The sequence below is a fragment of the Corynebacterium aurimucosum genome (genome assembly GCF_046895345.1).
GTDB classification, from domain to species: Bacteria; Actinomycetota; Actinomycetes; order Mycobacteriales; family Mycobacteriaceae; genus Corynebacterium; species Corynebacterium aurimucosum_G.
This window is the reverse complement of sequence record NZ_CP160096.1, coordinates 1,767,710-2,224,788: the sequence shown is the minus strand read 5'-3', so window position 1 is coordinate 2,224,788 and position 457,079 is coordinate 1,767,710. Positions and strand designations below refer to the sequence as shown.

The window sequence follows — 457,079 nt, the reverse complement described above, 5'->3', positions numbered from 1 at the left end:
TATCAGCGTGGTCGGCCGAGCGGTCCCGATGGCCGTCGCAGGCGACGGAGCCTCGAGATCCCTAGCCTCGGCGCGCAGATTCAACGAGAGATTGGCAAGCGCGGCTGGGAACACGAATTGGCCCATGGCTGGGTCATGGGCAATTGGGAAAACCTCGTCGGCGAGCGCATCGCCGCGCACACGCAACCGTTCAACATCAAGGAGCAGGTTGTCTACGTGGCGTGTGATTCCTCCAGCTGGGCTACCGAGTTGCGCTACCTGCAGCGCCCCATCTTGCAAAAGATTGCTGATCGCCTCGGCCCAGACGTGGTGGTTAAGCTGCACATTCAGGGCCCTAAGCAGCACCGCAACTATGAGGGCCGCCAATGGGTCAAGCCGCAAGGTTCGCAAGACACATACGGCTGATTTCCGGCGACCGCGAAATTCACGCAAATTTGGGGCTCTCACGGGCGTGCAGTGCCCTTGCGTGGGGGGACACAGTGTAGAATGGCTAGAGTCTTAGATTTAGCTCTAGCCAAAAGGAGAACACGAATCCGTGGCTGAACAACACGCATATGATGCGGGGTCAATCACAATTCTGGAGGGCCTCGAGGCCGTCCGTAAGCGCCCCGGTATGTACATCGGCTCCACCGGTGCCCGTGGCCTGCACCACCTGATCTGGGAGATCGTTGACAACTCCGTCGATGAGGCGATGGCAGGTTACGCCGACAAGGTCATCGTCACCCTCCGTGAGGATGGCGGCGTCGAGGTCATCGATAACGGCCGTGGTATCCCGGTGGAGATGCACGCCTCTGGCGTTCCCACCGTCCAGGTGGTTATGACCCAGCTGCACGCTGGCGGTAAGTTCGACTCTGAATCTTATGCCGTGTCCGGTGGTCTGCACGGCGTGGGTATCTCCGTGGTCAACGCTTTGTCCACCCGCGTGGAGGCGGACATCAAGCGCGATGGTAAGCACTGGTACCAGAACTTCAACAATGCCATCCCCGATGAGCTTGTCGAAGGCGATAATGCTCGCGGTACCGGCACCACCGTCCGCTTTTGGCCGGACCCGGAAATCTTCGAGACTGTCGAGTTCAACTACGACACGATTGCTCGCCGCCTGCAGGAGATGGCCTTCCTGAACAAGGGCCTGACCATTGTGCTGCGTGATGAGCGCACCATCTCTAAGGAGCAGGCTGAACTGGAGGAGATCGCCGAGGCTGGCGATGCCCCAGTGAGCCTGAGCAGCCTCGATGAGAAGGGGGAGTCCACTGAGGCTGCCGACGGTGACGAAGACCAGGCGTCCAAGAAAAAGAAGAAGGAAGTCACCTACCACTACCCAAACGGTCTGCAGGACTATGTTGAGCACCTCAACAAGAACAAGACCGCCATCCACCCCACCATCGTTGCCTTCGACGTTAAGGGTGAGGACCATGAGGTGGAAATCGCGCTGCAGTGGAACCAGGGCTACAAGCAGTCCGTTCACACCTTCGCCAACACCATCAACACTCACGAAGGCGGCACGCACGAGGAAGGCTTCCGCGCGGCGCTGACCTCCCTGATGAACCGCTACGCCAAGGAGCACAAGCTCCTCAAGGAAAAGGATGGCAACCTTTCCGGCGAAGACTGCCGCGAGGGCCTTGCCGCCGTCATTTCCGTCAAGGTAGCGGACCCACAGTTTGAGGGTCAGACCAAGACGAAGCTGGGTAACTCGGAGATTCGAGGATTTGTCCAGCGCTCCGTTAACGAGCACCTCAACGATTGGTTCGATGCCAACCCGGCTGAGGCAAAGGTCATCATTAATAAGGCCGTGTCCTCCGCGCACGCCCGTGTGGCCGCACGCAAGGCTCGTGAGCTCGTGCGCCGGAAGTCTGCCGGTGACCTCGGCGGTTTGCCGGGCAAGCTAGCGGATTGCCGCTCCAAGGACTCGAAGCGCACCGAGCTTTATATCGTGGAGGGTGACTCCGCAGGCGGTTCCGCCAAGGGTGGCCGCGATTCCATGTTCCAGGCCATTCTGCCGCTGCGCGGTAAGATCCTCAACGTGGAAAAGGCCCGCATGGACAAGGTTTTAAAGAACGCTGAGGTCCAGGCCATCATTACCGCCCTGGGCACCGGTATCCACGAAGAGTTCGATATTTCCAAGCTGCGCTACGACAAGATCGTGCTCATGGCCGACGCCGACGTGGATGGTCAGCACATCGCCACGCTTCTGTTGACCCTGCTCTTCCGTTTCATGCCGCAGCTGGTGGAGGATGGCCACGTCTTCCTGGCTAATCCGCCGCTGTACAAGTTGAAGTGGGCGAAGGGCCAGCCGGGCTACGCCTTCTCCGACGCCGAGCGTGACGAGCAGCTCGCCGAGGGCCTGGAAGAGGGCCGCAAGATCAACAAGGATGACGGTATCCAGCGCTACAAGGGTCTGGGTGAGATGAACGCCGCCGAGCTGTGGGAGACCACCCTGGATCCGACCACCCGCGTGCTCCGTCGCGTGGATCTGGAGGATGCGCAGCGCGCCGACGAGCTCTTCTCCATCCTGATGGGTGATGACGTTTCGGCTCGCCGCTCCTTCATTACCCGCCGCGCGAAGGATGTGCGTTTCCTCGACGTCTAAGCGTTAGATAAAACCCGCAAAAGACCAGCGCCTTAGTAGAGGTGCTGGTCTTTTTTCGTCGTCAAGCGCGCGCTCTTAGACAGTGCTCATATGGCGCTGCAGAACACGGCCGATGATCGCCACGTTGGGCTCCAAGATAGAGGAGGCCTTGCCGCGCAGGGACTTGTAGGTGCGGGCGATGCCAGGCGCTTTAACGTCTTCAGCGGCTTTGTCCGCGGACGCCATAATGGCGTCCGTAATTTTAGCGCTGCGCCCGTCCAGGTAGGTGCCGAAGTCAGACTGCTCAGAGCCTTCGAATTCCTTCCAGTAGGAATCCAGGCTGTTGAGCAGCTCCGGGAGCATCTGATTGATTCCCTTGGATAGGACCTTAGAATCTGCCTTCTTGGCGGCGGCTAGGGCGCCTTTGAAAGCCATTCCGGAGATGCCGGAGAGTGAGGAGACGGTGTCATCTGCTGCCGTGGCCAGGTCTGCCACTACGGCGTTTCGTGTAGGGGATTGGAGAAGCTGGGTGAGGTTTGTCATACAGGCGAGCTTACTGTGCTGGTGCGCTGGAGCCTGCCTTGAGCGCGGCGAGCTGGTCAGCAATCTCCGGGAAACCATTGGTGCGGGCCAAGCGCTCGAGGTCAAAGTCGAGGCCACCTTCGTAAAGGCGGTTGTTCTCAGAAGAACCGGAGGAGCCTGCCATTCCGATCTGGGCGGCGAACTCGTCCACCTGGGCGCGCAGTGCCGGGACATTATCCACTACCAACTTGAGTAGTGCTGCTGCGGCGGCGATACTGCCGCCGATGATGAGCGTCATGTCGATCGGCGTGGAACCGGTGAGGGAGGAGCCGGCTTCGCCCTGCTGGAAGTTGGGGTTCTTGTTGTTCTGCCAGTCATTGTCGGCAGTCTTAGCGCTCGCAGCTGGCGTTGCGGCAGTAGCGAGGGTGGTGGCCACAACACCAGCGGCGAGGAGCTTCTTCAACGACTTCGAGGGCATAGGGGGATTCCTTTCTACAAGGGAATAGAGACTTCTTTATCATGTTTAACTTACATAACTTCTGCAACAGAAAGATAGACCTTCGCGCACAATCGCGCGAATTCTTCATTCTTTCCGCTCAGTGCGGGCACAGCGCGCAAGACCGTTTCCAGTGATTCAGCCGCCGCAACACGGCTGCCATGGACGGAGATTCCCTCAATGGTGGCCGTGCTGGCGGCGGCCGCGGCGGTCAGGGCGGCGAAGTCACTAATCCGTACCCGATAGGTCTGCGAGAACTCACGCGCGACAAGGAGCAGCTGTTCGACACTCACTGACGTGTGCCTCGGGCTTGGCGGATTTCCGCTTCTAATTCCGCCCGACCAGGCAGTAGCCGGCGCGCGGTGTCCTGCACGGCAGCATCAGTGAGGGTTCGTGCGGCCGCCGTAACGACGGCGCGCACCACCGCCTCATGTTTGGAAGTGCCTTGCGCGGAAGCCAACAAAGTCAGCGCGTGGTCTTGTTCCGGGGTCAGGCGCAGTGTCATAGCCATAGCGCGAATGGTATCACTGCGATACCACCGCTGTGCCACAAACGGCTTTATATGGCCTTAAACGGTAGGATAGGGCGTTATGAGTGATAACAACGGTGATCTTTTCGATCGCATTCAACCAATTGACATCAATGAGGAGATGGAGTCGAGTTATATCGACTACGCCATGTCCGTCATTGTCGGTCGTGCCCTTCCGGAGGTTCGTGACGGTCTCAAGCCGGTTCACCGCCGCATTCTCTATGCCATGTATGACTCCGGCTACCGCCCGGATCGCGGCTATGTAAAGTCTGCCCGCCCGGTCTCGGACACGATGGGTCAGTTCCACCCGCACGGTGACTCCGCTATTTATGACACCCTCGTGCGCTTGGCCCAGCCGTGGAACATGCGTTATCCGCTGGTCGACGGCCAAGGTAACTTCGGCTCCCGCGGTAATGACGGCCCGGCAGCTATGCGTTATACCGAGTGCCGTATGACGCCCCTGGCCATGGAGATGGTGCGCGATATCCGCGAAAACACCGTCGACTTCGCACCGAACTATGACGGCAAGACGCAGGAACCGACTATCCTGCCCTCCCGCGTTCCGAACCTGCTGATGAACGGCTCCGGCGGTATCGCCGTCGGTATGGCCACCAATATCCCGCCGCACAACCTCAACGAGTTGGCGGAAGCCATTTACTGGTTGCTCGATAACCCGAATGCTTCTGAGGAAGAAGCCTTGGCCGCCTGCATGGAACGCGTCAAGGGCCCAGATTTCCCGACTGCGGGCCTCATTGTCGGTGATCAGGGCATCAAGGATGCCTATACCACCGGCCGTGGATCCATCCGCATGCGCGGCGTGACCTCCATTGAGGAGGTGGGCAACCGCCAGACCATCGTTATCACTGAGCTGCCATACCAGGTCAACCCGGACAACATGATCTCCAATATCGCGGAGTCTGTGGTTAACGGCAAGATCGCCGGAATCGCCAAGATTGAGGATGAATCCTCTGACCGTGTGGGCATGCGCATCGTGGTCACCCTGAAGCGTGACGCCGTAGCCCGCGTTGTTCTCAACAACCTGTACAAGCACTCCCAGCTGCAGACCTCCTTCGGCGCCAACATGCTCTCCATCGTCGATGGCGTGCCGCGCACCCTGCGCCTGGATCAGATGCTGAGCTACTACGTCGCTCACCAGATCGAGGTCATCGTCCGCCGTACCCAGTTCCGCCTGGATGAGGCGGAGAAGCGTGCTCACATTTTGCGCGGTCTGGTTAAGGCACTCGACATGCTCGATGAGGTCATCGCGCTTATTCGCCGTTCCCCGACGGTGGAGGAAGCACGCGAGGGCCTGATGCAGCTTCTCGGCGTCGACGAGATCCAGGCCGATGCCATCCTGGCCATGCGTCTGCGCCGCCTGGCTGCCTTGGAGCGTCAGAAGATTGTTGATGAGTTGGCGGAGATCGAGGAGATCATCGCGGACCTCAAGGACATCCTGGCTCGCGAGGAACGCCAGCGTCAGATCGTCCACGATGAGCTGGAAGAGATCGTCGAAAAGTACGGCGATGAGCGCCGCACCCAAATTGTTGCCGCATCCGGCGACGTCAGCGACGAGGACCTCATCGCCCGCGAGAACGTCGTTGTCACCATCACCGCTACCGGTTACGCCAAGCGCACCAAGGTGGATGCCTACAAGGCACAGAAGCGCGGTGGCAAGGGCGTGCGCGGTGCGGAGCTCAAGCAGGACGATATTGTCAAGAACTTCTTCGTCTGCTCCACGCATGACTGGATCCTGTTCTTCACCAACTTCGGGCGTGTCTACCGCCTCAAGGCTTACGAGCTCCCAGAGGCAGGCCGTACCGCCCGCGGCCAGCACGTGGCCAACCTGCTGGAGTTCCAGCCGGAGGAGAAGATCGCCCAGGTCATCCAGATCCAGTCTTACGAGGACGCTCCTTACCTCGTCCTTGCTACCCAGCAGGGCCGCGTGAAGAAGTCCCGCCTCACCGACTACGAGTCCGCGCGTTCCGCTGGGCTCATCGCCATCAACCTCAACGAGGGCGATGCGTTGATCGGCGCCCAGCTGGTTAATGAAGGCGATGACATCCTGCTCACCTCTGAGCAGGGTCAGGCCATCCGCTTTACTGCCGACGACGACCAGCTCCGCCCGATGGGCCGCGCTACCGCCGGCGTGAAGGGCATGCGCTTCCGCGGCGATGACCAGCTGCTGTCCATGTCTGTTGTCAACGACGGCCAGTTCCTCCTGGTTGCCACCTCCGGCGGCTACGGCAAGCGAACGGCCATCGAGGAGTACACCCCGCAGGGCCGCGGTGGCCTCGGCGTGATGACCTTCAAGTACACCCCGAAGCGTGGCAAGCTCATTGCGGCAATCTCTGTTGACGAAGACGACGAGATCTTCGCCATTACCTCTGCCGGTGGCGTTGTCCGCACCGAGGTCAACCAGATTCGCCCGAGCTCCCGTGCCACCATGGGCGTTCGCCTGGTTAACCTGGCTGATGACGTTGAGCTGCTGGCCATCGACCGCAACGTTGAGGACGATGGTGAGGAAGACGCCCAGGCAGTAGCCAAGGGTGAGAAGTCCGTGGAGGACGTCAAGCCTGAGCACCTCAAGTCTGGCGAAGACTCCCAGCAGGACGAAGCTGAAAGCAAGGATGCCGATAAGGACGAGGAGTAACCCATGATTGGACGAGAGCTTCACCTAGCCCGGATTTCGCCCATGTCGGCGTTCCGCGTTGGCTTGGCCATGTCCCTCGTCGGCCTCGTGGCCTGGCTCATCGCCGTGTGCTTGTTGTACGTTGGCCTTGACCAGGCAGGCATCTGGGATTCTTTCAATAGCCTCGTCGGCGGTGTCGGCGGTGGCTTTGAGGTCTCCTTCGGGTTGGTCGTCTCTGCGGCCGCACTGTTTGGTGCCATTATTGCTGTGCTGATGACCATCTTGGCGCCCATTATGGCGGTGATCTACAACGCCATCGTGGATGTCTTCGGCGGATTCAAGATTCGGTTGCAAGACGAACCGATTAACTAGCGAACATCACCGCGAAAACTACATATGACCAGGCGATTTGTAATAGATCGCCGGTCCTATGTAGAGTAACTATTCGTTCCGGTCAAGGGCCTATAGCTCAGTCGGTTAGAGCGCATCGCTGATAACGATGAGGTCGCTGGTTCGATTCCAGCTAGGCCCACCACGGAACAATGGGGCATTAGCTCAATTGGTAGAGCATCTGCTTTGCAAGCAGAAGGTCAGGAGTTCGATTCTCCTATGCTCCACAGCATAAGTGGAAGGCGCCCGGCGGAAACGCGGGGTGCCTTTCGCGTTTGTCCCTTAACCCTAAAGGCACCATATGCAGATTCTCGTATCCAATCACCTGGGGTTTTCAGGTCGGAGGTCTCCAAATGGTGCCTTTAGTCTGGTTCCAGAACCGGCCGCTGTGCACTAGCGAGTGAGGTACTGCCTTCCCGCCTGGGGATTGGGGATGAGGCGGTCGAGGCTGACTGGCTCGAGGCCCTTTGCGCGCAGCCCGTCGATGACGCAGTCTGCGGCGCCTATGGTTGTGGCGTGGATATCGTGCATGAGGACGATGGAGCCGGGCTGCGCCCCGTTGACTGCGGCCTCGCAGACGTGCTCAGAATTGCGGTCCTTCCAATCCACGGTGTCAACGGACCACAGGGCTTGTGCTTGGCCGTTAGCTTTCGCAGCGGCCTCTACAGTGCCGTTGGTGGCGCCGTACGGGGGACGCATCCAGCGAGGGTTCTCACCCGTTGCTGCCTTGATGGCGGCAGCCCCAGCCTTGATTTCGCCGTCCACGTCGCTGGGGGAGAGCTTGTTGAGCTCACGGTGGGTTGCGGTGTGGTTTCCCACGGTGTGGCCCTCAGCCTTCATGCGGCGCAGCAGCTCCGGGTGCGTGGAGGCGCTGGGGGCTAAAACCATGAAGCTGGCGTGGGCGTCCTTGGCCTTCAGGGTATCGAGGAGCTGAGCAGTCAATTCACCAGGCCCATCGTCATAGGTGATGGCCACGCAGTTGGAACAGGTGGAATCAGCAACCGACTGCGACTGCTGTTTGCCGGTCGGCGCGGGCTTCCCAGCCGGCCGCGAGGAGCCTGCAAAGACTGGGCTGCTCTGAAGCTCCTTGGGAAGAGCATCGTAGGCGTCCTGTTCTAGTCGTTGAATGTCCTTCTGGACGTCGGGGTGCTGGGGGAGTGCGGGAAGCTCTGCAGCGGCAGCCGTGCTGGGCAGGGCCGTGGCTGCTGCAAGGGCGATGAGGGAGCGGACAAGAACATTTTTTCGGCGCATGACAACCTTCCACAGACTTTTTCAGACCCCTTATTGTCTGCCCGGTGAAGGTGGATTATCCCTAGTGACACGCAACTAGAGTGAAAGAAGTTAACTCCTGAGGTTTTGCTAGACCCGTCCAGGGGGTGATTTCGCTGCTTCTACTGGGAGGAGTACGCTCTACAGGTATTGGGGCATTAGCTCAGTTGGTAGAGCGTTGCGTTCGCAATGCAAAGGTCAGGGGTTCGATTCCCCTATGCTCCACAGGGCGCTCACACAGTGAGCGCCCTTTAGCTTTGCCGGTTGACTTAGTTGGCAGCTTTGAAGCGCTTGACCAGAACGATGTGCCCGTCTCTCTCGCTCACCGGCTCGAAGCCAAGGTGCAGGTAAAGGCGGTGGGCGCGGTCATTATCTTTAGCCACCGACAGTGAGATACCTGGGGCGCCCATCTCGCGGGCGAGTTCGGTGGCGGCGTCGATAAGCAGCGTGCCCACTCCCTGGCTGCGGAAGCGAGGTTCCACGGCTAGGGCGAGCTCCGGGATGCCTTCAATAACGTGGCCAAAACCATGGCGTTGTGCCGTTCCCCAGTTCAGCCACACGCCACCGGCAGGGACGTGGCCCTCCCAGGCGATGAAACCTCCACGGGAAGGCTCCCAACTGCCGAGGTAGTAGTCAAAGCCTTCCTCGAAGCCCGCAGGAAGCTCCTTGTGCTCATCGCCAAAGGTATCGGCGAGGAAATTGATACGGGCCAGGTAGGTACGGTCAGCTTCAGTGAGGGAAAGAAGATGCATAGTTTCCATGGTAGGACGCGGCGCCGAACTACCTACTTCCCATGCTCCCACTGGGAATAGGCCGAGGCATAGCGCCCTCCCAGGTCCATCAGCTCGGTGTGGGTGCCATCCTCGACGATCTGACCCTGTTCCATCACGATGATGCGGTCGGCCTCCCGGGCTTGGTCCAGGCGGTGGGCAACGACGAGCGCGGTGCGGCCCTTGGTCACTGCTTTGGCTGCGCTTTCGAGCACTTCTGCGTGCTCGGAACCGGCCTCAGAGGTGGCCTCATCCATGATGAGCACCGGCGGCTGGCGCAGAATCATGCGGGCCAGGGAAAGCTGCTGCTCGGCCTCCGCGCCGATCTCCTCGTTGCCGGCGCCGATCTTCGTATCCAGGCCCTGAGGCAGCCACCGCGATTGCTCATCCAAGCCCACCGTGTTGAGCGCATGCCACAGCTCCTCATCGCTGGCGTCAGGTTTGGCCAGGAGCAGGTCCTCGCGCAAGGTGCCGGAGAAGAGATGGACCTCTTGGGTAATGAGCGCGACGTGCTCGGTAATCCACGTGTTCGGCACGGTGGCGGTATCAATGCCATCGAGGCTGATGCTCCCCGCCGAAGGGTACTGCAGGCCCGCCACGAGGGCGGCGAGGGTGGACTTACCCGCGCCGGACGTACCTACTAGGGCGGTGGTGGTGCCGGCGGTGAGGGTGAGGGAGACGTCGTCAAGCACGGGCGCCCCGCCGGGATAGGAATAGGAAAGGTGATCAATGGTGATGGCCGGCGCGGAGGTTAGCCGGGGCGTGTCCTTGGGCTCCTTCGTACCAGCGTTGTTCTCCAGGGTCGCCAGCGCCACTGCGCGGCCGAGAGACGTCACGGAATGCTGGATTTCGCCGGCGAAGAAGAGGATGTTGAAGACGTGGATCTCCAGTCGCATGACCAGCAGCACGGCGGCGGTGGCCTCACCGGGGGTCAACAATTCCCACATCACCATGGGCACGGACATGAGGACGGAGCCCAGCAGCAACACCGCAAAGGCCAGGGCGCCTTGGCCCAGGATGCGGTTGATCAGCGGAACCTTGTCACCCCAGGCCTGCACCGTGTCCCAGGAATAGCGCTCCATGCGTGCATGCGCCCAGTCCTTCAGGGAGAACTGGCGGAGGGTCTCCAAAGCGCGGATGGTGTCCAGCAGGACGTTGTTGCGGTAGGCCTCTACCGAGGACACCTCGTTGGCCACGGCGGGGATATCCCGCATGGTGCTGCGGATGAAGGGATAGAGCAGGCAGCCGACGCCAATAAAAAGCAGCGCATAGGCGGGGTGGATGAAGACCATCATGACCGCGGTCAGCGGCAGCATGAAGAGCGTGAGCACGAGGCGGTCACCCATCATGGAGATGGTCATGACCACGGTGTCGATGTCCTTGGACAGGCGCGTAATGATGTTGCCGGTACCCAAATCCATGACGGCCGGCACGGGAGCACCGAGGGTGGAATCCAGCGCTGAGGTCCGCAGATCCACCGAGAGCCGGCGGGTAGTGGAGGTAACCAGATAGCGGCCCACGGTGCGGCCGGTGACCTCCACGAGGTAGCCCACGGCGATAACAACCAACGCGCCCAGCATGGCGCTGCGGCCCGTACCAAGGACGGGGATCTCCACGCCCTGGATGATATCGACGACGCGGCCAAGCACCTGGGAGACCAGGTTCATCATGATGACTGTGATGCTAAAAAGCACAAAGAAGAGGGCGATGCGCAGCCTGCTCGGGGAACTGGGCAGGGTTTTCAGAAAGCGCAGGCACTCCCGCGGGGAGGCAGGTGCTAGGGCATCCGCGCGATCCTGCTGACTCATAGTTCCACCACCTCATCGGCGTTGGCGGCCCACGTGGGGGCGGATGTAATGATCACGGTGGTCTTGTCGGCGCGCAGTTCACGCACGCGCTTGGCGACGTCCGCCAGGGTCAACGAATCCAGTCCCGTCGTGGGGTTGTCCAGCACGAGGACATCGGGGTCGAGGGCGAGCGCGCGGGCAAGCGCGACGCGCTGGCGCTGGCCGCCGGAAAGGTTGAGTCCGGCCTCGCCGATGGGCGCGGTGGGCAATTCGCCGCTCGGACCTAGACCACCCAGGCGGATAACAATATCCTCGCAGGCGGAGGCATGGAGGGCGTCGTGAAGCTGCGCCGTGCTAGCTCTGCGCAGCGGATCGACATTGTCCTGCAGGGTGCCCTCCAACACGGAGATGCGGTGCGGTGGGCACAAGGCACCCTGCTCATGGAGAAAGCGCACCCAGGAGTCCACGGTGCTGCGCCCCTCAGTGGTGGTGGGCATCCACACGTGCATGCCGGGGGAGAGGTCGATGGGCGTGCCGACGGCCTCGGTGGTGTTGGCAGAAAGCTGGCCGAGCAGTTCGCCAACGCGCTCCACGGAGGCCCGAGCCCGAGCCCAGTTCTCCGTGAGCAGGCCCAGAGAGACACCTAATGCTGTGAGCGCGGGCGGGACGAGCATGGTAATCGACATCATCCCGCCGGGGGCGATGCGACCTTCGAAGGTTTCCCAGGAGGTCCAGGCAAGGATGCCCACGGCAAAGGACGCGGGAACCATCTGGCGCAGCCAGGCCATGAGGGAGGACAGCTTGGCCTCGCGGAGCATGGCACCCAAGGAGTCCTGGGCGGCGTCGGAAAAGCGTTGGCGGGCAATCTCCTTGGCACCCAGGCCCTTGATTACGCGGGAGCCCTGCGCAAAGTCGGTGGCGAGTGAGAGCGCGGTGTTCTCCAGCTGGCGGCGGCGCGCGGCAATCTTAGTCAGCGGTTTCGTGGTGGCCCAGGAAGCGAGCGCGGTGGCGAATGCGCCAACCAGCAGTACAGCTGAGACCTGCCAGGAAATTGGGGCGAGGCTGACCACCGCGCCTAAGAGGTAGCCCACCATGACCAGTGGGAAGTTGAGGATCTGCTTGAGCTGGCCAATGTAGTGCGAATCCTCATCCATCGTGTTGAGTAGCCGGCCGGGGCTTATGCCTGCGGTGGAGGCACCCAGCAGCTTATCCAGCAGGTTCAGCCGCAGCGTATGCGTGGTGCGGGCCTGACTCAGATCAGTAAATGCATCTGCCGTGGCCTCGCAGATATAGGCGATGAAGAGGAGGATCGCCGTGGCCGCAAGCGGCAGGGCTACGGTGCGCCACGAGGGATCGGAAAAGGCATACTGCGTGGTCTGGCCGATGATGACGGAGACCAACGCCCCCAGCGGAGCGTTGATGAGGGTGGCAACGAAGATGCCGATAACGCCGGTGCGTTGGGCACCAAGCAGCCGCCACGTGGCGGTGCCGGGCCGGGAGAAGCCGGTGGTCTCAGTGAGGGAGACCTCCCCGGAAGGGGGCTCATCGGGGAGGTACCACGACCACGTCCGCATGCGGGGGTAGTGAGTCATAAGAACTCATCCTATAGCGCACAACGCATAAGGGAGTGATTCAGATTACGATCAATGACTCACTGTGGGAATTTAAGCTAGGTGGTAGTTCTCCACGTCATAGCCGTTGAATTCGCGGTCGACTCCATAATCATCGACGGAGCTAAACTGTGTGCCGTTTTCGATGGCAAAGCGTAGGTTATCCACGCGGGTGGACGGATCGCCGCTCACGGCACCTGCGGGAAAATAAAAGGTCTCCCCGCTCTTGAGCTTGACTACGAGCGACTCAAAGCTCATGCCTGATCTCCTTGGCTGCTGTTGATAGGGCTTCTCGCGCAAAACAGCGCGCGGGCACCGATCTATAAGGATCGATGCCGATTAGCCTTCAATTCAAGCAGGTCGGGCGCGCGGGGGCAAAGAAGTGAGATCAAGGCAACGAAATGCGCACCCCAAGGATGGGGGTTTAGTTCTCGTCCTCGGTCTGGAGGCGGTGTTTGCCCTCGGACTCGTGATCATCGGTGATGCGGGAGGTGTCGGCATCCTTCTTGTCGGCGTTGCTGACCTCAATTTCGGTCTCTACGGCGTCCTGGATAGAGGTTTCCTCTTCGCGGTGCTTAGCCAGCTGCTCATCCAGCGAGCCCAGCAGCTCTTCGTCGCGCTCGACCACACCTTCCTCAGCCAAGTCGGAGCCACGCTTGGCATCGTCCTCGGTGGTGGAGGTGTAGACCAAGGTGGAGCCCTGCGGCGCGGACGGGGAGGAGAAGTCCTCAACGCGCGGCGGAACGGCGGATTCCTTCTCCTTCTTCTGGGTGAAGAAGTAGTAGATACCACCGCCGATGGCAGCAATGGCGGCAACGAGCGCGGAGATCAGCCAGATCTTCGAGCCCTTCTTCTTGTCCTTGCCACCGAGGCGGCGGGCCTTCTTCTGCAACTGGGCGCTTTGCTTCTGCGCCTTCTTTTCAGCCTTGGAGGCCTTCTTCTTGGCCTGCTTGCGGGCCTTCTTCCACTGCTTGGAGGCCTTATCCTGGGCCTCTGATGCAGCCTCAGAGAGCTTCTCGGTGGTTTCCTCGCTGCGCTCTTTGAGCTGTTCGAGGGTGCGCTCGAGGCGGGCATGCGCGGCCTTGGTTACGGCGCCCGCTTCGCGGCGGGCCTCCGGGAACCACTCGCCATCGCGCTCTTCCATGCGGGCGGCGGCGGTCTCTAGGACGGAATAGGCCTCGCGGGCCTTCTCGTCGCGGCGTTCCTTGAGGCGCTCCACTAGGGCAGAGGTGGCGCTGATGGCGGTGGACAGGGCGGCGGGGTTCATGGGTTTAGGTGCTCCTTTACGTCAATACTGAAGTGACTTTTCGGCGGGGCACTGTATATGCGCGCCCGCGTTAGCGCTGGGTACTCCCTTTCAGCGTAGTGGTGGCGCGCAGGTCCCGCCACCAGATGCTCCAGGTCGCGAGCTGTCCAAAGAAAATAGACAGCTTTGTACGGATGGACCGGGTTTTTATTCACTAGCGCTATGGGCTAACAGTGCAGCTGACTGGGTTCTAAAGGTATTACCAATATTAAAAGCCTTTCGTGTGAAATGGACAGCTTGGTACATTTTGGGGCATCAACACCGATGACCGACCACGCTAACCTGCAGAGGAGGTGAGCATGTCCCCGCGACTTTCCGCATCCGCACCACTAGACCAAATCAGCGAAGATACGCCTAAACGTCGAGAGCGCACCGCTCTCTCCTTCGAGGTGATCCCGCCGCGCCACGATGCGGACGCTGCCAAGATTGACCGCTTGCTGGCCACGCTCGCCACGTATAACCCCGACTACATCGCAGTCACCAGCTCCCAACGCTCTGGGTGGCTGGAGGGAACCGCAGCCTTCATTGAGAAGATCTCGCGCGATACAGCGATGCGCCCGCTGGCCCACCTGGCCTGCACCGCCGGCACAGAGGAAGAGCTCGTTGGCTGGATCGACACGCTGGTCGACGCCGGCGTCCGCGGCCTCCTTGCCCTCCGCGGCGACCTTCCGGAGGGCGGCATGCCCGAAGGGCACCTGCCGCACGCCGATTCCCTGGTCCGGCTCATCCGCCGCTGGGAATCCGACCGCGTGGCGCGCTTGGCAGCCGGCCGCTTGGCGGTGGGCGTGGCTTGCTACCCCAACGGCCACGCCGAGTCCGCCACGCCGGACGAGGACATCGACGTTCTTTTGGCCAAGCAGCGTCTCGGCGCAGACTTCGCCATCACCCAGCTTTTCTTCGACGCGGAGGATTACGTCCGCTTTGCCCAGCGCGCTCGGCTGGCGGGTGTGCGCATTCCGCTCATCCCCGGGATCATGCCGATGACGAGCCGTGCTCGGGTGGAGCGAATGTGCCAGCTGTCCGGGTTGGACGGGCCGACCAAGGTCCTTGACCAACTCGCGGCAGCGACCTCCCCCGAGGAAGAGAAAGAAATCGGCATGCAGATTACAGCCAAACTGGCTAAGTCGGTGATGAACGCCGGCGCCGACGGGCTGCACATCTACACGCACAACAATCCAGACATTACGACTGACCTGCTCAACCGAATTGGAGTCACCCCATGACCGCATCCTTCCCTAAGGCCACGATTGAGGGCTACCCGCGCGTCGGCGCTCACCGCGAGCTCAAGCGTGCGTTGGAGTCCTACTGGTCCGGCAAGATTGACGCCGAGACCTTCGAATCCGCCGCGCACTCCCTGCGCCTTGACACCTATGCCCGCCTCAAGGAGCTGGGCCTCACTGAGGATTACGCCATTCCGGCTGACGTCGCCTACTACGACCATGTCCTCGAGACCGCACTGACCGTGGGCGCCGCCGAGGGCGAGAGCCTCGATGATGAGTTCACCCTGGCCCGCGGTAACAAGGACACAGCGCCGCTGGAGATGACCAAGTGGTTCGACACTAACTACCACTACATCGTTCCCGAGATCACCGATGACCAGACCTTTAGCGCGCGCCCGCAACGCGTGCTGAAGATTGTGGAGGAGGCTCGTGCCGCCGGTCATACCGTCCGCCCAGTCCTCGTCGGCCCGGTGACCCTGCTGGCCCTGTCTAAGCAGGCTGAGGGCGCCACCAAGCAGCCCCTGGACCACCTCGATCAGGCAGTCGAGTCCTACCTCACCGTTTTGGCTGAGCTTCACGACGCCGGCGTCGAGTGGATCCAGCTCGCCGAGCCGGCCCTGGTCGCCGACCTCGCCGCCGCTGACGACGCCACTTTGGCTGCCGCACTCAAGACCGCCTACGGCCGCATCTTGGGCGCGGAGAAGCGCCCGCAGGTTTACCTGACCACGCCCTATGGTTCCCTCAACGCTGGCCTCGACGCCATCGTTGAGCTTAAGCCGGAAGCGGTCCAGGTCGATCTTTCCGTGGGCACCCTGGCCCTAGACAACTCCTACCTCGAGCGCGTGGCCAAGCTCGCCGAGGCCACCCACCTCGCCGCCGGCCTGGTCGACGGCCGCAATGTCTGGGCCGCGAACCTCCGCGACTTGCGCGAGAAGCTGGAGACCCTGGGCGAAGGCGTTTCCGTGACCACCTCCGTGTCCCTGCAGCACGTGCCGCACACCGTGGAGGCGGAGACTTCCCTGCCGGTGGACGTCGCCACCTGGTTCGCTTTTGCTGATGAGAAGATCCGCGAGGTTGTAGCACTCGCCGCCGGCCCGCTCGATGCCCCAGAGGCTTATGCGCAGGCCGACCGCGCCGTGCGCACCCGCGCCGAGTCCTCCCGTACCCATGACCAGGCAGTACAGGATCGCACTGCGCAGTTGCCGGAGGGCCAGGTTCAGCGCCAGCCGGAGTTCGCCGAGCGCAACAAGGCCCAGGAAGCCCTCGGCCTGCCACAGCTGCCAACCACCACCATCGGTTCCTTCCCGCAGACTGCTGAGATTCGCGCCGCCCGCGCCGCACACCGCAAGGGCGAGCTCTCCGACGCCGACTACACCGAGGCACTGCGCAACGAGGTGAAGTCCGTCATCGAGCTGCAGGAGCGCTTGGGCCTGGACGTCCTGGTCCACGGCGAGCCGGAGCGCAACGATATGGTGCAGTACTTCGCTGAGCTTCTCGACGGCTTCGTCGTCACCGAGAACGGCTGGGTCCAGTCTTATGGCTCCCGGTGCACCCGTCCGCCAATCGTCGTCGGTGACATCTCCCGCCCGAAGGCCATGACCACCGAGTGGGCGAAGTTCGCGCAGTCCCTGTCCGAAAAGCACGTCAAGGGCATGCTCACCGGCCCGGTGACCATCCTGGCCTGGTCCTTCGTGCGCGATGACGTTCACCAGTCCGTCTCCGCCGACCAGCTCGGCGTGGCGCTGGCCGACGAAGTCCGCGACCTCGAGGAGGCCGGCATCGACATCATCCAGATCGACGAGCCCGCCCTGCGCGAGCTGCTGCCGCTGCGCGAGCAGGACCGCAAGGCCTACCTCGACTGGGCGGTGCGTTCCTTCCGCCTCGTAGCACTCGAGGCCAAGCCGACCACCCAGATCCACACGCACCTGTGTTACTCGGAGTTTGGCCAGATCATCGACGCCGTCGCCGGCTTGGACGCCGACGTCACCTCCATCGAGGCGGCCCGCTCCCGCATGGAGCTGCTCGAGGACATCGATGAGAAGTTCCACTCCGAGATCGGCCCGGGCATTTACGATATCCATTCCCCGCGCATCCCGTCCGTGGCGGAAATGGCCGAGCTCATCCGCGCAGCGCTGAAGAACGTGCCGGTCGAGCGCCTCTGGGTCAACCCGGACTGCGGCCTCAAGACCCGCGGCTATGAGGAAACCGAGGCCTCTCTGCGCAACATGGTCCTTGCCCGCGACGAGGTTCGCGCCAGCCTCTAGGGGTTTAAATCTTTGGATTTAAACCTTTTAAAAGTAGTTCATCGCCGTCAGCTCACTGAGCGCGGCGATGTCTCCGTTTCCGGACCTGTCGAAGTGCAGTGCCTTGAGCCCCGCGGCCCGGGCGCCTTCGACATCATTGGCCACCGAATCACCGATCATCAGAGTGGAGCCAGGCTCCACTTCAAGTCGCCGACAAGCCTCAAGGTAGGCCTCTCGGTGCGGCTTCGGATGACCCATCTCCACGGTGGGAAAGAGCTCCACTTCTGGCAGGTCGAGCCCGCCCGCCTTTAGCTTTCCCTCCTGCATCTCACGAGCCCCGTTCGTCAAAACGCCCACTTTGAGGCCTCGGGACAGGACATGCCGGAGGGTGGGGAGGGCGTCGTCAAGCGCCCGCCAGTGCTTCTCGTACGCGGCCAGGTACTTGGCGTATTCCGCCAGCGCCTCCTGCTCCGTCATCTCGGGACGGCCCAGGAACTCGCGGCAGCGCTCGACTCGTTGTCCTTGGTGGGTGACCTCGCCGCGTTCGTAGGCGGCGAACCATTTCCTTTCAATCTCCGCGAAGCGCTCATGGTGCCCTCCCGGTAGCCACTCCTCAACGGCCGCATGCATCGCGGCGGTGTGGTCCATGAGGGTGTCATCGAGATCGAAGAGAATGGCGCGGATCATGCTTGTAACCCTACGCAGATCGCTCACAGCGTCGTGCCGGAACGGCGCGGTGGGCGAATTTTCCATACAATGGCTGGCATGACTCAGAAGACCGCAACTGCAACGATGCACACCAACTACGGTGACATTGTTATCGACCTGTTCGGTAACCACGCACCGGTAACCGTTGAGAACTTCATCGGCCTGGCCAAGGGCGAGAAGGACTACACCACCCAGAACGCCAAGGGCGAGCAGTCCGGCCCGTTCTACGATGGCGCTATTTTCCACCGCGTCATCGACCAGTTCATGATCCAGGGCGGTGACCCGACCGGCACCGGCCGTGGCGGCCCCGGCTACCAGTTCCAGGATGAGTTCCACCCGGAGCTGCAGTTTGACCGCCCGTTCCTGCTGGCCATGGCGAATGCCGGCCCGGGCACCAACGGCTCCCAGTTCTTCATCACCGTGGCGCCGACCCCGCACCTGAACAACCACCACACCATCTTCGGTGAGGTCACCGATGCGGCTTCCCAGGAAGTCGTGTCCAAGATTGCTAAGGTCTCCACCGACCGCATGGACCGTCCGGCTGAGGACGTTGTCATCGAGTCCATTGAGATCGCCTAAGCGTTCTTAGCTTTTCATCCGAGCCCGCTGCCACGTGATGTGGTGGCGGGCTCGTTGTTTTAGGAGTCTGCGTGAAGAATTATCTCCGTTCGGCACCGGCCACCCTGGTGCTCATGGTGCTGTGCATCGGTGCTTGGTGTGCCACGGCCATCCAAGGCTCGTCCCTCTTCGCGCCCTACTATCGCAGCATGCTGGCTCAAGACTGGACGCTGTGGGGCCCTGACGTGTCCGCGCACCCCACAACTGTCATTACCGCGGGCTTTATGCATCTCGACGCCGGGCACCTCTTGGTCAACATGGTGATGCTGTTCTTTGTGGGCAGGGAAGTAGAACGCGCCCTGGGCAGCGCGCTGTATGTGGCGGCCTATCTCATCTCCATCGTGGGCTCTTCTGCCGCAGTGCTGTGGATGGATTACGGCACACCTACGGTGGGCGCCTCCGGTGCCCTCTTTGCGCTCATGGGTCTACTCATTGGTGTGTACCGCAGTCGCGGTCTTGACCTGCGCGCGCCCATCGTCCTCGTGGTGGCCAACGTTGTCTACAGCTTCGTGGCGGAGAATGTCTCCGTGTGGGGGCACTTGGGTGGCTTGCTCACAGGACTGCTGTTGGCACCATTCCTCTTTCGCCAACGTGCGTGGCTGCGGTGGCTGGGGATATGGCTTATTGCTGTCGGGGTAGCCGTGTTAGCGGCGCTGCGAGCTGGGCTTTGGGGATAACTCGGGCGTGTTATCCACCAAAACCTTTGTGCGAAAGAATTCCACATAAGTTATCCACATTGTGGATAACTACATTTTTGTAATTTACCGAACGTGTGCGCCAAGATAACCGCAGATCAGCAGCTTAATCGGTTGTGTTCGAAGTTTTTGTGCGGGCTGTGGGAAGCGTGAAAACACTTATCCACAGGGTGTGGAGAAAAGCTGTGGAATTCGTTTTCCACAGAGTTATCCCCACCCTGTGGATAACTTTGTACCCAAGGTGTTAACAGCGCTCCGGTTGCGGGGTGTTTGGCATGTCTTAGGCCGATTTGGTGCGGGAAACCCGACCCCACCGCCGAAAACCACCAGGTAGCAGCGCTAAGAGTAGCGTTGCTCATCTACCCACGGCCTAAGTCGGGTCACAACTCATGGCCTGAGAGCATTGCACGTCTCTTCGCGAAACGGATTACCTTCTTCGTTCCCCTCGCAACATGCAACGTCTGTGTATCTCCATCAACATGCTGGAGGAGTTTGGCAAAAGGCATCTGACAAAAGGCATCAGTCATAAGGCGTCTTCACGGCTGAAAACGCCATTTACTCATTGCAGATGGCGTTTTTAGACCCAAAGATGTCTTTTGCCAGATGCCTTCTGTAGGACGCCTTCCTGGCTTAGATTGATTTAGTGCGGAACACCCCCACTCCGCCTCCGAGAGTCGCCAGGTAGCAGCGTCAAGAGTGGCGTTGCTCACCCACCCGTGGCCTTGGTCGGGTCCCTACCTAACCAAGGTGTTAACCGTGCTCCGGCTGCGGGGTGGGAGGTGACCAAAAATCAGGCAGTTTGTAGTAGAGCCTGACTTTGAGCGCTAGTCGAGCAGAGCGCGGTACTGCTTGTGGGCCTTCATGGAATGAATGATGGCCTCGGTCCCATCGAAACCGAGACGAAGTTTCGCTATTCTAGGTGGCTTTTCTTAGTGCTTCACGGATTGCCTGTGACCTAGACCATCCATGGGTTGCGGCATACTTATCCAGGTCCGCAATTTCATTGGGTGAAAGGCGAATCGAGACAATTTTCGCGGCTTTATTGTCGCGGGGTTTCCGCCCCCGAGTACGAAGAGTCTCCACGTCGTAACCCTTTTCGGCTTCCGTTACCCATTTATCAATTTGCTCTTCGCTGATCGGTTGTCCATTGATAGTTTTCATAACCTTAATCGTATTACGAAAAAGGGGTTCTGTCGCTAGAGTGAAGTTCAGACTAGGAGCCAGCGCCACCCAGAATCTTTGTCACTAGGTTCAGGCGTGTGCTGGCGCCGAAGATGGTGATGAGGCGTGAGACGTGCTTTTTCACGGCGGACTCGGAATAGTGGGTGGCGGCGGCGATCTCTGAATTGGAGTTGCCGGCGAGGAGGAGCTTGAGGACGGCTATTTCGGCGTCGTGAAGCTCGTGGCTCTCAATGGCGGCGGCGACGGGATCGCGTGGGGTGGCGGGTGCCCCAATGTAGTCGACCAAACGGTGCATGGCGGCGGGTGCCACGACGGTGCCGCCCTCTACGGCGGCGCGAACCGCTTCGATGATTGAGCGCGGGCGCTGGTTCTTCAAGATATAGCCTGCGCCGCCCGCCCGCAGGATCTTCAGCATCGTGTCATCCGAGTCGAAGGCGGTCACCGCCAAAAACGTCGGGGGATTCGGCGCGGAGTTTAGGTGCCTGAGCAGCGTGATGCCGTCCATGTGCGGCATGTGAATATCGGCGAGGACGAGGTCCGGCTTGGCTTCTTCAAGCTGGGCCAAGCAATCCGCGCCATTGGTTGCCTCACCGACCACCGTGATGTCTTCGGTGGTCTGGAAATAGACGCGGAGCGTCGAGCGAACGAGCTCATCATCGTCAACGAGGAAAACCCGAATGCTCATGGGCGAAACAGTTTAGCCGCACCACCAGCGCTGGGGGCTGGTGGAGCACCGGAAGTGGTCGGTGAATTCGCCCGCGAAAGACTTGTAGAAGGTGAATCCGGTGGACTCAGTGTTCTCAGTAGCGGTGTCAACGGTGGTTTCAGCAGGAGCCTCAGCAGCGCTGGCGATTGGCGTGGAAAACAGTACGAGAGCTGCGGCGGCAACGGCGAGGGAAGTACGCATGTCAAACCTTTTGGAATTTAAGAAACGGCGGACTACCGCGAAAGCTTACTATATTTTTCTGAGGCTGGCGGTGGGAAGAGAAAGGCGTGTGACCCAGTGCTCGCCTTCTTTGCCGCTGCCGAAGCTGCCGTGCATCCGGCGAACGCGGCGGGCGATTTCGCCCAAGCCCAGATTCGTCGTCATGTATTGGCGTGATTGCTGAGCCGCAATCACGGACGTGATCATCACGTCGATGGTCTTGGAGGTGCTCGTTGCCTCGATGCTTACACGGGATTCAGGGCAGGCGTACTTGAGTATGTTCACGGCGAGTTCGGAGAACACGAGGGATAGCTTTTCCGGCAGCGCAAGCTGGCCATTCTTGCCCACTGTTATCTGCGGCTCGCACCGAAAACCATGACTGCTCAGGAAGCTGACCATAGTGTCGAGGTCTTCCTCCAGCGACTTGACCCCCTTGGTCACGCTTTCGTTCTTCATCACGCGCAATAGATCACGCACCTCACCCATGGCGCGGCGGGCGTCGTCAGCAATTGCCTCCGCGGAGTCGGCCGCTGAGGGATCCGTTTGGGTTAGTGCCAAGGTTTCGGAGCGCATGACCACGGAGGTTAAGGTCGCGGCGACCGAATCATGGAGGGCTGTCATAAGCGCCTCGCGCTCTTCTGCGGCGCGTTGCTCAGCGGCAAGACGCTGGTCCCGGGTTTTGCGTAGCGCAGCCCCAATGACGATGGCCACCGCATACAAGACGAGCGGCGTCGACAGGTTTAACGGGTCGAAGTCAGGCAGAAAATTAATCGAAGGATCCGTAGTGACGAGGTATGTGTACGCCACCGCTGGGGGAACGGCCCACAGCCAGCGTGTACGAAACGCCACGATGCCCACGATGACGGGGCTCCACGCGAAGAGCAGGAATGACCGCCAATCGGAAAACCACATCGCCAGCGCAAAAAGCGCACCGTACCCGCAGGCCGCCGCAAGTGGGCGGCGGATGGCCAGCGGCGTCAGGGAAACGCCGAGGCCCGCAAGTACAAGTGCGCCGGGGGTGAGAAAGCTTTTGTCTACCGTGACGGTGAGCATCACCAAAATGATGCAGCCAACGCCGGCGATGCTATAGAACTTCGAGGAGTTCATCGGCGACGCTGAAAGTTAACGCCAGCCCATCGTCATCAACAGACCGATGATGGCCAGGCCGAAGCCGATGCCGTAATTCCACGGTCCCAGCTCCTGCATGAACGGAATGGACTCGCCTGCTAGGTAGTTGACCACCAGCCAGAGCAGGCCGAGGAGCATGAGGCCCAGCATGATGGCGATGTACCACTTCGGGGTGCCCTCAGAGTTGATCTTGACCGGCGTGCGGTTAGTAGCAGAACTGGAGGACTGCGGGAGTGCGGAGCCCTCCGTCGTGATCTTGGACTTTGGCATTGTTACACCTTCACGAAGAATAGGGGTGGTTAATCTGTGAGATACCTTAGCAGCTGCGGCATTGAGAGCTACTGCGGCAGCAGTGCTGCCGGGTCAAACTCCCAGAAGCGGACGTGGATGGTTTCATCCTTGCGGATAACATCGCCGCGGTTTGCCGACGCCCACCCAATCTTGTCACTGTCGATCGGGTTAGACGTTGGGATGCGCTCGCCCACGTCGAGGGAGCCGGACCAGCCCTTGGCGCGCAGCGCGGATTCGGCCTCCTGCTGCGTGGAATGCGTAATATCCGGTGCCTGGATGAGCATCGCGTTGGAAACCTCCAGGGTGACCTGGCTGCCCTTGGGTAACTTCTGGCCCTCCTCGACGACCCGGAGCACCTGGTTCTCCGGCAACTCAGAATCCACCGAATTCACGGTGACGTCAAAGTCCATGGAGGACAGCATGTCTACTGCGCGATCACGGTCCATGCCGCTGACGTCCGGAACGCTGACTTCCTTCTGACCCTTGGACACCGTGATGCGTACCTTCGAACCCTTGGATAGCTGCGCGCCGCCCGCTGGGTTCTGGGAAATGATCTCGCCCGCGGGTGCCTCATCATTTACCTGCTCCACGTCGGTATTCAGCTCCAAGCCGGCTTCCTCCAGCGCAGTGGTAGCTTCATCCAGCTTCATGCCGGTGAGATCAGGGACCTCAGTGACCTCCTTGCCGGAGGAGACCGTCAGCGTGACCGAGGAGTTTTTCTGCAGCTCCGAGCCCTCCGCCGGGTTGATGCGGATGACCTTGCCTCGCGCTACGTCGGGGCTGGGCTCCTCGTTGATGCTCACCAGAAGGCCGAGCTTTTCCAGCTCTTCCACCACTTCATTGCGCGGGCGGTTGGCCACCTTCGGGATAGTCACCATGTTCGCGCGCTGGGCTGCTTCATGCTGTTCTTGCTCGCGCTCGCGGGCCTCCTGGCGGGAGCTATCCCAGAAATCCCAGGCAAAATAGCCAATGATGGCTACGAGGGCGGCGGCGAGCAACGCCGCCAGCCACTTGAGACCGGAGCCGGATTCCTCATCGTCGGAGGGGCGGGTGGAGGCCACCGGCGCGCGGTGTTGCGCGGCCACGGGTGCCACCATCGTGGTGGGGTGATCTTCGTCGTTGACGTGGGAGCGCGCCGCTTCCGGCAGCTGGCCTTGCGCCAAACGATCAAGATCATCGCCCATCTCCCAGGCGGATTGGTAGCGGTCCGCAGGGTGCTTGGCCATTGCCGTGAGCACGACGGCGTCGACGCCAAGGCGCTCTCTCTCCGTGAGCTCTTCGTCGATGAGCTCCGAGGGGGGCGTTGGATCCTCCTGCACGTGCTGGTAGGCCACAGCGAAGGGCGTTTCACCTTCAAACGGGGTGCGCCCAGTGACCGTTTCATACATGACGCAGCCCAGAGCGTAGACGTCGGAGCGGGCGTCGGCAGGCTTGCCACGGGCCTGTTCCGGGGAAAGATACTGCGCGGTACCGATGACAGCAGAGGTTTGCGTCATCGCCGACGTGGAATCATCCAGCGCGCGGGCGATGCCGAAGTCCATGACCTTCACCTGGCCGGTGTTGGTCAGCATGATGTTGGCCGGCTTGATATCGCGGTGAATGATCCCGGCCTCGTGGGAGGACTGGAGGGCCTCCGCCACCGGCTTGAGCACGTGCGCGGCCTCCGCCACCGACATGGGGCCATCTTCTCGGACAATGTCGCGCAAGGTGCGGCCCTGTACGTATTCCATGACGATATACGGCACTATCAGGCCGTCGACGTCCTTTTCGCCCGTATCGAAGACGGCGACGATGTTCGGGTGGTTGAGCTTGCCGGAGTTCTGGGCCTCGCGGCGGAATCGCTCACGGAAGTTAGCGTCCCGCGCCATGTCAGGGCGCAGCATCTTGATGGCAACAGTGCGCCCCAAGACAGAGTCTTCGGCCTCGTAGACCTCGGACATGCCGCCGGAGCCGATGGACTGGCGGAGGTGGTACCGATCACTGACCATGGCGGGTTACTGGCCTCCCTGTAGTGCGGATTCTTCGGTGGGGTTGTTCTGTGAGTCTAGTTCGGGTTCGGGCAGTGGGCTGCCATCGACCTGCGGTTGCGTCTCCTCGGTAGGGAGCGCGGGTGGCTCCTGTTGCGTTGTGCGATGCGCAGTTGTGGGTGGGGAGGGGATGACCGAGTGCGTCGTGGTGACGGTGACTTGAGTAGGTTCCTCCTCCACGGTGGTGATCTCAACGGTCTCAGGGGCTTCTGTTTCCTCTTCTTCCGTTGTTTCCGGCTCCACCGTTTCGGTCACAATGACCTCCGTTGGTGTGGGCTGTGGGGTCGGTGTCGTGTTCCCCCACAGCCTATAAGCCATGAACCCGATCGCCACGAGGGCCGCGATAGCCACCGCGATGAGCAAACCTGTGCCGAAACCTCCCTGCTTGGCGGGGCGCTCCTCCGTCTGGGGTGCAGAAACGGCCGGACGCACCGTGGTGGGGTGAGCCATGCTGGCCAGCATTTCCGTGGACGCGGAGGGCGAAGGTTCGGCAGCGACGGGCGCGAGCGCCGCGGATTTCGGCTGCGGTGGACGCTGGCCTTGGCGCACGGCGGAGATCGCGTTGGTGAATTCGTTGCCATCGGCGAAACGGGTGTTCGGGTCCTTGCGCAGGGCCATGCCGATCAGTTCACGGGTGGGCGCGCTAATCGACGTCGACAAGGGCTCCGGCGCTTGACTAATGTGCGCCAGCGCCACCGATACGGAAGAGTCGCCGCTGAAGGGGCGCTTGCCGGCCAACATTTCATAGCCCACGACACCGAGCGAATAGACGTCGGAGGACGGGCCAACCTCATAGCCTTGGGCCTGCTCGGGAGAGACGTATTGGGCGGTGCCGACGACCATGCCGGTGCGGGTAAGAGGCACCGCGGCGGCGGCTTTGGCGATGCCAAAGTCGGTGATCTTGACCTGCCCATTCTGGGTGATCATGAGGTTGCCGGGTTTGATGTCGCGGTGCACAAGCCCCATGTGGTGGATCACGGAGAGGCCGTGGGAGGCCTGCTCCATGACGTCGAGCGCCAAAGTCTCCGGGAGTGCGCCCTCGCGTGCCAGCAAGTCCGCCAGGGATTCGCCGCGAATGTACTCCAGGGCCATGTAGCAGAAGGTGCGGCCGTTGTCCTCGAGCTCGCGATAGTCGTAGGTAGCCACAACGTTGTCGGAATTAATAGATTCCGCAGCTTTGGCCTCGTTGCGGAAGCGCGAGAGGAACTCATTGTTATCGGAGAACTCAGGGCGCAGGACTTTGAGGGCTACCTCGCGGTCATTGCGAACGTCATCCGCTAACCACACCGTGGACATGCCGCCGTGGCCGACTATCCACTGCAGCTGATAGTCCTCACCAATCAGCGCTTGGAGGTGTTCCTTATTATCTGCACTACTCACTACTGCTCACCTCCGTATGCGCGCAAGATGGCGCGGCCGATGGGGGCGGAAACTTGGCCGCCGGTAGCGCCTTCACCAAGATGCCCGCCGTCCTTGACTACGACGCCGACAGCGATGTCCTTGTCTGGATCGAAAGCCACGTACCACGCGTGCGGGGCGAGGCCGTCGCCGTGCTCGGCTGTACCGGTCTTGGACGCAAAACCGTTGCCGTCAAATCCAAAGGTATTTCGCTCGGAGGCAAACATGAGGTCCTTGATGGTATTGGCGGTGTCCTCGCTGACTGCCTCCGCGGCCTGACGTGGTTTGGTAGCGCGTAGTTCCTTCATTTGGGCATCGGTGATGCGGTTGATGAGGTAAGGCTCCATGCGCTTTCCCTTGTTGGCGATGGTGCCGGCCATGATTGCTGCCTGGAGCGCTGACATCGTCACGTCGCGTTGGCCGATGGCGGATTGGGCGACTTGGGCGCCGTCGCTCAGCTCGCCGAGCGCGCCGGCGGACGTGCCTACGCCGAGGGAGTACTTCTCACCTATGCCGAAGCCTTCGGCGTACTTGCGGAGCTCATCGGCGCCGATGCTCTCTGACATCTGCACAAAGGCCGTGTTGCAGGACAACGCGAAGGCCGTTTGCAGCGTCACGCTTTCCGCGCCGGCACAGGACTGGTTGCCGTAGTTGGTCAGTTCCGTGACGGTATCGGGCAGCGTGATGGACGCCGCGCCGGTCAGCGTAGAGTTCGGGTCGAAACCGTTGTTGAGGCCGGCGGCGGTGGTGATGATCTTAAAAATTGAGCCCGGGGGCAGGGTGTCCTGCGCGGCGTGGTTAACCAGCGGCGTGCCCTCCTGGTTCTGTAGCTGTTCCCACCTCTCGTTGGCGTTATCGCCGAGGAGGTCGGACACGTTGAAGCTCGGGGTGGAGGCCATGGCCAGGATCTTGCCCGTCGAGGGCTGGATGGCGACGGCCGCGCCGTTATAGCCCGGTCCAGCGAGCTGATCGTAGGCGGCCCGCTGCAGGGCGGGGTCGATGGTGACCTCGACGTTCGCGCCCATCTGGGGCTTGCCGGAGAGCACATCGAGCCAGTTGCGCGCCAGCAGCGAATCATCCTTGCCATTGAGGATGTCATTCTGGGAGGCCTCCAGCTGTGAGGCTCCGAAGCGTTCCGAGAGGTAGCCCGTGATGTTGGCGAAGGCCGGGGAGTCAGCAGGGTAGGAGCGGGAGTAGTTGCCCTCGGCGTCGGCCGTGGACTGCGCCAGGACCGTGTTGCCGGCGAAGATCTGGCCGCGCGGAGTCGTGCGCATTTCCAAGAAGCCGCGGACGTTCTTGGGGTTGTGGGCGTATTTATCGGTGGAAAATGCCTGCACCACCGTGAGGTTCACGAGGAGTATGGCGGTGAGCAGCAGAGCGAAGAGGGAGACGAGGCGGATCGATCGGTTCATCGGCTTGCCTCCTGGACGGCAGGAAACATGGACGTGTCAGTGGGTGCGTTTGAGCTCAGCTCACGCGCCGGGCGGCGGGCCGCGTTCGAGATACGCAGCAGGATAGCCAGCAGCATGTAGTTAGCCATGAGAGAGGAACCACCCGCAGACATGAACGGCGTGGTCAAGCCCGTCATGGGCAGCAGCGCGGAGATACCGCCGGTGACGACGAAAACCTGCACAGCCAAGGTGAGCGAGAGGCCCGAGGAAACCAGCTTGCCATAGGTATCACGGCAGGTCAGCGCGGTGCGGAAGCCGCGGGAGACGAGCATGGCAAACAGCACCAGTACCGCGGTAAGGCCAATGAGGCCGAATTCCTCGCCAATGCCAGCCAGGATGAAGTCCGAGTGCGCTACCGGAACCATGTCTGGGTGGCCCTGGCCTAAGCCGGTGCCGGTGATGCCGCCGGAGGACATGCCGAAGAGCGCTTGGGAGAGCTGGTAGCCGGTGGAATCATAATTAGCCAGCGGATCCAGGAAGTTGGAGAAGCGCTGTTGGATCTTCTCCGATACCTGGTAGATGCCGAAGCCACCGACGCCCACGAGGATGATGCCAATGAGCAGCCAGCTCACGCGGTTGGTGGCCATGAAGAGCATGCCGAGCACGGTGCTAAACAGCAGCAAGGCCGGGCCGAAGTCATTCGAAATGCCCATGATGACAATGGCAATACCCCAGATCACCAGGATGGGAGCGAGATCCCGCAGGCGCGGCAACGAAATGCCAAGGAACTTGTAGCCAGCCACCGTAAACAGCGAACGCTTCTGGGTCAGCAGCATGGCGAAGAACAAGATCAACAAGATCTTGGAAAACTCACCTGGCTGGATAGAAAATGGCCCGAGCCATAGCCAAATGCGGGCTTCCACGCCTGGCGGTTGCGGCCATACTAACGGCAGTGCAAGGAGGATCAGGCCGAGCGCGCCCAAGATATAGGAATACCGCGTCAGTGACCGGTGATCACGCAGGAGAACGAGAACCAGCGCGAAGAGAATGAGGCCCACGATGGTCCACATCACCTGCCGCACCGCCAACCCACCGCCATTCGCCAGGTCGAGGCGCTGCAATAAGATGAGCCCGGTGCCGTTGAGCACCGCGACGATAGGCAGCATGAGCTGATCTGCGTAGGGCGCTAGGAAGCATAGCACCAAGTGGGCGACGGCAAAGACGCCGATGAAGCCGCCGATCAGGTAGAGCACATCGAGGGTCAGCACGTTGCCCTGGGAGAGCTCAACGCTGACCAAGGTGATGGCGAAAACCACGGTAGCCAGCACGAGCAGGCCGAATTCGGTGCCACGGGAGAAGAATTTACTCATCTACTTCACCTCCCGGCAGTTTCCTTTAGACGCGTCTTTATCTTTTCCGTCTTTCGAAGCCTTCGGGCAGGGCTTGAGCGCCTTGTCCGAGAGCTGCGAAAGCTGCGTCTGCACCTCGTCATAAGAACCGGAGGGCAAGTTGCCCACGGCGGCACGTTCCGATTCGGGCAAATCACTCAGCGTGAAGGGCGCGAAATCGCCGTCGCAGGCGCCGTGCCCCAACTTGAGCGAGTTGTCTTTGCTCAAGCAGGCATTTTGGTACGTGTGGTGCAAAGGTCGGCCAAAGATCTCGTAGTCTGCGCCTTCCTGGATGGTGAGGACGCCGTTAGCATCCGCGGTGACGTAGTAGTTATTGCTCAGGTAATTCTTCATCCAGAGCCCGCCGCAGATGACCAGCACGATGATGATGGCCAGGCAAGCAATGACCTTCCACCCAATCCGGCTTCGCTGTGGCCGCCGCTGTGGTTCCTCCTGGGGTTTCTCCTCAGCGGCCTGTGCTTTTGGGGGCGATATCAGCTTCGCTGCACGGCTTGCGGAGGAATCCGGGTGCGTCGGCTCTGGGACGACGCCCTGGATCGCGCCCACGGTCATGGGGGCGTTCTCATCACCCTCTCCCTCCACGACCTCAGCCAACACGATGGTGACGTTGTCCGGGCCGCCGGAGCGCAGCGCCAGATCCCGCAGGGTTGTGGCGGCCTCTTCGACCGTTCCCTGCTTTAGCGCTTGCTCGATGGTAGAGGCCGTCACCGGATCCGAAAGGCCATCGGAGCATAAGAGGAGGCGGTCGCCCGGGGCCGCGTCAAGCATAAAGAGCGTCGGCTCCACCGGGCGGCCCGTGTAGGCCTTGAGGATCAACGACTTCTGCGGGTGGGAGGACACATCCTCCGGATCGAGCTTGCCCTCGTCCACCAGGGACTGCACATAGGTGTCATCCTTGGTGATCTGAGTCAGCTTGCCCTCACGCAGCCGGTAGCCGCGGGAATCACCCACGTGGCACACGCCGAACTCGGAGCCGTTAAAGAGCAGGGCGGTCAGCGTGGTGCCCATGCCCTCGGTCTCCGGGTGCTCGTCCACGTGCTCGCGGATCGCCGCATTGGCATCCTCCGCCGCTGCGCCGAGCAGCGCCAGCATGTCATTATCGCCCGGATTCCGCTCGAGGGAGGCCATGTGCTCCACCATGGTGGTGGAGGCGACCTCGCCGGCGGCGTGGCCACCCATGCCGTCGGCAAGCACCAGCAGGTGCGGGCCCGCGTGGGCGGAATCCTCGTTGTTTTCGCGGACCAGTCCGCGGTCCGTCACTGCAGTAAAAGTCAGGCTTAAAGTCATGCCATCAACCTCACGGTCGTTCGGCCAAGTTTGATATCGGAGCCGACTCCGACTCGTTCTGGCTGGTCAATGCGAACGCCACCAACAAAGGTGCCGTTGCGGGATTCGAGGTCCTCCACGAACCACTCGCTGCCCCTGCGGAACAGGCGGGCGTGGTGGCCGGAGGAGAAGTCATCACCAGTGACAAAGTCACAGTCCTGCGCGCGGCCCATCGTACAGTCCTCGAGCGTGCCCAGTTCCATGTGGGAACCACGCAGCGGCCCGTCCACGATGGTGATCTCACGCGGCGCTTCGCGACGCCTCTGGGATCCCTTCACCGGGGACGATGCCTGATAGACGCCGGCAGCCTTATTGGCGTCGCGGCGCATGGCGTTGAGCGCGACCAAGATAAACAGCCACAACAACACCAGCAGGCCGATGCGCAGCGAGAGCAGCACGATCGAATCCATGAAAAGTCCTTACGCTAAAAATCTGTGAACGTTGCCGGGGTGGCTTAATAGCCTTGGCCCTCGAGGCCGGTGATGCGTACCTCGATGTGGGAGTGGCCGAGGGTGATCACGTCGCCGTCGGCAAGCAGCCAGTTCTCAATCGGGGTGTCGTTCACGGTGGTGCCATTCGTGGATTGCAGGTCCACCAGCACGGCGTCCTGGCCGTTCCAGGTGATCTCCGCGTGCTGGCGGGAGACACCGGTATCGGGCAGGCGCAGGTCCGCGTCATTGCTGCGTCCCAGGATGTTGGAGCCTTCCTGCACGTGGTAGACGCGGGAGGACCCGTCCTGCAGCATGAGCGTCACCGCAGGGCCCTGCGGTGCAGGCTCGTTCGGGGTGGGGGCCATGAACGCGGTGGTTGCGGCCTCATCGGCGTTGTGCGGCTGGGTCATAGAGTCCTCCTGACCATGGTCGTGGTGGAAAATCGCATCGAATCCGGTTTCTTCGGTGGGCTCGTGATCCAAAAAAGAGGACACGCGCAACTGCCCAGTCCGCAGCCCCGATTCCTCCGCGATGCGGACGATGACCGGCCCGGCGAGGGACCAGCCACTGTTACGGATGAAGCGGGTGAGCTGATCAGCTAGATCCTTGGGAACATCCCGGTCTTGGGAGAGGTTCTCGATGTCCTTGGAGGATACGCCGACGGTCATGACGTTGGGGCTGTACAGCTTGCCGTCATCACCGCGGGACAAATTGTCCTGCGCCTCCTGCTTGAGAAGCTCCTCAATCTCAGCGGGGACGACTTTACCGCCGAAGACAAAGGCCATGCCGTTGTCCAGGCTGCGTTGTAGCGAGGAATCCAACTTTGCCAGTTTGTCCAGTAATGCCATGTAGCCGTCCCCTCCTTTCGGAATCGTGATCTTCTAAGGGAAACCCACACTGCAACAGTGCGGATACAGCGATACAGCAGCGATCAGTATAGGTTGCTTTCCTCATATAAACGTAGACGCGGAGCCTAAAGTTCCCTGTATTTTCCGGAAAAACTTTGTCTTTGCCAGCGGATTTGTCGATTTAATGGGGGCGCATGCTAGAGTTAATTGGTCGCCAAGACATCAATACCCTGCCCGGGTGGCGGAATTGGCAGACGCGCTGGCTTCAGGTGCCAGTGTCCTTATAGGACGTGCGGGTTCAAGTCCCGCCCCGGGCACGCTGAGCAGTTGTACAAACTGCGACACCGGAGGTAACAAACTCGAAAGAGGGAGTGACCTCCGGTTTCTTTGTTTTTCTGTCCCTTAAGCCCGAGATTTCCATGCTCACGGGCATTAAGTTCGAGATACATGCGAGTCATAAGTCCGTTACGATTATCTTTGTAATGTTCCATGTAGTGCGTCCTTGAGGTTCTGCGTGGCCGCTCGTCGAATAACGCGTGCATGTCTTAGATCCAGCACGCACGCACTGTTTCTAATTTTTCGGAGGCTCTCTCTATGTCCCACCCCCGCCGCCGTAAACCGTTCACTCGCTTCGGCACCTTCGCACTGGGCTTTAAGAACGCAAACCTGCGCGCCGTTATTAACGCGGGTGCCCTCTTAGCGCTAGTTACTACCGGTGTAGTGGTCACCACCAACCGTGATGCCGACTTGCCCGAACAGCCCGCCATCGTGAGGACGGCTGACGTTGTACAGTCTGACGGCATCTGGATGGGGCGCCATACCGTTAATGGCGACATCTTCGTTGACAACGGCGGTCTGCACAACTTCTTCGAATCCAGCGTGGGCGATTCGCGCATCAACGGTGTGACCATTAACGCCTACTTTGTGGATACCGATGGCGCTGTGTCGCCGACCTACACTACGGTATCCCGCAACATTAATGGCACTGATGGTCAGTATTCCCTGTTGATGAAACCGTGGGTGGATGCCAAGGGTAAGACGCATACGTTCGACGCCACGCCGGGTGAGCAGCTCAAGGTGTGGGCTGTGGCTCCCGATGGGTACGTGGTCTCCTTTACCGAGTCGAACCCGATCGGTACGTCCACGCAGCGTGATAACGCCGCGTGGAACTTGGCAGCGGGCGCAAATCACGTCTACAACTGGCGCATCTCTTTGCAGAAGAAACCTGAATCATGGCTGTCGTTGCCCGAGCCTACGACGAGTAACTCCACGGCCACGCAGTCGGGAGGATTCGTCAGCGGCAACGTCTTCTGGGACACGGCTCACTCGTGGGGCGCTACCGCCTATCCCGTGTACAACCCGGCACTAGGGGATAAAGCAGCGCCAAAGGTCGAGGTGCGTGGCTCCTATGTCAACGATGAGGTTGCCCGCCAGTTTGATGCCTGGGTAGACAAGAACCCAGATTACACCCCCGCCCAATTTGCGGCGGCGCAGAAACAGATTATGGCGGCGTATGAGGCGCAGAATCCGGGCAAGTCTGCCATCGCGGAAACCGTGAGTGGTTTTACCGATAGCCGCGGCGAATACAACCTCCAATTCACCGGTCTGTGGGGAAATAGCTACACCAACAAGGGAATCTTGGATGAGGCAGCCAATGGAAAGTGGGGGACACCGGCTACGGCAAATTCCGGTAGCTGGCTGAAGGGAAACCGTCAGTCCAAGCACATCAACACTAAATACATGTACGTGTACCCGGTGATTGGTGATAACGCCAACTACGCGCAGAGCTCCTTCCAAGGGCCGTACTTCCAAAATGGCAACGACGCGGCGTTGGTTCAGGGCTCGAATAATGGGCAAGATGGCTTGAGCCCCATCAACTTCCCGCTGTACCCTGCAAAGCCGCATTTTGACGTGCTGACCTACGATACGTCTACCAACCCGGCGTCCCCGGGAGATACCGCAACGGTGAAGGCTACTGGTTTGGTGCCTAATACCACCTACACGATTCGCTGGGAGGGCTCAGACGGGACGAAGTCTGAGACACAGCTGACCACCAATAGCCTGGGTGAACTGTCCGGCGCGCCGCTTACTGTTCCTGCGAATGTCTCCGGCTCCCCGACTTATACCGCATATCTTGTCGATCCGGCTGGACAGGACTTTGGTGCCGATTCCTTCGCGGTGATCCGGTCCACGGTTACTTCGCCGTGGGGTTCAGTAGGAGATGACTACAAAGGAACCTTTAGCCAGTCCGTCCCATCGGGCGCTACGGTAGTCTATTCCGCAACCGGGCTTCCTGATGGTCTTAGCATCGATCCGAAGACTGGCGCTATTACAGGCAAGCCCAACTCCCCGGGCACCTATGACGTGTCGTTGACGGCACGGGTTACTTTCCCAGATGGCAACACCGTCGATCGCACTACGCACAGTGCCATTACTATTACTGACGCCCCCGCGCCACCGGCTACCGCTGGCAAGGAATACCGAGAAACTCCGGCAATCACCGGCCTGCCTGAGGGCGCGTCGGTAACCGGAATTACTAATGTCACGGGCTTGCCCGCCGGCCTGCGCTGGGATCCAGACGCCGGAAAAATAGTGGGTACTCCCACCACTGCGGGGCCGCAGGACATCAAGGTCACCTACACCGTCAAGCTTGCGGACGGCTCAGAGGCCACCCAGACAGACACCGTCTCCATGACGGTTGAGCAGGGTCCGTTAACGGACACGAACGATCCTTCTTATCGCGATGGAACAGCCGTACAGGGCTCGACAGGTTCCATTCCCGCGCCGCTGAATACCGACGGTTCCACGTTGCCGGCGGGAACTAGCTTCAGCTCCTCCACGCTTCCCTCGTGGGCCACGCTCAACCCAGATGGTTCCATTACCTTGGCACCAGGCGCTGACGTTCCCGCCGGAACCACCACCTCTGAAATCACGGTGACCTACCCGGATGGCACCACGGATACCGTCCCGGTCAAGCTGACTGTCACGGCTGCCCCAATGACGGATTCCATCGATCCGGATTATGCTGATACCGCAGTTCAAGCGGGTACCGCTACGACGGTGCCCGCCCCCACGGATGCTGCCGGCAATGCCCTGCCGGATGGTACGAAGTACGCTGCCAGCAACCTGCCGCAGTGGGCTACCGTCAACGCCGATGGTTCTATTTCCGTATCCCCAGCCCGCAGCGTGGCAGAAGGCCCCTACACGATCCCAGTGACTGTCACGTACCCGGACGGCACCCAAGATTCCATTGACGTGGTGATCACCGTCACCCAGGCGGCGCCGACGGATGCAGATAAGTATTCACCCTCCTATGCGGATAGCTCTGGTGTTCCCGGCAGTACCGTAACCGTCGCTCAGGGTGGCGATGTTAACGTGCCCGCAGGTGCGACGTACGCCGAAGCGACTGAGAATCCGGCGGTTGTGGTTGATCCCTCCACCGGTGAGCTCTCCATCACTGTGGACAAAGACGCGGTGGCGGGAACCGTTATTTCCGGCACGATAGCCGTGACCTATCCAGATGGAACCGTAGATAACGTTCCTTATAGCTTCACCGTTACTGCCGCTCCGCTGGATACCGTCAATGACCCTGACTACAGTGACGCCACCGTTCAAGCGGGACAGAAGGTCATCATTGCCCCGCCGCTGAATCCGGACAAGACATCGACGCCGCGTGAGACCACTTTTGAGCTCGGCCCCACTGCCCCCGACTGGGTTACGATTGCCAAGGATGGTGAACTCACCGCGCAGCCGGGAGCAGAGGTCACTCCTGGCAACTACGTCATTCCAGTGCTTGTGACCTATCCGGATGGCACCAAGGACTATATTGACGCTGCGGTGACCGTGACGGGTATTCCCGCCAATACACTCAATGATCCGGCGTATGCCCCGACGGAGGGACAAGCGGGCAGCCAGGTTTCCATGCCACTGATTGGGGATCAGAAACTGCCGGAAGGCACGACCTTCAAGTCCGATAATCCAAATTTCGTGGTGGACCCAACCACTGGTGAGGTCACTGCACACATTCCGGCTGATGCACAACCAGGTGATGTGATCACCGGCACCGTGACGATTACCTACCCGGACGGCACCGTCGACAAGGCACCGCTGTCTGCGGTCGTGCAAACGCCACCGCCGGATGCTGCCGCAACCCATAGCCCCGGTTACCAGCCGGCCACAGGTATTCCAGGCTCCCACGTGGTGCTGGACCAAACCGGTGAGAATGAAATCCCGCAAGGTTCGACTTTCAGCGTGGATAACCCTGCCTTTAGCGTGTCGGAAGAAACAGGTCAGCTGCTCTACACAGTGCCTGCCGACGCCCAACCGGGCCAGGTCGTCACTGCTAAGGTCACTGTGACCTACCCCGATGGCAGCACCGACGAAGTGATTGTCTCCGTCACCGCCATCGCTGCCCCGCAGACCGACATGGCGGGTGAGCATTCCCCGAGCTATGTTTCCGGCGACGTGCCGGCTGGTAGCTCCACCGAGCTGCCGCAAGTCGGGGATACCAGCATGCCCGCGGGTACCACCTACACGTCGGACAACGACAACTTTGTGGTCGATCCCGCTACCGGGAAGGTGACGGTCACTGCACCATCGAATGCCACCCCTGGTGACGTCCTCACAGCGACCATTACCGTGACCTATCCCGACGGCACCACTGATAAGGTTCCGGCTTCTGTTGTTGTTTCGCCGCTGCCAGCGCAGCCACAGCTGCAGGCGGATGAACACAGCCCCGCCTATCTCCCCGGTTCCTCTGCCCCAGGACGGTCGGTAACAATGGAGCAGATCGGTGATGCGGACATGCCGGGCGGAGCACGATATGACATTTCCGCCAGCACTCCGCCGGGCGTCTTCACCGTGGATCCGGTTACGGGTCGCGTTACCGCCACCGTGGGTGCAGATAGCGCACCGGGCGATATTCTGAGTGGCGCAGTGACCGTGACGTACCCGGACGGTTCGACGGAGACGGTCCCCGTGTCCATTGTGGTGGAGCAGCCTGCACAAACTCAGGCTGACGCCCACACGCCGGGTTACCTCCAAAAGACAGGGGCGCCTAACACCAGCGTTGTGATGACCCAGATTGGGGACACAAACCTTCCAGAGGGCACGAAGTTTGCCACCGAGAGTGAGAACTTTAGTGTGGATCCGCAGACCGGAACGGTGACTGCGACAATCGCTGCAGGAGCGACCCCTGGTGATGTCCTCTCGGGCGTGATCACGGTGACCTACCCGGACGGAACGAGTGACAACGTCCCCGTTGATGTGACCGTTATCGAGACCCCGCTCACCGATGCTGCCCGCAACCAGCCGGGCTACATGCCCGCGCAAGGCGATCCTGGATCGACTGTGAGGATGGAGCAACTCGGTGACCTGCTCATGCCTGTGGGCACGAAGTACACCTCCGATAACCCGGCTGTAACAGTAGATCCCGACACTGGGGAAGTGACCGTCAAGGTTCCCACGGACGCTAAGCCGGGCGAGACTATTACCGCCAACGTGACCGTGACCTATCCTGACGGTTCCACCGAGATGATCCCTGTCATCGTCACCGTTGCTGCCCCAGCCGCTAGCCAGGCAGATCAGAACGCGCCGGGTTACCTGCCCATGAGCGGTGTCGCTGGTTCTACCCAGAAGGCAGCGCAGGTAGGCGATACCAGCATGCCTGAGGGCACGAAGTACACCTCTGACAATCCGGCCTTCACCGTGGATCCGAAGAGCGGCGACGTCACGGCGCGCATCCCTGCGGACGCCAAGCCGGGGGATGTCATCACGGGGCTCATTTCGGTGACCTATCCTGATGGCTCCTCCGAAGAGGTACCTGTCCACCTTGTCGTGGAGGAAACTCCGGCAACGAGCACGCAAGCCGATGAATTTGCACCCGCCTACCCCTCCGTGGAGACTACGGCAGGCTCGTCCGCCAAGGTCGATCTCGCCGATGGGCCAGCCCTGCCTGAAGGCACGTCCTTTGACACCTCCTCCTCGGGATTTAGCGTCGATCCGAAGACCGGTGAGGTAACTGTTGACGTTCCGGCGGACGCTAAACCCGGCGATGTCATCACCGGAGTTATTACAGTGACGTACCCCGACGGTTCTACCGACACGGTTCCTGTCGCGGTCGTGGTTCAAGAGCAGGCGGAGCCGAACGCTCCACAAGCAGATTCTCATGCCCCGGGTTATCTCAGCACCGGCGGAGAGCCAGGTGAGAAGCTGACCGTGGACCAGGTAGGCGATTCGGCGCTGCCGGCCGGTAGCACTTTCGAATCCGATAACCCTGCGTTTGAGGTGGATCCGCAGACCGGGAAGGTGACTGTCACCGTGCCCGCGGATGCGCAGCCTGGCGAGGTCCTCACGGCCACCATCACGGTGACCTATCCAGACGGCTCGACGGATAAGGTTGTCGTGAACATCACCGTTGAGGCTCCTGCTGCCAGTGCTGACGATGCCACCGCGCATGCCCCGGCTTGGGCCCCGGCTGCTTCCGCGGAGCCCGGTGACACGGTGACATTGCCGAATATCGGCGATAAGGAGCTTCCGTCCGGTACCACGATAGAGTCGGATGATCCGCAGGTCACCATCGATTCGAGCACCGGTGAGGTGTCCGTGGAGGTTCCTTCCGACGCGCAGCCGGGTGAGACCATCACCACGACGATTACCGTGACGTACCCGGATGGCACGAAGGATACCCAGGACATCACCATTACCGTGCTGGACCCTGATGCAGTTTCGACGACCGCCGATGAGCACACTCCAGCCTGGACTCCGGGTAAGGCCGAACCAGGAGAAGAAACCACGCTGACGCAGGTGGGCGATTCGGCGCTGCCGGCTGGTAGCACTTTCGAATCTGATAATCCCGCGTTTGATGTGGATCCGGAGACCGGGGAGGTGACTGTCACCGTGCCCGCGAATGCGCAGCCTGGCGAGGTCCTCACGGCCACCATCACGGTGACCTACCCGGACGGTTCCATCGACGAGGTTCCGGTGAGCGTGACCGTCCAGCCGTCGGCGACGACCGACGCTTCCCAGATCACCCCGGGCTACGTCAATGGACAGGCTGCACCGGGCACCACGCTCACCATCCCCAATTCCGGTGACGAGGTACCATCCGGCACTTCGTTTGAAGCCACCGGGGATGGCGTCACTATTGACCCAAGCACTGGTGAACTGACCGTGGACGTTCCGGAGAGCGCACGTCCTGGTGATGTCATCGAGGCCGAGGTGACTGTGACCTATCCCGACGGGTCGACGGACAAGGTCGTCGTGTCTGTCGTCGTCACTGACCCACCGGTCGTGCCGCAGACTCAAGCAGCGGAGAATTCTCCCTCTTATGCTTCTGGAAACGGTGCGCCCGGACAAACCGTAATCATTCCGCAGACAGGTGCAAGCTCACTGCCGGAGGGAACCATGTTCACTGCGTCCGATGACTCTGTCACGGTTGATTCGCGCACAGGTGAGGTCTCGGTTACTGTTCCTGCTGATGCCAAACCAGGAGACGTCATCACGGGCAGCGTGACCGTGACGTATCCGGATGGCAGCACCGATGTCGTTCCGGTTGCCGTAGTGGTGGGGCAGACCCCTGAAACGCAGTCTCAGGGACATGCTCCGGGTTATGCGACAGGGCACGCAGCCCCGGGCGCTTCGGTCGCTATGCCGCAGGTCGGCGCACCGTCGCTGCCTGAGGGAACAAAGTTCGAGTCTGATAACTCAGCGTTTAAGGTGGATCCGATTACCGGGGACATCGTCGCCAACGTACCTGATGACGCTACCCCGGGAAGTGCCATCACGGGCACGATTACGGTGACCTACCCGGACGGCAGCAAGGACATTGTTCCTGTGTCCGTGGTGGTTGACAATCCGACAGTGACCGACGCTACGGACAACACCCCGGGTTACCTGCCGGGTGCTGGCGCACCGGGTAAGACGCTGAGCATTCCGCAGACGGGTGATACGAATATGCCATCGGGCACGAAGTTCACCACCAGCTCGCCGAACTTTAGCGTTGATCCAGACACTGGAACGGTCACCGCGGTTATTCCGGCGGATGCCAAGGTGGGCGACGTCCTCACCGGCAACATCGAAGTGACCTATCCTGACGGTACGCGCGAGGTCGTTGTTAGCGTCGTGGTGACGGAAGAGATGCTCAGTGATGCGCTGGCTAACACGCCGGGCTACCTTCCGGCTACCGGTGCGCCGGGGCAGACAATCCCCATGAACCAAGATGGCGATGTTGTCATGCCTGAAGGTTCACAGTATGCATCCGATAACCCCGCCTTTGTGGTTGATCCGGTGACGGGCCAGATCAGTGTCGCTGTGCCTAGCGACGCCAAGCCTGGTGACGTGCTGAAGGCCACCATCACCGTGACTTATCCGGATGGTTCAACCGATAGCATTCCGGTGACGCTCACTGTCTCTCCCGCACCTGTGGCTGAGGCGGGGCTGAACCAACCGGGTTACTTGCCGGGCAAGGGCCTTCCGGGTTCCGTGGTGGCTCTTGAGCAAACCGGGGACACTACTCTTCCTGAAAACACTACGTTTATCAGCGAAGACCCAATTGTCACGGTGGATCCTGTGACCGGCCGGGCTGAGCTGCGCGTTCCTGCTGATGCTGTACCGGGTCAGATTGTTACGGCGAAGGTTACCGCGATTTACCCGGACGGATCGCGTGATACGTTGCCGGTAAGCGTGGTCGTCGACAAGCCGGGCGCAACGAACGTGCACACGCACACACCGGGCTATGCGGCAGGGGAAGGCCCAGCCGATACTTTCGTGTTGCTTGAGCAACAGGGCGATACAAATCTGCCTGACGGTTCGACGTTCAGCATGGACTCCGAGACCGAAGGGTTCAGTGTGGATCCTGAAACGGGCGTCGTGACCGTCAAGGTTCCGAAGAAGGCTCAGCCGGGCGATATCCTGACTGCCTTGGTCAAGGTGACCTACCCGGATGGCACAAGCGATGTGGTGCCGGTGACGGTACGTGTCAGCGAGACACCAAAGCCGAGCGATGCGGCTGTGAACAACCCGGCCTATGTTCCGGTTCAGGCGGATCCGGGCGAAGAGGTAACGGTTGAGCAGACCGGTGACAATGGTTTGCCGCCAGGCACAACCTTTACTTCGGACAGCGGTAGCGTCAAGGTTGACAAGGAAACCGGCAAGGTTACGGTCAGCGTGCCCAAGGACGCGAAGCCGGGCGATGTCATTGAAGCGACAATCACGGCTACCTATCCGGATGGCACTAAGGATGAGGCTACGGTCACCATCATCGTGACCGAACCGGATGTCAGCTCTTCGCAGGCTAATCAGCACACCCCGGCGTATGTGCCGCAGAGTGGTGAGCCGGGTAAGAACGTGACATTGCCAGTTGTCCTTGGTGAGAAGGAAGAACCGCTGCCCCCGGAGACTCAGTTCGAGTCTGATAATCCGGATACCGTTATGGTGGCTGAGGACGGTACGGTGACGGTGAAGATCCCAGCGGATGCGCAGCCAGGCACCGTTATCCGAGGGACGGTGACGGTCGCGTACCCGGATGGCACGAAGGACGTCGTGCCCGTGTCGGTTACGGTGGAGTCGCCCGCGTCGCAGACAGACGCTGAGATCCACGCACCGGGGTACATTCCGAAGGAAGGCGCCCCGGGTAGCACGGTCAAGATTCCGCAGGAGGCGGACTTCCACCTGCCAAAGGATCTTGTGTGGGAGTCGGACAACCCGCTGGTCACCGTGACAAATACGGAAACGGGCGACCTTCAGGTGAACATTCCGAAGGACGCCAAACCGGGCGATGTCATTGAAGCCACCATCACGGTTACCTATCCGGATGGCACAAAGGACACCGCACCGGTGAAGGTCGTGGTGAGCGCCACCCCGACGCCGACACCAGAGGACCCGGACAAGCCATCCAGCTCGCTGGATCAGGTGGTGCCGTGGCTGCCTCTGATTGGTGGCGGTGGACTACTGGGCGGCCTCATAATTGACGCCGTGACGCCGGGTGGTCTCATCGATCTTGGTTCGCTGCCTGGCCTGCCAGGAAGCAGCACGCCGCAAGGCCAGACGCCACATGATCCGAACCCGAACACTCCGAGCGATGTCACGCAGCCGGGACAGGAAGCTCAGCCGGGTGAGCCGTCGAATACTCCGGGTGATGTCACGCAGCCAGGACAGGAAGCTCAGCCGGGTAAGCCGTCGAACACAGACGCGCAGGATACCCAGGGGGGAGAAGACTCCGCAGACACCCGTTCGGGTCGCGGCCACCTGGCGGCAACCGGTGTTGCAGGGTTCAACATTCTGGTGGGTACAGGACTCCTTGCCGTGCTGCTGGGTGGAGTGTTCCTGCTGGTTAGCCGTCGTCGTCGGGGAGAGTGATTAGAGCTCTCTGTGGTGAGGATGCAGTGCGTTTCCAGATTGCTGAGTTGAGGTAGCTCCTTACGAAACATGGCTTTCTGCAGCGCGCTTTCCTCGCCATTCTTCTCGGCACTGCGGCTCCCGTTCCAGCGCATGCCCGGGCAATGGAGACCTGTGCCGCGTCGTCACGATAGTGAGTGAACTTACAAGGCACTACCTGGGGAGGAAGGGGAATGGCGCTCAGCGCGGCGGTGAAGGTCGCTCCTGACGTGGCTTCCTTCTTCGGTACCAGCACTGGGCGAGGCTCGCAGTTCCTAGAAAAGCTTCATCAACTGCCGTACACGTCGCTCTATTGCCCAACGGACAGCACAGTGACGCCGAACCACATCTCCCAATTCACGCCTGTGCCGAGCAGGGCCGGTGCCGCCACTGGCACACGCTTGTCGACGCCATTGCAAACAAGTGACACACCTGCGGCGGCTAGATTGCGTGCTCACTGTGTGTCACGAGGACGGGGTTGGCAGTATGCCGAAAGCGGAGCTATGCGCCATGTGGGGCGCGTATGCCGTTAGATGACCTACGCGGAGATAAATGCCCCGTGTGTGCGGATATGCCTTCAATACGGGCTGCAGGCTGCACGCGGGAGCTTATTTTTGCTAGTCAGGAAAGTTGACTTGAAGTATCCCAGTTTTTCCACCCTGAGTAGATGCAAGCGCCGTAGAAGCTTGACCAGGATGCGAAGGGCGAGTCCCAGGACACTTCAATGCGGGGCTGTAGTCGTTTTCAAAATCCGACCTTCACGGTGACGCAGGCTTAAGCGCTTTGCCAGCGCATCCTGCCATCAGATGCGGGTGCGCACGTCATCGGGACACCTCGCTTTGATACGCCGCTTCCGCCGCTGCAATACGCGCCGGGGTGAACATAGTTCTCCTGCACGGCGGGTGCTTCATACACCGCGGCGGCTTCTTGAACTGGGGGATTCGCAGCCAACATTTCGTCGGCGCACTGTTGTGTCCAGCCAGAAGTTCCATCGCTGAAGAATGTGGTTCCGGTTTCGTGCAGTGAGACGTCACCGCAGGATTCGATGGTTTTCTCCACCGGAATAGGCTGCGCCGCATCAGGCGCCTCGGTGAAGCCGATGACTTCTTCTTGCGGTTGATCCATGCCGATATCTTCGGCGCTTTCCTCAGCAGCAGGAAGAGTGGGGTGTGGGGTCTCTTCTGCTGTTTCAGTAACGCTGGTGCTTGTGCTTGGTGGCGTCTCACTCTCAAGAGTGGATTCGACGTCGAGAGAAGTGCAGCCGCTGAGTACGAAGAGCGCAGCGGCAAGGGGGAGAATTCGTTTCATTTCAGATCCTTTGGCTACTCTTCCTCATACTAATGAGCACCACCTCAATTCCGCACAGGAATCACACAGCAGGTGGCCAGCCTTGGAGGATAAGCTAGTCTCTCATGAAAAACGGCTTTCTGCAGCGCGCGTTCCTCGCCATTCTCCTCGGCACCGCCGCTCCTGTTCCAGCGCATGCCCAGACCATGGAGACCTCCGCCGCGCAGGAACTCGGCATCAACGATCCTGACTGCAAGCCCACGGGTTCCGTCACCGAGCCGGTCGTCCTTCTCCACGGCACCTCAGCCAACGCGGCCGATTGGAATGACCTCATCCCAAAACTCACCGAGCAGGGCATGTGCGTGTGGGCCTTCGACTACGGCGCCGAGGACATTACGTACCAGAACGCCTACGACTACATGAAAGGCATTGCGGATCTGGATGCTTCTGGGCGCGAAATAGCCGGGCACATCGAGCACATCCGTGAGGTCACTGGCTCAGACAAGGTAAACCTCGTCGGTTTCTCCCAAGGCGGCCTGCACACCAAGACCTTTACGCAACTCTACGGCTCAGCAGAGGAAGTGAACCGAGTGGTTACAATCGGTGCGAACTTCCACGGGACAACGTGGGGTGACAGAGCAACACCCCTCAACACGGCGGCCAAAATTGCGCCCGATGTGGTTGATTTCCTGGGCACCAGCGCGGGCATCCAGCAGTTGCAGGGCTCGGACTTTATGGAGGAGCTCAACCAGTTGCCGGACACTGCGCCCGGTATCACCTACACGTCCATCTACTCGCCGGCGGATAACACCGTGACGCCAAATCGGACCTCTGAGCTCACCGCTGTGCCGGGTGCGGACGTGGCCAACGTGGAGTCCGCCCCCGTCGACCATGGGCAGTTACCTCACGACCCGCGCGTGCACGAACAGATCATATGGGGGCTAACGCGCTAGTGACACAAATCCAAGGGGCCATCGACGCGGAAGGCCGGTGCCGCCACTGGCACACGCTTGTCGACGTCATTGCGAACAAGTGCCACACCTGCGGCGGCTGGTTCGCGTGCTCGCTGTGTCATGCGGAATTAACGGATCATGACTTCGGGCCCATGCCGAAGGACGAGCTCTGCGTCTTGTGTGGGGTCTGCGGCCGAACGATGACCTACGCCGAATATTCGGCATATAAATGCCCCGCGTGCGGGCACGCCTTCAATACGGGCTGTGCGCTGCACGCGGGGACGTATTTCAGCTAGGCAACTACGGCAAAAGCGGGGCCAGCGGGGTGCCTTCGACGAGGGTCTTCAGGTACGCCAGAATGTCTGGGACGTTGAAGGTGAAGTTGCCGATGGTCACCGGGAAGGTCGGAAAAGCGTTGTTCGCTGGGGCGTTATTGCCGTTATTGGCTGGAGCACTGTGACCGCCGTTGTGGCCACCACCGTTGTTGGCAGGAGCGGTGTTGTTGGTCGGGGCACCACCATTGTTGGTAGGTGCACCACCGCCACCGTTCAGGCCGCAGCGAGCGATAGCCTCGTCGGCGCGGGCAACGGCGTCACGGATCTCGCCGCCGCGCGGGTGGAAGTTAGCAGCAGCGAGAGCCTGCGACTTCTTGCTGTTGTAGTCGGACGGGTTGGTGTAGTACTTGGTGGCCTGCTCACAGGAAATCTGGCCGGCCGGGACCTTGGCCAGATAGTCATCCACCATGTCGGCGGAGGCGGTAGGAGCGGACAGACCGATGGCGGCAGCAACGGAGCAGAGGACAAGCTTATTTCTCATGCGCCACATTGTGCCACAGCTTTTACACGTTTGTGCAAGTACTAACGCGCCAGGAAACGATTTACCAGCGAAAAATACGCCTTCACAGTCAAATCCAAGTCTTCCAGGTAAAGGTGCTCATCGTGGCTGTGCAGCTGCGAGTTTGCGCTGGCCATGTCCCGGCCTTCCGCATGCAGTGCAAAACCGTAGGCATTGCCACCGCGGCGGCGCGCCACGCGCAGGTCGGAGCCACCTGTTGCCAGCACCGGCAGCACTTCCTTATCCGGGAAGAACTCGTGGGCGGTCTCTTCAATGCAGCGCCACAGTTCAGTATCGGTGGAGGACTGTGTGGCGTCCTCAGTAATAAGGTGCTCGATCTCTACCTCCTCGGCCATATCGCCGAGGGCTTCGCGTAGGAACTCATCAAGCTCCTCCTGGGTCTGGCCAGGAAAGGGGCGGATGTCCATCTCTAGGTAGGCGTGGGAGGGCAGCACGTTGATGGCACCACCTGCACGCAGGACAGTTTGGGCAATCGTTGTGTGCGAGAAGGCGTGGGCGTAGGCAGACAAATTGCCGAACTTTTCGTAGTCGGCGGCGGTAGCGGAGCCGTCGAGAAGCGCTGCTTCCGTTGCGGGGTCAAAGCGGAAGGTCTTGACGAATCCCTGCCACACCTCGTCGGTGGCCACGGGCGGCTCAGCGGCGGCGATGCGGCGAGCGACTTCACCAATCTTGACGATGGCAAAGTCCTTGCCGAAGGGCGTCGAGCCATGGCCGGCATCGCCGTGCACGTGCAGGCGACGCTGGCCCGCGCCCTTCTCGCCCACGTTGAAGCCCAGCGCGCCGGGCAGGTGGCTGCCGCCGGTCTCCGAGAGGCAGTTGCGCACCGAGTAAGCCTCCGGGTGGTGTTTGTCCATCCAGATGGAGCCCAAACCGCCGCGGGCCTCCTCGTCCGCCATGCCCACGAACGCCAGGGTGCCGCCTGGGTTGCCGCGCTTGGCTACATCGCGAGTCACCGCCGCCATCGTCGCCGTAATAAAGAGCATGTCTACCGCGCCGCGGCCGTAGAGCTTGCCATCTTCGATGACGGCGTCGAAGGGTAGCTTGGTCCACTTGGGCTCGTCGACAGGCACGACATCCGTGTGGCCCATGAGCGTCAGTGGCTCCTTGTCCGGGTCACCCGGAACGGTCACCACGATGGTGACGCGGCCTGGGTGCGATTCATAGCGCTGAATCTCCACTGGGGTGCCTGCGAAAAACCGCTCCAAGGTATCGGCGTTGCGGACCTCGTTGCCGGAGTCTGGCGTGAGGTCATTCACGCAAGCATTGCGAATAAGCTCCTGAAGTAGTGCGAGGGTGTCGTCGTAGAGCGTGGAATCCATGGCATAAAGAGTAGCCGTGCACAATAAAATGCGTCGATTTACCACAACTTGAACGGTGTTCAAGTAAGGTTTCCCGCATGAGCATCGTAGATATCGCACGCGAGAAGGCCTTGGAGCAGGGCATCGGCCTCAACGAAGAAGAGCTCCTGCAGGTTCTCCAGATCCCGGATGAGCAGCTGGAAGAGATTGCGGACATCGCGCATCAAACCCGTCTCAAGTGGTGCGGCCCGGACGTCTCCGTGGAAGGCATCATCTCCATCAAGACCGGCGGCTGCCCGGAGGATTGCCACTTCTGCTCGCAGTCAGGCCTGTTCGAGTCCCCCGTGCGCGCCGCCCGCCTCAACATCCCGGAGCTGGTGGAGGCCGCCAAGAAGACCGCCAAGACGGGCGCTACGGAATTCTGCATCGTGGCTGCGGTCAAAGCACCAGATGAGAACCTCCTGTCCCAGGTTGCCGAGGCTATCCCGGCCATCCTGGATGAAGTCGACATCGAAATCTCCCTATCCCTAGGTACCCTCACCCGCGAGCAGGCGCAGCGCCTCAAGGACATGGGCGCCCAGCGCTACAACCACAACCTGGAGACGTCCAAGTCCTTCTTCCCCAACGTGGTCACGACCCACACCTGGGAGGAGCGCAAAGAAACCCTCGAGAACGTTCGTGCGGTGGGCATGGAGATTTGTTCCGGCGGCATCATCGGTATGGGTGAGTCCCTCGAGGACCGCGCCGAGTTCGCCTACCAGCTGGCCCAGCTCGAGCCCTGCGAGGTGCCGATGAACTTCCTCGACCCGCGCCCGGGCACCCCGTTCGCGAACTACCCACTGGTCCCGCTCGGTGAGGCGCTGCGCGCCGTTGCCGCCTTCCGCTTGGCCATGCCGTCTGTAACCCTCCGCTTTGCGGGTGGCCGCGAGCTCTCGCTCGGTGACGACGGCACCGAAAAGGGCCTCCTCGGCGGCATCAACGCCATCATCGCCGGCAACTACCTGACCACGCTGGGCAAGCAGATTGAAAAGGACGTCGACATGCTCGGCCGCATCGACCTGCCCATCAAGGCGCTCTGATGAACAATTCGACGGAGCTGGCCGCCGCCGTCCTTGCCGGCGAAGAGCCGCTGTTCCATCCCAATACCGGCAAGCCACTGAGCGAGGAATTCACCTTGCACCCGGCGGCCGCGGCGGGCCTGGACGTCCCGCGCTATTGCCAGCTGTGCGGGCGCCGCATGGTGGTGCAGGTGCGCCCGGACGGCTGGAACGCGCGTTGCTCGCGTCATGGCGAGCTCGACTCGGATCACCTCTATGAGGAGGCACTTCCGTAAGCTGGGGCACCATGGATCCCGCCGTTGCCCACGCCCATCAGTCTGCGTTGCGCTCGATTTCCCGTGTTGTCTCCGAGATCGCTGAGCCGACTCCCCAACAACAAGCACTAGACGCCGTCACCGATCAACTGCGCCACGGCAACGTCATGGTCCTCACCGGGGCAGGCGTATCCACGGAATCGGGCGTGCCGGATTACCGCGGCCCGAACGGCTCCCTCAGCCGCCACCGCCCGATGACCTATCAGGAGTTCCTGCACGACCCGCAGGCCTCGCACCGCTACTGGGCACGTGCTTTCGTCGGCTGGCGGGTCATGCAGGCCGCACACCCTAACCGCACGCACTACGCCCTCGTCGAACTTGAGCGCGCCGGACTACTTAAAGGTGTTGTCACCCAAAACGTCGACGGCCTGCACGAGGAAGCCGGGCAGCACAACCTCATCGCCCTGCACGGAGACATGCAGCACGTGGTGTGCTTGAGCTGCGGATACGAAGAAACACGCGCGGACTACGACGCCCGCGCCGCCACAGCCAACCCGACGTACCTCCAACGCTGGGCAGTAGACAAAGAGGACGTCAATCCAGATGGCGACGTTGCCCTCAGCCAAGAAGCGGTCGAAGAATTTGTCATGCCCGGCTGCGTGCGGTGCGGCTCACGGCGCCTCAAGCCAGACGTGGTCTATTTTGGTGAGCCCGTTCCCACCCACAAGAAAGATGCTGCCTACGCGATGGTCAACGCATCTGACTCCCTGCTGGTAGCCGGCTCCTCGCTGGCGGTGATGAGCGGCTTTCGCTTCGTTCTGGAGGCCAAGAAACAGGGCAAGCGCGTAGCCACCATCAACGGCGGACCAGGCCGCGCGGATGATCGGGTGGATACCCTGTGGCGCACACAAGTGGGCCCGGCTTTCGATGCGATCCTGGACGAGCTAGAACTCTAGAGTTGCTCCAGTTCTTCGAGGATTACCTGGCAGACCCGTTTTTCCATGGGCATATCCTCGTGGCGAATAATGGCAAGGCGCTCGATGTCCTGAATATAGATATTTCTTACCTGCTGGCCATTGAGGAAACAGGTGTTGGGCGGAACCACGATGGCATCGGAGCGGGTGGCGATGCACGTATAGCTCACCCCGGGTTCGACCTCACTGCCGCGGTTCGTATCCTCCACAATCTTGCTGCCGGTCACTTGCTGCATTCCGGCGGGGCCAAACCAGGCGTCGATAAGCGAGCGCGCCACTTCCTCCTGCCTTTCGCTGCGAAAGAGGGGGCTGGCGATTCCACCCTGGGTCGTGCCGTGATTGGGCGCACTGATACAGACGACGTGACGGACGTAGTCGGCGCCGTCGTGCATGCGCATCCAGTAGCGCGCCAGTAACCCACCTTGTGAATGCCCGACGAGGATTACTTTTTCAGCGCCGGTAACGGTGCGCACGGCGTTGATGTAGGCGTCGAGCTGCCGGGCAGACTCCTGCAGGGGACCGGTGGCGCGGGTCCCGTAGTCAGGAGCGAAAGTGACCCAGCCTGCTGCGCGGAGCATTCCTGCGAGAACCTGCCATATCCCCTTGCTGTCGCAGGTTCCGTGGATCAAAACAACCGGCCAAGGCCGTTCGGCGGTGGGGCGCGCGGACCAGTCGTCTTCGTAGACGCCGCGTGGATGTCTGCGGGCGCCGAGGGGGAGTGGGATCATGGAATTTCAGTTTACTCTTGACCCCTATCCAACTTTCGTACTAAGCTAAGGCTTGCCTAATACGGACCGGCGGTGAGCTCCACACCGTACGCGTTACCGGATTAGTCATGGGGATAGGGCCCGCCGCTTCCACGCGGCGGGCTTCTTTCATGGATACACTCGCGAGCATGACTGACCTGCAGCATGTCCATTCCGTCAATGAAGCGGTTGCTCGCCTCTGCGAGCTTTATGACAAGTCCTGTGCGCTTGCACGTGAAGCATTGGCCTCAGGGGACCACGACGCCTACCGCCACGTGGTTTACCCGAAGATCACCGTGCATATTCGCCAGTGGACGCCCATCGACCGCTCTGAACCCTTCGGCTACGTGGACCAAGAGGGCCGCTACTCGGCGGTGATATCAAAGCCATGGCTGATTCGTGGATACCTCACAGAGCAGCTCGTGCGGCTCACCAATAACTATCCCTGCGATATTTACGTGGGCCAATCAGATGAGCGCATCCCACCGGAATATATCCGGGGGATTACAGAAATTCCCCAGGACCGGGGCAATATCCCCCGGCCCACCCTCGACGCCGTCCACGACGGAATCGTCGATGGCGCATGGAAAGCCTTCCATGGGAAAGACAAACCGCTCTTTCACTTTGGCCCGCAGCGCTTCGACATCGCCTGCGCCCGCATCGAGCACTACACCGGCATTGAGGTGGACACCGTGCAGAAGTACATCCTGTTCACCAACTACGCCATGCACACCACCGAGTTCGTTAAGTTCGGCCTGCGCGAACTCTCACGTGAAGACTCCCGCTACACCGCGCTCGTGCTGCCCACGGGGGAGACCATCCACCCTAATGACGCGGTGCTTCTCGACGTCGACGAGCTCACCCTCACCTCGCGCTACCAGATGCCGCGCTTTGATCTCATCACCGCCGGCGGCGACGGCATCACCATGATCAACATTGGAGTCGGCCCTTCTAACGCCAAGACCATCACGGACTGCCTCGCGGTGCTGCGCCCGGAGGCCTGGATCATGATCGGCCACTGCGCTGGACTTGATGGCCGCATGCGCATCGGTGATCTCATCCTGGGCAACGCCTACCAGCGCGAGGACCACATCCTCGACGGCACCGTCACCACCAGCAACCCGATTCCCGCCATCCCGGAGATCCAGCGCATGCTGGAGGCCGCCGTCGAAGAGGTGTATGGGAAAGACAATTCGCTCATGCGCACCGGCACGGTGCTCTCCACCGATGACCGCAACTGGGAGTGGCGCACCTCCCGGGATTTGTGGGAATGGCTGCGCCACTCCACCGCAGTGGCAGTAGATATGGAATCCTGCACCCTCGCCGCCAACGGCTACCGCTACCGCATCCCGTACGGCACACTGCTATCCGTGTCCGATCTTCCATTGCACGCCGTGCCTAAACTTCCTGCCCAAGCGCAGGCCTTTTATTCGAATTCCAAGGAGGCCCACGTCATGTGCGCGGTCCGCGCGGTGGAGGCCCTAGCGGAGAATCCGGAGCGGCTGCGCACCCGCAAACTGCGGCGAACAGTGGCAGAGGTTCCGTTCCGCTGAGGTAGATGATTAAACTGAAAGAAATGCAAAATCTGGCGAAGGAGACCTAGACGATGAGCACCCCGGAGTGGTGGAACCCGGAACGCGAGAACCTGACCTGGGAGGTCTTCGGTGAGGCCAGTCGCTTCCTGTCCCAGGAAATCGTGGATTCGGGCTGGTTCCCTGACCTCATTGTGGGCGTGGCCCGCGGTGGATTGATCCCGGCCGGCGCCATTGGCTACGCCATCGGCGTCAAGGAGATGGGCGCTATCAACGTGGAGTTCTACACCGATATTGGTGAGACCCTCCCAGAGCCGATTCTCCTTAACCCGCAGCTGGATACGGACTCGCTCAAGGACAAGAAGGTCCTCGTCGTTGATGACGTGGCGGATTCCGGCAAGACCCTCGACCTCGTGGTCAACCTTTTGGAACAGACCGCTTCCGAGGTCAAGTCCGCGGTGATCTACACCAAGCCGACCACCATCTTTGAGCCGGACTTTTCGTGGAAGAAGACGGACCAGTGGATTAACTTCGCGTGGTCGGTCCTGCCGGTCATCACCCGCGATGGCTCTTTCCAGGAAGGACATTAATGCCAGAAGCCTCCGCCGGTTCTTTCCGCGCGGCCTTCAGCTCGCCCGCCCGCTTCCGCAAGGAGGTGTTTGGCGGGCTTGCTGTTGCGCTCGCCCTCATCCCGGAAGTTTTAAGTTTCTCTATCCTCGCCGGACTCGACCCTAAGGTGGGTCTTTTTGCCTCCGTCATCATGGCGATGTCCATCGCCATCACCGGCGGGCGCCCGGCCATGATTTCCGCCGCGGCGGGTTCGGTCGCCGTGGTCATCGCACCACTTGCCCACGAGCATGGCCTGCAGTACGTGCTGCTGACCATCTGGATGGCGGGAATTCTGCAGGTGGTGATGGCCGTGCTGGGCGTCGCCAAGCTCATGCGTTTCATCCCCCGCAGCGTCATGCTGGGTTTCGTCAACGCCCTGGGCATCCTCATGTTCACCGCGCAGCTGAGCCACCTGTGGAACGTGCCGTGGCTGGTGTATGTCCTCGTCGCATTGGGCCTGCTGATCATGGTGGTATGGCCCCGAATCACCACGGTGATCCCCGCCCCGCTCGTGGCGATCGTGGTGGTTACCGTGCTGACTGTAATTTTTGGGTGGCAGGTTCCCGACGTCGCGGATCAAGGTGAACTTCCGACCTCCCTGCCCGGTTTCGTCATTCCAGACGTGCCGTTTACCCGCGAGACCTTCCTCCTCTGCCTTCCCTATGCACTGGGCGTGGCACTGGTCGGCCTCATGGAATCTCTGCTCACCGCCAAGCTTGTCGATGACCTCACGGATACCCACTCCGATAAGACGCGCGAATCCGTGGGTCAGGGCATCGGCAACATGCTCGCCGCGGCCATCGGCGGCATGGGCGTGTGCGCGATGATTGGGCAGACCATGATCAACGTCAAGGAATCACAGGCGCGCACGCGTTTGTCGACGTTCCTCGCCGGCGTTTTCCTCCTCATCCTCATCCTCGTGTTGGGGGACACCGTAGGGAAAATCCCCATGGCTGCTCTCGTGGCCGTCATGTTCATGGTGTCTTTCCACACCGTGGATTGGCGCTCGGTGCGCACGATTCACCGCATGCCTCTGAGCGAAACCCTCGTCATGCTGGTGACGGTGGTTGGCACTTTGGTCACGAATAACCTAGCGGTCGGTGTGATCCTCGGTGTCCTTACCGCCTCGGTGGCCTTTGCACGCCGCGTCGCCCACCTCGTGTCGGTGGAGCTAGAAGGCAACGTCTACACTGTGCGCGGCCAGCTCTTCTTCGCCTCCTCGAACGATCTGGTCTATGCCTTCGATTACACCCTGCCGGTGGACAAGGTCATCGTGGATTTCTCAGAGGCCGATATCTGGGATGCCTCAACCGTGGCGGTACTCCAGGCTGTGGAAAGCAAGTACGCAAGCCGTGGAATAGCGGTGGAATTCCGGGGCCTTGATGGTGTTAGCCTCGCGCGTTACCAGCGGATCTCAGATTTGGGTTAGGTAAACCTACCAGAAAAAGTGTTATGACGTGCGAGTTTGCTTAAGATCACCTTGCTAGCGCGCCCGGAGTTTTTCTGTATTGTGGGAACAACACACGAAAGGAAACATCAACATGGACGAGAAACTGCAAACGCTCCTCAACGCCCAGGTCAATAACGAGCACGGCGCGGCCCTGATTTACACCCAGCTGGCCTACGAGATGGACAACCTGTCCTTCCCGGGTATGCGCGATTGGTTCTTCAAGCAGGCAGAGGAAGAGCGCGAGCACGCACAGAAGTTCGCTGAGCACCTGTTGGACCGTGGCTACCGCGTCGAGTTGGAGGATATCCAGGTCGGCTCCGTCAAGGCCGCCACCCCGCTTGATGCTTTTGAGGCCTCCCTCGCGCATGAGCAGAAGGTCTCGGAGCAGATCCGGGAGATCGCCCGCACCGCGGATGCCGCTGGGGATCTCGATTCCCGCGCCCTCATCAACTGGTTCCTCGAGGAGCAGGTTGAGGAGGAGTCCACCGTGTCCGAAATCATTGACCAGCTCAAGCTGGTGGGCAATGACGGCTCGGGTCTGCTGCGCATCGATGGTTCGCTGGCGCAACGGTAACGAAGCCATATAGTTTCTAGGAATTCTCCCACAGCCTCCTGCGGTTGGTGGGAGAATTTCTTTTATGACTACAACGCGCCTGATGCTCATTTGCGGTGCCCTGGCCGGCCTTGTGATCGCATTGGTCGGCGGCACGTGGCTGGCCGCAACGAACATGGCGCTGGGAACCTTCTTCTTCGCTCTCGCCGTGATGCTTGGCCCGTTCGCGGGTCTAGCACTGTTGCTCTGCGCCGCCGCGGCATCGACGGCGCTGAGCCGCTCCCTGTTTAGCGTCGGCGGCTTGTTCCTCGTGGGGGCCATCTCGACGTTGTGGGCGCACGGCACGCTGTCGCTCCCGCTCTTCGTGGCGGGCACGCTGACTGGAGCTAGTGCGGTCTGGCTACACTGGGCGCATGGCAAGTTTGCTCTTCGACCTTTACGGCGTGCTCATGCGGCCCGCCGGGAACTCTGAGTTGGAGGATTACCTCCGTCCCGAAAACGTAGAGCACTTTTGGTCCATCTATGAGGAGTTTCGCCCTGCCTATAATGCTGGGCACCTGAGCGATGCGCAGTATTGGGGCCGCATTCGCGCGCTGACTGAACTGAGCTCCTTTGACGTCAGCCACGCGACCGAACTGGACACCGAGCGCCTGTTGGTCGCCGATGAAGAGATGGTGTGCGCGGTCTTAGGGTTTATTGCTCAAGGGCATAGCGTCGGCATTTTGGCGAATGTTCCGACGGTTCTGGGAACTCGGATCCGCCAGACGCAGCCTTGGCTGAAGGAATGCGCCGCCGTGACGCTGAGCTGCGATATCGGGGTAGCCAAGCCGGATCCGGAGGCCTACCTCGTGGCCGTGGATGCCCTCGGCGCGCAGGCCAAGGACACGCACTTCTTCGATGATCGGCCGGACTTCGTCACCGCCGCCCAGCGTCTCGGGCTCAAGGCCCACCTTTTTACGGGAATCGACTCGGTTTACTTTTAGGCAGCTTTCGCCTCGCGGCCAAGCTCCAGCGGAACGCGCAGCAGCGGATCAAGCGCTACAGCGCGGGTGCAGGCGCGAACAATCTCGGTGGGCGAAGGAATCATGCGCAGCTCCACTGGGTGATCGGTGGCCTGGCGCACGGCGGAAGCAAAGAGCTTCGGGGCCGCCGGATCATCGGAGAAGGCGCCGCCGGCCACCACAAGGGTATCGGGCTTATGCTGCGTTAAAAGTTCAGCAGCGGTGGCCCCGAGGGAGCGCGCGCGGTCGTCGAGAAGCGCCCGCGTTTCTTCATCAGCATTCGCGACCACGTCTGGGAATGAGTCTCCGCCAGTGGCAGAAAGCACTGCCTGCGTGGCCAGGGCGTCAGCTTCGTCGAGTTCGAGCTGCACAATTTCATCGCCCAAGGTCAGCGCGGTGCCAACGGAGTCATCCGCGTAGAGCACCATGACGGGCTTCTCCGCGCCCAGCTCCGCAGACTGCGTCTCGGATCCCAGGATGGCAGGGATGACGGAGGACACAACAACCGGAACGCCGAACTGGTACTCCAGACGGCTGGCGATATCCATCTCGTCCCAGCCCAGGTTGTGGGCGGTAATGCGTCCAGCTTCGTTCACGCTGCCGGAGGTGGTCACGCCGACTGAAACCAAACGTCGATCCAGGCCGGTCATCAGGCGGTTGACACCAGCAATGATGTGCTCGATGACATCGCTTGCACTCAAGCGCGACACCGGGGTAGCCACGTCTTCCTCGCGCAGGGTACGTCCCTTGGTGTCGAAGAAGGCGATGCGGGTAAAGGCGGTGCCAACCGCAATACCAGCCAGCATCCAATCATTATCCGCCACTTCCAAGGGCACGGTGGGGCGCCCGCGGCCGCGGGACTGCGTCAAATCCGTGCGCTCGCGAATTAGTCCAGCACCCAGCAGTGCGGCAGTGGCGCGGGTAATCGTCGGCTGGGAGAGTCCCGTGGCTTCGACAAGTTCACTGCGGGTAACAACGGGGTTGAGTCGAATGATGTGGAGGCACTTCGCCGCTGGGGTGCGGGGGCGAGTGAACACGGGACCAGATTTAATCATGGCGCAAGTATAAATTCAGCAGACCGCATTGTCTAATAGAAATTGGGATTCAGTAGACATCATAGTCTAGAAGTGTGCCTGCGTTAGAGTAGTGTTCATGGATTCTGTTGCTGTGTACTGCGGCTCCGCCGCTGGAAACTCTGAAGCCTATGGCCAAGCCGCACACCTTTTGGGGGAGGAGCTCGCGCGGCGCAACCTCACCCTGGTCTACGGCGGCGGTGACGTAGGCCTGATGGGCATCGTCGCAGATTCCTGTCTTGCCGCCGGCGGCACGGTCATTGGGGTTATCCCGCGGCAGCTCGTTGATTACGAGATGTCACACCAGCGGGTAACCAAACTCGAAGTCGTGGACACCATGGCGCAGCGCAAAACGCGTATGGAGGAACTCGCGGATGCCTTCGTGTGCCTGCCGGGTGGCGTGGGAACGCTAGAGGAGCTCACCGAGGTCCTCACCTTGCAACAGTTGGGGAACCTGGATAGCCCGGTGGGTCTCGTAGACGTGAAGGGATTCTGGCAGCCGTTTATAAGAATGTACTCTGCAATGGTGCAGGAGGGGTTCGTTCAGAAGCGCTTCCTCGATGCTCTCGTGGTGAACCCCTCTCCTGCTGAAGTGCTCAACGAATTTACATCCTGGACAAGCCCGGGAAGTAAGTGGAGCAACAATTAGCTAACAAGCTGGTAAATAAGGCGGCGCTGGGTTGGCCCAAACCCCTGGATCTTCGTTAGACTTCGCCCTTATGAGTTTTGACCAGAACGCAGAGCGCCAGCCTTCGCTGCTGGACGCGTCGTGCGATAATTTCGTCCACGACCTCGCGCAGCTCACGCCCACCGATGCCACCGCGTGGGGAATTCCCGGCTTCGACGGTGAGTTGGAAGATTTCTCCCCGGAGTACTACTCTTCCGTGGCGGATCGCACCCGTGAGATGATGGCGGATCTCGATGCCCTCGATGACACCACCGACGAATCCGACGATGACGACGATTTTGACGAGGTGGACTACGTCACCGCCGCCGTTTTGCGCGACCGTCTCTGCCTGGATCTTGACCTGCACCATGCCGGTGAGGACATCCGCTGCCTTAACAATATTGCCTCCCCGGTGCAGACCATCCGCGACACCCTCATGCTCATGCCGAAGGACACCCCGGAGCAGCTTGATGCATTGCGTTCGCGCCTGTCGAAGGTGGCAACCTCGCTCAACGGCTACAAGGAGTCCCTCACCGAGGCGGCTTCGCGTGGCATGGTGGCGCCGCAGCGCCAGATCTCCGATGTCTTCGTGCAATGCGAGCGGCTTGCCGACGCCGGCTCCATGCTCGAGGACCTTGGCGTTGAAGGCCCAGAGGTGGACGCGGCCAAGGAAGCCTTCGGCGAGTTCGCCGATTGGCTCTCTAATGAGCTGCAGCCGCAGGCACCATCGCAGGACGCGGTGGGCCGCGAGCGCTACGAGCGCTTCTCCAGGCTTTTCGTCGGCGATGCCGTGGACCTTGATGAGGCCTATGAGTGGGGCATGGACCAGGTGCGCTCCATCAAGGCGGAACAAGAAAAGATCGCCCACGAGCTCTATGGCTCCGACGTCACCGTGCGCGCGGCCATGCGCAAACTCAACGAGGAGGAGCGCTACCAGCTGCATGGCACCGACGCGCTAGTGGAGTGGATGCAGTCCACCGCGGACCGCGTGATCAAGGACCTCGACGGCAACGCCTTCGACATCCCGGAGGCCGTTAAAGAAATCGAGTGCTGCATCGACCCGGCCGGCACCGGCGGCATCTTCTACACCTCGCCCTCCGATGATTTCTCCCGCCCCGGCCGCATGTGGTGGTCCGTACCGTCTGGCCAGGAGCTTTTCCACACCTGGCAGGAGCTGACAACCGTCCACCACGAGGGCGCGCCGGGCCACCATCTGCAGATTGGCGCCGCGCTGACCCAGCCGGACCTCAACCTATGGCGCCGTGCGGTGACGTGGAACTCTGGCCACGGTGAGGGCTGGGCTCTATACGCTGAAGCACTCATGGCGGAGCTGGGATACATGGATGATCCGGGCTTCCGCATGGGGCTTCTCGACGCCCAACGCTTCCGCGCCGCCCGCGTCGTGGTGGATATCGGACTCCACCTGGGCAAGGCGTTGCCGGAGTGCACCGCGTCCGGCATCTGGGACAAGTCCCACGTCAAGACCTTTATGCGCGAGAACACCGCGATGGATGATGCCAACCTCTCCTTCGAGGTCACCCGTTACCTGGGCTGGCCGGGCCAGGCGCCGTCTTATGCTCTGGGCCAGCGCCTGTGGCAGCAGACGCGCGATGCCGCAGTTGAACAAGGGATGGACGTACGTGATTTCCACTCCCAGGCGTTGGCCCTAGGTTCTGTGCCGATGTCGATTCTGCGCGAGACAATTCTGGACTAGTTGTCAGACTCTTGGATTTATCCATACCTCACTCTTGGATTTATCCACTAGTGACTCTGTGATTTATCCACTAGCGGCGGAATAGCCGCAAAATCTGGGGCAGGTAGCCGGCGATGACGAGCACGATGATGAGCCGGATAATCTGCACGGCCACGACCGCGGGGCCGGCGCCGCCTTCCGCGGACAGCGCAAGCACCGTCTCCAGCGCGCCGGGCGAGGTGGCGAGGTAAGCCTCGAAGTAGGTGATGTCCAGCCATGCGGTCAACGGCAAAGCAGTCAACGCACACACGCCGATAACGACAACGATAAAGAGAATCGTCGCCGGCAGCTGCTTGGCGAAGGCCCGCAAGGCCGGCACAGAAAGCCCGCCACCGCAGACCCAGCCGATGGACATGAATGCCATGATCTTGAACACGTAGAGCGGCTCCAAGGTGTGGCCGGCTGGGATAAACTGCGCGACAAGCACCGTTAAGATGAGCGGCCCCAGCACTGCAGCAGCTGGCAAACGCACCAGCTTGCCCAGCTTTTCACCAACCACAGCGATGGCGACAGTCAACCCCACGATCCACCACGTGACCTCGCCGTTAACGCTCATGTCGACTCCTTTGCCCGCGGGGGCGTCTAACAAGGAGACCACCAAAGGCAGCGATACCGACACCGCCAGAAGCCGCAGGTATTGCGTCAGCGCCACGTAGCGGTAGTCCGCACCGAGTTCGCTGGCTAGCGCGGGCATGAGCGAGGCCCCGCCCGGCAGCATGGATAAGATTCCGGTTTCCCAGGAAATATCTTTTGGCTGTGAGCGGTGCAGCAGCACGCCGCCGGCGACACCGATAAGCACGGTGATGAGTGACATCGTCACCGCGGCTGGCACAAAGCCAATGAGCGTGGAGGCAGGAACTAAGGTCAGTGGTATGCCCGCCATCATTCCGATGAATCCGCGGGCGACAGAATAGAAGTGCTCGTTAACGGCGAGTTCTTTGCCCGTCGTCAAGGCCATGGCTCCCGAGACCACGATGGCGCCGAGGATCCAGGCTGCGGGTACGTGAAGGTAGCTAAACAATGCCCCCAGTGCTGCAGACCCCGGGGCCACGATGACCCATCGCGTACGAACAGACATGGAATCGAGTTTAATGATGGACATGGATTTCGGATTAAGCGGTTGGGCGATTCTCACCATCGGCGCTGCCGCGGCCGGATGGATCGATGCCGTCATTGGTGGCGGCGGACTCGTGCTCATTCCGCTCATCCTGGCGGTCGCACCCCAGCTTGCGCCCGCCACAGCCCTGGCCACGAACAAGGTGGCGGCGGTCTCTGGAACGGCCTCTGCTGCCGTAACGCTCGTCAGGAAGGTGCGCCCGCCGAAGGGCGAGCTCATCCGCATGGGACTCACCGCGCTGGTGTGCTCGGGACTCGGGGCCACAGCAGCCGCACTCATGGACAAGGACGTCATGCGGCCGGTCATCATCGTGCTCATGGTGGCAGTCGGCCTCTTCGTGGCCTTTCGCCCAGACTTCGGCAGCGGCGACGGTATCCGCGGCGGTTGGCGCACGTGGGCCGGGTTAGCCGCTGTAGCGGCCATTGCCTTCTACGACGGCATCTTTGGGCCCGGCACAGGCATGTTCCTCATCATGGCCTTCACCGCCATCTTTTCCCAGAACTTCCTTACCTCCGCCGCGATGTCCAAGGTGGTCAACACGTGCACCAACGTCGGTGCGCTCGTGGTCTTCATCGTGGGCGGGCACGTGGTATGGGGCCTAGCACTTGTTCTCGCAGCAGCAAACATCATTGGCGCGCAGCTGGGCGCGCGAACTGTGCTCGGCGGCGGTGCGAAGCTCATCCGTTATGCGCTCCTCACTCTCGTCGTGGTGATGAGCATGTACCTGTCCTGGCAGCAGTGGGGTTACTTCGTCTTTGCGGTTGCTACCGCATTCCACGGATCCTCCGGCCACGGGTGCTTGGGGTAGCGTCCGCGCATGTCCGCGCGCACCCCGGCATAGGGCCCGGACCAGAAGCTCGCCAGATCATCGGTGACGGCAAGTGGCCGGCCGGCGGGAGACAACAGATGGAATTGCACGCGGTGGCCGCAGTATTCGGGGGACTCCACCAACCCGAAACATTCCTGCAGCTTGATGGAGACCACGGGTCGCTCGCCGGACCAATCGATCCTCGCAGCACGTCCGGACGGCACCGGCAAACGCTCCGGCGCGAGCTCATCCAAGCGGCTAGCTTCGGGCCAGGGGAGCAAGCGCTGCAGCGCCGGGTACATGTCTGGCCGCTTCCCTGCAGCCAGCTCATGCAGCTCCGGCTCCAGCCAGCTCAGATCATCGCCATCCACGTCCGGCCACGGATCCCCGTATGCCCTATGCAGATGACGCATACGTTCCCGCAGGTTCTGAGCCTTGTCACTGAAGTGGAACAGGTTTAAACCCTGTCTGGAGTTGCGTAGTGCCTTCACCGCCTCATCACCGGAGACCTTCACTGGGGTTTCTGACAACACGATGGCCCCTGCCGCACGCACCCGTACGCCGCGGACCCGTGAACCCTCGAGAAAGGCCCGCGTTTCCTCCGTGACGCCGATGATGTCGAGCGCGTCCTTTTCCGCAATGGGCACTGCTTCACGAATGATGGCGTTTCCAGATTGCGCCAACGACACCTCAGCCACCGCCAACCACTTAGCTCCCTGTTCACCGTTGAGTAGCCGTGCACGGGTACCACTCGCTAACAAGTACTCCTTGTCGCCCACGCGCTTAGCCACGAACTCCGGGAAGGCGCTAGCGACCACCACGCCTGCGTCCACCGGGCCCTTGTTAGGCACCAAGCGGGCAAGCCGCTTCGGATCCGAATCATCGAGGCGCGCAATTGCGTCAGCGGCACCGGAGCCATGTTTGAGCAGTGCAGCGCCCCATCGTGGGTGCGTTGGCAGTAACGCCAGCTCTTCGCCAGCGTTGAGCAGGTCGAGGACGCGGTGGGCGTCGGCAAGCGCGGGCCCCGGTGGGGGATCCAGCAAGGGAAAGTCCGGTCCCGCGCCCCAGCAATCCATGAACAGCGCCGCCTGCGTGAGGTCCGCGGAAAGAATCTCCGGCGTCACGTGCGGGGAAAAGTGCTGGTAGTCATCCTGGGAGTAGCAGCGGATGACGGTACCGGGCGCTTCACGTCCGGCACGTCCGGCGCGTTGATCGGCGCTGCTTTTCGACGTCGACACCGTCACCAACCCACTCATCCCGCGCTGCGCATCCCGCTTGGGTACGCGGGATAGCCCGGCATCGATGACGGTGCGCACGCCCGGCACGGTCAGCGAAGATTCCGCGATAGACGTCGCCACCACGATGCGCGGCTCGCGCGTATAAAGCGCAGCGTCTTGCTCCTGCGTGGTCTGGCGGCCATGGAGCGGAAAAACGTTATGGCCACTCAGTGCATCACACACCAGGTTGACCTCGCGCACACCGGGAACAAAGACCAGCGTGGACCCCTGCTGTTGCGCGGCAACCTTCGCCACGCCTTTCCAAAAGTCTCGATCTCCCGCAGCACGCCCCGGAATCGGTTCATAGGAAATATCGAGTGGGTACGTGACGGCCTCAGTGGAATGGATGGGTGCTCCTCCCATGAGCTGGGAGAAGCGGGTGGCGTCGACAGTCGCGGACATGGCGATGATGCGGAAATCGTCTCGGAGCTGTGCCAACTCCAAGCACATGCCAAGCACCAAATCCGTATCGAGCTGGCGCTCGTGGACCTCGTCGATGGCCACAGCGGAAATCCCTTCAAGCTCCGGATCTCGCAGCAGGCGGCGCAATAAAACGCCGGGAGTTAAAAACTCAACGTCCTGACCCTTGCGTGAATCACCGCGCACCGCATAGCCGATGCGCTGACCAGACAACTTCTGTAAGCGGTTAGCAGCGGCGCGCACCGCCACGCGGCGTGGTGCGGTTACGAGAACCTTGCCCTCCACCTGGTTCGCCAATGCCGGTGGAATAAGCGTGGTCTTACCGGTGCCGGGCGGGGCCTGGACCACGACGTGGCCGTCTGAAGGAAGAGAATCAATGGTCTCTAGGACGGGAAGTCCCTTGCCGATCGCCTTGAGATCAAACATCGAGATTCTGGCGCTCCCACCTATCCTCGTCGTCCTCCAGCTTGCGCACCACACGGCCGGGTTGGCCCAGCACCAATGACCTATCCGGGATATCTGTGGTGACCAGCGTGTTCGCGCCAACGACACAATCCTCGCCGATAGTCACGCCAGGCAGGACCGTAACATTGGCACCAAACCACGTGTTATCGCCGATGCTGATAGGCCTTGCAATCTCCCACCCCTCTGCTCGCATCTCATGATCGTTGACAGGATGCCCCACGGTAATAAGCGAGCAGTTCGGGCCGATCATGACGTGATTTCCGATGGCTACAGGCGCCTGCGCCAGGATCGTCGCACCAAAGTTGATGAATACGTCTTTTCCGATGGTCACATTGCAGCCAAACTCCACGTTGAGCGGCGCGTGTAGCCCGGGAACCTCGGACTCGGGCGAAAACAGCTCCCGCAAGATCTCCTTCGCGCGCTCTGGGTTGGTGTTGTGCAGCTCATTGAGCTCCTTGACCAGCAGGAAGCCGCGGCGATGTTCGGCGCTGACCTCCTTGTTGACACCGGGCATGAACCACTGCCCGCTGGTCATGCGTTCAAAGGATCCGTGATCCGCCAAGTTTTCCTGTGACATGGCAAAAGAATAGACATGTTGAGCGGATATGTCGATTTTTTCCAGAATTTTCGACATATCTGGGTGACTTGTCGATTGCGTCGACACATCGGCGTACGCTCAAACGTTGACACGTTAACAAAAATGTGAAAGGCATATTTATGGCAAAAATCGGCGTCATCCTCGGCTCCACCCGCGACGACCGCGCCGGGCTGGCCATCGCCCAGTGGGTCACCGATCTCGCGCAGGGCCGCGACGTGGACTACGAGCTCATCGACCTCAAGGCCTTCGACGTTCCGATCCTTACCTCCTCCGTCATCCCTATGGCGGCAAATAAAAATTACGAGGACCCGAATGTCCAAGCCTGGTCCGATGCGGTCGATTCCTGCGACGGCTATATCTTTGTCACCCCGGAGTACAACCACTCCGTGCCGGGTGCGTTCAAGAACGCCGTCGATTCCCTCGGCGCCGAGTGGGTGGCCAAGCCGATTGCGTATGTGGGCTATAGCTTTAGTGGCGGCATCCGCGCGGTGGAGGCGTGGCGTCTCATCATGGCTAATTTCTCGATGAAGCAGCTGCGCACTCAGCTCGATATCTCGCTCAATACTGACATGAAGGATGGCACCTTCACCCCGGCCGACTTCAAGATTGAGATCGTGGAAAATATCTGCACCGAGCTGGAAGAAACCCTATCCTAGGGCGCATGGAAAAGGTAGCAGTTGTTACAGGAGCGTCCTCGGGGATCGGGGAGGCGTCGGCAAGAGCGTTGGCGGCTGACGGTTGGCATGTCGTCGTCGGTGCGCGTCGTGTAGAGCGCCTTGAGGCCCTCGCGAAGGACATCGGCGGCGAGGCCTATGCCCTCGATGTCACCTCCGATGAATCCGTAGCCCAGTTCGCCTCTCATCTCGACCGGGCCGATCTCTTAGTCAACAACGCCGGTGGTGCGAAGGGCCTGGAGCCCCTCGTGGAGACCACCATCGATGACTGGCAGTGGATGTATGACGTCAACGTCCTCGGCACTGTCCGCATGATCCAAGCCCTCATGCCGAAGCTGCGGGGTGGGCTCATTATCAACATGGGTTCCGTTGCCGGATGGAACGTTTACGAGGGTGGCTCCGGCTACAACGCCGCCAAGCATGGAGTGCGCGTGATTTCCCGTGCACTGCGTATCGAAGAGCACGGTGTCCGCGTCACCGAACTCGACCCAGGCCGTGTAGCCACGGAAGAATTTTCCTTGAATCGTTTTCGGGGCGACAAAACGCGTGCCAATGCTGTTTATGACGGCGAGCTCAACCTCACCGCAGAAGACATCGCTGAGGCCGTGCGTTGGGTGGCCTCGCTGCCGGAGCACGTCAACATCGACACCATGACCATTAAGCCGCGCACGCAAAGCTAACTTACCTGTTTCGCTGCAGGTGAGACGCCTCTTATAGTGTCATGCGTAAGTGAAAACGCATGTGAGTATGGGGGTGTTAGATGGCATTCAGCGCCATAGTGGTCTTAATGGGTGTGTGGTTAGCGGCGATGGCTTCGCCGGGACCAGACGTGGTGCAGATTATTCGTTTGGGCGCACGTTCTACGCGCGCGGCGGTGTGGGCCGCAATCGGTAGCACCACCGGCTTGATGATGTGGACCGTTGCTTCGCTAGCGGGGCTGACCGCATTGATTTCGGCGCACCCGGAAATCTTGGTGACGCTGCAGGTCGCGGGCGGCAGCTATCTGCTGTGGATGGCTTTTTCTGCCATCAGCGGTGGCATCAAAGAGCGCCGTGCACCGGCAACTATGAATCCCCAACCGCGCGGGTTCACCCCGGATGGCATCATCAGACTCGGCACGGCGTATCGCATGGGCCTAGTCAGCGACCTTTCCAACCCCAAGGTTCTGATTTTCTTCGGCGCTATCTTTGCCAATTTTATCGATCCGGACATGGGCTTGAGCGCCAATGCCACGGTGGGCTCAGTGCTCATCCTCGAAAGCCTCATCATCTTCGTTGGCGTCGCGCTGTGTACTCGTGCGGTGTCGAAGTGGATGGCGAAGAACTCCGCCAGTGTCGATATCTTTAGTGGTGTCGTGTTTGCCCTGCTTGGCGTCATCATTCTGACGGAGGGACTCCTTGCGCTTTGAGCTGGGTATGCTGGTCAGCATGCTAGAAGTCTCAATTAAGGGAGAATCCATCAAGCTCGGCCAGTTCCTCAAATTGGCCTCCTTGGTCGCGACCGGGGGTGAGGCCAAGGAACTCATCGAGCAGGGCCAGGTCACCGTCAATGGGGAAGTGACTACGCAGCGCGGTGCAACGCTGGCGCTTGGCGACGTCATTTGTGTCTCCGACACCTGCGCCCGCGTCGTCGAAGACGACGACGATTATTTTGATGAGGCCACCGCCGATGATGACTTTGACCCGGAGAAGTGGAGGAACCTTTAATGCCCGCCTTTGAAGCAGAAGTAGGAATGCCCTACTGGATTGCTCTGGCCAGCTCCGATGTGAAGGCTTCCGAGAAGTTTTATTCCGCCGTGCTGGGCTGGGAATTCGAAGATGGCATCGCCCGCCTTCAAGGCCTGCCGATTGCCGAAATTGTTCCGGGCCAGGACACCTGGGCTACCTACTTCCTCTCCCGCGACTTGGAAGCCGACTGCGCCCGGGTAGAACAACTCGGTGGCAAGATTCTTGCTTTAGGCGCTCCGCTGGCGCTCGTTCTAGACAATTCCGGTGCCATGTTTGGTTTGACGCAGCCGGAGCTCGACCGCTTCGTCGCCGGCGGAGAGCCGGGTACTCCGGTATGGCATGAGCTGACAGTTTCGGCGAATTTCCACTCAGCGCTGGACTTTTATGGCGAGCTCTTCAACTGGGAAATCCGTGGTGATGAGCATTACGCGGTTGCAGAGGAAGAAGGTGCTGCTTTCGCTGGATTTTGGCACGCCGAGGGCTTGCCAAGTTTCTGGCAAACCTACCTGGGCGTGCGGGACATTGACCAGGCAGCGAAGGCTGTGATTGATAACGGCGGAAAAGTGATCCGCGAGCCCCACGATTCCCCATTCGGCCGCCTGTGTCTGATCGAGGATTCCACGGGTGCGACGCTCACCTTGTGCGAGGTTGAGGATGCCCCCGAAGAACCCATCGAGCTCTAGAGTCACGGAGGTAGTTCTCCGCATTCCAGCTGGCAATGTCTCCACCTACGGAGAGATCGCCAAAGTGGTGGGGGTCGGCGCGCGATATGTGGGCTGGGTGATGTCGAAAAGCGCAGATCTGCCCTGGTGGCGGGTGGTCAACAGCACTGGCCGCGCCCACACCTCGGCCGCCCAAGCCCATTGGGATGAAGAAGGCATCCCGCACCGCGGGGACCGCGTGGTCCTTTCGGAGTGCGGTCTGGATGCAGCGGATCTGGGAGGGTGAAAATGTGCGCTTGGCTCTTTTTGAGCATTGCCATCTTCAGTGAGGTCGTGGCGACCCTATGCCTCAAGGCGGCGCTAGAGCACCCCGCGGTCTATGTCGTGGTGGTGGCGGGCTACGTCGTCGCTTTTTCCGCCCTGCACCAAGTGTTGCGCTGTGGCATGCACGTGGGTGCGGCCTATGGCATCTGGGGCGCAACCGGTGTGGTGCTTACCGTGGGGCTGTCCGCATACCTCTTTGGCGAACAGCTCACGCCGCTCATGATGGTGGGCATGGGCTGCATCATCGCCGGCGTAGTTTGCGTAGAGATGGGCGGCCGGGCGCCGAAAACAACGCTCGTGGAAGTGGAGACATGATCTGGTTATCCCTTGCCATTCTTATCGAAGTCGCCGGCACCTTGGGCCTGCGTATGCTGGCCGTTCACGGCCAGAAGGCATGGGTAGCGTGGGTGGTCGTGGCCTATGTGTCCTCCTATGCTTTCTTGTCATTGGCGCTTCGGCAGGGAATACCGCTAGGCGTGGCCTATGGAATCTGGACTGCCTCAGGCGTGGCGCTTACTGCTCTTTTTTCCTTCATGCTTTTCCGTGAGCCTTTCACCTGGCTTAAGGGCTTAGGGGTCGCACTGATCATTGGTGGAGTTCTTCTAGTCGACATGGGGTAGACGACGATTCCCTTCGTCGTTTTAAACGACGGACCTTTGTTAGAAGGGGATCTCCTCTCCGCCTTCAGGTTCCTTGTTCTCTGCTTTTTCTGTATGTGCGTGGTGTGCGGCCTCTTGTTGTTCTTTGTCTAGCTCAGTTTTAAGTTCTTGGGCCTCACGGTGTTTCCGGGCGCGGAAGCCCTCAATATCTTGTGCTACAGTTCGCGCCCAGCGCTTGTTCTTAGGCGCTAGTGGTCCGGAAGGTTCGGTGATTGCCCACGTTCCATCCTCAAAAAGCCAGACCACATCCCCGGTATCCGGGTCCAAAATATAAAAGGCCCGTCCGTCGGTCTTCATGTTGTGGTGATGCTGGCATAACGCGACCATGTTGTCCGGGTGCGTTGGTCCGCCATCGGCGTAGTTAATACGGTGGTCCAACTGACATAGCCACGCAGGCATTCCGCAGCCAGCTGCACGACAGGTGCCATCGCGGCCCTCAACATACTTGCGCACCATCGTGTTTGGCCCGTAGCTTTTGGAAGCCTCCGGCTTGGTTCTCAAATCCCTTTTCGTTACCGCCTGTGCGGGGATATTGCCTACCTGCCAGCCGTGACCTTCTACATATACTGGTGCATCCTCGACGTCATTAGCTTGATAAGTGTGGAGTACTACTCGGGCAGCTTCTGGCTCTACCTTCCCAGTGATGAGGAGGATGAGTGCCTCGGCCATAGAAACCTCATGCTTTTCCGCTGCTGCCTTAATAGCCTCATGAATAATGACCCCGATGCTGCTGTCAACCTCTAGTTCGATGGTGGCGCGCTGGGCGCGGGTGAGTATCGAATACCGGTTCTTCGGGCGCGTATCTTCCACCGCGATGGAGTCATCATGAACCTTGACGAGATCACGCATGCGGCGGCGAATCTGTGAAGTGCTGGGAAACGCCTGATTGGGCTTCGTAGGAGTAAACCAACGGGCCAATGAAGTATCGATGGCAGCCACTACCTCTGGGGAAGGCTGGCCCAGCTTAGCCATGACCTGGTCAATGGCAATCAAGGCAGGTAGGTCCAGCAAATAATAAGCATCTTGCAGGGCTTTGAGCTGGGGGAGTTCTCTGAGGCGGTAAATCCCCATGACTATGCGAGCAACTGCCCCGGCTGTTTTGCCGGTCTTTAGCCCAAGGCGCATACACGCTGTGTCTGAGTCTTCGTCCAAGGCGGGAAGGACGCTAGACCAGAACTCGTAGTCTGCTTGGCGTATGTCCTTGCCTTTCATACATACTGGGTCGTTCGGATTGGAATGAGAAAAATAGGAAACAACAACGTCTGAAGTGGAAGACACTTCAACCCCCTACTGTTGGTCGAGCTACTGCGAAGGGACGAACCCCCACCGTTCGAAATCCCTTTCGAAATAAGAGCTTATTCGTTATCTTTGGAGAAGTCCATACCGCGGAAAGAAGTTGTGATTATAGGGATAAATGGGAAAACTGGTACTCTACACAAGTCGTGGGGCAAGCGCTGGATGAAAAGAACATTCGAAACTTCCAGTGGGGTTTTAGGGCGTCAAATCTCCAATCAGAGCTGTTAAAGCTGTGACTTGAGTTAATCTATACAAGTGTTTGAGTCTCGTTCCATCATTGTCGGTCTTGCCCTGGCGGCCGTCACCGCGCCTTCTGCCCAAGCTCTGACTTTCGATCCTGGAAAAGTCCCACCACGCACCCAGATGACCGTGCGGTATGCCGATGGAAATTCAGTCTCCACCGGAAACGGCCACGAGTCTCGCCCTGCGCTATCCCTGGCGAAGCTGTATCTCGGTATGTGGGTGCTGAAATATGGCGCGCCGGAGGATAAGGCGCGGGTGGAGAACATGATTCGTTTTTCTGAGGACGGCACCGCCAGCGACTTGGAGCGAAAATACCCACAGGCCATCCCCTCTATCATCGGGGAGTACCGGCTAGGGGACACTCATCACAACGGCTACTGGGGAAATACCACGACGTCGACGGAGGATCTCACTCGCTTCATAGGGGCGATATCTGGCGACCCGTCTGCCGCGCCGCTCATGAAGGGTATGGCGACGGTAGCGCCTGTGGCATCCGACGGCTACCGCCAGGACTTTGGCACCGCACGCATCCCGGGCATCATTGGAACGAAATTTGGATGGTCGGATAACCGTCAGATTCACGCTAGTGCCTCTTTCGGTCCTGGGTATAGCGTGGCGGCTAATACTTATGGATCCCCCGCGGATCTCACGGGGGATGTGCTGGGAGCGGTGGAGGTTGCACCGCAGGCGCCAGGCTTGCCGACGCCTCTACAGGACGCGCGCGATAGGGCATGTGCGGAGCTGAAGCGCGCTGTGCCTAGCTCATCGCAGGCATGCTAAGCCGTAGCCGTTGTCGGAAGTAAAGAAAGTATCCTTGGGGCGCGACATCAGAGCTGCAGGGGCAGTTCGACTAGTTCACCGCAGGCTGGCGAGGCCGGGCGAGTGCGAGTAGGTATCGTCCGACTTGGCCAGACGGTGGGCCCGAATCCCTAGGGTGATGACGGTGGGGTAGAGGATAAGTGCGACGACGATATACTGCGTGACCAGCTGCCATGTCTCATCCCACATGTAGTTCCACGCGAAGTGGAGACAGAAGGAAACAAAGAGGGCGCCCACTCCTACGCCGAGACGCCACCACCAGGTTTTATGGGCAGCGTAAATGGCCCAGCCGATGCCGAAGCCCGCGATGGCCGTCAGTGACATGTGCAGGCCTGGTCCCGCCACGAGGCGGAGCCCCCACATCTGCAGCATGCCAATCCAGTCAGAGGTCGGGTGCATCACGGCACCGAGGGAGGCGTAGAGGATATTCTCAAAGACCTCGAAACCCCAGCCTATGAGTGCGCCAACGATAAAGCCGTGCCAGGGTCGGTTGAGTTGGCGGAAGCTGAGTAACACAAAGACCACGCCTAGTGCTTTGGCGAATTCCTCTGGATAAGCACCGGACCAAGACATCATGGATTCTTCCCAGCCCACGCCTTTGGTGAGGGAGGTGAATGGCAGCGCGGAGAGGAGCGCTAAAGATACTGCGGTACCGCCTCCCCACAGCACGCTGGCAGTGGCCCAGCCTTTGGCTGGCCGTGCCCACATTGGGCTAAGGCGCCACAGGTATAGGCCTAGTGCTAGGAAGGCTAATCCAATCAGCAGGCTTATCAGGCCTGGAAGCGGGGCAACGAGAAAGGAGCCCAACAGATTGATAAGAGCGGCGGGCAGGCAGACGCCAATGAAGACCCACAGGGTTACGCGAAAGATTTTGCTCACTTGAAGGCCTCCATAAACTGATCGGCGAGTTCCTCTGGATTTCCGTCCGAGAAGACGAGTTCGTAATTGAGGTTGCCTTTGGCCACGCTGACGGCAACGACCGGCATGTACGTATACGTTCGTAGTACGAGCATGCCGTCGTTGTTTTCTACTTTTTCCTTCGGCATCGACCCAAAGGTCGTGGCTCGCACAGCACGGCGTAGGGCCAGCTCATCATCGTCGACATCAGAGGTGAGGTAGGCCTCGACCAAGGTATCGCCGCAATCCCACGCCTGGTTGGCCACGGATTCGTAGTTGACGCTGCATTCCAGTCCGTCGATGGGCTGGCGCCACTCCGGATCATCGAGGACGACTGGCTCTGTTTCAGGATCGTGCTCCGGTAGCGCCAAGCTGAGGACAGCGGGCGTGCCCAGCACGAGAAGGGTTACTCCAAGTACCGCGAAAAACGGTCCCGTCATCTTCGCTGGCGGGAAACGATAAGAAGTCATGCACACCACACTAACGCGTGCTTCTGACATAGAGTGAAGTGCATGAAGGATCTGTATCAGTTTGTTAATGGCCCCTGGATTGAGTCTCATGTCATCCCTGATGACCGTGGTGTTGACGGCACTTTTCACGCGCTTCGCGACGAAGCCGAGGAACTCGTCCACGACATCGTTAAGGAAGACACGGGCCGCCCTGGGATCGTGTATTCCGCCCACATGGATGTCGAAGGAGTCAATGCTGCGGGAACGGCGCCACTTGACGATGACCTCGACAAGCTGGTGGCCGCGGATCCGGAGGAGCTGGCGCACAACCTGGGAGTGCTGGAGCGTGAGGGCGTCGGCGCCCCGGTTACCTTCTGGGTAGAAAAAGACTCCGGTTCCGAAGAAGCAGTGGCTTACATTATTCAGTCTGGTTTGGGTCTGCCGGATGAGGCTTATTATCGCGAGGAAGCTCACGCGCAGACGCTCGCTGACTACGAGAAGCACGTAGCTGCCATGCTTGGATTCCTGGATCCCGCGCGCCTTTTCGGGTTGGGCGCGGAGGTGGCCGCTACGCGCATCGTGAATCTCGAGAAGGAAATTGCCGCTGGTCACTGGGACGTGGTGGCCTCGCGCGATGCGGTGAAGACGTATAACCCGGTGGACGTCGCCAAGCTGCCCAGTATCACCCGCGCCATCCTGCAGGGTGGGGGACTGCCGGAGCACCGTGTGGTGGCCATGATGCCCTCCTACTTTGAGCACCTGGAAGGCCTGTTTACCGCCGGCCGCATGGCGGATTGGCAGCTGTGGGCAACGTGGCACATTCTGCTATCGCGCGCGCCCTACCTCACCGAGGAGATCGGTAAGAAGAACTTCGAGTTCTACGGAACCAAGCTCTCTGGCGCGACAGAGCAGCGTGACCGCTGGAAGCGCGCCGTGGGCCTAGCGGAAAACATGGTGGGACAGGAGATTGGCAAGGTCTTCGTGGACAAGCACTTCCCACCGTCTTCGAAGTCCGAGATGGATGAGCTCGTGGAGTACCTTACCGCCGCTTACCGCGAGAGGATTTCGCAGCTGGAGTGGATGACCCCGGCTACCCGCGAGCGCGCGCTGGAGAAGCTCTCGCAGTTCAAGGCCAAGATTGGGTATCCGGATACCTGGCGTGACTATTCCGACTTGGAGTTTTCACCCAAGGGTGCGGACCTGGTGGCCAATGTGCGCGCGGGTAACGCGTGGAATCACGATTATGAATTGGCCAAGATTGGCAAGCCGGCCGACCGCGATGAATGGTTCTCCACCCCGCAGACGGTGAATGCTTTTTATAATCCGGTGGTCAATGACATCACCTTTCCGGCAGCGATTCTGCGCCCGCCGTTCTACAACCCTGAGGCGGACGCGGCGGAGAACTTCGGTGCCATCGGTGCGGTGATTGGTCACGAAATCGGCCACGGTTTTGATGATCAGGGCTCGCAGTACGACGGCCAGGGCAACCTCAATTCCTGGTGGACGGAGGAGGACCGTGCGGCCTTCGAGAAGTTGACCGCGAAGCTGGTGGACCAGTTCCAGGGGCAGGTGCCGAAGGTGCTGGAAGGCACCGATTCCGCAGGCGTCAACGGCAGTTTCACCCTGGGTGAGAACATCGGTGACCTGGGTGGACTGGGGATTGCTGTGGTGGCCTACAAGAACTACTGCGCCGACAAGGGCTTGGACATCAACGGCCAGGTCGCGCCCTTTGAGGCAGAGGGCGCTGAGCCGGAATTGGCAGAACACGAGTACACCGGTCTGCAGCGTTTCTTCCTGGCGTGGGCGCGCGTGTGGCGCACCGCTATTCGTCCGGAGATGGCCACGCAGTACCTGGCCATTGATCCGCACTCGCCGGCGGAGTTCCGTTGCAACATCATCGCCGAAAACATCGATGAATTCTACGAGGCTTTTGACGTCAAGGGTGGTCTTGCACCGGAGGAGCGCGTCACCATCTGGTAGTACCCTTGGGGGCCATGAGTGAGTGGAATATCGGCGGTACTGACCGCCAACTAAGTCCGGAACAACAGCTCGAGCAGCTCTCCTCCTACATGGAGGTGCACTACCCGCTGCCGGACTTCCGCCCGCCGTGGGCCGGCGGAGGTTCGCCGGAGGCGGATCGCTATTGCGCGCTGCTGCCCGACCGCATCGTGCAGGCCTCCATGATGGTGTTGGGCTCCGCAGTGGATCACTCGCTGCCCGGTACTGCCTTTACGGAAGGCGTGAGCGTTGAAGACTCTGAGGTGGGAGCGATCTTTGTTCCTTCAGAGCCGAATGGTCGCTGGGCGGTGTCGTTGCACTCCGGCGGTTGGTGGCGCGGTGACGGCAAGGCCCTAGAAATGCAGTGGCGGCCCGAAGTGGCTGCTGCGGCGCAGCTGTCCGGCACGACGATCATTGATGTCGATTACCCGTTGGCGCCGGAGCACACCGTGGCGGAGATGGTTCAGTCGGTGAAAGCCGCGGTGGACTATGCGTATTCCCACGATGCTGAGGGCGTAACGGTGTGGGGATATTCCTCCGGTGGGGCGCTCGCAGCGCTGGTGCCTGCCGACGCCCTCCTCCTCACCTTCCCCGACTTCGGTGCGCTGGCTAAGCTTCCGGAGGAGATTCGTGGTGGGTATGCCCTCGACGAGGCGGCGTTGGCAGCAGCATATTCTGACATCTTGGTCCAGACCGCGACGCAGGATGAGATTGCTGAGCGCGTGGAGATTTCCGGTGCACAGACCGCGGAGTACGTGTCTATGCACCGTATTTCTACCCCGGCCGTGGCGCGGCAGCGCATTAAAGATTCGGCCGAGTTTCTTTAATCTCTACTGCTCGCCCTCCGGGCGAATCTTCATCTCGGAGTTCTTCCACAAGCCAGAGCGCTGGATGACTTCCTGGTCGATATCTGCCTTCAGCGGTTCCTCGCCCCGGGAGTTGGTACGCAGCTCGTACTTCTCAATGGCGCCCCAGTCGCGTGCCCAATCGTTGTTGAGGTAGCTCGGGATCTCATAGGAGTAGTTCACTGCCTCCGCGGTTGCCAAGGCACCGCCGCCCGAGAAGGACTGGAAGTCCGTGAGGGAGGTTTGCGCGGCGGCGTCCGGAAGAATGCGGAACTCCGGAATCTCCGTCACGCCGGCGTAGTGGTCGAAGGTGCGCTGGCAGGGGAACTGCAGGGCGACGGACCAGTCAAGGAGTGCCGGGGTGGAGGAATCGAACTGGGAGTTGATGGTGGCAAGCTCCGGTACTCGCGGCGGAGTAAACGCCATCCAATCGTCTTCATCGGTGGAATCATCTACCGCAACGAGACGCACAACGTTAGCCTCCTCTGGGAGGTCTTTGAGTGCGATTCGGAGGTTGCGCCATTTGGGGGTCGCTCCGACGTCGGAAAGCTCGGCCTCACCCTTGTTGGTGACCTTGCCGTCCTTGAGGGTGCCGTATTCCAGAGTGAGTTCGGTGCCCTCTTGCTCCACGCCGTTGACGTCGTGGTGGTAAATCTTGCCGGCAGCAGAGACCGCGAGGACTGGGGTGTTTTCGGTGGACTCCGGCAGGTTGTACCACTGGGTGGTGATGGTGGCGGTGGAGCGCTGCGACTCATCGTAGGAACCCATGACCGGGACCTTCGTGTAATCCAGGTTGAAGGGCAGGTGCATCTCAGAGCCGTTGACGCCCAGCGTTCCGCGCACGCCACCGGCGGAAGAGTCGGTGACCTCCGTTGTTTCGGTTTCGGTGGTTTCCTCGTTGGACGCAGCCGAGTCCTCACCGGTGGTGTTGGCAATGGCGCCTACCGACGCCGAGTTAAGGTTCTCCGGCTCAATATCCTCCTTGATCATGTTGGGGCCGAAACCGAAGTTATCCTCGTCTTCGTCAACCAGCGAATCCTTGAGGTCGCCGTCGATCGGAGTGAGGAAAGCCTCGTTGGTGTTGGTTTCCACCATGGTGGCATCCGCCAGCGAGCAGACATCGCCGCGCAGGGATGCGAGGTTGCCCTTGCCCACGGAGTAGGAATCCGCCTGGGCCACGTAGCCCTTGGCAAAGGAAGCGCACGAGAATGCCACGATCAGGATGCAGGCCACCGCAATCGGTGCGGACATGGCCCCTGCCCAGCGGGAGACCTTGGCGGCGTTAGCTGCCTCGAATTCCTCGAGGGTGCCGTCGGCCTCAGCCTTGTTCTTGCGGTAGCTGTGGACGAGAGATTGGTAGAGGCCAATCGCCAGGACCACCATGCTGATGGCGAGAACAACGGTGTTGGCCTCGATGGCCTTGAACTGCACCGTGCGGTCCCACCACGGGATGCCGAAGGAAGAGACGTACCACCAAGCGTTCCAACCGCCGAGGGAGATGGCGAGGAGGAAAATCACCGCGGCGATGGAGAAGGTCCGGGCGCGCGGGGAGCGCATGGCGATCTGGGACAGGACCACCGAGCCGAGCGCGGCGATGACGCCGGCGATACCGGCGTAAATACCGAAGTGGTGCGTCCATTTCGTCGGCGTGAACATGAGGAAGAAAGCCGAGAGCGCCATGATGGCCAGCAGGCGCTTGGTGGGATCTGCCTCCGCACCGACGACGCGGTGGTTCTTGATGAAGGCGTAGATGATGAGCGCCAAGCAGAAAAGCATGGTGAACATGGCGAAACGGCGCGTCAAGGAGCCGTCCACGGAGGGCTCGAAGAGCGTGGAGTAGCGCACGAATTCGGAGTACCACGGTAGGGACGGGCCGACTGCGGAACGTACGCGAGTGGATTCGAGGACTGACGCTAACGTTTGGTCCCCGAAGGCAGCAACCATGACTGCGGTACCGCAGGCCAGGAACGGGGCGATGAGCGCCGGCCAGGTTACTTCGGGCGCGCGCGTGCCCATGATGCGGAACAGTGCGGGCAGGCAGACCAAGAAGATGCCCACTGCGGTCAGGCCGGTGGGGCCAGCGGCCAGGGTGATGGTGGCGATGATGGTGCCTACCGCTGCTGGCAGAAGGCGCTGGGTGGAGATGGCGCGCTCGAAAGAAGCCCACGTCAGCATGACGCCAAGGGCGACGATGGGTTCGGGGCGGATGCCGTTGTTATAGGGCAGCCAGAAAGCCAAGAACATGAAGGCCGCGGTCCAGTGCGCCAGGCGGCGCTCGTTCACGCGGGTGCCGAAGCGCGGAAGCATCTCGCGCGACAAGACGAACCAGATGATGAGCGCTGATATGAGGGAGGGCAGGCGCACGATGATGGAGGTGCTCGATAGCTGGGAAAGCCATGCCACGAGGTCGTAGTAGGGCGCGCCAAACGGGGCCTCGGGGACGCCGTACCAGCGGTAGTAATTCGCCATGTAGGTCGCGTGATCGGAAACGCGTCCCATAGTGAGGATGAAGCCATCATCGGAGGTATTAGCACCGAAGATGTACCACCAGCCGAGCACGGCTGCCACCACGCCATCGAGCGGGCGGATCTGCTTCCAGGTCTCGGGCATGAAGCCAAGGCGTTTGCCATCGAGGCGGTCAATCCGCCACAGGCAGATCAGGCTGATGACCACCATGGCCAGGCCCAGCCACATGGCGATGAGCTTCAGCGTTGTCGGGGAGGAGGTAAACCGAGAGTTGATCTCCACGTGGATGCGGAGGTCGTCGCCAAGCGCCGTGAGGTTTTCTGGGGTGTCGTCGATCTCGGTATAGACGCCGGTGACCTGCGGGCGCAGGTCCTCCTCGGTGGTCTTCTTGTGCTTGCCCACGGAGACGGTGGTCCCGTCCTCCGTGGAGGCGATGCTGAGGGTGGCGTCCTCTGGTAGCTGTGCCACCTGCTCGGCCGTGAGAGAGAAAATGACTTCATCAAGGCTTGTCACCGAGATGCCACCCTCGCCGGCGCGGACAAACATGCCGCGGTTGGAGGCCTTCTTGGACTCCGGGGGCACGGTGCCGTAGAGCAGGTCTTGGCCATCGCGCAGCTTGTCGACGGCTGCCAGGGGGATCTCGGCATCAATTTCTTCCGGCGCCACCGAGATGAGCGGGGCGTTGATGGACTGCAGGGAGCCCTGCTGGGGCCAATCGAAGGAGGATTGGGTCTGGTTCACCGGCAGCAGCGGCGTCGCCACGAAGCACAGGAAGCCAATGAATCCAGCGATGATGGCGGTGAGTCGCAGGGACTGCGGTGCACGTAATGAAGAGGTTTTCCGATCTGACACGGCGATCAGTCTACGTCACCGCCTCGGCTTCTTAAGATCGCGCCGCGACGACGAAGGGTCCGATCTGTTCGACTTCCCAGCCCTTATCGAAGACCTCTGGATTGAAGAACACCGCGCGGTAGCGCACGTTGGGCTGGTTGGGGTAGATGTCTTCCGCCACGTGCGTCTTGTAACCATCGCCGGGTTTTTTGATGTCTCCGCGGAAGATGAGGACGTCCGGCCCGCGCCACGGTGCGGACTCAAGCGACGTCGCAAATTCTTCCGGAGTTTGTTCCCAGGATTTGGAAGCCCACTCCTCGATCTGCAGATTGCGGGTGCTGAACTCTCCCAGCGGGTTAGCGTAGTTGCTGGTGAAGGCGTTGAATCCGTAGTAGGGGTTATAGGCCATGAAGAGCTTCTCATCGGTCAGGACAACCGTGTCGGTGGCCTCGTAGCCCTGGGCATCGATGAATTCACGGATCTTGCCGTAATTAGCGGAAGAATCGCTGGTGTAGCGGTCCGCGCGTTCCCCGTAACCGTCGGTATCGGTATAAGCGTGATCCAAGGCGGTCACGTTCGTTGCCGGGATCTGCTGGGCATAGTAAATACCGCCAAGCCCCATGAGGATGGCAAAGGCTAGGGTCACGCGCTTGCTGGTGGCCTCGGTGAAGCCTTCCGGGTAGAGCGTGGGCAGGCCCATGAGGCGGATGTCGGCCAGCGCGAGGATGCCGGCCGTAGCGAAAAGCACCACGACGATCAGCTCTAGGCGGAAGCCCAGCAGCGTGCTGCCGGCGAGAGTCATGACCATGGAGGTCAGGATCCACAGGTAGGTGCCGACAAGAGCGGTGCTCAGAGCGCGGATTTCGGGCTCGTCGATGCGCATGACGAGGTAAATCAAGCCGATCAGACTGAGGATGCCAATGACGGACAACGAGAGGAAAGGCGCCGGGATTTGGGTGCCTTCTTCCGGCAGGTAATGCTGCGCGGTGGACTCCAGCGGGGCAGTGGCGTGCAGGACCCCGTAGAGGTAGGGCGCCCAGGCGATCGCAGCGATGGCCAGGGAACCGGCCGCGATGGTGACCAAGTGCACGAGGGGTACCCATGTGCGCTCAGCGACGCCGGTGACCAGTGCAATGAGGCTGACGATGGTGAGCGCCACTGCACCCGTGTAGAGCGTGTAGAAGCAGGCAGAAACTCCCAGGTAGATAGCGATTGCGGCAGTAGAGAACCAGGAAGCCCTGTAGAAAGCGTGGGAGCACAGGACGGCCACCGCCGGGACGCCCATGGCGATGACGGCGGAATAGGGCTCCTCAGCGCCGATGGTTAGGGTGACCGCCGTGGTGGTCAATGCAATAGCGGTGGCAACCGGCAGAGAACCGGTGAGCCGTTGCCAGAGTGGAACTAGCACGCCCCCGGCCACGGCCAGGGAGATAAGGCTCCACGGTTGATAAACCTCCCAGCCGGGCATGTTGAGGAGGTTGGCAAGCCGCCCTCCCATCCAGAACCAGCCCAACGGGTAGAAGGTGGGCAGTCCCTCGTAGTTCATGTCCGCATAGGAGCTGGTCTCAGCAGCACGGGTGAGGAATTGGGTACGGAATACCTGGTCGACTTGGACGCCGTCGAGCCACAGGCGGGAGGCCGAGAGGGGCAAGCCGATACTGGTCAGCGTGAGTAGCGCGGGCGACATGTAGCACACAGCGGTGGTGAGCCACGTCCGCCAACGGGGGCGCGGCCTAATAATCCACCACGCGCACAGAGCGCCCACCAACAGAACGGTGAACGCAGTGCCCGCCGTGCTCAACGCACGGGTCACCATCGACGTACTGAACGCCGGGAGGGAGACCGTTTTGAAGGCGAAGAACCCAATGAGTGTAACAAGGCCGCCACCTACAGCGGCGGCGGCGATACCCACGAGGCTGGCGCGACGCGAGAGGCGATCGGCCTCATATTCAATGGTGGGAGACGACATGGTGGGAGACTCAGTCATGTAAGTAGTTTCCCACACGCCGTGGACTTAGCGGAACTTTAGAAAGGCAGCTTCCGGAAGATCGCCTGCGGGATGAACTTGAATCCCAAGGACACGTACTCAAACAGCGGGTGCACGAAGATGGACTGCTTGCCATCCAGCACCGCCTTGACGGTGGCCTTAGCCACGTCGGAGACGTTGACGGTTAGGGGAGCTTCGCCGGCTTCCGCTGACATCTTGGTGCGCACCTGGCCCGGGCGAACCACGAGCACCTTGGCGCCGGAGCCTCGCAGGGCCTCACCGAGGTTGATGAAGAAGCCATCGACACCGGCCTTGGAGGCGCCGTAAACAAAGTTGGAGCGGCGCACGCGCATGCCGGCGACGGAGGAGATCGCCACGATGGTGCCGTGGCCCTGCTCCTTAAACTTCTGGCCGAGTAAGACACCAAGGGAAACCGGTGCGGTGTAGTTAGTCTGGGCCGAGGCAACTGCCTTGGCCTGGTCCTGCCACAGTTCCTCCTGGTCACCGAGGGTGCCGAAGGCGATGATGGCGACGTCGACATCGCCGCGCTCAAAGGCGCGGTTGACGACGTCCCCGTGGCCCTCGAAGTCAGTCGCGTCGAAATCGATGACCTCGACGTCGCCACCGCGGGACTCGATGGTCGCGCGAGCATCCGCGATACGCGGGGAGTCCGCACGAGCCGCTAGGGTGACCTTGGCTGGGCCGCGCTCGAGGAATTCCTCGACGATGCCCAAGCCGATTTCGGAGGTGCCGCCGAGAAGGAGGATGTGTTGTGCTTGGCCTACTGCATTCAGCATGAGGTGATTCCTTTCTAGTGCAGCTCGAGGCGGCGGGACATATCGGAGGCAAAGACGCCGGTCGGGTCGATGTCGTTGCGAGTCTTGAGCCAGCCCTCGAGGCCCGGGTACATCTTGTGGAAGTTCTCCGCCGAGGTGCGGGACTCCTTAGCCAGGTAGAGGCGGCCACCGAATTCCATGACGCGCTTATCCAGATCATCGAGGAAAGCGCCCAGACCCGGCTTGATGGGGAAGTCCACGCAGACATTCCAGCCAGGCATCGGGTAGGACAGCGGGGCCTTGTTACCCGGGCCGAAGAGCTTGAACACGTTGAGTGCGGAGTAGTGGCCGGAGCGCTGCATGTCCCGGATGATCTCCTTGAAGGGCTCGACGGCGTCGGTCGGCACCACAAACTGGTACTGCAGGAAGCCATTGGAGCCGTAGCCGCGGTTCCACTCGCCGATGAGATCGAGCGGCTGGTAGAACTGCGTGAGGTTCTTGACCTGGTTACGCGCTGGGGCGCCCATGAGGTAGTAGGCCTCACCGATAGCCATGAGGGAAAGCTTGTTCATGGTGAAGTTCGGGAAGATATCCGGAACCGTCATCAGCTGCGGGGCATTGAACTTTAGCGGGTCCTTCGCCAGTTTCGGGGCGAGCTCTTCGAGCTGCTCCAGGGTTGCCAGGGAGCCGCGGGAAATAGTGGAGCGGCCCAGCTTTGGTTCCGGGGAAATGACGTCGAACCACGCGGAGGAGTACGTGTAGTTGTGCTCCGAGCCATCGGAGTGGAAGGCCACGGTTTCATCGAGGTTATCCGTGCGGTCGGTATCCGCGATGAAGTAGGCAGTTTCCGTCTTGGTCATCTTGATCTTGGCGCGCAGGATGATGCCGGTCAGGCCCATGCCGCCGACGGTGGCCCAGAAAAGATCGCTGTTTTCACCTTCCGGGGTCAGATGGAGGACTCGGCCGTCCGCCACGAGCAGCTCCATGGAGGTGACGTGGTCACCGAAAGAACCGGCGGAGTGGTGGTTCTTGCCGTGGATGTCCGGGCCAATAGCACCGCCGATGGTGACCTGGCGGGTGCCCGGCAGAACAGGAACCCACAGGCCGTATGGCAGGGCGGCCTTCATGAGCTGGTCGAGGGTGACGCCACCGTCGACGTCGACAATGCCGGACTCCGGATCGATGGAGTGGATCTTGTTGAGCGGTTGCATGTCGATGACGAGGCCACCGGCGTTCTGCGCGGGGTCGCCGTAGGAGCGGCCCATACCGCGGGCGATGACGCCGCGGCGCAGGTGGGAAGGCTTATCAGCATTGTCCTCAGCCACCTGGGCGACAGCCGTCTTGATGACGTCGACGTCTGGGGTGGACAAAACGTGGGCGGTTGTCGCCGCCGTGCGGCCCCAACCGTGGAGGGACTTCTCAGTAGTATGCAGTTCCATCTCTTACTCTTTGATTCGATGTGATGGGTCGGTTTCCTACACTACCTAGGCGGTCGTGCTTGTGGCGGCAGTGAAAACGTGAGATTAGGTACAAAAGCCAAGCAAACGGAACATTTGTACTGTCCGATTGTGTGGGTTTGGTTCGGAATTAGTACAGATCCATGATCTCGCGGATTTCTTCCGGCAGTTCTTCTTGGGAGCTAATCTCTGGGCCTTCATAGGCGCGCAGGATCTCATAGACGCGGCCGCGCGACGTGGAATCGAGGATGGGCAGCTCCTCGGCGATGAGCCGCGTCATAAAACCATTGAGCGGCAGCGAGGTATGTTCCGTCGCCAGAAAGTGACCGTGACGCTTGTCTTCCTCGGCGCGCTCATCTTGCGCTGCTCGCTGTGCCGGGGTGAGGTGCTCTTTTTTAGAGGAGTACATGCACGGTAGCCTACCGCCCGCCTAAAGTGGGGCGGTATGACCTCTCCCAAGCAAGATAATTATGCGCTGGATGACACCCTCGCCGGACGCATCACCCAAGCCGCGGCTGTGGGCATTATGACCGCCTTCCCCGACTGGATTAAGGATAAGACTGCGCTCGTTTTCGCCTATGTCCTGTCCTTCTTAGGTTTCGGCGCGCTCGTGGCAATTACTAATGCCGAGAGCCACGAGGGCCAGCCGGAGCCGGAGACTCCCGATGTCCCCGCGTGGGCCATCCCGGTTGCCTTCGGCATTCTGCTGCTGGGCGGATGGATCACAGTGAAGACTGAGCACAGTGTGGTCCGATTTATTCGCCGCCGCGGGGTGGCAAAGCCGTGGACCGTCTGGGGTGGAATCAGTGCTGCCATCGTCTTCATTCTCAGCGAGCTTGAAGCCCGCGAGCTCACCGCCCGCAACTAAAAATGCGTATGGTGGGGCACATGAGCTCAAAGGTCACAGATTTGGCGCAGGTCCGCGCCAATCGTGGTGATTCTGCTCGAACCCTGCTGTGCCAGGTATCCAACGTCCGCGCTGAAGCTGAGGTGCACCGTCAGATCGGTTTCTCTGATGCGCTCACGTTGGAAGAGCTCCACCATATTCTTGAAATCTGCTTCGGGCTGCCACACGAGGATTCCCCATGGCACTTCTTTGAACACACCGAAGCCCGCGGTCAGCGTATCGATCCAAGCCATACCGTGCGCGAGTTTTTGAGCCGCGAAGGCCAGCAGGTTGATTACGCCTGGGGGCTGTGGGATTTCGAGATTGTCGTGGTGGAAACGTATCCGCGCGATAGCGGAACGCCGGCGGCCCTGTGCGTCGGTGGTTCTGGTTCCTTCCAGACACCTTTCGATCTCACCGCCGTGAATGCGGAGCTTACGGGCCAGGAAACCATTGATGAGGTTTTGGACCTCGTGGTTAGCCCCGTCCGCGCGCTGATTGAGCGGACCCGGCTCTATGATTTCGTCCCCCTCCTCCAAGCTCTAGATCTCAACCGCGACGTCACTATTGATAGTGACGCGTACCGCCAGCTGCGGACCTTGCCGCGTGAGGTGACGAACGAGGGCAAAGATGCTTTCTGGTCCATGGCTCTAGCGCTGTCCTGCATGGGCGGGCGCGAATTGACCGATTCCGTAGCGGAAACCGCCATGGCTGCGCTGGGGTGGGTTGACGATGATGGTGAGGAGCTGCGCGGCCCGGAAATTCGGGAGCTGTGCTCGGCTTCGCTGAGGGTTTTGTCATCCCTGGGCGCCTATGGCGAAGACGCCGTCGCGCCCGTAGACCGCCTGGACATTTACCGCGCCCTTGTCCGCGGGTAGAGTATTTCGCCGTGACTGAACCTACTTCTAGCATGAAGACCCAGCTCGTGCGCTTTGTGTCCGTTGGTGTTTTCACCGCGGCCATCGACTATGGCCTTACCCTCTTTCTGACGTACCTAGGACTGCATCGCTCCCTGGCGAAGGCGATTGGCTGGGTCTTCGGAACGATTGCGGCGTACATCGCCAACGCACGCTGGACTTTTGGTGCCCAAGTGTCTGGTCGCACTGCCGGTGCCGTGGGATTGCTGTATTTGTCCACCTTCGCCGTGCAGAACTTCCTGTACTGGGTGCTTAACGCCCCGCTAATCAGCCTGGGCTTCGACGGCGCGCTCAAAGACACCATCGCCTTCGTCATTGCACAGGGCGTGGCCACGGTGACTAACTTCGCCATTCAGCACGCATTTATTTTTAAGGGCAAGTAACCATGCCTCGTCGCGCCGAACGCCTCTCACGGTCGAATTCCCTGCAGGCGCAGGGCACGAAGTTTGCGATCACGGGGGCCATTGCCGCGCTTATCGACGTCTCCCTGACCTGGCTTTTCCAAATCGGCTTGGACTTGTTTGGTGATGTGGTGTCGCGGACCGTCGGTTTTGCCGTCGGTACTTTGGTGGCTTACTTGCTGAATCGACGGTGGACCTTCAACGCGCGGGCATCGAAGCGCCGCTTTGTTGCGGTGTTTGCTACCTACGCCATGACCTATGCGATCAATATTTTGTTGTATCGCTGGGCATTCCCTTTCTTTGATCACACGCTGGACTGGCCTTCGTCCTGGGCACTGGCAGTGGCTTTCGTCATTGCCCAGGGCACGGCAACGCTGATTAACTTCTTTGTGCAGCGGTGGGTGATTTTCCGCAGCACGCGCAAGTCCTTTGAGTTTTAGGGCCGGCGGAAATCTTCCTTACGGCCGCGGTTGTGCAGGCGCAGCCACTCCATAAAGCCCTTCACGTCATGCTGCTGAACTAGGAAGAACCAACCAAAGCGCGCGAATTCCTGCGGCAGCAGCTTGCGCATGCCGCGCTGCCACAGAAGGTAGCCGCGGTTGCGGTAGGTAAAGAAGCGCTTGAATTCACCCTCTGGGTATTGCGTGTGCATTTTTCCGCCGAGGATGGGCTTGAACTCATCGGAGCCATCCGGGTGGAGATAGCTGGTGGTTAGCGCGGTGCCGAAGCTCAAGCCTGAATTGACCAGGCGGCGGTGGTATTCCACCTCATCGCCACGGATGAACAGGCGGTAGTCTGGGACGCCGATGATCTCCATGGCTTCTGCGGAGATGAGCGCGCCGTTGAAGAGGGAGGCGATGCCAGGGAGAAAATCACCTTCCAGCTCGCTCATGTAGCGGCGCCACACCAGGCCCTGGCGCAGTGGGAAAGCCAGCTTGGCTGGCTCGTTGATGTTGCACACGGCGGGGGAGACTTCGTGGAGTGCGTTGTTTTCCGCAACGCAGTAGAGCTCCTCCAGTACGTGATGGTCGGCGGGCCGTCCGTCGTCATCCGCGCACCACACTGCGTCCGCGCCGAGGGCGAGTGCGGTGAGGAATCCCAGTGCAAAACCGCCCGCGCCACCAAGGTTGGTTTCAGAAGGCACGTAGACGCCGCGCTCGCCGGCCAGTTCGTGGAGGAGCTCCTCTACTGCTGCCTCCGCACCGTTATCCACCACGATCACCCACTGCACTGGGTGCGTTTGGTTCACCACCTGCTCAAGGGAGGCGCGCAGCAGCTCCACGCGCTGGTGGGTGACGATCACAGCGGCCGTTGTTCCGGCCTGGGACAGGGTGGCAGTCATGGGTTCTATTGTGCCACCCGCATGTGGCGCTCAGGTGCGTGACATGGAGGTGGCCAAGGTTTAGGCGTTGAAGCTCGGGACCTTGATGAAGCCGGAGTTCACAGCATTGACAACACCAGCAATGAGGCCGAGTACAATCGCGGCGATGGAGGTGCCAACGAGGATCTCAGCGGTGGTGCCCACCGGGTATTCCTTGGCGGTGTCATTCTTCAGGGAAGACATGGCGACGTCCTTGGCGGAGCCGGCAGTCTCAAGGCCTTCCTTGATTTCTTCAGGGGTGCTGCTGCCCTCGCTACTACCCTTGCTGCTGATAGCTTCAGCGCCCTTCTCAATGCCGTAATCCACGGAGGAGGCGAAGCCATCGCCACCGACGGCTTCCTTGAGTCCTTGCGTAAAGATGTAGCCAAGGACCTCGGCCTCGGAGACCTCAGAAGAACCCTTCTCGGCGGCGGTAGCCGGGGCGATGGACAGGGACAGTGCAGTGGCGGCGGCAACGGCAGCGGCGGTGAAACGCTTCATGGGGGGTTCTCCTTGGAAGAACGGTAGAGAAAGTGAAAGTAAAGAAGATGATAAAGAAGTGAAGGCTAAAAAGTATGCGATATGGAAAAGCTCCAGCCCACAAAGGACTGGAGCTAGAACTTCAAAGCTAAAAGCTTGATGCGTTCAAATTAGAACGGAAGGGAAACACCCGGGACGAGACCGTTCTGAACTGCGGTGTAAGCAGCGCCGAGGACGGCAGCGGCGATGCCAACGCCCCAGAGGATGTCAGCGGTGGTGCCGAGCTTGTACTCCTGCTCCTTGTCGTTGTCGTAGGAGGACTGGTAGAAATTGTAAGAAGCCTTGGAGGAGTCTTCGTCCCCGTCGGCAATTTTCGAGCTTGTCTTAGCGGAACCCCAGTGCGGAGCGGAGACGAACTCCTCGACGAAGCCGTCGACGATAGATTCGCCCGGCTGTTTAGCAGAGGCAACACCAGTGGACAGGGACAGTGCGGTAGCGGCGGCAACAACGCCAGCAGCGAAACGCTTCATGATAGGGCTCCTTAAAGTTAAGAGAGAACAGTGCCTGTGATTCAGGCTCGCGACGATTTTAACTTGAAAGGATCTGAGAAAAGAAGCAAATAGAAAAAGTTTCTTTCGTGATTCACCCATACAGGGGTATGCATTCTTCCGGCGTATAGGTCTAAAGGTGAGTTCTACGCAAAAGTACAGTTATCTCATGACCATGAGAAGCGTTGAAGAAATGTGGGCTCCCTTTAGGGTTTCCATCCACGTGGGTGAGCTGAGTCTGCGGGTGCTGCGCGATAGTGACATTGCTGCCATCCATGGTGTTAGCGCCGCAGAGATTTTCGGCGAGCCGCTTCCGGAGTACACGTTCCCGTGGTTGAGGCAGAAGCCGGATCCGAGCTTCCGGTGGGCGCATCGCGCACAGATGTCCCCGGAAGAATGGTCGCTGGATTTTGGCGTGCACCTTGATGGCGAGGTTATCGGCTCGGTGGATCTGCGGGCACAGAATTTCCCCGATAACCATGAGGTTGTAACCGGATCGTGGATCTACCACCGCCTTCAGGGCCGCGGGATAGGTACGCAGATCCGTCATGCCGTTGCGGTCTTCTGCTTTGATTACTTGGGTGCGCATCGGTTGCGCTCGGAGTGGGAGCCGGGGAACGAGGCGTCCCAGGCTGTATCGCGCAAGCTGGGCTACACCATCGAAGGTAACAAGGCCGTACTGCGCAAAGAGGATTACCAGCCGGGGCCGCGAGTGACTGTTACCGGTATGAGCGAGGAGCTGGGCGCGATGTTGGGGATTAACTTCGCACTCTGACGAAGTTTTCGTGAAAAGGGGAGAGTGTCTACTCATTTTCACGGTAGCTTGTAGAATATTGCCATGCTTGACACGCGGATCACCTCAAAGATCGACGCTCTTCTTGATCAGTATGCCGCGGTGCGGGAGGACGCCCGCGAGGCCATCGCGGAGATAGCACGCGCAGAAGTGGCGGAGTCGGTGTATAACTCGAACGCCATTGAGAATTCCACGCTGACTTTGGAGGAGACCGAGAACATTCTGGCCGGGTTTACAACTAGGGCGCATGATTTGCGGGAAGTCTTTGAGGCCACAAACCTGGCGCACGTGACTGAGGAACTAATTCGGGGCGTCGGTAAGCTCGATGCAAACCTTATTCTGCGACTGCATGGTATGTTGCTTCGCAGCATCAACGATGACTGGGCTGGGCGGTTCCGCCGGCGGGGAGAATGGGTACGAGTGGGGGCACATATGGGTGCTAATCCCGAGTATGTAGACCGACTGGTAGAGGACAGTATCACCGAGTACTACGAAGATGAGAGCCACTTTGTCGATCGCATTGCGCGGTTCCACGCGGAATTTGAAATCATCCATCCCTTTTCAGACGGAAATGGGCGCATTGGGCGCGTCATTATCAACCAGCAGCTCATGGAACTCGGTGCCCCGCCCATCATCATCCCGAACAAAGGAAAAGAGCGCCACTACTACCCAGTTTTTCGCAGCTATCCGGTAAGCGGTGATTTTTCAGCGTTGAGCACGCTTATCGCGCAGCAACTCGTTGAATCCCTGCACAAGCGCATCACGCTCATGACCGCGCCGAAGGTAATTCGTTTGTCGGAATGGGCACAAGCGAAAGGGGTTTCTGGGGCCGCGGCCGCCAATAAGGCGGCGCGGGGCACGATTCCGGCCTTCCGACAGCGCGGAACGTGGATGATTGACGCGCAATATGCCAATGAGGCAGGTAGCAGGGGCTAGACGTTTTCCTCGTTGTCGAAGCGCTTGCGCAAATCGCGTACATATTGGCCGACCTCCGGGCCCTGACTTAGGTCATGGGTGGGTGAGTAACGTCACTCTTGACACTGTTACCTGTTGGTTTTCGTCGGTGGGGAGGAATTTTTCCGCACTAAGTGGGTAGTGCCGGGGGTATTCAGTAGTCTGATTTTTGTGAGTCCTTATATTCGCACCGTTAAGACCGCTTCTGGGGCGATGGCGGTGCAGGTAGTGTTCTCTGAACGCAAAGGTGCGAAAAGGATGAAGCATATCGGCTCAGCGCATTCAGAGTCTGAGCTTGCGCTTTTAAGAGCTGAAGCTCAACGCATCGTTGATGGTGACCAACTCGCATTGGACTTCGGCGAGGTAGAACACATCCCACCGGCAACAGGCAGCGTTTGCCACCCGCTGCCGGTAGTCGGTCAGCGGGCCGGATACTTGCTGGACTGTATTGATGCGTGTTTCAACGAGCTAGGTCTTGCTGTAGCAAGCGGTGATGATCCGGTGTTTCGGGATCTGGTGCGTGCCCGGATCATTAATCCCGGCTCAAAGCTGGATTCCATCGAGACTCTTGGAGAGGTTGGCATCACCAGCGCAAGCTACCGCACCATCCAGAGGCGTCTTCCCACCTTCGCAACCGAATCATTCGGGGAGATACTAACCCAAGCGTTGGCCCATCATGCAGGTATCGGGCCAGGTACTTTTATTTTGTACGACGTGACCACCTTGTACTTTGAAACCGATACCGCTGATGAGCTTCGCAAACCCGGGTTTTCCAAAGAGCGCCGCCTAGAGCCGCAAATCCTTGTCGGGCTGCTTACTGATGCCACTGGGTTTCCACTGCATGCGGGGGCGTTTGCTGGCAACTCGGCAGAAACCCACACGATGCTGCCGATGATCACACGGTTCCAAGAGGCCTTTCAACTCGATGAAGTTACCGTCGTTGCTGATGCAGGCATGTTCTCCGCGGCGAACAAACAAGCACTCATCGATGCAGGTCTGCACTACATCTTGTCGGTGAAAACCCCCACCGTGCCTGAGGTGATCGAAACCTGGCGGCGGGAAAACCCCGGTGAAGACTACACCCACGGCCAGATCTGGACACAAGCCTCGGCAAGCGATGGGCGCAAACACACAACCCCGAATACGGTGACGCATTACCAGTACTCCCACGATCGGGCCAGACGCAGCCTGCGCGGAATCAAAGAGCAAGTAGCGAAAGCCAAACGCGCTGTTGACGGCGATATCGCTATCAAGCGCAACCGTTATATCGATCTTTCCGCCCCGAACAAGAAGGTCAACTATGCTCTTGCTGCCAAACACCGAGCCCTTGCCGGAATTAAAGGTTATGAAACCGACCTGACCGCGCTTGCCGCCCAGGAGGTTATCGGGCATTACCGCAGGCTATTTAACATTGAGAAATCATTTCGGATGTCGAAATCAGACCTGAAAGCACGCCCAATCTACGCCAGGAAACAAGACTCCATCACCGCACATCTCAACATTGTCATCGCAGCACTAGCCGTGGCCCACCTAATGGAGACCCGCAGTGGTCAATCCATCAAACGCCTGGTGAGAACACTCAAAAAATACCGCAGCTTCCAACTCGTCGTTGGCGGCGAACCCATCCACGCCGCCGTACCGCTTCCACCCGATATCACCGCCACCATCCAAGCAATCACCGGCCGCGAACTTCCGCACTAAATTGGCCTAAGTCAGGTCACGCTCATGACCGCGCCGAAGGTAATTCGTTTGTCGGAATGGGCACAAGCGAAAGGGGTTTCTGGGGCCGCGGCCGCCAATAAGGCGGCGCGGGGCACGATTCCGGCCTTCCGACAGCGCGGAACGTGGATGATTGACGCGCAATATGCCAATGAGGCAGGTAGCAGGGGCTAGACGTTTTCCTCGTTGTCGAAGCGCTTGCGCAAATCGCGTACATATTGGCCGACCTCCGGGCCTTCGTACTCGCCGACGACCTCGGAGACCTCGCCCACCGAACGGATTTGGCCGTGGTCGATCCACAAGGCGGTATCGCACAGCTGGGCCAGGAAGTCATTGGAGTGGGAGGCAAAAACCAGGATGCCGGAGCGCTTCACCAGGTCCTGGAGGCGGACGCGGGCCTTCGCCATGAAGGCGGCGTCGACGGCGCCGATGCCTTCGTCGAGAAGCAGGATCTCCGGCTCAATGGAGGTCACCACGCCCAGCGCCAGGCGTACGCGCATACCGGTGGAGTAGGTGCGCAGCGGCATGGAGAGGTAATCACCCAGCTCAGAGAACTCCGCGATCTCATCCATCTTGGCCTTCATCTGCTTGATGGTCTGGCCCAAGAAGAGGCCGCGGATGATGATGTTGTCGTATCCGGAGACCTCCGGGTCCATGCCCACGCCGAGGTCGAAGACGGGGGCCACGCGCCCACGGACATCGGCAGCACCGCGCGTAGGTTCGTAGATGCCGGAGAGCAGGCGCAGCAGAGTGGTTTTGCCCGCGCCGTTGTGGCCGACGAGGCCGACGCGGTCACCTTCGCGCAGGTGCAGGTTGATGTCTTTGAGCGCTTCCACCATGACCACGTTCTGGTCATTCTTGCCAATGGAGCCACCGGCCGTGGAGAGCATCGCCTTTTTGAGGGAACGGGACTTGGCATCAAAGATGGGAAAGTCCACGCAAGCGTTATACGTATCAATGGAAACCATGGACGATCCTTTCTAGACCCAGTAGGAGACGCGGAAGCGCCACTGCCGCATGGCTAGGCCAGCGATGAGCAGGCCGGCGACGGTACAGCCGATGACGATGAGCCAGTGATAACCGGCGACGGGCTCGCCGATCATAGGAGCGCGGATGATCTCCATGTAGTGGTAGAGCGGGTTGATCTCAGCGATGCGCGCGCGGCTGGCCACGGCACCGCCCTGCTCCTTCAGGGTGTTGGTCATCCACACGATAGGCGTGACGTAGAAGAGCAGCTGGGTCAGCGCCTCCAGCAGCGGAGCGACGTCACGGAAGCGGGTGGCGATGATGCCGAAGAACATGGCTACCCACACGCCGTTAACCAGGAAGAGTCCTAGCGCCGGGATGAACAGGAAGAACTCCCAGCCCAAGTGGCGCGGGAAGATAAGAATGAGCAGCAGCCAGATGATGAGGTTGTGTCCCAAGAAGAGGGTTTGCCGCCAGACCAGGCGGTAGACGTGCACCGATAGTGGTGCGGGCAGCTGTTTGATCAGGCCCTCGTTGTCGATGAAGACCGTCGAGCCTTCCTTGATGGCGCCCGAAATGAAGTTCCACATGATAAGTCCCACGGTTACGTGGGGCAGGAATTCTGCAACCGGGATCTGGAAGAGCATGGAATACAGCAGGCCCAGGGCCGCGGCCATCACGCCGGTGGCGATGGTGATCCAGAAAGGACCCAGCACCGAGCGGCGGTAGCGCTGCTTGATGTCTTGGATGCCCAGCTTGAACCACAGCTCGCGCTGGCGCGCGCCTTGCAACAGATCGGCGAAGGCCGCCGACATGGTCATGGAACGCGAGGCCGGCTCCTCGCCGGGTGCAGGCGCGGAGGTCATGCGGGCGACGTCGTCACGCAGGTTTTTCTTGTCTTGCACGCCATTCACCCTAGCGCGCACATCCGGCAAACACCTACACACACGCCCTTAACCTGGGAAAACGCCGGCGAGCTGGGAAAATCGAGGGTTAGGAAAGATTTACGTGGGGCGTATAGAGTAGGGAGTCGATCGGACGATTCGAGGAAGGGTTGAAGCATGACGGAACAGTATGACGTCGCCAGCGTGCGAGGTCTTTACACTGGTCTGTCCGATGGTTGGACCTACCTGAACGCGCACGCCGCGCCGCAAATTGCGGAACGCGTGGCCTCTGGCGTTGCCCGTTCTTTCCGCATGTCCGCCACGGTGAAACCGCTGGAGGATGCCGTGGGCGCGCACTCGGCGCATCACGACCCCGGGGAGCTCCACGCGGCAGGCATGTATGCTTCCGCGCGCCGAGCAGTGGCGGATCTCACGGGGGCGACAGCGGAGCGGGTCATCCTGGGCCCGTCGTTGCCTGTGCTGTACCAGTCTTTGGGTGTCGCACTGCGTCCGCTGCTGCGTCGCCAGTCTTCGGTGGTGCTTTCCCGCTTTGATCCGCCGGAGGTTACGAGCGCGTTTGAGCACGTGCGCGCTGATATTCGGTGGGCTCAGCCAGATTTGGGCACGGGCGAGCTGCCGGCCTTCCAATACGCTGATCTGGTTGATGGCTCGACGCGTTTTGTCGCCTTTTCTGCCGCCCACGAGCTGCTGGGCACTGTAACACCGGCCGCGGAGATCATCGATGCGGTCCATGAGCGTTCGCGCGCCTGGGTGCTTGTCGACGTCTCCTCGATCGCCTCCTACCGCCTCCTCGACTTTGATGCGATTGGGGCGGATATCCTCGGCGTGGATGTGGGCGCTCTCGGTGGCCCGCAGATGGCGGCGCTGGTCTTCCGCGATACCGCGATGTTCCGCCGTCTTGATGAGCTTGTCGTTGGCCCGGTTTCCGCAGGCTTGGCGGGTGGTGTTGGTCCCCTAGTGGATCATCTAGCAGAACTCGCTGGCGGGGAGCGCGGCTCGCGCCGCGTGCGCCTGACGCGTTCGATGCAAGCTCTCTCCGGTTATATGGAGGAACTCACCGGGGATCTCTACAGCTTGTTGGGTACGCTGCCGGCCGTCCACATCCTTGGCGTGACGGGTGAGGCGGCTGCCGACGCCTCCGATGACCGCCTCCCACGCCTCACCTTTGCCGTGCGTGATGTGCCTGCGGACGTGATCCACCGCCGCCTCTTCGATAATGGTTTGGTGACTACCATCGCCCCGCACACCCCGCTGCTCACGGAGATGGGCGTGGAAGAGGTTGGTGGTGCCGTTACGGTTTCGCTGAGTCCGTTTAGCACCTACCACGACGTGGAGCACTTGACCCGCGTGGTCGCGTCTTTGGCTTAGACCTCGAGGACGAGCTTGCCCGTGACCTCGCCGGAGTCGAGGGCTTTGTGGGCTTCGGCGGCGCGAGCAAGCGCAAATGTGCGATGCAGGTGGTGCTTGACGCTGCCGTTCTCTAGCCAAGGCCAGACATTCTTGACGGTGTCCGCAACGATGGCGGCCTTGCCCTCCAACGAGCGGGAGCGCAGCGTGGTGCCCTGCAGGGTCAGGCGCTTGTTGAGGAGGATGGCCATGTTGAGCTCCGCTTTTGTTCCGCCCTGCATGCCGATAGTGACCATGTGGCCGCCCTTAGCCAGCGCGATGAGGTTTTTCTTCAAGTACTTCGCGCCCATGATGTCGAGGATGACATCGCACTGATTCTTCAGCTCTTCGGCGAAGTCTTGCTCGTTGTAGTTGATAAGGATGTCCGCGCCGAGCTCCTTGCAGGTCTCCAGCTTCTCATCGGAGCCGGCCGTCACGGCGACGGTGGCGCCGAGGTTTTTCGCCACCTGGATGGCGAAGGTGCCGATACCGCCCGCGCCACCGTGGATGAGGATGGTTTGCCCCTGTGTGAGGCCCGCCTCCATGGCGATATTGGACCACACGGTGCAGGCAACTTCGATGACGGCGGCTGCTTCGGCGAAGGAATAACTGGTGGGGATGGGCAGCAGCTGGCCTTTCGGGACGGCCACGTATTCGGCGTAGCCGCCGCCGGCCAGTAGCGCGCCGACCTTGGAGCCAACCTCGACGTCGGTGGTGCCTGCGTCAACGACTTCGCCTGCGACTTCGAGGCCGATGATCTCCGAGGCGCCCGGTGGTGGCGGGTAGTGCCCGCGGGCTTGGAGTAGGTCGGCGCGGTTCACGCCAGCGGCTTTGACTTTAACGAGGACTTCGCCGGCAGCTAGTTCTGGTGTGGCGACATCCCCCAACTCTAGCGAGTGTGGGTCTTCCGGATTGGTCTGAATGATAGCTTTCATGCCACACCACCGTACTTAAATCCAATCATCCTCGACGAGGAAGGCGTTAACCGCGATGGCTGCGGCGTTGGCTTCGCCCATCGCTACCGCGACCTGTGCCGGTGGGTTGACCACGTTGCCCACCGCCCAGATACGCGGGTGGCTGGTGGCACCGGCGGGGCCAACCTTGATGAGGCTGCCGCCCATCGCAGCCGGCGGGCTGTGGCGCTCGAGGTTGAGGTCAGCGAGAAACTCATCGTGTGGGTGAGGGACAGGCATGTAGAACAGCGCATCGACGGCATGTTCACTGTCTCCAACCAGGACTTTTCCGTCCTGGAAGGCGGTGACGGGGCCGTCGACAAGCGCAATGCCCCGCCGGGTCAGGTCAGTGCGCTGCTCCTCGGTGAGCTCCATGCCGTTGGTGAAGAAGGTGATGTCCTTGGACCACTGGCGCAGGAGCGCTGCATGGTGCAGGGAGAACTCGCCGATGCAGAGAACACCGAGCTTCTTGTCGGCGACCTCGAACCCGTGGCAGTAAGGGCAGTGGAGGACTGTGTCTCCCCAGTTTTCTTTCAGGCCCGGGATGTTTGGATGCACATCGTCCACGCCGCTGGCGACGATGATAGAGCGGGCGGCGATGGTCTCACCGTTGCTCAACGTGGCGGTGAGCGTGCGGTCATTATCGGTGACGGATTTTACGGTGGCGTTTAGGATCTGTACGCCGTAGTTGCGGAGCTGTTTCTTGCCGCGCTCCTGGAACTCGAGTGGTGGTGTGCCCTCGAGGGCGATGACACCGTGGATTTCGTGGGCGAAGCGATTGCGGGGAGTGGAGGAATCAACAATAAGGACGCTGCGGCGTGCGCGGACCATGACCAGGGCTGCCTGGAGGCCAGCCGCGCCACCGCCGATGATGAGGGTATCTACTGTCTGCATAGGCCCGAGTAAACCAGAGCAAGGTGCATGCGGCAATGGCTTTCAGTAGGTTGCGCTTTGCACAACGTGATGAGGCGAATTCTTCTCCCGCGGCGGAGTCTAGTACTCTGAACGTGTTGCGCGCGGTGCATGCTGACGCGTGACAAGGAGGCGTGGCAGAGCGGCCGAATGCACTGGTCTTGAAAACCAGCGTGGGGAAACTCACCGCGGGTTCAAATCCCGCCGCCTCCGCCAATTGTTTTGGGGGTCATTTGTAGCGGCTTTGCTTCTGTCCCATGCGGCTGTAACGAAGCTCAGAACGCATCCTGCCAGTAGGAATCCGCTAATTTGCAGGTGGGTGGCCGAGTTTCCGCCGCCGCCAGCCACGACGAGGAAAATCGAAAATGCAATCGCGACAAGGCAGTGGATGACCAAACGGCCATGTGCCCCAAGGCGACAGTGCGGCCAGAACTTCCCGATGGCCCAGCTCACAGCTGTGAGAATGGCATAAAAAGTTATCCCGGCTAATGCGCCTGGAACTAGGTAGAGCATGGATTCATCTCCTCTCTGGGGAATAATGGTTGTGGTTAGGTGAGACCGAGTTCTTTTTTAAGGTCTTCGTGTGAAATCTCTACGGCTTCTCCTCGGGCAATCTCTGCGGTCTGAACATCCTCACGATCTTCCAGTGCTTCGACTGCGCGGGTGAAAAATGAAGGAGAAACGACAAAAGCGCGAATCCGGCTTCCACGACTAGTGATGGCGACGGGCGTGTGCTGTGCCTCTTCAAGAATTTGGCTTTGGGATTGGCGGAATTGACTGGACGTCACTGACATCGTTTTCATACTACAAATGTACATCTTGTACATTTTGGTGGGCAAGGGCCGCGGGGTTTCTGGTTGCTACTCGTCTTTGCCATCGATCCGCCCCGCCAAGATACGAGGCAGCGCCTCCGCTGCGGTGGCCGTGACCACGACGTCGGCAAGCGACGAGAGGTCCGTGGGCTGCGGGGTGACTTCCACGATGGGGATGCCGCGCGCGTGGGCAATCTGCGGCAGGCCGGCGGCGGGATAGACCACGCCGGAGGTGCCCACGATGAGTAGCGCGTCTGCGGTGGATATGCGGTGCTCGGCCTCGGCCCATTCGTCGTTGGGCAAAGCCTCACCGAACCACACGACGCCCGGGCGCACGAGCCCGCCGCACACGGGGCACTCGGGTGGAGTAATCGCTTCGACAGGTTCATTCGGCAGCGCGATGTCCTCGTCATAGGGTGTATCGCAGTCGGTGCAGCGGAAGGCGAACAAGGAGCCGTGTAGGTGTACCACGTCCTGGCTTCCGGCGCGCTCGTGCAGGTTATCGATGTTTTGCGTGGTCACCGTCATGCCGCGTGCGGCAGCAATCGCGCGGTGCCCGGCGTTGGGCTCGGCCCGCTGCGCCAGCCGGGCGCGCCACAGGTACCAGGCGAACATCGGCTCAGGCTCGCTGCGCCATGCGCTTATCGACGCCATCGCCACCGGATCCACGTTCTCCCAAATGCCCGTCTGCGCATCGCGGTACGTGGCGATGCCGCTGTCCGCACTCATACCCGCGCCGGTGAACACCTCGACGTGGGTGGCATCAGAAAGAATCGAGTGTGCGCGCTCAAACAGGTGCTCCATATGCCTAGAGTACGGCGATGAGCACGCAGAATGCCATGGATGCGGCGAGAGCGATGCCCATGCGCCATAGGTAGCGCCGACCAGGTTCGTGCGCGGTGTTGATCTGCAGCTTCGAAGGATTCGTGGAAAAGACTGCCATGCACATCGGGTCTTTAGGTTCTTTGTAGACTCCCATGCCAGCGGCAAAGCGAAGTGTTTTGTTACGAGTCTGTTCATCATGGTCGGTGGGTATGGCTTTCACGTCCTTCGCGGATGTCAGCGTCAATCGGACGCCCTGAATCATGATGAACAGGGTGAAGGCTATCCACGCGGCCACGAGGAGAAAGCCCGAGAAGGGGATGTCCGGTACAACCGTGCAGACCGCGGTGAGGCACACGCAGGTCGTCATGGAGAGGACTGTCTGAGCGATGAACGTGGTGGTCTTTTCGGTGAGAAGCTCCGCGCGCTGTGCGGTGGCCTCGGAGAAAGGAAGCGCTGACTCCGCCGGAACCTGTGCTGTCTTTCGTCCCAGCGAGATCGGCGGCACGCACAACGGCAGCGCGATGGCGAAGACAACGCCAATCCACACCAGGGCCGTTGCGTTGAAGAAAGACTTGGGCTCGAAGCGGTCCGGGTTGCCCGAGCCATCGAAGTGGACAGGGATGGGATCAGGCACCGAATCCCATCGCAGCAGCATGTACACCAGCGTGAGAGCACACATCACAGCGGTGGCGACGTAATATTGGCGGCTTCTCATGCCAGTGAGTTTACAAGGTGACCGGCTGTTGACTGCGAAGAAGCAATCACTCCCGTACATGGTTCCAGTCAAAAGGTTCGCTTGGGGGCAAGTAAACCATCTGCACCTAGGTAGATGGTTCGTTTGGGTGTAAACAAACCATCTGACTAGAACCATGTGAGGGGAACCCTTTGTGGGGCAAGTAGTGCGGACTCTTGGGGGCTGATTGGTCGATGAAGGGGGCAAAGATGGTCCCTTCATTTTGGTCTCTTTACTTTGGTCCTTTCACTGAGCAAAAGGACCATCTGGGCGCAGGAAACTGGCTGTAAATGGTCCCTTTACGGTGAGTTGGGACCAGAGTATAGGGACCAAACTAAAGGGACCATGTGGCAGGGGCGTCGAGAAGGTGGAGCTGCCGGTTACGGGGTTAGAAAATCTCACAGCGAGCGGCGTGAAGCTAGTCGGCCACGCCCTGCTCGGCCTCTAGGTCATCGAGAGAGATGGTCTCTAGCTCGCCACGGCGTGCGGCCTCGGCCTCGGCCTCGAGCTCGGAGATGTGCTCTTGCCAGGCATCGATGCCGCCGCGCAGCGAGTAGACGTTGCTGAAGCCGCGGGCGCGGAATGGGTCTTCATGGCAATGAACTTACAGGGCGACCGGCTGATTCTTTCCACGCTACGTGGTCTGGGTGAGCAGGTAGAGTCGAGCTCAAGCTGACCAAGAACCGGAAAGGACAGTAGCCGGCAATGGAACCTTATGTTGGAATTGTCGTGATGGAGCTTGCTAAAAAGTCCAGTTCATCTGCCCAAAGCTTCTTCCGCGAGGACTTTTATATTGTGTATGCGGAGTCGGACGAGAAGGCTCGAGAACGTGTTGAAGCGATGGCGAACGAGCAGGCTGATGGTGAGGACGTGAAGGTACGGCACATCGTGGATGTCGCGCCAGCCCTCTATGGTTATGTAGACCGCGATTGCGATCTTTACTCGCGGCACTTTGCGAACCTAGAGGACTATGAGCGTTTCGAGATGAAGCTCGGCGGAACCGACCCGTTGGCTGATTAATCGTAGACTTCGCGTCGGTGACCTAAATCAACAACGGTGACAGTGACTGTGTTTTCGTATATTGCCGCGATAACGTGATAGTCTCCGACTCGCCAGCGCCACAGACCGGATTTATCCCCCACGAGACCCTTGCCGCGCGAGCGCGGGTCTTCGAGTTCTGCCACTTCGCGAAGAAACCTGCTGACTCTCTTCTGCGTTGGTTTGTCTAACTTTCGGAAGGCTTTCGCACCGCGCGGCGTGAAGCTAATTCTCCACGCCACATTCAGCCTCTAGGTCTTCAAGAGAAATGGTCTCTAGCTCGCCACGGCGTGCGGCCTCGGCCTCGGCCTCCAGCGCATAGACGTATTCCAACTGGTCCAAGTAAGCGTCAAGTGCCTTTCGGAGGTAAAACGCGCCAGAACGTCCAGTCTTGGACGCCAAAGAATCAAGGCGCTCCTTTTGCTCTGCGTCAATACGCAAACTGATAACTGAACTACTCATGTAAACATGATTACACGAGGTGAAGTCCCATGTCTAGACCCCATCGCGATGAGATTCTTGCCAAGCGTCGATGCCACCGCGCAGCGAGTAGACGTTGCTGAAGCCGCGGGCGCGCAGAGCGTCGACGGCCGGGGCGGAGCGCAGGCCGCTGGCGCAGTAGAGGACGGCGAGGTCGGCGGGGTCGATGGGCGGGTTGTGGCCAGCGAGGATCTCATCGAGCGGGAGGTGCTGCGAGCCGGGGATGAGGGAAGCGGCGCGCTCGGGGGCGGTGCGGACGTCGATAAGCGTGGCGTCTTCTGGAATGTTGCGAATATCCGTGGGGTTGTCGGGGCGTGCCGGGGTGGCGCCGTTCGCGCGCACGGGGATGTATTCCCAGGTCCCGGCGAGGGAATCGTAATAGCCCAGCGTGCCGATGAGCGGGGTGCCGATACCCGTGAGGAGCTTAAGCGCCTCCACCGCTAGGGCGGAGCCGGCCACGCCGACGACTGGGCCCATCACGCCGGCCTGTGAGCAGGAGGGTACCTGCGGGTCGGTGGGGAAGAGGTCCTCGTAGACCGGGCCGTGGCCGGAGTGGAAGACGGTGAGCTGCGCGTCATAACCCAGGAGTGAGGCCCACACGTGCGGAATGCCCAGCTCATGGGCGGCCCAGGAGGCCAGGTGGCGGGAGTAGAAGTTATCGGTGCCGTCGATGATGAGGTCAGCGCCGCGCAGTTGCTCCAGGGTGGTATCGGGTGTGAGGCGCGAGAACTGCTCGACGGTGCACTCCGGGTTGAGGGCGTTCATGGCCGCAGCAGCGGATTCGGTTTTGGGCTGGCCTACGGTTGCTGTGCTGTGGATGACTTGGCGGTGCAGGTTGGAGAGGGAGACGGTGTCGTCGTCGAAAAGCAGGATGCGCCCCACGCCTGCGCCTGCCAGGTAGAGAAGGGCAGGCGAGCCCAGGCCGCCGGCGCCGATGACAGCGACGGTGGAAGCGCGAAGCCGTTGCTGTGTGGAGGTTCCCCAGAGGGCTTTCTGTCGTGCGTAGCGTGAACTCATTCTGAAGTTCTCCGAGTTTTCCTAGACTTTTGCCTTGATTTCTATTGTTTCCTGCAGTGGATTCTGATTAAAGAATTCGGTTTCAATCCCGGTTGGTGTCGATATTCTAAGCTTTGGCGGGATCGTGCTTCGTCCTACCTCGACGCTCACTCGAACGTCCTCCACGCCCTTGATGGCCACCAGTGTGTTGACCTTGATGACGAGTTCATCTTTGCCAGAAATGTCGGCTAGGCGCATCAGCCAGGCAGTGGACTTGCGATTTCCACGCGAGGTAAAGAACCGAAAAATAAAGCTCTTCTAGACGTTATTCCGTCCGTTTATCGAAAGGGTAAATAGACATCGGAATTGTGTATGCACCTTTTGCAGTACCACCTTGCATAAGCTGGCTAAGCTTCGCGATATGCGTGCCATCCTTATCCGCAGCTGGGTCTTTGAATGAAAAGGAATGTACGCGAAGCTCCTCAGCACCGTCAATTGGCTGAGTAACGATATGTACATTTCCGCCGTCGATTGTTGCAGATACAGGGCGGCGATCTGCGCCGATTAGCGTTTCGGTTTCTTTAACTTCCTGACGCTCGAGATCAAGTGTCACGATCGTTCCTCGACTCGCAAAGTACGACACGCTTCCTTCTTCGTAGCGAGAGGACCTATTTACGCCTGGTGTCGGCAGCCTTTCGATATTTCCTTCGTGCTTTATAGCTGGTTTTTCATCCGAGGTATCAACCGAGACAACATACGCACCACCAATATCGTCAGGAAATGAAATATATGATTTTTCTTTCCCACACCCAAGAACAGAGAAGTATTCGGATGCGACTGTTCCGGCAGGTGTATCAAGGCGAGATTCAGACAACAACCCGTCGACTCCCATACGCACAAGCGTTAAACCGCTTCCGTCATCTTCATCACGTTCTATCCAGACAGCTTTTTCATCAGTACAAGCCCTTAAAGCGACTGGTCTCCTATCGCGAGTTACCGTGCTTGTAGTTTCCTTAGTTGCGAGCACTATGCGGCTCGCATACGGACTATCACTCGTGCTTTCGTTAAAAACAAACACTGCTGCTTTATTGTCCACAGAACCAGCAGAAGCCGTTTGGGTTGGTAGACCTAGACTTGGGAGTGATTTCTCAGATTGTTTGCGAAAATCTGAATCAAAGACAACCAATTGATCCTTATCTGGAGCCACATACCCTTCACCGAGCCTCTCCATCGAAGGGTTATACACCGATGCAAGTTCAGCGAGAGAGTCCACCTCGTCAGTGCTCGTTCCAAAAACATAATTGTGGTTGCTTACGGAAGGAGTCACAGACACAGCTCTAGCGATCCCACCCCATTCCCAAGTAGCAAAAGATTTCGATGTTTGTGAACGCTCTTGCGCACACGAAGAAACGACAAGTGCACAGACGCCGAGAGCGCAAACCGCTAGGAGTTTTCGAAGTAGTGCTATGAGCATCGCGCTTTCACTTTCTGGATCCAAGGCCATTTCCCGTCCATACCGAATACCGACAGCGCATACAACTGTTCATTCCAGGCCTACCCAGGTGGTGGTGTCATCGGTATGCAGCTGTTCCTTCCAGATGGGGACTTCCGCCTTGACGCGGTCCGCGCAGGTCGAGGCTGCTTCGAAGGCGTCCTTGCGGTGTGCGGAGGCGGCGGCGACGATGAAGGCGGATTCGCCGATTTCTAGTGGACCAGTACGGTGTGCGCACCAGAGGCGCACGGCGGGGAAAGCGGCGGCGACTTCGCCGGCGACGCGCTCGATTTCCTGCTGGGCGCTGGGATGCGCGGTGTAGGTCAGGAGTTTCACACCTCGGCCGGAGTCGTGGTTGCGCACGATGCCGTCGAATACAACGACGGCGCCGGTTTCAGCGGTGGCGATGTCGGGGGCTGAAATGGGCTCAGCGCTGATGTGGGCGCCGAGTAGGCCGAAGTTAGTGCTCATGAATGCCTTCCAGCTGGTTGATGATGTGGTTAAGCAGCGGCTCGAGTACTGCGCAGCCGTCCTTGGCCGCACCCGTGGAGCCGGGCAGGGCCATGGCGAAGGTTTTGTGCGATACGCCAGCAACGGTACGCGAGAGTGCCGCGGTGGGAATGGCGGCCGAGTGCGCATAGAAGGCATGGGCTAGGCCGGGGAGCTCGCGCTCAAGGTGTGGGGTGAGTGCTTCGACGGTGCGGTCATCCGGTGTGATGCCAGTGCCGCCGGAGGTGAGGATGACGGAGGGGGCATCGGTGAAGGCGGTGGCCAGGGCGGAGTCGATGTCGGCGTCCGCGACAACGAGGGGCTGTGGGGTATCGAAGCCCTGTTCACGCAGGAAGTTCACCAAGATGGGGCCGGAACGGTCCTCGTATTCGCCGGCGGCGGCGCGGGTCGAGGCAACGATAACGAGTGCGCGGTGGGTCATGAGAGTGGGAACACCTCCACGAGGTCGCCGGCTGAAAGCTGCGTGTTAGCCGGGATACGGATGAGGGCGTTAGCGCCGATGGCCTGGGACATCAGGTGGGAGCTGGTGCCGCCGAGGAAGGAGGCTGTTGCTGTGCCATCGGAAATACTGATAGTTCCACGGCGGAACTGCTCGCGGTTGTTGAGTCCGTCTGCGGATTCAACAAGGTGCGCGCGAACCGGCTCTGAGGTATGGCCAAGGACGGGTGCCAAATAGAGGCGGAAGCTCACCAGCGTGGAGATGGGGTTGCCGGGAAAGCAGACCACGGGGACGTCGCCAAGGCGGGACAAGCCCTGTGGTCCGCCGGGCTGCTGCGCCACGTGGCCGAACCAGCCATCCTCTTCGAAGATTTGGCGGATGACTTCGAACTTGCCGTGGGAGATGCCGCCGGAGGTGACGATGACATCGGGGCGGTGGGTGATGACTGCTTCGGCGAGGTCGGCGCGAAGGGCAGCGGGATCATCATTGGTGCGCACGAAGCCGGCTACGTCGATGCCATACTGCGCGGCCAAAGCTGCGAGCATCGGCGCATTGGAATCGGGGATGGTGGCCTCGCCTTCGCCGCCGATTTCAGCGCCGCCGGTGCAGATAAGAATGCGGGCGGGCGCGTACGTGAGAACCTCGGTCAGGCCTTGGGAGGCGAGGGTGGCGATGGAGGGGGCGTCGAGAAGCGCGTGCTCTGTGACGAGAGTGGTTCCGGCCTTGACATCGGAGCCCGCACGGCGGATGAACTGCTCGGGGGCTGCCGGCACCGTGACGGTGGCGCCCTCTTCTGGGAAGCGCGGGGGCTCGCAGTGCTCGACAGGGACGATGGTGACGGTGCCTTCAGGGACCTTCGCGCCGGTCATGATGGGGAGGGCGGTGCCTTCGCAAATGTCACCCGGGGGATCCCCCGCCGCAATAGTGCGGCCAACGGTGAAGGTGCCGCCGTCGCATGTGGAAAGCGCATAGCCATCCATCTGCGAATTATCGAAAGGTGGCAGGTTGTGTTCCGCGCGGTACGTGGCGGCGGCACGTCGGCCGAAGGCGCTGGTCAGGGGAGTGGAGACCGCGCGGGGCTGCGGAAGAGCCGCGCGAACGGCGGCGAGGTGTTCCTCATAGGTGCGCATTGGGTTCCTTCCTGTCACGGAGGCTGGCATAGTGGCAACTATGGTTGATATACATTACTTTGCCGCAGCCCGCGCCGCCGCGGGGCGCGCGCAAGACACAGCGCAGGCGGCGACACTGGGGGAGCTGCTGGACGTGTTGCGTGCTCGGCACACCGGCAGTACCGAGGCCGGTATGAGCTTTGCGGAGGTGCTGGAGCGCTGCACCTTCCTGGTAGATGGCGCGAGCGCTACCGAGGACGCCGTGCTTGCCGACGCCTCCCGCGTCGACGTCCTCCCGCCTTTCGCTGGGGGTTAGTTGTGGACCCGCAGCGGACTGGTGAAGAAGTTCACCACGCCGGAAACAATCGCGAGCACAATCGCACCGATGATGGCAGCGCCTAGGCCGTCGATGACGAGTGAGTCCATCAGCGCGCTGACGAGGAGCAGGACCGCGCCGTTGATGACGAGCGCGAACAGGCCCAGTGTCAGGCAGGTCAGCGGTGCGCCGAGGAAGCGGAGCACCGGGGTGACGATCTCGTTGACGATGATGAAGACCGCCGCGATGAGCAAGAAGTTCTGGGTGGTCGCAGGAACGATGTCGATTCCGGGGACAATCGCTACTACAGCCCAGAAAGCCACCGCGACGGCAATGACGTTGAGTGCAAAATTGATAAATGTCTTCACAACTGCACTCTAACGCGGAAACTACTCCTCTGCAGCGAAGGCAGCGTCCCAGGCCTTAAGCAGGATGTCGGTTTCCTCCGCCGTGGTGACGGTCACGCGCACTCCCTCAGGGAAGGCGCGGACGAGGACGTCATTCTCCGCGAGCTGTGCCGCGACGTCCTGCGGGGAGCCCAGCTTCGCAATGGAGTCTGCGGCGAACCAGATGTGGTTGGCCTGGGATTCTGGCACGCCAAAGTCGGCGAAGTGCTTGACCAGGCGGTCGCGCTGCTCCACGGTCTCATCGGTGCGCTCGCGCAGCTCCTTCTGGGCGGCCAGCGAGGCCACAGCGCCAGCTTGTGCCACCGAGTTCACGGAGAAGGGGATGGACACCTTGCTCAGCGCCTCGATGATCTCGGCGTTGCCGAAGGCATAGCCTAAACGGATGCCGGCCAGGCCATAGGCCTTGGAGAAAGTGCGCAGGCCAATGATGTTGTCGTGGGTGTGGACATAGTCGGTGGCCAGCGGGACGGCGTCGTTGCGGTTGTATTCGATGTAGGCCTCATCGAGCGCCACGATGACGTCCTTCGGGACCTTGGCTAGGAAGGCGTCGAGCTCCTCCTTGGTGATGATGGAGCCGGTGGGGTTATTCGGGTTGCATACGAAGATCAGGCGGGTCTTGTCCGTGATGGCAGCCGCCATGGCCTCCAAGTCCACGCGGTGATCCGCGGTGAGCGGAACCTTGACCGGGGTAGCGCCAACGACCTGCGCGAAGATGGGATAAGCCTCGAAGGAGCGCCACGGGAAGACAATCTCATCACCGGGCACTGAGGTGATCTGCACCAGCTGCTGGCAAATGGCGGAGGAACCCGCGCCGCAGGTGACCTGTTCCGGGGTAACACCAAGGTTTTCGGCGAGCGCCTTGCGGATTTCCACTGCACCCATGTCCGGGTAGCGGTTGACGTGCGCGGCTGCAGTTTCCATGGCCTTGAGCGCGCCGGGCAGCGGCTCTTGAGTTGCCTCGTTGGAGGAGAGCTTCAAGGCGTGCTCGGCGTTTTTGCCGGGGACGTAGGCGGGCAGGGAGGAAAGGTCTGGTCGAATCATGTTCTCCACCTTAGGCGTTGCGCGGGCCGCGGGGCCCGAAGTCGAAGTCAGCGGTCTGCGGGCCGAAGGCCTGAAGGCCCTTTGGCGCGTCGAAAGCATCGAGCCGCACTTCGAGGAAGGCGCCGCGCTCTGGGTGAGCAGCGATGTCGTCTAGGGCCTTCGCCAGCTCGCCTTCGGTTGAGGCCACGTAGGACTCCATCGTGGTGTCCTTCATGAAGGCCTTCGGCAGAGCCGTGTAATCCCACATCTGGATCTCGTTGTACTCGCGCTCCATGCCCAAGATGTAGCGCTCGATGGTGTAGCCATCGTTATTGACCAGCACGATGATGGGCTTGAGATCCTGGCGCAGGATGGTGGACAGCTCCTGGGCGGTGAGCTGGAAGGAGCCATCACCGATGAAGAGGACGTGGCGGCGCTCCGGATTGGCCAGCTGGGAGCCGAGGACGCAGGGGAGGGTGAAGCCGATGGAACCCCAGATGGTGGAGTTGATGTACTGCACGCCCTCCGGCATACGCTGCTGGCCCAAGCCAATGTTGGAGGTGCCGGCTTCAGCGATGACCACGTCATCTTCCTGGATGAAGCCGAGCATCTGCGGCCAGATGCGCTCCTGGGTCAGCGGGGCATCCGGGTTCGGCTCGAAGGGCTCGGGCTCGAAGGCCGCGCTAGGCGACGTCTCGGCTTCCTGGATGCGGTCCAAGAGGACGTCGAGAAGCTCCAGCGTATTGATGCCCACGAAGAACTCACCGTCGGCGTTGAGGTGCTGGTCGCCGAAGTTATAGACGCGGGCATCGGCCAGGTTGTGGGTGAAGGAGCCGGAGTTGACCTCGATGAAGCGCGGGTTCGTGGTGACCAGGAAGTCGGACTTTTCGATGCGTTCCTGCACGCCCGGTGCGGAGGCCGCGCCGTTATAGGTGCCGATGAACAGCGGGTGGCGCTCAGACAGGATGGCCTTGCCGGAGGAGAGCTGGGAGTAGGGCAGCTGGGCCTTGTCGATGATGGCGCGGAGCTTCTCGGTGAAACCGTGGCGGTTGGTGTCCTGGTCGATGAGGATGATGGGATCCTCCGCTTGGGCCAAGTGCTCCAGCACGTAGTCCGCGGCAGCATTAAGGCGCTCCGGATCGGAGGTTGCCAGTTCGGTGGAGAAAGGTGTGTCCGGAACCTCGATGCTCAGGTGCGTGATATCCGATGGAATCTGGATGTGGACCGGGCGCTTTTCGCGCAGGCAGGTGTGCAGGGCGCGGTCGAATTCCTCGACCACGTTCATGGGGGACACGCGCGTGGCCACCTCGGTGAAGGGTGCGAAGGAGTCCAGCATGTTGGCAAAGTCGCCGTCGGCAAGCGAGTGGTGCAGGTTCCAGCGGAACTCCGTGGCGTACTGCGGCGGCGCGCCCGCCAACGACACCAGCGGGACGTGCTCGGCACGTGCACCCGCAATGCCGTTGAGCGCGGAAAGCTCGCCCACGCCATAGGTGGTGAGCAGGCAGCCTACGCCGCGTTGGCGGGCATAGCCGTCAGCGGCATAGGCGGCGTTGAGCTCGTTGCAGGCGCCGACGAAGCGGATGCCCTCGGAGGCCTCGATCTGCTCGAGGAAACTTAAGTTAAAGTCACCGGGCACGCCGATAATCTCGGTGATGCCGATGGCCTTGAGGCGGTCCAGGATGAAATCACCAATGGTGGTCTGCATGAGAGAATCCTTTCTATTTATTTCGTGCATCGTGGCGCTTCTTGCCCAGCCAGATGAGGGCCAAGGTCACAATCCAACAGGGTAGGACAATGGCGCCGGTGCGGTAGTCGGGCAACATGAACATCAAAGCGATGATGAGGGCGAAGAAGGCCAAGCACAGGTAGTTAGCGATGGGGTAGAGGGGCGCGCGGAAGGCGGCGTTCGGGCAGCGCTTGCGGAAGTTCAGGTGTGCTACGGCAATGGCGGACCAAGAGATGAGCTCCGCGCCGACGATGATGGCGAGGAGAACAATCAGGATCTTGCCCTCGAAGAGGAAATTAAGCAGCACCGCCGAGCCCATGAGCAGGGCGTTGAAGAGGAGGGCGCGGACGGGCACGCCCTTGGCGCTGACTGAGTTGAAGAAGGGCGGGGCTTGGCCGCCGCGGGAAAGATCCCGCAGCATGCGCGCGCCGGAGAAGGTCATGGTGTTGAACACGGAGACGGCGGCGACGAGCACGATGAGGTTGAGGCCCGTGGCGGCGGCCGTAATGCCCAGGGTGCTCAGCGCGCGCACGAAGGGGGAGGTAGAGGTATCAAGTTCGTTCCATGGAGCGAGCAGCACGATGATGCTGATGCCACCGACGTAGAAAATGAGGATGCGCCAGATGACGTTGTTGATGGCCTTGGGCAGGCTTTTAGCGGGATCCTGTGCCTCGCCCGCGGCGGTACCAATGGAGATGATGCCGCCGAAGGAGAAAATCACCGCGACGAGGGAGAAGAGCATGCCGGTAGCGCCGTTAGGAAAGAAGCCGCCGTGCTCAGTGATGTTGCTTAAGCCCAGAGCCGGCTCCGGGGTGAGGCCGAAGACAATGGCCGCGCCGACGACGATCATGAGGATGAGCGCGGCGACCTTGATGAGGGAGAGCCAGAATTCTGCCTCGGCGAAGGCGCCGACGTGCACCAGATTGATGGCGGTGACGATAACGAGCGCGACGAGAGCGGTCAGCCAGTGTGGGATTCCGGGGAACCAGAAGTCCATGATGGTTCCGGCAGCGGTGAGCTCCAGCATGCCGACGACGATGGTGGTAAACCACCAGTTCCAGCCGGTGACGAAGCCAGCGATGGGGCCGATGTACTCGCGGGCATACGCGCTAAAAGAACCGGCGACGGGGTGCTCCACGGCCATCTCACCAAGCATGCGCATGATGAGGAAGATGATGAAGCCGCCGATGGCATAGGCGGCGATAACGCCGGGGCCGGCCTCCTGGATGGAGGCGCCTGAGCCTAAGAAGAGGCCCGTGCCGATGCACGAGCCAAAAGCGATCATCTGCAGGTGGCGCGACTTCATGCCGCGCTGCAGGCCGTCGTCTGCACTGGTGTTGTCGCTGGCGACAACGTCCTGTGCTTTGACGGAATTGTTGGTTGTGGTCATGTAGACGCCCTTCATGAACGTATATGTGTGACATGGGTCATTTAGCTGTAGGAGATTATTGCGCAGCACAGTTTTGTTTGTCACTAGACAATATTCTTAAGTATCTTTGACATATGTCAAAAGTGCCGCCCCCGCAGCTGACGAGCATCCAAGACATCGTCGACGATTGTGCCCAGATCCTGCAGCGTTCCGTTGAGGTGACTACCCCCGCCATCGCGGTGATCGCGGCCAGTGCTCAGATTGGTGCCATCGATAAGAACCGTGCGGCCTCTATTCTTAATCGCACCCCGCCCCCGGAGCCCATCCCGTGGATGCTCAGCTTCGGCATTCAGGAGGCTGTGCTGCCGGTGCGCCTGCCTGCTAATCCGCGTTATGACATGCTGCCCCGCGTGGTCATTCCCCTGCGCCATGAGGATCGGATGGTGGGCTACCTCTGGATCATCGATGAGCCCGCGCTGGGTGACGCCCCCCTGGTCCGCATTGGTTCGCTAACAGCTCCGCTGGCCAGGCTTATCGACGAACGCGATGCTCCCCTCGCCGCCCGCGCCCAGCAGCTCGGCGAGTTGGCCCGCGAGGTGCTCACCGGCGATCCGACCGCACTAGCGGGTGCCCGGGAGCGCGATCTTTTGCCTTCCGATGGCGAGCTGACCGTGCATCGCGTGCTGGTTGAAGGCGATCAGCGCGCGGTGGCCGTGGAACTTGCCCGCCCGTTGGTGCGCCGGCCTTTCCTGGTTGCGGATTCTCACGATTCCCTCGTGCTCATTGAGTGCCGTCGCGATGACAAGGACACCGAGGCTCTCATGGAGGAGCTACAGAGTGCCGCGCTCGTCGCCGGCGCCGAGGTGGTAGCCCGCGGCTCGGCACCAACGGCCCCACAGGCGCGACTCATGGCGGATGTGGCCAAGCTCTGCGGCCAGGATTCACTGCGCTGGGAGGAGGCCGGCGCGTGGCGGCTGCTGCGCGGATGGGAGCTGACCTCAGCAACGGTGGCGGAGATGAGCCCGGATGCCGCGGTGCTTCTCGACGACCCCCGCAACTCCTACTGGCACACCCTGCTGACGTATTTTGAGCATTCCCGCAATGTCTCTGCGACCGCTAATGCACTCTATATTCACCGCGCTACTCTGCATTACCGCCTAGACCGCGTGCGTGAGATTCTCGGGCCCGGCGTGCTCGATGACGGCTGGCGCTGCGCGGCTCTCTACGTGGCCCTCAAGCTGCATGCGGCGCTTCAGGGAAAGAATAGGGAAGCCCCATTTTGTCCATAGGGGAAGCACTCAGGTAGAGTGATGGACGATTCATTGCGAATCGCTGGAGACGTGCCAGAGCGGCCGAATGGGGCTCCCTGCTAAGGAGTTGACTTACTTGCGTAGGTCCGGAGGTTCAAATCCTCTCGTCTCCGCAAACTGCATTTCCCCTGGTGAGTGTTCACCGGGGGTTTTGTTGTATCTGTGCAGGTCATTGGCATGATACTATGTTGCCACAGGTGGCCATGAGTTGCCATTAATAGCACTCACTACGCAACAGTTACGCAACAGTTGCGCAAGGCCTGGCCCCACGAAAAAGGGACATAAGACATGGCACGCACACGCCGCACTCGTAGCGATTGGGGAACTGTCCGCAAGAAGGGCCGGAGGTTCACCGCACAGTACACAGGCCCGGACGGGGCTAGGCACACCCCCGGTCGATCATTCGAGACGCGCACAGATGCCCGTGGCTGGTTGGCAACAGAACGTAAGTTGATTGACCTAGAAGAGTGGACACCACCAAAGCAGCGCCGCGCAAAGCAGGAAGCAGACGCGGAGACTGTGGGGGAGTGGATGGATAGGTTCCACAGGCTGCTGGAGCAGCGCCCTAAGCCGCCCCGCAAGTCCACCATGCAGAACTACAGGCGCGTGACCCGCGTGCGGATTACTGAGCCGTTTGGCCCCGGCGCGGACGATGTGGACGTATGCCACCTGAAAGATGTGCGCCTGGTGGAGCTGACTAAAGCGGACGTGTACCGCTGGTGGGATGGTGTGCAGCGCTGTTACCCGGATGCCCGCACGATTAACCAGCAGGCCTATAAGCGTCTAAGGGCCGCGTGCGCTGAAGCCGTGCGCCGTGAGATGCTCACCGTTAACCCGGTCGATATTCCTGACGCTGGCAAGAAAGTGGCCACGAAAGAAAAGTACTTACCGGAAGATTGGGAGCTGGACGCGATTCTGAAGCAGATCGATGCCCGCTATAAGGTTGTTACGTCCCTCGTGTTGCATCACGGGCTACGAATTGGTGAGGCCCTGGCCCTGGAGGCTGAGGATGTGCACGTGGAGTACTTGCCCGCCCCGTGGATGCCGCGTGTGAGTGTTTACGTGAAGCAGAACGCACAGCGCATTACGGATGGTGGGGGCAACTTTATGGAGATACAGCCACCTAAGTCTGAAGCGGGCTACCGTGAGGTGCCGATTATGAGTGTGGATGTTCCCTATTTCCTTAGCCACCTAGCGCTGTATGCGCCTACTGAGTCAACTGTGTTGCGTACCGCTGCTGGCACCCGGCGCGCTGTGCTGTTCACTACCACTGACAGGGGAAAGATTGCTTTTGATACAAGCTATCGGGGCATTCTAACTCGTGCGGAAGAGAAGGCCGGAGTGTCTACCGACATTGATCCGCACTGTGGCCGTAACTGGTTGATTACCCGGTTGGCTGAGCAGGGCGCGCACTTGAAAGAGATTGGCGCACTGCTGGGACAGAGCGATATGAAAACAATTTTAGATGTGTACATGAAGGTTCGCGCCGGGCGGACAACCTCGTTGATGGAGAAGGTTAACGCCTCAATCTCCTAGGGTTACTACTTTTGATTAACCCCTCTCGTGGTGACTTTAGTCACTATATTCCAGCCCTATTTCGGACTTAGATTATGTCATTTATGTCCGTACGTCGGGTTTAGTGCAACTTGGTGCACCATAGTGCAACATAGAAGGTGCTGAGTCGTGTTTATGCAGGTGGGGGCCTTATTTTAGAGTTTTAGAGTTTCCATGTGCCATATGTCACATACCCCTTGTCCTGCATGAACCTCTGGCACAACGGTTCCGCACATGACAACTTAAAGCCATGACTAGCCAGCAGATGCGCACTATTGCGCAAGTATCCGAGTTCACGCAACTATCCCCCCGAACTATCCGCCGCTACATTGCGGAGGGCCGTCTCGTGGCGTATAGGGCCGGGCGCGCTATCCGTCTTAAGCAGGAAGACGTAGACGCGCTGTTTACCCCCACCAACAAGTGGAGCGGGGGCGATGACTAGAGTGACCACCCCAAAAAAGAACACCCACCCGGGGCAAGGGCAGGTGCAGGATGACGAAACAGGTGGCGTTATCGTCATTGAGGATACCAGCACAGCCACCCCTGAACTAGTTGAACAGGGCTTAATCCGTGGCCTGATTGGCGCACCCGCTAACCGCGTTCTGTCCCTAGCCAACACCCTCGTTCCGCATGACTTCCACGCCCCGCATAATCACACTGTGTTCACTGCTGTGGTGGCCTGTGCCCACGCCCTCGTGGAGGCGGGCTGTAGTGATGCCCCGGTAGCTGCTGAGCGCGTACAGCAACACCTCCAGCAGGCCGGTGCTCTCCAGCAGGACACAGTAGCCCGCGCCCTAATAGCTGTTTCTACTGGAGGCTACTTACCGCCCGCATGGCCGGATGTAGAACAGTTGGCCCTAGGCATGAAGCAGGCCCGCTTAAGGCGTGCCCTCGTGGTGGTGGGGGAGGATTGCCTAGCCACAGCCACGGCAAGCACACAAGAGATAGCCCGCTGCTTAAGCCGCCTAGGTGGCCTCGTGGATGTAGCCCGGCGCGCCGGGGTGGAGGTGGCCTAATGGGAGATGTTGATTACCGACTGGTTGATGAACTTAACGAGAAGCAGCACGCCCTAGAAGCTGTGCAGGCTGTTACCCGCCGCTGTGATGCTGGTTTAAGAATGCCACCACTGCCTAGCGGGCACCGTGACCCTATTGGCCCGCGTACAGATGCACCCGATGAAGCATGGGGAGGTAGTCGCCGTGGATAGACCAAAGACTATGAGCGGTGCCCTGGACTATGACGGATGGGAGCACCTGGAGCATGACCTGTTTGATGGGGCAGGTGAAGCCGTGCAGAAAGTACGTGAGCACGCCCGCGCCAACGGTGCCCCGCCGGTGGCCTTCCTGTTGGCTGTAGTGCAATACGTACTGTCTTCCATGCCGGGAAACGTTGGTTTCGATGCCGGTATGGGTAGAGGCAGCATGAACCTGTTTATCGTGCTGCTCGGCAAGCCCGGCGCGGGTAAAGACCGCCTTATGCGCCTCGTGCGCAACAGCGTGCAGGTGTTCGATGACCAAACACCCCTGAAGCCGTGGCCAGTTCACCCCGGGAGCGGGGAGGGGATAACTGATGCTCTCCAGCCGCCGGAAGGTGCAAGCATTGCCCACCCGGTGCTGATTGAAGAATCAGAGGTTGGCAAATTGCACACGCTGCTTACCCGGAAGGGATCGACCTTGCGTAGCACGCTGCTAAATATCTACAGCGGTAACTCGTTGGGAGTGACCAACAAAGGCCAGATAACTGTCATACAGGAAGGCACCTACACAGCGGGCCTGTGGGTAGCCGCACAGCCCGATAAAGCGTACCTGCTGCTGGATGGTGAGGATGACGGATTTAGGCACCGTTTCGTGTGGGCAGAACTACTAGACCCCGGCAAACTGTATGAGCGCCCGGAAGGAACTACCCGCCTAATGGCCGTCATGGTTCCCAAAGAAGTGCTTGCCGGAACGCCCGTATCGTTTCCAGACGAGATTAAGCGCAAGGTATGGCAGCAGCAACATTTGCTATCTGCCTATGGTGTCTCAAGCAACAACACAGGCCACCGCACACAGACGCAGTGCAAGGTAGCCGCCGGGCTAGCGTTATTGCGGTCTAGTGACAGCGTGAGCATGGATGACTGGAGGCGCGCCGGGGTGCTCATGGACTATTCCGATAGGGTGCAGGTGTTTGCCGCTAGCTATTCCAAAGACCTAGAGGTACAGCGCGCTGCTGACCTCCTAGAGCGCAAGGAACTTGCACAAGAGGAACAGCAGGCCCGAAAGCAACAAAAGCTAGAGAAGTTCCAACTACGCGCCCTGAACCACATAGACGGGGTAGACGATGGTGCCCCACCTGTTAACTGGACGCATTTCCTCCAGACACTTGCCAGTAGGGATAGACCACTAATGAGACAGGCCGGTACTGCCCTGGCAGGGATGGAGGCCGTGCGTTTCTCTCGCACTGACACAGGTGGGCAACTTATTGAACGTGGCCCTAACTTTCACCTCGTGCTGGATGATATGCGCCACCGTGAAGCCTAAAATGCCTGTCCTATCTGTCCTGTGCAGGTAGAAGCATGTTTCTAGGGTGTCCTACCCCCTGTCCTATCTCTGTCCTGTCTGTCCTATATCGGATTCAAATAGGACACATAGGACACCCACAGGACACCCCATAGGACACCCAAAAATAGCCCCTGACCTGCATAGGACACATAGGACACCCCCTAATCTCTCTCACGCACACGCGCTACCTACCTCACCCTGTCCTAGCTTTCATGGCCGGGGCGAACACCGATACTTTCTGCCATTTTTGGCATAAAGTCACTGTCTCTGCCTGCCTGTGGAGGCCCACCCAAACAGACGGCAATTACCAGCGGATAGAACCTACTGACAGTCCCCGCCTAGGGTGTTTCAACAAAGGGTGCAAGCAGGCTCTATTTTCCCTGTTCAATATCGCCGTTTAAGACGATGAAGTAACCGGCAAGGGGTATAGGTACCCCTCAACACGTTAAACGGCTACACATTACGGCATGCCAGATGCAGAAAGTGCCTAGTAGAGCACTGCTGAAAGTAGGCGTGTGCTCATTGCGGTGCCCCTGTTAACTCGTTGGTGAGATTCCTTATGGTGCGTGTTAGGCGCGTGTTGGCCCGCATGATTCGCAGGGCCTGACTATCTAGCCGCTGGTATTCGGATGGGGTGCAGTTCTGGCACTGCTGGTTGATGGTCTCCAGCATCTCAAGGTTGGTCTTCAGTTCCTGCATGGTCTCGTTCAGTTGCTGGAGGCTCATAGTGCCACCTCGTGAGGCAGCGCGCTAGAGCCGCAGACGTGTTCGGGCTGTGTGTTCGTGGCCCGGCGCGCCGGGGTGGTTGGTTCGCGCTTCACGCTACGCGGGATAGGCAGAATGCTGGTAACTCGTGCTTCACCGTCGATGAAGTGAATGACACCAATAGTCCAAGTGCCATGAGTGGCCCCCGGGGTGGTGTTGCCGTACGCTTGCCAATCGCGGATGACGTGTGCAGCTTCATCTGTAGTGAGGTAGCTGGATGGTGTGGTGGTACCGGCTTGCGGGATGACGGTTAGGTCAATGGGCATGATGGGTGCCTCTTTCTTGTTGGTTGCTACTGTCCGTTACGCAACAATTACGCAACAGTCTGCAACATGAATTTTCCAAAAGGTGCCCTGACCTGCATAGAGGTGGCGTAAAGGTTCAGTCCCTCTCGTCTCCGCAAACTACAGAACCCGAGTCATCATTTTACCGGTGGCTCGGGATTTTACGTTTTCAGTTCCTTCGTAAGCCGCAGTCCCTCCGTGAGCAGAGAAATTAGAATGAAGGCACTGAGCTTAATCTGTGCTGGCTAGGAGCGTCGTGGAGTTACTAAAAGGGCCAATTTGGGATGTGGAAAGTAACGCGAACATCGATCCCGATGAAAACTTTGTCCGAATTATGTTGCATGAAGAAAGCGTTGTAGCTGAATTTACTATTGCCGAGCTGTGTAGTTTCTTTGGAATTAACGGTTTCGATTGTCTGCAGCGACAATTCAAGGCCTGGCATGACTTGAACGCTTTCGCGTGGGATTCAAAAGGTGAAGTTCACTGTGAACGGATCCCTTTCTCCGAATATTTTGTTCTTTCCAAAATTCATGAGTGCTATTCCCCGCAGCCACTTCCCGAAGCAACGAACGGCATAGTGAGATGGGGGATGAAAAAGAAGTAAATATCGGGCGAATGTGCTTGATGGCGAAATGGGGCAGGGGTGGTTCCGAAGAATTTTTGGTCGCCTAATTCAGCACTAGCGTCAGGACCAATACACCGGTTGAGAGCGCGAGCATGCCTAAGCAGTTAATCCAGAATTCACTGCCGAGGAAGTGGGCGCGGACATGGGCTGCTGAGGCTGCGCAGAAATAGGCGATGACGCCAATCATGGCTGCGATTCCTACGCCGGGGAACCAGAGGCCGGCAATGAGTCCTACGGCGGCGAGGCACTTGATGACAATGAGTGCCCACCACCAGTCCTTGGGGAGTTTGACGCCGCTGAGGCAGGCTTCGATGAAGGGGACTGGTTTGAGGGAGAGGGCGGCGTCGCCAAGCAGAATGGCTGCTAGTAGTAGGGAGGGCCAAGCGGGGGAGGATTCTAGGATCATTGGGTTACTCCGAATGCGGTGTTGAGGCGTTCGATGGATGAGGCGGCTTGGGAGGTGAGTTGTTCGGTGTCGTAGAGGCCCGCGGCCCAGCCGATGAGTAAGCCGAGGTAGACGTTGTACAGCAGATCGGAATACTCGGCCGCATCGTCGCTGTTGAGCCTGGAGCCAAGGCGCAGGGTGATTTCATCGGTCAGGAGCGTTTTGAGCGCGGTGAGTGCCTGACCTTGGTTGCCTTGTTGGATGAGTGCCGCGCCGAACGCACGAGAGAGTTCTTCGTGACCGGTGAACATCTGCAGGAATGGTTTGAGGACGTCGAGGAGGCTATCGGATTGTCCCCGGATGTCGTCGTGGAGTTCTGAAATCTGTTGGCCAATGGTGTGGATGAGCAGCGTTTGTTTGTCGCCGACTCCCATGACGGTTCCCACGCTGACGCCAGCTTCGGATGCGATAGTCCGGATGCTGGTGGTGGCGTAGCCCTGAGCGAGGAAGAGATTATAGGCGGTGGCTAGGACCTTGCTGACGGTGTCAGCTTTGGCGGCCGAGCGCGATGAGTGAACGTGTTCAGTGAACATGTTCAAAGGGTAGCTCTTGATGGTTTCGGGGTCAATGACGCCGAAGTGTTGACAGTTGGCGCTAGGCCAGCGTGGGGAAGACGCGGTCGCGCAACAGGTGCGCAAGCTCGCGGTCGGGCGCTGCTGGGTTGACCCAGGCGGTGTCGCCGATTTCGGCGGCCGCATGGGGTTCGTCGGCGGTGACGGTGCGGGTGTAGGTGAAGATGGTGCCGACGACGACCTCGCCTGGTTCGTTGGCGGCGGGAGCGTCGAAGGTGCCGAGTTTGTTGAGGTTCTCGGCGTCGAGGGTGAGGCCTACTTCTTCGGCGACTTCGCGCAGGGCGGCGTCGACAAGCGCTTCGCCCGCCTCAGGCTTGCCACCGGGCAGTTGGTACTTGGTGGAGGACTTTTTGCGCACGGTGAGAACGTGGCCTTGCGGATTGCGGATGACGACGGCTGCTACTTCAATCATGGCCGCCGATTGTAGTGGGCAGTGAAAGTGCTAGAAAAATTTTGTTTATCAATACAAGTTGGCGTGGTGTGGGGCAAGGGTTTTGTTTCGGTAAACCATATCAATCGTTAATTGTTAATCATGGAAATTACTTTATAGGTTTCGGCAGGTTAGAGACTCGAAGGTTCAACGGGTACACTGCCTTCAGTGCGCCAAAGTTGGAAGATTTTTATCAGAGATGTAGCCAGGCTTGGCCGCGTCCCCAGGGCGTGGATCATCCTCATCGGACTCATCATCACCCCCGCGTTGTATTCATGGGTGAACATCGCGGCTTTTCGTGACCCTTATGGCCATACCAACAACATTAAGGTGGCCGTGGTCAACGAGGACAAGGGTGCAAACAATGAGCTCACTGGGGACATTGATGTCGGCAGCGAGGTCATTGAGAAACTGAAAAAGAATGACCAGATAGGCTGGCAATTCCTTGAGCACGACGAAGCCGAGAAAGCCCTTTTAGAGGGAGACGTGTATGCCTCGGTGACGATCCCGGAGGACTTCAGTGAGAACCTCGTGAGCATGCTCGACGGGAAGTTCACGCAGCCGCAGCTGGTGTACCGCGTCAACGAAAAGAACAACGCCATCGCCGTGAAGATTACGGATACCGGTGCCAAAGGTCTGGACAAGCAGATCACGGCGGCCTTCAAGGAGCAGGTGGCCACGGTCGCGGCGGAAAACGTCAAGGACACTGGTACCGACTTCGAGCGAAAAGTCACGCGCGCAATGAACAACACCAGCTCCGCGTTCGGGGAAACCGCGCAGGAGATCGACGGCAACCGTGAGAATCTTGCGCGCATCCAAGCCAAGCTTGACGCCGCTGCCGACTCCACGTTGGGCGCTAAGTCCACGGTGGCTGATGTGAGTGCTGCGCTGGGCGACGCTCAAACAGCCCTCGCTGAGGTCTCATCCCTGGTCGAACAGGCCCAAGGGGGCATAGGGGACTTCACCGACCAGACCACCGGTGCCTTTGTTAGCGGTGCGACTGCGGTGGCGGACGGTACTGCCCAGGCACAGGAATCCATCGCGGACGTCACCGCGGGCCTGAACCAGGCCGGTGACCGCTTCGATTACGCCACGCAGCGGGCGAACACTGCCATTGACGCGAGCGCAGAATCGATTGCGCAGCTTAAAGCCCTGCGCGATTCCGCAACGCTCTCACCGCAGGTTGCCAAGGAAATTGATGACGCCATCCAACGCCTCGATGAGGGTAATGAATCCAACCGCCAGTTGGTGGGAAACCTCAGCGCGCTGAGCAAGGATACCCAGGCCGCGGCGGACAACGTGCAGGCTAGTGCTGAGGCCATCAACCAAGCGGCGGCAGATACCAAGGCCACGTCGCAGACACTGCGCGATACCGTGACATCCGCCGTGCCCGAAATCAACCGCGCCATGAGCAGTCTGAGCTCCACGGCGAGCGCTTTGAGCTCCACTTTGGAAACCCAGAAGGGCACCATGCAGGAGGCAGACGGTCTCCTAGATGGTGTGGCTCAGCAGCTGCGTGCGACGAAGGACACCTTGTCCGATTTCGATACCAACCTCCTTGCCCTGCAGGACAGTTTGCGCGCTATGCAGGGCGATGTGGGTTCGCTGCGTGCTGCGATGAACTCCAAAGTCGTTCAAGATGTCACCGGGCTGGATGCGGAAGAAATCGGTAAGTTCTTTGCCGAGCCCATCGAGCTGAAGACCGAAACCGTGTACCCGGTGGACAGCTACGGCTCCGCCATGGCGGCGCTGTTTACTAACCTCTCGCTGTGGATTGGTGCCTTCGTCCTCATGGTGATCTTCCGGGTGGAGGTGGATAAGGAAGGATTCCACCGCGTTACGGTGGGTCAGGCCTATATGGGCCGCTTCCTCCTCATGGCCTTGATGGTTATCATCCAGGCCATCACGGTGACCGTCGGTGACCTGCTCATCGGCGTGCAGACCGTGAATGCGCCGGCTTTTGTCCTGACAGGCATACTCGTGGGGCTGGCCTACTTGAGCATTATTTACGCATTGTCCTCCTCCCTGGGGCACCTGGGACGTGGCCTCTGCGTGGTCTTTGTCATTATCCAGATTCCGGGTGCTTCGGGCCTGTACCCGATTGAGCTGTTGCCCAATTTCTTCCACACCATCTACCCACTGCTGCCTTTTACGTATGGCATCGACGCCATGCGCGAAACCATCGGTGGCTTCTACGGCAACCACTATTTCAAGAACATGGGCGTGCTGGCCTTCATGTTCATTCTGTTCTTCGTCTTCGGCCTGCTGCTGCGTAAGGCTTTGGCGCACTTCAACGTCATCTTTAACCGCGAGCTGCGGGATACCGAGCTCTTTGACTATGAAAACGTGCAGGTTGTCGGCTCGGGCTACCGCATCGCGGACGTCATCCAGGCGCTGGATAGCCGCAGTGGTCTGAAGAAAGATTTGGACCGCCGTGCGCATGACTGGGGCTACTGGCTCAAGCTGGTGGGCATCGCCGGCGTTATCGGCGTGGTGATCCTCATCGTCGTCTCGGGTCTCTTGCCCGACCAAAAGCCGCTGCTTTTGGCTATTTGGACGGCATGGTGCTTCCTCATCATTATCGCCGCGGTCACGCTGGAATACCTGCGCATTAGCCTGAAGCAGTCCGCAGAGCTGGTGACGTTGGATGAGGATGACATCAAACATCCGGCACGCATCGGCGCGGAGTCCACGGAGGGGGATAACTAATGCGTGGAACACTTGATCTTTTCCTCAACGACATGCGCACCGCATGCCGCAACGTGATGAGCGCGGTGATGCTCGTGGGGCTCGTTGTCATCCCGATGCTGTTTACCTGGTTCAACGTGCTGGCCAGTTGGGATCCCTTCGATAACACCAGCCAGCTCAAGGTGGCGGTGGCTAGCAAGGACACCGGCTACAAAAGCGATCTGTTGCCGGTGCCCATCAACGTCGGCGACCAGGTGCTCAATGAGCTACGTGCAAACGATCAGCTGGATTGGGTTGTGACGACTTCCGATGAGGCGATTGAAGGTACCAAGTCCGGTGAGTATTACGCAGCCATCGTGCTTCCGGAAGATTTCAGTACCGACATGATGAACTTCTACACGGATGGTTCCCAGCCCGCGGACTTATCCTTCTATATGAATGAAAAGAAGAATGCGCTGGCGCCGAAGATTACAGGTCAGGGTGCAGAAGGCGTGTCGGCTCAGGTGGCCGAGGCCTTCACCACGACGGTCGGTGATGTCTCCTTCGACCTGGTTACCTCACTCTCCGATTTCTTGAGTCAGGGCGATACCAAGGCTGTGTTGGATCGGATGCAGGCGCGCGCGGATGGAGTGCAGACCCAGCTGGACATGGCCGCGCGTACCGCTCGTTCCCTCGCGGGCCTGGTGGATACCGCGGTTCCGCTCATGGAAAGCGCCCAGCGCATTGCGGACTCGGCAGACCTGGAGCTGCCGGAGGTCCAGTCCTCCTCGCTCAATGTTTCCACGGATGCGCTGCAACAATCCCTCGACGCCACCAGCGCTAGTTATGACGTGGTGCGCCAACGCATTGATGCGCTTTACGACGACGCCTCCGCCTCCCGCGCCGACCGCGTCGCCGCGCTCAACACCTTGGCCGGCCAGGTAGAAGGCACCATTGCCCAGTATCAGAACCTGCACGGCCATATCGAAGCTCTGCCGCTTCCCGCCAAGGACAAGGAAAAGGCGCTCAGCCGTATCGAGGAGGCCATCGATGCTCAGCGCACTCTCCACGCCCGCCTCACGGCGGCCGCGAACGCTCCCGAACCCACGAAGCCGGATCTCTCCAGCCTCGATGATGCCAAGAGGGCGGTGGAAGGAATCTCCACTTCTGGCCTGCGTGAATCCTTGCGCGCGCTGCAGGATTCCCTGGGCCAGGTAAGCGCGGATCTGGATACCGCGAAGTCTCCCGTCACCATTGATTCCTCTTCCTTGACGGATGCTCGGGATGCGGTACAGAAGCTCGCCTCTGGCCTGCAGGATAAAGCCAACAAGTTCGGCGACCTGCGGAAGGATATCGACTCCGCTGCGGCATCCGGGGATCTGAAGAAGCTGGCGGACCTCATTGGATCCGATCCGGACGCTCTGGCGCACGCGATTGCGGCTCCGGTGGACGTCGACAGGCAAGCGGTCTACCCGGTCAAGAGCTTCGGCGCCGGCATGACGCCCATGTACACGGCGCTAGCACTGTGGGTCGGCGCGCTGCTGACTGCGGTGAGCGTGCGCACGGATGTTGTGGACAAGGACAAGTATTCGCCGATGCAGCGCTTCTTTGGCCGCTTCGGTATTTTCGCGGCGGTCGGCCTCGTGCAGTCGACGATGCTCATTTTGGGCCTCATCTTCTTCGTGGGCATCGAGCCTGCGCACCCGATCCTCATGCTGCTGGCAGGCTGGGTTAGCTCACTGATCTTTATGCTGATTTGCTACACCCTTGTGGTGTCGTTTGCGAATGCGGGCAAGGCGCTAGCGGTGCTCATGTTGGTGATCCAGGTGTCGTCGTCGGGTGGTGCCTACCCCTTGCAGGTACTCCCGGAGTGGTTCCAGAACATTAGTCCGTGGCTGCCCGCGACCTACACCATCCGAGCCTTCCGTGCGGCCATCGCCGGAACTTACCATGGTGATTACTGGCTAGCGTTGTTGTGCCTGCTGCTTTTTGCCGTACCGATGCTGGTTCTGGGCGTGGTCTTCCACAAGCCGTTGGAGAAGTTCACCAACGGCTGGGTGGAGACCTTGGAAAAGACCAAGCTGATGTAGCGCCAACGTCCTGGCGCTACCTTCGGGCTAGCCGGCTGTTATGTTGTGCATAAGATGATCGGAATATTCACAGGCCCGTCGGCTTCCTCAGAGTGGTGCCAAGCGGTAGTGTGAAGCGCTGTGAAACGCGGTCATTTCCTGGGCCCAGCTCGGCTCACCGCCGCGGGCTTTATTCTGCTTATCCTTGTGGGAACGGTGCTTCTTATGCTGCCGATTTCCGCCAACGTTCCGCAGTGGACTCCGTTTTTGCCGGCACTTTTTACGGCAACCTCAGCGGTCTCTTTGACGGGTCTCGTGGTGGAGGACACCGGAACTTACTGGACGCCCTTCGGCCAAGTGGTCATTATCACGCTCATCCAGCTGGGCGGCCTCGGCATCATGAGTTTGGCGTCGCTGTCGGGCATGCTGTTGACCGGCCGAATCAGCTTTAAAGCTCGCCGAACCATGGCTGCGGAGGGCCGCGCCGTGACTTCGGGCGGAATTCGCCGCGCCTTGCTGCTTACCTTGGTGATGACTCTGATCTGCGAGGCCATCGTTGCCGTATTTATCGGCGTGCGTTTAGCCACCGAACACGGAGTAGCACCAGGACGCGCGGTGTGGGAAGGCATCTTCCACGCTATTTCGGCCTTCAACAACGCCGGGTTCAGTACCTATTCCGATAGCGTCGTTTCCTTTGCTGCTGATGGTTGGATCCTGCTGCCCCTCGCTTTCGCCCTGATTACGGGTGGCTTAGGCTATCCCATGCTGGCGGAGTTCGTGCGACGGGCCCGCGCGCGGCTAACGCGCTGGCGTGGTGGCACGCCACGCATTCACCGCATGTCCATGACCGCCCGGATGACGCTGGGCGCCACCGCGTTCTTGCTGCTTAGTGGCACCGTGGTCTTCTTCCTCTCTGAGGGCTCCGGTGTGCTGAACGGGATGCCGTTGGGACAGAAGATCATCAACGCCTTCTTCATGAGCGCTTCGCCCCGAACGGCGGGTTTTAACGCCATCGACTATGGGGAAGCGCACCCGTTGACGCTGATGGTTACGGACATCTTGATGTTCATCGGCGGCGGCTCCGCCGGTACGGCGGGTGGCATCAAGGTCACCACAGCCTGCGTGCTGGGCGCCGCCATGATCTCGGAATTCTTGGGCCGCGAGGACACGTCTATCGGGCACCGCCGCTTGCCGCTGTCCACCTTCCGGCAGGCCCTCGCGCTAACGGCCGCCGGAATGATCGTCGTTGCCGTAGGCGTGGCGACGCTGCGCGTCTGGGATCCCGAGTTCACCGCGGACCAGGTCACGTTCGAAGTCATGTCCGCCTTCGCCACCGTGGGTTTGTCCACGGGTATTACTGCAAGTTTGTCCGCACCATCGCAGCTCATGCTGTGTCTCATCATGTACGTTGGCCGCGTAGGCCCTACCACCTTCGTGGCGGCACTGGCCGCCCGGACTATTAGCCTGCGCTACCGCTACCCCGAAGAAAGGCCGTTCATTGGCTAACATGTTCAGCGCCCTGCGGCGTGAAAAGTCTTCCATCAATATCCCGCCGGTCGTCGTCATTGGTATGGGGCGGTTCGGTTCTTCCCTAGCCCGTGAACTGATGGAGCACGGCGTGGAGGTTCTTGGCATCGATGCCGAGGAGAAACACGTGCGCGAATATGCCGCGTATCTCACCGAGGCGGTGACCGCGGATACGACCGACGCCGAGGCCCTCCGTCAGCTGGGCGTTGATGAAGTGGAACGCGTGGTCGTGGCCATCGGCTCCGACTTGGAGGATTCCATCCTCACCGCCTCGAACTTGGTGGAACTGGGGGTAGGCGATATCTGGGCCAAGGCGGATTCGGATGCGCACGCCCGTATCCTGCGCCAACTGGGAGTGCACCACGTTATCCGCCCAGAGCGCGATACTGGTCGCCGCGTGGCGCACCTGCTGGGTGGTCGCTTCGAGGATTTTGCGGAGATCGCCACTGATTATGGCGTGACGGCGATGACCCCGCCGGCGTCGATAAGCAAGCACCCGCTCAACCTGCACCAGGTGTGGGAAGCACACAACGTTCAGCTCATCTCCCGCTGTGAGGGGCCTGGCCAGTGGCGCCCGCTTGTCGACGGCACCGAGCTCACCCACCGCGACCTCATCGTCGTCGCCGGTAGCCCCGCGGATCTGGAGGCCTTCTCGCAGTCTTAAGCGCGGCGCTTGGGGTGCTGCGCGCTGTGGAATGAAGCGTCGGACGCTACAGTAGCGCCTATGACGAAGGCACGTTTCCCGGGCTCGGTGTATGGAACAGGGGAGGAACCCGACCCGCGCTTCAGCATGGCCAATGAGCGCACGTTCCTTGCGTGGATCCGCACGTCGTTGGCCTTTATCGCCGGTGGTGTGGCCCTGGAGACCTTCGAGCTGCCGTTGAACACGACGCTGACCCGCGTCGTCTCCGTCATCATGCTGATCGTGGCCATCGTCCTGCCGGCGGTGGCATGGTTTCACTGGGGTGCTTCGGAACGAGCGATGCGCCATGGGCGTCCGCTCCCGGCCAGCCCGGCGTTGGCGTTGATTGTTGGTGTGGTGATCATCATCGGCCTGATGATTCTGGTGGGCGAGCTGCTAGCGTGAGCGAGCTTTTTGATCCCGGCCTCCAACCCGAGCGCACCCGCTTAGCCTGGCAGCGCACGGGGCTCGCGGGCCTTGTTGCGGGTTTGCTTGTCGTGCGTTCCATTGCGCCATGGGCGGCTCTGATTGTTGGAGTAGTAGTGGGTGTTGTGCTGTGGTTGGCCACCGCCAAGCTTCGCCATGTTGACGAGATCCTCGCCCGGACTTCATCACCTATCCTGCCCGGGGCCCCAGCGCTGGTTGCCGTTACGCTGGGGACGATGATTCTCGGGGCGGTTGCCTTCTTCGCGCTGTGGTAGCTCGGCTTGGATTTCCATAACCACAAACCCCCAGACCTCGATCCCGAAACTCCCAGGTGGGCGTCGTCAAGCGCGTGGTGCGTCTGAGTCAGCACGCAGGGAGTTTCGGGATCGAGGTCTGGGGATCTAGCGGAAGTTTCGGGGGCCAGCAGCTAAGTGCCGCGCGATGGTGTTGATGAAGTCTTTTGGAGCGTCGCGCAATTCTTGGGGAGAGAAGCGTAAGATGACAAAACCTTGGTTGAGGAGCGCCTTTTGGCGTTGGTGTTCGGCCCGAATTACCTCTTCCAGCTCGTTCTCGTATTTCACATTGCCGTCGATCTCAATGAGGAGCCAGTCATCGATCGCGAGGTCGGCGTAGTACTGATTGACTCGGTATTGGGCGCGCAGGCTGCGAACCGCAGGAAGGTCCGCGTCAAGGATAAGGGCACGCGCGTAGGACTCCCAGGGAGATTCGGAGCTGTTGACACTATGTTCCACGGCCCGACGTGCATCCGCGACTCCTTTCACACGGCCCATGTCGCCGAGTACCCAGTTGAGGGTGTCCTTTGATACCCGGCGTGACCGTACGTAGTCTACGGCGACGAGACCTTCGACGAATCCATCGAAGCGCGCGATGTCGATCGCTGTGCGTGCCAGGGACGTAACCCGGATCCCGTGGACTTCCGTGACTTGATTGTTGAGCTTCGTTTGCTTGTAACGGAAGTATTGGCGCTTGGACCTTTGGGGAACGGAGTTGGAGGGGACTGTCGCGAAGTATTCGGACGGCGTGGTGAGGGTGGGGATGCCGTGGATACGAGCAGCCGCTTTGCCCAGGAGAGTTGCCCGCGGTGCGGCACGTGCATGGGCATAGACCTCTGCGGTTTCTCGCTCCCAGGGTTTCAAGTGCAGCCATCGGTGCAGGGGAATGACATAGCACCACGCGAGCTTATGGAATTTCCTTGCGTGAATCTTGCCCCATCGGGGGTCGTCGTTGGTGAGTGTGCGCAGATCGACCGTGTGGGTGTCTATGTAGTGAAAGATTCTTTGGTTGTTCATGGCTTACTTTTAGCGCATTGGCATGGATCTCGCGCGGCGAGCGGTACGCAGGGCTAAAGCCCCAGACCTCGATCCCGAAACTCCCTGGTGGGCGGTGGGGCGTCGGCAAGCGCTTGGCGACGCCCACCTGCAGGTTGCGGGATCGAGGTCTGGGGATCTGGGGAGGAGGGGAATTGGGTGCGGACTGCCCACACATTGGTGAGCATTCTTTGCAGCTAATCTGCAAAAGATTTTGCTAACAGGGGTGAATCTTTGGCCTTAGTGGGGGTAATGAGGCGAAAGTGTTTGTTGGCTGTCTGTGGTCTCGATAGCCTAAACGTGTAGGCCCATTCAGTGATCTCACTTACTCTCTCAGCTGAATGGGGGCTGGTTAACCAGGAAAAGGAGGGGGCAGATGACTACCCCGCACACTCACGTCTCAACATCGCACACGGAGGGCGAGGACGATCTTGGCGTCGACACGCGCGAATGGCGTCGCATGGCCATTGGCCTCATCCTCGGACTCGTTTTGGCCGCTCTGGTGTGGTTTCTCTTTCCCAGCAACGCCGTCGAAACGGTGATGCAATCACCTGGCGCCAAGGAGGACACCGAATACACCCAAAGTGCATTGCGTGCCGTGGCCGCTGTGACCATCCTTATGGGTGTGTGGTGGATGACGGAGGCCATCCCGCTGGCCGCTACTGCACTCTTGCCGCTGGTCATTTTCCCGCTGGCCGGGGTTGGCACCATTAAGGATGTGGGAGCTCCCTATGCCTCATCCACCATCTTCTTGTTCATGGGTGGCTTCCTTATTGCCCTAGCTCTGCAGCGCTGGAACTTGCACCGTCGCATGGCGCTGTTCGTGGTCAAGGTTGTTGGTACCTCGCCCAAGCAGCTGATTCTCGGTTTCATGTTGGCCACCGGCTTCTTGTCCATGTGGGTGTCCAACACCGCTACCGCAGTGGTCATGCTGCCGATTGGTATTTCGGTTCTTTCCCTTACTGCTGATGCCGTGGGCGGCATGGCGAACCAGAAGAAGTTTGCCACCGCGCTCATGCTGGGTATTGCGTACTCGGCGTCGATTGGCTCGCTCGGCACCCTCATCGGTACCCCGCCGAATGCTCTGCTGGCGGGCTACATGAAGGAATCCCATGACATCGTTCTGGGCTTTGGCAAGTGGATGATGGTGGGCATGCCGCTGGCATTCATCTTCCTGTTCATTGCCTGGTTTATGCTGATCACCGTGTTCAAGCCGGAGATGGACAAGATTCCGGGTGGCCGCGCGCTCATCGATTCTGAGATTGAAAAGCTTGGCCCATGGACCGGACCGCAGGTCATGACGGGCATCATCTTCTTGTGCGCTGCCTTGGCCTGGGTGATTGTCCCGTTCTTCACCGGTAAGGAATCGAACTACGACGACGCTATCGTGGGTATCGCCGCTGGCCTGTTGCTCTTTGCCATCCCGGCTGATGCGAAGACCGGTGTGCGCCTTCTGGATTGGAAGACCGCGAATGAGATGCCCTGGGACGTGCTCCTGCTTTTCGGCGGTGGTCTGTCCCTGTCCTCGATGTTCAACAAGTCCGGCCTGTCCCTATGGATTGGTGAGATGGCCAAGGGTCTGGGTGGTCTGCCGACCATCCTGCTTATCGGTTCAGTGGCCCTGCTCGTGCTCTTCCTGACGGAGATCACCTCCAACACCGCAACCGCTGCGACCTTCCTGCCGATTATGGGCGGTGTGGCCGTGGGTATTGGCTTGACCGAAAATGGTGACATCAACGTCCTGCTGCTCACCATTCCGGTGGCGCTGGCTGCAACCTGTGCCTTCATGCTGCCGGTGGCGACCCCGCCGAACGCGATTGCTTATGGTTCTGGCTACGTCAAGATCGGCGACATGATCAAGGGTGGTGTCGGCCTCAACCTGATTGGCTGCGTGCTCATTACCATCACCGTCTACCTGCTTGCTGTTCCGGTGTTTGGGTTGGTTCTGTAGCCTTCCAGTATTGAAAAACGTTATCATTACGGGATGGCTACACCCGTTACCGTGCTGTCCGGCTTTTTAGGCAGCGGAAAAACCACCCTTCTCAACCACCTGTTGGCCAACCGCGAGGGGCGCAAGCTGGCAGTCATTGTCAACGACTTCTCCGAGGTCAATATCGATGCCGCCCTCGTCGCTGGCGAGGGTCATCTTGAACGCGGCGAAGACCGCTTCGTTGAGCTCTCCAACGGCTGCATTTGCTGTACATTGCGCGAGGATCTTATTGAGTCCGTCGGCAAGCTGGCCCGTTCCGGCCGTTTCGATCAGATCGTCATCGAATCCACCGGTATTTCCGAGCCCATGCCCGTCGCCGCCACCTTTGAGTGGAAGTTTGAAGACGGCGCCACGCTTGCCGACGTTGCCCCCATCGACACCATGGTCTCCCTCGTGGATGCCTCCACGTTCCTTTCTCAATTACGCCGTGGCCGCAGCTTGGTCTCTGAGAATATCGAGGGCATGCCTGATGACGACCGCACCATCGCCGACCTGCTTGTGGACCAGGTCGAATTCGCCGATCTCATTCTCGTGACGAAGACCGACCTGGTGGAGGCTGCCGAAACCGAACGCGTCATCGCCACCGTGCGCGCCATGAACCCCCGCGCTCGCGTCGTGCCCGTAACCAACGGGGTTATCGACCCTGCGCTGGTCCTTGACGCCCATCTTTATGACACTGCAACCGCCGCGGCCTACCACGGTTATGCCGAAGAGCTGGCTAACCCGCACACGCCGGAAACTGAGGAATACGGCATTTCCTCCGTGGTCTTCCGCTCCGATCGGCCTTTCAATCGTGAACGCCTGCTGGCTGCGTTGAGGGCCAGCACCGGCCTGATGCGTTCGAAAGGTTATTGCTGGATTGACACCGACCTGCGCGTGGCTCATGCCTGGCAGCAAGCAGGCCCCAACCTACAGATTATGCCGGCGTCATTGTGGGCGGCCAACGGGGTTACTCCCGGCACGGAGTTGGTGCTCATCGGAATCGACTTCGATCACGAGTCCACCCTGCAGGCTTTCAGCGACGCCGTGCTTTCCGACGCCGAAGTCGCCGCCCTTGTCTAGCCTTCTCACAAAGTGAACGCCGGGTGAATAACTATGCCTGCGGCTTCTCCTAAAACACGCATTGACAAGGAGATTTGTTAGTTTTCTAGAGCGTGGGTATAGTTATTCCACGTTGCACAGCAGAGCGTACGCACTGCTGACCAACGGACTGCGCCCGTAGCTCAACGGATAGAGCATCTGACTACGGATCAGAAGGTTGGGGGTTCGAATCCCTCCGGGCGCACAATTGTCAAGTCTCGAGACATCGTTCCTATTTCGATGTCTCGAGGCTTTTTTCGTTTTGGGGGTTCGTTTTTAGATTTTGCCGAGGGCGGATTCTAGTGGTCGTGGAAACACGATTCTAGATGTCGGTGGCGTAGCTTAGCAGTTCGGCCTTTTTCGACTTAAGGGACATTTCGTGTGGATTTGCGGCCAACTGTTCCCTCCGTATCGGGTAGCCATTTTTCTTGTGTAGATGGACGGCTCCTTCCTTTAGAGGGAGGCGTGGTCAGCCGTCTCTCGAATGGGGGCCCTTGGGGTGTGGTCTTTGGCTGCTGCTTGAACGGTTTGTGAGCAGTGTCGAGGAGGCTTCGGCGGGAGGCTGCTCTTCCCGTTTCGTGGTGGGCTTGGCGGGGGATTGTTGTCTGCGAGCTAGGGGTCGCCCTTCGTGCCCGCTTGAAACTGAGAAAATTCCCCCCCAAGACGAAAATAAAATAATAAGAGAACCTGTTTTTGCGTAACCTTGCCTAAGAAAGTTGATGCCCCGTTAAGGAAGGCGGAATTTTGACTTACGTAAGTTCCCCGCGCATGTCGCCAGTGGATCACCCTGAGTTCGCCATTTTTGGCACTGAAGACGTGCCAGAGCCTCGCACTTTGGTAGACATTTTTGAAGCTACGGTAGAAGCCTATCCCAATGAAATTGCACTGGAGGCATCTGACCAGCTAACGTACCGCGAACTCGCCCAACGGGTAGAGGCGCAGGTGCAGCGCCTCAATAATATTGGGGTTGGGCCGGGCGCCCGCGTGGGCATTAGAGTGCCGTCAGGGACGCTCGATCTATACATCGCTATTCTGGCCACTCTTTGTGCGGGTGCCGCCTACGTGCCCGTGGATTGGGACGATCCTGACTCGCGTGCCGATACTGTGTGGGAAGAAGCAGACGTTACTGCTGTCTACGGGGCTGAACTTTCGCTGGAATTGCAGAAAGAGTCTCAGGAAAAGGTGGAGCCAAAGACGCCGACGTTAGGTGATGATGCCTGGATTATTTTTACATCAGGTTCCACCGGAAAACCCAAGGGTGTAGCAATCACCCACCGTTCTGCTGCGGCATTAGTAGACGCAGAGTCGCGAATGTACCTCACTGATGATCCACTCGGCCCCGGAGATCGGGTTATGGCTGGGCTTTCCGTGGCGTTTGATGCTTCTTGTGAAGAAATGTGGCTGGCATGGCGGTATGGAGCCACATTGGTAGCCGCACCACGCGATATCGTGCGCTCTGCTGATGCTTTGGGAAAGTGGATTACTGAGCATGACATCACAGCTATATCTACGGTGCCAACGCTGGCTTCATTTTGGTCTACCAAATCACTTGCGAAAGTTCGTCTTCTCATCTTTGGCGGTGAGGCTCTGCCACAGGAGCTGATTAATCGACTAGCAACTCCAGATAGGGAGCTGTGGAATACCTACGGCCCCACCGAAGCTACTGTTATTTGCTCTGGGCACCGGATGGTTCCGATGGACAGTGACACGCCGGTTCGTATTGGTCGTCCTACTCCAGGATGGCAATTGGCCGTGATTGACCCAGAGACAGAAGAACCAGTCCTTTGGGGAGAAACTGGAGAGCTTGTGGTCACCGGTGTAGGTCTCGGGCGTTATTTGGATAAAGAAAAGGATGCAAAAACTTATGCGCCCATTCAGGCTCTAGAGTGGCAACGTGCCTATCGCACGGGGGACCTCGTTGTAGCAGAGACAGAAGGACTTATTTTTGCCGGCCGCAATGACGATCAAATCAAGTTCGGCGGCCGTCGCATGGAACTGGGAGAAATTGATCGAGCACTCGCTGGCGCTCCCGGTGTTCTAGCCGCTGCTGCAGCCAAGCAAAAGACTCCAGCCGGTTCCGATGTCATTGTTGGCTATATCGTCCCTGATGGGGAGATTTCGATGGCTGAGACTAGAAGCTATCTTGCGACTGTGCTGCCGGGTGGCATTGCCCCGACATTATGCTTTGTTGATTCCCTGCCAACCAAGACCTCCGGCAAAGTGGATCGTAAGGCCCTTCCGTGGCCGTTACCGGATTCTGACGATTTTAGCTCTGAGCTGCCCACCAATCTGCGATGGCTAGCTGAAAAGTGGTCGGATCAGCTAGGCAAGATACCAATGGAAGAGGAATCGAATTTCTTCGATCTGGGCGGTTCCTCCGTGGCTATTGCCAAACTCGCAGTGGAACTACGCAGCGACTATCCCACCTTAGACATTGGTGCGTTGTACGAAAATCCCACTCTTTCTGGCATGGCGGATTATGTTTCAGGGCTCAAGCAATCCTCCGGCGAACGACGCATGCCAGACAAGATTCCATGGGGGTCGGGACTTTTCCAAGCGCTCGTTATTTGTCTGATTTATGTGCTCAATGCGGCACGCTATATTGTGGGATCCCTACTTGTTGTTTGGGCGTTGAGGTTCTTTTTCGATGCTGCTTGGGTGCCGGAGATTCCATTTTGGCCGCTTGCCGTCGGGTGGGTGCTGCTCTTTTCAATTCCTGGAAAAATAGCGCAAATTACCGTCGTCGCTAGGCTAGCCACCGCTGGGATAAAACCGGAGTTTACGGTCGAGGAAGCTGGACTCATTTGCGCGTATGGGCAGCAGAGCGATTCCTCACATTTCTTAAGCTAGAGCCAATTTTGGGTACTCCTCTAGCACCATTGTTATTCCGTCTGCTTGGTTGCACCGTGGGACGAGGCACACAGCTGGCTACTTTTCCGCCTGTAACCGGTCTTGCGGAGATCGGAGACTATGCAACACTTGAGCAGGAAGTAGACATAAATGGCTATTGGATTGATGGCGATGAAGTTCATATCGGGGAAATCGCCATTGGTAACTGGGTACGCCTAGGATTGCGCACTTTCGTTAACCCGGGCATCAAAATCGGCGACCATGCAGAAATCTTGCCTGGATCTTCGGTAAGCATTGATGTCCCGAGTAGACAGCTATATGGTGGCTCGCCGCTATCCCACCAGGGTCAGGCCGGATTAACCTGGCCGGGAATTCATCCGGAAAGGGCTGCTGCTGAAGGCGCAGTGGCAAAGGTAAGCACCTTTGGGATGCGGATACTGTATTTCTTGAGCCTAGGATGGATGTCGCTGCTCCCAATATTGGCTATTCTTCCGGGCTTGTTGGTGGTTCTGCCACAAGTTGTTAAGCATGAGCGCTACGAAGAGGTATTTCCACTTTTGGCACTATGGGTGCCAGTATTCACCTTGTTGACAGTACTGTCATGGGTCACGCTTGTGATCTTTTCGGTACGCCTTTGTTCTGCGTTCATTAAGCCGGGTTATTTCCTCCAACAATCCACTACTGGCTGGGCTCTTTGGCTCACGCACAGTTTGTTGCAAAAGACTTTGACCTCTACATACTTTCTTTACGCAGGGTGGATTACCCCAGCATTCATGCGGATGCTCGGGGCTCGTGTGGGAGAAAATACCGAAATTTCGACGGTAGAAACCATCCCACATCTAACGTCTATAGGGAATCATTGCTTCCTTGCCGATCATTCCCTATGCACATCAGCACGTTACCGAGGAGGCTGGGTGCATGTTGGGACGACAGTAATCGGTGACGGTTCTTTTGTCGGAAATTCTGGAATTGTCGGTGCTGATCACGATCTCCCGGCAGATTCGCTCATCGCTGTCTTATCCTCCACCCCAGAACGTCCAGCGCGTGGTTCCTCCTGGTTAGGACGTTCTGTTCGACAGATTCCACGTTCGCAGGTAAACGCCGATAGGCAACAAACTTTTAATCCCCCTCACTATCTTAAAATTGCTCGTACCTTCGTGGAGCTGTTCCGATTCGTTCCAGCGATTATCGCAGCTTACTTAGATCTGTCTATCGTGTGGGTTGGCACTATTGTGTACATGCATTGGGGCATGGGTGCTGCTGGAATGCGTGCTGTTGTTTTGCTATCAACGCCGATTGTTCTAGCTGCCGGTGTGATTGCAAGCTTGCTGCCAATCCTTGTGAAGTGGGTTCTTGTAGGAAGATTCCGAGCTGGAGATCACACCTTATTCTCCACGTTCGTATGGCGCGGTGAACTTGTTGACAACTTCACTGAAATGCTTGCAGTTCCTTCGCTTGTCCGTATGTCACTCGGTTCGCCTTTCTTCAATTGGTGGGCGCGCCTAATGGGGACGCGTATCGGCAAGCATGTTTGGTGTGAAACGTGGTGGTTGCCCGAATTTGACCTCATCACCATCGAAGATAGGGCCACTGTAAATCGAGGAACCGTCTTGCAGACCCACCTGTTTCATGACCGTGTAATGGCACTTGAAAAAGTGCACATTGAATGCGGCGCAACTCTTGGTGCTAATAGTTTTATGCTTCCCGGCTCTGCACTTGGTGAGCGTGTCACTGTACATCCAGGCTCCCTGGTGCTGCGCCAAGATGAAGTTCCACGGGACACGATCTGGCAAGGCAACCCGATTTCTGCCTTGGATGAATCGGGCGAGCAATTGATCACGAAGCCAAACTAAAACTTTAAATAGTTCCCCTCAATAGTCTAATTCCATTTCGTGCAGAGAAAGGTTCATTGTGATCGGACAAAACACCCCTCCAGATACCACACAGAATCTACCCACGCCTGGCCCCACAGATGTCCGCCCCATCTGGGATGGAGAGGAAGAGAAGCTGCCAGCCAGCTTTTCTGAACTAAGCGATCCAGGCCCCCCTACATGGAGTACAGATCGCGCTTTCGGCCCACGTTTTAACCCGAGTCGAATCGTCGGGCTTGACGCTGCTCGCGGTGTCGCCATTATCGGAATGATCGCCGTCCATATCCTTCCGGCCGAAAATGAATACACAGGAGAGCCAACCGCGATTTGGAAGATGTGCGCTGGCAATTCTGCCGCGCTTTTCGCAGTGCTCGCAGGAATATCCGTAGCTTTAATTACAGGTGCCAATAACCCGCATGTGGGTATCAAATGGCGTCGCAGCTGTGTTTCATTAATAACCCGCGCTCTGCTTATTTTGGGAATTGGCTTAGTAATAGACCAGTTTGACGTAGATGTCTATAACATTTTGCCCTATTATGGCTTAATGTTTCTCCTGGCAGTCCCTTTAACCCGACTGCGGATACGTCACCTTTTGTCGCTTTCCTTAGTGTTTGCTTTTGTTGGCCCATTAGTAATTTTTGCCACTAACTCGAGGGTGGTTTATCTAACTACGCTTAATCCGAATTTCAACGACGTTGTTGAAACTCCCCTAGATGTTGCCATCACCCTGCTAATAGGCGGCACATATCCTGCTGTTACCTGGATGGCGTACTTGTGCCTAGGTGTGGCAGTGTGCCGTATGAACTTAAAATGGCTAACGACACAGGTCCGACTAACTGTATGTGGTGGGCTTATTTCCGCATCTAGTGCTATATTCACTACTTTTGCGATGGATTACGGTGGAGGTTTTTCGAAATTATACGGACAAACCGAGGGCTACAGCGCAGACGATATCCTAAAGATCTTCAAGTTTGGCACAGATGGACATATTCCTACTGACACCGTATGGTGGCTGGCCATTAGTGGTCCGCATACTGAAACGACTCCTTCGATCCTGCTTTCTGCAGGGATCGCCTTGTTCGTAATTGGGGTCCTGCTTGTTATATCGCGAGCGCTATCGGGACTGCTTTTCCCTCTTATCACCGCAGGCTCAATGTCGTTGACTTTGTATGTCTCCCACTTGCTGTTGTTCGTGCCTTTCGTGGATTCCATTGATGAACATTCCGTCATATGGTTTTTCGCCCAAATTGTAGCCATGATGCTTCTTTCTTCGGCGTGGTATTTCACGGTAGGGAAAGGCCCCCTAGAATCATTGATGGCAATGATTTGTCGGCGAATTGGGAAAATGGTGATTCCTCCTTCTCCGGAACCCGTTGATGTTCCTTTACCGGAGAAATAAGGGATATCTTTCGCGGTTATATAGTGGCAGTCACGTAGTAGCTAAGCGTCGCTAAGCGAGGCGTGATCGGTAGAGGGCGAGCTAACGTTGCTACCGCAGCCGCTGAGCGCATCTACCTTGTGCGCGAGGGAAAAGCTATCGCCCTTACCCGCTGAGATGCATATCACGCACCGCTGGGTGAAACGCAGGGCTGAAAACGAACACAAATAAAAAGACCGGCCAGAGCCATTGGTCGGTCTTTCGACGTTTTGACTGCAAGGAGATGAATAGGTGTCAGCGCGCGCCCGAATAGTGGGCCTCGATATTGCTCGTTCCTTGGCCATCATAGGGATGATCATCCTGCACATGGCCAACCTGGTGTGGGGCGTCAAAGTGGTGCTCTCCGGATTGCCGGCGGCAGGGTTCGCCATCATTGCAGGCGCCACGATGATGATCCTTGCCCGTGACTACTCACTGCGGGTGTTCATGAAGCTGGTGGCTCGCGGCTGCCTCATAATGCTCATCGGTGTGGCTCTGCTGCCCGTCGGCGGTGAGATTCAGGTCGTGCTCGTGGTGATGGGCGCGGCCATGGCGCTGACAGCCTGGGTGCCGCCACTGGCCACCGGCTGGAAGGTACTGCTGTTCGCGCTGGCCACCGCGGCGGCCACGTTCCTTTATGCTCCCTACACGCTCCCGCAGGTCTACCCACTCGTGGCGTTCCTGGCGTACATGGTGGCGGGCATGCTGCTTTACGACGTCTACCTCAACCGCCCCACCCGCGTCCAGATCGTCACGACCGCGGTGGCCGTCGTCGTTACCGGCATCGGCCTGTGGCAGCGCTTCAATCCGGACATCCCTGGCTGGCTGCGCTTTACCGGACATACGGGAGTGCTTGGTGAAATCCTTCTCTCCGTTGCGGTGACTGCGGTAGTGCTGCACCTGTGCCTGGTCCTGGGCCGACAGCTGCCGCGCTTGACCTTCCCCTTCGCGGCATTGGGGTCGATGTCGCTGACCATTTATATCCTGCACATTCTCACCGCACGCTATTGGCAGGCGCACGTTTCCCTGCACAACACCATGGCGGCACTCGGATTTGTGTTGGCGTTCCTAGTGTTGAGTGCGCTGTGGAAGAAGTTCTGTGGAAAGGGCCCGGCCGAGAGGGTCGTGGCTTGGGTAATCAAGGAGGTGGCCGCGTAATGACGGCACGGAAACTAGCTGCAGCTGCAGCAAGCATTGTTGTGGTGGGGCTCGGCGCTGCACCGGCCATGGCCTTGGAGTTTGCGCAGCAGGCTCCGAAGTCGTCGGAAAGCGCGGCGGTGGCTGCGCTGCGCATGGGCAAGATCGGAAACTTTGGTGACTGTACCGGCACGCTTGTGGCCGAGCAGTGGGTGTTGACCGCCCGCCACTGCCTCGAGTCCGTCAATAATGAGGGCTCGCAGGCACGCTTTGGCCAGGGCAAGGACACGCGCGTGTACGACGTGGATAAGTGGGCCGTGTCGCCGACTATCGACGCCGGCCTCATGCACCTGACCGAGCCCGTCGAGGGCATCAAGCCCGCCAAGCTCGCGGATGCTGTCCCTACCGCCGGCGAGAAAGGTCACTTCTACGGTTGGAGCAGTAGCTCCCGCATGGCACGCAAAGGCCAGCTGCCGATGGCTGAGATGGAAGTAGGCGAATTGCTATCCGGCGGAACTCCGCCAGCGGTCCCTGACGAGTCAGGGGAGAAGATGACGCCAGTGGCGCCGGGTGATTCCGGGGCCATGGCTCCTGGTGAGATGGCTATGCCTGCTCCCGGCGGAATGGTTGCACCTTCGCCTGATTCAGCCGAAGCTCCCCAGGTGATGAAGGGTGGCGAGATGCCGGAGATCGCTGTTGGGCCCGACGGCGCGGAAAGCATCCCGGCCGGTGAGCTCGGGGGAGCGGGGCCCATGATTGCCGCTGCCATCATGGATGTGAAGTCCCTCAATGGTGAAGGCATGCAGGGCGGCGATTCGGGCGGACCATTCTTTGTCGACGGCCGCCTCGTCGGCGTGGCCACGGCTGGGACGTCGAATGCGGACCCAGACCTGCCTTCCCCGACCGCGGCGATTACTTCCGTGGTCGAAGTCCGCGACTGGATTGAGGACGTCACCAGTGGCCGCGATACCGATGGTGTGCTGAACGCTGACAACTCCCCGAAACCCCCGAAGACACTGCAGGTCAGCGAGCCCTATGCCATGCGCGCCGGCATCTTTGGGGTGGCAGGACTGGTGGTTGTCGCCATCGCCTCACGCGTTCTTCGCCGCAAGGGCACACGCTAAAATAACTGCTGGACTTTGCGCCTGATATGCCCAGAGCCATGGTGCGGCTAGGCTGAATCTCCATGAAGGAGAAACTCGTTCCGTGTCTGATTGCCGGTGCCATTCTCGGCGTGGTTTTGTGGCTGGCCTCCGGCATGCTCTGGCTCTTGCCGGTGGGCCTCGTGGTGGGTCTTGCTGGCTACCCGCTGCTCGGCATCACGCGCGATGAGTCCCAAGCCCGCAAGCGCCGCGACGACACCTTCCGCGACTAAGCGCCCCGCGCCACCGCACTACGCCGCCGCGCACGCTGCTTCACGGTCGATCGCTAGATGGCACCCCACAAACCGTTGACAAATGGCGCCCCACAGAAGGCATCCGCTAGAAGGCGTTTTAGGGGGCAAAAACGCCATGTGCACACCCCAAAAGGCGTTTTTCAGGCGAGAAAACGCCTTTTGAAAGATGCCATCTGCAAGATGCCTTTTCCTAACTGCCCTATGGACAGAACCGCCTTCCGGCTGATATTCGCTGTCAGAGCGGGCGAGAAAAGCCGCTGCAGATGGTCCTTTTATATTGGCCCCTTTAGTTTGGTCCTTTCGCTGATTAAAGGGACCATCTGGGTAATGAAAACTGCCTGTAAATGGTCCCTTTGCAGTGCAAAGGGACCAGAGCAAGGGGACCATACTAAAGAGACCTTGTTCCGCAGCGGTGTGGGCGCGGTGAAACCGCCGACCAAGGACAGGAATGTGCTCAGCGGGTTGAAAGCTCTCCAGAGCAGGAGCCCTTCTGGGCTTAGAAAGTGGGCCTAGCAGCTCACCGGCGGGCTAGAAGATCTCGATGCGCCCGCCCAAAGACTCCGTCTGGCGCAGTTGCGCCACCCAATTCGGCGCACCCGGGTGCAGCCGCAAGACCGGGCGGGACGAGATCTTCACCGGGGAGACCGATTCCTTGCGAGCGCCGGATCGGGCTTCGATGCGGGTGCGGGCGCGGAAGCCAGCGTCGGCAAGCGCGGCGATGGAAGGCTGATCCGAGGCCAGCGATTCGCGCGCATCCTGCAGCAACTCAAGGGCCTCGTCGAGGGCCTGGATCAGCGCCGTCGAGTTGGTCTCGCACATCTGGCGTACCAGGTCCGGGCGAGTACCCGCCACGCGCGTGCCGTCCTTGAAGGAGCCAGCCGCCAGGGACTGCGCCAGGATGCCGCCATTATCGCCGACCACCGCGAGGGTCTCCGCCAGCACGTGTGGCAGATGCGAAATACGGGCAACTGCGGCATCGTGGTTAGCCACGCGCACCGGAACCGCCTCCGCGTGAACCATCTGGGTCATGCGGACCACGTCGGCAAAAATGTTCTCCCACTCGGCGGGGATGCGCTCGCCGCGCGTGTCGCACTCGGCGGCATAGTCATAGGTGATGACCCAGGCAGCGCGGTTGAACAGCCCGGTGTGGGAATTTTCCCAGCCGGATTTGGAGGTGCCGGCCATGGGGTGGCCGCCCACGTAGCGCGATTCCATGTTGCGCTCCACGATGAGCTGGCGAACCTCGGTCTTGACCGAGACGACATCGGTCAGCCCGCAGCTCGGGGCGTGTTCCTGGATGGCGTCGAGGACCGAGGCAACCGCATCCATGGGCACCGCGATGACAATAAGCGCGTTGTCCTCCTCGGCACGGCGCAGGATGGCCGGTAGATCATCGGTGACGTCGTAGCCCTGCTTAATGGCCGTTCGCGCACCAGAGGTGGAGTGGTTATAGCCGTACACGGAATGGCGTGCAGCAGCTAGGTCGCGCAGGAGGGAACCTCCAATGAGACCGAGGCCGATAATGCAGACGGGGCGTTGAACATCTTGAGAACTCACGGTGACAATTGTCGCACAATCCGACTAATCTGACGAGGTATGAGCCACGACGATCTGTCCTTTGCCATCACCGTCACCAGCGCCGAAGGTGCGTGGGTGATTCGCCCCTTCAAGGATGACTTTACCGACGTCAACACCTCTATCAAGGCGGTGCGCAACCTGCGTTCGGAGGGTGCGGCATTTGCGCTGTTGTGCGTGGAGGATGACTATTTCGTCGTCGTGCGCCCGGTTCCGGGGGATGTGCGTATGCTGCTTTCCGACGCCACCTATGCCGCCGAAGACGATTTCGCCGCGGATTTCCTGGACCTGCGCGATATCGATATCCCGGATTTAGACGAGGACGAGTGGGAGGACGCCGATCCTTATGGCGACGGCGATTTCGACATCTTCGCGGACCTCGGCCTCGATGAGGACCAGGTGGGCTATATCATCGACAACGATGAGGACTGGCCTTCCGATATGCTCCTGCGCATCGCCGGCGAGCTGGGCTTTGGTGATGAGCTGGAGGATTTCATCGACGGCCTCGACTCGGATGACTCTTAAACCAGCGAAAGGGCTGGTGCGTGCGGAGGCCCGTATGCGCCGCACCCTGGAGGTTGCGCGCACCACGCCGGTAGGGGATATCCCGGTGGGGGCCGTGCTTTACGACGCCTCCGGAAAAGAACTCGCCACCGGCGTGAACCGCCGCGAGCAACTCAATGACCCAACAGCGCACGCAGAGGTGGAAGCCATCCGCCAGGCGGTGCGTGTGCACGGCGATGGCTGGCGGCTGGAGGGCTGCGAGCTGGTTGTCACCCTGGAGCCCTGCGCGATGTGCGCTGGTGCAATTCAAGCTTCCCGGGTGTCCTCGGTGATCTTTGGTGCCTTTGAGCCGAAGACGGGGGCGTGCGGTTCGCTGGTAGAGGTATTGCGCGCCCCCGGCGCCCTCCACGTTCCCGAGGTACGCGGCGGTGTGCTGGAGGAGGAGTGCGCGGAGCTGCTCACGAACTTCTTCGGGGGTCTGCGCGGCGGCGAGTAGCCCTGAGTTGGGAAGTGGTCTCGGATCCACCTTCCGATTCGCGTGTAGGCTGGGTGGTCCACGTGAGAGACGTAGAGATTAAGGAGAACACCATGGGTGATTTTGAGAACAAGAAGGACGAGTTCGTCGGCAAGGCTAAGGAAGCCGCTGGCAACGTAAGCGACAACGAGAAGCTGGAGAACGAGGGCAAGGCCGACCAGGTCACCTCTGAGGCCAAGCAGAAGGCTTCCGACGCCGTTGAGGGCGTCAAGGATAAGGCCAACGAGGTTATCGGTAACCTCAAGGACTAATTCCTAGCCTCAAATAGCTGAATCGCTGTCCCTGCCGCCTGGCGTGGGCAGCGATTTTGTCGCTCGGGGTTACTCGACGTAATCTGGAACGCGGTGGCGTGTCCGAGCGGCCGAAGGTGATCGCCTCGAAAGCGATTGTTGGGTAACCCCCAACCGCGGGTTCAAATCCCGCCGCCACCGCCACATCCGGCACTCCAGTTCTTAGCTCTGGGGTGCCGGTTTTATGTTTTAAAAGCCAGCCCGCCCTCTATCAACATCTCTTTGGAAATCCAGCGCGGCTTGGCGCGCCTCGGGGTCGTGGTCTTCAGTGCGCTTGTGAATCCGCCGGCTCATCATGCCTGCTGGGATGGCAATGAGAAGGATGGCCGCGACGGCGACGATGACGAAAGTAGACATGGTGGTGCTCCTAGAGTATTTCAGTAATTCCGCATTGTAGCGCTGGCCACACTCTGGAGGGGTCGTTGAACTCTTACGAGACCGTTAGGGCTTCACAGCTCAACTGGTTAAACTGGTGCACATTCGTGTCCACCACCAAAGCTTCCGCGAATAGCAATCGCGCATGTGAAGGGGAAATTCCGTGGCAAAGCTGCTCTACCACCTAGGCCGCTGGTCTTACATCAATCGATGGAAGGTCATCATCGCCTGGATCTTCATCGTGGCGGCTGCGGGCGGAGCGACCCTCAGCTTAATGAAGCCGATGACCACGGAGTACTCCATCAGCGGCACGCCAGCAATTGACGCCACCCGCCGCGCGGTGGAGCTCTTCCCGGAGAACGGTAACCCGGCCAATGCGCCGTCGGTCAACCTCGTCTTCAAGGCCCCGGAAGGGCAGAAGCTCAGCGATCCGCAGAATGAGGCAGCGGTGGGGGATGTGGTGCGCCACATTGCTGAGGGCTTGGATATCCCAGAGGGCAGCCAGCAGCGCTGGGGTAACCCGCTTGAGGTATCGCCAGCGCTGCAGCAGCAGGTCATCGAGCAATTCACCTCCATGGGCTTGCCGGAGGAGACCGCGCGGGCGGATGCCGATAACCTGGCCATGGTCAATGCCGATGAGACGATTGCTTACACCACCTTCGATTTTGACGCGGAGAGCCCCTATTCGGTGGACCCCGCGGATAAAGAGGTGGTCCATGAGGCCATGGATATCGGCCGCGCGGCGGGCCTGGAGGTAGAGGCCGGCGGTGCGGGCTTCGGTGATGAGATCCAGGTCAACTCGATTTCTGAGGTCATCGGCCTCGCCGTGGCGTTTATCGTCCTCATCATTACCTTCGGCTCTTTGGCCTCCGCGGGCATGCCGCTTATCTCCGCGGTTGTGGGTGTGGGCCTAGGTGCGATGGGCGTCATGATTGCTACCCACTGGATGGAGCTCAACAACCTCACCCCGGTGCTGGCCGTCATGATCGGTTTGGCCGTGGGTATCGACTACGCGCTGTTCATCATGTCGCGCTACCGGCAGGAACGCTCCCGCATGGACGGGCCAGATGCTGCCGGCATGGCAGTCGGCACGGCGGGTTCCTCGGTGGTCTTTGCCGGCGCGACGGTCTTCATCGCGCTCTTCGCCCTGCTCGTAGCACGCATCAGCTTCCTTACCGCCATGGGCCTGGCGGCCGCGGGCACGGTCTTCATGGCCGTGCTTGTGGCGCTGACCTTGGTGCCCGCGATGCTGGGCCTGCTCGGCGATAAAGCCTTCGCCGGACGCATCCCCGGCGTGGCCGGCAACCCCACGAAGCGCCGCCCGCGCCGCACGAAACCAACGATGGGAAACCGTTGGGTGCGTACGGTGCAGCGTGTCCCCGGTGTGGTCATGGCCTTGGTGGTGCTCGGCCTCGGTGCTTTGACCGCCCCGGTTCTGCACATGGAGCTGGCGCTTCCAGCGGATACCACGTCCAACCCGGATACCACCCAGCGCAAGGCGGCGGACCTGCTGTCCGAGGGCTTTGGCCCTGGCATCAACGGCCCCTTCCTAGTGATCGTGGATGGGGCCAACGCCAACCCGGATTCCGCGGCCTTGCAGCCCTATATCCAGGGCCAGGAGGGCGAAGAGGACGAGCAGAAGAAGGCCGCTCTTTCCTCCTTTATGTATTCCGTGCAGCGCCTCAACCAAGTGGGCGGGGTCAAGCACGCCCAGTTGGTGGGTGTGAGCAAGGATATGAAGGCAGCACAGATCATGGTCAGCCCCACCACCGCGCCGACGGATGAGGCCACGGTTGGCACCGCCTCCGCCTTGCGCACCGCCGGTGCGGAGCTGGAGGATGCCACCGGCGCCGAAATCGGCATGACGGGCCTGACCGCGGTGCAGCTCGACATCACCGAGCGCCTCGAGGAAGCCATGGGGCCATACCTTGCCATCGTGGTGGGCCTGGCTATCTTCCTGCTGTTGGCGGTGTTCCGCTCCATCTTGGTGCCATTGGTGGCGGGCCTCGGTTTCCTGCTCTCCGTCGGCGGGGCCTTTGGCCTGACCGTTTTGGTGTGGCAGGACGGTTTCACCGGCCTGGTGCCCGCGCCGGGCCCGCTGATTTCCTTCATGCCCATCTTCCTCATCGGCGTGACCTTCGGCCTGGCCATGGACTATCAGGTCTTCCTGGTGACCCGCATGCGCGAGCACTTCTCCCGCTTCCCACAGGGCAGCGGCGGGCAGTACAGCAAGTACAACGCCAATGATGAGGCCACCATCGCCGGCTTTACCGCCGGTGCCCGCGTGGTCACCGCCGCGGCCATCATCATGATTTCCGTCTTCGTGGCCTTTATCAGCCAGCCCCTGCCCTTCATCCAGATTTTCGGCTTCGCGCTGGCGGCGGGCGTGCTTTTCGACGCCTTCTTAGTCCGCATGTCGCTCGTCCCCGCCACCATGTTCCTCATGGGGCACACCACGTGGTGGATGCCGAAGTGGCTGGACAAGCTGATCCCGCAGCTGGACATCGAGGGCACCGCACTCGAGGAAGAGTGGGAGCGCAAACACGCAGCAGCATCCCGTGAAGCAGAGGATAAAGCAGCGCAGCCCGTAGAATAGTTCCCTATGACTCACCCTAAGCCGCAGCTTGAGACCGACCTTTCCTTCGACGTGAAGAAGGAGCTGGACCTAAGTGGTCCAGCACAACCGGGAAAGCACGGCCGCACCGGCGTTATCCATACCCCGCACGGAGATATCCAAACCCCGGCCTTCATCCCGGTGGCCACCAAGGCCACGGTGAAGACGCTGACCCCGGAGCAGATTCGCCTGACCGGAGCGCAGGCCATCCTGTCCAACGCCTACCACCTCTACCTGCAGCCGGGCCACGACATCGTGGATGAGGCCGGCGGCGTGGCTACCTTTGAGAACTGGCATGGGCCGACCTATACCGACTCCGGCGGATTCCAGGTCATGTCCCTTGGCGTGGGGTTCAAGAAAGTCCTGGCCATGGACGTGGCGGACCTGACGGACTCCGATATCCGCGCGGCCAAGAAGGAGCGTATGGCGCAGGTCGATGAGGATGGCGTGGATTTTAAGTCCATCATCGACGGCTCCACGCACCGCTTCACCCCAGAGGTCTCCATGCAGATCCAGCATGGTTTGGGTGCGGACATTATGTTTGCCTTCGACGAGCTCACCACGCTCGTGGATACTCGCACCTACCAGGAGGAATCTGTAGAGCGCACGCGCCGCTGGGCGCAGCGCTGCTTGGATGAGCATGACCGCCTTACCCTCGCCCGCGGCCCGCAGAAACCGCGCCAATCCCTGTGGGGCGTAGTGCAGGGCGCGCAGTATGAGGACCTGCGCCGCCAGGCCGCGCGCGGGCTAGTGGAGCTTTCCGATCGCGCCGAAGCGAATGGTCGGCGCGGCTTCGGTGGCTTCGGCATCGGTGGCGCATTGGAGAAGGAGAACCTGGGCACGATTGTGGGCTGGGTGTGCGATGAGTTGCCCGTCGATAAGCCCCGGCACCTGCTGGGTATCTCTGAACCGGATGACATCTTTACCGCCGTTGAGGCTGGTGCCGATACTTTCGACTGTGTGGCGCCGACCCGCCTGGCACGCCGCGGTGGCGTCTACACCCTTGATGGGCGCATGAACCTCACCAATGCACGCTTCAAGCGTGACTTTGCTGGTGTGGACGAGGAATTCGGCGGCTACGTATCGGAGAACTACTCCCGCGCCTACATCCACCACCTACTCAAGGCAAAGGAATTCTTGGCCGGCACGCTGTGTACCATCCATAACCTGGAGTTCATGCTCCGCCTGGTGGATAACATTCGGGCCTCCATCGACGGCGGCTACTACGAGGCCTACCGCGATGAATTCCTTGGCCGGTATTATGCATCCAAGCCTTAAAGCAGCCGAAGCCCAAGTGCGACTGACAGGTAAAACACAGAATTGGAAATTTACGTTCACAGGTAGTCGACAGGCGTAGTTAATGTGTGTGATTGAAAAAACAGTGCGGCAAAACTGCAGCTAAAAGCCACGGGTGAGGTGCTTCAGTGGCCACTTCTTTAGTGTTTGAAACTTGATAGCCGTCCAGAAATGGGAAATCGACGATGATGTGTTAAGCTTCTTTTAAGCCTTATCCCTGTGTGTCCCAAGCGACGGTAAAGATACCGTAAAAACGGGGGCCATACTGTTGATAAAGGTTGAAATTTGCTCAACTGCGTCCCTTCAGTGAGGGGGCATTACTCATTAGTCTGGCGGTTCCCTGTACCGCTAGGGATGGAGAAATATGAGAACCAATTTTAAGCGGGTGCTCGCTGCGGTTGTCGCTTCGGCGACTGTGGCTGCGGCCGCTCCGGCGGTGGCTAATGCTGCTGATGGTGACATCTATCGGGCCTTTGATGCGAGCGACTTTGTACGTGGCACAAGTGGCGGAGAGATTGCCGATCTTTTCGTCGTCCCGAAGGAAACTGCAACTAGCGCTACTACAATGCCGAGCGTGGATGACGCCGAGTTAGTCTACTGTTTTAACAAACATTGGCCGTTCCCATCTCCATGGCGATTGGGTGAATCGGGAACTAGGACTTGGAAAGAATCTGCAATTTCACAGGTAGACTATAGGATGCTCGCTGATGCAAGCGCAGAACAATTCTATGCCCTAGCAGACATGGATGCGCAGAATTTTAAGATGCGCACTATCAACTCTAACGGTCAAGAGTCGGAGAGTCCTTACACTGCAGATTCCACTGGAAAGCCGCGTGTTTCGGCAGGTGAACTAAAGACTACAGTGTTGAACGTCGTTTATAACGGCTTTGATCAACAGCGGGCGGACCGTGCTGGAATTCAGAAGGCTCTTGGGCTAAGCGATGTTGAGTTTCATGATGTGACCCAGCGTGCTATTTGGTACTACACGGAAAGCGGTATAGAACGCTTCACTGGTGAGCCAAGCGAAGACGTACATGCAAAGGAATCTTTTTCGGAACAAGGGTTTAAAGCGTATCAGCTTTTGACCGGTCGGTTAGAGGCCAGCGACGTTCCTGGTGTTGATTTAAGAGATGTTTCTGAAAATGTGGAGGCAACTCTCAATCTTTTTGAAAATAGCAATCTAACTGCTGCAGCTGGTGCCAGTGGCCCGTACCAACACTTGCTCAGTGGTAAATTCGTGAAGCCTGATGGCGAGACGCCGATCGACGAGGTTCCGACTCCGGATCCGGATCCGCAGCCGACTCCGACTACGGAGACGACAACTGAGACTGATACGCCAGTTACCGTGACTGAGACGGTCACCCCGACCACTACGGTAACGGAGACCGCGCCGACGACCACCTCTGTAGTCACCGAGACCACTGGTGTAACTACCACTACGGTCAAGACGGTTGCGACTGAGACCACCACCGTACCGGGCGAAATTATCACGACGACCGAGAAGCAATCGGATACCACGACTACGTTGACTGAGCCGGGTAAGGAGGTCACTGAGACTACTAAGCAGCCGGATACCACGACTACGTTGACTGAGCCGGGCAAGGAGGTCACTGAGACTACTAAGCAGCCGGATACCACGACGACGTTGACTGAGCCGGGCAAGGAGGTCACTGAGACTACTAAGCAGCCGGATACCACGACGACGTTGACTGAGCCGGGCAAGGAGGTCACTGAGACTACTAAGCAGCCGGATACCACGACGACGTTGACTGAGCCGGGCAAGGAGATCACTGAGACCTCCAAGCAGCCGGATACCACGACTACGTTGACCGAGCCGGGCAAGGAAGTCACTGAGACCGTGACGGAAGAAGACGTCACTACCACTCAGACTCAGCCGGCTACGACTGTGACGGAAACTGCGCCGCAGGAGACGGTCACTGAGACCACCACTCCGGCAGAGGCTACGGTAACCACTACCGTTCCGGTTGTTACTGAGGTAGAGAACGCTCCGTACATCGGCACCACGGCAACCGATAAGGCTGACGGCGATAAGAAGCTCGAGGCTAACGGCGGTGTCATCGTTGACACCATCGACTACGTCGGTCTGAAGCCGGGTGAAGAGTACACCATGAAGGGTGAGCTCATGGAGAAGGACAAGGACGGCAACGTTACCCCGACCGGTATCGTCGCTGAGACCACCTTCACCCCGGAGAAGTCCGAGGGCTCTGTAGATGTTGAGTTCACCGTCCCAGAAGGCTACGAAGGAAAGACCCTGGTCGTCTTCGAGGAACTCGAGAAGGACGGCGAGGTTGTTGCTGAGCACAAGAAGCCGGAGTCTGTGAGCCAGACCGTTGTAGTTGGTGAGCGCGCTCCGCTGATTGGCACCATTGCTCATGAGAAGGATTCTGACGAGTCCGACAAGATCATCGACAATGGCAAGGTCATCGATAAGGTTGAGTACACCAACTTCATTCCGGGTGAGGAGTACACCATCAAGGGTGAGCTCATCAACTACCGTGATGGCAAACCCACCGGTATTAAGGCTGAAAAGACCTTCACTCCGGAGGAAGCTAACGGTGTAGTTGAAATTGAGTTCGAAATCCCTGAAGGCTTCGGAACCGAGGTTCTGGTTGTCTTCGAGACCGCCTACGATGCTGAAGGTAACAAGGTTGCTGAGCACGTAGACCTCAACGATGGTGCTCAGACCATCGCAACCGGCACCGACGAGCCTGGCACGGGCCACAAGATTCCGAAGAAGCTGTGGGGTCTCATCCCGCTGGCACTCATCCCGTTCATCGGTAGCTCCTTCGAGGGTTCCTCCAACGGTTCTTCCCATGGCTCTTCCTCCAACGGTGGCCATGAGGCACCGAAGGGTGAGGCGCCGAAGGGCGAGGCACCGCAGAACTCTGAGGTGAAGCAGGGCGAGCAGGCTGAGCAGACTCAGGCAAAGCCATCCCGTAGCGTTCTGGCTAACACCGGTGCTGACGTTTGGATGCTTGTACTGGTAGCCATTGTGCTGCTGGGCATTGGCGGCGCACTCGCATTCCGCGGACGTCGCGAAGCCTAATCCTAGCTCTAGGCCCGCTCAGCGGGCTTAGAGATTCGGACCTAGAGAGCATTAAAGGCCAGCAGCAGAGCCGCTCTCTAGGAAACTGAAATGCTCCCCACTAGTTGGACTGAAACCCAGTAACCAACTAGTGGGGAGCATTTGCATGTGTGCACTTTGCCCCTGGGGGTATGTTCACCAAGATTAATCCGGATGGCCGATTAAGCCAGATGGCCGGTGACGATGACGTTGTACTCCAAGTCAGTAGAGCCATCCACCGCGCAAGCGATAAGGACGATGCGCCCGGGGACCTCGGTATTCATGAGGTCTGCGTCGCTGCCAAGATCCTCCTTGTCCACGAGGAAGGCATTATCCACAATCCACTCGCGGCCCACACCATCATCGGATGCCATGCGGATATGGGAACCGTTGAGAATGGGCGTCGAAAAGCGCTGCACGTCCATGCCGTGGAGACCCTCCACGATAGTGGGGTTGTTGAGATCGACGTTGGCGGTAACTACCTCGGAAAAAGGGTTAAACACAAGCTTCTGTTGGCCCCACGCATGGCCCAGAACGTAGGTTGTGCCCTGCTCCGCCGTTGCAGGAGACTGGCCCCAACCATCCACCCATCGCACCATGGTGTCCTGAGGACCGGCCGGATTGAGTGGTACGACGAAAGGCATCGAGTCATAGGTGGCACCGGTAATGGCGGCTGGGCCGTCCATCTCAAAGGTACCGATTAATGCAGGTGCCGGGCCCTCATTGAGCGGTGGTGGTGGGGGAGCAGTCGTACTGAGTGGAGCCTGGCTACTCACCGTCGCTTCTGGTGTTACGGGGCTGCTTGTTGCAGGAGGTGGTGTGGTCTCTTCCTCTGTGTCCGAGCATGCCACAAGGCTTAAAGCCGTGGCTAAGCTAAGGGCTGGGAGGAGAGAAGTTCGGAAATGCTTATACATGGTGACCGTCCTTCCGGTGGCCAATAGCGAATACTGCAATCGTTACTCTGGTCGTGGGTGTACGCCAGAATCCGCTGCCATTGCTGCGCGTAGTTTCTGAAGGTCAAGTAGTCTTCGGCCCGTTCTAAAAGCGCTGCTTGGGCAGAATCAGATAACGTGCGGCCCTCAAAGGCTGCTAGATTCCAAATGACCTCAGCGTTCTTATCATCCATGCGAATTGTCATAGTAGCCATTTTTCCTCTTCAACCATTGTGAATACATTGTATTCATTGGGGAGAGTGAAAGGAAGAGTGAAAAGTCCCCCTCAGCACAGTGCGTGCTAAGGGGGATAGTGCGTGCTAGGGGGTGAAAGATCGGGACGGGTCGCTGCTACTTAGACGGCGCTGCCGTAGGGGCGTCGGTCTCGTCGATAGGTACGTAATCCTCGCGGCGCTTGACCCAGGAGATAACCAAGGTGGTCAGCGGAAGCATGATGACCTCGCAGGCGGTCTTCCAGAGGAAGCCCACGATGACGTAGTTCAGGAAGCCACTGAAGGAATCGATGCCGATGACGGGTGCGGCGATGGCGCAGAACAGCAGTGTATCGCCGAATTCGCCGACGACGGTGGAAGCCACAAGGCGGGCGATGAGGCCCTTCTCGCCGCTGCGGGCCTTCATCTTCACCAAGGTGAAGGAGTTGAGCAGCTGGCCTACGACGTAGCCGACGAGGGAAGCCAGCAGGATCTGCGGAACCAGGCCCAGCGTGGCGGCGAAGGCTTCCTGGCCTTCGTAGAAATCAGCCGCGGGCAGCCAGATCGCAATATAGAAGGAAACTGCGGCCAGAAGCGCCATGGCAAAACCGATATAGACGGCGCGGCGGGTGGACTTGAAGCCGTAGCACTCAGAGAGAACGTCGCCCACGATGTAGGCGATGGGGAAAAGGAAGAAAGCGCCATCGGTGATGAGCGGGCCGAGCTGGACGCCCTTCGTGGCGTTGATGTTCGAAATGAGGAAGGTAACGACGAACACCGCGACCAGCCACGGGTACAAAGTGGAATGTACCGGGATGAATCGGATGCTCTCGCCACCGTTAGTGGTGGTTGCGGTTGCCGATTGAGTTGTCATGGAACAGCATTTTTCCACGAAACTGGGGGAAGCAGAAATGGGGAGTGTGATTCTCTCTCAGCGGGGAGTGCTCCCTCACCCGGCTGTTTCCTGAGAACCTCCAGCGGAACTGGCTGTTTCGGGGGTGCGCTCTCGGTGCTGTGCCCATAAAGATTTATGAAGTGGGCAGAAAAAACGCCTCTAATATGGCATTCTTTTGCTTGCAACGTTTTCGTATTCCCTGAACGTTTCCTGTCTATTGTGTGCATGGCGCGCGCTCGAAGAGATTCGGGCGCGTTCGAATTTCGAGGCCAGAGAAAGACACGTCATGTCAGGGGGTGCGGCTACCTTGGTTTCTGGTCCTTAGAGCTTTCCGGCGGATCTTCTGCCTTCTGTGTCGCTAGATGGGGAAGGTACCAGGTTCGCCGGTGGCCCAACTTCGTTTAAGGGAAGGTCATCGATATGACGTTTGGTTCCCCAGGCTCGTCGCCACAGTTTGGCGGGCGCCCGCCGCAAGGGGCTGATCACCCAGGTGCAGGTTCCGGGTTCGGCGCGCCCGGTGGGGCTGGGGGTCCCGGTGGTTTTGGTGCCCCGAATCCAGCACAGAATCCTGCCCAGACCCCAGCGCAGAAGCCTTCCTCCGGTCCTGATTTTGGTCGGGGCTCCGGTTTCGGCTCGGCCCCGGGAAGCCCTGCGGGGACTAACCCTAGTTCAGGGGCAGGTGGCTCTTTTGGTGCGCCGGGCTCGTCTGATGGTTTTGGTGAGTCCTCGCCTGCACCGGATTATCGCCGTCAGGTGGCAGCACCGACGAGTCCGACCAAGGGGCCGTGGCCGCTGCTCATTGCCGCTGGCGTTTCCGCAGTTATCGCACTGATCCTCTTGGTCATTGCGCCGCTTATTGCTTCGCCGACGCAGACTCTGTTCTTTGTCCTGGCTATCGGCGGGTGGCTGCTGGCCGGAATCGTGTCCTTTATCCTCTTGGGCCTGTACACGCTGAAGAACACGCAGCGCCAAGCCGAGACCTTTTATGTTGAGGACACCACGCAAACTTTGCTCTACCGAATCATCATGGGCGGAAGTTTTGTCCTTGTCATTGTTGCCGCGGTGGAAATCGCCTTCTACGTAGGAAAGGCGGTGGGCGCCTAATGAAGAAGTTCACACGAGTACTTGCTTTATCCGCTGCGATGGCAATCACTGGGTTCGGTGGCAGCCTGGGAGCGGTGGCGCAGGATGCTCCGCCGCCTCCGGAAGCTCCGGAGGCGCAGCCGGAAGAGCGCCCTGAGGGAATCGGCTCCGAATCTGCGCTCTCAGAAGTCTCACAAAAGAACCTCTCCGATTTCGGCTCCTGTATAGCCCGCGAGAAATCAGCAGACCTGCTTTTTGTCCTCGACCAATCAGCGTCCTTGGTGGGCTATGAGGGCTCGCAGCCGACGGATGCCGATGCCTTCCGCGTTGATGCCACGGCGGACATCGTGAAGCAGCTGGCCAACCTCGGGGAAGACAACGGCGCAGACATTAACGTGAAACTCGCTGGCTTCGGATCCGACTATTACAGCGATCCTGCCGAGTATGGCGGATGGACCAATGTCTCCGGTAACGCTGATGCCTTGCAGGGTGAACTGGATAAGTTCCGCAAGGAGAACCGCGTTGCGGATCTAGAGACGAACTATGGCGCGGGCTACAAAGGTGCGTTGAAGGAACTCGCTTCCCACCAAGGCAGTAGCTGCCGCGGCATCGTGTTCTTTACCGATGGTAAGTACTACACCGACGCCGAGGCCAACGATCTTCAGGGCGCGCAGGACAAGCTGTGTGAGGTCAATTCCTCTGTCACCGCGTTCCGTAACTCCAATATCCGCCTCTTTAACGTGGGCCTCGTGCCCGCTGCGGAAGCCCAGGATCAAGTCCGCCAGCTCACCCGCATGGCGGAGGGTGAAGACTGTGGCCAGGGTGCCCCGAACGGTGCATTCTTTGACGCGGGTGAGGACCCAGCAGCGCTGTTCGCGGCCTTCCGTAACCTCATCCCTACCTCGGGTGGTGTAACCAAGGAAGGTAACTTCAAGGACCAGTTTGATTTCGTCCTTGATAACTCCGTGTCTCCTGTGCGTTTGTCCGCGGTGCCGAAGAATTCGGTGGGTGAAGGCGACCTCATTCCGACCCTGACTGGTCCCGATGGCGAAACGGTGGAGCTCACACCCGATACCACGAGCGTCGCCGGCGCGAAGGTCTCCGTGACGGAGAACAACAAGCTGCCGGGCATGGTTGATATCGCCATGGAAAAGGATGGCGATTCCTGGGCCGGAGCATGGACCTTTGGTTACAAGGCGGCTGAGGGCACGGACGGCGAATACCTCGCGTCCGTCGTCATGGTGCCCGGCCTTAACTTGGACCTTAAGACCGAAGACGGGGCCAAGGTGGAAGGCGGCATTAACTCGGACCAGGTGCTGAAGGGACAGTTGGTCGATGGCAAGGGCGAGCCACGTGCGCTGGAGGGTGAGGGCACCCTCTACGCGGAGTTCGTGCCGGAGGACGGCGCCCCGGTCACCCTTGTAGAGAATGCGCCGATCACCGATGGACAGCAGGTAGATATTCCGCTGGACAAGGTGGAAAACGCGGCATCCGGTCAGTTGCGAACCCGCGTGGAGATCACCACTAAAGAAACGGGTGAGCGCCCGGGCTCGAAGCTGGACCCCATCAATGCGGAAACGCCGCTGACCGTTACCCCGGTCAATATGCCGACGGTGGGCTCGGCACAGACAATCACCATGACGGAGAAAGAGATTACCGTCGACGTTCCCGTGACCGGCCCCGGCAAGGTGTGGGTGGCAGACCAGACCATGGATTCTGATGGCGGAATGCTTCCCGCAGGAGTTCCTTCCATTGCAGTGAGTTCTCAGCACAACTCGGAAGATTCCGCACTCGAGCTCTCCAAGGATGAGAAGGCAACCATCCCGGTGACTCTCAGCGTGGAAGAGATGGCGGATGGACCACTGCGCGTGGAGCCGGTTATTAACCTGCAGTCTGCTGAGGACAACCAGCAGATGGAACTGCCGCTGACGCTGCAGGGCTCCATGACCGCACCATTGAGCAAGTCTGCTTTCGGCCTCTCCTTTGTCTTGGCAGTACTGCTCGCACTACTGATTCCGCTGGCCATTCTGTACTTCATGAAGTGGTTTAGCGGCCGCATTCCGGAAAAGCCCCGCATGTTTGCGAAGACCATCCCGGTACGCCGTGATGGTGCGAACCTCGTGCGTACCGATACCGGCCGCCCGTTTGCGGTGTCCAAGGATGAGTTCCAAGGTGCCGTTCCGGTGGAAGCCTCTGCACGTTCTGCCCGCTTGGGCAGCAATGACGCCAAGGTAAAGATGGGACTGAGCCCCTTCACTGCCGCCCACGTGGAGGTCCAGCGCGATGGCACTATCTCCGGCAAGGGCAAGAAGTCCGGTTACCGGGCAGTGTTGCCGCTTGCGGTGCAAAACACGTGGTTCTTCGTGGGCAACGAGAAGGACCGCGATTCTGGCGAGATTGTCATGACCATCGATACGCTGGCGCAGGCCAGCGCATACGACGAGATGTCAAAGGAGATCAGCCGCCAGGCCCTGCAACTCTTTGACCAAGTCGAATTCCCAGCCGAAAAGGCTGAGAAGGCACAGACGCCGCCGCAGGCAGGCCAACCGGGGCAGCCGGTCCAGCAGAACCAGCCCGGTTCCCAGCCGCCGAGCGGTCCGCCGCCGCAACGTGGCCCGCAACAGGGCGCTCCCCACCCGGGTGGGCACCAGCAGGCGCCGCAACCTGGCGGTTTCGGCCAGTCCCAGCCTTCCGGACCGTCACCTCAGAATCAGCCGGGTCCTGCTGGTAAGCAGGGGCGCCCCGGTTTAGGCGGAGCGCCAAACTTTGGTGGTGGATCTGGTTTCGGCGGCGGCCCGAGCTTCGGCCAACCGGGCCAGCAGCGCCCAGACAATCCTGGTAACCCTGGTAATAACGGCGGCTGGCCCCCAGCCCCGGGATTTGGCTCCCAGGGTTAAGCCGGCAGAGCAGCACACAACAGACATAAACAGCACAGAAGCGAACCTCCCCCTTCGAAAGGTAGTTAAAGATGAAGAAGTTCCTCGTCGTCGGTTGCGGTGGCTCCGGCGCCAAGACGCTGGCGTTCATGATGGACCAGCTCAAGGCCGAGCTGCGAAGCATCGACCCGGACATGACCGAGTTGCCCAAGGCCTGGCAGTTCGTCAACATCGATGTGCCGCTCGAGGAGGAGGCAGGCCCGCAGAAGCTGCCGAATGTTACCCAGAACGGCGGCCACTACGTGGGCATTGGTGCCCGCCAGAACTACAACACCTTCGATGAGGGCGTGTCCAGCATCCTCGGCCGTGCCGGCAAGCTCGGTGAGATCGCCACGTGGGCCACGCGCAACCCCTCCACCAATGACGTGAAGCTGGCTGATGGCGCCGGCCAGTACCGCGCGATTGGCCGCATGCTGACCCTGCCGAATCTCAAGAAGATCCGCCAGTCGCTCAAAGAAGCTGTCGATGAGATGTTCACGCAGGAGGCAATCCAGGAGCTCAACCGCCTCAACTACAAGCAGACCAAGCTGGACACCGATACCGGTGATTCCCAGCCGGTTGTCCTCGTTGTCTCCTCCATGGCAGGTGGTGCGGGCGCCTCGATGTTCTTGGATGTGTGCCGTGTGCTCACCACTATTCCGAACGTGAACCCGCAGGGCACCCTCATCTTCATGTACACCCCGGAGATCTTCGCCGATAACAAGGCGGATGACATGGCCGGTGCGTGGCCGAACTCGCTGGCTATGTTCGGTGAGGTTGTCGCCGCACAGATGGGCAACGCCTATGAGCATGACCGCGCCATCTTTGAGGCCTTTGACATGGGCACCCCGCCGGAGGGGCAGACCTTCGGCCGCATTTTCCCCATTGGTTCCAAGATGGGCACCACCAGCGCCCGCTTCGGTGATGGTTCCGCCATGTCTATCTACCGCGGTCTGGGCCGCGCATTGGCGGGGTTGATGGCTTCCACCAAGGCCAGCGATAACCTCGTGTCCTACGCGCTGACTAACACCCCGGCAGGTGACGGCGGCCGCCGCTTCTTCGGCTGGGATCGCCCGGACGGCACGCCGTGGGGGCGCCTGCCCTGGGGTTCTCTGGGTTATGCCCAGGTTTCGATGGGCCGTGACCGCTTTGCCGAATACTCTTCCCAGCGCCTTGCCCGCAGCGCCTTCGAGCGCCTCTTCAACGGGCACCTCGATCCGCAGAACCCCGAGGCCGGTGAGATGCAGATTGCTAAGAAGCTGGAGGAGCGTCTGCCCAACGCCTTTAGGTCTATGACGCTTGAGCCTTCCTGGGCGCAGGGCGGACAGATCGATAGCGGCAGCGTCTGGAACTGGCTCAACAGCATCTTCGGTGGCCAGGCCCAGCAGGCCGCGGACAGTGCCGCGAAGCACCTGCAGAACTTCATTCCGGTGGGCCAGGGCCGCAACGTCAACGAATGGCGCGAAGAGTTTGAGGGCAACATGGCAGATCCCCGCAATGAGCAGGCCATCGCGTCTATTCTGAACAATGCTGCGTATGACATTGTTTACCGCTACGCCAATTTCTTCAGCGATGGTGTCCTCGCCACCGTGGAGTCGGAGCTGGCTGCGGTGGGCGTACCCTATGTGCGCGAGATGCTCTCCAAGATCACGGACGTGCTGACCAACTCCGACCGCCTCCTGCCGTGCCTGACTGAGTACTCCGGCTACTACCAGAACACCCGCGTGCTGGCGAAGCCGGAAGGCGCGGATCCCATCCTTAGCCCGCTGACCGGCAAGGGCCAGATGACGGACCCGACTCCTACGGTTAATGCTTTGATGGGTCTGTATTTCAACCAGTTCTACAGCTACGCCCTCATGGCCATTGCTCACCTGCTTAAGGATGTCCTGCAGGACTACGCCGATGAGAACCTCTTCCACCTCAAGCGCGAGTTGGGGGATGCCCACGCGGTGCTGGAGAAGGCCGTGTCGAAGCGCCCTGAGACCAACAAGTTGGCCGACGTCCGCACTGACGAAGTCAACTCCTGGCCAACAGAGCTCGATGAAGTTGTGGAAACCCGCTTCAAGGGCGCCGAGAACGAGATCATGCTGACCGACGTCAACAGCTTCATCTCGGATTACCGGGATCAGATGCTGCGTACCATCCAGGGCCAGCAGTCCACCTCGGATGTCACCAATTATGAGCAGGCATATCCCTTTGCGGTTCGTGCGGTCATCCGCGGTGAGTGGGAATCGCTCGATGCGGCCCAGGCGCCGAATGATACGTTGGCACCGCAGAAGCGTACAAACGATGCCTACTCCAACCGTGCTGGCTGGGTATCCAAGCACCTCTCGCGCCATCCGCAAAGCGGCGAGTCCCGCGAATCCCAGCGCGCGCACTACCACGCCAAGATCCGCCCGACTGATTTGCTGGAGCGCTCGCGCCAGTGGATCAACCGTCGTGATTATGAGTTCCAGAAGTTCAACTCCGTGGATCTCCGTCGCTACCTCACGCTTACCCCGGATATCAACGAGGTCGAGCACGCAGAGCGCCAGCGCCGCTTCATCGAGGCTTTCCAGCTGGCCCTGAGCTATGCCCGCCCGTTGGCTGCCGTCAACGATGACATGGTTCAGCGCATCCACGGCAAGTCCGTGCAGTACACCTATTCCTTCTCCGATATCCCGTTTGCGGAGCTCGGATCGGCGGAAACCGGCATCGCCTCCCAACTGGAGTCGGTGCTTAGCCGTCCGGAGATTGACGGGCCTTCCACGGTGGCTTTGCGCAACTCGCTGAACATGTCGGACCACGTTCAGCACATCGAGATCTTCGGTTCCTACCCCAACTACTCGCCGATCGTCTTCTCTTCGATGTTTAACTACATCGCCAAGGACATCGAGAAGCAGGACAATTTCGACGGCTCCTGGTGGTCGGAGCGCCGCACCCGTCCGCTGCCGGCAGCCCTGCCGCTGACGAAGACGGAGCGTCAGGCCATGGTGGCGGGCTGGATCATCGGACGCATTACCGGCCGCGTTTACATTTCCAACGCCGATGCAGCCAATGCGGCAGCCCACATCTTCGATGACACGGATGGTGGCGTGAATGGCTGGGTTGATTTCCCGGATCCGCTGCTTATCTCGCCGCGCCGCATGATCAAGAAGTCCGATTGGATGCCTTCGGTCCTGGAGTCCATCTTCATCGCCTACGCGAAGGTGCAGGAAAACGGGCGCTACGGATTCGCTTCCTCGCTCTACCCATACCAGCTGTTGCGTGGGCTTTTCGACGACGGCCTGGACTTCGCTCACTCCGGTGCGTCCACGCACCCGGTGGTTCACCGCCTCGCGCAGTTCTTGGCATCCGGTGAAGCTCCGAACCGCGGAGTCATGGGTACCTCCATCCAGGACCGCTACGAATCCTTCGTGGAGGAGCTGGACAAGTTCACCCGCGGCGCAGATCACTTTGTGCCGGGCCACACCAACTCCTTGCCGGGACAAGGACGTAAGGAAAAGCCCTTTGCGGAGGTACGCTCCCGCGAGGTCGCATCGCATACGCCGTACTACCGTGACTTGGCGCTGGACGTCATCGAGGTAGTTCCGGTTATCCGCAACTACCTGAACCAGGCCAAGACTGTGGCGGAGAATCCCGTCGCCCAGCCTGCCCCGCAGGTGCGCAGCTCCGATTCCGGCTTTGGCCAGGACGTCGCACCGGAATTCAACCTCAACGACCTGGATGACACCTTCTAATGACGAACGTAATTTTCTTCGGACACGGCGCCACTGCGGATGACATCCGCTCGCGTCTTAGTGATTTGCGTGCGGTTGGCCTCCTGCAGGACTTCCTCTGGATTGACTTTGCCCACCCCACCAGCGGGGCCGTTGTGCGCTCCTTCACGGAGGAGGGCACGGCGCGCTTGTCGACGCTCGACGATGCCCTCCGTAGCTTCAGCGGGGATGTCCTCCTCGCCACTATTGACCCGATGGATGCGGAACAACCGCAGGACGTCGCCAAGCTCACGGAGTGGGTTGGGGCCGTCGATCAGCGCCTGATTCAAGCCTCCAACCTGCGTGTGCGTTTGCTGCTCTCCGCCCTGCCGCGTGAGAGCGTGGACATCGCTCCGCTGCAGGGCTGGAGTAACCTCGTGCTCTCCCCGGAGGAGGGGGGAACCCCGGCTTCTTCGCGTATTCGCCCCATCAAGCGCACCGCCAACGGTTTTGAGCTTGCACAGTTTGCAGCCCCAGCCGTAGCCAGCATCTTCGGCCTGTGGCGTGGCATGCCGGAGCCGGCGGTGCTGGACCCGGATACGCATCGCGTCATTGAGACCGGTGACCGGCAACGCTTCCGTTTGGTGCGTGCCTTCCACCGCACCATCGATGCCGGGGATATCGAGGACAAGGTCAGGAAGGCCGTCTTCGATCCCGGCCAGCGCCTACCGCAGCCGCAGGTCAATAACATTTCCCGCGCCGTGCACTACGCCAATCCGGAGCAGCTGACGGATCAGTGCGCCCAGATGTTCATCAACCAGGAGATCTCCCCGTTGGTGAGCGCTCCGACCGCTTATGAGGAGCTGCAGTCCCACAAGGTCAGCGGCTGGGCAGCACTGAAGGATAACCTGCGTTTGTACTGGTCCACCGTGGTGGGCAAGCCGCAGGATTGGGTCGAGGGCCAGCGCGGTGCAATGAACAAGAACGCCGCTACCTTCCTGCAGAAGATGCTCTACGGTGCGGACTCCAGCGTGGAGGTCGTCTTGGCCGGGCACTCCGGCAAGGGCAGCGGCGCGACGAGCGTCGATGAGCTGCGCCAAGCTAGTGAGCACACCATGCGAGTCGCCCGCGAGCAGCAGTTCTCCTTGGGCCAGGAGCCGCAACTCTCGCGCACGTGGGAGGCCTATCACGATTATGCGCTGGGGCTTGTCGACGGATCCTGGCGCGACAGCATCGACACCAAGGGGCTGCGCAATAACCAGGGCAACATGTACATCGTGCAATACGGTGGCCAGTCCGTGCAGGATGTCAGTGCTTCTTTCGAGGGCTTCCATCCGCTCATGACCAGCACGTTGGGCTATACGCACGAGTCCCAAGCAACCGTCGCGCCTTTCGATCCGGTGGGTGCCGAGCGCTTTGCCGCCGATATTGAATACACCAGCCAGCAGACCCGCAATGAAGCTGTCAGCCGCAAGAAGCACGAGTTTGCTTCGTGGCGAGCAAAGAACAGCACCACCTTCGCGTGGAAGGTGGGCCAAGGCCTGTGGGAGAAGCTGGGGCACGCCCAGCAGAAGTATCGCGACGCGCACGCCAAGGCACGCGAACTGCAAGAGCTGGCCAACAGCTTCCAAGCGCGTGACTTCAATGCGGAGAACAAAGCGCTGACCCGAAAGCTGCGCACGATGTGGATCGTGCTCTTCGTGGTGCTTGCTCTGATGACCTACATGGTGGCTGGCCGCTACAACCCAGACTTGCCGTTGGGTGAGTACCTGCAGTGGTTCGATTGGCCGTGGTACGTCGTGGGCATTATCGTGGCGGTTCTTCTGTTCCTCGTGTGTTCTTGGGCGGTCTTTACCAAGGCTCAGCGTGAGATCTTTGACTATGTGCAGCGCCGCAAGCTGTTGAACCGCAACCAAGAGATCGCCGCGCAGAATCTGGCGACGGCCTCCGCGGAGATCTCGCGTATCTCCAATGCCTATAACCAGTTCCTGAGCTGGTCGGCATTGCTGGGCCGCGCGATTTACGCGCCCTATGGGCGCAAGGAGACGTCGAGCGATCACCTGCGAACGCCGCAGTCGGGCCTTCCGGAGAACGCTCGCATTGCTCAGGCCGTGCTCAACCGCGATGATGCCGTGCGCATGACGGATGAAATCCGCTCTCACATTTTCCAGACGGAGTGGGCACACCGCTCGCTCAAGTCCCTGCTCGATGACATGAATGACACCTTTGAGCGCAACCGCACTGGCCACTCGGCCGTGGCGCTCAATGAGATGTGGGGCATGGCTGGTCTCGGCTCCAGCACTGCGTTGGATAACCTGTCCCGCAGCCTTGACCACCCCTACATGCAGGACCGCGATCTCAAGCAACAGGAATGGCAGAAGGTCATTACGGATCCACGCATGGCCCGCAGCTTGCAGCAATACCTCAGTCGCGTGACCTTCCGCGAGGAAGGCGGCAGCCGCGTTCAGAGCACTGCCGAGTTCCTCGACGGCATGAACCAGGAAAAGGGTGCTCTTCAGGCCTTTAGCCCCAATGCGCTGACCAATGCGGGTGGCGCTGAAGGATATACCGAAATCGACGGCTCCCGCACGCGCATCGTCGAGGTAGACAGCCAGACCGCGCTGACCAGCCAGCTCTCGCGCTCTGTGACGGTGGTGCAGTACGGAAAGATCACTGACTTCAAGTACCTGATCCCCGACGCGGCGTCGAGTGCCCCGTCCTTTGTGAATCCTGCGGATCTTTCACTCGACGACCTAGATGACATGGACCACATGGGCTTTAAATCGCCGGTGCAGGGAGATAACCAAGGACCGACTACGCAGCCGCCGTTTGGTCGGCCGGAAGCACCGGACCTCTCAGACCTCGACGAAACTTTCTGACGAGACCTCCTTAAGGAACGTTGATGACACACAACCCGAAACCTTCGATCACGGATATGCCGCTGAGCGAGCTTAAGTCCCTGCACCAGCTCAAGCGCGTGAACGCCGATGATGTGCGCGCGGCCGTATCGGCACCGTTTAGGCAGTTCGCCGAACAGATTGCCGCCGCATATAACGGCGAAGAGGTGGCCCACCCAGAGCTGAGCGCACAGGCGCGCAACGCAGCGGCCCAGGAAGAACGTGCCGCGCAAGAGAGGGCAGCGCAGGAGCGCGCAGAACGCGAGCGTGCCGCACAGGCTGAAGCGCAGGCCCGCCAACGCGAGCAAGCACAGCGTGCCGCTGCAGCCGGCGGTGTGGCGCAGGCAGGCCCCGCGCCTCAACCAGAACCGGTGCAAGCAGCGGCACAGCCGCACGATTTCTTCGCCGAGTGGGAGGCACTGCAGGCAGAAGAAGAGCAAAAGACTCAGGTCAACGAAGAGGACTACATCAGAATCCCGAACTTCGGGATTAAGGCGGAGTATCAGTTCCGCCAGGACCCGAACTGGGAAGCCCCCGGCATCGAGTTTGAAGTTGAGGTGCCGCAAGAGGCGGCGCTGGAGCAGGAATCTCAAGAAGAGCCTGGCTACGGCATAGAACCAGAACCGGAGCCGGAGGATTCCGATCAGCGCCATCCGGTGCGCCTGTGGTGGCCGGAGCTCGAGCACGCGCCGGATGAGGTGGTGTTCTACCGAGTCGTCGCCGATGACGCAGAGATGGTGGCGTCCCCGGATGCCGGTGACACCCTCGTCTACACGAAGGGAACCGCCTACCGCGAACACGAGCCGGGCGAGACAGGCTTGCGCCACTACGCGGTATGGGCTTATAAGGGCCGCGACCTTCGTGAGCTTGTCAACAGCCAGCCGGTATTCATGGGAGACACGGGCGTGGTCTTCCCGCCGGTGAACGTTCAGGTGTCCACCATCAAGGGAGCCATCCAGGTGTCCTGGGACCTGCTGCCGGGGCACTCGAGCGCCATGGTTTATGCCTGCCGCGATAGCGAGAAGGAAAAGCTGTCCCCGCGCTTCGAACAAGACGTGGACAGCAGCGGGCGCAAGGCGACTATTCCGGTGCAAGAGACCGGACAGACCGTCGTCATCTCCTTGCTGGGCCAGGCGGAGTTCCACGGCGCTACTGAGCAAAGCCAAGACGAAGTCGCAGTCCAGCGCTCCGTGAAGCTCGCCAGCGAGCTGGAGAAGCTGGAGCTCTCCCGTTGCGAGCGCCGCAGCGAATACGGACAGGACACCATCGAGGTGGATTGGTACTCGCCCAAGACCGGTGAGGTAAAGATCTATCTCACGCCCACCGCCCCGCAGGCGGACCTGCGTACGTCTGCGGTGCCGAAGACCTACGTCGAAAGCGCGCTGTCGAGTGCTATCAGTGAGACCCGCGGTGTGTCCGAACCTGGCTCCTTCCAAACCACCACGGTGCCGTGGCCGCCAGATTGGTACGAGGTTTACATCACCCCAGTGAACTTCAACGATGCTGATGCCTGGGTAGGCGAATCCAAGGTGCTGCAGCGCGTGCAGTCCATTGAGGATGACCAGTTCCGGCTCATTGAGCGCGTGGACAGCCAGCTTATTACCTTCGATTGGCCGAAGGGCGCAACGGCGGTGGAGTATTCCACCAACCGCGAGCACGATCAGATCCGCGAAGAGGACTACGACCTCCAGGGAGGCATCCGCCTGCACCTCGATCAGCACGGCGATACCGTGCGGCTGAAGCCTTACGCGGTCTTCGCGGGCAAGCGCACCGAGGGCAATGAGCGCGTGATCCAGTACGAAGGTCTGCGCCCAGTGACCTATGACTTTGAGGTCGATTCCTCCCAAGGCCAAGTCAGGGTGTTCCTCTGGAGCTTGGGCAACGGCGATAAGCGCCAGTTCTCCTGTCAGGTGGTTTACCGCGCTGACCGCCTGCCGCTTTTCCCCGAAGACGGCGAGGCGCTCGGCATTGTGGAGACCAATCTGCAGAGCACCACGCACGTGGCTCATGGCTTGGGCCCGATGCGCGGGCAGCACCCAGATTTCACGGTGGCATTAGGCGAGCGCATTCAGCGCGGCGGCTTCGTCCGCCTGTTCGCCGTCGAGGGCTTTGATAGCCAGGTTGATACCTCGTTCGACAGCTTCGGTGGTGATGATGCCTTCAGTGGTTTCTCGGAAAGCTACAGCGATGCCTCCTCGACGCTGAGTGCATCGGATAAAGCCGTGGTGGTAGAAGGCGATGTGTCCTACCGACTGGGGCTGTACCCACCCGTGCAGAATCAGGCTCCTAACTATGAGGCGCAGTGTGAGCAGCAGAACTACGACCAGCAGACCTACGGGCAGGATTATTCGCAGGATCAGTACTTCCAAGGAGGCCAGTAGTTATGGGCGGCGCCTTTAGCTATGCATCTTTTTCCCGCGCCAATGGCCGCGCCGGTGGTTGGGGAGTGGGCCAGAAGGCCGGCGATATTACCCAGGAGGAGCTGGCTGAGCTGGTGTCCTTCGTGCCGACTTCGCTCAACAACGGCACGACGATCCCGGATTTCCCCTCTGCCCAGCAGCGCGCGGAACTGGTTCGCCGTACCGCGGTCTTTGCGCTCACCCCTGAGGCGGAAAAGTGGGTCACCATGGTGTCTGTCCCCGCGGGCCTGGATGCGACCGGCCGCGGCGGCAACGTCTTTACCTACACCTCGATTTCGCGCACGGGAACCCCGCCGGCACCGGCGACCGTCCTGTTTTCCCCTGATGTTCCAGCACCTTTTTCCATCTATGAGGTGGATAAGGTGCAGATTCCGGAAAAGATCTCAGCGCGCGGCCCGTTGCACTCGGATGTGTTGTTGGAAGAGTTTCTGGATGGCGAATTCCGCTACCCAGAGAAGCTTCCCGCACCGTTCAAGGCGGTAACCCCGAACCCGAATCCGAGTTTCAACCGTGCACTGGTTTCTGCCATGGCCACAGTGTTGAATTCCCGCAACGGCCTGGTCATTCTCGTGGCCCCTGATAACCAGGCAGCGCTGTGGATTGCTGCCACCGCCCGCGAGGTGGGGGAGGATGGTTTCGGCTTCTCCACTTTTGAAAAGGCCGCCGCCATCAATGAGTTCCCGCTGAGCACTTCCACCATGCTCGTGGTACCGCCGAGCGAGAAGCAGCGTCTCGCGGAGACGGCGATCCCCGGCAATCCGGTCGTGTTCGCCCTCGATGAGGCCCTGCCAGACGTCAGCGCTTATGAAGCAAATACTGCGGAAGAGGCTGAGGCTGTGGCCTCGGCGCCAGAGCAAGAGCAGGCCGAGCAGCGCACTGTTTCGACACCCACAGCAGAGGAGAACGCTGCAACCGGTAGCGAACCCGCGCAGCGTTTCCAGAGCTTTGACGATTCTTGGGGTCAGGCCCCAGCTGATTTCGGAGCACCTATCGCAGATTCCTCACCTTTTGCGCTCTCGGGTCATGGACCCGCGGGTACTCCGCCGAATCCCCTCGATGTGCCTGAGCCGAACACGGCGCAGGAGAACCCTTTTGCCACGAAAGCGGAGGCCGCGCCGTCAGCTGGTGCAGACACCGCGCCGGCAACGGCGTCGGGCGATAACGCCAACGTGCCTGGGCTCAGTGCCGAGGAGTGGCATAGACTCAAGAATTTCGATCCGCGCTGGTGGATCGAGCACCTAGATACCAACCGCGGCCGTTCAATCCAGTTGGCCTACCTCGATAAAATCTCGCTGGGTGAGGGGTTGGACAAGCTGTTGATGTCCGCGATTGTTGCCTCCTGGGTTTTCTACTTCCCGCGGGATTTCAACCTCCTAGCAGAGGATGCCCTGCGGCCCTGGGAGGACCGCGAGCTCGAGCACATCGGATACCTCACCGCTACGCACTTTGCGGGAATCATTGCGCTGGATCGTTGCGAGCGCTATGCCACGGGGCGCGTCGCCATGTTGCTAGATGGCACGACACAGTTGCTGGCGGAGCGCTCAGCTCCCATGCAGCAACGACCGGGCCCATCGCATTTTGGGCAGTGCAGAGAGCGGCCGCACTGGGGAGTAGCTCACGACGTTCCTGGTGAGCAAGGACGAAATACGGGATTCCACGGAAGGTAAGAGAAGGAAAGAAGCGTCATGGCTAAATACACACTGCGGGACGGAGAGTCCCGCCGCATCGGCTCAGACGGCATCCTGCGCGTCGAAGCCTTCGAGATGGGAACCGGCGGCGCGTCGATGGAGCTGGCGATTTTAGGAGAAGGCGTTGATGCCGTGCGCGTCCACGACCTCTCCATCATGGTGCACTCCCTGCCCGAGCGCGCCACCATCGTCGTGCGCCCGAAACGGAATGGGACCTTCGGCCTGCGCAGCGAGGTCCGCCTGACGGTGAGCAACGCGAGTGATTCGGTGACGTTCCCACGCGTGCTTATCGACGCCGCCGAGGACTCCGCCGAACGCCTCGCCGAGGTCACCCCGGAATCCGGCAGCTACCGCTTAGAAGCATTCGGCACGACCGAAGGCGCCGGAATCACCGATTCCGCCCGCGAAGTGCGCTCCAAGATGCGCCGCGCGGAGCTGGATGTCGCAGGCCTTGATAATGTCACCGTGGTCGTCGATGGTTCCGCCTCCATGCAGATCAATGTCACACCGAAGATCGTCGAGGCGACCGCCAAATATATCGATGCGCTCTCCGATGCTTTCCGGCATTTCCGCGCCACTGATGGGCAGGACAGCATCGAGACCCATAAGGTGGATGAGCTGACCCGTTTCATCGCGGGCGTCATTGATAGTGGAGCGGAGCGCGTAGGCCAGCGGCCGTGGCGCTTGCCGACTCTCACCTCTACGTCCTCGCTGGTCATCTACGTCACCGATTCTCCCGTGGCTTCCATGCTGGAAACCCAGGTGCCCACCGTCGTGCTCATCACGAGCGCCATCGGACGCCAGGAGCTGGAGCTCGCGCGAATTAACGGAACCCCGGCTCATGTGGCCCATGCAGTGATCGACGAGGACGTCGTCAAGCAGCTCGAATCCGGCGCGAACACGGAGCTTTCGGAATTGACTGACCGCGTCACTGCCATGCTGAAAGAGAGGAACTAATGAGCCAGGCACGTTGCCCGTGGACCTTTAAACCGCTCGAGGATGGTGTGACGGTAAGCCCGTACACCAACCGGGAGCTGCCGCAGGGATGGACCGACGCCGTGACACATTGCGTGGCCATGGCCGGCGCGCGTAACTCCGGTAAGTCGCTCTACACCGCGGTCATGATCAAGCAGCTCAAGCAGCTGGCGCACAAGCACAACCGCTCCGTCCAAGCGGCGGATGAATCCACGCGCGAGCGCTACGCCGAGGTTTATGAGAAGCCGCTCTTTGAGGAGATGCGTGCCATGGACCCCACGCCAAGTGCGGTGGCTACCGACGCCTACCAGCGCGACCCACTGATTTTTGAGCTCGGTAAGTGGCCTGATGAACAGGGACACGAGCGCATGAACTACCTGGTCTTCCGTGACGTGGCGGGTGAGGACTTGGAGAATCCTCCGGAGAGCGAAGCCGACCGCGAGAACCTCGCTTTCTTCTCCCACGCGGATTTGGTGATTTTCCTCTTTGACCCGCTGCGTGTGCAGCAGATTCAGGACTTTATCCACGGTCTGATTCCCAATATTGGTGAGCTCGGTGCGGATTCCCTGCGGGTTCTGGACAACCTGCTGGCGCTGCTCGATACGGATACCCCGCCGCCACTGGCCGTGACCATCTCGAAGTTCGACACGGTGCAGAAACTTGAGCAGGTGGATGACGTGCGCTGGAAGAAGCTCATGGCCAACCGCGGCTCCGCTTTCCGCCGGGATACCGGGTGGAACTTCCGCGATTCGGACCGCTGGATGGTCCACCTTGAAGCCGAATCGCTGTTGCGCTTCTTGGGTGCTAATGACCTCATCAACAAGATCTATTCGGCAGCTCCGCGCGGCGGTAGCTTCTTCGTGGTCTCCGCGTTGGGTGAGGCCCCGACGGGCCGACAGCTAGCCCGCAGCGGCATTGCGCCCTACCGCGTTCTGGATCCCATTCGCTGGTTGCTGAGCCAACGCGGCGTCTTTGCACAGGATGTGTCATGACTTTCGGTAGCCCACAACCTCCAGGAACCCCACAGACAGGCTCGCCTGCCGCGCCCGCACCGGACTATCGCTACGGTGCAGTCACCGATTCTGTCCGTCAGACCCGCCGTGCCGCCGATATGAAGGCGCAATGGGCACCGTGGCCGTTGAAGATTGCAGCGGTACTGGAGGTCTTCATCACGAGCTACGCGGTATACAACATCTGTCGGCTCATCGCCTTTGAGAACAGCCCGGCGGCGGTAAGCCGCACGGACCAGCTCTCCACCGAGCTCGGCGTGTTACTTGCCGTACTGGTCCTCTTGGTGTGTGCCCTTACCACCTATGTGCTGCACGCGCAGCAGTCCGCGCGGATTGCGCTGACCGTTATCAGCGCCATCGTGGTGCTGCTCATTCCGGCGAGTTCGGTCATGCCCGCGTCCATCGCATCGGCGGTGGTCATTGTGTTGCTGTGGCTGCCGGCGAACCGGCAGTGGTTCGGCGGCCAAGCGTGACAAGCCTAGGCCCCGTGCACCGCGGGGCTTAGGCCTTCTTGCGCAGCTCCTCGAGAGCGCGCACATTATTGGCCTTGGCAAAGAGGTTGAACGCAATGTGGTACATCTTGCGCGCGCGGTCTGTTGCGTCGGCGGAAGAGTAGCGATCACCTAAAAGTTCGGCGACCTCTGCAAGGGCGTTGTGCTCCGACGGCGTCGTGGCTTCGGCGACAGGGTGCCGGTCCAAGAAGTCGAGCAAAACCTGGGTGGATTTAAACATGTCCTGCGCCTGCAAGCGGAGGCTTTCGGAATACAGGACGGTCCACTTGGCGGATACGGGAAGACTCTCGAGCTTCAGCGAATCCACGTAGCGCGAGGCCAGGATGTCATAGGCCTCCTCCGGATCGCTGTGGCGAACATCGAGGGCCACGGTCTTGAGCAAAGCATGGAGCTCGCCATCGAGGTCTCCGCAGCGTTGGAACTCGCGGGCAGCAGCAGCAAAGCAGGCCACGCGCTGCTCCACGTCTGAAGAAGAGTGCTGAGCAGCATCGCTATAGAAGCGGGCCAGCATCACTGCGGGGAGCTGTTGGTACTCCTCGTCCGCCCGTGCGTTGGAGAGGATGGTGAAAGATTGCGTAGCCACGCGCTCGCAGTCGGCGGCAGAATTAGATGCCCACAGCGCGCCCACGGCGGACTCGAGGATGGTGCGGAGGATGTCACCCATCGTGGCCCCTGCGCCGTCGAAATCTCCTCCAGTGACGGCGTCGTTGATAGCCACGAATTCAGCAGCGTGTCCTTTCACTTCACTGGCTTCACCGCTCTTGGCGGATTCTAGGCGCTCTTGGAGCACGGCCAGTGATACATTGCTGTCGGTGCTTGAGGTGTTGCTGGCGGAGCCGGAGGACACCTCCGCGCTGGCTGGGGCGGATTCAGAGAAGTCTTTTTGGCTGGCCGCGGTGCGCGCTGCGGCAATCTCATTCAACGCCGTGTCGTCGCCAGCTGCAGCGGCCTTGGCTGCGAATTTCTCTGCTGCTTCAGTGTTGTCGTTATCCAGCCATGCGCGGGCCACGCGGGTATAGCCGGTAGCCACGAGCGCAGGCTGTCCGGTCAGCGCGCCCAGTGAGGCAATAGTGAGAGAATCGTCGATGTTCTCGATGGTGCCGGCAGCCACGCGAAGGGTTTCGCGGGCTTCCAGGTACTGGGCGGCGGGGACGGCGTCCTCCACGCTGCCCAAGAACCTGTCATCTGCGAGTACTCGGTTGATCTGCTCATCAATGTGGGCGGATTCATCGGTGGGAAGAGAAACCCCCGGCGCCTGGGCCCGCGCGAAGGCGAGCATCTTCTCGGCGTCGGCAGAATCAAGCAGGGGATACGTCGCATCAGAAGCCATGGGGGAGATTCTAGTAGAGGACCCCGACGCGCGCGGGACTCCTCGTAGACTGGTTGCCATGGATTTTCTCAGCCCCGCTGGGCGCTATGCCCCGAGCCCGTCCGGAGATCTGCATCTGGGTAACCTGCGCACGGCGTTGCTGGCGTGGCTATACGCCCGAAGCAGTGGGCGCCGCTTCCTTGTGCGCGTGGAAGACATTGACACGCAGCGCTCCTCCCGGGAGTCGGCACAGCGCCAGCTGGAGGACCTCGCCGCGCTCGGCCTGGACTGGGACGGGGAAGTCATCTACCAGCAGGATCGCTATGCGGCTTATGAGGCGGCGCTGGCGCAGCTTCCTACCTTTGAGTGCTACTGCTCGCGCAAAGATATTCAGGAAGCCTCCCGCGCTCCGCATGCCATCCCCGGGCAGTATCCGGGAACGTGCCGCGATCTCAGCGAGGACGAGCGCGAGGCCAAACGCGCCGAACTCGCCGCCCAGAACCGCGTGCCCGCCATACGCCTGCGTACCGATGTCACCTCGTTCACCATCCACGACGCCTTCGCCGGCGAGTACACCGGGGAGGTGGATGACTTCATCTTGCGCCGTGGCGGCCAGCCCCCGGTGGATCCGAGCCAGGGTATGGATTGGGCCTATAACTTGGCAGTTGTCGTTGACGATGCCTTCCAAGGCGTCGATCAGATCGTGCGCGGCGATGACTTGCTGTCTTCCGCCCCGCGTCAGGCCTACTTGGCGCACAAGCTGGGCTATCCGGAGCCGGAGTTCGTTCATGTCCCGCTCGTGCTGAATTCGGACAACGTCCGCCTGTCCAAGCGCGATGGGGCAGTAACTCTCCGCCAGTTACTCGCGGAGCCGGGGCGAGAACTAAGCGATGTGATCCGCCTGCTCTCCCGCTCGCTGGGATATGACGCCGAAGGGATTAATACCGCCGCGGACCTCCTCGAACGCTTTATCCCCGATAAGCTTTCGCGGGAGCCCTTTGTCTGGGATGGAACGGTGTAGAACGGAGCAGCATGGAAGCCTTTGAGTACGCCCATCTGGAAGACGGCCTGGATTACCTCTATGACTTCTTTGAAGAAGACCTAGAAAAGCGCGTGCGCGCCGGGCGCGAGCTGCTACCGGCGGGCATGGAAGACATCCTGGGGGATAGCACACTGGATGACTACGTGTGGCTGTGGATCAAAGAACCGGGGCCCAACGGTTTCCGCCAGTACCTGCGCGATGGCGGCTATGGCGAGGCCGAGGTGAAAGAGGCCTTCCTGCTTGTCCGCACCGAGTGGGGCATGAACACCCCGCCACACGTGGAGTGGCTCAAGGAAGACGGCTACGAGGCTCCCGAGTTCGATTAACAGCGTTTGAGTTGGATTGCACGGCTGGAGGGTCCGCAGTGCTAAATGAGAGAAATCCCGGACCTCTTAGCGTGATGCTGTGAAGCCCGGGATTTCCCAGTGGCGGAGGATAGGGGATTTGAACCCCTGAGGGATGTGACTCCCGCACGCGTTCCAGGCGTGTGACATAGGCCGCTAGTCGAATCCTCCGCTGGAAAACATTACATGAGCCCCCTAATGAAGCAAAATCGCCAGGTCAGCGCGAAGAACTTGAGGATTTAGGGGCGCGAGGTAAGAAGTGCGCTTGGAAGCGGGGCGGGAGCCGGGCGGTGGGGGAGCGGTTTGGCGTCGACAAGCAAGGCGCGCTAGGCTAGACCGCAGGATTCCGCGTGGCGTCCATCCTCTGAACTCCCCCAGGGCAGGAATGCAGCAAGGGTCAGGAGGCTCTGGCGGGTGCGCGGGGTCCCCTTTTATTTTGTGTGCTTTAACACGGGGGATGTAACGGGGCGTTAGTATGGTTGCCATATGTCCGCACTACGTCCCGGAAGGAAGACGGATGTCTCTTCTTAATCTTGAAAAGTCCGAGCTTACTGAGCTTGCCGCGCAGGTACGCAAGGACTACGAGGCCCTCAAGGCTGAGGGTTTGGATCTTGACTTGACCCGAGGAAAGCCGTCCAAGGCCCAGCTTGATCTGTCCAATGATCTGCTCGTCCTGCCGGGCCGCGGTCACTACACTGACGCCGCAGGCAATGACCTGCGCAACTACGGCAACCAGAAGGGCATCAAAGAGCTGCGTGATCTGTGGGGCAAGCTCACCAACATGGATCCGGAGCTCCTCATCGCGGCGGATTCTTCCTCCCTGAACATCATGTATGACCTCATCCTGTGGGCCTACACCTTCGGTACTAACAGCTCTGAGAAGCCGTGGTCCAAGGAAGAGACCATCAAGTGGATCTGCCCTACCCCAGGCTATGACCGCCACTTTGCCATCACGGAGTCCTTCGGCTTCGAGCTGGTTACGGTGCCGATGGAAGAAGATGGCCCGGATATTGAAGCAGTGGAGGAACTGGTTAAGGACCCGCAGGTCAAGGGCATGTGGGTTGTGCCGATGTTCTCCAACCCCTCGGGCGCTGTTATCTCTGAAGAGAAGACCCGCCGCCTTGCAGCGATGGAGACCGGCGCACCGGACTTCCGCATCGTGTGGGATAACGCTTATGCCGTGCACACGTTGACCGAGGATTTCCCGGAAATTCTGCCGATTCTGGACATTGCGGAACAAGAAGGCAACCCGGACCGCTTCTGGGCTATGTCTTCGTCGTCGAAGATCACCTTCGCCGGTTCCGGCGTGAGCTTCTTCGGTTCCTCCGAAGACAACCTCGAGTGGTACCTGGAGCACGCCGGTATCCGCGGCATCGGCCCGAACAAGATCAACCAGCTTGCGCACTACGAGTTCTTCGGTTCGGCGGAGGGCGTGCGCGCAATCATGCGCCGCCACGCTGCGCTGCTGGCGCCGAAGTTCGAGGCGGTACTCCGCATCCTGGATAAGAACCTCACCCACCATGAGATCGCGGACTGGACCCACCCCAAGGGTGGTTACTTCATCTCTCTGAACGTGATGGAGGGCACCGCGACCCGCGTGTGGGAGCTGGCCCGTGACGCCGGCATTCTCCTGACCCAGGCTGGCTCTGCCTTCCCGTACGGTGAGGATGCCAAGGACCACAACATTCGCTTGGCCCCGTCCCTGCCGCCGCAGGAAGAGGTTGAGGCAGCAATGGATGGCGTGGCCACCTGTGTGCTGCTCGCCGCACTGGAGAAGCTGGGGGCATAAGGCAATCAACTCTGACGAGACGGCCTTCTGGCTCGACCAGATCATCCCGGCTGACCTTGAATTTAAGAGTGTCGAGGGGCAGCGCTTGGGCTTAGCTTCGCTGGAGGGTGAGCAGTCCCTTGCGGTCACTTGTGGCTTCGCCGACGTCGATACCGGCTTGGCGCACGCCGAGCAAGGTATCGACGTACGCTGCGAGCTCCTCACCGTTGCCCGCGCCGGGCAGGCGGAGGTGGCGGCCGCGGTGAGCGCGGCGGCGGCTTTACTTACAGAGTCTGCAGGCTTGTTGCCCGCGCAACCTGGTTTGCTCTTGCCCAAGCTCTTCGCCGAAAGCGATGAGCGCTTTGCGCACTTAAGTGTGCGCCACGGCATGCTCATCGCCCCGTACCTGTGGGGCGGCCAGACCCCGCAGGTGGCGGAAGAGGGCCGCCTGACGTTGGTGTGCCAGTTGCTCATGCTGAGCGACGCCGAGTATGCCTATGCCGTCGAGGAAGGCGTGCCGGCGCTGCAGCAGGCGGTGGCGGAGCAAGGCATCGATCTACTGGATTGGCAGCGCTCGGAGTGACGTGTCGGGGCGAGGCGCTAGACTGACTAACCGTGGCTCTTTACCGGAAATATCGTCCAGCAACGTTCGCGGAAGTGGTAGGCCAAGAGCAGGTCACCACGCCCTTGTCCGCCGCCCTTGATGCGGGGCGCATTAACCATGCCTACCTCTTTTCCGGCCCGCGTGGCTGCGGAAAGACGTCGTCTGCGCGCATCATGGCCCGCTCGCTGAACTGCGAACAGGGCCCCACCTCCGCGCCGTGCGGGGTGTGCGATTCCTGCGTCTCGCTGGCCCCTGGCGGGCCGGGTAACTTGGATGTCACGGAGCTCGACGCCGCCTCTCACAATGGTGTCGAGGACATGCGTGAGTTGCGTGACCGCGCCTACTACGCGCCGGCGGAGTCGCGCTACCGCATCTTCATCATCGATGAGGCCCACATGATTTCTGCCTCGGGCGCGAATGCTTTGCTCAAGGTGGTGGAGGAGCCGCCGGAGCACGTGATCTTCATCTTCGCCACGACGGAGCCGGAAAAGATCATCGGCACCATCCGCTCGCGTACCCACCACTATCCCTTCCGCCTGCTAACTCCACCGGCGATGAAGGGGCTGTTGGAGCGCACCGTGGCCTCGGAGAACGTCCACGTGGATGACACCGTGTACCCCATGGTCATCCAGGCCGGCGGGGGTTCGCCGCGCGATACCTTGTCCATCCTGGACCAGCTGTTGGCAGGCGCGGGTCCCGATGGCTTGACCTACGATGTGGCCCGTCCGCTTCTGGGTGTCACGGACGAGGGCCTGCTGGATAACACGGTTGAATCCCTGGCGAACCAGGATAAGGCTGGGCTCTTCCGGCTTGTCGACGATGTCATTGAGGCGGGCCACGATCCTCGCCGCTTTGCCATTGACCTATTGGATCGTCTGCGGGATCTGATGATCCTGCAGGCCGTCCCCTCCGCCCTCGAGGAAGGTTTGGTCTCTGCGCCGACTGACCGCGGGGAGGTCCTTACCGCCCAGGCGCAGCGTTTCTCTGGCCCGCAGCTGGCCTACCTGGCGGAAACCGTCAACGAGCGCGTGTCCTCCCTGCGGGGCGCGACGTCCCCACGACTACTTCTAGAAATTCTGTGCGCGCACCTCATCGTTGGCTCGGCGCCTGCAGCGGCAGCCTCCGGTCAGCTGCCCAATGCCGCGTCAGCGGCAACGGGCGTGCAGCCTTCGGCACCCGCAGGGCAGCCCACCGCGCCTGCACAGCGCCAGCAATCTGCGGTCGCCAGCGCCCAGGATCCCGCGGCTGCCGCTGCGGCCATCATCGCGCAGCGCCGCAGCCGCCAGGCAGCAAAGCAGGAGGCCCAGCAACAGCAACCACAGCAGGCCGAAAAGCCTCAAGAAGCAGCCCAGCAGGCGCAGCAGACCCCAGCCCCCGAGGACTCGCAGCCCCAAGTGACAGAGCATCCTGCACAGCCGGAGGCGCAACCTGAGCCGCAGCCAGAGCAGACTAAACAGCGCCAAGAGCAGCCGGAGCGCCAGCACCAGGAACAGCACGAACAGCAGCAACAGGAGCAGACGGAACAACAAGAACAGCAGCCTGAGCCTGAGCAGCCCCACGACCCAGCCGCGGAGATTCGCGGGCGGTGGTCGGACTTGCGCGCCACCATTGGCCGTCGCAACAAGGTCGCTGAAATCATGCTCGCCGAAGCCCGTGTCCTCGGCGTGCGTGATGACACCTTGGTTCTTGGGCACACCACCGGTGCGCTGGCGGAACGCATCAATTCTCCAGGCACCAACGAGGTCATCGTGACCGTCCTTCAGGAGGAGCTCAACCGCACCCTGAAGGTCACGTGTGTCATCGGCACCGACCCGAAGGCCCACGGATTCACGGTGACTGAGCCAGTTCAGCGTACCCAGTGGAACCCCAACCAACCGCCACGTGAGGCCGCTGAGCCCGACGAGGAGGCAGAGAGTCCAGAGACTCCGGACAACGCTACTGATTCGCACTCTTCCGAAACTGCGCCAGCTTCCCCAGCCGCAACAGCATCTGAAGAGGTCGACAAGACCAGCGAACCCGAGACGAAGGAACGCGGCGACGCTAGTGATGACCCGTGGGGCGCGCCGCGTCGGATCGGGCAGCAGGGGCCGTCGTCTGAAATGACGGCGGATCAGCCCCAATCTCAGTACGGTGCGCGCGAGGAGGCAGGCACGCGACCGGAGACTGCCCCGCGCGGGGCAGCAGTGCCCCCAAAGAGGGAGGCCCGTGGCAGCCAATGGCGATCACGCATCGCGCAAGCGAGCCAAGTAGCGGCCCAGCGGGATGAAGAGTTTTCCAAGGTTCCCAAGTTTGGCAACGGCGTTCCGCTGCCGCCGGAACCGGGCCCGGACGAGGGTGAGTTCGAAGCACCACCGGAGGACTACGGTCCGCCGACAGGGATGGGTGGGGCGCCGGAAAACGCAGGCCAAGCACCTGCCGCGCCGCAACAGCCTGCACCTCAACAAGCTCCCGCCCCGCAGCCGGAATACACCCGCGCGGATGAGGAACGCGAGATGATGGAGGCCGCGCAGAATGCCGGCGAGATGGACCACCGCAATGCCACGGAAGTCGCGATGGAGCTCCTCGCACAGGAGTTGGGAGCGCGGCGGCTCTAGTTTGGCATCTGTACACTTGGCGCGTAGTGAAAATAACCGCACGAAAGGACTTTTAGCATGACTGAGAACGATCCGATGCAGCAGGCAAATGATATGAACGAGATCCTGGCGCAGGCCGCCCGCGTCCAGGCTGAGCTGGAGAAGGCTCAGAAGGAAATCCTGGCCGCCACCGTTGAGGGGAGCGCTGGCAATGGCCTGGTGAAGGTCACCATGACCGGTGGCGCTGAGCTGCAGAGCGTTTCCATTGATAAGTCCGTCGTCGACCCGGAGGATATCGATACCCTTCAGGACCTCATCGTTGGCGCCTTCAAGGAGGCCCACGCTGCTGCTGGCCGCCTGGCCCAAGAAAAGATTGGCCCGCTGTCCCAGGGCATGGGGCAGTCCCAGCAGAACTACGATGGTCCGTCCATCCAGGATGTCTTCGGCGGTAACCAGTAAGCCGCGCGTTAGACTTAAAGGCCGTTGTTGCCCTCTTGCGGAGGGCGGCGCGGCCTTTAGTTGTGTCTCCGACCGTCGAGGTCTAGGGGATTGTTGAGTGAGGGGAGCATTGCGTGTTTGAAGGACCTCTGCAGGATCTCATCGATGAGTTCTCGCGCCTGCCGGGTATTGGCCCGAAGTCAGCGCAACGCATCGCCTTCCACGTACTGCATCAAGATCCAGAGGAGATTGACCGCCTCCAGAAGGCGCTGGGAGCAGTGCGTGATGGGGTGACCTTCTGCCGCATCTGCTGCAATATTTCCCGCGAGGAAGTCTGCCGCATTTGCATCAATTCGCAGCGCGATGCTTCCACCATCTGCGTGGTGGAAGAGCCCAAGGACATCCAGGTTATCGAGCGCACCGGCGAATACGATGGCCGCTACCATGTGCTGGGCGGCGCGCTCGACCCGCTGGCGAACGTGGGCCCGAAGGACCTCAACATCTCGCAACTACTCCAGCGCCTCGGCGGCGTGCTACCGGACCGAGAGCTCGCGGACTCCACCCCGGAGAAGCCGCTTTACGACGACTCCCCGGACATCACCGAGGTCATCCTCGCTACCGATCCCAACACCGAGGGCGAGGCCACCGCGGCCTACCTCGTGCGCCTGCTACGAGACTTCCCGGGACTGAAGATCACGCGCCTAGCCTCCGGCATGCCGCTGGGTGGCGACCTTGAGTTTGTCGATGAGCTGACGCTTTCGCGTGCGTTGAGCGGCCGCCTAACGGTTTAAACCGGCGCTTCAGAAAATAGAGAATTAACCGTTGAACTTTCTCTCCAGAGCTTCCATATCGGTAGGACTCATGGGGATTTCGGTTGTGGAAAAACAACTGCGATCCACACTCACCCTGTGGACAACCCGCACGGCGCCAGTGTGGGTATCCACAGAAATTCACGTTGGTTGCAGTGTTCGATAGCGTTTAGGCCGGCATGTCGGTATGGGCCCCTAGGCTTGGGGCCATAGGCTTTTTAGAAAACCTCCTCAACCGCTACACCCCTCGCATGCCGGGCAAGCCTGTCTTTGCCTTCATTGATACTGAAACCACCGGCTTTAACAAGCGCTACGACCGCATCATTGAACTTGCTGCCGTGCGCGCTGACGCATACTTCAATCCCGTCGACTCCTAGCACACATTGCTCAACCCTGACACTAACGCCGTGTCCACTACTCGGGGGCACCCCACCTCGGCACTCAACCCTGCTGTAGGGGTTACTCGTAGCGAAGCGAGCTGAACATCCCGGTTTCCATGTGATAGGCGTTATGGCAGTGAAATGCCCACTCACCGGGGTTGTCAGCGATTAGGTCGGCGATCACGGTTTCACCGTGGCGGAGAAGGACGGTGTCCTTGCGTAGCCCGCCGCTGCCGGGCAGCGCCCACGTGTGGCCGTGGATGTGCATGGGATGGGGCATCATGGTCCTGTTGCGCATGACCATCCGCAGGCGCTGGCCCTCCTGCACGGTCGCGGAGGAGGATTGGCCGTCGGTGAGAATGCTCCATTCATAAGGCATCATCTGCCCGCCCAGGTCGATGCTGACTTCTCGGTCTGGTGTGTCCTCGGGCAGGAGTGCACGGTCTGCTGGCTTCAGGGAGGACAGAAGCAGTCCGGTGGACGACAACTCGGGGAAGTCGACATCGGGGTGGGGGGCCTGGCCGCCGGCGGTGCGGATGACGGCGAAGGCGCGGTCGTCCTTACCTACCGCCAAAGCCGTGAGCGGGAAGATGCCGTCGCCGAGCATGACCTCGACGTCGACACGCTCGCCCATCGACAGGTAGATCGATTCGGTCTCCCGGGGCTGGACGGGGAAGCCGTCGGTGTGGGTGACGGTCATGCGGTGACCACCGAGGGCCACCTTGAAGATGGTGTCACCGCCGGAGTTGATAAACCGCAGGCGGGCCTTGTCGCCCGGGCGAGCCTCGAAGGTCCGGTGAGCACGGGGGATACGTCCGTTGATGAGGTAGTGCGGATACATCACATCGCCGGCATCCCCGCCCAGTACCCGGTCCGGGGTGCCGTGCATCATATGGCCGTGGCCTCCCATCCCCTTCTTCCCGTTATGGTCGCCCGAACCCATTCCGGTGAGCTTGTCGAGCTCATCGTCGGGAGTGCCCTGAATGCCATCGACCCAGTCGTCGAGCACGATGGTCCACTCGACGTCCTGGTCCTCAGCGTCTTGCGGGTCACGGACGATCAGTGGGGCGTGGAGGCCTCGATCAAGCTGCAGGCCGGAGTGGGAATGGTAGAAGTAGGTGCCACCGTGGGGGACTTCAAAAACATAGGAGAAAGACTCGCCAGGTTCAATGGGGTCCTGGGTCATGCCGGGTACACCGTCGGCTGCGTTGTGGAGTGCGATGCCATGCCAGTGGATGGAGGTGCTCTCAGGCAGTTCATTGGTGATATCGACCTGGAGGACGTCGCCGGCGGTGGCCTCAATGGCCGCATCCCCGGTGTCAGAGACGTATCCCCACGTCTTGGCTTCGATACCGCCGATATCCAGAGAAAGGGGCCGGGCGGTCAGTGTCCGGCGCACCGTCGGCTCACCGAGCGCAGTGGGGGTAGGAGTGGGGCGAAGGGAGGAACCTGGTGCCGAGGCAGCGGGCCCAGGGTCGCTGGTGCAGGCGGCCACGGCCCCGGTGCCGGCGAGGACGAGCCCACCGAGCAGAAACTGTCGTCGGGAAAATCCGTTTATCATGATTTAACCTTCCTTGGTGTTAGATTTCAGTGATACGGGAGACAGGCGCAGGTGAGGACCCGGCTGAGCCATCACGTCAGGCGCAGGTCTGTGACACAGGTGGCACCGTCGTCGGCGGTGGAAAACTCCGTTGTGCCGGTACGCCCCTGGTAGCTGACCTCAATCAGGCCGGTGGCATCATCGGGAAGCCAGAAGCCAATAAACCCGTTGTCGAAGGTGGTTGTTGCCTCGTCCACCAGGACCTCACCGGTCGCCTCATCGGTGATCGTGACCTGGATATCCTCATTGTTGAGTTCCCCCAGGCAGGTCGTGAGGCTGTGGTAGAAGCAGTCGTGGGTGGAGGTGAGATAGGGTGCGATCGAGACATACGTCTGATTGTCGGGAAGATCGACCACGACTTCCTGGTCATCGCTCGAGAGCAGCAGTTCATCGGGATGCACTGAGGCGATCAGATCCGTGGGACGCTCAGTGACCTTCTGCCGGTCGAGGTGATCAATAATCTCCACCGCGTCCATGGCGGCCAGGCCATGGGTAGTCAGGAATGTATCCTGGGACACCGTCCCGTCGGCGGTGGGTTCCGGGTCGGCGGCCGAACACCCCGTGAGGGCGAGAGCAAGGGCGGCGACTGCAATCGCTGCTCGTTTCACGTCAATCTCCTTGGATCGTGGTAAGACCATGAGAAGACACCGCCTCAAGGTCGATGCCATACCTTTATCTAGCACGGGTGCCTGACGGACTAGAAATCAAAAACCCTGCTCACAGCCTTATAGCAGGGCGAAAAGAGGGTGAATTCGGTGAGCTGGGTCACCACCGGGGCTCCACCCCACAGTCGTGGGCGATGTCCTTCTACCCGCCCCGGGTATGCGGTGCTTGCAGTGAAATCCCTGGTGGCGCCTGCTGAACCGACCAGGGGAGGCGATGCCGCCGGCCCGGGGTGGGGCACAGGGGTGACGGCGGTCGAAGGGTTATGTTTGAAGATTTGATGAAGATTCCCCGCCGGGCACTGAGCGAGGATGGTATTCCCCCCTGGCCGGAGCGATACTGGGGTCTATGGCTGACCACACACCGACCACCGCCACGCCCCCGGGGCGGGTGCTGGTCGTCGATGATGAACAACCCCTGGCTCAGATGGTGGCCTCCTACCTTATCCGGGCCGGCTTCGATACTCGCCAGGCGCACACCGGCACTCAGGCCGTGGACGAGACCCGTCGCTTTTCCCCCGATGTTGTGGTGTTGGATCTGGGGCTGCCCGAACTCGACGGCCTGGAGGTGTGCCGACGCATCCGCACCTTCTCGGACTGCTACATCCTCATGCTCACCGCGCGTGGCAGCGAGGACGACAAGATCAGCGGTTTGACCCTGGGGGCGGATGACTACATCACCAAACCTTTTAGCATCCGGGAACTGGTGACCCGGGTGCATGCGGTGCTGCGCCGCCCGCGTACCAGCACCACCCCACCGCAGGTGACCACTCCCTTGATCGTTGGTGACCTCATCCTTGACCCCGTCGCCCATGAGGTACGGGTGGGGGAGACGACCGTGGAGCTCACCCGCACGGAGTTCGAGCTGCTGGTTGCCCTGGCCCTGCGCCCCGGCCAGGTGCTGACCCGCCACGACCTGGTCACCGAGGTCTGGGACACCACCTGGGTCGGTGATGAACGCATCGTCGATGTCCACATCGGAAACTTGCGTCGCAAGCTCGGCACCGACGCCCAGGGCCGGGGGTTTATCGACACCGTGCGTGGCGTGGGCTACCGGGTGGGGCAGCCATGAATCACCGACCCGGCCTGACCTTCCGCTTCCTGGCAGCACAGGTGTTGGTCGTGGTGATTAGCCTGCTGGTGGCCGCGGCCGTAGCTACGATGGTGGGCCCGACCCTCTTCCATGACCATATGTTGATGACCGGCCGAGAGGACCCCTCGCTGGAGCTGGTCCATGCCGAGCAGGCCTACCGGGGTGCCAACCTGATCACCCTGGCCGTCGCCCTGCCCACCGCCTTGATCAGCGCCCTGCTGGCCAGCCTATGGTTATCGCGTCGTCTGCGCACCCCCCTGCAGGATCTCACCCGCGCCGCTACCAGCCTGACGGCCGGCAACTCCCGTATCCGCGTACCCGCCGGAAAAGCAGGCCCCGAGGTCACCACCCTGGCGCATGCCTTCAACACCATGGCCGACCGGCTGGAACACACCGAACAGGTCCGCCGCCAGATGCTCTCTGATCTGGCCCACGAAATGGGCACCCCCTTATCGGTGCTCACGGTCTACCTCGATGGTCTCCAGGACGGGGTCGTGGAATGGAATAATGCCACCCACACGATCATGGCTGACCAACTCACCCGCCTGACCCGGTTGATGGAAGACATCGACGATGTCTCCCGGGCCCAGGAACACCGGATCGATTTGGACCTGGCGGAGGAAGGGCTCGGGGATCTGCTCCATACCGCCGCTGCTGCCGCGGGGGAAGCTTATGCTGACAAAGGCGTCGATTTGCAGGTCGAGACCATTACAGACACCGCCCGGGTGCTCGTGGACCGGCAACGCTTCGGCCAGGTGATGAGCAATCTCCTTTCGAACGCGCTACGGCACACCCCGGCCGGCGGGCAGGTCCGGATCAGCGTCCACCGACAGGGGGCGTCCACCGCGCTCATCCACGTCGCCGATGACGGCGAGGGTATCCCACCTGACCAGCTCGGACACATCTTCGAACGCTTCTACCGGGGGGATGCCGCCCGCAGCCGGGACGACGGCGGGGCCGGTATCGGTCTGACCATCTCCAAGGCATTGATCGAGGTCCACGGCGGCACTCTCACCGCCACCTCCCCCGGACCCGGTCGCGGAGCGGTGTTTGCCCTCCGACTCCCGCTGTCCCCTCCCGACAGTGAGGAGGCTGCTCGGTGACCACGCCCTGCCCCGCGTGAGTGCCGCGCCCTCCACCCATTGAAAATATACCCCAGGGGGGTATATGTTAGAGAGCGGCATCGCCGCACCCCACCGAACCGAAGGAGCTTTCCCATGATCACCTCCCCGCCCCGCCTCTTGCCGATGGCCTCCCACGGCTGCAGCTGTTGCGGACCTGCCTCACGTGCCGACACCGCCTCCATCCCTGCCGCCAGCGACTCGTCAGCAGGAGGGTCTTCCCCTAGTTACCAGGTCACCGGCCTGACCTGCGGGCACTGCGCGAAAAGCGTGACCCAGGCCCTTCAGGCTCTCCCCCAGGTTGACGACGTCCAGATTGATCTCGCTACTGGTGGTGTTTCCACCGTCACGGTCACCGGTGTCGTACCTACGGAGCTGGTTCGCCGGGCCATCGAGGAGGCCGGCTACACCGTCTTATCCTGATCAGTTTTACCCATCATCTCGACCCCGACCGGGTTGAGCGAAAGGAACGTCATGAGCACTCCCCACCATTCGGGTGATCACCCCGCTCCGGAAACAGACCACACCCACCACCCGGATCATGCCAGCAACGAACACCACGCAGATGCCGACACCCACGGCCAGGCGATGCCCCACGATCACCCGCACTCCGCCCTGGACGAAGACCACCACGTTCATGGTCACGGCGAACACGCCGGACACAGCACCGCAATGTTTCGGGACCGCTTCTGGTGGTCGCTGATTCTGTCCATTCCCGTCGCTATTTTCAGTCCCATGGTCGCCCACCTGCTCGGCTACCACCTCCAGGCATTCCCCGGATCCACCTGGATCCCCCCGGTGCTAGGCACGATCATCTTCGTCTACGGCGGAACGCCTTTCCTCAAGGGCGGATGGAAAGAACTGAAATCCCGCCAACCCGGGATGATGCTCCTGATCGCCATGGCCATCACCGTGGCGTTTGTCGCCTCCTGGGTCACCACTCTGGGGCTGGGCGGTTTTGACCTGGACTTCTGGTGGGAGCTGGCCCTGCTGGTGACCATCATGCTGCTGGGCCACTGGCTGGAGATGCGCGCTCTCGGGGCCGCGTCCTCCGCGCTTGACGCGCTGGCTGCCCTGCTGCCGGATGAGGCCGAGAAAGTCATCGACGGGACCACCCGCACCGTAGCCATCTCCGAGCTGGTCGTCGACGACGTCGTGCTGGTGAGGGCCGGTGCCCGGGTTCCGGCCGACGGAACCATCCTCGACGGAGCCGCCGAATTCGATGAGGCGATGATCACCGGCGAATCCCGTCCCGTCTTCCGCGACACCGGTGACAAGGTGGTCGCCGGTACCGTGGCCACCGACAACACCGTCCGCATCCGGGTGGAGGCTACCGGCGGGGACACCGCCCTGGCCGGGATCCAACGTATGGTTGCCGACGCCCAGGAGTCCTCCTCCCGGGCCCAGGCCCTGGCGGATCGGGCGGCGGCGTTGTTGTTCTGGTTCGCGCTGATCTCCGCTCTGATCACCGCGGTGGTGTGGACCATCATCGGCAGCCCGGACGATGTCGTGGTGCGCACGGTCACGGTGCTGGTCATCGCCTGTCCGCACGCCCTGGGCCTGGCGATTCCGCTGGTCATTGCGATCTCCAGCGAGCGGGCCGCGAAATCCGGGGTGCTCATCAAGGACCGGATGGCGCTCGAGCGGATGCGCACCATCGACGTGGTGCTCTTCGACAAAACCGGCACCCTGACCGAGGGTGCGCACGCGGTCACCGGTGTCGCGGCAGCTGTCGGCGTCACCGAGGGCGAGCTGCTGGCCCTGGCCGCCGCCGCGGAGGCCGACAGCGAGCACCCCGTGGCCCGCGCCATCGTGGCAGCCGCGGCCGCCCATCCCGAGGCCTCCCGTCGGCAAATGCGTGCAACTGGTTTCAGCGCCGCCTCCGGCCGGGGGTCCGGGCCACTGTCGATGGCGCTGAGATCCTCGTGGGCGGGCCGAACATGCTGCGCGAGTTCAACCTCACCACCCCGGCCGAGCTCACCGACACCACCAGCGCCTGGACCAGGCGTGGGGCCGGTGTGCTCCATATTGTCCGCGACGGTCAGATCATCGGTGCGGTGGCCGTCGAGGACAAGATCTGCCCCGAATCCCGCGCCGCCGTGAAAGCCCTGCAGGACCGCGGGGTAAAGGTCGCGATGATCACCGGCGACGCCCAGCAGGTGGCCCACGCCGTCGGTCAGGACTTAGGCATTGATGAGGTCTTCGCCGAGGTCCTGCCCCAAGACAAAGACACCAAGGTCACGCAGCTGCAGGACCGGGGTTTGAGCGTGGCCATGGTCGGTGACGGTGTTAATGACGCCCCTGCTCTGACCCGCGCGGAGGTCGGTATCGCCATCGGTGCCGGCACGGATGTGGCCGTGGAATCTGCCGGGGTCGTTCTAGCCAGTGATGACCCGCGGGCAGTGCTGTCGATGATTGAGCTGTCCCAGGCCAGCTACCGCAAGATGATCCAGAACCTGATCTGGGCCTCTGGCTACAACATCCTCGCCGTGCCGTTGGCCGCCGGAGTGCTCGCCTCGATCGGGTTCGTGCTGTCCCCGGCCGTGGGCGCGATCTTGATGTCTGCCTCGACCATCGTGGTGGCCCTGAACGCCCAGCTGTTGCGCCGCATTGATCTGGATCCGGCTCACCTGGCTCCGGCCGAGTCGAAGGAAGAACACACCACGCCTACTCCGGCATCCACCGCCGTCCACTGATCCACCACTTCTCTCCACTGCCCCCATATGGCCCTGAAAGGCTCCACCACGAAGCGCACCCTTGTTCTTTCCGCTCTCGCCGTAGCCTCCACCCTGGCGCTGGCCGCCTGCGGTGAGGCCACCGAGTCAGGCAACACCGACGCCACCACCTCGGCCACCAGCACTACGACGACTACCGCTGAGACGACCGAGACCACCAAGGCGACAACTGAGGCGGACGGGGAGATCTCCGCCGATCACAACGACGCGGACATCATGTTTGCCCAGATGATGATCCCCCATCACCAGCGGGCCGTGGAGATGAGTGAGATGCTCCTGGCCAAGGAGGGTATCCCCGCCCAGGTCGTGGAGTTTGCCCAGAGGTTTATTGACGCCCAGGGACCGGAGATTGACCGGATGAACGCCATGCTCGAGGCCTGGGGCCAGCAGCCGGTCACCGACTCCGGGGGCATGGGGACCATGGACGAGATGGGTGGAATAGATCACGGGGAAATGGGTGGCATGAGCGGGGATGATGAGCCAGGAGGACATGACAGCCTTTGAGGAAGCCCTGGGCACCGAGGCTGCCCGCCTCTACCTGGAGCAGATGCTCACTGACCTATGACAGCTCCCCGTCTTTTTCTGATCTCGAGGGCAGGAATCTGAAAAAGAGAGATAACCGTGACGATTGCCACCTGCTGCGGGCGATGGGTCGTTGTCACCGCAGCGGGGGACGTCGAGGGGATCTACCCTCGGTCCCGACGGGCCTTGTGGACCTAGGTCTTCAGCGTGCCGCGGGTGATCCCGAGGTCTTCCGAGATCGAGGAATACGAGGCTCCCTCGGTGGTCTCGTAGAGCCGGATCGCGTCGGCTTTGAATTCATCGGAGTAAGTGTTTTTCGGTATAGTGTCTTTGCTTTCTTCGGTCCAGTCTGGACCAGTTCCAGCGTGTCCACTAAACGGGGGTCAGGCCCGGTAGTTACTTCTATTGATATCTAGCGCTGCGAGCGCGGCGGCTCCGAGGCGTTAAAGCGCTCGGTGCGCAGCTGATTAATGGCTGGGATGTCCAAAGGCTCGAGTTCGCTGAGTGCGACTCCCATGGCCTTGGCCAGCAGCAGGTCCGCCAGCTGCGGGTTGCGCGCCAAGACGGGGCCGTGCATGTAGGTGGCGATGACGCTGCCCTGCACCGCGCCCTCGGCACCGCGCTGGACGGTCCTGTCAGAGAGGTCCAGAATGGCGGCGGTATCCGCATTGCCGGTTCCACGCGTGAGGGTTCCCAGCGGTTGGGCGGCAGGCCCCAGGATGGTTGCACCCATGTGGTTCTCAAAACCGGTGAGCGGCTCGGTGAGCTCAGCGGTGATGCCGGCCTTGGTGGGTTCGGTGGCTACCTCACCGATAGCGCGCTCGGTCATGGAAGCCGTGGTGGCGTCGATAAGCCCCACGCCATCCACCACGCGGCCGGACGCACGGAAGGACTCGCCGAGCACCTGTAGGCCTGCGCAAATCGCCAGAATCGGGCGACCAGCGGAGGCAGCGCGGGTGAGGCCACCGTCAGCGATGAGGTGCTCCGCGGCGAGAATCTGCGCGGTGTCCTCGCCGCCGCCCAGGGTGTAGACGTCGAGAGAATCCGGCACTGGCTCACCCAGCTTGATGGGCACAATCTCTGCCTCGTGGCCGCGCATGCGGGCGCGCTGGCGCAGGACCAGGGCGTTGCCGTCATCTCCGTAGGTGCCCAGGATGTCGGGGAGGATGAGGCCAATCTGCAGGCTAGTCATTCGAGTGCTCCTTTGCTGCTGCGGCGGTGAGGGCCTTCTTCAGATCACGGAAGGCGGTGTAGTTGGCCAAGACCTCGATGCGGCCTTCCGGGCAGGATTGAATAGCGGCGAGGGGGTCTGCGATGAGCTCGTGCGAGATATCTGCATAGACCAAACGCACTGCGAGGTCGGTGCCGCGCTCACCCGTTGCCTTGACGGGAATACCTTCGAAGTCTTCGAAGCGCACGTCCCACAGCCAGGACATATCAATACCGTCGGCGACGTGGCCATTGGCGGCGATGACCAAGCCATCTGCCTCTCGGTCCACCATGGACAGCGCCTCCTGCCAGCCGGCCGGGTTCTTGGCCAGCAGCAGGCGGATGGTGCGGTTTCCTAGCGTGATGGTGGAGTAGCGTCCGGCCACATCATCGACGCCTTCCGCAGCGGCAATGGCCTTGTGGCGGTCCACGCCGAAAGCTTCGACCGCGGCGGCGACGGCTTGGGCAGCATTGCCGCGGTTCGCGCGGCCTGGGAGGGAAAGGCGCAGCTTATCGACGCCCTCCGGGCTCACCAGCCCGTCCTCCGTCACTGCCCAGGTGGGGGTGGGGCGGCGGAATTCGCGGCCGTCGGCAAGCGGCTTGACCGCGTGCCAGTCCTCGCCCTCGCGCACGATGTGGCCCCCGGTGCGTGGACAAGTGACGGATTCGCCCATCCAGCCAGCACCCGCGGAAACCCAGATGACATTCTTCGCGTCATAGGCTACGGAGGTCATAAGGACGTCATCGCAGTTGGCGATGACGAGCATGTCCGGGTGGGCCTCGACGGCGCCGCGCAAGGCGCGCTCAATCTTGTTGATCTCACCCACGCGGTCCAGCTGGTCGCGGGAAAGGTTCAGCAGCACCAGCGCGGTGGGGTTGAGATTATCCGCGACGTGGGGAACGTGAAGCTCGTCTACCTCAAGGACTAGATGGCTCGCATCTTTGCCGGCCAAGAGCGCGGAGATGATTCCCGCATCCATGTTGTCGCCGCCATCGTTGGTGGCCACGGTGTGTTCGGCGCGCACTGCGGCGGCCAGCATGCGCGTGGTCGTGGACTTGCCGTTGGTTCCGGTGACCAGGACAGCCGGGCGCTGCTTGGCCAAGTTCTGCATGATGGTGGGGTCGATGGCATTGGCGATGAGTCCGCCAATCATGCCGCCCGCGCCGCGGCCCGTGGCGCGCGAGGCGGTGGTGGCCAGCGCCGCAGCGGTGGTAGCGACCGCAGTGCGCGCAGAAGAAAACGCGCTTCGGAAGTTAAAATTCATGTTCCCCAGAGTAGTCGGGGGACCTTAGCTATCGGTGTTGTGTGAGCGGTTGTGTCCCGAGTTTTGCTGCTTCTGGTGGTTGCCGCTACCGCGGCGGCCACGTCCACCGCGCCGGCGACGGCGGCGACCTTTATTGCCGCCCCGGTTCCGGTTGTTCGAGTCGGAGTCCGACTGGGTGGGCTTGTCACTCGCAGATCCGTCGGACGAAGAGCCCTGGTGCTTCTTCTGCGTGTGTCCCTGCTTGGCAGAGTGCTGAGTACCGGAGGACTTGCGGCGCGAGCGGCGGCGGTTCTTGTTCGTGGAACGATTGCGGTTGGATTGTCCGCTGCTGTGGCGTCCGCCCGAGTTACCCGTTGACTTAGACCCGGATTCTTCCGCTGGCTCCGTGGGTTCCTCGATGCGTTCGAGAGCGGCAAGGAAGGCAACGTCGGACATCAGGGGGATGTCCTTGCGGTGAGCGTGCATGGGCTTGCCCACGAGGTTGGTGGTGATGTTGCAGACCACCAGGGACGTTTCTCGGGTGAGCTTTTCAGAGTAGTTGAGCTCCTCCCGGGCTAGGGCGGCGATGATGGTATCGGGGTCCTCGGTGATTTCCGGGGCCACGACGATCTCCATGCCGCGGATGAGCTCCTTGCCGGGCACATACGCGCCGGGGTTGTGATGCTGGCGGGGCGCTTCAGCAGCGTCGACGCGGACGTGGGAACGCTGCAGCCCAAAACGGTCCGCTCGCAGATCATCCGGTGCTGCGCTGCTCAGTGGGCCTGAAGCTTGCGCGAGATAAAGATCCACAAGCAGGCGGGTTGTTTCGCGGGAGGTCTCCTTCTCCGGCTTCTGCGCACGTTCGACGCTGGCCGTGGGGTCAGGCGCGGGAAGGCCGGTATCCCGCGCGACGGCCGCTAGGCGGATATCGGTGCTCCACACGCTTTGGCGGCGAGCGGTGGCAAGCGTATCCACGATGGTTACTGGGGTGGGAACGTGTCCCACCTTGAAGCGACGGCGCCGGCCTTTGCCGCGGTTGCGATTGCGCGCACGGTTTTGACGAGCGGCGGCAGTCATCGCGCGGCGCGCCTCGGCGACGATGAAACCCCAGGTGTAGGGGGCGTCGTGGACGATGAGCGTGCGGCCATCGATGAGCCGATCCAGCGGCTTGAGCAACATGGAAAAGGACTGACCCGCCTGGATTTCCTCAGCACTCAATCCGTGCAGGTGCCGGGGGCCAGGATCTTCGCCGGGATTGAGGACGGCGTGGAACTCTTGGCCGGTTTCTCCGGCGTCGTTGAAGGTGAGGGCATCCACGGTGAGCAGCCTCCCGGTGGTCGGGTGGATGCCGGTGGTTTGGATGGTTAGCGCCACATAGGGGAAGGCGGCGCGGGCTTCCTCGCGAGCAGATGCCTTGTCCTTGCGGTCGCCCTTATGCGTCGAGGCAGCTTTGTGCTCTATGCTGATCCGTTCTGCGTCAACCTGCTTTGCAGCAACCTGGTGCGGGCGGGGCCCCGGCTTAGGGGCGCTGGCGGTTGGTGACGCCGCGGCCGGCGTCCCTGCTGCGCTAGGCTGCGCGGCAAGCTTGGAAGGGCCGGGTGTCGTAGTCATTGTTCACAGTTTAGTACCCAACAGCGAGGAAGCTGGAAAGGGCACACGTGAAGCAGCTGCAACCGCCTAAATGCAGCGAGGAAGCGCTATGTGTGGAGGCTAGCCGTATTCGATGATGACGATGACCCAGTCGTCGCGGTCGTAAGGAGGCTCGGGAGTTGGCTCTGGATTATAGATGTTCCTAGGTGTGGGGGGTGCAGGCGATTGTATGGTTCTCGTCGTAGTCGGCGTTGCAGTGATCGTCACAGGGGAGTCTTCGCCTAGGGCCGAACGATCCCGGCCCACCTGAGTAGTGGTGGTCGTGGAAGGGGCAGGTTGAGCCGAGGTCTTTGGCGTCGATATCACTGAAGTTAACGCCGTGGTTGGCTCAGCCGGAGGCATACTATAAGGCACCCGGCTAGGTGCCGTCGTTGGGGCTGGCGCGGAGCTAGGTATGACTGTGGTGGTTGTGGGGTGTTCGTGGCGCAGACGTGCTGTGCCTGATGTCGTCGGTTCTGCTTCCGGCGTCGCGTCAATCAGGTGAGAACTGCCTGGGGAGGAAGTGGCTCCTTCAGATGTTGCGAGCTCTACCTTTTGAACGGGCTCTGTCACATCTGTCGGTTCAGATGGCGCTGCTGCCTTTGCTGGATGTGAGAAAGTGGTTCGTTTTGGTGACCGCAGTTCGGATGGATGACTCAGGCTTTCGCGCCGGGTGGCTGTGGCTGAAGATTCGGCTACCTCTGCACCGGTGAAAAGCACGCTGTTAGTTTCCGTACTTTTGGCCGGACCGGGGGTTTGCAGCGAGGTGATGTACCCCTCTAATGCTGAGCCGGTGACGTGTTCATTGTTGGCATCAGGTGAGTACAGCGAGGATACGAAGGTAGTGGTGCCACCGATGATCGCCGTGACACCCGCAGCACAGGCTAGCTTGAGTCCTGTGCTAGCTACGCTGATCTGAGTTCCGGCTGTCGCAGCAGCCCCAGCAGAATTAAGAGAGAGGGCTTGTGCGCCCTTTGCAGTAGCGGAACCTGTGGCTTGCGCGGCTCCCGTAGCTTGAATACCGCTGACAGGTGCTATTGCTGCGTGTGCTTTGTTGGCACCTGCAGCCGTCGCGGCAACCGCTCCTGTGGCAGCGGCGATGACACTCGCGGTCCCGACCGCGAAATTAGTGTTTGGTGTTCCTTCTTCGGTGTAGACAGTAAGCGCCGGGGACTCGGCATCCGGGGTGAAATAGGCACGGGCGATTGCGATAAGGCCCTCGTGCTTGAATCCTGCGATGGTATCGCTCAAGTGCGTTGCCTGATCGCGCGGAATGGTGGCGAGGAGTTCGTCATCCAAGTGGACCTCGATGGCGCGGCGAAATAGACGCCGACTGTTGGACAAACGCACGAGGAGTTGAGCTGGGTGTTTCGGCAAGGCACACGTGGTTGTCGAAAACTCAGTGATGTGCAGAGCGCGGTCACCGTTGAGCATGCCCCAGCGTTGCGCTGGAGGGATATTGTGGGGGACGCACAGGCCTGGCTCAGGAAGGAGAACCACGAATTCCGGGATGGTTTCCTCCGCGGTATCTTCGCGAAGTACGATTTCTGCGGTGGCTTGTGGGGTTAATCCCGCGCCAATGATCGAGTCCAGTTCCGTATATTCGGCGGATTGAGCGGGGGGGATGATGCCGACGATGTCTTCGCCGTATCGGACGCGGAAGCCGGATTTCGAGTGACCACACAGGGTGACGTCAAGGCGATCATTTTCTGCTAAGGACAGGAGCTGCAGGAACGTCTCCGGATCAACAGCGTTAACCATAAGACGCCGAGATATGCCAAACCCACTGTGGGGGATCACGTAATTAGTGACCGTCATAGTATTCGCCTTTGCTGGTCAAGCCGCGGCAAATGCGCACGATTGGAAACCGTGAGCCGTGGGGAGTGTTGAGTCTCAGTCTATGTTCCTTGTTTAATCGCAAAAGGTTCTTAAGACCTTTTGCATCAATGTAGTACGCGCTCATTATATAACTTGGCCTACATCAGGGCATATTCAGCGCAGTGTCGTGTTCAGCGGCGCCGAAAAAGTTGCATTCAAGACTGTCGCTAGGTGGAGGACGGGGTGGATAGGTCGAGTTCCCCCGTCCTGGTAGCGGTTTAGTCTGCGCGGTTGACCGCAGAAGTAATCGCGTTGATGGACGCGCGCGTGGTGGAGCCGGCGATTCCGGCGCCCCAAACCTGGGCGCCGTTGACTTCGGCGGCAATGTAGCAGGCTGCCTCCGCATCGTCACCTGCTGTGCGGGACTGCTGGGAGTAGTCGATGACCTCGAAGTCAATTCCGACATCCTCCAGGGCGTTGGCGTAGGCGGCGATGGGGCCGTTGCCGATGCCAGAGACGACGCGTTTCTCGCCATTGAAGACGATGGTTGCGGTTACCTTAGCGTCCTCACCCTCCGTGGTGGAGTTATCCACCTGGAAGGAGACCAGCTCCAGCGGGGAGGTGCGCTCCAGGAATTCATTGGCAAAGATGTCCCACATGTTCTTGGAGTTGACCTCGCCACCCTCGGCGTCGGTCACCGCTTGGACGACAGATGAGAACTCCGCCTGCATGGCGCGTGGCATGTTGATGCCGTGATCGGTCTTCATGATGTAAGCAACGCCGCCCTTGCCGGACTGCGAGTTGACGCGAATGACCGCCTGGTAATCGCGGCCGACATCCTTCGGGTCGATGGGAAGGTAGGGGACCTCCCAGGTAGTTTCCTGCAGTTCTTCCCACGAGACCTCGGTGTTGTTCGCGCCGGGGTGCACCTCTTGTGCCAATGCGTCCAGGCCCTTGTTGATGGCGTCCTGGTGCGAGCCGGAGAAGGCCGTAAATACCAGTTCGCCGCCGTAGGGGTGGCGCTCCGGAACGCGCAGCTGGTTGCAGTACTCCACCGTCTCACGAATCTTGGGCAGATCGCAGAAGTCGATCTGCGGATCCACTCCCTGGGTCAGCATGTTGAGTCCCAGGGTAACAATGTCCACGTTGCCGGTGCGCTCACCGTTGCCAAACAGGCAGCCTTCGATGCGGTCTGCACCGGCCATGTAGCCCAGCTCGGCGGCGGCGATTCCCTCGCCGCGGTCATTGTGCGGGTGCAGGGACATGATGATGGAGTCCCGCTTCGCAAAATTGCGGTGCATCCACTCGATCTGGTCGGCGTAGACGTTGGGGCTGATCATCTCCACCGTGGAGGGCAGGTTGATGATCATGGGGTTCTCTGGGGTGGCCTCCATGATGTCTACTACGGCATCGCAGACCTCAACAGCAAAGTCCAGCTCGGTTCCCGTGAAGGATTCCGGCGAGTACTCCCAGCGCCAGTTGGTGTCCGGGTAATCCTTGGCAATGCTCTTGATGAGCTCCGCGGCGTCCGTCGCCAGCTTCTTAATGGCTGGGCGGTCCTTGCGGAATACGACGCGGCGCTGCAGCTTCGATGTGGAGTTGTAGAAGTGCACGATGACGTTCTTGGCGCCCTGGCACGCTTCAAAAGTGCGACGGATCAGGTGCTCGCGGGCCTGGACCAGGACCTGGATGGTGACGTCATCCGGGATCTTATTGCCCTCGATGATTTCGCGAACGAAGTCGAAATCCGTCTGGGAGGCGGACGGGAATCCTACCTCAATCTCCTTGTAGCCCATCTTGACCAGCAGGTCGAACATGCGGTGCTTGCGCTCAGGGCTCATTGGGTCGATGAGAGCCTGGTTGCCGTCGCGCAGGTCTACGGCGCACCACTGCGGTGCCACGGTGATTTTCTTGTCTGGCCACGTGCGGTCAGGCAGCGAGACCGGTTCTACCTCTTCCGCGAAGCTCTGGTAGCGGTTTACCGGCATCGAGGAACCGCGCTGCTTGTTCCACGCGGGCTGGTTGTCGTTGCGCGGGCCAGCCGGGGTGGTGATTTCGCGGGGAGCGGAGATGAAAGAATCGTTGGGGGACATGGTGGTTGTTCTCTTCCTTGTCTGGGGCCAAAGGCGTTTTACTGTGCTGCGCTATTTATGGTGCGCAGCTTCGGCGTGAATCGTGGGGGCGGCCAGCTGCGGTGTGGTGGCATCACCGCGCTCCGCGGCGGGGCGCTGGCCGTGAAGCTAGAAACCTAAAACCCGCCGCGGCTACTAAGGAGGAGAGTGTGCCGCAAAGTCATGTGAGCCACAATACAGCGCTTCTCATTCTATGGCAACTGATTTCATATATTGGGATGCGTGATGTGGGTGGCTAGGATGTTGTGGCGTGCATGAAGAAAACTCCACGAAGACTACTCAGGATCCGGGGGACGAGCTCACGGCGGATAGCGGGCGCGCGTCAGACGCCTCCCCTGCTGGCACGCATAGGGCGCTTTCACTGGTGCCGCTTGCCACGTTGGTCGCGGTTGTTGGAACCGCGGTGCGCATTGCCGTTCTGAACGTCATCGCCGCTGTCAATGACCAGGAACTGTGGGATCGGCTCACGTCTTGGGATTCCAAGTACTACCTGGAGATTGCTCGAGTGGGATATTTTGACGCGGATATCCACACTGATGGCCCAGTCTATGAGACGACAATGGCCTTCTTCCCAGGCTTTCCCATGCTGTTGCGGGTCCTGGGGTGGACCGGGATCAGCCTCGAGGTAGCCGCGCTCATCGTTAACACCCTCCTCACCGTGGCCATGGCCGCCGGCGTTATGGTTTTGGCGCAGCGCTTGGGCGCGGGGCGCCGTGGGCAATGTGCCGCTGCCATCGTGGTGAGCAGCGCTCCGATGTCCATCGTGTTCTCGATGCCTTATACCGAAGCCCTCTTCGGGGCCCTCGTGGTGTGGGGACTCGTCGCGCTGGATGATCGCGCCTGGTGGCGCGCGGCGGCGTTCGGCTTTGCCTTATCGTTTGTGCGGCTGACCTCCGTGGATTTCCTCGCTGTCTTTGCCTTGTGGGTGCTCGTCTATGGGCGGCGCTCGTGGCAGGCGTGGCTCAGCCTCATCGTGGCGGCGCTTCCGCTGCCAGCGTATTTTTTGTGGACGCAGCGCTACCTCGCAGAGGCCGGCGGCTACTTCGGCATCCAGACCAAGCACTGGCATTCCACTTTCGACTGGGGTGCTGCCACCGTACGGTTCGTGTGGGAAGTCCTGACAGAGAAGAACGACGTGGGCTACCTGCTTAGTGTTCTGGTGATCCTAGGCGTCCCCGTGCTGCTGGTGGCGGCGTGGGGGAGGCTGAATCCCGTGGCGTGGTGGTTTAGCGCCGCGCTCTGTGCGAATGTGCTGCTTTCCGACGGCATCATGCACTCGCGCCCGCGCCTCCTCCTGCCCGCGATCATCTTGGCGCTCCCGTGGGCCGTGCGCGCGGCTGAGGCGCTGCGGCCCCGTGAGCTCTGGCTCGCGTGTAGCGCTTGGGTCCTGTGGTCGGCGTGGTTCTCCGCTTATATGCTGGTGGTCTTTGAGTGGGCCATCTAGCGCGGAAGCTAGTCCTAGCGCGGGCTTTGCTCCGCGCGCTGAGCACTTCCCGGGTTGACCGGCACACGGGATAGGACGATTGTGGCAACGATCATGATGATGAGTGAAGCGCCCATCACGCACCACCCCGCAACGCTCTCGACCTGAAATTTTTCACCCAGGACCCAGTAGCCCAAGCCGAAAGCCACGATGGGCTCCATGATGGTCATGGCGGGAAGGGAGTGCGCCAAGGCACCGGCGTGGAAGGAATACTGCTGAATGACCGTGCCGGCAGCCGCCAGTCCGATGAGTGCGTATAGCTCCCAACTGGCTAGCAATGCTGCGATGCATTGGTGGGAGAGGACGTCAACCACCGCTTTTGCTACGAGTGCCACGTAGCCGTAGAGGATGCCGCAGGCGGCACCGAGCGCTAGCGCGGATTCCTCCGGCCGGTTATAGGCCGCCACGAAGAGCGCGGTGAGTGTCAGCGCGCCGAGGGCGAAGGCGGGCCACCACTGGGACCAGGTGGGCGTCGTCAAGCCTGCGGTGGGGCGCCCGTAGACCACCATAACGCTCACCGCGATGGTCAGCGTCAGGCACCAGAAGACCTCCCGCGGCGGCATCGGCCGGCGGGAATACCACGCAGCAAGCGGCAGCGTGAACATGAGGGATAGGACAAGGATGGGCTGCACGATGAGCAGGGTGCCGAAGTGGAGCGCGATGAGCTGCAAAGCATAAGCGACAACGGCGGCACCGGTGCCAACCCACCACAGGGGCGTGCGAATTGCAGTGCGTATGACGCTGCGGGAGCTGGCGTCCAATACGATGCGGTGGCGTATGACAGTTCCCCAGGCCACGACTAGTGCCGAGGCCAGTGCAAACGCAACGGCGACCAGGTTTGAAAGCATCGTTTCTACCTTACCTGGAATTAATACCCAGTACGTGTTTCGATGGTAGCCAAAGGGCGGTAGGCTAAAGAAGTTGACTGCCGGTCTATAGGTATTGGGCGGTGAACAGATATTGGCCCTCACAAACAGGAAAGGTGGGACCATCAGTGGCCCTAGTCGTACAGAAATACGGGGGATCCTCCCTCGAAAGCGCAGAGCGCATTCGCGCGGTGGCGGAGCGCATTGTGGCGACGAAGAAACAGGGCAACGACGTGGTTGTCGTGTGCTCCGCCATGGGGGATACCACCGATGAGCTCCTAGACCTCGCCGCCCAGGTTAACCCCGTCCCGCCGCAGCGCGAGATGGACATGTTGCTGACCGCTGGCGAGCGCATCTCCAACGCACTCGTTGCCATGGCTGTGGAGTCCCTTGGCGCCAAGGCTCAGTCCTTCACCGGTTCCCAGGCCGGCGTGCTCACCACCGAGCGCCACGGAAACGCCCGCATCGTCGACGTCACCCCGGGCCGTCTAACCGAAGCCTTGGAGAAGGGCCGCATCTGCATCGTTGCGGGTTTCCAGGGCGTGAACAAGGAATCGCGTGATGTGACCACCCTCGGCCGCGGCGGCTCGGACACCACCGCAGTGGCGCTGGCGGCAGCGCTCAAAGCCGATGTGTGTGAGATTTACTCCGATGTCGATGGCGTCTACACCGCCGACCCCCGCATTGTCCATAACGCCAAGAAACTCGACCAGCTGTCCTTCGAGGAAATGCTGGAGATGGCAGCTGTGGGCTCCAAGATTCTGGTCCTGCGCAGCGTCGAGTACGCCCGCGCGTTCAACGTTCCCCTTCGAGTTCGCTCGTCTTATTCAACCGACCCCGGCACGCTGATTGCCGGATCAATGGAGGATATCCCCGTGGAAGAAGCAGTACTTACCGGTATCGCCACCGACCGTTCCGAGGCCAAGGTCACCGTTTTGGGCATTCCGGACCGCCCCGGCGAGGCAGCCAAGGTCTTCCGTGCCATCGCGGACGCTGAGATCAACATTGACATGGTGCTGCAAAACGTGTCCTCCCTGGACTCCGGCACCACCGACATCACCTTCACCTGCCCGCGCTCGGACGGCCCGAAGGCAATGGAGATCCTGGCCAAGCTCAAGGAGGAGGGGCACTGGGCCAACGTGCTGTACGACGACCAAGTGGGCAAGGTCTCTCTCGTTGGTGCCGGCATGAAGTCCCACCCGGGTGTCACCGCCGACTTCACGGAAGCATTGCGTGATGCTGGGGTCAACATGGAGCTCATCTCCACCTCCGAGATCCGTATTTCCGTGCTGACCCGCGAGGCCGATCTCGAAAAGGCCGCCATTGCTTTGCACGAGAAATTCCAGCTGGGTGGCGAGGAAGAGGCCACCGTTTATGCTGGTACCGGACGCTAAAATCTAAGGAGTTAAGGTCATGACCACTGTTGCAGTTGTAGGCGCCACCGGCCAGGTCGGCCGCGTGATGCGCACCCTCTTGGAGGAGCGCAACTTCCCGGCCGATACGGTTCGCTTCTTTGCCTCCGCGCGTTCGGCGGGCCAGGAGCTTACCTTCCGCGAGGAGAAGATTGTCGTGGAAGATTTGGCGGAGCAGACCGTTGAAAGCCTTGCTGGGATCGACGTCGCTGTGTTTTCCGCCGGCGGTGCTACCTCCAAGCAGTATGCGCCGCTTTTCGCCGAGGCCGGTGCCATCGTGGTGGATAACTCCTCCGCATGGCGCAAGGACCCGGATGTTCCGCTCATCGTCTCGGAAGTGAACCCGCAGGAGAAGGGCAATACCCCGAAGGGCATTATCGCGAACCCGAACTGCACGACCATGGCGATCATGCCGGTCACGAAGGCGCTTCACGACGCCGCCGGGCTCACCACCATGCGCGTTGCCTCCTATCAGGCCGTTTCCGGTTCCGGCCTGGCAGGCGTGGAAACCCTGGTTAAGCAGGTGGCGTCCATCGGTGACCGCAGCGTGGAGCTCGTCCACGATGGCTCGGCGCTCGAGGTCTCCGAGGAGGATCTGGGCCCCTACGTCGCCCCGATTGCGTATAACGCGCTGCCGCTGGCTGGCAACCTCGTCGATGATGGCACGGAAGAAACTGATGAGGAGCAGAAGCTGCGCAATGAGTCCCGCAAGATCTTGGGCATCCCGGAACTGAAGGTCTCTGGCACCTGCGTGCGCATTCCGGTATTCACCGGCCACACCATGGTGGTGCACGCGGAGTTCGAGAAGCCGATTACCCCGGAGCAGGCCCGCGAGGTGCTGTCGAACGCGCCGGGCGTCAAGGTCGTCGATGTGCCGACGCCGCTTGCGGCAGCAGGCATCGACCTCTCTTTGGTTGGACGCATCCGTCAGGACCAGACGGTGGAGGATAACAAGGGTCTCATCTTCGTGGTCTCCGGCGATAACCTGCGCAAGGGCGCTGCACTCAATACCATTCAGATTGCGGAGCTCTTGGTCTAAGCGCCGCAGTAACAAGAAAAGTCCGCTCCCAGAGTGATATCTGGGGCGGACTTTTCTTCTGTCAGCGGGGAAACGCTAGTCCTTCGGGACCTCGGGCTTGGTGTGCTCCACAAAGGTCACGGACGGATCCGGGTCCTCGCGGTCGTATTCGATCTCATCGTCTGCCTCTAGCTCCTCATGGATTTCCTCAGCAACCGTGTCGACGAACTCTTCAGTTTTCATGTTGGAGGCCGCTGCCAACTTGCGCAGCTCGCGCTCGTTCTTCTTGGTGAAGTGCTCGCGCGGGTCGAGGCGGCGCTTGACCAAGGTGCGGGCGCGCACGCGGCGGTCAGACTCAGAGGTGATCTTGTCACGCTGGGTAATCCAGCTGATGACCATGACGGCAATCATGAGCAGGCCAATCCAGCCCAGAATCGGGTACACGCTGGACACCAGCTGCTTGAAGCCGATGAAGGAGAGGATGAAGCCCACGACACAAGCACCGGCGTAGACAGGGTAGAAGAGCTTCGGCTTCTTACGGGTCAGGCGCTTGCCCATGGCGTAGAACATGCCGATGGCGGTGTTGAAGACCATGCCGTAGATGATGAAGGTCATGAAGTAACCCAGGACCGGGTTCACGTGGTTGATCAGCGTCAGCACCGGCAGGTCCTGCTTATAGACTTCCGGCGCCACCATGTAGAGGGAAACCACGAGGAGGGCAAGCAGGAGCAGGTAGAAGAAGCCGCCGATAAGGCCGCCAATGCCCACGGCGCGGTTATCCAGGATGTTGCCGCCGATGACGATGGACATCGAGACCGCGCACATGACGTTGAGGCCGGTGTAGTTCAGCGCAGCCAGCCACCAGTTGCTCAGCGGAGTCTCCACGTTGTTGACCGCAAACTCATTGGCTTGGGACCAATCCACGTCGGTCACGATGATGGTGTAGCCAGTCGCCAGAACCACGAAGATAATGATGAAAGGCGTAATCGCGCCGATGACCGAACTAACCTTGTCCACGTCGAGGAGGCCTACCAGCAGGACGAGCACGAGCATCACGGCCCCACCCACCCAAATGGGCACGCCGTCAAACTGCTGGCTGATGGTCGAGCCACCACCGGCGAACATGACGAAGCCGATAGAGAACAACGTGGCTAGGGTGCCCCAGTCCAGCACTCGGGAGACGATGGGGCCACTAATCTTGTCGTAGACGGCCGTGTGCTCGTCTGCCTGGAAGTAGGAGCCGAGCTGCAAAATTGCCACGCCAGTAATGATCATGAGGGCGGCTGCAAGGAGTACGCCCCATAGGCCCATGTTTCCGAAAGCCACGAAGTACTGGATTGCTTCCTGGCCGGAGGCAAAACCGGCGCCGACGACGACACCAATGAAGGCCATGGAAATGGCCACTGCGCGTTTCCACATAAAGTAAAGATGTCTCTCAATCTCACACGCGCCGGGGGATGCCATCACTACCCAAGGTGTGGTGCGAGCAATTGGGAAAGCCTCGCGGGCCCGGTTCGACTATCGATTTATCACGTGTGCCTCGAAAAATATTAAGTGTGTTCGATAGGTATTTTCCAGCTGGGGCCGTGGTTTCTTCCAGGATAGGCGGTGGCGGGGGCGCGAGAATGTGCCGTTTGGTGCATGTAGGCGCAGGTTCTATGACCGGCCAAGCCTATTTGTAACGGCTCGATAACGATTAGCCGCGTTGGTCGATTAAGTCCTTACGGGCGCGGGCCACGCGGGAGCGGATAGTGCCCACGCGGACCCCGGCGATCTTCGCGGCCTCCTCGTAGGTATAGCCCAGTACTTGGGTCAGGATGAGGGCTTCGCGGCGGTCTTCTGGGAGGGCGTCGATAAGCGCGCGGGCGTCGATCCACTCGCTCCACGTTCCGGCGTTTTCGGGGGTCGCAGCAAGGGCGGCGGCATCCTCGTACTCGGTGCTGGACTTGCGTGGGCGGGCCATGTCGTGGCGGATGTTGTCTACCCATACGCGGCGGGCAAGTGAAAGCAGCCATGTGCGCGCTGAGGAACGGGCGGCGAAGCGGGGGAGTGCGCCGATGACGCGCAGATATGTCTCTTGGGTAAGGTCATCTGCGATGTCCGGGCCGCCGAGGTGGGCGAGTAAGCGCCAGACATCATCCTGGGTGGACTTGATGAACTCCGTGAGGGCTGCGCGATCGCCGCGGCCTGCCTTGAGGGCGAGGTCGGTGACGCGCGCATCGTCGCGCTCGGAGTGTCGTTTCACCTCCCATAACTTACCAGTCGGGGGGCGGGGAGCTCGGGCACTAGGGGCTTAAGTCTGTGAGCTCTGGCAACCTTAAAAACTGTTGCGCAGGTCATTTTTTATGGGTAGACTATGAAAGGTCCGTGATTGATAATGTAAAGCAAATTATCAACCAATCAAGGAGGCATTAACCCCATGACTAACGCTTCGAATGAGTCCGCGGCAGACAAGGTTCTGGATAAGGGGCAGCGCGCCCCGGGTGGCCCGAACACTACCCGCCCTTCCGGTCAGCCGGTTGCTACTGAAAACACCAGCATCACCGTGGGCCAGAACGGCCCGGTAGTGCTCAATGACATCCACCTTATTGAGAAGCTCGCACACTTTAACCGCGAGCGTGTGCCGGAGCGCACCCCGCACGCCAAGGGTCACGGCGCTTTTGGTGAGCTGCACGTTACTGAGGATGTCTCCGCCTACACCAAGGCAAAGCTCTTCCAGAAGGGTACCGTGACCCCGATGATGGGCCGTTTCTCTACCGTTGCCGGCGAGCAGGGCTCCCCGGATACCTGGCGTGACGTCCACGGCTTCGCGCTGCGCTTCTACACTGAGGACGGCAACTACGACATCGTGGGTAATAACACCCCGATCTTCTTCATTCGTGACGGTATTAAGTTCCCGGACTTTATCCACTCCCAGAAGCGTCTGGGCGCCAACGGCCTGCGCGATGCTGACATGCAGTGGGATTTCTGGACCCGCAACCCGGAGACCACCCACCAGGTGACCTACCTTATGGGTGACCGCGGTACCCCGAAGACCACCCGCCACCAGAACGGCTACGGCTCCCACACCTTCCAGTGGGTCAACGAGTCCGGCGATGCCTTCTGGGTGAAGTACCACTTTAAGACCCGTCAGGGTGTGGAGAACTTCACCGACGCCGAAGCCACGGAGATGGCTGGTAAGAACGCGGACTACCACCGCGAGGACCTCTATAACGCCATCGAGGAAGGCAACTTCCCGGTCTGGGACGTGAAGGTTCAGATCATGCCGGTGGCGGAGGCTGAGGAGTACCGCTTCAACCCCTTCGACCTGACCAAGACCTGGTCCAAGAAGGACTACCCGCTGGTGGATGTCGGCTACTTCGTGCTCAACCGCAACCCGCGCAACTTCTTCGCGCAGATTGAGCAGGTTGCCCTGGATCCGTCCAACATCGTCCCGGGTATTGGCCTGTCTCCGGACAAGATGCTGCAGGCACGCGTCTTTGCCTACGCTGACCAGCAGCGCTACCGCATCGGACCGAACTACAAGCAGCTGCCGGTGAACCAGCCGCTCAACCAGGTCAACACCTATGAGCATGAGGGGCCGATGCAGTACCTGTTCAACGCCCCGGAGGATCCGGTCTACTCCCCGAACCGTCACGCCAAGGGCGGCGGCTACCTCGACGGTGATGAGAACCTGCGCTTCAAGGAGCAGGAGACTACCACCGCTCCGGATCTCTACGTGAACCCGGACCCGGCAGGCATAGACCTGGTTCGCGCGCCCTACGTCCATCACGCTGAAGACAATGACACCGTCCAGGCCACCGACCTGTACGAGAACGTCTACGACGATGGTGCCAAGGAGCGTCTGGCAGATAACATCACCAATGCCATGGCAGGCGTGTCCCCGGAGACCGAGGAGCGCGTCTACGCTTACTGGGATGCTGTTTCCCCGCAGCTGGGCAAGCGCGTGCGCGAGCTCTTCGCTGAAAAGAAGTAATACCACCTCAGTGAGTTAATCTCGTGGCTTCAAAAGCCCCGCCGGTCTAGTTCATTAAAGCTAGTTCCTGGCGGGGCTTTTCCGCGCGCCTGACCGCTTTTGCGCAGCGTGAACGATAGTTTCTTTTACATGACCTCACGCCTAGCCAGCCCTGCAGATGCCAACCGGAAAATTGGCGCCCGCGCTCTTATCCTCACCCTCGTGCTCATCCTGCCGCTTATTATCGGCGCGGTCGTTGCCACCGTGTCCGAGTGGCAGCCAGCCGAAGCCTGGTCCCAGGAGCAGGCGGGTGCGCCCAGCGATGGCACCATCGATCCCGCTGAGCTTTACGACGTCGCCCGTGCCCTCTCCGAAGCCAATGCCCAGGCCGGCTTCCTGGCTAATGGCGCGCAGCAGCTTGCCGATGGCACCGGCGAGCTGCAGGATGGTGCCGGTGAGCTTGGCGGCGGAGTAGACAAGCTGGCTGGCGGCTCGCAAGAGCTTTATGACGGGCTTGTGCAGCTGCAGTCCGGCACCGCGCAGCTGGGCAACGGTGCTACCGAGCTAGCCGACGGCGTTGGCGGCGCCGTCGACCAAGTCATCGGTCTCGGCGTGGTTCGTGGGCAGATCCTGCAGGCAATTGATGGCACGCTCAAGGACCTGGAAGGGAATAACTCGGCGGAGGCGAAGAACATTCGCGCGCAGCTCGGTGATCTGCGCAGCCAAGTGGAGAACTTCCAATTTGATCAGTCCATTCAGGACCAACTGACGCAGTTGAAGGATGGCTCGCGCGAGCTTTCCAATCAGCTGTCCGTGAGCGGCTATGCCTATCACGATGGTGTCTACCAGGCCACGGAGGGTGCACAGCAGCTCAATGCTGGCATTGGTGAGCTTAATGCCAAGGTCGATGAGGCTCTTAAGGGCGTGGACAAGCTTGTGGAAGGAGCGGAAAAGGTCGACGGTATGGCCAAGCAGAATCAGACCAAGGTGCAGGGAGCGCAGCGTGCGATGCCGACCGTCGCCGGGCCCGCTGAGGCTGGTAGCGAGCCCGCTCAGTTGCTGAGCCCCATCGTCGCTATGCTCCTTGCGGCTATTGCGGTTCTGGGCGGGGGCGTTATTGGTGCTCTGCTCACGCGCGTCGAGCGCCGTATCCTCGTACTGCTCGGCGGAGCGGTACTCATCGGTGTTGTCGTGGGCCTGCTCGTGGCTCTTCTGGCTACCGGCGTGACCGCGGCTGCAGTGGCCTGGGCGGGGCTCGCAGCGGCGGGGGCTGGGGTGGCGTCGGCAAGCATGGTGTTCGCGCTGGTGCGCTGGCTTGGTGCGGGCGGCTGGTTCCTGGGAAGTGTGTTTGCTGTCGCTCAGGTCGGCGTCGTGGGATGGGCGTGGAAGGCGGCGTCGACCGGCACCGATCTCAACGCCGCGATGAGCGCGCTCGTGCACCTCTTCCCCATGCAATGGGCAACCTCCGCCATTACCGTGGCGGGCAATGGCGGGCAGTCCCCGCAGCTGTGGACAGCCCTGGCTATTTTGGGGGTGATCGCGGTCGCGGCCTTCGTGCTCGTAGGCGCACCCGCCGGGCGGGAAGGCAAAGAAAAGGCCTAACTCACAGGTCTGCAGGCGGCACATCGCATAAGTGCCAAGATGCGTTACATGCTTTTCTAGATTTTGCTACCGCTGTGAATGAAAAGAGTGCTAGAGTAAGAGGCGCTCACAAAGCCTACTTAGGGGGTAGGCAAACGGTTTCTCCAATCCGTTGTGAGTGATAGGGAATAGGGGCGACGCGGCTGCTGTAGGGGCACCGCGTCGTTTCCAATTGTGGGGGTAAAATCGGCGGAAACGACCGCTCAGGAATTGGAGATCACCGTGACCGACTCCCGCGATATCAAACCTTTTGCTGCCAGCCGCGGCCCCAAAATAACCTCCGTTGGCGCGATTATTGGTACGGCCCTGGTGGGCGGGTTGCTGCTCGGGGGAATCGGTGTGGGCACGAGCTTGGCGGTCTTCGATGAGCCGGAGCGCTCCGATTTTCTCATGCAGCCCGCGCAGCGTGAGGTGCAGGCCGACATCATGGACCCAGACGATGTGCTCACGCCGGAGGAAGAAGAGCGCATGCTTGGCGATGTCTCCCGGATCGCCGCCCCCGACGTGGTCCAGGGGCTGCACTACATGGTCTTTGCCAAGAACAAAGAAAACGTAAACGACTCCGTGGAGGAGTACCTGCGCGATCATCACCCGGAGCTCATTGGCAAGGATAAGTTTGCCGATGGTCAGGTCTTCGTCGGCGTAGGCCTTGACCCGCGCCAGGCCTTCGTCTTTGCGGGTGAGGACGTGGCAGATCGGATGAAGCTGCGCAAGGGTGACAGCCATTTGGAGCAGTCCATTGAAGCCATTAAGCCGGGCGTGCGGGATGACAACATTCCTGCTGGTCTTTTTGCAGGCGCGGCGGCAGCGATCGATGTGGACCGTGCTGCGGATACCCAGTATGAGAGCGCGAAAAATGGACGCATTGGGGCGGCCATTGGCCTTGGGGCGGCGGGACTGAGCGTTGGTGGCGCGGGCGCGGGCATCGTTGGCGGTACTCGTCGCAGCCGGCAGAAGAAGGCGCAGCAGGCGCGCGAGGATTGGGACTACGTGTCACAGACCTATACCGGTGTGGCGCAGCGCCTGAGGGAGATCGATATCCGGGCGCACTCGCTGCAATCGGGGCTGGTGGATGAGCGCCTGCGTGAAGACTGGGAGGGCCTGCGTGATGATTTCCTCGCTATCGACTCCCAGGTAGGCTCGCTGATGTCGATACCGGCCGATGCGCCGGATGACCAGTTCCGCTCGCATGCTGAGCCCATCGCTCACGCGCGCGAACTGTGTGAGCGCGTGGAAACCGCCGAAGTCAACATTGAAAAGCTGCGCCGAATCGAAGACGCTGATGTCGATGCCCGCCGCTTCGAGCTCTACGAGTTGGGTAAAGACCTGGCCCAGGCAGGATACTTGGCCGCGGATATCGACTCGTCTCTGGAGCGTCACGCCAAGGAGCTGGAAGGTGCCGCCGTTGCCTTGTCCAAGGAGCCGAATCACCCGCAGTTCATGGAACGCTACTTGGAGCTCTTGGACCGCTCCGCGCTCTTGTCGGAACACGTTCAGTCTCAGCTGCAGAAGCGCAATGAGGCCGATGAGCGGCCGGAGCGCACGCGTATCTATGACTCCAATTTCTTCGCCGGCTCCGGCTACCACGGCTACGTGCCCTTCTACGTTGTGAGTACCTGGGACAGCGATGCCACCACCGCCCGCGAAAGCTCCTCCAGCAGCGGCGGCGTCAACAGCGGGTTTAGCTCGGGCTTTTCCGGTTCCGGTGGTTCTTCGAGTTTCTAGGCGGGGCGAGCGGCTCTGCCTGCCGGCGCCTGCTGCTCGGTGAAAACGCAAAAGAACCCGCAGTCTCCTGCGGGTTTGTGGTCGGGATAACAGGATTTGAACCTGCGACCTCTTCGTCCCGAACGAAGCGCGCTACCAAGCTGCGCCATATCCCGGTGTCTCGCTCTAAGCGGTACCGGATTACTGTAACGCACCCCAGCCTGAAAGGACAAAACGGCAGCGTGGAGGGGGTATCCCTAGGCGGCCTTCTCGGTGATGTGTAGGAGAGTGGCCGACGGGCGGCAGAACACACGGAAGGGAACGAACTTCGAGGTGCCCAGTCCGTTGGAGACGTGCATGTACATTTCACCGAAACAGTGCAGGCCCTCCGCGCGAACGCGGTCGATGCCGCAATTGGTCACGATGGAGCGCGAGCCCGCTACCTTGAAAGGCAGGCAGAGCTGGCCGCCGTGTGTGTGCCCGGACAGGGACAGCTGGTAGCCGTCGGCGGCGAATTTCTCCAGGACGCGGGGTTCCGGGGAATGCGTTAGTGCTAGGGAAAGGTCGGCGTCCTCGTTCGGCGCACCGGCAATCTCTGAGTAGTCATCCAAGTCGTGGTGTGGGTCATCCACACCGGCGGCAGCGAGGCGGACGTCGCCGACCTTGAACTCCACGCGGGCCTGGTTGGCGTCGTGCCAGCCGTGCTCGAGGAAGGCCGCGCGCATGCCCTTCCAGGGCAGGTTCACGTAGGAAGGTTCGTTCTTCTTCCCAACCAGGTAGTTGAAGGGATTCGGGATGCGTGGCGCCCAGTAGTCGTTGGTACCAAAACAGAACATGCCCGGGCGGCTCAGCAACGGGCCCAGGGCGCGGAGTACCTCGGGGACGGCGCGCTCGTCGGAGAGATTGTCACCGGTGTTGATCACCAAGTGCGGGTCAAGGGCATCAAGCCCCGAGACCCACTCGATTTTGGCGCGTTGGCCCGGAATCATGTGGAGGTCGGACACGTGCAGGATACGAAACTCGGACTCCTCGCGCAGCGTACCGGGCTCCAGTAGCGGCAGGGTGTACTCCTTGAGCTCGAACTTGGTGAGCTCCGAATGCGCCCATGCGGCAGTGCCCAGACCAGCGGCGGCGAGTCCGCCAAGGACAGGGTAAATCTTCACCCTCACCACACTACCTGGGCCGGCAGGCGTAGATTGAAGGGCATGAGTGAGTTGAAAGAAACTATCCGTGCTGACCTCAAGACCTCGATGAAGACTAAGGACAAGGCCCGTACGAGCGCCATCCGTTCTCTGCTGTCTGCCATCCAGGCGGAGGAAACGACTGGTTCTCGCCATGAGATTACCGATGAGGACATCCTCAAGGTCATCGCCCGCGAGATTAAGAAGCGCCGCGAATCCGCAGAGGTCTACGCAGAAAATGGCCGCCCGGAGCTGGCGGAGGAAGAGCTTGCTGACGTCCCCTTCTTCGAGGCCTACCAACCAGAGCAGCTTGACGACGACTCCCTGAACACCCTCGTCGCTGAATCCATCGCCGAGGTTGAGAAGGATTCCGGCGAGCCGGTGACCATCAAGCAGATGGGCAACGTCATGAAGGTGGCCACCGCTAAGGCCGCTGGCCGCGCCGACGGCAAGCGCCTGTCTACCGCAGTGAAGGCCGCCCTCAACTAACGTGCTAGCGCAGGAGCGCAAGCACCCTACGCTTTAGCTCCCCTTCACGCTTTAGTCCGTTCTACGCTTTAGCTCGATTTTCCATGCTCTAGCGCTCGGCGCTAGAGCCCGAAGAAGCTCCGCACGTCATTCGTGAAGCGGTCGACATCTTCTTGGCTGAATAGGGGCTCAGACTGCGAGGGCTGGCCGCCACCAGTGCCGGCGCCGTCACCGCTCGGGGCAGGGGGTGCGCCGTAGGTGGAGTCCCAAGCTGCTTGGTCCGAGTTCGCGGAAGAGGAGTCGCTTGCGGAGCCGTCGGAAAGCTGGAGCGTGACCTCCGAACCCTTCTTCGCGCCGGATGGGCCGGTGATGACGCGAACCACCTTGCCGTAGCCCACACCGGGGGCGGGAACCTCGGTGGTTTTCACTACGAAGCCGGCCTTCTCCAGATCGGACCGGGCTTGGCTTTCGGACTTGCCCTTCAGGCCGTCGATAAGCGGCGATACCGTACCGGAGTCATAGGCGCGGTCATAGTCCGGCACCGTGCCCTTCTGGGCCGCGGGAACGCGTGCGGCCATCGTGTAGAAGGTGGCCGCCGGCTCCTTGCCACCGAAGAGGTTGCCGCTGGGGCACTGGCGCACAGGTCCGGTGCACAGCGGGCTCGTGGTGGTCCCGTCATTGTAGATATACGGTGCGGCAGCGACGGCAGAGTTGAAGCCCAAGAAAGCCGAGGACTGGTTGGACTCCGTGGTACCGGTCTTGGCGGCGGCCTGACCACTGAAGCCGGCAGCGCGTGCCGAGTCGGCAGCGGTGCCCTTTTCAGTATCGGCCGTCATGTTGTTCTCCAGCGCCTTGGCTACTTCCTTGCCCACTGCGCGCTCGCACGGCGTGTGCTTGAGGTAGACCTCGTTGCCGTGGGAGTCCGTGACCTCCTCGATGGGGTTCGGCTCGCACCACATGCCTTGCGAGGCCACCGTCGCGCCCACGTTGGACAGCTCCAGCGCGTTCACTGCTGTGGGGCCGAGTGTGAAGGAACCTAGGTTGGATTCCTTGATGTGGTTGGCGATGGAAGTCTCGCCGTCGTAGCTGCCGGGTTCCTCATAAGAACGCAGGCCGAGCTTGACGGCGATGTCGACCAAGCGCTCGACGCCGAGTTGCTCGGTGAGCTGGATGAAAGGGGTATTGGGAGAGTAGGCCAGCGTGTCCTGCATAGTCATCGTGGGGGCATAGCTGCCGGCGTTTTCCACGCAGTACCTGTTGGGCGGGCAGTTAGCAGCGCCGCCGTATCCTAGCCCTTCCGCCTCGTAGCGATTAGGTACGGCCAGCTTGTCCTTGATGCCGTAGCCCGCTTCCAAGGCGGCCGCGGCGGTAAAGAGCTTGAACACCGAACCGGCGCCGTTGCCCACCAGCGAATTCGGTTGGGGGAGGAGGGTTTCGTTGTTGGCGAGGTCGAGCCCGTATGTGCGCGAAGACACCATGGCCAAGACCTTGCGGGAGCTGGTGCCTGGCTGAATGACGTTCATAACCTCCGCCACTCCTTCTGCATCCGGGGCGGTATGGCTGCGCACCGCGTTGAGTGCCTGGTCCTGGACGTCGGGGTCAAGCGTGGTCTTGACGGTCAGGCCACCGCGTGTCAGGTGCTCGCGGTCGATGCCTTTTTCGTCGAGGTATTCCAGCACGTAGTCGCAGAAGAAACCGCGATCGCCCGCGCCGATGCAGCCATTGGCCAGGGTAGCGGGGCTATCCAAAACGCCCAGAGGTTCCTGGGCAAAGGAATCGGCGTCCTCCTGGGAGAGGGAGCCGGTGTCGGCCATGGCCTGGAGCACCATGTTGCGGCGTTCGATGACGCCTTCCTCGTTGGTATAAGGGTTGAGATACTCCGAGGACTGCACCATGCCGGCGAGCATCGCTGCCTGCGGTACCGTGAGGTTCTCGGCACTGGTACCGAAGTAGGTGCGGGCCGCAGCCTCAACGCCATAAGCGTGGTTACCAAAGGGCACGAGGTTAAGGTAATTAGCCAGAATCTCATTCTTGGAAAGCTTGGCGTCGATATCCGTGGCCATGCGCATCTCGCGCAGCTTGCGGGTTACGGACTGTTCCGTCGCGGCCTGGCGTTCCTCGTCGGTCGTTGCATTGACCAAGAGGAGATAGTTCTTTACATACTGCTGGTCCAGCGTCGATGCACCCTGGGAGACGCCGCCTGCGGCCAAATTGGTCCACAAGGCGCGCAGATTGCCCTGCAGATCGACGCCTTCGTGCTCATAGAAACGGCGGTCCTCGATGGCCACGACCGCTTGCTTCATGGCATCCGAGATTTCATCCGGCTGCACCGGATGGCGGCGTTGCTCGTAGATATAGGCAAGGGTGTTGCCTTTGGCATCCAAGATGGTGCTCACACCAGGGGCCTCGCCGTTGGTGAGATCCTGGATGTCCGATTGCATCGTGTCGTTCGTCCTGGCCACGGCAACGCCACTGACGCCGGCGACGGGGGCGATGGCCAGCGCGATGAGGATGCCGACCAGTGCTGTGGACAGGACGAGCTTTCCCAGAGATTTGATCACAGTCACCCTCCACACACTAGTGGTTCAGGTGCAGATCCGGGAGACCCCCCTAAAGTGTGACCTGTTAGACAGGGATACCGGTCTGTGAATAGACTTACCAATGGTACATAATATTCCGTCGAGTAGAGGGTTATTCACGATCTTCAGCTTCGACGGGGGTGAGCTTGGAAGGAGTTACCTAGCCGTGACAGTCAGTGTCAAAGGTGCAGGACGGTCCACAATGCTAAAGAATGCCTCGTTAACTTCTGAGCGTGGTGAGTGGGTTACCCAAGCTAAGTGCCGCAACGGTGACCCCGATGCGCTGTTCGTGCGAGGTGCTGAGCAGCGAAAAGCTGCGGTGATTTGCCGCCACTGCCCAGTGCTCAATGAGTGCCGCGCGGATGCTCTGGATAACCGCGTGGAGTTTGGCGTGTGGGGTGGCCTCACGGAGCGCCAGCGCCGCGCCCTTCTGCGTAAGAACCCGCACATCACTAGCTGGGCCCACTACCTCGCTGAGGGTGGCGAACTTATCGGTATTTAGTAGCATTGATTCCATGACTAAATGGGAATATGCCACCGCGCCGGTTCTTACGCACGCGACGAAACAAATCCTCGATTCCTGGGGTGAGGACGGCTGGGAGCTCGTCACCATCACCCCGGGTATGAACCCGGAGAATGTTGTCGCCTATTTCAAGCGCCCTCTGGAGGAATCCTAATGGGTGCGCTTGCCCGCCTTGAAGAGCTCGGCGTCGAGCTGCCTTCCGTCGCTGTTCCTCTCGCGTCCTACATCCCGGCTACCCAGGTGGGCAACCAGGTATGGACCTCCGGTCAGCTGCCCGTTGTGGGCGGGGAATTGCCTGCTACCGGCAAGGTCGGCGCAGAGGTAAGCCTCGACAAGGCACAGGAATTGGCGCGCACGGCGGCGCTGAACGCATTGGCTGCAATCAATGGCCTCGTGGGGCTTGACCGCATTACCCGCGTGATAAAGGTAGTCGGTTTCGTAGCTTCGGATCCCTCTTTCACGGATCAGGCCGCAGTTATCAACGGCGCCTCGGATTTCCTCGGTGAGGTCTTTGGGGACGCTGGAATCCACGCGCGTTCTGCGGTGGGGGTAGCGGTCTTGCCGAAGGATTCCCCCGTTGAGATTGAAATCATCGTAGAAATCGCTGAGTAATCGGATAGGGTTAGAACCATGGAGCATCCTGCATATAGCCAACTGCGTCCCGTGAGCCAGTCCGTCGGTGTCGTGCTGTGTGATAACCCCAGCTACACCGCCTTGGAGGGCACCAATACGTGGATCATCCGCGCCGGAGAAGATTCCCGCGCCATTGTGGTCGATCCGGGCCCGGAGGATGAAGGTCACCTCAACGTTGTGACCGCGAAAGCGGGCGAGGTGGCGTTGATTCTTCTTACCCACCGTCACGATGATCACGCATCGGGCGCTCAGCGTCTGCGCCAGCTCACCGGCGCCCCCATCCGCTCTTTCGATCCGAACTATTGCAACGGAGGGGACGCGCTTGTCGACGGTGAAGTGATCACCGTCGACGGCATCACCCCTCAGCTTGAGGTGGTCCATACCCCGGGCCATACCGCAGATTCGACCTGCTTCTTCGTGTGGTCGGCGGAAGCGAAGAACTCCACGCTGGAGGGCATTTTGACCGGCGATACCATCGCAGGCCGCCACACCGTGCTGCTGTCTGAGACTGATGGTGATTTGGGCGCCTACCTGAAGACGTTGGATCTTCTCGAAGAGCGTGGCAAGGATGTAGCGCTTTTCCCGGGGCACGGCCCGGACTTGGAGGACACCTCCGCGGTTGCCCGCAAGTACATTGACCGCCGCCACCACCGCCTGGACCAGATTAAGGAGGTCCGCGGGCGCCTTGGTGAGGATGTCGACGTCAAGACGCTCGTCGATGAGATGTATGACGATGTTGACCCGGTTCTGCGTCACGCGGCTGAGCAGTCGACGCGCACCGCGCTGAAGTACCTCGCGGCTCAGAACTAAAGCACTACATAGGAAAATCCCCCGAGTTTTCTCGGGGGATTTTGCATTGGGCCAAAGCCGCCCGGAGGCGGCATATGCAGGCTCGGCCTTTAAGACCTAGCGCGCGCGGCGGGCCAAGTGCTCGGTGTCAACGATGAGCACCGACTTGCCCTCCAAGCGGATCCACCCGCGGTGAGCGAAGGTGGCGAGTGCCTTGTTCACGGTTTCGCGGGACGCGCCGACGAGCTGAGCGATCTCTTCCTGCGTGAGGTCGTGGTTAACGCGCAGCGCACCGCCTTCTTGCGTGCCGAAGCGGTTGGCCAGCTGCAGCAGGGTCTTGGCAACGCGACCCGGAACATCAGTGAAGATGAGGTCCGCCAGGTTGGCGTTGGTGCGGCGCAGGCGGCGGGCCAGCACGCGCAGCAGCTGCTGGGCAATCGCCGGGTGATCGGCTACCCACTGCTTGAGCATCTCAGAGTTCATCGTGGCGGCGGTAACCTCAGTGACACACACTGCGGAAGAGGTGCGCGGGCCCGGATCGAAGATGGAGAGCTCGCCGAACATGTCGGACGGTCCCATCACGGTCAGCAGGTTCTCACGACCGTCCGGGGCGTGGCGGGCGAGCTTAATCTTGCCCGAGGTAATGATGTAGAGGCGGTCTCCCGGCTCACCTTCCTCAAAAATGGTGGTGCCGCGCGGGAAACGGACGGTTTCCATCTGCTCAATAAGGTTCTGTACTGCTACCGGATCGACGCCCTGGAAAATACCAGCGCGGGAGAGGATATCCTGTACGCCTTCCACTGTTACTCCTTAAAGCCTGCGCAGCCCGGAAATCACTGGGACACAAGCTGGTTTGGTTTATGTTGACGCACCTAGACTCCAGTGCGCCACGAGGCACTGCACAACATCATACAGTGCAATTAGTCACTATTTCCACCAACGTGAAAAATAATCACACGCCTTGGTTAATCCTCGAAGGCCGTCGCTTCTAGCTTCTCCATGAGAATGGCAAAGAGCGCGAGGCACAGCGGCACGAAGAGGACGAGTGAAATCATGCTTCCCATTCTAACCGCTGTCACTAGAGTTACTTCTATGTCCCCTGACATTTCCACACCGCATGACGACGATACCGAGGCAGCGCGCATTGTCCATATTCGTACAGCCCTCGCGGAGGGATATCCCGACGCCGACTGTGAGTTGAATTTCACCTCCCCGCTGGAGCTGCTCGTAGCGACGGTTCTCTCCGCGCAGTGCACGGATGCCCGTGTCAATCAGGTCACCCCGGAGCTTTTCGCTGCCTATCCCTCCGCACCGGATTATGCAGCCGCGGACCGCTCCAATCTCGAGCGTATTCTCCGCCCACTCGGCTTTCAGCGCGCGAAGGCCGGCCACTTGCTGGGCATCGGCGAGAAGCTTGTTGCGGATTTCGACGGGCAGGTGCCCCAAGGGATCGACGAGCTCACCTCCCTGCCGGGAGTTGGCCGCAAAACCGCACTGGTGGTGCGCGGAAATGCCTTTGGGTTACCGGGGATCACGGTGGACACCCACGTCACGCGCTTAAGCCAGCGGCTCGGTCTGACTGGGGCGAAGACACCGCGGGCGATTGAGAGGGACGTCGCCAAGCGCGTGCCCGAAGAGGAGCAAACAGTGTTTTCACACCGCCTCATCCTCCACGGGCGGCGCGTGTGCACCGCCCGGAAGCCGAAGTGCGCGGCCTGCGTCCTTGCGCCATGGTGCCCGTCGCGGGGTTAAGGTGGAGCAATGAGCCAATATTCTCGGTGGCCTGGATACGTGAAGGCGAGCATCGTTGCCATTGCTGCTCTGGCAGCACTCGCATTCGTCGGCGTGGTGAATCTCCTTGAGGATGATGAGCCGGAAGTCCCTGTCCCCGAGGCGCAGGAGCAAGAGGTAGCCAAGCGTCCCAAATGCCCCGAAGGGCCGATCGCTGGTGTGGACCTTCCCTGCCTAGGCGCGGCCGGTACAGCGGCGGCCAAAGACGTCCAGATCGTCACGGTGTGGGCATGGTGGTGTGAACCGTGCCGCACGGAGCTGCCCTTCTTCGAAGACCTTGCACGCTCGCACTCGACGTGGAATGTTGTCGGCGTGCATGCGGACGCCAATGCCGCTAACGGTGCGGCGCTTTTGAGCGATCTGCAGGTCGATATTCCCAGCTACCAGGACGAGGATGGGACCTTCGCAGGCGAGCTCGGGCTGCCGGGCGTCATCCCCATCACCCTCGTGGTGCGCGATGGCAAGGTGGAAGAGAAGTTCATTAAACCTTTTACCTCCGCCAAAGAATTGGAGGAGGCCGTCGAGGAGGTTCTTAAGTGAGCCGACTGTTTCCCGCGCACGCTCCTGAGTGGCTGCGCCCCGCGCTCGGGGTTGATGCCGGCAAGGTACAAGAGCGCCTCATCCGTCACCTCCCGGCCGCTCGGCGCCGCCGCGAATCAGCAGTGTTGGTGCTGCTGAAGGGCACGAGTTTTGAGGATGGCGAGGTGCTGCTCACGCACCGCTCGCCCTCGATGCGCTCGCACTCCGGCCAGATTGCATTTCCTGGTGGGCGTAAGGATGAAGAGGACACTTCGCTTGTCGACGCCGCCTTGCGCGAAGCCGAAGAAGAAACCGGCCTCGACCGCTCCACCGTTACCCCTCTTGAACAGTGGGGCAAGCTAGATATCCCGGCGACCGGCAACACCGTGAGCCCCGTCCTGGCGTACTGGCATAAACCGGGCACCGTGTGGCCGGCGAGTCCGGAAGAAACCGACGACGTTTTTACCGTCCCGCTGCGGGAGCTGGCGGATCCTGCCAACCGCCTGATAGTGGGCTTTAGCCGGTGGAAGGGGCCGGCGTTTCGGACACGCGGATACCTGGTGTGGGGATTTACTGCGGGAGTGCTATCCGGGCTCATGGACCACGCGGGGTGGAGCGTGAAATGGGATAAGAAAACGGTTCATGATCTGCGTGACTCACTCGATCGCTCTTCGAATAATGAGAAGATAGGCTAGTTCTGCTCCTTTTAGCCCTTAAGAAAGTATTCCCTCTGTGTCCTTAGTCGTTGACGTTCTGATCGTGATTGCCGTGCTCCTCGCCGTGCGCGTGGGCTGGCGGCAGGGGGCTTTGGCAGCGGTCCTCGCAGCGGTGGGAATCATCGCGGGACTGGTGCTGGGAACCGTGCTGGCCCCGCTGGCGATGGGCCTGACTGACCAGGCGGCCGTGCGCTTCTTGCTGGCCGTCGGCGTGCTCATTTTGCTGGTGGGGCTGGGGCAGCTGGTGGGGACGTCGCTTGGCATGGCGCTGCGGGACCGCATGCGTACGCGGTCGGGGCAGCGCGTGGATTCGTCGATTGGCGCGGTGTTCCAAGCTGCGGTGGCCATCGTGGTGATTTGGTTGGTGTCTTTGCCCCTGGCCTCCAATTTGGGAGGTCAGCCGGGGCAGGCGCTGCGTGAATCGCGCGTGCTGAGCTCGCTCAATGCGGTGGCGCCGTCACGCCTGGCGGCGTTGCCGAATGGCTTGGCTGCGCTCCTCAACGAATCCGGGCTGCCGCCGTTGGTCTCGCCCTGGGAGCGTTCCGGCGCCGATGTTGAGGTGGATGCGCCCGCGGTACATATTGGGGATCCTGAGCTCGCGGAACGCGTGCGGCCATCCGTTATCCACGTGCTGGGTGATGCCGAGGCGTGCTCGCGCCGCCTGATGGGCTCGGGCTTCGTTACGGAACCGGACTACGTCATCACGAACGCCCATGTTGTCGCGGGTACGGATAAGGTGCGTCTTGATACCGTGCTCGGGCTCAAGGAAGCGGACGTGGTCTATTACAACTCGGACGTGGACATTGCCGTGCTGCATAGCCCGGGCTTAGGCCTGGAGCCGCTGCCGTGGGCGGAGCAAGCGGCTGTGACGGGGGACGATGCCATCGTCTTGGGCTTCCCACAGTCGGGGCCGTTCACGGCGGAGCCGGCACGCGTGCGCGACCGCCTTACCATCGCTGGGCCGGATATCTACTCCACGGGCCGCGTGGAGCGCGATGCGTACACGGTGCGTGGCAGCATCCGCCAGGGCAATTCCGGCGGCCCGATGATCAACCCGGAGGGCCAGGTGCTCGGCGTGGTGTTTGGTGCCTCTGTGGAGGATTCCGATACGGGCTATGCGCTCACCGCGGACGAGGTGCGCGGCCACGTGGGTGACGTCACGCAGCTTGTCGACGCCATCCCAACCGGCTCCTGCGTCGGCTAGTTCTCGCGTGCGCTTTTCTTCCCCTTGGCCGGCATTAACCCCACCTGTGAGATACTTTCTCCTCGCACCTTTCTAAGCAGGGATTTTCTTCCTCCGGTTGCGGTGTGCATAGACCTGCTTTAGTCTCTGTGCCCATGGGGGATATCGAAACCTACCTCCGCCTACGCAACTCGGGGATTGCGCTGGTGGAACATATACCTGGCACACCCGATGAGCTCCGCGCGCTCGGCGCGGATGCCGCTGATGCTGCCGAGCTTGCAGGCCTACACCAGGTGTACTTCGGCCCCACCCGCTTTACCGGCAAACAACGCAAAGCCCGCCAAGCAGCACTCAAACAACGCCACAGCCTCGGCACCCTCACACTCATCGAGTCCTACGCATCCAAGGTGAAAAAGACCCTGGATGCCTGGAACCTCCGAGCAAAACTCGCCGCCACACCCGCACACCGCATTAAAACGGTCGCCACCCAACGGCTTAAAGAACTCCGTGCTAAGCGCATAGCCAAACCAGGCGTGCGCATCACCTACAGAGCCGAAGGCCCCAACACACTCTCCATAACGGATGACGCCACCACCATCGCCAACATGCGCGCAGCCTTAGAGTCCACCAACACCACCGACCTACTTAAAGCCGCCAACGACATCTTCTTCAACAAAGCCTCCGGCACCAAGCCTGCCGTGCGCACCCAAGTCATCATCACCCTCAACGAGTTGGACCAGATCATCAACGGCGACGGGGACGAAATCGAGCTCAAGCTGACCAACGGCGCACGCATGACCGGCGCCGAGTTTTTAACCCACAAGTTTGCCGAAATAGGCTACGCCACCATCGTCCACCCCATCGAAGGGCCCATCAACACCTGGCGCCTATCCCGTGGGGCAAACCTCAACCAACGCCTCACCCTGCACGCGGAATTCCACACCTGCTCAAGACCAGGCTGTAATAAACCAGCTGATTACTGCCAAGTGCACCACCTTATCCCTTGGCAGGCTGGCGGATACACCAACATCAAGAACTTAACTTTCTTGTGTGCCTACCACAACGGTATTAACGACGATGACCCTTCAAGGCCTACCGGGCGCGGCTACATGTACCGGCTCAACACCGGGGTTAGCTTCATCCCACCCTGGGGAACACCGATAACCGCAATGCCGGAATACCAAGAAGCACTAGCCAGACTCAACACCGAAAAAGCCGCCGCACAGGCCACAGTCCAAGGAGCTGCAACAACACCGGGCACAGCCAGCCAAAGCCAAGCAGTACCAGAACAGCCACCAGACCCACCACCCGACAGCAGCTAACAACCCCAGCCACCACACAACAACAGCAGAAAGGACAGCGCCAACCACCTCATCGCGCCTGATAACGGTTCGCCCCCGTCAGTCGAAGCCACGCTGACGGGGATACCGGCGATCCCTAACAACGATTCAGACGCTTCCCGCTGGAGGTTAAGCCCTTAAAGAGCGAAACCTGCCAACCGGATGAAGGTTTACGGGCACACCGGCGATCCTTCAGACAACACCACCCACAAACCACAACAAGGTACGCAAGAAAACCTGCGAGCCTTATGCCAACGCCACCCGTCATCCAAAGCCAGACTGACAGGCAATCCGGCGACCCCAAGTCCGGCTTCACGTGCTGCCGGAAGCGGCAAGAGCTGCGGGATCCTTAAGCTCTTAAAGGCGAGACCCGCCAACCGGAAGACGGTTGACGGGTCAGTCGGCGTGGGTGGTGCGTGAGCTAGTGGCCGGTACCGATTTCCAGGTGCATGCCCGGAACCGAGTTGATGAGGTTGCGGGTGTACTCCTGCTGGGCGTTTTCGAAGATATCGTCGGCGGTGCCCTGTTCGACGGCCTGTCCCTTCTTCATGACCACCACGTCGTCGGCGGTCTGGCGGACCACCGCGAGGTCGTGGGTAATGAAGAGGTAGGACAGGCTGAGCTCCGACTGCAGCTCCGCGAGGAGCTGAATGATCTGGTTCTGCACCAGCACGTCGAGGGCGGAGACAGCCTCATCGAGGACGATGACCTCCGGGCGAAGAGCCAGCGCGCGGGCAATGGCGATACGCTGGCGCTGGCCGCCGGAAAGCTCGTTGGGGTAGCGGCGCATGGCGGAGCGAGGCATGGAGACCATGTCGAGAAGCTCGGCCACGCGGGCCTCGCGTTCCTTGCGCGAGCCCACCTTGTGCAGGGCCATAGGTTCTTCGATGCACTTATAAATCGAGTACATCGGATCCAGCGAACCATAGGGATTTTGGAAGACCACCTGCATTTTGCGACGGAGTTTGAAGAGCTCCTTCTTCGACAGCGTTGAGGTATCACGGCCTTCAAACTCGATGGTGCCGGAGGTCGGCTCCAAAAGACCCAACACCATGTTGGCCACCGTGGACTTGCCGGAACCGGACTCGCCCACCAGCGCCAGGGTGGTGCCGCGGCGGATGTCGAAGGAGACATCATCGACGGCCTTCAGCAGCTTCTTGCCGCCGCGCTGGCCGCGGATATCGAATTCCTTGGTGAGGTTACGCACCGAGATGACCGGGGCCTGAGCCGCGGAAGATGAACCTTCAGCGGAATCTGCAGCGGTGGAACCAGACTCGGAGGCGGCGCCGATCGCCTCACCTGACTTCAGCTCCTTGGCCTTCACACCAGCTTCCTTGGCCGCGCGGATGCGGGAGGAGGCGAGGGAGGGGGCGGCGTCGACAAGCCGGCGCGTGTAGGGGTGCTGCGGGGAGCGCAGAATCTCGCGTGAGGGGCCGGATTCCACGATGCGGCCGCGGTGCATCACGATGAGGTGCTCCGCGCGCTCGGCCGCCAGACCGAGGTCGTGGGTAATTAAGAGCACCGCGTTACCCAGCTCCTCGGTGAGGTGCTCTAGGTGATCCAGGATGGTTTTCTGCACCGTCACGTCGAGGGCGGAGGTGGGCTCGTCGGCGATGAGCAACTTCGGGCGTGCGGCCAGGCCAATCGCGATGAGCGCGCGCTGGCGCATACCACCAGAGAATTCGTGGGGGTACTGCTTGGCGCGCCGTTCGGCGTCGGGAAGCCCGGCTTCTTCCAGAAGCTCGACGACGCGTTCGTGGCGCTTGGAGCCTTCCACGACGTTGTTAGCTTTGAGGGATTCCTCAACCTGCGTGCCGATGCGCCACACCGGGTTGAGGTTGGACATCGGATCCTGCGGGACCAGTCCAATCTTGTCACCGCGCAGCGATTCGAATTGCTTGTTGTTGTAGTGAGTGATGTCCTCGCCCTCAAAGAGGATCTGGCCGCCGGTGACCTTGCCGGTGCCCGGCAGCAAGCCAAGGATGGACATCGCCGTGGTGGACTTACCCGAACCGGACTCGCCCACGATAGCCACGGACTGGCCCGGGTAAATGGACATGTTGACGCCACGCACTGCCTCAACCACACCGGTGGACGTAGTGAAGGAAATGTGGACGTCCTTCATTTCAAGAAGTGGGTTAGTCATTAACGCTTCCTCGCCTTCGGATCGAGTGCATCGCGGACGACGTCACCCATCATGATGAAGCTCAACACGGTCAGGCCCAAAGCACCCGCCGGGTAGAACAGGACTGCCGGAGCAACGCGTAGTGAAGCCTGCGCGTCAGAGATATCGCCGCCCCAGGACACGAACGTCGACGGCAAGCCAATGCCCAGGAAGGACAAGGTGGCCTCCGCGACGATGTAGGTGCCCAGCGCCACGGTGGCATAGGAGATGATGGGCGCGGCCGCGTTCGGCAGGATGTGGCTGAACAGGATGCGCCAGCTCGACGCGCCGATGGAGCGGGCGGATTGGACGAACTCCTCGTTCTTGATGGAGACCACCGCGCCGCGCGTGATGCGGGCGATGGAGACCCAGCCGAAGAGTCCGAGCACCAAGACCACCGTGACGATGGTGCGGTGCTCCTTGAACATCTGCATGACCACGATGGCGGCGAGCACCAGCGGGATGGCGAAGAAGATGTCGGTGATGCGGGACAGGACGGAGTCAATCCAGCCGCCGAAGAAGCCGGCGATGGCGCCGATCAAGGAGCCCAGCACCACGACGAGGATGGTGGTCAGGACGCCGACGGCAACCGACGCGCGCGCACCGTAGATCACGCGGGCGTAAATGTCGCAGCCCTGGCGGTTGAAGCCGAAGGGGTGGCCCGGCTCGGCGGGGGCGAGGGACTTGGACAGCTCGCACAGGCGCGGGTCGGTGCTCGTGAAAAGACCCGGTGCGATGGCTAGGAGGATGGCCACGAGGATCATCACGGCCGCGATCCAGAACAGTGGGCGGCGGCGCAGGTAGCGCCAGGCCTCGCCCCACTGGGAGGACGGGGCGGACTCGTCCTTGACGGCGTCGACGGCGCCGAGGCCCGTTTCATCGGTTTCCGAGACGAAGTGCTCTTGGCCCGGGTAGGGGGTGTTTTTCTCGAAATTAGGCATAGCGGATCCTCGGATCAAGTACGGCGTACAGGAGGTCAACGAGCAGGTTGGCGATGATGTAGATGATCACCAGCACCGTGGTGAAGGAGACAATCGTGGTTGGCTCACCGCGCAGGATGGCCTGGTACATCGTGCCGCCGACGCCGTTGATACCGAAGATGCCTTCGGTCACGATGGCGCCGGTCATGAGCGCGCCGATATCAGCACCGATGAAGGTGGCCACGGGAATCAGCGAGTTGCGCAGCACGTGGCGGAGGGTCACCGCGCCGTTGGACAGGCCCTTCGCGCGAGCGGTGCGCACGTAGTCGGCGCGCAGGTTCTCAGCCACGGACTGGCGGGTCAGGCGAATGACGTAGGCCAGGGAGAGCGCGCCGAGCACCATGGCCGGCATGAGGAGGGACTTCACGGTGGCGTTCGCTCCGACGGTGACCGGCAGGACACCCCACTTGATGCCCACGAGGTACTGGAAGACGAAGCCGATGACGAAGGACGGCACTGCGATGACGAGCAGGGAGATGACCAACACGGTGGAATCGAAGAAGCCACCGCGGCGCATGCCGGCGAGGACGCCGAAGAGGATGCCGAAGACGGATTCAAAGATGATGGCCATGACGGTGAGCTTCACCGTGACCGGGAAGGCGTTGGCCATCACTTGGGTTACGGGGACGCCGGAGAAGGTCGTGCCGAAGTCCAGCATGAAGATGCCCTTGATGTAGAGCAGATACTGAATGATGAACGGCTTGTCGAGGTTGTATTCCGCCTCGATGCGGGCGCGGGCAGCCTCGGTAAGGCCGCGGTCACCGCCAAGGGCTTCGACGGGGTCGCCGGGCATCAAGAAGACGAGCGCATAGATGAGCAGGGTGGCTCCGAAGAACACCGGGATCATCTGGAGCACTCGGCGCCCGATATAGCGCAGCATAGTGTGGTCCTTTACTCGTTGTGGGCAGGTGCTTGTCGACGCCTTCTTAGCAGGCGCCTACGTAGCTCATAAGAATTTTAGTGTGTGATCCAAGTCTGCGAGAAATCTATAGCGCGTTTCGAATCACACTTATGAGTGAAAACGTGGGGCGACCCCCGCTCCACGGTGGCTGCGGGGGTCGTGGGAAGTAGCGGAAGTGGCGTTACTTCTTGGTGATGTTGTAGTACACCGGCTGGGACTTCCAGGAGAACACGACGTTGTCGACGTTCTCGGAGTAGCCGCCGGTGGCGTTGGAGTACCACAGCGGGATGGCCGGCAGATCCTTGAACAGGACTTCCTGGGCCTCGGTGTACTTCTTGTTGGCCTCTTCCTCGGAGGAGGAGGTCAGGGCTTCGTCGAGAAGCTTGTCAAACTCCGGGTTGCTGTAGTCGCCGTCGTTAGAAGAGCCGTCGGTCTTGTACAGCGGGGTAAGGAAGTTGGCCTGGCTCGGGTAGTCTGCCTGCCAGCCGGTGCGGAAGGCTGACTTGATGGTGCGGTTGGTCACCTCATCGCGCAGGGACTTGAAGTCCGGGTACGGGGCGCCGACTGCCTCGATGCCGAGGGTGTTCTTGATGGAGTTGGTGGTTGCATCCACCCAGCTCTTGTGGCCGCCGTCGGAGTTGTAGGCAATCTCCAGGGTCGGGTTATCCCATTTGTTGATCTTGTCAGCCTCGGCCCACAGCTTCTTGGCCTTCTCCGGGTCATACTTCAGGACCTCGTTGCCCTTGATGTCCTCGGAGTAGCCCGGCATAACCGGGGAGGTGAAGTCCTTGGCCGGGGTACGGGTGCCCTTGAAGATGGTGTCCGTGATCTCCTCGCGGTTGATGGCGTAGGAGATGGCTTGGCGACGCAGCACGCCTTCCTCGCCGGAGTAGTGCTCGAGGTTCTCGCCCAAGGTGAAGGACTGGAAGATGGCGGTCGGCTGGTTCACGGCACGGTCGCCGAGGTCGGCCTCGTAGACATCGAAAGCGGAGTCCGGGACGGCGTCGAGGACGTCCAGGTTGCCTGCCAGCAGGTCGGCGTAGGCCGCGTCCTGACCTGCGTAGAAGACGAACTTGATGCCGTCATTCTGCGGGGTCTGGCCGCCCTTGTACTCCTCATTCGGGACGACGGTGGCGTCCTGGTTGTGGTTCCACTCGGTCAGCTTGTACGGACCGTTACCAATCGGGTTCTGGCCGAAGGCGTCCATGTCCTCCAGGGCGGACTCGTGCAGCGGGTAGAACGCGGAGTAACCCAGCTGCGCCGGGAAGTCCTGCTCAGGGCTGTTCAGGGCGATGGTAAAGGTGTGGTCGTCGACGACCTTGAGGCCCTCCATCTCCTTGACGCCTTCCTTGAAGCCCTTGATGTTGGCAAAGAAGGAAGCGTTGAGCTGGTCATTGGCCACGGCGTAGTTCCAGGCGTCCACGAAGTTCTTCGCGGTGACCGGGGAGCCGTCGGAGAACTTGGACTCCTTGAGTTTGACGGTGAACTCAGTGTTGTCCTCATTTGGCTCGATGGATTCAGCCAGCTCGTTCTGGGCTTCGCCATCGCCGTCGTAGTAGACCAGGCCGGCGTAGATGGAATCGACAATGCGTCCGCCGCCGACCTCGTTGGTGTTGGCCGGGATGAGCGGGTTCTGCGGCTCGGAGCCGTTGACGGTGACGATGCCATCGCCGGAGCCGGAAGCAGAGTCTGAACCGGAGTTGTCGCCACCACAAGCCGCGAGGGTGAGCGGCAGGGTAGCGACAGAGAGAGCAGCGAGCGTCTTCTTGAGCGTCATGTGGGTCTTAGACCTCCGTGGTGCGAAAGATGTAGAAAACCTGTGGTGTTGGTTTGATATGAAGCTACCGCGTGGCGCGTCTCATATACAAGGAATTGAAAAATATGTCCTGTGATAAAAGCTATAGTGCGGTAGGTATTCTTTCTTAACCTGCGGTTTTGTCAACGAATTAAAAAGTCCCCATCCCCCTGAGAGGGGTGGGGCACGGAGGGCGGTGAATGTTACCTATCTCGCAGCCAGTGAACGATGGTCTGAGTAAAACCATGCGGGTTCTCAAGATAGGGCAGGTTCTTGGACTCGGGGATAGTGGTGGCGGTGAAACCCGCACGGCAGCGCCGCGCCGCCCGCCGCGCAACTGGCCGCCAGAGCATCTGATCTGCGTGGATAAACAGGGTGGGGCAAGAAACTGTGAGTTCGAGCCAACTGAGCGGAACGACGGCGGTGCGCAGTCGGTGATTCCAGATGATTCCGCGGCGGACGTTTCCGATGTGCGAGGAAGCCACGCGCAGGCGCAGCGCCTCCTCCCGCTCGGCGCCGCTGAAGGAGCCGAGGGCGTCGAGATCCATCTCCCGGAGGTACGTGGACTCTCTCAGCAGAAGGCTCGGGGCGCCAATCTTTCCCAGGCGGCACAATGCCGCGCGCAGGAGCACCCATCCGAAATCCCAGGGGCGTGCGGCGATGGCGCGGCGGAGATCAGCTGGGTGTGCCGCCGAAACAGATACCAGCCCGCGTACCCGCTCGGGCCGCTCGGTAGCCAGCGCCCACGCCACCGCACCACCGGTATCCGCGCCCACCAGGTAGGCGTCGTCGTGGCCTAATGCGCGGATGGCACCGCTGACATCGCCAACCGCCACGCGGATATCCTGGCCGGGTTCGAGCGGTGGTTTATCGGACATACCAAAACCGCGCATGTCGAGGGCGGCGACGTGGAAGCCTGCGGCGGCAAGCGGGGCAATGACATTCCGGAAGTCGAACCACCCGCCGAAAGAACCATGGAGCAACAGCACCAGCGGGTCGTCCGGGTTGCCGGCGGTAGCCGCGTGGAGGCGGATGCCGCGCGTGTGCAGGAACTCGTGCTCAAAGGGGCCGTCAAGCTCCACTACGGAGGGCGGTAGGGGATTCATGGGCGGGCCTTTCATGGGAAGGGTGCACAGACGAAATCCGCCCCGAACGCATGTGCTCGGAGCGGGAGAGTTAAAAGGACCTTAAAGGTTTAGGTGTAGAGGCCACGCTCGATGGACTTTTCAGCCTTACCCGGAACCAGCTTCTTGAGTTCCTTCGTGGACTCGATGGTCTTCTCCGGGGCCTTGACCTGCTTGACCTGCTTGAAACCGATAAAGGCCACGACGGCGGCGATGACCACCATGAGCAGGAAGACAATCAGGAAGGCTGCCCAGCGGTCGAGCCACTTGGACAGCAGCTCCGCCAGGAAGAAGAAAAAGAAGAAGGAGCTATACAGCGCCACGGTACCGGCAACGCCGAACATGCCCGCGCCGATGCCACCCTTCTTTGCGGAAGCGGCGAGCTCGGTCTTAGCCAACTCGACCTCGGAGCGAACCAGTTGGGACATCTGTTCGGTGGCGTTGGATACGAGCTGGCCGATGGATGCTTCGCCGCGGCGGGAGGTATCTGCATCGCTCAAGGGAATGCCGTCTACCTTCGGGGCGAACTTGTTGGACCCGTCAGTGAATAGTCCGTCGTTGCTCACGGTTAAAAACTCCTACTGTTTTGTCGCAATCTATATCGGCCATAGTAATGAACTTTCCAGAGTTCATGTGGTGCGGCCCGCAAAGTGGGTACGGCGTTATTGTAATGGGTATGCCGCATTCTGACCCGCTGACCCCGCTGATGGCCCTATCTGGGGTGGAGGATAAAGCCGGTTCTGCCGCCGCAGCGATTGCGCGCGTGCACCGCCGCCCCGCGGGCTTGCGCAAGTTTGACGTTATTTCTTCCGAGTCGCTGTTGCGCGGTGCGCGGGCGGCCGCGGCGATCGACGGCGCGCCGCTTGAGGCTGACGGTATCCCGCCCGCAGTCAGCGCTTATTCCCTCCTTGCTCCCGAAAAACAGGCGGCTACGGTGCGCACCTTCGCGCGGGCCCCGCTGCAGGTCTTGGCCAGCATTGATGTTGCGGCGGGCGGCGTGGGTCATCCCGATCAGAACCCAGCGGTGGCGCAGGTGCTGGCACAGCTCATCACGCGCGGAGCCGGCGTGGATTTCGACCGTTTATTGCCGGTGGTGCTGCACGCGGAGATTGCTGCGCGCTCGCTGTTCGGTGCGCGCAGCACCGCCGTGGCGCTCGTCGCCGCTCGCACTGCCGCTATCCATACGGGCTTCGATCCGCGGGGATTCGCCGTGCCTGAGACCTACCTCAACCGTCATCGCGCGGACTACCGCGCGGCACTGGACACCTACGACAAGGATCCGGCCGCACTTATCACGCTGCTTTTCGACGCCTGGGAGGCCGGCGCCCGCGAAGCCGACGGCATCGCGCAAGCGGCCTAATCGCGCAGCTGCTGCCGTGCAAATAAAATCCCGCCGACCACTAAGGCTGCGATGCCGGCCACGACCGCCGAGCCGATACCGAATTCGCGTGCGTTGGGTGCGGTGAAGAGCGGAACGGGGTGTTTAAACGTGCGAATTTCCCAGTTGTGGGCGATGGCGTGCTTCTTCAACAGGCGGTCCGGGTTCACGGCAACGGGGTGGCCTACTTGTTCCAGCATCGGGATGTCTGTGGCGGAATCGGAGTAGGCAAAGGACGCGTCGGGGTCGACGTTGAGCTCCTGGGCAATGCGTGCCAAGGCTTCGGCCTTGGCCGCGCCCTTGCAATAAAACAGGATTTCCCCGGTGAACTGGCCATCCTTCTCGGCGAGCTCGGTGGCCACGACGTGCTCGATGCCCAGCTCTTGCGCGATGGGCTCGACCAGCACGCTTGCCGACGCCGAGATGATCACCACTTCGTGGCCGGCGGCGCGGTGGGCGTCGATAAGCGCGCGTGCCTCCGCATAAATGGCAGGGGTGACCACTGTGTGCATGGTCTCCACCGCGATGTCGTGGACCTCCTGAACGGACCAACCGGCGGCCATGGCGGCGAGCTGATCACGGGTGGTGTCCATGTGCTCGCTGCTGTGGCCGGCGAGCATATAACTGGCCTTGGCTAAAGACAGCTGTAGTGCTTCCGCATGGGTGATGAGACCGTTGTGCATGAATTCGCGGCCGAAGGCATATGTCGAGGATGTGGCAATGATCGTTTTGTCCAAGTCGAAGAACGCGGCCGCGCGGGTGGCGCCGTCAGTGGGGAAAGGGGTACCGGTCATCGAGGAAGGCCTGCCGTCATTGTGCGAGTTACCCTGCTCATCGTAGCCTCTTAGCAGGAAGAATCGGGAGTGCGCAAACATATTGTCAGAAAACTCAAGGAATGTTGGATTTCGCTGTTGTCATCTCTTGGTTCGCGTGCCATAATGTCATGTGCAAGGCCCCGATATACAGTGCGGCCTGCCCCGGCGCACCCCCCGATGCCGGGTTACCGATGGCCCGCGCACACCCCCCCGAGGCGCGGGCCATCACCTTTTTCTTTTAAGCCAACATGCCCCCAGTCCCAGTGTTGCCGTGGCATTCAGATATGTGACTAAGGTCGTTGCACTCGTAGAGCTGGCACTCTGGAATTATCCTTGATCCACGTCGCGGCTTCGGGATCAATGAATTTCGCTACCATGTGGATGGCGTTATCAACAGAGTCAAGATGTGCGATTTCACCAGGGATATTGTGTTGTTGGACGATTGATTCGTGGTGAGAGCACCTGTTTCTCATTTTGTAAATAATGACTACAAGTTCTTCGAATTGCTGTCTGTCGTCGGGTTTTACCTTCAATGCCTTTTCTATCTGCGGCCAGATGCTCGCCTGATAGTGGCTACTTAAGAGGAAGCGCCAGAAATCAAAACTGAGTTCAGCGATGATTTTTCCTGGTGGTGCTTTCCTCCGTCCGGCTCTCTTCATTGCTTTGTGGATGCTCTTGGCTGCTTCACTGCTGAAATTTATTCGATGGTTGTCAAACCACCGTTCGTCGTATCTGCGCGTTAGGGCGGTGTGGATGCAATTGCGGAGGAGCACTTCGAGATGCTCAATGTCGGCGAGATAGGTCTTTGTAAGGTGAGTATTCCAAAGGTATAGCGCTTCTGGAGTTGGATGGGCAGCGTAACGGCTCATACGCGCAGATGAAAACCGCTGAGATAGTGGTAGTAGGGCGGATTCTGGATTATTCATTATGGATATGCTAGTTTTTCTGTTGAAAGCCTCGGAACGATCCCTGCACTACAAAAGTAGGAGTAAATCGCCGGGGTTATTGATGTTTTTGGCTTTCCCTAAGCCTAAGCCCGTTGTATGGCTTGTGAGTTTTTCTTAGGACACGAGGTGGCGGGTTCCCTGTGAATTGTAGGCTTTAAACCCCGTTAAATTTGTTTAAACGTCATCAAAACCGGCGTATATAGATGAAAACTGCGGAGTTATCCACAGGCGGCTAGGAAGCCCTAGCGCGTGGTAGGTGTGCTCGCGCATGCTTCGGGCATGAGCACGTTTCACCTAGTTATCGCAGTCGGGGATGCCGCACTGCGAGCAGAAGCAGCTTCCGCGGCTGCTGCCAGTACTGCGGAAGTGAGCACCGTCGAGGATCCGCGGGACTTTTCCCGCCACCTGCCGAAGGCGGATGCTGTCTTAGCTGATTCGCTGACGGCCCGTCTCGTGGCGGGGCATCCGCGTGTGTATTTCCTGGCGCTGGATCCGGGGCCGATTGATTATGAGGCCGCACTCTGTTGCCGCGCGACTGCCGCATTCATCGTTCCTGCCCAATCAAAAGAGCTCCTGGGCGCATTAGCTGCGGACGCCACTCCGGAGACCACCGTGTCCACCGGTTTAACCTTGGCGGTGACTGGTACTGCTGGGGGTTTAGGTGTCTCGACGGTGGCGGTGGCGTTGGCCCGCGAGGCAGGCGCAGATCTCCTTGTTGACGCGAGCCCTTATTCCGGTGGCCTCGACTTGCTGACCGGCATTGAGAACAAACCGGGGGCGCGGTGGCCGGATCTCGCCGCAGGGACCGGTTCGGTTGATGCAGCAGACCTTGTGCGCGCCTTGCCCACCACCCCGGATGGCATCGCGGTTCTTTCCGCGGCGAGGTCCGCCAACGCGGAGGTGGCCCAGATGACCGCGACCCGGCGCGCGGCGATTATGCAAGCAGCGTGTTTATATCCAGGGACCGTCGTGGTGGACTGCCCACCGTGGGATATCCCTGATGCTGCGGATCACGTGGTGCTGCTTACCGCTGCTGAGGTACGGGCGGCCGCCGCCTGCGCGCAGCTGGTGGCAGAGCTTCGTGCCCGGGCGCAGGAGTGCTCCGTCGTCGTGCGCAATCGCCAGTGGGCTGGCCTGGATGTCGGCGACATCGCCAAGGTGACCCACACAGACCCCATTGCTGAATTGCCGACCATCCGTGGTTTGACCCGCACGGTGGAAACTAGTGGGATGCCGCGCCAATTGCCCCGGGCACTTGCGCGTGCTGCGCGCCAGATTTGGAAGGCCGTGGCATGAACCTGATCGATACGATGCGCACCATCGTGGCCTCCGAGCCGCAGCTGGCCCACGATGCACCGGCTTTGGCGCGGCGCATTCGTCAAGAAGCCGGCGTCATCAGTGACGTTGATGTGCTCGACCTTCTGCAGCGCTTGCGCCACGATTCCGTGGGCTTGGGATTATTGGAACCGGTCCTGTCGCTGCCGGGGCTAACCGATATCGTTGTCAACGGCCCCGATGCCTGCTTTGTTGATTGCGGGCAGGGCCTGCAGCCGCGTGATATCGGCTTTGCCGATGATGCTGAGGTCCGCCAGCTTGCTACCCGGCTGGCGGCGGTGGCGGGTGTGCGGCTGGATGATGCGCAACCTTTTGCCGATGGGCGCCTGACCCGCCCCGATGGCACGAGAATCCGACTTCATGCGCTGCTTGCGCCTCCTTCGGCAAGTGGAACCTGCATTAGCCTCCGCGTGCTGCGTCAGGCACAAACCAGCCTGGAGGAGTTAATAGCCAATGGCAGCATTGATTCCAGCCTGGAACATGTTTTGCGGGCCGTAGTTGAGCGTCGGGCATCCTTCCTGGTTACGGGAGGAACGGGCTCAGGCAAGACGACGCTGCTCGCTGCCTTGCTGGGGTGCGTGCCCGTAACCGAGCGCTTGCTCATCATCGAGGACACCTCGGAGCTTTCCCCGAATCACCCGCACGTGGTGACTTTGGTATCGCGCCGGGCCAACGCAGAAGGACGCGGCGAGATCTCCATGTCGCTCCTGCTCCGCCAAGCGCTGCGCATGCGCCCAGACCGCATCGTGGTCGGTGAAATCCGCGGTGCGGAGGTGGTGGAACTGCTTGCCGCGCTCAACACTGGGCACGATGGTGGGGCCGGCACCGTGCACGCCAACTCTGTTGATGAAGTACCCGCTCGCATGGAGGCCCTCGCCGCGCTGGGCGGGCTCGACCGCGTTGCGCTGCACTCGCAGCTGGCGGCCGCCGTGCACGTGGTCCTCGGGATGGAACGCACGCCGCAGGGGCGGCGTCTCGCGCACCTCGGCGTGTTGGAGGGAAACCCGGTTACACCTCAGCTGGTGTGGACGGCCGAAGACGGCCCGCTTCCCGGGTTTGCGCAGCTGTGTTCGCGGCTGGGGGTGGAACCATGATGTGGCTATTCCTCGCGGCAGCGTGTTTGCTCTCGCAGCCTGCTTCGGTGACGCGGCTGGAATCGCCGAAGCCTCGCTCGCTGGCGCCCGGGACTGTTTTCCTCGGGGTCGGGTGCTGTGTCTTCTTCGGCAGGCCCACTGTCGTGGTGGCGGTGGGCTGCATCGTCGTCTGTGCGCTGTGGTTTGCCAATGATCTGGCAGCAGCCCGACGCGAGCGTCATAGCGCGGAGGCGCTCGCCTCCTACTTCGGTTCGGTCGCCGCTGAGCTAAGAGCAGGATCGACAACGGCGGGCGCACTGCGTCGGGGTGCAGATGCCCTTCCTGACTCCACCCCGGAGAATCTCCGCACCGCGTTGAGCACGGCAGCGGGTCTCGCAGCACAAGGGGGCTCACCCGCGGTCGCCCTCACGGCACCGGAGGTTGCGCGCTATGCAGCGCTGCTCACGCTCTCGGGACGCCATGGCGTGGCGTTGGCGAGTCTCATTGAGCAGGCGCAAAGCCAGCTGGATACCGCGCGCCGCCATGCCGGTGAGACCGCCGCCTCCTTACAAGGGCCACAGGCCACCGCGGTTATCCTGGCGTGCCTGCCATTGGCAGGCATCCTTATGGGTGGGGCGATGGGTGCGGATTCCTTGGGGTTCTTGCTCGGCGGTGGCCTTGGGGGCGTGCTTCTCGACGTCGGCGTGGCCCTCGTCTGCACCGGATTCGCCTGGTCGCGCCTCATACTGCGGAAGGCGGCGCAGTGATGGTCTTGACCTATATCTCCGCTGCATTCATGGCTGCGGCACTCGCTGTTACCGTTTCCGCACCGTCCGGGCGGATCGCGCAGTCGGGCTCGCGCACGCCGCGCCCGAAGACGCCGCGCGATGGTCCAGCGGCGGACTATAGTCCGCTCGATGCCGCCAGCGACTTGGAGCTCTTCGCCGCGTGCCTGGAGGCCGGTCTCTCCACGCGCAGTGCCGTGCTAGCTGTCGCTGAAGCCTCGCCGCAGTGGTCAGAGGCAGCGGCGCTTATCGGGGTGGGGGTTCCCATGGGTACCGCGTGGTCGGCGCTGGCCGGTCAGCCGCATTTGGAAGAGCTGGTGCGGCTTACGCAGCTGTCTGGCGAATCGGGCGCAGCCATGGCAACTGGGTGCCACCGGTTGGTGGCGCAGCTGCGTGCCGAAGCTTCGGCACAAGCTACCGCGCGGGCGGAGCGCGCTGGTGTGTTCATCGCAGCACCGCTGGCAGTGTGCTTCCTTCCCGCTTTCCTGGTCCTTGGGTTGATACCTGTCCTCATCAGCTTGGGCCAGCAACTTTTCTAAGTCAGAACAATCAACCATTTTCAGAACGCACAACCGACACAAACACAGGAAAAGAAAGCTAGGTACATCATGCAGAAAAAGGTAAACTACCAGTCACTATTAGGAAATGATGATGGTATGTCCACGATTGAATATGCCATGGGTTCGCTCGCGGCTGCAGCGCTTGCCACGGTGCTCTATGCCGTGGTCAATGGCGGCGAAGTTACCAGCGCCATTACGTCCATCATCACCGACGCCCTGTCCAACTCTCCAGGCTAATGCGCGCGCTGGATGACGCCGGCTCCGTCACCATCGAGGCGGCTCTGTCGCTGTCCGCGCTCGTCATCGTCGCCGCGGGAATCGTGGGTGCCATCGCCACGCTGTCGGCCCACCTCGCTGCCGTTGACGCCGCGGGAGCTGCGGCTCGCTCCGCTGCCATCGGCGTGGACTTTCAGCGCGAAGGAGTGACGGTCACCGTGAGCGAAGGCTCCGGCCTTATGACCGCTGAGGCTGCCGTGCCCGCACCCCTGGGAACCATGCGTGCGCAGGCGGTGTTTCCCGCGGAGATGGCAGCCGGTGGGGCCGCAGGGGCGCAGCCATGAGGTGTCGTCAGCGCAGCTGGGCGCAGATCCTGGCGGGGGAGGAGGGCTATGCCACCGTCGTCACCGCCGGGATCATCGCCGCAGTGACATCGCTGCTCTTGGCAGTCGCGGCGGTCGGATCAGCGGTGGTGGCGCGGCACGAAGCGCAGGTGGCGGCAAACCTCGCTGCTATATCGGGGGCGTGGGAGGTGGCCAAAGGCAGGGACGCCTGCACGAAGGCCACAGAGATTGCCGCACTCAACGGTGCGGAGCTCGACTCCTGTGACGTCGATGGGCGCGACGTGGAGGTTACTACCCAGCTCCGCGGGCGCAGCGCCATCGCGCGAGCTGGTCCGGTCTAAGAGGTCATGGTCACCAGTGCGCCGAGGAGAGCTATAGCGCCTGCCTTGTCCAGAGGGTTATTGCCGTTGCCGCACTTGGGGGATTGCACGCATGACGGGCAACCGGACTCGCAGGGGCAGGAGCGCACCGCCTCGAAGGTGGCTTTGATCCACTCGGGGAAACGGCGGAATCCTTCCTCGGCGAAGCCGGCGCCGCCGGGGTGGCCGTCGTAGACGAAGACCGTGGGCAAGCCCGTATCGGCGTGCTGGGCAGTGGACACGCCGCCAATATCCCAGCGGTCGCAGGTGGCTATGAGCGGCAGCAGCCCAATGGCGGCGTGTTCGGCCGCATGGAGGGTGCCCGGGGTGCGCCCGGCGGTGACTCCCATCGCTGCGAGTGCCAGCGGATCGATGGTGTAGGCCACCGCCCGGGTCACCAGGCGCTGCTCCGGCAAATCGAGGGGGATGTCCTCGCCCACAGAGCCATCGGGAAGCCGAACCTGGTAGCCGGTGACCTTGTCGGTCACCTCGACCTCCAGGCTGGCCACCCACAGGCCCGGGGCGTAGTTCACCAAGTCATCGGCTTCGCGCAGGATTCGGATATCCGTCGTGGATTTTGGCTGCGTGGTGTAGTCCGGCGTCTTCGGCACGGCGAGGGCCACTCCTGGTTCAGCGGGTGCTGAGCCATCGGCGCTGCCTAGGTGAAGCTCCTCGATCACGAAACTTTCACCGCGATGCAGGTACACCGCACCGGGATGTACCTGGCTCACCGCGCGTGCGGAATCGATGGTGCCCAGGAGCCGGCCGTCGGAAGCATCCACAATCATGACTTCCTCGCCCGAGCCGCCGCGCAGCGAGACGGCCGTGTGTGCGGTCTCCGGTGTGAGCTCGCTGGAGCCAGCAGGCAGGGGAGCGGCGAACCAACCCTGCGGGCGCCGGCGCAGCAAGCCCCGCTGGGCTAGGTCGTGGACTACGGCCTCGGCGTGGAAGGCGGCCACGTCGGCGTCGCTGAGCGGTTTTCTACCGCCGCGCAGTAGACGTGCCCGGCCAGGATATAGGGGTTGGAGGGGTTGAACACGCTGGCCTCCACCGGCCGGCCTAAAAGTGCTTCCGGGTGGTGAACCAGGTAGGTGTCCATCGGTTCATCGCGGGCCACCAGGACCACCAGCGAACCCTGCCCGCGGCGGCCCGCGCGCCCGGCCTGCTGCCAAAAGCTAGCGACGGTACCCGGGAATCCGGCGGTGACCACGGCATCCAGCCCGCCGACGTCGATTCCCAGCTCCAAAGCCGAGGTAGTGGCCACGCCGAGCAGGGAACCATCATCCAGCGCCTGTTCCAGCGCGCGGCGGTCCTCGGCCAAATACCCCGCGCGGTAGGCCGCAATTCGGCGCGCGAAATCCGGCCGCCCCAGCCTTCCGGAGAGCTCCTCCGCTGTCCGCAGCGCCGTGGTTTCCGCCGCGCGTCGTGAGCGCACAAAGGTCAATGTCCGCGCACCTTGTGCTACCAGCGCGGCCATCATCCAGGCCGCTTCCGTCGTAGCGGCGCGGCGCACCGGGGCACCGTTCTGGCCTTCGATGCCCTCCATGAAGCCCGGCTCCCACAGCGCGACCGTCCGTGCACCCGTCGGTGCGCCGTCCTCGGCCACCGCGAGCACCTCGCGTCCCGTTAGCCGCGCGGCATGCCGGGCGGGATCCCGCATGGTCGCCGACGCCGCAATGATGACAGGGCGCGAGCCATAGTGTTCGCACAGCCGCAGCAAACGCCGCACCACGAGCGCCACGTTGGCGCCAAAGACGCCGCGGTAGGCATGCGCCTCATCGATGACGATGAACTTCAAGTGCCGCAGCACGCGCGTCCACCGCTGGTGCGCGCCCAGCAGAGAAGAATGAATCATGTCCGGGTTGGAGAAGATAAACCGCGCCTGATCTCGGATACCGGCACGGGCTTCGGTGGGGGTATCACCGTCGTAGGGGGCGGGGTGGACGTCGTGAAGCGCAGCGATGCCCTGCGTGAGCTCGAGCACCGTGCGCAGCTGGTCCGAACCCAGCGCCTTCGTCGGCGTGATGTAGAGCGCGCACGCGGTCGGGTCCTGCGCCAGACGGGACAGAATGGGCAAACGGTAACCCAGGGACTTTCCGGAACTCGTGCCGGTGGAGACCACCACATCACGCCCCTCCCACGCCGCCTGTGCCACGGCGACCTGGTGGGCATAGAGCTTGGCGACGCCCTGCTCCTCCAACGCTTCCCGCAACTTCGGTAGGACCCACTCGGGCCACTCGGCGTAGCTTGCTGGCTGGGCGGGCAGGGTGGTGGAGTGCGTTAGCTCGGACTCGGGGAAACGCTCAACAAGGTGCTCGACGAGCTCCTCACCCAGAGGGTTCTCACTCACGCTTGCCTCCACTAATCTGCTGTAGGTGCCCAAACGTGGCACACTAGTGCACTAGTTTGCACTACTTTATTTCCGCAAAGGACAACTCATCATGGCATACGGTACCGTCAAGTTCTTCAACGCCGAAAAAGGCTACGGCTTCATTGAGCAGGAGGACGGCTCCGGCGACATCTTCGTGCACTACACCGAAATCCAAGGAACCGGCTTCCGTACCCTCGAAGATAACCAGCGCGTCTCCTTTGAGATTGGGGAAGACACTAAAGGTCAGCAGGCCACCAACGTCGAGGTGGTTTAGGGGGATTCGGCGTAGCCGCGCCGGGTATCCCACCATTCCAGCAGCTTATTCTGCCCCTTTTGCAGGCCGAAGCCGATGATGACGGCGGCGATGATGGAAATGAGCATGGCTATCGCGGGTGAGCCGGAGAAGGCCACGCCGCCGAGGTAGCCAATGGCTAGCGCCTGCGCCACCCACAACAGAACACCGAAGGTGTCGAAGAAGAAAAACAACGGCCAGGGGTAGCGCATGGAGCCCAGCAGAATCGTCATAAACAGGCGGGCCGAGGGGATGAAGCGCGCGATGATGATGGCCGCGCCGCCGCTGCGCCGAATATTACGCTTGACCCACGTTAAGGCGTCATAAGCCTTCGTTCCCTTTTGGGCTCTATTAATAAGGGCGATGAGCCGCGTTCCCAGGAGGAAGCACAAGTTATCCCCCAAAATTGCGGCAACCATGGCGACGAAAAACATGGTGGGAAGATGGGGAAAACCTTGGGAGCCAGACCAGGCGCCCACCATGTTGAGGGGAACCTCCGAAGGCAAAACGGGGAAGAAGCAGTCGAGGAAAATCAGTGAACCCACCAGCGGATAAATCCACTGTGTGGCCATGATGACCTCGAACCATGCAGTAATAGACGCAATCACGCTGTCTCCCAGTTGTGTGCTGTGAGGCGAATCCTCGGACGGCCAGTATAGACCCCCGGTTGTGTGGACGTGAACTGGCCTGAATAACTAGAGTAAGCCTCTATCTGTGTACTCTAGGGGCAATTGCCCAGCAGAGGACTAGCCATCGGAAGGGATGAAGTCGAAGTGGCAGAAGCTACCGGCCCGGGGAAGACCCTGGTCATCGTCGAGTCAGCAACCAAGGCGAAGAAGATTCAGCCTTACCTCGGCGATAAGTACATTGTTGAGGCCTCCGTCGGCCACATCCGGGACCTTCCCCGCGGCGCCGCCGACGTCCCCGCCAAATATAAGAAGGAATCCTGGGCGCGCCTCGGTGTTAACCCGGAGGATAACTTCACCCCGCTGTACGTCATCAGCCAGGACAAGAAGAAGAAGGTCGCTGACCTCAAGGCCAAGCTGAAGCAGTGCGACCAGCTCTACCTCGCAACAGACCCCGACCGCGAGGGCGAGGCCATTGCCTGGCACCTGCTGGAAGTACTCAAGCCCAAGGTGCCGGTGCGCCGAATGGTCTTCAACGAGATCACCAAGTCCGCCATCCTGGAGGCCGCGGAAAACACCCGTGAACTCGATGAAAACCTCATCGACGCCCAGGAAACCCGCCGCATCCTGGACCGCCTCTACGGCTACGAGGTCTCCCCGGTGCTGTGGAAGAAGGTCATGCCGCGCCTATCGGCTGGCCGCGTGCAGTCGGTAGCTACCCGCGTCATCGTCGAGCGCGAGCGCGAGCGCATGGCATTCATCCCCGCCGAGTACTGGGATCTCACGGCAACGCTGAAATCCACGCCGGATTTCGATGCGCGCCTGAGTGCCCTCGATGGCAAGCGCGTGGCCGCGGGCCGCGACTTCAACGATAGGGGTCAGCTGAAGAGCGACGAGGTGGTCGTCGTCAAGCAGGCCCAGGCGGAGCAGCTGGCCAGCGCGCTGGAGGGCTCCACCATGACCGTGGCTAGTGTCGAGCACAAGCCTTATTCGCGCAAGCCTTCCGCGCCGTTTATGACGTCGACGCTGCAGCAGGAGGCCGGCCGGCGCCTGCACTACACCTCGGAGCGCACGATGCGCATTGCGCAGCGCCTCTACGAGAACGGTCACATCACCTATATGCGTACCGACTCGACCTCCCTGTCCAAGCAGGGCCTGGATGCTGCGCGTGAGGCTGCCTCCTCCATCTTCGGCGCGGAGTTCGTGGCCGACGGACCGCGTACCTATGACCGCAAGGTGAAGAACTCCCAGGAAGCCCACGAGGCCATCCGCCCCGCCGGCGAGCGTTTTGCCACCCCGGGCCAGCTAGCCGGGCAGCTCGACGCCGAGGAATACAAGCTCTACGAGCTAATCTGGAAACGCACCGTGGCCTCCCAGATGGCCGATGCCAAGGGAACCTCGATGAAGGTGACCGCAGCTGTCAACGCCGGCGGCCACGACGCTGACTTCTCCGCAACCGGCCGCACGATTACCTTCCCGGGCTTCCTCAAGGCCTACGAGGACGTCGCGGCGAAGGACTCGAAGGGAGAGTCCCGCCTGCCGCACCTCAATGAGGGCGACACGCTGAAGACCGCTGCGGTTACTGCCGACGGCCACTCCACCAACCCGCCGGCGCGCTATACCGAGGCCAGCTTGGTCAAGAAGATGGAAGATTTGGGCATTGGGCGCCCGTCGACGTACGCCTCCATCATCAAGACCATCCAGGACCGCGGCTACGTGCTCTCCCGCGGCAACGCGCTGGTGCCCTCGTGGGTTGCCTTCGCGGTCGTTGGCCTGTTGGAGAATAACTTCACTGAGCTGGTGGATTATGACTTCACCTCCTCCATGGAGGACGAACTCGATGCGATTGCCGCCGGTTCGGAGAACGGCACGGATTGGCTGAATAACTTCTACTTCGGAAACACGGAGGCCGGCGAGCGCAAGGCCGCGTCCATCGCGCGCCACGGCGGCCTGAAGTCCTTGGTGGACATCAACCTGGAGGCCATCGATGCCCGCCAGGTCAACTCCCTGCGCCTCTACACGGACGCGGAGGGCCGCGATGTCTTCGTGCGCGTGGGCCGCTACGGTCCGTATATCGAACGCGCCGTGGGCACCAACGAGGACGGTACGGTGGAGTACCAACGCGCCAACCTCTCGGAGACGGTCACCCCGGATGAGCTCAACGAGGCCTTGGCGGAGAAGCTTTTTGCCACCCCGCAGGGCGGGCGCGAGCTGGGCCAGAACCCGGAGAACGGACGCACCATCGTGGCCAAGGAGGGTCGTTTCGGCCCCTACGTGACCGAGCAGGTGCGTGACGACGAGCGCGAGAAGGCCGAGGCCGAAGCCGAGGAGATCGTCAAGGAAGAGCGCGCCGCCGAGGACGCCCAGCGCGCGGCCGCGGGCAAGCGCGCGAAGAACTGGGAGACCAAGACTGCGGCGAAGCAGAAGGAAAAGCGTATTGCTGAGTACGTCGAGGAGAAGCTGAAGCCGGGCACGGCCTCGCTCTTTGCTTCGATGGAGCCGTCCAGCGTCACCTTGGAGGAAGCACTCAAGTTGCTGAGCCTGCCGCGTGAGGTGGGCGTGGACCCCTCGGATGGCGAGGTCATCACCGCGCAGAACGGCCGCTATGGCCCCTACCTGAAGAAGGGCAAGGATTCCCGTTCCTTGGCCAAGGAGGAGCAGATCTTCTCCATCACTTTGGACGAGGCGCGCCGCATCTACGCGGAGCCGAAGCGCCGTGGACGTGCGGCCGCACAGCCGCCGATTAAGCAGCTGGGTGACAACGACGTCTCCGGCAAGCCGATGACGGTCAAGGATGGCCGCTTTGGCCCGTACGTTACCGACGGCACGACGAATGCCTCGCTGCGCCGTGGTGACGATCCGGAGCAGCTTACCGACGCCCGCGCGAACGAGCTCCTCTCCGAGCGCCGCGCCAAGGACGCCGCGAACGGTGGGGCGAAGAAGTCGACGAAGAAGAGCACTAAGAAGTCAACCAAGAAATCGACGAAGAAGGCTACGAAGAAGTCGAGCAAAAAGGCCACGAAGAAGCCTTCACCGGGCACGAAGAACGTGGTCAAGGCCGGATCGCGCAGGAAATAGATAGGCCATGCTCACGCTGGAGAATTTCGCGCGCGACATGCTGGACCGTACCCAGGAAGGCACCGAGGCTCTCCTGCGCGCGGTGGGCCCGGCCTTTGCTGGCCGCGATCATTTCACCCTCGGCGCGCTCGCCGCGGGGGAGACTGCCGTCTGGTCACGCCTGTTTAACTGGCGCGCGCTCGGCACGGTCACTACCGCCGCTGTACCCGTGCTGTTGGCCCTGCGCCCAGACTGCGCACTGGAGACCCGTGTGGGGCTCGTCGCCGCTTCGCTTGGCCAGGCCGCCAAGCGCGGCGCACCAACGACGTTCGGCGTGACGTGTGTCAGCGTGCAATACGCTGCCTTCGCGTGGGCGCTGCGCGGTGCGCGCAACGATGCACTGGGTTGGGGCCTGCGCGCTGGCGCGTGGGCCGCGGGCCTTGCGCTAGCCCGCACCCGAAGTGAGCGCCTCGCCACGGCTGTGGCCGGAATCCCGGCGGCCGCGCTCTCCGCGCTAGCCGGTGACCCAGCCCTGCGTGCTGCCGAATCTACGCAGGGCCTGAGCCACGGCGCTAACCTGCTTCTGGCCTCTGAGGCGCTGACGGTCCTGAACCCGGCTGAGCAGCGCCAGGATGCAGGCCTGCGTGGCCGAGTCCTGGATGCGGCGCAGTCGGCGGCCCAGACGGTAGGCCTGGTGCTGCTGGTGGATGGGCTGGCGCGGAAGGGCCGCGGTTAGGCGCAGCACCTAATTCCGGGCGCATCGTCTTGCCATAGGACAAGCGGCGGTGCACCCACTCGAAGGGGCCGGGCTTGCCTGCGGCCTCGAGCGCGCAGGCTATGAGAAGCGTTGCCAGCCACACGCCGGCGGCCAACGCTGCCTGGCCCGCGGCGCTGAACTCGGGGCCAATGTTGAGGGTGAAGGGGTAGACCAGCGCCAGGAAGAACACGGACTGCAGCACGTAGCCGGTCATGGAGCGCTTACCGAGCGCGATGAGTGGCCACAGGAACCACGGGCGCGCACCACGGCGCTGCAAGGGTTCCAGGGCAAGTGTCGCCGCCGCCACGATGCCCGGCCCGGTGAGCATGCCGATGCAGCTATTTGCTGCGTTAAGGGGTTCCGCCAGTGCTGGGTCCAGCACCCCAATCGTCGACAAGCCCCAGGGCAGCCCGAGGAAAAGGATGATCGCTAAGGTCACCAGGGTCCACGCCCACAGCTCGCGCCGATGACCCCCGGCCAGGGTGCCGCGGCGCGCCCACACGAAGCCCACGAACATAACCGGCAGGACCATAGCACCCGTTAGGGGGATGGACATCAGTTGGGCGCCGACCATGATGGCCTGCTCACCCAGCAGCTCCCAATAGGACTCCGCGGGGCTAAAGCCGTTGAAATCGAAATCTGAAGTATCGATGAACGCGGTCCCAATACCCATCCCAATGCCCGTCGCAACCAGCAGTGCACAGAGTCCGTAGGCAATGCGCATGAGGAGCTTGTCGGTGAAAGAAAGCAGCAGCGCGATGAGCATGCCCATCGCGCCATAGAGGATCATGATGTCGCCGGAAAAGAGAAAGAGGCAGTGCAAGACGCCGAACAGGGCGAGAAAGCCATAGCGTTTTGCCAGCACGGCCTGTGCGCGGAGAAGCGGGAAGCTGCGCCGCCATAAGCTCATTGCGATAAGTCCCACGCCGAAACCTAAGAGCGTGGAGAACATCGGCAGGCCGCGCACGTGGACGAACATGGCGGCAAAGACCACATAAATTTTGTCTGCGAGGGAGTCGACGCCGCCGAAATAAGCATCGGGGCCATCGCCGTCGTTCATAATCCACGCAGTGCAAATGTTCGCTAGGGCAATGCCCAGCAGGGCCATGCCGCGGGCGACGTCGGGGACGAGGAGGCGAGGACTAGAGGTCTGGCGTGGCGGATGGGGCCGATGTGGCTGTTGGGGCATGGGCCCGAAACTACCAGAATCACAAAGACTTATTTATCCGAGGGCGCGCTCCGCCAGCGTCGGGCGGATAGGGCGCGCCAGTTGCGTCATGCGGCGACGCCCGCGCAGCTCGATAGATTTCATGAGCGTCCAGCGCGCTTGCTCGGCCTCGTTAGCGCCGCGCAGAGTGGCGGAGTTGGTGAGCACTTGGCCGGGCGTGTCCTTGGCCAGCTCGGTAAGGCGTGCGGCCTCATTGACGGCATCACCAATAACGGTGTACTCAAAACGGTCCGCACCACCAATGTGGCCGGCCACCACGTGGCCCGCGGCCACGCCGATGCCTGCCTGCAGTCGCAGCCCGCGCAGTTCCTGGCGCAGGTCGCGGGCGGCCTGCAGGGCCATGGAATTTGCATCGTAGACCGTCAATGGGGCACCGAACACGGCTAGAGCAGCATCACCCTGGAACTTGTTGATGATGCCCTTATTGCGGTGCACCACCTCAACGACGTGTTCGAAGAACTTGTTGAGCTCCTCCACGACCTCCTCCGGGGTGTGGTTGACAGCGAAGGTGGTGGAGCCGATGACGTCGATAAATAGCACTGCCACCTTGCGGTCCTCGCCGCCTAGCTCCGGGCGCTCCTCCAAGGCGCGCTGTGCCACCTCAGTGCCGACATAGCGGCCGAAGATATCGCGCACGCGCTGGCGCTCACGCAGGCCGCGCATCATCTCGTTGAAGCCGGCCTGCAAAACCCCGAGCTCGGAGCCGTCGTAGATATCCACCTGGACGTCGTTCTCGCCGCGGCGCACGCGGTTGATGGCGTCTTGCAGCTCCAGGATGGGGTCCACCACACTCATCATGGCGAACATGGTGCCGATAAGCCCCGTGCCTAGAGCTGTGATGCTCAGAGCGATGATGGCGGGAATGATATCGGCGGTATCGGCCGTGAACACACCCATCTTCTGGCCGAGGTGCACCAAGACGATGCCGATGAGCGGGATGCCGGAGGTCATGAGCCACGTGGAAAGCAGCCGGTACCTAATTGGCGGCTCCAGGGTGGAATCCTCAAAGCGTCGGGCCACGGCTTCCGCCGCCACGGGGCGTACGAGACGCTCCGCTTGTAGGTAGGTCAACAACACGATGAGGCCGCCGGCCAGCGTGGCAGACACACCGACGACGATGGCCAGCCGCGCTGAATGCTGGCCTGCCAGCACCACCGCCAAGATGATGCCCAGCAGCCAGACACCCGCGGCCACGCCAGATTGGTAGAGCGGGATGCGCAGGACCAAGTTGCGCACCATATTGGGATCATGGTCATCGGGACTGCGCTGCCAGTCCAATACTGGCCGGAACAATCGCAGCGTCACCGCGATACCGATGATGACGGCGAAGGTCACGAACAACGTGCCATAGGTCCACAGGTGGGGCGTGTGGGCGATGAAGTCGGAGATCTCCGGCATGGGGAGAAAGAAGACCACGAACGTCATGATCGCAATGGCACCAATGATGTTGGAGCCAAGGACGAGCGCGGCGTACATCGGCCATTGAGTACCCCATAACCAGCGGGCGCCACGCATCAGTCTATTCATGGTTAATCACTTTAGTTATCCCAGTAGGCTAGGGCGAGTGAATACATCAAGCGTTGCAGAAAGGCTTGCCGACGCCCCCTCCGTCGCCCACACCATCCTCAGTGCTGCCCGCGCGGCACGCGGTGAAGGTGACCCGCGGGCAATGAGCCATTCCTGGCTCTTTACCGGGCCGCCAGGTGCCGGCCGTTCGCTGGCCGCGCAGTGTTTTGCCGCGGCGCTCATGTGCACTTCTGCTGACGAGGACGGCAACCCCGGATGTGGGCGCTGCCTGTCATGCCAGAGTGTGCTCGACAAGCAAGAGCACACCGACCTGGTCTACGTGGACCCGCAGGAACAATTCATCACCGTCGGCGAGGCCCGTGACGTCATCGGGCGCGCGGCCAGCCTGCCGAGCGTGGCGCCGTGGCGCGTGGTGATCTTCAACAAAGCTGACCGCCTGCGCAATGAGGCCGCCAACGCATTGTTGAAGACCGTAGAGGAACCCCCGGAGCGCACCGTCATCATCATGGTGGCGCCCTCGGAGGACCCGGAGGACTTCTCGGTCACGCTGCGCTCGCGCTGCCGCCACCTTTATATCCCGGCGCCGAGCGTGGAGGGCGTGGTCAAGCAGCTCGTCGCCGAGGGGGCTAGTGAAGATGACGCCCGCCTGGCCGCCATGACCACCCTGCGCCACGTGGGGCGCGCGCGGCACCTGGTCAACGAGCCCGCCGCGCAGAAGCGCCGCGCCATGGCCATCAACCTGGCCGAGGATATCTTCCATGGCTCCCAGGCCTTTCAATCCGTCACCGCGCTGCTCAAGTTCATTGAGAAGGAAGCCAAGGATTCCCACGCGGCGGCGGAGGAGGCGGAGCGCTCCAAGATTGAGCAATCCTTCGGCGTCGGTGCCAAGGGCAAGGGCGCGACGAAGGCGCAGCGCGACGCCCGCAGCGCCCTCAAGGACCTGGAGGATCTCCACAAGAAGCGCGCTAAGCGACGCATCGCCGACGGCCTCGATATCGCCCTTGTAGACCTCGCCGGCATCTACCGCGATGCCCTCATGCTTAAAGTCGGCGCGGAGGTGGAGATGACCCACCCGGACTTCGCGGGCCTAGCCGGTGAACTGGCACAGCGCGTGAGCGAGGATGGCCTGTTGGCCGCCCAGTCTGCTATCCGCACCTGCCGCGAGCAGCTGCCGCAGAACGTCACCCCGCAGGTGGCTTTCGACGGCATGGTGGGCCGCCTGCGCCTGGCCTGCGGTGCGCGCTAACCTGCACGTGTGCTGCGCGGGCACTGCAGGTGGTAGCCCGATTTCTTTCTCAGCCCCGGCCTAGGCTAAACTCTCACGCGGTGCATATACACACGGCACCGTGCCGCCTTAGCTCAGTCGGTAGAGCATCTCACTCGTAATGAGAAGGTCGCGAGTTCGATTCTCGCAGGCGGCTCCACCTAGACCCCCGGTTATCACCCACTCTGTGTGGCCGGGGGTTAGTCATTTCTTGTTGACACGCAGCTTCCTGTCTAAAGAACAGGTCATGCCGCCGGTAGTTCTAATCCCGTGGGCTAAAGAGAATTAACGAAAAATCGAGTCGTTGAGGGCGCACCTCATGAATGTCTACAAACGGCTACACCACTACCCCGGGGATTTGACCTATGCGGGTGTTAGTGGTTTCCATTACAGTTGGGAGAGTGGCCGGCTTTAATACCGAACGTTTCCTGAAGTACTCTTTCGAAAACATCCCCACTCGTCCTGCTCTTGCGCTTAAGGAGAGCTCGCGCCCCGATTCACCCACCACTTCGAAGGTATGTGGCACCCCCTACCTTCCGGAGCACGCGCCCTACCCGTATTACGACGGCCGGCCCATGCTCTTCATTGCCCAGTTCAATTTCTCTGAGCTCGAGCAGCTTCCGGGGTTCCCCGCGACTGGGCTTCTTCAATTATTCGTGCCTGATAGTGATTATTGGGGTGACTCTCGGATGGTGCCGGACTCGCAGGATTCGCGCCAAAAACCCACCCCGTTCGCCAGGTATTTCGAAGACCTTTCTGCACCGCATGTGGGCGAGATGCCCGAGGAAGAGATCCTGGATTCATGCGATCATCCAGCTCCCGAGCCATTCGATCCCTTCATGATCGATGGAGTTCGATTCGACCAGAAAGTCAATTTCACCACCCACGAGTTTGGCCGTACTATTTTCGACCCGAAAGGTCCCCATACCTTGCTAAGGAGAGGCCGGGATTACGTGGATATTCACACGTATGAAGGAAAACTTGTTTCACGTTGGGTAATCGGAGGGGAGACGACTTTCGAGCAACCCAGCCGCGATGGTCAAGGATCGATGAAAGACGCGTTTGCCGCGGCTGTCGCGCGCGCAGAACAACAGGGCTTTACTGTCGATCCTCACGCCGATGATTACCTGGAACCCATTGGCGGTGGGGATGCAAACGGATCCTCGCTCGGTGGATACGCAATTTTTTGGAACCCGGTCCTCTTCGATCCGGCTGATCCTCGAATTACGCTCGCGACAATAGACCAGGATGGCCCTTGCGAATGGGGCGACGCCGGGGTTGGAAACTTTTATATCCATCCCGATGACCTGGCTGCGCGCAATTTCGATCGGGTCGAATTTGCCTGGGATTGCGGATAAGACCTGCGTGCGGTTTCGCAGCGATCACTTTTGCTTGCGCCGGTAATAGACCTGGCGGCGGACATGCGCGACGACGTCGCCTTCCTCATCGATGATGTCCACGTCGAACCAATGCAGGTATTTCTCGCCGTTGGCGGTCTTCTCCTCGATGAGCGCGTAGGTCTCCTCGGGGATGCGAATATCGGCGGTGACCGTGCCACGGCCGGGCTTGAGGAACTTAATCTCACCAGCGGCATCCCAGATGCGGTACTCCTTGCCCAGGCGGTGCATGGAGGCGAGCATGAAAAACGGATCCGTCATGGCGGAAAGAGTGCCGCCGAAGGCAACGCCCATGGCGTTCTTGGTCAGCATGTTTGGTGTGTGGCTGACAATGACGCGGGTTCCATCATCAGCGAATTCCTTGATCTTTATGCCAGCTCCCAAGAAGGGTGGCCAGAATCCCATAAAGCGCTTGAGCTGGCGTGCAGTGAAGTGGGCCATGAGGATAGCTCCAGTTGATTGGTGGGACAGGAAGCGATCTTTCTGATGAATTGCGACATCATTTTAGTAAACCTCTAGTCCAACCTGTTTCCTTCAGGCGGGGACAGGTAGCGCACTGGATACAGGAAAAAGTAGTGCTAGCGCTAGTGCCTTTCGCTCTTGTGGGAAACACAATGTAGGGCATGAAGAAGCTTGTGGTGGGCATGATTGCCGTGGTGGCCGTGATTGTGGTGGCGTTCGTCGGGTTTGTGGGATTCATGCAGTGGGTAGACACAGACAGCGTGACCGGTGATGACGGCGTGGCTTACGGATACAGCGCTGAGGCAGGTGGCCCGCTGGAAGCATCGTTTGCAGGCGAGGGGCCGCACGAGGTTGGCGTTCGGCGTGACGGCGACGTGACCATCGCGGCACCGACTGGCGCGGGACCGTTTCCTGCGGTGGTCATGGCCAATGGCACGAACACGCCGTTGAGCAGCTACCTGCCCGTGGCGGAGCACCTGGCAAGTTGGGGCTTCGTGGTCGTTGGTGATGAGACTCCCAACACCGAAATAGGGGAGAATGTCGTGCACTTAGTTGAGCGATTGCCGGAACTGGATCCCCGAGTAGATCGATCACGGGTCGGCATTTTCGGGCACTCACAGGGCGGTGCAGGTGCCATCAACGCTGCGGCCCACGTGGAGGTAGCAGCTGTGTATGCGGCGAGCCCGGCCTCCCACAAAGTGGCACAGTCCAATGACTGGGATTACACCACCGCGGACGTCAAGGCACCGCTGTTCTTGATGACGAGCGATGGCCGTTCAGACCGCTGGTTTGTCAGCCCGTGGGAAGACCTGCAGGAGAACTATGAATCGGCTGGTGGTCCGGCGGTCATTGCTCGTCGCCTAGGTGCGGACCACAAGGATGTTTTAGAGCTCGGGGACGGCTATGCCACCGCGTGGTTCCGCTTCATCCTCACTGATGATCCTGACGCCCAAGACGTGTTCGTTGGCACCTCACCAGCGGGCGCCGGTGAGCTAGCTCGCAACGCGCTTTGGGACCGAGTGGCCACCCGCGGCTGGTAACTCGCGGGGCCTTTCGGCATACCACGCGGTGTACCTAACACGCTAGAAGGCATCTGCGCTCACACACCCTACGGAGGAAGTGCGGTTCACAAAAATTGGTAGCCCTGATAAATTTCAAGTGAATTGTCAATTGGGCTGTGCCTTGCCAGCCCGTACAAACAGAATCGAATGAGTCATGCAGACAGAGGCGAAAGGCCACGTCGAGGGCCTCTACATCGATGAGCGCTTCGAGCTGCGCGCTGGTGCCGTCACGTTCGGGGAGAATATTGAGGGCATAGCGCTTGGCGACGCCCCCGCAGCCGAGGCCGCCTGGCGCGCCGGGGACCCGGATGCGTTGCTGTGGGTGCCCGGCTTCGTGGATCTGCACAACCACGGCGGCAACGGCGGGGGATTCCCCAACGGCGATTATGAGCAGTGCCTGGCCGCCGCCCGCTTCCACCGTGCGCAGGGGACGACGACGCTGCTGGCCAGTATGGTCTCCGGGACGCAAGAAGAACTGTGCGCTCGGGCGGAGCTTTTGGCTCAGCTGGCCGAAGAAGGCGAGATCGCCGGCATCCACATGGAGGGTCCCTTCATCGCGACGGCCAAGTGCGGCGCGCAGGACCCTTCGCGCATCGTGCCGGGCGACCCGGACTTCTTCCGCGCAGTCATCGCCGCGGCCCGCGGCCACCTGCGTTCGATTACCTTTGCGCCGGAAACGGAGAACGTCGACAAGCTGCTCGCTGTGTGCGCGGAGCACAGCATCATTGCCAGCCTGGGCCACACCGAGGCCGATTACGACACCACGCTGAAGGTTATCGCCCAGGCCAAGGAGCTCGGCGTCACCGTGACTGGCACGCACCTGTTTAACGCCATGCCGCCCATCCACCACCGCGCGCCGGGCACGGTCGCGGCTTTGCTCACCGCGGCGAAGGCGGGGGATGCGTCCGTCGAGCTCATCGCCGATGGTGTGCATCTTGTCGACGGCACCGTGGACATGGCCCACAGCCACCGCGCCTTCGCCGTCACTGATGCCATGGCGGCTGCCGGCATGGCCGATGGTGCTTATGAGCTAGGCTCGCTGCCCGTCACCGTGAGCGGGGGAGTAGCGCGCGTGCCCAGCGGCGCCATCGCGGGTGGTACGTCCACCTTGGCCCAGCAATTCGGCAGCTTTGCCACACGTCATGGTCTGGGCGAAGCGGTGCGTTTTACTTCCACCACGGCCGCCGATGTGCTGGGGGAGGCGGATCTAGGCCGAATCGCGGTTGGTGCACGCGCCAACCTGGTGGGCCTCAATGCCCAGCTGAAACCGGTGCGCGTCATTGTCGGTGGCACTGAATTTATAAACTTTTAAACAAGACTCTCACTCACATCAGAAAGGCAGATTATGGACATCCTCATTCGCTCCACCCCAGCCGAGGTCGCTGCCGCGGCCGCCGATATCCTCACACGCTACGCCAACACCTCAGCCACCCTGGGGCTGGCCACCGGTTCCACCCCGGTGGCCACGTACAAGGAGCTCATCGCCCGCCACGAGCGCGGCGAGGTCAGCTTCGCGGGCAGCCATGCATTTCTTCTCGACGAATACCTAGGCCTTAACCCCGAGCACGAGCAGTCCTACTACGCCACCATCCGCCGTGACTTCACCAGCCACGTCGATTTTGATGATGCCCTGGTCAAGAGCCCAGAAGGCAGCGCTGCCGACCCCGTGGCAGCCACCGCCGCCTATGACCAGGCCATCCGGAATGCCGGTGGCATCGATATCCAGTTGCTCGGCATCGGTGCGAATGGCCACATCGGCTTCAACGAGCCCTCGAGCTCCCTGACCTCGCGCACTCGCGTGGTGGCCCTGCACCCGCAGACTGTGCAAGATAACTCCCGCTTCTTCGACAACCTAGAGGAGGTTCCGCGCCACGCGTTGACGCAGGGCTTGGGCACGATTAGCGAGGCCCGCCACCTGCTCCTCATCGCCACCGGCAGCAACAAAGCCAACGCGGTGCAAGCGATGGTCGAAGGACCGCTCTCAGCGCGCTGCCCTGGTTCGGTGCTGCAGCTGCACCCGCACGCAACCGTGATCGTTGATGAAGCCGCTGCCGCCCTCTTGGAGGACCGCGAGTACTACCTCTTCGCGGACCAGAACCGCCTGCGTTAAAGCTCCTTTTTCTAATTCCATAACTTCCCTTCTCGAAAGGACGTTTCAGACATGAAAATAGATGTCATGGGGCCGCTGCAGCGGCTCGGAAAAGCCCTCATGGGCGCCGTGGCGGTGCTGCCCGTCGCGGCGATCCTCAGTGGCCTTGGCTACTGGATTTCCAGCGCCGCCGGCCCGGATAACCTCGCCGCCCAGCTGCTGATTAGCTCCGGCGATGCGGTCCTGGCCAACCTGGGCTGGATCTTCGCCATCGCCATTGCTTTCGGCCTGGCCAAGGATTCCAACGGTGCTGCGGCACTCTCTGGTTTCTTGGCCTTCGCCACCTTCATGAAGCTGCTCGGCCCCGACGCCGTGGCCGGTTATCGCGGCATCGAAGACCCCACCGCGCTGACCGGCGATGAGGCCCTGGAATGGGCTTCGGAAGGCTGGAACGCCGTGGGCGGCGGCAACGTCCTCTTCGGCATCCTCGCCGGCATCATGGCGGCCTGGGTGTATAACCGCTTCCACGGTACCAAGCTGCCGGACTTCCTGGCCTTCTTCTCTGGCCGGCGCCTCGTGCCGATTCTTACCGCCATCATCGCCATGGTGATTTCCGGCATCCTCTACTTCGTATGGCCGTTCATCTACAACGCGCTCTTCAACTTCGGTACCTCCATCCAGGGCCTGGGTGCGGCGGGTGCCGGTATTTATGGTGTGGCTAACCGCCTGCTCATCCCGACTGGCCTGCACCACGCGTTGAACTCCGTCTTCTGGTTCGATGTCATCGGTATCAACGACATCGGCAACTTCCAGGCCGGTCAGAAGACCATCGAGGCAGCCGCTGCCGCCAGCTCCGCTGCTGACTGCCCGGGCATCTGGGCCAACGGTCAGTGCACGGTCGAGGGCGTCGTCGGCCGCTACCAGGCGGGTTTCTTCCCGGTCATGATGTTTGGTCTGCCGGGCGCGGCACTCGCCATGTACCTGCGCGCGGATAAGAACAAGCGCAAGGTCGTCGGTTCCCTGATGGCTGCTGGTGCCCTGGCATCCTTCTTCACCGGCGTGACCGAGCCGCTGGAGTTCTCCTTCATGTTCGTCGCCCCGCTGCTTTACGTGGTGCATGCACTGCTGATGGGCCTGTCCGTCTTCATCGCTTCCACCATGGAGTGGACCGCTGGCTTCGGTTTCTCCGCGGGCTTCGTGGACATGCTGCTTTCCTCGCAGAACCCGCTGGCTAACAAGTGGTACATGCTGCTGGTGATGGGCGTGGGCTTCTTCTTCCTCTACTTCATCATCTTCTACTTCCTCATCGGCTGGCTCAACCTTAAGACCCCGGGCCGCGGCGAGGACGAAGCCGACAACGTGGAGGATTCTGCTACCGGCGATGACAAGACTGCAGCTGATGCTGCCCGCATCATCGAGGGCCTCGGCGGCAAGGACAACATCGACTCACTGGACTACTGCACCACGCGCCTGCGCGTAGGTGTGAAGGAGCGCGCGCTTGTCGATGACTCCGTGATCAAACGCGCCGCCGTTTCCGGCGTCATCCACCCCTCCGAGAAGAGCGTCCAGGTCATCGTGGGCCCAGCCGTGCAGTTCATGTATGACGAGGTCAGCCATCAGCTGCGCCACGGCTCCCCGGCCCTGGCCACGACTGGTGCAGCGAGCGCGGCTGGAGCTGCGGGGGCTGCAGCCAGCGTACCGGCCGGCTCCAGCGCCAAGAGCGTCAGCAGCGATGTCGCAGACGTCGACGTGCACGCCCCGTTCGCGGGTGATGTCGTCGAGCTCTCCCAGGTCCCGGATGCCTCCTTTGCCCAGGGCATGGTGGGCGAAGGCTTCGCCGTTATGCCTGATGCCGTCGATGCCTTCGACGTCTGCGCCCCCGTAGACGGAACCATCACCATGGTCTTCAAGACGCGCCACGCTTTTGGCATGAAAACGGCAGACGGGCTGGACCTCCTCATCCACATCGGTATCGACACCGTGGAGTTGAAGGGTGAAGGCTTCACGGCCTTGGCCAAGAAGGGCGATACCGTCACCGCCGGCACGCCGATCATCGCGGTGGAGGCGCAGAAGTTGCGCGAGCGCGGCGTCAACCTCATCACCCCGGTGGTGTGCCCGACGGCTAAGCAGGTCGCCGGAGTCGACATCGCTCGCGAGGGTCATACCCAGCCAGGCGAGGTCGCAGCAACCGTCAAGCGCAGCAGCTAAACTGACCCCTGGCTCAGCCCAGGAATAAAACTGCCCTAGTTGACAACACCAGCGGCGCTCCATGCGGTGAGGAGCGAAGGTTTTGGCAACTCGGGCAGTTCTGGCTCGGAGGGTTCTACGTCTTGAGAGGAATAGGCGTGGGCTAGTCGGTGTGGCTTAGCAGGCGCGGTACCACTTTGCCCGTGGCATTGCGCGGCAGCTTGTCCAAGAAGTGGACGTCGCGCGGCACGGAGTGGTCGGCGAGGTTCTCGCGGACCCAGGTGCGGATGCTATCGGCAGTCACGGTCTTGCCCAGGGCATCGCGCGTGGTTACGGCCCACACGGCGATGCGCTGGAAGGTGGTCTCATCCTCCACGCCGCCGGCGTGCACCTCCGCGATGCCCGGCATGGCCTCAAGAACCTCCGTCACCGACTGCGGGTGCACGTTCTCACCACCGACGATGATCATGTCATCCGCGCGGCCCACCACGTGCAGGTAGCCATCGGGGTCGATATAGCCCAAGTCCCCGATGGAGATCAGGCCATCAACCTTGTGGAGCGGAATCTTCGGGTTGGTATAGCCAATGAGCGCAGTGGAATTAGTCAGGTAAATCTCGCCGACCTCGCCGCGCGGGACCTCATTGCCTTCCTCATCCAGGATGCGCAGCTTGGTGCCGGAGGCAATCTTGCCGCCGATGGTGGGATCCTTAGCCACCTCTTCCATGGTGGCCGTCGATGCCAGTGCTAGCTCCGTGGAGCCATAAACATTGCAGAGAATCGGGCCGAATCGCTCGTGGGTTTCCTTGACGATCTCCGGGGTCAGCGCGTGCCCGGCGGAGGCAATGAACTTCAGGCTCGAGGTATCAAAGCTGGAATCCGGGTCCACCTCAACCATTTGGCGGAAGAAGACGGGGGAGGAGAGTAAGCCATCGAGCTGGTAGCGCTGGATATCATCGAGCGCGGCCGCCGGATCGAAGACGCGGCGGGTGACAATGGTATTGCGCAGGCCCAGGGCGATGTTGAGGCAGGCCCAGCCCCACGTGTGGAAGATGGAGGCGGTCATCTGCACCTTCTGGTCCCCGCGCCACGGCACCGCATCCACGATGGAGGCAACTACCACCGGCAGCGTGGGCTCCGGGCGCATAATGCCTTTAGGGATGCCCGTGGTGCCGGAGGACATCAGCACGATATGCCCGTGCTTGGGCCAGGTGGGAAGCTTCTGCTTTTCGACGTCCCGCGGGTTCTGAACAATCTTGCGCAGCGATGCCGCCTGCGCCAGCTCAGCGGGAATCTCCTCACCGGACTCGTGGCCAATGACCACGTGCAGGCCGTCAATGGGGCTAGCATTATTGGTGGGACTAGGACCGTCGGTGGGGGCGAGGCGGTCGATGAATTCATCGTCGATAACCAGCACGTTGATGCGGTTTTCCTCGATGCAGCCGGCAAGCTGCTCGGGGGAAGAACCAACGTTGAGCAAAAAGATGTGTGCCCCCGCATAGCCCTTGGCGGCGAGCGGCGTGATGATGCCGCGGCCATTGCGGGCCATCACGCCGAGGCGGATCTCCTCGAGCCCCAAAGAATGCAGCCAGCGCGCGAAGGTGCGGGAGTGATCACGCAGTTGGTGGTAGGTGAGTGCCCCGTCATCGTCGATAAGCGCAAGGCGTTCCGGGCAGGTCAGGTAGGCCTGCTCCACTTCGCGGGCGGTGGTGAAGCGGTAGCGCGCGAGAACCGGTGCCGTCAAGGCCACCGCCCGCGGGCCGCCGGCGGGGCTAATGAGGCCTGCGCGGAACAGCGAGGGGATAAAACGCCCGAGGGCAGCGGCGTGAAAGGTTACATCAGAAAGCTTCATAAGGTTCTCATCGAAAAGAGGGGAAAAGAGGTTACGGGGACGGCAGACTCGCCACAATCAAAACGACAACCTGTTACAGGTGTTGCTATTGTTACATAAGCTGCAACCGCTAGCGTAGTCTATTATGGTTTCGGTCTAGAACATACTCTCTTGGAAGGACATTAGTCACGTGAAGTCTACTCAGCGCATTGCCACCCTCTGCGCCGCCCTCCTCGTGGCGGTTGGATTGGCCCAAGCTCCCCAGGCTGTTGCCGGCGAGCGAAACCTCGTTGCTTTTGGTGATTCCGTGCTCGCGGATCCGCAACTGGATGTGTATCTGTCCTCGCGATTGGGCTCTTCTCAGCGCAACCCGAGCTTGAACTGCCCGTCCGGCAATAACTACGCCAAGCGCACCGCCGCCAAGCTGGGCATGCCGGTGGCGGATTTCTCCTGCTCAGGTGCTGTGTCCATGTCTCAGGGGCCACAGGTGAATGCACAGATCGACGATGCCATTCGTCGCGGCGCGCTCAGTGCGGACACCCAGCGCGTGCTCTTTTCCAGCGGGTTCAACGATACGTATAACAACGCCGGGCTTTCCGACGGTGACCTGCGCGCCCGCTGGGTCGGCGCCAATGCACCGCTGATTCACAAGATCCGTGCGGCAGCGCCCAATGCCCGCATCCAGATCGTGGGTTACCCGACCATTGGCTCGGGTGACCGCTACTGCCTCCTCCACTTTGGTCCGAAGCCGGCCGATGCCACGGCCCTGCCGATGGTGCAGCGCTATGAAAACGTCGCGCAGTGGATGCAGGTGGACCTGGCGCGCGCTACCGGAACCGAGTTCGTGGACATGAAGCCGATGACCTGGGATCGTGGCATGTGTGCCGACGCCGACAAGCGCCTGTGGGCAGGTCTGGTGGACTTCTCCGCGGGGCCGGGCAACCTGCCGCTGCACATTAATGCGCGCGGTCACGAGTTTGTGGCCAACCACCTCGCTAGCTTCTAGAAGCGCGTTTTTCTGACTTTTAGGCCCGGGCTACGTTGCCCGGGCCTTTCGCGTACCCTCGCGGACATGACTGTTAATGAAAATCTAAATGAAAATAACTCTCAGCAAGGCTCGGAGGTTGTCCGCGGCGTGATTGCGCGCGCCAAGGGCGAGCCCGTCGAGACCGTCAACATCGTCGTGCCTGCTCCTGGCGAGCACGATGTCGTGGTCAAGATTCAGGCCTGCGGCGTCTGCCACACCGACCTGGCTTACCGCGATGGTGATATCGAGGATGCCTTCCCGTTCTTGCTCGGGCATGAGGCGGCGGGCGTCGTCGAGCGCGTGGGCGATGCCGTCACCCACGTCGAGGTCGGGGACTTCGTGGTCCTGAATTGGCGCGCGGTGTGCGGCGAGTGCCGCGCTTGTAAGAAGGGCGAGCCGAAGTACTGCTTCAACACCCACAACGCCTCCGCGAAGATGACGCTTGCTGAAGGCGATGCAGACGCTGGAACCGAGCTCAGCCCGGCGCTCGGCATCGGCTCCTTCGCCGAGAAGACCCTGGTCCACGAAGGCCAATGCACCAAGGTCAACCCGGAGGCAGACCCGGCGGCCGCGGGCCTGCTGGGCTGTGGCGTGATGGCCGGTTTGGGCGCTGCTGTTAATACCGCGGACGTTGAGCGCGGCGAGTCTGTCGCGGTTTTCGGCTGCGGTGGCGTGGGCATGGCGGCTATCGCCGGCGCGGTGCTGGCGGGTGCCTCCAAGGTTATCGCCGTGGACCTGGACCCAGACAAGCTGGAGCTGGCCAAGAAGTTCGGCGCTACCCACACTATTGCGTCGAAGGACAAGTCTGAGGACGAGGTCATCGAGGCAGTCCGCGAGCTTACCGATGGTTTCGGTACCGACGTGGCAATCGATGCCGTGGGCATTCCTGTTACCACCCGCCAGGCCTTCTACTCCCGCGACCTGGCCGGCCGCATGGTCATGGTGGGTGTTCCGAACCTCACCAGCCGCTTCGACATTCCGGCCATCGACTTCTTCGGCCGCGGCGGATCGCTCAAGTCCTCCTGGTACGGCGACTGCCTGCCAGAGCGCGACTTCCCCATGTACGTCGACCTCTCCCTGCAGGGCCGCTTCCCGCTACAGGACTTCGTCACCGAGCGCGTTGGCCTGGACGACGTCGAGGAAGCCTTCGCTACCATGAAGGCTGGCAAGGTACTTCGATCCGTAGTGGAGCTGTAAATGATCATTGAACAGTTTGTAACCTCAGGAAAGTTCCGCCTGGATGGCGGTGAGTGGGACGTGGACAATAACGTCTACATCCTGGCCGCTGGTGGCGCGTCAAGCGACGCCGAATGCTACATCATCGATCCTTCCCACGACGCCGAGCGCGTCATCGAAGAGGTAGGACAGCGCACCGTCAAGGGCGTTATCCTCACTCATGCGCACAACGACCACTGTGAACTCGCACCCCAGGTGGCTGAACACTTCGGTGTGTCCGTGTACCTGCACCCGGATGACCGCCCGCTGTGGGAGGAAACGCACAAGGATGCGAACTTCGTGCCGTTGGAGGACAACCAGCTCTTCACCGTCGGGGATAGCGATGTCGTGGTCTTCCACACGCCGGGTCACTCGCCGGGGTGCGTGGTGCTCTACATCGCGGACGAGGCCACGCTGCTGTCGGGAGATACCCTCTTCAATGGCGGGCCGGGTGCCACCGGCCGCAAGTACTCCGACTTCGACGTCATCATCGAGTCCCTGCGCAACCGCGTGCTAAACCTCCCGGCGGAGACCCGCGTCCTGCCGGGCCACGGCGATGAGACCACCATTGGTGCGGAGGCCGCGCGCATCGACGAGTACATCGCCCGCGGTTACTAACCCTTAAACCTTGGCCTAGAGCTAAGCTCTAGGCCGTCCTCGGTCGGCCCTAGGCCGGCGTGCGGGCCGCTTTCACTCCTACTGCCACCGTGGCAGCGAGTGAGAGCCCAAACCATACCCACGCATCCGCCACGCCCTCGCTGAAGGCGCGGGCTTTTTCCTGCACTGCGAACTGCGCATCCGTGCTTAAGACCGCGGGCAGGGTTGCGCTGCCATAGCTTACAATGAACAGCACCCCGATGAGCACGAAAAATGCGCCCGACACAATGGAGAGGGTATTCGTGCGCACGGGACCGAGTGCCACCTCGCGCCCGCGCAGCCAGGACCACGAACCTACATCGAGGCGCTCCCACAGTGCGGCCAGCACAAAGAGTGGTGCGGCCATGCCTGCGGCATAAGCCACCATGATGAGTCCGCCATAGAGCGCGCTGCCGGACGCTGCGGCCGTGGTGAGAACAGCGCCCAAGAGTGGGCCCGCGCAAAAGCCCGCGAAGCCATAGACCGCGCCGAGCAGAAATACCCTTCCCCGCGCCTTACCGGACAGGGCATCCATGCCAGGAATCCGGAAACCGCCGCCCAAGGCGGTAAAGATTCCCAGCGCGATGATGATCCAGCCGGCAACCGTGATGACCTGGCTGCGGTATTGCGCAAGAAGGGCGGCTAGGCCCATGCCGATGGGCACGAGCGTGGTGCACAGGCCTAGAAAGAAGACCAGGGTTTTGAACAGCAGCTGGCGCTGGGACTCAAAGGCATAGGCAAAGAAGGCTGGCACCAACAGCGCTGAACAGGGGCTGATCAAGGTCAGCACACCGGCGATGACGGCGCCAAAAACTCCGATACTCATACGCTCACCCCTAGTGCATAACCGCCTAAGAATGCGGTCAAGATAACCAGTGCGATGAAGACCCACACAATCAGTGGTGGTTTAGGCATTGGCCGCCTTTCCCAGCTGCTCCTGGATGACCTGCTCGAAAACCTCAGGCGGCTGTGCGCCACTGACGAACTGATCTCCCACCACGAACGCCGGGGTGCCCGTAATGCCGATCTGGGAAGCGTAGCTGGTGGCCTTCTCGATGACCTCGGTGTAGGTATCATCCGTGGCCTGCTGGCGGAACTTGTCCAAGTCCGCAACACCGGCCCTCTCAGCGAACTTCATGAAATCTTCGATGCCGAATTCTGGGTGGCCGTTGATGTCCTTGCTAGCGGTGTAAAGCTCGTGTTTGAACTCGTGGAACTTACCCTGCGCCGCGGCGGCGCGTCCGGCCTTGGCGGCCTCGATGGCGGCGGGGCCGTTAACGGGGAAGTCATTCCACTCGATGCGCACCAAGCCCTTGTCCACGTACTTCTTCAGGAGATCCGGCTCGGTGACATTAGCGTGGCGGGAGCAGAACGGGCACTCGAAATCGGAGAATTCCGAAATCACCACGGGCGCATCCACCGCGCCCACGGCGAAAGGATCGTCCTCTTTCTTGCGGTGCACGACTGTGATATCCCCGGTCTTGATATCGCCGCCGGGGCCGAAAATCATCGGGTCACCCTTGCCGTCGGCGAATTTCGTGCCGGGTGTGGCCTTGTCAGCGTCCTTCGTTAGGTCTTCGGTGGGTGCCGTGCTCGTCGCGGTCTCCTGCGCTGCGTGAGTTCCTTCATTGTTGGAAGAAGCACGTTCCGCCAGCAGGAAACCAATGATGATGGCCAGAATTACAATGATCACCAACAATCCCCACGCCACGGGGCTGATGGTGGATAGCGCTGATTTCTTCGAATCACTGGTGGGGCGAGAGGATGAACTAGGCATGCGATTACCTTAACGCGTCTGGGCTCGTTTGGGTGATGGCGGCTCCTGACACAGGGCGAGAGACGCTTAAGCACGTCCTGAAACTGGGCGAGGAGGCTTAAGCACGTACGGATCGATCAAATAAGGCTCCAGATCCCGTTGGTTTTCGGTCCTTATTTGATCGATATGTACCTCGGTCTCAGCTCTCTTGCGCAGCGGCTAGGAGATAACGGCCATAGCCGGACTTCAGGAGGGGCTCGGCCAGCTCGGTGAGTGCGGCGGCATCGATGAAGCCTTCCTCGAAGGCAGCCACCTCCGGCGAACCAATGACGGTGCCGGTGCGCTTTTGCATCACCTCGACGTAGGCGGAGGCCTCACTCATGGAGTCCACCGTGCCGGTATCCAACCAGACGTCACCGCGCTGCATGCGTTTGACGCGCAGCTGCCCGCGGCGCAGGTACTCTTCGTTCACGGCAGTGATTTCTAACTCCCCGCGTGCGCTGGGCGTGATCGACTTGGCAATCTCCACCACGGAATTGTCGTAGAAATACAAGCCCACCACGGCGTGGTTGGACTTGGGTGCATCGGGCTTTTCCTCGATGGACAGGGCTTGGCCGGATTCATCAAAGTCAACAACACCGTAGCGCTGCGGATCGGAGACCTCGTAGGCAAAGATGATGCCGCCGCCTGGGTGACTGCACTCATTCAGCGCCGTGGAGAAGCCGTGTCCGTCAAAGATGTTGTCACCCAAAACGAGTGCCACGTCGTCGTCACCGATGAAGTCTTCCGCGATGAGGAAGGCCTGGGCCAAACCTTCGGGGCGGGGTTGGACCGCATAGTGCAGCAAGAGGCCAAGCTGGGAGCCATCACCGAGCAGGCGCTGGAAGGCGGCCTGGTCTTCTGGAGTAGTGATGATGAGGATCTCGCGTATGCCGGCCTGGATCAGGGTGGTCAGGGGATAGTAGACCATCGGCTTGTCATAGATGGGCATGAGCTGCTTCGAGATGCCCTTGGTGATGGGGTAGAGACGGGTCCCAGAACCGCCTGCGAGAATGATGCCCTTCATGGGCTTCAAGCTTAACGGAGGGGGCTCGCGCCGGGGTGCGGCGGCGCGAGCTGGCGAACATAACACTTAACTTCCCACATAACATAACACCTGGGAAGTTAAGTGGTATGTTGAGTGTTATGCCGGGTAAAGCCCCAGGTAGAGCGCCAAAGCGGCCCGCCAATTCATCGGTTTAAAGCCAGTGGCTTCAATCTTGGACAGGTCGAAGGTGGACTCCTTCGGGCGGGGAGCTTCGGGTCCGGCGATCTCGCGGTACTGCTCGGTGCTTACTGGCGTGACATTGGCGGGATCCTGGCCCACGCCGGTGAACACGGCCATGGCAATCTCATCGCGGCCCACCACATCACCGGAGTTGGAGATGTTGTACACGCCGTAGGCGGATTCGGTCTTGAGCAGGTGGATGATGCCCTTGGCCAGATCCTCGGCGAAGGTGGGGCGGCCGCGCTGATCGTGAATGACGGAAGGGTTGACCCCCTTATTCGCCAGCGAGCGCATCGTGGCCATGAAGTTTGCCCCATCGCCAAAGACCCACGAGGTGCGGATGACGTAATGGCGCGGTGCGGTTTGCGCAGCGGTATCGCCCGCGGCTTTCGACGCCCCGTAAACCGAGAGCGGGGAGGGTAGCTCATCTTCGGAGTGGATCTCGTGGGAGCCGTCAAAGATGTAATCGCTGGAGACATGCACCAAGGTCAGGTTGTTCTCCGCCGCAATGCGCGCGAGCTTCGCCGGGGCGGAGGCGTTGACGTCCCAGGCCGCAGCGCGATCGTCCTCCGCGCCGTTGACATCGTTGTAGGCCGCGCAGTTGATGATGGCGGAGTACTGCTTCCACGCGCGGGCAGGCGGATTGGTGATGTCAAAGTCTGAGTGGAGGCAGAACTCCACTGGCCCGAGACCGGCAGAGGGCAGGAATTTCTGCAGTGCGCGACCCAGCTGCCCGTTGGCCCCGGTGACCAGGATGCGGCGAGGGGGCATGGGGGAGACGTCGGCAAGCGCGGGGTGCTCCCGGTCCTTGTCGGAGATCTCCGTGGGTGCCAGCGGCCAGTCCACCATGTTGAGGCTGACGCAGGTGTACTCCGCGTCCGGGGACCAATGGTCATTGACCAGGTAGGAGTAGGCGCAAGCCTCCAGAGCCTGGAAACCATTAGCCACGCCGCGCGGCACGAAGACCGCCACGTCCTCGCGCAGCTCGTGGGTCACCAGCTGCCCATAGGTGGAGGACCCCTCACGCAGGTCACACCACGCGCCGAAGGCGCGGCCGGAGGCCACCGAGACCAGCTTGTCCCAGGGCTCAGCGTGCAACCCCCGAGTCACGCCCTTCTCCGCATTGAAGGAGACATTATTCTGCACCGGTTGGAAGTCCGGTAAACCTGCCGCCAGCATCTTTTCGCGCTGCCAGTTCTCTTTGAACCAGCCGCGGTTATCGCCGTGGACGTCGAGTTCCACAATGAGCAGGCCTTCGATGGCCGTTGACTGCACCTTCATGGTTTCTTTACTGTCCTTGCTTTGCGTAGTTGGCTTCGACTTCTTCCTTGCCTGGGCTCCACCAGTCCTCGTGTGCGCGGTACCACTCAATAGTGGCGGCTAGGCCTTCGCGCAGATCTGTATAGCGCGGGCTCCAGCCCAGCTCGCGGCGCAGCTTGCTGGCATCCATGGCATAGCGCTGGTCATGGCCCGGGCGGTCCGCCACGTGCTCAAAACGTGCTTGGCCGTCATCCATCGCGCCCATGAGCTCACAAATCATCTCGATGACCTGGCGGTTGTTCGTATCCTCCTGATCGGCGCCGATGTTATAGGTCTCACCGATGCGCCCGCGGTCCAGGATGGCGAGTACGGCCTCATTGTGATCATCCACGTGAATCCAATCCCGCACCTGCTCGCCGGTGCCATAAAGCTTGGCCGGCTGGCCCAGAAGCAGATTGGTGATCTGTCGCGGAATGAACTTCTCAATGTGTTGGTAGGGGCCGTAATTATTGGAGCAATTCGAAATGGTTGCCCGCAGCCCAAAGCTGCGTACCCAGGCACGCACCAGGTGATCGGAGCCGGCCTTCGTGGCCGAATAAGGCGAAGAAGGGGTATAAGGAGTCGACTCCGTGAAGTAGGTATCCGCACCAATCTCCAGGTCCCCAAAGACCTCATCGGTGGAGACATGGTGGAGGCGCACATCGTGGCGGCGGCAGGCCTCCAGCAGCACGAAGGTGCCCATGATGTTGGTGTGGAGGAAGGGCGAAGGATCCCGCAAAGAGTTGTCATTGTGGGATTCCGCCGCGAAGTGCACCACGGTATCCGCCTGGGACACGAGCTTGTCGACGACCCCCTCATCCGCCACGTCCCCCACCACGAGCTCGGCGTCTACGCCGTCGAGATTGGCGCGATTGCCCGCGTAGGTGAGTTTGTCCAGGACGGTGATTTCCACCTCCGGGCGCTGCTCGGCCACGAGCCGCACGAAGTTTGCACCAATAAAGCCGGCGCCGCCGGTAACAAGCAGTCTGCGCATGGTCTCCCAGTTTAGAGCATGCAGTGATCACGGGACTGCCGGGATGAAGCGGCCGATTTTTATAGCGGGAAGCGCGGCAGCTCCGGCTTATCCAACCACTGGGCTAGGAGCTGGTCGACGTCACCCGGGTTCTTCGCTGCCTCGCGCATGCGGCTGATGAGATCCTCTGGGGTCACCACCGAGTGCTGTGCTGCGGTGAGGTACTCGCGCACCGTGCGGAAGAAGGCCTCATCACCCACGAGGCGGCGCAGCGCGTGCACGGTCAGTGCACCGCGCTTGTAGACGCGGTCATCGAACATATCGCGGGTACCGGGATCGCTGAGCAGGATGTCCTGCTTCTTGCGGGCCAGCACCTGATAGTGCGAGCGAGCCGATTCATGCGCCGGGCGGCCATGCGCGTGCTCAAACCACAGCCACTCGCAGTAGCAGGCAAAGCCTTCGTTGAGCCAGATATCCTTCCACTCTGTGAGCCCCACGGAGTTGCCGAACCACTGGTGGGAGAGCTCGTGCGCGATGAGCCGCTCGAAGACGTGATCACCCTTGACGTGGTTGGAACCGAAGATGGACAGGCCCTGGGCTTCGAGAGGGATTTCTAGTTCATCATCGGTGATGACTACTTGGTAGTCGGCGAAAGGATAGTGGCCAAAGAGCTTGGAGTAGAAGTCCACCATCTCCTGCTGCTGGGCGAATTCTTCGAGCACTACCTGCTTGAGGCGGGCCGGTGCCCACGCGCGGACGTTGGCACCGAGCGGGATCTCGATGTACTCGCCAACTTGGACCGTGGCGAGGTAGGTGGCCATGGGGTGCTTGACGCGGTAGTGCCAGCGCGTCATAGAACCACCGGAGCTGCGACGGGAGACCAGCCTGCCGTTGGAGATGACCACGAAAGGATCGTCGGCGGTAATGCGAATATCGTAGGTGGCTTTGGCAGACGGGGTGTCATCGCACGGGAACCAGCTGGGCGCGCCATTGGGCTGGCTAGCTACCAAAGAGCCAGAATCCGTCTCCTCCCAGCCGATCTCACCCCATGGCGTGCGCAGCGGGCGGGGTGAGCCGCCATAGCGGATCAGCAGTTCAAACTCGTGGCCTTCCACGATTGTGTCGGCGAAGTTCAAGCGCAGCTTTCCTCCGGATAGGCGGAACTTGGCCACGCGCGGGGCATGCTTCGCCGTAATACGACGAGCCACCATGGCTCCGCCAAGGTCGAGCGTGAGCTTGTCTAAGTCCTCCAAGGCACGAATATGAAGCACAGCTTCGCCTTGGAGCATGTTGGGCTCCACACGGTAGGTCAGATCCAAGTCATAGTGGGTGACTTCGAAGCCGAGGTTGAAGTCCACCCCCGTGTAGCTATCCCGGGTAAGCGCGGCGTGGCCGCGGGTGGACGAGATATGCGAAAGGGCGGTAGAAAGCAGCTTCATAATGCCGCTATCCTACCGCCCTGCCTGGTTTATCCGAAGCCAGGGGAGCAGGCACGCCGCACCGCGACGTGCTCCGCTTACTATTTAGGAGTTGAAGGCTTCCTCAAAGGTGGGCCAGGACTTCACTAGGTCCTCGCGCCAGCCCGGCCAAGAGTGCGTGCCTACGTTGCGGAAGTTGTAGGTTGCTGGAATGTTCTGCTTATCCAGCTTTGCCTTGAGCATGTGGGTGCAGTGGTTAACGGCCGCTTCGATGACGCCGCCTTCTACCTGCAGCTGCGCCGAGCCCAGGTAGGCGGTCAACGGGCTGTAGCCCTTGTTGATGTAGTAGGACGGGGTATCCTGCTCACCGGCGAAGCCTGATGCGGAGGAGATGTACAGCTTGGTGCCGCGCAGCTTCTCGGAGTTCATCAGGGCGTCGTTGTAGCGGTTGTAGGCAGAACCCATCGGTCCCCACATCTGCTCCGGCTGGCCGCCACCGCGGTTTACGGTGAGGCGCAGGAATTCGTACTCAGTGGGGTAGGCGGTCGCAGCACAGCCGGCGAAGGAACCAACTGCGTCATAGAATCCCTGGTTGTGCTGAGCAAGCAGCAGCGAGGACGTCGCGGACATGGACATGCCGGCGATAGCGCGCTTGTTGCTTGCGTTCAGGCGCTCCTCCAGCGGGCCAGGGAGCTCCTTGGTCAGGAAGGTCTCCCACTTCTGCGGGCCATTGAGGTACTTGCCGTTGGGCTCCTCCAGCCAATCGGTGTAGTAGGAGAAGGCGCCTGCCTGCGGAACCACCACGTTGACGTCCTTCTCGGCGTAGAAGTCCACGGCATCAGACATGTACAACCAGTCGGAGTCCTGCTCGGCGGAACCAGCGCCGTTGAGCAGGTAGACCGTCGGGCGGTCCGGGTTCTTGGCCGGGATGACAGCCAGCGGAATAGCACGGCCGTTCATTGCCGGCGAGGTAGCCTCCAGCTTGAGCACGCGAGCGTCATCCTTGTAGTGCTCATACCACTTCTGGCTCTCCACCTCCGGGGTGACCTGCAGGTCCGAGATAGTGGATAGGGCAGTATCACCCGCAACCTGCTGCGGGGTGATGGTGGCAGCACCCGCAACGGGGCTGACCAGCGCGGCTGCGCAGAGCGCGCCGGCGGCGAGGAGAGAGCTAAGACGCTTCATAACGTTCCTTATTCAACAAGTGGTACGGCGAGTTGAGCTTACTGCTCAGTTGCCTCAAGGTCTACTGGCACGGAATCAGCGGGGGCGCCGTCGTTCGCCTCTGCCTCATCCAGTTTCGCATCCTGCTTATCGGCTTCGGCGGCCGTTTCGTTAGCGGCCGCTCCCGAATCAGCTGCATAAGTCGTTGCCTCGGGCGCGGAGGGTTTCACGGGAAGGCCGAAGGCTTCTGCGAAGGTCGGCCACGAGGAGTTGACGTCGTCATACCAGCCCGGCCAGGAGTGGGTACCGGTGTTGCGCAGGTTGAATACGGCGTCGACGCGCTCGCGCTCCATCTTTGCCTTCAGGTCATGCGTGCAGGCGTTCATGGCTGCCTCGATGACGCCGCCCTCAACCACGAGGGTGGAGGAGGACTTGAAGGCCTGGGACGAGCCCGAGTTTGCAATCTTGGACGAGCCCAAGTCAGTTGCTCCAGCCAAACCGGAGTTGGCGGAAACGTAGACCTTGGAATTGCCCATGTTGTGCTTCGTGGCGTTAATGAGGCCATCGTTGTAGCGGTTGTAGTCACCGCCCTTTGCGCCCCACATCTGCTCGGTGCTTCCGCCGCCGCGGTTTACCGTGAGCTGCGCGTAGAAGTTCGGCAGCGGCGTCGAGGTAGCAGCGCATCCGGAGTAGGAGCCGATGGCATCGTAGAAGTTCGGGTTGTGCTGAGCCAGCACGAGCGAGGAGGTAGCAGACATGGACATGCCGGCGATGCCGCGCTTGCCGTTGCCGTTAATGCGATCCTCCAGCGGTCCCGGCAGCTCCTTGGTCAGGAAGGTCTCCCACTTCTGTGGGCCCTTGAGGTAGCCGCGGTCCGGGGTAGTCAGCCAGTCGGTGTAGTAGGAGAAAGCACCCGCCTGCGGGATGACGACGTTCACGTTGCGGTTGGCGTAGTAGTGAACGAGATCCTGAGTCTTCTCCGTATTCGGATCGAGATCCTTGGCCACGGTGGAAGTAATCCAGTCCATGCCCTGCTCGGCGCCGCCGGCACCGTTGAGCAAGTAGAGGGTGGGGCGGGAGGCGTCAAAGGTACCGTCCGGGGTGATCACTGCAAGGGGGACGTCGCGGCCCATTGCAGGTGCGGTGGCATTGATGGCCTTCACCTTGTGGCGGTAATCCCAGTACTTGAAGACGTAGCCCATCCACTTCTTTTCTTCTGGGAGGTTGCTGATCTTGACGTCTGGGTAGGAAACCTTCTTGTCGAAGGAAGCCTCAAATTGCTCGCGGGAAGGCGTCGGGTTACCGGCCTTATCCTTGGGCAGGTACTCCTCGAGTTCGGTGTAAAGGTCGATGTCAGAGATGTCGGACGGCGTAGCCTCACCGCTGATTTGCTCCGGTTCGATGTCGGATGCGCTGGCGATAGGGGATACAACGGCGCCGAGGGCTAAGGCTGATGCCGCGGCCAGCGTCGTGAGAGAGCGCGCAATCTTCATGGAATCTCGCTTTCTTGATGATGAGCGGAAGTGTAGGGGCAAGTTTAAAAGATGCTCCGGACAAACCACCCTTGAAATGGGCAAAAGTACTGATAGATGGGTAATTCAGTACCCCCCGAAGATAAGGGTAGCGAGATTAAACATACCAAGTTATTAAAGTGAATGGTGGTATTGAAGTTGAAACCGTGTCATAATCTTTCCGCGCCTATTCCTGGGTTATGTAACGCAACGACAGTCTCGTTCGTTAGTGGAGCTAGGTACCGAGACCGCCTCCGGCGGCGGCCGCCTGCATCGCTGTGACCTCGCGGGAGGGGTGCCGCGTAAAGTCGCGCACGCCGCTCAAATACCAACAGAAAGAAGAAGAATGAACTTTTTTGACACCATCCTCGTTTCCATCAACCAGGTGCTGGGCCAGATCGCTCACTCTGGCTCCTCTACGTCCTCGAAGGCTGCCCTGGACTGGGGTCTGTTCTAAATAATCCGCTGGGGCGCTGCCCCGCTTTCCTTCCCCTAATCCCCTCCATTGGGGGTTGGGGGTTTATTTGTGCCAGTGTGCATGCCGCGCGTTAGGCCTGCATCGGGACGGCTATGAACGTCCAGTGGGTACATGCTCGGGGGTGGTGGGACAGCGAGCCTAAAGTTACGTATCCTATAGAGCGTGACTAATGAACATTTTGACGTTGTAGTACTCGGCGCGGGCCCCGGCGGCTACGTGTCCGCCATCCGCGCTGCCCAGCTGGGCAAGAAGGTTGCCGTTATTGAGAAGCAGTACTGGGGCGGTGTCTGCCTCAATGTGGGCTGCATCCCGTCCAAGGCTCTTCTTAAGAACGCTGAGGTTGCACACACCTTCAACCATGAGGCGAAGGCCTTTGGTATTTCTGGCGATGTTTCTTTTGACTTCGGTGTTGCGCACAAGCGCTCCCGCAAGGTTTCGGAGGGCATCGTCAAGGGCGTGCACTACCTGATGAAGAAGAACAAGATTACGGAGATCAATGGCCTCGGCTCCTTCAAGGACGCCAAGACCATCGAGATTACCGAAGGCGATGACAAGGGTAAGACCGTTACCTTTGATAACTGCATTATCGCCACCGGCTCCGTTGTCCGTTCCCTTCCGGGCGTGGACATCGGCGGCAACATCGTGTCCTTCGAGGAGCAGATTCTCAATGATGATGCCCCGGATTCCATGGTTATCGTCGGCGCAGGCGCCATCGGCATGGAGTTTGCATACGTTCTAGCCAACTACGGCGTGGACGTGACCATCGTGGAGTTCATGGACCGCGTCCTGCCGAACGAGGATAAGGACGTCTCCAAGGCCATTGCCAAGGAATACAAGAAGCTTGGCGTGAAGCTCCTGACCGGTTACAAGACCACCGCCATCACGGATAACGGTGACAATGTCACCGTTGAGGTCGAGTCCAAGGATGGTTCCAAGACCGATACGCTGACCGTTGACCGCTGCATGGTCTCCATCGGCTTCGCCCCGCGCACCGAGGGCTACGGCCTGGAGAACACCGGTGTCGAGCTCACCGAGCGCGGCGCCATTGCTATCGATGACTACATGCGCACCAACGTTGAGGGCATTTACGCCATCGGTGACGTCACCGCGAAGCTGCAGCTGGCGCACGTGGCTGAGGCACAGGGTGTCGTGGCCGCTGAGGTCATCGCCGGCGCTGAGACCCAGCTGCTGGGTGACTACATGAACATGCCGCGCGCTACCTTCTGCAACCCGCAGGTTGCCTCCTTCGGCTACACCGAGGAGCAGGCTCGTGAGAAGTTCGCCGACCGCGACATCAAGGTTGCGACCTTCCCGTTCTCCGCCAACGGTAAGGCAGCTGGTCTGAACGAGACCGCGGGCTTCGTTAAGCTCATCGCTGACGGTGAGTTCGGTGAGCTCATTGGTGGCCACATGGTGGGCTCCAACGTTTCCGAGCTGCTGCCGGAGTTGACCCTGGCGCAGCGCTTTGATCTCACCGCTGAGGAGATCGGGCGTAACGTTCACACTCACCCGACCCTGTCTGAGGCTATGAAGGAAGCAGCCGAGGGTATCGGCGGCCACATGATCAACCTCTAAGGTCACGGTAAGAAGCCAAAACAAGAACTCTCCCCCGCAAACCCAGAAAGGGCTTGCGGGGGAGAGTTGGTTTTAGCGCTGTAGTGCGCCTGCCTTTAGCCGAAGAGCTTGGAGGACAGAACGAACGGTGCATTAACGATGGTTACGAGAAGGCCCTGAATCTGGCCAAGGAAACCGTTAGCAAAGCTGCTCATGATAGTGATCCTTTCGATAGGGGATATCGGTCGTGTTCCATTATAAGAAATTCGACCCTGGAAAATCTATGAATTTTGATAGACAAAATCATTCCAAAGATTTTTAAGGTCAATATATATGGGCTGGCAGAACCTTAAAGTCCCAGTTCAAGATATATAAAAGGACTCCTGGGGAGGGATCTGCCCTCCGGAAAAATTCATCCCGAGATTGGAGGGCGCTCCCCATAAAAGGAAATAAAAGGTTATTTGTGGTGTAAAAGCGTTCCTTTTGTCTTGTCCCTACTGCACGTGTCGCGAGATCTGGCTAATACGGCGCAACCGCGGAGCGGTGGGCATCAATAACCAACTGCTCGTTGATGGCAGGGAAAGCTCGCTGCGCACAGTTCTGGCGCGGACAGGTGCGGCAGCCGGCGCCAATCGGGGTCGCGGAAGAAAGGGCATCGAGGTTCAGGCCCTGGGCGTAGACAGTGCGGTTGGCGTGGCGAGCCTCGCAGCCCAAGCCGATGGAGAAGAGCTTGTTGGTATCCCCGAAACGGCCTTGCGGGTAGCTCACCGTGCGCGAAACCCAGAGGTAATTGCGCCCATCCGGCATCTGTGCCAACTGGCGGGAAATGGTGTTGGGGCGGGAAAAGGACTCGTAGACATTCCACAGCGGGCAGGTGCCGCCGGAGTTGGAAAAGTGCACGCCCGTGGCTGATTGGCGCTTGGACATGTTGCCGGCGCGGTCCACCCGTACAAACGTGAAGGGGATGCCGCGCTTGTTGGGGCGCTGCAGCGTGGAAAGACGCGAGGCGATTGTTTCGTAGCCCACCCCGAAAACATTGCAGAGGTACTCCACGTCATACCCGGACTGCTCGGCCTCACTGTGGATGAGGCTATACGGCAATAGCGTGGCAGCGGCGTAGTAGTTGGCGATTCCCCGCTTGGCCAGGTTGATTGAGGCCTCCGAGGTGAAGGGTTCTTCGTCCACGAGGCCGTCGATAAGCTCGCCTGCCTCCAGGAATCCGAGCTCCGCTGCCATGCGGAAGGCGCGCTGGCCCACGCTCAGGCGGCTGGCTAGGCGAAGGGTGCCGGTGTTCTTGTCAAAGCGGTGCAGCGTGCCATCCATGCGATCGGTGGTAAGAATCTCCACGCCGTGCTGGGATGTGAGCCTGACATTCAGCGCCTGCTCGATATCGCGGATGTGGAAGGGGGTGACGCCGAGCTCCGCGGCAATTCCTTCCGCATGAATATCCAATTCATCGAGGTAATTCTGCCGGGCATAGAAGAAGTCCCGCACCTCGTCGTGCGGCATGGAAAGCGCCTGGCTGCCATCCGAGCGGCGGGTATCGGTGGCAAGTGAAAGCTTGTCCCGAATGTTGCGGTAGCGGCGGTGGATATCCACGAACGTGCGGGCAACGGTGGGGTGGTTATAAACCAACTCGGACAATTCCTGAAGCTCCACGGGGGAGGGGCAGACTTCCTGGTCCTGTACGACATCCTGGATTTCTGCCAGCAGGCGTGAGTCATCATCGCGGGAGAAGAACGTGGCATCAACGCCAAATGCTTCAGTGATTTTCAGCAAGACCGGGACGGTAAGCGGGCGCACGTCATGTTCAATCTGGTTGACGTAGCTCGCTGAAAGCCCCAGCGTAGCGGCGAGGGAGGCTTGGCTGAGATCACGTTCGCGGCGCAGCTGGCGCAGGCGCGAACCTACGTATGTCTTGCTCATGTGAGCTAGGTTACCTAGTGCCTTTCACTCATAACAATATTTTTGCAAGGAATGTGTGAAGTATTTTAACTCCGCTGCGAAGTGGGGGTGTTGGCAAGGTGCTGGGCGGGTATTGAGGGGTGGATACCAAGCGAAAGTTTGACACCTAAAGGGGTAGGGTCGTCACTCACGCCACACCCTGTGACAAAAGTCTCACCCGCGAAAATGTTTTCGCAAGGTCAATATTGCGTAAAGGGAAGTGATCAAGGTAGAGCGGCAAATGGAATGGAGTGTCTAAGGCGATCCTTGCCTTATCTGAATTCTTACGGCGGGCCAGAGGAGGGGGAAGGCCTTTGCAAAGCAAAGAGATAACTAGTGGTCAGCGTGAAGTTCTGCGTAAGGTAAGGACGACTATGGAGGTGTCATGTCTGTAAAAAATCCTGACCGTGAAGCCCTCGCTCACGGCCGTATTACTAATGAAACGATTCGTCCTAAGCCAGGAATTCCGTCCTGGGCTTTGAAACTGACGATGGCAATTACCGGTCTGTTCTTCGCACTCTTCGTTGTGGGACACATGGCCGGAAACTTGAAGCTTTACCTGCCGGCTCATGACGGCCAGGAAGCCCTCGATGCCTACGGTGCATTCCTGCGCAGCATGGGTGATCCGCTGATTCCGAGCGGTCACCTTCTGTGGATCATCCGCATCGTTTTGCTGGCGTGCGTGATCGCCCACATTTACGGTGCCTTCGCGCTGACCGCTCGCTCCAAGGCATCCCGCGGTAAGTTCAAGCGCACCAACCTGATGGGCGGCATGGATTCCTTCGCGACGAAGACCATGCTGGTGACCGGCGTCGTGCTGCTCCTGTTCATCGTCTTCCACATCTTGGATCTGACGATGGGTGTTCAGCCGATCGCTCCGGAGGCTTTTGCTCATGGTCACGTGAAGGCCAACATGATCGCTACCTTCTCCCGCTGGCCGGTGACCATCATTTACATCGTCGCCATGCTCTGCCTCTTCCTGCACCTGACCCACGGCATCCGCCTTGCGGCTTCCGACCTGGGTATTACCGGTGCTAAGTGGCGCGAGGTATTTGTCATTCTGGCGTACGTTGTCCCGGCCGTCGTGTGCCTGGCAAACATCGTCATGCCGTTGTCCGTCGCCCTGGGCTGGGTCAGCTAAAGGAGTTTTGAACCCATGACTAACGCGAATCCTGTGTCGAACGCGAACACTGAACTCAAGCGCGAGCACCCGAACTTCTCGCACCCGCAGTCCATCGTCCCGGGCGTTAAGCCGGGCCGCATCCTGGAGTCCCACGAGCCGCACGGCGTCCCGATGAAGGGCATGTGGAGCTACCAGAAGGACCACATGGAGCTGGTCTCCCCGCTGAACCGCCGTAAGTTTGAAATCATCGTTGTCGGCACCGGCTTGGCTGCTGGTTCCGCTGCGGCTGCCCTCGGCGAGCTGGGCTACAAGGTAAAGGTCTTCACCTACCACGACTCCCCGCGCCGTGCGCACTCCATTGCTGCGCAGGGTGGTGTGAACTCTTCCCGCCACAAGAAGGTGGATAACGACTCCGCTTACCGCCACACCAAGGACACCGTCAAGGGTGGCGACTACCGCTGCCGCGAGTCCGACTGCTGGCGCTTGGCTTATGAGTCCATCCGCGTCATCGACCACATGAACGCCATCGGTGCTCCGTTCGCTCGCGAGTACGGCGGCACCCTGGCTACCCGTTCCTTCGGTGGCGTGCAGGTCTCCCGCACCTACTACACCCGTGGCCAAACAGGCCAGCAGCTGCAGCTGTCCACCACCTCGGCGCTCTACCGCCAGATTGGCCTGGGCAATGTTGAGCTCTTCGCTCACCACGACCTGCAGGACATCATTACCTACAACGACGGTGGCAAGAAGCGCGCCGGCGGCATCGTGACCCGTAACCTCATCACCGGCGAGCTCAAGGCCTTCACCGGCCACGCAGTTATCCTCGGTACCGGCGGTTACGGCAACGTCTACCACATGTCCACGCTGGCTAAGAACTCGAACGCTGGCGCTATGATGCGTGCGTACGAGAACGGTGCTTATCTGGCTTCCCCGGCATTCATCCAGTTCCACCCGACTGGCCTGCCGGTGAACTCCGAGTGGCAGTCCAAGACCATCCTCATGTCCGAGTCGCTGCGTAACGACGGCCGCATCTGGTCTCCGATCAAGGAGAAGGATGACCGTCCTGCCAACGAGATTCCGGAAGAGGAGCGCGACTACTTCCTGGAGCGCCGCTACCCGGCCTTCGGTAACCTCGTCCCGCGTGACGTGGCTTCCCGTGCCATCTCCCAGCAGATCAACAAGGGTCTGGGCGTTGGTCCGCTGCACAACTCCGTGTACCTGGACTTCCGCGACGCCATCGAGCGTCTGGGCAAGGACAAGATCCGTGAGCGTTACTCCAACCTCATCGAAATGTACGAAGAGGCCATTGGTGAGTCCGCTTATGAGACCCCGATGCGTATCGCTCCGACCTGCCACTTCACCATGGGTGGTCTGTGGACGGACTTCAACGAGATGACCACCATCGACGGTCTCTTCGCCGCCGGTGAGTGCTCCTGGACCTACCACGGTGCGAACCGTCTGGGTGCTAACTCCCTGCTGTCCGCTTCCGTTGATGGCTGGTTCACCCTGCCGTTCACCATCCCGAACTACCTGGCTCACCACCTGGGTGAGGCCAAGCTGGCTGAGGATTCTGCTGAGGCTAACGAGACCGTTGCTCGTGCACAGGCTCGTATCGACCGCCTCATGTCCATCCAGGGTGCGGACCCGCACGGCCCGGCGTACTACCACCGCCAGCTGGGTGACATCCTCTACTGGGGTTGCGGCGTGTCCCGTAACGTCGAGGACCTCAAGGTTGCCATTGAGAAGGTTCGCGAACTGCGCAAGGACTTCTGGGCTAACGTCCGCATCACTGGTGAGGCCAACGACATGAACCAGGTCCTCGAGTACGGTCTGCGCGTTGCTGACTACATCGACCTGGGTGAGCTCATGTGTATTGACGCCCTTGACCGCGACGAGTCCTGTGGTGCTCACTTCCGCGAGGACCACCTCTCCGAGGACGGCGAGGCCGAGCGTGATGACGAGAACTGGTGCTTCGTTTCCGCTTGGGAGCCGGGCGCCGCTGAGGGCGAGTTCATCCGCCACGCTGAGCCGCTGTACTTTGATTCGATCCCGCTGATGACAAGGAACTACAAGTAATGAAACTGACACTTGAGATCTGGCGTCAAGCCGGACCGACGCAAGAAGGCAAGTTCGAAACCGTGCAGGTTGACGACGCCGCCGAGCAGATGTCCATCCTGGAGTTGCTCGACCACGTCAACGACGGCCTCATTGAGGCCGGCACCGAGCCGTTCGCATTCGCTTCCGACTGCCGTGAGGGCATCTGCGGTACCTGTGGCCTCCTGGTTAATGGCCGCCCGCACGGCCCGGGCCAGAACACCCCGGCCTGCCAGCAGCGCCTCTTCCAGTTCAAGGACGGCGACACCATCAAGCTGGAGCCTTTCCGCTCCGCTGCCTACCCGGTTATCAAGGACATGATCGTGGACCGCGCCAAACTGGACCACGTCATGGAGCAGGGCGGCTACGTGTCCATGGATGCAGGTACCGCTCCGGACGCTGACACCCTGCACGTCAACCACGAGACCTCCGAGTACGCCCTGGATCACGCTGCCTGCATCGGCTGCGGTGCCTGCGTGGCATCCTGCCCGAACGGTGCTGCCCACCTGTTCACCGGTGCCAAGCTGGTGCACCTCTCCCTCATGCCGCTGGGCAAGGAAGAGCGTGGCCGCCGCGCACGCAACATGGTGGACGATCTGGAGCAGAACTTCGGCCACTGCTCGCTCTACGGCGAGTGCGCCGACGTCTGCCCGGCTGGTGTGCCGCTAACCGCGGTTTCCGCGGTTACCCGCGAACGTGCACGTGCTGCTTTCCGCGGCAAGGACGACTAAGCTATAGTCATTCACAGGATTAACAGGAACGAGAGAAAGTTTCAGCCATGAGCGACCTCAACCCGGCAGTTGCTGATCACCACAGCGAGACCTACCCGGAGTTCTCCGGTAAGATTCAGGACTCCTACATCGAGGGGTATGACCCCGTTTCTTACGGCGCACCGCACTCTTCTTTGCTGCGCACCTCCACCTGGCTGGGCATGGGTCTGATTCTCTCAATGCTGCCGGCAGCTGGCATTCTTATCTGGGGCCTCGGCACCTGGCAGTACCCGCAGGGCATCGCAGGCGCTGACTACCAGATGAACATCATCGTGGGCGCTATCTCCCTCGCCGTCATCGCTGTCCTGGCCGTCGGCTCCGTCCACTTCGGCCGCCGCTACTACCGCCAGTACCGCAAAGAAACCGGCCGCATCAACTAGGCACCTCTAGAGCGTTGAACGCCTAAGTTTCTGTACTGACACCACCACAACCCCCAACTCCAAGTAAACACATGGGAGACCATGTGAGGAGGTGGGGGTTGTTGGTGTTTGGACGGAAGATTCAACAGACGCGAGTATGTCTCTAGTCAGTATGTTGGGGGGGAAGGCACCAGGGAGGTCCGCAGGGGGCCAACGGAAGGGGGGAGGGGCTGTGCGCTTGACGACGCCCAGTCAGCTCCCTTTCGTTAACCGCACATGTAGGTGCTGACTATTGGCGGTCTTGGGTACCCCGGGCAGGAAACAATTAGCCTTGGGTGTACGTAACGGCGAAAGCCTTCACTCGCCTAAAAGCCTGGTTAGTTGCTGCCAGCGAGTAGTAACCCCCTTCGAAACGCTGGTAGATATCTAGGCCGCGTCCAAGTGTGATGGTCCACCCCGAGTCCGTTTTAATCCAACGATCATGAAGGCTTTCTTGGTAGTCCACTAAGAGATCAATGCCAAGAGCCTTTGCACTGTTCTGGATTTGCTCGAGCATAGTTTCTTGCTTCTCACGCTGGTACTCGTCATCGTCCTGGCTAGTTTGCAAGGTCACTGAAAGCTCTTCGCTCATGTCTTTATTGGAAGCCAACATGGAAAGAAATTCTGCGAAGTTTCTTCCTTGGTGAGAACTCCGAATAAAAGGATCAACGATGACTAGATCGGTTTCGCCTCGTAGGTAGTCCATGAATAGGTCTTCATAAGTGACACCTGTTTCGTTTTCTGAGAACTCACGTCGGCCCGGTTCCAGTACCCTGTGCTGTTCCGTGGATGAAAAATCCTCCTGTGAGGATTGGGCTAGGGAGGCCTCTGGTGTGGTTGCCTCATCTGCTTTGTGAAGTTCTTCTGGGGTTTCGCCAGATGCGGAGTGATAGAGCGTGGGGTACTCTTTTTCCTCCAACGTTTCGATGGAAGTCCACGTCCCGGAGGAATCTGTAAACCCAAAGCGAACCGAGGACATTGTGGAGTCGATTCTCAAAATCTGGTCTTTAACGCGCTTTCGCCCTTCAATAGCGAAGCTGAGCAACTCACGAATCTCTTCTTCCGTGGCTTCTCCAGTGGGGTAAAGAAGTTTCATGAGACCCGAGAAGGTCTTATGGATGCCGTCGCGGTCACGTGTAGAGATTTCTGAGCTGAGTGTGAAATAGCGGGTGTATTTGTCGCTAAAGTCCATGGAACGCATGTGCCGCAGAACCTCGGCAATATAGTCCACGACGAACCCGTAGCCATCTGAGAACATCTCGGCACGAATGGTGTCGACCTCCCAGCCTGGGATATAGAAATGGAGTCGATCAAGGTATGCAGAATCGTGGTAAGCCTCAGGCAATTCATCGAACAAATCTGAGTGCCTGAGCATGTATGGCACATTGTGGCTGGTGTTACCAATAAATACCATGGAAGCCTCTGCACCAAGAGTCTGGACACCCCGTGAAAAGGACTTGTTGGCCATGTAGTTTTTCATGATGTCTACGAGAGCTTTATCCGTCTTTTTCTTGCGACCGGCAAACTCGTCGAAGGCCACGACGTCCCAATATCCAACGAGGCCGATCTTGTTGTTCGCATTGTTGACAAACAGTTTGGGAACCGTGACTTCGCCACCGGAAATAAGCATGCCGTGAGGCGAAAACTCTGAGTAGACATGGGATTTACCCGTGCCTTTCGGTCCAAGTTCTACAAGGTTGTAGTTACGCTCGACGAAAGGAATCAAACGAGTTAGTTGGAGCAATTTTGCTCGGCGTCCAAATAGTTCTGGATTAAACCCGATGGATTGAATTAAGAGATCAACCCATTCTTCACTGCTGTACTTTCCTCTAGCAGACAGGTAATGCTCAAAGTCAAAGCTAGCAAGTTGAATTGCTTTCAAAGAACCGAGGATCCAAGGGACAGCGCGCTTATCGTCAGTATGTCCATACTCAATAGTACAAATGCACCATACGCCGCTGACGAGAAGCTTTTCGTTAGATTTAACGGTGAAGGGATCGATTACGACCCCCCTGATACCGAGGTTTTCAAATGAAGCCTCGTATTGGTCCTCTTTCTCATTGAGGGTGACACTGACTCGGTCGATGATTTGGTGTCGGCCTTTTTCGCGGATTATCGACTTGATAAGTTCGGATTCATTTCGGTGAACATAGTGCTTAGCAAGGATGCTACGCACAGTCTCAATGCCTTGATCGATAATTTCCGGATCATCCGATGCCGCGTACTGAGCCAGAAGGTATTCCAAAACGTATGTCGGTACGATGGCATTTCCCTTGACAGCTTTTACAAGATCCTTTCGGACTACGACGCCGGGAAAGCTCTCGTTCGTCTTTAGATCGAGGGGCGATTTGGTCATGACAATTCTCCTCAGAATTCGAAGTCGGTACCGAAGGTTCGTTCAATTCGATAGTTCGCGGAAAACTCTTTGGTCCATCGGGAAGTATTTGGAATGAGCGACTCCGCAACGAGTTGAACTGTTTGGTTGCTGTATTTGTCGGCTTCTGCGGTTAGCGAAAGCTGAGCTTTTTGTTCCCATTCGCGCGGTTCCAATGAGCGTGAGCTAAAGGTCAGAGTGACCTGATTGGAAATGAGCGTCGCGTCCGCATAGAGGCCAATTCGAAGCGTTAACGCGTGAACCTGATCAGTCACGGGTTCTGTCTGGGTAATGCGGTGGATTACGTGTTGAGTAGTGATTCGCGGCTGGTCTTGGAGGGACTGGACGCGAACTGGTCTCGTCGTACTTTTACGCTTTTTGTTCACGGAGACAACAGGAATCACAATCTCTTGGAGAGCTGCCCCGCCGTGAACAAACCGTGATCCTTTTCCTTGCCTCCTATAGCGATGAATGGAGTTTGGTAAACAGATCTCTAGGTCGCCCTGTAGATGCAAAGCTTCAGCTTCGAACGTCGTGTATGAATGGCTAGGCTTGAAGCCCTTGCCGATGGCGAAACGCCGCTTGTGTACAGCAATTTCACCTTGTGGTTGCTCAGAGAGGAAGGCATGCTGAGACAACTCTGATTCTTGGTATAGAAAGCCGTGGTCTGCCGTGATGAAGATGTTCGTGGCGTTGGCACTTGTCATCTTCTTGATGAGACGCAAAATCTCAGTGAGAGCAGTTTCCGCAGCCTGAAATGTGTTTCCTTCCGAACTGGCGCTATCACCAGTGGCATCAATCTGATTGTGATAGATGTAGAACACTCGATGTTTGGTGTATAGGCTCTTTAGCTCATTATTGCTCTTGGACAGTATTTCATCGGCTCGGAAAGCCGCGCCGTCTACTGCCGAAAGAATTTCATGACGCTGAGAGGTTCCATTCGTCGCCTTCCCATCGACGAGCACGTGGTAAGAGGAATCATCGAAGGCTAATTGTTTGTGCGGTAATAATGCAGCCATCCCGAGTTGAGTGAAGCTGGGGATGACACCGAGCATGGGATCAATATGAGCGTTGAATCGGTCCTCGTGAAGAATCCGTCTACTCAACTCTTCAGCAATCTCGTAACGCATAGCATCCGAGATGATCACGACTGCCTTCTTATTACCAGGCTGAACAAGTGGCTTTACGTAGGAGTCATAGAACTCCCTCTGAGAGGGGAGCACAGCTGATTCCCATCGAGAAGCCCTCGCGAGGTGCTCTTGCCATTGAGCTCCCAGAGGGAAAATGAAATCGTTCAAATAGGTCTGTTCGACACGTTCGCGCAGATCCGCTAAGACTTCGGGATGTTCCAGGTGCGCAAAGGCAGACATGAAATGACGGTAAGACTGATCGATTCGGAACCAGTCTGCAGCGTAAGTGGAGAGGCCTTGATCAAAGCAAGTGATAGTGAGATCAATATGATTGAGACGTGACAATAGTGCTGAAGCGCTTCTCAGCGCCACGTAATACTCTGCGAAATCTGAGAACCAAATACTCGATTCTCGGGCATCAACGATACGGTTGGTTTCATCATCACTAATTGTTCGCTGAGTGATTAGTCGGGCGAGAGAAACGATGAAGTGACGATCAATCTCGGGGTAGCAGTCAATGTCGAGGAATCTATCGAAGTTGTCATCGTTAAGCTGTTGCTTGACTTTAAGCTTCTCTTCGGAACTTTGCGCTAATAAACGAAGAGCCTCCTCGCTTCTTTTCTCATAGCGGAAGCTAGCGAAGTCGCGTTTGAGGTTAGCCAGCGTCCCTCGGTCCGGATTTTGGAAACCGTGGAATGCTTGTGTGAACATCCACAAAGTGAAATCTTCAATTGTGGGGTCAGTTGCATCGTAACCGTAGATAGCGGCGGTACCTTGCCAGTGGAAATCTAAGAGGCCGAACTTCTCTAGTGAGTCCTTCTTATCATGCTCTGCCTTCGAATATTCGATTAGTAAAGAGCGCGTGATCTCCTGGAGGGAATGGTCGCGCTGACCCATTAGAACCGCACACATTTTGGCTTTGAAAGTCGTGGGGTCCTCGTTACCTTGTAGCAGCTCTTTGAGCTTCGTGACCCGCACCGATGCATTGAAAAAACTTTGATGTGCTTGGATAATGCTTTCGATGGCAGGATCTTGGATGCGCAGCTCTTGGCGGACCAGTGATGCAGAATCAGCGGTGAAAACCCCGTAGGTGAGTTCTTGATCTAGTAACCAGTTCTTGGGTTCGGTTGGGATCTCCCCAGTACGGTATACGAGAAATTTCTCCTTCGGGGAACGCGTAATGAGCTGGTGTTTGATAGTGAACTCGTTATTAGCAACTCGAAGTATTGAAACTCCGGAAAGAGTGAGTTCAGACAAGCTTTCGGCGAACTCACCTTCCGGATCGTGCCAGAAGACAATAGGTTGCGACTCGAACTTTTGCCGCAAGTGTTGTTCGACGGAGCTAGCGGTTGTCATTGACTCTCCTCTTCTGATGTTAGCCACTAGAGCTAGAAACGATGAGAAATATGGTACGGATGGGTGTTCAGCGGCATGAGCCTATTTCATCTTCCGGAGAGCAGCTCCAAACTTCTCGTAGTTGGCTTTGACGCCATCATCCAAATCTAGTTCTATCTTTTCTGCTGCGAGTGGATAGAGAATGCCTTGTTCGTACTCCTCAAGCTCAACGAGAATCTTCCTCAACTGTGTGATCTCCTTTTCAAGCTTGGCTTTCTCTCTCGCCCCTTCTGCCTCTAGGAGTTTGCTATCAAGATTTTTCACCGCTGTCTGAAGTTTTGCTTGGTAGTTGCGTAGATACTCATTGAGCACTGTTGAAGCCGTTGAAGGGGAGTACCTGTGCAGATAGATGAGGGCATTGAAAGCCCCCGAGGGTGAAGAAAACATCCAGTAGATTGGGCGTTTCTTATACCTTTTTGTGTGGTCTTCATAGAAGGGGGACTTGAAAGACTTGCCGCGCCGGGAAATGAAATAGTCTCTTAGGGTTTTAACCCCGAGGGCCTCTTCTAAGAATTGAATGTTTGGCACGAGATAACGATCGCCGAATGCCACACGCAAGAATGCACGAACTCGTGTGACGATGTCGTCTTCGAACCAATCACCTTCGACGATCGGAATTACATTGTCGATATCTGGTTCAAACCTTGGCTGAGGGACCTGCCGAGCGTAGTCCTCTAAGGTTGAGCCTTCGTCGTACAAAATAAACCCTGGCTTGTCTAGGCTAAACCGGCCGAACGCACAACCAATGGCGTACGAGAGCAGTTCACGAGCGAAGTCAGCGCGTTCAAGAGCTTCATATTCAGCATCTGAGCGCCCCGGACCGTAACGGAATTCTACGTTCCTAGTAAGCGATACACGGTGGAGAGGAACCTCGATTGGCACCTCGTCAGCTAGGCCATAAGCATTTGCGACGATTTGGTTATTCGTCACCTCTCGCTCTTGCTGCGCCAGTGAAGTCCTTCGGTTGCTATCGGACCACGTCTCAAAAAGCTCAGTAAGTTGAATGGTCTCATCGCCTGAATCCATTGTTCCTTGCAACCAGCTCGGTGTTCTAAAGTTCCAAGAAGTTTCGAAGTCATCCCAGTCTTGTTTGGATGTAGTTGTCAGCCCATCAACATTTGAAGCTGCCTCAGTACCTGCCAAGGGCCGCACTGGGAGCTGAGCGATCTGACCAACCTCGTAGTTGAGGGTAGGTGCAAGAGCTCGGAGTAGTTCAAGGGCAACCGATGAATTCGAAAAAGCCGTGAGTTCCTTTCGAAGCTTTGGACTATCCGCAAAAATGGAGGTTCCTGCGACGTCGTAGATGAACCCAGGCGGGAACTGCCGGAAGGCAGGATCACCTGAACTAATTTTTGACCACGAGATTGATGGCTGGAAATAAGTATGCGGACTGCGGATTACTGACTTGGGGCGCAAGGAAAATAACTCTTCGCCATCGTTTCCCCAGTTAATAACGTGTTCTTGGTTTCCATACCATTTACGGAATTCCCCACCTTTGTTGTACGGGAACCAGCGGGAACCGGTAGCAAGCGCAGCGTCTCTCGTTCCGCAGTTCATAGAACTTCGAGAACCCGAAACTTCCCACCACATGCGGAGGAAACGGTTGTTGTCTGCTGTCGCTAAACCTTGTCGTGGTTGCGCAATCTGAGCCAACGGGACTCCATCACTAAAGGTGTTTCGGACCTTGTTCGACAGCCAATACACGATTGGCGACCCTGGAACTGCGGTTAATGCCTCTTGGGGAACAATATATTTGTTATATGTACGGTTAGAGAACAAGGTCCTGATAACCTCATTGGTTCTAACCTCGACATGCCGGTCGAACAGTTTGCGGTAGGTTCCACATTGACTTGGTTGAGGAGAGCGGTAGTTGAATACGAAGGCTACTGAACCAAAATCCGAACCGAACACTCCTCGCCCCAAGTGCAACATGGAGTCGAGGGAATTGTCTTGCAGAGTATCCCTACGAAATGATTCAAAAGAGCTGAGAAACATCCACGATGGAAGGTTAATCATCGCCCACCAACCTCGACGAAGTAACAGATTTTGGGTTCTAGCCATAAACATTGTCATTAAGTCACTCCTTGAAGAGGCATAGTTCGCTTTTGCAAATGCGGCCAATTGAGGCGACATGTTTTTGCTGCCCATATACGGCGGGTTAGCAATCGCTACCGCATACTTCCGGGACAACGACTCGGCTTGTCGAAGGAAATCATGGGCGCGGTTCAGAGTGCCTTCTAAGAGAAGATCACCTTCGTCATCGAGGAGTTGAATATTGAGATTGGCCTGTTCAACCAAAGATGCATCGGGCCGGATAAGGGAACCAAGGGTTTCTGCGTCGTTGAATATGCTCCAAAAGCTGGAAGCTTCGGGGTCATCTAGCCAACCTGCTGACAGGAAATTTACTTCGTGTTGGTTAAACTCAAACGGCTTGATCACTCGGATGTTGGGCTCGACCCGCTTGTGTGGGCTAAGGAAGGTGCGTTGTTTTGCGCGGGCTTTCATCATAAGGGCGAAAGAAGCTAGTGAGGCCGCACGCGGGTCAATCTCTAAGCCGTAGAGATTGTGCTGAAGGATGAGGCCAGGAATATCTGAAGGGCTGTATCCCTCTTCTTCGTATATTGCGTACAACAAATCAAAAGCATAGGTGAGCATATGCCCCGAGCCGCAAGCAGGATCAATAACGGTTAATTCTTCTGGGGAGTTGAGTCTAAGAAAGCCGCCGTTGTGGTCGGAAGTCGTGGGCTCAATGTAGAAGTCCATCTTCTCTTTGAGCTGGGAGTCTGGATGGTTAAGCATCCAAAGGCGCCCAATTGAATTTTCGGCGAGATAGCGGACAATCCAGTGAGGGGTAAAAAGTTGGGTTGCAGGAGGAATTTCAGCGGCGGTGGCCTTCTTATTCTTCTTAAAGCCTGCAAAGACCTCATCTTTTCGTTCGGAATTGTAGAACTGGTAAAGCCATCCGATGACCTCAACGTCGAGACAAACATCAGAGGTGAGTTCTTCTACAGCACGGGCGATCACTGAATCTGGAGCCAGAAGGTTTGCTGGGGCCAAGATGGCGGTGTAATCCGAATGCGGTAAATGGTTCTCGTTTTCAAAGAGAAATGGCATCGACGCGATGCGGTGCTCGCAATTTGCGATCAAGAGCTTAAGGTACGCTTCGCCCTGTGCATCATTACTGGGTTTGCTTCCCGTTAGTAGGTCGAGCACATCTTTTTGCACATTCTCGGGGATAGCATCACTGAATTGTGCCCCTTTCGCATCCGCAAGTATCTGAGGTTGTCCCGTTACATTAGGAAAGCTAGGCGACACGACCGCGGGCGACGTGTAACCGTTGGCGTCCATGAATCGGAACGCTACGATTCGGTTGAACCACGTATAGGCGACTTTCTCGCGGACAGAATTCTCGCCTTTGATTCGGATATCATCTTCTAGGGCTTTCACAGCTGAAGGAAACTCAGACCGTGCGCGGGAATGCGGCGCGAGCGTCGCAGTTATACGGGCTTCGACTTGTGCTAAGAGCTCGGTACGTGCCCATGTGGCGAATTTCTTCAAGAATGTGGTGTCCATAGTGAGACTCAGGCCTTTTGATGAGTATGTGGGAAAGAACGGGATGATTAGATCGGTAGATCCTGTGCCTTAAAAGAGGATTCTTTTTCCTTCTTTAATTTTTTGGATGAACTCTTTTTTGAGAAGCTGCAGGTAGTCCTCTACGTCCTGCTCGGTTTCGAGGGCAGTAGGCGAATTTGGTACTCGAATACTGCTTAACGAAATGTTTTTTGATTCTTGCGATTCTTTTTCGGGGTAAGGTTGGTCGCCCTCGTCGATATCCTTGGTTGTTGTGCTATCGGAAATCTCGCTGGGAGTTTCATTTCCTAGATCCACCGGATGCAAATCTAGGAAGTTAATGATGCTTACGTACGTTACTTCCTCAAAACGTTGGATATGTTGAGAAATGGCAGCAAACTGTCGTTCTGAGTCAACCTGCTCCAAAGCATGTCGCCACCTAGTTTCTGCCGAGGCTCGTGCGTTGGTTTCGGCCTTGTCAAAAGCGTCTGATCCCTGGATCAAGTCCCAACGCAGTTCCAGAACTCCCCGAGCCTCGATTCGTCGTGATTGGAGCTCATCTTCAAGCATGCTCTTGAGCTGGCGAGTGGCATCACGCAATTTAGCGACTTTATTACCACGGAAAATATTTTCATCGCCGAGCAAATCCTGAATCTTGGAGTGAAGCTCTTTAGCTGTGAAATCCATGTCTTCCAGGTTTGAAGAGTTCTGGGTAAGCAAAAGCGAAGCTTCATCGAAGATTTTGTGTTGTGAGCCAGTGAAAAACTCGCTAACCGGGCTGATGATGTCCTGCTTGGCATCATAGAGCTCATCAAGAGTTGCAAAATCTGTAAGGAACCACTCGTCATCGTGTGAGATGGTCTCCTGGAGAAGGGAGATAGGTTCCTTTAGATTCCGCACTAATGGGTACGCCGTGCGCTCAGCATATTTTTGAAGCTCAGCCAGCTTTGTCTGCAGCTTTTCATGGGTGTCTCGAGCAAGCTCTAGCTCATCGCCAGGTTCAGAGGGGAGGTCGAAAAAGTCCTTGTAGAACTCACGGAGCTCTGCAATCTTCTGGGGGTTGAATGACTTCTTTTCAACCAGGATAAGATGCGGCAGTTTATTGGTGTTCCGCAGAAGACTACCCGCCTCTGTTGGACGGATACGCCCGCTATCCATAGTCATAGTTAGCTTATTGGATGCGATGAGCCAGGCGATTAACACCTTGATGGACGTCGAATCCCAGCCGTAGGGTTTGGCATCAAAATGATCGATGACATCCTTGACCGTTACCAGTCGGTTCTGCACGAATTGGGTTGTGGTGACGTGGTTCTTGATCTCTGTAGCCGCAGCCTCGTAAGCCGCGCCCTCGTGAATTTCAAGAAGGGCATCTTGGGGAGTATTGAGTAGGCGGCTAATGGTTTCTTCTTGGTAGCTTCGGCCGCCAAGCATACTGAGGTGGGTGTAAATTCGGGAGATAAGACGGTTCGCGCCTTCGAGCATTTTTACTTCTGCGCCTGTAGATGAAAGCTGAATCACTTCGGCATTCATCACAAAGGTGCTTTCAGTAATTGCCTTTTCGAAACGGGAAACTAGCTCCTTTTGCAGTTCGCTATTGAGCGTGGCTTTAGTCTGCAAGATGCGCTCTCGGTTGGCGGAGACTGACGCGCCGTTATTATGGCGAATGTATCGCTCAGTCTGAAGATAGAGCCGGAGGTCTTCCATCAACCGCCTATCTTCTGGAAGAACAATACGTAGTTCATCTTTACCAGTGGAGTGGTGGAGGATCTGATCAAATCCATATTGGTAGCTTGGAGTGATGAGATGAATCGTGACAGCTTGTTGGGCCCCAATGGCGTGGTCGTCTACCAAGAGCCCGTAACGGAAGGTCTGTCCGGAAGCCTCGTGACGAATTTTGGTGGTCTTAAAAATCGATGAGATCATCTTGCCGATTCGCTCGGTGACATCGGATACTTCGATCTCGATGTTTTTGATCTCGGCTTCCACTGCCTGCTCTTCGTTGGTTAGGTACTCGTATGTATTGCCAGTTCGTTGTACATAGGAGTTCTTCTCCAACCGATCGAGAGCTTTCGTAACGCGCTTTTCCAAGTCCGCTCGGTTAACAGAAAAGTCGTCGTACATTAGTACCGACAGGTTTCGGCTTGTCGCTTTGAAGTTTTCCACGTATTTCACGAGGAAAAGTGCTTTGAGAAGTTTGATGGCTAACTGATTATCCTGTAGGTTCTGCTCGGCATCATCAATCGAGCGCTGTGCGTTCGACTTGAGCGCAGCCCGAATCCCTTCAAACATCTGGTCAAACGTGGCTAGAGTGCCGATTTTAGAGTTGCCGATCCTCTTGGCGACATCTTGGACGACCCCAAGCATGGAACGCTCGCCGACGGAAGAATTGCGGCCTTCGAAAGCGTTGTGGTCAGAGAGCGATTCGATTGATTTCTGGAACAAAGGGAACTGATAGGTGACGAAGGGATAGCCGCCAATGAAGTGTTCCTCGTCGAGGTAGTTGGTATATTCACGCGTTCCCTCACTGAAACCGAAAAGTGTCTTGAAGTTTTCATGATGGGCTTTGTACATCATGGAAAGCTCGGGTTTCGCGCTGTTTTTCTTCTCGAGGAGTCGTTTGCGAATGACTTCCTCTACATCGGAGCTCCTCAATTTAACGCGGTTGCTGAAGCGTGCCTGGATCTTCGAGAAGTCGTTGCCTTGTGACTTCGTGCGGTCTCCAATAATCCGCTCCATATCCTCTTGGGCAGTGACAAAAACCCATGCTTGACCATTGCATTTGGTGTTGAGGGTTTCAGCGATGGTCTGCAGGTTGAGCATTAGCTTCGTGTTGCTGCCGATGAACTGGCCGATCTCATCGACGAAGAAGTTTAATCTGAACCCCGGTTCCTGCTTCTGGAGCCAATCGTTCACATCCTCCGCAAAGTCTTCAATAGATATCGAATACTCATTTCGGTACTTATCAATGATGTTCGTGGGAGTTTCGTGGTCGGCACCAGAAACTTCGGCAAACGCCTGCGCGATGTTTATCTCTTCGAAAATTGCTTGCTCGCGGCCATCTTCCCATTTGACTCCGGCGATTCGCTCGTAGGCCTCGATGAAATTCGCAAGCAACCCACGGTTGTCTAAGTCGCGTTCAAACTTGGCGATGTACCCTTGGTTGCCAAAGTATCCACAGGATTCGTTAAAGACCTTGACGAAAACTGCTAAGAGCGCGTCCTGTTCAGATTTAGTTGACAAGCTTGCCTTCTGATCAATATTGAAGAGCAAACTTTTCGCTGGAATTCTTGAAGAATTGTCCAAGTCACCTTGGATGAACGCTTCCCCTGCTAGCTTGTCTCGGAAGCTATTGATGACTTCTGCTCGGGGAAAATCTTGGTTTTCGACATCACCCAGGAGATGCGCCATCATCTTTAGCAAGTGAGATTTACCTGATCCGAAAAAACCGGAAATCCAAACACCATTTGCGTTTGTGTAATTTGTGTATGCATTTAGGAGATCGCCGACCCCTTTGCGCAATTCTGCAGTGAGAACATATTCGTCGACTTCAGTCCTTAGCTGGGAACTGTCGTCAGCCTTAATGACGCCTTCGATTGGGCGCTGAATGTCTTTAAGGAAGAGATCGTTGATCGTATTGATGGCTGAAGCATTGGTATCGAGAGAATCCATTGGTCTAGGGCTCCTGTTCTAAGATGTCTTTCGCGCGGTAATACTGGTCATCTTTAAGTCGATTGAAAAGCACTAGTGCTGAACCGAGAGTTTCTGATTGGGTATAGCTTCCCGGGAAGTACATCAACATTGGCTTGTCTTTTATGACTGATTGCAAGTTGTTGAGGACATTGTGGGAGCGAATGAAAGGAAATACTTCCCCGACACCCGTGATGAATATGATTTGGGAATCATCATCCCTCAGCTCCTCTGCGATTGCAGGGGCTAGACGGTTTTGGGGATCGAGAAGGTTCTGCAACACTTCCAAAAGAGCCCCTTTATCTAGGATTTCTTCGGAATCTAGAATCCTGTCTAAGGCTCGCGTGCGAGAAAGCAATTTGAGAGACATCTCGTAGAGGTTGATTTCGGTGACGCCAATTCCGTCAGCCTTTAGTCTTCCGGTTAGTCGGTTGCGTCCTCGCTCTACATCAATTGTCTGCTCTGGCGGGTAGGCATAGATGAAAAATGGGACTTCATTTGCGAGTCCCTGCATATTGAGAAAACGCTCTCCTGACATGACCCTATAGAGGTGTTCCTCTTGAGCTTCGAGGCTTTGCTCTTTAATCGATAGGGTGTACATGATCTACGTCTTTCCTAAGGGCGGAGGTCGGTCGGAGGCGGGGAGTCCCGTTTCGCCAGGGGTTGCGTGTGGTCATTCAAAGACAGGGAAGAACCGGATTTCACTTGGTTCCTGTTGATTGAGAATCTGGCGAACAGGTTCAGCTAAAACTGCGCCTTCTATAGTGTCGTCACGCAAGAATCCTGCTTCTCGCATCATTCGAAAAATGACGCTGCGGCAGCGGGCCATACTCGATGGCTTAATCTCCGTGAGCTCGGCGTGCCACATTGATTTCTCTCGGACGAACTCATCGAAGACCTCGAGATCAAGGGCACGTTGGCGTAGGACATATCGATCACGAAGTACTTCGGAGGCGAAGTCTCCGATGAAGGTGTACCGGCGGCAAACTGCCAGCCACAAGATGTTCGTGGCATCATCCGGACTAGCCGAAAGCAGAATATCTATTTCCTCGTTGTTGAGAACAGATAGACGTTTTATTACTTCACCGCTAATACGGACAGCAGAGGATCGCGCTTGTGTTTGATAGAGGTTCTCATCTACGAGTGTGCGCCGTACTGAGGGCCAGTCATGAAGTTTTTTAAATACTTCTGCGGCGATGCGCGATTCTGAAACCATGAGACCACCAACAGCGAAAGACATGGCGTACTGGTCAGCGTGTTTATTGATCTGAGTATTTGGCACAGCTTCCCTTTCTGACCCCGTAAGTCTTTCGCAATGCGTGTTCAGCATTGAGCGTCCTTTATCTTAAGGGGTTGAGATGTGGATTTGTGGTGGTTTGGAGCGCGCGGCGCAATTGATGCCGAGAGATAATGTAGAGATTGCACTACGCTCATTTACCCCCAAGGAGAACCAACCCATGACGCACCGCGCAGACGCAGGGCTTGAGCCGGCTCAGGAGACGGCGGCGGCGCAGACGTCGTTTGTGCCGCAGCCAGGAAACCAGGAGGCGCGCCGGACGGACCTGCGCCGCTGGAAGGCGATTGCGCTGTCCTTCCTGATTGGTGCGGCGGTGATCTTTCTGGGGTGCTCGTGGTGGCAGGCGTCGGCAAGCGGGGCTCCCGTCTGGGTGGGCTACGTGCGCGCGGCAGCGGAGGCAGGAATGGTCGGTGGACTGGCGGACTGGTTTGCCGTGACCGCGCTGTTCCGCCGCCCCATGGGGCTGCCCATCCCGCACACAGCACTCATCCCCAACAACAAGGACCGCGTGGGTGATGCACTCAAGGACTTCGTGGAGGAGAACTTCCTCACCGCGGATGCACTCAGCGCCAAGGTGCGGGAGGCGGAGATACCGCTGTGGCTGGCGCGCCAGGGCGTGGAGCCTGGGCGGGCGGAGGAGGTCTCCGCGTGGATTGGTGAGCGCGCAGCCAGCGTGGTCGCAGACCTAGACCCGGCGGAGGCGGAGCAGTTCATTCGCACCCAAGTCATGGACCGCCTGGCAGAACCCGAGTGGGGCCCGCCGCTGGGACGCCTGCTGGAGGGCTATATCACGGAAGGTAAGGCGCGGCCGCTGGAGGATGACCTCATTGAGTGGGCGCACGGCAAGATTCTGGGCATGGAATCCACGGTGGTCACCGCCATCGATGAGCGCATGCCGGGCTGGGCGCCGCGCTTTGCCCGAGAGATGGTGGGGGAGAAGGTCTACGCCGAGCTCGTGGAATTCGCTGATGAGGTCCGTCGCAACGGCAACCACGAGGCCCGCCTGGCCATTCGCCGTAACCTGTCCAAGCTGGCTTCGGACCTGCAGTGGGATGAGGACATGCGCGGGCGCATCGAAGGAATCAAGCAGGAGATGCTGGCCTCCGATCAAGCGCAGAAGGCTCCGGCGGCGATGTGGGCGACGGTCTCTTCCACGCTCATTGAGCAGCTCACCGACCCTGAGTCCTTCCTGCGCCAGAAGATCACCGCCAAGGTGAAGGAATTGGCGCACCGTCTGCTGGAGGATTCGGAGTTCCTAGCGCAAGCCAACGAGCTGGTGGACAAGGCCGCGCGCTATGCGGTGGAGAAGTTCGCACCGGAGATCATCGCGATTATTCCAGAGACCATTAAGCGCTGGGATGCCCAGGAGGCTTCCGAGAATATCGAGCTGATGGTGGGCAAGGACCTGCAGTTCATTCGCCTCAACGGCACGGTTGTGGGTGCGCTGGCTGGGTTGGTTATCTACACTGTTAATCATCTGCTTTTTGGCGTCTAACAAGGAGTGACGACCATGTCCGTATTTGACTCAATCAAGAATGCCGGTTCCTCTGCTTTTGATGTGGCCAAGGATTTTGGTGGCCGTTTCAAGGAAGAGCGCCAGAACCAGGCCCAGAGCGCACAAGCGGATCGCATCGCGCGTGCTGCCGACGAGGCAGGGATGGGAGATGGCACCGCGAAGGAAGAGTCTTTCTTTGATCGCGTGACCTCCACGGCGAAGAACCTCGGGGAATCCGTTTCTTCCGCAGCGCGTGAGACCCGCAACTCGGAGTCCTTCGAGAAGGCTCGTGAGGATTTCAACACCGCCTTCAACGAGACCCGTGAGGGCGTGCAGGGCGCTATCAACAATGCCAAGGAGCAGCGCGCGGAGGGCAAGCATGCCCAGCAGCCGCAGGAGCCGCAGAGCCCGCGCAACCCTTATGCCCCGAAGCCGAATGACGATGTCATTGACGGCGAAGTAGTTGACGAGAACTAGTTAGTCTTTCTTGATGCACACTTTTCTGAACATTATTGCGTCGATACCGCAGTACATTTTCATGGCGGTATCCCTCTTCGCCCTCTTTGGTGCCGTCCTGGCAGCGATGACGCGGGAGGACGCCTTCCGCGCCGGTGATCGCCAGAACAAGTGGGTATGGGTCGGGCTGCTCGTCGGCTCCGCCCTGTTGATGAACCTGCCGCTGCCCTTTGTCAGCTGGATTGGCGCCATCATCACAGGTATCTACTGGTTTGATGTGCGCCCGCAGCTCAAGGCCATCATCAACGGCGATTATTCTTACTAATGCTGAATCTGCTTGAGGCCTCCGTGGAGGAGGTGCGAGACCAATCGGCGGGGCAGCAACGAGTGCTTGTCTCCCCGCACCATGTGCTCGCCGCCGAGGGGGCCGAGCACGTCATTGCTGTTGCCGGCTATCCCACTGGGCGCCACCACTCTTTGGTGAAGGCGGCGGAGGCGCGGCTGGCAGTTCAGTCTGGTGCGGCCGAGGTGTGGGTTGCGGTGGATGCGCTGCTAGGGGATGCCACCTCGCTCCTCTCCGAGCTCGTCACCCTCCGCGAAGCCTGCCCGTTGCCCGTGCGCTTGGGGCTCATTCTTCCTGAGCGTCCGGCTCTGCCGTTGCCGGAGTATGTGCATGTTGCCGAGCAGGCGGGCTATCAGTGCCTCATTGAAACGGGCTCCGTCGTTTCAGACGACGAAGCCCTGGATACGCAACTCTCCGTGGAGAGTCTTAATTCTTAATTAGCCGGAGCCTGCTGTGCTGGTGCGGTGGCGGAATCGAGCTCGCTCATCGGAACGTCGTGGCCAATGAGGGTGAGCGTGAGCTCCCCAGCCCCAACATCCACGGATTCGAAGGTCAGCTGCTGGCCTGCGAGCTGTTCCTCCATGCCTTCGGCCAAGGCATTCGAAATCGCGGAGGTGGCCTGCTCCGGAAGATCGAAGCCGAAGAGCGATGCTTCCTTCGCATCGATGGCGAGTTTGCCGTCGCGAGCCTCCGGCTTGAGTGAGAGCGTGGCCAGACCGCCGGCAAATTCCACCTCGAGATCATCCTCGGCATCGTTGGCGGTAATCGCGGTGACCACGAGGTTGCCCAAAGCATCATATCCGGACTGCTCAGCAATGGCCTTTTGGAAGCTGGCGAGTAGGAATTGATCCGGGACCGTCGTCGAAGCCCGCAGCGTGCCCGCGACCGGTTCTTGGGACAGCGTCATGTCTTCGACGTGGACATCAGCGGCCGGCTGGCCGGTGATATTGGTGCCCTCAATCTTCAGCGTGGACGGGGTCTTCATATCCATCTGCGAAATTTTCCCGTTGAGCAAACCAAAGATCATGGGGCTGGCACCAAAGCTCACCTCCGGTTCCTCAGAGGTCTCCACGCCTTGTTCCTTGGCGGACTGGGTGAATTCGCTCTTCATCTGTGAGCCCAAAAACCAGCGTATACCGAGCTCAGCTACCAAGATGATGAGCAGGAGTGCAACGAGCACGCCGATGAAAATTTTCCAGGCCGTTGATGCGGGAGATTTAGAAGAAGCCATGACTACTAGTGTGGCGCACGGGCTTAAAGTTGGCCAACTACGACGTCCCAATCCACTGTGAGCACGTTATCCCGCAGGCGGCGGTTCACCGGATGGATGGGCACTGTCTGCCGGAGTTCTTCGCGGGCTATGCGCCAGCGCACTCGCGGGCCGTAGGGCGACCAGCCGGCGGCACGGTCCCAGGCAGCGTCCGCTGCCTGCAAGAGCTCGTGGATCGGCTCGCCCGGCACGTTGCGGTGGATGAGGATTTTGGGCAGGCGCTCCGCGATATCGCTGGGGCGCGCAACGTCGAAGGGATCCCAGGCGAGGGTTAGGGTGCGCGGGCCGGAGGCATCGAGAAGCACCCAGGCAGCCCTACGCCCCAGCTCGTCGCAGGTTCCCTCCACGAAGAAGCCGCCCGGAGCAAGACGTGAGGTCACCGTGTTCCAGGCTTTCTCTACTTGGTCAACGTCATACTGGCGCAGCACGTTGAAGGCGCGCACCAGCTGCGGGCGGTAGCCGGCGAGCTCGAAGCCGCCGAGCTCGAAGGTGACGCCATCGCGCGGCGGCAGGACGCGCTCGGGGGAAATCTCTAGGCCCGTTACCCGGGTATTCGGATTAACGCTGCGCAGCCAGCCGGCCCACTCCACGGTGGTGGTGTGGGAGGCGCCGTAGCCGACGTCGAGAGCCAGCGGATCATCCGTGGAGCGCAGCAGCGAAGAGATCTCCGGGTGCGCCACCATCCAGCGATCGCAGCGGCGCAGGCGGTTGGGATTGGTGGTGCCGCGGGTAATAACGCCAAAAGGCCGACCAGCGCTTTCCTGAGCTTTCAGGTTATGCGCGTGATCGGCCATGACAACAACTGTGTTGTAGGGAGTTGTTTAGAGGTTGTTGGAGATCCACTCTTCGGTGAGCTTGCCCTCGTTGGTGTAGAGCTCCTGCAGAGCTTCAGCGACCTTCGGCTCGATGGCAGCGCCCATCATCGGGATGTTGACGGAAACCTCAGTGACGTAGTCCAGAACGGTGGTCTCATCCTGGGACTTGTAGGTGATGTCACCCTTGAAGTCGACCGGGGTGCCCTTGACGTCAGCGGTGAAGGAGACGGACATCTGATCATCGACAACCTCGCCGATGGTCACGGTGCGCTTTTCCTTCAGGTCCTGGGAGACCATGGCGCGAACAGCCTCCGGGAGGAGGGAGGTCGGAAGAATTTCGTAGAGCACAGCGGTGTTGCCGGTGAACTCGTGCACGGTACCCGGTTCCGGGGACAGCTTGGCCACGATGAAGTCCCAGTACTCCCGAGTGGTCAGTGCCTTGTGCACCTTATCGATGGGCTGGTTGATGATAACGGTGTTTTCGCTACGGGTTGACATGAGTTACAGACTACCTTGGTAGACGTGCTAGATAAATTCCTGACCCTCGCTGACATTGACGGAGTCACTCTGGATTCCGAGACCACCTTCGCCGATCTCACGACGCTGCGCATCGGTGGTGCACCACTGGTGACGGTGCGCTGCGGCAGCGCTGAGTCGGCGGTTGCGGCCTTGGCCGCGCTTGACGACGCCTCCCAGGACTACCTCGTCGTCGGCGGCGGCTCCAACCTCGTGGTGGCGGAAGGCCAGTTGGATGTCGTGGTTGTCATCCTCGACTACGAGGACATCGACGTCACCGTGGCCAACGGACTCGTGCGCGCTGATGCGGGCGCGGTGTGGGATGACGTCGTGGCCCTGACCGTGGAGTGCGGTCTGGGCGGCATTGAGTGCCTGTCCGGCATCCCGGGCAATGCGGGTGCCGTACCGGTACAGAACGTCGGCGCCTATGGCGCGGAGACCTCCGACGTCCTGACACAGGTTTACCTCTATGAGCGCGCCACCCGTACCGCCTCCTGGGTTCCAGCATCTGAGCTGGAGCTGGCGTATCGCTACTCCAACCTGAAGTTCACTGGCCGCGGCGTGGTGCTGTCTATTGAGCTACAGCTCACCACTGATGGACTGTCCAAGCCCCTGCGCTTTGGCCAGCTCACCCAGAATCCCGGTGAGCGCCGCCCGGTCGCGGACGTCCGCGAGGTAGTACTGGCGCTGCGCCGCAGCAAGGGCATGGTGCTCGACCCAGACGACCACGACACCTGGTCAGCCGGTTCCTTCTTCACCAACCCCATCGTGGAACCGCAGCTAGCCGATTCCATCCAGGAAGCCGTCCGCGCCGCCCGCGGCGATGAGGATGCGGACCGCATGCCGCGCCATGCGGTGCCGACAAGCGGCACCGCATCTGGAGAAGGAAAGGAAAAGCTCTCCGCAGCGTGGCTCATCGAGCGAGCCGGCTTTGCCAAGGGCTACCCAGGTGAAGAGTCGGGCGCGAAGGCAACCTTGTCTACCAAGCACACCCTGGCGCTGACCAACCGCGGTGAGGCCACCGCAGATGACATCGTTGCGCTGGCCCGCGACATCCGCGCCGGGGTTCAGAAGGCCTTCGGCGTGACGCTGGAGCCGGAGCCCATCTGGCTGGGTGTGAGCATTTAAGGAGGACTGGGGTGGCTAGGCCATGACGTTGAGCCACTCATCCTTGGCCGCTAGGAAATTGCGCGCAGCCTCCTGCGCGCCCTCGAGTGAGTGGTGGGCGCCCCAGCCGCACTGCACCTCGTTGGCGGCGGGAACCTCGGTGGCGGTGAGGATGTCATTGAGCGCGCCCTCGACGGCGCGGAGCAGCTCCTCCTGCTCCATGCCATTGGTGATGGCATAGAAGCCGGTGCGGCAGCCCATTGGGGCAAAGCCAACGAGCTTGTCTGTGTAGTTGCGCATGAAGTTGGCCATCATGTGCTCGACCGAGTGGATCGCCTCAGTGCCGAGGTGCGCTTTATTGGGCTGGCAGAAGCGCAGGTCATACTTGATAATCTCGACCCCGCCGCCCAGGTCAGTGCGGTCGGCGACGCGGATATAGGGGGCGGCGACAAGCCGGTGGTCAAGCTCGAAGGACTTTACGTTGATCTTGTTCTCGGAGTTCTTCTCAGTCATGCCTCTCCAGTGTAACCACGGCTTAGCCTGTGGCCTGAGTGTCCTTCCCCTGAATGCGGGCTGTGCCGCATACGCTGGTCAGATATGAGCGAAGAGGAGATTGCCGGCAACGCTATTCCGGCCGAAGAGCCAGAGACTATCGTGCCGTTTAAGAGCTCGACCATCCTTGAGGTCGAAGGCCACGACGAGGATCTCGATCCCCTCGCCAAAGGCAACCGGCTGCGCAAGGAGAGCTGGGGGCTGGTCATCCGCCGCACGTGGAATGATTTCTTCCACGATGCCTTCATGGACCGCGCCGCCGGAATGACCTACTTCACGCTCATGGCTTTTGCGCCCACGGTGCTGGCCGCCTATTCCATCGCCACGCTTATCTTCTCCTCCCGCCAAGCGGAAGTGGAGCAGCTGACTTCTGAGTTCATTGAGCAGTACGTTCCCGGGTCGCTATCAGAACAAGCCCATACGGTCGTCGGCACGATTATCGGCTCCAGCGCGCAGGGTACGTTGGCTCTGATCATCTCCCTAGCCATTTCGCTGTTTTCGGCGTCGGCGTATGTGCGGGCCTTCTCGCGGACAGCCAATACCGTGTACGGCCGGGTGGAAGGCCGCGGCATCATCCGCACGTGGGCGCTGATGTGGGGGCTGACAGCAGTCATTGTGGTCGGCGCGGTGATCGTGCTCTTTGCCAACCTGCTGCGTGATGCAGTGCTTAACGAAGGGCTGATTCCGCTTGCGCGCACCGTAGGACTAGAGGATGCCGCCACGTACTTGGTACGAATCTTCCTCCCGGTGTGGAACTGGCTGCGCTTCCCAGTCACTGTGGTTGTGGTTCTCACGCTTATCGCGGTGCTCTATCACTTCGGCCCCAACGTGCGTCCCGGGCGCTTTAGGTGGATAACCTCCGGTTCCGTGGTGGCGCTTATAGGCACGGTCGTGTCCTGGGGTTTGGTAGGCCTCTACCTGAAGTACCTCGCTGCGGCCAGCGCTTATGGTGCGTTGAGTACCGTCATGGCGGTCTTCGTGGCCACGTGGTTGATGAACACTGTGCTGATCGTCGGTATCAAGATTGATGCGGAGGTACTGCGCGCCAAGGAGCTGCAGCTGGGAATGCACTCCGAGCGTTTCATCCAAGCCCCGCCGCGTGCCGATAGCTCCTCCCAAGCCCAGGCCCGCGCCCAGGAAAGCTTGGAGCAGAGAGCGCGTGAGATTTCAGATAACGCGCGGCAGGCGCAGGATGAGCCTTCAGAGGAAGCAAGGGAAGAACGCGCCTAGTTGACAAAACCTTGTCCCTCGCCTTGACGGATCGGCGCTAAGTTTGGCAGATAGGGCAGTTGTGAAGCCGAGGGAAGGTGTACCTTCCGCGCTGCGTGCCCACCCGGCGAGTTGTCACTGTGCGGTTTCTTCCCGGCGGTGGCCCGAGGCTTTGTCTTGCCTGTGCTTTTCAAGCAGTGCTGAGATGAGGAAACCGAAGCCCGTGACCGTCGTGGTCTTTATTGCCCACTCATAATCAGCCATGAGCCAACCGATGAGGCACACAACGCTGAGCGCGCCGACTGCTGTGATGAGGAACTTTTCAATATCCATGTTTCACCCCTGGCTCGTGGAAGTCTCACAATTAAGTAAACGGTGCTTTATGGGAAAACTATCACGAGGTGAGAGGTGCGCAGACACCAAAGAAGCCGAGGAGGCCCGCTTCTTTGCGGACGTCCTCGGCTTGTTCTTAGGGCTTGCTGTTAGGGGCTAGGGCCTTAGGCGGAGGGGTAGGTGCCGTTATCGGTGAGGCGCGCGGAGTCGTCGAGAAGCATGGCAATCTCGGCGGCCTTGGCGTCCTGTGCCGGGAAGCGGCGGCCTTCGATGACCTCGAAGAGCGGGGCGCGGCCCAGCATGCCGGCCTCGAAGTGGGCCCGGCCGGCGCGCAGGCGCTGCTCGGCGCGCTCACGCCATTGGGTGGCGACGTCCGCCCCGCGCTGCTGAGCCACTGCCTGCTCGAACACGCCGGGGTGGGCGTAGACGATGAGCGCGCTGACGTGGCCGAAGCCAAGCGAGGTCAGTGCCGCGGCCTTCACGCTGTGGCCCGCAGAGCCGAGGTCCAGCGGGGAACGCAGCCACACCAGGTTCGGCGCCTTCGGGGCGATGAGTGGGTCAACACAATCCAGAGACACATTCGCTGGGATGCGGTGCGTGCGGAAGACGTCGATGATGCCGCCGGTTTGGAAGAGCGCGGCACCCGCTTTGGAGTGGCCGGTGAGTGTCTTCTGGGAGATGAAGCGCTCGTCGATGCCGCCGGCGACCACGACGTCGGCCTTGCCCAGTGCACTCTTGCTGCATAACCCAGATAAAGATCCAGCCCACTCTCGACTAGGTCGAGGCGGGCTGAACGATTAAACGAAGCTTGTCACGGTGCACAACGCCCCGCAAGACGGACGAACAAATGAGCAGGCAGCGAATGCGGTTGAATGGATGGTGTCAAGTTTTTCGTGGCTGGCTGAACTTTCCTTGCATCATCAATCGCATGTAGAAATCGCGTAGATCGTGTAGGCTCACACGCAGCACTAACAGCCCGAAAGAAGAAGAACAAGAAAGCATAAAGGAGGCGAACCGCGATGATGACCCATAACAATCAGCCGCTAGGACGCCTCTTTAAGCAACTCTTCTAACAGGCTGACTTGACCATTTCCCGGGAAAGCGGCCCTGCTTATCCCGGACGTTGGTGCCAGCCGCGCGACCCGCGCGCACAACTCACAAGTCAGCCGCCCAAGCAGGCCCTTTCTCACGAACTGCGTTACGCAAACGCAGAGAAAGGCTCTCTTATGCGCCTGCACAACTTCGCCTCCATTGTTGAAGACAAGACGGTGGCGCAGGCACAACTCGTCGCTGACCTGCCCTTCGTCTACCCACACGTGGCGCTCATGCCTGATGCCCACTTTGGCAAGGGCTCCTCGGTCGGCACTGTCTTCGGCACACTGCGTGCCGTCATCCCGGCGGCCGTCGGCGTGGACATCGGCTGCGGCATGATCGCCGTGCGGACCCACCTCACGCACGCGGAGATCCAGGACTTCGCTCTCGAGGACCTGCGCACCGCGGTCGAAGACTCCATTCCGCTCTCGCCCGGAAACTACAATGGTTGGATCATGGACCCGCGCACCGAGGCCCGCACGCGCGAGCTCTCGCAGCTGGCCCAGGACACCGGCGTGGATCTCGGCCACTCCAAAAACTGGCGTCAGCAGCTGGGCAGCCTGGGCGGCGGCAACCACTTCATCGAGCTGTGTCTCGACGAATCCGACCGCGTCTGGCTGTTCCTGCATTCTGGCTCGCGCGGCGTGGGCAACAAGATTGCCCAGAAGCACATCAAGGCCGCGCAGCGTCACTGCGAGAAGCACTGGATCCAGCTCGCGGACAAGGACCTGGCCTACCTCGTCGAGGGCACGGAAGAGTTCGACTCCTACATTGCGGATCTCCACTGGGCACAGCACTTTGCGCTGCTCAACCGCGATGAGATGATGGACCGCTTCCTCGACTGCGTCGCCACCTGGTCCGGCGCGGATCGCGAGACCCTCGAGCTCGAGCGCATCAACTGCCACCACAACTACACCCAGCGCGAGAACCACTACGGTAAGAACGTGTGGCTCACGCGTAAGGGCGCCATCAAAGCAGACGAAGGCGACCGCGGCCTCATCCCCGGCTCGATGGGCACCGCTAGCTACGTCGTGGAAGGCAAGGGCTACCCGCCGGGCCTCAAGTCTGCGCCGCACGGCGCGGGTCGCGTCATGTCGCGCACCCAGGCCAAGGCCCGCTTCACCGAGGCGGACCTTGCCGCACGCATGGAAGGCATCGTCTACCGTCCCGGCGCCGAGTTCGTCGATGAGATTCCGGACGCCTACAAGGACATCGACTGCGTGATGGCCGATGCCGCCCAGCTCGTCGAGGTCAAGCACACCCTGCGCCAGATCCTCAACGTCAAGGGCACCTAACCTGCGCCATGATGGGACCGTCACTTTTAGTGACGGTCTCTTTTGAGCTTTCCGACGCCCCCTCCTCCTGCAGCGTCGCATCAGCACGACGCTTTGCCTTATACAAGGAAACGAAGTGCGTGACCACTATTGATTACTGCTTATTTATCGCGAAGGGCTGGAACTGCTCGGCCGGTCGGGGGTGAAAGCTGAGTATTAAACTGCGTCGAGGCGAGTTGGCGTTCAGCATCGTCGACCAACATGAAAACATCGTCAGCGAAGTAACCGAGAAGCCCGCCCGCACCGATGACTTTCTTACGCAGAATGCCAGCGTCGGTGAGTGAATCGAGAGCATCTCGGGCCGTGCTTGTCGATGAAATCCCCAGCTCGGACTTCACGATGGACACCGTGACCAAAGGCATGGCAGGAAGCTTCTTGAGCAGTTGGAACTCCGTTGAATTCGATTTCAATGCGCGCTTGCTTCCTTGCGCAGTGCGGTGGTGATTGACCTTGTCCATCCATTCTGCTTCTAGCGCGGCGACGCTATCCGCAAGTTCAGCTGCTTTGGTGGTGGCGACTTGTGCAGCCTCGACGAAGAAAGAGATCCATGCCAGCACGTCACCCTCGCGGAATTTCGTGAGTCCGTCGACGTAACGGTCACCGAGCGTTGCCAGAACCATACTGACGGGGAGAACCGCAGCATCGGTGAGCCCTCTGCGCTGCAAAAGCGCGTGAATCATGGCTCGTCCCACGCGCCCGTTCCCATCCGGGAATGGGTGGATGGTCTCGAACTGGGCATGAACGAGCGCTGCTTGAACGAGCGCGGCGTGGTCTGCCCCGTTGAAGTATTCAATGAGATCGTCGAGGAGTCTTGGGACTTCTACAGGAGGCGGGGGGACAAAAGCCGCACCGATGGGGTGATAGTCAGACCCGCCAATCCAGTTTTGAGTAGTACGTACTCCTTGTAAAGGCTTTTCTGCAACGAGTGCAGTCTGCATTGCAACAATGTCATCCAGGACCAGCTCGTCTTTGTAAGCCAAGTCCGTATTGATGGTGTCGAGGATGGCGACATTGCGGGCGACAGCTGTTGCGGATTCTTTGAAACCGCGAATTTCGGAATCTGATTCACGCGCGAGGATCGCCATGGCCACTTTGTCGGAGTTGGGAGCGATTCCCTCGATCCGGGAGGAAGCGACGGCCTCAGAACGGAGCAGGAGTCGCGCAACTCCTTCAAGGGAGTGGGTATTGTCTCTCATCCCAAGATTGTGAATCTCCCGCTCGATGCGAACGATACGTCGCGAGAGCTCGGACGGAAGCTTCAACGACATGCCTGCGAGGGGATCGGGAACAAAAGCGTGATACTTACCTCCTTGTTTGGCCCGTCGAGAAAGACCGCTGCCATCAGCGGGGATCCATTCCAATTCGACTGTCTTTGCCACAGTTGACTCTTCTCATGCGCTTGGGGTATTGGGGATAAGACTTATCCCGGTAGATCGATATCTTAGTTTACCGGGATAGCTGTTATCCCGGTGGACTGCGAGCGCAATGCGCCAGATAACTCTTATCGTGAGTCACTGCTTTGCGGACGTGCGGTTGAAGGTGTCTCAGGTTGGGATCGATGGGCGCACCTACAATCCCCATGAGTGGTTCGTCGCGCCGCTTCCGGTGATCAATCAGGCGATTCAGATGATTCAGACTGGCGATATCGTTTCCGCCGTTTATGACCCTGAGAAGCAAAAGTTGGTCGAGCGTTAGCTGAAACGTAGTAGCCGATTCGATGGCGGATACAAAAGGCTCAGGCCCACTTCCCTTTTCAGGAAGCGGGCCGGAGCTCTATCTACTACTGGCTGGTCTGGCCAGCCAGTTAGCTAACGACTACATACTCGGGAATTCACCGTTTGCGCCCAGGCGCGCATCGGCGTCGAGGAGCATGGAGATTTCCGCGGCCTTGTCTGCGTCGACGAGGCCGTAGCCGTCAATCATCACCTTGGCGTCGCGTGCTGGGAGGCGGCGGCCCTCGATGACCTCGAAGAGCGGGGCGCGGCCCAGCATGCCGGCCTCGAAGTGGGCCCGGCCGGCGCGCAGGCGCTGCTCGGCGCGCTCACGCCATTGGGTGGCGACGTCCGCCCCGCGCTGCTGAGCCACTGCCTGCTCGAACACGCCGGGGTGGGCGTAGACGATGAGCGCGCTGACGTGGCCGAAGCCAAGCGAGGTCAGTGCCGCGGCCTTCACGCTGTGGCCCGCAGAGCCGAGGTCCAGCGGGGAACGCAGCCACACCAGGTTCGGCGCCTTCGGGGCGATGAGTGGGTCAACACAATCCAGAGACACATTCGCTGGGATGCGGTGCGTGCGGAAGACGTCGATGATGCCGCCAGTCTGGAAGAGCGCGGCACCCGCCTTGGAGTGGCCGGTGAGCGTCTTCTGGGAGATGACGAACATCGGCTGGTCCTCATCGCGGCCAATCGCCGGCCACAGCAGGGAGTGCAGCTCCGACTCGTTGGGGTCGTTGGCGTTGGTGGAGGTGTCGTGCTTGGACAGGACGCTGACGTCGTTCGGTGTCAGGCCCAGACCGCGCAGCGAGCGCGCCAGGCGGGAGTTCTCCCGGCCGCGGCCAGCACCCAGAGCGCCCAGGCCAGGGGCCGGGATGGAGGTGTGGGCGCCGTCGCCATAGGAGGCCGCGTGGGCGACCACCGCGAGCACCGGCAGTCCTAAGTCGGCTGCTAGTGAGGCACGAACGAGCAGGACCGTGCCGCCGCCCTCGCCTTCGAGGAAGCCGCCGCGGCGGCGGTCATTGGCGCGGGAGATGAAGCGATCATCGATTCCCTTGGCGGTCATCTTCGCGGTCTCCGCGGTGGCGTTCATGTCGCCGAAGCCCTGGAGGGATTCCACCTGGACATCGTCGATACCGCCGGCCACGACCACGTCGGCCTTGCCCAGGGCAATCTTGTCCACGGCTTCCTCAATCGACACCGCTGCGGTAGCGCAGGCACCAATCGGGTGAATCATGGAACCGTAGCCGCCCACGAGCGACTGCATAGTGTGCGCCGCGATGACGTTCGGCAGGGCCTCCTGCAGGATGTCCGACGGGCGCTCCTCACCGAGGAAGCGGGTGACGAAGACCTTGTGCAGGGACTCCATGCCGCCGATACCGGTGCCCTGCGTGGTGGCCACCTGGCCCGGGTGGATGGAGCGCAGCAGCTCCGCCGGGGAGAAGCCGGCCTGGGTGAAGGCATCCACCGCGCTGACCAGGTTCCACACCGCCATGCGGTCCAGGGAGTCGAGCATGTGCTCCGGGATGCCCCACTTGGCGGCGTCGAAATCATCCGGCATCTGCGCGGCGACGGTACGGGTCAGCGTGGCCTTGCGCGGGACCTTGACGGTCGCACCCTGGCGGCGGGTGACCTGCCATTCGCCGTCCACCTCGACGATGCTGACGAACTCCGGATCCGCGTCCTGGATATCGCGGGCGGTGGCCTCCGAATCCACGGTGAAGGTGACGTCACGGTCCAGGAAGACAGTGGTCAGGTCGATTGAGCCGCGGTCGGTGAGATGATACTTATCCGTCAGCGTGCGCACGCCGGAGCGTGCGACGACCTCATCGCGGAAGCGCTCGAAGATGTCCTCCTCGGCGATCTCTTCGTCGCTCTCGACCACGAACCAGCCCGGGTGCGGGTCCTCGCGCCATTCCACCAGCCCGGTCATCCAGGCCAGCTCCAGCACGCCAGCGGCGGTCAGTTCCGCGGAACCATCGCGCTGCAATCCATACTCGGCCTCGAAGCGCGTGCGGCCGGAGCCCCACGAGGAGACCTCGCCGATACCGGCGATGACCACCATGTCCTCCAGGTCCGTGGTGACCTGGCCGATTTCCTCCTCCAGGCCAGGCTGCACTGCTTGCACCTGGTTGGGCAGCGCGGTGATGGTGGCGGGGGCGTCCTGCTTCTCGTGCGGCGCGACATCAGTCGACTCCGCACCGGCAGTAAGCTCCTTGAGGGAGAAGCCCTCCAGCCCGCCGGTGAGGTCCTTCTCCACTGGGGCGTGAGCTGCCTGCTCGCGCGATTCTGCGCTGGCCAGCTCCATGAGCTCGGCGGAAATCTCCTCCGGGCTCCACACCTTGATGCCGGCCTTCTCGGCGGCAGGCACCAGCCCATCGTTGCCGCCCATGAGGTGCGTGCCGGCCACCCAGCCGATCTTGGCCTGGGCCAGGGTGACACCCTGCGGCCAGCCGGCTTCGACCTTCCACTTGTTGAGGATGGCATCGAGTGCGGCCTTGACCTCGCCGTAGGCGCCGTCGCCACCGAAGGTGCCGCGGTTGGGCGAGCCCGGAAGGACGACATGGCAGCGCTTGTCCACATCCTCCTGGCTCAGCCTTGCCAGCCCCGCAATGGTGCGCTCCACAGACCACAGCAGCAGGCGGGCCTGAGCCTCGGTGGTGCCGGAGGCATCCGCTAGCGAGCCGGACACACTCGGCGCGGCGAAGGGGAAGGCCAGCGTCGGCGTGAGGGCCGGCTTGAGGATCTTGACCTCGTTGCCCACGGACTCGCGCTGCTCGGAGCCTACCCAGTCGATGAGCGCGTCAATATCGCGGAAGCTCGACAAGTTCGCCGGGACCAGCCACAGGGCGGAACCAGCAGCGCCGTGCTCGGCATAGAGCGTGCGCGCGAATTCCTTGCGGGCCTGGCTGACACGGGAGGCGGTCATGATGACGGTCGCACCACCCTCCAGCAAACGCTCCACCAGCGCGGTGGCGATGGAACCAGGGGCAGCACCCGTGACCAAAGCAATCTCACCGGCAAACGCGCCGGGTGTGGTGTCCACGGCGGCCTCGGCGATATCCTCGCGCTTCCACCAGCGGGCCTGACGCGCCAGGTCCTCGCCGGCACCGCGGAAGCTGTCCACCGGGTACTCGGCCTGGCCCAGTGCCAGGCGGGCGAGGCGCTCGCGGGCGATGGCCCAGGCGTCGTCGAAAAGCACGGCCTTGTTCGCATCGAAGGAGGGCGTGACGGACTTGAGCCAGCCGGAGCCGAGCTCTGCCTCGACGGCATCGATGACGGTGGTATCAGGCGCCTCGATGAGCTCCGGCTCGGAGTCCAAGCCCAGCTGGGTAAGAACCTGGCGGGCGACAGTAGCCAGCACGCCGTTTTCACCGGTGACGGTCTCGGCGAAGGCATCGAGCGCAGCGGAGTCGACCACGGCACCGCCACCGGCACCACCAGCGGCCGCGCCCTTGGACACGGATGCACCGTAGGTAGTTGCGACGACCTGGACGGCGGCGTCGATCAGCTCGTGTGCTGCGGACTTCGAGGTAGCGCTCGCCGGCACGGTGTTCAGCGAGCCGCCGCGCACGGAATCCTCCTCGCGGGAGCCGAGCAGGATCTCGGCCTCGACGTGGGCGACCCAAGACTCGGGCAGGCCCCAGGTGCCGGTGACGTACTCGGCCACCGCGGCGGGCTTGAGGCCCGCAGCACCGAGCAGCTGGCGCAGGCGCGCACCGACGGCCTCACCCAGCACCGGGCCGAAAGCGGAGTAACCCGGGGCGGCGGTGGCGACCTTCTCGCGCAGCGTGGCCACATCGGCATCGGCGGCGCCATCGATGGCCGGCACGCCGATTTCCGCGGACATGTCCATGAGCAGCTGGTTACGGCGCGAAGACACACCGTTGGTCAGCTCCTCCACGGTGTCGGAGTCCGTGATCTGGTCCACGCGGATCTTGTTCTGGAAGGCGAAGAGCACCATGATGGCCTCCGCCGCGCCGAAGCGCAGTTCGGGGGCGTCGCTCGCAGCTGACGCGGTAGGTGCAGGAGTCGGTGCAGTCGGCGCTGCCTCAGCCGGAACCTCGGCTGGTGTTTCGCTGGGCTGCGGTGCCTCTTCGGCGTCGGATTCCGGTGCCGGTGCGGCGGCGGGGGCTTCGGAGACGTCGGCAAGCATAACCTGCTCCTGGTCGCGCTCCACGTTGAGCACGCGGATGGTGCCCTCCGGGATGCCGGCGACGGCCAGCGAGCGGGTAGCCAGGTTGGTCAGCGTCGGGGAAGAAGCCAGGCCGACCTCGATGATCTGCTCGACCTTGCCAAAGAGGAGCTCCTGGGTCTCAATCCAGCGCACAGGCGAAGCGAACTGCCAGGACAGCAGCTCGATGAGCAGCAGGCGGGCGAGCTCGTGCTCGGAGAGATCCTCCACCTTCAGCCCGTCCAGTTTGCCGGAGGGAGCCAGCGGTGCCACGGCGTCGACGAAGTCCTGGGTGAGTTCGAAGGGGCGGGCCACCAGGTTCGGGATGTAGCGGCCTACCAGGGCGTCCAGATCCAACTCCTGCGGCAGCAGCTCATCGAGCTTCTCCGCGAAGGCCGGAACACCCTCGCGCAGCACGCGGGAGTGGAAAGGAACATCGATGCCCGGGACCATGACCGCCGCGCGCGGGGCGATGGCATTGGCCTTGTCTACCAGGGCCTTGAGCCCCTTCTTGGTGCCGGCGACGGAGTACTGCTGGCCGCGGATGTTGTAGTTAACGATCTCCAGGAACTCACCGGTGGCCTCGGAGACCTCAGCCACCCAGGCGTCGACGCTGTCTGCATCAATGCCGGCCATGTTCGGACGCAGTGCCGCCATGGCGTATTCGGAGTTGCCCTCCGCATCGCGCGGCACCAGGCTGCCCATGGCGGAGCCGCGGGAGTAGACGATGTCGATAACGCCCTCGAGGTCGAAGATATTCGCCAGCGAGGCCAGCGCGGTGTACTCCCCCAGGGAGTGGCCGGCGAAGTAGGAGGTCGGGGCTAAGGCGTCCTCGGCGCGCAGGCGCTCGGTCTGGGCATAGGCCACCACAGCCAGGGCCACCTGCGTGAACTGTGTCAGGTGCAGCACGCCCTGCGGGTGGCGGAAGGTGGTGCCCCGGACGGTGAGCTCCGTCGGGTTCTCATCGACGATCTTCTGGATGCTAAAGCCCAGGTTCTCGCGGGTGTGCGCATCAGCGCGGCGCCAGGCCTCGCGCGCGGCCGGGGAGGCCTGGCGGTCGCCCTTGCCCATACCTTCGGTCTGGATGCCCTGGCCGGGGTAGACGTACGCCGTGGTCGGCGCGGCAAGCAGGGCCTGGCCGCGGGAGACCACCTCGCCGTCGATGCGGCAGGTGACCTCGAGGGCCTGGTGGATGCCCTTGCGGCCGACGCGCTCGACGGTGACCTCGATGTCATCGCCCAGCTGCACCATGCCGTACATGGAGTAGGTCCAACCCACCACGCGGCCGTGGCGCCCGGCCACCTGCTGCGCGGCGGCCGAGAGCCACATGCCGTGCACCAATGGTGCCTGCAGGTTAACCAGCTGGGCCGCGTTATAAGAGGTGTGAATCGGGTTATAGTCACCGGAGACCAGCGCGAAGGGCGTCATGTCCTGCGGGGCGGTGACGGTGGCGCGGTCGACGAAGGAGCGCGGTGTCGGTACCACCTTGGTGGCGGACTTGCCGCCGCCCCACTCTGGTGCCTGGCTCGGTGCGGCGGTGCCGGTGGCGCGGCCGCGGATGGCAAAGCGGTGCATCTGCGTGGCCACGATGTCACCGGAAGCGCGATCCTTGAGCTCGAGCTCTACCGTGACGATGCGTCCGGAGACGGATTCCTCGATGGCGGTGCAGGAGGAGGTGACGTCGATCTGGCGGCCGTCGGCAAGCTGCTCCAGCGGCACGCGCAGGTCGATGACGTGGTCCAAGTGCACCGCGTTGAGCAGGCCCTCGATGACCGGGTAGCCATCCTCTAGACGTCCGGAGCCGAGCGCAGCATAGATGGCCGGCCAGCACGGGCCAACCAGAACGTCCGGGGTGCCGGCCTTCTCTGCAGAGGAGTCGCCGCAGGTCACCGCGCTGTGTGCGGAGAGCAGCGAGGCCGGGAAGTGGAAGGAGTAACCCGACTCGACGGTGGGCATCTTAGTGATCTCATCGCCCTGCTCCGCCGTGGAGCCGACACCAGCCAGGCCCTCCAGGAGGGTAAAGACGGAGTTCGGCAGGCGCTCCTCGGAGACCACCGGGGAGCCACCCGTGGCTACGTCCTCCGGCAGGTCCACAGGGACGGTGACCTCGCGGACGTAGAAGGGGCGCTGCTCCTCCGGCAGGTCATCCCAGTAGGAGTCCGCCGTGATGACGATCTCCCAGTTGCCCTCGGCATCCTGGCGCAGGTCGAAGGCGTTCTCATCCATCTCATAAGCCGGGTTGGCCATGAGGTGGCCGTGCCACAGAAGGGTAGGAGAAGTGCGCAGGAATGCGGCCTCATCGGCGGCGGAGTTCAGGCGGGAGAAAGCCTTCTGCGGCTTGACTCCCTGCTCCAGCAGCGCATCCGTGGTGGCCTGCTCGAAGCGCGCAAGCAGGTCTGCAACCGGCTCGTTCTTCTTGGTAATGCCCGCCACGGCCACGGGGCCGGGGATGATGCGCACTTGGTCAGCGGTGTAGCGCTCATCCTGCGCCTGCCAGAGGGTGTCCTTGCCGAACCAGGACTTCAGGTCACCGTCCAGGGCCGGCACCCACGGCATGGGCTTGACGTGCTTGTAGTGCAGGGAAATCCACCAGGCGGCATCGCGCGCGGAGACCTCGGTGGTACGTGCGGCGGGGTAAGCCTCCAGCAGCTTCGCTGCGGCTGCGGGGGCGTCGTGGACGTCGTCAAGGCGTGCGAAGAGGGTTTCAATTTGGCCGTGGTCGGCCGGGTTCAGGCGGGCCTCAACGCGGTGCAGGAGATCGAAGAAGCGGTCATCCCAGCTCGGATCCACGAACGGGTGGGCCAGCTTCACAAAGCGCTCGATCCACTCGGCGTAGGTCATGGACTCGACATCGCCGAAGTAGGGCTTGCAGGTCTTGGCCAGGGCGTCGATGATTTCCTGGCGGTGGGCCGGGTACTCCTCGATGCTCAAGGAAGTAATCAGGCGAGAAGCCGCGGCGAAGGAGTTATCGAGGTCGTGGATATCCGCCAAAAGGTGTGACTGCGAGGATGCCACGCCGTTCGCACCGGTGCCGCGGCCGACCCATCCGCCGTTCGTGGAAGGCGAAATGCCTTCCGTGTTGACCAGCAAGTCCTTCACCGAGTCGGTGGCCTTGGCCTCCTTGGTGGCCATGGCGACGGTGCCGAGGAAGACGGCGTCGACAGGCATCGCCGGCATAGCGTGCTTCTTCGCCCACTCACCGGTGAGATAGGAGGTGGCGCGATCCGGGGAGGCGATGCCGCCGCCGACTGCCAAGTAGATGTTGGGGTGCTGGCGGATTTCGGCGTAGGTATCCAGCAGCATGTCATCCAGGTTGACCCAGGAGTGGTGGCCGCCGGCGTGGCCGTCCTCGACCTGCATGATGATGCGATCCTCCGGGTAGGCCGTGGCGATGGCCAGCACATCCCGGATCTGCTTCGCGGTGCCAGGCTTAAAGGAGATGAAGGGGAAACCATCGGCGTGGAGGCGGTCCAGCAGCTCGCCGGCTTCCTCTACTTCCGGAATGCCGGCGGAGATGCACACGCCGTTGAAGGGCGCGCCGGCTGCGCGGGCCTTGGGCACGATGCGCGCCTGGCCGAAGTGCAGGTTCCACAGGAAGCGGTCGAAGAACATGGTGTTGAATTGCGCCGTGCGGCCAGGGCGCAGGTGCTGTTCCATCGTGGCCAGGTGGGCGCGGAAGACTTCATCGGAGTACATGCCGCCGCCGGCCATCTCCGTCCAGTGCCCGGCGTTGGCCGCCGCAGCCACGATCTCGCCATCGGCAGACGTCGGCGTCATGCCGCCCAGCATGATGGGGGACAGGCCCGTGAGGTCGGAGAAGCGGGTCTGGGTATAGGTGCGGCCATTGGGAAGCTCGATGGTGCGCGGGGCGAAGTCAGCGTAGTTCAGGGCCTTGGGCAGTTCAGCGCCCGGCGTCGCCAGCGCATCGAGCTCCTGCGGGGTGGCAGCGGAGACCACGGTCACCCCGGTTCCCTGCACCACGCGGCGGGTGATGTTCGCCAAGGCGCGGTCGAGAACGATGAGGTGCTCGGAGTTGAGCGCGGCCAGAGTGGCCGGCCAGTCGTGTTCGTTGACCAGGATGGCCTCGGCCTGGGTGCGGGCCTCATCCACGTCGAGGCCGCACTTCTGAGCCAGGCCTACGGTGCGCTCAGCTGCCGGTGCGAGAACCGCGTTGTGGAAGGGAAGCGCTACGGACAGCTCATCAAAGCGCGGGCTGAGCTCATCGCCGCCGACGGTGCGCTTCTCCAACTCGGCATTGAAGCTCTTCACGGCCCCGTCGATGGCGGAGCGGGTGACAGCCAGGTCCTCCGGGGCACCAGACAGCGCGAAATGGCGGCGGCCGTTGACCACGGCGATGGCGGCGGTGCCGTGCAGGTGCTCAGTGACGAAGCTGCGTTCCAGACCCCGGATGGACAGCATCTGGGGGCGCGGGTCGGAGCCGTTGACCGCGCTGGCTGCGGTGCCCATCAGGATGGCTAGGGCTAGGGCTTCTACTGGCTTGTCGACGGCCATCTCGCCCAAGCTTCCCTGCGAATGCCCAGCGCGCTCGTCGATGTCGACGCCGAGATCACGCAGCTGCTCGATGGCGGCAATCTGGCCAAGGACGATGCCGGGGATGGACACTGCCGGCAGAGAGTCGAGGGCGTTGGGCTCGACGGAACCATCAATGAGCTGCTCGAGGCGCTCAAGTGCGCCAGGGCACGTGGAGGCAATGGTGCGTGCGGCGGGGCCGGTGAGGCTGCGGGCCTGGGCGAGGGTCTCGCGCAGGGTGTCAGCGGTGGCGGCAGTCTGCGCGGCGGTGGTGATGAAACCCTGCCAATCGGAGCCTTGTCCGGCGAAAAGTACGGCCGGGCGGGGCATGGAATGCAGCATAGTAACAGGCATCTTTCCTCTTTTGAGCTGATGGGGAACGGTTTTATGAAGAGCTGCGGGCAGGATTAGTTAGCCCTACAGAACAATCATGATGTGCCACCGTAGTCGAAGCTTTCACGCAAAGCTGTCTCCCGCGCGGAAAATGTGAGGTTTTTCTCACGTTTGGTGGTGGGGGCACTCTTTCTCAGCGCTCGCCGCGCGAAGTTGCCCAACCTTTTGTATCCTCGGGCTCACTGCAGTGGCTCGGGGAGGAGCAGGGGTGGCTCAGCATCGGCTCGCGCAGCGTGAAAGAAAAGAAAAACTAGGGGGGACTATGTCTCAATCAACACCAGAGAAAACGACTAAGACACCAGCTCGGCTCAGCAAAAGGCGAGTTATCAAAACTATGACCAAGCTGGCCGGAAAGCTGGAGGAAGATTCCTCCACCGGCTTGCCCACCATCAAAATTGCGGGCGGATTCTTAAGTATCGACGTCAATGAGGACAAGGGCGGCCTCTGTGTCTTCGGGTATTGGGGCGGTGCAGTGCGCTTCAATCCGGACCGCCAGCCTTTGCGCATGGAGGTCAATGATCTCAACGGAGGTGGCATCTCCGGCAACCTTGTGGCCGAGCCGTGTGGAAGCTCCGACATGCATACCCACCTGCTGGTCCTCGCACCGCCTTATCTGCCGTCGACGGCCACGAATGCTCAGCTCAAGAGCATTATCGCGGGCTATGCGGCCGAAATGTCGGCGGTCTTCGCGCGCCTGGATGAGCAGTTTCCGGAAGAGCCCTCCAAGCCACGGAAGGGGTCTGGGCTTAAACCGGTATCGCCCCACTATTTCAGCGAGGCCTATGGGGTTTCAGCGGTGGGGATGTGGCGAGTGCACGAGCGCGCCACGCGCCTGGCGATGATCGGCACGCCCGTTCACGTGGTGGACCACCGGAATGGGGTCGTGAGCGTCCTCATCAATGAACACGCGATCACTATTGAATCCGCTCGTGATGGCTCCGGGGATATTGAACTCCGTCTTGTCACGCCCTCCGGCCGCTGTCCGTGCGACCTTGATACGCTCGTGCGCTGGGCCGAGTTTATGAATGATGATCAATATGTCTACTCCGCGCGCATCGAGGTGGTAAACCTCGATGGCGGCGATGAGCAGGACCTGGTCTTGGTGACCACGGCCCGCATTCCCACGAAGTGGGGCTACACCGATGAGCAGCTGGATTGGCAGCTCAGCACGTTAGTGAGCCAGCTTGTCGGTGCGGGTGAAGCGTTCTACCGAACCTTTAACCCCACGCGCGTGATGCGCTATATCGACCGCGCGGCTTAGGCGGAAGCTTCTTTGCCGAGCAGTGTTAGGAGGTCCTGCTGCACTTCGCGGCGGCGGACCTTACCAAGCTGGTCGGAGGCCAGGTGCTCGAAGTGGTAGAAGGTGCGCGGTACCTTGTAGCGGGTCAGGCGTTCGCGGCAGTAGTCCTTGAGGCCCTCCGGATCGAGCACCGCGCCATCCTCCAGGATGATGCAGGCCACGACATCCTCGGAGCCGTCCGCGCGCGGGCGGCCGACGATGGCCACGTTGGTGACGTCCGGGTGCTGGCGGATAACGTCTTCCACTTCGGCCGGGTACACATTGAAGCCGCCGGTAATGATCATCTCCTTGATGCGGGAGACGATTTTGATGAAGCCATCGGATTCCATGATTGCCATGTCACCCGTGCGGTACCACCCTTCGTGGAAGGACTGCTCGGTGGCCTCCGGCATGTTGAAATAGCCCTTGAATACCTGTGGCCCGCGCACGAGGAGTTCGCCCGCGGTGCCATCCGGCTGGGTCTCGCTGAGGTTGTCTGGGTTGCCGATGCGCACCTCGGTATCCGGGAAGGGGATGCCGATATAGCCGGGGCGGCGGTTCTTGTTGAGCGGGTTCGCGGCCACGATCGGCGAGGTTTCCGTGAGCCCATAGCCCTCCACGAGCAGGCCGCCGGTCAGCATCTCCCATTCCTCAACGATCTCCTCTGGTAGCGCTGCTGCACCCGAGAGGCTGTTCCCGATGCCGTGGAGATCGATGTTCTGTTCCTTGGCTGCCTCCATAACCTTGGAGTAGATCGTGGGCACGCCCGGCATCCAGGTGGGGAGGCGCTTCTTCATGATGTCGAGGAGCAGAGGAACCTTCGGTGCGGGGGTGAGGACCAGCTCGCCGCCAATGTGTACGCCGAGGGCGGCGATGAGGGTAAGTCCATAGACGTGGAAGAGGGGGAGGGCGGCGAGCATGCGCTCGGGCTTCTTGCCCAATTCGGGGACCCACGCTTCCGCCATCTTCATGTTGCAGTACAGGTTGGAGTGGGTCAGCTCCGCTCCCTTGGGTCTGCCGGTGGTTCCGGAGGTGTAAAGGATTAGTGCGGTATCGTCGCGGTTGACCTTGGCGTCTTCGAGCTTCTGGCCCTGCCCGCCGATGGCGCGGCCTGTGAGCGTGCTCCATGGAACGGTATTGGGGGCGGGAACGGAAAGCTCGGCCCGCTTGTCCTTAATGAAAGGAAGCGGCAAGCGCAGGAGCAGCTGCTTGGGGCGCGGCATGGCCTCAATCATGTTGACCGTAACGATCGTCTCCAGCGGTGTGGAATCACGCAGCTCCTCAAAGACCGGGCTCGCCTTATCCCAGACCACGGCCACGCGAGCGGCGTGGTCCTGGAAGAGGGGCTCGAGCTCAGCCGCGGTGTAGAGCGGGTTGTGCTCCACGACGGTCGCCCCGAGCTTCAAGATGGCATAGAAGACCGCCACGTGCTGGGGGCAGTTGGGGAGTGCCACGGCGACGCGGTCGCCGGGGCGAATGCCGAAGGCCTTGAGGCCCGCTGCGGCGGCGCGCACGTGGGTGTCGAGTTCGCGGTAGGTCATCTGGTGACCAAAGAACCACGTGGCGGGCCTTTCGCCGAATTCCTCCACGGTTTCTCGGTAGGAGTCCAGGAGCGTTTCGGTGCCGTAATCCAGATTGGGTTTAGTCCACTCAGGGTAATACTGGAGCCAGGCTTTCGACTCAAAGGCGGAGGGGGCCTGGGCAGGGGATTCGGTCATGTTCGCGAACTCCTTAGGTGGTCAAACTTGTTATGTTTGGAACAGTATAACCAATCTGTGATAGAAGTCTCGCAAAACTTAGCAAAAGTTGCTTACAGCAACGAAATCTTTGTGGGGCACAGCAATAACCCCGGTGATATGCGTCTATCACGCAGGGATCGCTCCGGGGCTATGGAGTGCTACTTCTCTGCCTTGAGGCGCTCGAGTAGATCCGCCTGAACCTCGCGGCGGCGAATCTTGCTCAGCTGGTCCGTGGCCAGCTTCTCAAAGTGGTAGAAGGTGCGCGGCACCTTGTAGCGGGTCAGGCGCTCGCGGCAGTAGTCCTTGAGGCCTTCGGGGTCGAGCGCGGCGCCGTCGTTCAGCACGATGCAGGCCACGACGTCCTCTGAGCCGTCCGAACGCGGGCGGCCCACCACGGCGGCCTCCGCCACATCTGGGTGGTCCAGCAGCGTTTCCTCAACCTCGCCGGGGTAGACGTTGAAGCCGCCGGTGATGATGATTTCCTTAATGCGGCTGACCAAGCGGATGAAGCCATCTTCCTCCATTACGCCCATATCGCCGGTGCGGAACCAGCCATTGTGGAAGGCCTTCTCGGTGGCTTCCTCATCGTCGAAGTATCCCTTGAAAACCTGGGGGCCGCGGGCGAGAACTTCGCCCTCCTGGCCATCGGGCATGGTCTCATCCAGGTTCTCCGGGTTGGCGATGCGAATTTCGGTATCCGGGAAGGGGATGCCCACGTAGCCGGGGCGGCGGTCGTTGCTCATGGGGTTGCCCACGATGATGGGCGAACACTCCGTCAGGCCATAGCCCTCCACGAGCAGGCCACCGGTGTACTTTTCCCACTTCTCCACGGTATTGACCGGCAGGGTCGAGGCACCGGAGAAGGCCGCGCGCACGCCATCGAGGGAGACGTCGTTTTCTTCCGCCTTCGCCACGATGCGCTCGTACAAGGTCGGCACACCCGGCACCCAGGTTGGGGTGTGCTTCTTCATCAGATCCATGATGAGCGGCATCTGCGGGCTTGGTAGCAGCACCAATTCGCTGGCGATGAGCGGTGCCAAGGTGGCGTTCATGGTCAGGCCATAGGCATGGAAGAAGGGGAGGGCGGCGAGCATGCGCTCAGGGGAATCGCCCAGGCCCGGTACCCAGTGCTTGCCCATCAAGATATTGGAGAAGAGGTTGCCGTGGGTCAGCTCCGCACCCTTCGGGCTGCCAGTGGTGCCGGAGGTGTAGAGGATCAGCGCGGTGGTGTCCTTGGTGACTTCCTCCGGGGTGATGACGTCAGAACCATCGCCGCCGATCGCGTTGCCCACGAGGGATTCCCACGGCACCGTATTCGGGGCCGGGGCGGTGAGCTGATCGCGCTTGGACTTCAGCGGCGGAATAGGCAGGCGCAGGGCTAGGCGCTGCGGAGTTGGCATCGCGTTGATCATGTTGATGGAGACGACGGTCTCCAGGGAAGTCGTCGGACGCAGCTTCTCCAAGGTGGAGGCCGTCTTATCCCACGCAATGGCGATGCGTGCGCCGTGGTTCTTAAACAGTCCCTCCAGCTCGTGGGCGGTGTAGAGCGGGTTGTGCAGCACCGCGATGGCGCCCAGCTTGAGTACGGCCCAAAAGGCGGAGATGAACTGCGGGCAGTTGGGGGCGACGATAGCAACGCGGTCTCCCGGGCGCACGCCGAAGGCGCGCAGGCCAGCGGCCGCGCGGCGGACCTGCTTGTCCAACTCGGCATAGGTCTGCGTGCGGCCGAAGAAGTAGGTTGCCGGCTTGTCGGGGTGGAGCGCGAGGTTGTTGTCGTAAACGTCGAGAAGCGTGGTGTCCCCGTACTCCAAGCTGTGCGGGGTCCACTCCGGGTAGTACTGGAGCCACGCCTTGGACTCGTATGCCGACATCGATTCACCTTTCGGTCGCGTAGGTTGAGGTACGGGCCAGTATAACGCGGCTCGTTTCGGGATACACTGGAAAATTATGCGCATCGCGATGATTTCCATGCACACCTCGCCCCTTGAACAGCCCGGTTCCGGGGACGCGGGCGGCATGAACGTCTATGTTCTTAACACTGCCCGCCAGCTCGCGCGCCTCGGCGTAGAGGTCGATATTTTCACTCGCGCCACGCGCCCCAGTCAGGGGGAAGTGGTGGACGTCGAGGAGCGCCTGCGCGTCATCAACATTGTGGCGGGGCCCTATGAAGGCCTCAGTAAAGAGGAACTGCCCACCCAGCTAGCCGCGTTCACGGGCGGCATCTTCAACTTCGCGCGCTGTTTTGAGGTGGAGTATGACGTTATCCACTCCCACTACTGGCTCTCCGGCCAGGTGGGCTGGCTGCTGCGTGATCTGTGGGACGTCCCTCTTGTCCACACCGCGCACACGCTGGCAGCGGTGAAGAACGTGCACCGCACGCTCGATGACACCCCGGAAACCGAAGCCCGACGCATTTGCGAGCAGCAGCTGGTGGATAACGCCGACATCCTGGTGGTTAACACCGCCCAGGAAACCCGCGATCTGATCGAGCACTACGACGCCTCGCCGGAGAATATCGTCGTGGTCTCCCCGGGTGCAGATACCGAGCTGTATACCCCGGGTACTGACCGCATGACAGAGCGCGCCCGCCGCCAGCTGGGCATCCCGCTGCACACCAAAGTCGTGGCCTTTGTGGGCCGCCTGCAAAAGTTCAAAGGCCCCGACGTGCTCATCCGCGCTGCCGCGGAGCTGATGGAGCGCGATCCGGATCGCTGCCTGCGCGTGGTCATCTGTGGCGGTGCCTCCGGGGCGAATTCCTCTCCGGATACCTATCACAATCTTGCCCGTGAGCTAGGGGTGGAGCGTGTGGTGCGTTTCCTCAGCCCGCGCCCGCCGCAGGAGCTCGTGGCCATCTATCAAGCCGCGGATATCGTCGCGGTGCCCAGCTATAACGAGTCCTTCGGGTTGGTAGCTATGGAAGCGCAGGCCTCCGGAACGCCCGTGGTGGCAGCGGCCGTCGGCGGCTTGCCTATCGCCGTCGCGGATGGTGACACGGGCTTGCTCGTCCACTCCCATTCGGCGCAGGATTGGGCTGACGCACTGGAGCAGTTGCTTGACGACGACCCCCGCCGCATCGCCATGGGCGAAGCCGCCGTCGATCACGCCCAGCAGTTCAGTTGGGCAGCGGCCGCCACCCAGCTGGAGAATATTTATGCCGATGCGATGAGTATCGAGATTCCGGACTGTCACGCGCGCCGGGCAATCGGATACTAATCCCACATAAGTGGGCATAAACCCACACTTAGGGGTGATGTGCTCGGGTTCACAGGCGAGCCGCCGAAAAACGTGGCATGCTGGTGTTTATGAGTAACGGAAAGCTGATTCTACTTCGACACGGACAGTCCGAATGGAACGAGTCCAACCAGTTCACCGGTTGGGTTGATGTCAACCTCACCGCCAAGGGTGAGGGCGAGGCCAAGCGTGGCGGCGAGCTGCTCAAGGAACAGGGCATCTTGCCGAATGTCGTCTACACCTCCCTGCTGCGCCGTGCCATCCGCACCGCCAATATTGCGCTCAACGCCGCGGACCGCCACTGGATCCCGGTCGTGCGCGACTGGCGCCTCAACGAGCGCCACTACGGTGCTCTGCAGGGCCTTAACAAGGCAGAGACCAAGGATAAGTACGGCGAGGAGCAGTTCATGGCATGGCGCCGTTCTTACGGCACCCCGCCGCCGGAGCTGGAGGATGGCGCCGAGTACTCCCAGGCCGGTGACCCGCGCTACGCCAACCTGGATCAGGTTCCGCGTACCGAGTGCCTGAAGGACGTCGTCGAGCGCTTCGTTCCTTATTTCGAGGAGGAGATCCTCCCGCGCGCCAAGAAGGGTGAGACCGTTCTCATCGCCGCACACGGCAACTCGCTGCGCGCGCTGGTCAAGCACCTGGATCAGATCTCCGATGAGGAGATTGCCGGCCTCAATATTCCAACTGGCATCCCGCTGGTCTACGAGATCACCGAGGACGGCTCCGTGGTGAACCCGGGCGGCACTTACCTGGATCCGGAAGCTGCTGCTGCCGGCGCTGCCGCCGTGGCCGCTCAGGGTGGAAAGAACTAAACACCGAGCAAGCTGCGTGCTGCGCACGATCCCCAGGGAGCATATACTCCTTGGGGATTCTTTGTAGGGGCGTGAATGATTGTGGAACTGGTTTTAGCTTTTCTTGCCGGCGTGGTGGCCTGTGGCCTGGCCATTCCGGTAGTTACTCGGTTCCGTGAACGCATGGAGCGCCGCCGCGTCCGCGATGCGGATGCCAATCAGGTCACCAGCGTGAGCCAGGTCCTGCACCTCGCCGTGGCGGGCTCGCCGGCCGGTATGACGGTGCTCTCGCGCGACAAAGAGGTCATCTTTTCCAACCCTGCGTCCCATCAAATGTCGATGGTGCACGATCGTGCTGTGAACCCCGATATTTGGAAGGTGGCGGAGGAGGTCTTCGACGATAAGGAGACCCGAACGCTGGACCTTGCCATTCCCAAGCGGCGCACCGGTAACCGCGTGATTCAGGTGCGCGCGGTGGTTCAGCCGCTGACGCTGAACGACGATCGCTTCGTCATCGTCTACGGCACCGACGAGTCCGAATCGGTGCGCATGGAATCTGCCCGCCGTGACTTCGTGGCCAACGTTTCTCACGAGCTGAAGACCCCGGTCGGCGGCATCGCCCTGTTAGCCGAGGCCCTCCTCGAGGACACGGGGGATCCCGAGCACGTCGAGTACTTCGGCAGCAGGGTGCAAAAGGAAGCCGCTCGCATGGCCGAGATGGTCAGCGAGCTGATTTCCCTGTCCAAGCTGCAGGGTGCGGAGGCGCTGCCAGAGATGGAGCCGCTTGACCTCGATGACGTCATCGATGAGGCCATTACTCGCAACCAGCTTGCCGCCGATTCCCACCACAACCAGCTCACCCGCGGCGAATCCGCAGGTGTTCACGTGATGGGAGATAAATCCCTCCTGGTTACGGCGATCTCAAACTTGATCTCCAACGCCATCCACTATTCGCCGGATGAGCTTCCGGTATCGGTGACGCAGAAGGTCGTCGGCGGGAAGGTCGTGCACATCCGAGTCACGGACCGTGGCATCGGCATTGCTCCGGAAGACCAGAAGAGGGTATTTGAGCGCTTCTTCCGCGTGGATAAGGCGCGCTCCCGGCAGACCGGCGGGACTGGCCTTGGCTTGGCTATTGTGAAGCACGTCGTGGCTAATCACGGCGGAAATATCAAGCTGTGGTCACGCCCCGGAACTGGCTCGACGTTCACTATCGAGCTCCCTATATACGCCGAAGAGAAGCCAGCGGATAATCTTATTAACCGGGATAATATAGAAGACGGAGCCGTCAGCTCTGCCGCCCCTGGTTTGCAGCGCGCCGTGGCGCGCGTAGCAGCTCGTCGAAAGGATAAAGCGCAATGACCACCATCCTCATCGTTGAAGATGAAGAGTCGCTGGCCGATCCCCTCGCCTTCCTCCTCCGAAAGGAGGGATTCGACGTTCTCCTCGCCCCCGACGGGCCCAGCGCGCTCGAACAGTTCGCGACAAATAACGTAGACATCGTCCTGCTGGACCTCATGCTGCCGGGAATGTCTGGAACGGACGTCTGCAAGCAATTGCGCACGACGTCTTCTGTGCCGGTGATTATGGTGACCGCGCGCGACTCGGAGATTGACAAGGTCGTGGGCCTGGAGCTCGGCGCGGATGACTATGTGACCAAGCCTTATTCCTCCCGCGAGCTCATCGCCCGCATCCGCGCGGTGCTGCGCCGTGGCCAGGATGTCTCTTCCGAGCACGCTGAGGAAGAGCCCGACGAGCAAATCCTGGAAGGCGGCCGCGTGCGCATGGACGTGGAGCGCCACACCGTTCTCGTGGCCGGCGAGCCGGTATCCATGCCGCTCAAGGAGTTTGATCTCCTCGAATACCTACTGCGCAACGCCGGACGTGTACTGACTCGCGGCCAACTCATTGACCGTATCTGGGGAGCGGATTATGTGGGCGATACTAAGACCCTCGACGTTCACGTCAAGCGCCTCCGCTCCAAGATTGAGGCCGAACCTTCCCGCCCTCAGCAACTCGTGACAGTGCGCGGTTTGGGCTATAAGTTCGAGGCTTAAGCGCGGGGGTCCGCCGGGTGTCGTGGGAACTCGACTCCGGAGCGTGCCCGGGCCTCGCAGTGTGTGGCCAGGATGTCGTAGCACTCCTCTCCGAGTAGCGCGATCAGCTCGGTTTTCTGCGACTTCCACAGCGGTTCTTCCGCGATGTGGCAGGAGGGATCTGCCGAGCAATACCAATCAAAGTCCTCGCCGCCGTTGCCCCACCCGCGGCGGTCATATTCGCCGATAGTGGTGCGCAGGATTTCCTCCCCGTCGGGCCGCTCCTCGTAGTCCTCGTGCCGGCGAATGGGCAGCTGCCAGCACACCTCGGGCTTGACCACGGTAAGCTCCTCGCCCGCCTCCAGCGCCCATTGGTGGATAGCGCAGCCCGCGCCCGTGGGCCAGCCGGCGCGGTTGGCGAAGATGCAGGCGCCGTCGACCAGCGGCGTCTTCAGGGCCGGTTCCGGCTCGCCATCATCGCCGTCGAGCTCATCCCACTCCAGCCAGGGCTCCAATTCCTCAGGTTCTCCGTGTTCCAGGAACTCATCTACCCCCGCAGGGCGGTGCTGCCAGAAGCGGGCGGGCATGCGCGCGACGGCGTCGCGAAGCTGTTCCCGATCCGTCTCATCAGCCATGTAGGCGCCGTGCACGCAGCAGCCGACATCGGGCTGCTGCTTATCGATGCCGTGGCACCTCTCCGTCCCAAACTGGCAGGCATAGTGCGATTCGAGCCAGGTCAGGTCGATGGAAAAGACGTGGAGTGGATCGTTTGGATCCGTAAATTCAAACCACTCTCTGGGAAAATCGGGGGCCTTTTCGTGGCCGGCCAAGATGGACGCCGCCGCCGGGGAGGAGACGGGAAAACCCAGGTAAACTTCATTTGATTTCGGGCGATTCACACCTACCCACGGTAGACCTACTACTCTAGAGGCGTGCGATTAGGTGTATTAGACGTCGGAAGTAATACCGTCCACCTCGTTGCGGTCGACGCCGCAACCGGTGGGCGGCCTTCGCCGATGAGCGATTGGAAGACCCCGCTGCGTCTGGTGGAACAGCTAGACAAGGACGGCAACATCCACGAGAAGGGCATGAAGAAGCTCATCTCCGCCGTGGGTGAGGCCGCTGAGCTGGGCCAGAAGCTGGGCTGTGATGAATTCATCGCTTTTGCTACCTCCGCCGTGCGCTCGGCGACGAACTCGGCCAAGGTTCTCGATGAAGTTGAGAAGCAAACCGGCGTCCGCCTAGAAATCTTGTCGGGCGAGGAGGAAGCGCGTTTGACCTTCCTTGCCGCCCGCCGTTGGTATGGCTGGTCCGCTGGCCGCATCACTAACCTCGATATCGGTGGCGGTTCGCTGGAGCTGTCCACCGGTACCGATGAGCATCCGGAAATGGCTTTCTCCCTCGACTTGGGAGCTGGCCGCCTGACTCATAATTGGTTTGATACCGATCCTCCGCAAAAGTCCAAGGTAAATTTGCTGCGGGATTACATTGACGCGGAACTGGTCGGCGTGGCCGATAAGATGCGCGCCCTGGGCCCTGCGGGATTGGCCGTGGGAACCTCGAAAACATTCCGCACGCTGGCCCGTTTGACCGGTGCTGCGCCCTCGTCTGCGGGTCCCTACGTCAAACGTACGCTCACGGCGCCGGGTTTGCGTCAGCTGATTTCCTTCATCTCCCGTATGACTGCAGCTGACAGGGCGGACCTTGAGGGTGTAAGTTCTACCCGATCGCATCAGATCGTCGCCGGTGCTTTAGTGGCGGAGGCGAGCATGCGTGCCCTGGGAATCGAAAAGCTGGAGATCTGCCCCTGGGCTCTCCGAGAAGGTGTCATTTTGCGCCGTACCGATAAGGGACTGGAATAGGAAAGAAACGTGGCTGACAAGAAACAGTTGACAGTTGCGGAGCTGCTGGCCCGTAACGCGAAGGACCGACCCGGCGAGGAGAAGACCCCCCGCCGCCGTCGCCGGAGCCTCGATGAAGGCGGCATCTCAGTTGCGGAGCTGACCGGCAATCTCGAAAAGGTGAAGGCAACCCCGGCTGAGGCAAAGCACTCGAACGTCTCCATCGATGAGACGGCCCCGGTGATTCCTGCTCCGAAGAAGGAAGCCCCCAAGCAGGAAGCTCCACAGGAGGAGACTGCCAAGCAGAAAGCAACCCAGAAGGTGGACAAGCCCCAGGCCGCTGCCGTTCCTGTGGAGAAGCCCGCGGAGTCCGAGTCCAAGCCTTCCCAGCCCTCTGATGATGACACCCGCGTCATCCAAAAGGTCAAGGACGAGCCAGAGAAGCCTGAGGTAAAGACCGCCGAACCGGTCGATGAGAAGCCGCAGGACGCCGTCGAGGACACCTTTACCACGGGTGAGCTCGAGGCAGTCGATGAGGACATTGACGAGTATGACGAGGACTACGCCGAGGAAGACGAGGGCAAGCTCAACCCCTTCGCCGTCGTCCTGCTCGCCCTCGTGGGCATCGTGCTCGGCGCCATCGTGTTCAAGGGCTTCGAGATCCTCTGGGATCGCTTTGACCGCCTCGTTGTCCTGGTGCTTGGTGTGGTTGTCACCGGTGTCATCGTTGGAATCGTTCACGCACTGCGTACCAGCCGCGATGGCCTCTCCATGTTCCTCGCAGCCGTAGCCGGCCTGGTGCTGACCTTCGGCCCGCTCCTCGTGGTGATGTAAGAACCAGCTCCATAGGGCACCTTCTCATAAGGCATCTGTCACAAGGCATCTGTTAAAAGGTATCTTTGCCTCTGAAAACGCCTTCTGACAGATGCCTTTTGCATGCGCGGGGTCAGTCTACGTGCACAGCCTTGACCTGGTGGCCGCATCCTAGCCTTTCTGGCACCCTGGATAGCATGACAAAAATTGCAGTACTTGGTGGAGGACAAATCGGCGAAGCCCTAGTTTCCGGGCTGGTGAATGCGGGCTATGACGCCGCGGACATCGTGGTGACCAACCGTCGTTCCGAGCGCAGCGAGGAGCTAAAGAGCGCCTACGGCGTGTCGGTCACGAGCGATAATGCTGCGGCTGTCGACGGCGCGGAATACATCTTCGCGTGCGTGAAGCCCTATGCCATCGAGGAGCTCCTTGAGGGCCTCGACATCCCCAAGACGGCCGTGGTTGTGTCCATGGCTGCCGGCCTGACCCTCGAGACGTTGGAGAAGGCCGCCGGCGAGGGCGTGCCAGTCGTCCGCGTCATGCCGAACACCCCCATGTTGGTGGGCAAGGGCATGTGCACCTGCGCGGGTGGTTCCCACGTCACCGAAGAGCAACAGGCTGGCGTGGTCAAGCTTCTGGAAGCCGTCGGCGAGGTTGCTGTCATTGAGGAGAAGCACATCGACGCCGCCACCGCACTGGCAGGCTCTGCCCCCGCGTATTACTTCCTTGTCACCGAAGCGCTGATCGACGCCGGTGTGCAGCTCGGCCTCACCCGTGACGTTGCCGAGAAGCTCGCCACCCGCACCGCCCAAGGTGCGGGCACCATGCTGGCTGAATCCGGCAAGGATCCCGTGGCTTTGCGCGCAGGGGTAACCTCCCCGGGGGGAACCACTGCTGCCGCCCTTCGTGAACTCGAGGAGTCTGGCCTGCGGGGCGCGTTCTTCCGTGCCGCCGAAGCATGCGCCCAGCGTGCGCAGGAACTTGCTTAAAATTTCCCGCCGTTCTGGTAGCCCTGTGGCATATGTTGTCACACGGGCTTGATGGGGAACAGCGGTGCGAAAGAGGAAAAAATTAGCTCTTGGGTCGCATTAGTCACACGTTTCACGCTAAGCTGGCAGGAGCGCGTGCGTGATAGTCCTGTGGGAGGGGAAGCCTACAGCGCGTCACGTGCTGAAGGGTTAAATAAACTATGACGAATGAAGATAAGGGAACTTTCCTGACCATTGCCGAAGTTGCGGAGATCATGCGTGTCTCCAAGATGACGGTGTACAGGTTGGTTCATGCAGGTGACATGCCGGCCGTGCGCGTGGGACGCTCCTTCCGCGTCCACGAATCTGCCGTCAAGGAATACCTTGAGGCCTCCGTATACGGAGCCTAGCGTTCACCTCTTTCTGGCAGCGCCCACCACTGCGGACCACTCGCGGTCCGCGGCGGTGGGCGCTGCCCTTAGTTTGGTGCTGGGCAGGCCGCTAGGTAAGATAGTGAGCATTCGTTTCGGCACTGGTATGCCTGTGTCTCCCTGTTTCGCAGGGGCCGCCACGAGTGCACCGTGTGTGGTTTCATTCCAGGCGTTGCCGGCCGGTTTACGTACGTACTGATACCGAAAGTGAGGAAACCTACTATGGGTTCTGTCATCAAGAAGCGCCGCAAGCGCATGTCCAAGAAGAAGCACCGCAAGATGCTGCGCCGCACCCGCGTTCAGCGTCGCAAGCTGGGCAAGTAAAGCTTCGCCTGCAACTCCCCGCATGGTCCTTTCAGGATCGTGGCGGGGAGTTTCTGGTATCTTTTCTCCTTCCCGTCGTTTCGGATGACTGCGACGTCGTTTCAGACGACGACGCCGCTTAGAACGGAATGTCCTCCTGTGGGGAGGCTGGGGTACGGGGTTCCTCGGCAGCGGCCTGTGCTTCCTTAGCTTCTTGCTGGGCGCGCTCGCGGGTGGCCGAAATTTTTTGAGCCACCGTTTGTGCCCAACGCTTCGTCTTCTGCGCCAGCGGGCCAGTCGGCTCCGTCATAGCCCAGGTCCCGTCTTCGTAGAGCCACACGATGTCCCCGGTGTGCGGGTCCATGATGTAGTGCGCGCGCCCATCAGTCTTCATATTGTGGTGGTGCTGGCATAAACTGGCCAGGTTGCGTGGGTGCGTGGCGCCGCCGTCGGCGTAGTTGACGCGGTGGTCCATCTGGCACAGGTAGGCCGGCCGGTTGCACCCCGGAGCGCGGCAGGTGCCATCCCGACCTTCCACGTATTTGCGGATGAGCTCCGAGGCGATGTAGCTGCGCGATTCCGGTGGCTGCGAGGAGAGGTTGCGCGTGCGCGTGACAGGCATGTCCTGCGACGTCCATCCATAGCCTTGGACGAAGGTGGGAGCGTCATCGATATCGCTGGCTTGGTAGGTGTGCAGAATGACAGTCGCCGGCGGCGAGATACTACCGGCGATGAGCTTTTTCAGGGCATCAGCCTGCGAGAGCCCGCTCTCCTTCGCCGCCTGCTTGATATAGCCATCCAAAATCATGCCCGTGGCGCTATCGGTATTGAGCTCAAGGATGCCGCGCTGGCCAGTATCGGTGAAGGTATACGTGTCTTTCTTCGGGGAATTGCGAAAGCTAAAAGTCTTATCAATACTCTTGCAAATATCGCGCACCTTGCGCCCGATTTGCGCCGGGGTAGGAAAGACCTGATTCGGGGAGGTGGGGGTGAAGAAGGTGATCAGGGCATCGTCGATAAGCGCGAGCGTTTCTGGCGGCAACGCGCCCAGCTTTGTCAGCGTGCGGTCAATGGTGATGAGGGCCTTCATATCCAGCAGGAACTGGCTGTCCTGTAACGCCTTGACCTGCGGGAGCTCCGTGAGCCGGTGCACGGCCAGGCAGCATTCGCTAACGGTATAGTCACCAACGCCAAGCTTGGCGACGAGCCTCTGGCACGCGATATCAAAATCCTCATCGAGGTCTGGCATGGCAGCTACCCACGAGCGATAGTCTGCGCGACGAGCGGCGCTGCGCTCCACGGCGAGAGCGCAGTCAGGGTTCATATGGGAAAAGTATGCGGTTTGGGTGGCGGTATTCACGATGTCCTCTAATCTTCTATCTCGATTCTCTGTTCTAACAGAACTATAAAACACGCTTCGGACATCTATCCTGACCTGCGTCTATGGCGATAATTCAGTGAGTGTTATGAAGCGTATATTTGCCCCCATAAAGCGGGCGGGGGAGTGTCATCCTTCTGTCCCCACAAGAGCCCATCACGTACGTAGAATGGCGAACTATGTTGCCTAGACTCCTGACCCTTGACAACCTGGTTATCTCACAGACCAAATCCTTTATGCAGGATCAGTTCCTGATCACCGATGAACAAGGTGTGCCCGTGGGCACCATCGTGCAATCGGGGAGCCTGAAGGACATGGTCTTCAACTCCTCCCGCAGTCTCGAAGTGGCGTTCACAGATGAGCAAGGAATCCCGCAGCAACCGCTCATGGTGATCAAGGATCCGCCCAATTTCCTGCGGGATACCTATGAGGTGTACCTGCCGGGCGTCGAGAAGCCCATGGCAGTCGTGACCAAGAGATTCTCCCTTCTGAAGACGCGCCTGAGCCTGGAAATGGAGGGCTTCCCAGAGATCGAGATCGAAGGTGATGTCTGGGATTGGAATATTCGGATCAGTAGTCAGGGGCAGCCCCTAGGGGAGGTGCGCAATGAATGGTCGGGGGTGGGCCGGTTCCTGTCTGGGAAGAGCACCTACCATCTGAGCATTGCACCGGGGCTTGACGCGCAACAGCACGCGGGTCTGATTGGTGCTGTTATGTGCATGGACATGCTGCGCACCAAGGCTCAAAGTAGCGACTAGCGGCGCACGAAGCGCCAGCTGCCATAGGAGAAGAGTGCGGTGGCTAGCGCGGGGAGGCCATAAGTGCGCACGGCCTTGCGCACGGAGCGGTAGTCGCGGATAAGCCAGCCTTTTTCCTCTGCAATATCGCGCAGCTTGGAATCCGGATTAATGGCCACGGGGGTTCCCACCATGGAAAGCATCGGGACATCGTTGGCGCTGTCGGAGTAGGCGGTACAGCGCTCAAGGTCGAGATTCTCCAAGGTGGCCAGCGCCGCCACGGCGTGCTTTTTACCTGGCCCGTGGAGGATATCGCCTACCAGTCGGCCGGTGAAGCGGCCATCTTTGACCTCCGCCACGGTGCCGAGCGCGCCCGTGAAACCGAAACGCTGCGCCAGAATCTGCGCCAGCTGCACGGGGGTGGCCGTGACCAGCCATACCTGTTGGCCAGCGTCGAGGTGCATTTGCGCCAGCTGCTTCGTGCCCGGGTAGGCCTTGCGGGCCATGGATTGGTCCACGATGCTCTCGCACAAAGCCACCATCTCCTCCACTGAGCGGCCCTTGACGAACTCGAGCGCTTGCACGCGTCCGGCAGCCACGTCGGCTGCGTTCTCCGAACCGGAGATGCGGAATTTTAGCTGCTTCCAAGCGATGGGCAGGATCTCTGAGAGCTTGAAGTAGCGACGCCGCGCGAGGCCCAAGGCAAAAGACACGAGCGAGGACCCCTGGACCAAGGTGTTATCGACGTCGAAGAAGGCGGCAGCGCCGGCGTCCTGGGGGATGTCTGGGTCGGGCTCAGTGATGGAGCGCGCGCCGGCGGATTCGAAGGAGCCCCGAACGGAATCGACGCCAGAGGAAAAAGCATCCAGGTCGATGCCGAAGAGGTGTTCTACCGCCGCGGCTGCCGACGCCTCACCGGCGGCGCGTTGGTGCTCCTCACCCAGCGGCGCGAAGGCTTGCTGCTCTAGGAAATTACGTAAGTTTCCCCTGCTTGCGGTCCAGTTGGCAAGGAACTCACGGGGAGAATCGGGCATACCAGGAGGGAGCGGGAGGGGCACGCGTTCAGCTTTCATAGGGTGGGCGGACTAACGTGTCCATAGTAAACCGCGAACCGTTCTACGTCCTATCGAGGAGTTCTTAATGTCTCACGTCGTCGAGCTGATGGTGCGTACCACGTGCGGCTCCTGTGCGCGCGTTCTGGAGCAGATTACCCCGGTGGTCCGGCAGGCTGGTGCGGAGCTTGCCGTACGCACGGTCGATGAGGATGCGGAGCTGGCCATGGAATATGGTGATCGCGTTCCCGTTGTGGTTATTGATGGGGAGGAATTCTCCTGCTGGGAAGTGGACAATGAGGAGCTAGCGCAAGCACTGGCGGACTAGCTTTCTGTGAACGCTTCCGCGAGTTTCGGAAACGAGCTGAAAACTAGTAGTCTTTTGGACGATCTATGTCATCCAAAGGGATGATGCAAAAACTGGAGGGTTGTGCATGAGTGTGCTCGTCGTGGGCATGTCGCATCAGTCGGCGCCGGTGGCGCTGCTGGAAAAGCTGAGCATGGACGAGACCGTGCAGAATGGCACCTGCCGGGCCATGGTATCGGCAGGCTCGTTGAGCGAGGCGATGATTATCTCCACCTGTAACCGCCTCGAGGTTTATACCGTCACGAACTCTTTCCACACGGGCGTCCAGGATGTCGTGCGCAACCTCGCTGAAGTCTCCGGGGTGGAGGAGGAGAAGCTGCGCTCCTATCTTTATGTGCGCTATGCCGACGCCGCCGCCGAGCACCTCATGATGGTGACCTCCGGCTTGGACTCGATGGTGGTGGGGGAGCAGCAAATCATCGGCCAGGTGCGCACCGCCTACCAGTTTGCTTCGGAGCAAGGAACCGTCGGCCCGCGCATCCACGCGCTGGCACAGTCCGCGCTGCGCGCCGGCAAGCGGGTGCATTCCGAAACTGAGATCGATGAGGCGGGCTCCTCCATGGTCTCCTTTGCTTTTGATCAGGCGCTGAGCCGCATGGGCAGGGAAGATCTCGCGGGCAAGCGCGTGCTCATCTTGGGCGCAGGTGCAATGGCCTCGCTGGCGGCAACGCACGCGGGGCGTTTGGGTGCGCACCTGATTATTGCGAACCGCACCATTGCCCGCGCTGAGCGCGTGGCGCAGCACGCCCATGAGGCGGGCGTGTACGCAGACGTTATTGAATACTCGGAACGCGCCCAAGCCCTGCGCGATGTGGACGTGGCGATTTCCGCCACCGGAGCCCAGGGCTTCACTATTACGGCGGCCGACGTCGAGCGCTATCACGTGGCCGACCGCGAGCTCATGCTCGTGGACCTGTCTCTGCCACGCGATATTGATGACGCAGTGGCAGAAGCCGAGGGAGTCGACCTGGTCAATATCGAACGTCTCAACAACTCGCTGCAGGCGGCCGATACCGATCTGGCAGCGGGTAGCAGCCCACACGCGCAGGCGCGGCGCATCGTCAGCGAAGAGCTGGAAGCCTATGCTTCCGAGCAGCGCGTCCGCGACGTCGTCCCAGCCGTATCGGCACTGCGCAAGCGGGCGGCGAACTTGGTCCAGTGCGAGGTAGCGCGGATGGAGCAGAAGCACCCAGAGTTGGACGAGCGCCAGATGGGAGATATCAATCGTGCGCTCAAGCGTGTTGCGGATAAGCTGCTCCACGAGCCCACGGTCCGCGCGAAGCAGCTCGCAGCTAACTCTGGCACCGTGAGCCATGAGACCGCGTTGCAGGAACTCTTTGGACTCCATTTGGAGGGCAGCGGCGTAGCGGTAGACATGGCAGAACTGCCGGATGCCGCGCAGATGGAAGCTGTGGAAAGTACTAAGGAAGAAAAGGACGCATAGATGTTGAAGATCGGTACCCGAGGATCCCTCCTGGCCACTACTCAGTCGGGCCACGTGCAGGAGTGGTTGCAGCAGGAAGGCTATGAGGCCGAGCTGCACATCGTTACCACGCAGGGTGACGTCAACATGGCTCCTGTGGAGCGCATCGGCGTGGGTGTGTTTACGCAGGCCCTGCGTGAGGCCGTCGACCGCGGCGAGTGCGAGATCGCAGTACACTCCTTCAAGGACCTGCCCACGGCTGCCGATGACCGTTTCGACCTCGTGGTGCCGCAGCGCCAGGACGTCCGTGAGGCGCTCATTGCCCGCGATGGTCTGACCCTCAAGGAGCTGCCGGAGGGCGCACGTGTGGGCACCTCCGCGCCGCGCCGCATCAGCCAGCTGCGCGCTATGCGCCCGGACCTGGACATCCGTCCGCTGCGCGGCAATATCGATACACGCATGGGCAAGGTCACCAGCGGCGAGCTCGACGCCGTCCTTCTGGCCTACGCCGGTCTCGTGCGCGCGGGTTACGCGGATCGCGCCACCGAGGTCTTCGATCCGGAGGTCTTCATGCCCGCGCCCGCGCAGGGCGCGTTGGCCATCGAGGCCGTTAAGGGAACTGAGGCAGCGAAGGCCATTGCTCTGCTTGCCGACGCCCCCGCCACCGCCGCCACCCGCGCCGAGCGCACCGTGCTATCCCAGCTGGAGGCTGGTTGCACCGCGCCGGTCGCTGCCACTTCCCACTGGGAGGGCGAGCAGCTGGTCGTTCGCGGCGGTGTCTTCGCCCTCGACGGCTCCCGTCAGCTCATCGCTCAGGCCCAGGGCTCGGCAAGCGAGGCAGAAGAATTGGGACGTGCAATCTCCAAGGAGCTCTTCGCTCAGGGCGCCGCGGACGTGCTGGCAGCGGAATAACCGCACGTAATTTTTGCTTTGGGGCCTTTTCCTTTAGTGTGTATCTAGCACACGATCATTGAGAGCAATGATTTAGGCCCCCTTAACTCGCGAGTGAGGGGCTTTCTTGTCTCCACTCCCGCGCCTGCCACGCTTCGGCGCCGGGGCACTCGGAACCCACAAACTAGAAAAGAACCTTATGAGCAATGCCGTGCCGGATACCCAGCCTGGGCTGGGTAAGTCTGATCTGGGCAAAGTCGTTTTCGTCGGCGCTGGCCCAGGCAACCCCGACCTGCTGACCGTTCGCGCCCGCGAGGTTCTGGAGACGACCGCCAACGTCGTCACCGACCCGGGGGTCTCGCAGGGCGTGCGTGACATGGTGGCGCAGCAGGTGCCGGTTCCGCAGGAGCTTCTCGACGCCGCCGAGGAAGAGTACGAGCGCATCTGCGCCGCTGCCAAGGAAGCGGGTGCGCGCCGTAAGCCGCCGCGCCCGGCACCGCCGACGGCGGCGGTCTTTGAGGAGGTCGAGGGGGACGTCGTCAAGCAACTGCGTAACGCGCTCGAGCGCGCCGAGGGGCACGACGTGATCCGTCTGGTTACCGGTAACCCGCTCAACCGCGAGTCCATCAAGGCGGAGATCACCGCCGTGGCCAATGCGGGCATGGAATTCCAAGTGGTCCCGGGTATGTCTCTGCCTTCGACGGTTCCCTCCTTCGCGGGCATTGCTCTCGGTGCGACCTATACCGAGGCCGACATCACGGAAGGCGCGGACTGGGACGCGCTGGCCACCGCGACGCAGCCGCTGGTTTTGCAGGCCACGGCAGACGACCTGCCGGTCATTTCCGCCGAGCTGGTGGAGCGCGGAATGCCCGCGGAGACGGAAGCATACGTCACCGTTCACGGCACTACGCGCCTGCAGCGCACCCACGAGACCACGCTGGGAACACTCGGCAAGCTCGATGCTGAGCTGCCGGGCGAACTCGTGGTGACGCTGGGCCGCAGCTTTGATGATCGCTCGAAGTATTCCTGGTGGGAGAACCGTTCGCTCTATGGTTGGCGCGTGCTGGTGCCGCGCACGAAGGAGCAAGCCGCAGCGATGAGCGCCCGACTGGCTGGCCACGGCGCCATCCCGCAGTCGGTGCCTACTATTTCCGTGGAGCCGCCGCGCAACCCGGCGCAGATGGATCGCGCCATTAAGGGCATTGTCGAAGGTCGCTACAAGTGGGTCGTGTTCACCTCCGTTAATGCGGTGAGCGCGGTGTGGAAGAAGATCGCCGAACTCGGACTGGATGCTCGTGATTTCGCCGGCGTGCACCTAGCCGCGGTGGGGCAGAAGACTGCCGATGCGATTCGCGCCAAAGGCATGGTCCCGGAGCTTGTGCCGCCGGCGACGAAGCAGAACGCCGAGGGCCTCGTGGAGGTCTTCCCGAACTACGTTGAGGATATTGACGCGGTGGGGCGTGTGCTGCTGCCGCGTGCCGATATCGCCGGCGAGGCGCTGGTGACTGGTCTGCTGGATTTGGGCTGGGAAGTCGATGATGTCGTGGCCTACCGCACGGTGCGCGCGGCCCCGCCGGCGGCGGAGATCCGTGACATGATCAAGACCGGCGGTTTCGACGCCGTTGCCTTTACCTCGCCGTCGACGGTGCGCAACCTCGTCGGCATTGCGGGCAAGCCGCATGCCCGCACCATCATCGCCTGCATCGGCCCCTCCACCAAGGCGGCGGCTGAGGAGGTGGGCCTGCGCGTGGACGTGGTCCCGGAGGTCGCGGATGTGCCGATGCTTGTCGACGCCCTCGCTGACCACGTCGCCGCCCTGCGTGCTGCCGGCAACCTGCCAGCTCCGCGCAAGAAGCGCCGCTCGCGCAAGAAGACGGCGTAGACCGCTTCCGGGTGGGCAGGTGAGGGGCGACTAGAGTCGGGAAGGTAGTTCAATTTTCTCGTAGCTCAAAGGAGAGTTTTTACTCATGAGCATTGCTCGCCGCCCCCGCCGCCTACGCCAGAACCCGGCTTTTCGGGATTTGGTTGCGGAAACGTCGCTGCGCCCCTCCGACCTCATCCTCCCGATGTTCGTGGTCGACGGTCTGAATGAACCCCGTGACATCCCCTCCATGCCGGGCGTGCAGCAGCACAGCCTGGATTCCCTCAAGCGTGCCGCGCACGAGGCCCTCGATGCGGGCGTGACCTGCGTTGACCTCTTTGGCGTGCCCCGTGAGGAGGATAAGGATGCGACCGGCTCCGTGGCCTGGGACCCGCAGGGCATCCTCAACGTGGCTATCGCGGAGCTGCGCCAAGAATTCGGCGATGACCTCATCGTCATGGCGGATACCTGCCTCGATGAGTTCACCTCCCACGGCCACTGCGGTGTGATCGATGATCAGGGCCGCGTGCTTAACGACGAAACCGTGGAGCTCTACCAGGATATGGCCCGCTCCCAGGCCCGCGCCGGTGCGCACATGGTCAGCCCCTCCGGCATGATGGACGGCCAGATTACCGCCATCCGTGAGGCCCTCGATGAGGCCGGCCACGAGGATGTCGCCATCATGGCCTACTCGGCCAAGTACGCCTCGGCCTTCTTCGGGCCCTTCCGCGATGCCGTGGGTTCCTCCCTGGAGGGCGACCGCCGTACCTACCAGCAGGACCCGCGCAATTTCCGCGAGTCCATGCTGGAGGTGGATCTGGACATCGAGGAAGGCGCGGACATCGTCATGGTTAAGCCTGGCCTGCCGTACCTCGATGTGCTGGCCGGTGCCGTCGAGCGCTCCTCCGTTCCGGTAGCTGTCTACCAGGTCTCCGGCGAGTACGCGATGATTCAGGCCGCTTCCCAGAACGGGTGGATCGATGGCGAGGCCGTTATGCTGGAGTCCTTGACCGCGTTTAAGCGTGCGGGCGCGGATCAGATCCTGACCTACTTCGCCACGGACGCCGCCCGCTTGCTCAAATAAAAGGAGAATCGTGACGTTCAGCCCGAACACTAAGCAACCGGCGAAGCAGGATACGGAGCCGGATAAGGAGCAGACCAAGCGCCCCGAAGCCGTCTCCCTCATGCTCAAGGTGTGGACCGTTGCCTTGGTGCTCGAGGTGGTGCACCTGGTCTTGAGCATCGTGCTGACCCTGTTGAATAGGGAGGAGCTCTTCGCCCAGGCCCGCACCACCGCGGAGTCCGCAGCGGAGAAGTCCGGGCAGGACGTCAGCGATGCCCTCGTACAGCTCGTGGGCTATGGCTCGGTGGCGTTCAGCTCGCTGATTTCACTCGCCATCGTCGTGCTGCTGGGCATCATGCTGGGGTTCATCCACAAGAACTCCAAGGCAGCCGGTACCGGCCGGCGCCTGTGGTTCGCCTTCTCCCTCTACTTTGGCCTCCGCGTGCTCATCGTCTTCATCAGCAGCCCCGCCGGGGCGAGCGCGCCGGACTGGCTCTTCCTACTCGATGGTGCCGTGCAAATCCTCGTCGGCGTGGCGGCCGTGATGGGCTTGATGTTCTCCACCAAGGAAGAGGTACTTGAGTACACCGGCGAGATGGAGCAGCTGCGCCAGATGCGCAAGGAGATGGAGGAGCAGCGCCGCCAGGAAAACCTGGAGGAGCGCGAGAAGAAGAACAAGGACAATAAAGAAAAGGACAGGGAGAAAGAAGACAGCAAGGACGGCAAGCGATGAGCGAGCGCCCCGGCCCCGCGGACTATAACCGCCGCCCACGCCGCCCTAAGAAGCAGGGCGAGCAGGACTTTTCCACTTGGCCTTCGCAGCTGCGCATTGCCTACTGGGTCTGCGTGATTGCCGCAGTTGTCATGCTTACCGCCGGGATGGTGGGGCTCTTTGGTTCCTATACATCGGTGACGAATACCCAGCTCAGCACGGAGCAGGTGGACTATATCCGCTTCAACACACGTTTCGCGGCCATCTCCAACGTGGTGGGTGCCGTCGTCATTGCGGCGTGCTCCGCGCAGCTGGCGAGTGGCTCGATATGGGCGCGCCGCATCATTACTGCGGTGTCTGCCTACATCATGTTCGTCAGCATCGCGGCGCTGATCGCGGGCGTGGGCGGGCTGCTCTTGTTGCTTATCCCGATGGCGTTCATGGTGGCCATCTACTTCCTCTTTCACCCGGATTCGACGGCTTTCATCAAGGCCTGCCGTGCCCAAAACTCCTGATTGGCGCCTACTCCAACTTTTGATTCATAATGGACGGTATGTCTCGACTGTCTGATGCGCCGCTGATTGCTGCCGCTACTGGCCACACGCCCTCCCGTCCGCCCGTCTGGTTCATGCGTCAGGCGGGGCGCTCTTTGCCGGAGTACCGCAAGGTGCGCGAGGGAATCAGCATGCTGGATTCCTGTTTCATGCCGGAGCTCCTGGCGGAGATTACCCTGCAGCCGGTGAGCCGCCACGATGTTGATGGCGCCATCCTGTTCAGCGATATCGTTGTCCCGCTCAAGGCCGCGGGCGTCGGTGTGGAGATCGTCCCTGGCCGCGGCCCCGTCATGGATGTACCCGTGCGCACCAAGGAGGACGTGGCCAAGCTGCCCATCCTCGACGTTGATGTGCCCGAGGTACGCCAGGGCATTGAGATCATCCTGAGCGAGCTCACCGACAAGCAGGCCCTCATCGGCTTCGTCGGCGCGCCCTTCACTTTGGCCAGCTACCTCATTGAGGGCGGCCCCTCGAAGAATCACGAGCGCACTAAGGCGCTGATGCATTCCGATCCGGATACATGGCACCACCTCATGCAGCGCCTCACCCCGACGATCATCTCCTTCCTCGAGCTCCAGCTGGATGCCGGCATCGACGCCATGCAGCTCTTCGATTCCTGGGCGGGCTACCTCAACGAGCGCGATTACCGCGAGTTCGTGCTGCCTTATTCGGAGCAGATCCTCAAGGTCGCTGAAGGCCGCGTGCCGCGCATCCACTTTGGCGTGGGGACCGGCGAGCTGCTCGGCGCGATGTCGGAGGCTGGCTCTGAGGTCATGGGCGTGGACTACCGCGTGAGCATGGATGCCGCCGCGGCCCGCGTCAACGCGGACATTCTCCAGGGCAACCTCGACCCAGCGCTGCTGTTCGCTGGCGAGGATGCGGTGCGCAAGGAAATACGCGCCATCAAGGCAGAAGTCGACCGCGCAACTGAGCGCGGCGACATGAAGGGGCACATCTGGAACCTTGGCCACGGCGTGCTGCCGACCACGGAGGCGGAGGCCATTACGCGCGCCGTCGCCATCATCCACGAGGAGGGCTAAATGAAGATCGCGATCATCGGTGCGGGCCTAGCGGGCCTCACCGCGGCATGGGAACTCAAGCAGAACACGAAGGGCACCCACGACATCTTCGTTTTCGAAGCAGCCGATCGCATCGGCGGCAAACTGCACACAGTGCCGTTTAACGGCGGGCCGACCGACATGGGTGCGGAGGCCTTCATCCGCCGCCGCCAAGACGCCGTGGACTTCTTCACGGAGCTCGGACTGCAGGATTCCTTCGTGGAGCCCAATCCGGAGCTGCGCCCACGCGTGTACACCGGCGGCGAGCTGCACTTCCTGCCGCAGGGCGGAGTCATGGGCATTCCTTCTGAGCCGCAGGATTTCTTCTCTGCTGCGACCAACGAGCGCATCACCAACGAGCAGCCCTTCGAGTGGGAAATTGGCGGGGATGTCTCCGTGGGTCAGCTCGTGCGCCAGCAGTACGGTGATGATGTGGTGGACCACGTGGTCTCCGCGCTGCTGGGTGGCGTTTACTCCTGCTCGGCCGATGATCTGGGCCTGCGCGCCACGGTTCCCCACCTGGCGGCCACGTTGGACTCGCTGGCCAAGGAAGGACCCGTCACGCTGTCGGCCGCGATCAAGCAGATCGAGTCCGGCCGCAGCCCGGCCGAAGGTTCCGTCTTTGGCACCTTCAAGGGCGGCTACGCCGAGCTCTACGAGGCCCTGGCTGAAAAGTCCGGCGCGCAGATCCACCTGGACACCTTTGTTTCTGGTGTGACGCGCAAGGGCGATGCCTTCGAGGTCAAGGGCGCGCCGGGGGATATCGGCCCCTTCGACCGCGTGCTCTTTGCCACCCCGGCACCGACCACCGCGCGCCTGCTCAAGGCCGTGGCTCCGGAGGCCGCCCAGGAGCTGTCCACCGTCCAGCTGGCTTCCTCTGTGGTCGTCGGTTTCAACTTCGCATCTGCCACGGATCCGGAGGGCAACTCCCTTCCGGAGGCCACCGGCATCCTCGTCGCCTCCGACGAGCCCGGTGTGCGCACCAAGGCCTTCACGCTTTCCTCCAATAAATGGCCACACCTGAACGAGCGCGAGGGTTTCCTCGTGCGCGCCTCCTTTGGCCGCTTCGGCGATGATGCCCTCGTGCGTGCGGAAGAGGATGACCTGGTGGACTATGCCCTCGATGACCTGCAGAAGATCACCGGCTTCGACGGCCGCGCCGCCGGCGTGGAAGAGATCTACACGCAGCGCTGGTTTGGCGGCATCCCCCGCTACGACGAAAAGCACCTGGCCACCGTTGCCGCTGTGCGTGCCGCGCTTGCCGACGTCCCCGGTATCGCCACCGCTGGCGCCTGGGCCGATGGAGTCGGCGTGCCGGCAGTTATCGCCGGTGCCCGCGCTGCCGCGCAGGCACTCGTCAGCTAGCTAGTAGTGGTATCTGCACCCAGCAATCTCGATGGTCGCATCTTTAATGCGATAGATTAGTCGGTGCTCTTCGGTAATTCGCCGAGACCAGAACCCGGACAACTCGAATTTGAGAGGTTCGGGTTTTCCTATTCCTTCGTTGCCGTTTCGTGCAATGTCCTTAATGAGGCTATTGATTCTCTTGAGGATCTTCTTGTCGTGAGACTGCCACCAGAGGTAGTCCTCCCATGCTTCCTCTGTCCATGAAAGAACCATGAAACTTAGTCTTCCTCAATGAGTTCGTGCTCCGTTGCTTTTCCCGTATTGAGACTCTCAATGGAGTCAAGTAGGCGCTGGGCATTGCGAGGGGAACGCAGAAGATAAGCAGTTTCGCGAAGAGAGTTGTAGTCATCTAAGGAAACGATGACTGCAGACTCATGACCATTGCGAGTGATGATGACTTCCTCACGGTCATCTACAACAGACTGCAATACTTCGGCGTACCGTGCTCTCGATTCCGAGTAAGACATGGTCTTCATAAGCGATCTCCTATCTTGTACAAGAAACTGTACAACGAAAAGTGGACGAGTGCTAGAAGGGGTTTAGTTTATGGGGGCCAAGTGAACGGTATGCGTCAAATTGAGCCGCTCGCAGACATGCTCGTCATGGCTGACCAGGATGAATGCTCCGTGGTAAGCCTTGAGTACCTCTACCAGCCAGTCCGTGGTGGGGATGTCGAGGTTATTGGTGGGTTCATCGAGAAGCAGAAAGCGCGGGGCCGGATCGCTGAGCAGGACGCGGGCGATTTCGACGCGGAAACGCTCGCCACCAGAGAGTTGTCCCACGGGCTGGCGAATCTTGTCGTTGATAAAGAGCATCTGGGCCAGCTGGTCGCGCAAAAACTGCGGGTCCGCGCTGGGGTTGGCCTCCCGCACGATGTCGAACACCGATTTCTCTTCAGGCAAGACGATGCGCTGGCGGATGTATCCGCAGGGCAGCGCGTATTCGACGTCGCCGCGGACAATGCGGTTGAGGAAGGTGGTCTTGCCGCTGCCGTTGGGCCCGGCGAGGCGAACGCGCTCAGGGCCAGTAATACTGAGCAGATCGCTGACGAGCACTCGGGTGCCCGCGGGCAGCTCTGTGCCGGGGAGGTCGATGTGGACATGGGTGTCGTCGCGAAGCGCGCGCTGTGCCGTGTCGTGCGCCGACTGGGCGGCAGTCACTGCATCGTTGGCCTGTTGAGAACGCCCAGCGGCTGAGCGCTCGGAACGATTTTTGTCATTGCCCATAGCCATGCCGGGCTTGCGCTTTGAAGCGGCGAAGTTCTTGCCGCGTCGGGCATCGCGGGCAAGCCGGGTCTGCATGGCGGCGCGCTCGCGGATTTGTTTGCGGTGCTCGGCCTTAGTTTCCCTGACCTTGGCCTGCGCGGAATCCTGCTCGGCGTCAATCGTTGCGCGGTAAGAGGAGTAGTTTCCTTCGAACTCGCGAATTGTTCCGTGGTAGAGCTCCGCAATGCTTTCCGCGTGCTCGAGGAGCTCGCGGTCGTGTGAGACGACGAGAACCGGCATCGGTGCGGTGCGAATGAGCTCGAGCAGGCGCTGGCGTGATTCGGAGTCCAGGTTATTGGTGGGCTCGTCGAGGATCAGGAAGTCGGGCTTGCGGAAGAAGGCTGCGGTCAGCGCCACGGTCACTGCTTCACCGCCAGACAAAGTCCCGATAGTGCGCTCCAAGGGGAAGGGGATACCTGCGGCGTCGAGAGCCGCTTCGATGCGCTCTGCCAAATCCCACTGCTCACCAATAGTGGTGGCGAGCTCTTCCGAGTATTCGCCAGCTTCAATGCGGGCAATGGCGTTGAGGATGTCGGTAGCGTCGAAGACATCGGCAATGGTGTCTGACGTATGCAGACCTAAATCCTGGTCGACATAGACGACTGTGCCCGCAGATACAGTGCCCGACGTCGGCGCAATGCGGCCAGCAAGAACCTTGGCTAGCGTTGATTTCCCAGAGCCGTTTGCCCCGACCAGACCAGTGAATGGTGCTGAAAACGTGCCGGTGAGGTCCGTGAAACAGGGGGTGCCGTCGGGCCAGGTGACGGTGAGATGAGAAAAAGAAATAGGCATGAAGAAATCCACCTTCGAGTAGGTCGCGTAAAGAGTGACGTCGAATTAGGAAAAAATCTTCATGCCCGAAAGACTAGCCCCGGCTAATACCCCAGCGCAAGGGCCGCCACGCCAAGACCGAGAGCACCGCGGGCAATGTAGTGCAGTACCTCGGGGGAGAAGGAGACGCCGAAGCCGCCGCTATCCAGCATGGACATGCTGTCTACCTGTGCCGGGCGGGAACGCTTAAACGACGCCCAGCTAAGACCGGCGATGATGAGCGCCATTGCGATGGCGGAGAGTTTCCACACCAAGAGGAGGGCTCCGGCACCAAGGAGTGCCGTGCCCACAGAAGCTATAAGGGGAAGGCCCCAGTCGGGCCATGCATCGTCGTTGACGCGGCCGAAGGAGGCGGCGCGCCCAACCGCCGCGCCGACGATGCTCCACGCGGACATGAAGCCGACGATAGCCAGCGCCCCGAGCTGTGGCGCTACCCCCAATGTCAAGCCGAGGGTCGCGAGCGCACCGACGCCGATGTACCACCGTCGTCCCAAACGACGGAAGAAGAGACTCACTAACGTCGATGGCGCATGGGCGCGACGAGGAATCCACGCGGATTGGCTCGCAATGGCATCAGAGGTGACTTCCGAATCGAGAAGGCCTAGGCCAGAACCGCCGACTAGGCGCGTGCGCCCAGCGCTGAGTAGCGAAGCCAGCGTGAACGAGCGCCACCCCACGACGAAACGTAGGGCTGGGACTACCAGCGCGAACCACGGGGATAGACCGCTGGACACGCAGATGCCGAGCCCCAACACCCCGAAGCCGACCAGCTGCGCCCACGTGATCCAGTCCGTGCCGCGGAGCCGGCCGCGCGGGCGATCAACGTACACCCAACGCTCCCTGGATAACGCGCGTAGGGGATAAAGCGTCTCGGCGAACACGATGAGAGCGAGCAGTCCCACGATGCCGGCAATCGGAGCGATACTAGTCAGCGTGATGCGCGCCGGGATGGCAGGCGCGACGGCGCCGACTCCTTGCCATCCTGTGTAACCGAAGCCGATGACGATGCCGGCGAGGATGAGATACCAGATGCCATCACCTAGCCGGGACAGCGTGCGCATCACAGCTGCACCACCTCGTCGCAGGCTTGGGTGATGGTGTCGGAATGTGAGGCCACGACGATGCAGCGATTCTCCTCGTCGGCTAGGTAGCGCAATTCGCTGGCGAGGAACTCGGTCCAGGCGGCGTCGAGGTGGCGCTCGGGCTCGTCGATAAGCGCTGCACGTGCCGGCTGGTACAGCTGCGCGGCCAGGAACACGCGCTGGCGCTGGCCCGAGGACAGGCGCGAGGCGGGGTGCGGAAGGAGACGCTCAAGCGCCCAGAGCTCGCAGAGCTTGGCGACGTCCACCCCTGCCGCTTTCCCCATCAAGTCCAGGTGCTCGCCAACGGTGAGGTCGGGGAGGAAAACCGGCTCGGCCACCGTAATCACAGCGCCCGGCTGCTCCTTCGTGCCGACGGGATGGCCGTCACACTCCACAGAGCCATCGAGAGGGGCAAGCTCCCCGCCAAGCGTGGCCAGCAACGTGGATTTACCTGAACCATTAGGTCCGGCAAGGCCATAAACGTGGCCGGGGGCGAAGTCCTTCTCAAGGTGTCCAAGGGGCGTGGAATGCCCATAATCGGCGTCGATGGAAAGCATTGCTGGGCGGCGAGCTCCTTACATTGGGCGGCTAGACAATAGTTAAAACTTATTGATGAAGTTTAGCAAAATGCACGCCCTGAACGTTGTCCTAGTGATGGGAAACGCCCTTGGGATTGGTGTTATGAGCTGCTAAAATTGAGCGAAATGTAGTTGGAAACTCGGGAGGGCAGCAATGTCGGAGCCTATTCAAATTGAAAGCAGCAGTAGTAGCGGCCGTGATCCGTTAGCGTTGAGTGATGCTGCGTTACGTTTAGCAGGCCACGATGTGACTGATGAGTACGTGCGCCAGCTAGGCCGCGAGATAGCCGCAGGGACACTATCTGCCGACGAAGCAATCGCTCGTGTACGGCGTGCTTCGCTGAAGTAGAGCGCGGGGGAGAAACATGAGCGGGGGCTGGGAGAACTATTTCATTCCAGGGACCAAGGTTCTGAAGAATCGCTTGGGGCTAGATGACGCAGAAGAACTACGGATCTTGGAAGAAAAGCTTGTATTTCTTCGGATGACCGAGTTGGACTCGGCACCTGTGGAAGGTGCTTTTGACTACGCACACTTTAAGGCCATACATCGACATTTGTTTCAGGATGTGTATGAATGGGCGGGTGAAGAGCGGACTGCCCCTACAGACCAGTTCATGATTAAGGCAGGGCATGCCTACTATCCGGCGGGGCCGGAAATGACGAAGGCAGCAGAGAAGTTGTTTGCGGGGCTGGCGAAGGATGATTTTCTGCGTGGTCTAGGGTTTGATGATTTCGTAGCCAAGCTGGCGGAGCTGTGGGGTGAGCTCAATGTGGTGCACAGCTTTAGGGAAGGGAATACCCGCACACAGACGGTGTTCTTTGACGCGCTGGTTACGGCGGCAGGATATCAACTCGACGTGGAGCGGCTAGCGAGTGATAGCCGCGTGCGCGCGGAGTTTATTGCCGCGCGCTTTCACAGTCAGGACACGGGAGATAACGCGCAGCTGGAGGAGGTGCTGCGCGGGCTCGTCGCCAAGCAGGGCGGCTAGAAGCCGGGTTTATCCCTTGTTGCGGAAGACGAAGATGGAGGAGAAGTCCTGGTCGCCGTGGCCCATGGCCTGCTGCTCCTCAAAGCGCTCGATGGCGGCGGCTACTGCCGGCAGCGGCTTGTTGGCGGTCATCTCCATGAGCTTGGCGTCCTTGCACAGGGCGTCCACGGTGAAGTCACCCGGAGTGGTGTTGCGCTCGCCGGTGATGAACGGGCCCTTCATGTTCTTCATGAAGGCCAGGCCGGTGATGTCGAGCATCTCGAGGATGACCTCGGAATCGAGGCCCTCAGACTCACCGAGGTGCAGTGCTTCCAGCACGCCTTCCGCAGTAACGGCGAGGGCCAGGTTGGCCAGGAGTTTGCCAATCGCCGCGGTGGCGGCGGACTCCACACCGATGAGCTTGTTCTCATCGGCCCAGGACTCGGCAATGGTCATGGCGAGCTCACGGCGGTCGTCGTCAGGCGTGCCCACATAGACACCGAGCTTGCCTTCGCGCGCCGGGCCAAGCGAGCCGACGACGGGTGCGTGGACATAAGAGTCGACCGCGGCGGCGAATTCGCGGGCGGCATCGGGGGAGACGGTCGTGGTATCGATCCAGGTCACGCCCTCTGGGATAAGGTTGGTGTCAATGACCCGCTCACGGATGTCATCGGGGCCAAAGAGTGAGGTGATGATGACCTCTGCGCCCTCCACAGCGGCGGTGGGGGAATCGGCGAGGATCGCGCCGGCGTCGACTAGCGGCTGCGCGCGCTCGGCGGTGCGGTTCCACACGGTGAGCTCATGGTGGTCGAGGAGGTGTCGGGCGAGCTCGGTGCCCATACGGCCAGTACCAAGGAATGCAATCTTCATGCCGCCCAGTGTGCCATTATTGTGGGCAGGCTCGCCGCGATTCATGCGAGCCCCGGAGGAGGGAGGCTGAGAAATGGCGTGGTTCGTGTTGATTTTCTCCGGTGCCTTCGAGGCCGTGTGGGCAGCGGCGCTGGATAAGTCGGAGGGCTTCAGCCGCCTGTGGCCCTCGGTGATCTTTTTCGTTGCCTGCGCCATTTCCATGGGTGGGTTGGGCTGGGCCATGAAGTCCATCCCCGTGGGCACGGCCTATGCGGTGTGGGCCGGAGTGGGCGCGGTCGTTACCGTGGTTTACTCACTCGCCACGGGGCAGGAGGCGGCAACCGTCTGGAAGGTGCTGTTTCTCGCCATGATCATTGGCGGGATCGTGGGCCTGAAGGTGGTGCATTAGGAGGCGTCGTCGAGTGAGACGACGAAGTGTTTCATGGTGCTATTTTGTGATATCCTCAGCTCCATCAAGCCGCAAGGCAAATAGGCTCTAGCCCCAGCATTGCTGGGGTTATCTTTTTGATGGGAGACTCGGCTGAACGTGTGCGTTGCTATTCGTAGCGCAGCGCCTCAATCGGGTCCAGCTTCGCGGCCTTGCCCGCGGGGTAGTAGCCAAAGAAGAGGCCAATAGCCAGCGAGAAGAGCAGCGAGAGGATAACCGCCCACAGTGGCGGCGCTACGAGTGAGCCGATGGCTGCTGCGCCCGCCATGCCGGCGGCGGTGCCGATGGCGATGCCGATGAGTCCACCGATGAGGCAGACCACGATGGCCTCCGTGATGAACTGGATGCGGATATCGCGGCGGCGTGCGCCAAGCGCCTTGCGGATGCCAATCTCGCGGGTGCGCTCCGTGACGGTGATGAGCATAATGTTCATCACGCCGATGCCGCCGACGAGCAGCGAGATACCGCCGATGGCCGCGAGCACCAGACTCATCGTGGTGAAGATCTGGTTCAAGGACGCGAGGTCATCGCTGAAGTCGGTCACTTTGACCATGTAGTCCGGGTTGTCCTTGTAGTAGCTGTCGAAGACGCGTTGCAGGTTGCTAGCCACCGCGGACTTATCCAAGTCCGGGTTGCCGCGAACGGTGACCTCGCTGAAGGCGGTGCCGGCACCGGGGGAATCAGAAAGCTCGGCCTCAAGTGGGTAAGGAACGAAGGCAGTTTGGCTGGGGCCGCCGCCCACCAGAGGTCCGGTTTGCGGCTCTTCAAAGACGCCGACGACGGCGAGCTCAATGGGGGATGCCTCTTGGGTTTCGAAGCTTACGTATTGGCCGATGGCATCCGCAGGGGCGCCGAAAAGCTTGGTGGCGGTCTCCTTATCCAGCATGGTTACTGCCCGGCTAGAGTCGATATCGTCTTCGCTGAGGAATCGCCCGGCCACGATGGAATAGGAGGAGCCTGAGACATAGTCCGGGTTGGTGGGGCGGACCAGGAGGTTGGCGGTCTTCTCCTGTTCGTCGCCTTCGGCGACGAACGCGCCGGAATAAGAGTTGTACTCGCCGATATTGATGCCGGCGATCTGATCTCCCATGACCTCTTTAGCGCGGTCCAGCATGTCCGGGGTGAGCATGGAGGACTCGTCTTCGACGAAGCCGCCGCCTATGAAGGAATCCTCGGCTTCTTCCTCTTCGCCCTCCTCAGGGCGCTCCTTGACCTGGACGGTGAAGTTGTTCGCGCCGACCTTATCCAAGTCCTTCTGCACGGAAGACTGCAAGGAGTGACCGAGCGTGACGATGGCGATCACCGCGGCGATGCCGATGATGACGCCCAAGAGTGTCAGCGCCGAGCGCATCTTGTTGGTGCGCAAGCTGGTCAGCGCCATCTTGGTGGATTCAGCGAAATTCATGACAACACCCCGTCCTTCATCGTGACGGTGCGGCTGCATTCATCAGCCAACTCCGGGTTGTGGGTAATGAACAAAATGGTCTTTCCATGCGTGCGGTGCAGTTCGTGGAATAAGTCCATGACCATGCGGCCGGTCTGCGAATCCAGTGCGCCGGTGGGCTCGTCCGCCAACAGAATCTCCGGCTGGTTGGCCAAGGCACGGGCCACCGCCACGCGCTGCTTCTGACCACCGGAGAGCTCATTAGGCAGATGGTTCATGCGGTCACCCATGCCGACCATCTCCAAAAGCTTTTCCGCGCGCTGGGTGCGCTCGTGGGCTGAAACGCCCGCATAGACCATGGGCATCTCCACGTTCTTCAGCGCGGACATGCGGCCGATCAAGTTGAAGTTCTGGAAGATGAATCCGATTTTTTGGCCGCGGAAGGAGGCCAGTTTGTCGTCACCAAGCGCCAGCGCATCCACGCCAGCCAGCTGGTATTCGCCGGCGGTGGGGCGGTCGAGCAAGCCGATGATGTTCATGAGCGTGGACTTGCCGGAGCCGGACTGGCCCACGACGGCCACGAACTCGCCTTCGTCCACGCTGAAGTCGAGGCCCGGGATGACGGTCAGCTCGCTGTCGAGACCCTCGTTGAAACGTTTGACGATTCCCCGCATCTCAATGAGGCGGCTCATGCGTTCTCTTCCGCATCATCGGAGCCTTCTACGGAGGCGGACATGCCGACCATGTCCTTGTGCGTATCCGCCTGGCTGATGACGGTCTCGCCCTCCTTGAGACCAGAGGAAATAGCTGCAGAGAAATCGGATTCGCTGGCCACCTTGACCTCGCGCGCCTGGATCGTGCCGTTGTCGACGACGAGGACGTTCTTCTTTCCGCCGTCTTCATAGATGGCGGAGAGCGGCACGGTGATGGCGTTCTTATCCTTCTTCGTAATGATTTTCACCTTCGTGGTGGAACCGAGGCGCAGGCCCTCGCGGTTGCCATCGACGCGGATGTGCACGGGGAATTCGGGCTTGGTAGAACCAGTTGGCTTGCCGGAGCCGCCCCCTGCACCAGCCTCGACATCGGGCTGCTCAGCGGTGGGGGAGATGAAGGTGACTTTGCCCTTGTATTCTTTGCCAGGGCTTGATGGCGAGGTGAAGGAGACTTCATCGCCGACCTTGATGCGGGCGATATCGCCCTCCTTGACCGTGGATTTCACCAGCAGGGAGGAGTCATCCGCCACGGTGAGGATGGGGCCCTCGGCCGGGGCGCCGGCCTGGCCGTTGACGGCGGTGACAACGCCCGCCAGAGGGGAGCGCAGGTCGGCCTGGGAGAGCCGGTACTCCAGCGGCCCATTTTCCTTGGCGTTGTTCGCGCTTGCCGACGCCGCCGATTCCACCGCGTGGTTCACCGCTTGGGACTGGGAAGAAATCTGCTGCTCGATGGCCAGGTTGCTGGCCTGCAGTGCACGCTCAGCATCGGAGACTGCCTGGTAGGAGGCGGCGGTGGCGCGCTGTTGTTCGCCCAACTCGCGGTCGATGCCGCGGAGGACGCGGCCATAGGATTCCTCGGATTCCTTCAATTGGCGCTCGGAGTCTTGCACGGCCTCATCTGAGTCGAGGTAGCTTAAGAAAGCGCTGGCGGTGTTGATGCCGGAGGGATCCTCGGTGGCAGTGCCGAGGGAGGCCAGTGCAGACTGGAAGGACTTGGACTCCGCATCGCGCACCCCGGAGCGCGCCTGCTCGACGGCGGCGCGGGCTTCTGCAACCTCGGGGCGGTCGCCCTTGGTGGCGAGGGCATCGTCGAGCTTGCGCTGCGCCTCGGCGTACTCGGTCTGCGCCGAGTTCACGGCGGACTGGGCGCTGTTGACCTCGGGGTTGAGGCCTTGGTCGAGGGAATCCTGGAGCTGGCGCAGCTGCAGCTGGGCGTCCTCGATCTGATGGACGGCCTCAAGTTTGCCTGCCTCCTGGGAGGTGCGCTGAGCCTCGAGCTCACGCTCGGTTTCGGTGGTGTCCATGCGGCCAAGCAGCTGTTGGGCTTCGACGCGGTCACCGACCTTGGCATCGAGGGACTGGATAGGCCCGGTCAGCGACGTGGTCAGCGAGAGTTCGCGCTCGGCAGAAACCGTGCCGGTGGCGGAGACGGAACTGATGAGGTCTTCTTTGGCGGTTGTCGTGACATCGGTCGAAGTGAGCTGAATATCGGAAGACCCACTGGTCAGTGCGTACATTCCACCACCGCCTGCGAGAAGAACCGCAGCGATAGCGCCAGCAGTGATGCCGAGAGCTTTCTTGTTCATGAATCCCTTACTGTCAGGTTAACGCCGTCATTGAAAATCGGCTTCAGATTAACTCTTGGGATTGCTTCCTGTCATGTACAGCGGGGGAATATAGGAGGTAGATCAGGGTCTACCCTTAGATGGTGCGAGGCTATGAGGTCTGGTGACGTTTCGATCAATTAAGGTCCCGAAAATGGGTGATTTTCTGCCACTATTTGATCGAAACGTATGTGGCATCTGACTTTTAGAAGGGCACATCGATGTAGATCTCCTCCGCCTTCGGCAAGGGAGGCAGTTTGGGTAGCTGATCGAGTCCGTCCTGAACTTCCGGCGGGAGGGGAATCTGCGGAGGCTCGGGCAGTTCCAGCTTAGGTTTGGGCCGCTGCGGTGGGGCCGGGCGCGGTGCTGGAGCGGGCGCTGGCGCTGGGGCACGGAGGGTGACGGTTTCTACCTGTGGCGCTGGGGTCTCGACGGTCGTGGGTGCGGGAGCTGGTGCCTGGGCTTCAGGTTCCGGTTCGGCTGGAGCGGGAGCAATAGATGTGGTGTCGCCCAAGCGGTTGACCGGCTGGGGGACCGCATCCGGCTCCCAGGACGTCGGTTGGGCCGAGGTGATGGGACTGGGTTCGATTCGCGGAGCGGTTTCTGCCTGCGTAGCAGCACAGGCAGAAAGCGGAAGGCAGGCAAGAATGACAAGAAAACGGCGCGATGCCATGGGAATCCCCCTTAAGTAGTGCCTCCCCACAGCGCACCCCAGCGCTGAAATTAGGAAAGGCAGAATCAACAGTGTGCTGCCAGCATAGCGCCACCGCAACAGACGCGCAGCGCGAGCGCGTTGAGGGCGCGTGCCAGGCTCAGGAGGAGCGACCGCGGGGCACGAGGGGACTCCAACTTTTGTATAGGGCTAAAACCGATACAATGTGGGCTATGCCTAACTCCAGCCAGCTAAACCAGCAGAATACGTCCCAGTCCGCCGAGTGGTTCGAGCGCGTCACCAAGGTCACCCCGGGCGGTGTGAATTCCCCGGTCCGCGCCTTCGGATCCGTGGGCGGCCAAGCCCGCGTTATCGCTCGCGGTGAGGGCTCCCGTCTCTGGGATATCGACGGCAACGAGTACGTCGACCTGGTCAGCTCCTATGGCCCGATGATTCACGGCAATGCCCACCCGGCCATCGTGGAGGCAGTGCAGAAGGCGGCTACCGACGGCCTCTCCTTCGGTGCCCCGACCGAGGGCGAGACGCTGTTGGCGGAGCACATCGTCAAGCGCACCGCCGTGGAGCAGGTGCGTCTGGTCAACTCCGGTACGGAGGCCACCATGTCTGCTGTGCGCCTGGCCCGTGGTTTTACCGGCCGCGCCAAGGTACTCAAGTTTGAGGGCTGCTACCACGGCCACGTGGATGCGCTGTTGGCGTCGGCTGGCTCTGGCGTGGCCACCTTCGCGCTCCCGGATTCCCCGGGCGTGACCGGCGCTTCGGCTGCGGACACGATCGTCGTCCCCTACAACGATCTTGACGCGGTCCGCGAGGCCTTTGCCGCGCACCCGGGAGAGATCGCGTGCATCATCGCCGAGGCAGCCGCCGGCAACATGGGTACCGTGGCCCCGGAGGAGGGCTTCAACGCGGCGCTCAAGGAGATCGCGCATGCCGACGGCGCCCTGCTCATCCTCGATGAAGTCATGACCGGTTTCCGCACCTCCTACAAAGGCTGGTTCGGCGTCGATGGGGTAGCGGGTGACCTGGTGACCTTCGGCAAGGTGGTCTCCGGCGGCCTGCCGGCCGCTGCCTTCGGTGGTCGCGCCGACGTGATGGCTTCGCTGGCACCTTCGGGCCCCGTCTACCAGGCGGGCACGCTGTCCGGAAACCCGGTAGCGATGGCCTCCGGTCTAGCATCCCTGGAGCTGGCCAACGAAGAGTTGTACCCGCGCCTGCAGGCCAACGCGGACTGCCTGACCAGCCTGATAACGGCGGCACTTGATGCCGCCGGCGTGGCACACCACATCCAGCGCGCGGAGACGATGTTCTCCATCCGCTTCGCCGAGGGTCAGGGTCGCAACTTCGCCGACATGCAGGCCGCCGATACCTGGCGTTTCGCCCCCTTCTTCCACGCACTGCTGGAGGGCGGCGTCTATGTTCCGCCGTCAGCCTTCGAGACTTGGTTTGTCTCTGACGCGCTCACGGACAAAGATTTTGAGGTAATCGAGGCAGCTCTCAAGCCTGCCGCCAAGGCCGCTGCCAGCGCGCAGCGCCCGCAGTAAACAGACCATTTGAGGGGATAGACACAGGCATATGTCCACCACCATCGTCCACTTCGTCCGCCACGGCGAGGTTTATAACCCGGATAAGATCCTCTACGGGCGCATCCCGGGCTACCACCTGTCCTCCCGTGGGCATTCCATGGCCGCGCGCACGGCGAAAGCCTTCGAAGGCCATGACGTGACCTACCTGGCGGCCTCGCCGCTGCAGCGCGCGCAGGAAACCGCGCTGCCGATTGCACAGGTAACGGGCTTGGAGGTGGACGTCGATAAGGGCGTCATCGAATCCGGCAACCGCTTCGAGGGCCTGCGCACCAAGGGCTGGAACTCGCAGCTGTGGAACCCGCAGCGCTGGCCGCTCATGGTTAACCCGCTTGAGCCTTCCTGGGGCGAGCCCTTCGAGGAGATTGCCGCGCGCATGATGGATGCCGCCGAGCGCGCCCGTTCCAAGGCAGAGGGCCATGAGGCCATCGTGGTTTCCCACCAGCTTCCCATCGTTATGGTGCAGCGCACCGTGCTGGGCAAGCGCCTGGCCCACGCGCCGTGGGACCGCCAATGTGCTCTCGCCTCGGTGACCTCGTTGGTGTACCGCGACCGCGAGATCATCGATATCTTCTACTCCGAACCGGCGCAGGACATCTAATGGCACGTAGAAGTATCCGCGCCGCCGTGGCCGGTGTCGTTGCTGTGCTGAGCCTGGCTGGCTGTACACAGAGCGAGGAGAATGCACAGAACGCCGTTGCTTCCGGTGGCACCTTCGAGTTCATTTCACCTGGCGGGCAGACCACCATCCGTTATGCGGAGGAAGACCGCAAGCCGCTCAAGGATTTCTCCGGCGAGGACCTGCGGGACGAGTCCACGACGATCAAGCTCTCGGATTTTCAGGACCAGATCGTCGTCCTCAACTCCTGGGGTCAATGGTGCGCGCCGTGCCGCTCCGAATCAGATGACCTCCAGGCCATCCACTCGGAGCTGCAAAAGCGCAAGGTCGGCACCGTGCTAGGCATCAATGTCAAGGACTTCAACCCGGAGATCTCCCGGGACTTTATGGCCGATAACGGCCTGGAGTACCCCTCCATCTATGACCCGCCCTTCAAGACGGCCGCGGCGCTCGGCGGCGTTCCTACCTCCGTGGTGCCCACCACCATCGTGCTGGATAAGCAGCACCGCCCCGCCGCGGTCTTCCTGACCGAGATCACGGAAAAGGATGTCCTCGAGGTCGTCGACGAACTGGAGAAAGAACAGTGATCCTTGCCGCTGACGGTATGGGGCAAAGCTTCGCCGATGCCGCCGTGTCCGGCCCGCTCCTGATCGGAGTGCTCGCCGCGGCCGTGGCCGGATTGGTCTCCTTCGCCTCACCCTGTGTGGTTCCACTGGTTCCTGGCTATATCTCTTACCTCGCCTCCGTGGTCGGCGGTGAGGTGAGCTATGACGAGGAGTTGGGGGTGGGCGTCGGCAAGCGCCGGCGTTGGGCCGTCGTCGGTGCCGCAGCACTCTTCGTGCTGGGCTTTACCGTCGTTTTCGTCCTAGCCACCGTGTCAGTCTTCGGCGCCATTTCGGCGCTGACGCTCAACGCGGATACCCTCATGCGCGCCGGCGGTGTCATCACCATCCTCATGGGTGTGGTGTTCATGGGCGTGGTGCCGGTACTACAGAAGGACACGCGCATGGCGCCGCGGCGCTGGACCACGTGGCTGGGCGCGCCGCTGCTCGGCGGGGTTTTCGCCCTGGGCTGGACCCCGTGCTTGGGCCCCACGCTGGCTGCCATCCTGTCTGTCTCCGCCGGCACCGAGGGAACCACCGCGCTGCGCGGCACCATCCTCATTATTGGCTACTGCCTGGGCCTGGGCCTGCCCTTCTTGCTCGTGGCACTGGGCTCCGCTAAGGCCATGCGCACCGTGACCTGGATGCGGGAGCACTCCCGGACCATCCAGATTCTCGGGGGCATCGCCATGATCCTCGTCGGCCTGGCGCTGCTGACCGGGCTGTGGGGAGATTTCATCAACGCCATCCGCCAGTGGACCGTGTCCTATGGCGCGACGCTGCTGTAAAGGAGATTTTTCGTGAGATATATCCGCAAGGCCTGGCACTGGCTGACCAGCATGCGCACCGCGCTGGCGCTGCTCTTCTTGCTGGCCATCGCCGCCATTCCCGGATCGCTCCTGCCGCAGCGCTCGCTCAATGAATCTAACGTCAACGACTTCATTGAGACCAACGGCAAGGTGGCGGAGATCTACGACAAGCTGCAGCTTTTCGACGTCTTCTCCTCCGTCTGGTTCCAGGCCATCTACGTCCTGCTCATGATTTCTCTGGTGGGCTGCATCATCCCGCGCTCCTGGGATCACTACCAGGCCTACCGCACACCGCCGACGCGCGCGCCGAAGTATCTGGAAAAGATGCCGCTCAACGCCACCGGGCATTCGGAAAAGTCCCCGGAGGAGATCGCAGCGGCCACCACAACCATGCTGAAGAAGTGGCGGGTCTCCGAGGTCTCGCCCGAGAAGGACCGCGCGGGTGCGCAATCCTTCTCCGCGGAGCGCGGCTATGCCCGCGAGCTGTGCAACCTCATCTTCCACATCGCGTTGGTGGCAATCTTGCTCACCATGGCAGCCGGGCGCCTGGTGCACTACGAGGGACAGGTCATCGTGGTCACGGAGAAGAACTCCCAGGGGCAGACCCAAGAGCAGGCGCAATCCACGGAGTTCTGCAACACCTCCACCTCCGTCTATGACTCCTTCCGCGCCGGCCCGCTATTCGACGGCACCGGCCTGCACCCCTTCTGCTTCTTGGCCCACGACTTCACCGCGGACTACCTGCCCAATGGCCAGGCGGAGATGTTCACCTCGAACGTGTCCTATGCCGCCGGCGACGACATCTTCACGGACCCGGAGACCTGGGAGGACTACCAGCTGCAGGTCAACCACCCGCTGCGTATTGAGAGCAACCGCGTTTACCTGCAGGGTCACGGCTTTGCGCCGACCATGACGGTGGAGTGGCCCAACGGTGAAAAGCGCACGCAGACCATCCAGTTCCAGCCCACAGACACCACGTTTTTCCTCTCCGAAGGCGTGATGCGTTTCGATCCTCCGGCGGGCATGTACCCGGATCTGTTTGAGCGCCGCCAAAACCAGATCGCCATCCAGGGCCTGTTTGCCCCGACCGCCGAGTGGTCCGGCGAGAGCGGCAAGCTGCTGCAATCCTCCTACCCGGCGATGCTCGATCCTGCCGTGGCCATCGATATCTACCGCGGCGATGCCGGCCTGGACACGGGTACCCCGCAGTCCTTCTTCTCCCTCGATTCCAACCTGGTCCACACGGGCCAGCTGCAGAGGATCGACCGCGTCAACCTGAACCAGGGTGAATCGGTCACGCTGGACGACGGCACGAAGATCACCTTCGACGGTGCCTCCGAGTTTGCGAACTACCAGGTTTCCTATGACCCCTTCCAGAGCTGGGTTCTCGTGTCCGCGCTGGTCATGCTGGTATCCCTGGTTGGCTCGCTGGTGATCAAGCGCCGCCGCGTGTGGGTGCGCATCCGGCCGGGGGCCAATGGTGGCACCGATATTGAGATGGGCGGTCTTGCCCGCACCGACCGCGCGGGCTGGTCTGAGGAATTCCATGAGCTTCACCGCGAGCTCCTGGAACTGCCGGATCCCGATGAGGTGGAGGAGGACGAACTCTACTCCGCCGACTAAAGGTGAGAAAGCTATCCGTCAAAAGTTGGATACTCCCGCTGAAGGGGGGTACTCTGATGAGCACCATAAATCTCTCCGCTCATGCAGCCTCGTGCGTGAAGCACGGTGTAGGCACGATTGTGAAGGCAAGGTTTCCCACTCATGCAGGTTGATCAAAATCTGTCCAACTTTTCCGACATCGCGGTGCAAACCGCGTTCGTCGTTTATGCTCTCGCCTTGGTGTTGTCCCTGGTCTACTACGGCCGGATGCACAGCATCATCGAGGCGATGCGCTCCCGCACGACTGCTGTGGCGCAGCAGCGCGAACTCGCTAGCGTGGGGGCCTCGGCAGACAGTGCCGCGCTTGGCGACGTCCCCCCGACAGCCAGCACTGGCCCCGATGCTGACCTAGACGCGGATCTGTCGAAGAAGCGGGAGAACGCCGACAAGCTCGGCGGCATGACGCAGATGCTCCTGTGGTTGGGTATCGCCTTACACTTGGCGGCCATTGTGCTGCGCGGCCTGGCCACGGGGCGTTTCCCGTTTGGCAACCTCTACGAGTACGTGCTCATGGTGACCGCCGGCGCCATGGTGGTGGCGACCATCGCCATGCAGCGCAAGGAATGGCGCACTCTGTGGCCGTGGCTGCTCACGCCGATTCTGGCGCTGATGTTCTACGGCTCCACCAAGCTCTATGCGGAATCCGCTCCGGTGGTTCCGGCACTCCAGTCTCACTGGCTGCCCATCCACGTCACTGTGGTCTCGTTGGGTGCGTCCATCGGCGTGGTCTCCGGTATCGCTTCTTTGCTCAGCGTGCTGCGTGAGTTCCAGCCGAAGGGCAGTGAGTCCGGTTTCTTTGGTGCGCTTGCCCGCCCGCTTCCTTCTGCTAAGAAGTTGGACCGCTTGGCCTACCGCTTGGGCGTGGTGACGCTGCCGACTCTGGGCCTGGGTATTGTACTGGGCGCTATTTGGGCCGAGTCCACATGGGGACGCTACTGGGGCTGGGACCCGAAGGAGACCGTATCCTTCGCCACCTGGATCCTCTACGCCGCCTACCTGCACGCCCGCGCGACGCCGGCCTTCCGCAAGGCCGCGCCGTATATCAACATCGCGGCGATGCTGCTCATGATCTTCAACCTGTTCTTCATCAACATGGTTGTCTCCGGCCTGCACTCCTATGCGGGGCTGAACTAAATGGCGGATACCCCTAAGCCGCGGCACAAACAGGGCAAGCCGGCGGGCGATAACCCGCAGCTCATCGCTCTCGGTGAGGGCTTTGCGCAGCGCCGCCGAGAACTCGGTATCTTGCAGCAGGAGCTGGCTGAGAAGGCCGGGATTTCGCGCTCCACGCTGCACACCATCGAGCACGGCGGCTCTGGCGTGCGCTGGGAAAAGGTGATTGCGGTGGCTGAGGCCCTCGGCCTTGAGATGACCTTCGAGCCGAAGGCTTAGGCTTCGTCGGCTTTATTGTCTTTGTCCTCGGGGGCCTTGGGTTTCTGGGAACCTTGTGAACCCTGTGAGCGACGGCGGCGCTCTTCTTCTTGGCGCTCTGCCTCCCGCTCCCTGGCGCGGCGCTCTTTGAAGCGCTGCTTCTCTAGGTTCCACAGGAACTCTTCGTCATCGTCTGGGCCCTTGATTGCGGGGCGCTGCGGCTGCTGTGTCTGCTGCACCTTCTTATTCCAACTCGACGGACCAAAGGCCTTCCATACGAGGACCGCCGCGAGGACAAACAAGAGTAGTAGTATCAATCGACCCATGCGTTGTATTCTACGGAATGCCCGCAAAGCAAAAGTGAGAATTATGAGTCAGACAGAAAACACCATCAACACCTCGCAGAACCCCGAACCACCCCAGCCGGATCCGGCCCTCAAGCGCCGCTCCCGCGTCGCTTTGTGGAAGTACGGGGCTGCCCGCGTGGTGCTGTTCATTGTGCTCACCGCGGTGATTCAGCTGCTGGCCATGGCGGTTCTCGGGACCTTTCCGCTGCTGGTCTCCGCCCTGTTGGCGTTGTTTGTGGCGCTGCCGCTGTCCATGCTGATCTTCTCCACGTGGCGCATGGAAGCCACTCAGACGCTGGCGGAGTACTCCGCGCAGCGCAAGGCCCACAAGAAGTGGGTCCAAGAGGAGCTGGCTGGCCGCTAAATCGGTGGTTAAACCAGAGCCAGCGCTACAGCGTTGATAACCGCCCACACCAGCATCGCGCGGCCGGCCATGCCAAGTACTGGGATGAGTTTCGGGCCGCGTGCGCCGCGGTTGACGGTGCGGATAGCACCCAGCGCGAGGGGGAAGTAGAGCAGCGAAGCGAGCGCGGCCCAGGAATCGAAGGCTAGGCCGATGGTGAGTAGTACCGGCAGCAGCAAGAGGGTCATGAATAGCGTGCGGGACTTTTTATCACCCAGGCGCACCGCCAAAGTGATCTTGCCGGTGGACTTATCGGAGGGGATGTCCCGGATGTTATTGGCCAGGTTTACCGCCGCACTCATACCGCCGATACCCACGGCTAAGGCAAGGCCTGTCCACGTGATGCGGCCGGCCTGTGTGTACTCGGTACCTAGGACCGCGACGAGTCCGAAGAACACGAAAACGGCGACTTCCCCGAACCCGCGGTAGCCGTAGGGGTTCTTGCCACCGGTGTAGAACCAGGCACCGGCGATACACACGGCGCCGACGAGGATGAACGAGGCGGCGTTGGCAGCTAGGGAGAGTGAGATGCCCGCGATAGCCGCCACGCCGAAGGAGGCGAAGGCGGCGAACTTGACGTGTTGCGGTTTGGCCAGCCCGCCGCCGGTAAGCCGCTGGGGGCCGGTGCGGTCATCATCGGTGCCGCGGATGCCATCGGAGTAGTCGTTGGCGTAGTTCACGCCGATGATAAGAGCCCAGGCCACGATGAGTGCCAGCAATGCGCGTCCCCAGTGCAGACCGTGGGCCGCGGCGGCGGCACCGGTACCAGCGATAACAGGAGCAAAAGCATTGGCCCAGGTGTGCGGGCGAGCACCCTGGAGCCAATCGGCAGGAGTGGCGGAATAGGCAGACATGCTCACTATTGTGCCACTGGTGTGGTGTGCTGCGGCAATGAGCTGGTGCGTTGGCGAAAGCGGTAGATGATGAGCACTGCAACGAAAATAACGGCATTGGTGACTGTCATTGCGGCAGAGGTAGCCGCGTCAAGGACATAGGCAACCCAAAATCCCACGACCGCGCTGATAGCGGCAACGCCACAGGCGGTCAACACCAGCGTGGGCACGCGCTGAGTAAGCAGCCGCGCGGTCATCGTCGGGAATACCATGAGAGCGATGACCAGCATGGCACCGGCAGCGTGAAAGGCGGCGGTGGCGGTGCAGGCAACCACGGTCATAAATATGATGTGAAGAACGCGCGTGGGCACCCCGCGTGCGGCACAAAAATCGGCGTCAAAAGTCGTGGCGGATAAACGCGGCAGTGTAAGGGCGAGGAAGAGAGCATTGATACCCAGCACTGCGGCCATGATGTAGCAATAGTTGGGATTGGAGAAGGCCGCGAGGTTGAGATCACCGACGAGAACGGCGTGGACATCAAGGTGCACGTGGCTCATGTGCGTAGAAATCAGGATGACTCCGGCGGCAAACAGGGCGGGAAAGACCAATCCGAGGGCGGAATCAGCAGTCACCAGCGGGCTGCGCTGTAGTGCGTCAGTTCCCAACGCCACCACCAAGGCGCCAGCGGCCGCGGTAACGAGCAAGATGGGTGAATCTAGATCTGCGGTAAAGAGGTAGCCGACGGCAATTCCGGGAAGGACGGCATGGCCGATGCCGTCGATAAGCATGGCCTGGCCTTTGAGGACAACAAAGGTGCCGGGGATAGCACAGGCCAAGGCCGTCAGAACGGCAAGGAGACAAGCGGTCGCGGCGAGGGTCATGAGGCTAGCTTTCTACTGGTGAGGCTGATAGTGACGAGCGCCGCCTGAGCCAGGACGATGACCGGACCGGTGGGCAGCGGGCCGTGCGCAATGGAGACATAGCAGCCGAGAGCAGCGGTGGCCGCGCCGAAGAACCCGGAGAGCGCGATGAAAGGTAGCAAGCGCGTGGTCCAGGGGCGGGCAGCGGCGGCAGGGCTGATGACCACGGCGACCATGAGCACTACGCCGACGACTTTGACGCCGAGCACCGTGATGGCGGTGAGGGCGAAGAAACTAGCCGCGTTGAGGAACGAGGTGCGGATGCCGGCTACCTGGGCAAAACTTGAATCAAAAGTGACTGCGGCCTGCCGGGTGTGAATGAGGAAAAGAAAAAGCAGCACGCAGCCACCGATGATGAGTGTGGACCGTACATCCGCGCGAGTGAGCGTGGAGGCATTTCCCAGCAAATAATCCTGGATTCCGGCCTTGCCAGGCAATGGTCGGCGGGAAATATACTGCATGAGCAGCATTCCCACCGAGAAAAATGTGGTTAGCGTGGCCGCCATCGCAGTGGTTTGCCCCAGGGGAGTTAACCGCGGGATGAGGTGAATGCACCCCACCGCGAGGGTTCCGGTGAGCAGGGCGCCGCAAGAAAGAAGCCAGACATTTCGCCCGTCCCAGCCAATGGCGGTGGCCACGAGGAAGGCGGTGAGCAGTCCAGGCAGGGAAGAATGCGAGATGGCATCGGCCAGCAGGCTGGTGCGGCGAACATATACCAGTGGGCCTAGCGCGCCAGCGCAGCCACCGATGAGCACGGTGCCCAGGAGTGCCTGGGTATAGGTGTAGTTCTGAAGAAGCTCGAGTGGGTTCATGATGGCAGGGAAAACATGTCGGCAATGGCGGACTCGGTAAGTACCTGCTCGGTGGGGCCAGCAGCAATGAGCCGGCCGTGGCCGACCATGAGGACCTCATCGCAAAAGTCGGCGACCTCCGCCAGGTTGTGATGCACCAGCAGGATGGTCACGCCGTTCTCGCGCAGTTCCTTGAGTACATCCATGATGGCGCGCTGACTCGCGGCATCGACACCAGCGAAGGGCTCGTCGAGGATGATGAATTCCGGCTCGCTAACGAGCGTGCGCGCCAACAACACGCGCTGGCGCTGACCACCAGACAGGGCGGAAATCGGCAGCTGCGCGTGTGCCTGCATTCCGGTGCGCGCAAGTGCTGCGTGGGCGGCGTCTTTGTCAGCGCGGCTGGGCCACTGCCACCAGCGCAGCCCGGCGGTGCGGCCCATCAGGGCGATGTCGAAGGCGGTGGCAGGGTAATTCCAGTCGATATCCGCATGTTGTGGCATATATCCGAGCCGCTGCCGAAAATGTGCCAGATCGACGCCATCGAAGGTCATCGACCCGCAGGCTAGAGGCGGAAGGAGCCCTACCAGCGTGCGGACCAGAGTAGACTTTCCCGACCCGTTCGCACCCACCAGCCCGGTGATAGTCGCGGGGGTGAGGGTGAAGGAGGCGTCGTGAAGCACCGGCGTGCGGGGATAGCCGGCGGTGAGGTTTCCTACGCTGAGCATTAGCTTAGTGCTTTCGCCACGGCGCTAGCGTTATGTTCGAAGGCTCCGAGGTAGGTATCGGTTGGGGCTTCCGGGCCGAGGGTATCGGCAAAGAGCTCTTCATCCGAGATGGTGACGGTCCAGTTGCGGGTTTCTACGGCTTCCTTGAGAGAAGTGATGGCCTGTGGGTTCGCCTGGTTATCTTGGAAGATAACGGGGACCTTCTTCTCCGCGATCGTATCCGCGAGCTCGGAGATCTCAGTGGCGGACTTGGTGGCTTCGGTGGTCACGAAGTCGGTGGCTTGGACTTCAAAGTCGAAGGTCTTGCCGAAGTAGTTGAAGGCGTCATGGCCGGTGATAAGAACGCGCGGGGAGGCGCTTTCGAGTTCCTTAGCGGCCTTGTCGTGCGCGGCTGCAATCTTGTCTTCATAAGCATCGGCGGCCGCGGCATAGTCTTCGGCATTGTCAGAGTCGATTTCGCCGAGTTTGGTGCCGATATGATCGACGACCTGGCTCCACAGCTCGGGGCTATTCCAGATGTGCGGGTCGTAGAGTTTTTCGCCCTTGTCACCTTGCTCGGGCCACGGCAGAAGGTCAGCAGTATCGAGCTGTTCGCCGACAGCTAGCTGCTTTTCACCGAGGGAGGAGAGCTGGTCCACCATTTGCGCCTCGAGGTGAAGGCCATTCCAGAGGACGAGGTCGGCATCCTGCATCTTTTCAATATCGCGCGTGGTGGGCTGGTAGGTGTGTGGATCGCCGCCGGGGCCGACCATGGTGGTGATGTCGGCGTCCGGGGCGATATTGGCGGCCGCATCAGCCAAGTAACCGGTCGTGGCGAAGATCGTCAGGTTATCGTTCTGGGCTTCGGTGGAGTCGCTGCTGGTGCAGGCGCTCAGCGTGCTTGCGACCACGAGGGAAGCGAGGGGAAGCGCAATAAGTTTCTTCACGGGAAACCTCTCTTATTAAAAGTGAATGTCGATGTTCAATGGATTGAACTTGAAAGAGCATAAGTGCTGAAACCGTTGGAAGCAATAGGCTGAACTACGATGGGGGTATGCACATCAGCGAGCTGCCCGAACGCACCCAGGATTACCTCAAGATCCTCTGGACCTATGAGGAGAAAGAGGGCGCTAATACCGCGATGCCGCTGGGGGACCTAGCTAAAGCGGCGGGGCAGAAGCTGCCCACCACGTCGGAGGCGGTCAAGCGCCTGGCCGCGAAGGGGCTGGTGGAACACGAACGCTACTTTGGTGTTCGGCTTGTTGAGGAAGGCCGGCGGCTGGCTGTGGCAATGGTGCGCCGGCATCGACTCCTGGAAACCTTCCTCGTGCGCACTCTGGGCTATACCTGGGATGAGGTGCACGATGAGGCGGAAATGCTAGAGCACGCGACGTCCGACATGCTCGTTGAACGCCTCGATTCTTTCCTGGGCAACCCCGCCCGCGATCCGCATGGTGATCCCATACCTGCCCCGGATGGCACTGCCGAGCCGGTCTCGCGCATTACGCTTATCGACGTCCCCGCGCAGACCCCCGTCACCGTGGAGCAGGTCACTGACGCGGATGGCGAATTTCTGCGCTACCTGGATAAAAATGGAGTGCGGCCGGGAGTGGAATTGTCCGTCGTTGCCCCCTCGGTTGCGGGTGTGCTCGAGGTTGCCGTCGACGGCGGTGCGCACTTCCCCCTCGGGGAATCCGCTGCGCGCGGCATTGCCGTACGCAGCATTAGCGAAGCGGAGGATTAGGCGCTCCACAGGCGGGCGACGGCGAGGCGGTCAACCTTGCCGGGGCCGGTGGTGGGGAGCTCGGTCAGGCGCTTGAAATCCTTGGGGGTTTGCCAGCGGGGAAGGCCAACGTCGTCGAGAGCCACAAGGATATCGCCGACATCCGCCCATCCGGTATAGGCAGCGACGACCATCTGACCTAAGCGCGGGTGGGGGATGCCCACGACGCACACGCCGTCCACTCCCGGCACGCGCAGGATGTGCTGCTCGAGCTGTTCTGGATGGAGCTTTAAACCGCCGGTATTGAGGATATTATCGAGGCGCCCCGTCACGGTGAGGGTATCGCCGTTCAACGCCCCGGCATCCGAGGTGGCAAACCACGAGGTGCCGGACTCATCGACCACGAAGGCATCTGAGTCCACGTTTCGGTAGCCCTGCGCAATCATGGGTCCGCCGAGGTAAATGCGGTTCTCCTCGCCGATGCGCACCCGCGCGCTATCGAGGGGACGGCCGTTGTAGACGCATCCGCCGGCGGTCTCCGAGGAACCGTAGGTGGTAACGATGTTGATGCGCAGCTTCTTCGCCGAGTCCAGCAGTTGCGGGTGGGTGGCAGCACCCCCGACGAGGATGGCATCAAAGGTGCGTAGGGCGTCGATTCCCTCTAGTGAATCCATGGCCTTGGCCAGCTGCATTGGGGTCAGCCCCGTGTACGAGCGATCTCCGGTGGCGGCCAGCTCGTGCGCGGCGTGGGCGAAATCGGGGATGGAAAAGCCTTCCGAGAGATCGAGGCACAGCGGCTCCACGCCCGCGACGAGCGAGCGGATTAATACCTGGATGCCCGCGATGTGGGAGGCGGGCATGGCCAGCAGCCACTGGCCGGTGCCGCCGAGAGCGCGGTGCGTGGCATCGGCGCTGGAGACCAGGTTGGCGGCGGTGAGCTGCGCGCCTTTCGGCGTGCCCGTGGACCCGGAGGTGGCCACGACGAGCGCGATGGAGGAATCGATGGGCTCGCCTGCGCGCATGTGGTTGCGCAGCAGCTGCGCGCGGGTGCGGTCCTCTGCCGGGACGGGCAGGAGCGTTGCCTGCCCGGCGATGGCCGCCTCCAAGTCGTCGAGGATGGCGGCGGGGTCATGTGGGTTGACGGACAGAGGGGAGAGGATAGTCACGGTTAGCTAGGTTACCGCTAGGTTACCGCCCGCGGTGTTCGTAGGGGTTGATGAGCTCGTCCTCCTGGTCGAAGGGGCGCTCACCGTCCCTTTGGGCCTGCTTGATGTGGCGCAGCATCCACACGCGAGATGCAATGACGGCAACCAGCGCGATGGCCGCGAGGGCGATGGCGAAGTAGAGCACTGTGGGTTCTCCTCGTGGACTGACGGTTAGTAGTAGTACGGGAAGTCATCCCAGTTGGGCTCGCGCTTTTCCAGGAAGGATTCCTTGCCCTCGACAGCCTCGTCGGTCATGTAGGCCAAGCGGGTGGCCTCACCCGCGAAGACCTGCTGGCCCATGAGGCCATCATCGGTGAGGTTGAAGGCGAACTTGAGCATGCGCTGGGCGGTGGGGGACTTCATGTTGATTTCGCGCCCCATCTGGATGGCGGCGTCCTCCAGCTCGGCGTGGTCAACTACCTCGTTGACCGCGCCCATCTCGTACATGCGCTGTGCGTCGTAGGTGCGGCCCAGGAAGAAGATCTCGCGGGCGTACTTCTGGCCCACCATCTTGGCCAGGTAGGCCGAGCCATAGCCGGCGTCGAAGGAGCCGACGTCGGCGTCGGTCTGCTTGAAGCGGGCTTCCTGGCGGGAGGCAATGGTCATATCGCACACCACGTGCAGGGAGTGTCCGCCGCCGGCGGCCCAGCCGTTGACCACGGCGATGACCACCTTGGGCATGGTGCGGATGAGGCGTTGGACCTCCAGGATGTGCAGGCGGCCGCCCTCAACTTTTTCGCGGGCGGTGTCGACGGTGGATTCGTCGGCAGTCGCGTCATCATGCGCGTGCTCCGTGGCATAGCGGTACCCGGAGCGGCCGCGGATGCGCTGGTCACCGCCGGAGCAAAACGCCCAGCCGCCGTCCTTCTGGGAAGGCCCGTTGCCGGTGAGAAGTACTGTTCCTACATCCGGCGTGCGGCGCGCGTGGTCCAGCGCGCGGTAAAGCTCATCCACCGTGTGTGGGCGAAACGCATTGCGCACCTCGGGGCGGTCGAAGGCGATGCGGACGATGCCGTCCTTGCGCTGGGGCTTTGGACCGTCACTGATGAGCCGGTGGTAAGTGATATCCGTCAGGTCCTCAAAGCCCTCGACGGGCTGCCAGAGCTCCGGTTTGAAAGGATTATCGGTGCTGTAGTTCTTCTGCTCGCTCATGGCACACCAGCTTAATTGGAAAGCGGTGCGCCGGAAGTATAGTCCCCATTCCCAAACCCTCACCCACACTCTCCGCCCAGCGCGGCGGTGATAATCAATACTCAATACTGCGGGATTTCCCGTCAATGTGCACGTGTACTCCGTACCAGCGCGGTACACCATACAGTGGGACGGAATCGAACCTCCCTGCCTTCTTGCGCTACGAAGGCGCCTGAGAAGCACTGGGCTCTTCCCTGCCCAGAAGGGGTGCGCTCGCTACGAAGGGTGTGGGCTACCGTCGCGCGCGTGGCGCGCGACATGACGTGCCGCAAAAATGCGACACAAAGCGAAAGCGCCGCAAGAATGCGGCACAACTAGCGGCAGACCTTATTTAGTTATCAGTTCTGTATTCCAGTTCAGCTGCTGGATGCGGGTATCTAGCTCGCGGTACTGGCGGGCCAGATCGTCGGCGCGCTCGCGCAGCTTCGGCACGGGCACCGTGGCCACGAACTTGATCTCTGAGCGGGAGTAACGGTCGTGGCGCGCACCCGCACGCTCTGCCAATCCCTGGTAGATGCGGCGCTTGCGCAGCAGACCATCACGCAGCGCCAGGGCTTCCATGAGCGTGATCTCATCGTCGAACGCGGTGGCCGTGTTCGTGGCGTTGATCGCGATGACGAGCTCATCGATGCGCTTGGTCACGCCCTCGAGTTCGCGGAGGAGATCCGTGGGGTTCTCATCCGGTTCATCGCCTTCCTGAATGCGGACCGTCGCCGCGAGGCGGTCACTCAGCGAGTTGAGGCGCTCCTGCGCCTGGGCGCGCTCGGCCAAGGCTTCAGCAAGTAGCATGGTTGCTCCTTCACCCTTGATGGGATTCATTGTCTAAGCAATTGTACGGCAGTCAGTAGGCTCCGCCTTAGAGCCGTGACGGTTCTAACAAATAGGGCCCCAAAACTTCGATGATCTGGGGCCTTATTTGATCGTTGTGTACGTTGCGCACGGTTGGTTGGTACGTTTTCGTAAATATGCCCGCAGTTTTTCGGATTTGGGGGACCTTATTTACCAAAACGTACCGCGGGCTCCGTGATTAACGTTGAGCCCGCGCGGAAACCGCTACCCAATAAACATGAACGCAAACAGCGTGTTGAGCACCGTCGCCACGATCATGGGCACGGAGGTGCGCTTGACCAGTTGGATGGGGTTGACCTTGATAGCGCCGGAGACAATGAGCACCGCGGCGTTGACCGGGGAGACCTGGCGCATCAGGTTGGAGGTACCCCAGATGGCGGTGAGCATCTGCGGGGCGTGGATGGAGGTCTGCGAGGCCAGGTTGGGCACCACCTCAGAGAAGGCGAAGTAGGGCGCGGTACCGGAACCGGTGAGTGCGGCCATCGCGGCGGTGGCAGCGACGAAGACGAGGACGATGAGGACGGCGGCGCCGGAGGAGCCCTCGGCGGCGTCGATGAGCATGTCGATGACACCCATCTGCGTAATACCCTCCACCAGGACAGCAGCAGCCACCAGCAGGGCCACGACGCCCGCAGCACCTTCGCCCATGCCTTTGAAGAAGCTGGAGATGGAATCCACAGCACCGGTGACGGTGCGCTTGCGGATGGACTCGATGATCATCGCGATGAACAGGGAGACCACGGTCACCGGGAGGATGCCGCCCTCAAAGGGGATGACACCCAAACGGTTAAGAATGGCGGAGATAATGATGAGCAGCAACGGCATGAGCGGGAGCACGGCGTAGTAACCCGGCAGGGAGGCTGCGCGGGCGATGGCTTCCTCGGTAGCGTCATCGTGCATCGAATCGGCGCTGACCTCACCGGAGCTTTCGGCCTTGCGGGCATCCACCTTGTCGCAGTGGCGTTGCCACCACATGTGTACGAAGGCCGTGATGAGGAGCGTGGGCACCGTGGCGTAGGCGACGGCGCCGTAGACGAACTCGGTTGGCGTCATGTTGGTGAGATCGGCGCCCTGAATGAGGCCGGCCTCAAGCGGCGTGGGCACGATGGTGGAGGAGGTCACCACGATGGCGCCCACGGTCAGGGGTGTCAGGCCCGCGGCGATGAGTGCCGGCAGGAGCGTGGCCACGAGCAATAGGGATAGCGCTGCAGCCGAGGGGATCACCAGCGAGAGCAGCGTGCCCAAGATGAAGCCCACTGGAACCAGCCAGTAGGAGCCTTTGAAGCGCTTGAGCGGTGAGGAGAGCACCACGACCGTCTTGGCATCAGCACCAATGTGCCGCATATAGGACACGAAGCCGAAGAGCACCATAATCGCCATGCCGATGCCGGAGAAGCGTGCTTTGAATAGCGCATCCACGACGAGCAGCTGGTCATAGAAGGCATTGCCCGTGGCTTCGATTTCGGTGGTGCGGAAGTCCGCGCGCCCGGTGAGAGCGGCGAGCATGAGCAGGATTACGCCAACGGCGAAGATGGAGGCCGCGGCGTGGACTTTCTTATAGATGAGATAGACAACTGCGGCGATGGCCAGCAGTGCGATGAGAAGGTAAAGCATCTGAGGATCCTTCTTCTGGTTATATCCACTTACCGTTATAACCTAACACCGGCTATGACAGGTGTCGCGCTGAGCCCCCCACACGTACGATGAACCTCATGCATATTGATGACGTCCTCGACCGCGCCCACGTGGTCTCCCTTCCACTCGCCGTGAAGTTCCGTGGCATTACGACCCGGGAAGCATTGCTTATCGATGGCCCCGCGGGCTGGGGTGAGTTCGCCCCCTTCCTGGAGTACGGGGCGGAGGAATCCGCCCGCTGGCTTGCCGCCGGGCTGGAAGCGGCCTACGAAGGCTTTCCGGAACCCGTGCGCGAGTGGGTAGAAGTCAACGGCACCGTCCCTGCGGTTCCTGCCGAGCAGGTGCCGGAGGTCATGGAGCGCTATCCCGGCTGCCGCACCTTCAAAATCAAGGTGGCGGAGAAGGGGCAGACGCTGGACGAGGACATCGCGCGCGTTCACGCCGTCCGCACCCACATCGAGGCACAGGGTCGCGTGCCGGTTTTGCGCGTCGACGCCAACTGCGGCTGGAGCGTCGAGGAAGCCGTCACCGCGGCCAAGGAGCTCATGCCGCTGGATTACATGGAACAGCCGTGCAAGACCGTTGAGGAACTCAAGGAGGTGCGCACCCAGCTCATGCGCGCCGGGATTTTCGTGCGTGTGGCGGCTGATGAATCCATCCGTAAGGCTAGCGACCCTTATCGGGTGGCGGAATTGCAGGCGGCCGATGTCGCCGTGGTTAAGCCCGCGCCGCTGGGCGGGGTGCGCAAAGTACTCGAGGTAGCCTCCCACCTGCGCGAGCGCCACATGGACATCACGGTGGCTTCCGCGCTGGATACCTCGGTGGGAATCTCCATGGGGCTTGCCGCCGTGGCCGCTCTCCCACAGATCTATGACGACGAAGACATCGACGTCACCCCGGCCGCTGCGGGCCTGGCCACCGGGTCGCTGTTCCTGGAGGATGTCACCGCTCCGCGCCAGCTTGTCGACGGTCACCTGCGCGCCGAAGCCCTCACCCCCGACCCGGATCGCCTGAGCACACTCGCCGCGCCGGGCGAGCGCCGCGAGTGGTGGTTCGAGCGCGTGCGTCAGTGCTGGCCGCACCTTTAAAAACACAGCTCACGGTACATGTCCGGAGGGCAGCGTAGGCTGGCGGGCATGACCATTTCCGTGAAAGACGCGCACCTGCACAACCTTCGCAACGTGGATGTGGACCTTCCGCGCGGCCAGCTCGTGGCCGTAACCGGGGTGTCCGGCTCCGGAAAGTCCTCGCTGGCTTTCGGCACCATCCACGGTGAAGGTCAGCGCCGCTATTTGGAATCCGTCGCGCCTTTCGCCCGCCGGCTCATTGCCTCGGCGGTGGACCCGCAGGTAGGCCGCATCGAAGGCCTGCCGCCGACGGTGGCGTTGCAGCAGTCGGCGTCGACAAGCAGCGCGCGCTCCACCGTGGGCACGATCTCCGCCATGTCCAATTCCGTGCGCTTGTTGTATTCGCGCTGCGGTGACAACCCGGAGGGCCTGTACTCCGATTCCTTCTCCCCGAATACTCCGGAGGGTATGTGCCCGGAGTGCCAGGGCACCGGGGTGGTCCACGAACCCACGGAGGCCTCCATGGTGCCGGACCCCTCCTTAAGCATCGAGGATGGCGCAATCGCTGCGTGGCCGGGGGCCTGGGCGGGCAAGAACTTCCACGACATCCTGCAAGAACTGGGCTTTGACCTGGATTCGCCGTGGGAAGACTTGCTGAAGAAAGACCGCGAGTGGATCCTCTTCACCGAGGAACGCCCGGTAGTGACCGTCAAGCCGCGCCGCGGGGCGGATCAGATTCAGCGCAATTACGAGGGCACGTGGCGCTCCGTGGCCAGCTACCTGACCAAGACCTATGCGGAGACGAAGTCGGATACACTGCGTGCCCGCGTCTTGAGTTTCATGGAAACCCGCCGCTGCGATACCTGCAAGGGGCGCCGGCTGACGGCGAAGGCCCTCAAGGTTACTTACGCCGGGCTGCCTATCGACGAATTCAATGCTCTTCCGCTGAGCGAAGCCTACGAGCTGCTAAGCGCTCAGAAGCCGCAGCCGAATGACGCGGAAGACCTGCTCCTCAAGGCTCTCCTGCCAGCCTTTGAATCTGCATTGGAACTCGGCCTGGGGCACCTCAGCCTCGATCGACCTACAGATACGCTCTCGGGCGGTGAGGTGCAGCGCCTGCGCCTGGCCGCGCAGCTGCGCTCCGGGCTTTATGGCGTGACTTATGTCCTGGATGAGCCGTCTGCTGGCCTGCATCCGGTGGAGCGGGGTGCAGTGCTCGATATGTGCCGGCGTTTCATTGCGGAGGGCAACTCGGTGCTGCTGGTGGAACACGACATGGAGCTGGTCAAGCAGGCCGATTGGATCGTGGATGTCGGCCCGCTCGCCGGTGAGCGCGGCGGCCAGGTGGTGTACTCGGGTCCCGTTGCCGATTACATAGAGGCGGCGGACTCCGCTGATACCCCCACCGCGCGTGCCTTGGCCCGCCCTCGCCCCACGCCCAAGGCCAAAGCGCGCTCGGCGCACGGTGATATCGCGCTGCGCCAGGTGCGCTCACACACCATCGATGGCCTCGACGTGGACTTTGGGCTGGGCCAGTTCACGGCTATTACTGGGCTCTCCGGTTCCGGTAAATCCACGTTGCTGGCCGCACTCCATGACACGCTCACGGGGCCGGACTGTCCGGAGCAGGTCAAGCGCGTGGTCTCCATTACCCAAAAGCCAATCGGCCGAACCCCGCGCTCCACGGTGGCGACGTACACCAACCTTTTCGACAACGTGCGTAAGCTCTTCGCCGCCACCCCGGAGGCCAAGAAGAAGAAATGGACGGTCTCCCGCTTTTCCTACAACGTCAAACAAGGCCAGTGCCATACCTGCGGCGGCGCCGGACAAATCGAGGTCGAGCTGGTCTTCCTACCCGGCTCCTATACCCAGTGCCCAGACTGCCAGGGACAGCGCTATAACGATGACACCTTGTCCATCCGCTGGCAGGGCAGGACCATCGCTGACGTCCTGGACCTTACGGTGGAAGAAGCGCTAGAGGTCTTTACAGATGAAGCACCGATCCTCCACGCGCTGCAAACCTTGGAGGCGGTAGGTCTGGGTTACCTGCGCTTAGGCCAGGGCGCTCCGGAGCTTTCCGGCGGTGAGGCCCAGCGCATCAAGCTCGCCACGGAACTGCAGCGCTCCCGCAACTCGCGCCGGGGCCATACCGTCTATCTGCTGGATGAGCCCACCGTAGGCCTGCATCCGGCCGATATCGACCTGCTCATCGCTGAGCTGCACTCGCTGGTGGAGGCCTCCCATACCGTCGTGGTGGCAGATCATGACCGTCACCTCATCGCCGGCGCTGACCGGGTCATTGAGATGGGCCCGGGCTCCGGTACTGAGGGCGGACAGATCGTGGCGGATGGCACGCCGGGTGAGGTTTCCACGGGACTAACGCCCACCGGGCGGGTGCTAAGTGGCGCGGGTGCACGATAAGGTAAATCCCATGACCAACAACAACGGCGACAACGAGACGCGGCAGTTCGGCCGCGTCACCGGTGAGAACGAAACCCGCCAGTTCGGCGCGCCCCAACAGCAGCCGCCACAGCGTCCCCAACAACACTTCCCGGAACCCGGCTCCCAGAACACGCAGGCCTATGGCCAGTCCTATCAGCAGGGCTATGACCAGAATTATCAACAGCCGCAGTATGACCCGGTCCCGTCCAGCTACCAGGTGGAGCAACCAAAGAAGGGTGGGGGAGCCCTGTCCTATGTCTTCGCGGCCATCGCTGCTCTCGCCGTCGTTATCGCCGGCGTGCTGTTCTTCTTGTGGCGCGGTGCGGCAGCGGATGCTGATAAGCCTGCTCCGGAGCCGGTCACCGAGACCGTGACCACCGAGGTTCCCACCACGGTGACCACCACCAAGGAATCGCCGCAGGATAACCTGCCCACCGACATCCCTACGGAGATCCCAACGGACCTGCCACCGGAGATTCAAGATCAGTTGGACCAGGGCGGCTCCGATTTAGAGGGGTTGCTCAATGACCTTTTCGGGCAGCTCGATTCGGGCAGCGGTGAGCCCGGCGTAGGCGGTGCGGACAATGTCTAGCACTGAGCCTATGGCTGAGTCCCAGCCAGAATCGATGCAGCTAGCGGAAGCATTGGCAGCCCAGCTCTCGCGGCACCTCACCGACGTGGTTATCTGCCCGGGTTCGCGCAACGCACCGCTGTCTTTGGCGCTTCTCGCGCGCAGCGATATTCGCGTGCATACCCGCCTGGATGAGCGCTCCGCCGCCTTCGCTGCTTTAGGTTTGGCACGCGTCCAACGCCGGCACGTCGGCATCGTGATGACCTCCGGCACCGCGGTGGCCAACGCGCTGCCCGCGATGGTGGAGGCGCATTACTCGCATACCCCGCTGGCCGTCATCAGCGCGGACCGCCCGGCCCGCTTGGTGGGCACGGGGGCCTCCCAGACCATTGAGCAGCCTGGGATCTTCGGTGTGTATGCAGAAACCACCCAGGTGGAGACCACGAGTGATATCCCGCTTATCGCGGAGCGCTTTTTGAATGACCGCCAGGTGCACATCAACGTGGCTCTCGATGCCCCGCTGGTAGGCGAAGAGCTGCCCGGTACCCCGACGGATTACACGCAGCACCGCGCGCGCACCCCGCGGTGGTCGAATCACGGCGAGGTGGCCGTTGATCTCAGCCGCAACACGCTCGTCATCGCGGGCGATGAGGCCTGGGAAGTCGAAGGCTTAGAGGATGTCCCCACCATCGCCGAGCCCACCGCGCCTGCGCCCTATCACCCGGTGCACCCGGCCGCGGCGCACCTCTTCCGCCGCGCCCAAGTTTCCGCCAACGACTACGTGGTCAACACCAAGGTGGAGCAGGTCATCGTCGTAGGCCACCCCACCCTGCACCGCGGGGTTATGGCCTTGCTGAGTGATCCCGATATCGATCTCATCTGTCTGTCCCGCACGGAAGATTTCACCAACCCGCGCGGTGAGGCCGCGCAGCTGGGCACCACCGTCAAAACCAGCGGCGAGCCCACGCGCGAGTGGATGAAGATCTGCGAAGGTGCGGCGCAGATGGCGGCCGACGGTGTTCGTGAGGTCCTCGCGGAGACCACCGGCGAGGAGACCATTAAGCCCGAGATCGGCTTTACCGGCCTCCACGTCGCCGCCGCGGTGGGCGATACGTTGTCCGTCGGCGACACCCTCGTGCTCGGAGCTTCCAACGCAGTGCGGGATGCCTCCTTCATCGGCCTGCCTTTCGACGGCGTGGAGACCTACTCACCGCGTGGCGCTGCCGGCATCGACGGCACCGTCGCGCAGGCTATCGGTATCGCCCTAGCCACCCAGTCCCGCGAGGCCGACGCGCCCCGCGCACCGCGCACCGTGGCTCTCATGGGGGATGTCACCTTCCTCCACGACGCCACCTCCCTCATCCTCCCCGAAGACAATCCGTGCCCGGAGAACCTCACCATCGTCGTCTCAAACGACGACGGCGGTGGCATCTTCGAGGTGCTTGAACAAGGCCGCGAGCCCCTGCGCGACTCCTTCGAGAAGGCGTTTGGAACACCGCATGGGGTGGGTGCTGCCAAGCTAGCGGAAGCCTGCGGTGCTGAGTACCGAGAGGTGAGCTCGGCGCAGGAGCTTCTCGATGTCCTCGCGGAGCTCAAGGAATACTCCACCGGCATCACCGTGGTGGAGGCACATACCACCCGGTCCTCGCGCCGTGCGCTACAGGAAGCGCTGAACGCCAAGGTAGGTCAGTAAATGCCGCGGCGCCGGGTACGCCAGCTGATCCTGGTGCTGTATGCCGCAGCTTTAGTGGGCATGGCGGGAATGGTCATCGGTCCTTTCCTCAATGACCGCACCATCGGCGCCAACCCCGGGCGCGCCCTGGCCACGGTGACGGATGTCGGTACCTTACGCACCTTCGTGGATTTCCAGGATTCGAAAGGGATTTATCACACCCCGCCCACCGGACTGCTTTATCCCACCGGGCTGGGGGAGGGGCAACAGGTGTGGGTGCTCTATGCCAAGAACAACCCGGACCTAGTCAAGGTGGAAGGCCGAGAATGGACGCTATCGATCATTCCGGCGTTGTCCTCTGCGGCCGTGGCCACCTTGATCGCCGGGGCATGCTGGTGGGCAAGCGGGAAAATTAACCGGAATTTAGCGCGTGCTTTACCAGCTGAGCACCCAGGAAAGGAATGATGGGGCGCATGCGTGTAGCCATCGTCGCGGAATCCTTCTTGCCTAACGTCAACGGAGTGACCAACTCCGTGCTGCGTGTCCTCGAACACCTCCACGAGCACGGCCATGAGGCCATCGTCATCGCTCCTGGTGCCCGGGATGGGCAGGAGGAGATCCCCGATTATCTCGGCTTCACCATCGTGCGCGTGCCCACCGTGCGGGTGCCGCTGGTGGATTCGCTCCCGGTCGGGGTGCCCACCTCCGCAGTGGACGAGGCGCTGCGCGAGTTCAAGCCGGATATCATCCACCTGGCCAGCCCCTTCGTTCTCGGAGCTGCGGGGGCATTCTCCGCACGTCAGCTGCGCATTCCTGCAGTGGCGCTGTACCAGACGGACGTCGCGGGATTTGCCACCAAGTACCACGCCTCCGCGCTGGCCTATGGGGTGTGGGAGTGGCTGCGCACCATCCACAATGCGTGCCAGATGACTCTCGCGCCCTCCTCACTGACCATCAGCGACTTGGAGAAGCACCACATCAAGAACGTACGCCACTGGGGCCGCGGCGTGGATTCGGAGCGCTTCCACCCCTCGAAGCGCTCGGCCGCACTGCGCCGCGAGTGGGATCCCACAGGAAGCAAGAAGATCGTCGGCTTTGTGGGACGCCTGGCCGCGGAGAAGGGCGTGCACCGCCTGTCGGCCCTTAACGGTCGCGAAGACATTCAGCTCGTCATTGTTGGCGATGGCCCAGAGCGCCCGCTGCTGGAGGCGCAGCTGCCAGATGCAGTCTTTACCGGGGCATTGGGCGGCGAGGAGCTCGCGGCGGCCTATGCCTCCCTCGACATCTTCGTGCACGCCGGCGAGTTCGAGACCTTCTGCCAGGCCATCCAGGAGGCGCAGGCCTCGGGCGTGCCCACCATCGGCCCGCGCGCGGGCGGCCCAGTAGACCTCATCGAGGAGGGCTATAACGGGCTGCTTCTCGATGTCCCCACGTTCGTTGAGGACCTCCCCAATGCGGTGGACGCGCTGCTTAACCCGGAGATTCACCAGGAGATGCGGGAGAACGCCCGGAAGTCGATTTCCTCCAAGACCTGGCCGGCTCTCTGCGAGCAGCTGCTGGGCTACTACGACGAGGTTTTGGAGAATGTCCGTGAGGTTCCGCTGACCATTCTGGGACAGCGTCCGGAGCTGCCGCGTTGGGCCGCTCGCGCTCTGGGAGCGCGCGTCGCCTAAACTAGGCGCTTGTGTCTAAGGCAGATCTGGAGAAAAAGCCCTTCGATGTCGCGCGCATGTTTGACGCGGTGGGTAAGAAGTACGACATCACCAACACGGTGCTGTCCTTTGGTCAGGACGCACGCTGGCGCCGCCTGACCCGCGAGCGGCTCAATTTGCAGCCGGGGGAGAAGGTCCTCGACCTTGCCGCCGGAACGGCTGTCTCGACGGAGGAGCTGTCCAAGTCCGGTGCGTGGTGCGTGGCCTGTGATTTCTCGCTCGGCATGCTTGCGGCTGGCGCGGAGCGCGATGTACCCAAGGTGGCCGGCGATGGAATGCGCTTGCCCTTTGCGGATAACACCTTTGATGCGGTGACCATCTCCTACGGTCTGCGCAATATCCACGACTTCGAGCTGGGCCTGCGGGAGATGGCGCGCGTGACCAAACCCGGCGGGCGCCTAGCAGTAGCGGAGTTCTCCAAGCCGGTCATCCCGGTCTTCGGCACCGTCTACAAGGAATATCTGACCCGCCTGCTGCCGCCGATTGCCAAGGTGGTCTCCTCCAACCCGGAGGCCTATATCTACCTCGCAGAGTCCATCCGCGCATGGCCGGAGCAGCACGAGCTGGCCGCCGCCATTAACCGCAACGGCTGGGAACAGGCCGGCTGGCGCAACCTGACCTTCGGCATCGTGGCCCTGCACTCCGCCGTTAAGCCGGCCTAAGGCTCAAAGGCCTTAGACCCAGAGAGGAAGGGCTTAGGCCCAGAGCGGGGTATCGCGGCGCAGCGTGGAGACCGCCCCGCCGGCCAGCCGCCAGGCGCGGGCGAGGAGGTCCTTGTCCTCGTCGGTGATGAGGTTGCCCATGAGACGTGCCGCGGCCGGCATGAGCATGCGGCCCACCGGCCCACGCATGGCCACGGGCCCGGCTAGCGGCAGGAATTGCGGGTAAGTCAGCAGGCGCGCGGCGGTGCGGGCAAGGAGGAAGGCCTCGCCGTACTCGGCGCGCAGCCGGTCTGGCCACGCCAAGGTGAGGTCCTTGGTGCCGAGCATCTCCACGGCGAGTGCTGCCGTCTCCAGGCCATAATCGATGCCCTCGCCATTGAGCGGGTTCACGCAGGCCGCGGCGTCACCGATGAGCATCCAGTTCGCGCCGGCAACTCCAGACACCGCACCACCCATCGGCAGCATCGCTGAGGTGACGTTGCGCAGCTCGCCTAGGCCCCACTCCGAACGCTGCTGCTCAGTGTAGAAATCCAGCGCCTTCTTCGTGTTGAGGCGGGCCGGACGGGCGGCCGTGGATAGCGCGCCCAAGCCGATGTTGACTCCCTGGCCCAGCGGAAAGATCCAGCCATAGCCCGGCTGCACCACGCCCTCGGGATCCTTGAGCTCAACGTGGGAGTGCATCCATTCCTCGCCGTCGTTGGGCGAATCGGCATAAGCGCGTGCAGCAATGCCATAGACTTCCTCGCGGTGCCAGGTGCGGCCCAGCTGCTTGCCAAACGTCGAGCGCACGCCGTCGGCCACGATGACCCACTGGGCGCGCACGCGGCGCTTGCCGACGGCGAACTCCACCAGCCGGTTACCGTCCAGCTGCGGCTGTGTCGCCGTGCCGGTTATCAGTTGCGCGCCGGCTGCCTGCGCAGCCTCAACCAGCAGTGCGTCGAATTCATAGCGCGGCAGCGCCGTGCCTTCGTGAGAGGGGTAGGTCTCTGGCCATGGGGCGGTCACGGTGCCCCCGAAGCCGTGCAGCTTGAGGCCGCGGTTGCGGTAGGAAGCATTGACTTCGATGCCAAGGAGCTCTAGCTGGTGCATGGCGCGCGGGGTGAGTCCATCGCCGCAGGTCTTGTCGCGGGGGAAGGGGGAGGCGTCGACAAGCAGCGTCTCATAGCCGGCGCGTGCGGCATGGATAGCGGCGGCGGCACCGGCGGGCCCGGCGCCTACGATGGCGACGTCAACAAGGGTGGAATCGATCTGCTCCGACATGGGGACTATCATTGCACGGGATAGTGGCCACAAGTGTGTTGAGGGCCGTGCCATGGGCTACGGTAAGTAAACACTAGGATTTTTGAGCTTAAAGGAACACGTTTAATGTCACACGGCCAAACTCACGCCAAGCACGTGGACTTGGGGGATGCGCAGCTCACCGAGCGTATCAACGCCGGGATGGCTGCTGTAGAGGACCTGCTGAATACGGAGATCGACCGCGGGCAGGACTTCATCAAGGACAAAGTGCGCCACCTCTCCCTTGCTGGTGGCAAGCGTTTCCGCCCGATGATGGCGTTGTTGGCTTCCGAGTTTGGTGAACGCTCGCAATCCCCCGAGGTGGTTAAGGCAGCAACCGTGGTGGAAATGGTCCACGTAGCCACGCTCTATCACGACGATGTCATGGATGAGGCGGAGCGCCGCCGCGGCGTGGATTCCGCCAACTTCCGGTGGACCAACTCGGTGGCGATTCTGGCGGGCGATGCCCTCTTGGCGCACGCCTCGCGGCTGATGAGCCAGTTGGACACCCACACGGTGGAGCACTTCGCGGAGACTTTCGAGGAGCTCGTTACCGGCCAGATGCGCGAAACCATCGGTGCGGGCGAAGCCAATGCCGTGGAGCATTACACGGCGGTGATCCGGGAAAAGACCGCGGTGCTGATTGCCTCCGCCGGCTACCTGGGTGCCTACCACGCGGGTGCGGGTCCAGAACAGTGCGAGGCCCTGCGCCAAATCGGTGCGGCCGTAGGCATGATTTTCCAGATCGTCGACGATGTCATCGACATCTTCTCCGACTCCGAAGAATCCGGGAAGACCCCGGGCACGGACCTGCGGGAGGGTGTGTTCACCTTGCCGGTGCTCTATGCCCTGGAGGAGGAAGGCGAGGTTGGCGATGAACTGCGCGCCCTGCTGACGGGCCCGCTGGAGGACGACGCTTCCGTGCAACGCGCCATCGAACTGCTGTGGCAGTCGGGCGGCCGTGACAAGGCGCTGGCCGACGTCAACGCCTACCTCCGCGTCGTGGAAGACCAGCTCTCCCTGCTGCCGGAATGCACGGCTAGTGAAGCACTCCGCCAGTTGGCGGACTACACCGTTCAGCGCGTGGGTTAAAATCCCCTCCTGCCTGGCGATTTGCATGTTAGGCGGGAGTTCGTAGTAAAGTACATAACCGCACTCAAGAGTGCTTGCCAGGTTGCCCGAGCGGCCAAAGGGAGCGGACTGTAAATCCGCCGGCATTGCCTTCAGAAGTTCGAATCTTCTACCTGGCACAAAATAAATCCCGCAGACACATCACATGGGTCTGCGGGATTTTTCGATCACGGTCCGGCTCGGCGCAGGGCGGGGGTTAAGGGTGGCTAATCCAAGCTGAACAGCTCTCGCTGGAAATCCGTGGGGTTCTTCAACCGCTCAGTTTCAGGCAACGGCCCCGGCAGGGTGGTGCCTTCAGCGAAGGGAGCGCCCTGCAGATGATCGCGGCCGTGGGGCTGTGCCAAGCCATTAAGGTCGGGACCGGCCGGTACGACTTGGGTGGGATTAATTTCGCGGTGGACGATGTAGTAGTGCCGCTTGATCTCGGTGAAGTCGGTGGTATCTCCGAAACCGGGGAGCTGGAATAGCTCGCGCAAGTAGCCATAAACGTTCGGCATCTCGCTGATTTTGTTCCGGTTGGTCTTGAAGTGGCCGTGGTAGACAGCGTCAAAGCGGATCAGTGTGGTGTATGCCCGGATATCGGCCTCCGTGATGTGCTCACCCATGATGAAGCGGCGGTGGGCTAGCCGCTCCTCCAGCCAGTCGAGGACCTCGAAGACATCCGCATAGGCCTCTTCATAAGCCTCCTGGGATGCGGAGAATCCCGCGCGATACACGCCGTTGTTGAGTTTCCTGAAGATGAAGTTGTTGATTTCCTCCATCTCCTCCTGTTGCTCGGACGGCGGCAGCAGGTTGGGTGCGCCTTCTCGCTGGAAGTCGGTCCACTCTGTCTGAAAGTCCCGCACCATGGAGTTGAAGTTGTTGGTAACAACCTTGCCGCTGGATTCTTCCACAATGGCTGGCACCGTGATGCCCCGCGGATAGTCAGGAAAGCGCGCGAAATACGCATCCTGCAGGCGGGGGATGCGCAGGACCGGGTCGAGCCCGTCGGGGTCGAGGTCGAAAGTCCACGAGCGCTTGTCGTGGGTCGGGCCCGCCAGGCCTAAGGAGATGACATTTTCCAGTCCCAACAGGCGCCGCACGATGACGGCGCGGTGCGCCCACGGGCAAGCGCGCGCCGCGATGAGACGGTAGCGGTGGGGTTGCACCGGCCAGTCGAGGGCATCGCCGCTACCAGCCGCGGAAGGCTGTGGTTCGTCACCGGTGGCCGAGGCAAGAATGCGGTCGCCGATGTAGTTGGTGTCTCGCTTGAATTCGCCATCCGTCGAGGCATTCTGGGCGTCGCCGGCCCAGTCCTTCGGTGTCTGTTTCTGGGTACCGGAGCTCATGTGTCCTCCCTATAGCAAATAAAGTATTTGATACGTCAACAATAGCTGGATTTGGCGCGCCTGGAGTAAGGGCGGTCCACCGGGAGAGTGGCGTAAGGGTGATGTGTGTGAGTTTTGGTGCCTGAAAAGTGCGCAAAAACCATTGGCGTACTGGCGATTTGTGTTGTTTAAGCGTTTCGGGTTAATCTTTTCAAGGCTTCAACGAGAGCACAGCGGAAGAAACTCCGTGACTCTAAGAGGCTGTGCCCCCTTAGCTCAGTCGGCAGAGCGTTTCCATGGTAAGGAAAAGGTCGACAGTTCGATTCTGTCAGGGGGCTCCATTCATGTTTCTGGAAGCTTTCAGAAAGTGAATATGGCGGTGTAGCTCAGTGGTAGAGCAAGCGACTCATAATCGCTGTGTCGCGAGTTCAATTCTCGCCATCGCTACCGGGAAAGAAAAGCGCCCGCATACGGGCGCTTTTTCACTACCGCCTCCCAGCCTTATACGGCACGTGGTTTCCATGGGGAATCACCGTTCTGGTAGGGTTGTGCGTTGTCCCAAAAGGGCACGCAGAGGGGCGTGGCGCAATTGGTAGCGCAACGGTCTCCAAAACCGTAGGTTGCAGGTTCGAGTCCTGTCGCCCCTGCCACATCACTTCCAAGGAGGGAATCGCCGTGAGCGATGAAAAGCAGCCGAGCACCGGGGCTCCGCGCCCAACCGGCAAGCGTCAGCTCTCTGGCGCAGCGACTACCTCTACTGATTCCTACACCGACAAGCGCGTCGTGCGCGTCGAGGATAAGAAGGAAGATTCTTTCGGCGGATCCGTCGGCTCCTTCCCGGGTGAAGTCGTCTCTGAGATGAAGAAGGTCGTGTGGCCTACCGGCAAGGAAATGCTTCAGTACGTTCTGGTGACCTTCGCCTTTCTTATCGTCCTCACCGCTCTGGTGTGGGGCGTGGACACGCTGACCGGCCTTGGAGTTGAAGCAATCCTCGCGCCTTAGTACACTAATCTCATACTTTCATCCCGCCGCCTTCCCGCTAGCTCGACTAGGGGAAACGGCGGGATACTTTTTGCCCTAGTCCCGCCGAGTACCCTGGTGGGGGACTAGAAGAATGAACACCAATTTGGAGTAGCAGACAATGAGCGAAGAAAACACTGGCACCTCCCTCGAGCAGGCCATGATCGATAACGTCCAGGAACAGGCCGCTGAAGCGGTCGAGGCTACTGAGGAATCCCAGCAGCCGCAGGAGGAACTGTCCGCCGAGGAGAAGGAAGCTGCCGAAAAGGAAGCTGCTACCAAGGCCGCTGAGGCTGCTCTCGGTGGCGTCACGGATGAGGCTGAAGGCGAGGGTGCGGGGGAGGCGTCGGCAAGCGCTGAGGCAGATGCCGCCGCTGCCGCAGACGCCGAGTACAAGTCCCGCCTGCGCGCCTTTACCCGCGAGCTGAAGAAGCAGCCGGGCCAGTGGTACATCATCCAGTGCTACTCCGGTTATGAGAACAAGGTGAAGACCAACCTCGATATGCGCGCCCAGACCCTCGAGGTGGAGGATTCCATCTTTGAGGTCGTTGTGCCGGTCGAGCAGGCCATTGAAAAGAAGGACGGCAAGAAGAAGGTAGTCAAGCGCAAGCTGCTGCCGGGCTACGTGTTGGTGCGCATGGAGCTTAACGACGCTGCCTGGTCCGTCGTTCGCGATACCCCGGGCGTGACCTCCTTCGTGGGCAATGAGGGCAACGCAACCCCGGTGAAGATCCGCGACGTGGCTAAGTTCCTCATGCCGAACGATCCGACGGTCTCTCCGGAGGACTCCGCAGCAGACTCCGAGGGCGAGCAGGTTGTGGCCATGCCGGAGAAGGAGGCCGCCAAGGCCTACGCGCACGACTTCGAGGTGGGCGAGGCCGTCACCATCCTGTCTGGCCCGCTGGCTTCTGTTTCCGCCACCATCTCCGAGATCGACCCGGAGACTGGCAAGATGCAGGGCCTGGTGTCCATCTTCGGCCGCGAAACCCCGGTGGAGCTATCCCCGACGGAGATCGAGCGCATCTCCTAAAAAGCGATTTTGAGCTGGGCGCACGGTGTTCTAAACTTGAACGCCGTGCGCTTTTGCGCATTTTGAAACGTTCATCCTCCGGTGGCCCACAATGCGTGAGCATCCGGACGGGGCGCTGGTATTCATCGTGGCGGCACTCCGGTACCACAGGAAAGAGGTAATTCGATGGCTCCCAAGAAGAAGGTCACTGGCCTGATCAAGCTCCAGATCGAGGCAGGCGCTGCTAACCCGGCTCCGCCGGTCGGCCCGGCACTCGGTGCCCACGGCGTCAACATCATGGAGTTCTGCAAGGCCTACAACGCTGCGACCGAGTCCCAGCGCGGCAACGTCGTGCCGGTGGAGATCACCGTGTACGAGGACCGCTCCTTCGACTTCAAGCTGAAGACCCCGCCGGCAGCTAAGCTCCTGCTCAAGGCCGCTGGCATTAAGAAGGGCTCCGGCGTTCCGCACACCGACAAGGTTGGCTCCGTGACCTGGGATCAGTGCAAGGAGATTGCACAGACCAAGTTTGAGGACCTCAACGCTCGTGACATCGAGAACGGCGCCCGCATCATTGCTGGTACCGCTCGCTCCATGGGTATCACCGTTGACGGCGTCCCGGCTAAGTAAAAATTCGATTTAATGCGCGATACGTTCTGTGTCGCGCGTGGCAGGGCCAGCTTCGGCCCGCTAACACCACATCAATCCAAGAAAAGGAATTGCACTTATGAGCACCAAGTCCAAGGCATACAAGGCTGCCGCTGAGCTGGTAGACCGCTCCCGCCTGTACCGCCCGATCGAGGCCGCCAAGCTGGCCAAGGAGACCTCCTCCAAGAACTTCGACGCCACCGTTGACGTTGTCTTCCGCCTGGGCGTTGACCCGCGTAAGGCTGACCAGCTGGTTCGCGGCACCGTCTCCCTGCCCCACGGCACCGGTAAGGACGTCCGCGTGGCCGTCTTCGCTGAGGGCGACAACGCTGAGGCTGCGAAGGCTGCTGGCGCCGACATCGTGGGCACCGAAGAGCTGATCGCTGCTATCAACGAGGGCAACATCGACTTCGACGTTGCTATCGCCACCCCGGATCAGATGGCCAAGGTTGGCCGCGTTGCCCGCGTGCTGGGCCCGCGTGGTCTCATGCCGAACCCGAAGACCGGCACCGTGACCGCTGACGTGACCAAGGCCGTTGCTGACGTCAAGGGCGGTAAGATTTCCTTCCGCGTTGACAAGGCTTCCAACCTGCACGCCATCATCGGCAAGGCTTCCTTCGATGCTGAGAAGCTGGCTGAGAACTACGGCGCGCTGTACGACGAGATCCTGCGTCTGAAGCCGTCCTCCGCTAAGGGTATCTACGCCAAGAAGGTCACCATCTCCACCACCTCCGGCCCGGGCATCCCGGTCGATACTTCCGTGGAGAAGAACTACACCGAGTAAATCGGTCTAGCGCATCGCGCTAAATGGCACAGGGCTTCGAGGTTTACCCTCGGAGCCCTTTTCCTATGCCCTGCCAGTCCCGTGCAGATAGCGGCGGGGATTGTTAGGCGTCGATATCGTCTGGCTTCCAGCCCCGGCCGTCTGCGTCCAGGTAGACATTGCGTGCTAACGGAATCTGGTGAGAGGCAGATTCCAAAATATGCATGAAGTAACCGGCGGTGTTGGGGATAGCGAGGGTATCGCCCACCGCTATGCCCTCCGGGAAATCGAGCTCGCGGCGTAGGATGACTTCATCTTCAATGCAATAGGCTCCCACCACGAACCCGGTGCGCGGTTCCCGGTCCACCGCACCGCGGTCTCCGGCAGTGGGCACCAGGAGCGGGTCGAGCAAGATATCATCCGCCGCGGTACGGCATTGGGTGCGGTTCATGGCGGCGCCGATGAGAGGTAGGCCGTCGGAGCGCTCTTTGAGGAAGCTGACCTCGGCGAGGATAATGCCGCAGCCATCGAGCAGGCTGCGCCCCGGCTCCAAGTGAAGAGAAATATTCCGCTCGCGCAGTGCACGGCCGGTGGGGCCAAACCCGGCCACCTCACCAGAAAGGAGTTGGTCTAACCACTGGCCGCGGGTAGGCGTCTGCCAGAAGGGGTAGGTGTTAGAGAGTGGGTCGGATTTCCACGTAAAAGGCTCACCGGTGTCGGCGCGCTGGGCTGCGATGCGCTGCTGGTAATACCCCCATTGCTCGCGGGATTCGAGGTAGCTCATGGGAACACCGCCGCCGATATCGATGAAGGAAGCAGGCTGGCCAACTAAGCGGAGATGCTCGATGAGGGCGATGGCTTCCGCGAGTGCGGTGCGGCGGTCCGATTCGCTATAACCATGCAGGTGTACGTGAACGCCGTCAGCGTGGATGGTTTCGGGCCAGGCATGGCTTTGCCATGCGTGAAGGAGCTCACCGAAGCGCGTCGGCGGAAGGTTATCCGGGTTGGGGGCAAGGCGCGGTGCGACGTGCGCGGTGTGGTTGAGGGCCTTGGCAAGGGCAGCGATGCGCTCGGCTTCCGCTCGCGAATCGCAGGAAATGGTGACTCCGCGGTCGATAGCTAGACGCAGCAACGCGTCGGTCTTAATAGCCGCGCTGAGGATAATCCGCTCGGGCGCGACTCCACGGTTAAGCACTTGGCGCAGCTCATTTTCACTGGCGACGTCCACGCCCAGGCCAGCCTCGCGGGCGGCGTCGACGAAGCACAAGGCTTTATTAGCCTTACGAGCGAAAAATACCTGCGTGTCCACGCCATGAGAGGCGCCGGCATCGAGGAGCTCTTGGGCGTTGCGGCGCAGCGGCGCGGGGTTGAGCACATTAACGGGCGAGCCATACTCGGAGGTAAGGCGGGAAACCTGCTGTGGGTCGCCCACTAATTCCGTCATCCACTCTTCCCACCGCGCGCGCAGCGCAACGGTGCCATGAACGGGTAACGGGGTGGTGTGGTTGGTCATGGGTTTACTACTTTCTCCGCCCAACGGGGGATGTCATCGTGCACGGAACGGTTCAACGAGTCATGGCCGGGAAGCTTAAGCTCATTCATGCGGCCGATTTCCACGACGCCGGGGACATCGTGGAAAGGGGTGGGGATGGCTTGGGGAGCTACGGTGGCATCGATAAGCAGATCAATGCCACCCTGCTCGCGCCAGTGGTCTATCTGGTCCGGGGCGGCGAGGTAGCGGGTATCTATCACGCCTGTGCGGATGAGCTCGAGCAGGCGCCGCGCGGTGACCGGTGGTGGGCCAAAGGCCACGCGCTCGAGGGTGCGCGAGAGCTCACGGAAGCCGGGCATGGTGCCATGAGTCTTGTGCCAGTCCACGCATTCTTGAAAGAGCCCCCGAAACGCCGCGCCTACAGCCGCAGCCGGGGTAAGCGGCCCGGTGCCCTCGGCGGCGCGGAGGGAGGCATCCAGCTCCGCGACGGCATCGCCGGAAAAGTCGTGGCCGTCGAGCACTGCAGCGAGGTCTCCGATGGAAAACTCACCCATCGATCCGGCGGCCGCTAGGAGGATGTCGCGCAATTCATCGGCATTGTGCACGCCGGCACAGGCGCGCTTTACGTCGGCCGGGATCTCGGGCTGCGGCGTGCCCGCGGCGGGCTTGACCTCCATGAAACGCCCGCTGTGGCTCACCGGGAAGATGACCTCGGCGGTATCGCCGTACAGCAGGCAGACATCGATGAAGCTCAAGGCAGCACCGCGCACCCCAATCCGTCGCGGGGCACTGGGCAAATTGGCGCCGAAGTAGAGTCCGGTGATCGGAACGCGGGAAGGCTCGTGGACTAAGGCACCGGGGTGGAGGTGATCGTGACCGGTGCAGACGAGGACTTCGTCGAAGGGCGAGCCATCGACGATGAACCCGACGTCAGTGGCAGACACCGAACACACACGCTGGGGTAGGTGTCGAATGTGCACGTGCTGCGGGGCGCGGTGCAGGGCAGCGGCCCACGTATCGGCCAGGAATTGCCCCACCTGCGCGCGCGGTGGGAAGGCATCGGTGGTGGATTCCCCGCGGCGGGTACGCCAAGCGTTGAAGCTATCGTGTGCGGTGGTGACGATGGCGCAATTGACGTTAAGGCGCCATTGCGGCGGCTGCTGCGGGCGATACACCGCGCCGGCGCCGGCGGGGTAGGGATCAAAGACTGTGATATCCACGGGGATGCGGGCGCGCTCGATGAGCTCTTCTACGGCCCACAGCCCGCGTGGGCCGCCGCCGATGATGGCGATGCGGCGGGAAGGTTCCTGCGGGCTCACTCTGAATCCCCTTCGACGCGCGCGGCGAGCTCGGGAGGAGAGATATCGAAGTGCTCGCAGACCCAGGAATCGTTGTAGATGGTATCGAGGTAAGGCTGGCCACCGTCGTGGAGTACGGCCACGACCTCCGCACCGGCCGGAAGGGTAGGCGCGAGACGCTGGAATGCCGCGATGACCGCGCCGCCGGAGGCTCCAGGCAGAAGGCCTTCGGTCTGGGCGAGGCGACGGGCTGCCACAATGGCATCCAGATCGGGCACACGCTCTACTGAGGACGGCGAGAATTTGGTGGATAGATCGGTGACAATGCCAGCACCATAGCCCGGCAGCATGCGGGTGCCGCGCTGGCCCTCAAACAGCACGGAGCCTTCGGCATCGACACCGATGGTCTCCGTATCAGCGCCAAGCTCAGTGAGCTTGCGCACGCAGCCACCGAGGGTGCCGGTGGTGCTTATAGCGACGAACAAGTGGGTGGGCGCCTGTCCGAGCTGGTACACGATTTCCGTCATCGTGCCTTCGGCGTGGGCGTAAAAGGCGGCCTCGTTGGAGTACTGGTTGAGATTGAAAGAATCGGGGATCTCTTCTAGAAGCTCGGCCACGCGGGTGCGGCGAGCGGTGAGCCAATCGCCGGTTTCCGGGTCCGGGTGATCCAGCAATTCCACGTGGGCGCCGTAGGCCCGCATCGTGGCCACGGTGGAGGAATTGACGCGCGGATCGACCACGCAGTGGAATTTCATACCCGCAAGTGGGGCCTGGCGGGCCAGTGCCATGCCAAGGTTGCCCGAGGAAGACTCCACCAGGGTGGATCCGGGGCCTATGTCGCCGGCGTCAAGCGCGGCTTGGATGAGTGCGCGTGCGGTGCGGTCCTTGGCGGATCCACCCAGGTTGAATTGCTCTAGCTTGAGGTAGAGGTGCACATCGGTACGGGGATTAATGGCGTCCACGCGCATCAGCGGGGTATGGCCAATAGGTGGTTGGGCTTGAGAATGAATCCGTGGGTTCATCATTAGCCCCATGGTAGACCTCTGCCTGTAGCTTTTCCCGTTTCTAGTGCTGAATTTGTGCAGGATAACGGCACTTTTCTTACTAACAGGAAATTGGCAGGTTGGTAGTATGGGATTACAAGGAACGTGCCGCATAATAATCTCGTGCGTTTGAGAGAGGCGCATGAGAGATAGAGAGAACACCCTGAGTCTTGCAGGGCGGGCGGCGTGAGAAACCGCCTGATAGACAAGACCCCTTACAACGTGGGTTCCAGATTTCACTGGGACCCACGTTGTACTGTGTGCGGAGACTTTCGTTCCCAGCTGGCTTTAACCCCCAGCCCACCTGAGGTACGTGACTGGAGGAGGGGAAGGAGGACCAGACTAAAGACGCCATATGCAGCGCTGGATCGAGATAAGCCCAGGTGAGTGTATGCGCTCCTTTGCATAAGGTGTCATTGCTTTGGTCCCTGTGCCCCAGGCCGCAGGCTCTAGAGGCGAAGACTGCTCTAGGGCCGCGGCCTCCCTTTCATCCAGTACACGGACCAGATGACGTCTTCGCGCGGAACGCCCCAGTCATGCACGGCTATCGAGCGCACAGCTTTTGCGAGATCCCCTTCGCCGGACACCCACACCGAATCCGGTGCAGTATCCGCGGTGAAGCGGGAGCCGAGAAGTTGTCTGGCGCGTGTGCAGTGTTCGTCGTGTGGAGCCAAGACCATGGTGAGTGAGCGGACCTTGCCGCGCCACGTCTCCTCCAAGCCATCTTCAACTTCAGCGTCGTCTGTGATCATGGCAACGACATCGACGCTGCCCAAGGTTTCCGGTGACAAGGCTTCGTAGTGCTCGAGGATGTGCCACAGCGCCGGTAGAGCAGAGGCATCCGCGAGTAATAGTTGTGACTTCCTAGGGGCCTGCCACAGTGCTTGCCCGGTATATATTCCGGCGGTATCCCCGGGTTGGGCATTGAGGATCCAGCGTGAGCCCGGGCCATTATCGCCATGGGTCACCACGTCGACATCGATGGTGCACGCGTCTTGGTTGAGTTTGCGAATTGTGTACCAGCGCAATGCTGGGCGAGTGTCGTCGGGCAATCGGGTGACGGCGGCGCGAACATTGGTATCGTCGACCGGGAAGGGTGAAAAATCCTGCTCGTCTTGGGGCATGAGGAGCCCAAAATACTCGTCAGGTCCGGCTAAGGGGTAGTCACTAAAGGCTGGCGAGTGAAAAGTTAAGCGGTGCAGCCGCGGCTTGAGGCGGGTGTTCCCGGTGAGGGTGACGGGCAATAAGCGGTGATGCGTCAAGGGAATTGATCCTAGGTAGAGGTCAAATTTGAAACCATCATAACGTGCAGGTTAGGCTAGGCTCAAATAAGTTAGGGGTGCGAATGCTTGCATGCTCGCTCCCGTTGAAGGAAAGGTTTATTCCATGGTTGCTATCCACCGGCGCGCAAAAACCGTGCTCGCCATTGTCTCAGCGGCAGCGATTGCTTTAGCGGGGTGCTCGCGCGGAAGTGGCGAGGACAGCGCGGGTGCGGACAGCGCTGAGGAGGTGCGCGTTGCCAGCCTGGGGCTCGGTGATGCCGATACCGTACTGGCACTCGGAATCACTCCCGTTGCTGTGGCCCCCTGGGGTGCGAAAGGGGATGGTGATCCCTCCGGAGTTGGCCCATGGGCGAAGGAGCTTTTGGGAGATGCCCAGCCCGAGGTGATCTATAACACCGCCTCCGGTTTCACGGCCGAGGTTCTAGAGCAGGTCACTGCCTCGGACCCCACACAGATCATCGCCGTGAACCAGGCAGTGGACCAGGAAGCAAAGAAATCCCTCGAGGATATCGCCCCGCTGACCGTGAAGCCCGAAGGTTTCGAGGACTGGCAGATCCCCTGGGATGAGCAAGTCAAGACCATCGCCTCTGCGGTGGATAAGGAAGAGGAGGGGGAGAAGCTCATTGACCAAGCAGAGGGCGCCTTTGAGCAGTTCAAGGACTCCCACCCGGAGCTGCAGGGCAAGCGCGCAGCCATCCTCATGCCCTATGACGGGAAGCTGGGCCTCTACACGGCAGAAGACGGCCGTGGCCAGTTCATCGAAGACCTCGGCTTTGAGATCCCCAAGGAACTGCAGGGTGATGGTTCCAGCTTCTTCGTGGACTATGCCCCGGAAAACTACTCCCAGCTCAACAATGTGGACTATCTGTTCGTCTTGGATTACAACGGTGCGGTCGATGAGCTGAAGAAGGATTCCACATTCCAAGGCCTGGACGTGGTCAAGGATGGACGCGTCCGCTACCTCGACACGGACACCGGCAATGCGATGAGCGTGCCGAACCCGCTGACGATCCCGTGGGCCGTCAACAAGTTCGAAGAGCAGCTCTAAGTGCTCGCACTACCGAGGAAGGCTGACGCTATCCACGGCGTTGCGTACCCGCAACGCCGTGGCAAGGCAGACGCACTGGATTCGCGGGGGAGAAGCCGCGCACTGCTCACCACGGCCCTGGTTGTGTCGACCTTCCTCCTTTTGCTGTGCTCATTGGCGGTTGGCTCGAGGGCTATTCCGTTGCCGGATCTGGTGCCTGCCCTCCTCCGCGGAGGCGAAGCAGATATCGAAAACATCGTGTGGGATTTGCGTATTCCCCGCACGTTCGTGGCCTACTTCGCGGGTGCTGCCATCGCTGTATCGGGTGTTATCGCTCAGTCCTGGACTAGAAACCCTTTGGCGGATCCGGGCTTCATCGGTATCACTGCGGGAGCTTCGTTCCTGGTTGCCCTCGGGACGGCGCTAGGTGTCGCCACCTCAACCGGGGTGCGCACCGCGCTCGCCCTCGTAGGCGCCGGCATGGCCACAGCATTAGTGCTGGGTGTATCCCGGCGGTTTCAGGATCCCCTGACGCTGGTCCTAGTCGGCGCAGGTGTTGCTGCTGCCTTGAGCTCTGGCGCCATGTTGATCGGCCTGTACTCCACGGATGTCCTTGACAGCATGCGCCGGTGGACCATCGGCTCCACGTTTGGGCGCGGCCCAGAGGATGTCGCCATCGCATGTGCCGGATTGTTCATCGGGTTTATCATCGCCGCACGTGTGGCGCGCCCGCTCGATCTTTTGGCAATGGGGGAGGAATCCTCGGTTGCTCTAGGTGGTTCTCCCACGCTGACGCGGCACGGCGCTGCCTTGAGCATCGTTGTTCTAGCAGGATGCGCTACCGCGGCGACGGGGCCCATCGCCTTCGTCGGCTTTGCCATCCCCCATCTACTGCGCCGGTTCACGGGGCCGGAAGTTACCGCGATGATTGCTCCTGCCGCGTTGCTCGGTGGTTGCTCCGTACTCGCTGCGGATATTCTCGGCCGCCTCATCGCCGGCCCCTCTGAGCTGGAGATGTCCATCGTCTTGGCCTTTGTTGGCGCACCATTTCTCATCTGGGCCGTACACCGCGGGGAGCACAAGCTATGAGGGGGTTGCAGAAGGGGGACGTCGTCAAGCATCTGCGTTCCCAAGAGCGGCAGCGCCGGGCATGGATATGGGGAGCCACCTGTTTCTTTGTTCTGGTGGCGGCAAGCTCCTATGTCCTCCTGCTGGGACAGGGCCCTGTGGCCTTGAGCCCGGGGCAGGTTCTCGAGGTTCTCAACGGCGGGGGAAGCCGAAGCGAGATTCGGGTTGTCTGGGACCTGCGCATGCCCGTAGCGCTAGCGACCCTCATCGTGGGTGCCGCGCTTGGCCTGGCAGGGTCGTGGACGCAGTCGATGTCGCGCAATCCGCTGGCCTCGCCTGACATCCTTGGCGTGACTGGTGGTGCGTCCGTCATGGTGGTCCTCGGAACGGTATTCTCCCGGCCGCTGCTTGCCGAAGGACTCTCCATGTTCTGGTGGCGAGCCGGGCTCGCGTTGCTGGGTGCCGTGCTAGCGGCCATCCTGCTGGTGGCACTTGGGGGAATCGGCACGAGCAACCGTATCGTCATCGTCGGAATCGCGCTGTCACTTCTGTTCCACGCCCTCGTGACATATCTGTTGCGCGCTGCCCAGATCCTCCGCGCGGCGCAGTCCCAGCTCTGGTTGGCGGGAACCACGGGCTTCGTGCGGATGGATGTCATCATTCCTCTGCTCGTGGGGTTGGCACCATTCGTAGTTCTCGGCCTGTGGTGTGCTCGGGAGTTGCCGCTTCTTACGCATGATGATCTCTCGGCTCTTTCCCTCGGGGTTAACATCACGCGAACACGCGCGTTCCTGTTGGTCGCAGCTACGGGCATCTGCGCGGTGACCGTATCGGTGGCCGGACCGATTGGTTTCATCGCGCTTCTGGCCCCGCATGTGGGGCGCATTGTTGCCCGCACGCCCACGCCGGTGCCCCTAGTCTCCTGCGCTGCCGGCGCCGCCTTGTTGAGTGTGTGCGCTGTCATTGCTGGAATGCTGCCGATGGACGCTCCCGTAGGCGCTGTCTCCTCCATCATCGGAGGTTGTGCCCTAGTCATCTTGGTGTGGAACGCCGCACGGCGGAGAGGATAAAAAGCTTGTGAAAGACAGAGAAATTACAGCCACCGGTATTCATGCCGGCTATAAGGACGGGGAAGATATCCTGTCCGGCGTTGAACTGGTGGCTCGCCCGGGTGAAATCACCACGCTTATTGGCCCTAATGGCTGCGGTAAGTCCACGTTGCTGAAGACCTTGTCCAAGATTCTTCGCCCGCGGCTGGGGCGCGTGCACATCGGCGAGCTAGACGTGCACGCCATGAGCCCGAAGGAAGCAGCTGCCCACGTGGCGCTTTTGCCGCAGCAGCCGACGGCGCCGGATGGGCTTCGGGTGGGCGAGCTTGTAGCGCGCGGCCGCTACCCGCACCTGGGCCGCGGGCGGGGACTGTCCGCGAAGGACCGCGACATCATCGCGCAGGCTTGCGTGGAGACAGGCATTACGGACTTCATCGACCGTGACATCGCGGCGCTCTCGGGTGGCCAACGCCAACGAGTGTGGCTCGCGCTGGCCTTGGCGCAGGACACACCAGTGCTGCTTCTCGACGAACCCACCACCTTCCTCGACCCAGCCCACGCCATGAGCGTTTTGCAGCTCGTGCGCAAACAAGCCGATGCAGGGAAAACGGTCGTCGTCGTGTTGCACGATCTCATGTTGGCCGGTCAGTACTCCGACACCATGGTGGTCATGAACAACGGTGAGGTCATCGCGCAGGGAACTCCCCGCCAGGCGTTGACAAAAGAAGTGCTGGCAGCCGCGTATGGCATTGACGTGGAAATCTGGGATGACCCGCGAGGTGACTCTCCGGTTATCGTGCCGCGTGGGGTGCTCGGTGACTAGACATGCTCATACACGAGGCCGAGTAGGAACTCCCAGCGGAGCGATTTGGAGTTGTGGCAGGTCGGGTTGTAAAGTACCTAGCGAAGTTTGAACGGCCCGCTGAGGCCGCGTCAAAGTTCACCGAAGACCGTCGGTCATCCGGATATCCGGATCGAAGGTTCCTCATCCTAGAGGGCGGCCCACGCAGGAGACACTTTGCGAATGAGCGCGGATTTCCGCGCGCGCCCTGTGCTCTTGCACGGGGCTTTTGTTATTTCGGTTGTCCATCGGGCAAGCGGAGTAGGGAAGGCCCCGGCGGAAAACACAAGAGATGTTTCGAAAGGAGGCGAAGTAGAAAATGGCAAACCCGAAGAACACCGCAGACCTGGCGGCACTGAAGGAGAAGCTCGATGGTGCTAACTCCATCGTGCTGACCGAGTACCGTGGCCTGACCGTGGGTCAGCTCCAGGAGCTGCGTAACAACCTCGGCTTTGACGTTGAGTACTCCGTCGCCAAGAACACCCTTTTCAAGATCGCTGCCAACGAAGCTGGCATCGAGGGTCTTGACGAGCACCTGACCGGCCCGACCGCTATTGCGTTCATCAAGGGCGAGGCAGTGGATGCTGCGAAGGTCATCACCAAGTTCGCTGATGACAACAAGGCACTCGTTATCAAGGGTGGCTACATGGACGGCAACGCTCTGTCTGCCGACCAGGTTGAGGCCATCGCCAAGCTGGACAACCGCGAGACCACCCTCGCAAAGCTGGCTGGCGCCATGAAGGGTTCTATGGCAAAGGCTGCCGCCGTATTCAACGCTCCTGCAACCAAGATGGTCCGCACCGCTGCGGCCCTGCAGGACAAGAAGGCTGCGGAAGCTTAAGACGCCACTTACAGGCGCACAACTTAAACACACACACTTATCTGGCTGCCTAGCGTGGCCAGGAACAATGAGAAAGGATGCCAATCATGGCTAAGCTCACCAAGGACGAGCTCATTGAAGCTTTCAAGGAAATGACCCTCATCGAGCTCTCCGAGTTCGTCAAGGAATTCGAGGAGGTCTTCGACGTTGAGGCCGCTGCTCCGGTTGCTGCTGTTGCTGCTGGTGCCCCGGCTGCCGGCGGTGCCGCTGAGGAAGAGAAGACCGAGTTCGACGTCGTTCTGACCGACGCCGGCGCTAAGAAGATCGGCGTTATTAAGGCTGTCCGCGAGATCGTCTCCGGCCTGGGCCTGAAGGAAGCTAAGGAGCTCGTTGAGGGTGCTCCGAAGGCTATCCTCGAGGGTGCTTCCAAGGACGACGCTGAGGCTGCTAAGGCTAAGCTCGAAGAGGCTGGCGCTTCCGTCGAGCTCAAGTAATTCACCTGAATTACTGAAGCTTTCCCGCGCAGCACACTCGCTGCGCGCCAACAACCCCGTTCCGCTTTTTGCGCGGTGCGGGGTTGTTCCCGTTTTGATGGGGATGGGCTGTAGAATGAGCCACCATGCTGCCCAAGTCCCGCATCTTCTCCGTCCTCCTGCTCGGCCTTGGCGTTGCGCTGATCGCAGCTGGCCTGACGGCGTCGAGCTTCTTGAGCTTTAGCCCGCGCCTGCCGCTGGATATCAAGGACACTACGTGGACGATGCAGGATGAGAACGCCACTGGGCAGGCACTGTCCGCAGAGGGTGTTACGCAGTACGAGGGGCCGATGACCTATCAGCTCAATATGGACATCCAGGAGCCGGCCAACAAGGACACCGCAACGCTGCGGGTGGGGGAGTCCGCCATCCGCGGTGGCACGGGCAACGTGGAGGACTTGAGCTTTGCGCGCGTGTGGAACTATCCCGTCGACCGCCTCAGCGGTGAGGCCACGGGCCCGGCAGCACTTTCCCACACCATGGGCTCGCCCACGGCGGAGGTGCCCGTCGAGGGCTATTGGCTGAAGCTGCCCGCTGATGCCGAGCAGACCACCTACCCGGTCTTTGACCCGGTCCTGCGCAAGGCTGCCGACGCCGTCTTCGAGGAATCCCTCGACATCGATGGTCGCACGGTCTACCGCTACCGCCAGGAGATTGAGCCCACCAATGTGGCTACCCTTTATGCTGGGAACACGACTACCACGCTGAGCAACGAAGATGGATCCACCGAGCAGGGCTACCTCTTCCACGCCGCAACACGGGACCTCTTTGTAGACCAAGCCACCGGACTCGTCGTGGGCATGGATGTCGATATCAAGGACTACTGGGCCGACCGCGAGGGCAACGAGCGTGAGGTACAGTTCGCCTTCAACGGTGCCACTGATGAGGAATCCCGGGCGGAGCTGCTCCAGCAGGCCGAGCGCTTCCCACGGAGTGCCGTGGGGCAGTGGCTGCGCTGGGGCGGCGTCGGAATCGGCGTGCTTCTGGTGCTGCTCGGAGCGCTGGGCGCTTTCCGTCGCCCCACGAGCCGTCACGCCCGCTAGCCGCTCGCGCTAGAAGCCCGCGCGTGCGGATCTCCGCAGCGACACGCCGACGGCACGTTTCGCCTTTACAAGGCTGCCATTATGCTATAGGCTATTTCGTTGCGCTGGAATCTGGATCTTTAGTGCACATTTAGCCTTTCGAGCGGTGATGGTAAAACCGACTTGACAAGGTGATTTTGTGCATTCTAAACCCAGTCATTCCACAGCAGACCGAATGCTAAATCTACCAGCGGTTTTGCACCTCACCGGCCAGGGTGGGGCCGCAATCCGCCAGAGGTACTGGAAGGACCCATCTTGGCAGTCTCCCGCCAGACCAAGTCAGTGGCCAATATCCCTGGAGCCCCGAAGCGATACTCCTTCGCTAAAATCAGCGAGCCTATCGCCGTCCCGGGCCTCCTCGATCTACAACTCGATTCTTACGCGTGGCTTATCGGCACCCCCGAGTGGCGCGAGCGCGAGCAGGCAGAGCGCGGCGAAGACGCACGCGTGACAAGCGGCCTTGAGGATATCCTCGAGGAGCTTTCTCCGATCCAGGATTACTCGGGCAACATGTCCCTTTCCCTGTCGGAGCCTCGCTTCGAGCCGGTGAAGAACACCGTGGACGAGTGCAAAGAGAAGGACATCAACTACTCGGCGCCACTGTACGTCACCGCAGAATTCATCAATAACGACACCCAGGAGATTAAGTCCCAGACCGTCTTCATCGGCGATTTCCCGATGATGACCGATAAGGGCACCTTCATCGTCAACGGCACCGAGCGCGTTATCGTTTCGCAGCTCGTGCGTTCCCCGGGTGTCTACTTCGACCAGACCATCGACAAGTCCACCGAGCGCCCGCTGCACTCCGTGAAGGTGATTCCTTCCCGCGGTGCATGGTTGGAGTTTGACGTCGACAAGCGCGACACCGTCGGTGTCCGTATCGACCGTAAGCGCCGCCAGCCGGTGACCGTGCTGCTCAAGGCCCTGGGGTGGAGCGAAGAGCAGATCAAGGAGCGCTTCGGCTTCTCCGAGCTCATGATGTCCACCCTTGAGTCCGATGGCGTGGCCAACACCGATGAGGCTCTGCTGGAGATCTACCGCAAGCAGCGCCCAGGCGAGCAGCCCACGCGCGACCTCGCACAGGCACTGCTGGATAACTCCTTCTTCCGCGCCAAGCGCTATGACCTGGCCAAGGTGGGCCGCTACAAGGTCAACCGCAAGCTCGGCCTGGGCGGAGATCACGATGGTCTGATGACCCTGACCGAGGAAGACATCGCCGTCACCCTCGAGTACCTCGTGCGCCTGCACGCCGGCGAGCGTGAGATGAAGGCCCCGAATGGTGAGATGATCTCCATCCACACCGACGACATCGACCACTTTGGTAACCGTCGTCTGCGCACCGTCGGCGAGCTCATCCAGAACCAGGTCCGCGTGGGCCTGTCCCGCATGGAGCGCGTCGTCCGTGAGCGCATGACCACCCAGGATGCAGAGTCGATTACCCCGACCTCCCTGATCAACGTCCGTCCGGTTTCTGCTGCCATCCGCGAATTCTTCGGTACCTCCCAGCTCTCGCAGTTCATGGACCAGAACAACTCGCTGTCCGGCCTGACCCACAAGCGCCGCCTGTCCGCGCTGGGCCCGGGCGGTCTGTCCCGTGAGCGCGCCGGCATTGAGGTGCGAGACGTTCACGCTTCGCACTACGGCCGCATGTGCCCGATTGAGACGCCGGAAGGCCCGAACATTGGCCTGATCGGTTCGCTGGCTTCCTACGCCCGCGTCAATGCTTTCGGCTTCATCGAGACCCCATACCGCAAGGTTGTGGATGGCAAGGTCACTGACCAGGTGGAGTACCTCACCGCCGATGAAGAGGATCGCTATGCCATCGCGCAGGCTGAGGTTGAGAAGGATGCCGACGGCACCCTGACCGGTGACCGCATCGAGGTCCGCCTCAAGGACGGCGATATCGGCGTGACCGACGCTTCCGGCGTTGACTACGTTGACGTTTCCCCGCGCCAGATGGTGTCTGTGGCAACCGCCATGATTCCGTTCCTCGAGCACGACGATGCTAACCGTGCCCTCATGGGCGCGAACATGCAGCGCCAGGCCGTCCCGCTGGTTCGCTCCGAGGCCCCGTACGTGGGCACCGGTATGGAGCAGCGTGCTGCCTACGATGCTGGTGACCTCATCATCACCCCGAAGGCGGGCGTGGTGGAGAACGTCACCGCGGACCTCATCACCATCATGGATGACGAGGGCCAGCGCGATACCTACATGCTGCGCAAGTTCGAGCGCACCAACCAGAACACCAACTACAACCAGACCCCGCTGGTCTCCCTGGGTGACCGTGTGGAGGCAGGCCAGGTGCTTGCCGACGGCCCCGGTACCCACAACGGTGAGATGTCCCTCGGCCGCAACCTGCTGGTTGCCTTCATGCCGTGGGAAGGCCACAACTACGAGGATGCCATCATCCTCAACCAGCGCATCGTGGAGGAAGACATCCTCACCTCGATCCACATCGAGGAGCACGAGATCGATGCTCGCGATACCAAGCTGGGCCCGGAGGAGATCACCCGCGAGATCCCGAACGTCTCCGATGACGTTCTGCGTGACCTCGACGAGCGCGGCATCGTCCGCATCGGCGCCGACGTCCGCGCGGGCGACATCCTGGTAGGTAAGGTCACCCCGAAGGGTGAAACCGAGCTGACCCCGGAGGAGCGCCTCCTGCGCGCCATCTTCGGTGAGAAGGCCCGCGAGGTTCGCGATACCTCTATGAAGGTGCCGCACGGTGAGACCGGTAAGGTCATCGGCGTTTCCCGCTTCTCCCGTGAAGATGACGACGATCTGGCCCCGGGCGTCAACGAAATGATCCGCGTCTACGTGGCTCAGAAGCGCAAGATCCAGGACGGCGATAAGCTCGCTGGCCGCCACGGCAACAAGGGCGTTGTGGGCAAGATCCTTCCGCCGGAGGATATGCCCTTCATGGAGGATGGCACCCCAGTGGACATCATCCTCAACACCCACGGTGTGCCGCGTCGTATGAACATCGGCCAGGTTCTTGAGGTTCACCTCGGCTGGCTGGCACACGCCGGTTGGAAGATCGACACTGAGGACCCGGCCAACGCCGAGCTACTCAAGACCCTTCCGGAAGAGCTGTACGACGTCCCGCCGGAGTCCCTCACCGCAACCCCGGTCTTCGACGGTGCCACCAACGAGGAGATCTCTCGCCTGCTGGCTTCCTCCAAGCCGAACCGCGATGGTGACGTCATGGTGGATGAGCACGGCAAGGCCCGCCTCTTCGATGGCCGCTCCGGCGAGCCCTACCTGTACCCGGTTTCCGTCGGTTACATGTACATGCTCAAGCTGCACCACCTCGTCGACGAGAAGATTCACGCCCGCTCCACCGGTCCGTACTCCATGATTACCCAGCAGCCGCTGGGTGGTAAGGCACAGTTCGGTGGCCAGCGCTTCGGCGAGATGGAGGTGTGGGCAATGCAGGCATACGGCGCTGCTTACACCCTGCAGGAGCTTCTGACCATCAAGTCCGATGACGTGGTCGGCCGCGTCAAGGTCTACGAGGCCATTGTCAAGGGTGACAACATCCCGGATCCGGGTATCCCGGAGTCCTTCAAGGTCCTCCTCAAGGAGCTGCAGTCCCTCTGCCTGAACGTGGAGGTTCTCTCCACCGACGGCACCCCGATGGAACTGTCCGGCTCCGACGATGATGACATGGACGGCGCCCCGTCCCTGGGCATTAACCTGTCCCGCGACGAGCGCTCCGACGCAGACATCGCCTAGCTTCTTGGTCCGCCGCTTATCAAGGCGGCGGGCATAACGAAACACCACCTACATTCAAAGCCATCAACTTCCCCCTGACGGGGGATGAAAGGGAGACATTACGTGTTTGACGTAAATCTCTTCGACGAGCTCCGCATCGGGCTGGCCACCGCAGAGGACATCCGTCGCTGGTCCAAGGGCGAGGTCAAGAAACCCGAAACCATTAACTACCGCACCCTCAAGCCGGAGAAGGACGGCCTCTTCTGTGAGCGCATCTTCGGCCCAACCCGTGACTGGGAGTGCGCCTGCGGTAAGTACAAGCGCGTGCGCTACAAGGGCATCATCTGTGAGCGCTGTGGCGTCGAGGTGACCAAGTCCAAGGTGCGCCGTGAGCGCATGGGCCACATCGAGCTGGCCGCTCCGGTTACCCACATCTGGTACTTCAAGGGCGTTCCTTCCCGCCTGGGCTACCTGCTGGACCTGGCTCCGAAGGATCTTGAGCGCATCATTTACTTCGCCGCCAACATCATCACCTCCGTGGACGAGGAAGCTCGCCACAATGACCAGTCCACTCTGGAAGCAGAAATGCTGCTGGAGAAGAAGGACGTGGAGGATGACGTCGAGGCAGAGATCGCCGAGCGCGCTGCCAAGCTCGAGCAGGACCTGGCCGAGCTGGAGGCCGCCGGCGCTAAGGCCGACGCCCGCCGCAAGGTCCAGAACGCTGCCGACAAGGAGATGCAGCACATCCGCGAGCGCGGTGAGCGCGAGGTTGCTCGCCTCGATGAAATCTGGAACACCTTCATCAAGCTGGCTCCAAAGCAGATGATCATCGATGAGACCATCTACGAAGAGCTGGTTGACCGCTACGAGGATTACTTCACCGGCGGCATGGGTGCTGAGGCTATCCAGACTCTCATCCGTAACTTCGACCTCGAGGCTGAGGCCGAGGAGCTCAAGGAGATCATCAACAACGGCAAGGGCCAGAAGAAGATGCGTGCCCTCAAGCGTTTGAAGGTTGTTGCAGCCTTCCTGCGCTCGGGCAACGACCCGGCCGGCATGGTCCTGGATGCTATCCCGGTGATCCCGCCGGAGCTGCGCCCGATGGTGCAGCTGGACGGTGGCCGCTTCGCCACCTCTGACCTCAACGACCTATACCGTCGCGTGATCAACCGCAACAACCGCCTCAAGCGCATGATCGACCTCGGTGCTCCCGAGATCATCGTGAACAACGAGAAGCGCATGCTGCAGGAGTCCGTTGACGCCCTCTTCGACAACGGCCGCCGCGGCCGTCCGGTCACCGGCCCGGGTAACCGCCCGCTGAAGTCCCTGTCTGACCTGCTCAAGGGCAAGCAGGGCCGCTTCCGCCAGAACCTCCTGGGTAAGCGTGTGGACTACTCCGGCCGTTCCGTGATTATCGTTGGTCCGCAGCTCAAGCTGCACGAGTGTGGTCTGCCGAAGCTCATGGCTCTGGAGCTGTTCAAGCCCTTCGTCATGAAGCGCCTGGTGGAAAATGACTACGCGCAGAACATCAAGTCCGCCAAGCGCATGGTGGAGCGCCAGCGCCCTGAGGTGTGGGACGTCCTCGAAGAGGCCATTTCCGAGCACCCGGTGATGCTGAACCGTGCACCTACCCTGCACCGCCTGGGTATCCAGGCCTTCGAGCCGAAGCTGGTCGAAGGTAAGGCCATCCAGCTGCACCCGCTGGCTTGTGAAGCTTTCAACGCCGACTTCGACGGTGACCAGATGGCAGTCCACCTGCCGCTGTCCGCTGAGGCACAGGCTGAGGCACGCGTGCTGATGCTGGCCTCCAATAACATTCTGTCCCCGGCCTCCGGTAAGCCGCTGGCTATGCCGCGCCTGGATATGGTTACCGGCCTGTACTACCTCACCATGGACAAGGCTGAGGACGAGATCGGTGGCGAGGGCCGTTACCAGCCCGCCACCGAGGACCGTCCGGAGCAGGGCGTGTACTCCTCCTACGCGGAGGCCATCATGGCCCGTGACCGCGGTGTCCTGGGCCTGCAGGCCCCGATCAAGGTGCGCATCTCCCACCTGCGTCCGCCATCAGACATCGAGGCAGAGCAGTTCCCGGATGGTTGGCAGAAGGGCCAGGCCTGGCTCGCTGAGACCACCCTGGGCCGCATCATGTTCAACGACTTGCTGCCGTGGAACTATCCGTACCTCGAGGGCGTCATGGTCCGTAAGGGTGGCTCCGCCAACAAGATGCTGCTCGGTGATGTCATTAATGACCTCGCTGCGAAGTACCCGATGATCACCGTTGCCCAGGTTCTGGACAAGATGAAGGACGCGGGCTTCTACTGGGCCACCCGTTCCGGCGTGACCATCACCATGCACGACGTTCTGGTTCTGCCGAACAAGACCGAGGTTCTCGAGTCTTATGAGAAGGAAGCAGAGCGCATCGAGCGCAAGTACTGGGAGCAGGGTGCTCTGACCGAGCGCGAGCGCTACGACCGCCTGGTGGAGCTGTGGAAGGACGCCACGGACACCGTGGGTAACGCCGTCGAGGACATGTACCCCGACGACAACCCGATTCCGATGATCGTGAAGTCCGGTGCTGCCGGTAACATGCGTCAGATCTGGACCCTGGCCGGTATGAAGGGCATGGTTGTGAACTCCAAGGGTGACTACATCACCCGTCCGATTAAGACCTCCTTCCGCGAGGGCCTGTCGGTTCTGGAGTACTTCAACAACTCGCACGGTTCCCGTAAGGGTCTGGCGGATACCGCTCTGCGTACCGCTGACTCTGGCTACCTCACCCGTCGTCTGGTGGACGTGGCACAGGACGTCATTGTCCGCGAGGAGGACTGTGGCACCCGTCAGGGCGTGCGCGTCCCGCTCGGCGTCGAGGTTGCGCCTGGCTCCTACGACCTGCACGAGCTGTGGGAGACCTCCGCATCCGGCCGCGTCGTGGCTAACGATGTCAAGGATGAAAACGGTGAAGTCATCGCTGAGGCAGGCACCGACCTGACTGAGGAGCTCAGCCGCACGATCGTCAACGCTGGTGTTCTGGAGATCAAGGTCCGCTCCGTGCTGACCTGCCAGACCCCGGCCGGTGTTTGTGCCAAGTGCTACGGCAAGTCCATGGCCTCCGGCCAGCTGGTCGACATCGGTGAGGCAGTCGGCATCGTGGCCGCACAGTCCATTGGTGAGCCGGGTACCCAGCTGACCATGCGTACCTTCCACCAGGGTGGTGTCGGTGGCGATATTACCGGCGGTTTGCCGCGTGTTCAGGAGCTCTTCGAGGCCCGTAACCCGAAGAACCGTGCTCCTATCGCTTCCGTCGACGGCACCGTGTCCCTGTCGGATGAGGGCAACTTCTGGACCCTGACCATCACCCCGGATGATGGCTCGGACAACGTCGTTTACGAGAAGCTGTCGAAGCGCCAGGGCCTGGCTCAGGTCCGCCGCCCGATGGAGTCCAACCCGGAGGCCATGATCGAGCGCTCCCTGCGCGACGGTGACCACGTCGGCACCGGTGACCGCCTCATGCGTGGTGCGGCTGACCCGCACGACGTGCTTGAGGTCCTCGGCCGCCGCGGCGTGGAGAAGCACCTCATTGATGAGGTCCAGGCCGTTTACCGTGCACAGGGTGTGGCCATCCACGACAAGCACATCGAGATCATCATCCGTCAGATGCTGCGTCGCGGTACCGTCATTGACGCTGGTACTACCGACTTGCTGCCGGGTAACCTCATTGACCTCTCTGAGGCCAAGCAGGTTAACGCGGCTCAGGTCGCTGAGGGTGGCCAGCCGGCACAGCTGCGCAGTGAGATCATGGGTATCACCAAGGCCTCCCTGGCTACGGAGTCCTGGCTGTCTGCGGCCTCCTTCCAGGAGACCACGCGTGTGCTTACCGACGCCGCTATCAACAAGCGCTCGGATCAGCTCATTGGTCTGAAGGAGAACGTCATCATCGGTAAGCTGATCCCGGCCGGTACCGGTATTTCCCGTTACCGCAACATCAGCGTCAAGCCGACTGAGGCTGCACGCAACGCTGCGTACTCCATCCCTACCTATGGTGATTCCATCTACGGCGACGATGGCTTCGGTGAGTTCACCGGCGCTTCCGTGCCGCTGGAGGAGGACTACACCTTCTAGTCTTCGCAGTCTGAGCTAAGGCCAGTCAGTGCAGTAGGCACTGGCTGGCCTTTTGCTTTGCGCTTCAGTCTAAGCAAGCGACTAGCTAGGATTAGCTTGGCATTTATATAGTGGCCAGATAGAATGCAGGAAGTTGCTAATAAAAAATAAGCATCCATGGCATTTGCATTGGGTTCTGTTTAAGGCTCTGGCTTGCCATCCACTGCTCCTCTCAAGTGAATGGATCCCCACATTGTTCATCAAGAAAAACTTAAAAACACTAAGTCTGTCATTGACAGCGGCTCTCTCGGCAACTTCGATCATCAGTGCTCCCGCCCAAGCCCAAGAGGAATCTCTAAGGACCCCGGCGGCAGAGGTAACGGCTTCGGAACTGCATATAGAACCAGATGGTGCAGACCGCTTTATCATCGGATACGACGAAGCGCAGCCAGATGCCGGGATTGCGTCGGCAACCGCGCAGAAGAGAGCTTCGGTTTTCGGTTCCGCTGCTGAACGCTTGGGAACGTCGGGACGAGAGCAACGTCAAATGCACGATGGTTCATCAGTGGTCCAGCTGCAGCGAAAGCTTAATGCAGAAGAAGCGGCTGAGTTCATTAACTCAGTCCAAGAGCGGCCTGGTGTGGCTTTTGTGGAGATTGACGCTTGGAATGAACCATTCGCTATTGAACCAAGTGATCCAAAGTACCCGGATATGTGGCACTACAAGGACAATGAGCAATGGGGCGCAAACGTTAAGGAGGCCTGGAATTTAGGCTATACCGGAAATGGCGTCAATGTCGCAGTCATCGACTCAGGCATCACCGATCACCCTGACTTGAAGCGCAATATTATTCCTGATTCAGGCTATGACTTTGTTAGTCGGCCGGAATACTCTCGTGATGGTGATGGTCGTGATGCAAATCCGGCCGATGACGGCGATTGGACTGCAGCCGGAGAGTGCAATTCTCGGAATGCGGGATACGACTCTCGTTGGCATGGAACCCACGTTGCAGGAATTATTGGTGCAGAGTGGAATGATGATGGTGTAGCAGGCACCGCAAAAGATGCAAGGATTATCCCGATCCGCACGATGGCCAAATGCGGTGGTCTAACTTCTGATATCGCAGACGGTCTTGCTTGGGCGGCGGGTGTCGAAATCTCCGGAGTGCCTACTAATGCCCACCCCGCAGACATTTTGAACTTATCGCTGGGTAACAACCAGCCTTGCGGAAACGTTTATCAAACAGCAATCGATCGCGCCAACGCGAAAGGCGCCCGCATCTTTGTATCTGCGGGCAATTCCAACCAGGATACTTTCCTCTTTGAGCCCGCGTCTTGCGAGGGTGTGATTACAGTAGCCTCGACAGGACCCGAGGGCAAAAAGGCTAGCTACACCAACCACGGTGACGAAGTAGATATTGCTGCTCCTGGTGGCGATCAAAACTACATCGACTATTCCGATTTCAAGGCCAAAAAAGATGAGGCCCGTGGCATCTGGTCTACATTGAATTCTGGTAAGACCACCCCGGAGGAACCAACGATTGCTTCATATGATGGCACTTCAATGGCTACTCCCTTGGTTGCAGGAGTTGCTGCGATGATGTTGGAGGCGAACCCAGAACTAACTACAGACGAAATTCGTCAGGTTCTCCAAGACACTGCAAAAGATTTCAATGGCGAACCACCAGTCTATTTGGGTGAAGGAATAATCGATGCCGCAGCAGCCATTAGAAAGGTAATGCCCGCGGATGCTGGTACGCCGACGCAGGAGCCGAGTGCGCCGGCTACGGTTACTGAATCTGAGGTCGTGACAGAAACTGTTACCCAAACCCATACAGAAGTTGAAACGACAACAAGTGAAGTAGTCGTAACTGAGACCATCCCAGGTGAGAAGGTCACTGTCACACAGACTTCAGTAGCGGAACCGAGCGCTACAACGAAAACAGTTACATCTACTGTGCCTGCGTCTCCCACAACAAAAATAGAAAAGGTGACGGTTACTGAAACGCCTACGCCAGTTACCGTGGTTGAGGAACCTGTGACTGAAACTAGCACTGAAGTCATCAAGGATAGCGGCGTCACGGAAACTTCGACAGTTACTTCAACCAAGTACACAACGTTGCCGCCTGAAGTAGTCGTTGAAACTGAATCAGAATCGGCTAAGACTCCGATAACGATCACGACCACTCCGGACGCTGAAACCCCAGCCCCAATAACTGTTACAGCTGAACCATCAACGGTCACGTTAGTACCTGTAACGGAGACGCTCCCACAAGCGCCTATAACACGGACTTCAACAGTGACGCAGACGGCAGATCAGCCGACCCGCGAAGTTCCGACCGTGACAGAAACTTCAGATGTCACCGTAACGAGTACTGTTACCGAAGTAGACGTGGTTGATGCTGAACAGAATCCAGTCGAAGCTGTAACGACTACCGTTACAATGCGCCCGATTCCCTCCGATAGCTCCAGTGTTGGTTCGTCGGAGGAAGAAAGTCGAGACTTGCTTGAAGGCTCGAGCAATTCATCTCGTTCAGGAGTGTTTGCCATCCTGCTGGGTCTTCTTCTTACTTTCCTGCCTATTTTTCCCACAGTCTTAGCGCTTCCGGAATTCAAGGCTATTCGAGAGCTTGTTCCCCTAAGCAGTCTTTCTTCCAAGCTTTAATCCTTGAAAGGATCTTGTCGTGTTTAAAAAAATCGGCAGCTACTACAGGCCGACCATCGCAACAGTGTCTACCCTGGCTATTTGTCTTAGCTCTGTACTAGTTCCAGCAAACGCCGTGGAATCACATGGGGAGGAAGCGTTTGAGAATATTCAAAATAAGGTCGACTATCAGGTCGATCCGAACTCCCCAATCGGAAATCATCGTTTCGTGGTGCATTTGAGGGAAGACGAAATGCAGCACACAAGCGCAGTAGAGCGTGCTTCGGCGTTTTCCAAGGCAGCTGCACGAGTGGATGAAGGACTCAAAGCGGAAGAACCTGGTTTAGGCTTCGGAAACATTGTCCTCGTTACAACTGACAGGGATTTGAGCATTGAAGAATCTCAAAAATTCATGGAGGAGCTTGCCTCGGATGCGCGGGTGGAGCGTGTAGAAGCGGATCGTTGGATGGAGCCGATGTCGGCTCCAAACGACGAGAAATACCCACAACAGTGGTCACTGCATGATGTGGAGTATGAACCCATCGAAGGAACATGGAGCTCAGACTTTGATAAAGCCTGGGAACTCGGATATGACGGCTCGGGGCAGACTATCGCGATTGTTGACACCGGTATAGTCCCACACCCTGATCTGGACCAGAAGGTATTGCCTGGTTGGGATATGATCTCTGACCCACGGCTCGCGCGAGACGGCGATGGGCGTGACTCGGACCCAACGGACGAAGGAATGTGGCGCTCGGGTAGCGAAGGCTGTGGTGGTCAGGTTGAATCGTCTTGGCATGGTACTCACGTTGCTGGTGTTGCAGCAGCGGAAACCAATAATTCAGAAGGAATAGCAGGCGCTGCTCCTGGTGCGAAATTGCTCCCCTTGAGAGTTATGGGCGCTTGTGGCGGTACCGCTATGGACTTTGCAGCTGCGATCGTTTGGGCCGCGGGAGGCCAAGTAGATGGGGTCCCTAAGAATGAGAATCCGGCGGGAATTATCAATATGTCACTGGGAACTCAATCGCGGTGTAATGCAACATTTTCGGATGCAGTAGCAGAGGCGAGGAAGCAGGGCGCTATCTTGGTTGCGGCTGCCGGAAACTCTGATAGAGGCGCTGATTGGACTGCGCCTGGTAACTGTGAGGACCTGATTACCGTAGGAGCTACTGGCCCTTCGGGTAAGCGCGCCAGTTATTCCAACTTTGGACCTGGGGTTGATTTGGCGGCGCCGGGTGGTGATGGATGGGCCGTTGACTGGCTCGATGAGCGAGGATGGTCGATCAATCCCATTGACGAGTGGGAGATTATTTCTACGGTTGATAAAGGGCCCCAAGGCTCAGAAGGTCCGGGCTATGCAATTCAGAAAGGAACGTCTCAAGCAACACCGCTTGTTGCCGGAGCGGCAGCTCTAGCGCGCCAGGCTAACCCTGATATTTCTCAGGAAGAAGTTCTCGCCGCCCTAAAGAAGTCGGCGACACCTTTCTCTGAGGAAGACCCGAGTAAACCTATCGGTGCCGGCATTCTTAATGCCGCGAATTTCCTTAAGGAGATTACTGGTAAGACTCCTTCCCCGACTGAAGCAGTTCCTACAACTACGGAGGAAAGTAGCGAGCCCGCACCAGATCCTTCAACTAGTGCTACGCCCGTGACCGTAACTACGACCTCAACCGCAGAAGTCACGGAGACGATCACGGAAATGGAGACTTCCACGGTCTCTGCTACCAAAACCACGCTCAGTTCTGAGGAACCGGTTACGGTTACCGAATCCACTACCTTAACTCCTGAGCCGTCTACGGTGACTTCTACCACTACGGTAGAGGGGCCAGTGCCTACTTCCACTCAAACTGAGACTGTCACTACTACTTTGCCCGGCTCTACAGTTGTCGAGCTCCCGACCACTGTGACTGTTGTGGAAACCAATGTGAAGAAGGGCACGACAACCACAGAGACCGCTACCGTTGAGACAACTTCTACGATCGTACCGGAGCCAAAGGTTTCTACCGAGACTAAGCCAGCCGATGAACCAAGTACTGTCACAATGACAGCCCCGGCGGATACTGCGCCACAAATTACGACCACGGTGACTCCGCCAGTAGTGACCCTGCAGCCTGTGACTACGGTGAAGGCAAAGCCGTCAATTACAACCGAGGTCGTTACCGAAACTGTGGATCCTGTCCGAGACAGCTCGGTTGTTACTACAACAGAGGTAGCTACGCATACGACAACTACTACCCAAACGTCGACTTCGGTTGTGAACTCTGAGGATGAGGGAGTACCAGTCGTTACCGAGACAGTGACTCTAGCACCGAAGGAGAAAGACGAACTCGGAGAGCTAGAGATTCGGTGGGGCGGATTCAACAACAACCTTTCCTCGGTTAATAGCAAGCTGCTTTTTGGCGGTCTCGCTGCAGTTCTTTTGGTGGTATTCTCACTGCCTGTATTCGCAGGGCTCACTAAGTTCTTCGAAGGTATGAATCTGCAGGGGAACACAAAGAACACCATGCTTGGACGGCTTTTTCCATGGTGGTTTAATGAACAAGAAGGTGACTAAACCCAATTGATGCTGGGGTAGGAGTTGCCCTTCTAGATAGGGCAGCGATGCTGCGGCGTATTTATGGCTTTCGGGAATCGAATAGCCATGAATACGCCGCTTTGTGCTTTCCTAGTTGATGCCTAAACGGTAAGGCATAAAGGTCTCAGTACCCCTCACCGCTGTTGACTTAAGGAATCGGCCCTTTTCCGCGGGGATGCCTCTCGCATAGCTTCGATGAGCGCATAGTAAGAATTGCTGGTGCCATGGCATTTGCAAATTAAATAGGACCACGGGCCACAAGCGTTCTCACAATGAACTGATACTTGATGAGGTCCAGGCGAAGCCGTGATGGTCCTCCGCCCAAATGCGCTGGAAGGAGTAACCGATCAGCACCAAGTAGGGCCTCGACTATTGACCTGTTCTGGTTTTGGCGACCCCTCCACGTACACATCTCTAGGAGTTTCTCGTGAACAATAGCTATATCTGCGCCCTGCCGGGTAGATAGAACTACTCTGCTGCGTCATCTGAATCTTTATTCCGTTCAGGTCGATAGGAGCGTCTTCCAAATAGCCTATCCAAAAGTTCAGATGAGACTTTCAATGCTCTTTGCACGGTGGAACTCATTGATGTGCGAGGGCTAAGAGGAAAGTGGAGGAGAGGGCTGCCCAAAACGCACATGATGTAGCAGAAGCTCAGCGCCAGGGGGCCGAGAGGCACGTTAAGACCTTTTGTTCGTATGGTGAAGGAACAACGTGGTTGCAACGTGTGTATGAAAGGACACTCTCAAAAAAGAAATAATGTCCATTCGAATGAAAAAGGGGTGTGACTCAATCTGTTCGATTGAGTCACACCCCTTGAGAGGAGCATTCTAGCGGTGCACGCTATTTGCTGTTGTAGTATTCATCGATGTGAAGGACCAGGGAACTTGCCAAAAGTCCCAGGTTAACTATTGACGAGCCAACAGCGATATCTTGTGGGCGGATGTTCGAAGACCCGTCCATCGCGGCCTTGGCTTTGTCTCCATCGAAAAGACCAATCTGCTTCTGGAAACGTGTATTCGCGTCACGAAGTGCGTCCTTCATAGGATCTACCATGTGGCTAAAGCCAGGCATATTGAGCACTGCAGCCAAGGTGAATGGAACCGCAAGAAGAAGAGGCCACCAATCGAAAGATACGGTTGCGACACGTTTTGGTGCAGGAGTAGTAGTCTCCACGACAGTCTCGGGGTCCTTGGTTACGGTCTCCGTGACGGGGACTTCAACTTCGGAGGTCTCGGTCTTCGTGGTAGTGACAACTTCGGTTACTGGTTCGCTGTCGTCATTGACATACTCGGTCTCCGTTGCAGTTACGGTCTCAGTTTCTGCAGCGACAGTCTTTTCTACGGTCTCCGTAACAGTTTCAGCAGCAGCAGACTCAGTGACGGTCGAGGTTTCGGTGGCTACTGGGGCCTTAACGGTTTCAGTCACGGTGCTTGGTGCTTGCGAAACAGTCGTTGTTTCCCTAACGGTCTCCGTGGCTCCAGGCTCGGTGGTGACCACGGTGGTTGGTTCGGCAGACGCGGTGCTCGTTACCGTTTCCGTCTTTTGCGGCAACGTGGTGGTGATCGTTGACGGAGCCTTAGTAGTGGTGGTCGTAGCCGTTACAGTGATCTCTTTACCCGGAGCAGTAGTCGTGGCAGTCGTCGTTTCCGTCGATGTGACGACCTTGGTTTCGGTCGTGGGCTCAGCATCGGTTGTAACGGTTGTAGTGACCGTCGTCGGGGCGGCAGTGGTAGTTTCCGTAACCGTTGTGGTTTGCGGAGCTTCCGTTACCGTAGTCGTGACAGGAGCTGGCTCTTCGGTATTGCCTTCGCAGTCGGTAGCAGGAGTGTTGCCGGCCTCCACGGCTGCTTGATATACGGCAGCACAAGCATCGATAATGCCCGTACCCATACCGTTTGCAGTGCGTTCGGGGGCATACATGTTGCGGCCATCGGGGAACAGGCCGTACGTGTCCCGAATATTCGGCTCGGGGTTATACGGTTGCGTGGTGTCCTTCAGGATTCGCTCGACGTCGTCTGGCGCAATGTTCGGATTAGCTTCGTACATCATGGCGACAACACCAGAGGCCAACGGGGTGGCCATTGATGTGCCTTCCATGTATCCGTAAGAAGGCCCTGTTGGAAACTGGCGGCCAGCATCCACCGTCGACCAAAACTGGTTCTCTTGCTTGTACTGAACGCGGCCATTCACTACTGCGGCTGCATTTCCGCCAGGAGAACCAAGATCGACTGCGGCTCCGAAATTGGAGTACATTGCGCGGTGCCCCTCAGGCCCTGTGGCTCCGATGGTGATAACTCCGTTGCAGTTAGCCGGAGTGATATAGGAGGTGTCCGTAGTATCGTTACCGGCTGCCACCATGATGGTACTGCCTTCGCGCCGTGCCGCGTCAATGGCGTTTTGATACATCGGATCACACACCGGACGGGTAACGGTGCCGCCTAGCGATAGGTTAATTACGTCGGCGCGGTGGGGACTCGTTGGCATATTTGCCATTTGTACGCCCGCGAGCCATGCAATGGAGTCGGCAATATCAGAGGTGAGGCCACCACACTTGCCAAGAGAACGAGCCATCATCAGCTTTGCGTCGGGGGCAACACCAGAACCGCCTTCATTGTTATTCTGTTCGGCGGTTGCGATGCCTGCAACGTGTGTTCCATGCCAACTAGATGTAGGACTGCCGGGTGTGCCGGTGCCGCAGTGGCCGTCCGGATACCAATCGCCGTCGTCATAGGGGTTTAGGTCCCTATCATTGTTGCGATCAGTGAAGTGGGAATCGCCCGAGATGCGGCTGTCTTGGATGGTATCGATACCCAAGATCAACTTGTCTTCAGGGTTTCCTTCATCCGTACGCCACGGTCGCTGTTGATGCTGGCCAATTGTTGACGGCAGCTCAGGGTGATTGATAATTCCTGAGTCGGAGACACCAACGATGACGTCTTTACCAGTGAATCCCAAATCCCAGGCTTTTTCGACGTTGGCGTGGCTGCCTGCCGGCGCGGCATTGTTTTCGTGCAAGGGCCATTGTAGGTCGTAGTCAGGATCGTTTGGAACGGCCATAGGCGCCATGTAGGCGTCAATGTTGGCAACGTGGATGCTAGCCGAGCTTTCCAGCAGGCCTCTTAGTTTAGGCACGTGCTTCGCTGGGACTGCTGGCTCTAGGTTAATAACCCAAGTCTTGTCCCACATCTCACGCTTCTTGGACCATTCAACATTTTCACCAGTCTCTTCGTTGTACTGGCGAATCAGTCGATCTAGTTCTTGTTCCTTCATTTCTTCGGTCAGGAGATCCATTTTCTCCTGGAAATGAACATTGAATCCGTGGGCGTCCTGATCGGCCAGATTGGCCGAGGTCGCTGCCTTATACTTCTCTACCGGAAAGGAACCGGTGTCCTGCGCACTGGCTGCTGGTACGCGTGCAAAACCAAATGCAACGGAAACGGCCACGATGGATGCACAGACTCGTTTCGTGGCATTATTGCCCATATTCATGGAATGGTGCATTCGCATGTCCTGTCTTAGTTGATATATGGTGTGACGCCACTTTTGTCACGAACGTTGCAGACGCCATACCCTTACAATGCACAATTGGTGCGCGTCCAGCTTACCTTAAGGATGCTGCAAGGGTAAATTAAAGCTGAGTGTTTTCTCGATATGTAGGAAGTGTCTAAAAGACGGGTGGACCTGTGGAGCGTTACTTTCCGAAGGGGGGCTATAGAGGTATAGAATGTGCGTGACCTGCCTATAGACTGCTGCGCATGCTTTTCGGGCAAGGGGTGATTACGCGCATGTGATGGCGAGTGTTCCTATCCAAGACTTGAAACCTTTCGAGCTTTTCAGCTACTTAAGTGGAACATATTCTTAGAAACTTGAGCTGAATCACCGCGGGAAATCGTCTTTTATTTGCTAAAGATACTTAAAAATGGGTGTCTGCTAGATGCAAGAAATATCTCGCTACCTTGCCCAATGTCATATTCACATAGAACCAAAGAAGGGCGTGCATCGGATCGGTCCGGTGCACGCCCTTCTTGCGAACCCCCAGCTCTGTTTCGGGATGTCTAGGAGAGCTGGGTGGAAAGGTTCTGTTTACTCTTTGGAACTCAGATCGTTAAAACGGGAATTGAAAAGTTCCGAGTACCACTTATTGATGTTGCCAAAGTTGGGAGTCAATCCGTACTGAAGCAGCTTCTTTGTTACATCGTCCATGCCAGGAATGATGGGCAAAAGCGCAGGCAAGTTAAGGGATTTAAGGATGGTGAAGAACCCGAGCGGGAGAAGGAAAAGGAGTGGCCAGCTACCGGTCGAGGAAGTTTGGATTTCCCGCTTGCTATCGTAGTCAGCTATTGCTGTCGACGTTACAGGATTCGGAGTTACGGAAACAGTCTCAGTAGGGCTCTTTCGCCTAGTGGTTGTTTCCATGACGGTGGAAACATTTGTGACTGTCTCTCGATTCTCGTTCACAACCTCGGTGGCTGTAACTGTCTCGGTGATTGTAACCTTTGGCTCTTGATGAGTTGCCGTGGTTGTTTCCGTCACGAGTGGGGTTACTGTTGTCGTACTTTCAACGGTTTGCGGTGCATCCTCCACAGTGGTCGTTACTGTTTCAGGGGAAGGCGTAACGACTTCGGTCTCGGTTACATATTCAGTCGACGGCGCTGCGGAATAAACTTCTGTCACAGTCGTGGGCTCGCCAGGTTTAACTTCCGTTTCGGTCGTTGGCTCTAGCGTAATCGTCGTTGACTCAGGCTCGCCATCTTCAGTCTTGGTAACAGTGACGGTGGCGGATTTCTCAGTACCTGAAACGGTTATCTGAGTTGTAGTCGTCTTCTTTACCGTGCTCGTAGTGGTGTCAACAGGCTGAGCAGCGGTCTTGGTTGCTGTCACCGTGGAAGTCGGAGCTGGCGCGGTTGTGGTAGTGGTGACGGTCTCAGTGACTGCAGGGACGGTCGTGGTAATCGTCGATGGCGATTCGGAAGTCGATGTCTCTTCCGATGGTTCCGGTGTTTCCTCCGTGGGAGTGGTGGAACTCGGATCGCCGCAATCCTTGGGGCTCTTACCTGCACGGACCGCAGCCTCGTGAACCGCCTCACAGGCGTCTACAATTCCAGGACCCATGTGCTTTTCTGTTTTCCAAGGCGAATATGAACCCATGGCTTGGGGCTCGGGGTTATAAGGCTGAGCGGTGGACTGCAAGATTTCTCGAATCTCGGGACCTGTCAGGTCAGGATTAGCATCCTTCATCATGGCGACAACGCCAGCGACGAGAGGCGAAGCCATTGATGTGCCCTCGTCGAAACCGTAGGTCGGGGCGTCTGCGCTGATTCGGCCGGAGTTAAGCGTGGAGTAGAACATGTTCTGCTCTTCGTACCCGACTAAGGTGCCTGTCGTTCCCTCGAAGATGATTCCGGAGTTACCTCCGGGGGCACCGATTGTGATGTGGTCGCCATAGTTTGAATACTCTGCTCGGTATCCCTCGGGGCCGGTTGCGCCGACAACTACAAGCGCATCGCTATTGCAATTCGCAGGTTGATAGTCGTCGGTCCAAGTATTGGCATTACCTGCGGCCACAACAACGATAGCGCCCTTGTCGGATGCCGTTTTAGAGCTCTTTGGTAATCCGGCACGCATTTCTGGCGTCCAGCGATAGACATGTTGACGACCTTGGCTGGATTCGGGTTATCGGGTATTCCTGGGACTGATCCGCCGACTGCCCAGACAACAGAATCAGCGATATCGGACGCGTAGCCGCCGCATTTGCCCATTGTGCGGACTGGGAGTAATCCTGCATTTGGTGCGGTGCCTGCTACTCCAGTTCCGTTGTTGGTCGCTGCAGCCGCAATACCGGCGACATGGGTGCCGTGCCAGGAAGAGTTGCGGCTGTTATTGGGATCGTTCGGACAGAACCCTACTCCGTATCCGTCGCCAGTATCACGGGGATCATCGTCCCTACCTGGGGAAGTGTCACCAGCGGTTCGGTCATTGGTGATCATGTCGTATCCGGGAAGAACTTTTGAATCGAGGTCAGGGTGCTCGGTGATGCCGGAGTCGACAATGGCGATAGTCTGAGAGTCGCCGAGATAGCCGAGATCCCACGCCTCCTCGACTTTAGCGTAGCTTCCTGCGGGGTGCCGGTCGTGGGCGTGTAGGGGCCACTGTTTGTCGTAATCGGGATCGTTGGGAGCCGCTGCGAGTGACATCAGCATATCGATGTATGCATCTTCAATCTCGTCCTTCGCTTTTAGCTCCTGTTGTAGAGCTGGGACCATCTCGCTTTCTACAGGAGTAGAAAAAGAAATAACCCAGCCGCCAGTGGCAGATTCGCGGAGTTTTTCACCCTCTGTGCCAAAGTCCTTGAAAATGTCATTGAGGATGGAGAGTTTTTCTGCATCATCAAGTGCAGACGAGCTTTCTTGCCAGTGGACTATGAACTGTGTTGCATCCTGCTGTTCGGCACCTAGCTGTGACTGTGCACGCTGGATAGTGGGGTTCTTGCTTCCAAGTCTTTCGTGTGCATCTTGAGCAGCTGCTGGGACAATAGTCAGACCTGCTACCAGCGGTAAAGCGGTGAGTGCAGAAACAAGTTTCCGGCCTCCGTTTCGCCTATACCATTTGGGAGAGTTCATGGGAATTCTTTCTTTGAGTAATTGGACAGTGCAATCGTTGCGCTGGTGTCACGGCTGTGGGCTTCAACTTAGGGGGAGCACATTATGGACCTTCAGCCGCAAGAATCTTATCTTAGTTTTGAGTTAAGGGAAACTGGAAAAACTATGTGAGTCTTTTGTGTTGTGTGGAGTGGGAGGGTGGGGCTACATTGGAGGGGTCGTGCACGGGTGCTCGCTCATGGTGGGCTGAGACGCAGTAATAGCGAACCGTCGAACCTGATCCGGGTAATACCGGCGAGAGGGAGGAAAAATGACTGCAAACAGTCCTACGGTCATCGCTGCCAAGCGCAGCTTGAACTGGCGTGTAGTTGATATCGTCGTAGCGTCCGTTCTGGGGGTGGCTTGTGGCTTTGTTTTCTTGGGGTGGAATGCTGTCGGGTATGCCTGGTTTGAAGTCATGGATGCCGTAACGCCTGGACTAGGCGGCTTTGCAGCGGGCATTTGGCTGTTGGGTGGTGTGCTTGGGGGACTGATTATTCGCAAGCCGGGAGCAGCCATTTATGTAGAGGCGCTGGCTGCGACCGTTTCTGCGGTGCTGGGTTCCCAGTGGGGTATTGGTACCCTCTACTCGGGTTTGGCGCAGGGGTTAGGCGTGGAGATCGTTCTAGCGGTATTCCTCTATCGTAAGTTTGGCTTGGGGATATCTGCTTTGGCCGGCGTGGGAGCTGGTTGGGGAGCATTTGTCTTGGAGCTTTTTACCTCGGGAAATTTGGCGCGCTCATTCGAATTCAAGGTAATCTACTTCACTACGTTGAGTGTTTCCGGAGCTATCTTGGCGGGAGTGCTCGGGTTCTTCGTGGTCAAGGCTTTGGCTAAGACTGGGGCCTTGGATCGCTTCGCCGTGGGACGTGAGCAACGCGTCTAGGGCGTGTTGAGGCATTGTCTGATTTTTCGGCATTAGCGGGAAGGGCCACCAAGATAACTGCTCGTGGGTTTGGGTGGGCCCATGCGGGGCGCGTTCGGGCGGCGTTGGCGGATATTGACTTGGTTATTGAACCTGGTGAACGCGTGCTCCTGTGCGGCGATTCCGGATCGGGGAAGTCCACTTTATTGGCTGCGATGGCAGGTGTGCTGGGGTCGGAAGAGGAGGGAACCCGTGCAGGTGAGATTCTCTTGGAAGACTTCACTGGTCGAGTGGAGGAGCCGGGCCACTCCGTCCCGGTGGGCCTTGTACTCCAAGATCCAGATTCGCAGGTGATTTCCTCCCGTGTAGGCGATGATATCGCCTTCGGCTGTGAGAACCTTGCTTATCCGCGTGAAGAGATTTGGCGTCGAGTCGCTGCCGCTCAAGAGTTGGTCGGTCCGTTCGTAGATCTAGATTTCCCGACGGAGCGGCTATCCGGCGGACAAAAGCAGCGCTTGGCCCTCGCCGGCGTGATTGCAATGGGGGCGGGTGTGGTGCTTCTTGATGAACCCACGGCCAACCTCGATCCGATCGGTGCGCACGATGTCGTACGTGCAGTATCTGCTCTGGTGGAAGAAACCGGAGCGACTCTCGTGGTGGTAGAACACCAGCATGAGGTGTGGAAGGGGGTGCTTGACCGCGCAGTGGAGCTTGAATGCGGGCGCATAGTGGCCGATGCGTCCTTTGCCGAGGTGACTCAGCGCCGTCAAGCAGAAGCGCTGCCACAGGCCCGCCAACTGAATGGTGCTGAGTTGGAGGGGCGGGAGGCTGCGCTGTGGAGTACAGGACTAGTCACTCGTTTTGGTCCGCCACGTACGATTTCGTTACCAGCGGGAGCATCTACCGTCGTTACGGGGCCAAATGGATCTGGAAAATCCACGTGGTTAATGACGATGGCTGGATTATTGCCAGCTAAATCGGGTTCGATTGGGGTTGCTGATTTTGTGCGCCGCGGGATTAGGGGAACACCGATCCAATGGAAATCGAGGGATCTCGCGGATCGTATCGGGTTTGTCTTTCAAAATCCGGAGCATCAATTTGTTACCCGTTCGGTGGCTGAGGAGCTTCGCGTCGCGCCACAGGTAATGCGCGTTAAAGCACCAGAAAAATGGATCGCGCAGTTGGTGGAGTCACTACGGTTAGAGCATTTACTGGACGCGAATCCGTTTACACTCTCTGGTGGGGAGAAGCGCCGACTATCGGTGGCTACTGCGCTAGTTACAGCACCAGAGGTGCTGCTTTTGGATGAGCCAACCTTTGGGCAAGACCCGCGGACTTTCGTGGAGCTAGTGCGTCTGCTGCGACAAATGGTAGACGATGGCACCACGATAGCCTCTATCACCCATGATCCTTTGTTCATTCAGTCTCTGGGTGATCATAGAGTTGAGGTGCGTGGTGCCTAATATCTTGTATGGGGCGAACCCGCTAAGCCGTATATTCTTGATGTTCATTTGGGTTACGCCGCTTCTAGCGTCGATAGACTGGGTTTCTGCCGCTGTTTCGTTAGCGTTAACCGTGATATTCGCGCCGCTGTGTGGAGTTTCATGGCTCCGCTTGATTAGAGCCGGCTGGTTTCTTCTTCTGGTTGCGCCGATTTCCGGCATCTCAATGTTGTTTTATGGCGAGCCTGGTGGTGCCAAGTACTTCAGCTGGTGGCTTATTGCGGTCACCCAGAACTCACTGTCCTTGGCGATTGCCATCACACTACGTGTCTTTGCCGTGGCATTGCCCATGGTGGTCCTAGCCCGTGATATCGATCCAACGGAATTAGGGGACGCGCTTTCGCAAATTTTAAAGCTACCTTCGCGCTTTGTTCTTGGCGCGGTCGCAGGCGTGCGGATGGTGTCACTTTTTCAATCTGATTGGCAATCGTTGGGCATGGCGCGCCGAGCTAGAGGGTTGACGGACGTCGGGAGGCTCAAGAGATTAATGACAATGTCTTTTGGTCTCTTGGTAATAGCCCTGCGCCGCGGTGGCAAGCTAGCCACGGCGATGGAGGCGCGCGGATTCGGGCGCACACCACCGGGCGGCGGCCAGCGCACCTGGGCGCGGCCCTCACGTCTCGCCGGCCGGGACTGGCTGGTGATGGTGGTGGGAACCGGCCTTGCGGCGCTTCCGGTGGTAGTTTCGGTTCTCAGTGGGTCCTGGAGATTCTTTGGACTCTAGGATGACTCTCTCAAAGCTGCACGCTAGACATACCCAGAAGTGGTGAAAGACAACATGCAGGACACGGACCGCACGGACCATCGGGAAGGCGGTAAGGGAACTTCCGATACCAACGCCGCCGAGATGGACAGGCTCTTGAATGATGTGTTGTCGCTCGCGGCGGCACGCAAGCGCCCGATGCGCCCGGTCACCGTGCTTATCGACGGCCCCTCCGGTGCCGGCAAGACCTGGACCTCCGTGGCCCTAGCGGAGCGGACTGGATGGCGCGTTGTCCACCTCGATGAGTTCTATCCTGGCTGGCATGGGCTGCACGAGGGCTCAGAGATGGTCGCGGAACAAGTGCTGCGGGAGAATAACCCGGGGTACTGGCGCTGGGACTGGGAAGCCAACGCGCCGAAGGATTGGGCCAGCTTGGATGAGCGCGATGATCTGATCGTTGAAGGGGTTGGTTCTGTCACCGAGGCCACCGTAGACGCCGCCAAGGAGCGCGGCTCAGTGGTGACTGTGCGCATCGACGGCCCACGCGAGAAGCGTCGCGAGCGTGCTTTAGAGCGCGACCCCGGCTATGAAGAGTGGTTTGAAACCTGGGAGAAGCAGGAACAAGAGCACTTCGCTGAGCGCGCGGTGGAGGCGGACCTGAACTGGGAGTGGCACTAGTACTCACTGCAGCTTGAGTGCCAAGCCAAGCAGCCAAATCATGGATTTGGGCAGATCAGCGCGGTGATGGTAGTCTGTTCAAGGTTTCATCTTTATAGGAGATGAAAAGTCTGATCGGTATCCCAGTCATCCTGTGACTGAGAGACGTTCTGGACATGCGGCAGGGCCCCGGAGAAGAGCCCCTATTTTTGCATGTTTGGGCGTTATGTCGCGGTCAGTTCAAGCCGAAGTCATAGAGAAAGACTAGATTTATGCCAACTATTCAGCAGCTGGTCCGCAAGGGCCGCCATGACAAGAAGGCCAAGGTTGCTACGGCCGCCCTGAAGGGCTCCCCGCAGCGCCGTGGCGTGTGCACCCGCGTGTACACCACCACCCCGAAGAAGCCGAACTCGGCTCTGCGTAAGGTTGCCCGTGTGCGCCTGACCTCCGGTATCGAGGTTTCCGCCTACATTCCGGGCGAGGGCCACAACCTGCAGGAGCACTCCATGGTGCTCGTCCGCGGTGGTCGTGTGAAGGACCTCCCGGGTGTTCGCTACAAGATTATCCGCGGCGCACTGGATACCCAGGGCGTGAAGGACCGTAAGCAGGCTCGTTCCCGCTACGGCGCAAAGAAGGGACAGTAATCAACAATGCGTAAGAATGCTGCACCGAAGCGTCCTGTAGTTAAGGACCCGGTTTACAACTCCGAGCAGGTCACCATGCTCGTGAACAAGATCCTGCGTGACGGCAAGAAGTCCACCGCTGAGCGCATCGTCTACGGTGCTCTCGAGGTCTGCCGCGAGAAGACCGGTACCGACCCGGTTGGCACCCTGGAGAAGGCTCTGGGCAACATCCGCCCGGACCTCGAGGTTCGTTCCCGCCGTGTGGGTGGCGCTACCTACCAGGTTCCGGTTGAGGTCAAGCCGGCTCGTTCCAACACCCTGGCTCTGCGTTGGCTGGTTACCTTCACCCGCCAGCGTCGTGAGAACACCATGATTGAGCGCCTCGCCAACGAGATCCTCGATGCGTCCAACGGCCTGGGCGCTTCCGTCAAGCGTCGTGAGGATACTCACAAGATGGCTGAGGCCAACCGTGCCTTCGCCCACTACCGCTGGTAATCCCACCGGTATAACCCGCCACACGGCATCATGGCTCGAACAGCGATATTATCGTTTACCTGCGCTGACAGCGTGTGTTCTCGCTCCTTTTAGCGGAGCGCCGCACGCTAGCTAGTGCGGAACCTAAACTTGAATAGCGTTGTTCGGGCCATTTTTTATGGCGTGGGCTTCACGTCTCACGCTGACGTAGAAGCCTAGACGTGGCAAAATAGACCAAGACCTATCCATGAAGACGTCACCTTTAGTTGCGTCAGTGCATAACTGGCGTCGACGTCGACGACAATTAAGTTGGGGTATTAACTGTGGCACAAGAAGTGCTTAAGGATCTGAACAAGGTCCGTAACATCGGCATTATGGCGCACATCGATGCTGGTAAGACCACTACCACCGAGCGCATTCTCTTCTACACCGGTATCAACCGTAAGGTCGGCGAGACCCACGATGGTGGCGCTACCACTGACTGGATGGAGCAGGAGAAGGAGCGCGGCATCACCATTACGTCCGCTGCCGTGACCTGTTTCTGGAACAACAACCAGATCAACATCATCGACACCCCGGGCCACGTGGACTTCACCGTTGAGGTTGAGCGCTCCCTGCGCGTTCTCGACGGCGCTGTTGCTGTCTTCGACGGTAAGGAAGGCGTGGAGCCGCAGTCTGAGCAGGTGTGGCGCCAGGCTGCTAAGTACGACGTCCCGCGTATCTGCTTCGTCAACAAGATGGACAAGCTGGGCGCTGACTTCTACTTCACCGTCCAGACCATCATCGACCGCCTCGGCGCGAAGCCGTTGGTACTCCAGCTGCCGATCGGCGCTGAGGATGACTTCGACGGCGTGGTCGACCTCATTGACATGCAGGCCATCACCTGGCGTGGCAAGGTCGAGACCGGTGCTGAGCCGACCATCGAGGAAATTCCGGCTGACCTGCAGGACAAGGCCGAGGAGTACCGCGAGAAGCTGCTCGAGGCCGTTGCTGAGTCCGACGAAGAGCTCATGGAGAAGTACTTCGGCGGCGAGGAGCTGACCAAGGAGGAGATCAAGGGCGCTATCCGCAAGATGACCGTGAACTCCGAGATCTACCCGGTGCTGTGCGGCACCGCTTACCGTAACAAGGGTGTCCAGCCGCTGCTCGACGCAGTGGTTGACTACCTGCCGAGCCCGCTCGACGTGGGCGAGGTCCAGGGCACCGCAATCGACGGCGAGACCCCGATGACCCGTAAGCCCTCCGTCGACGAGCCGTTCTCTGCACTGGCCTTCAAGGTCGCTGTCCACCCGTTCTTCGGCAAGCTCACCTACGTGCGCGTGTACTCCGGCCAGGCCATCCCGGGCGAGAACATGCTCAACTCCACCAAGAACAAGAAGGAGCGCGTGGGCAAGCTCTTCCAGATGCACGCGAACAAGGAGAATCCGGTTGAGCACGCCGACGCCGGTAACATCTACGCGTTCATCGGCCTGAAGGAAACCACCACCGGTGACACCCTGTGTAACCCGGACAACCCGGTCATCCTCGAGTCCATGGACTTCCCGGATCCGGTTATCCAGGTTGCTATCGAGCCGAAGACCAAGGCTGACCAGGAGAAGCTGGGTACCGCTATCCAGAAGCTTGCCGAAGAGGACCCGACCTTCACCGTCCACCTCGACGAGGAGTCCGGCCAGACCGTCATCGGCGGCATGGGTGAGCTGCACCTCGACGTTCTGGTTGACCGCATGAAGCGCGAGTTCAAGGTTGAGGCAAACATCGGTAACCCGCAGGTTGCTTACCGCGAGACCATTCGCAAGAAGGTCGAGTCCCTCGACTACACCCACAAGAAGCAGACCGGTGGTTCCGGCCAGTTCGCAAAGGTTATCGTCACCATCGAGCCTTACAACCCGGATCCGGAGGAGCTGGAAGAGGGCGAGTCCGCAACCTACAAGTTCGAGAACGCCGTCACCGGTGGCCGCGTTCCGAAGGAGTACATCCCGTCCGTCGACGCGGGTATCCAGGATGCTATGCAGTACGGCTTCGTTGCTGGCTTCCCGCTGGTGAACATCAAGGCCACTCTCGAGGATGGCGCTTACCACGATGTTGACTCCTCTGAGATGGCCTTCAAGCTCGCTGGCTCCCAGGTCCTCAAGGAGGCCGTTGCCAAGGCTAAGCCGGTTCTGCTTGAGCCGATCATGGCCGTTGAGGTCGTGACCCCGGAGGAGTACATGGGTACCGTTAACGGTGACATCTCCTCCCGCCGTGGCCAGGTCTTCGCTATGGAAGACCGCTCCGGCGCCAAGGTGGTTAAGGCTAAGGTGCCGCTGTCCGAGATGTTCGGCTACATCGGTGACCTGCGTTCTTCCACCGCTGGCCGCGCAAACTTCACCATGGTCTTCGATTCCTACGCTGAGGTTCCGTCCTCCGTGGCACAGGAGATCATCGAGGAGCGCACCGGCTCCAAGGCCTAAGGCTTAAGGGGATCCGATCGATTCCCTTGCCTGTGGGGGCTGGTAGTCTTCGCCAGTAGGCACCAACCCCCAGTGCTGGGGCGGTAGCGGTCCGCTGAATGCGTAAGCTTTGTGCGCGTTGAGCCGGCCGTTACCCTCCCAGGATCCTTTAAAATGATTCTTGTCGAGGGTCAACGTCCGCACGTGTTGGGCGGGGTTACCTCCTATTTGGGCAGTTTGAAAAAACTGCGGCATAAATCTAGGATCGTGTAACTGGCACGTAAGAAAGCGTCATTAGCGCTTATGGGCTTCGGCCCGAAGTGCCAATGGCAATACAAACCACGTGGCTGCGAAATACGTAGCCGCCATAGAGTCCAGGAGGACAAACAGTGGCAAAGGAGAAGTTCGAGCGTACGAAGCCGCATGTGAACATCGGCACCATCGGACACGTCGACCACGGCAAGACCACCACCACCGCAGCGATCACCAAGGTTCTGGCTGACGCTTACCCGGAGGAGAACACCGCTTTCGCCTTCGACATGATCGACAAGGCTCCTGAGGAGAAGGAGCGCGGTATTACCATCAACATCTCCCACGTTGAGTACTCCACCCCGAAGCGCCACTACGCACACGTGGACGCCCCGGGCCACGCCGACTACATCAAGAACATGATTACCGGCGCTGCTCAGATGGACGGCGCTATCCTGGTTGTTGCTGCAACCGATGGTCCGATGCCGCAGACCCGTGAGCACGTGCTGCTGGCTCGCCAGGTTGGCGTTCCGTACATCCTCGTTGCACTGAACAAGTGCGACATGGTTGACGATGAGGAAATCATCGAGCTCGTCGAGATGGAGATCCGCGAGCTGCTCGCTGAGCAGGACTACGACGAGGAAGCTCCGATCGTTCACATCTCCGCTCTGAAGGCTCTTGAGGGCGAAGAGAAGTGGGTACAGTCCGTCATCGACCTCATGCAGGCTTGCGACGACTCCATCCCGGATCCGGAGCGCGAGCTGGACAAGCCGTTCCTGATGCCGATCGAGGACATCTTCACCATTACCGGCCGCGGTACCGTTGTTACCGGCCGTGTTGAGCGTGGCTCCCTGAACGTCAACGAGGACATCGAGATCATCGGTATCAAGGACAAGTCCATGTCCACCACCGTTACCGGTATCGAGATGTTCCGTAAGATGATGGACTACACCGAGGCTGGCGACAACTGTGGTCTGCTTCTGCGTGGTACCAAGCGTGAAGAGGTTGAGCGTGGCCAGGTTTGCATCAAGCCGGGCGCTTACACCCCGCACACCAAGTTCGAGGGTTCCGTCTACGTCCTGAAGAAGGAAGAGGGCGGCCGCCACACCCCGTTCATGGACAACTACCGTCCGCAGTTCTACTTCCGCACCACCGACGTTACCGGCGTCATCAAGCTGCCTGAGGGCACCGAGATGGTTATGCCGGGCGACAACGTTGAGATGTCCGTAGAGCTCATCCAGCCGGTCGCTATGGACGAGGGCCTGCGCTTCGCTATCCGCGAGGGCTCCCGTACCGTCGGCGCTGGCCGCGTTACCAAGATCCTCGACTAATTCTCGCTAGGGCTTAAGTCCCTTCCTGATTAGCAGGTCTGCAAGCCGCTCAATCCCTTGTGGGGTTGGGCGGCTTTGGTGATCGTGGGCCTACTAGGCTTAGGAGTCATGTTTGACCCCACCCGCATTGACCGCACCCTCGCCGCACTACGCGCCGCGTGGGAAGGCCAACCGGACTTACCTTTGGGAACCCTGTTCGGAATGCTGGCGGCGGAAGGTTATGGCTGGGGCGTGCCTGACGACGAACTCACCGCCCGTCTAGAGTCCATGGCAGCCGTCCACCCGCCGCTCGTGCCTCTCGACGCCCACCTGATCACCGAAGGTCTCTGGCTCGTCGTCACCCCGTCTCATCGCGTCACCTTGACGCCCAAAGCCCCTACCTATTCTCCTCATGGCCCTGTTGTTAAGGCTTCCACCGAGTCCTCAGAGCACCCGGTGTCCGATGTGCCCACCGCGCTTCCAGCGGGCCTGGTTAACAAGGCACCCACCGAGTCCTCACGGTGCCTCGATGAGCAGCGCATCCCAACCCAGTTTCAAGAGGACAACGCCTCGACTTCCCAGCCGCATCGAGCCACGTGCGTGGCAGTCGTACGGCCGGTATCGAAGGAAGGACAACGCGGGCAACCTGTGGCGTGGCAGGTCTCAGCACTCCGTCCGGTGGGCCCTGGCCGCCCGCTTGTCCTCGCAGACGCAGAAGGCTTTGAGCACCGCTTTGGTGTTATCGAGTCTGTTACCCGGCTGCGCGAAGACCATCGCAGCTTGACTGGATTGAAGCGCCGCAGCGTGGGGGACCGCGTGTGGTTTATCCGCACCGATACGGTAACAATCCTCCTCGACCACGGTCTGCATATCATCGAGCGCAAAAACCGGGAGCTCATCCGCACTGATTTCTCGTGGCATCGCATCGAGGAAGGCGAAGCCGGAAGCCCATTCCGCGTTCACCTCTCCCGTGGAACCATGCACACGTTTGGCGTCATCAAGGAGCTCATCCTCGCCGAGTCTGAGCCCTGGAGTGGTCCTTCCTCACTAGCTCATTAATCAGTCCTGGTGCGCCGAGCTTTGCTCGGAGGATGGCCGTGATTGGCGGGTTTGCCTTTAAGAGCTAAGGGCCCCTGTTACTCCTGCTGCCTCCAGCAGCATGTGAAGCGGAACTTAAGATGGCCAGATGGCCGGTCAGTCTGGCTTTGGATGACGGGTGGCGTTGGCATAAGGCTCGCAGGTTTTCTTGCGTACCTTGTTGTGGTTTGTGGGTGGTGTTGTCTGAAGGATCGCCGGTGTGCCCGTAAACCTTCATCCGGTTGGCAGGTTTCGCTCTTTAAGGGCTTAACCCCCAGCGGGAAGCGTCTGAATCGTTGTTAGGGATCGCCGGTATCCCCGTCAGCGTGGCTTCGACTGACGGGGGCGAACCGTTATCAGGCGCCATGAGGTGGTTGGCGCTGTCCTTTCTGCTGTTGCTGTGTGTGGTGGCTGGGGGGTTAGCTGCTGTCGGGTGGTGGGTCTGGTGGCTGTTCTGGTACTGCTTGGCTTTGGCTGGCTGTGCCCGGTGTTGTTGCAGCTCCTTGGGCTGTGGCCTGTGTCTTTTCAGCTCCTCGTGTGGAGGCTTGTTCGGTGTTGAGTCTGGCTAGTGCTTCTTGGTATTCCGGCATTGCGGTTATCGGTGTTCCCCAGGGTGGGATGAAGCTAACCCCGGTGTTGAGTCGGTACATGTAGCCGCGCCCGGTAGGTCTTTGTGGGTCATCGTCGTTAATACCGTTGTGATAAGCACACAAGAAAGTTAAGTTCTTGATGTTGGTGTATCCGCCAGCCTGCCAGGGCACCAAATGGTGCACTTGGCAGTAGTCAGCTGGTTTATTACAGCCTGGTCTTGAGCAGGTGTGGAATTCCGCGTGCAGGCTAAGGCGTTGGTTGAGGTTTGCTCCACGGGATAGGCGCCAGGTGTTGATGGGCCCTTCGATGGGGTGGACGATGGTGGCGTAGCCTATTTCGGCAAACTTGTGGGTTAAAAACTCGGCGCCGGTCATGCGTGCGCCGTTGGTCAGCTTGAGCTCGATTTCGTCCCCGTCGCCGTTGATGATCTGGTCGAGTTCATTCAATGTGATGATGACTTGGGTGCGCACGGCCGGTTTTGTACCGCCTGCTTGGTTGAAGAAGATGTCGTTGGCGGCTTGGAGGAGGTCGGTGGTGTTAGTGGACTCTAAGGCTGCGCGCATGTTGGCGATCGTGGTGGCGTCATCAGTTATGGAGAGTGTGTTGGGGCCTTCGGATCTGTAGGTGATGCGCACACCGGGTTTGGCGGTTCGTTTACGCTTGAGTTCTTTAAGCCGTTGGGTGGCCACAGTGGGGATGCGGTGTGCGGGTGTTGCGGCGAGTTTTGCTCGGAGGTTCCAGGCATCGAGGGTCTTTTTCACGCGTGCGGTGTAGGACTCGATGAGTGTGAGGGTGCCGAGGCTGTGGCGTTGTTTGAGTGCTGCTTGGCGGGCTTTGCGTTGTTTGCCGGTGTAGCGGGTGGGGCCGAAGTACACCTGGTGTAGGCCGGCAAGCTCGGTGGCATCGGCAGGATCCGCGCCGAGCGCGCGGAGCTCATCGGGTGTGCCAGGTATATGTTCCACCAGCGCAATCCCCGAGTTGCGTAGGCGGAGGTAGGTTTCGATATCCCCCATGGGCACAGAGACTAAAGCAGGTCTATGCACCCCGCAACCGGAGGAGCAAATAGCCTGCTCACAGGCGGGTGAAACACCAATTTCCGACGCGGTGGCCTAGACGGTGGCGTTGCGGACCTTCGTGAAGTGAACCTTGTACCGCGTATCCACATCCACGTCCGGGAATGCTGCGCGGAAGTCGCGGTCATTGACCTCAATGGCATCTTTGATGCGCAGCAGCGGGGTATCGGGATCCACCAGCACCTCATACTGCAGCGTCGGCCGCGAGCGGTCGTAGGCCACCAGCCGCGAGACCTTCTCCACGCCCTCAACCTCAGCGAGCGTATCCGCCACCGCTCCCGCAATCGCGGGCATCTCCGTCTTAATCGCGCCCTCCTCATTCGATTCTTCTGAGGGCATCGCATTAAAGCGGTGATGACGCAGGTTGCTGATCACTAGCCACAGGCCGGTGAGGGCACAGATGATCGTCGCCAAGCCCAGCGCAAAAGGCCACCAGGACTGGTTCGGCAGGCCAGCCCAGGTGTCGTGGTCTACCCACGTGGCTAAGTACGTTGCGAAAGGCACGTCGAAGTGAATGAGAATCGGCCACACGCCCAAAGCTATGAGCAGGATTCCTAACACCGCAAGTATCGCGCGGTCCACACCCGCAAGCGTCTTAGACATTGGCGATATCCTCCTGTTCATTCTCAATCACCACGGTAACCTCCGGGGCCGGCGTGATAGCCGCCAGCGCTGCCGTCACCGCTTCAGTCACGCGCTCCTTGAGCTGCGCATCATCGGCGTCACCCGTGGCAGTCACCGTGATACGGGAGCGCTCCTTAGCGATCTTGGCCCGACTCCGCGCCGCCGTCGTTCCTGGCACCCGACGCGCTGTTGCCGACGCCACCCGCGCAATATCCACCGCGCGCAGCCACATCGACGCATCCTCGGAGCCAATCCGCACGTGTGTTGTCTTCCGCGGCGCACACGCCGCCCACAACAGAATCAACCCGACGAAGATCGCCACGCCCCCGGCCACAAGCATCCATGTATGGATCTCCGGCGAGGACATCACGTCGATGAAGGGCTGCAGCCACGAGGCCGCTCCCTCGTCGGCGCCTATCACCCAGGCCTCGCGGCCTAGGATCACGGCGGCGGCGAGGAGAAGGATGCCTACGATGATGGTCCAGCCCCGCGCGGGCGGAGAGGCCTTCGGGCGTTGCCCGAAGCCAGCGGGCAGCGAGTGATCACTCATGATGGCCTCCTTCGCGGATGGTAATGGCGCGCAGCGGTACTGGACGTGGGACGTCTACACGGCGAGTGAACTCGGCTGAGGGCCGGATCGCAATGGGGCGAAGCTCAAGTGGCTTGGCATGCGGGACGCGAAGCGGAGCAGCGTGGGGCACCGAAACGCCGCGCGGTACAACCGGGCGAGGCGCTTCGACGTGGCGCAACTCGAACTCCCGTGGCACAGGCACCGAGCGGACCTGCAGCGGCGCAGGATCCGTGACCGCGTGCAATGGCTGGGGTTCTGCCGTATGAACGGGTCGCAGCTTGTCGTAGCGATTCTCGCCGGGGCCGAAATCTTCTGTCCGCACCTTAACGTCCGCAGGCTTGCCGACGCCCCTCACCCGCACCGCCTCCGGCACACTCACCGTGCGCACAGGGACCGGCACAGGGGGCGACACTTGGCGCACCGCAGCGCGCTGGCTCACGTCCACCGGCTTCAAAGCGCGCTCCGGAACAATCGCCGGAATTTGCGCCGAGAGCGGCGCGCGTGTCTCGACCGTCAGCGCGGTTGTGCGCTCACCTGGGACCGCACCGCCCACCGTTACATTGACGCGAGTGGTGCGAAAACCTGTGAAATCGCGAACCGCCTCCCGGATTGCCGTGCGGACTGCCTTTGCCACCTCGGTGACAGGGGAGGGCCAGTACACAGCGATGTCGACGTCGACCGCCACCATCTGCGTATCCGGATCCATTTGGGCCATCACGCGCGGAAAGGCGCGGCCGGCGAGGCCGGCTAATTTGGCGTCGACAGCCGCGGTCCCCGGCACGCTCGCAATGGCGGCGTTAATGACCTTCTCCATCGCGCGCAGGGAAAAGCGGGTTCGCCCGAAGAGGGCGACCCCGGTAGATTCGGTGCTCACTAGCCTCGGCCTCTATCCTGGCCGACCACGCCCTTCCACACCGCGGTGAGGTCAATGCGGCCGTCGAAATGCGCGCCGATGACGCCGCCGACCGCGGCAAGCAAGACCGCGAGCGCGACGTACCACACGCCCAGGTAGATGAAAAAGGCCAGAACCAAGCCGGCAATCACGCCGAGGGAGGTGTAGTTCTTCATGGTTTTCCTTTAGTTCTGTGTGTCGGTTCCTTTTAGACCGCGTCGTCGAAGACCACGTCTACGCGGCGCACTGCGGGCCAGGTGGCGCGGACGGTGGTGCGGGTGACGTCGCCAAGCTCGGCGAGTGGCACTCCTGCGCTGACATCAACGACAATGTGCAGCTCCAGGTGCGTGTCATCCTGCGGGTTAGGGCGGCGGATGCCGTGCACGCGCTCACCAGGAAAGAGCAGCGCGACCTCCCCGAACCGGCCGGGCGAGAGCTTGGCGACGCCCCTCAGATCCGTCACTGCCTCCGCTATGGACGTGGCAAGGGGGAGGGTGAGCTCGGCTGAGGTCACGTTATGCCTGGCCCTGGGTAACCGCCGGGGTTGCCTCGGCGGACTCGTCCTCTTCCTTCGGTAGCTTGACGTCGTGGACGACGACGTCGACGCGGTCGACGGACAGGCCGGTCATGCGCTCGACCGCATTCATGATGTTGCGGCGAATGGCTTCGGCGAGCTCGTGGATGGCCACGCCGTACTCGGCGATGATGGCGATATCAATGGAGGCGGTGCCGTTGTTCACCTCGACGCTCACTCCCTGGCGGACGTCTTCGGAAGCGCCGAAGGATTCGCGGATGGAGCCCATCATGCGGGCGCCACCGCCGCCGAGAGCGGCGACGCCGGAAACCTCGCGGGCAGCGATACCGGCGATCTTGGACACAACGACATCATCGATGCGGGTGGTGCCGAAATCGGTCTCCAGGTTCTTGTTGCGCTCCGGAGCAGGGGCCGGGGTCGTATCGTTCGCCGGGGCGGTCTGCTCGGCAACGTCCTTGGGGGTGGTGTTTTCAGCCATGATGAATCCCTCTCACTGTGTAGTTGACTTGGGTAGGTATCTACGTCACGAGCTTAACCACGAATGCGGGATGAGGGGCGGCGGGGAGCTGATCCTTGGCCAAAACGTGATGTTACCCACTGTTTCTTCATAAGTTTGGAAAACGCGAGGTTACGTGCTTAAATACAGGGGTTGCTTTAACACAGCGACGTAACCGCAGGCTCTGGCTTGTAGGGCGTTGTTGCTGGTAAGGCGAACATGACACCTTTGTTGTGGGGTTCTTCTAGAGCTGCACGCGAAGGTCATCCGATCGGGCTAGGTCCGCGTTTGAGCAGAGACACCCCCGAGAAGATGGACCGGAGAAGGGGCATGGCAAATAAACAGCGGCAGTATACGAATAAGACTTTGGTTGCGGATCGTTGAGATCTAACGCCCCAGTCTTCTTCCTATTTACTTTGACTACGGGTCTTGTACCCCGTCACGAGCACTGCACTCTGGGCTTTGCCTTAAGTCACTCTCGTGGTCGTCATGACAGTCAGACAACTGGCGTTGAGCCATGGCTTCCAGCCCGGACAACGTTATAGAGAAATCGAGAAGCAATTTCCCACCGCTTCACGCCCCGGATACGCCGGGAATGTGAAAGTGGGGAAGCGAGGAAGAGGATAAGCGTGGCGGGACAAAAAATCCGCATTCGGCTGAAGGCCTACGACCACGAGGCCATCGACGCTTCTGCTAAGAAGATCGTCGAGACCGTTACCCGTACGGGTGCTCGTGTTGTCGGCCCGGTGCCGCTCCCAACCGAGAAGAACGTATACGCCGTTATTCGTTCTCCGCACAAGTACAAGGACTCTCGCGAGCACTTCGAGATGCGCACTCACAAGCGCCTCATCGACATTCTCGACCCGACCCCGAAGACCGTTGACGCTCTTATGCGCATCGACCTTCCGGCAAGCGTCGACGTGAATATCCAGTAAGCGATCGACACAACGTATTTGGTGGAGAACAAACAATGAGTGAAAACGAGATCAAGGGAATTCTGGGCACCAAGCTCGGCATGACCCAGGTCTTCGACGAGGAGAACCGCGTTGTGCCGGTGACCGTCGTCGAGGCTGGCCCGTGCGTGGTTACCCAGATCCGTACGAAAGAAACCGATGGCTACAACGCCATCCAGATCGCCTTCGGTGAGAAGGACCCGCGCAAGGTCAACAAGCCTGCAACCGGTCACTTCAAGAAGGCTGGCGTGACCCCGCGCCGTTACGTCGCTGAGATCCGCATGGACGATACCTCTGCATACGAGGTCGGCCAGGAGGTCAAGGTGGACATCTTCGAGGGCGTAACCTTCGTTGACGTTACCGGCACCACCAAGGGTCACGGCTACGCTGGCGCCATGAAGCGCCACGGCTTCGCAGGCCAGGGCGCTGCCCACGGTAACCAGGCTGCTCACCGCCGCGTTGGTGGCATTGGTGGCGCTTCGTTCCCGGGCCGCGTCTTCAAGGGTAAGCGCATGGCTGGCCGCATGGGCCAGGACCGCGTGACCACCCAGAACCTGAAGATTCAGAAGATTGATGCCGAGTCCAACCTGCTGCTCATCAAGGGTGCTATCCCGGGTGCGCGCGGTGGCCTCGTCACCGTTAAGACCGCAGTGAAGGGCGGTGCACACGCATGAGCAACCTCAAGCTAGACGTCCAGACCGCTGACGGTAAGACCAACGGCACCGTTGAGTTGCCGGCCGAGCTCTTTGACACCGAGGCATCCATTGCTTTGATGCACCAGGTTGTCAACGCACAGCTCGCTGCTGCTCGTCAGGGTACCCACAAGACCAAGACTCGCGGCGAGGTCCGCGGCGGTGGTCGCAAGCCGTTCCGCCAGAAGGGCACCGGTCGCGCCCGCCAGGGCTCCATCCGTGCGCCTCACTACACCGGTGGTGGCACCGTGCACGGCCCGGTCCCGCGTGACTACTCCCAGCGCACCCCGAAGCGCATGATCAAGGCTGCTCTCTACGGCGCACTGTCTGACCGTGCACGTAACGAGCGCATCCACGTCATCGAGGAGCTCGTCCCGGGCCAGACCCCGTCCACCAAGCAGGCCAAGGCTTTCATCGAGCGCCTCACCGACCGCAAGAATGTTCTTCTGGTCATCGGCCGCGAGGACATCAATGCTCGCCGCAGCGCCAACAACCTGCCGAACGTCCAGATCCTGGACGCCGGCCAGCTGAACACCTACGACGTCCTCTACTCGGACGACGTTGTGTTCTCCGTTGAGGCTCTGCACACCTTCGTCGAGCGCGCTACCGGCGCCGCCGAGGAAGCTAAGGAGGAGAAGTAATGGCTAAGCTCGCTAACCCGCGCGACGTCATCATCGCACCGGTTGTGTCCGAGAAGTCCTACGGCCTGATGGAGCAGAACGTCTACACGTTCTACGTCTCCACGGACTCCAACAAGACCCAGATTAAAGATGCCGTCGAGCAGATCTTCGGCGTGAAGGTTGCTTCCGTGAACACCGTGAACCGTGCAGGCAAGCGCAAGCGCACCCGCACCGGCTACGGTCAGCGTAAGTCCACCAAGCGCGCCTACGTGACGCTCCGTGAAGGCAGCGACTCCATCGACGTCTTCGGCGCAGGCGCTTAAGCCCCACCGAAGAGCCGAAAGGAAAAGGAAGAATTATGGCTATTCGTAAGTACAAGCCGACAACTCCGGGTCGCCGCGCATCCTCCGTGTCCGAGTTCGAGGAAATCACTCGCTCGACCCCGGAGAAGTCCCTGCTGCGCCCGCTGAGCAAGACCGGTGGTCGTAACAACTACGGCCGCATCACCACCCGCCACATCGGCGGTGGCCACAAGCGCCGTTACCGTCTGATCGACTTCCGTCGTACCGACAAGGACGGCATCCCTGCAAAGGTCGCACACATCGAGTACGACCCGAACCGTACCGCTAACATCGCCCTGCTGCACTACGCAGACGGCGAGAAGCGCTACATCATCGCCCCGAAGGGCCTGAAGCAGGGCACCATCGTTGAGGCTGGTCCGAACGCAGATATCAAGGTTGGCAACAACCTGCCGCTGCGCAACATCCCGACTGGTACCACCATCCACGCTGTGGAGCTCAAGCCGGGCGCTGGCGCTAAGCTGGCCCGCTCCGCTGGTGCCTCCATCCAGCTGCTGGGTAAGGAAGGCAAGTACGCCATCCTGCGTATGCCGTCCTCCGAGATCCGTCGCGTCGACATCCGTTGCCGCGCCACCGTCGGTGAGGTTGGCAACGCTGACCAGATGAACATCCGTTGGGGCAAGGCCGGCCGTATGCGCTGGAAGGGCGTTCGCCCGACCGTCCGCGGTGTCGTTATGAACCCGGTTGACCACCCGCACGGTGGTGGTGAGGGTAAGACCTCGGGTGGTCGCCACCCGGTGTCGCCGTGGGGCCACAAGGAAGGCCGCACCCGCAACCCGAACCGTTACTCGAACAACATGATCGTGCGCCGTCGTCGCCCGAACAAGAAGCGCTAAGAGGAGGTAAACAATGCCACGCAGCCTTAAGAAGGGCCCGTTCGTCGATGAGCACCTCCTCAACAAGGTTGATGCTCAGAACGAGGCCGGCACCAAGCAGGTCATCAAGACCTGGTCTCGCCGCTCCACCATCCTGCCCGACTTCATCGGTCACACCTTCGCCGTCCACGACGGCCGCAAGCATGTGCCGGTGTTCGTCGAGGACTCCATGGTTGGTCACAAGCTCGGTGAGTTCGCACCCACCAAGACCTTTAAGGGTCACGTCAAGGACGACAAGAAGGGACGTCGATAAGCGATGAGTGACACCATCACCTCCGCATCCGCAACGGCTCGCTACGTCCGCGTTACCCCGATGAAGGCACGCCGCGTCATCGACTTGGTCCGCGGTAAGTCCGTAGCCGAGGCACTTGCAATCCTGAAGTACGCTCCGCAGGGCGCCGCTGAGCCGGTTGCCAAGGTTGTTGCATCCGCAGCTGCCAACGCTGAGAACAACTTCGGTCTGGATCCGCGCACCTTGGTCATCTCCGAGGCTTATGCCAACGAGGGTCCGACTATGCGTCGTTTCCAGCCGCGCGCACAGGGCCGCGCATTCATGATTCGTAAGCGCACCAGCCACATCACCGTGGTTGTCGAGAGCCAGAAGGAAGGGGCCAAGTAATGGGCCAGAAGATCCATCCTCACGGCCTACGTTTGGGCATCACTTCCGACTGGAAGACCCACTGGTACGCCGATAAGGACTACGCAAACTACGTAGCCGAAGACATCAAGATCCGCGAGTACCTGGAGAAGGGCCTCGACCGCGCCGGCATCGCCGACGTCGTCATCGAGCGCACCCGCGACCGCGTCCGCGTGGACATTCACACCGCCCGCCCGGGCATCGTGATTGGCCGCCGCGGCGCTGAGGCTGACCGCATTCGCCGCGAGCTGGAGAAGCTCACCGGCAAGATGGTTGCCCTCAACATCCTCGAGGTCAAGCAGGTCGACGCCAACGCCACCCTGGTTGCACAGTCCATCGCGGAGCAGCTGGTTAACCGTGTCGCATTCCGTCGTGCAATGCGCAAGGCTATCCAGTCCGCTATGCGCCAGCCACAGGTTAAGGGCATCAAGATTTTGCTGTCCGGCCGCCTGGGTGGTGCTGAAATGTCCCGCGTTGAGCGCTACCACGAGGGTCGCGTTCCGCTACACACCCTTCGCGCCGAAATCGATTACGGCACCGCAGAGGCCCACACCACCTTTGGCCGCATCGGCATCAAGGTGTGGATCTACAAGGGTGACGTCGTCGGTGGCGTGCGTGAGTCCGAACTGAACGCTCCGTCGCAGGGCCGTGGCCGTGACCGCAATGGTCGTTCCCGCCGCGGTGGCCAGCGTCGCCAGCGCGCACAGCAGAAGCAGGAGGGCTAATCCATGCTGATTCCTAAGCGTGTTAAGTACCGCCGTCAGCACCGCCCGAGCCGCTCGGGTGTGTCCAAGGGCGGTAACCGCATCAACTTCGGTGACTACGCTATCCAGGCTCTTGAGCCGGCGTACATCACCAACCGCCAGATTGAGGCCGCACGTATTGCCATCAACCGCCACGTCAAGCGCGGTGGCAAGGTGTGGATCAACATCTTCCCGGACCGCCCCCTGACCCAGAAGCCGCTCGGCGTGCGTATGGGTTCCGGTAAGGGTCCCGTCGAGAAGTGGGTTGCCAACGTTAAGCCGGGCCGCATCCTCTTCGAGATGACCTACCCGAACGAAGCTACCGCCATCGAGGCTCTGCGCCGCGCTGGCCAGAAGCTTCCGTGCAAGGTCCGCATCATCAAGAAGGAGGACCAGTTCTAATGGCTACCGGTACCCCCGCCCACGAGTTCCGTGAGCTCGACAACGCTGAGCTGGAAAACCGCCTGAAGGATGCGAAGGAAGAGCTCTTCAACCTTCGCTTCCAGAAGGCCACTGGCCAGCTGACCAACAACCGCCGCATCGGCACGGTTAAGCGCGACATCGCCCGCATCTACACCGTTCTGCGCGAGCGTGAGCTGGGCCTGTCCGTTGCTCCGGGAGCTGAGGCTTAATCATGAGTGAGGCAAACGTGAACACTAAGAAGGAAAAGGGCGCTCGCAAGACCCGCACCGGCATCGTTGTCTCCGACAAGATGAATAAGACCATCGTTGTCGAGCTCGAGGACCGCAAGCAGCACGCCCTCTACGGCAAGATTATGCGCACTAACAAGAAGGTTAAGGCGCACGACGAGAACGAGACCGCCGGCATCGGCGACCGCGTTCTCATCGCCGAGACTCGCCCGCTGTCCAAGGACAAGCACTTCCGTCTCGTCGAGATCGTGGAGAAGGCTAAGTAATATCTAGCCCTCCTCGATATCAGTGACCCCCACGGTGAACGTGGGGGTCATTTTTTATGTGCTCTCGCAGCCCGGACTTGGCGCGCTGCACGCACGAGGCTAATGGGGGAGTGGTCTCCGTTTAGGCGGAGTGAGCTGCGAGAACGTGCTAGGGTAGGGCCGTTCATCTCCTGAAAGGCTAATGTCTCTATGTCCGCGCTCTCTCGCTCTCTGCTTACGCTTCTTTGTGCTTCCTCCGTAGCAGCCCTCGTCGGTTGCGCCGCAGAGGAGCCGGCTCCCGTTGCTGCCGACGCCCCGGCTGTCGAATCCGCTGAGGACGTTCCAACGGCACAGCCTGATCCGGAATCGGAGGCACAGCCACAGCCGAGCATCGAAGCAGCAGGGCCCAACCCGACGCTGCCCGCCGGCTACTCGCCTGGTGCCGGTAATTCTGGCACCGTCGAGGACACGAAGACATCTGCATCCACCGATGGAAACAATGCCGAGGCGGACACCTCCGTCGCCAGCGGCATCGAAAAGTGTGAGTACCGGAAGGATCGCGTTGCCAGTGAGGGCAATCCTGCGGATGCTCCCACCACGGTGTCAGGCACTGTGCACAAGGTCAAAGCAGGCGACCTCGATGGTGGCGTGCCAGGGATTGTCGTGTCCGATTACGCCTCGGCAGAGGTCTGGTTCTTGGCCTTGGACGCGCCTACCACCTTGAGCGGATACAAGAGTGGCAGCCCGTCACGGAAAACGTTGACCTTTTCCGGCAAGAATTGCATTGGGCTCGTTGAGAAAAGGGCGTGGGCAGGCTACGAGGGCAAGCACGTCACCTTGCCCTTTGAGCCCGACCGTGGCTGGTGGCAAAGCGATGCGAGCGTTCCCATGGGTGCGCTGTACGTGGACTACACCCCAGACGAAGTCCTCTAGGGAACGCGTGCTCTGAATCGGGCCGCGAACCCGGGGCGTAAGCGTCCAAGAGCCTAGCGCGTGCCCCGGTGCGTGAGTGCAATAGCGAAACAGAACGCGCTCAACACCGCGCCCACCGCGAGAAGGAACGTGCCGATACGGTAGGGCATGGCGCTGACCAGGTCGATGGTGTTATAGATCCGCAGCCACACCAACCAGCCAGCGATGAGCGCGACGCCCCCGACAGCCGAAAGGGCTCGCAAACCGCGGGTCGGGCGCTGGGAGGGGGAGAAGGCGTGGTAGGAGGCGTCGACAAGCGCGAGTGCGGCGAGCACCACCGAGGCCCACGCCGCGAGCGGCACCGGCAGTAGTGCTGCAGCGCCGAAGAGTACCGGCAGGATAAAGGCCACGGCCACCAGCACCAAGAGTAGGCCGTGCACTACGCCGGCACGCATTGGGTAGCTCATAGGCGCTCCTCCACTTCAGAAAACGTGGGCGGTTGCGCGCCCGTGCGGGACACCGTAATGGCTGCGGCCGTTGCCGCAAAGTGCAAGATCTCCCGCCACTCTTCGACGCCTAAAGCGCGAATATCCCGCCCCACCAACCGGCTCAGCAGCGCGGCCATCACCGTGTCACCAGCACCGATCGTGTCTGCTACCTCAACCGTCATGGGCGGCACAGTAACCGACACCGAGCCGGCCCGCACGCTCAACCCCTCTGCGCCGCGCGTGGTTACCACGACGGGTACTTGGGCCAGTGCGTCTTCGCCCAGGAATTCCACTTCTTCTTCGCTCAACTTCAGCAACGTGACGTGCGGCAACAAAGACAACAAGAACTCGCGGTGCTCCGGGGTGGCGAAGAAGGGGCGAATATTAGGGTCCAGCGCGACCTTGGTGCCCTTCGCGGCAAGGTCCTTCAGCAACGCGGCATAACGGGAGGCGCCAGGTTCGAGGGCGAGGGAGACGGTGCCGAAGCAGGCCCAGGGGACGTCGGCAAGCGCAGGCTCTATTAGGCGGTCCGCCGTGCCCTCCGTGTAGAAGGAATAGGTGGCTGAGCCGTCCTCACCGATGTTGCAGACCGCCAGCGTCGTGGGTTCCTCACCCCGCTGCACGAGCGAAGTATCCACTCCTTCTTTATGTAGACGCTCCATGAGCGCCTGCCCGAATGCATCCCGCGAGAGCCGCGACTGAAATCCCACGTCAGCGCCCAAGCGCCCCGCCGCAACCGCGACGTTGAAAGGACCGCCACCCAATGCCGGTGTTAAATCCACCAGCTGCCCGCGTCCGCGCGGAACGAGGTCAACGAGGCCTTCGCCACACACCATAATGTCCATGGAATCCATACTATCGAGAGCATGAACTACCATCCGCTTTTCCACCTCTCTCCGCCCTCCGGCCGTCTCAATGACCCGAATGGAGTCTTCATCGACGGCGATAACCTGCATGTTTACTATCAGCATGACCCCTGCTTCCCGCACGCGGCTAAGCAGACGGGCTGGGGGCATGCCGTGGCTTCCTTGGGCGAGGCGAAGCCGTGGCGACACTACCCGGACGCGCTGTACCCCATCCGGGAGCACGACGCCCATGGTTGCTACTCGGGCGGCGCGGTGGTTGACGGTGAGGACGTGTGGCTGTTTTATACAGGAAACCTCAAGTGCGATGACGTGCGGATACCCTCGCAGAATCGCGTCCGTGCCGTCGATGCTGGTGGTCCAGAAGGTGGCTTCTATGAGCACGATTCCGCCAATCCGCTCATCAATGGCCCCGCGGAGGGCTTCACGGGGCACTATCGCGATCCCCAGATCACCCGCGACGCGCAGGGTTGGCGCATGGTGCTCGGCGCCCAGGCGGAGGATGAAACAGGGCACGCCGTGCTCTACCGGTCCACGGACTTGGCGCAGTGGTCCTTTGAAGGTGCGATCACCTTTGATACCTCGAGTGCTCAGCCGGGCCTGAGCCCGGACCTCGTGCCGGGCGGCTACATGTGGGAGTGCCCCAACTTGCTCACGCTCCGGGACCGCGCGACGGGGGAGGACAAAGACGTCTTGGTCATCTGCCCGCAAGGTCTTGAGCCGGTGCTTGCCGACGACACCACGCACTACGCCTCCTCCGATCAGTGCGGTTACCTCGTGGGCCGGCTGGAGGGCACCGTCTTCCACGTGGAGCGGGGCTTTAGCGAGTTGGATTATGGGCACCAGTTTTATGCGCCGCAGCTGGTGGAAAAGGATGGCGAAGCCATCATGCTGGGATGGATGGGGCTGCCCGCGCAGGATGACACCCCGACGGTTGCCCAGGGCTGGGTCCACGCGCTCACCTTGCCGCGGCGCGTGTGGCTGGAGGATGGCTGGTTGCGCCAGGCGCCGTTGTGGTCGCTGCCGGCTATGCCGGCTGAGTCGGCGCGGGAGGGGTTCGGTTCGGTAGCCACGCTGACGGCCGGCGAGGGAACGTACGTGCTTGTCGACGACTCCGGTGCCGACGTCTTCCGCGTCACCTATGGCGGGGGAGAACTCCGTTTGGCGGTGGGTGAGGATGAGCGCGTCGTACCATGCCCGGCCGGATCCGTAGAGCTTATTGCGGATGGATGTGCCGTGGAGGTCTTCGCGGGTGATGGGCGGATCGCGGGAGCGTCAGCGGTCTTTGGCGCCAGCGACGCTCGCTGGCACGGCTGGGAAGCCCGTTAGGGTGTGAATCTTCCTATATTTACGCCCGAATGCTTGGCTTTATGTTGGGTAACGTGTCTAATGGGAGGTGACGCTATTTAATTCATCTCACTCTCCGAGGAGGCACGCCGGAATGGATCACTCACAGGTCGCGGCGCGAATACTCTCCGCTATCGGCGGCGAAGACAACATCGTGGCGCTCGCACACTGCGCCACTCGCCTGCGCATGGTGCTCAAAGACAGCAAGAAGGTCGACAAGACTGCCCTGGAAAACGATCCGGAGCTCAAGGGCATCTTTGAGGCCGGAGGCATGTTCCAGGTCATCGTCGGCCCGGGCGATGTCAACATCGTCTTTGATCAACTCAACAAGATAACCACCAAGAACATCGCGGTCTCCACGGACAAACTCAAGGACATCGCCGCCGATTCCGGCAACTGGTTCTCCCGCGCGGTCAAGGTTCTCGCGGATATCTTCGTGCCGCTCATCCCGATTCTGGTCGGTGGCGGTCTGCTCATGGCGCTCAATAACGTCCTGACCGTCAATGGTTTGTTTGGCGAGCAGTCCGTTATTGAGATGTTCCCGGCCATGGCAGATGTTGCTGGGCTCATTAACCTTTTGGCCTCCGCGCCGTTTGCCTTCCTGCCTGTCTTGGTGGGCTTTACCGCCACCAAGCGCTTTGGTGGTAACGAGTTCCTCGGCGCCGGCATGGCCATGGCGATGGTGATGCCGGACCTGGTGAATGGCTACCAGGTGGCCGCCACCATCGAGGCAGGGGAGATGACCTACTGGAACATCTTCGGCCTTGACGTTGCCCAGGCGGGCTACCAAGGCTCGATCCTGCCCATTCTGGTCATTGCGTGGATTCTTGCCACGATTGAGAAATTCCTGCATAAGCACCTGAAGGGCACGGTGGACTTCCTGCTTACCCCGCTGCTGACGTTGCTGGTAACAGGCTTTATTACCTTCATCGCGGTGGGCCCGGTGCTGCGCACTGCGGGCGACATGCTCGGCGCGGGTCTTAATGACCTGTATACCTTCGCCGGCCCGGTGGGCGGCTTCATCTTCGGTCTGTTCTACTCGCCGATTGTCATCACGGGCCTGCACCAATCCTTCCCGCCGGTCGAGACCATGCTGTGGAACGAGGGCGGCTCCTTCATCTTCGCGGTGGCGTCCGTGGCTAACATCGCTCAGGGTGGCGTGGCCTTGGCGGTTTACTTCCTGGCCCGTTCTGAGAAGCTCAAGGGCCTGTCCGGCGCTTCGGGCGTCTCCGCACTCTTCGGCATTACCGAGCCCGCCATCTTCGGTGTGAACCTGCGACTGCGCTGGCCCTTCTACATCGGTATGGGTGCTTCCGCGATTGCCGCGACGCTCATTGCGCTTTTCGACGTCAAAGCAACCGCCCTCGGAGCCGCCGGCTTCATCGGCTTCGTCTCCATGCGTCCCGAGGATTACACGCAGTTCTTCATCTGCGCCTTTACCTCTTTGATCCTCGCTTTCGGCGTGGCCTTTGTCTATGGCCGCTACCTCATTTCCAAGAATGGCTCCATCGACCCTGATGAGACGGGTGCTTCCGGCGCCGGCGTGGGCGGCGCGGTGCCTGCTGCTACTGCCGACCCGAATGCTTTCCGCGTGGCCTCCCCGCTGGCTGGAAAAGCTATCGCCCTGGAATCGGTCTCGGACCCGATGTTTGCCGCTGGCAAGCTGGGCGCGGGCGCAGCCGTCGAGCCGACGGAGGGGCGCCTTGTGTCCCCGATTGATGGCAAGGTGACCGTCACCTTCCCTTCCAAGCACGCCTATGCCGTACGCGGTAAGGATACTGACGGCAACAACGTGGACATTCTTATGCACATCGGCTTCGACACCGTGAACCTGAAGGGCGAGCACTTCACCTCGCACGTGTCCAAGGGCGATGAGGTGAAGGCTGGTGACCTCCTCTGCGAGTTTGACATCGCAGCCATCAAGGCGGCTGACTACCCGGTGACCACGCCGGTCGTCGTGTCCAACTCGAAGAAGACAGGCCCGGTCCTGCCGGCCTATGCCACGGGCGAGGACATTACCTTCGGTGATGCCTTGCTCACCGTTGACCCGAAGCCGGCCCCCGCCGCTGAGACAGGCAGCACGGCAGTGCAGGCCTCTCACTCCTAGGACTCCTTCTGCCCAGGGCCCCGGGATTCACCCCCGGGGCCCTTTTGAGTGAGCGCCGATAATCTATATGTCCAGGCCTGGAAGGCGACTCACCCAGGTCGTCGCCAAGCACTGCGTTACCGCGCGACGACGCCCACCTGCACCGTTCGGCCTCCAGGTCTGGATGTATGCACCAGGTGTGGGGCTGTGGCGAAGGTGCAGGACGCTATCGAGCCGCGCAGTGAAGGTGGTGAACTGTTGTATCTGTGGCGAAGGTGCTGGACATCGGTTAAAAGTTGTGCATGAACAATGAACAACTTTTTACATACCTTGACCAACATCTTGTAGACCTTCGGAAGCTTCCTAACAGTGATCCACTGTGGAAGAAAGTGCATGCAGATAAAGTGGCGAGACTCGCCTGGTGTTATGTACTGCCGATGGTTCAGTGGCGGCAGTTAAAGCCTTGGCAGCAACAGGCGGCGAAAGCATATGCCTTGGGGCTTACCCTGCCTAGGGCGACTCTCCTGGGGAAGTCGGCTGCCCTTATCCACGGGATTCCCCTTATTGCGCCACCTCAAGAGTGGGAGGCAACGCTTCCCTCCAATTCGGTACCGCAGCGTGTTAAGTCGCGGAATGTGCGCTACCGCCGCACGGATCTGCGTGGGAAAGAGACCGTTGTTCATGGCATTCGTGTCACATCGCTGGAGCGAACAGCGCTGGATATCGCGCGCTTCCACGGATTCGAGGAAGGCCTTGTTGCTGTTGACGCGGTGCGGGCGCGAAACGTGGGAAAGTTCTGGATTGATGAAACGTTAGGCGCGATGGGAAGAGTAAAAGGCGTCGCCGCGGCGCGCCAGGCGGTTGCGGCCAGCGTTAATATCGCGGAGTCACCGTGGGAGTCCTACGCTCGTGCACTCATTATCGCCGCCAACTATCCCGGGTTGCACTGGGTGAAAGCGCAGTACGCGATTGAGAACTATCGTGCCGACCTTGTCATAAACGGGTGGCTCGTGGTCGAAATTGATGGCAACGTGAAATACCGACGCGATATTGATGAGGTGATTCTCGCTGAACATCGCCGCCAGCAAGACATTCTCAATAAGGGCTTTGTAGTCCTGCGTTTTAGTCCGGAGCAGCTGAACTCGCGCCCAGAATATTTTCAAAAGGTAGTAGGGGAGCACCTTCATCGCGGGCCAAGGCGTTAAAAGGGCAGGGGTGGAAACTGGACGGTGCCCGGCGTGGTGCACACGCGTGATTTGGGAAAACAACAGCGAGCATGCTTGAATGTATGGGTTGCATATGGCCGGTCGGTGCAGTGCGATGCGTTTCCGAATCGCCACACCGAGACCCTTCGACCGCTGTGACCAGCGCGTTCGTCGCACAAGCCAATGCCACGTAAGCAAGTAGACCAGGTGTGTCAAGGACGGAAATCTTGACGCACGTTAATCCAGGTCAGGAGACCCATAGTGATTCAGCAAGAATCGCGTCTGCGCGTCGCCGATAACTCCGGTGCACGAGAAATTCTCGTCATCCGTGCTCTCGGCGGCTCCGTTCGACGTTTTGCTGGCATTGGTGACATCGTCGTCGCCACTGTCAAGGAAGCCATCCCGGGCGGCAACGTAAAGGAAGGCGACATCGTCAAGGCCGTCATCGTACGCGCCAAGAAGGAGACCCGTCGTCCGGACGGCTCCTACATCGCATTCGATGAAAACGCCGCAGTTATTCTCAAGGGTGACAACGAGCCGCGCGGTACCCGCATCTTCGGCCCGGTTGCTCGCGAACTTCGTGACAAGCGCTTCATGAAGATCGTTTCTCTCGCACCGGAGGTGATCTAGTCTTATGAAGATTCATAAGGGCGATATGGTGATCGTTATTTCGGGCCCGGACAAGGGCGCGAAGGGCAAGGTCATCGAGGCATACCCGAAGCGCGACAAGGTCCTCGTTGAGGGCGTCAACCGCGTTAAGAAGCACGTTGCTAACTCCGCTACCGAGCGTGGCGCCGAGTCCGGCGGAATCGTTACCCAGGAAGCTCCGATCCACGTGTCCAACGTTGCGATTGTTGACTCCGAGGGCAACCCGACCCGCGTGGGCTACCGTTTCGACGAGAATGGCAAGAAGGTCCGCATCGCACGTAGCAACGGGAAGGACATCTAAAATGAGCGAGAACTACACTCCGCGTCTGAAGACCCGCTACCGCGAGGAAATCAAGAAGGCTCTGAACGAAGAGTTCAAGTACGAGAACGTGATGCAGATTCCGGGCGTCACCAAGGTTGTTGTCAACATGGGTGTGGGCGACGCTGCCCGCGACTCCAAGATGATCAACGGCGCTCTCGAGGACCTTACCGCTATCACCGGCCAGAAGCCGCAGGTGCGTCGCGCTAAGAAGTCCATCGCTAACTTCAAGCTCCGTGAGGGCATGCCCATCGGCGCCCGCGTTACCCTGCGTGGCGACCGCATGTGGGAGTTCCTGGACCGCCTGCTGACCATCGCGCTGCCGCGTATTCGCGACTTCCGCGGTCTCTCCGACCAGCAGTTCGACGGCCACGGCAACTACACCTTCGGTCTTAGCGAGCAGACCATGTTCTACGAGATCGACATCGACAAGGTGGACCGCCCGCGTGGTATGGACATCACCGTCGTGACCTCCGCTACCAACGACGAGGAGGGCCGCAAGCTCCTGCGCGAGCTCGGCTTCCCGTTCAAGTAAAGTAGCGCTTGAATAATTCCCTCGGGACTCCGTGAAGGAGCTCCGAGGGAATTTTTGCGTCTGCGCCCTTTTTGGGGTGTCGTCTCCCCTGAGCTATGGGTATGTCTGACGTGGGGAGTAGACTACGAGAGTCTGAAAAACCTGTGTTCCTCAGTGAGGTAAGAGATGTCCCTGAATGATGCTTCGGCAGCCGCGGTGAAGAAAAAGGTCACGTTGCTTGATGAATCCTTCGCCCGCTTCGCCGTCCGCTCCACCCTGGCGGGCGTGTACCTGGCCATCGGTACGGCGTTTGCGGCGGTGCTGGGAATGGGCGTCGAAAAACATATGGAAGGCATGGGCTCGTTGGTCTTTGCCTGCCTCTTCGGTTTGGGCCTGTTTGCCATCGTCATTCTGGGCGCGGACCTGGCCACCGGCAACATGATGTACATGGTCTATGGCGCCGTGAAGAAGCAGGTGGGCTGGGGTAAGGGAATGTGGCTTTTAGTAGTCACCACGCTCTTCAATTTGGTGGGCGTTGCGCTCTTCGCCGTTGCCATGGGAGCGTCAGCGAAGCTGGGTGGTATTGACCCGGATCACCTCGTCGCCACGCTATCGATGGGCAAGCTGACCAAGGGGCCAGGCGGCATGTTCGTGGAGGCCATCCTGGCTAACTTCGTGGTCAACATGGCCATCGTCGGCGCTATCTTTGCCAAAGATGTGGTGTCAAAGTTCTTCGTCATCGTGCCGATTATCGCCTGCTTCGTGGGTTTGGGTCTCGAGCACGTCATTGCGAACTTCTGCCTCATGCTCTTGACCTTCTTCTGTGCCAGCCCGCTGCCGGAGGGCTTTACCCTTGGCGCGGTGCTGGCTAACTGGTCCATCGTGTGGGTAGGAAACCTCATTGGTGGTGGCTTCTTTATTGGTGGCGTGTACGCCTGGCTTAACTCCGGCCCGGAAGCGTATCGCGACTAAGCTCGCCCGAATAGAGGTTGAAGCGGTCCCCGCGGGCAAAGCCAACGAGCGCCATACCGGTCTCCCGGGCGGTCTCGACCGCCAGGGAGGAAGCAGCGGAAACCGCGACGAGCATGCCGAAGCCGGCCATAGCTGCTTTGTTAACCAGCTCGAAGCTCGCCCGCGAGCTCATCACCAGAATGAGGTCGCTGGCGGGCAGCATTCCTTCCATCAGCAGGTGACCAATAACCTTATCGGCCGCGTTGTGCCGCCCGACGTCCTCGCGCACCACGACGGGCTCGCCGTCAAGAGTAAAGGCCCCAGCGGCGTGGATGCCGCCGGTCTTGCGAAACTGCTTCTGCTCACGCTTGAGGGCCTCGGGCAGCTTGGCGACGACCCCCGGATCCACCGGCACCCGGGGAATCTCAAAACGGCTCTGCTTCATGAGCGCTTCGATCGAGGAGGTGCCGCACACGCCGCAGGCGGATGTGGTGGGGGTCAGGCGCAGATCGGCGAGGGAGAGCGCCTGCGGGTTAGCGAGCTCTAGATCCAGCAGGTTATAAGGGTTGCGCCCATCCACTGAAGAGCCAGCGCAATAGCGGGCCTCCCGTACATCACTGACCTCTTCAATGTGGCCTTCGGAATGCAGGAAGCCGTGCGCCAGCTCGACGTCGTGACCGGGCGTACGCATCGTCGTGGTCAGCGTCTGCCCGCCGACGCGAATCTCCAGGGGCTCCTCGCCGGCGACGGTATCGCCGCGGGTATCGACCTGTATGACCTGTCCGTCTTCGTTGAGGCGCACCTTCGTTACGGCAAAAGTGGCGTTGACGCGCCCGCTCATCGGTTAAGCGCCTCCTTCAAGGTGGCGATATGGGCGCGGGCTTCCGCGGTGTCCGTGGAGGCCAAACCCACCAGGTATGCCGTCAGGGGAGCGGCGGGCCGGGACTGGGTATGTGCAACGTCCTTGGTCAGATCGAGAAGTTCCTTGACCAAAGCGGTGGCCTCCTCGGGGGAGGCGCCGATCAGCTCGGCAGCCTCCTTCAGCCACTGATGGGCGGTGCGGATCGGATCAGGTGTTTCTCTCATGGCTTCCTATGCTAACGCGTTTTGGAAAACTGCATGTCAGCGGGTAGAGTAATCCGACGGACTTGCATTTTTCCACTCCTGCGCCGCGAAACCGTGCAGGAGGTGCGGAAACGTGCCAAGCCGGAAGAATTGAACACATCTACTTTGTTGTAGGCCCCTCGCCGTAGATAGCGGACCGTTGTCTGTATCAAAGGGTGGCGAGCGCCTCGCAGTATTGACTGCGGGGAGCGTGAGTAGCCCGAAATCACACGGAAAACGCTTTGGTGAGCAGTACGGGAACCGCAACGAGAAAGGTTAAAGGTCACTCATATGACTATGACTGATCCTATTGCCGACATGCTGTCGCGCGTGCGCAACGCATCTAATGCGCACCACGACGTCGTGTCGATGCCGACCTCCAAGCTCAAGGCGAACATCGCTGAGATCTTGAAGCAGGAAGGCTACATCGCTGACTACTCCGTCGAGGGCCGCGAGCTGTCCCTCGAGCTTAAGTACAACAACCGTGAGCGTTCCCTCTCGGGTCTGCGTCGCGTGTCTAAGCCGGGTCTGCGTGTGTACGCAAAGTCCACCGAACTGCCGCAGGTTCTGGGCGGCCTGGGCGTGGCTATCATCTCCACGTCTCAGGGTCTGCTTACCGACCGTCAGGCTCAGGAGAAGGGTGTAGGCGGAGAAGTTCTCGCCTACGTCTGGTAAGGGAGGATTGACACATGTCTCGTATCGGTCTAGCACCTATCGCCGTCCCGAAGGGCGTCGAGATCACCATCAATGGCCAGGTTGTCAACGTTAAGGGTTCCAAGGGCACCCTCGAGGTTGAGCTGCCGGAGCCGATCACCGCAGCCGTCGAGGACGACGAGATCAAGGTCTCCCGTCCGGATGACGACCGCAAGAACCGCGCCCTGCACGGTCTATCCCGCTCCCTGGTCAACAACGCCGTTGTTGGCGTGACCGAGGGCTACACCAAGAAGATGGAAATCTTCGGTGTCGGTTACCGTGTCCAGCAGAAGGGTAAGGACCTGGAGTTCTCTCTGGGCTACTCCCACCCGATCCTCATCGAGGCTCCGGAGGGCATCACCTTCGCTGTGGATGGCGCAACCAAGCTCTCCGTATCTGGTATTGACAAGCAACTGGTTGGACAGGTCGCCGCGTACATCCGCCGCCTGCGTAAGGACGATCCTTACAAGGGCAAGGGTATTCGCTACGACGGCGAGCAGGTCCGCCGCAAGGTCGGAAAGACGGGTAAGTAAGCAATGGCTAACACTGAAAACGCAAAGCGCACCCCGGTTGGCAAGGACATTTCCTCGCGTCGTCGTGAAGCACGCGCGCGCCGCCACTTCCGCATCCGTAAGACCCTCCGCGGCACCCCTGAGGCACCGCGTCTGGTCGTTCACCGCTCCTCCCGCCACATGCACGTTCAGGTCATCGACGACCTGGCCGGCCACACCCTGGTTGCCGCTTCCTCCATGGAAGCCGACGTGCGTGCACTCGAGGGCGATAAGAAGGCCAAGGCTGCCAAGGTAGGCCAGCTCATCGCTGAGCGCGCCAAGGCCGCTGGCATCGAGCAGGTCGTCTTCGACCGTGCAGGCTACAAGTACCACGGCCGCGTTGCTGCGCTGGCCGACGCCGCTCGCGAAGGTGGTCTGCAGTTCTAATGATTAAGGCATACGGAAACATCAACGGAAGGAACGCCTAATGTCGGACCGTGAACAGCGTGACGGCGGACGCTCCGCCGAGAACAACAACGACCGCAAGGGTCGCAACAACGGCCGTCGTAACGACCGCCGCAACCACCAGGACAACGAGCGCGATAAGTACATCGAGCGCGTTGTGACCATCAACCGCGTCGCTAAGACCGTTAAGGGTGGCCGCAACATGTCCTTCACCGCTCTCGTCGTCGTCGGCGACGGCCAGGGTATGGTGGGCGTCGGCTACGGCAAGGCCAAGGAAGTCCCGGCCGCAATCCAGAAGGGTGCAGAAGAGGCTCGCAAGAACTTCTTCCGCGTCCCGATGATTGCTGGCACCATTACCCACCCGGTCGAGGGTCGCGACGCAGCTGGCATCGTGATGATGAAGCCGGCCGCTCCGGGTACCGGTGTCATCGCCGGCGGTGCTGCTCGTCCGGTGCTTGAGTGCGCTGGCGTGCAGGACATTCTGTCGAAGTCCCTGGGCTCCGACAACGCTCTCAACGTCGTCCGCGCTACCGTGGACGGCCTCAAGCAGCTGGTTCGCCCGGAGGAAGTTGCCGCACGTCGTGGCAAGTCCCTCGAGGAGGTCGCACCGGCCCAGATGCTGCGCAAGCGCGCAGGTCAGGAGGCATAAGCAATGGCTCTGAAGATTACTCAGGTAAAGGGCCTTGTGGGCACCAAGCCGAACCACCGCGCAAACATGGAGTCGCTTGGTCTCAAGCGCATCGGTCACTCTGTTGTGAAGCAGGATACCCCGATCATCCGCGGTATGGTTCACAAGGTGCGTCACCTGGTCACCGTCGAAGAAGTGGCAGGGGAGTAAACCATGGCTGATATCATCAAGCTCCACGACCTGCGCCCGGCCGCAGGCTCCAACAAGCCTAAGACCCGCGTCGGCCGCGGTGAGGCATCCAAGGGTAAGACCGCTGGTCGCGGTACCAAGGGCACCGGTGCTCGTAAGCAGGTTTCCGCTGCTTTCGAGGGTGGCCAGATGCCGATCCACATGCGTCTGCCGAAGCTCAAGGGCTTCAAGAACCCGAACCACGTTGAGTACCAGGTAGTCAACGTTGCTGACCTCGCAGAGGCTTTCGCTAACGGTGGCGACGTCACCGTTGCGGACATCGTTGCTGCTGGCCTGGTTCGCAAGAACCAGCCGGTCAAGGTTCTGGGCAACGGTGAGATCAACGTTAAGTTGAACGTCACCGCTGACAAGTTCTCCAAGTCTGCTGTTGAGAAGATCGAGGCTGCTGGCGGCACCGCCACCGCAACCAAGTAATTCTTTTGCAGGCTCTGTGAGAGCCACCGCCCTCCCGGGGCGCCACCTTTTGGTGGCCTTCGGGAGGGCTTCTGGCGTTTTCAGCGCAGTGTAGGGCACAGAGGCCGCTAGGCGTCGTTGACCGTCTTCTCGTAGAGGCCGGGGAAGCGGCCATCCGGATCGGTGACAGCCTTGATGCGCTCCGGGAGATTTCCGCCGTAGAGCTTGGCAAATTCTTCGGGGGAATAGAAGGCCTCCGAATACAACGACTTATGCCCGCCGAGCTCGCTGACCTTGTTTTCAATGAGGCGATTGAAGGCTCCATTGCCGGGGGCAGAAGGATCGACGTGATTGCCCTCCACGCCTGACCAAAAGCCCACGTTGATCCAGGTCTGGCCCGGGCGCAGGGGGTACAGCGGCCACGGAGCCGGGGAATCAGCGGCCAGAGTGCCCGCGTCAACGAGGTCTTCGACGCCCTCGCGCAGCCGAATCGGGCACAGCCACACTGGTTGGATGTCGGAGGCTTGGAAAAACCAATCCAAGAACTCCGGCAGATTGTCCGGTGTGACCTCGATGTCCTGCACCACGCGCTCGGCGCGGGGCAGGCCCTTCGGCTTCTTGATGAAGTTGTACTCCAGCTCGTATTTGCGGTCCAGGCGCACGAGCTTCCAGTAGAAGGAACTGCGGCGCAGCTGCCGCGGCCACACCTTGCGCACACGCGGATTCTGCGCTCCGAAAGCACGCGAGCACCAGAACCAGTCCGTGTCCCAGCGCCAGATATAGTCGCGCACCGTGAGGCGGTCGCGGCGGATGCCGCGGGCGTGCTGAAGGCTGCGGTAGAAAATCTTCTCCCGCGTGTAGTCGGAGGTCGGCCCCTCCTCATCCGTAAACCGCGCCATGACCAGATAGGATTCTTCGGGTGAGAAGACCACGCCATCCAGGCCGTGCACTTCGACATCGTCATAGGAGTGGGTGCGGGAGACGTCGTCAAGCGTGCGTGCCAAAGACTCGAAGTCGTGGAAGCGTACCTGACGCAGCTCCACATAGGGCTTGACCGCGCGCAGCTCAATCTTCAGGCGCACCGCATAGCCCAAGGAGCCATAGGAGTTGGGGAAGAGGCGGAAGAGATCGACGTTCTCTTCGCGTGAGCACGTAACAATATCTCCGGTGCCCGTGAGGATGTCCATCTCCAAAACGGATTCATGCGGCAGTCCATCGCGGAAGCTCGTGGACTCCACTCCCATGCCCGTCACGGCGCCGCCCAGGGTAATGGTCTTGAGCTGCGGCACCACAAAGGGCATGAGCCCGTGCGGCAAGGTGGCATCCACAAGGTCCTCGTAGGTGCACATGCCCTGGACCTCGGCGGTCTGCGCAATGGGATCAACCTCAATCACCCCATCCAGACCGGAGACGTCCAGCCCCGCTTGCTCACCGCTGCGCCCGCGGAAGAGGTTTGAGGTCTTCTTTGCCAGGCGCACGCGCTTATTCTTCGGCACGGCGTGGAAGCTACGCAGGAGCTTATCGACGCCCTCCCGGTGCGCCTTCCACCCCACCGGAGGGATCTCCACGGCGTCAACGCTGCGGTGATTGCGGATGAGATCAGTCAACATAGAACTCCCTTAAGTCTTTAGAAGCGCGAATCTTCCCACCAGCGGCGCTCTGGAACGCCGGCGCGGGAGCCGGCGTCACCCAGTTTGACGCCCACGAAGTGGTACAGGTTGATGATGTTGTGCTCAAAGCCCCACTCGGATCCGGCCATGTAGATGGCCCACAGGCGCGCGGTGGGCAGACCCACCAGCGAGCAGGCTGCCTCCCAGTTCTCCTTGAGGTTCTCGCACCAATCACGCAGCGTGCGCATGTAGTCGAAGCGAAGGGATTCGGTGTGGACAACTTCGAATCCGGCATCCTGCATGCACTTGGTGATGGTGCCGGAGCCGGAAAGCTCACCGTCGGGGAAGATATAGCGGTCGATGAACCCGCCCTTCGGCGTCTTATGGTTATCCGGGTAAGTGATGCAGTGGTTGAGCATCAATCCACCCGGCTTGAGCTTTCCGTGGAGGAAGCTGAAGAAGCTGGGATAGTTCTTGACACCGATATGCTCGAGCAGCCCGATGGCGGAGATGGCATCGAAGCCTTCCTCGGTGACGTCGCGGTAATCCAGGAAGCGGATTTCCGCCAGGCCCTCGAGGCCCTCCTCCTTAATCTTGGCCTGGCCCCATTCAGCCTGTTCCTTGGACAACGTCACACCGAGTGACTTCACGCCGCGCTTGGCGGCGTAGCGCACCATCCCGCCCCAGCCACAGCCGACGTCGAGGTGACGGTCGCCCTCCTTGAGACGCAGCTTGTCGAAGATGAGTCGGTACTTGTTTTCCTGAGCCTCATCCAGCGTGGCGTCGGGGGAGGGGTAGTAGGCGCAGGTATATGTCATTGAGTCGCCGAGGAAAAGCTCGTAGAAGTCATTGCCCACGTCATAGTGATCGGAGATGACCTCCGCATCGCGCTCCTTGGAATGCTTAGAAAGGCCTTCGTGCAGCTTGCGGCGCAGCCAGGAAGCGCGCTCAACCTCTGGGACCGGCTGGATTTGGAAGGCACCCAGCGAGACTAAGGAGCGGGCTACCCGGGCCAGTGTCTTGGCGTCCGGGCGGGAGAACTTGTCATACATCGCATGCAAGGCGTCGAAGATGCCATAGGGATGCGCCGGGTGTTCGCCTTCGACCGTGATGCCATCAGTGACATAGGCGCGGGCGAACCCGACGTCCCCTGGGTGAGTAGCGATATAGGCCAAGCCCTGGAGGTTGTTAATCCTGACGGTGAACTGCGCATCGGCCGGGCCGGTGGAGGAGCCGTCGAATGCCTCCCAGCGGAAGGGGTTGGGGCTGGGGACGAAGGTATCGATAATCTCAGCTACGGTCATCGGGGTGAATCGCTTACTCATAAAATTACATACTTCTTTCGGTTCGGCGTCTGGCAGATAAAGCACGGCCATACTCCGAGACGCTCCAGGCGTCGCCGGAAAGGTCGAAAAGATGTAAAAATCTTGTAAGGACATTGCCTTAAAGCAACGGGGTCCATGGTAGGCCCGATCTGTAGAAGGCGCTAAGGGAGAAAACCATAGCGAACCCAGCGGCGTGGCATGGACGGGGTCAATGTGGCGAATGAGGCCGAGGCTGGTAGGGTGATGGGGTCAAAAGTGTTCAACCGTTCCTATGAGAGACCTTAAAAAGACTCTTAAAATTTGGGAACAGATGAGATCCACCCCCGTGCGCGGCGAATTCGAACCGCATAACAAGCGCGGTAGGCCAGGAGGATTTAGTAGTGTCCGCCATTTTGCAGGCTTTCAGAGATGCCGACCTGCGTAAGAAGATCATCTTCACCCTCGTGTTGATCATCCTCTACCGCGTTGGCGCACAGATCCCGTCGCCGGGCGTTGATTACGCCACCATCGCCGGCCGTCTTCGTGACCTCACGGAGGAAGCAGGCAACCTCTATTCGGTGATCAACCTGTTCTCCGGTGGTGCGCTCCTGCAGCTGTCCATCTTCGCCATCGGCATCATGCCGTACATTACGGCGTCGATTATTGTGCAGCTGCTGACCGTGGTGATTCCCCACTTCGAGCAGCTGAAGAAAGAGGGCCAGTCCGGTCAGGCCAAGATGACCCAGTACACGCGCTATCTCACCCTGGCACTAGCGCTACTGCAGTCTTCGGGCATCGTGGCGCTGGCGGACCGCGAGCAGCTTCTAGGACAAGGCGTGCGCGTTCTAGCAGAGGACCGCAACTTCTTTACCCTCATCGTGCTCGTTATCACCATGACCTCTGGTGCCATCCTCGTGATGTGGATGGGTGAGCTGATTACTGAGAAGGGCATCGGCAACGGTATGTCGCTGATGATTTTCGCCGGTATTGCTACCCGCCTTCCTACCGACGGCATTAACATCCTCCAGAACAATGGCGGCCTGGTCTTCGCCATGGTTCTTGCCGGTCTCATCTTCCTCGTCGTGGGCATTACCTTCATCGAGCAGGGCCAGCGCCGCATTCCGGTGCAATACGCCAAGCGCATGGTAGGCCGCCGCCAGTATGGTGGTTCCTCCACCTACCTGCCGCTTAAGGTCAACCAGGCTGGCGTTATCCCGGTCATCTTCGCTTCCTCGCTGATCTACATGCCGGTGCTCATCACCCAGATCGTTAACTCCGGTTCCGCCGGGGTGTCTGATAACTGGTGGCAGCGCAATGTCATCGCGCACTTGCAGTCGCCGAGCTCCTGGCAGTACATCGTCCTGTACTTCGTGCTCACCATCTTCTTCTCCTACTTCTACGTTTCGGTTCAATATGACCCGGCCGAGCAGGCTGAGAACATGAAGAAGTATGGTGGATTTATCCCGGGCATTCGCCCGGGCCGACCGACCGCCGAGTACCTAGGCTTTGTCATGAACCGTCTGTTGTTCGTCGGCTCGATCTACCTCGCGGTTATCGCCGTCTTGCCGAATATCCTCCTGGATCTTGGAATCGGCAGCGCTGGTGCCGCTGGTACCTCCGCTTTCGGTGGTACCGCCATCCTCATTATGGTCTCGGTGGCCCTGACCACGGTCAAGCAAATCGAGTCCCAGCTCCTACAATCCAACTACGAAGGACTGCTTAAGTAATGCGTTACGTACTCCTTGGCCCTCCCGGTGCCGGCAAGGGCACCCAAGCCGCTCTCCTCAGCGAGAAGCTCGGCGTTCCGCACATCTCCACCGGTGACCTCTTCCGCGCCAACATTGGTGAGGGCACCCCGCTCGGCGTAGAGGCCAAGTCCTACATTGATGCCGGCAAGCTGGTGCCGACCGACGTTACGGCTCGCATGGTGGAGGACCGCCTCAACCAGGATGACGCCAAGGACGGCTTCCTTCTCGACGGCTTCCCACGCACCGTGGAGCAGGCCGACATCCTGGAGAAGCTACTCGCCGACAAGGGCCTGCAGCTCGATGGTGTCCTGAACTTTGAGGTATCCGAGGACGTCGTGGTCGAGCGTATGCTTGCTCGCGGCCGCGCGGACGACACAGAGGAAACCATTCGCACCCGCCTAGGCGTCTACCGCGAGGAGACCTTCCCGCTCATCGAGCACTACGGCGATGCCATCATCTCCATTAAGGCTGAAGGAACCGTTGAGGAGATCAACGAGCGCACCCTTCAGGCAATGGGCAAGTAATCTGCCAACCTAGCCATGGCTTTTCGACGACGCACCAAGACCATTCCCGCCCGCACGCCGGGCGAGCTGGACGCCATGCAGGCGGCCGGAGAAGTTGTCGGCCGCGCCCTGCAAGCCGTGCGGGCCGCCGCGGCAGTGGGGGTGAGTACGCTCGAACTCGATGAAGTAGCCGAGCAAACCATTCGGGATGCCGGCGCCGTGCCCACCTTTAAGGGCTATGGCGGCTTTCCAGGGTCTATTTGCGCCTCCGTCAATGACGTGATTGTCCATGGTATTCCTCACAAAGACCTTCTCCTGGCCGAGGGAGACCTCGTCTCCATCGACTGCGGCGCCACGCTCGACGGCTGGGTGGGGGATAGTGCGTGGACGTTTGGTGTCGGCAAACTCAGCCCTGAAGCACAGGCGCTGAGCGACGCCACCGAATGGGTCCTCCACGAAGGCCTCAAGGCCATGGTTCCCGGCAACCGGCTTACCGACGTCTCCGCAGCCCTCGAGCAGGCTACCTATCGCGCCGAGGATAAGTTCGGCGTGGAGCTATTCATCGTCGATGGCTACGGTGGCCACGGCATTGGCCGTGAAATGCACGAAGAGCCTTATCTGGCTAATGAAGGTAAGGCGGGACGTGGCCCCATTATCCAGGAGGGCTCCGTCCTCGCCATTGAGCCGATGCTGACCCTGGGGACCGAGGACAATGAAGTTCTCGACGATGATTGGACTGTCGTGACGCTCGACGGTTCACTATCTGCCCACTGGGAGCACACGGTGGCGGCCACGGAGAATGGTCCGCGCATCCTGACTCAGCGTTATTAAAACATGTGTCCTGGGTAGGCATTTCTCCTAAGGAAGGTTTATACTTCTTGCCATGTCTAAGATTCGCTCCCTAGTTGGTGCCCGTTCCCTACGTCGCGCCACCGCAATTGGCCTGGTAACCGCCACTCTCTCGGTGGCTCCGGCCGCTAACGCACAGACGGTTCCTTCGATCGACACCCTGTCTTCCGACGTTCAGTCCCAGCTTGATGAGTTCGCTGGCCAGACCCGCGAGAACGCGTGGAATAGCCGCAACCAGATGTTGGAGACGCTCCAGAGCGTTAACCCGCAGGCGGCTGATGCCCTCCGCCCGGTTATCGATGGTGCCATTGAGCTGATTTTCCCGGGGCTGATTGACCAGAAGAATGCTGAGATCCGCGCCGCTCGCGAAGCTGAAGAGCGCGCCCACGCTGAGCAGATCGCTCGCGAGAAGGCTGCTGCCGAAGAGGCTGCCCGCAAGGCCGAGGCTGAGCGTCAGGCACAGCGCTTCGATGTTGGTCCTTGCCCGGCAGATGCACGCATCTGCGTGGACCGTGATGGGAGCCGTACCTGGCTGCAGGATGGCAACGGCAACGTCACCTACGTCGCTCAGGGCATGTCTGTCGGCAAGCCGGGTGAGGAAACCCCAGCTGGTACCTTCTACATCAACCGCAAGATCAAGGACGAGATCTCCTGGGAGTTCGGCAACGCCCCGATGCCCTACGCCATGTACTTCACCAACAATGGCCACGCCTTCCACGAAGGTTCCCCGGCATACCAGTCCAATGGCTGCGTGCGCCTGACCCACCAGGATGCCGTGCGCTACTGGAATGATGTACCGATGGGCTCGAAGGTCTTCATCTACTAAGACGTAGCGGTGAGCGAGTCACCGCAACATGGCAACCGCCTCCCGCACCATGTGGTGACGGGAGGCTTTTGTATTTGGAAAACCCGTTCTCGCAGCGTATGCTTTAGTGCTGGTGTCTGTACGCAGCCGAAGTGGCTGCTAGAGGCACCAGGCAGTAGACACCAAACATGCAGGTGGGGGCGTCGCCAAGCGCGGCACGCACTTCACCAGAAAAGTAGAGGTTATGGCTAAGGAAGGCGCAATCGAGGTTGAGGGTCGCATCGTCGAACCCCTGCCCAACGCAATGTTCCGCGTCGAACTCGACAACGGACACAAGGTACTCGCCCACATCTCGGGCAAGATGCGTCAGCACTACATCCGCATCCTCCCGGAGGACCGCGTCGTTGTGGAGCTGTCTCCTTATGACCTGACCCGCGGACGCATCGTCTACCGCTACAAGTAAAGACAGTAAGCCTCCTCACCCACGGGACGCACTTGGTGCGTCCCTTTCTACCTCAGGCTGCGATGGCCTGAGCCCACGCTGCTAAGCATGCCCACAGTTCCCCGGCACGGCCCGGGGCGAAGCGTATGCGTGGCGGGGGGCGGATGAGGAGAAAACCATCGTAACAACCCGAAAGGACTAGCCATATGGCACGTCTAGCTGGTGTTGACCTCCCGCGCAACAAGCGCATGGAGGTTGCTCTCACCTACATCTACGGCATCGGGCCTTCCCGTGCCAAGGAACTGCTGGAAAAGACCGGCATTTCTCCCGACCTGCGCACCGACAACCTCGACGACGATCAGCTGTCGGCGCTGCGTGACGTCATTGAAGCTACCTGGAAGGTAGAGGGTGACCTCCGCCGCCAGGTTCAGGCTGACATCCGTCGCAAGATTGAAATCGGTTGCTACCAGGGCATCCGCCACCGTCGTGGCCTGCCCGTTCGTGGTCAGCGCACCAAGACCAACGCTCGTACGCGCAAGGGTCCGAAGAAGACGATCGCAGGAAAGAAGAAGTAAAACATGCCACCCAAGACTCGTTCCGGCGCGCGCCGTGGTGGTCGTCGCGTCGTAAAGAAGAACGTGGCCGCTGGCCACGCATACATCAAGTCCACCTTCAACAACACCATCGTGTCCATCACGGACCCGCACGGTGCTGTCATCTCCTGGGCATCCTCCGGCCACGTCGGCTTCAAGGGTTCCCGTAAGTCCACCCCGTTCGCAGCACAGATGGCTGCAGAGAACGCGGCCCGCAAGGCCATGGACCACGGTATGAAGAAGGTTGACGTTTTCGTCAAGGGTCCGGGCTCCGGCCGCGAGACCGCCATCCGTTCCCTGCAGGCTGCAGGCCTCGAGGTTTCCTCGATCACGGATGCCACCCCACAGCCGCACAACGGCTGCCGTCCGACCAAGCGCCGCAAGGTTTAAGGGAAAGGAAGAGGTAAGAAAATGGCTCGTTATACTGGCCCCGCTACCCGCGTATCCCGCCGTCTGCGCGTCGACCTGGTCGGCGGCGACATGGCATTTGAGCGCCGCCCGTACCCACCGGGACAGGCTGGCCGTAACCGCATCAAGGAATCTGAGTACCTGCTGCAGCTCCAGGAGAAGCAGAAGGCCAAGTACACCTACGGTGTGCTGGAGCGTCAGTTCCGTCGCTACTACGCCGAGGCTAACCGTCTCCCGGGTAAGACCGGTGACAACCTCGTCGTTCTGCTCGAGTCCCGTCTCGACAACGTGATCTACCGCGCCGGTCTGGCCAACACCCGCCGCCAGGCTCGCCAGCTTGTCTCTCACGGTCACTTCACCGTGAACGGCAAGAAGATCAACGTACCTTCCTTCCGCGTTACGCAGTACGACATCATCGATGTTCGTGAGCGTTCCCAGAAGATGGAATGGTTCGAAGAGGCTCAGGACCGCCTGGTAGACGCCAACGTTCCGGCGTGGCTGCAGGTCGTTCCGGACACCCTGCGCATCCTCGTGCACCAGCTGCCCGAGCGCGCTCAGATCGACGTCCCGCTGCAGGAGCAGCTCATCGTCGAGCTTTACTCGAAGTAATCCTTCGACACTTTCATCTTTACCCCTTCTACCGGCGTCATATAGCGGGCGCCGACAAGGAGAAACTCCATGCTTATTTCCCAGCGTCCTCAGCTCACCGAGGAATTCATCGACTCGTCCCGCTCTAAGTTCGTCATCGAGCCGCTCGAGCCGGGCTTCGGTTACACCCTTGGCAACTCGCTTCGTCGCACGCTGCTTTCGTCCATCCCGGGCGCGGCAGTAACCTCCATCAAAATTGACGGTGTGCTCCACGAGTTCACCACCATCAACGGTGTGAAGGAAGACGTTTCCGAGATCATCCTGAACGTCAAGGGCTTGGTTCTGTCCTCCGACTCCGACGAGCCGGTTGTGATGTACCTGAGCAAGGAAGGCCCGGGTGAGGTCACTGCAGGCGATATCCAGCCGCCGGCTGGCGTCGAGATCCACAACTCGGATCTGCACATTGCATCGCTGAATGAGTCCGCCAAGCTGGAGATGGAACTCGTCGTCGAGCGCGGCCGTGGCTACGTTCCGGCTGCTGCTACCTCGGGAGAAATCGGCCGCATTCCGGTCGACCAGATTTACTCCCCGGTGCTGAAGGTCTCTTACAAGGTTGAAGCTACTCGTGTTGAGCAGCGTACCGACTTTGACAAGCTGATCATCGACGTCGAGACCAAGAACTCGATTTCCGCACGCGACGCTCTGGCTTCCGCCGGCGGCACTCTGGTCGAGCTCTTCGGCCTGGCCCGCGAGCTGAACACCGCCGCTGAGGGCATTGAGATTGGCCCGTCCCCGCAGGAGACGGAGTACATCGCTGCCTACAGCATGCCGATCGAGGATCTGAACTTCTCCGTCCGCTCCTACAACTGCCTGAAGCGTCAGGAAATCCACACTGTTGGTGAGCTCGCTGAGTGCACCGAGTCGGACCTGCTGGATATCCGCAACTTCGGTCAGAAGTCGATCAATGAGGTAAAGATCAAGCTGGCTAACCTGGGCCTGGCCCTCAAGGACACTCCTGAGGACTTCGACCCGACCCAGCTGGAAGGCTACGACGCAGAAACCGGTGACTTCAAGGATCCGGCTTCCGACGATTCCGAGTAAAGAATTCCACTGCATCGTGACGGCGCGACTTTTGCGCCCGTCGCGCGCTCAATTAATCCGCACACGAGGAGTACATAATGCCTACCCCCAAGAAGGGTCCGCGTCTCGGCGGCTCCGCCAGCCAGCAGAAGCACCTGCTGAGCAACATGGCTGCGAGCCTGATCGAGCACGGCGCAATCAAGACCACCGATGCCAAGGCGAAGGTTCTTCGTCCGTACATCGAGAAGATCATCACCAAGGCGAAGGCCGGCACCGTTGCTGACCGTCGCGCAGTTCTCAAGCTCATCCCGCACAAGGATGTTGTTGCCTACCTCTTTGATGAGCTGGCACCGAAGTTCGAGAACCGTGAGGGTGGCTACACCCGCATCATCAAGCTGGAGAACCGCTCCGGCGATAACGCCCCGATGTCCCAGATCTCCCTCGTTCTCGAGGAGACCGTGACCTCCGAGGCTAACCGCGCTACCCGCGCTGCTGCCTCCAAGCAGGCCGAGGAAGCTAAGGCTGAAGAGGCCGAGGCTGAGTCCGCTAAGGCTGAAGAGGCTGAGGCTGAGGAGACCACCGAGGAGAAGTAATTCTTCTTTAGGTCTTTAAAGGGCCCGCGCTCACCACTGTGGTGGGACGCGGGCCTCTGTCGTCTTCTACGGGCCCCGGCGCAGGTGCACTGGATGAAGTACCGTTTTAACAAATAAGGGTCCAAAAATTGCAGTTTTCAGGCCACTATTTGTTAAAACGGACCACCGACGCAGTCTGCACGTCGCTTCGGGTGCACGGTATCATCAACCCCCATGAGTGAAAGCGTTCGCCTGCGACTGGACTTGGCCTATGACGGCACCGACTTCCATGGTTGGGCTCGGCAGAAAGGTGGGCTTCGCACGGTGCAGCAGACCGTGGAGGAGAAACTGAGCATGGTGCTGCGCCACCCCGTGGAGCTCACCGTGGCCGGGCGGACCGACGCGGGCGTGCATGCCAGCGGTCAGGTGGCTCACTTCGACACCACCCGTGAGGCGCTGAGCCAACGGAGCATCGACGGCCAGCCGCACAAGCTGGTCAGGCGGCTGGCCAAGCTGCTGCCCGTCGACGTCCGTGTGCACGTCTGCACCGAAGTATCGCCCGATTTTGATGCACGCTTTTCGGCGCTACGCCGCCACTATGTCTACCGCATTACGACGCATCCGCGCGGGGCACTGCCGACCCGCGCTCGCGATACCGCGACCTGGTTCAAACCGGTGGACCTGGATCTGATGCAGGCAGCCGCCGACAGGCTGGTAGGCCTCAACGATTTCGTAGCCTTCTGCAAGGCCAAGCCGCACGCAACCACCATCCGTGAGCTGCTGGCCTTTGAGTGGAGGGATGTCTCCACGCCGGCCGAGCCGCAGCTTTATGAGGCGCACGTGAGCGCCGATGCTTTTTGCTGGTCCATGGTGCGCTGTCTCGTAGGCTGCTGCTTGCGGGTGGGCGAAGGCTCCCGCGACGTGGATTTCGCAGACCAGATGCTTAAAGAGACCAGCAGGTCTTCCCAGATTCCCCTCGCCCCGGCAGCGGGTTTGAGCCTAGTCGGCGTGGACTATCCCGATGCGGACCAGTTAGCCGCGCGCGCGGAGATGACCCGCAGCCGTCGCGCTGCAGAAGATACCGGGTTAGGTTAATCTAGAACATACTGCGCCGTGGGAGGGTGGCGCACTGATTCGGGGGAGGATTCTCATGGCACGCGCGTTGCCTACTACCAAGGCCCAGGTGTCTGGGCACAAGTTTCTACTGCGTCGCCTCGAGCACGGCCTGGTCTTCGGGGATATCCGCATGATTCATGATCCGCTAAAGCGACGGCGTCGCGCCTTGCTCGGCGGGGTGGCCGCTGTGGCCTTTTTGAGTCTCGGATCGGGGCTCATCGCGTGGATGCAGCCGGACCCGCAGCCAGGGGATGCACCCGTGGTGCGTTCTTCTGAGGGGCAGCTCTTAGCGCTAGTGAATGGCACTTATCATCCGGTGGCCAACCTGGCTTCGGCCAGACTCATCGCCAACGAACCGGTCGAAGCGCAGGCCGCCGGCGAAAACTTCCTGGAGCAGATGCACCTGGGCACACCGCTGGGAATTGCGGATGCGCCTAACCTCCTGGGCACGGCGATGGGGGAGGAGTCAGACTGGTCGGCCTGTTTGGAGGAATCTACGCAGGGCGAGAATTGGCAGTCCAGCAGCCACGTCGGCATCGTCACCGTGGTGGCGCACCATGCCGTTCCTACCTTCGATGCGGAGCACGCCGCCGTGGTGGAATCCGCGGGAACGCAGTGGCTGCTGACGGGGCAGGGGCGCGTCGTGTTGCCTGAGGCTACGAGCACGCAGGGCAGGGTCTTGCGCCGCGCGTTGGGGATGACTGCAGAAACCGCTGTATGGACCATGCCCGTGGAATTGCTCAACGCCTTCACAGAGCTGGAGCCGCTGAGCTTTCCAGCCGCGCCGCCTGAGATCCTCGACACCGGCGAGCAGTTGTGGGCGCGCACGGAGCAGGGTGTTTTCTCCATCACGCCCACCCAGGCGGAGATGCTCGTCGGCGTGGGCGCTCAGCGCCTGCCCGCACCGGCACAAGAGGTGGCCGCGCTGGGCGACGTCCCACCGACCTTCAACCTGCCCACCACCCGCGTGGACTTCCTGTCTCCTGAGCAAGGCTGGTTGTGTGCGACACACGAACAGGGTGCTGGCACGCTGCGGCCGGTGGCGGCCACGGTGGACCTGCCGGGAGATTCGCCCGCGCACCGTTTCGCCGGACTCCAAGCTGGCGTGGGCGTGGATAACGGGCACGGTTATCACGTGGTGTCCGCCACTGGCAGACGCCACGAGCTGGCTGGTGCCGCGGAGCTGAGAGCGCTGGGCGTGGAGGAACCGGAGCAGGTGCCGTGGGAGATCCTGCGCCTGTTGCCGGAAGGCTCTACCTTAAGCCGCGCGGAGGCCTTAAAGGCTGAGCACTGAAAACCGCCACGAGGATGAGCAAGCCTAAGGCCCCGAGGAGCAAACGCACCTGTGACCAGGACGTGTCTTTCGATGCCGCCGCTGGTGCGACCGCTATCGAGCGATCCTTACGGGAATCGCTCGGGGGCCGATAGGTCACCGCAGTGAGGGGATCCACCACCCCGTGCCCGGGTTCGGCCGAATCAATAATGCGCTGGCGCAGCTGTGCCGGGGAGTCCCCGGGGTATCGCTGCACCAGCAAAGCGAGAGTACCGCTGACCAGCGGCGCGGCAAAGGAGGTGCCTTGAAAGGTAGCGTCGCCTTTTCCCGTGGCCCAGCCGCCGCCGGGTTCCAGCGCAAGAGGGACGCTTCCTTCCGCGCTGAGGGGCGCGTCGATGGAGTACTCCGCGAGGTCATGCGGCGTAGCTAAGGCGCCGACCGCGAGGACGGTTTCGGCTTCCGCGGGAAAGACCACGTCATCCTTTTCGCAACCGCCAGCCGTGGCGTTTCCCGACGCCGCCACGACCACCGCCCCAGCCTCTTCTGCACGGCGAAGCGCCGCATCCACACCAGCGCGGTCCACCCTTGCCGCGGCATCCTGCGGAACGCAGGAGACCACGGAGACGTTGATGACCTTTGCGTCTGCGTTAACAGCATCCTCGATGGCGGCAGCCAGGCTGGCCAGTGTGCCGGAGCCAGCTCGTTCAGCTTCACTGCTCTCTGCTGCTGGAGCCCGGTAATGCGAACTGGTCTGCCGGATGGAGTAGATTTCCGCATCCGGAGCCACGCCGAGTTCCTTACCTGCGATGACGCCGGCCACCACCGTTCCGTGCAGGTCACAATCCCGCAGCGGGTCTGGTTCCTCCGGGGTTACGAAGTCCGCTCCTGGTGATACGTGCAGCTGTGGGTGGGCGGCCACCCCAGTGTCGATGACCGCGACCTTCACCCCGGCACCCGTGGCAAAGGAATGCAACCGCGTACGATACCCCGAGTACTGCGCCGAGGGCTGTGGTCCTGCCGGAGCCCGCGTGGCTACTGCACAGGCGGTATCCGGTTCGCGGGCAGCAGCTACCGGCCCGGGCAACATGCAGGAACCCCAAGCCAGGACGGCGCCAAGGGCTGTGCTGGCAGCGCTGATTCTGTTTAGAGCTGTCATGCTCCCAACCCCCGAATGAACTCGAAGAGCCCGGCCAGGTGCGCGGCGAGCGGCAGGCAAGCGGCGAGCGCGAGTGCCTCGGCCCGCTCGAACCACACGATGGTAGTTGGCTCAATCTGCTGTAGTTTGCCTGCCCACACCGGTACTGAAAGCATGGCCACCACGATGACACCCGCGATCACGCTGAGCACCCACGTTCCCATAGTCGGGGCACTAAGCAGCTGCCACTCGCGCAGAGGTACCGCCTCCGCGGCACTAGCCGCGGCCAGGCCATAGATACCCAGTGCCCACGCCGCAATGGGCCGGGCATGGCGTGCCGCATGCACGATGACTGCTCCGGCGATGCTCACGCATAATGCCTGGGAAGCAACCACGGTTGCGTCCGCGTGAGCGTTGAGCGCGACGAGAAAGATGGAAGGAATGCCCGCCAGCGTGCAGCCCACCGCTATACCTTCGTAGGCCTGCCCGGCGCGCCGGGCTTTGAGTGAGTTATCCGTGGGATCCTCATCCGAGATGCTCAAGTCCTGCCCGGCGGTGGGCAGTTGCGGCACTCGGAGGCCAGCAAGCCGCGTGGTCAGCAGGGGAGAGGCCGCGAGCAAGACCACAGTGGAGGCAAGCAACGGGCCGGGGCCAAGCACACCGACGAGCGCGAGCAGGCACCACGTGGCGGCACTTGCCCGAGCACGTAATCCGCCAATACGCACCACGTGGGAGAGCACCGCCACAGCGCCCACGGCCGCCGCAGCACCCACGAGTGGTGCGGCCGGAATCACGGTTCCGGCTGGGCCAGTAGCGACAGGTGAACCAGTGGACAGCGCCCCCGCCAGACCAGCAGCAACGTGGGCGGTCGCAAGCAGAGAACCGCGCCGGGTCCACGCCGCGAGCACGAGGCCGAGGAGTGCAGCGGCGGCGCAGCCAATCGAGGGAGATAGGGCGGCGGCGAGCAAGGCTCCGACGGCGATAAGCCCTGCCACGCCCCAGAACTCGGCTAGACCAGACAGCTGCGTGGTCGAGGCCTCGGCAGCGAGTGCCTCCGCGGCATCCCGCACGATAGGCGCCGGTGTCGGCGCATCTGGGCTGAGCACCAGTATGGAGCCGTCTTCCAAATTGGTGCGGTCGAGTGGCGTGGTCATCGATATGGTCTTGCCCGCCGCGGTGGTGGCGCGCCAGAGGATGGGGGCCGGGGGACGTCGACAAGCACGAGCAATTCTCCCAGCACCTCCCCGACGCTGGAAGAAAGCGGTAGCGATACATCTGCTTCTTTGCGGGTCTGTCCTGCATGGATGCGGACGGTGACGTGAATGGAATGCGCAAGTGCGCGAGTCATGGAAAGTACCTCCCCCGAAAAATTTTTCTGGGCAACCCCTTGCCCATTGCCTCACATTGTGGCTTACTGGTGGCACGCTGTCCACCGCTTAAGGAGGCGGTGGAGTACTTCGGGGGGAAGGACTTTGACATGCGCGTACCTACACGCGTCGTTGGCACTGGGGTGGTGGCCTATCGGGAGCCAGCACCACCGTTGCCGCAGGGCAGCATTGACGCCGAGGCGGTGCCGGAGGCGGCTCGCACGCAACCTGTGCCGCTCGTGCGCCTGCTCATGCCGCTGGTGATGATCGCGGCCATGCTGGGCATGGTGGCGCTTATGGTTCTCGGAGCGGGGGATGCACGACGGATCAGTCCCATGAGCCTCATGTTCCCGCTCATGATGTTGGCCAGCATGGCCATGATGTTTAACCCACAGGCAGGCGGGCAAGATCCGGATGAGACCCGCCGGACCTACTTGCGCCACCTCAAGGCGCTGCGGGAGGAAGCACTGGAGCGCGGGGCGGCGCAACGTGCGCACGAGGAACACCGCAACCCTGACCCTGAACAGCTTGGCGCGCTGATCCCCACCCCGCGGCTGTGGGAGCGGACGGCAGATGCCCCGGATGCCCTGGAAGTGCGGGTGGGGACGGGACCGATGGCCCTGTGTACTCCCATTAATGTGCCGGATTCGGGTGCGGCGGAAGACCTCGACCCGGTGTGCGCGGTGAGCCTGCGACAGACCGTGCGTGCGGTGGGAACCCTCGCGGATATGCCGGTGATCATCCAGCTGCAGGCCTTTCCCGTCGTCGGCCTGGCCGGTGAAGACGCCGCTGGGGTGGCCCGCGCGCTGCTGTTACACCTGGCGGTGCTGCATGGCCCGGAGACCGTGGGCATTGAGTATCACGGTGCGGAATGGGGATGGTTGAAGTGGCTGCCGCATTCCAAGGAGCCTGACCAGGCGCAGTTTCGTATCTGCGTCATGACGGAGGAACAAGGGCATAGCGTTGGTGTGCTGCACAGTGACGCGCTGGGGGATAGCCCCACAACCACCATCGCAGTGGGGGTGACACCCCATTCGCCGCTGGGCCGCCGCGCCGAGGAAGAGGGCATCTACCTGCGGGCGGAAAGCACGCTCTCCGTGGTTACTGCCGCGGGCGAGGAGGAGCTGGGAAGCTGCGCGCTTGTCGACGTCCCCACGGCCCTCCTCCACGCCCGCACCCTCGCGCCCTATCACCGCCCCTTCGGTGGCGATGTCGCATCCACGCCGCGGCACGGCCGCAATGCGGATGTGCCCTCGTTACTGGGCTTCCGGGATGTAGATGCGCTCCAAGCCTCCGGCATGTGGCAGGGGCGCAGCCCTGCTGAGCGGCTGTGCGTGCCCATCGGTGTCGACGAGTCTGGGCACGCTCTGATGCTTGACCTAAAGGAGTCCGCGCAGGGCGGGATGGGGCCGCATGGGTTATGCATTGGTGCTACAGGCAGCGGAAAATCGGAATTACTTCGAACGCTTGTCGTAGCGCTGGCCGCCACGCACAGCCCGGAGGAACTCAACCTCGTACTCGTTGACTTCAAAGGTGGCGCCACCTTCTTGGGCTGTGAGGAACTGCCGCACACCTCCGCCGTGATTACCAACCTGGAAGAAGAATCCACCCTGGTGGAGCGAATGTACGATGCCATCTCCGGCGAGATGAACCGCCGCCAGGAGCTGCTGCGCAAGGCAGGAAATTTTGCCAACGTGGGCGAATTCAACGCCTCCGCTGCCGCGGTGGCGGAGCACGGGCCGCTGCCGGCGTTGGTCATCGTGGTGGATGAGTTTTCGGAGCTGTTGGGGCAGCACCCGGACTTCGCTGAACTCTTCGTCGCGGTGGGAAGGCTCGGCCGCTCGCTGCACGTGCACCTGTTGCTGGCCTCCCAGCGCTTGGAGGAAGGGCGCTTGCGGGGATTGGACTCACACCTGTCTTATCGCATTGGGTTGAAGACTTTCTCCGCCGGGGAATCCCGCCAGGTCCTCGGCGTGCCCGATGCTTATCACCTCCCCGCCCAGCCGGGAGCCGGCTACCTCAAAACGGATGCCGATGCCCCCACGCGCTTTCAGGCTTCTTATGTTTCTGGCCCGGTCACGCGCCGGGTAGTGCGTGATCATGTGGCCGAACATGCGCGGCATTCGGCACGCGTGGAGCTTTTTAGTGGGCATCGTACAGCGGAGGAGGACGCGGACTATACGGAGCTCGTGGATTCTTCGAGCACACTCCTGGACACAGTGGTGGCTGCCGCCCGGGAGGAAGCCTCCCAGCGCGGCCAGTCAGCGAGGCGAATCTGGTTGCCACCCTTGCCGCCCGTGGTGGAGCTATCCAGCGTTGCCGCTCTGCGCACGGATTCACTCAGCGCAGGCGGCGGGCTACGCGCGGAGGTGGGGCTTATTGATCGCCCTTATCACCAGCGTCAAGACCCGCTGCTCGTGGATTTCACGACGGGCGGTGGGCACCTCGCACTGTGCGGCGGACCGCAGTCAGGAAAATCGATGGCGCTGCGCAGTATCGCCTCCGGTATGGCCCTGTGGCATTCGCCGGACCAGGTGCGCTTTTATGTCATCGACCTAGGAGGCGGGCAGCTGCGGGTGTTGGACCGTTTGCCTCATGTAGCTGGGGTGGCCGGCCGTGAGGAACCGGAAAAGGTGCGGCGCATCGTCGATGAAGTCGCCGGCCTCGTGCGCCGCCCGGAAACTCGCCACACCTTTTTGATCGTGGACGGCTGGCACCACATCGGTACCTCCGGGGCAGACTTTGAGGACTTAGCTGAGCCGATTACCCAGTTGGTTGCTGACGGTGCCTCCGCCCGCGT

408 protein-coding genes, 15 tRNA genes, 1 other RNA gene, 7 pseudogenes and 1 riboswitch (2 of these 432 running past the window's edge) are annotated in these 457,079 nt (G+C 60.6%); of the genes and pseudogenes, 256 read left to right on the top strand and 175 right to left on the bottom strand.

The features are described 5' to 3' along the window. Together ABZS45_RS10520 and gyrB are read left to right on the top strand one after the other, a co-directional pair. On the top strand, positions 1-405 hold the 3' portion of the coding sequence (locus ABZS45_RS10520; RefSeq protein ID WP_412099772.1) for a DciA family protein. It extends 138 nt beyond the left edge of the window; the window shows 405 of its 543 coding nt (coding positions 139-543); its start codon lies beyond the left edge, outside the window; it ends in the stop codon at positions 403-405. Positions 406-535: 130 nt separating this feature from the next. Beyond that, positions 536-2,587: a DNA topoisomerase (ATP-hydrolyzing) subunit B gene (gene gyrB, locus ABZS45_RS10515; protein WP_412099771.1), complete on the top strand. Its 2,052-nt coding sequence runs from the start codon at positions 536-538 to the stop codon at positions 2,585-2,587. Between the two features lie 75 nt (positions 2,588-2,662). Here gyrB and ABZS45_RS10510 read toward each other — a convergent pair whose 3' ends face one another. From ABZS45_RS10510 to ABZS45_RS10495, 4 genes are read right to left on the bottom strand one after another with little or no spacing between them, the layout of a single operon-like run. Further along, on the bottom strand, positions 2,663-3,109 hold the full coding sequence (locus ABZS45_RS10510; RefSeq protein ID WP_412099770.1) for a DUF6918 family protein: 447 nt from the start codon (positions 3,107-3,109) through the stop codon (positions 2,663-2,665). A 10-nt stretch (positions 3,110-3,119) separates the two neighbouring features. After that, positions 3,120-3,566, bottom strand: a complete 447-nt coding sequence (locus ABZS45_RS10505) for a hypothetical protein (protein WP_412099769.1) — start codon at positions 3,564-3,566, stop codon at positions 3,120-3,122. 50 nt (positions 3,567-3,616) lie between these two features. Further along, positions 3,617-3,877, bottom strand: coding sequence for a cell filamentation protein Fic (locus tag ABZS45_RS10500; protein ID WP_412099767.1), 261 nt, complete (start codon positions 3,875-3,877; stop codon positions 3,617-3,619). Beyond that, positions 3,874-4,095, bottom strand: a complete 222-nt coding sequence (locus ABZS45_RS10495) for a CopG family transcriptional regulator (RefSeq protein WP_412099766.1) — start codon at positions 4,093-4,095, stop codon at positions 3,874-3,876. Before ABZS45_RS10495 ends, ABZS45_RS10500 begins: the two co-directional genes overlap by 4 nt. Before the next feature lie 79 nt (positions 4,096-4,174). On the opposite strand from ABZS45_RS10495, the gene gyrA reads away from it, so the two are divergent. The 4 genes from gyrA (at position 4,175) to ABZS45_RS10475 (ending at position 7,359) form a co-directional block, all read left to right on the top strand. Beyond that, a complete protein-coding gene (gene gyrA / locus ABZS45_RS10490) occupies positions 4,175-6,763 on the top strand; it encodes a DNA gyrase subunit A (RefSeq protein WP_412099765.1) in 2,589 nt (862 codons plus the stop codon). Between the two features lie 3 nt (positions 6,764-6,766). Then, entirely contained in the window at positions 6,767-7,114 is a 348-nt protein-coding gene (locus ABZS45_RS10485; RefSeq protein WP_070444502.1) for a DUF3566 domain-containing protein, read from the top strand. Positions 7,115-7,200: 86 nt separating this feature from the next. After that, a tRNA-Ile gene (locus tag ABZS45_RS10480) sits at positions 7,201-7,277 on the top strand. A 9-nt stretch (positions 7,278-7,286) separates the two neighbouring features. Then, positions 7,287-7,359: transfer RNA gene (locus tag ABZS45_RS10475), tRNA-Ala, on the top strand. A gap of 166 nt (positions 7,360-7,525) precedes the next feature. On the opposite strand, the gene ABZS45_RS10470 is transcribed toward ABZS45_RS10475, so the two are convergent. Then, complete coding sequence (locus ABZS45_RS10470; RefSeq protein ID WP_412099764.1) at positions 7,526-8,383, bottom strand: polysaccharide deacetylase family protein; 858 nt, start codon at positions 8,381-8,383, stop codon at positions 7,526-7,528. Between the two features lie 170 nt (positions 8,384-8,553). Between ABZS45_RS10470 and ABZS45_RS10465 the strand changes: the two genes are divergently transcribed. Further along, positions 8,554-8,626: transfer RNA gene (locus ABZS45_RS10465), tRNA-Ala, on the top strand. A gap of 44 nt (positions 8,627-8,670) precedes the next feature. On the opposite strand, the gene ABZS45_RS10460 is transcribed toward ABZS45_RS10465, so the two are convergent. The 5 genes from ABZS45_RS10460 to ABZS45_RS10440 form a co-directional block, all read right to left on the bottom strand. Next, positions 8,671-9,162 carry a GNAT family N-acetyltransferase gene (locus tag ABZS45_RS10460; protein WP_412099763.1) on the bottom strand — a complete coding sequence of 164 codons (492 nt, stop codon included), beginning with the start codon at positions 9,160-9,162 and terminating at the stop codon, positions 8,671-8,673. 23 nt (positions 9,163-9,185) lie between these two features. Beyond that, on the bottom strand, positions 9,186-10,979 hold the full coding sequence (locus ABZS45_RS10455; protein WP_412099762.1) for an ABC transporter ATP-binding protein: 1,794 nt from the start codon (positions 10,977-10,979) through the stop codon (positions 9,186-9,188). After that, positions 10,976-12,550, bottom strand: a complete 1,575-nt coding sequence (locus ABZS45_RS10450) for an ABC transporter transmembrane domain-containing protein (RefSeq protein ID WP_412099761.1) — start codon at positions 12,548-12,550, stop codon at positions 10,976-10,978. Before ABZS45_RS10450 ends, ABZS45_RS10455 begins: the two co-directional genes overlap by 4 nt. Positions 12,551-12,622: 72 nt before the next feature. Next, entirely contained in the window at positions 12,623-12,826 is a 204-nt protein-coding gene (locus tag ABZS45_RS10445) for a hypothetical protein (protein WP_070533568.1), read from the bottom strand. Between the two features lie 166 nt (positions 12,827-12,992). After that, positions 12,993-13,835, bottom strand: coding sequence for a hypothetical protein (locus ABZS45_RS10440; protein WP_412099760.1), 843 nt, complete (start codon positions 13,833-13,835; stop codon positions 12,993-12,995). A gap of 338 nt (positions 13,836-14,173) precedes the next feature. Here ABZS45_RS10440 and ABZS45_RS10435 point away from each other — a divergent pair, with 338 nt between their 5' ends. Both ABZS45_RS10435 and metE read left to right on the top strand, forming a co-directional pair. Beyond that, positions 14,174-15,097 carry a methylenetetrahydrofolate reductase gene (locus ABZS45_RS10435; protein ID WP_412099759.1) on the top strand — a complete coding sequence of 308 codons (924 nt, stop codon included), beginning with the start codon at positions 14,174-14,176 and terminating at the stop codon, positions 15,095-15,097. Continuing rightward, positions 15,094-17,358, top strand: a complete 2,265-nt coding sequence (metE, locus tag ABZS45_RS10430) for a 5-methyltetrahydropteroyltriglutamate--homocysteine S-methyltransferase (RefSeq protein WP_412099757.1) — start codon at positions 15,094-15,096, stop codon at positions 17,356-17,358. Before ABZS45_RS10435 ends, metE begins: the two co-directional genes overlap by 4 nt. Positions 17,359-17,385: 27 nt before the next feature. Here the strand turns inward: metE and ABZS45_RS10425 are convergent, their stop codons facing one another. Next, positions 17,386-18,024: an HAD family hydrolase gene (locus ABZS45_RS10425; protein ID WP_412099756.1), complete on the bottom strand. Its 639-nt coding sequence runs from the start codon at positions 18,022-18,024 to the stop codon at positions 17,386-17,388. A gap of 69 nt (positions 18,025-18,093) precedes the next feature. Between ABZS45_RS10425 and ABZS45_RS10420 the strand changes: the two genes are divergently transcribed. Both ABZS45_RS10420 and ABZS45_RS10415 read left to right on the top strand, forming a co-directional pair. Beyond that, positions 18,094-18,624 carry a peptidylprolyl isomerase gene (locus ABZS45_RS10420; protein WP_039672975.1) on the top strand — a complete coding sequence of 177 codons (531 nt, stop codon included), beginning with the start codon at positions 18,094-18,096 and terminating at the stop codon, positions 18,622-18,624. Positions 18,625-18,695: 71 nt separating this feature from the next. Next, the gene (locus ABZS45_RS10415) at positions 18,696-19,340 is read left to right on the top strand and encodes a rhomboid family intramembrane serine protease (protein ID WP_412099755.1); all 645 of its coding nucleotides are present in this window, start codon (positions 18,696-18,698) and stop codon (positions 19,338-19,340) included. Positions 19,341-20,273: 933 nt separating this feature from the next. Here ABZS45_RS10415 and ABZS45_RS10410 read toward each other — a convergent pair. The 12 genes from ABZS45_RS10410 to ABZS45_RS10355 form a co-directional block, all read right to left on the bottom strand. Beyond that, positions 20,274-20,519, bottom strand: a complete 246-nt coding sequence (locus ABZS45_RS10410) for a ribbon-helix-helix domain-containing protein (protein ID WP_412099754.1) — start codon at positions 20,517-20,519, stop codon at positions 20,274-20,276. A 52-nt stretch (positions 20,520-20,571) separates the two neighbouring features. Then, positions 20,572-21,225 (bottom strand): response regulator transcription factor, encoded by a 654-nt coding sequence (locus ABZS45_RS10405; RefSeq protein ID WP_412099753.1) that lies wholly within the window; start codon positions 21,223-21,225, stop codon positions 20,572-20,574. 12 nt (positions 21,226-21,237) lie between these two features. Further along, positions 21,238-21,447, bottom strand: a complete 210-nt coding sequence (locus ABZS45_RS10400) for a hypothetical protein (protein WP_412099752.1) — start codon at positions 21,445-21,447, stop codon at positions 21,238-21,240. 48 nt (positions 21,448-21,495) lie between these two features. Further along, the gene (locus tag ABZS45_RS10395; protein WP_412099751.1) at positions 21,496-22,572 is read right to left on the bottom strand and encodes a sensor histidine kinase; all 1,077 of its coding nucleotides are present in this window, start codon (positions 22,570-22,572) and stop codon (positions 21,496-21,498) included. Positions 22,573-22,587: 15 nt separating this feature from the next. Then, on the bottom strand, positions 22,588-22,863 hold the full coding sequence (gene crgA / locus ABZS45_RS10390; protein WP_010188168.1) for a cell division protein CrgA: 276 nt from the start codon (positions 22,861-22,863) through the stop codon (positions 22,588-22,590). A 68-nt stretch (positions 22,864-22,931) separates the two neighbouring features. Next, entirely contained in the window at positions 22,932-24,872 is a 1,941-nt protein-coding gene (gene pknB, locus ABZS45_RS10385) for a Stk1 family PASTA domain-containing Ser/Thr kinase (protein ID WP_412099750.1), read from the bottom strand. Positions 24,873-24,878: 6 nt separating this feature from the next. Beyond that, positions 24,879-26,291, bottom strand: coding sequence for a serine/threonine-protein kinase (locus ABZS45_RS10380; protein ID WP_412099749.1), 1,413 nt, complete (start codon positions 26,289-26,291; stop codon positions 24,879-24,881). Further along, entirely contained in the window at positions 26,291-27,721 is a 1,431-nt protein-coding gene (locus ABZS45_RS10375) for a penicillin-binding transpeptidase domain-containing protein (RefSeq protein WP_412099747.1), read from the bottom strand. The genes ABZS45_RS10380 and ABZS45_RS10375 overlap by 1 nt, the downstream gene beginning before the upstream one ends. Continuing rightward, positions 27,718-29,070, bottom strand: a complete 1,353-nt coding sequence (locus tag ABZS45_RS10370) for an FtsW/RodA/SpoVE family cell cycle protein (RefSeq protein WP_412099746.1) — start codon at positions 29,068-29,070, stop codon at positions 27,718-27,720. Before ABZS45_RS10370 ends, ABZS45_RS10375 begins: the two co-directional genes overlap by 4 nt. Continuing rightward, positions 29,071-30,396 (bottom strand): PP2C family protein-serine/threonine phosphatase, encoded by a 1,326-nt coding sequence (locus ABZS45_RS10365; protein ID WP_412099745.1) that lies wholly within the window; start codon positions 30,394-30,396, stop codon positions 29,071-29,073. Further along, positions 30,393-30,845, bottom strand: coding sequence for an FHA domain-containing protein (locus ABZS45_RS10360; RefSeq protein ID WP_070645077.1), 453 nt, complete (start codon positions 30,843-30,845; stop codon positions 30,393-30,395). The genes ABZS45_RS10365 and ABZS45_RS10360 overlap by 4 nt, the downstream gene beginning before the upstream one ends. A 44-nt stretch (positions 30,846-30,889) precedes the next feature. Beyond that, positions 30,890-31,714 carry a DUF3662 and FHA domain-containing protein gene (locus ABZS45_RS10355; protein WP_412099744.1) on the bottom strand — a complete coding sequence of 275 codons (825 nt, stop codon included), beginning with the start codon at positions 31,712-31,714 and terminating at the stop codon, positions 30,890-30,892. 232 nt (positions 31,715-31,946) lie between these two features. Here ABZS45_RS10355 and ABZS45_RS10350 point away from each other — a divergent pair. Together ABZS45_RS10350 and ABZS45_RS10345 are read left to right on the top strand one after the other, a co-directional pair. Continuing rightward, positions 31,947-32,031, top strand: a tRNA-Leu gene (locus tag ABZS45_RS10350). 277 nt (positions 32,032-32,308) lie between these two features. Continuing rightward, on the top strand, positions 32,309-42,070 hold the full coding sequence (locus ABZS45_RS10345) for a Rib/alpha-like domain-containing protein (RefSeq protein ID WP_412099743.1): 9,762 nt from the start codon (positions 32,309-32,311) through the stop codon (positions 42,068-42,070). Between the two features lie 792 nt (positions 42,071-42,862). On the opposite strand, the gene ABZS45_RS10340 is transcribed toward ABZS45_RS10345, so the two are convergent. Further along, positions 42,863-43,396, bottom strand: a complete 534-nt coding sequence (locus ABZS45_RS10340; RefSeq protein WP_412099741.1) for a hypothetical protein — start codon at positions 43,394-43,396, stop codon at positions 42,863-42,865. Between the two features lie 104 nt (positions 43,397-43,500). Between ABZS45_RS10340 and ABZS45_RS10335 the strand changes: the two genes are divergently transcribed. Together ABZS45_RS10335 and ABZS45_RS10330 are read left to right on the top strand one after the other, a co-directional pair. After that, a complete protein-coding gene (locus tag ABZS45_RS10335; protein WP_412099740.1) occupies positions 43,501-44,328 on the top strand; it encodes an esterase/lipase family protein in 828 nt (275 codons plus the stop codon). Next, a complete protein-coding gene (locus ABZS45_RS10330; protein ID WP_412099739.1) occupies positions 44,310-44,624 on the top strand; it encodes a CHY zinc finger protein in 315 nt (104 codons plus the stop codon). Before ABZS45_RS10335 ends, ABZS45_RS10330 begins: the two co-directional genes overlap by 19 nt. Positions 44,625-44,628: 4 nt before the next feature. Here ABZS45_RS10330 and ABZS45_RS10325 read toward each other — a convergent pair whose 3' ends face one another. Continuing rightward, positions 44,629-45,144 (bottom strand): hypothetical protein, encoded by a 516-nt coding sequence (locus tag ABZS45_RS10325; RefSeq protein ID WP_412099738.1) that lies wholly within the window; start codon positions 45,142-45,144, stop codon positions 44,629-44,631. Positions 45,145-45,185: 41 nt separating this feature from the next. After that, the gene (locus ABZS45_RS10320) at positions 45,186-46,502 is read right to left on the bottom strand and encodes a M20/M25/M40 family metallo-hydrolase (RefSeq protein WP_412099737.1); all 1,317 of its coding nucleotides are present in this window, start codon (positions 46,500-46,502) and stop codon (positions 45,186-45,188) included. Between the two features lie 77 nt (positions 46,503-46,579). On the opposite strand from ABZS45_RS10320, the gene bioB reads away from it, so the two are divergent. From bioB to ABZS45_RS10305, 3 genes are read left to right on the top strand one after another with little or no spacing between them, the layout of a single operon-like run. After that, on the top strand, positions 46,580-47,560 hold the full coding sequence (gene bioB / locus ABZS45_RS10315) for a biotin synthase BioB (protein ID WP_412099736.1): 981 nt from the start codon (positions 46,580-46,582) through the stop codon (positions 47,558-47,560). Continuing rightward, positions 47,560-47,814 (top strand): hypothetical protein, encoded by a 255-nt coding sequence (locus tag ABZS45_RS10310; protein WP_101736513.1) that lies wholly within the window; start codon positions 47,560-47,562, stop codon positions 47,812-47,814. Before bioB ends, ABZS45_RS10310 begins: the two co-directional genes overlap by 1 nt. An 11-nt stretch (positions 47,815-47,825) precedes the next feature. Then, complete coding sequence (locus ABZS45_RS10305; protein WP_412099735.1) at positions 47,826-48,749, top strand: Sir2 family NAD-dependent protein deacetylase; 924 nt, start codon at positions 47,826-47,828, stop codon at positions 48,747-48,749. Here the strand turns inward: ABZS45_RS10305 and ABZS45_RS10300 are convergent. Further along, positions 48,746-49,495 (bottom strand): esterase/lipase family protein, encoded by a 750-nt coding sequence (locus ABZS45_RS10300; RefSeq protein ID WP_412099734.1) that lies wholly within the window; start codon positions 49,493-49,495, stop codon positions 48,746-48,748. The two genes, ABZS45_RS10305 and ABZS45_RS10300, sit on opposite strands and share 4 nt — an antisense overlap. Positions 49,496-49,662: 167 nt before the next feature. Here ABZS45_RS10300 and amn point away from each other — a divergent pair, with 167 nt between their 5' ends. From amn to ABZS45_RS10270, 6 genes are all read left to right on the top strand, one after another. After that, positions 49,663-51,066 carry an AMP nucleosidase gene (amn, locus tag ABZS45_RS10295; protein WP_412099733.1) on the top strand — a complete coding sequence of 468 codons (1,404 nt, stop codon included), beginning with the start codon at positions 49,663-49,665 and terminating at the stop codon, positions 51,064-51,066. Positions 51,067-51,119: 53 nt separating this feature from the next. Next, complete coding sequence (locus ABZS45_RS10290) at positions 51,120-51,635, top strand: phosphoribosyltransferase (RefSeq protein ID WP_010188260.1); 516 nt, start codon at positions 51,120-51,122, stop codon at positions 51,633-51,635. Further along, a complete protein-coding gene (locus ABZS45_RS10285) occupies positions 51,635-53,083 on the top strand; it encodes a SulP family inorganic anion transporter (protein WP_412099732.1) in 1,449 nt (482 codons plus the stop codon). The genes ABZS45_RS10290 and ABZS45_RS10285 overlap by 1 nt, the downstream gene beginning before the upstream one ends. Positions 53,084-53,195: 112 nt before the next feature. Further along, positions 53,196-53,678 (top strand): ferritin, encoded by a 483-nt coding sequence (locus ABZS45_RS10280; protein ID WP_070645020.1) that lies wholly within the window; start codon positions 53,196-53,198, stop codon positions 53,676-53,678. 64 nt (positions 53,679-53,742) lie between these two features. After that, positions 53,743-54,129 (top strand): hypothetical protein, encoded by a 387-nt coding sequence (locus ABZS45_RS10275; RefSeq protein WP_412099731.1) that lies wholly within the window; start codon positions 53,743-53,745, stop codon positions 54,127-54,129. Further along, positions 54,071-54,640: an HAD-IA family hydrolase gene (locus ABZS45_RS10270; protein ID WP_412099730.1), complete on the top strand. Its 570-nt coding sequence runs from the start codon at positions 54,071-54,073 to the stop codon at positions 54,638-54,640. Before ABZS45_RS10275 ends, ABZS45_RS10270 begins: the two co-directional genes overlap by 59 nt. Here the strand turns inward: ABZS45_RS10270 and ABZS45_RS10265 are convergent. Then, positions 54,637-55,713 (bottom strand): ROK family protein, encoded by a 1,077-nt coding sequence (locus ABZS45_RS10265; RefSeq protein ID WP_412099729.1) that lies wholly within the window; start codon positions 55,711-55,713, stop codon positions 54,637-54,639. The genes ABZS45_RS10270 and ABZS45_RS10265 overlap by 4 nt on opposite strands. Positions 55,714-55,810: 97 nt before the next feature. Between ABZS45_RS10265 and ABZS45_RS10260 the strand changes: the two genes are divergently transcribed. Next, positions 55,811-56,380 carry a TIGR00730 family Rossman fold protein gene (locus ABZS45_RS10260; protein ID WP_070710523.1) on the top strand — a complete coding sequence of 190 codons (570 nt, stop codon included), beginning with the start codon at positions 55,811-55,813 and terminating at the stop codon, positions 56,378-56,380. A gap of 70 nt (positions 56,381-56,450) precedes the next feature. After that, positions 56,451-58,112, top strand: a complete 1,662-nt coding sequence (locus ABZS45_RS10255; RefSeq protein ID WP_412099727.1) for a DUF885 domain-containing protein — start codon at positions 56,451-56,453, stop codon at positions 58,110-58,112. Between the two features lie 70 nt (positions 58,113-58,182). On the opposite strand, the gene ABZS45_RS10250 is transcribed toward ABZS45_RS10255, so the two are convergent. Further along, positions 58,183-59,229: an AbrB family transcriptional regulator gene (locus ABZS45_RS10250; RefSeq protein WP_412099726.1), complete on the bottom strand. Its 1,047-nt coding sequence runs from the start codon at positions 59,227-59,229 to the stop codon at positions 58,183-58,185. 16 nt (positions 59,230-59,245) lie between these two features. On the opposite strand from ABZS45_RS10250, the gene ABZS45_RS10245 reads away from it, so the two are divergent. Further along, the gene (locus tag ABZS45_RS10245) at positions 59,246-60,076 is read left to right on the top strand and encodes a TSUP family transporter (RefSeq protein WP_412101169.1); all 831 of its coding nucleotides are present in this window, start codon (positions 59,246-59,248) and stop codon (positions 60,074-60,076) included. Here the strand turns inward: ABZS45_RS10245 and ABZS45_RS10240 are convergent. Continuing rightward, positions 60,013-62,199, bottom strand: coding sequence for an ATP-dependent RNA helicase (locus ABZS45_RS10240; protein WP_412099725.1), 2,187 nt, complete (start codon positions 62,197-62,199; stop codon positions 60,013-60,015). The genes ABZS45_RS10245 and ABZS45_RS10240 overlap by 64 nt on opposite strands. After that, positions 62,192-62,815, bottom strand: coding sequence for a sugar O-acetyltransferase (locus ABZS45_RS10235; protein ID WP_412099724.1), 624 nt, complete (start codon positions 62,813-62,815; stop codon positions 62,192-62,194). The genes ABZS45_RS10240 and ABZS45_RS10235 overlap by 8 nt, the downstream gene beginning before the upstream one ends. 140 nt (positions 62,816-62,955) lie before the next feature. Here ABZS45_RS10235 and ABZS45_RS10230 point away from each other — a divergent pair, with 140 nt between their 5' ends. The 8 genes from ABZS45_RS10230 (at position 62,956) to ABZS45_RS10195 (ending at position 66,843) form a co-directional block, all read left to right on the top strand. Further along, positions 62,956-63,492 (top strand): NADPH-dependent FMN reductase, encoded by a 537-nt coding sequence (locus ABZS45_RS10230; protein WP_412099722.1) that lies wholly within the window; start codon positions 62,956-62,958, stop codon positions 63,490-63,492. A 5-nt stretch (positions 63,493-63,497) separates the two neighbouring features. Then, complete coding sequence (locus ABZS45_RS10225; RefSeq protein WP_412099721.1) at positions 63,498-64,190, top strand: SDR family oxidoreductase; 693 nt, start codon at positions 63,498-63,500, stop codon at positions 64,188-64,190. 80 nt (positions 64,191-64,270) lie between these two features. Then, positions 64,271-64,918, top strand: coding sequence for a LysE family translocator (locus ABZS45_RS10220; RefSeq protein WP_412099720.1), 648 nt, complete (start codon positions 64,271-64,273; stop codon positions 64,916-64,918). Between the two features lie 19 nt (positions 64,919-64,937). Beyond that, positions 64,938-65,216, top strand: coding sequence for an RNA-binding S4 domain-containing protein (locus tag ABZS45_RS10215; RefSeq protein ID WP_412099719.1), 279 nt, complete (start codon positions 64,938-64,940; stop codon positions 65,214-65,216). Then, entirely contained in the window at positions 65,216-65,920 is a 705-nt protein-coding gene (locus ABZS45_RS10210) for a VOC family protein (RefSeq protein ID WP_412099718.1), read from the top strand. Before ABZS45_RS10215 ends, ABZS45_RS10210 begins: the two co-directional genes overlap by 1 nt. Next, positions 65,892-66,185 (top strand): MGMT family protein, encoded by a 294-nt coding sequence (locus ABZS45_RS10205; RefSeq protein ID WP_412099717.1) that lies wholly within the window; start codon positions 65,892-65,894, stop codon positions 66,183-66,185. Before ABZS45_RS10210 ends, ABZS45_RS10205 begins: the two co-directional genes overlap by 29 nt. Before the next feature lie 2 nt (positions 66,186-66,187). Next, positions 66,188-66,538, top strand: a complete 351-nt coding sequence (locus ABZS45_RS10200) for a DMT family transporter (RefSeq protein WP_412099716.1) — start codon at positions 66,188-66,190, stop codon at positions 66,536-66,538. After that, positions 66,535-66,843, top strand: a complete 309-nt coding sequence (locus ABZS45_RS10195) for a DMT family transporter (protein ID WP_070444384.1) — start codon at positions 66,535-66,537, stop codon at positions 66,841-66,843. The genes ABZS45_RS10200 and ABZS45_RS10195 overlap by 4 nt, the downstream gene beginning before the upstream one ends. A gap of 39 nt (positions 66,844-66,882) precedes the next feature. On the opposite strand, the gene ABZS45_RS10190 is transcribed toward ABZS45_RS10195, so the two are convergent. Continuing rightward, the gene (locus ABZS45_RS10190; RefSeq protein ID WP_412099715.1) at positions 66,883-68,160 is read right to left on the bottom strand and encodes an HNH endonuclease signature motif containing protein; all 1,278 of its coding nucleotides are present in this window, start codon (positions 68,158-68,160) and stop codon (positions 66,883-66,885) included. A gap of 273 nt (positions 68,161-68,433) precedes the next feature. Between ABZS45_RS10190 and ABZS45_RS10185 the strand changes: the two genes are divergently transcribed. Then, positions 68,434-69,201, top strand: coding sequence for a hypothetical protein (locus ABZS45_RS10185; RefSeq protein WP_412099714.1), 768 nt, complete (start codon positions 68,434-68,436; stop codon positions 69,199-69,201). 75 nt (positions 69,202-69,276) lie between these two features. Here ABZS45_RS10185 and ABZS45_RS10180 read toward each other — a convergent pair whose 3' ends face one another. Next, on the bottom strand, positions 69,277-70,119 hold the full coding sequence (locus ABZS45_RS10180) for a PrsW family glutamic-type intramembrane protease (RefSeq protein ID WP_412099713.1): 843 nt from the start codon (positions 70,117-70,119) through the stop codon (positions 69,277-69,279). Continuing rightward, on the bottom strand, positions 70,116-70,607 hold the full coding sequence (locus ABZS45_RS10175; protein ID WP_412099712.1) for a hypothetical protein: 492 nt from the start codon (positions 70,605-70,607) through the stop codon (positions 70,116-70,118). The genes ABZS45_RS10180 and ABZS45_RS10175 overlap by 4 nt, the downstream gene beginning before the upstream one ends. A 42-nt stretch (positions 70,608-70,649) precedes the next feature. Between ABZS45_RS10175 and ABZS45_RS10170 the strand changes: the two genes are divergently transcribed. Both ABZS45_RS10170 and ABZS45_RS10165 read left to right on the top strand, forming a co-directional pair. Next, positions 70,650-72,566: a M13 family metallopeptidase gene (locus tag ABZS45_RS10170; protein ID WP_412099711.1), complete on the top strand. Its 1,917-nt coding sequence runs from the start codon at positions 70,650-70,652 to the stop codon at positions 72,564-72,566. Between the two features lie 14 nt (positions 72,567-72,580). Further along, entirely contained in the window at positions 72,581-73,411 is an 831-nt protein-coding gene (locus ABZS45_RS10165) for an alpha/beta hydrolase (RefSeq protein WP_412099710.1), read from the top strand. 3 nt (positions 73,412-73,414) lie between these two features. Here ABZS45_RS10165 and ABZS45_RS10160 read toward each other — a convergent pair whose 3' ends face one another. The 5 genes from ABZS45_RS10160 to ABZS45_RS10140 form a co-directional block, all read right to left on the bottom strand. Further along, entirely contained in the window at positions 73,415-76,747 is a 3,333-nt protein-coding gene (locus ABZS45_RS10160; RefSeq protein WP_412099708.1) for an arabinosyltransferase domain-containing protein, read from the bottom strand. A 31-nt stretch (positions 76,748-76,778) separates the two neighbouring features. Beyond that, a complete protein-coding gene (locus tag ABZS45_RS10155; protein ID WP_412099707.1) occupies positions 76,779-78,713 on the bottom strand; it encodes a galactan 5-O-arabinofuranosyltransferase in 1,935 nt (644 codons plus the stop codon). A gap of 38 nt (positions 78,714-78,751) precedes the next feature. Continuing rightward, positions 78,752-79,510 (bottom strand): decaprenylphospho-beta-D-erythro-pentofuranosid-2-ulose 2-reductase, encoded by a 759-nt coding sequence (locus tag ABZS45_RS10150; RefSeq protein ID WP_412099706.1) that lies wholly within the window; start codon positions 79,508-79,510, stop codon positions 78,752-78,754. Positions 79,511-79,524: 14 nt separating this feature from the next. Then, the gene (locus tag ABZS45_RS10145; protein ID WP_284763811.1) at positions 79,525-80,928 is read right to left on the bottom strand and encodes an FAD-binding oxidoreductase; all 1,404 of its coding nucleotides are present in this window, start codon (positions 80,926-80,928) and stop codon (positions 79,525-79,527) included. A 148-nt stretch (positions 80,929-81,076) separates the two neighbouring features. Then, positions 81,077-81,355, bottom strand: coding sequence for a hypothetical protein (locus ABZS45_RS10140; protein ID WP_070644676.1), 279 nt, complete (start codon positions 81,353-81,355; stop codon positions 81,077-81,079). A 36-nt stretch (positions 81,356-81,391) separates the two neighbouring features. On the opposite strand from ABZS45_RS10140, the gene ABZS45_RS10135 reads away from it, so the two are divergent. The 4 genes from ABZS45_RS10135 to ABZS45_RS10120 are packed head-to-tail and all read left to right on the top strand — an operon-like array spanning position 81,392 to position 83,590. Continuing rightward, complete coding sequence (locus ABZS45_RS10135; RefSeq protein WP_412099705.1) at positions 81,392-81,814, top strand: hypothetical protein; 423 nt, start codon at positions 81,392-81,394, stop codon at positions 81,812-81,814. A gap of 20 nt (positions 81,815-81,834) precedes the next feature. Beyond that, a complete protein-coding gene (locus tag ABZS45_RS10130; protein ID WP_412099704.1) occupies positions 81,835-82,710 on the top strand; it encodes an IS1096 element passenger TnpR family protein in 876 nt (291 codons plus the stop codon). Positions 82,711-82,742: 32 nt separating this feature from the next. Further along, entirely contained in the window at positions 82,743-83,132 is a 390-nt protein-coding gene (locus tag ABZS45_RS10125; protein ID WP_412101168.1) for a GtrA family protein, read from the top strand. A 2-nt stretch (positions 83,133-83,134) separates the two neighbouring features. Continuing rightward, a complete protein-coding gene (locus tag ABZS45_RS10120) occupies positions 83,135-83,590 on the top strand; it encodes a GtrA family protein (protein WP_412099703.1) in 456 nt (151 codons plus the stop codon). On the opposite strand, the gene ABZS45_RS10115 is transcribed toward ABZS45_RS10120, so the two are convergent. The 3 genes from ABZS45_RS10115 to ABZS45_RS10105 form a co-directional block, all read right to left on the bottom strand. Beyond that, positions 83,587-84,492, bottom strand: coding sequence for a glycosyltransferase (locus ABZS45_RS10115; protein ID WP_412099702.1), 906 nt, complete (start codon positions 84,490-84,492; stop codon positions 83,587-83,589). The two genes, ABZS45_RS10120 and ABZS45_RS10115, sit on opposite strands and share 4 nt — an antisense overlap. Before the next feature lie 60 nt (positions 84,493-84,552). Further along, positions 84,553-85,011 carry a hypothetical protein gene (locus tag ABZS45_RS10110; protein ID WP_412099701.1) on the bottom strand — a complete coding sequence of 153 codons (459 nt, stop codon included), beginning with the start codon at positions 85,009-85,011 and terminating at the stop codon, positions 84,553-84,555. Positions 85,012-85,160: 149 nt separating this feature from the next. Beyond that, complete coding sequence (locus ABZS45_RS10105) at positions 85,161-85,520, bottom strand: hypothetical protein (RefSeq protein ID WP_412099700.1); 360 nt, start codon at positions 85,518-85,520, stop codon at positions 85,161-85,163. A 187-nt stretch (positions 85,521-85,707) separates the two neighbouring features. Between ABZS45_RS10105 and ABZS45_RS10100 the strand changes: the two genes are divergently transcribed. The 3 genes from ABZS45_RS10100 (at position 85,708) to ABZS45_RS10090 (ending at position 88,986) form a co-directional block, all read left to right on the top strand. Continuing rightward, positions 85,708-86,313 (top strand): GNAT family N-acetyltransferase, encoded by a 606-nt coding sequence (locus ABZS45_RS10100; RefSeq protein WP_412099699.1) that lies wholly within the window; start codon positions 85,708-85,710, stop codon positions 86,311-86,313. Between the two features lie 63 nt (positions 86,314-86,376). Further along, positions 86,377-87,267 (top strand): Fic family protein, encoded by an 891-nt coding sequence (locus ABZS45_RS10095; protein WP_412099698.1) that lies wholly within the window; start codon positions 86,377-86,379, stop codon positions 87,265-87,267. Positions 87,268-87,504: 237 nt separating this feature from the next. After that, positions 87,505-88,986 carry an IS1634 family transposase gene (locus ABZS45_RS10090; RefSeq protein WP_412101167.1) on the top strand — a complete coding sequence of 494 codons (1,482 nt, stop codon included), beginning with the start codon at positions 87,505-87,507 and terminating at the stop codon, positions 88,984-88,986. Positions 88,987-89,174: 188 nt separating this feature from the next. On the opposite strand, the gene ABZS45_RS10085 is transcribed toward ABZS45_RS10090, so the two are convergent. Next, positions 89,175-89,972: an ABC transporter ATP-binding protein gene (locus tag ABZS45_RS10085; protein ID WP_010188329.1), complete on the bottom strand. Its 798-nt coding sequence runs from the start codon at positions 89,970-89,972 to the stop codon at positions 89,175-89,177. 12 nt (positions 89,973-89,984) lie between these two features. Further along, complete coding sequence (locus ABZS45_RS10080; protein ID WP_070444741.1) at positions 89,985-90,836, bottom strand: ABC transporter permease; 852 nt, start codon at positions 90,834-90,836, stop codon at positions 89,985-89,987. 195 nt (positions 90,837-91,031) lie between these two features. On the opposite strand from ABZS45_RS10080, the gene ABZS45_RS10075 reads away from it, so the two are divergent. Then, positions 91,032-92,243: an aminotransferase class V-fold PLP-dependent enzyme gene (locus tag ABZS45_RS10075; protein ID WP_412099697.1), complete on the top strand. Its 1,212-nt coding sequence runs from the start codon at positions 91,032-91,034 to the stop codon at positions 92,241-92,243. On the opposite strand, the gene ABZS45_RS10070 is transcribed toward ABZS45_RS10075, so the two are convergent. Next, positions 92,240-93,196 carry an NAD(P)H-quinone oxidoreductase gene (locus ABZS45_RS10070; protein WP_412099696.1) on the bottom strand — a complete coding sequence of 319 codons (957 nt, stop codon included), beginning with the start codon at positions 93,194-93,196 and terminating at the stop codon, positions 92,240-92,242. The two genes, ABZS45_RS10075 and ABZS45_RS10070, sit on opposite strands and share 4 nt — an antisense overlap. Positions 93,197-93,211: 15 nt before the next feature. Next, positions 93,212-94,108: an NAD(P)/FAD-dependent oxidoreductase gene (locus ABZS45_RS10065; protein ID WP_412099695.1), complete on the bottom strand. Its 897-nt coding sequence runs from the start codon at positions 94,106-94,108 to the stop codon at positions 93,212-93,214. Positions 94,109-94,254: 146 nt separating this feature from the next. Between ABZS45_RS10065 and ABZS45_RS10060 the strand changes: the two genes are divergently transcribed. Beyond that, positions 94,255-94,342 (top strand) — tRNA-Ser (locus ABZS45_RS10060). Positions 94,343-94,674: 332 nt separating this feature from the next. Here ABZS45_RS10060 and ABZS45_RS10055 read toward each other — a convergent pair. The 3 genes from ABZS45_RS10055 to ABZS45_RS10045 all read right to left on the bottom strand — a co-directional run bounded on the left by ABZS45_RS10055 (position 94,675) and on the right by ABZS45_RS10045 (position 96,478). Beyond that, entirely contained in the window at positions 94,675-94,920 is a 246-nt protein-coding gene (locus ABZS45_RS10055) for a prevent-host-death family protein (RefSeq protein ID WP_412099694.1), read from the bottom strand. 66 nt (positions 94,921-94,986) lie between these two features. Further along, the gene (locus ABZS45_RS10050) at positions 94,987-95,742 is read right to left on the bottom strand and encodes an NAD-dependent deacylase (RefSeq protein WP_412099693.1); all 756 of its coding nucleotides are present in this window, start codon (positions 95,740-95,742) and stop codon (positions 94,987-94,989) included. Positions 95,743-95,746: 4 nt separating this feature from the next. After that, positions 95,747-96,478, bottom strand: coding sequence for a DUF1648 domain-containing protein (locus ABZS45_RS10045; protein ID WP_412099692.1), 732 nt, complete (start codon positions 96,476-96,478; stop codon positions 95,747-95,749). Between the two features lie 535 nt (positions 96,479-97,013). On the opposite strand from ABZS45_RS10045, the gene ABZS45_RS10040 reads away from it, so the two are divergent. Then, on the top strand, positions 97,014-97,172 hold the full coding sequence (locus ABZS45_RS10040) for a hypothetical protein (protein ID WP_412099691.1): 159 nt from the start codon (positions 97,014-97,016) through the stop codon (positions 97,170-97,172). Between the two features lie 29 nt (positions 97,173-97,201). Then, a complete protein-coding gene (locus ABZS45_RS10035) occupies positions 97,202-97,516 on the top strand; it encodes a DUF4288 domain-containing protein (RefSeq protein ID WP_042528787.1) in 315 nt (104 codons plus the stop codon). Here ABZS45_RS10035 and ABZS45_RS10030 read toward each other — a convergent pair. The 8 genes from ABZS45_RS10030 to ABZS45_RS09995 all read right to left on the bottom strand — a co-directional run bounded on the left by ABZS45_RS10030 (position 97,513) and on the right by ABZS45_RS09995 (position 102,581). Then, the gene (locus ABZS45_RS10030; protein ID WP_412099690.1) at positions 97,513-97,776 is read right to left on the bottom strand and encodes a type II toxin-antitoxin system RelE family toxin; all 264 of its coding nucleotides are present in this window, start codon (positions 97,774-97,776) and stop codon (positions 97,513-97,515) included. The two genes, ABZS45_RS10035 and ABZS45_RS10030, sit on opposite strands and share 4 nt — an antisense overlap. Beyond that, positions 97,760-97,996: a ribbon-helix-helix protein, CopG family gene (locus tag ABZS45_RS10025; protein WP_042528789.1), complete on the bottom strand. Its 237-nt coding sequence runs from the start codon at positions 97,994-97,996 to the stop codon at positions 97,760-97,762. Before ABZS45_RS10025 ends, ABZS45_RS10030 begins: the two co-directional genes overlap by 17 nt. Before the next feature lie 33 nt (positions 97,997-98,029). Next, positions 98,030-99,031, bottom strand: a complete 1,002-nt coding sequence (locus ABZS45_RS10020; RefSeq protein ID WP_412099689.1) for a ThiF family adenylyltransferase — start codon at positions 99,029-99,031, stop codon at positions 98,030-98,032. Positions 99,032-99,052: 21 nt separating this feature from the next. Further along, the gene (locus ABZS45_RS10015; RefSeq protein ID WP_412099688.1) at positions 99,053-99,268 is read right to left on the bottom strand and encodes a hypothetical protein; all 216 of its coding nucleotides are present in this window, start codon (positions 99,266-99,268) and stop codon (positions 99,053-99,055) included. 67 nt (positions 99,269-99,335) lie between these two features. After that, complete coding sequence (locus ABZS45_RS10010) at positions 99,336-100,337, bottom strand: hypothetical protein (RefSeq protein ID WP_412099687.1); 1,002 nt, start codon at positions 100,335-100,337, stop codon at positions 99,336-99,338. A gap of 216 nt (positions 100,338-100,553) precedes the next feature. Beyond that, positions 100,554-100,973, bottom strand: a complete 420-nt coding sequence (locus ABZS45_RS10005; RefSeq protein WP_412099686.1) for a molybdenum cofactor biosynthesis protein MoaE — start codon at positions 100,971-100,973, stop codon at positions 100,554-100,556. Then, positions 100,963-101,433 carry a MogA/MoaB family molybdenum cofactor biosynthesis protein gene (locus tag ABZS45_RS10000; RefSeq protein WP_412099685.1) on the bottom strand — a complete coding sequence of 157 codons (471 nt, stop codon included), beginning with the start codon at positions 101,431-101,433 and terminating at the stop codon, positions 100,963-100,965. The genes ABZS45_RS10005 and ABZS45_RS10000 overlap by 11 nt, the downstream gene beginning before the upstream one ends. Continuing rightward, positions 101,430-102,581, bottom strand: a complete 1,152-nt coding sequence (locus ABZS45_RS09995; protein WP_412099684.1) for a molybdopterin molybdotransferase MoeA — start codon at positions 102,579-102,581, stop codon at positions 101,430-101,432. The genes ABZS45_RS10000 and ABZS45_RS09995 overlap by 4 nt, the downstream gene beginning before the upstream one ends. Positions 102,582-102,621: 40 nt before the next feature. Between ABZS45_RS09995 and ABZS45_RS09990 the strand changes: the two genes are divergently transcribed. Then, positions 102,622-102,876 carry a MoaD/ThiS family protein gene (locus tag ABZS45_RS09990; RefSeq protein ID WP_010188351.1) on the top strand — a complete coding sequence of 85 codons (255 nt, stop codon included), beginning with the start codon at positions 102,622-102,624 and terminating at the stop codon, positions 102,874-102,876. Here the strand turns inward: ABZS45_RS09990 and ABZS45_RS09985 are convergent. From ABZS45_RS09985 to ABZS45_RS09970, 4 genes are read right to left on the bottom strand one after another with little or no spacing between them, the layout of a single operon-like run. Continuing rightward, positions 102,873-103,244, bottom strand: coding sequence for a phage holin family protein (locus ABZS45_RS09985; RefSeq protein WP_412099683.1), 372 nt, complete (start codon positions 103,242-103,244; stop codon positions 102,873-102,875). The genes ABZS45_RS09990 and ABZS45_RS09985 overlap by 4 nt on opposite strands. A gap of 21 nt (positions 103,245-103,265) precedes the next feature. Next, the gene (gene hisC / locus ABZS45_RS09980) at positions 103,266-104,324 is read right to left on the bottom strand and encodes a histidinol-phosphate transaminase (RefSeq protein WP_412099682.1); all 1,059 of its coding nucleotides are present in this window, start codon (positions 104,322-104,324) and stop codon (positions 103,266-103,268) included. A gap of 10 nt (positions 104,325-104,334) precedes the next feature. Continuing rightward, entirely contained in the window at positions 104,335-106,008 is a 1,674-nt protein-coding gene (locus ABZS45_RS09975; protein WP_412099681.1) for an alpha-keto acid decarboxylase family protein, read from the bottom strand. A gap of 13 nt (positions 106,009-106,021) precedes the next feature. Next, the gene (locus ABZS45_RS09970; protein WP_412099680.1) at positions 106,022-107,419 is read right to left on the bottom strand and encodes an amino acid permease; all 1,398 of its coding nucleotides are present in this window, start codon (positions 107,417-107,419) and stop codon (positions 106,022-106,024) included. 113 nt (positions 107,420-107,532) lie between these two features. On the opposite strand from ABZS45_RS09970, the gene ABZS45_RS09965 reads away from it, so the two are divergent. From ABZS45_RS09965 to ABZS45_RS09940, 6 genes are all read left to right on the top strand, one after another. After that, the gene (locus ABZS45_RS09965) at positions 107,533-108,687 is read left to right on the top strand and encodes a PucR family transcriptional regulator (protein ID WP_412099679.1); all 1,155 of its coding nucleotides are present in this window, start codon (positions 107,533-107,535) and stop codon (positions 108,685-108,687) included. 45 nt (positions 108,688-108,732) lie between these two features. Beyond that, a tRNA-Ser gene (locus ABZS45_RS09960) sits at positions 108,733-108,821 on the top strand. 175 nt (positions 108,822-108,996) lie between these two features. Further along, complete coding sequence (locus tag ABZS45_RS09955) at positions 108,997-110,244, top strand: tyrosine-type recombinase/integrase (RefSeq protein ID WP_412099678.1); 1,248 nt, start codon at positions 108,997-108,999, stop codon at positions 110,242-110,244. 268 nt (positions 110,245-110,512) lie between these two features. Then, a complete protein-coding gene (locus ABZS45_RS09950) occupies positions 110,513-110,704 on the top strand; it encodes a helix-turn-helix domain-containing protein (RefSeq protein WP_412099677.1) in 192 nt (63 codons plus the stop codon). Position 110,705: 1 nt separating this feature from the next. Beyond that, positions 110,706-111,278, top strand: coding sequence for a hypothetical protein (locus ABZS45_RS09945; protein WP_412099676.1), 573 nt, complete (start codon positions 110,706-110,708; stop codon positions 111,276-111,278). A gap of 201 nt (positions 111,279-111,479) precedes the next feature. Next, positions 111,480-112,781, top strand: coding sequence for a hypothetical protein (locus ABZS45_RS09940; RefSeq protein ID WP_412099675.1), 1,302 nt, complete (start codon positions 111,480-111,482; stop codon positions 112,779-112,781). Positions 112,782-113,321: 540 nt separating this feature from the next. Here ABZS45_RS09940 and ABZS45_RS09935 read toward each other — a convergent pair. Then, entirely contained in the window at positions 113,322-113,528 is a 207-nt protein-coding gene (locus tag ABZS45_RS09935) for a hypothetical protein (RefSeq protein ID WP_412099674.1), read from the bottom strand. Beyond that, positions 113,525-113,833, bottom strand: coding sequence for a hypothetical protein (locus tag ABZS45_RS09930; protein WP_412099673.1), 309 nt, complete (start codon positions 113,831-113,833; stop codon positions 113,525-113,527). Before ABZS45_RS09930 ends, ABZS45_RS09935 begins: the two co-directional genes overlap by 4 nt. A gap of 274 nt (positions 113,834-114,107) precedes the next feature. On the opposite strand from ABZS45_RS09930, the gene ABZS45_RS09925 reads away from it, so the two are divergent. Then, positions 114,108-114,455, top strand: a complete 348-nt coding sequence (locus ABZS45_RS09925; protein ID WP_412099672.1) for a hypothetical protein — start codon at positions 114,108-114,110, stop codon at positions 114,453-114,455. Positions 114,456-114,519: 64 nt separating this feature from the next. On the opposite strand, the gene ABZS45_RS09920 is transcribed toward ABZS45_RS09925, so the two are convergent. The 3 genes from ABZS45_RS09920 to ABZS45_RS09910 all read right to left on the bottom strand — a co-directional run bounded on the left by ABZS45_RS09920 (position 114,520) and on the right by ABZS45_RS09910 (position 115,905). Then, positions 114,520-114,882: a DoxX family protein gene (locus tag ABZS45_RS09920; RefSeq protein ID WP_412099671.1), complete on the bottom strand. Its 363-nt coding sequence runs from the start codon at positions 114,880-114,882 to the stop codon at positions 114,520-114,522. Next, on the bottom strand, positions 114,879-115,454 hold the full coding sequence (locus ABZS45_RS09915) for a TetR/AcrR family transcriptional regulator (protein WP_412099670.1): 576 nt from the start codon (positions 115,452-115,454) through the stop codon (positions 114,879-114,881). The genes ABZS45_RS09920 and ABZS45_RS09915 overlap by 4 nt, the downstream gene beginning before the upstream one ends. Before the next feature lie 61 nt (positions 115,455-115,515). Continuing rightward, a complete protein-coding gene (locus tag ABZS45_RS09910; protein WP_412099669.1) occupies positions 115,516-115,905 on the bottom strand; it encodes an NUDIX hydrolase in 390 nt (129 codons plus the stop codon). A 186-nt stretch (positions 115,906-116,091) separates the two neighbouring features. On the opposite strand from ABZS45_RS09910, the gene ABZS45_RS09905 reads away from it, so the two are divergent. The 6 genes from ABZS45_RS09905 to ABZS45_RS09880 all read left to right on the top strand — a co-directional run bounded on the left by ABZS45_RS09905 (position 116,092) and on the right by ABZS45_RS09880 (position 123,569). Further along, positions 116,092-118,632, top strand: a complete 2,541-nt coding sequence (locus tag ABZS45_RS09905; RefSeq protein WP_412099667.1) for a YhgE/Pip family protein — start codon at positions 116,092-116,094, stop codon at positions 118,630-118,632. Beyond that, a complete protein-coding gene (locus tag ABZS45_RS09900) occupies positions 118,632-120,680 on the top strand; it encodes a YhgE/Pip family protein (RefSeq protein WP_412099666.1) in 2,049 nt (682 codons plus the stop codon). The genes ABZS45_RS09905 and ABZS45_RS09900 overlap by 1 nt, the downstream gene beginning before the upstream one ends. Positions 120,681-120,800: 120 nt before the next feature. Further along, positions 120,801-122,165 (top strand): TrkH family potassium uptake protein, encoded by a 1,365-nt coding sequence (locus ABZS45_RS09895; protein ID WP_347948525.1) that lies wholly within the window; start codon positions 120,801-120,803, stop codon positions 122,163-122,165. Between the two features lies 1 nt (position 122,166). Continuing rightward, positions 122,167-122,850, top strand: a complete 684-nt coding sequence (locus ABZS45_RS09890; RefSeq protein WP_070524594.1) for a potassium channel family protein — start codon at positions 122,167-122,169, stop codon at positions 122,848-122,850. A gap of 60 nt (positions 122,851-122,910) precedes the next feature. Continuing rightward, positions 122,911-123,273, top strand: a complete 363-nt coding sequence (locus ABZS45_RS09885) for a YidH family protein (RefSeq protein ID WP_070524592.1) — start codon at positions 122,911-122,913, stop codon at positions 123,271-123,273. Further along, positions 123,270-123,569, top strand: a complete 300-nt coding sequence (locus ABZS45_RS09880) for a DUF202 domain-containing protein (RefSeq protein ID WP_412099665.1) — start codon at positions 123,270-123,272, stop codon at positions 123,567-123,569. Before ABZS45_RS09885 ends, ABZS45_RS09880 begins: the two co-directional genes overlap by 4 nt. 126 nt (positions 123,570-123,695) lie before the next feature. On the opposite strand, the gene ABZS45_RS09875 is transcribed toward ABZS45_RS09880, so the two are convergent. Then, complete coding sequence (locus ABZS45_RS09875) at positions 123,696-124,604, bottom strand: DUF559 domain-containing protein (RefSeq protein ID WP_412099663.1); 909 nt, start codon at positions 124,602-124,604, stop codon at positions 123,696-123,698. A gap of 394 nt (positions 124,605-124,998) precedes the next feature. Between ABZS45_RS09875 and ABZS45_RS09870 the strand changes: the two genes are divergently transcribed. The 8 genes and pseudogenes from ABZS45_RS09870 (at position 124,999) to ABZS45_RS09835 (ending at position 136,342) form a co-directional block, all read left to right on the top strand. Next, positions 124,999-126,573, top strand: a complete 1,575-nt coding sequence (locus ABZS45_RS09870; protein WP_412099662.1) for an SLC13 family permease — start codon at positions 124,999-125,001, stop codon at positions 126,571-126,573. A 33-nt stretch (positions 126,574-126,606) separates the two neighbouring features. Beyond that, positions 126,607-127,674 carry a GTP-binding protein gene (locus tag ABZS45_RS09865; protein WP_412099661.1) on the top strand — a complete coding sequence of 356 codons (1,068 nt, stop codon included), beginning with the start codon at positions 126,607-126,609 and terminating at the stop codon, positions 127,672-127,674. A gap of 150 nt (positions 127,675-127,824) precedes the next feature. After that, positions 127,825-127,897, top strand: a tRNA-Arg gene (locus ABZS45_RS09860). A 563-nt stretch (positions 127,898-128,460) separates the two neighbouring features. After that, positions 128,461-132,395 (top strand): annotated as a pseudogene (locus ABZS45_RS09855) (Pls/PosA family non-ribosomal peptide synthetase). Between the two features lie 58 nt (positions 132,396-132,453). Beyond that, complete coding sequence (locus tag ABZS45_RS09850) at positions 132,454-133,812, top strand: heparan-alpha-glucosaminide N-acetyltransferase domain-containing protein (RefSeq protein WP_412099660.1); 1,359 nt, start codon at positions 132,454-132,456, stop codon at positions 133,810-133,812. A 270-nt stretch (positions 133,813-134,082) separates the two neighbouring features. Further along, positions 134,083-134,988 carry a DUF418 domain-containing protein gene (locus ABZS45_RS09845; RefSeq protein WP_412099659.1) on the top strand — a complete coding sequence of 302 codons (906 nt, stop codon included), beginning with the start codon at positions 134,083-134,085 and terminating at the stop codon, positions 134,986-134,988. After that, positions 134,988-136,091, top strand: a complete 1,104-nt coding sequence (locus ABZS45_RS09840) for a trypsin-like serine protease (protein ID WP_412099658.1) — start codon at positions 134,988-134,990, stop codon at positions 136,089-136,091. Before ABZS45_RS09845 ends, ABZS45_RS09840 begins: the two co-directional genes overlap by 1 nt. 62 nt (positions 136,092-136,153) lie before the next feature. Beyond that, positions 136,154-136,342, top strand: coding sequence for a hypothetical protein (locus tag ABZS45_RS09835; RefSeq protein ID WP_070533857.1), 189 nt, complete (start codon positions 136,154-136,156; stop codon positions 136,340-136,342). A 549-nt stretch (positions 136,343-136,891) separates the two neighbouring features. On the opposite strand, the gene ABZS45_RS09830 is transcribed toward ABZS45_RS09835, so the two are convergent. Then, positions 136,892-137,920, bottom strand: coding sequence for a prephenate dehydrogenase (locus ABZS45_RS09830; protein WP_412099657.1), 1,029 nt, complete (start codon positions 137,918-137,920; stop codon positions 136,892-136,894). A gap of 39 nt (positions 137,921-137,959) precedes the next feature. On the opposite strand from ABZS45_RS09830, the gene ABZS45_RS09825 reads away from it, so the two are divergent. From ABZS45_RS09825 to ABZS45_RS09810, 4 genes are all read left to right on the top strand, one after another. Then, complete coding sequence (locus tag ABZS45_RS09825) at positions 137,960-138,463, top strand: tRNA adenosine deaminase-associated protein (protein WP_412099656.1); 504 nt, start codon at positions 137,960-137,962, stop codon at positions 138,461-138,463. Between the two features lie 34 nt (positions 138,464-138,497). Next, the gene (locus tag ABZS45_RS09820) at positions 138,498-138,938 is read left to right on the top strand and encodes a nucleoside deaminase (protein ID WP_412101166.1); all 441 of its coding nucleotides are present in this window, start codon (positions 138,498-138,500) and stop codon (positions 138,936-138,938) included. 92 nt (positions 138,939-139,030) lie between these two features. After that, a complete protein-coding gene (locus ABZS45_RS09815) occupies positions 139,031-139,228 on the top strand; it encodes a CsbD family protein (protein ID WP_010188406.1) in 198 nt (65 codons plus the stop codon). A gap of 92 nt (positions 139,229-139,320) precedes the next feature. After that, a tRNA-Ser gene (locus ABZS45_RS09810) sits at positions 139,321-139,411 on the top strand. A gap of 45 nt (positions 139,412-139,456) precedes the next feature. On the opposite strand, the gene ABZS45_RS09805 is transcribed toward ABZS45_RS09810, so the two are convergent. After that, the gene (locus ABZS45_RS09805) at positions 139,457-139,624 is read right to left on the bottom strand and encodes a hypothetical protein (RefSeq protein WP_010188407.1); all 168 of its coding nucleotides are present in this window, start codon (positions 139,622-139,624) and stop codon (positions 139,457-139,459) included. A 181-nt stretch (positions 139,625-139,805) separates the two neighbouring features. On the opposite strand from ABZS45_RS09805, the gene ABZS45_RS09800 reads away from it, so the two are divergent. The 4 genes and pseudogenes from ABZS45_RS09800 (at position 139,806) to ABZS45_RS09785 (ending at position 146,619) form a co-directional block, all read left to right on the top strand. Next, positions 139,806-142,238, top strand: a complete 2,433-nt coding sequence (locus tag ABZS45_RS09800; protein ID WP_412099655.1) for an MMPL family transporter — start codon at positions 139,806-139,808, stop codon at positions 142,236-142,238. Positions 142,239-142,244: 6 nt separating this feature from the next. Continuing rightward, on the top strand, positions 142,245-143,534 hold the full coding sequence (gene tgt, locus ABZS45_RS09795) for a tRNA guanosine(34) transglycosylase Tgt (protein ID WP_412099654.1): 1,290 nt from the start codon (positions 142,245-142,247) through the stop codon (positions 143,532-143,534). A 382-nt stretch (positions 143,535-143,916) separates the two neighbouring features. Beyond that, positions 143,917-144,777, top strand: a pseudogene (locus tag ABZS45_RS09790) (thioester-forming surface-anchored protein); the annotation flags it as partial. Positions 144,778-144,789: 12 nt separating this feature from the next. Next, positions 144,790-146,619, top strand: coding sequence for a VaFE repeat-containing surface-anchored protein (locus ABZS45_RS09785; protein ID WP_412101165.1), 1,830 nt, complete (start codon positions 144,790-144,792; stop codon positions 146,617-146,619). 200 nt (positions 146,620-146,819) lie between these two features. Here ABZS45_RS09785 and ABZS45_RS09780 read toward each other — a convergent pair whose 3' ends face one another. From ABZS45_RS09780 to ABZS45_RS09770, 3 genes are all read right to left on the bottom strand, one after another. After that, a complete protein-coding gene (locus ABZS45_RS09780; protein ID WP_412099653.1) occupies positions 146,820-147,413 on the bottom strand; it encodes a sortase in 594 nt (197 codons plus the stop codon). A 92-nt stretch (positions 147,414-147,505) separates the two neighbouring features. Beyond that, positions 147,506-147,775 carry a hypothetical protein gene (locus tag ABZS45_RS09775; RefSeq protein ID WP_412099652.1) on the bottom strand — a complete coding sequence of 90 codons (270 nt, stop codon included), beginning with the start codon at positions 147,773-147,775 and terminating at the stop codon, positions 147,506-147,508. A gap of 145 nt (positions 147,776-147,920) precedes the next feature. Beyond that, positions 147,921-148,655, bottom strand: coding sequence for a queuosine precursor transporter (locus ABZS45_RS09770; RefSeq protein WP_412099651.1), 735 nt, complete (start codon positions 148,653-148,655; stop codon positions 147,921-147,923). Between the two features lie 441 nt (positions 148,656-149,096). On the opposite strand from ABZS45_RS09770, the gene ABZS45_RS09765 reads away from it, so the two are divergent. The 9 genes from ABZS45_RS09765 (at position 149,097) to ABZS45_RS09725 (ending at position 165,814) form a co-directional block, all read left to right on the top strand. Then, positions 149,097-149,780, top strand: a complete 684-nt coding sequence (locus tag ABZS45_RS09765) for a hypothetical protein (RefSeq protein WP_253287179.1) — start codon at positions 149,097-149,099, stop codon at positions 149,778-149,780. Beyond that, positions 149,780-152,656: a VWA domain-containing protein gene (locus tag ABZS45_RS09760; protein ID WP_412099650.1), complete on the top strand. Its 2,877-nt coding sequence runs from the start codon at positions 149,780-149,782 to the stop codon at positions 152,654-152,656. The genes ABZS45_RS09765 and ABZS45_RS09760 overlap by 1 nt, the downstream gene beginning before the upstream one ends. 71 nt (positions 152,657-152,727) lie before the next feature. Then, complete coding sequence (locus ABZS45_RS09755; RefSeq protein WP_412099648.1) at positions 152,728-156,393, top strand: tubulin-like doman-containing protein; 3,666 nt, start codon at positions 152,728-152,730, stop codon at positions 156,391-156,393. Then, positions 156,393-159,230, top strand: coding sequence for a hypothetical protein (locus tag ABZS45_RS09750; protein ID WP_412099647.1), 2,838 nt, complete (start codon positions 156,393-156,395; stop codon positions 159,228-159,230). Before ABZS45_RS09755 ends, ABZS45_RS09750 begins: the two co-directional genes overlap by 1 nt. Before the next feature lie 23 nt (positions 159,231-159,253). Continuing rightward, a complete protein-coding gene (locus tag ABZS45_RS09745) occupies positions 159,254-161,629 on the top strand; it encodes a hypothetical protein (RefSeq protein ID WP_412099646.1) in 2,376 nt (791 codons plus the stop codon). 2 nt (positions 161,630-161,631) lie between these two features. Then, a complete protein-coding gene (locus ABZS45_RS09740) occupies positions 161,632-163,335 on the top strand; it encodes a hypothetical protein (RefSeq protein WP_412099645.1) in 1,704 nt (567 codons plus the stop codon). 18 nt (positions 163,336-163,353) lie between these two features. Then, positions 163,354-164,313: a hypothetical protein gene (locus tag ABZS45_RS09735; RefSeq protein WP_412099644.1), complete on the top strand. Its 960-nt coding sequence runs from the start codon at positions 163,354-163,356 to the stop codon at positions 164,311-164,313. Then, on the top strand, positions 164,313-165,323 hold the full coding sequence (locus tag ABZS45_RS09730) for a TRAFAC clade GTPase domain-containing protein (protein ID WP_144657234.1): 1,011 nt from the start codon (positions 164,313-164,315) through the stop codon (positions 165,321-165,323). Before ABZS45_RS09735 ends, ABZS45_RS09730 begins: the two co-directional genes overlap by 1 nt. Further along, positions 165,320-165,814 carry a hypothetical protein gene (locus ABZS45_RS09725; RefSeq protein ID WP_412099643.1) on the top strand — a complete coding sequence of 165 codons (495 nt, stop codon included), beginning with the start codon at positions 165,320-165,322 and terminating at the stop codon, positions 165,812-165,814. The genes ABZS45_RS09730 and ABZS45_RS09725 overlap by 4 nt, the downstream gene beginning before the upstream one ends. A 28-nt stretch (positions 165,815-165,842) precedes the next feature. Here ABZS45_RS09725 and ABZS45_RS09720 read toward each other — a convergent pair whose 3' ends face one another. Next, positions 165,843-167,183 (bottom strand): hypothetical protein, encoded by a 1,341-nt coding sequence (locus ABZS45_RS09720; protein ID WP_412099642.1) that lies wholly within the window; start codon positions 167,181-167,183, stop codon positions 165,843-165,845. 58 nt (positions 167,184-167,241) lie between these two features. Between ABZS45_RS09720 and gluQRS the strand changes: the two genes are divergently transcribed. After that, the gene (gene gluQRS, locus ABZS45_RS09715) at positions 167,242-168,183 is read left to right on the top strand and encodes a tRNA glutamyl-Q(34) synthetase GluQRS (RefSeq protein WP_412099641.1); all 942 of its coding nucleotides are present in this window, start codon (positions 167,242-167,244) and stop codon (positions 168,181-168,183) included. A gap of 11 nt (positions 168,184-168,194) precedes the next feature. Then, a complete protein-coding gene (locus tag ABZS45_RS09710; protein WP_412099640.1) occupies positions 168,195-168,530 on the top strand; it encodes a hypothetical protein in 336 nt (111 codons plus the stop codon). A 100-nt stretch (positions 168,531-168,630) separates the two neighbouring features. On the opposite strand, the gene ABZS45_RS09705 is transcribed toward ABZS45_RS09710, so the two are convergent. After that, positions 168,631-168,719: transfer RNA gene (locus ABZS45_RS09705), tRNA-Ser, on the bottom strand. 166 nt (positions 168,720-168,885) lie between these two features. Here ABZS45_RS09705 and ffs point away from each other — a divergent pair. The 7 genes from ffs (at position 168,886) to ABZS45_RS09670 (ending at position 175,117) form a co-directional block, all read left to right on the top strand. Beyond that, positions 168,886-168,984: signal recognition particle sRNA small type (ffs, locus tag ABZS45_RS09700), an RNA gene on the top strand. Positions 168,985-169,065: 81 nt separating this feature from the next. Next, positions 169,066-170,337: an aminotransferase class I/II-fold pyridoxal phosphate-dependent enzyme gene (locus tag ABZS45_RS09695; protein ID WP_412099639.1), complete on the top strand. Its 1,272-nt coding sequence runs from the start codon at positions 169,066-169,068 to the stop codon at positions 170,335-170,337. After that, complete coding sequence (locus tag ABZS45_RS09690) at positions 170,285-170,899, top strand: suppressor of fused domain protein (RefSeq protein WP_412099638.1); 615 nt, start codon at positions 170,285-170,287, stop codon at positions 170,897-170,899. The genes ABZS45_RS09695 and ABZS45_RS09690 overlap by 53 nt, the downstream gene beginning before the upstream one ends. Before the next feature lie 32 nt (positions 170,900-170,931). Then, positions 170,932-173,514: a DNA polymerase III subunit gamma and tau gene (locus ABZS45_RS09685; protein ID WP_412099637.1), complete on the top strand. Its 2,583-nt coding sequence runs from the start codon at positions 170,932-170,934 to the stop codon at positions 173,512-173,514. Positions 173,515-173,571: 57 nt separating this feature from the next. Then, positions 173,572-173,952, top strand: a complete 381-nt coding sequence (locus tag ABZS45_RS09680; RefSeq protein ID WP_010190004.1) for a YbaB/EbfC family nucleoid-associated protein — start codon at positions 173,572-173,574, stop codon at positions 173,950-173,952. 113 nt (positions 173,953-174,065) lie between these two features. Beyond that, positions 174,066-174,722 carry a recombination mediator RecR gene (gene recR / locus ABZS45_RS09675; RefSeq protein ID WP_070731493.1) on the top strand — a complete coding sequence of 219 codons (657 nt, stop codon included), beginning with the start codon at positions 174,066-174,068 and terminating at the stop codon, positions 174,720-174,722. A 269-nt stretch (positions 174,723-174,991) separates the two neighbouring features. After that, positions 174,992-175,117, top strand: a complete 126-nt coding sequence (locus tag ABZS45_RS09670) for an exonuclease domain-containing protein (protein ID WP_412099636.1) — start codon at positions 174,992-174,994, stop codon at positions 175,115-175,117. An 82-nt stretch (positions 175,118-175,199) separates the two neighbouring features. On the opposite strand, the gene ABZS45_RS09665 is transcribed toward ABZS45_RS09670, so the two are convergent. Both ABZS45_RS09665 and ABZS45_RS09660 read right to left on the bottom strand, forming a co-directional pair. Beyond that, on the bottom strand, positions 175,200-176,681 hold the full coding sequence (locus tag ABZS45_RS09665; protein WP_412099635.1) for a multicopper oxidase domain-containing protein: 1,482 nt from the start codon (positions 176,679-176,681) through the stop codon (positions 175,200-175,202). A 71-nt stretch (positions 176,682-176,752) separates the two neighbouring features. Further along, positions 176,753-177,328 carry a CueP family metal-binding protein gene (locus ABZS45_RS09660; RefSeq protein WP_412101164.1) on the bottom strand — a complete coding sequence of 192 codons (576 nt, stop codon included), beginning with the start codon at positions 177,326-177,328 and terminating at the stop codon, positions 176,753-176,755. A gap of 403 nt (positions 177,329-177,731) precedes the next feature. On the opposite strand from ABZS45_RS09660, the gene ABZS45_RS09655 reads away from it, so the two are divergent. The 5 genes and pseudogenes from ABZS45_RS09655 to ABZS45_RS09635 all read left to right on the top strand — a co-directional run. Continuing rightward, positions 177,732-178,454 (top strand): response regulator transcription factor, encoded by a 723-nt coding sequence (locus ABZS45_RS09655; RefSeq protein WP_412099634.1) that lies wholly within the window; start codon positions 177,732-177,734, stop codon positions 178,452-178,454. Continuing rightward, positions 178,451-179,578: a sensor histidine kinase gene (locus tag ABZS45_RS09650; protein WP_412099633.1), complete on the top strand. Its 1,128-nt coding sequence runs from the start codon at positions 178,451-178,453 to the stop codon at positions 179,576-179,578. The genes ABZS45_RS09655 and ABZS45_RS09650 overlap by 4 nt, the downstream gene beginning before the upstream one ends. A gap of 114 nt (positions 179,579-179,692) precedes the next feature. Beyond that, positions 179,693-180,019: a heavy-metal-associated domain-containing protein gene (locus ABZS45_RS09645; RefSeq protein WP_412099632.1), complete on the top strand. Its 327-nt coding sequence runs from the start codon at positions 179,693-179,695 to the stop codon at positions 180,017-180,019. A gap of 51 nt (positions 180,020-180,070) precedes the next feature. Continuing rightward, positions 180,071-182,292 (top strand): annotated as a pseudogene (locus ABZS45_RS09640) (copper-translocating P-type ATPase). Positions 182,293-182,319: 27 nt separating this feature from the next. After that, positions 182,320-182,881 (top strand): annotated as a pseudogene (locus ABZS45_RS09635) (DUF305 domain-containing protein); the annotation flags it as partial. Between the two features lie 384 nt (positions 182,882-183,265). On the opposite strand, the gene ABZS45_RS09630 reads toward ABZS45_RS09635, so the two are convergent. The 5 genes and pseudogenes from ABZS45_RS09630 to leuA form a co-directional block, all read right to left on the bottom strand. Beyond that, entirely contained in the window at positions 183,266-184,045 is a 780-nt protein-coding gene (locus ABZS45_RS09630; protein ID WP_412099631.1) for a type 1 glutamine amidotransferase, read from the bottom strand. Next, complete coding sequence (locus ABZS45_RS09625) at positions 184,038-185,327, bottom strand: MurT ligase domain-containing protein (protein ID WP_412099630.1); 1,290 nt, start codon at positions 185,325-185,327, stop codon at positions 184,038-184,040. The genes ABZS45_RS09630 and ABZS45_RS09625 overlap by 8 nt, the downstream gene beginning before the upstream one ends. 369 nt (positions 185,328-185,696) lie before the next feature. After that, positions 185,697-186,917: pseudogene (locus ABZS45_RS09620) on the bottom strand (DNA polymerase III subunit epsilon); the annotation flags it as partial. A gap of 99 nt (positions 186,918-187,016) precedes the next feature. Next, a complete protein-coding gene (locus ABZS45_RS09615) occupies positions 187,017-188,753 on the bottom strand; it encodes a hypothetical protein (RefSeq protein ID WP_412099629.1) in 1,737 nt (578 codons plus the stop codon). A gap of 278 nt (positions 188,754-189,031) precedes the next feature. Further along, on the bottom strand, positions 189,032-190,846 hold the full coding sequence (gene leuA, locus ABZS45_RS09610) for a 2-isopropylmalate synthase (protein WP_412099628.1): 1,815 nt from the start codon (positions 190,844-190,846) through the stop codon (positions 189,032-189,034). Between the two features lie 289 nt (positions 190,847-191,135). Here leuA and ABZS45_RS09605 point away from each other — a divergent pair, with 289 nt between their 5' ends. Continuing rightward, positions 191,136-192,329 (top strand): mannosyltransferase family protein, encoded by a 1,194-nt coding sequence (locus tag ABZS45_RS09605; RefSeq protein WP_412099627.1) that lies wholly within the window; start codon positions 191,136-191,138, stop codon positions 192,327-192,329. Between the two features lie 14 nt (positions 192,330-192,343). Here ABZS45_RS09605 and ABZS45_RS09600 read toward each other — a convergent pair whose 3' ends face one another. Continuing rightward, a complete protein-coding gene (locus ABZS45_RS09600; RefSeq protein ID WP_412099626.1) occupies positions 192,344-193,216 on the bottom strand; it encodes a DMT family transporter in 873 nt (290 codons plus the stop codon). 146 nt (positions 193,217-193,362) lie between these two features. Here ABZS45_RS09600 and ABZS45_RS09595 point away from each other — a divergent pair, with 146 nt between their 5' ends. Next, a complete protein-coding gene (locus tag ABZS45_RS09595) occupies positions 193,363-194,628 on the top strand; it encodes an aspartate kinase (RefSeq protein ID WP_412099625.1) in 1,266 nt (421 codons plus the stop codon). 19 nt (positions 194,629-194,647) lie between these two features. Continuing rightward, complete coding sequence (locus tag ABZS45_RS09590) at positions 194,648-195,685, top strand: aspartate-semialdehyde dehydrogenase (RefSeq protein ID WP_412099624.1); 1,038 nt, start codon at positions 194,648-194,650, stop codon at positions 195,683-195,685. 75 nt (positions 195,686-195,760) lie between these two features. Here ABZS45_RS09590 and ABZS45_RS09585 read toward each other — a convergent pair whose 3' ends face one another. Next, positions 195,761-197,083, bottom strand: a complete 1,323-nt coding sequence (locus tag ABZS45_RS09585) for a hypothetical protein (RefSeq protein WP_412099623.1) — start codon at positions 197,081-197,083, stop codon at positions 195,761-195,763. A 277-nt stretch (positions 197,084-197,360) separates the two neighbouring features. Then, positions 197,361-197,909 (bottom strand): RNA polymerase sigma factor, encoded by a 549-nt coding sequence (locus tag ABZS45_RS09580; protein WP_070444226.1) that lies wholly within the window; start codon positions 197,907-197,909, stop codon positions 197,361-197,363. Between the two features lie 174 nt (positions 197,910-198,083). On the opposite strand from ABZS45_RS09580, the gene ABZS45_RS09575 reads away from it, so the two are divergent. The 3 genes from ABZS45_RS09575 (at position 198,084) to ABZS45_RS09565 (ending at position 202,985) form a co-directional block, all read left to right on the top strand. Then, positions 198,084-199,640, top strand: a complete 1,557-nt coding sequence (locus ABZS45_RS09575) for a catalase (RefSeq protein ID WP_412099622.1) — start codon at positions 198,084-198,086, stop codon at positions 199,638-199,640. A gap of 129 nt (positions 199,641-199,769) precedes the next feature. Further along, a complete protein-coding gene (locus ABZS45_RS09570; protein WP_412099621.1) occupies positions 199,770-201,221 on the top strand; it encodes a hypothetical protein in 1,452 nt (483 codons plus the stop codon). Between the two features lie 261 nt (positions 201,222-201,482). Further along, positions 201,483-202,985, top strand: a complete 1,503-nt coding sequence (locus ABZS45_RS09565) for a hypothetical protein (RefSeq protein WP_412099620.1) — start codon at positions 201,483-201,485, stop codon at positions 202,983-202,985. 78 nt (positions 202,986-203,063) lie between these two features. Here the strand turns inward: ABZS45_RS09565 and ABZS45_RS09560 are convergent. After that, positions 203,064-203,140, bottom strand: a tRNA-Pro gene (locus ABZS45_RS09560). 81 nt (positions 203,141-203,221) lie between these two features. Further along, positions 203,222-204,127 (bottom strand): metallophosphoesterase, encoded by a 906-nt coding sequence (locus ABZS45_RS09555; protein ID WP_412099619.1) that lies wholly within the window; start codon positions 204,125-204,127, stop codon positions 203,222-203,224. A 42-nt stretch (positions 204,128-204,169) separates the two neighbouring features. Between ABZS45_RS09555 and ABZS45_RS09550 the strand changes: the two genes are divergently transcribed. Next, positions 204,170-204,634 carry a GatB/YqeY domain-containing protein gene (locus tag ABZS45_RS09550; protein ID WP_412099618.1) on the top strand — a complete coding sequence of 155 codons (465 nt, stop codon included), beginning with the start codon at positions 204,170-204,172 and terminating at the stop codon, positions 204,632-204,634. Positions 204,635-204,735: 101 nt separating this feature from the next. Here ABZS45_RS09550 and ABZS45_RS09545 read toward each other — a convergent pair whose 3' ends face one another. After that, on the bottom strand, positions 204,736-207,180 hold the full coding sequence (locus ABZS45_RS09545) for a transglycosylase domain-containing protein (protein WP_412099616.1): 2,445 nt from the start codon (positions 207,178-207,180) through the stop codon (positions 204,736-204,738). Between the two features lie 214 nt (positions 207,181-207,394). On the opposite strand from ABZS45_RS09545, the gene ABZS45_RS09540 reads away from it, so the two are divergent. The 4 genes from ABZS45_RS09540 to ABZS45_RS09525 are packed head-to-tail and all read left to right on the top strand — an operon-like array spanning position 207,395 to position 209,158. Next, entirely contained in the window at positions 207,395-207,694 is a 300-nt protein-coding gene (locus ABZS45_RS09540) for a WhiB family transcriptional regulator (protein WP_070444216.1), read from the top strand. A 13-nt stretch (positions 207,695-207,707) separates the two neighbouring features. Further along, the gene (locus ABZS45_RS09535) at positions 207,708-207,869 is read left to right on the top strand and encodes a DUF4177 domain-containing protein (protein WP_010189965.1); all 162 of its coding nucleotides are present in this window, start codon (positions 207,708-207,710) and stop codon (positions 207,867-207,869) included. Next, positions 207,869-208,327, top strand: coding sequence for a RidA family protein (locus ABZS45_RS09530; protein WP_412099615.1), 459 nt, complete (start codon positions 207,869-207,871; stop codon positions 208,325-208,327). Before ABZS45_RS09535 ends, ABZS45_RS09530 begins: the two co-directional genes overlap by 1 nt. Positions 208,328-208,345: 18 nt before the next feature. Then, positions 208,346-209,158 carry an MBL fold metallo-hydrolase gene (locus ABZS45_RS09525; RefSeq protein WP_010189963.1) on the top strand — a complete coding sequence of 271 codons (813 nt, stop codon included), beginning with the start codon at positions 208,346-208,348 and terminating at the stop codon, positions 209,156-209,158. Positions 209,159-209,254: 96 nt separating this feature from the next. Here the strand turns inward: ABZS45_RS09525 and glxR are convergent, their stop codons facing one another. Continuing rightward, complete coding sequence (gene glxR / locus ABZS45_RS09520) at positions 209,255-209,938, bottom strand: CRP-like cAMP-activated global transcriptional regulator GlxR (protein WP_412099613.1); 684 nt, start codon at positions 209,936-209,938, stop codon at positions 209,255-209,257. A 291-nt stretch (positions 209,939-210,229) separates the two neighbouring features. Between glxR and nth the strand changes: the two genes are divergently transcribed. The 5 genes from nth (at position 210,230) to ABZS45_RS09495 (ending at position 214,668) form a co-directional block, all read left to right on the top strand. Further along, positions 210,230-210,889 carry an endonuclease III gene (gene nth / locus ABZS45_RS09515; RefSeq protein WP_412099612.1) on the top strand — a complete coding sequence of 220 codons (660 nt, stop codon included), beginning with the start codon at positions 210,230-210,232 and terminating at the stop codon, positions 210,887-210,889. Positions 210,890-210,898: 9 nt separating this feature from the next. Beyond that, positions 210,899-211,468, top strand: a complete 570-nt coding sequence (locus ABZS45_RS09510) for a redoxin family protein (RefSeq protein WP_412099611.1) — start codon at positions 210,899-210,901, stop codon at positions 211,466-211,468. Then, positions 211,465-212,142: an NUDIX hydrolase gene (locus tag ABZS45_RS09505; protein WP_412099610.1), complete on the top strand. Its 678-nt coding sequence runs from the start codon at positions 211,465-211,467 to the stop codon at positions 212,140-212,142. The genes ABZS45_RS09510 and ABZS45_RS09505 overlap by 4 nt, the downstream gene beginning before the upstream one ends. A gap of 37 nt (positions 212,143-212,179) precedes the next feature. Further along, positions 212,180-213,367, top strand: a complete 1,188-nt coding sequence (locus tag ABZS45_RS09500; protein WP_070684815.1) for a MarP family serine protease — start codon at positions 212,180-212,182, stop codon at positions 213,365-213,367. Between the two features lie 134 nt (positions 213,368-213,501). Then, positions 213,502-214,668, top strand: coding sequence for an HNH endonuclease signature motif containing protein (locus ABZS45_RS09495; RefSeq protein ID WP_412099609.1), 1,167 nt, complete (start codon positions 213,502-213,504; stop codon positions 214,666-214,668). A gap of 439 nt (positions 214,669-215,107) precedes the next feature. On the opposite strand, the gene ABZS45_RS09490 is transcribed toward ABZS45_RS09495, so the two are convergent. From ABZS45_RS09490 to ABZS45_RS09465, 6 genes are all read right to left on the bottom strand, one after another. Then, on the bottom strand, positions 215,108-216,832 hold the full coding sequence (locus ABZS45_RS09490) for a dipeptide ABC transporter ATP-binding protein (RefSeq protein ID WP_412099608.1): 1,725 nt from the start codon (positions 216,830-216,832) through the stop codon (positions 215,108-215,110). Further along, complete coding sequence (locus ABZS45_RS09485; protein WP_070531771.1) at positions 216,832-217,791, bottom strand: ABC transporter permease; 960 nt, start codon at positions 217,789-217,791, stop codon at positions 216,832-216,834. Before ABZS45_RS09485 ends, ABZS45_RS09490 begins: the two co-directional genes overlap by 1 nt. Then, positions 217,784-218,710: an ABC transporter permease gene (locus ABZS45_RS09480; RefSeq protein WP_070524085.1), complete on the bottom strand. Its 927-nt coding sequence runs from the start codon at positions 218,708-218,710 to the stop codon at positions 217,784-217,786. The genes ABZS45_RS09485 and ABZS45_RS09480 overlap by 8 nt, the downstream gene beginning before the upstream one ends. A gap of 202 nt (positions 218,711-218,912) precedes the next feature. Then, on the bottom strand, positions 218,913-220,508 hold the full coding sequence (locus ABZS45_RS09475; protein WP_070531768.1) for a peptide ABC transporter substrate-binding protein: 1,596 nt from the start codon (positions 220,506-220,508) through the stop codon (positions 218,913-218,915). A 221-nt stretch (positions 220,509-220,729) separates the two neighbouring features. Further along, a complete protein-coding gene (locus ABZS45_RS09470; RefSeq protein ID WP_070531765.1) occupies positions 220,730-221,632 on the bottom strand; it encodes an alpha/beta fold hydrolase in 903 nt (300 codons plus the stop codon). A gap of 89 nt (positions 221,633-221,721) precedes the next feature. After that, the gene (locus ABZS45_RS09465) at positions 221,722-222,216 is read right to left on the bottom strand and encodes a phage holin family protein (protein WP_070531763.1); all 495 of its coding nucleotides are present in this window, start codon (positions 222,214-222,216) and stop codon (positions 221,722-221,724) included. A gap of 104 nt (positions 222,217-222,320) precedes the next feature. Here ABZS45_RS09465 and ABZS45_RS09460 point away from each other — a divergent pair, with 104 nt between their 5' ends. After that, positions 222,321-223,010: an oxidoreductase gene (locus tag ABZS45_RS09460; RefSeq protein WP_101736682.1), complete on the top strand. Its 690-nt coding sequence runs from the start codon at positions 222,321-222,323 to the stop codon at positions 223,008-223,010. On the opposite strand, the gene ABZS45_RS09455 is transcribed toward ABZS45_RS09460, so the two are convergent. Together ABZS45_RS09455 and ABZS45_RS09450 are read right to left on the bottom strand one after the other, a co-directional pair. Then, positions 223,007-223,822, bottom strand: a complete 816-nt coding sequence (locus ABZS45_RS09455) for an HAD family hydrolase (RefSeq protein ID WP_412101163.1) — start codon at positions 223,820-223,822, stop codon at positions 223,007-223,009. The two genes, ABZS45_RS09460 and ABZS45_RS09455, sit on opposite strands and share 4 nt — an antisense overlap. A 311-nt stretch (positions 223,823-224,133) precedes the next feature. Further along, positions 224,134-224,769, bottom strand: coding sequence for an Abi family protein (locus ABZS45_RS09450; protein WP_412099607.1), 636 nt, complete (start codon positions 224,767-224,769; stop codon positions 224,134-224,136). 300 nt (positions 224,770-225,069) lie between these two features. Between ABZS45_RS09450 and ssd the strand changes: the two genes are divergently transcribed. From ssd to ABZS45_RS09415, 7 genes are all read left to right on the top strand, one after another. Further along, entirely contained in the window at positions 225,070-226,086 is a 1,017-nt protein-coding gene (gene ssd, locus ABZS45_RS09445) for a septum site-determining protein Ssd (protein ID WP_412099606.1), read from the top strand. Next, on the top strand, positions 226,083-227,219 hold the full coding sequence (locus ABZS45_RS09440) for a TadA family conjugal transfer-associated ATPase (RefSeq protein ID WP_412099605.1): 1,137 nt from the start codon (positions 226,083-226,085) through the stop codon (positions 227,217-227,219). The genes ssd and ABZS45_RS09440 overlap by 4 nt, the downstream gene beginning before the upstream one ends. Next, positions 227,216-227,965, top strand: coding sequence for a type II secretion system F family protein (locus tag ABZS45_RS09435; protein WP_412099604.1), 750 nt, complete (start codon positions 227,216-227,218; stop codon positions 227,963-227,965). Before ABZS45_RS09440 ends, ABZS45_RS09435 begins: the two co-directional genes overlap by 4 nt. Further along, complete coding sequence (locus tag ABZS45_RS09430; protein WP_412099603.1) at positions 227,965-228,522, top strand: type II secretion system F family protein; 558 nt, start codon at positions 227,965-227,967, stop codon at positions 228,520-228,522. Before ABZS45_RS09435 ends, ABZS45_RS09430 begins: the two co-directional genes overlap by 1 nt. A gap of 69 nt (positions 228,523-228,591) precedes the next feature. After that, entirely contained in the window at positions 228,592-228,780 is a 189-nt protein-coding gene (locus tag ABZS45_RS09425; protein ID WP_412099601.1) for a DUF4244 domain-containing protein, read from the top strand. Further along, positions 228,780-229,103 (top strand): hypothetical protein, encoded by a 324-nt coding sequence (locus ABZS45_RS09420; protein ID WP_412099600.1) that lies wholly within the window; start codon positions 228,780-228,782, stop codon positions 229,101-229,103. Before ABZS45_RS09425 ends, ABZS45_RS09420 begins: the two co-directional genes overlap by 1 nt. After that, on the top strand, positions 229,100-229,444 hold the full coding sequence (locus ABZS45_RS09415; protein WP_412099599.1) for an Rv3654c family TadE-like protein: 345 nt from the start codon (positions 229,100-229,102) through the stop codon (positions 229,442-229,444). Before ABZS45_RS09420 ends, ABZS45_RS09415 begins: the two co-directional genes overlap by 4 nt. On the opposite strand, the pseudogene ABZS45_RS09410 reads toward ABZS45_RS09415, so the two are convergent. Further along, a pseudogene (locus ABZS45_RS09410) lies at positions 229,441-231,812 on the bottom strand (DEAD/DEAH box helicase). The gene ABZS45_RS09415 and the pseudogene ABZS45_RS09410 overlap by 4 nt on opposite strands. Positions 231,813-231,903: 91 nt before the next feature. Between ABZS45_RS09410 and ABZS45_RS09405 the strand changes: the two are divergent. Then, on the top strand, positions 231,904-232,107 hold the full coding sequence (locus ABZS45_RS09405; protein ID WP_070516379.1) for a cold-shock protein: 204 nt from the start codon (positions 231,904-231,906) through the stop codon (positions 232,105-232,107). Here the strand turns inward: ABZS45_RS09405 and ABZS45_RS09400 are convergent. Then, positions 232,104-232,697, bottom strand: a complete 594-nt coding sequence (locus ABZS45_RS09400) for a DedA family protein (RefSeq protein ID WP_154761934.1) — start codon at positions 232,695-232,697, stop codon at positions 232,104-232,106. The genes ABZS45_RS09405 and ABZS45_RS09400 overlap by 4 nt on opposite strands. Before the next feature lie 201 nt (positions 232,698-232,898). Between ABZS45_RS09400 and topA the strand changes: the two genes are divergently transcribed. After that, positions 232,899-235,829 (top strand): type I DNA topoisomerase, encoded by a 2,931-nt coding sequence (topA, locus tag ABZS45_RS09395; protein WP_412099598.1) that lies wholly within the window; start codon positions 232,899-232,901, stop codon positions 235,827-235,829. Between the two features lie 551 nt (positions 235,830-236,380). Here topA and ABZS45_RS09390 read toward each other — a convergent pair. Both ABZS45_RS09390 and ABZS45_RS09385 read right to left on the bottom strand, forming a co-directional pair. Then, the gene (locus ABZS45_RS09390) at positions 236,381-237,754 is read right to left on the bottom strand and encodes a DUF418 domain-containing protein (protein ID WP_412099597.1); all 1,374 of its coding nucleotides are present in this window, start codon (positions 237,752-237,754) and stop codon (positions 236,381-236,383) included. 33 nt (positions 237,755-237,787) lie between these two features. Next, positions 237,788-239,320, bottom strand: a complete 1,533-nt coding sequence (locus tag ABZS45_RS09385; protein WP_412099596.1) for an adenylate/guanylate cyclase domain-containing protein — start codon at positions 239,318-239,320, stop codon at positions 237,788-237,790. On the opposite strand from ABZS45_RS09385, the gene ABZS45_RS09380 reads away from it, so the two are divergent. The 3 genes from ABZS45_RS09380 to ABZS45_RS09370 all read left to right on the top strand — a co-directional run bounded on the left by ABZS45_RS09380 (position 239,319) and on the right by ABZS45_RS09370 (position 241,942). After that, a complete protein-coding gene (locus ABZS45_RS09380; protein ID WP_412099595.1) occupies positions 239,319-240,566 on the top strand; it encodes a DNA polymerase III subunit delta' in 1,248 nt (415 codons plus the stop codon). The two genes, ABZS45_RS09385 and ABZS45_RS09380, sit on opposite strands and share 2 nt — an antisense overlap. A gap of 102 nt (positions 240,567-240,668) precedes the next feature. After that, positions 240,669-240,744, top strand: a tRNA-Thr gene (locus tag ABZS45_RS09375). 241 nt (positions 240,745-240,985) lie between these two features. After that, positions 240,986-241,942, top strand: coding sequence for a DUF1963 domain-containing protein (locus tag ABZS45_RS09370; protein WP_412099593.1), 957 nt, complete (start codon positions 240,986-240,988; stop codon positions 241,940-241,942). A 24-nt stretch (positions 241,943-241,966) separates the two neighbouring features. On the opposite strand, the gene ABZS45_RS09365 is transcribed toward ABZS45_RS09370, so the two are convergent. After that, a complete protein-coding gene (locus ABZS45_RS09365; protein WP_412099592.1) occupies positions 241,967-242,422 on the bottom strand; it encodes a DUF4442 domain-containing protein in 456 nt (151 codons plus the stop codon). 182 nt (positions 242,423-242,604) lie between these two features. On the opposite strand from ABZS45_RS09365, the gene ABZS45_RS09360 reads away from it, so the two are divergent. The 4 genes from ABZS45_RS09360 to nagE all read left to right on the top strand — a co-directional run bounded on the left by ABZS45_RS09360 (position 242,605) and on the right by nagE (position 247,801). Further along, on the top strand, positions 242,605-243,483 hold the full coding sequence (locus ABZS45_RS09360; protein ID WP_412099591.1) for a hypothetical protein: 879 nt from the start codon (positions 242,605-242,607) through the stop codon (positions 243,481-243,483). 175 nt (positions 243,484-243,658) lie between these two features. Next, on the top strand, positions 243,659-244,816 hold the full coding sequence (locus tag ABZS45_RS09355; RefSeq protein WP_412099590.1) for an N-acetylglucosamine-6-phosphate deacetylase: 1,158 nt from the start codon (positions 243,659-243,661) through the stop codon (positions 244,814-244,816). A gap of 33 nt (positions 244,817-244,849) precedes the next feature. Then, on the top strand, positions 244,850-245,614 hold the full coding sequence (nagB, locus tag ABZS45_RS09350; RefSeq protein WP_412099589.1) for a glucosamine-6-phosphate deaminase: 765 nt from the start codon (positions 244,850-244,852) through the stop codon (positions 245,612-245,614). Between the two features lie 51 nt (positions 245,615-245,665). After that, positions 245,666-247,801 carry an N-acetylglucosamine-specific PTS transporter subunit IIBC gene (nagE, locus tag ABZS45_RS09345; RefSeq protein WP_412099588.1) on the top strand — a complete coding sequence of 712 codons (2,136 nt, stop codon included), beginning with the start codon at positions 245,666-245,668 and terminating at the stop codon, positions 247,799-247,801. Between the two features lie 142 nt (positions 247,802-247,943). On the opposite strand, the gene ABZS45_RS09340 is transcribed toward nagE, so the two are convergent. Beyond that, complete coding sequence (locus ABZS45_RS09340; RefSeq protein ID WP_412099587.1) at positions 247,944-249,629, bottom strand: AMP-binding protein; 1,686 nt, start codon at positions 249,627-249,629, stop codon at positions 247,944-247,946. A gap of 169 nt (positions 249,630-249,798) precedes the next feature. On the opposite strand from ABZS45_RS09340, the gene ABZS45_RS09335 reads away from it, so the two are divergent. From ABZS45_RS09335 to ABZS45_RS09325, 3 genes are all read left to right on the top strand, one after another. Beyond that, positions 249,799-250,614: a GDSL-type esterase/lipase family protein gene (locus ABZS45_RS09335; protein WP_070444067.1), complete on the top strand. Its 816-nt coding sequence runs from the start codon at positions 249,799-249,801 to the stop codon at positions 250,612-250,614. A gap of 66 nt (positions 250,615-250,680) precedes the next feature. Beyond that, the gene (locus ABZS45_RS09330; protein WP_412099586.1) at positions 250,681-251,832 is read left to right on the top strand and encodes an S-(hydroxymethyl)mycothiol dehydrogenase; all 1,152 of its coding nucleotides are present in this window, start codon (positions 250,681-250,683) and stop codon (positions 251,830-251,832) included. Further along, positions 251,833-252,468 carry an MBL fold metallo-hydrolase gene (locus ABZS45_RS09325; protein WP_412099585.1) on the top strand — a complete coding sequence of 212 codons (636 nt, stop codon included), beginning with the start codon at positions 251,833-251,835 and terminating at the stop codon, positions 252,466-252,468. 49 nt (positions 252,469-252,517) lie between these two features. On the opposite strand, the gene ABZS45_RS09320 is transcribed toward ABZS45_RS09325, so the two are convergent. The 8 genes from ABZS45_RS09320 to ABZS45_RS09285 form a co-directional block, all read right to left on the bottom strand. Then, complete coding sequence (locus tag ABZS45_RS09320) at positions 252,518-253,312, bottom strand: cytochrome c biogenesis CcdA family protein (RefSeq protein WP_412099584.1); 795 nt, start codon at positions 253,310-253,312, stop codon at positions 252,518-252,520. Between the two features lie 81 nt (positions 253,313-253,393). Beyond that, positions 253,394-254,263: a thioredoxin domain-containing protein gene (locus tag ABZS45_RS09315; RefSeq protein ID WP_412099583.1), complete on the bottom strand. Its 870-nt coding sequence runs from the start codon at positions 254,261-254,263 to the stop codon at positions 253,394-253,396. Between the two features lie 178 nt (positions 254,264-254,441). Beyond that, entirely contained in the window at positions 254,442-255,308 is an 867-nt protein-coding gene (gene rfbA / locus ABZS45_RS09310; RefSeq protein ID WP_412099582.1) for a glucose-1-phosphate thymidylyltransferase RfbA, read from the bottom strand. A gap of 117 nt (positions 255,309-255,425) precedes the next feature. Next, on the bottom strand, positions 255,426-256,790 hold the full coding sequence (locus ABZS45_RS09305) for a sugar nucleotide-binding protein (RefSeq protein WP_412099581.1): 1,365 nt from the start codon (positions 256,788-256,790) through the stop codon (positions 255,426-255,428). A 7-nt stretch (positions 256,791-256,797) separates the two neighbouring features. Continuing rightward, positions 256,798-257,802 (bottom strand): dTDP-glucose 4,6-dehydratase, encoded by a 1,005-nt coding sequence (rfbB, locus tag ABZS45_RS09300; protein WP_412099579.1) that lies wholly within the window; start codon positions 257,800-257,802, stop codon positions 256,798-256,800. Between the two features lie 59 nt (positions 257,803-257,861). After that, entirely contained in the window at positions 257,862-259,220 is a 1,359-nt protein-coding gene (locus ABZS45_RS09295; protein ID WP_412099577.1) for a M1 family metallopeptidase, read from the bottom strand. 84 nt (positions 259,221-259,304) lie between these two features. Next, on the bottom strand, positions 259,305-260,384 hold the full coding sequence (locus ABZS45_RS09290) for an alpha/beta hydrolase (RefSeq protein ID WP_412099576.1): 1,080 nt from the start codon (positions 260,382-260,384) through the stop codon (positions 259,305-259,307). 38 nt (positions 260,385-260,422) lie between these two features. Then, the gene (locus ABZS45_RS09285) at positions 260,423-261,856 is read right to left on the bottom strand and encodes an alpha/beta hydrolase (protein WP_412099575.1); all 1,434 of its coding nucleotides are present in this window, start codon (positions 261,854-261,856) and stop codon (positions 260,423-260,425) included. A 658-nt stretch (positions 261,857-262,514) separates the two neighbouring features. Between ABZS45_RS09285 and lpdA the strand changes: the two genes are divergently transcribed. Beyond that, the gene (gene lpdA, locus ABZS45_RS09280) at positions 262,515-263,927 is read left to right on the top strand and encodes a dihydrolipoyl dehydrogenase (protein WP_412099574.1); all 1,413 of its coding nucleotides are present in this window, start codon (positions 262,515-262,517) and stop codon (positions 263,925-263,927) included. Between the two features lie 498 nt (positions 263,928-264,425). Here lpdA and ramB read toward each other — a convergent pair whose 3' ends face one another. After that, positions 264,426-265,832, bottom strand: a complete 1,407-nt coding sequence (gene ramB / locus ABZS45_RS09275) for an acetate metabolism transcriptional regulator RamB (protein WP_412099573.1) — start codon at positions 265,830-265,832, stop codon at positions 264,426-264,428. 403 nt (positions 265,833-266,235) lie between these two features. Here ramB and ABZS45_RS09270 point away from each other — a divergent pair, with 403 nt between their 5' ends. The 4 genes from ABZS45_RS09270 to ABZS45_RS09255 are packed head-to-tail and all read left to right on the top strand — an operon-like array spanning position 266,236 to position 270,214. After that, a complete protein-coding gene (locus tag ABZS45_RS09270) occupies positions 266,236-266,991 on the top strand; it encodes a succinate dehydrogenase cytochrome b subunit (protein WP_412099572.1) in 756 nt (251 codons plus the stop codon). Between the two features lie 15 nt (positions 266,992-267,006). Next, positions 267,007-269,046: a fumarate reductase/succinate dehydrogenase flavoprotein subunit gene (locus tag ABZS45_RS09265; RefSeq protein WP_412099571.1), complete on the top strand. Its 2,040-nt coding sequence runs from the start codon at positions 267,007-267,009 to the stop codon at positions 269,044-269,046. Then, entirely contained in the window at positions 269,046-269,795 is a 750-nt protein-coding gene (locus tag ABZS45_RS09260) for a succinate dehydrogenase/fumarate reductase iron-sulfur subunit (RefSeq protein WP_046647843.1), read from the top strand. Before ABZS45_RS09265 ends, ABZS45_RS09260 begins: the two co-directional genes overlap by 1 nt. Positions 269,796-269,842: 47 nt before the next feature. Then, positions 269,843-270,214: a hypothetical protein gene (locus ABZS45_RS09255; protein ID WP_412099569.1), complete on the top strand. Its 372-nt coding sequence runs from the start codon at positions 269,843-269,845 to the stop codon at positions 270,212-270,214. 304 nt (positions 270,215-270,518) lie between these two features. Here the strand turns inward: ABZS45_RS09255 and brxL are convergent, their stop codons facing one another. From brxL to ABZS45_RS09225, 6 genes are all read right to left on the bottom strand, one after another. Continuing rightward, positions 270,519-272,588, bottom strand: coding sequence for a BREX system Lon protease-like protein BrxL (gene brxL, locus ABZS45_RS09250; RefSeq protein ID WP_412099568.1), 2,070 nt, complete (start codon positions 272,586-272,588; stop codon positions 270,519-270,521). 11 nt (positions 272,589-272,599) lie between these two features. Further along, a complete protein-coding gene (gene pglZ, locus ABZS45_RS09245) occupies positions 272,600-275,092 on the bottom strand; it encodes a BREX-1 system phosphatase PglZ type A (protein ID WP_412099567.1) in 2,493 nt (830 codons plus the stop codon). Between the two features lie 81 nt (positions 275,093-275,173). Continuing rightward, positions 275,174-278,704: a BREX-1 system adenine-specific DNA-methyltransferase PglX gene (gene pglX, locus ABZS45_RS09240; RefSeq protein ID WP_412099565.1), complete on the bottom strand. Its 3,531-nt coding sequence runs from the start codon at positions 278,702-278,704 to the stop codon at positions 275,174-275,176. A gap of 69 nt (positions 278,705-278,773) precedes the next feature. Then, complete coding sequence (gene brxC, locus ABZS45_RS09235) at positions 278,774-282,370, bottom strand: BREX system P-loop protein BrxC (protein WP_412099564.1); 3,597 nt, start codon at positions 282,368-282,370, stop codon at positions 278,774-278,776. A gap of 4 nt (positions 282,371-282,374) precedes the next feature. Further along, a complete protein-coding gene (locus ABZS45_RS09230) occupies positions 282,375-282,989 on the bottom strand; it encodes a DUF1788 domain-containing protein (protein ID WP_412099563.1) in 615 nt (204 codons plus the stop codon). A 72-nt stretch (positions 282,990-283,061) separates the two neighbouring features. After that, entirely contained in the window at positions 283,062-283,718 is a 657-nt protein-coding gene (locus ABZS45_RS09225) for a DUF1819 family protein (RefSeq protein ID WP_412099562.1), read from the bottom strand. 127 nt (positions 283,719-283,845) lie between these two features. Between ABZS45_RS09225 and ABZS45_RS09220 the strand changes: the two genes are divergently transcribed. From ABZS45_RS09220 to ABZS45_RS09205, 4 genes are read left to right on the top strand one after another with little or no spacing between them, the layout of a single operon-like run. Continuing rightward, on the top strand, positions 283,846-285,180 hold the full coding sequence (locus ABZS45_RS09220) for a DUF445 domain-containing protein (RefSeq protein ID WP_412099561.1): 1,335 nt from the start codon (positions 283,846-283,848) through the stop codon (positions 285,178-285,180). 15 nt (positions 285,181-285,195) lie between these two features. Continuing rightward, the gene (locus ABZS45_RS09215) at positions 285,196-285,657 is read left to right on the top strand and encodes a CGLAU_01105 family protein (protein WP_412099560.1); all 462 of its coding nucleotides are present in this window, start codon (positions 285,196-285,198) and stop codon (positions 285,655-285,657) included. 13 nt (positions 285,658-285,670) lie between these two features. Further along, positions 285,671-285,961: a DUF2516 family protein gene (locus tag ABZS45_RS09210; RefSeq protein ID WP_412099559.1), complete on the top strand. Its 291-nt coding sequence runs from the start codon at positions 285,671-285,673 to the stop codon at positions 285,959-285,961. Then, positions 285,961-286,416, top strand: coding sequence for a deoxyribose-phosphate aldolase (locus ABZS45_RS09205; protein WP_412099557.1), 456 nt, complete (start codon positions 285,961-285,963; stop codon positions 286,414-286,416). The genes ABZS45_RS09210 and ABZS45_RS09205 overlap by 1 nt, the downstream gene beginning before the upstream one ends. Here the strand turns inward: ABZS45_RS09205 and ABZS45_RS09200 are convergent. The 3 genes from ABZS45_RS09200 to ABZS45_RS09190 are packed head-to-tail and all read right to left on the bottom strand — an operon-like array spanning position 286,413 to position 288,562. Next, a complete protein-coding gene (locus ABZS45_RS09200) occupies positions 286,413-287,210 on the bottom strand; it encodes a DUF2993 domain-containing protein (RefSeq protein WP_412099556.1) in 798 nt (265 codons plus the stop codon). The genes ABZS45_RS09205 and ABZS45_RS09200 overlap by 4 nt on opposite strands. A 23-nt stretch (positions 287,211-287,233) precedes the next feature. Then, positions 287,234-288,043, bottom strand: coding sequence for a class I SAM-dependent methyltransferase (locus tag ABZS45_RS09195; protein WP_412099555.1), 810 nt, complete (start codon positions 288,041-288,043; stop codon positions 287,234-287,236). Between the two features lie 27 nt (positions 288,044-288,070). Further along, positions 288,071-288,562, bottom strand: a complete 492-nt coding sequence (locus ABZS45_RS09190) for a DUF2505 domain-containing protein (RefSeq protein ID WP_412099554.1) — start codon at positions 288,560-288,562, stop codon at positions 288,071-288,073. Positions 288,563-288,586: 24 nt separating this feature from the next. On the opposite strand from ABZS45_RS09190, the gene ABZS45_RS09185 reads away from it, so the two are divergent. Then, on the top strand, positions 288,587-289,708 hold the full coding sequence (locus ABZS45_RS09185) for a UDP-N-acetylmuramate dehydrogenase (protein ID WP_412099553.1): 1,122 nt from the start codon (positions 288,587-288,589) through the stop codon (positions 289,706-289,708). Positions 289,709-289,723: 15 nt separating this feature from the next. Here ABZS45_RS09185 and ABZS45_RS09180 read toward each other — a convergent pair whose 3' ends face one another. Next, the gene (locus ABZS45_RS09180; protein ID WP_412099552.1) at positions 289,724-290,200 is read right to left on the bottom strand and encodes an S-ribosylhomocysteine lyase; all 477 of its coding nucleotides are present in this window, start codon (positions 290,198-290,200) and stop codon (positions 289,724-289,726) included. A gap of 84 nt (positions 290,201-290,284) precedes the next feature. On the opposite strand from ABZS45_RS09180, the gene ABZS45_RS09175 reads away from it, so the two are divergent. Further along, positions 290,285-291,469, top strand: a complete 1,185-nt coding sequence (locus tag ABZS45_RS09175; RefSeq protein WP_412099551.1) for a YihY/virulence factor BrkB family protein — start codon at positions 290,285-290,287, stop codon at positions 291,467-291,469. Between the two features lie 114 nt (positions 291,470-291,583). Here ABZS45_RS09175 and ABZS45_RS09170 read toward each other — a convergent pair whose 3' ends face one another. Both ABZS45_RS09170 and ABZS45_RS09165 read right to left on the bottom strand, forming a co-directional pair. Continuing rightward, entirely contained in the window at positions 291,584-291,781 is a 198-nt protein-coding gene (locus tag ABZS45_RS09170; RefSeq protein WP_412099550.1) for a hypothetical protein, read from the bottom strand. A 164-nt stretch (positions 291,782-291,945) separates the two neighbouring features. Further along, a pseudogene (locus tag ABZS45_RS09165) lies at positions 291,946-292,461 on the bottom strand (hypothetical protein); the annotation flags it as partial. A gap of 546 nt (positions 292,462-293,007) precedes the next feature. On the opposite strand from ABZS45_RS09165, the gene ABZS45_RS09160 reads away from it, so the two are divergent. Beyond that, entirely contained in the window at positions 293,008-294,168 is a 1,161-nt protein-coding gene (locus ABZS45_RS09160; protein ID WP_412099549.1) for an RtcB family protein, read from the top strand. A 140-nt stretch (positions 294,169-294,308) separates the two neighbouring features. Here the strand turns inward: ABZS45_RS09160 and ABZS45_RS09155 are convergent, their stop codons facing one another. After that, on the bottom strand, positions 294,309-295,586 hold the full coding sequence (locus tag ABZS45_RS09155) for a Fic family protein (protein WP_412099548.1): 1,278 nt from the start codon (positions 295,584-295,586) through the stop codon (positions 294,309-294,311). Positions 295,587-295,692: 106 nt separating this feature from the next. Here ABZS45_RS09155 and ABZS45_RS09150 point away from each other — a divergent pair, with 106 nt between their 5' ends. Continuing rightward, positions 295,693-295,902: a hypothetical protein gene (locus tag ABZS45_RS09150; protein ID WP_070443970.1), complete on the top strand. Its 210-nt coding sequence runs from the start codon at positions 295,693-295,695 to the stop codon at positions 295,900-295,902. A 120-nt stretch (positions 295,903-296,022) separates the two neighbouring features. Here the strand turns inward: ABZS45_RS09150 and ABZS45_RS09145 are convergent, their stop codons facing one another. Further along, positions 296,023-304,974, bottom strand: coding sequence for a fatty acid synthase subunit beta domain-containing protein (locus tag ABZS45_RS09145; RefSeq protein WP_412099547.1), 8,952 nt, complete (start codon positions 304,972-304,974; stop codon positions 296,023-296,025). Positions 304,975-305,347: 373 nt separating this feature from the next. On the opposite strand from ABZS45_RS09145, the gene ABZS45_RS09140 reads away from it, so the two are divergent. Next, the gene (locus tag ABZS45_RS09140) at positions 305,348-306,274 is read left to right on the top strand and encodes a hypothetical protein (protein WP_412099546.1); all 927 of its coding nucleotides are present in this window, start codon (positions 305,348-305,350) and stop codon (positions 306,272-306,274) included. Here ABZS45_RS09140 and ABZS45_RS09135 read toward each other — a convergent pair. Beyond that, positions 306,271-308,010 (bottom strand): long-chain-fatty-acid--CoA ligase, encoded by a 1,740-nt coding sequence (locus ABZS45_RS09135; protein ID WP_412099545.1) that lies wholly within the window; start codon positions 308,008-308,010, stop codon positions 306,271-306,273. The genes ABZS45_RS09140 and ABZS45_RS09135 overlap by 4 nt on opposite strands. Before the next feature lie 179 nt (positions 308,011-308,189). Further along, a complete protein-coding gene (locus tag ABZS45_RS09130) occupies positions 308,190-309,902 on the bottom strand; it encodes a long-chain-fatty-acid--CoA ligase (RefSeq protein ID WP_412099544.1) in 1,713 nt (570 codons plus the stop codon). A gap of 76 nt (positions 309,903-309,978) precedes the next feature. On the opposite strand from ABZS45_RS09130, the gene mshA reads away from it, so the two are divergent. From mshA to ABZS45_RS09110, 4 genes are all read left to right on the top strand, one after another. Then, positions 309,979-311,244, top strand: coding sequence for a D-inositol-3-phosphate glycosyltransferase (gene mshA / locus ABZS45_RS09125; RefSeq protein WP_412099543.1), 1,266 nt, complete (start codon positions 309,979-309,981; stop codon positions 311,242-311,244). Positions 311,245-311,333: 89 nt separating this feature from the next. Then, positions 311,334-312,083: a phosphoglyceromutase gene (locus tag ABZS45_RS09120; protein ID WP_029158966.1), complete on the top strand. Its 750-nt coding sequence runs from the start codon at positions 311,334-311,336 to the stop codon at positions 312,081-312,083. Positions 312,084-312,158: 75 nt separating this feature from the next. Further along, positions 312,159-313,424, top strand: coding sequence for a sensor histidine kinase (locus tag ABZS45_RS09115; protein WP_201828743.1), 1,266 nt, complete (start codon positions 312,159-312,161; stop codon positions 313,422-313,424). Beyond that, positions 313,421-314,119, top strand: a complete 699-nt coding sequence (locus ABZS45_RS09110; protein ID WP_412099542.1) for a response regulator — start codon at positions 313,421-313,423, stop codon at positions 314,117-314,119. Before ABZS45_RS09115 ends, ABZS45_RS09110 begins: the two co-directional genes overlap by 4 nt. Here ABZS45_RS09110 and ABZS45_RS09105 read toward each other — a convergent pair. Continuing rightward, on the bottom strand, positions 314,116-314,997 hold the full coding sequence (locus ABZS45_RS09105) for a hypothetical protein (protein ID WP_412099541.1): 882 nt from the start codon (positions 314,995-314,997) through the stop codon (positions 314,116-314,118). The genes ABZS45_RS09110 and ABZS45_RS09105 overlap by 4 nt on opposite strands. Before the next feature lie 33 nt (positions 314,998-315,030). Here ABZS45_RS09105 and ABZS45_RS09100 point away from each other — a divergent pair, with 33 nt between their 5' ends. From ABZS45_RS09100 to ABZS45_RS09080, 5 genes are all read left to right on the top strand, one after another. After that, entirely contained in the window at positions 315,031-315,960 is a 930-nt protein-coding gene (locus ABZS45_RS09100) for a Ppx/GppA phosphatase family protein (protein WP_012714802.1), read from the top strand. A gap of 9 nt (positions 315,961-315,969) precedes the next feature. Further along, positions 315,970-316,773: a hypothetical protein gene (locus ABZS45_RS09095; protein ID WP_412099540.1), complete on the top strand. Its 804-nt coding sequence runs from the start codon at positions 315,970-315,972 to the stop codon at positions 316,771-316,773. A gap of 176 nt (positions 316,774-316,949) precedes the next feature. Continuing rightward, positions 316,950-317,741, top strand: coding sequence for a pyrroline-5-carboxylate reductase (gene proC / locus ABZS45_RS09090; RefSeq protein ID WP_412099539.1), 792 nt, complete (start codon positions 316,950-316,952; stop codon positions 317,739-317,741). A 200-nt stretch (positions 317,742-317,941) separates the two neighbouring features. After that, entirely contained in the window at positions 317,942-318,130 is a 189-nt protein-coding gene (locus tag ABZS45_RS09085) for a helix-turn-helix domain-containing protein (protein WP_010189818.1), read from the top strand. A 243-nt stretch (positions 318,131-318,373) separates the two neighbouring features. Further along, positions 318,374-318,475 (top strand): 30S ribosomal protein bS22, encoded by a 102-nt coding sequence (locus ABZS45_RS09080; RefSeq protein WP_003855542.1) that lies wholly within the window; start codon positions 318,374-318,376, stop codon positions 318,473-318,475. A 118-nt stretch (positions 318,476-318,593) separates the two neighbouring features. On the opposite strand, the gene ABZS45_RS09075 is transcribed toward ABZS45_RS09080, so the two are convergent. Then, complete coding sequence (locus tag ABZS45_RS09075) at positions 318,594-319,778, bottom strand: HNH endonuclease signature motif containing protein (RefSeq protein ID WP_412099537.1); 1,185 nt, start codon at positions 319,776-319,778, stop codon at positions 318,594-318,596. 233 nt (positions 319,779-320,011) lie between these two features. On the opposite strand from ABZS45_RS09075, the gene ABZS45_RS09070 reads away from it, so the two are divergent. Next, entirely contained in the window at positions 320,012-320,590 is a 579-nt protein-coding gene (locus ABZS45_RS09070; protein WP_412099536.1) for an LURP-one-related/scramblase family protein, read from the top strand. Here the strand turns inward: ABZS45_RS09070 and ABZS45_RS09065 are convergent. After that, positions 320,587-321,603, bottom strand: a complete 1,017-nt coding sequence (locus ABZS45_RS09065; RefSeq protein ID WP_201828739.1) for an HAD-IB family hydrolase — start codon at positions 321,601-321,603, stop codon at positions 320,587-320,589. The two genes, ABZS45_RS09070 and ABZS45_RS09065, sit on opposite strands and share 4 nt — an antisense overlap. Positions 321,604-321,709: 106 nt before the next feature. On the opposite strand from ABZS45_RS09065, the gene ABZS45_RS09060 reads away from it, so the two are divergent. The 9 genes from ABZS45_RS09060 (at position 321,710) to ABZS45_RS09020 (ending at position 330,915) form a co-directional block, all read left to right on the top strand. Continuing rightward, positions 321,710-321,949 carry a glutaredoxin family protein gene (locus tag ABZS45_RS09060; RefSeq protein WP_412099535.1) on the top strand — a complete coding sequence of 80 codons (240 nt, stop codon included), beginning with the start codon at positions 321,710-321,712 and terminating at the stop codon, positions 321,947-321,949. 106 nt (positions 321,950-322,055) lie between these two features. After that, positions 322,056-323,432: a glutamyl-tRNA reductase gene (locus ABZS45_RS09055; RefSeq protein ID WP_412099534.1), complete on the top strand. Its 1,377-nt coding sequence runs from the start codon at positions 322,056-322,058 to the stop codon at positions 323,430-323,432. After that, positions 323,433-324,323 (top strand): hydroxymethylbilane synthase, encoded by an 891-nt coding sequence (gene hemC / locus ABZS45_RS09050; protein ID WP_412099533.1) that lies wholly within the window; start codon positions 323,433-323,435, stop codon positions 324,321-324,323. 178 nt (positions 324,324-324,501) lie between these two features. After that, on the top strand, positions 324,502-326,184 hold the full coding sequence (locus ABZS45_RS09045; RefSeq protein WP_412099532.1) for a uroporphyrinogen-III synthase: 1,683 nt from the start codon (positions 324,502-324,504) through the stop codon (positions 326,182-326,184). A gap of 85 nt (positions 326,185-326,269) precedes the next feature. Then, positions 326,270-327,247 (top strand): porphobilinogen synthase, encoded by a 978-nt coding sequence (gene hemB, locus ABZS45_RS09040; RefSeq protein ID WP_412099531.1) that lies wholly within the window; start codon positions 326,270-326,272, stop codon positions 327,245-327,247. 10 nt (positions 327,248-327,257) lie between these two features. Then, on the top strand, positions 327,258-327,959 hold the full coding sequence (locus ABZS45_RS09035) for a hypothetical protein (protein ID WP_412099530.1): 702 nt from the start codon (positions 327,258-327,260) through the stop codon (positions 327,957-327,959). Beyond that, positions 327,956-328,453 carry a tellurium resistance protein TerC gene (locus ABZS45_RS09030; RefSeq protein WP_412099529.1) on the top strand — a complete coding sequence of 166 codons (498 nt, stop codon included), beginning with the start codon at positions 327,956-327,958 and terminating at the stop codon, positions 328,451-328,453. Before ABZS45_RS09035 ends, ABZS45_RS09030 begins: the two co-directional genes overlap by 4 nt. A gap of 38 nt (positions 328,454-328,491) precedes the next feature. After that, positions 328,492-329,532 (top strand): uroporphyrinogen decarboxylase, encoded by a 1,041-nt coding sequence (hemE, locus tag ABZS45_RS09025; RefSeq protein ID WP_412099528.1) that lies wholly within the window; start codon positions 328,492-328,494, stop codon positions 329,530-329,532. After that, on the top strand, positions 329,533-330,915 hold the full coding sequence (locus ABZS45_RS09020) for a protoporphyrinogen oxidase (RefSeq protein WP_412099527.1): 1,383 nt from the start codon (positions 329,533-329,535) through the stop codon (positions 330,913-330,915). Here ABZS45_RS09020 and ABZS45_RS09015 read toward each other — a convergent pair whose 3' ends face one another. From ABZS45_RS09015 to ABZS45_RS08995, 5 genes are all read right to left on the bottom strand, one after another. Next, the gene (locus tag ABZS45_RS09015; RefSeq protein ID WP_412099526.1) at positions 330,916-331,170 is read right to left on the bottom strand and encodes a Txe/YoeB family addiction module toxin; all 255 of its coding nucleotides are present in this window, start codon (positions 331,168-331,170) and stop codon (positions 330,916-330,918) included. Between the two features lie 5 nt (positions 331,171-331,175). Then, positions 331,176-331,433 (bottom strand): type II toxin-antitoxin system Phd/YefM family antitoxin, encoded by a 258-nt coding sequence (locus tag ABZS45_RS09010; protein ID WP_070447928.1) that lies wholly within the window; start codon positions 331,431-331,433, stop codon positions 331,176-331,178. A gap of 63 nt (positions 331,434-331,496) precedes the next feature. Beyond that, a complete protein-coding gene (locus tag ABZS45_RS09005; protein WP_412099524.1) occupies positions 331,497-333,014 on the bottom strand; it encodes an ATP-binding cassette domain-containing protein in 1,518 nt (505 codons plus the stop codon). Between the two features lie 83 nt (positions 333,015-333,097). Further along, positions 333,098-334,114: an ABC transporter permease gene (locus ABZS45_RS09000; RefSeq protein WP_412099523.1), complete on the bottom strand. Its 1,017-nt coding sequence runs from the start codon at positions 334,112-334,114 to the stop codon at positions 333,098-333,100. Then, entirely contained in the window at positions 334,114-334,692 is a 579-nt protein-coding gene (locus ABZS45_RS08995; RefSeq protein WP_412099521.1) for an ATP-binding cassette domain-containing protein, read from the bottom strand. The genes ABZS45_RS09000 and ABZS45_RS08995 overlap by 1 nt, the downstream gene beginning before the upstream one ends. A 386-nt stretch (positions 334,693-335,078) precedes the next feature. On the opposite strand from ABZS45_RS08995, the gene ABZS45_RS08990 reads away from it, so the two are divergent. Next, positions 335,079-335,702 (top strand): Fic/DOC family protein, encoded by a 624-nt coding sequence (locus ABZS45_RS08990; RefSeq protein ID WP_412099519.1) that lies wholly within the window; start codon positions 335,079-335,081, stop codon positions 335,700-335,702. Positions 335,703-335,711: 9 nt separating this feature from the next. Here the strand turns inward: ABZS45_RS08990 and ABZS45_RS08985 are convergent, their stop codons facing one another. Then, a complete protein-coding gene (locus tag ABZS45_RS08985; RefSeq protein ID WP_412099517.1) occupies positions 335,712-336,551 on the bottom strand; it encodes an NAD(P)-dependent oxidoreductase in 840 nt (279 codons plus the stop codon). Positions 336,552-336,624: 73 nt separating this feature from the next. Between ABZS45_RS08985 and ABZS45_RS08980 the strand changes: the two genes are divergently transcribed. Further along, positions 336,625-336,939: a DMT family transporter gene (locus ABZS45_RS08980; protein ID WP_412099516.1), complete on the top strand. Its 315-nt coding sequence runs from the start codon at positions 336,625-336,627 to the stop codon at positions 336,937-336,939. A 148-nt stretch (positions 336,940-337,087) separates the two neighbouring features. Here ABZS45_RS08980 and ABZS45_RS08975 read toward each other — a convergent pair whose 3' ends face one another. The 4 genes from ABZS45_RS08975 to ABZS45_RS08960 form a co-directional block, all read right to left on the bottom strand. Next, on the bottom strand, positions 337,088-338,383 hold the full coding sequence (locus tag ABZS45_RS08975; protein WP_412099515.1) for an ABC transporter permease: 1,296 nt from the start codon (positions 338,381-338,383) through the stop codon (positions 337,088-337,090). Further along, positions 338,380-339,054, bottom strand: a complete 675-nt coding sequence (locus ABZS45_RS08970) for an ABC transporter ATP-binding protein (protein ID WP_412099514.1) — start codon at positions 339,052-339,054, stop codon at positions 338,380-338,382. Before ABZS45_RS08970 ends, ABZS45_RS08975 begins: the two co-directional genes overlap by 4 nt. Then, complete coding sequence (locus tag ABZS45_RS08965; RefSeq protein ID WP_412099512.1) at positions 339,051-340,661, bottom strand: HlyD family efflux transporter periplasmic adaptor subunit; 1,611 nt, start codon at positions 340,659-340,661, stop codon at positions 339,051-339,053. Before ABZS45_RS08965 ends, ABZS45_RS08970 begins: the two co-directional genes overlap by 4 nt. Positions 340,662-340,884: 223 nt before the next feature. After that, entirely contained in the window at positions 340,885-341,352 is a 468-nt protein-coding gene (locus ABZS45_RS08960) for a hypothetical protein (protein ID WP_412099511.1), read from the bottom strand. A gap of 203 nt (positions 341,353-341,555) precedes the next feature. Between ABZS45_RS08960 and hemL the strand changes: the two genes are divergently transcribed. The 7 genes from hemL (at position 341,556) to ABZS45_RS08925 (ending at position 348,013) form a co-directional block, all read left to right on the top strand. Continuing rightward, positions 341,556-342,890, top strand: a complete 1,335-nt coding sequence (hemL, locus tag ABZS45_RS08955; RefSeq protein WP_412099510.1) for a glutamate-1-semialdehyde 2,1-aminomutase — start codon at positions 341,556-341,558, stop codon at positions 342,888-342,890. Positions 342,891-342,921: 31 nt separating this feature from the next. Continuing rightward, positions 342,922-343,530 carry a histidine phosphatase family protein gene (locus ABZS45_RS08950; protein WP_284764112.1) on the top strand — a complete coding sequence of 203 codons (609 nt, stop codon included), beginning with the start codon at positions 342,922-342,924 and terminating at the stop codon, positions 343,528-343,530. Then, positions 343,530-344,135 carry a TlpA disulfide reductase family protein gene (locus ABZS45_RS08945; protein ID WP_412099509.1) on the top strand — a complete coding sequence of 202 codons (606 nt, stop codon included), beginning with the start codon at positions 343,530-343,532 and terminating at the stop codon, positions 344,133-344,135. The genes ABZS45_RS08950 and ABZS45_RS08945 overlap by 1 nt, the downstream gene beginning before the upstream one ends. 17 nt (positions 344,136-344,152) lie before the next feature. Then, positions 344,153-344,938 (top strand): cytochrome c biogenesis CcdA family protein, encoded by a 786-nt coding sequence (locus tag ABZS45_RS08940; protein ID WP_046647905.1) that lies wholly within the window; start codon positions 344,153-344,155, stop codon positions 344,936-344,938. A 12-nt stretch (positions 344,939-344,950) separates the two neighbouring features. After that, a complete protein-coding gene (locus ABZS45_RS08935) occupies positions 344,951-346,582 on the top strand; it encodes a cytochrome c biogenesis protein ResB (protein WP_070681472.1) in 1,632 nt (543 codons plus the stop codon). A 141-nt stretch (positions 346,583-346,723) separates the two neighbouring features. Continuing rightward, entirely contained in the window at positions 346,724-347,755 is a 1,032-nt protein-coding gene (ccsB, locus tag ABZS45_RS08930) for a c-type cytochrome biogenesis protein CcsB (RefSeq protein ID WP_049154848.1), read from the top strand. Then, positions 347,756-348,013, top strand: coding sequence for a helix-turn-helix domain-containing protein (locus ABZS45_RS08925; RefSeq protein WP_046647787.1), 258 nt, complete (start codon positions 347,756-347,758; stop codon positions 348,011-348,013). It abuts the gene before it with no gap. Here ABZS45_RS08925 and ABZS45_RS08920 read toward each other — a convergent pair. Then, positions 348,010-348,318: a hypothetical protein gene (locus ABZS45_RS08920; protein WP_049154847.1), complete on the bottom strand. Its 309-nt coding sequence runs from the start codon at positions 348,316-348,318 to the stop codon at positions 348,010-348,012. The two genes, ABZS45_RS08925 and ABZS45_RS08920, sit on opposite strands and share 4 nt — an antisense overlap. A 43-nt stretch (positions 348,319-348,361) precedes the next feature. On the opposite strand from ABZS45_RS08920, the gene ABZS45_RS08915 reads away from it, so the two are divergent. Beyond that, positions 348,362-348,703, top strand: coding sequence for a DUF4229 domain-containing protein (locus tag ABZS45_RS08915; protein ID WP_070681474.1), 342 nt, complete (start codon positions 348,362-348,364; stop codon positions 348,701-348,703). Between the two features lie 8 nt (positions 348,704-348,711). On the opposite strand, the gene ABZS45_RS08910 is transcribed toward ABZS45_RS08915, so the two are convergent. The 5 genes from ABZS45_RS08910 to ABZS45_RS08890 are packed head-to-tail and all read right to left on the bottom strand — an operon-like array spanning position 348,712 to position 352,940. After that, a complete protein-coding gene (locus tag ABZS45_RS08910; RefSeq protein ID WP_412099508.1) occupies positions 348,712-349,596 on the bottom strand; it encodes a 1,4-dihydroxy-2-naphthoate polyprenyltransferase in 885 nt (294 codons plus the stop codon). A gap of 5 nt (positions 349,597-349,601) precedes the next feature. After that, positions 349,602-350,456: a metal ABC transporter permease gene (locus ABZS45_RS08905; RefSeq protein WP_010189755.1), complete on the bottom strand. Its 855-nt coding sequence runs from the start codon at positions 350,454-350,456 to the stop codon at positions 349,602-349,604. Beyond that, on the bottom strand, positions 350,453-351,307 hold the full coding sequence (locus ABZS45_RS08900; protein ID WP_010189752.1) for a metal ABC transporter permease: 855 nt from the start codon (positions 351,305-351,307) through the stop codon (positions 350,453-350,455). The genes ABZS45_RS08905 and ABZS45_RS08900 overlap by 4 nt, the downstream gene beginning before the upstream one ends. Next, on the bottom strand, positions 351,304-352,014 hold the full coding sequence (locus tag ABZS45_RS08895; RefSeq protein WP_046647782.1) for a metal ABC transporter ATP-binding protein: 711 nt from the start codon (positions 352,012-352,014) through the stop codon (positions 351,304-351,306). The genes ABZS45_RS08900 and ABZS45_RS08895 overlap by 4 nt, the downstream gene beginning before the upstream one ends. Continuing rightward, entirely contained in the window at positions 352,014-352,940 is a 927-nt protein-coding gene (locus ABZS45_RS08890) for a metal ABC transporter substrate-binding protein (protein ID WP_010189749.1), read from the bottom strand. Before ABZS45_RS08890 ends, ABZS45_RS08895 begins: the two co-directional genes overlap by 1 nt. A 107-nt stretch (positions 352,941-353,047) precedes the next feature. On the opposite strand from ABZS45_RS08890, the gene ABZS45_RS08885 reads away from it, so the two are divergent. Further along, a complete protein-coding gene (locus ABZS45_RS08885) occupies positions 353,048-353,737 on the top strand; it encodes a metal-dependent transcriptional regulator (RefSeq protein ID WP_412099507.1) in 690 nt (229 codons plus the stop codon). Here the strand turns inward: ABZS45_RS08885 and menE are convergent. From menE to dcuC, 5 genes are all read right to left on the bottom strand, one after another. Then, complete coding sequence (gene menE / locus ABZS45_RS08880) at positions 353,734-354,882, bottom strand: o-succinylbenzoate--CoA ligase (protein ID WP_070681486.1); 1,149 nt, start codon at positions 354,880-354,882, stop codon at positions 353,734-353,736. The genes ABZS45_RS08885 and menE overlap by 4 nt on opposite strands. 22 nt (positions 354,883-354,904) lie before the next feature. After that, the gene (locus ABZS45_RS08875) at positions 354,905-355,066 is read right to left on the bottom strand and encodes a hypothetical protein (protein WP_168162652.1); all 162 of its coding nucleotides are present in this window, start codon (positions 355,064-355,066) and stop codon (positions 354,905-354,907) included. A gap of 26 nt (positions 355,067-355,092) precedes the next feature. Then, positions 355,093-356,073, bottom strand: a complete 981-nt coding sequence (locus ABZS45_RS08870) for a 1,4-dihydroxy-2-naphthoyl-CoA synthase (RefSeq protein WP_070681490.1) — start codon at positions 356,071-356,073, stop codon at positions 355,093-355,095. A gap of 366 nt (positions 356,074-356,439) precedes the next feature. After that, entirely contained in the window at positions 356,440-356,901 is a 462-nt protein-coding gene (locus ABZS45_RS08865) for a DIP1984 family protein (RefSeq protein ID WP_010189741.1), read from the bottom strand. A gap of 264 nt (positions 356,902-357,165) precedes the next feature. Then, positions 357,166-358,575 (bottom strand): C4-dicarboxylate transporter DcuC, encoded by a 1,410-nt coding sequence (gene dcuC / locus ABZS45_RS08860; RefSeq protein ID WP_070681493.1) that lies wholly within the window; start codon positions 358,573-358,575, stop codon positions 357,166-357,168. Positions 358,576-358,673: 98 nt separating this feature from the next. Here dcuC and ABZS45_RS08855 point away from each other — a divergent pair, with 98 nt between their 5' ends. The 7 genes from ABZS45_RS08855 to ABZS45_RS08825 are packed head-to-tail and all read left to right on the top strand — an operon-like array spanning position 358,674 to position 366,722. Next, the gene (locus ABZS45_RS08855; RefSeq protein ID WP_412099506.1) at positions 358,674-359,684 is read left to right on the top strand and encodes an o-succinylbenzoate synthase; all 1,011 of its coding nucleotides are present in this window, start codon (positions 358,674-358,676) and stop codon (positions 359,682-359,684) included. 48 nt (positions 359,685-359,732) lie between these two features. Then, a complete protein-coding gene (locus ABZS45_RS08850; RefSeq protein WP_412099505.1) occupies positions 359,733-362,084 on the top strand; it encodes an ATP-binding cassette domain-containing protein in 2,352 nt (783 codons plus the stop codon). A 10-nt stretch (positions 362,085-362,094) separates the two neighbouring features. After that, a complete protein-coding gene (locus ABZS45_RS08845; protein WP_412099504.1) occupies positions 362,095-362,697 on the top strand; it encodes a hypothetical protein in 603 nt (200 codons plus the stop codon). Beyond that, complete coding sequence (menD, locus tag ABZS45_RS08840; protein WP_412099503.1) at positions 362,690-364,369, top strand: 2-succinyl-5-enolpyruvyl-6-hydroxy-3-cyclohexene-1-carboxylic-acid synthase; 1,680 nt, start codon at positions 362,690-362,692, stop codon at positions 364,367-364,369. The genes ABZS45_RS08845 and menD overlap by 8 nt, the downstream gene beginning before the upstream one ends. Further along, positions 364,370-364,813 (top strand): DUF3592 domain-containing protein, encoded by a 444-nt coding sequence (locus ABZS45_RS08835; RefSeq protein ID WP_412099502.1) that lies wholly within the window; start codon positions 364,370-364,372, stop codon positions 364,811-364,813. Between the two features lie 8 nt (positions 364,814-364,821). Next, positions 364,822-366,021: a glycosyltransferase family 4 protein gene (locus ABZS45_RS08830; protein ID WP_412099501.1), complete on the top strand. Its 1,200-nt coding sequence runs from the start codon at positions 364,822-364,824 to the stop codon at positions 366,019-366,021. Positions 366,022-366,032: 11 nt separating this feature from the next. Further along, entirely contained in the window at positions 366,033-366,722 is a 690-nt protein-coding gene (locus ABZS45_RS08825) for a demethylmenaquinone methyltransferase (RefSeq protein WP_070686672.1), read from the top strand. A 33-nt stretch (positions 366,723-366,755) separates the two neighbouring features. Here the strand turns inward: ABZS45_RS08825 and ABZS45_RS08820 are convergent, their stop codons facing one another. After that, the gene (locus ABZS45_RS08820) at positions 366,756-367,994 is read right to left on the bottom strand and encodes a geranylgeranyl reductase family protein (protein WP_412099500.1); all 1,239 of its coding nucleotides are present in this window, start codon (positions 367,992-367,994) and stop codon (positions 366,756-366,758) included. Positions 367,995-368,087: 93 nt separating this feature from the next. Between ABZS45_RS08820 and ABZS45_RS08815 the strand changes: the two genes are divergently transcribed. Together ABZS45_RS08815 and ABZS45_RS08810 are read left to right on the top strand one after the other, a co-directional pair. Further along, complete coding sequence (locus ABZS45_RS08815) at positions 368,088-369,092, top strand: polyprenyl synthetase family protein (protein ID WP_412099499.1); 1,005 nt, start codon at positions 368,088-368,090, stop codon at positions 369,090-369,092. Between the two features lie 76 nt (positions 369,093-369,168). Continuing rightward, a tRNA-Tyr gene (locus tag ABZS45_RS08810) sits at positions 369,169-369,250 on the top strand. 87 nt (positions 369,251-369,337) lie between these two features. On the opposite strand, the gene ABZS45_RS08805 is transcribed toward ABZS45_RS08810, so the two are convergent. Beyond that, positions 369,338-370,459, bottom strand: a complete 1,122-nt coding sequence (locus tag ABZS45_RS08805; protein ID WP_412099498.1) for a glutathione S-transferase C-terminal domain-containing protein — start codon at positions 370,457-370,459, stop codon at positions 369,338-369,340. A 244-nt stretch (positions 370,460-370,703) separates the two neighbouring features. Here ABZS45_RS08805 and ABZS45_RS08800 point away from each other — a divergent pair. The 7 genes from ABZS45_RS08800 (at position 370,704) to rplA (ending at position 373,899) form a co-directional block, all read left to right on the top strand. Next, positions 370,704-370,779 (top strand) — tRNA-Thr (locus tag ABZS45_RS08800). Positions 370,780-370,813: 34 nt separating this feature from the next. Continuing rightward, a tRNA-Met gene (locus ABZS45_RS08795) sits at positions 370,814-370,885 on the top strand. Positions 370,886-371,012: 127 nt separating this feature from the next. After that, positions 371,013-371,088, top strand: a tRNA-Trp gene (locus ABZS45_RS08790). Between the two features lie 25 nt (positions 371,089-371,113). Next, positions 371,114-371,440, top strand: a complete 327-nt coding sequence (gene secE, locus ABZS45_RS08785; RefSeq protein WP_070520982.1) for a preprotein translocase subunit SecE — start codon at positions 371,114-371,116, stop codon at positions 371,438-371,440. A gap of 139 nt (positions 371,441-371,579) precedes the next feature. Continuing rightward, a complete protein-coding gene (nusG, locus tag ABZS45_RS08780) occupies positions 371,580-372,488 on the top strand; it encodes a transcription termination/antitermination protein NusG (protein ID WP_070711051.1) in 909 nt (302 codons plus the stop codon). Between the two features lie 165 nt (positions 372,489-372,653). After that, complete coding sequence (gene rplK, locus ABZS45_RS08775; RefSeq protein WP_010189723.1) at positions 372,654-373,097, top strand: 50S ribosomal protein L11; 444 nt, start codon at positions 372,654-372,656, stop codon at positions 373,095-373,097. A gap of 97 nt (positions 373,098-373,194) precedes the next feature. Beyond that, entirely contained in the window at positions 373,195-373,899 is a 705-nt protein-coding gene (gene rplA, locus ABZS45_RS08770) for a 50S ribosomal protein L1 (RefSeq protein ID WP_412099496.1), read from the top strand. A gap of 103 nt (positions 373,900-374,002) precedes the next feature. Here rplA and ABZS45_RS08765 read toward each other — a convergent pair whose 3' ends face one another. From ABZS45_RS08765 to ABZS45_RS08750, 4 genes are all read right to left on the bottom strand, one after another. Further along, positions 374,003-375,391, bottom strand: coding sequence for a Y4yA family PLP-dependent enzyme (locus ABZS45_RS08765; protein ID WP_412099495.1), 1,389 nt, complete (start codon positions 375,389-375,391; stop codon positions 374,003-374,005). Further along, positions 375,388-376,689 (bottom strand): FAD/NAD(P)-binding protein, encoded by a 1,302-nt coding sequence (locus ABZS45_RS08760; RefSeq protein WP_412099494.1) that lies wholly within the window; start codon positions 376,687-376,689, stop codon positions 375,388-375,390. Before ABZS45_RS08760 ends, ABZS45_RS08765 begins: the two co-directional genes overlap by 4 nt. Next, positions 376,686-377,702 carry a pyridoxal-phosphate dependent enzyme gene (locus ABZS45_RS08755; RefSeq protein ID WP_412099493.1) on the bottom strand — a complete coding sequence of 339 codons (1,017 nt, stop codon included), beginning with the start codon at positions 377,700-377,702 and terminating at the stop codon, positions 376,686-376,688. The genes ABZS45_RS08760 and ABZS45_RS08755 overlap by 4 nt, the downstream gene beginning before the upstream one ends. Before the next feature lie 476 nt (positions 377,703-378,178). Then, on the bottom strand, positions 378,179-378,955 hold the full coding sequence (locus tag ABZS45_RS08750; RefSeq protein ID WP_412101162.1) for a siderophore-interacting protein: 777 nt from the start codon (positions 378,953-378,955) through the stop codon (positions 378,179-378,181). Positions 378,956-379,097: 142 nt separating this feature from the next. Here ABZS45_RS08750 and ABZS45_RS08745 point away from each other — a divergent pair, with 142 nt between their 5' ends. The 11 genes from ABZS45_RS08745 to ABZS45_RS08695 all read left to right on the top strand — a co-directional run bounded on the left by ABZS45_RS08745 (position 379,098) and on the right by ABZS45_RS08695 (position 398,424). Beyond that, positions 379,098-380,042 carry an ABC transporter substrate-binding protein gene (locus ABZS45_RS08745; RefSeq protein ID WP_070673466.1) on the top strand — a complete coding sequence of 315 codons (945 nt, stop codon included), beginning with the start codon at positions 379,098-379,100 and terminating at the stop codon, positions 380,040-380,042. After that, positions 380,043-381,110, top strand: a complete 1,068-nt coding sequence (locus ABZS45_RS08740) for a FecCD family ABC transporter permease (RefSeq protein ID WP_412099492.1) — start codon at positions 380,043-380,045, stop codon at positions 381,108-381,110. Continuing rightward, a complete protein-coding gene (locus ABZS45_RS08735; protein ID WP_412099491.1) occupies positions 381,107-382,159 on the top strand; it encodes a FecCD family ABC transporter permease in 1,053 nt (350 codons plus the stop codon). Before ABZS45_RS08740 ends, ABZS45_RS08735 begins: the two co-directional genes overlap by 4 nt. A gap of 7 nt (positions 382,160-382,166) precedes the next feature. Continuing rightward, complete coding sequence (locus ABZS45_RS08730; RefSeq protein WP_412099490.1) at positions 382,167-382,961, top strand: ABC transporter ATP-binding protein; 795 nt, start codon at positions 382,167-382,169, stop codon at positions 382,959-382,961. Positions 382,962-383,298: 337 nt separating this feature from the next. Further along, positions 383,299-383,820, top strand: a complete 522-nt coding sequence (gene rplJ, locus ABZS45_RS08725; protein WP_408930044.1) for a 50S ribosomal protein L10 — start codon at positions 383,299-383,301, stop codon at positions 383,818-383,820. A gap of 86 nt (positions 383,821-383,906) precedes the next feature. Continuing rightward, on the top strand, positions 383,907-384,293 hold the full coding sequence (rplL, locus tag ABZS45_RS08720) for a 50S ribosomal protein L7/L12 (RefSeq protein WP_010189710.1): 387 nt from the start codon (positions 383,907-383,909) through the stop codon (positions 384,291-384,293). 125 nt (positions 384,294-384,418) lie between these two features. After that, positions 384,419-385,375, top strand: coding sequence for a DUF3068 domain-containing protein (locus ABZS45_RS08715; RefSeq protein WP_412099489.1), 957 nt, complete (start codon positions 384,419-384,421; stop codon positions 385,373-385,375). Between the two features lie 294 nt (positions 385,376-385,669). Continuing rightward, the gene (locus ABZS45_RS08710; protein ID WP_412099488.1) at positions 385,670-389,149 is read left to right on the top strand and encodes a DNA-directed RNA polymerase subunit beta; all 3,480 of its coding nucleotides are present in this window, start codon (positions 385,670-385,672) and stop codon (positions 389,147-389,149) included. Positions 389,150-389,251: 102 nt separating this feature from the next. Next, the gene (locus ABZS45_RS08705) at positions 389,252-393,247 is read left to right on the top strand and encodes a DNA-directed RNA polymerase subunit beta' (protein ID WP_412099487.1); all 3,996 of its coding nucleotides are present in this window, start codon (positions 389,252-389,254) and stop codon (positions 393,245-393,247) included. A gap of 232 nt (positions 393,248-393,479) precedes the next feature. Continuing rightward, complete coding sequence (locus ABZS45_RS08700; RefSeq protein ID WP_412099486.1) at positions 393,480-395,891, top strand: S8 family peptidase; 2,412 nt, start codon at positions 393,480-393,482, stop codon at positions 395,889-395,891. A 19-nt stretch (positions 395,892-395,910) separates the two neighbouring features. After that, positions 395,911-398,424, top strand: coding sequence for a S8 family peptidase (locus ABZS45_RS08695; RefSeq protein WP_412099485.1), 2,514 nt, complete (start codon positions 395,911-395,913; stop codon positions 398,422-398,424). Between the two features lie 863 nt (positions 398,425-399,287). Here ABZS45_RS08695 and ABZS45_RS08690 read toward each other — a convergent pair. From ABZS45_RS08690 to ABZS45_RS08680, 3 genes are all read right to left on the bottom strand, one after another. Next, positions 399,288-401,936, bottom strand: a complete 2,649-nt coding sequence (locus ABZS45_RS08690) for a S8 family serine peptidase (protein WP_412099483.1) — start codon at positions 401,934-401,936, stop codon at positions 399,288-399,290. 594 nt (positions 401,937-402,530) lie between these two features. Beyond that, the gene (locus ABZS45_RS08685; RefSeq protein WP_412099482.1) at positions 402,531-404,012 is read right to left on the bottom strand and encodes a S8 family serine peptidase; all 1,482 of its coding nucleotides are present in this window, start codon (positions 404,010-404,012) and stop codon (positions 402,531-402,533) included. Next, positions 403,940-405,067 carry a S8 family serine peptidase gene (locus tag ABZS45_RS08680; protein ID WP_412099481.1) on the bottom strand — a complete coding sequence of 376 codons (1,128 nt, stop codon included), beginning with the start codon at positions 405,065-405,067 and terminating at the stop codon, positions 403,940-403,942. The genes ABZS45_RS08685 and ABZS45_RS08680 overlap by 73 nt, the downstream gene beginning before the upstream one ends. 193 nt (positions 405,068-405,260) lie before the next feature. Then, positions 405,261-405,367, top strand: a riboswitch (TPP riboswitch). Here ABZS45_RS08680 and ABZS45_RS08675 point away from each other — a divergent pair. From ABZS45_RS08675 to ABZS45_RS08635, 9 genes are all read left to right on the top strand, one after another. Beyond that, complete coding sequence (locus ABZS45_RS08675; protein ID WP_412099480.1) at positions 405,357-405,971, top strand: ECF transporter S component; 615 nt, start codon at positions 405,357-405,359, stop codon at positions 405,969-405,971. Its footprint overlaps the riboswitch before it by 11 nt. A 14-nt stretch (positions 405,972-405,985) precedes the next feature. Continuing rightward, positions 405,986-407,413 (top strand): ABC transporter ATP-binding protein, encoded by a 1,428-nt coding sequence (locus ABZS45_RS08670; RefSeq protein ID WP_412099478.1) that lies wholly within the window; start codon positions 405,986-405,988, stop codon positions 407,411-407,413. Continuing rightward, positions 407,406-408,176, top strand: coding sequence for an energy-coupling factor transporter transmembrane component T family protein (locus ABZS45_RS08665; RefSeq protein ID WP_412101161.1), 771 nt, complete (start codon positions 407,406-407,408; stop codon positions 408,174-408,176). Before ABZS45_RS08670 ends, ABZS45_RS08665 begins: the two co-directional genes overlap by 8 nt. A 54-nt stretch (positions 408,177-408,230) precedes the next feature. Continuing rightward, positions 408,231-408,833 (top strand): isopentenyl transferase family protein, encoded by a 603-nt coding sequence (locus ABZS45_RS08660; protein WP_412099477.1) that lies wholly within the window; start codon positions 408,231-408,233, stop codon positions 408,831-408,833. Positions 408,834-409,084: 251 nt separating this feature from the next. Beyond that, complete coding sequence (gene rpsL, locus ABZS45_RS08655) at positions 409,085-409,456, top strand: 30S ribosomal protein S12 (protein ID WP_005286791.1); 372 nt, start codon at positions 409,085-409,087, stop codon at positions 409,454-409,456. 6 nt (positions 409,457-409,462) lie between these two features. Continuing rightward, positions 409,463-409,930: a 30S ribosomal protein S7 gene (gene rpsG / locus ABZS45_RS08650; protein ID WP_070525758.1), complete on the top strand. Its 468-nt coding sequence runs from the start codon at positions 409,463-409,465 to the stop codon at positions 409,928-409,930. 302 nt (positions 409,931-410,232) lie between these two features. After that, on the top strand, positions 410,233-412,359 hold the full coding sequence (gene fusA / locus ABZS45_RS08645; protein ID WP_412099476.1) for an elongation factor G: 2,127 nt from the start codon (positions 410,233-410,235) through the stop codon (positions 412,357-412,359). Positions 412,360-412,727: 368 nt separating this feature from the next. Then, on the top strand, positions 412,728-413,918 hold the full coding sequence (tuf, locus tag ABZS45_RS08640) for an elongation factor Tu (RefSeq protein ID WP_412099475.1): 1,191 nt from the start codon (positions 412,728-412,730) through the stop codon (positions 413,916-413,918). A gap of 108 nt (positions 413,919-414,026) precedes the next feature. Further along, positions 414,027-414,956: a hypothetical protein gene (locus ABZS45_RS08635; RefSeq protein ID WP_412099474.1), complete on the top strand. Its 930-nt coding sequence runs from the start codon at positions 414,027-414,029 to the stop codon at positions 414,954-414,956. A gap of 437 nt (positions 414,957-415,393) precedes the next feature. Here ABZS45_RS08635 and ABZS45_RS08630 read toward each other — a convergent pair whose 3' ends face one another. From ABZS45_RS08630 to ABZS45_RS08600, 7 genes are all read right to left on the bottom strand, one after another. Further along, the gene (locus ABZS45_RS08630) at positions 415,394-416,578 is read right to left on the bottom strand and encodes an HNH endonuclease signature motif containing protein (RefSeq protein WP_412099473.1); all 1,185 of its coding nucleotides are present in this window, start codon (positions 416,576-416,578) and stop codon (positions 415,394-415,396) included. A gap of 96 nt (positions 416,579-416,674) precedes the next feature. Continuing rightward, on the bottom strand, positions 416,675-417,241 hold the full coding sequence (locus ABZS45_RS08625; protein ID WP_412099472.1) for an alkaline shock response membrane anchor protein AmaP: 567 nt from the start codon (positions 417,239-417,241) through the stop codon (positions 416,675-416,677). Beyond that, positions 417,234-417,812, bottom strand: a complete 579-nt coding sequence (locus ABZS45_RS08620; protein ID WP_412099471.1) for a DUF6286 domain-containing protein — start codon at positions 417,810-417,812, stop codon at positions 417,234-417,236. Before ABZS45_RS08620 ends, ABZS45_RS08625 begins: the two co-directional genes overlap by 8 nt. Then, positions 417,805-418,707 carry an Asp23/Gls24 family envelope stress response protein gene (locus ABZS45_RS08615; RefSeq protein WP_412099470.1) on the bottom strand — a complete coding sequence of 301 codons (903 nt, stop codon included), beginning with the start codon at positions 418,705-418,707 and terminating at the stop codon, positions 417,805-417,807. The genes ABZS45_RS08620 and ABZS45_RS08615 overlap by 8 nt, the downstream gene beginning before the upstream one ends. Next, positions 418,707-418,901, bottom strand: coding sequence for a hypothetical protein (locus ABZS45_RS08610; RefSeq protein ID WP_010189668.1), 195 nt, complete (start codon positions 418,899-418,901; stop codon positions 418,707-418,709). Before ABZS45_RS08610 ends, ABZS45_RS08615 begins: the two co-directional genes overlap by 1 nt. 32 nt (positions 418,902-418,933) lie before the next feature. Further along, entirely contained in the window at positions 418,934-419,239 is a 306-nt protein-coding gene (locus tag ABZS45_RS08605) for a hypothetical protein (protein WP_412099469.1), read from the bottom strand. Between the two features lies 1 nt (position 419,240). Continuing rightward, entirely contained in the window at positions 419,241-419,738 is a 498-nt protein-coding gene (locus tag ABZS45_RS08600) for an Asp23/Gls24 family envelope stress response protein (RefSeq protein WP_412099468.1), read from the bottom strand. Between the two features lie 647 nt (positions 419,739-420,385). On the opposite strand from ABZS45_RS08600, the gene rpsJ reads away from it, so the two are divergent. The 12 genes from rpsJ (at position 420,386) to ABZS45_RS08540 (ending at position 426,463) form a co-directional block, all read left to right on the top strand. Next, the gene (gene rpsJ, locus ABZS45_RS08595) at positions 420,386-420,691 is read left to right on the top strand and encodes a 30S ribosomal protein S10 (protein WP_003848085.1); all 306 of its coding nucleotides are present in this window, start codon (positions 420,386-420,388) and stop codon (positions 420,689-420,691) included. Between the two features lie 35 nt (positions 420,692-420,726). Then, complete coding sequence (gene rplC, locus ABZS45_RS08590; protein WP_412099466.1) at positions 420,727-421,383, top strand: 50S ribosomal protein L3; 657 nt, start codon at positions 420,727-420,729, stop codon at positions 421,381-421,383. After that, the gene (rplD, locus tag ABZS45_RS08585) at positions 421,380-422,042 is read left to right on the top strand and encodes a 50S ribosomal protein L4 (RefSeq protein ID WP_010189650.1); all 663 of its coding nucleotides are present in this window, start codon (positions 421,380-421,382) and stop codon (positions 422,040-422,042) included. The genes rplC and rplD overlap by 4 nt, the downstream gene beginning before the upstream one ends. Continuing rightward, positions 422,042-422,344: a 50S ribosomal protein L23 gene (gene rplW, locus ABZS45_RS08580; protein ID WP_010189649.1), complete on the top strand. Its 303-nt coding sequence runs from the start codon at positions 422,042-422,044 to the stop codon at positions 422,342-422,344. The genes rplD and rplW overlap by 1 nt, the downstream gene beginning before the upstream one ends. 35 nt (positions 422,345-422,379) lie before the next feature. Further along, positions 422,380-423,216 (top strand): 50S ribosomal protein L2, encoded by an 837-nt coding sequence (rplB, locus tag ABZS45_RS08575; protein ID WP_010189648.1) that lies wholly within the window; start codon positions 422,380-422,382, stop codon positions 423,214-423,216. Between the two features lie 13 nt (positions 423,217-423,229). Next, positions 423,230-423,508 (top strand): 30S ribosomal protein S19, encoded by a 279-nt coding sequence (gene rpsS / locus ABZS45_RS08570; protein WP_010189646.1) that lies wholly within the window; start codon positions 423,230-423,232, stop codon positions 423,506-423,508. A gap of 3 nt (positions 423,509-423,511) precedes the next feature. After that, positions 423,512-423,874 carry a 50S ribosomal protein L22 gene (rplV, locus tag ABZS45_RS08565; protein WP_010189645.1) on the top strand — a complete coding sequence of 121 codons (363 nt, stop codon included), beginning with the start codon at positions 423,512-423,514 and terminating at the stop codon, positions 423,872-423,874. Further along, positions 423,874-424,617: a 30S ribosomal protein S3 gene (gene rpsC / locus ABZS45_RS08560; protein WP_412099465.1), complete on the top strand. Its 744-nt coding sequence runs from the start codon at positions 423,874-423,876 to the stop codon at positions 424,615-424,617. The genes rplV and rpsC overlap by 1 nt, the downstream gene beginning before the upstream one ends. A gap of 3 nt (positions 424,618-424,620) precedes the next feature. Then, positions 424,621-425,037 carry a 50S ribosomal protein L16 gene (rplP, locus tag ABZS45_RS08555; RefSeq protein WP_412099464.1) on the top strand — a complete coding sequence of 139 codons (417 nt, stop codon included), beginning with the start codon at positions 424,621-424,623 and terminating at the stop codon, positions 425,035-425,037. Next, positions 425,037-425,267, top strand: coding sequence for a 50S ribosomal protein L29 (rpmC, locus tag ABZS45_RS08550; RefSeq protein WP_010189642.1), 231 nt, complete (start codon positions 425,037-425,039; stop codon positions 425,265-425,267). The genes rplP and rpmC overlap by 1 nt, the downstream gene beginning before the upstream one ends. Before the next feature lie 2 nt (positions 425,268-425,269). Next, positions 425,270-425,551, top strand: coding sequence for a 30S ribosomal protein S17 (gene rpsQ, locus ABZS45_RS08545; protein ID WP_010189641.1), 282 nt, complete (start codon positions 425,270-425,272; stop codon positions 425,549-425,551). Positions 425,552-425,740: 189 nt separating this feature from the next. Then, the gene (locus ABZS45_RS08540; protein ID WP_412099463.1) at positions 425,741-426,463 is read left to right on the top strand and encodes a hypothetical protein; all 723 of its coding nucleotides are present in this window, start codon (positions 425,741-425,743) and stop codon (positions 426,461-426,463) included. Between the two features lie 53 nt (positions 426,464-426,516). Here ABZS45_RS08540 and ABZS45_RS08535 read toward each other — a convergent pair whose 3' ends face one another. Continuing rightward, on the bottom strand, positions 426,517-426,909 hold the full coding sequence (locus ABZS45_RS08535) for a hypothetical protein (protein ID WP_412099462.1): 393 nt from the start codon (positions 426,907-426,909) through the stop codon (positions 426,517-426,519). Beyond that, entirely contained in the window at positions 426,906-427,775 is an 870-nt protein-coding gene (locus ABZS45_RS08530) for a carbohydrate kinase family protein (protein WP_412099461.1), read from the bottom strand. The genes ABZS45_RS08535 and ABZS45_RS08530 overlap by 4 nt, the downstream gene beginning before the upstream one ends. Positions 427,776-427,796: 21 nt before the next feature. Between ABZS45_RS08530 and ABZS45_RS08525 the strand changes: the two genes are divergently transcribed. From ABZS45_RS08525 to ABZS45_RS08495, 7 genes are all read left to right on the top strand, one after another. Next, positions 427,797-429,122, top strand: coding sequence for a glycoside hydrolase family 32 protein (locus ABZS45_RS08525; RefSeq protein WP_412099460.1), 1,326 nt, complete (start codon positions 427,797-427,799; stop codon positions 429,120-429,122). Between the two features lie 112 nt (positions 429,123-429,234). Beyond that, positions 429,235-431,247, top strand: a complete 2,013-nt coding sequence (locus tag ABZS45_RS08520) for a sucrose-specific PTS transporter subunit IIBC (RefSeq protein ID WP_412099459.1) — start codon at positions 429,235-429,237, stop codon at positions 431,245-431,247. A gap of 281 nt (positions 431,248-431,528) precedes the next feature. Continuing rightward, entirely contained in the window at positions 431,529-432,431 is a 903-nt protein-coding gene (locus ABZS45_RS08515) for a DUF559 domain-containing protein (protein WP_412099458.1), read from the top strand. A 261-nt stretch (positions 432,432-432,692) separates the two neighbouring features. Continuing rightward, positions 432,693-433,061: a 50S ribosomal protein L14 gene (gene rplN / locus ABZS45_RS08510; protein ID WP_412099457.1), complete on the top strand. Its 369-nt coding sequence runs from the start codon at positions 432,693-432,695 to the stop codon at positions 433,059-433,061. Between the two features lie 4 nt (positions 433,062-433,065). Next, entirely contained in the window at positions 433,066-433,380 is a 315-nt protein-coding gene (gene rplX / locus ABZS45_RS08505) for a 50S ribosomal protein L24 (RefSeq protein WP_005527724.1), read from the top strand. A 1-nt stretch (position 433,381) separates the two neighbouring features. After that, a complete protein-coding gene (rplE, locus tag ABZS45_RS08500; protein WP_010189579.1) occupies positions 433,382-433,933 on the top strand; it encodes a 50S ribosomal protein L5 in 552 nt (183 codons plus the stop codon). 165 nt (positions 433,934-434,098) lie between these two features. After that, positions 434,099-434,884 carry a formate/nitrite transporter family protein gene (locus tag ABZS45_RS08495; RefSeq protein WP_412099453.1) on the top strand — a complete coding sequence of 262 codons (786 nt, stop codon included), beginning with the start codon at positions 434,099-434,101 and terminating at the stop codon, positions 434,882-434,884. Here the strand turns inward: ABZS45_RS08495 and fdhD are convergent. Together fdhD and ABZS45_RS08485 are read right to left on the bottom strand one after the other, a co-directional pair. Beyond that, positions 434,853-435,704 carry a formate dehydrogenase accessory sulfurtransferase FdhD gene (gene fdhD, locus ABZS45_RS08490; RefSeq protein ID WP_412099452.1) on the bottom strand — a complete coding sequence of 284 codons (852 nt, stop codon included), beginning with the start codon at positions 435,702-435,704 and terminating at the stop codon, positions 434,853-434,855. The two genes, ABZS45_RS08495 and fdhD, sit on opposite strands and share 32 nt — an antisense overlap. Continuing rightward, positions 435,701-435,949 (bottom strand): DUF6457 domain-containing protein, encoded by a 249-nt coding sequence (locus ABZS45_RS08485; protein WP_046648468.1) that lies wholly within the window; start codon positions 435,947-435,949, stop codon positions 435,701-435,703. Before ABZS45_RS08485 ends, fdhD begins: the two co-directional genes overlap by 4 nt. 309 nt (positions 435,950-436,258) lie before the next feature. Here ABZS45_RS08485 and rpsH point away from each other — a divergent pair, with 309 nt between their 5' ends. Genes rpsH through rplO form a run of 6 tightly spaced genes read left to right on the top strand, consistent with a single transcriptional unit; the run spans position 436,259 to position 438,907 of the window. Further along, on the top strand, positions 436,259-436,642 hold the full coding sequence (gene rpsH / locus ABZS45_RS08480) for a 30S ribosomal protein S8 (protein WP_070527811.1): 384 nt from the start codon (positions 436,259-436,261) through the stop codon (positions 436,640-436,642). Between the two features lie 14 nt (positions 436,643-436,656). Further along, the gene (gene rplF / locus ABZS45_RS08475; protein WP_049157327.1) at positions 436,657-437,193 is read left to right on the top strand and encodes a 50S ribosomal protein L6; all 537 of its coding nucleotides are present in this window, start codon (positions 436,657-436,659) and stop codon (positions 437,191-437,193) included. Between the two features lie 3 nt (positions 437,194-437,196). Next, positions 437,197-437,598 carry a 50S ribosomal protein L18 gene (gene rplR, locus ABZS45_RS08470; RefSeq protein ID WP_010189570.1) on the top strand — a complete coding sequence of 134 codons (402 nt, stop codon included), beginning with the start codon at positions 437,197-437,199 and terminating at the stop codon, positions 437,596-437,598. A gap of 40 nt (positions 437,599-437,638) precedes the next feature. Next, positions 437,639-438,265, top strand: a complete 627-nt coding sequence (gene rpsE / locus ABZS45_RS08465; RefSeq protein ID WP_010189568.1) for a 30S ribosomal protein S5 — start codon at positions 437,639-437,641, stop codon at positions 438,263-438,265. Positions 438,266-438,268: 3 nt separating this feature from the next. After that, on the top strand, positions 438,269-438,454 hold the full coding sequence (gene rpmD / locus ABZS45_RS08460) for a 50S ribosomal protein L30 (RefSeq protein WP_010189565.1): 186 nt from the start codon (positions 438,269-438,271) through the stop codon (positions 438,452-438,454). A 3-nt stretch (positions 438,455-438,457) separates the two neighbouring features. Next, positions 438,458-438,907, top strand: a complete 450-nt coding sequence (rplO, locus tag ABZS45_RS08455) for a 50S ribosomal protein L15 (RefSeq protein WP_070745620.1) — start codon at positions 438,458-438,460, stop codon at positions 438,905-438,907. Positions 438,908-439,014: 107 nt separating this feature from the next. Here rplO and ABZS45_RS08450 read toward each other — a convergent pair whose 3' ends face one another. After that, the gene (locus tag ABZS45_RS08450) at positions 439,015-440,496 is read right to left on the bottom strand and encodes an FAD-binding oxidoreductase (protein WP_412099450.1); all 1,482 of its coding nucleotides are present in this window, start codon (positions 440,494-440,496) and stop codon (positions 439,015-439,017) included. A gap of 17 nt (positions 440,497-440,513) precedes the next feature. Then, positions 440,514-441,821, bottom strand: coding sequence for a class I SAM-dependent methyltransferase (locus ABZS45_RS08445; protein WP_412099449.1), 1,308 nt, complete (start codon positions 441,819-441,821; stop codon positions 440,514-440,516). Positions 441,822-442,201: 380 nt separating this feature from the next. Between ABZS45_RS08445 and secY the strand changes: the two genes are divergently transcribed. The 12 genes from secY to eccB all read left to right on the top strand — a co-directional run bounded on the left by secY (position 442,202) and on the right by eccB (position 451,798). Beyond that, positions 442,202-443,527, top strand: coding sequence for a preprotein translocase subunit SecY (secY, locus tag ABZS45_RS08440; protein ID WP_412099448.1), 1,326 nt, complete (start codon positions 442,202-442,204; stop codon positions 443,525-443,527). After that, positions 443,527-444,072: an adenylate kinase gene (locus tag ABZS45_RS08435; protein ID WP_412099447.1), complete on the top strand. Its 546-nt coding sequence runs from the start codon at positions 443,527-443,529 to the stop codon at positions 444,070-444,072. The genes secY and ABZS45_RS08435 overlap by 1 nt, the downstream gene beginning before the upstream one ends. Before the next feature lie 15 nt (positions 444,073-444,087). Then, positions 444,088-444,882: a type I methionyl aminopeptidase gene (map, locus tag ABZS45_RS08430; protein ID WP_412099446.1), complete on the top strand. Its 795-nt coding sequence runs from the start codon at positions 444,088-444,090 to the stop codon at positions 444,880-444,882. Positions 444,883-444,934: 52 nt separating this feature from the next. Further along, positions 444,935-445,726, top strand: a complete 792-nt coding sequence (locus tag ABZS45_RS08425; protein WP_412099444.1) for a L,D-transpeptidase — start codon at positions 444,935-444,937, stop codon at positions 445,724-445,726. A 223-nt stretch (positions 445,727-445,949) separates the two neighbouring features. Beyond that, positions 445,950-446,168 (top strand): translation initiation factor IF-1, encoded by a 219-nt coding sequence (gene infA / locus ABZS45_RS08420; RefSeq protein WP_003854422.1) that lies wholly within the window; start codon positions 445,950-445,952, stop codon positions 446,166-446,168. Positions 446,169-446,353: 185 nt separating this feature from the next. Then, positions 446,354-446,722, top strand: a complete 369-nt coding sequence (rpsM, locus tag ABZS45_RS08415; RefSeq protein ID WP_039673764.1) for a 30S ribosomal protein S13 — start codon at positions 446,354-446,356, stop codon at positions 446,720-446,722. Between the two features lie 3 nt (positions 446,723-446,725). Continuing rightward, on the top strand, positions 446,726-447,130 hold the full coding sequence (rpsK, locus tag ABZS45_RS08410) for a 30S ribosomal protein S11 (protein WP_010189540.1): 405 nt from the start codon (positions 446,726-446,728) through the stop codon (positions 447,128-447,130). A gap of 21 nt (positions 447,131-447,151) precedes the next feature. Beyond that, the gene (gene rpsD / locus ABZS45_RS08405) at positions 447,152-447,757 is read left to right on the top strand and encodes a 30S ribosomal protein S4 (protein ID WP_010189536.1); all 606 of its coding nucleotides are present in this window, start codon (positions 447,152-447,154) and stop codon (positions 447,755-447,757) included. A 69-nt stretch (positions 447,758-447,826) separates the two neighbouring features. Then, on the top strand, positions 447,827-448,837 hold the full coding sequence (locus ABZS45_RS08400; protein ID WP_010189530.1) for a DNA-directed RNA polymerase subunit alpha: 1,011 nt from the start codon (positions 447,827-447,829) through the stop codon (positions 448,835-448,837). A gap of 77 nt (positions 448,838-448,914) precedes the next feature. Then, on the top strand, positions 448,915-449,409 hold the full coding sequence (gene rplQ, locus ABZS45_RS08395) for a 50S ribosomal protein L17 (protein ID WP_412099441.1): 495 nt from the start codon (positions 448,915-448,917) through the stop codon (positions 449,407-449,409). Positions 449,410-449,622: 213 nt separating this feature from the next. Beyond that, positions 449,623-450,483: a tRNA pseudouridine(38-40) synthase TruA gene (truA, locus tag ABZS45_RS08390; protein WP_412099440.1), complete on the top strand. Its 861-nt coding sequence runs from the start codon at positions 449,623-449,625 to the stop codon at positions 450,481-450,483. A gap of 55 nt (positions 450,484-450,538) precedes the next feature. After that, entirely contained in the window at positions 450,539-451,798 is a 1,260-nt protein-coding gene (gene eccB / locus ABZS45_RS08385) for a type VII secretion protein EccB (RefSeq protein WP_412099439.1), read from the top strand. Here eccB and ABZS45_RS08380 read toward each other — a convergent pair. Continuing rightward, a complete protein-coding gene (locus ABZS45_RS08380; RefSeq protein WP_412099438.1) occupies positions 451,758-452,933 on the bottom strand; it encodes a S8 family serine peptidase in 1,176 nt (391 codons plus the stop codon). The two genes, eccB and ABZS45_RS08380, sit on opposite strands and share 41 nt — an antisense overlap. Beyond that, entirely contained in the window at positions 452,930-454,066 is a 1,137-nt protein-coding gene (gene eccD / locus ABZS45_RS08375; protein ID WP_412099437.1) for a type VII secretion integral membrane protein EccD, read from the bottom strand. Before eccD ends, ABZS45_RS08380 begins: the two co-directional genes overlap by 4 nt. Positions 454,067-454,389: 323 nt before the next feature. On the opposite strand from eccD, the gene eccCa reads away from it, so the two are divergent. After that, a protein-coding gene (eccCa, locus tag ABZS45_RS08370; protein WP_412099436.1) for a type VII secretion protein EccCa crosses the window boundary here: on the top strand, positions 454,390-457,079 show its 5' portion. It continues 1,039 nt past the right edge of the window; only the first 2,690 of its 3,729 coding nucleotides appear in the window; its start codon is at positions 454,390-454,392; the stop codon falls past the right edge of the window.

What these genes read in the sequence shown, in the direction of transcription:
- ABZS45_RS10510 (WP_412099770.1), bottom strand. Translation starts at nt 3,109, where the DNA reads ATGACAAACCTCACCCAGCTTCTCCAATCCCCTACACGAAACGCCGTA.
- ABZS45_RS10505 (WP_412099769.1), bottom strand. Translation starts at nt 3,566, where the DNA reads ATGCCCTCGAAGTCGTTGAAGAAGCTCCTCGCCGCTGGTGTTGTGGCC.
- ABZS45_RS10495 (WP_412099766.1), bottom strand. Translation starts at nt 4,095, where the DNA reads ATGGCTATGACACTGCGCCTGACCCCGGAACAAGACCACGCGCTGACT.
- gyrA (WP_412099765.1), top strand. Translation starts at nt 4,175, where the DNA reads ATGAGTGATAACAACGGTGATCTTTTCGATCGCATTCAACCAATTGAC.
- ABZS45_RS10485 (WP_070444502.1), top strand. Translation starts at nt 6,767, where the DNA reads ATGATTGGACGAGAGCTTCACCTAGCCCGGATTTCGCCCATGTCGGCG.
- ABZS45_RS10470 (WP_412099764.1), bottom strand. Translation starts at nt 8,383, where the DNA reads ATGCGCCGAAAAAATGTTCTTGTCCGCTCCCTCATCGCCCTTGCAGCA.
- ABZS45_RS10460 (WP_412099763.1), bottom strand. Translation starts at nt 9,162, where the DNA reads ATGGAAACTATGCATCTTCTTTCCCTCACTGAAGCTGACCGTACCTAC.
- ABZS45_RS10455 (WP_412099762.1), bottom strand. Translation starts at nt 10,979, where the DNA reads ATGAGTCAGCAGGATCGCGCGGATGCCCTAGCACCTGCCTCCCCGCGG.
- ABZS45_RS10450 (WP_412099761.1), bottom strand. Translation starts at nt 12,550, where the DNA reads ATGACTCACTACCCCCGCATGCGGACGTGGTCGTGGTACCTCCCCGAT.
- ABZS45_RS10445 (WP_070533568.1), bottom strand. Translation starts at nt 12,826, where the DNA reads ATGAGCTTTGAGTCGCTCGTAGTCAAGCTCAAGAGCGGGGAGACCTTT.
- ABZS45_RS10440 (WP_412099760.1), bottom strand. Translation starts at nt 13,835, where the DNA reads ATGAACCCCGCCGCCCTGTCCACCGCCATCAGCGCCACCTCTGCCCTA.
- ABZS45_RS10435 (WP_412099759.1), top strand. Translation starts at nt 14,174, where the DNA reads ATGTCCCCGCGACTTTCCGCATCCGCACCACTAGACCAAATCAGCGAA.
- metE (WP_412099757.1), top strand. Translation starts at nt 15,094, where the DNA reads ATGACCGCATCCTTCCCTAAGGCCACGATTGAGGGCTACCCGCGCGTC.
- ABZS45_RS10425 (WP_412099756.1), bottom strand. Translation starts at nt 18,024, where the DNA reads ATGATCCGCGCCATTCTCTTCGATCTCGATGACACCCTCATGGACCAC.
- ABZS45_RS10420 (WP_039672975.1), top strand. Translation starts at nt 18,094, where the DNA reads ATGGCTGGCATGACTCAGAAGACCGCAACTGCAACGATGCACACCAAC.
- ABZS45_RS10410 (WP_412099754.1), bottom strand. Translation starts at nt 20,519, where the DNA reads ATGAAAACTATCAATGGACAACCGATCAGCGAAGAGCAAATTGATAAA.
- ABZS45_RS10405 (WP_412099753.1), bottom strand. Translation starts at nt 21,225, where the DNA reads ATGAGCATTCGGGTTTTCCTCGTTGACGATGATGAGCTCGTTCGCTCG.
- ABZS45_RS10400 (WP_412099752.1), bottom strand. Translation starts at nt 21,447, where the DNA reads ATGCGTACTTCCCTCGCCGTTGCCGCCGCAGCTCTCGTACTGTTTTCC.
- ABZS45_RS10395 (WP_412099751.1), bottom strand. Translation starts at nt 22,572, where the DNA reads ATGAACTCCTCGAAGTTCTATAGCATCGCCGGCGTTGGCTGCATCATT.
- crgA (WP_010188168.1), bottom strand. Translation starts at nt 22,863, where the DNA reads ATGCCAAAGTCCAAGATCACGACGGAGGGCTCCGCACTCCCGCAGTCC.
- pknB (WP_412099750.1), bottom strand. Translation starts at nt 24,872, where the DNA reads ATGGTCAGTGATCGGTACCACCTCCGCCAGTCCATCGGCTCCGGCGGC.
- ABZS45_RS10375 (WP_412099747.1), bottom strand. Translation starts at nt 27,721, where the DNA reads ATGAACCGATCGATCCGCCTCGTCTCCCTCTTCGCTCTGCTGCTCACC.
- ABZS45_RS10370 (WP_412099746.1), bottom strand. Translation starts at nt 29,070, where the DNA reads ATGAGTAAATTCTTCTCCCGTGGCACCGAATTCGGCCTGCTCGTGCTG.
- ABZS45_RS10365 (WP_412099745.1), bottom strand. Translation starts at nt 30,396, where the DNA reads ATGACTTTAAGCCTGACTTTTACTGCAGTGACGGACCGCGGACTGGTC.
- ABZS45_RS10360 (WP_070645077.1), bottom strand. Translation starts at nt 30,845, where the DNA reads ATGGATTCGATCGTGCTGCTCTCGCTGCGCATCGGCCTGCTGGTGTTG.
- ABZS45_RS10355 (WP_412099744.1), bottom strand. Translation starts at nt 31,714, where the DNA reads ATGGCATTACTGGACAAACTGGCAAAGTTGGATTCCTCGCTACAACGC.
- ABZS45_RS10345 (WP_412099743.1), top strand. Translation starts at nt 32,309, where the DNA reads ATGTCCCACCCCCGCCGCCGTAAACCGTTCACTCGCTTCGGCACCTTC.
- ABZS45_RS10340 (WP_412099741.1), bottom strand. Translation starts at nt 43,396, where the DNA reads ATGAAACGAATTCTCCCCCTTGCCGCTGCGCTCTTCGTACTCAGCGGC.
- ABZS45_RS10335 (WP_412099740.1), top strand. Translation starts at nt 43,501, where the DNA reads ATGAAAAACGGCTTTCTGCAGCGCGCGTTCCTCGCCATTCTCCTCGGC.
- ABZS45_RS10330 (WP_412099739.1), top strand. Translation starts at nt 44,310, where the DNA reads ATGGGGGCTAACGCGCTAGTGACACAAATCCAAGGGGCCATCGACGCG.
- ABZS45_RS10325 (WP_412099738.1), bottom strand. Translation starts at nt 45,144, where the DNA reads ATGAGAAATAAGCTTGTCCTCTGCTCCGTTGCTGCCGCCATCGGTCTG.
- ABZS45_RS10320 (WP_412099737.1), bottom strand. Translation starts at nt 46,502, where the DNA reads ATGGATTCCACGCTCTACGACGACACCCTCGCACTACTTCAGGAGCTT.
- bioB (WP_412099736.1), top strand. Translation starts at nt 46,580, where the DNA reads ATGAGCATCGTAGATATCGCACGCGAGAAGGCCTTGGAGCAGGGCATC.
- ABZS45_RS10310 (WP_101736513.1), top strand. Translation starts at nt 47,560, where the DNA reads ATGAACAATTCGACGGAGCTGGCCGCCGCCGTCCTTGCCGGCGAAGAG.
- ABZS45_RS10305 (WP_412099735.1), top strand. Translation starts at nt 47,826, where the DNA reads ATGGATCCCGCCGTTGCCCACGCCCATCAGTCTGCGTTGCGCTCGATT.
- ABZS45_RS10300 (WP_412099734.1), bottom strand. Translation starts at nt 49,495, where the DNA reads ATGATCCCACTCCCCCTCGGCGCCCGCAGACATCCACGCGGCGTCTAC.
- amn (WP_412099733.1), top strand. Translation starts at nt 49,663, where the DNA reads ATGACTGACCTGCAGCATGTCCATTCCGTCAATGAAGCGGTTGCTCGC.
- ABZS45_RS10290 (WP_010188260.1), top strand. Translation starts at nt 51,120, where the DNA reads ATGAGCACCCCGGAGTGGTGGAACCCGGAACGCGAGAACCTGACCTGG.
- ABZS45_RS10285 (WP_412099732.1), top strand. Translation starts at nt 51,635, where the DNA reads ATGCCAGAAGCCTCCGCCGGTTCTTTCCGCGCGGCCTTCAGCTCGCCC.
- ABZS45_RS10280 (WP_070645020.1), top strand. Translation starts at nt 53,196, where the DNA reads ATGGACGAGAAACTGCAAACGCTCCTCAACGCCCAGGTCAATAACGAG.
- ABZS45_RS10275 (WP_412099731.1), top strand. Translation starts at nt 53,743, where the DNA reads ATGACTACAACGCGCCTGATGCTCATTTGCGGTGCCCTGGCCGGCCTT.
- ABZS45_RS10270 (WP_412099730.1), top strand. Translation starts at nt 54,071, where the DNA reads ATGGCAAGTTTGCTCTTCGACCTTTACGGCGTGCTCATGCGGCCCGCC.
- ABZS45_RS10265 (WP_412099729.1), bottom strand. Translation starts at nt 55,713, where the DNA reads ATGATTAAATCTGGTCCCGTGTTCACTCGCCCCCGCACCCCAGCGGCG.
- ABZS45_RS10260 (WP_070710523.1), top strand. Translation starts at nt 55,811, where the DNA reads ATGGATTCTGTTGCTGTGTACTGCGGCTCCGCCGCTGGAAACTCTGAA.
- ABZS45_RS10255 (WP_412099727.1), top strand. Translation starts at nt 56,451, where the DNA reads ATGAGTTTTGACCAGAACGCAGAGCGCCAGCCTTCGCTGCTGGACGCG.
- ABZS45_RS10250 (WP_412099726.1), bottom strand. Translation starts at nt 59,229, where the DNA reads ATGTCTGTTCGTACGCGATGGGTCATCGTGGCCCCGGGGTCTGCAGCA.
- ABZS45_RS10245 (WP_412101169.1), top strand. Translation starts at nt 59,246, where the DNA reads ATGGACATGGATTTCGGATTAAGCGGTTGGGCGATTCTCACCATCGGC.
- ABZS45_RS10240 (WP_412099725.1), bottom strand. Translation starts at nt 62,199, where the DNA reads ATGTTTGATCTCAAGGCGATCGGCAAGGGACTTCCCGTCCTAGAGACC.
- ABZS45_RS10235 (WP_412099724.1), bottom strand. Translation starts at nt 62,815, where the DNA reads ATGTCACAGGAAAACTTGGCGGATCACGGATCCTTTGAACGCATGACC.
- ABZS45_RS10230 (WP_412099722.1), top strand. Translation starts at nt 62,956, where the DNA reads ATGGCAAAAATCGGCGTCATCCTCGGCTCCACCCGCGACGACCGCGCC.
- ABZS45_RS10225 (WP_412099721.1), top strand. Translation starts at nt 63,498, where the DNA reads ATGGAAAAGGTAGCAGTTGTTACAGGAGCGTCCTCGGGGATCGGGGAG.
- ABZS45_RS10220 (WP_412099720.1), top strand. Translation starts at nt 64,271, where the DNA reads ATGGCATTCAGCGCCATAGTGGTCTTAATGGGTGTGTGGTTAGCGGCG.
- ABZS45_RS10215 (WP_412099719.1), top strand. Translation starts at nt 64,938, where the DNA reads ATGCTAGAAGTCTCAATTAAGGGAGAATCCATCAAGCTCGGCCAGTTC.
- ABZS45_RS10210 (WP_412099718.1), top strand. Translation starts at nt 65,216, where the DNA reads ATGCCCGCCTTTGAAGCAGAAGTAGGAATGCCCTACTGGATTGCTCTG.
- ABZS45_RS10205 (WP_412099717.1), top strand. Translation starts at nt 65,892, where the DNA reads ATGCCCCCGAAGAACCCATCGAGCTCTAGAGTCACGGAGGTAGTTCTC.
- ABZS45_RS10200 (WP_412099716.1), top strand. Translation starts at nt 66,188, where the DNA reads ATGTGCGCTTGGCTCTTTTTGAGCATTGCCATCTTCAGTGAGGTCGTG.
- ABZS45_RS10195 (WP_070444384.1), top strand. Translation starts at nt 66,535, where the DNA reads ATGATCTGGTTATCCCTTGCCATTCTTATCGAAGTCGCCGGCACCTTG.
- ABZS45_RS10175 (WP_412099712.1), bottom strand. Translation starts at nt 70,607, where the DNA reads ATGACTTCTTATCGTTTCCCGCCAGCGAAGATGACGGGACCGTTTTTC.
- ABZS45_RS10170 (WP_412099711.1), top strand. Translation starts at nt 70,650, where the DNA reads ATGAAGGATCTGTATCAGTTTGTTAATGGCCCCTGGATTGAGTCTCAT.
- ABZS45_RS10165 (WP_412099710.1), top strand. Translation starts at nt 72,581, where the DNA reads ATGAGTGAGTGGAATATCGGCGGTACTGACCGCCAACTAAGTCCGGAA.
- ABZS45_RS10155 (WP_412099707.1), bottom strand. Translation starts at nt 78,713, where the DNA reads ATGACTGAGTCTCCCACCATGTCGTCTCCCACCATTGAATATGAGGCC.
- ABZS45_RS10150 (WP_412099706.1), bottom strand. Translation starts at nt 79,510, where the DNA reads ATGCTGAATGCAGTAGGCCAAGCACAACACATCCTCCTTCTCGGCGGC.
- ABZS45_RS10145 (WP_284763811.1), bottom strand. Translation starts at nt 80,928, where the DNA reads ATGGAACTGCATACTACTGAGAAGTCCCTCCACGGTTGGGGCCGCACG.
- ABZS45_RS10140 (WP_070644676.1), bottom strand. Translation starts at nt 81,355, where the DNA reads ATGTACTCCTCTAAAAAAGAGCACCTCACCCCGGCACAGCGAGCAGCG.
- ABZS45_RS10135 (WP_412099705.1), top strand. Translation starts at nt 81,392, where the DNA reads ATGACCTCTCCCAAGCAAGATAATTATGCGCTGGATGACACCCTCGCC.
- ABZS45_RS10130 (WP_412099704.1), top strand. Translation starts at nt 81,835, where the DNA reads ATGAGCTCAAAGGTCACAGATTTGGCGCAGGTCCGCGCCAATCGTGGT.
- ABZS45_RS10125 (WP_412101168.1), top strand. Translation starts at nt 82,743, where the DNA reads ATGAAGACCCAGCTCGTGCGCTTTGTGTCCGTTGGTGTTTTCACCGCG.
- ABZS45_RS10120 (WP_412099703.1), top strand. Translation starts at nt 83,135, where the DNA reads ATGCCTCGTCGCGCCGAACGCCTCTCACGGTCGAATTCCCTGCAGGCG.
- ABZS45_RS10115 (WP_412099702.1), bottom strand. Translation starts at nt 84,492, where the DNA reads ATGACTGCCACCCTGTCCCAGGCCGGAACAACGGCCGCTGTGATCGTC.
- ABZS45_RS10110 (WP_412099701.1), bottom strand. Translation starts at nt 85,011, where the DNA reads ATGAAGCGTTTCACCGCCGCTGCCGTTGCCGCCGCCACTGCACTGTCC.
- ABZS45_RS10105 (WP_412099700.1), bottom strand. Translation starts at nt 85,520, where the DNA reads ATGAAGCGTTTCGCTGCTGGCGTTGTTGCCGCCGCTACCGCACTGTCC.
- ABZS45_RS10100 (WP_412099699.1), top strand. Translation starts at nt 85,708, where the DNA reads ATGACCATGAGAAGCGTTGAAGAAATGTGGGCTCCCTTTAGGGTTTCC.
- ABZS45_RS10095 (WP_412099698.1), top strand. Translation starts at nt 86,377, where the DNA reads ATGCTTGACACGCGGATCACCTCAAAGATCGACGCTCTTCTTGATCAG.
- ABZS45_RS10085 (WP_010188329.1), bottom strand. Translation starts at nt 89,972, where the DNA reads ATGGTTTCCATTGATACGTATAACGCTTGCGTGGACTTTCCCATCTTT.
- ABZS45_RS10080 (WP_070444741.1), bottom strand. Translation starts at nt 90,836, where the DNA reads ATGACCTCCGCGCCTGCACCCGGCGAGGAGCCGGCCTCGCGTTCCATG.
- ABZS45_RS10075 (WP_412099697.1), top strand. Translation starts at nt 91,032, where the DNA reads ATGACGGAACAGTATGACGTCGCCAGCGTGCGAGGTCTTTACACTGGT.
- ABZS45_RS10070 (WP_412099696.1), bottom strand. Translation starts at nt 93,196, where the DNA reads ATGAAAGCTATCATTCAGACCAATCCGGAAGACCCACACTCGCTAGAG.
- ABZS45_RS10065 (WP_412099695.1), bottom strand. Translation starts at nt 94,108, where the DNA reads ATGCAGACAGTAGATACCCTCATCATCGGCGGTGGCGCGGCTGGCCTC.
- ABZS45_RS10055 (WP_412099694.1), bottom strand. Translation starts at nt 94,920, where the DNA reads ATGTCAGTGACGTCCAGTCAATTCCGCCAATCCCAAAGCCAAATTCTT.
- ABZS45_RS10050 (WP_412099693.1), bottom strand. Translation starts at nt 95,742, where the DNA reads ATGGAGCACCTGTTTGAGCGCGCACACTCGATTCTTTCTGATGCCACC.
- ABZS45_RS10045 (WP_412099692.1), bottom strand. Translation starts at nt 96,478, where the DNA reads ATGAGAAGCCGCCAATATTACGTCGCCACCGCTGTGATGTGTGCTCTC.
- ABZS45_RS10035 (WP_042528787.1), top strand. Translation starts at nt 97,202, where the DNA reads ATGGAACCTTATGTTGGAATTGTCGTGATGGAGCTTGCTAAAAAGTCC.
- ABZS45_RS10025 (WP_042528789.1), bottom strand. Translation starts at nt 97,996, where the DNA reads ATGAGTAGTTCAGTTATCAGTTTGCGTATTGACGCAGAGCAAAAGGAG.
- ABZS45_RS10020 (WP_412099689.1), bottom strand. Translation starts at nt 99,031, where the DNA reads ATGAGTTCACGCTACGCACGACAGAAAGCCCTCTGGGGAACCTCCACA.
- ABZS45_RS10015 (WP_412099688.1), bottom strand. Translation starts at nt 99,268, where the DNA reads ATGCGCCTAGCCGACATTTCTGGCAAAGATGAACTCGTCATCAAGGTC.
- ABZS45_RS10005 (WP_412099686.1), bottom strand. Translation starts at nt 100,973, where the DNA reads ATGAGCACTAACTTCGGCCTACTCGGCGCCCACATCAGCGCTGAGCCC.
- ABZS45_RS10000 (WP_412099685.1), bottom strand. Translation starts at nt 101,433, where the DNA reads ATGACCCACCGCGCACTCGTTATCGTTGCCTCGACCCGCGCCGCCGCC.
- ABZS45_RS09995 (WP_412099684.1), bottom strand. Translation starts at nt 102,581, where the DNA reads ATGCGCACCTATGAGGAACACCTCGCCGCCGTTCGCGCGGCTCTTCCG.
- ABZS45_RS09990 (WP_010188351.1), top strand. Translation starts at nt 102,622, where the DNA reads ATGGTTGATATACATTACTTTGCCGCAGCCCGCGCCGCCGCGGGGCGC.
- hisC (WP_412099682.1), bottom strand. Translation starts at nt 104,324, where the DNA reads ATGATTCGACCAGACCTTTCCTCCCTGCCCGCCTACGTCCCCGGCAAA.
- ABZS45_RS09975 (WP_412099681.1), bottom strand. Translation starts at nt 106,008, where the DNA reads ATGCAGACCACCATTGGTGATTTCATCCTGGACCGCCTCAAGGCCATC.
- ABZS45_RS09970 (WP_412099680.1), bottom strand. Translation starts at nt 107,419, where the DNA reads ATGACCACAACCAACAATTCCGTCAAAGCACAGGACGTTGTCGCCAGC.
- ABZS45_RS09965 (WP_412099679.1), top strand. Translation starts at nt 107,533, where the DNA reads ATGTCAAAAGTGCCGCCCCCGCAGCTGACGAGCATCCAAGACATCGTC.
- ABZS45_RS09955 (WP_412099678.1), top strand. Translation starts at nt 108,997, where the DNA reads ATGGCACGCACACGCCGCACTCGTAGCGATTGGGGAACTGTCCGCAAG.
- ABZS45_RS09950 (WP_412099677.1), top strand. Translation starts at nt 110,513, where the DNA reads ATGACTAGCCAGCAGATGCGCACTATTGCGCAAGTATCCGAGTTCACG.
- ABZS45_RS09940 (WP_412099675.1), top strand. Translation starts at nt 111,480, where the DNA reads ATGAGCGGTGCCCTGGACTATGACGGATGGGAGCACCTGGAGCATGAC.
- ABZS45_RS09935 (WP_412099674.1), bottom strand. Translation starts at nt 113,528, where the DNA reads ATGAGCCTCCAGCAACTGAACGAGACCATGCAGGAACTGAAGACCAAC.
- ABZS45_RS09930 (WP_412099673.1), bottom strand. Translation starts at nt 113,833, where the DNA reads ATGCCCATTGACCTAACCGTCATCCCGCAAGCCGGTACCACCACACCA.
- ABZS45_RS09920 (WP_412099671.1), bottom strand. Translation starts at nt 114,882, where the DNA reads ATGATCCTAGAATCCTCCCCCGCTTGGCCCTCCCTACTACTAGCAGCC.
- ABZS45_RS09915 (WP_412099670.1), bottom strand. Translation starts at nt 115,454, where the DNA reads ATGTTCACTGAACACGTTCACTCATCGCGCTCGGCCGCCAAAGCTGAC.
- ABZS45_RS09910 (WP_412099669.1), bottom strand. Translation starts at nt 115,905, where the DNA reads ATGATTGAAGTAGCAGCCGTCGTCATCCGCAATCCGCAAGGCCACGTT.
- ABZS45_RS09900 (WP_412099666.1), top strand. Translation starts at nt 118,632, where the DNA reads ATGCGTGGAACACTTGATCTTTTCCTCAACGACATGCGCACCGCATGC.
- ABZS45_RS09890 (WP_070524594.1), top strand. Translation starts at nt 122,167, where the DNA reads ATGTTCAGCGCCCTGCGGCGTGAAAAGTCTTCCATCAATATCCCGCCG.
- ABZS45_RS09885 (WP_070524592.1), top strand. Translation starts at nt 122,911, where the DNA reads ATGACGAAGGCACGTTTCCCGGGCTCGGTGTATGGAACAGGGGAGGAA.
- ABZS45_RS09875 (WP_412099663.1), bottom strand. Translation starts at nt 124,604, where the DNA reads ATGAACAACCAAAGAATCTTTCACTACATAGACACCCACACGGTCGAT.
- ABZS45_RS09870 (WP_412099662.1), top strand. Translation starts at nt 124,999, where the DNA reads ATGACTACCCCGCACACTCACGTCTCAACATCGCACACGGAGGGCGAG.
- ABZS45_RS09865 (WP_412099661.1), top strand. Translation starts at nt 126,607, where the DNA reads ATGGCTACACCCGTTACCGTGCTGTCCGGCTTTTTAGGCAGCGGAAAA.
- ABZS45_RS09840 (WP_412099658.1), top strand. Translation starts at nt 134,988, where the DNA reads ATGACGGCACGGAAACTAGCTGCAGCTGCAGCAAGCATTGTTGTGGTG.
- ABZS45_RS09835 (WP_070533857.1), top strand. Translation starts at nt 136,154, where the DNA reads ATGAAGGAGAAACTCGTTCCGTGTCTGATTGCCGGTGCCATTCTCGGC.
- ABZS45_RS09825 (WP_412099656.1), top strand. Translation starts at nt 137,960, where the DNA reads ATGAGCCACGACGATCTGTCCTTTGCCATCACCGTCACCAGCGCCGAA.
- ABZS45_RS09820 (WP_412101166.1), top strand. Translation starts at nt 138,498, where the DNA reads ATGCGCCGCACCCTGGAGGTTGCGCGCACCACGCCGGTAGGGGATATC.
- ABZS45_RS09815 (WP_010188406.1), top strand. Translation starts at nt 139,031, where the DNA reads ATGGGTGATTTTGAGAACAAGAAGGACGAGTTCGTCGGCAAGGCTAAG.
- ABZS45_RS09805 (WP_010188407.1), bottom strand. Translation starts at nt 139,624, where the DNA reads ATGTCTACTTTCGTCATCGTCGCCGTCGCGGCCATCCTTCTCATTGCC.
- tgt (WP_412099654.1), top strand. Translation starts at nt 142,245, where the DNA reads ATGACTCACCCTAAGCCGCAGCTTGAGACCGACCTTTCCTTCGACGTG.
- ABZS45_RS09775 (WP_412099652.1), bottom strand. Translation starts at nt 147,775, where the DNA reads ATGACAATTCGCATGGATGATAAGAACGCTGAGGTCATTTGGAATCTA.
- ABZS45_RS09770 (WP_412099651.1), bottom strand. Translation starts at nt 148,655, where the DNA reads ATGACAACTCAATCGGCAACCGCAACCACCACTAACGGTGGCGAGAGC.
- ABZS45_RS09765 (WP_253287179.1), top strand. Translation starts at nt 149,097, where the DNA reads ATGACGTTTGGTTCCCCAGGCTCGTCGCCACAGTTTGGCGGGCGCCCG.
- ABZS45_RS09760 (WP_412099650.1), top strand. Translation starts at nt 149,780, where the DNA reads ATGAAGAAGTTCACACGAGTACTTGCTTTATCCGCTGCGATGGCAATC.
- ABZS45_RS09755 (WP_412099648.1), top strand. Translation starts at nt 152,728, where the DNA reads ATGAAGAAGTTCCTCGTCGTCGGTTGCGGTGGCTCCGGCGCCAAGACG.
- ABZS45_RS09750 (WP_412099647.1), top strand. Translation starts at nt 156,393, where the DNA reads ATGACGAACGTAATTTTCTTCGGACACGGCGCCACTGCGGATGACATC.
- ABZS45_RS09745 (WP_412099646.1), top strand. Translation starts at nt 159,254, where the DNA reads ATGACACACAACCCGAAACCTTCGATCACGGATATGCCGCTGAGCGAG.
- ABZS45_RS09740 (WP_412099645.1), top strand. Translation starts at nt 161,632, where the DNA reads ATGGGCGGCGCCTTTAGCTATGCATCTTTTTCCCGCGCCAATGGCCGC.
- ABZS45_RS09735 (WP_412099644.1), top strand. Translation starts at nt 163,354, where the DNA reads ATGGCTAAATACACACTGCGGGACGGAGAGTCCCGCCGCATCGGCTCA.
- ABZS45_RS09730 (WP_144657234.1), top strand. Translation starts at nt 164,313, where the DNA reads ATGAGCCAGGCACGTTGCCCGTGGACCTTTAAACCGCTCGAGGATGGT.
- ABZS45_RS09725 (WP_412099643.1), top strand. Translation starts at nt 165,320, where the DNA reads ATGACTTTCGGTAGCCCACAACCTCCAGGAACCCCACAGACAGGCTCG.
- ABZS45_RS09720 (WP_412099642.1), bottom strand. Translation starts at nt 167,183, where the DNA reads ATGGCTTCTGATGCGACGTATCCCCTGCTTGATTCTGCCGACGCCGAG.
- gluQRS (WP_412099641.1), top strand. Translation starts at nt 167,242, where the DNA reads ATGGATTTTCTCAGCCCCGCTGGGCGCTATGCCCCGAGCCCGTCCGGA.
- ABZS45_RS09710 (WP_412099640.1), top strand. Translation starts at nt 168,195, where the DNA reads ATGGAAGCCTTTGAGTACGCCCATCTGGAAGACGGCCTGGATTACCTC.
- ABZS45_RS09695 (WP_412099639.1), top strand. Translation starts at nt 169,066, where the DNA reads ATGTCTCTTCTTAATCTTGAAAAGTCCGAGCTTACTGAGCTTGCCGCG.
- ABZS45_RS09690 (WP_412099638.1), top strand. Translation starts at nt 170,285, where the DNA reads ATGGCGTGGCCACCTGTGTGCTGCTCGCCGCACTGGAGAAGCTGGGGG.
- ABZS45_RS09680 (WP_010190004.1), top strand. Translation starts at nt 173,572, where the DNA reads ATGACTGAGAACGATCCGATGCAGCAGGCAAATGATATGAACGAGATC.
- ABZS45_RS09670 (WP_412099636.1), top strand. Translation starts at nt 174,992, where the DNA reads ATGCCGGGCAAGCCTGTCTTTGCCTTCATTGATACTGAAACCACCGGC.
- ABZS45_RS09665 (WP_412099635.1), bottom strand. Translation starts at nt 176,681, where the DNA reads ATGATAAACGGATTTTCCCGACGACAGTTTCTGCTCGGTGGGCTCGTC.
- ABZS45_RS09655 (WP_412099634.1), top strand. Translation starts at nt 177,732, where the DNA reads ATGGCTGACCACACACCGACCACCGCCACGCCCCCGGGGCGGGTGCTG.
- ABZS45_RS09650 (WP_412099633.1), top strand. Translation starts at nt 178,451, where the DNA reads ATGAATCACCGACCCGGCCTGACCTTCCGCTTCCTGGCAGCACAGGTG.
- ABZS45_RS09645 (WP_412099632.1), top strand. Translation starts at nt 179,693, where the DNA reads ATGATCACCTCCCCGCCCCGCCTCTTGCCGATGGCCTCCCACGGCTGC.
- ABZS45_RS09630 (WP_412099631.1), bottom strand. Translation starts at nt 184,045, where the DNA reads ATGACTAGCCTGCAGATTGGCCTCATCCTCCCCGACATCCTGGGCACC.
- ABZS45_RS09625 (WP_412099630.1), bottom strand. Translation starts at nt 185,327, where the DNA reads ATGAATTTTAACTTCCGAAGCGCGTTTTCTTCTGCGCGCACTGCGGTC.
- ABZS45_RS09615 (WP_412099629.1), bottom strand. Translation starts at nt 188,753, where the DNA reads ATGACGGTCACTAATTACGTGATCCCCCACAGTGGGTTTGGCATATCT.
- leuA (WP_412099628.1), bottom strand. Translation starts at nt 190,846, where the DNA reads ATGTCCCCCAACGATTCTTTCATCTCCGCTCCCCGCGAAATCACCACC.
- ABZS45_RS09600 (WP_412099626.1), bottom strand. Translation starts at nt 193,216, where the DNA reads ATGCTTTCAAACCTGGTCGCCGTTGCGTTTGCACTGGCCTCGGCACTA.
- ABZS45_RS09590 (WP_412099624.1), top strand. Translation starts at nt 194,648, where the DNA reads ATGACCACTGTTGCAGTTGTAGGCGCCACCGGCCAGGTCGGCCGCGTG.
- ABZS45_RS09585 (WP_412099623.1), bottom strand. Translation starts at nt 197,083, where the DNA reads ATGTGGAAACGCGCAGTGGCCATTTCCATGGCCTTCATTGGTGTCGTC.
- ABZS45_RS09575 (WP_412099622.1), top strand. Translation starts at nt 198,084, where the DNA reads ATGACTAACGCTTCGAATGAGTCCGCGGCAGACAAGGTTCTGGATAAG.
- ABZS45_RS09570 (WP_412099621.1), top strand. Translation starts at nt 199,770, where the DNA reads ATGACCTCACGCCTAGCCAGCCCTGCAGATGCCAACCGGAAAATTGGC.
- ABZS45_RS09550 (WP_412099618.1), top strand. Translation starts at nt 204,170, where the DNA reads ATGAGTGAGTTGAAAGAAACTATCCGTGCTGACCTCAAGACCTCGATG.
- ABZS45_RS09540 (WP_070444216.1), top strand. Translation starts at nt 207,395, where the DNA reads ATGCTAAAGAATGCCTCGTTAACTTCTGAGCGTGGTGAGTGGGTTACC.
- ABZS45_RS09535 (WP_010189965.1), top strand. Translation starts at nt 207,708, where the DNA reads ATGACTAAATGGGAATATGCCACCGCGCCGGTTCTTACGCACGCGACG.
- ABZS45_RS09530 (WP_412099615.1), top strand. Translation starts at nt 207,869, where the DNA reads ATGGGTGCGCTTGCCCGCCTTGAAGAGCTCGGCGTCGAGCTGCCTTCC.
- ABZS45_RS09525 (WP_010189963.1), top strand. Translation starts at nt 208,346, where the DNA reads ATGGAGCATCCTGCATATAGCCAACTGCGTCCCGTGAGCCAGTCCGTC.
- nth (WP_412099612.1), top strand. Translation starts at nt 210,230, where the DNA reads ATGTCCCCTGACATTTCCACACCGCATGACGACGATACCGAGGCAGCG.
- ABZS45_RS09510 (WP_412099611.1), top strand. Translation starts at nt 210,899, where the DNA reads ATGAGCCAATATTCTCGGTGGCCTGGATACGTGAAGGCGAGCATCGTT.
- ABZS45_RS09495 (WP_412099609.1), top strand. Translation starts at nt 213,502, where the DNA reads ATGGGGGATATCGAAACCTACCTCCGCCTACGCAACTCGGGGATTGCG.
- ABZS45_RS09490 (WP_412099608.1), bottom strand. Translation starts at nt 216,832, where the DNA reads ATGACTAACCCACTTCTTGAAATGAAGGACGTCCACATTTCCTTCACT.
- ABZS45_RS09485 (WP_070531771.1), bottom strand. Translation starts at nt 217,791, where the DNA reads ATGCCTAATTTCGAGAAAAACACCCCCTACCCGGGCCAAGAGCACTTC.
- ABZS45_RS09480 (WP_070524085.1), bottom strand. Translation starts at nt 218,710, where the DNA reads ATGCTGCGCTATATCGGGCGCCGAGTGCTCCAGATGATCCCGGTGTTC.
- ABZS45_RS09475 (WP_070531768.1), bottom strand. Translation starts at nt 220,508, where the DNA reads ATGACGCTCAAGAAGACGCTCGCTGCTCTCTCTGTCGCTACCCTGCCG.
- ABZS45_RS09470 (WP_070531765.1), bottom strand. Translation starts at nt 221,632, where the DNA reads ATGAATCCCCTACCGCCCTCCGTAGTGGAGCTTGACGGCCCCTTTGAG.
- ABZS45_RS09460 (WP_101736682.1), top strand. Translation starts at nt 222,321, where the DNA reads ATGGGTATGCCGCATTCTGACCCGCTGACCCCGCTGATGGCCCTATCT.
- ABZS45_RS09455 (WP_412101163.1), bottom strand. Translation starts at nt 223,822, where the DNA reads ATGACCGGTACCCCTTTCCCCACTGACGGCGCCACCCGCGCGGCCGCG.
- ABZS45_RS09450 (WP_412099607.1), bottom strand. Translation starts at nt 224,769, where the DNA reads ATGAATAATCCAGAATCCGCCCTACTACCACTATCTCAGCGGTTTTCA.
- ssd (WP_412099606.1), top strand. Translation starts at nt 225,070, where the DNA reads ATGAGCACGTTTCACCTAGTTATCGCAGTCGGGGATGCCGCACTGCGA.
- ABZS45_RS09440 (WP_412099605.1), top strand. Translation starts at nt 226,083, where the DNA reads ATGAACCTGATCGATACGATGCGCACCATCGTGGCCTCCGAGCCGCAG.
- ABZS45_RS09435 (WP_412099604.1), top strand. Translation starts at nt 227,216, where the DNA reads ATGATGTGGCTATTCCTCGCGGCAGCGTGTTTGCTCTCGCAGCCTGCT.
- ABZS45_RS09430 (WP_412099603.1), top strand. Translation starts at nt 227,965, where the DNA reads ATGGTCTTGACCTATATCTCCGCTGCATTCATGGCTGCGGCACTCGCT.
- ABZS45_RS09425 (WP_412099601.1), top strand. Translation starts at nt 228,592, where the DNA reads ATGCAGAAAAAGGTAAACTACCAGTCACTATTAGGAAATGATGATGGT.
- ABZS45_RS09420 (WP_412099600.1), top strand. Translation starts at nt 228,780, where the DNA reads ATGCGCGCGCTGGATGACGCCGGCTCCGTCACCATCGAGGCGGCTCTG.
- ABZS45_RS09415 (WP_412099599.1), top strand. Translation starts at nt 229,100, where the DNA reads ATGAGGTGTCGTCAGCGCAGCTGGGCGCAGATCCTGGCGGGGGAGGAG.
- ABZS45_RS09405 (WP_070516379.1), top strand. Translation starts at nt 231,904, where the DNA reads ATGGCATACGGTACCGTCAAGTTCTTCAACGCCGAAAAAGGCTACGGC.
- ABZS45_RS09400 (WP_154761934.1), bottom strand. Translation starts at nt 232,697, where the DNA reads ATGGCCACACAGTGGATTTATCCGCTGGTGGGTTCACTGATTTTCCTC.
- ABZS45_RS09390 (WP_412099597.1), bottom strand. Translation starts at nt 237,754, where the DNA reads ATGCCCCAACAGCCACATCGGCCCCATCCGCCACGCCAGACCTCTAGT.
- ABZS45_RS09380 (WP_412099595.1), top strand. Translation starts at nt 239,319, where the DNA reads ATGGTTAATCACTTTAGTTATCCCAGTAGGCTAGGGCGAGTGAATACA.
- ABZS45_RS09385 (WP_412099596.1), bottom strand. Translation starts at nt 239,320, where the DNA reads ATGAATAGACTGATGCGTGGCGCCCGCTGGTTATGGGGTACTCAATGG.
- ABZS45_RS09365 (WP_412099592.1), bottom strand. Translation starts at nt 242,422, where the DNA reads ATGGCCCACTTCACTGCACGCCAGCTCAAGCGCTTTATGGGATTCTGG.
- ABZS45_RS09360 (WP_412099591.1), top strand. Translation starts at nt 242,605, where the DNA reads ATGAAGAAGCTTGTGGTGGGCATGATTGCCGTGGTGGCCGTGATTGTG.
- ABZS45_RS09355 (WP_412099590.1), top strand. Translation starts at nt 243,659, where the DNA reads ATGCAGACAGAGGCGAAAGGCCACGTCGAGGGCCTCTACATCGATGAG.
- nagB (WP_412099589.1), top strand. Translation starts at nt 244,850, where the DNA reads ATGGACATCCTCATTCGCTCCACCCCAGCCGAGGTCGCTGCCGCGGCC.
- nagE (WP_412099588.1), top strand. Translation starts at nt 245,666, where the DNA reads ATGAAAATAGATGTCATGGGGCCGCTGCAGCGGCTCGGAAAAGCCCTC.
- ABZS45_RS09340 (WP_412099587.1), bottom strand. Translation starts at nt 249,629, where the DNA reads ATGAAGCTTTCTGATGTAACCTTTCACGCCGCTGCCCTCGGGCGTTTT.
- ABZS45_RS09330 (WP_412099586.1), top strand. Translation starts at nt 250,681, where the DNA reads ATGACTGTTAATGAAAATCTAAATGAAAATAACTCTCAGCAAGGCTCG.
- ABZS45_RS09325 (WP_412099585.1), top strand. Translation starts at nt 251,833, where the DNA reads ATGATCATTGAACAGTTTGTAACCTCAGGAAAGTTCCGCCTGGATGGC.
- ABZS45_RS09320 (WP_412099584.1), bottom strand. Translation starts at nt 253,312, where the DNA reads ATGAGTATCGGAGTTTTTGGCGCCGTCATCGCCGGTGTGCTGACCTTG.
- ABZS45_RS09315 (WP_412099583.1), bottom strand. Translation starts at nt 254,263, where the DNA reads ATGCCTAGTTCATCCTCTCGCCCCACCAGTGATTCGAAGAAATCAGCG.
- rfbA (WP_412099582.1), bottom strand. Translation starts at nt 255,308, where the DNA reads ATGAAGGGCATCATTCTCGCAGGCGGTTCTGGGACCCGTCTCTACCCC.
- ABZS45_RS09305 (WP_412099581.1), bottom strand. Translation starts at nt 256,790, where the DNA reads ATGAAGGTGCAGTCAACGGCCATCGAAGGCCTGCTCATTGTGGAACTC.
- rfbB (WP_412099579.1), bottom strand. Translation starts at nt 257,802, where the DNA reads ATGCGCAGACTGCTTGTTACCGGCGGCGCCGGCTTTATTGGTGCAAAC.
- ABZS45_RS09295 (WP_412099577.1), bottom strand. Translation starts at nt 259,220, where the DNA reads ATGAAGCTGCTTTCTACCGCCCTTTCGCATATCTCGTCCACCCGCGGC.
- ABZS45_RS09290 (WP_412099576.1), bottom strand. Translation starts at nt 260,384, where the DNA reads ATGAAGCGTCTTAGCTCTCTCCTCGCCGCCGGCGCGCTCTGCGCAGCC.
- ABZS45_RS09285 (WP_412099575.1), bottom strand. Translation starts at nt 261,856, where the DNA reads ATGAAGATTGCGCGCTCTCTCACGACGCTGGCCGCGGCATCAGCCTTA.
- ramB (WP_412099573.1), bottom strand. Translation starts at nt 265,832, where the DNA reads ATGAGCAAGACATACGTAGGTTCGCGCCTGCGCCAGCTGCGCCGCGAA.
- ABZS45_RS09270 (WP_412099572.1), top strand. Translation starts at nt 266,236, where the DNA reads ATGTCTGTAAAAAATCCTGACCGTGAAGCCCTCGCTCACGGCCGTATT.
- ABZS45_RS09265 (WP_412099571.1), top strand. Translation starts at nt 267,007, where the DNA reads ATGACTAACGCGAATCCTGTGTCGAACGCGAACACTGAACTCAAGCGC.
- ABZS45_RS09260 (WP_046647843.1), top strand. Translation starts at nt 269,046, where the DNA reads ATGAAACTGACACTTGAGATCTGGCGTCAAGCCGGACCGACGCAAGAA.
- ABZS45_RS09255 (WP_412099569.1), top strand. Translation starts at nt 269,843, where the DNA reads ATGAGCGACCTCAACCCGGCAGTTGCTGATCACCACAGCGAGACCTAC.
- brxL (WP_412099568.1), bottom strand. Translation starts at nt 272,588, where the DNA reads ATGACCAAATCGCCCCTCGATCTAAAGACGAACGAGAGCTTTCCCGGC.
- pglZ (WP_412099567.1), bottom strand. Translation starts at nt 275,092, where the DNA reads ATGACAACCGCTAGCTCCGTCGAACAACACTTGCGGCAAAAGTTCGAG.
- pglX (WP_412099565.1), bottom strand. Translation starts at nt 278,704, where the DNA reads ATGGACACCACATTCTTGAAGAAATTCGCCACATGGGCACGTACCGAG.
- brxC (WP_412099564.1), bottom strand. Translation starts at nt 282,370, where the DNA reads ATGGATTCTCTCGATACCAATGCTTCAGCCATCAATACGATCAACGAT.
- ABZS45_RS09230 (WP_412099563.1), bottom strand. Translation starts at nt 282,989, where the DNA reads ATGTACACCCTATCGATTAAAGAGCAAAGCCTCGAAGCTCAAGAGGAA.
- ABZS45_RS09225 (WP_412099562.1), bottom strand. Translation starts at nt 283,718, where the DNA reads ATGCTGAACACGCATTGCGAAAGACTTACGGGGTCAGAAAGGGAAGCT.
- ABZS45_RS09220 (WP_412099561.1), top strand. Translation starts at nt 283,846, where the DNA reads ATGACGCACCGCGCAGACGCAGGGCTTGAGCCGGCTCAGGAGACGGCG.
- ABZS45_RS09215 (WP_412099560.1), top strand. Translation starts at nt 285,196, where the DNA reads ATGTCCGTATTTGACTCAATCAAGAATGCCGGTTCCTCTGCTTTTGAT.
- ABZS45_RS09210 (WP_412099559.1), top strand. Translation starts at nt 285,671, where the DNA reads ATGCACACTTTTCTGAACATTATTGCGTCGATACCGCAGTACATTTTC.
- ABZS45_RS09205 (WP_412099557.1), top strand. Translation starts at nt 285,961, where the DNA reads ATGCTGAATCTGCTTGAGGCCTCCGTGGAGGAGGTGCGAGACCAATCG.
- ABZS45_RS09200 (WP_412099556.1), bottom strand. Translation starts at nt 287,210, where the DNA reads ATGGCTTCTTCTAAATCTCCCGCATCAACGGCCTGGAAAATTTTCATC.
- ABZS45_RS09195 (WP_412099555.1), bottom strand. Translation starts at nt 288,043, where the DNA reads ATGGCCGATCACGCGCATAACCTGAAAGCTCAGGAAAGCGCTGGTCGG.
- ABZS45_RS09190 (WP_412099554.1), bottom strand. Translation starts at nt 288,562, where the DNA reads ATGTCAACCCGTAGCGAAAACACCGTTATCATCAACCAGCCCATCGAT.
- ABZS45_RS09180 (WP_412099552.1), bottom strand. Translation starts at nt 290,200, where the DNA reads ATGACTGAGAAGAACTCCGAGAACAAGATCAACGTAAAGTCCTTCGAG.
- ABZS45_RS09175 (WP_412099551.1), top strand. Translation starts at nt 290,285, where the DNA reads ATGAGCGAAGAGGAGATTGCCGGCAACGCTATTCCGGCCGAAGAGCCA.
- ABZS45_RS09170 (WP_412099550.1), bottom strand. Translation starts at nt 291,781, where the DNA reads ATGGATATTGAAAAGTTCCTCATCACAGCAGTCGGCGCGCTCAGCGTT.
- ABZS45_RS09160 (WP_412099549.1), top strand. Translation starts at nt 293,008, where the DNA reads ATGCGCCTGCACAACTTCGCCTCCATTGTTGAAGACAAGACGGTGGCG.
- ABZS45_RS09150 (WP_070443970.1), top strand. Translation starts at nt 295,693, where the DNA reads ATGCGCCAGATAACTCTTATCGTGAGTCACTGCTTTGCGGACGTGCGG.
- ABZS45_RS09145 (WP_412099547.1), bottom strand. Translation starts at nt 304,974, where the DNA reads ATGCCTGTTACTATGCTGCATTCCATGCCCCGCCCGGCCGTACTTTTC.
- ABZS45_RS09140 (WP_412099546.1), top strand. Translation starts at nt 305,348, where the DNA reads ATGACCAAGCTGGCCGGAAAGCTGGAGGAAGATTCCTCCACCGGCTTG.
- ABZS45_RS09135 (WP_412099545.1), bottom strand. Translation starts at nt 308,010, where the DNA reads ATGACCGAATCCCCTGCCCAGGCCCCCTCCGCCTTTGAGTCGAAAGCC.
- ABZS45_RS09130 (WP_412099544.1), bottom strand. Translation starts at nt 309,902, where the DNA reads ATGTCGGCATACGAGTCCAAGGCGTGGCTCCAGTACTACCCGGAGTGG.
- mshA (WP_412099543.1), top strand. Translation starts at nt 309,979, where the DNA reads ATGCGCATCGCGATGATTTCCATGCACACCTCGCCCCTTGAACAGCCC.
- ABZS45_RS09120 (WP_029158966.1), top strand. Translation starts at nt 311,334, where the DNA reads ATGAGTAACGGAAAGCTGATTCTACTTCGACACGGACAGTCCGAATGG.
- ABZS45_RS09115 (WP_201828743.1), top strand. Translation starts at nt 312,159, where the DNA reads ATGATTGTGGAACTGGTTTTAGCTTTTCTTGCCGGCGTGGTGGCCTGT.
- ABZS45_RS09110 (WP_412099542.1), top strand. Translation starts at nt 313,421, where the DNA reads ATGACCACCATCCTCATCGTTGAAGATGAAGAGTCGCTGGCCGATCCC.
- proC (WP_412099539.1), top strand. Translation starts at nt 316,950, where the DNA reads ATGACAAAAATTGCAGTACTTGGTGGAGGACAAATCGGCGAAGCCCTA.
- ABZS45_RS09085 (WP_010189818.1), top strand. Translation starts at nt 317,942, where the DNA reads ATGACGAATGAAGATAAGGGAACTTTCCTGACCATTGCCGAAGTTGCG.
- ABZS45_RS09080 (WP_003855542.1), top strand. Translation starts at nt 318,374, where the DNA reads ATGGGTTCTGTCATCAAGAAGCGCCGCAAGCGCATGTCCAAGAAGAAG.
- ABZS45_RS09075 (WP_412099537.1), bottom strand. Translation starts at nt 319,778, where the DNA reads ATGAACCCTGACTGCGCTCTCGCCGTGGAGCGCAGCGCCGCTCGTCGC.
- ABZS45_RS09070 (WP_412099536.1), top strand. Translation starts at nt 320,012, where the DNA reads ATGTTGCCTAGACTCCTGACCCTTGACAACCTGGTTATCTCACAGACC.
- ABZS45_RS09065 (WP_201828739.1), bottom strand. Translation starts at nt 321,603, where the DNA reads ATGCCCGATTCTCCCCGTGAGTTCCTTGCCAACTGGACCGCAAGCAGG.
- ABZS45_RS09060 (WP_412099535.1), top strand. Translation starts at nt 321,710, where the DNA reads ATGTCTCACGTCGTCGAGCTGATGGTGCGTACCACGTGCGGCTCCTGT.
- ABZS45_RS09055 (WP_412099534.1), top strand. Translation starts at nt 322,056, where the DNA reads ATGAGTGTGCTCGTCGTGGGCATGTCGCATCAGTCGGCGCCGGTGGCG.
- hemC (WP_412099533.1), top strand. Translation starts at nt 323,433, where the DNA reads ATGTTGAAGATCGGTACCCGAGGATCCCTCCTGGCCACTACTCAGTCG.
- ABZS45_RS09045 (WP_412099532.1), top strand. Translation starts at nt 324,502, where the DNA reads ATGAGCAATGCCGTGCCGGATACCCAGCCTGGGCTGGGTAAGTCTGAT.
- hemB (WP_412099531.1), top strand. Translation starts at nt 326,270, where the DNA reads ATGAGCATTGCTCGCCGCCCCCGCCGCCTACGCCAGAACCCGGCTTTT.
- ABZS45_RS09030 (WP_412099529.1), top strand. Translation starts at nt 327,956, where the DNA reads ATGAGCGAGCGCCCCGGCCCCGCGGACTATAACCGCCGCCCACGCCGC.
- hemE (WP_412099528.1), top strand. Translation starts at nt 328,492, where the DNA reads ATGTCTCGACTGTCTGATGCGCCGCTGATTGCTGCCGCTACTGGCCAC.
- ABZS45_RS09020 (WP_412099527.1), top strand. Translation starts at nt 329,533, where the DNA reads ATGAAGATCGCGATCATCGGTGCGGGCCTAGCGGGCCTCACCGCGGCA.
- ABZS45_RS09015 (WP_412099526.1), bottom strand. Translation starts at nt 331,170, where the DNA reads ATGGTTCTTTCATGGACAGAGGAAGCATGGGAGGACTACCTCTGGTGG.
- ABZS45_RS09010 (WP_070447928.1), bottom strand. Translation starts at nt 331,433, where the DNA reads ATGAAGACCATGTCTTACTCGGAATCGAGAGCACGGTACGCCGAAGTA.
- ABZS45_RS09005 (WP_412099524.1), bottom strand. Translation starts at nt 333,014, where the DNA reads ATGCCTATTTCTTTTTCTCATCTCACCGTCACCTGGCCCGACGGCACC.
- ABZS45_RS09000 (WP_412099523.1), bottom strand. Translation starts at nt 334,114, where the DNA reads ATGCGCACGCTGTCCCGGCTAGGTGATGGCATCTGGTATCTCATCCTC.
- ABZS45_RS08995 (WP_412099521.1), bottom strand. Translation starts at nt 334,692, where the DNA reads ATGCTTTCCATCGACGCCGATTATGGGCATTCCACGCCCCTTGGACAC.
- ABZS45_RS08990 (WP_412099519.1), top strand. Translation starts at nt 335,079, where the DNA reads ATGAGCGGGGGCTGGGAGAACTATTTCATTCCAGGGACCAAGGTTCTG.
- ABZS45_RS08985 (WP_412099517.1), bottom strand. Translation starts at nt 336,551, where the DNA reads ATGAAGATTGCATTCCTTGGTACTGGCCGTATGGGCACCGAGCTCGCC.
- ABZS45_RS08980 (WP_412099516.1), top strand. Translation starts at nt 336,625, where the DNA reads ATGGCGTGGTTCGTGTTGATTTTCTCCGGTGCCTTCGAGGCCGTGTGG.
- ABZS45_RS08975 (WP_412099515.1), bottom strand. Translation starts at nt 338,383, where the DNA reads ATGAATTTCGCTGAATCCACCAAGATGGCGCTGACCAGCTTGCGCACC.
- ABZS45_RS08970 (WP_412099514.1), bottom strand. Translation starts at nt 339,054, where the DNA reads ATGAGCCGCCTCATTGAGATGCGGGGAATCGTCAAACGTTTCAACGAG.
- ABZS45_RS08965 (WP_412099512.1), bottom strand. Translation starts at nt 340,661, where the DNA reads ATGAACAAGAAAGCTCTCGGCATCACTGCTGGCGCTATCGCTGCGGTT.
- ABZS45_RS08960 (WP_412099511.1), bottom strand. Translation starts at nt 341,352, where the DNA reads ATGGCATCGCGCCGTTTTCTTGTCATTCTTGCCTGCCTTCCGCTTTCT.
- hemL (WP_412099510.1), top strand. Translation starts at nt 341,556, where the DNA reads ATGTGGGCTATGCCTAACTCCAGCCAGCTAAACCAGCAGAATACGTCC.
- ABZS45_RS08950 (WP_284764112.1), top strand. Translation starts at nt 342,922, where the DNA reads ATGTCCACCACCATCGTCCACTTCGTCCGCCACGGCGAGGTTTATAAC.
- ABZS45_RS08945 (WP_412099509.1), top strand. Translation starts at nt 343,530, where the DNA reads ATGGCACGTAGAAGTATCCGCGCCGCCGTGGCCGGTGTCGTTGCTGTG.
- ABZS45_RS08940 (WP_046647905.1), top strand. Translation starts at nt 344,153, where the DNA reads ATGGGGCAAAGCTTCGCCGATGCCGCCGTGTCCGGCCCGCTCCTGATC.
- ccsB (WP_049154848.1), top strand. Translation starts at nt 346,724, where the DNA reads ATGCAGGTTGATCAAAATCTGTCCAACTTTTCCGACATCGCGGTGCAA.
- ABZS45_RS08925 (WP_046647787.1), top strand. Translation starts at nt 347,756, where the DNA reads ATGGCGGATACCCCTAAGCCGCGGCACAAACAGGGCAAGCCGGCGGGC.
- ABZS45_RS08920 (WP_049154847.1), bottom strand. Translation starts at nt 348,318, where the DNA reads ATGGGTCGATTGATACTACTACTCTTGTTTGTCCTCGCGGCGGTCCTC.
- ABZS45_RS08915 (WP_070681474.1), top strand. Translation starts at nt 348,362, where the DNA reads ATGAGTCAGACAGAAAACACCATCAACACCTCGCAGAACCCCGAACCA.
- ABZS45_RS08910 (WP_412099508.1), bottom strand. Translation starts at nt 349,596, where the DNA reads ATGTCTGCCTATTCCGCCACTCCTGCCGATTGGCTCCAGGGTGCTCGC.
- ABZS45_RS08905 (WP_010189755.1), bottom strand. Translation starts at nt 350,456, where the DNA reads ATGACCCTCGCCGCGACCGCTTGTCTCCTTGCCGTTCTGACGGCCTTG.
- ABZS45_RS08900 (WP_010189752.1), bottom strand. Translation starts at nt 351,307, where the DNA reads ATGAACCCACTCGAGCTTCTTCAGAACTACACCTATACCCAGGCACTC.
- ABZS45_RS08895 (WP_046647782.1), bottom strand. Translation starts at nt 352,014, where the DNA reads ATGCTCAGCGTAGGAAACCTCACCGCCGGCTATCCCCGCACGCCGGTG.
- ABZS45_RS08885 (WP_412099507.1), top strand. Translation starts at nt 353,048, where the DNA reads ATGCACATCAGCGAGCTGCCCGAACGCACCCAGGATTACCTCAAGATC.
- ABZS45_RS08870 (WP_070681490.1), bottom strand. Translation starts at nt 356,073, where the DNA reads ATGAGCGAGCAGAAGAACTACAGCACCGATAATCCTTTCAAACCGGAG.
- ABZS45_RS08865 (WP_010189741.1), bottom strand. Translation starts at nt 356,901, where the DNA reads ATGCTACTTGCTGAAGCCTTGGCCGAGCGCGCCCAGGCGCAGGAGCGC.
- dcuC (WP_070681493.1), bottom strand. Translation starts at nt 358,575, where the DNA reads ATGCTTTACCTTCTCATCGCACTGCTGGCCATCGCCGCAGTTGTCTAT.
- ABZS45_RS08855 (WP_412099506.1), top strand. Translation starts at nt 358,674, where the DNA reads ATGCATATTGATGACGTCCTCGACCGCGCCCACGTGGTCTCCCTTCCA.
- ABZS45_RS08850 (WP_412099505.1), top strand. Translation starts at nt 359,733, where the DNA reads ATGACCATTTCCGTGAAAGACGCGCACCTGCACAACCTTCGCAACGTG.
- ABZS45_RS08845 (WP_412099504.1), top strand. Translation starts at nt 362,095, where the DNA reads ATGACCAACAACAACGGCGACAACGAGACGCGGCAGTTCGGCCGCGTC.
- menD (WP_412099503.1), top strand. Translation starts at nt 362,690, where the DNA reads ATGTCTAGCACTGAGCCTATGGCTGAGTCCCAGCCAGAATCGATGCAG.
- ABZS45_RS08835 (WP_412099502.1), top strand. Translation starts at nt 364,370, where the DNA reads ATGCCGCGGCGCCGGGTACGCCAGCTGATCCTGGTGCTGTATGCCGCA.
- ABZS45_RS08830 (WP_412099501.1), top strand. Translation starts at nt 364,822, where the DNA reads ATGCGTGTAGCCATCGTCGCGGAATCCTTCTTGCCTAACGTCAACGGA.
- ABZS45_RS08820 (WP_412099500.1), bottom strand. Translation starts at nt 367,994, where the DNA reads ATGATAGTCCCCATGTCGGAGCAGATCGATTCCACCCTTGTTGACGTC.
- ABZS45_RS08815 (WP_412099499.1), top strand. Translation starts at nt 368,088, where the DNA reads ATGTCACACGGCCAAACTCACGCCAAGCACGTGGACTTGGGGGATGCG.
- ABZS45_RS08805 (WP_412099498.1), bottom strand. Translation starts at nt 370,459, where the DNA reads ATGAGCTCCGGTACCCAGAAACAGACACCGAAGGACTGGGCCGGCGAC.
- nusG (WP_070711051.1), top strand. Translation starts at nt 371,580, where the DNA reads ATGAGCGAAGAAAACACTGGCACCTCCCTCGAGCAGGCCATGATCGAT.
- rplK (WP_010189723.1), top strand. Translation starts at nt 372,654, where the DNA reads ATGGCTCCCAAGAAGAAGGTCACTGGCCTGATCAAGCTCCAGATCGAG.
- rplA (WP_412099496.1), top strand. Translation starts at nt 373,195, where the DNA reads ATGAGCACCAAGTCCAAGGCATACAAGGCTGCCGCTGAGCTGGTAGAC.
- ABZS45_RS08765 (WP_412099495.1), bottom strand. Translation starts at nt 375,391, where the DNA reads ATGACCAACCACACCACCCCGTTACCCGTTCATGGCACCGTTGCGCTG.
- ABZS45_RS08755 (WP_412099493.1), bottom strand. Translation starts at nt 377,702, where the DNA reads ATGGGGCTAATGATGAACCCACGGATTCATTCTCAAGCCCAACCACCT.
- ABZS45_RS08745 (WP_070673466.1), top strand. Translation starts at nt 379,098, where the DNA reads ATGGTTGCTATCCACCGGCGCGCAAAAACCGTGCTCGCCATTGTCTCA.
- ABZS45_RS08735 (WP_412099491.1), top strand. Translation starts at nt 381,107, where the DNA reads ATGAGGGGGTTGCAGAAGGGGGACGTCGTCAAGCATCTGCGTTCCCAA.
- rplJ (WP_408930044.1), top strand. Translation starts at nt 383,299, where the DNA reads ATGGCAAACCCGAAGAACACCGCAGACCTGGCGGCACTGAAGGAGAAG.
- rplL (WP_010189710.1), top strand. Translation starts at nt 383,907, where the DNA reads ATGGCTAAGCTCACCAAGGACGAGCTCATTGAAGCTTTCAAGGAAATG.
- ABZS45_RS08715 (WP_412099489.1), top strand. Translation starts at nt 384,419, where the DNA reads ATGCTGCCCAAGTCCCGCATCTTCTCCGTCCTCCTGCTCGGCCTTGGC.
- ABZS45_RS08690 (WP_412099483.1), bottom strand. Translation starts at nt 401,936, where the DNA reads ATGAATATGGGCAATAATGCCACGAAACGAGTCTGTGCATCCATCGTG.
- ABZS45_RS08680 (WP_412099481.1), bottom strand. Translation starts at nt 405,067, where the DNA reads ATGAACTCTCCCAAATGGTATAGGCGAAACGGAGGCCGGAAACTTGTT.
- ABZS45_RS08675 (WP_412099480.1), top strand. Translation starts at nt 405,357, where the DNA reads ATGACTGCAAACAGTCCTACGGTCATCGCTGCCAAGCGCAGCTTGAAC.
- ABZS45_RS08660 (WP_412099477.1), top strand. Translation starts at nt 408,231, where the DNA reads ATGCAGGACACGGACCGCACGGACCATCGGGAAGGCGGTAAGGGAACT.
- rpsL (WP_005286791.1), top strand. Translation starts at nt 409,085, where the DNA reads ATGCCAACTATTCAGCAGCTGGTCCGCAAGGGCCGCCATGACAAGAAG.
- rpsG (WP_070525758.1), top strand. Translation starts at nt 409,463, where the DNA reads ATGCGTAAGAATGCTGCACCGAAGCGTCCTGTAGTTAAGGACCCGGTT.
- ABZS45_RS08635 (WP_412099474.1), top strand. Translation starts at nt 414,027, where the DNA reads ATGTTTGACCCCACCCGCATTGACCGCACCCTCGCCGCACTACGCGCC.
- ABZS45_RS08630 (WP_412099473.1), bottom strand. Translation starts at nt 416,578, where the DNA reads ATGGGGGATATCGAAACCTACCTCCGCCTACGCAACTCGGGGATTGCG.
- ABZS45_RS08625 (WP_412099472.1), bottom strand. Translation starts at nt 417,241, where the DNA reads ATGTCTAAGACGCTTGCGGGTGTGGACCGCGCGATACTTGCGGTGTTA.
- ABZS45_RS08620 (WP_412099471.1), bottom strand. Translation starts at nt 417,812, where the DNA reads ATGAGTGATCACTCGCTGCCCGCTGGCTTCGGGCAACGCCCGAAGGCC.
- ABZS45_RS08610 (WP_010189668.1), bottom strand. Translation starts at nt 418,901, where the DNA reads ATGAAGAACTACACCTCCCTCGGCGTGATTGCCGGCTTGGTTCTGGCC.
- ABZS45_RS08600 (WP_412099468.1), bottom strand. Translation starts at nt 419,738, where the DNA reads ATGGCTGAAAACACCACCCCCAAGGACGTTGCCGAGCAGACCGCCCCG.
- rplC (WP_412099466.1), top strand. Translation starts at nt 420,727, where the DNA reads ATGAGTGAAAACGAGATCAAGGGAATTCTGGGCACCAAGCTCGGCATG.
- rplD (WP_010189650.1), top strand. Translation starts at nt 421,380, where the DNA reads ATGAGCAACCTCAAGCTAGACGTCCAGACCGCTGACGGTAAGACCAAC.
- rplW (WP_010189649.1), top strand. Translation starts at nt 422,042, where the DNA reads ATGGCTAAGCTCGCTAACCCGCGCGACGTCATCATCGCACCGGTTGTG.
- rplB (WP_010189648.1), top strand. Translation starts at nt 422,380, where the DNA reads ATGGCTATTCGTAAGTACAAGCCGACAACTCCGGGTCGCCGCGCATCC.
- rpsS (WP_010189646.1), top strand. Translation starts at nt 423,230, where the DNA reads ATGCCACGCAGCCTTAAGAAGGGCCCGTTCGTCGATGAGCACCTCCTC.
- rplV (WP_010189645.1), top strand. Translation starts at nt 423,512, where the DNA reads ATGAGTGACACCATCACCTCCGCATCCGCAACGGCTCGCTACGTCCGC.
- rpsC (WP_412099465.1), top strand. Translation starts at nt 423,874, where the DNA reads ATGGGCCAGAAGATCCATCCTCACGGCCTACGTTTGGGCATCACTTCC.
- rplP (WP_412099464.1), top strand. Translation starts at nt 424,621, where the DNA reads ATGCTGATTCCTAAGCGTGTTAAGTACCGCCGTCAGCACCGCCCGAGC.
- rpmC (WP_010189642.1), top strand. Translation starts at nt 425,037, where the DNA reads ATGGCTACCGGTACCCCCGCCCACGAGTTCCGTGAGCTCGACAACGCT.
- rpsQ (WP_010189641.1), top strand. Translation starts at nt 425,270, where the DNA reads ATGAGTGAGGCAAACGTGAACACTAAGAAGGAAAAGGGCGCTCGCAAG.
- ABZS45_RS08540 (WP_412099463.1), top strand. Translation starts at nt 425,741, where the DNA reads ATGTCCGCGCTCTCTCGCTCTCTGCTTACGCTTCTTTGTGCTTCCTCC.
- ABZS45_RS08535 (WP_412099462.1), bottom strand. Translation starts at nt 426,909, where the DNA reads ATGAGCTACCCAATGCGTGCCGGCGTAGTGCACGGCCTACTCTTGGTG.
- ABZS45_RS08530 (WP_412099461.1), bottom strand. Translation starts at nt 427,775, where the DNA reads ATGGACATTATGGTGTGTGGCGAAGGCCTCGTTGACCTCGTTCCGCGC.
- ABZS45_RS08525 (WP_412099460.1), top strand. Translation starts at nt 427,797, where the DNA reads ATGAACTACCATCCGCTTTTCCACCTCTCTCCGCCCTCCGGCCGTCTC.
- ABZS45_RS08520 (WP_412099459.1), top strand. Translation starts at nt 429,235, where the DNA reads ATGGATCACTCACAGGTCGCGGCGCGAATACTCTCCGCTATCGGCGGC.
- ABZS45_RS08515 (WP_412099458.1), top strand. Translation starts at nt 431,529, where the DNA reads ATGAACAATGAACAACTTTTTACATACCTTGACCAACATCTTGTAGAC.
- rplX (WP_005527724.1), top strand. Translation starts at nt 433,066, where the DNA reads ATGAAGATTCATAAGGGCGATATGGTGATCGTTATTTCGGGCCCGGAC.
- rplE (WP_010189579.1), top strand. Translation starts at nt 433,382, where the DNA reads ATGAGCGAGAACTACACTCCGCGTCTGAAGACCCGCTACCGCGAGGAA.
- ABZS45_RS08495 (WP_412099453.1), top strand. Translation starts at nt 434,099, where the DNA reads ATGTCCCTGAATGATGCTTCGGCAGCCGCGGTGAAGAAAAAGGTCACG.
- fdhD (WP_412099452.1), bottom strand. Translation starts at nt 435,704, where the DNA reads ATGAGCGGGCGCGTCAACGCCACTTTTGCCGTAACGAAGGTGCGCCTC.
- ABZS45_RS08485 (WP_046648468.1), bottom strand. Translation starts at nt 435,949, where the DNA reads ATGAGAGAAACACCTGATCCGATCCGCACCGCCCATCAGTGGCTGAAG.
- rpsH (WP_070527811.1), top strand. Translation starts at nt 436,259, where the DNA reads ATGACTATGACTGATCCTATTGCCGACATGCTGTCGCGCGTGCGCAAC.
- rplF (WP_049157327.1), top strand. Translation starts at nt 436,657, where the DNA reads ATGTCTCGTATCGGTCTAGCACCTATCGCCGTCCCGAAGGGCGTCGAG.
- rplR (WP_010189570.1), top strand. Translation starts at nt 437,197, where the DNA reads ATGGCTAACACTGAAAACGCAAAGCGCACCCCGGTTGGCAAGGACATT.
- rpsE (WP_010189568.1), top strand. Translation starts at nt 437,639, where the DNA reads ATGTCGGACCGTGAACAGCGTGACGGCGGACGCTCCGCCGAGAACAAC.
- rpmD (WP_010189565.1), top strand. Translation starts at nt 438,269, where the DNA reads ATGGCTCTGAAGATTACTCAGGTAAAGGGCCTTGTGGGCACCAAGCCG.
- rplO (WP_070745620.1), top strand. Translation starts at nt 438,458, where the DNA reads ATGGCTGATATCATCAAGCTCCACGACCTGCGCCCGGCCGCAGGCTCC.
- ABZS45_RS08450 (WP_412099450.1), bottom strand. Translation starts at nt 440,496, where the DNA reads ATGTTGACTGATCTCATCCGCAATCACCGCAGCGTTGACGCCGTGGAG.
- ABZS45_RS08445 (WP_412099449.1), bottom strand. Translation starts at nt 441,821, where the DNA reads ATGAGTAAGCGATTCACCCCGATGACCGTAGCTGAGATTATCGATACC.
- ABZS45_RS08435 (WP_412099447.1), top strand. Translation starts at nt 443,527, where the DNA reads ATGCGTTACGTACTCCTTGGCCCTCCCGGTGCCGGCAAGGGCACCCAA.
- map (WP_412099446.1), top strand. Translation starts at nt 444,088, where the DNA reads ATGGCTTTTCGACGACGCACCAAGACCATTCCCGCCCGCACGCCGGGC.
- ABZS45_RS08425 (WP_412099444.1), top strand. Translation starts at nt 444,935, where the DNA reads ATGTCTAAGATTCGCTCCCTAGTTGGTGCCCGTTCCCTACGTCGCGCC.
- infA (WP_003854422.1), top strand. Translation starts at nt 445,950, where the DNA reads ATGGCTAAGGAAGGCGCAATCGAGGTTGAGGGTCGCATCGTCGAACCC.
- rpsM (WP_039673764.1), top strand. Translation starts at nt 446,354, where the DNA reads ATGGCACGTCTAGCTGGTGTTGACCTCCCGCGCAACAAGCGCATGGAG.
- rpsK (WP_010189540.1), top strand. Translation starts at nt 446,726, where the DNA reads ATGCCACCCAAGACTCGTTCCGGCGCGCGCCGTGGTGGTCGTCGCGTC.
- rpsD (WP_010189536.1), top strand. Translation starts at nt 447,152, where the DNA reads ATGGCTCGTTATACTGGCCCCGCTACCCGCGTATCCCGCCGTCTGCGC.
- ABZS45_RS08400 (WP_010189530.1), top strand. Translation starts at nt 447,827, where the DNA reads ATGCTTATTTCCCAGCGTCCTCAGCTCACCGAGGAATTCATCGACTCG.
- rplQ (WP_412099441.1), top strand. Translation starts at nt 448,915, where the DNA reads ATGCCTACCCCCAAGAAGGGTCCGCGTCTCGGCGGCTCCGCCAGCCAG.
- truA (WP_412099440.1), top strand. Translation starts at nt 449,623, where the DNA reads ATGAGTGAAAGCGTTCGCCTGCGACTGGACTTGGCCTATGACGGCACC.
- eccB (WP_412099439.1), top strand. Translation starts at nt 450,539, where the DNA reads ATGGCACGCGCGTTGCCTACTACCAAGGCCCAGGTGTCTGGGCACAAG.
- ABZS45_RS08380 (WP_412099438.1), bottom strand. Translation starts at nt 452,933, where the DNA reads ATGACAGCTCTAAACAGAATCAGCGCTGCCAGCACAGCCCTTGGCGCC.
- eccD (WP_412099437.1), bottom strand. Translation starts at nt 454,066, where the DNA reads ATGACCACGCCACTCGACCGCACCAATTTGGAAGACGGCTCCATACTG.